Origin of the sequence: Variovorax sp. PBS-H4 (assembly GCF_901827205.1) — a bacterium.
GTDB lineage: Bacteria > Pseudomonadota > Gammaproteobacteria > Burkholderiales > Burkholderiaceae_C > Variovorax.
Genome location: NZ_LR594675.1, coordinates 5417626 through 5871775 on the forward strand (window position 1 = coordinate 5417626; position 454150 = coordinate 5871775).

General features: G+C 67.1%; 398 protein-coding genes, 9 tRNA genes, 3 rRNA genes, 2 pseudogenes and 2 riboswitches (2 of these 414 running past the window's edge). Of the genes and pseudogenes, 172 read left to right on the forward strand and 240 right to left on the reverse strand.

Annotated elements, in window-relative coordinates:
* The 3 genes in view from pcaF to E5CHR_RS25905 are tightly spaced (at most 25 nt apart) and all read right to left on the reverse strand, a layout consistent with a single transcriptional unit that may run on beyond the window.
* A protein-coding gene (pcaF, locus tag E5CHR_RS25895; RefSeq protein WP_162582484.1) for a 3-oxoadipyl-CoA thiolase crosses the window boundary here: on the reverse strand, nt 1-494 show its beginning. It extends 712 nt beyond the left edge of the window; the window shows 494 of its 1206 coding nt (coding positions 1-494); it begins with the start codon at nt 492-494; its stop codon lies beyond the left edge, outside the window.
* Nucleotides 495-519: 25 nt separating this feature from the next.
* Nucleotides 520-1164: a 3-oxoacid CoA-transferase subunit B gene (locus E5CHR_RS25900; RefSeq protein WP_174255747.1), complete on the reverse strand. Its 645-nt coding sequence runs from the start codon at nt 1162-1164 to the stop codon at nt 520-522.
* A 2-nt stretch (nt 1165-1166) separates the two neighbouring features.
* Entirely contained in the window at nt 1167-1868 is a 702-nt protein-coding gene (locus E5CHR_RS25905; RefSeq protein WP_162582486.1) for a 3-oxoacid CoA-transferase subunit A, read from the reverse strand.
* A gap of 138 nt (nt 1869-2006) precedes the next feature.
* Between E5CHR_RS25905 and E5CHR_RS25910 the strand changes: the two genes are divergently transcribed.
* Entirely contained in the window at nt 2007-2801 is a 795-nt protein-coding gene (locus E5CHR_RS25910; RefSeq protein ID WP_162582487.1) for an IclR family transcriptional regulator, read from the forward strand.
* Nucleotides 2802-2886: 85 nt separating this feature from the next.
* Here the strand turns inward: E5CHR_RS25910 and E5CHR_RS25915 are convergent, their stop codons facing one another.
* Nucleotides 2887-3249 carry an HU family DNA-binding protein gene (locus E5CHR_RS25915; protein WP_162582488.1) on the reverse strand — a complete coding sequence of 121 codons (363 nt, stop codon included), beginning with the start codon at nt 3247-3249 and terminating at the stop codon, nt 2887-2889.
* A 136-nt stretch (nt 3250-3385) separates the two neighbouring features.
* Here E5CHR_RS25915 and E5CHR_RS25920 point away from each other — a divergent pair, with 136 nt between their 5' ends.
* The 8 genes from E5CHR_RS25920 to E5CHR_RS25955 all read left to right on the forward strand — a co-directional run bounded on the left by E5CHR_RS25920 (nt 3386) and on the right by E5CHR_RS25955 (nt 10603).
* Complete coding sequence (locus E5CHR_RS25920) at nt 3386-4474, forward strand: mandelate racemase/muconate lactonizing enzyme family protein (protein WP_162582489.1); 1089 nt, start codon at nt 3386-3388, stop codon at nt 4472-4474.
* 130 nt (nt 4475-4604) lie between these two features.
* A complete protein-coding gene (locus E5CHR_RS25925; protein ID WP_162582490.1) occupies nt 4605-5009 on the forward strand; it encodes a DUF2946 family protein in 405 nt (134 codons plus the stop codon).
* Between the two features lie 127 nt (nt 5010-5136).
* Nucleotides 5137-5478 (forward strand): hypothetical protein, encoded by a 342-nt coding sequence (locus tag E5CHR_RS25930; RefSeq protein ID WP_162582491.1) that lies wholly within the window; start codon nt 5137-5139, stop codon nt 5476-5478.
* A complete protein-coding gene (locus E5CHR_RS25935) occupies nt 5475-6893 on the forward strand; it encodes a TolC family protein (RefSeq protein ID WP_162582492.1) in 1419 nt (472 codons plus the stop codon). The genes E5CHR_RS25930 and E5CHR_RS25935 overlap by 4 nt, the downstream gene beginning before the upstream one ends.
* Nucleotides 6894-6912: 19 nt before the next feature.
* Nucleotides 6913-8328: a multicopper oxidase family protein gene (locus E5CHR_RS25940; RefSeq protein WP_162582493.1), complete on the forward strand. Its 1416-nt coding sequence runs from the start codon at nt 6913-6915 to the stop codon at nt 8326-8328.
* Between the two features lie 36 nt (nt 8329-8364).
* On the forward strand, nt 8365-8865 hold the full coding sequence (locus E5CHR_RS25945) for a cupredoxin domain-containing protein (RefSeq protein WP_162582494.1): 501 nt from the start codon (nt 8365-8367) through the stop codon (nt 8863-8865).
* 68 nt (nt 8866-8933) lie between these two features.
* On the forward strand, nt 8934-9293 hold the full coding sequence (locus E5CHR_RS25950; protein ID WP_162582495.1) for a copper-binding protein: 360 nt from the start codon (nt 8934-8936) through the stop codon (nt 9291-9293).
* Nucleotides 9294-9346: 53 nt separating this feature from the next.
* On the forward strand, nt 9347-10603 hold the full coding sequence (locus E5CHR_RS25955) for a glycosyltransferase family 4 protein (RefSeq protein ID WP_162582496.1): 1257 nt from the start codon (nt 9347-9349) through the stop codon (nt 10601-10603).
* A 95-nt stretch (nt 10604-10698) separates the two neighbouring features.
* On the opposite strand, the gene E5CHR_RS25960 is transcribed toward E5CHR_RS25955, so the two are convergent.
* Nucleotides 10699-13047: a copper-transporting P-type ATPase gene (locus E5CHR_RS25960; RefSeq protein ID WP_443083097.1), complete on the reverse strand. Its 2349-nt coding sequence runs from the start codon at nt 13045-13047 to the stop codon at nt 10699-10701.
* A 418-nt stretch (nt 13048-13465) separates the two neighbouring features.
* On the opposite strand from E5CHR_RS25960, the gene E5CHR_RS25965 reads away from it, so the two are divergent.
* Complete coding sequence (locus tag E5CHR_RS25965; protein ID WP_232062194.1) at nt 13466-14677, forward strand: NAD(P)/FAD-dependent oxidoreductase; 1212 nt, start codon at nt 13466-13468, stop codon at nt 14675-14677.
* A gap of 49 nt (nt 14678-14726) precedes the next feature.
* Here E5CHR_RS25965 and E5CHR_RS25970 read toward each other — a convergent pair whose 3' ends face one another.
* Genes E5CHR_RS25970 through E5CHR_RS25985 form a run of 4 tightly spaced genes read right to left on the reverse strand, consistent with a single transcriptional unit; the run spans nt 14727 to nt 19920 of the window.
* Entirely contained in the window at nt 14727-16310 is a 1584-nt protein-coding gene (locus tag E5CHR_RS25970; RefSeq protein ID WP_162582498.1) for an acyl-CoA synthetase, read from the reverse strand.
* Nucleotides 16310-17476 carry an acetyl-CoA acetyltransferase gene (locus E5CHR_RS25975; RefSeq protein WP_162582499.1) on the reverse strand — a complete coding sequence of 389 codons (1167 nt, stop codon included), beginning with the start codon at nt 17474-17476 and terminating at the stop codon, nt 16310-16312. The genes E5CHR_RS25970 and E5CHR_RS25975 overlap by 1 nt, the downstream gene beginning before the upstream one ends.
* Nucleotides 17477-17510: 34 nt before the next feature.
* Nucleotides 17511-18737 (reverse strand): MFS transporter, encoded by a 1227-nt coding sequence (locus E5CHR_RS25980; protein WP_162582500.1) that lies wholly within the window; start codon nt 18735-18737, stop codon nt 17511-17513.
* A 4-nt stretch (nt 18738-18741) separates the two neighbouring features.
* Nucleotides 18742-19920 carry an alpha/beta hydrolase family protein gene (locus E5CHR_RS25985; protein WP_162582501.1) on the reverse strand — a complete coding sequence of 393 codons (1179 nt, stop codon included), beginning with the start codon at nt 19918-19920 and terminating at the stop codon, nt 18742-18744.
* Nucleotides 19921-20168: 248 nt separating this feature from the next.
* Here E5CHR_RS25985 and E5CHR_RS25990 point away from each other — a divergent pair, with 248 nt between their 5' ends.
* Both E5CHR_RS25990 and E5CHR_RS25995 read left to right on the forward strand, forming a co-directional pair.
* On the forward strand, nt 20169-20987 hold the full coding sequence (locus E5CHR_RS25990) for an SDR family NAD(P)-dependent oxidoreductase (protein WP_162582502.1): 819 nt from the start codon (nt 20169-20171) through the stop codon (nt 20985-20987).
* Nucleotides 20984-22171 carry an MFS transporter gene (locus E5CHR_RS25995; RefSeq protein WP_162582503.1) on the forward strand — a complete coding sequence of 396 codons (1188 nt, stop codon included), beginning with the start codon at nt 20984-20986 and terminating at the stop codon, nt 22169-22171. Before E5CHR_RS25990 ends, E5CHR_RS25995 begins: the two co-directional genes overlap by 4 nt.
* A 9-nt stretch (nt 22172-22180) precedes the next feature.
* Here the strand turns inward: E5CHR_RS25995 and E5CHR_RS26000 are convergent, their stop codons facing one another.
* A complete protein-coding gene (locus E5CHR_RS26000) occupies nt 22181-22888 on the reverse strand; it encodes an NIPSNAP family protein (RefSeq protein ID WP_162582505.1) in 708 nt (235 codons plus the stop codon).
* Nucleotides 22889-22974: 86 nt separating this feature from the next.
* Here E5CHR_RS26000 and E5CHR_RS26005 point away from each other — a divergent pair, with 86 nt between their 5' ends.
* The 7 genes from E5CHR_RS26005 (at nt 22975) to E5CHR_RS26035 (ending at nt 29871) form a co-directional block, all read left to right on the forward strand.
* Nucleotides 22975-23925, forward strand: coding sequence for a quinone oxidoreductase family protein (locus tag E5CHR_RS26005; protein WP_162582507.1), 951 nt, complete (start codon nt 22975-22977; stop codon nt 23923-23925).
* A gap of 13 nt (nt 23926-23938) precedes the next feature.
* A complete protein-coding gene (gene wrbA / locus E5CHR_RS26010; RefSeq protein ID WP_162582509.1) occupies nt 23939-24544 on the forward strand; it encodes an NAD(P)H:quinone oxidoreductase in 606 nt (201 codons plus the stop codon).
* Between the two features lie 39 nt (nt 24545-24583).
* Nucleotides 24584-25426, forward strand: a complete 843-nt coding sequence (locus E5CHR_RS26015; protein ID WP_162582511.1) for an IclR family transcriptional regulator — start codon at nt 24584-24586, stop codon at nt 25424-25426.
* 140 nt (nt 25427-25566) lie between these two features.
* Nucleotides 25567-26421, forward strand: a complete 855-nt coding sequence (locus tag E5CHR_RS26020) for a response regulator transcription factor (RefSeq protein WP_162582513.1) — start codon at nt 25567-25569, stop codon at nt 26419-26421.
* 113 nt (nt 26422-26534) lie between these two features.
* Entirely contained in the window at nt 26535-27107 is a 573-nt protein-coding gene (locus E5CHR_RS26025; RefSeq protein WP_162582515.1) for a hemerythrin domain-containing protein, read from the forward strand.
* Nucleotides 27104-28879, forward strand: coding sequence for an FAD-dependent monooxygenase (locus E5CHR_RS26030; protein WP_162582517.1), 1776 nt, complete (start codon nt 27104-27106; stop codon nt 28877-28879). Before E5CHR_RS26025 ends, E5CHR_RS26030 begins: the two co-directional genes overlap by 4 nt.
* A gap of 17 nt (nt 28880-28896) precedes the next feature.
* Entirely contained in the window at nt 28897-29871 is a 975-nt protein-coding gene (locus E5CHR_RS26035) for a Bug family tripartite tricarboxylate transporter substrate binding protein (RefSeq protein WP_162582519.1), read from the forward strand.
* 136 nt (nt 29872-30007) lie between these two features.
* Here the strand turns inward: E5CHR_RS26035 and E5CHR_RS26040 are convergent, their stop codons facing one another.
* The 4 genes from E5CHR_RS26040 to E5CHR_RS26055 are packed head-to-tail and all read right to left on the reverse strand — an operon-like array spanning nt 30008 to nt 33290.
* The gene (locus E5CHR_RS26040; protein WP_162582521.1) at nt 30008-30724 is read right to left on the reverse strand and encodes an ABC transporter ATP-binding protein; all 717 of its coding nucleotides are present in this window, start codon (nt 30722-30724) and stop codon (nt 30008-30010) included.
* A gap of 3 nt (nt 30725-30727) precedes the next feature.
* Nucleotides 30728-31486 carry an ABC transporter ATP-binding protein gene (locus E5CHR_RS26045; protein ID WP_162582523.1) on the reverse strand — a complete coding sequence of 253 codons (759 nt, stop codon included), beginning with the start codon at nt 31484-31486 and terminating at the stop codon, nt 30728-30730.
* Nucleotides 31483-32406 carry a branched-chain amino acid ABC transporter permease gene (locus E5CHR_RS26050; protein WP_162582525.1) on the reverse strand — a complete coding sequence of 308 codons (924 nt, stop codon included), beginning with the start codon at nt 32404-32406 and terminating at the stop codon, nt 31483-31485. Before E5CHR_RS26050 ends, E5CHR_RS26045 begins: the two co-directional genes overlap by 4 nt.
* Nucleotides 32403-33290, reverse strand: coding sequence for a branched-chain amino acid ABC transporter permease (locus E5CHR_RS26055; protein ID WP_232062195.1), 888 nt, complete (start codon nt 33288-33290; stop codon nt 32403-32405). Before E5CHR_RS26055 ends, E5CHR_RS26050 begins: the two co-directional genes overlap by 4 nt.
* 185 nt (nt 33291-33475) lie before the next feature.
* On the opposite strand from E5CHR_RS26055, the gene E5CHR_RS26060 reads away from it, so the two are divergent.
* The 3 genes from E5CHR_RS26060 (at nt 33476) to E5CHR_RS26070 (ending at nt 36425) form a co-directional block, all read left to right on the forward strand.
* Entirely contained in the window at nt 33476-33931 is a 456-nt protein-coding gene (locus tag E5CHR_RS26060; protein ID WP_162582530.1) for a nuclear transport factor 2 family protein, read from the forward strand.
* Nucleotides 33932-33997: 66 nt separating this feature from the next.
* A complete protein-coding gene (locus E5CHR_RS26065; RefSeq protein ID WP_162582532.1) occupies nt 33998-35218 on the forward strand; it encodes a cytochrome P450 in 1221 nt (406 codons plus the stop codon).
* Nucleotides 35219-35288: 70 nt separating this feature from the next.
* Nucleotides 35289-36425, forward strand: a complete 1137-nt coding sequence (locus E5CHR_RS26070; RefSeq protein ID WP_162582534.1) for an ABC transporter substrate-binding protein — start codon at nt 35289-35291, stop codon at nt 36423-36425.
* A gap of 46 nt (nt 36426-36471) precedes the next feature.
* Here E5CHR_RS26070 and E5CHR_RS26075 read toward each other — a convergent pair whose 3' ends face one another.
* The 12 genes and pseudogenes from E5CHR_RS26075 to E5CHR_RS26130 form a co-directional block, all read right to left on the reverse strand.
* Entirely contained in the window at nt 36472-37281 is an 810-nt protein-coding gene (locus tag E5CHR_RS26075) for an SDR family NAD(P)-dependent oxidoreductase (protein WP_162582536.1), read from the reverse strand.
* Nucleotides 37278-38522: a cytochrome P450 gene (locus tag E5CHR_RS26080; protein ID WP_162582538.1), complete on the reverse strand. Its 1245-nt coding sequence runs from the start codon at nt 38520-38522 to the stop codon at nt 37278-37280. The genes E5CHR_RS26075 and E5CHR_RS26080 overlap by 4 nt, the downstream gene beginning before the upstream one ends.
* A 21-nt stretch (nt 38523-38543) precedes the next feature.
* Nucleotides 38544-39002, reverse strand: a complete 459-nt coding sequence (locus E5CHR_RS26085; protein WP_443083098.1) for an SDR family oxidoreductase — start codon at nt 39000-39002, stop codon at nt 38544-38546.
* Nucleotides 38918-39316 (reverse strand): annotated as a pseudogene (locus E5CHR_RS32160) (SDR family NAD(P)-dependent oxidoreductase); the annotation flags it as partial. The gene E5CHR_RS26085 and the pseudogene E5CHR_RS32160, both read right to left, overlap by 85 nt.
* A gap of 18 nt (nt 39317-39334) precedes the next feature.
* On the reverse strand, nt 39335-40123 hold the full coding sequence (locus E5CHR_RS26095; RefSeq protein WP_162582540.1) for an SDR family NAD(P)-dependent oxidoreductase: 789 nt from the start codon (nt 40121-40123) through the stop codon (nt 39335-39337).
* The gene (locus tag E5CHR_RS26100) at nt 40120-40587 is read right to left on the reverse strand and encodes a DUF3237 domain-containing protein (RefSeq protein ID WP_162582542.1); all 468 of its coding nucleotides are present in this window, start codon (nt 40585-40587) and stop codon (nt 40120-40122) included. The genes E5CHR_RS26095 and E5CHR_RS26100 overlap by 4 nt, the downstream gene beginning before the upstream one ends.
* Complete coding sequence (locus E5CHR_RS26105; protein ID WP_232062196.1) at nt 40584-41228, reverse strand: VOC family protein; 645 nt, start codon at nt 41226-41228, stop codon at nt 40584-40586. Before E5CHR_RS26105 ends, E5CHR_RS26100 begins: the two co-directional genes overlap by 4 nt.
* 22 nt (nt 41229-41250) lie before the next feature.
* Nucleotides 41251-41574: a 2Fe-2S iron-sulfur cluster-binding protein gene (locus E5CHR_RS26110; protein ID WP_162582544.1), complete on the reverse strand. Its 324-nt coding sequence runs from the start codon at nt 41572-41574 to the stop codon at nt 41251-41253.
* A gap of 32 nt (nt 41575-41606) precedes the next feature.
* A complete protein-coding gene (locus E5CHR_RS26115; protein ID WP_232062197.1) occupies nt 41607-42644 on the reverse strand; it encodes a branched-chain amino acid ABC transporter permease in 1038 nt (345 codons plus the stop codon).
* Between the two features lie 2 nt (nt 42645-42646).
* Nucleotides 42647-43519: a branched-chain amino acid ABC transporter permease gene (locus tag E5CHR_RS26120; RefSeq protein WP_162582546.1), complete on the reverse strand. Its 873-nt coding sequence runs from the start codon at nt 43517-43519 to the stop codon at nt 42647-42649.
* A 13-nt stretch (nt 43520-43532) separates the two neighbouring features.
* Nucleotides 43533-44246, reverse strand: coding sequence for an ABC transporter ATP-binding protein (locus tag E5CHR_RS26125; protein ID WP_162582548.1), 714 nt, complete (start codon nt 44244-44246; stop codon nt 43533-43535).
* A complete protein-coding gene (locus E5CHR_RS26130) occupies nt 44246-45028 on the reverse strand; it encodes an ABC transporter ATP-binding protein (RefSeq protein WP_162582550.1) in 783 nt (260 codons plus the stop codon). The genes E5CHR_RS26125 and E5CHR_RS26130 overlap by 1 nt, the downstream gene beginning before the upstream one ends.
* A gap of 135 nt (nt 45029-45163) precedes the next feature.
* Between E5CHR_RS26130 and E5CHR_RS26135 the strand changes: the two genes are divergently transcribed.
* Genes E5CHR_RS26135 through E5CHR_RS26150 form a run of 4 tightly spaced genes read left to right on the forward strand, consistent with a single transcriptional unit; the run spans nt 45164 to nt 50473 of the window.
* The gene (locus E5CHR_RS26135; RefSeq protein ID WP_162582552.1) at nt 45164-46870 is read left to right on the forward strand and encodes an FAD-binding protein; all 1707 of its coding nucleotides are present in this window, start codon (nt 45164-45166) and stop codon (nt 46868-46870) included.
* Nucleotides 46870-47700: an SDR family NAD(P)-dependent oxidoreductase gene (locus E5CHR_RS26140; RefSeq protein ID WP_197893876.1), complete on the forward strand. Its 831-nt coding sequence runs from the start codon at nt 46870-46872 to the stop codon at nt 47698-47700. Before E5CHR_RS26135 ends, E5CHR_RS26140 begins: the two co-directional genes overlap by 1 nt.
* Before the next feature lie 48 nt (nt 47701-47748).
* Nucleotides 47749-48480 carry an SDR family NAD(P)-dependent oxidoreductase gene (locus E5CHR_RS26145; RefSeq protein ID WP_162582556.1) on the forward strand — a complete coding sequence of 244 codons (732 nt, stop codon included), beginning with the start codon at nt 47749-47751 and terminating at the stop codon, nt 48478-48480.
* Between the two features lie 13 nt (nt 48481-48493).
* The gene (locus E5CHR_RS26150; protein ID WP_162582558.1) at nt 48494-50473 is read left to right on the forward strand and encodes an oxidoreductase; all 1980 of its coding nucleotides are present in this window, start codon (nt 48494-48496) and stop codon (nt 50471-50473) included.
* 117 nt (nt 50474-50590) lie between these two features.
* Here E5CHR_RS26150 and E5CHR_RS26155 read toward each other — a convergent pair whose 3' ends face one another.
* The 4 genes from E5CHR_RS26155 to E5CHR_RS26170 form a co-directional block, all read right to left on the reverse strand.
* On the reverse strand, nt 50591-50971 hold the full coding sequence (locus tag E5CHR_RS26155; RefSeq protein WP_162582560.1) for a nuclear transport factor 2 family protein: 381 nt from the start codon (nt 50969-50971) through the stop codon (nt 50591-50593).
* Nucleotide 50972: 1 nt separating this feature from the next.
* Entirely contained in the window at nt 50973-51341 is a 369-nt protein-coding gene (locus tag E5CHR_RS26160; RefSeq protein ID WP_332061331.1) for an SRPBCC domain-containing protein, read from the reverse strand.
* Complete coding sequence (locus tag E5CHR_RS26165) at nt 51296-51472, reverse strand: hypothetical protein (RefSeq protein WP_162582564.1); 177 nt, start codon at nt 51470-51472, stop codon at nt 51296-51298. The genes E5CHR_RS26160 and E5CHR_RS26165 overlap by 46 nt, the downstream gene beginning before the upstream one ends.
* Before the next feature lie 254 nt (nt 51473-51726).
* On the reverse strand, nt 51727-52368 hold the full coding sequence (locus E5CHR_RS26170) for a TetR/AcrR family transcriptional regulator (protein ID WP_162582566.1): 642 nt from the start codon (nt 52366-52368) through the stop codon (nt 51727-51729).
* 583 nt (nt 52369-52951) lie between these two features.
* Here E5CHR_RS26170 and E5CHR_RS26175 point away from each other — a divergent pair.
* Nucleotides 52952-53845: an NAD(P)/FAD-dependent oxidoreductase gene (locus E5CHR_RS26175; protein ID WP_162583909.1), complete on the forward strand. Its 894-nt coding sequence runs from the start codon at nt 52952-52954 to the stop codon at nt 53843-53845.
* Between the two features lie 51 nt (nt 53846-53896).
* A complete protein-coding gene (locus E5CHR_RS26180; RefSeq protein WP_162582568.1) occupies nt 53897-54358 on the forward strand; it encodes a methyltransferase family protein in 462 nt (153 codons plus the stop codon).
* A gap of 127 nt (nt 54359-54485) precedes the next feature.
* Here E5CHR_RS26180 and E5CHR_RS26185 read toward each other — a convergent pair whose 3' ends face one another.
* Complete coding sequence (locus tag E5CHR_RS26185; protein ID WP_162582570.1) at nt 54486-55694, reverse strand: ABC transporter substrate-binding protein; 1209 nt, start codon at nt 55692-55694, stop codon at nt 54486-54488.
* Nucleotides 55695-55873: 179 nt separating this feature from the next.
* On the opposite strand from E5CHR_RS26185, the gene E5CHR_RS26190 reads away from it, so the two are divergent.
* The 9 genes from E5CHR_RS26190 (at nt 55874) to E5CHR_RS26230 (ending at nt 66382) form a co-directional block, all read left to right on the forward strand.
* Nucleotides 55874-57091, forward strand: coding sequence for a cytochrome P450 (locus tag E5CHR_RS26190; RefSeq protein ID WP_162582572.1), 1218 nt, complete (start codon nt 55874-55876; stop codon nt 57089-57091).
* Nucleotides 57092-57190: 99 nt separating this feature from the next.
* A complete protein-coding gene (locus E5CHR_RS26195; protein WP_162582573.1) occupies nt 57191-58165 on the forward strand; it encodes a MurR/RpiR family transcriptional regulator in 975 nt (324 codons plus the stop codon).
* Entirely contained in the window at nt 58162-59118 is a 957-nt protein-coding gene (locus E5CHR_RS26200; protein ID WP_162582575.1) for an isoaspartyl peptidase/L-asparaginase family protein, read from the forward strand. The genes E5CHR_RS26195 and E5CHR_RS26200 overlap by 4 nt, the downstream gene beginning before the upstream one ends.
* A 40-nt stretch (nt 59119-59158) precedes the next feature.
* Complete coding sequence (locus tag E5CHR_RS26205) at nt 59159-61051, forward strand: dipeptide ABC transporter ATP-binding protein (protein WP_162582577.1); 1893 nt, start codon at nt 59159-59161, stop codon at nt 61049-61051.
* A 21-nt stretch (nt 61052-61072) separates the two neighbouring features.
* A complete protein-coding gene (gene gsiB / locus E5CHR_RS26210; protein ID WP_162582579.1) occupies nt 61073-62608 on the forward strand; it encodes a glutathione ABC transporter substrate-binding protein GsiB in 1536 nt (511 codons plus the stop codon).
* Between the two features lie 19 nt (nt 62609-62627).
* Nucleotides 62628-63548, forward strand: coding sequence for a glutathione ABC transporter permease GsiC (gsiC, locus tag E5CHR_RS26215; protein WP_162582581.1), 921 nt, complete (start codon nt 62628-62630; stop codon nt 63546-63548).
* Nucleotide 63549: 1 nt separating this feature from the next.
* Nucleotides 63550-64473 carry a glutathione ABC transporter permease GsiD gene (gene gsiD / locus E5CHR_RS26220; protein WP_162582584.1) on the forward strand — a complete coding sequence of 308 codons (924 nt, stop codon included), beginning with the start codon at nt 63550-63552 and terminating at the stop codon, nt 64471-64473.
* Nucleotides 64474-64475: 2 nt separating this feature from the next.
* Entirely contained in the window at nt 64476-65567 is a 1092-nt protein-coding gene (locus E5CHR_RS26225; RefSeq protein WP_174255748.1) for a DmpA family aminopeptidase, read from the forward strand.
* Nucleotides 65564-66382, forward strand: a complete 819-nt coding sequence (locus E5CHR_RS26230; RefSeq protein ID WP_162582586.1) for a M55 family metallopeptidase — start codon at nt 65564-65566, stop codon at nt 66380-66382. Before E5CHR_RS26225 ends, E5CHR_RS26230 begins: the two co-directional genes overlap by 4 nt.
* Before the next feature lie 66 nt (nt 66383-66448).
* Here the strand turns inward: E5CHR_RS26230 and E5CHR_RS26235 are convergent, their stop codons facing one another.
* From E5CHR_RS26235 to E5CHR_RS26305, 15 genes are all read right to left on the reverse strand, one after another.
* Nucleotides 66449-66913, reverse strand: coding sequence for a hypothetical protein (locus E5CHR_RS26235; RefSeq protein WP_162582588.1), 465 nt, complete (start codon nt 66911-66913; stop codon nt 66449-66451).
* 7 nt (nt 66914-66920) lie between these two features.
* Entirely contained in the window at nt 66921-67295 is a 375-nt protein-coding gene (locus E5CHR_RS26240) for a type II secretion system protein (protein ID WP_162582590.1), read from the reverse strand.
* Nucleotide 67296: 1 nt separating this feature from the next.
* Complete coding sequence (locus E5CHR_RS26245) at nt 67297-67770, reverse strand: type II secretion system protein (RefSeq protein WP_162582592.1); 474 nt, start codon at nt 67768-67770, stop codon at nt 67297-67299.
* On the reverse strand, nt 67767-69548 hold the full coding sequence (locus tag E5CHR_RS26250) for a hypothetical protein (RefSeq protein ID WP_162582594.1): 1782 nt from the start codon (nt 69546-69548) through the stop codon (nt 67767-67769). The genes E5CHR_RS26245 and E5CHR_RS26250 overlap by 4 nt, the downstream gene beginning before the upstream one ends.
* A gap of 59 nt (nt 69549-69607) precedes the next feature.
* Nucleotides 69608-70108 carry a hypothetical protein gene (locus E5CHR_RS26255; protein WP_162582596.1) on the reverse strand — a complete coding sequence of 167 codons (501 nt, stop codon included), beginning with the start codon at nt 70106-70108 and terminating at the stop codon, nt 69608-69610.
* Entirely contained in the window at nt 70105-70710 is a 606-nt protein-coding gene (locus tag E5CHR_RS26260) for a GspMb/PilO family protein (RefSeq protein ID WP_162582598.1), read from the reverse strand. The genes E5CHR_RS26255 and E5CHR_RS26260 overlap by 4 nt, the downstream gene beginning before the upstream one ends.
* A gap of 8 nt (nt 70711-70718) precedes the next feature.
* Nucleotides 70719-71240: a PilN domain-containing protein gene (locus E5CHR_RS26265; RefSeq protein ID WP_162582600.1), complete on the reverse strand. Its 522-nt coding sequence runs from the start codon at nt 71238-71240 to the stop codon at nt 70719-70721.
* Nucleotides 71240-72019 (reverse strand): hypothetical protein, encoded by a 780-nt coding sequence (locus E5CHR_RS26270; protein WP_162582602.1) that lies wholly within the window; start codon nt 72017-72019, stop codon nt 71240-71242. The genes E5CHR_RS26265 and E5CHR_RS26270 overlap by 1 nt, the downstream gene beginning before the upstream one ends.
* Nucleotides 72000-73568 carry a GspE/PulE family protein gene (locus tag E5CHR_RS26275; RefSeq protein ID WP_162582604.1) on the reverse strand — a complete coding sequence of 523 codons (1569 nt, stop codon included), beginning with the start codon at nt 73566-73568 and terminating at the stop codon, nt 72000-72002. Before E5CHR_RS26275 ends, E5CHR_RS26270 begins: the two co-directional genes overlap by 20 nt.
* Complete coding sequence (locus E5CHR_RS26280; protein WP_162582606.1) at nt 73565-74767, reverse strand: type II secretion system F family protein; 1203 nt, start codon at nt 74765-74767, stop codon at nt 73565-73567. Before E5CHR_RS26280 ends, E5CHR_RS26275 begins: the two co-directional genes overlap by 4 nt.
* 15 nt (nt 74768-74782) lie before the next feature.
* Nucleotides 74783-75211, reverse strand: a complete 429-nt coding sequence (gene gspG, locus E5CHR_RS26285) for a type II secretion system major pseudopilin GspG (protein ID WP_162582608.1) — start codon at nt 75209-75211, stop codon at nt 74783-74785.
* A gap of 37 nt (nt 75212-75248) precedes the next feature.
* The gene (locus E5CHR_RS26290; protein WP_162582609.1) at nt 75249-76481 is read right to left on the reverse strand and encodes a tetratricopeptide repeat protein; all 1233 of its coding nucleotides are present in this window, start codon (nt 76479-76481) and stop codon (nt 75249-75251) included.
* Nucleotides 76426-76929, reverse strand: a complete 504-nt coding sequence (locus E5CHR_RS26295; RefSeq protein ID WP_162582611.1) for a hypothetical protein — start codon at nt 76927-76929, stop codon at nt 76426-76428. The genes E5CHR_RS26290 and E5CHR_RS26295 overlap by 56 nt, the downstream gene beginning before the upstream one ends.
* Before the next feature lie 17 nt (nt 76930-76946).
* A complete protein-coding gene (locus E5CHR_RS26300; RefSeq protein ID WP_232062198.1) occupies nt 76947-83297 on the reverse strand; it encodes an RHS repeat-associated core domain-containing protein in 6351 nt (2116 codons plus the stop codon).
* 68 nt (nt 83298-83365) lie between these two features.
* Nucleotides 83366-83569, reverse strand: a complete 204-nt coding sequence (locus E5CHR_RS26305; protein ID WP_162577773.1) for a hypothetical protein — start codon at nt 83567-83569, stop codon at nt 83366-83368.
* Nucleotides 83570-84028: 459 nt separating this feature from the next.
* Here E5CHR_RS26305 and E5CHR_RS26310 point away from each other — a divergent pair, with 459 nt between their 5' ends.
* On the forward strand, nt 84029-84742 hold the full coding sequence (locus E5CHR_RS26310; protein ID WP_197893877.1) for an autoinducer binding domain-containing protein: 714 nt from the start codon (nt 84029-84031) through the stop codon (nt 84740-84742).
* 37 nt (nt 84743-84779) lie between these two features.
* On the opposite strand, the gene E5CHR_RS26315 is transcribed toward E5CHR_RS26310, so the two are convergent.
* Nucleotides 84780-85052 (reverse strand): hypothetical protein, encoded by a 273-nt coding sequence (locus E5CHR_RS26315; RefSeq protein WP_162582615.1) that lies wholly within the window; start codon nt 85050-85052, stop codon nt 84780-84782.
* Nucleotides 85053-85399: 347 nt separating this feature from the next.
* Entirely contained in the window at nt 85400-86662 is a 1263-nt protein-coding gene (locus tag E5CHR_RS26320; RefSeq protein WP_162582617.1) for a maleylacetate reductase, read from the reverse strand.
* 53 nt (nt 86663-86715) lie between these two features.
* Here E5CHR_RS26320 and E5CHR_RS26325 point away from each other — a divergent pair, with 53 nt between their 5' ends.
* Nucleotides 86716-87150, forward strand: coding sequence for a DUF1841 family protein (locus E5CHR_RS26325; protein ID WP_162582619.1), 435 nt, complete (start codon nt 86716-86718; stop codon nt 87148-87150).
* Here E5CHR_RS26325 and E5CHR_RS26330 read toward each other — a convergent pair.
* Nucleotides 87126-88085 (reverse strand): LysR substrate-binding domain-containing protein, encoded by a 960-nt coding sequence (locus tag E5CHR_RS26330; RefSeq protein ID WP_162582621.1) that lies wholly within the window; start codon nt 88083-88085, stop codon nt 87126-87128. The genes E5CHR_RS26325 and E5CHR_RS26330 overlap by 25 nt on opposite strands.
* Nucleotides 88086-88186: 101 nt before the next feature.
* On the opposite strand from E5CHR_RS26330, the gene pcaH reads away from it, so the two are divergent.
* Both pcaH and pcaG read left to right on the forward strand, forming a co-directional pair.
* Complete coding sequence (gene pcaH / locus E5CHR_RS26335; RefSeq protein WP_162582623.1) at nt 88187-88915, forward strand: protocatechuate 3,4-dioxygenase subunit beta; 729 nt, start codon at nt 88187-88189, stop codon at nt 88913-88915.
* Between the two features lie 16 nt (nt 88916-88931).
* Entirely contained in the window at nt 88932-89540 is a 609-nt protein-coding gene (gene pcaG / locus E5CHR_RS26340; protein WP_162583912.1) for a protocatechuate 3,4-dioxygenase subunit alpha, read from the forward strand.
* A gap of 75 nt (nt 89541-89615) precedes the next feature.
* Here the strand turns inward: pcaG and E5CHR_RS26345 are convergent, their stop codons facing one another.
* On the reverse strand, nt 89616-90299 hold the full coding sequence (locus E5CHR_RS26345) for a c-type cytochrome (RefSeq protein ID WP_162582625.1): 684 nt from the start codon (nt 90297-90299) through the stop codon (nt 89616-89618).
* A gap of 160 nt (nt 90300-90459) precedes the next feature.
* Here E5CHR_RS26345 and E5CHR_RS26350 point away from each other — a divergent pair, with 160 nt between their 5' ends.
* The 8 genes from E5CHR_RS26350 to E5CHR_RS26385 all read left to right on the forward strand — a co-directional run bounded on the left by E5CHR_RS26350 (nt 90460) and on the right by E5CHR_RS26385 (nt 101638).
* Entirely contained in the window at nt 90460-91302 is an 843-nt protein-coding gene (locus E5CHR_RS26350) for an AAA family ATPase (protein WP_162582627.1), read from the forward strand.
* A gap of 12 nt (nt 91303-91314) precedes the next feature.
* The gene (locus E5CHR_RS26355; protein ID WP_162582629.1) at nt 91315-91935 is read left to right on the forward strand and encodes a GNAT family N-acetyltransferase; all 621 of its coding nucleotides are present in this window, start codon (nt 91315-91317) and stop codon (nt 91933-91935) included.
* Nucleotides 91929-93116: a vWA domain-containing protein gene (locus tag E5CHR_RS26360; RefSeq protein ID WP_162582631.1), complete on the forward strand. Its 1188-nt coding sequence runs from the start codon at nt 91929-91931 to the stop codon at nt 93114-93116. The genes E5CHR_RS26355 and E5CHR_RS26360 overlap by 7 nt, the downstream gene beginning before the upstream one ends.
* Nucleotides 93117-93287: 171 nt before the next feature.
* The gene (locus tag E5CHR_RS26365) at nt 93288-94205 is read left to right on the forward strand and encodes a 2OG-Fe(II) oxygenase (RefSeq protein ID WP_162582633.1); all 918 of its coding nucleotides are present in this window, start codon (nt 93288-93290) and stop codon (nt 94203-94205) included.
* A gap of 60 nt (nt 94206-94265) precedes the next feature.
* Entirely contained in the window at nt 94266-96161 is a 1896-nt protein-coding gene (locus E5CHR_RS26370) for an autotransporter assembly complex protein TamA (protein ID WP_162582635.1), read from the forward strand.
* 2 nt (nt 96162-96163) lie between these two features.
* Entirely contained in the window at nt 96164-100207 is a 4044-nt protein-coding gene (locus tag E5CHR_RS26375; protein WP_162582637.1) for a translocation/assembly module TamB domain-containing protein, read from the forward strand.
* Between the two features lie 33 nt (nt 100208-100240).
* A tRNA-Arg gene (locus tag E5CHR_RS26380) sits at nt 100241-100315 on the forward strand.
* 51 nt (nt 100316-100366) lie between these two features.
* Nucleotides 100367-101638 carry an NUDIX domain-containing protein gene (locus E5CHR_RS26385; RefSeq protein WP_332061332.1) on the forward strand — a complete coding sequence of 424 codons (1272 nt, stop codon included), beginning with the start codon at nt 100367-100369 and terminating at the stop codon, nt 101636-101638.
* A 33-nt stretch (nt 101639-101671) separates the two neighbouring features.
* Here the strand turns inward: E5CHR_RS26385 and E5CHR_RS26390 are convergent, their stop codons facing one another.
* From E5CHR_RS26390 to E5CHR_RS26425, 8 genes are all read right to left on the reverse strand, one after another.
* Nucleotides 101672-101989, reverse strand: a complete 318-nt coding sequence (locus E5CHR_RS26390) for a hypothetical protein (RefSeq protein WP_232062199.1) — start codon at nt 101987-101989, stop codon at nt 101672-101674.
* 25 nt (nt 101990-102014) lie between these two features.
* A complete protein-coding gene (locus tag E5CHR_RS26395) occupies nt 102015-102527 on the reverse strand; it encodes a hypothetical protein (RefSeq protein WP_162582639.1) in 513 nt (170 codons plus the stop codon).
* A gap of 236 nt (nt 102528-102763) precedes the next feature.
* Nucleotides 102764-103507 (reverse strand): lysophospholipid acyltransferase family protein, encoded by a 744-nt coding sequence (locus E5CHR_RS26400; protein WP_162582641.1) that lies wholly within the window; start codon nt 103505-103507, stop codon nt 102764-102766.
* Nucleotides 103508-103523: 16 nt separating this feature from the next.
* Nucleotides 103524-104795 carry a dihydroorotase gene (locus E5CHR_RS26405; protein ID WP_162582644.1) on the reverse strand — a complete coding sequence of 424 codons (1272 nt, stop codon included), beginning with the start codon at nt 104793-104795 and terminating at the stop codon, nt 103524-103526.
* Entirely contained in the window at nt 104792-105754 is a 963-nt protein-coding gene (locus E5CHR_RS26410; RefSeq protein WP_162582646.1) for an aspartate carbamoyltransferase catalytic subunit, read from the reverse strand. The genes E5CHR_RS26405 and E5CHR_RS26410 overlap by 4 nt, the downstream gene beginning before the upstream one ends.
* A complete protein-coding gene (gene pyrR / locus E5CHR_RS26415; protein ID WP_162583915.1) occupies nt 105754-106254 on the reverse strand; it encodes a bifunctional pyr operon transcriptional regulator/uracil phosphoribosyltransferase PyrR in 501 nt (166 codons plus the stop codon). Before pyrR ends, E5CHR_RS26410 begins: the two co-directional genes overlap by 1 nt.
* A gap of 71 nt (nt 106255-106325) precedes the next feature.
* The gene (gene ruvX, locus E5CHR_RS26420) at nt 106326-106748 is read right to left on the reverse strand and encodes a Holliday junction resolvase RuvX (RefSeq protein ID WP_162582648.1); all 423 of its coding nucleotides are present in this window, start codon (nt 106746-106748) and stop codon (nt 106326-106328) included.
* Nucleotides 106749-106759: 11 nt separating this feature from the next.
* Nucleotides 106760-107359 carry a YqgE/AlgH family protein gene (locus tag E5CHR_RS26425; protein WP_162582650.1) on the reverse strand — a complete coding sequence of 200 codons (600 nt, stop codon included), beginning with the start codon at nt 107357-107359 and terminating at the stop codon, nt 106760-106762.
* Between E5CHR_RS26425 and E5CHR_RS26430 the strand changes: the two genes are divergently transcribed.
* The gene (locus E5CHR_RS26430) at nt 107358-108860 is read left to right on the forward strand and encodes a cryptochrome/photolyase family protein (protein WP_162582652.1); all 1503 of its coding nucleotides are present in this window, start codon (nt 107358-107360) and stop codon (nt 108858-108860) included. The two genes, E5CHR_RS26425 and E5CHR_RS26430, sit on opposite strands and share 2 nt — an antisense overlap.
* A gap of 79 nt (nt 108861-108939) precedes the next feature.
* Here E5CHR_RS26430 and E5CHR_RS26435 read toward each other — a convergent pair whose 3' ends face one another.
* From E5CHR_RS26435 to E5CHR_RS26460, 6 genes are all read right to left on the reverse strand, one after another.
* A complete protein-coding gene (locus E5CHR_RS26435) occupies nt 108940-114882 on the reverse strand; it encodes a hybrid sensor histidine kinase/response regulator (RefSeq protein ID WP_162582654.1) in 5943 nt (1980 codons plus the stop codon).
* Between the two features lie 16 nt (nt 114883-114898).
* Entirely contained in the window at nt 114899-117238 is a 2340-nt protein-coding gene (locus E5CHR_RS26440) for a methyl-accepting chemotaxis protein (protein WP_162582656.1), read from the reverse strand.
* Between the two features lie 41 nt (nt 117239-117279).
* Nucleotides 117280-117807 carry a chemotaxis protein CheW gene (locus tag E5CHR_RS26445; protein ID WP_162582658.1) on the reverse strand — a complete coding sequence of 176 codons (528 nt, stop codon included), beginning with the start codon at nt 117805-117807 and terminating at the stop codon, nt 117280-117282.
* A 29-nt stretch (nt 117808-117836) separates the two neighbouring features.
* Nucleotides 117837-118202, reverse strand: a complete 366-nt coding sequence (locus tag E5CHR_RS26450; RefSeq protein WP_068683498.1) for a response regulator — start codon at nt 118200-118202, stop codon at nt 117837-117839.
* A complete protein-coding gene (locus E5CHR_RS26455) occupies nt 118202-118600 on the reverse strand; it encodes a response regulator (RefSeq protein WP_068683500.1) in 399 nt (132 codons plus the stop codon). The genes E5CHR_RS26450 and E5CHR_RS26455 overlap by 1 nt, the downstream gene beginning before the upstream one ends.
* Before the next feature lie 77 nt (nt 118601-118677).
* A complete protein-coding gene (locus tag E5CHR_RS26460) occupies nt 118678-118848 on the reverse strand; it encodes a rubredoxin (RefSeq protein ID WP_162582660.1) in 171 nt (56 codons plus the stop codon).
* Between the two features lie 109 nt (nt 118849-118957).
* Here E5CHR_RS26460 and thiD point away from each other — a divergent pair, with 109 nt between their 5' ends.
* Together thiD and hemL are read left to right on the forward strand one after the other, a co-directional pair.
* A complete protein-coding gene (thiD, locus tag E5CHR_RS26465) occupies nt 118958-119917 on the forward strand; it encodes a bifunctional hydroxymethylpyrimidine kinase/phosphomethylpyrimidine kinase (RefSeq protein ID WP_162582662.1) in 960 nt (319 codons plus the stop codon).
* A gap of 47 nt (nt 119918-119964) precedes the next feature.
* Nucleotides 119965-121251 carry a glutamate-1-semialdehyde 2,1-aminomutase gene (gene hemL / locus E5CHR_RS26470; RefSeq protein ID WP_162582664.1) on the forward strand — a complete coding sequence of 429 codons (1287 nt, stop codon included), beginning with the start codon at nt 119965-119967 and terminating at the stop codon, nt 121249-121251.
* Nucleotides 121252-121295: 44 nt separating this feature from the next.
* On the opposite strand, the gene purH is transcribed toward hemL, so the two are convergent.
* The 3 genes from purH to dusB are packed head-to-tail and all read right to left on the reverse strand — an operon-like array spanning nt 121296 to nt 124203.
* Nucleotides 121296-122873, reverse strand: a complete 1578-nt coding sequence (gene purH, locus E5CHR_RS26475) for a bifunctional phosphoribosylaminoimidazolecarboxamide formyltransferase/IMP cyclohydrolase (RefSeq protein ID WP_162582666.1) — start codon at nt 122871-122873, stop codon at nt 121296-121298.
* Between the two features lie 5 nt (nt 122874-122878).
* Nucleotides 122879-123115, reverse strand: a complete 237-nt coding sequence (locus E5CHR_RS26480; RefSeq protein WP_068683508.1) for a Fis family transcriptional regulator — start codon at nt 123113-123115, stop codon at nt 122879-122881.
* A gap of 29 nt (nt 123116-123144) precedes the next feature.
* Nucleotides 123145-124203, reverse strand: a complete 1059-nt coding sequence (dusB, locus tag E5CHR_RS26485; protein WP_162582668.1) for a tRNA dihydrouridine synthase DusB — start codon at nt 124201-124203, stop codon at nt 123145-123147.
* 163 nt (nt 124204-124366) lie between these two features.
* On the opposite strand from dusB, the gene E5CHR_RS26490 reads away from it, so the two are divergent.
* Nucleotides 124367-124837: a YqaA family protein gene (locus tag E5CHR_RS26490; RefSeq protein WP_162582670.1), complete on the forward strand. Its 471-nt coding sequence runs from the start codon at nt 124367-124369 to the stop codon at nt 124835-124837.
* A 64-nt stretch (nt 124838-124901) separates the two neighbouring features.
* On the opposite strand, the gene ychF is transcribed toward E5CHR_RS26490, so the two are convergent.
* Both ychF and E5CHR_RS26500 read right to left on the reverse strand, forming a co-directional pair.
* A complete protein-coding gene (gene ychF / locus E5CHR_RS26495) occupies nt 124902-125993 on the reverse strand; it encodes a redox-regulated ATPase YchF (RefSeq protein ID WP_162582672.1) in 1092 nt (363 codons plus the stop codon).
* Nucleotides 125994-126050: 57 nt separating this feature from the next.
* Nucleotides 126051-126935 carry an MOSC domain-containing protein gene (locus tag E5CHR_RS26500; protein WP_162582674.1) on the reverse strand — a complete coding sequence of 295 codons (885 nt, stop codon included), beginning with the start codon at nt 126933-126935 and terminating at the stop codon, nt 126051-126053.
* Nucleotides 126936-127005: 70 nt separating this feature from the next.
* Between E5CHR_RS26500 and E5CHR_RS26505 the strand changes: the two genes are divergently transcribed.
* The 4 genes from E5CHR_RS26505 to E5CHR_RS26520 all read left to right on the forward strand — a co-directional run bounded on the left by E5CHR_RS26505 (nt 127006) and on the right by E5CHR_RS26520 (nt 131521).
* On the forward strand, nt 127006-128115 hold the full coding sequence (locus tag E5CHR_RS26505) for an FAD-dependent monooxygenase (RefSeq protein WP_162582676.1): 1110 nt from the start codon (nt 127006-127008) through the stop codon (nt 128113-128115).
* A 76-nt stretch (nt 128116-128191) separates the two neighbouring features.
* A complete protein-coding gene (locus E5CHR_RS26510; protein ID WP_162582678.1) occupies nt 128192-128902 on the forward strand; it encodes a DsbC family protein in 711 nt (236 codons plus the stop codon).
* Entirely contained in the window at nt 128902-130692 is a 1791-nt protein-coding gene (locus E5CHR_RS26515; protein ID WP_162582680.1) for a M61 family metallopeptidase, read from the forward strand. Before E5CHR_RS26510 ends, E5CHR_RS26515 begins: the two co-directional genes overlap by 1 nt.
* 49 nt (nt 130693-130741) lie before the next feature.
* The gene (locus E5CHR_RS26520) at nt 130742-131521 is read left to right on the forward strand and encodes an enoyl-CoA hydratase (RefSeq protein ID WP_162582682.1); all 780 of its coding nucleotides are present in this window, start codon (nt 130742-130744) and stop codon (nt 131519-131521) included.
* Between the two features lies 1 nt (nt 131522).
* On the opposite strand, the gene E5CHR_RS26525 is transcribed toward E5CHR_RS26520, so the two are convergent.
* Both E5CHR_RS26525 and E5CHR_RS26530 read right to left on the reverse strand, forming a co-directional pair.
* Nucleotides 131523-132701, reverse strand: a complete 1179-nt coding sequence (locus tag E5CHR_RS26525) for a hypothetical protein (protein ID WP_162582684.1) — start codon at nt 132699-132701, stop codon at nt 131523-131525.
* Between the two features lie 46 nt (nt 132702-132747).
* Nucleotides 132748-133416 (reverse strand): sigma-70 family RNA polymerase sigma factor, encoded by a 669-nt coding sequence (locus tag E5CHR_RS26530; RefSeq protein WP_232062200.1) that lies wholly within the window; start codon nt 133414-133416, stop codon nt 132748-132750.
* Between the two features lie 133 nt (nt 133417-133549).
* Here E5CHR_RS26530 and E5CHR_RS26535 point away from each other — a divergent pair, with 133 nt between their 5' ends.
* The 3 genes from E5CHR_RS26535 (at nt 133550) to E5CHR_RS26545 (ending at nt 135800) form a co-directional block, all read left to right on the forward strand.
* Nucleotides 133550-135088, forward strand: a complete 1539-nt coding sequence (locus tag E5CHR_RS26535) for a vWA domain-containing protein (protein WP_162582686.1) — start codon at nt 133550-133552, stop codon at nt 135086-135088.
* 33 nt (nt 135089-135121) lie between these two features.
* Nucleotides 135122-135198 (forward strand) — tRNA-Met (locus E5CHR_RS26540).
* Nucleotides 135199-135359: 161 nt separating this feature from the next.
* Nucleotides 135360-135800, forward strand: coding sequence for a hypothetical protein (locus E5CHR_RS26545; RefSeq protein WP_162582688.1), 441 nt, complete (start codon nt 135360-135362; stop codon nt 135798-135800).
* A gap of 50 nt (nt 135801-135850) precedes the next feature.
* Here E5CHR_RS26545 and E5CHR_RS26550 read toward each other — a convergent pair whose 3' ends face one another.
* Nucleotides 135851-136018, reverse strand: a complete 168-nt coding sequence (locus tag E5CHR_RS26550) for a hypothetical protein (protein WP_162582690.1) — start codon at nt 136016-136018, stop codon at nt 135851-135853.
* A gap of 159 nt (nt 136019-136177) precedes the next feature.
* On the opposite strand from E5CHR_RS26550, the gene E5CHR_RS26555 reads away from it, so the two are divergent.
* Nucleotides 136178-136393, forward strand: a complete 216-nt coding sequence (locus E5CHR_RS26555; RefSeq protein ID WP_162582692.1) for a hypothetical protein — start codon at nt 136178-136180, stop codon at nt 136391-136393.
* An 18-nt stretch (nt 136394-136411) separates the two neighbouring features.
* Here E5CHR_RS26555 and E5CHR_RS26560 read toward each other — a convergent pair whose 3' ends face one another.
* From E5CHR_RS26560 to ruvB, 4 genes are all read right to left on the reverse strand, one after another.
* A complete protein-coding gene (locus E5CHR_RS26560) occupies nt 136412-137629 on the reverse strand; it encodes a glycosyltransferase (RefSeq protein WP_162582694.1) in 1218 nt (405 codons plus the stop codon).
* Complete coding sequence (locus E5CHR_RS26565) at nt 137626-138504, reverse strand: UDP-2,3-diacylglucosamine diphosphatase (protein WP_162582696.1); 879 nt, start codon at nt 138502-138504, stop codon at nt 137626-137628. Before E5CHR_RS26565 ends, E5CHR_RS26560 begins: the two co-directional genes overlap by 4 nt.
* 88 nt (nt 138505-138592) lie before the next feature.
* On the reverse strand, nt 138593-139558 hold the full coding sequence (dmeF, locus tag E5CHR_RS26570; RefSeq protein ID WP_162582698.1) for a CDF family Co(II)/Ni(II) efflux transporter DmeF: 966 nt from the start codon (nt 139556-139558) through the stop codon (nt 138593-138595).
* An 11-nt stretch (nt 139559-139569) separates the two neighbouring features.
* Entirely contained in the window at nt 139570-140628 is a 1059-nt protein-coding gene (ruvB, locus tag E5CHR_RS26575) for a Holliday junction branch migration DNA helicase RuvB (RefSeq protein ID WP_162582700.1), read from the reverse strand.
* Between the two features lie 108 nt (nt 140629-140736).
* Between ruvB and E5CHR_RS26580 the strand changes: the two genes are divergently transcribed.
* Genes E5CHR_RS26580 through E5CHR_RS26605 form a run of 6 tightly spaced genes read left to right on the forward strand, consistent with a single transcriptional unit; the run spans nt 140737 to nt 146548 of the window.
* Nucleotides 140737-141375, forward strand: a complete 639-nt coding sequence (locus tag E5CHR_RS26580) for a CDP-alcohol phosphatidyltransferase family protein (protein WP_162582702.1) — start codon at nt 140737-140739, stop codon at nt 141373-141375.
* Complete coding sequence (locus E5CHR_RS26585; RefSeq protein WP_162582705.1) at nt 141372-143132, forward strand: bifunctional alpha/beta hydrolase/class I SAM-dependent methyltransferase; 1761 nt, start codon at nt 141372-141374, stop codon at nt 143130-143132. The genes E5CHR_RS26580 and E5CHR_RS26585 overlap by 4 nt, the downstream gene beginning before the upstream one ends.
* Nucleotides 143129-144451 carry a phosphatase PAP2/dual specificity phosphatase family protein gene (locus E5CHR_RS26590; RefSeq protein ID WP_162582707.1) on the forward strand — a complete coding sequence of 441 codons (1323 nt, stop codon included), beginning with the start codon at nt 143129-143131 and terminating at the stop codon, nt 144449-144451. Before E5CHR_RS26585 ends, E5CHR_RS26590 begins: the two co-directional genes overlap by 4 nt.
* Entirely contained in the window at nt 144448-144882 is a 435-nt protein-coding gene (locus E5CHR_RS26595; RefSeq protein WP_162582708.1) for a hypothetical protein, read from the forward strand. The genes E5CHR_RS26590 and E5CHR_RS26595 overlap by 4 nt, the downstream gene beginning before the upstream one ends.
* A 26-nt stretch (nt 144883-144908) precedes the next feature.
* Entirely contained in the window at nt 144909-145598 is a 690-nt protein-coding gene (locus E5CHR_RS26600) for a lysophospholipid acyltransferase family protein (protein ID WP_162582710.1), read from the forward strand.
* Nucleotides 145599-145627: 29 nt separating this feature from the next.
* The gene (locus E5CHR_RS26605; RefSeq protein WP_162583917.1) at nt 145628-146548 is read left to right on the forward strand and encodes a phosphatidate cytidylyltransferase; all 921 of its coding nucleotides are present in this window, start codon (nt 145628-145630) and stop codon (nt 146546-146548) included.
* Between the two features lie 19 nt (nt 146549-146567).
* On the opposite strand, the gene ruvA is transcribed toward E5CHR_RS26605, so the two are convergent.
* Complete coding sequence (gene ruvA, locus E5CHR_RS26610) at nt 146568-147140, reverse strand: Holliday junction branch migration protein RuvA (protein ID WP_162582712.1); 573 nt, start codon at nt 147138-147140, stop codon at nt 146568-146570.
* 34 nt (nt 147141-147174) lie between these two features.
* Here ruvA and E5CHR_RS26615 point away from each other — a divergent pair, with 34 nt between their 5' ends.
* Together E5CHR_RS26615 and ybeY are read left to right on the forward strand one after the other, a co-directional pair.
* A complete protein-coding gene (locus E5CHR_RS26615; RefSeq protein ID WP_162582714.1) occupies nt 147175-148122 on the forward strand; it encodes a PhoH family protein in 948 nt (315 codons plus the stop codon).
* Nucleotides 148122-148574, forward strand: a complete 453-nt coding sequence (gene ybeY / locus E5CHR_RS26620) for an rRNA maturation RNase YbeY (protein WP_162582716.1) — start codon at nt 148122-148124, stop codon at nt 148572-148574. Before E5CHR_RS26615 ends, ybeY begins: the two co-directional genes overlap by 1 nt.
* Here the strand turns inward: ybeY and dtd are convergent, their stop codons facing one another.
* Both dtd and E5CHR_RS26630 read right to left on the reverse strand, forming a co-directional pair.
* A complete protein-coding gene (gene dtd / locus E5CHR_RS26625; RefSeq protein WP_162582717.1) occupies nt 148575-149015 on the reverse strand; it encodes a D-aminoacyl-tRNA deacylase in 441 nt (146 codons plus the stop codon).
* Nucleotides 149012-149920, reverse strand: a complete 909-nt coding sequence (locus E5CHR_RS26630) for a cation diffusion facilitator family transporter (protein ID WP_232062201.1) — start codon at nt 149918-149920, stop codon at nt 149012-149014. Before E5CHR_RS26630 ends, dtd begins: the two co-directional genes overlap by 4 nt.
* A gap of 155 nt (nt 149921-150075) precedes the next feature.
* Here E5CHR_RS26630 and E5CHR_RS26635 point away from each other — a divergent pair, with 155 nt between their 5' ends.
* Together E5CHR_RS26635 and E5CHR_RS26640 are read left to right on the forward strand one after the other, a co-directional pair.
* Nucleotides 150076-150576: a FecR family protein gene (locus E5CHR_RS26635; protein WP_174255750.1), complete on the forward strand. Its 501-nt coding sequence runs from the start codon at nt 150076-150078 to the stop codon at nt 150574-150576.
* On the forward strand, nt 150576-151184 hold the full coding sequence (locus E5CHR_RS26640; protein WP_162582719.1) for an OmpA family protein: 609 nt from the start codon (nt 150576-150578) through the stop codon (nt 151182-151184). The genes E5CHR_RS26635 and E5CHR_RS26640 overlap by 1 nt, the downstream gene beginning before the upstream one ends.
* Before the next feature lie 12 nt (nt 151185-151196).
* Here the strand turns inward: E5CHR_RS26640 and tyrS are convergent, their stop codons facing one another.
* The gene (tyrS, locus tag E5CHR_RS26645) at nt 151197-152429 is read right to left on the reverse strand and encodes a tyrosine--tRNA ligase (RefSeq protein ID WP_162582721.1); all 1233 of its coding nucleotides are present in this window, start codon (nt 152427-152429) and stop codon (nt 151197-151199) included.
* A gap of 159 nt (nt 152430-152588) precedes the next feature.
* On the opposite strand from tyrS, the gene E5CHR_RS26650 reads away from it, so the two are divergent.
* Complete coding sequence (locus E5CHR_RS26650) at nt 152589-153938, forward strand: M23 family metallopeptidase (protein ID WP_162582724.1); 1350 nt, start codon at nt 152589-152591, stop codon at nt 153936-153938.
* 17 nt (nt 153939-153955) lie between these two features.
* Nucleotides 153956-155071: an anhydro-N-acetylmuramic acid kinase gene (locus E5CHR_RS26655; RefSeq protein WP_162582726.1), complete on the forward strand. Its 1116-nt coding sequence runs from the start codon at nt 153956-153958 to the stop codon at nt 155069-155071.
* A gap of 7 nt (nt 155072-155078) precedes the next feature.
* Here the strand turns inward: E5CHR_RS26655 and mdtD are convergent, their stop codons facing one another.
* The 4 genes from mdtD to rplM all read right to left on the reverse strand — a co-directional run bounded on the left by mdtD (nt 155079) and on the right by rplM (nt 157897).
* On the reverse strand, nt 155079-156497 hold the full coding sequence (gene mdtD / locus E5CHR_RS26660; RefSeq protein WP_162582728.1) for a multidrug transporter subunit MdtD: 1419 nt from the start codon (nt 156495-156497) through the stop codon (nt 155079-155081).
* Nucleotides 156498-156563: 66 nt separating this feature from the next.
* Complete coding sequence (gene erpA / locus E5CHR_RS26665; RefSeq protein WP_162582730.1) at nt 156564-156929, reverse strand: iron-sulfur cluster insertion protein ErpA; 366 nt, start codon at nt 156927-156929, stop codon at nt 156564-156566.
* A 131-nt stretch (nt 156930-157060) separates the two neighbouring features.
* The gene (rpsI, locus tag E5CHR_RS26670) at nt 157061-157453 is read right to left on the reverse strand and encodes a 30S ribosomal protein S9 (RefSeq protein WP_162582732.1); all 393 of its coding nucleotides are present in this window, start codon (nt 157451-157453) and stop codon (nt 157061-157063) included.
* A 12-nt stretch (nt 157454-157465) separates the two neighbouring features.
* On the reverse strand, nt 157466-157897 hold the full coding sequence (gene rplM, locus E5CHR_RS26675) for a 50S ribosomal protein L13 (protein WP_028249522.1): 432 nt from the start codon (nt 157895-157897) through the stop codon (nt 157466-157468).
* A gap of 183 nt (nt 157898-158080) precedes the next feature.
* On the opposite strand from rplM, the gene E5CHR_RS26680 reads away from it, so the two are divergent.
* Entirely contained in the window at nt 158081-158986 is a 906-nt protein-coding gene (locus tag E5CHR_RS26680) for a 23S rRNA (adenine(2030)-N(6))-methyltransferase RlmJ (protein WP_162582734.1), read from the forward strand.
* A 10-nt stretch (nt 158987-158996) separates the two neighbouring features.
* Here the strand turns inward: E5CHR_RS26680 and E5CHR_RS26685 are convergent, their stop codons facing one another.
* The 4 genes from E5CHR_RS26685 to ahcY are packed head-to-tail and all read right to left on the reverse strand — an operon-like array spanning nt 158997 to nt 162759.
* Nucleotides 158997-159695 (reverse strand): septal ring lytic transglycosylase RlpA family protein, encoded by a 699-nt coding sequence (locus E5CHR_RS26685; protein WP_162582736.1) that lies wholly within the window; start codon nt 159693-159695, stop codon nt 158997-158999.
* Nucleotides 159692-160525: a methylenetetrahydrofolate reductase [NAD(P)H] gene (metF, locus tag E5CHR_RS26690; protein ID WP_162582738.1), complete on the reverse strand. Its 834-nt coding sequence runs from the start codon at nt 160523-160525 to the stop codon at nt 159692-159694. Before metF ends, E5CHR_RS26685 begins: the two co-directional genes overlap by 4 nt.
* Nucleotides 160503-161300, reverse strand: a complete 798-nt coding sequence (locus tag E5CHR_RS26695) for a TlyA family RNA methyltransferase (RefSeq protein WP_162582740.1) — start codon at nt 161298-161300, stop codon at nt 160503-160505. Before E5CHR_RS26695 ends, metF begins: the two co-directional genes overlap by 23 nt.
* A 19-nt stretch (nt 161301-161319) precedes the next feature.
* Nucleotides 161320-162759, reverse strand: a complete 1440-nt coding sequence (gene ahcY, locus E5CHR_RS26700; RefSeq protein ID WP_162582742.1) for an adenosylhomocysteinase — start codon at nt 162757-162759, stop codon at nt 161320-161322.
* A gap of 72 nt (nt 162760-162831) precedes the next feature.
* A riboswitch (S-adenosyl-L-homocysteine riboswitch) is annotated at nt 162832-162902 on the reverse strand.
* A 181-nt stretch (nt 162903-163083) separates the two neighbouring features.
* Here ahcY and E5CHR_RS26705 point away from each other — a divergent pair.
* Nucleotides 163084-164712, forward strand: coding sequence for a peptide chain release factor 3 (locus E5CHR_RS26705; protein ID WP_162582744.1), 1629 nt, complete (start codon nt 163084-163086; stop codon nt 164710-164712).
* An 85-nt stretch (nt 164713-164797) separates the two neighbouring features.
* Nucleotides 164798-165589, forward strand: coding sequence for an HAD-IIB family hydrolase (locus E5CHR_RS26710; RefSeq protein ID WP_162582746.1), 792 nt, complete (start codon nt 164798-164800; stop codon nt 165587-165589).
* 47 nt (nt 165590-165636) lie between these two features.
* Here the strand turns inward: E5CHR_RS26710 and trxC are convergent, their stop codons facing one another.
* From trxC to E5CHR_RS26815, 21 genes are all read right to left on the reverse strand, one after another.
* Nucleotides 165637-166074 (reverse strand): thioredoxin TrxC, encoded by a 438-nt coding sequence (gene trxC, locus E5CHR_RS26715; protein ID WP_162582748.1) that lies wholly within the window; start codon nt 166072-166074, stop codon nt 165637-165639.
* Nucleotides 166075-166164: 90 nt separating this feature from the next.
* A complete protein-coding gene (locus E5CHR_RS26720) occupies nt 166165-167121 on the reverse strand; it encodes a tripartite tricarboxylate transporter substrate binding protein (protein ID WP_162582750.1) in 957 nt (318 codons plus the stop codon).
* A 110-nt stretch (nt 167122-167231) separates the two neighbouring features.
* Nucleotides 167232-173381: an excinuclease ABC subunit UvrA gene (locus E5CHR_RS26725; protein ID WP_174255751.1), complete on the reverse strand. Its 6150-nt coding sequence runs from the start codon at nt 173379-173381 to the stop codon at nt 167232-167234.
* Between the two features lie 123 nt (nt 173382-173504).
* Nucleotides 173505-173651 carry a hypothetical protein gene (locus E5CHR_RS26730; protein WP_174255752.1) on the reverse strand — a complete coding sequence of 49 codons (147 nt, stop codon included), beginning with the start codon at nt 173649-173651 and terminating at the stop codon, nt 173505-173507.
* 116 nt (nt 173652-173767) lie between these two features.
* Nucleotides 173768-175462, reverse strand: coding sequence for an MFS transporter (locus E5CHR_RS26735; protein ID WP_162582752.1), 1695 nt, complete (start codon nt 175460-175462; stop codon nt 173768-173770).
* Nucleotides 175463-175601: 139 nt separating this feature from the next.
* A complete protein-coding gene (locus E5CHR_RS26740; RefSeq protein WP_162582754.1) occupies nt 175602-176246 on the reverse strand; it encodes a 2-hydroxychromene-2-carboxylate isomerase in 645 nt (214 codons plus the stop codon).
* Nucleotides 176243-176500 carry a DUF1289 domain-containing protein gene (locus tag E5CHR_RS26745; RefSeq protein ID WP_162582756.1) on the reverse strand — a complete coding sequence of 86 codons (258 nt, stop codon included), beginning with the start codon at nt 176498-176500 and terminating at the stop codon, nt 176243-176245. Before E5CHR_RS26745 ends, E5CHR_RS26740 begins: the two co-directional genes overlap by 4 nt.
* Entirely contained in the window at nt 176497-176988 is a 492-nt protein-coding gene (locus tag E5CHR_RS26750; RefSeq protein WP_162582758.1) for a YbaK/EbsC family protein, read from the reverse strand. The genes E5CHR_RS26745 and E5CHR_RS26750 overlap by 4 nt, the downstream gene beginning before the upstream one ends.
* Before the next feature lie 18 nt (nt 176989-177006).
* Nucleotides 177007-177927, reverse strand: coding sequence for a hydroxymethylglutaryl-CoA lyase (locus E5CHR_RS26755; protein ID WP_162582760.1), 921 nt, complete (start codon nt 177925-177927; stop codon nt 177007-177009).
* A gap of 37 nt (nt 177928-177964) precedes the next feature.
* A complete protein-coding gene (locus E5CHR_RS26760; RefSeq protein ID WP_162582762.1) occupies nt 177965-178891 on the reverse strand; it encodes a 2-hydroxyacid dehydrogenase in 927 nt (308 codons plus the stop codon).
* A gap of 10 nt (nt 178892-178901) precedes the next feature.
* Nucleotides 178902-180899, reverse strand: a complete 1998-nt coding sequence (locus tag E5CHR_RS26765; protein ID WP_162582764.1) for an acetyl/propionyl/methylcrotonyl-CoA carboxylase subunit alpha — start codon at nt 180897-180899, stop codon at nt 178902-178904.
* A 44-nt stretch (nt 180900-180943) separates the two neighbouring features.
* Nucleotides 180944-181945: a biotin synthase BioB gene (gene bioB, locus E5CHR_RS26770; RefSeq protein WP_162582766.1), complete on the reverse strand. Its 1002-nt coding sequence runs from the start codon at nt 181943-181945 to the stop codon at nt 180944-180946.
* 24 nt (nt 181946-181969) lie between these two features.
* On the reverse strand, nt 181970-182668 hold the full coding sequence (gene bioD / locus E5CHR_RS26775) for a dethiobiotin synthase (protein ID WP_162582768.1): 699 nt from the start codon (nt 182666-182668) through the stop codon (nt 181970-181972).
* 202 nt (nt 182669-182870) lie between these two features.
* Entirely contained in the window at nt 182871-184103 is a 1233-nt protein-coding gene (bioF, locus tag E5CHR_RS26780) for an 8-amino-7-oxononanoate synthase (protein WP_162582770.1), read from the reverse strand.
* Complete coding sequence (gene bioA / locus E5CHR_RS26785) at nt 184087-185484, reverse strand: adenosylmethionine--8-amino-7-oxononanoate transaminase (RefSeq protein ID WP_232062202.1); 1398 nt, start codon at nt 185482-185484, stop codon at nt 184087-184089. The genes bioF and bioA overlap by 17 nt, the downstream gene beginning before the upstream one ends.
* 185 nt (nt 185485-185669) lie before the next feature.
* Nucleotides 185670-186332 carry a DUF4126 domain-containing protein gene (locus E5CHR_RS26790; RefSeq protein WP_162582772.1) on the reverse strand — a complete coding sequence of 221 codons (663 nt, stop codon included), beginning with the start codon at nt 186330-186332 and terminating at the stop codon, nt 185670-185672.
* Nucleotides 186333-186344: 12 nt separating this feature from the next.
* A complete protein-coding gene (locus E5CHR_RS26795) occupies nt 186345-187136 on the reverse strand; it encodes an enoyl-CoA hydratase/isomerase family protein (RefSeq protein ID WP_162582774.1) in 792 nt (263 codons plus the stop codon).
* Complete coding sequence (locus tag E5CHR_RS26800; RefSeq protein WP_162582776.1) at nt 187133-187645, reverse strand: DinB family protein; 513 nt, start codon at nt 187643-187645, stop codon at nt 187133-187135. The genes E5CHR_RS26795 and E5CHR_RS26800 overlap by 4 nt, the downstream gene beginning before the upstream one ends.
* A 16-nt stretch (nt 187646-187661) precedes the next feature.
* Nucleotides 187662-189275 (reverse strand): carboxyl transferase domain-containing protein, encoded by a 1614-nt coding sequence (locus tag E5CHR_RS26805; RefSeq protein WP_162582778.1) that lies wholly within the window; start codon nt 189273-189275, stop codon nt 187662-187664.
* A 31-nt stretch (nt 189276-189306) separates the two neighbouring features.
* The gene (locus E5CHR_RS26810; RefSeq protein ID WP_162582780.1) at nt 189307-191010 is read right to left on the reverse strand and encodes an AMP-binding protein; all 1704 of its coding nucleotides are present in this window, start codon (nt 191008-191010) and stop codon (nt 189307-189309) included.
* Nucleotides 191011-191065: 55 nt separating this feature from the next.
* Complete coding sequence (locus E5CHR_RS26815; protein WP_162582782.1) at nt 191066-192238, reverse strand: isovaleryl-CoA dehydrogenase; 1173 nt, start codon at nt 192236-192238, stop codon at nt 191066-191068.
* A 181-nt stretch (nt 192239-192419) separates the two neighbouring features.
* On the opposite strand from E5CHR_RS26815, the gene E5CHR_RS26820 reads away from it, so the two are divergent.
* Both E5CHR_RS26820 and E5CHR_RS26825 read left to right on the forward strand, forming a co-directional pair.
* On the forward strand, nt 192420-193439 hold the full coding sequence (locus tag E5CHR_RS26820) for an AraC family transcriptional regulator (protein ID WP_197893912.1): 1020 nt from the start codon (nt 192420-192422) through the stop codon (nt 193437-193439).
* Between the two features lie 74 nt (nt 193440-193513).
* Entirely contained in the window at nt 193514-193711 is a 198-nt protein-coding gene (locus tag E5CHR_RS26825; protein WP_162582786.1) for a hypothetical protein, read from the forward strand.
* 31 nt (nt 193712-193742) lie between these two features.
* Here E5CHR_RS26825 and E5CHR_RS26830 read toward each other — a convergent pair whose 3' ends face one another.
* The 13 genes from E5CHR_RS26830 to E5CHR_RS26890 all read right to left on the reverse strand — a co-directional run bounded on the left by E5CHR_RS26830 (nt 193743) and on the right by E5CHR_RS26890 (nt 208169).
* Nucleotides 193743-194435: an HAD family hydrolase gene (locus tag E5CHR_RS26830; RefSeq protein WP_162583921.1), complete on the reverse strand. Its 693-nt coding sequence runs from the start codon at nt 194433-194435 to the stop codon at nt 193743-193745.
* A 124-nt stretch (nt 194436-194559) separates the two neighbouring features.
* Complete coding sequence (gene thiC / locus E5CHR_RS26835; protein ID WP_162582788.1) at nt 194560-196443, reverse strand: phosphomethylpyrimidine synthase ThiC; 1884 nt, start codon at nt 196441-196443, stop codon at nt 194560-194562.
* A 78-nt stretch (nt 196444-196521) separates the two neighbouring features.
* Nucleotides 196522-196628, reverse strand: a riboswitch (TPP riboswitch).
* A 27-nt stretch (nt 196629-196655) separates the two neighbouring features.
* Complete coding sequence (locus tag E5CHR_RS26840) at nt 196656-197630, reverse strand: VTT domain-containing protein (protein ID WP_162582790.1); 975 nt, start codon at nt 197628-197630, stop codon at nt 196656-196658.
* A 2-nt stretch (nt 197631-197632) separates the two neighbouring features.
* Nucleotides 197633-198475 (reverse strand): DUF3047 domain-containing protein, encoded by an 843-nt coding sequence (locus tag E5CHR_RS26845; protein WP_162582792.1) that lies wholly within the window; start codon nt 198473-198475, stop codon nt 197633-197635.
* Nucleotides 198476-198679: 204 nt separating this feature from the next.
* The gene (locus E5CHR_RS26850) at nt 198680-199108 is read right to left on the reverse strand and encodes a YchJ family protein (RefSeq protein ID WP_162582794.1); all 429 of its coding nucleotides are present in this window, start codon (nt 199106-199108) and stop codon (nt 198680-198682) included.
* A 74-nt stretch (nt 199109-199182) separates the two neighbouring features.
* The gene (gene iaaH, locus E5CHR_RS26855; protein WP_162582796.1) at nt 199183-200706 is read right to left on the reverse strand and encodes an indoleacetamide hydrolase; all 1524 of its coding nucleotides are present in this window, start codon (nt 200704-200706) and stop codon (nt 199183-199185) included.
* Nucleotides 200707-200802: 96 nt separating this feature from the next.
* Nucleotides 200803-201933, reverse strand: coding sequence for an acyl-CoA dehydrogenase family protein (locus tag E5CHR_RS26860; protein WP_162582798.1), 1131 nt, complete (start codon nt 201931-201933; stop codon nt 200803-200805).
* Between the two features lie 18 nt (nt 201934-201951).
* Entirely contained in the window at nt 201952-203199 is a 1248-nt protein-coding gene (locus E5CHR_RS26865) for a glutamate carboxypeptidase (protein ID WP_162582800.1), read from the reverse strand.
* A 136-nt stretch (nt 203200-203335) separates the two neighbouring features.
* Nucleotides 203336-203854, reverse strand: coding sequence for a hypothetical protein (locus E5CHR_RS26870; RefSeq protein ID WP_162582802.1), 519 nt, complete (start codon nt 203852-203854; stop codon nt 203336-203338).
* 105 nt (nt 203855-203959) lie between these two features.
* Nucleotides 203960-205144, reverse strand: a complete 1185-nt coding sequence (locus E5CHR_RS26875; protein WP_162582804.1) for an acetyl-CoA C-acyltransferase — start codon at nt 205142-205144, stop codon at nt 203960-203962.
* A gap of 56 nt (nt 205145-205200) precedes the next feature.
* Complete coding sequence (gene aceK / locus E5CHR_RS26880) at nt 205201-207012, reverse strand: bifunctional isocitrate dehydrogenase kinase/phosphatase (RefSeq protein ID WP_162583922.1); 1812 nt, start codon at nt 207010-207012, stop codon at nt 205201-205203.
* A gap of 4 nt (nt 207013-207016) precedes the next feature.
* On the reverse strand, nt 207017-207736 hold the full coding sequence (gene can / locus E5CHR_RS26885; RefSeq protein ID WP_162582806.1) for a carbonate dehydratase: 720 nt from the start codon (nt 207734-207736) through the stop codon (nt 207017-207019).
* A 37-nt stretch (nt 207737-207773) separates the two neighbouring features.
* Entirely contained in the window at nt 207774-208169 is a 396-nt protein-coding gene (locus E5CHR_RS26890; RefSeq protein ID WP_162582808.1) for a MerR family transcriptional regulator, read from the reverse strand.
* A 94-nt stretch (nt 208170-208263) separates the two neighbouring features.
* Here E5CHR_RS26890 and E5CHR_RS26895 point away from each other — a divergent pair, with 94 nt between their 5' ends.
* The 4 genes from E5CHR_RS26895 (at nt 208264) to E5CHR_RS26910 (ending at nt 212505) form a co-directional block, all read left to right on the forward strand.
* Nucleotides 208264-209325, forward strand: a complete 1062-nt coding sequence (locus tag E5CHR_RS26895) for an MBL fold metallo-hydrolase (RefSeq protein ID WP_162582810.1) — start codon at nt 208264-208266, stop codon at nt 209323-209325.
* Nucleotides 209322-210707, forward strand: coding sequence for a leucine-rich repeat-containing protein kinase family protein (locus E5CHR_RS26900; RefSeq protein WP_162582812.1), 1386 nt, complete (start codon nt 209322-209324; stop codon nt 210705-210707). Before E5CHR_RS26895 ends, E5CHR_RS26900 begins: the two co-directional genes overlap by 4 nt.
* 8 nt (nt 210708-210715) lie before the next feature.
* Complete coding sequence (locus tag E5CHR_RS26905) at nt 210716-211609, forward strand: pseudouridine synthase (protein WP_232062203.1); 894 nt, start codon at nt 210716-210718, stop codon at nt 211607-211609.
* 125 nt (nt 211610-211734) lie between these two features.
* Nucleotides 211735-212505 (forward strand): SDR family oxidoreductase, encoded by a 771-nt coding sequence (locus E5CHR_RS26910; protein WP_162582815.1) that lies wholly within the window; start codon nt 211735-211737, stop codon nt 212503-212505.
* Between the two features lie 25 nt (nt 212506-212530).
* Here E5CHR_RS26910 and E5CHR_RS26915 read toward each other — a convergent pair whose 3' ends face one another.
* From E5CHR_RS26915 to E5CHR_RS26965, 11 genes are all read right to left on the reverse strand, one after another.
* On the reverse strand, nt 212531-213409 hold the full coding sequence (locus E5CHR_RS26915) for a M48 family metallopeptidase (protein WP_162582817.1): 879 nt from the start codon (nt 213407-213409) through the stop codon (nt 212531-212533).
* An 11-nt stretch (nt 213410-213420) separates the two neighbouring features.
* A complete protein-coding gene (locus E5CHR_RS26920; RefSeq protein ID WP_162582819.1) occupies nt 213421-214176 on the reverse strand; it encodes a lysophospholipid acyltransferase family protein in 756 nt (251 codons plus the stop codon).
* Nucleotides 214176-214751: a D-glycero-beta-D-manno-heptose 1,7-bisphosphate 7-phosphatase gene (gmhB, locus tag E5CHR_RS26925; protein ID WP_162582821.1), complete on the reverse strand. Its 576-nt coding sequence runs from the start codon at nt 214749-214751 to the stop codon at nt 214176-214178. Before gmhB ends, E5CHR_RS26920 begins: the two co-directional genes overlap by 1 nt.
* 6 nt (nt 214752-214757) lie before the next feature.
* Nucleotides 214758-216911 carry a glycine--tRNA ligase subunit beta gene (gene glyS / locus E5CHR_RS26930; protein ID WP_162582823.1) on the reverse strand — a complete coding sequence of 718 codons (2154 nt, stop codon included), beginning with the start codon at nt 216909-216911 and terminating at the stop codon, nt 214758-214760.
* A gap of 3 nt (nt 216912-216914) precedes the next feature.
* Nucleotides 216915-217820, reverse strand: a complete 906-nt coding sequence (gene glyQ, locus E5CHR_RS26935) for a glycine--tRNA ligase subunit alpha (RefSeq protein WP_162582824.1) — start codon at nt 217818-217820, stop codon at nt 216915-216917.
* Nucleotides 217821-217942: 122 nt separating this feature from the next.
* The gene (locus tag E5CHR_RS26940) at nt 217943-219013 is read right to left on the reverse strand and encodes a type II asparaginase (RefSeq protein WP_162582826.1); all 1071 of its coding nucleotides are present in this window, start codon (nt 219011-219013) and stop codon (nt 217943-217945) included.
* Nucleotides 219014-219154: 141 nt separating this feature from the next.
* Complete coding sequence (locus E5CHR_RS26945; RefSeq protein WP_162582828.1) at nt 219155-220366, reverse strand: MFS transporter; 1212 nt, start codon at nt 220364-220366, stop codon at nt 219155-219157.
* Nucleotides 220367-220389: 23 nt separating this feature from the next.
* Nucleotides 220390-221964 carry an apolipoprotein N-acyltransferase gene (lnt, locus tag E5CHR_RS26950; protein WP_162582830.1) on the reverse strand — a complete coding sequence of 525 codons (1575 nt, stop codon included), beginning with the start codon at nt 221962-221964 and terminating at the stop codon, nt 220390-220392.
* On the reverse strand, nt 221961-222839 hold the full coding sequence (locus E5CHR_RS26955) for an HlyC/CorC family transporter (RefSeq protein WP_162582832.1): 879 nt from the start codon (nt 222837-222839) through the stop codon (nt 221961-221963). Before E5CHR_RS26955 ends, lnt begins: the two co-directional genes overlap by 4 nt.
* A gap of 88 nt (nt 222840-222927) precedes the next feature.
* Nucleotides 222928-223653: a GNAT family N-acetyltransferase gene (locus E5CHR_RS26960; protein WP_162582834.1), complete on the reverse strand. Its 726-nt coding sequence runs from the start codon at nt 223651-223653 to the stop codon at nt 222928-222930.
* A 110-nt stretch (nt 223654-223763) separates the two neighbouring features.
* The gene (locus E5CHR_RS26965) at nt 223764-224237 is read right to left on the reverse strand and encodes an Lrp/AsnC family transcriptional regulator (protein ID WP_068684561.1); all 474 of its coding nucleotides are present in this window, start codon (nt 224235-224237) and stop codon (nt 223764-223766) included.
* A gap of 159 nt (nt 224238-224396) precedes the next feature.
* Here E5CHR_RS26965 and hppD point away from each other — a divergent pair, with 159 nt between their 5' ends.
* From hppD to phhA, 3 genes are read left to right on the forward strand one after another with little or no spacing between them, the layout of a single operon-like run.
* The gene (gene hppD / locus E5CHR_RS26970; protein ID WP_162582837.1) at nt 224397-225524 is read left to right on the forward strand and encodes a 4-hydroxyphenylpyruvate dioxygenase; all 1128 of its coding nucleotides are present in this window, start codon (nt 224397-224399) and stop codon (nt 225522-225524) included.
* Between the two features lie 27 nt (nt 225525-225551).
* Nucleotides 225552-226358 carry a transporter substrate-binding domain-containing protein gene (locus E5CHR_RS26975; protein WP_162582839.1) on the forward strand — a complete coding sequence of 269 codons (807 nt, stop codon included), beginning with the start codon at nt 225552-225554 and terminating at the stop codon, nt 226356-226358.
* Between the two features lie 19 nt (nt 226359-226377).
* On the forward strand, nt 226378-227247 hold the full coding sequence (gene phhA, locus E5CHR_RS26980; protein ID WP_162582841.1) for a phenylalanine 4-monooxygenase: 870 nt from the start codon (nt 226378-226380) through the stop codon (nt 227245-227247).
* An 11-nt stretch (nt 227248-227258) separates the two neighbouring features.
* Here phhA and E5CHR_RS26985 read toward each other — a convergent pair whose 3' ends face one another.
* A complete protein-coding gene (locus E5CHR_RS26985) occupies nt 227259-228146 on the reverse strand; it encodes an alpha/beta fold hydrolase (protein ID WP_162582843.1) in 888 nt (295 codons plus the stop codon).
* A gap of 103 nt (nt 228147-228249) precedes the next feature.
* Between E5CHR_RS26985 and E5CHR_RS26990 the strand changes: the two genes are divergently transcribed.
* Complete coding sequence (locus E5CHR_RS26990; protein ID WP_162582844.1) at nt 228250-229941, forward strand: AMP-binding protein; 1692 nt, start codon at nt 228250-228252, stop codon at nt 229939-229941.
* 733 nt (nt 229942-230674) lie between these two features.
* Here E5CHR_RS26990 and rrf read toward each other — a convergent pair.
* The 5 genes from rrf to E5CHR_RS27015 form a co-directional block, all read right to left on the reverse strand.
* A 5S ribosomal RNA gene (gene rrf, locus E5CHR_RS26995) occupies nt 230675-230787 on the reverse strand.
* Nucleotides 230788-230904: 117 nt separating this feature from the next.
* Nucleotides 230905-233775, reverse strand: a 23S ribosomal RNA gene (locus E5CHR_RS27000).
* 313 nt (nt 233776-234088) lie between these two features.
* Nucleotides 234089-234164 (reverse strand) — tRNA-Ala (locus E5CHR_RS27005).
* A 28-nt stretch (nt 234165-234192) separates the two neighbouring features.
* A tRNA-Ile gene (locus E5CHR_RS27010) sits at nt 234193-234269 on the reverse strand.
* Between the two features lie 73 nt (nt 234270-234342).
* Nucleotides 234343-235877: ribosomal RNA gene (locus E5CHR_RS27015) — 16S ribosomal RNA — on the reverse strand.
* Together the 16S, 23S and 5S rRNA genes with 2 tRNA genes alongside form the textbook arrangement of a ribosomal RNA operon.
* 621 nt (nt 235878-236498) lie before the next feature.
* Here E5CHR_RS27015 and E5CHR_RS27020 point away from each other — a divergent pair.
* Entirely contained in the window at nt 236499-238403 is a 1905-nt protein-coding gene (locus E5CHR_RS27020) for an ATP-binding cassette domain-containing protein (protein WP_162582846.1), read from the forward strand.
* 77 nt (nt 238404-238480) lie between these two features.
* The gene (locus tag E5CHR_RS27025; RefSeq protein WP_162582848.1) at nt 238481-240226 is read left to right on the forward strand and encodes a phospholipase D-like domain-containing protein; all 1746 of its coding nucleotides are present in this window, start codon (nt 238481-238483) and stop codon (nt 240224-240226) included.
* Between the two features lie 9 nt (nt 240227-240235).
* On the opposite strand, the gene E5CHR_RS27030 is transcribed toward E5CHR_RS27025, so the two are convergent.
* Nucleotides 240236-241663, reverse strand: coding sequence for an aminotransferase-like domain-containing protein (locus E5CHR_RS27030; protein WP_162582850.1), 1428 nt, complete (start codon nt 241661-241663; stop codon nt 240236-240238).
* Between the two features lie 102 nt (nt 241664-241765).
* Between E5CHR_RS27030 and E5CHR_RS27035 the strand changes: the two genes are divergently transcribed.
* The 9 genes from E5CHR_RS27035 to E5CHR_RS27075 all read left to right on the forward strand — a co-directional run bounded on the left by E5CHR_RS27035 (nt 241766) and on the right by E5CHR_RS27075 (nt 249139).
* Nucleotides 241766-242365 (forward strand): LysE family translocator, encoded by a 600-nt coding sequence (locus tag E5CHR_RS27035; protein WP_162582852.1) that lies wholly within the window; start codon nt 241766-241768, stop codon nt 242363-242365.
* Complete coding sequence (locus E5CHR_RS27040; RefSeq protein ID WP_162582854.1) at nt 242362-243303, forward strand: DMT family transporter; 942 nt, start codon at nt 242362-242364, stop codon at nt 243301-243303. Before E5CHR_RS27035 ends, E5CHR_RS27040 begins: the two co-directional genes overlap by 4 nt.
* Nucleotides 243300-244514, forward strand: a complete 1215-nt coding sequence (locus E5CHR_RS27045) for an aminotransferase-like domain-containing protein (RefSeq protein ID WP_162582856.1) — start codon at nt 243300-243302, stop codon at nt 244512-244514. Before E5CHR_RS27040 ends, E5CHR_RS27045 begins: the two co-directional genes overlap by 4 nt.
* Nucleotides 244515-244537: 23 nt before the next feature.
* The gene (locus E5CHR_RS27050; protein WP_162582858.1) at nt 244538-245155 is read left to right on the forward strand and encodes a DJ-1/PfpI family protein; all 618 of its coding nucleotides are present in this window, start codon (nt 244538-244540) and stop codon (nt 245153-245155) included.
* Nucleotides 245152-245787 carry a LysE family translocator gene (locus E5CHR_RS27055; protein WP_162582860.1) on the forward strand — a complete coding sequence of 212 codons (636 nt, stop codon included), beginning with the start codon at nt 245152-245154 and terminating at the stop codon, nt 245785-245787. Before E5CHR_RS27050 ends, E5CHR_RS27055 begins: the two co-directional genes overlap by 4 nt.
* Nucleotides 245788-245789: 2 nt before the next feature.
* Nucleotides 245790-246431: a glutathione S-transferase family protein gene (locus E5CHR_RS27060; RefSeq protein ID WP_162582862.1), complete on the forward strand. Its 642-nt coding sequence runs from the start codon at nt 245790-245792 to the stop codon at nt 246429-246431.
* Between the two features lie 5 nt (nt 246432-246436).
* Nucleotides 246437-247348: a PhzF family phenazine biosynthesis protein gene (locus tag E5CHR_RS27065; protein ID WP_174255753.1), complete on the forward strand. Its 912-nt coding sequence runs from the start codon at nt 246437-246439 to the stop codon at nt 247346-247348.
* An 8-nt stretch (nt 247349-247356) separates the two neighbouring features.
* Nucleotides 247357-248043, forward strand: coding sequence for a VOC family protein (locus tag E5CHR_RS27070; protein ID WP_162582866.1), 687 nt, complete (start codon nt 247357-247359; stop codon nt 248041-248043).
* 103 nt (nt 248044-248146) lie between these two features.
* Entirely contained in the window at nt 248147-249139 is a 993-nt protein-coding gene (locus E5CHR_RS27075) for a threonine dehydratase (RefSeq protein WP_162582868.1), read from the forward strand.
* An 18-nt stretch (nt 249140-249157) separates the two neighbouring features.
* On the opposite strand, the gene E5CHR_RS27080 is transcribed toward E5CHR_RS27075, so the two are convergent.
* The 3 genes from E5CHR_RS27080 to E5CHR_RS27090 form a co-directional block, all read right to left on the reverse strand.
* Nucleotides 249158-250231 carry a cupin-like domain-containing protein gene (locus E5CHR_RS27080; RefSeq protein WP_232062204.1) on the reverse strand — a complete coding sequence of 358 codons (1074 nt, stop codon included), beginning with the start codon at nt 250229-250231 and terminating at the stop codon, nt 249158-249160.
* A 158-nt stretch (nt 250232-250389) separates the two neighbouring features.
* Nucleotides 250390-251034 (reverse strand): dioxygenase family protein, encoded by a 645-nt coding sequence (locus E5CHR_RS27085; protein WP_174255754.1) that lies wholly within the window; start codon nt 251032-251034, stop codon nt 250390-250392.
* Nucleotides 251035-251093: 59 nt separating this feature from the next.
* On the reverse strand, nt 251094-255119 hold the full coding sequence (locus E5CHR_RS27090; RefSeq protein WP_162582869.1) for an autotransporter outer membrane beta-barrel domain-containing protein: 4026 nt from the start codon (nt 255117-255119) through the stop codon (nt 251094-251096).
* Nucleotides 255120-255346: 227 nt separating this feature from the next.
* Between E5CHR_RS27090 and E5CHR_RS27095 the strand changes: the two genes are divergently transcribed.
* Nucleotides 255347-256021 (forward strand): histidine phosphatase family protein, encoded by a 675-nt coding sequence (locus E5CHR_RS27095; RefSeq protein ID WP_162583925.1) that lies wholly within the window; start codon nt 255347-255349, stop codon nt 256019-256021.
* On the opposite strand, the gene cutA is transcribed toward E5CHR_RS27095, so the two are convergent.
* Genes cutA through E5CHR_RS27110 form a run of 3 tightly spaced genes read right to left on the reverse strand, consistent with a single transcriptional unit; the run spans nt 256012 to nt 256977 of the window.
* Entirely contained in the window at nt 256012-256344 is a 333-nt protein-coding gene (gene cutA, locus E5CHR_RS27100) for a divalent-cation tolerance protein CutA (RefSeq protein WP_162582872.1), read from the reverse strand. The two genes, E5CHR_RS27095 and cutA, sit on opposite strands and share 10 nt — an antisense overlap.
* Nucleotides 256345-256360: 16 nt before the next feature.
* Entirely contained in the window at nt 256361-256693 is a 333-nt protein-coding gene (locus tag E5CHR_RS27105) for a hypothetical protein (RefSeq protein WP_162582874.1), read from the reverse strand.
* Nucleotides 256694-256731: 38 nt separating this feature from the next.
* The gene (locus tag E5CHR_RS27110) at nt 256732-256977 is read right to left on the reverse strand and encodes a GlsB/YeaQ/YmgE family stress response membrane protein (protein ID WP_162582876.1); all 246 of its coding nucleotides are present in this window, start codon (nt 256975-256977) and stop codon (nt 256732-256734) included.
* Nucleotides 256978-257097: 120 nt separating this feature from the next.
* Between E5CHR_RS27110 and E5CHR_RS27115 the strand changes: the two genes are divergently transcribed.
* Entirely contained in the window at nt 257098-257736 is a 639-nt protein-coding gene (locus E5CHR_RS27115; RefSeq protein WP_162582878.1) for a YbhB/YbcL family Raf kinase inhibitor-like protein, read from the forward strand.
* 32 nt (nt 257737-257768) lie between these two features.
* Here the strand turns inward: E5CHR_RS27115 and E5CHR_RS27120 are convergent, their stop codons facing one another.
* A complete protein-coding gene (locus tag E5CHR_RS27120; RefSeq protein ID WP_162582880.1) occupies nt 257769-258587 on the reverse strand; it encodes a creatininase family protein in 819 nt (272 codons plus the stop codon).
* A 9-nt stretch (nt 258588-258596) separates the two neighbouring features.
* The gene (locus E5CHR_RS27125; RefSeq protein ID WP_162582881.1) at nt 258597-259940 is read right to left on the reverse strand and encodes a PQQ-dependent sugar dehydrogenase; all 1344 of its coding nucleotides are present in this window, start codon (nt 259938-259940) and stop codon (nt 258597-258599) included.
* A 148-nt stretch (nt 259941-260088) separates the two neighbouring features.
* Between E5CHR_RS27125 and E5CHR_RS27130 the strand changes: the two genes are divergently transcribed.
* The 5 genes from E5CHR_RS27130 (at nt 260089) to priA (ending at nt 267475) form a co-directional block, all read left to right on the forward strand.
* Nucleotides 260089-260832, forward strand: coding sequence for an alanyl-tRNA editing protein (locus E5CHR_RS27130; protein WP_162582883.1), 744 nt, complete (start codon nt 260089-260091; stop codon nt 260830-260832).
* Between the two features lie 49 nt (nt 260833-260881).
* On the forward strand, nt 260882-263065 hold the full coding sequence (locus E5CHR_RS27135) for a protein-disulfide reductase DsbD family protein (protein WP_174255755.1): 2184 nt from the start codon (nt 260882-260884) through the stop codon (nt 263063-263065).
* A 93-nt stretch (nt 263066-263158) separates the two neighbouring features.
* On the forward strand, nt 263159-263851 hold the full coding sequence (locus tag E5CHR_RS27140; RefSeq protein ID WP_162582885.1) for a thioredoxin family protein: 693 nt from the start codon (nt 263159-263161) through the stop codon (nt 263849-263851).
* A 55-nt stretch (nt 263852-263906) separates the two neighbouring features.
* On the forward strand, nt 263907-265013 hold the full coding sequence (gene hemE, locus E5CHR_RS27145; RefSeq protein ID WP_162582887.1) for a uroporphyrinogen decarboxylase: 1107 nt from the start codon (nt 263907-263909) through the stop codon (nt 265011-265013).
* Nucleotides 265014-265381: 368 nt separating this feature from the next.
* Nucleotides 265382-267475 (forward strand): replication restart helicase PriA, encoded by a 2094-nt coding sequence (priA, locus tag E5CHR_RS27150; RefSeq protein WP_162582889.1) that lies wholly within the window; start codon nt 265382-265384, stop codon nt 267473-267475.
* Between the two features lie 56 nt (nt 267476-267531).
* Here the strand turns inward: priA and E5CHR_RS27155 are convergent, their stop codons facing one another.
* Nucleotides 267532-267741 (reverse strand): hypothetical protein, encoded by a 210-nt coding sequence (locus tag E5CHR_RS27155; RefSeq protein WP_162582891.1) that lies wholly within the window; start codon nt 267739-267741, stop codon nt 267532-267534.
* Between the two features lie 202 nt (nt 267742-267943).
* Between E5CHR_RS27155 and E5CHR_RS27160 the strand changes: the two genes are divergently transcribed.
* Nucleotides 267944-268585 (forward strand): hypothetical protein, encoded by a 642-nt coding sequence (locus E5CHR_RS27160; protein ID WP_162582893.1) that lies wholly within the window; start codon nt 267944-267946, stop codon nt 268583-268585.
* A gap of 12 nt (nt 268586-268597) precedes the next feature.
* Here the strand turns inward: E5CHR_RS27160 and E5CHR_RS27165 are convergent, their stop codons facing one another.
* Complete coding sequence (locus tag E5CHR_RS27165) at nt 268598-269608, reverse strand: AEC family transporter (protein ID WP_162582895.1); 1011 nt, start codon at nt 269606-269608, stop codon at nt 268598-268600.
* Nucleotides 269609-269708: 100 nt separating this feature from the next.
* On the opposite strand from E5CHR_RS27165, the gene E5CHR_RS27170 reads away from it, so the two are divergent.
* Genes E5CHR_RS27170 through E5CHR_RS27180 form a run of 3 tightly spaced genes read left to right on the forward strand, consistent with a single transcriptional unit; the run spans nt 269709 to nt 273399 of the window.
* Nucleotides 269709-271814 carry an ATP-dependent helicase gene (locus E5CHR_RS27170; protein WP_162582897.1) on the forward strand — a complete coding sequence of 702 codons (2106 nt, stop codon included), beginning with the start codon at nt 269709-269711 and terminating at the stop codon, nt 271812-271814.
* Nucleotides 271811-272239, forward strand: a complete 429-nt coding sequence (locus tag E5CHR_RS27175) for a hypothetical protein (protein WP_162582899.1) — start codon at nt 271811-271813, stop codon at nt 272237-272239. The genes E5CHR_RS27170 and E5CHR_RS27175 overlap by 4 nt, the downstream gene beginning before the upstream one ends.
* Entirely contained in the window at nt 272236-273399 is a 1164-nt protein-coding gene (locus E5CHR_RS27180; RefSeq protein WP_162582901.1) for a phospholipase A, read from the forward strand. Before E5CHR_RS27175 ends, E5CHR_RS27180 begins: the two co-directional genes overlap by 4 nt.
* A 55-nt stretch (nt 273400-273454) precedes the next feature.
* Here the strand turns inward: E5CHR_RS27180 and E5CHR_RS27185 are convergent, their stop codons facing one another.
* The 3 genes from E5CHR_RS27185 to E5CHR_RS27195 are packed head-to-tail and all read right to left on the reverse strand — an operon-like array spanning nt 273455 to nt 276487.
* Complete coding sequence (locus E5CHR_RS27185) at nt 273455-273787, reverse strand: NIPSNAP family protein (protein ID WP_162582903.1); 333 nt, start codon at nt 273785-273787, stop codon at nt 273455-273457.
* On the reverse strand, nt 273771-275525 hold the full coding sequence (locus E5CHR_RS27190) for an FAD-dependent oxidoreductase (RefSeq protein ID WP_197893913.1): 1755 nt from the start codon (nt 275523-275525) through the stop codon (nt 273771-273773). The genes E5CHR_RS27185 and E5CHR_RS27190 overlap by 17 nt, the downstream gene beginning before the upstream one ends.
* A 2-nt stretch (nt 275526-275527) precedes the next feature.
* Nucleotides 275528-276487, reverse strand: coding sequence for a flavin reductase (locus tag E5CHR_RS27195; RefSeq protein WP_197893878.1), 960 nt, complete (start codon nt 276485-276487; stop codon nt 275528-275530).
* A 77-nt stretch (nt 276488-276564) separates the two neighbouring features.
* On the opposite strand from E5CHR_RS27195, the gene E5CHR_RS27200 reads away from it, so the two are divergent.
* The 4 genes from E5CHR_RS27200 to E5CHR_RS27215 are packed head-to-tail and all read left to right on the forward strand — an operon-like array spanning nt 276565 to nt 279303.
* Nucleotides 276565-277758: a thiolase family protein gene (locus tag E5CHR_RS27200; protein ID WP_162582906.1), complete on the forward strand. Its 1194-nt coding sequence runs from the start codon at nt 276565-276567 to the stop codon at nt 277756-277758.
* Entirely contained in the window at nt 277755-278177 is a 423-nt protein-coding gene (locus tag E5CHR_RS27205) for a Zn-ribbon domain-containing OB-fold protein (RefSeq protein WP_162582907.1), read from the forward strand. Before E5CHR_RS27200 ends, E5CHR_RS27205 begins: the two co-directional genes overlap by 4 nt.
* A 22-nt stretch (nt 278178-278199) precedes the next feature.
* Nucleotides 278200-278526, forward strand: coding sequence for an NIPSNAP family protein (locus E5CHR_RS27210; RefSeq protein WP_162582908.1), 327 nt, complete (start codon nt 278200-278202; stop codon nt 278524-278526).
* Between the two features lie 18 nt (nt 278527-278544).
* On the forward strand, nt 278545-279303 hold the full coding sequence (locus E5CHR_RS27215; RefSeq protein ID WP_232062205.1) for a FadR/GntR family transcriptional regulator: 759 nt from the start codon (nt 278545-278547) through the stop codon (nt 279301-279303).
* A gap of 48 nt (nt 279304-279351) precedes the next feature.
* On the opposite strand, the gene E5CHR_RS27220 is transcribed toward E5CHR_RS27215, so the two are convergent.
* Both E5CHR_RS27220 and E5CHR_RS27225 read right to left on the reverse strand, forming a co-directional pair.
* Nucleotides 279352-280584 (reverse strand): amidohydrolase family protein, encoded by a 1233-nt coding sequence (locus E5CHR_RS27220; RefSeq protein ID WP_162582909.1) that lies wholly within the window; start codon nt 280582-280584, stop codon nt 279352-279354.
* Nucleotides 280585-280693: 109 nt separating this feature from the next.
* Complete coding sequence (locus E5CHR_RS27225; RefSeq protein ID WP_162582910.1) at nt 280694-281455, reverse strand: FadR/GntR family transcriptional regulator; 762 nt, start codon at nt 281453-281455, stop codon at nt 280694-280696.
* Between the two features lie 198 nt (nt 281456-281653).
* Between E5CHR_RS27225 and E5CHR_RS27230 the strand changes: the two genes are divergently transcribed.
* The 5 genes from E5CHR_RS27230 to E5CHR_RS27250 all read left to right on the forward strand — a co-directional run bounded on the left by E5CHR_RS27230 (nt 281654) and on the right by E5CHR_RS27250 (nt 285210).
* Nucleotides 281654-282751, forward strand: a complete 1098-nt coding sequence (locus tag E5CHR_RS27230; protein WP_162582911.1) for a CaiB/BaiF CoA transferase family protein — start codon at nt 281654-281656, stop codon at nt 282749-282751.
* Between the two features lie 20 nt (nt 282752-282771).
* Nucleotides 282772-283941: an MFS transporter gene (locus E5CHR_RS27235; RefSeq protein WP_232062206.1), complete on the forward strand. Its 1170-nt coding sequence runs from the start codon at nt 282772-282774 to the stop codon at nt 283939-283941.
* 356 nt (nt 283942-284297) lie between these two features.
* Nucleotides 284298-284672, forward strand: coding sequence for a hypothetical protein (locus tag E5CHR_RS27240; protein WP_162582913.1), 375 nt, complete (start codon nt 284298-284300; stop codon nt 284670-284672).
* Between the two features lie 3 nt (nt 284673-284675).
* Entirely contained in the window at nt 284676-284936 is a 261-nt protein-coding gene (locus E5CHR_RS27245) for a DUF5985 family protein (RefSeq protein WP_162582914.1), read from the forward strand.
* 10 nt (nt 284937-284946) lie between these two features.
* On the forward strand, nt 284947-285210 hold the full coding sequence (locus E5CHR_RS27250; protein WP_162582915.1) for a DUF5985 family protein: 264 nt from the start codon (nt 284947-284949) through the stop codon (nt 285208-285210).
* An 83-nt stretch (nt 285211-285293) separates the two neighbouring features.
* On the opposite strand, the gene E5CHR_RS27255 is transcribed toward E5CHR_RS27250, so the two are convergent.
* Together E5CHR_RS27255 and E5CHR_RS27260 are read right to left on the reverse strand one after the other, a co-directional pair.
* Nucleotides 285294-286553 (reverse strand): putative Na+/H+ antiporter, encoded by a 1260-nt coding sequence (locus tag E5CHR_RS27255; RefSeq protein ID WP_162582916.1) that lies wholly within the window; start codon nt 286551-286553, stop codon nt 285294-285296.
* Nucleotides 286554-286744: 191 nt separating this feature from the next.
* The gene (locus E5CHR_RS27260) at nt 286745-287452 is read right to left on the reverse strand and encodes a nitroreductase (RefSeq protein ID WP_162582917.1); all 708 of its coding nucleotides are present in this window, start codon (nt 287450-287452) and stop codon (nt 286745-286747) included.
* Nucleotides 287453-287565: 113 nt separating this feature from the next.
* Between E5CHR_RS27260 and E5CHR_RS27265 the strand changes: the two genes are divergently transcribed.
* Nucleotides 287566-288546, forward strand: a complete 981-nt coding sequence (locus E5CHR_RS27265) for a Bug family tripartite tricarboxylate transporter substrate binding protein (RefSeq protein WP_162582918.1) — start codon at nt 287566-287568, stop codon at nt 288544-288546.
* An 18-nt stretch (nt 288547-288564) separates the two neighbouring features.
* On the opposite strand, the gene E5CHR_RS27270 is transcribed toward E5CHR_RS27265, so the two are convergent.
* Nucleotides 288565-289578 (reverse strand): Bug family tripartite tricarboxylate transporter substrate binding protein, encoded by a 1014-nt coding sequence (locus E5CHR_RS27270; protein ID WP_443083100.1) that lies wholly within the window; start codon nt 289576-289578, stop codon nt 288565-288567.
* A 134-nt stretch (nt 289579-289712) separates the two neighbouring features.
* Nucleotides 289713-290576 carry a LysR substrate-binding domain-containing protein gene (locus E5CHR_RS27275; protein WP_162582919.1) on the reverse strand — a complete coding sequence of 288 codons (864 nt, stop codon included), beginning with the start codon at nt 290574-290576 and terminating at the stop codon, nt 289713-289715.
* Nucleotides 290577-290669: 93 nt separating this feature from the next.
* Between E5CHR_RS27275 and E5CHR_RS27280 the strand changes: the two genes are divergently transcribed.
* The 6 genes from E5CHR_RS27280 to E5CHR_RS27305 all read left to right on the forward strand — a co-directional run bounded on the left by E5CHR_RS27280 (nt 290670) and on the right by E5CHR_RS27305 (nt 298608).
* Nucleotides 290670-291260 (forward strand): cysteine dioxygenase family protein, encoded by a 591-nt coding sequence (locus E5CHR_RS27280; protein WP_162582920.1) that lies wholly within the window; start codon nt 290670-290672, stop codon nt 291258-291260.
* A 73-nt stretch (nt 291261-291333) separates the two neighbouring features.
* Nucleotides 291334-292932, forward strand: a complete 1599-nt coding sequence (locus E5CHR_RS27285) for a rhodanese-like domain-containing protein (RefSeq protein WP_162582921.1) — start codon at nt 291334-291336, stop codon at nt 292930-292932.
* Between the two features lie 16 nt (nt 292933-292948).
* A complete protein-coding gene (gene metC, locus E5CHR_RS27290) occupies nt 292949-294157 on the forward strand; it encodes a cystathionine beta-lyase (protein ID WP_162582922.1) in 1209 nt (402 codons plus the stop codon).
* Between the two features lie 40 nt (nt 294158-294197).
* Entirely contained in the window at nt 294198-295217 is a 1020-nt protein-coding gene (locus E5CHR_RS27295; protein ID WP_162582923.1) for a M14 family metallopeptidase, read from the forward strand.
* A gap of 59 nt (nt 295218-295276) precedes the next feature.
* Nucleotides 295277-296305: a Bug family tripartite tricarboxylate transporter substrate binding protein gene (locus E5CHR_RS27300; protein WP_162582924.1), complete on the forward strand. Its 1029-nt coding sequence runs from the start codon at nt 295277-295279 to the stop codon at nt 296303-296305.
* Nucleotides 296305-298608, forward strand: coding sequence for a molybdopterin-dependent oxidoreductase (locus tag E5CHR_RS27305; protein WP_162582925.1), 2304 nt, complete (start codon nt 296305-296307; stop codon nt 298606-298608). The genes E5CHR_RS27300 and E5CHR_RS27305 overlap by 1 nt, the downstream gene beginning before the upstream one ends.
* A gap of 97 nt (nt 298609-298705) precedes the next feature.
* Here E5CHR_RS27305 and E5CHR_RS27310 read toward each other — a convergent pair whose 3' ends face one another.
* Nucleotides 298706-299005 carry a hypothetical protein gene (locus tag E5CHR_RS27310; protein ID WP_162582926.1) on the reverse strand — a complete coding sequence of 100 codons (300 nt, stop codon included), beginning with the start codon at nt 299003-299005 and terminating at the stop codon, nt 298706-298708.
* 94 nt (nt 299006-299099) lie between these two features.
* Between E5CHR_RS27310 and E5CHR_RS27315 the strand changes: the two genes are divergently transcribed.
* On the forward strand, nt 299100-300062 hold the full coding sequence (locus E5CHR_RS27315; RefSeq protein ID WP_162582927.1) for a Bug family tripartite tricarboxylate transporter substrate binding protein: 963 nt from the start codon (nt 299100-299102) through the stop codon (nt 300060-300062).
* A gap of 5 nt (nt 300063-300067) precedes the next feature.
* Entirely contained in the window at nt 300068-301051 is a 984-nt protein-coding gene (locus tag E5CHR_RS27320; RefSeq protein WP_162582928.1) for an NADPH:quinone oxidoreductase family protein, read from the forward strand.
* A 415-nt stretch (nt 301052-301466) separates the two neighbouring features.
* Here the strand turns inward: E5CHR_RS27320 and E5CHR_RS27325 are convergent, their stop codons facing one another.
* Nucleotides 301467-302216, reverse strand: coding sequence for a FadR/GntR family transcriptional regulator (locus E5CHR_RS27325; protein WP_162582929.1), 750 nt, complete (start codon nt 302214-302216; stop codon nt 301467-301469).
* A 69-nt stretch (nt 302217-302285) separates the two neighbouring features.
* Here E5CHR_RS27325 and E5CHR_RS27330 point away from each other — a divergent pair, with 69 nt between their 5' ends.
* From E5CHR_RS27330 to E5CHR_RS27350, 5 genes are read left to right on the forward strand one after another with little or no spacing between them, the layout of a single operon-like run.
* Complete coding sequence (locus E5CHR_RS27330) at nt 302286-303446, forward strand: acyl-CoA dehydrogenase family protein (protein ID WP_162582930.1); 1161 nt, start codon at nt 302286-302288, stop codon at nt 303444-303446.
* Between the two features lie 14 nt (nt 303447-303460).
* Nucleotides 303461-304597 (forward strand): acyl-CoA dehydrogenase family protein, encoded by a 1137-nt coding sequence (locus E5CHR_RS27335; RefSeq protein WP_162582931.1) that lies wholly within the window; start codon nt 303461-303463, stop codon nt 304595-304597.
* A gap of 12 nt (nt 304598-304609) precedes the next feature.
* Entirely contained in the window at nt 304610-306139 is a 1530-nt protein-coding gene (locus E5CHR_RS27340; protein WP_162582932.1) for an acyl-CoA synthetase, read from the forward strand.
* Nucleotides 306140-306183: 44 nt separating this feature from the next.
* Nucleotides 306184-307164: a Bug family tripartite tricarboxylate transporter substrate binding protein gene (locus E5CHR_RS27345; protein ID WP_232062207.1), complete on the forward strand. Its 981-nt coding sequence runs from the start codon at nt 306184-306186 to the stop codon at nt 307162-307164.
* A 6-nt stretch (nt 307165-307170) separates the two neighbouring features.
* Nucleotides 307171-308145, forward strand: a complete 975-nt coding sequence (locus E5CHR_RS27350; RefSeq protein ID WP_162582934.1) for an NAD(P)H-dependent flavin oxidoreductase — start codon at nt 307171-307173, stop codon at nt 308143-308145.
* A 19-nt stretch (nt 308146-308164) separates the two neighbouring features.
* Here the strand turns inward: E5CHR_RS27350 and E5CHR_RS27355 are convergent, their stop codons facing one another.
* The 3 genes from E5CHR_RS27355 to E5CHR_RS27365 are packed head-to-tail and all read right to left on the reverse strand — an operon-like array spanning nt 308165 to nt 310627.
* Nucleotides 308165-309049, reverse strand: a complete 885-nt coding sequence (locus tag E5CHR_RS27355; RefSeq protein WP_162582935.1) for a MaoC/PaaZ C-terminal domain-containing protein — start codon at nt 309047-309049, stop codon at nt 308165-308167.
* Nucleotides 309046-309852, reverse strand: a complete 807-nt coding sequence (locus E5CHR_RS27360) for an enoyl-CoA hydratase/isomerase family protein (RefSeq protein WP_162582936.1) — start codon at nt 309850-309852, stop codon at nt 309046-309048. The genes E5CHR_RS27355 and E5CHR_RS27360 overlap by 4 nt, the downstream gene beginning before the upstream one ends.
* Nucleotide 309853: 1 nt before the next feature.
* Complete coding sequence (locus E5CHR_RS27365; protein WP_162582937.1) at nt 309854-310627, reverse strand: SDR family NAD(P)-dependent oxidoreductase; 774 nt, start codon at nt 310625-310627, stop codon at nt 309854-309856.
* A gap of 80 nt (nt 310628-310707) precedes the next feature.
* Between E5CHR_RS27365 and E5CHR_RS27370 the strand changes: the two genes are divergently transcribed.
* From E5CHR_RS27370 to E5CHR_RS27390, 5 genes are all read left to right on the forward strand, one after another.
* The gene (locus E5CHR_RS27370; RefSeq protein ID WP_162582938.1) at nt 310708-311877 is read left to right on the forward strand and encodes a thiolase domain-containing protein; all 1170 of its coding nucleotides are present in this window, start codon (nt 310708-310710) and stop codon (nt 311875-311877) included.
* Nucleotides 311878-311880: 3 nt separating this feature from the next.
* The gene (locus E5CHR_RS27375; protein ID WP_162582939.1) at nt 311881-312279 is read left to right on the forward strand and encodes a Zn-ribbon domain-containing OB-fold protein; all 399 of its coding nucleotides are present in this window, start codon (nt 311881-311883) and stop codon (nt 312277-312279) included.
* Nucleotides 312280-312283: 4 nt separating this feature from the next.
* Entirely contained in the window at nt 312284-313081 is a 798-nt protein-coding gene (locus E5CHR_RS27380; protein WP_162582940.1) for an enoyl-CoA hydratase/isomerase family protein, read from the forward strand.
* A 120-nt stretch (nt 313082-313201) separates the two neighbouring features.
* Nucleotides 313202-314518 carry a Rieske 2Fe-2S domain-containing protein gene (locus E5CHR_RS27385; protein ID WP_162582941.1) on the forward strand — a complete coding sequence of 439 codons (1317 nt, stop codon included), beginning with the start codon at nt 313202-313204 and terminating at the stop codon, nt 314516-314518.
* 34 nt (nt 314519-314552) lie between these two features.
* Nucleotides 314553-315503: a PDR/VanB family oxidoreductase gene (locus tag E5CHR_RS27390; protein ID WP_232062208.1), complete on the forward strand. Its 951-nt coding sequence runs from the start codon at nt 314553-314555 to the stop codon at nt 315501-315503.
* 60 nt (nt 315504-315563) lie between these two features.
* On the opposite strand, the gene E5CHR_RS27395 is transcribed toward E5CHR_RS27390, so the two are convergent.
* The 3 genes from E5CHR_RS27395 to E5CHR_RS27405 form a co-directional block, all read right to left on the reverse strand.
* Nucleotides 315564-315992, reverse strand: a complete 429-nt coding sequence (locus E5CHR_RS27395) for a hypothetical protein (RefSeq protein ID WP_162582942.1) — start codon at nt 315990-315992, stop codon at nt 315564-315566.
* Between the two features lie 63 nt (nt 315993-316055).
* A complete protein-coding gene (locus E5CHR_RS27400; RefSeq protein WP_162582943.1) occupies nt 316056-316613 on the reverse strand; it encodes an antibiotic biosynthesis monooxygenase family protein in 558 nt (185 codons plus the stop codon).
* Nucleotides 316614-316650: 37 nt separating this feature from the next.
* A complete protein-coding gene (locus tag E5CHR_RS27405; RefSeq protein WP_162582944.1) occupies nt 316651-319461 on the reverse strand; it encodes a GAF domain-containing protein in 2811 nt (936 codons plus the stop codon).
* A gap of 225 nt (nt 319462-319686) precedes the next feature.
* Here E5CHR_RS27405 and E5CHR_RS27410 point away from each other — a divergent pair, with 225 nt between their 5' ends.
* From E5CHR_RS27410 to E5CHR_RS27430, 5 genes are all read left to right on the forward strand, one after another.
* A complete protein-coding gene (locus E5CHR_RS27410; protein WP_162582945.1) occupies nt 319687-320376 on the forward strand; it encodes a GntR family transcriptional regulator in 690 nt (229 codons plus the stop codon).
* Between the two features lie 116 nt (nt 320377-320492).
* Nucleotides 320493-321536 (forward strand): taurine ABC transporter substrate-binding protein, encoded by a 1044-nt coding sequence (locus E5CHR_RS27415; protein ID WP_162582946.1) that lies wholly within the window; start codon nt 320493-320495, stop codon nt 321534-321536.
* Between the two features lie 5 nt (nt 321537-321541).
* Nucleotides 321542-322366 (forward strand): ABC transporter ATP-binding protein, encoded by an 825-nt coding sequence (locus E5CHR_RS27420; RefSeq protein ID WP_162582947.1) that lies wholly within the window; start codon nt 321542-321544, stop codon nt 322364-322366.
* Nucleotides 322363-323175: an ABC transporter permease gene (locus tag E5CHR_RS27425; RefSeq protein ID WP_162582948.1), complete on the forward strand. Its 813-nt coding sequence runs from the start codon at nt 322363-322365 to the stop codon at nt 323173-323175. Before E5CHR_RS27420 ends, E5CHR_RS27425 begins: the two co-directional genes overlap by 4 nt.
* A gap of 8 nt (nt 323176-323183) precedes the next feature.
* Nucleotides 323184-324425 carry a pyridoxal phosphate-dependent decarboxylase family protein gene (locus tag E5CHR_RS27430; protein ID WP_162582949.1) on the forward strand — a complete coding sequence of 414 codons (1242 nt, stop codon included), beginning with the start codon at nt 323184-323186 and terminating at the stop codon, nt 324423-324425.
* 31 nt (nt 324426-324456) lie between these two features.
* Here E5CHR_RS27430 and E5CHR_RS27435 read toward each other — a convergent pair whose 3' ends face one another.
* The 3 genes from E5CHR_RS27435 to E5CHR_RS27445 all read right to left on the reverse strand — a co-directional run bounded on the left by E5CHR_RS27435 (nt 324457) and on the right by E5CHR_RS27445 (nt 326364).
* Entirely contained in the window at nt 324457-324933 is a 477-nt protein-coding gene (locus E5CHR_RS27435) for a cytochrome b/b6 domain-containing protein (protein ID WP_232062209.1), read from the reverse strand.
* A gap of 61 nt (nt 324934-324994) precedes the next feature.
* A complete protein-coding gene (locus tag E5CHR_RS27440) occupies nt 324995-325270 on the reverse strand; it encodes a PepSY domain-containing protein (RefSeq protein WP_162582951.1) in 276 nt (91 codons plus the stop codon).
* 149 nt (nt 325271-325419) lie between these two features.
* Complete coding sequence (locus E5CHR_RS27445; protein ID WP_162582952.1) at nt 325420-326364, reverse strand: LysR family transcriptional regulator; 945 nt, start codon at nt 326362-326364, stop codon at nt 325420-325422.
* Nucleotides 326365-326482: 118 nt separating this feature from the next.
* Here E5CHR_RS27445 and E5CHR_RS27450 point away from each other — a divergent pair, with 118 nt between their 5' ends.
* The 8 genes from E5CHR_RS27450 (at nt 326483) to E5CHR_RS27485 (ending at nt 341129) form a co-directional block, all read left to right on the forward strand.
* Nucleotides 326483-328576: a hydantoinase/oxoprolinase family protein gene (locus E5CHR_RS27450; protein ID WP_162582953.1), complete on the forward strand. Its 2094-nt coding sequence runs from the start codon at nt 326483-326485 to the stop codon at nt 328574-328576.
* Between the two features lie 5 nt (nt 328577-328581).
* Nucleotides 328582-330342: a hydantoinase B/oxoprolinase family protein gene (locus E5CHR_RS27455; protein WP_162582954.1), complete on the forward strand. Its 1761-nt coding sequence runs from the start codon at nt 328582-328584 to the stop codon at nt 330340-330342.
* Nucleotide 330343: 1 nt separating this feature from the next.
* Nucleotides 330344-331417, forward strand: coding sequence for an alanine racemase (locus E5CHR_RS27460; RefSeq protein WP_162582955.1), 1074 nt, complete (start codon nt 330344-330346; stop codon nt 331415-331417).
* Between the two features lie 31 nt (nt 331418-331448).
* Nucleotides 331449-332315, forward strand: coding sequence for a transporter substrate-binding domain-containing protein (locus tag E5CHR_RS27465; RefSeq protein ID WP_162582956.1), 867 nt, complete (start codon nt 331449-331451; stop codon nt 332313-332315).
* On the forward strand, nt 332312-333154 hold the full coding sequence (locus tag E5CHR_RS27470; protein WP_162582957.1) for an amino acid ABC transporter ATP-binding protein: 843 nt from the start codon (nt 332312-332314) through the stop codon (nt 333152-333154). Before E5CHR_RS27465 ends, E5CHR_RS27470 begins: the two co-directional genes overlap by 4 nt.
* A complete protein-coding gene (locus E5CHR_RS27475; protein WP_162582958.1) occupies nt 333147-333848 on the forward strand; it encodes an amino acid ABC transporter permease in 702 nt (233 codons plus the stop codon). The genes E5CHR_RS27470 and E5CHR_RS27475 overlap by 8 nt, the downstream gene beginning before the upstream one ends.
* A gap of 13 nt (nt 333849-333861) precedes the next feature.
* Nucleotides 333862-334560: an amino acid ABC transporter permease gene (locus tag E5CHR_RS27480; protein ID WP_162582959.1), complete on the forward strand. Its 699-nt coding sequence runs from the start codon at nt 333862-333864 to the stop codon at nt 334558-334560.
* A gap of 236 nt (nt 334561-334796) precedes the next feature.
* Nucleotides 334797-341129 carry a non-ribosomal peptide synthetase gene (locus tag E5CHR_RS27485; protein ID WP_162582960.1) on the forward strand — a complete coding sequence of 2111 codons (6333 nt, stop codon included), beginning with the start codon at nt 334797-334799 and terminating at the stop codon, nt 341127-341129.
* 76 nt (nt 341130-341205) lie between these two features.
* On the opposite strand, the gene E5CHR_RS27490 is transcribed toward E5CHR_RS27485, so the two are convergent.
* The 5 genes from E5CHR_RS27490 to E5CHR_RS27510 are packed head-to-tail and all read right to left on the reverse strand — an operon-like array spanning nt 341206 to nt 347922.
* Nucleotides 341206-342192 (reverse strand): Bug family tripartite tricarboxylate transporter substrate binding protein, encoded by a 987-nt coding sequence (locus tag E5CHR_RS27490; protein WP_162582961.1) that lies wholly within the window; start codon nt 342190-342192, stop codon nt 341206-341208.
* Nucleotides 342193-342202: 10 nt separating this feature from the next.
* Nucleotides 342203-343663 carry a sulfatase family protein gene (locus E5CHR_RS27495; RefSeq protein ID WP_162582962.1) on the reverse strand — a complete coding sequence of 487 codons (1461 nt, stop codon included), beginning with the start codon at nt 343661-343663 and terminating at the stop codon, nt 342203-342205.
* Nucleotides 343656-344825: a mandelate racemase/muconate lactonizing enzyme family protein gene (locus E5CHR_RS27500; protein ID WP_162582963.1), complete on the reverse strand. Its 1170-nt coding sequence runs from the start codon at nt 344823-344825 to the stop codon at nt 343656-343658. Before E5CHR_RS27500 ends, E5CHR_RS27495 begins: the two co-directional genes overlap by 8 nt.
* Complete coding sequence (locus tag E5CHR_RS27505; protein WP_162582964.1) at nt 344825-346264, reverse strand: aldehyde dehydrogenase family protein; 1440 nt, start codon at nt 346262-346264, stop codon at nt 344825-344827. Before E5CHR_RS27505 ends, E5CHR_RS27500 begins: the two co-directional genes overlap by 1 nt.
* Nucleotides 346261-347922, reverse strand: coding sequence for a GMC family oxidoreductase (locus E5CHR_RS27510; RefSeq protein WP_162582965.1), 1662 nt, complete (start codon nt 347920-347922; stop codon nt 346261-346263). Before E5CHR_RS27510 ends, E5CHR_RS27505 begins: the two co-directional genes overlap by 4 nt.
* 29 nt (nt 347923-347951) lie before the next feature.
* Between E5CHR_RS27510 and E5CHR_RS27515 the strand changes: the two genes are divergently transcribed.
* Entirely contained in the window at nt 347952-348713 is a 762-nt protein-coding gene (locus E5CHR_RS27515) for a GntR family transcriptional regulator (protein ID WP_162582966.1), read from the forward strand.
* 213 nt (nt 348714-348926) lie between these two features.
* Here the strand turns inward: E5CHR_RS27515 and E5CHR_RS27520 are convergent.
* The 48 genes from E5CHR_RS27520 to E5CHR_RS27755 form a co-directional block, all read right to left on the reverse strand.
* A tRNA-Phe gene (locus E5CHR_RS27520) sits at nt 348927-349002 on the reverse strand.
* A gap of 16 nt (nt 349003-349018) precedes the next feature.
* On the reverse strand, nt 349019-349717 hold the full coding sequence (locus E5CHR_RS27525) for a response regulator (protein ID WP_162582967.1): 699 nt from the start codon (nt 349715-349717) through the stop codon (nt 349019-349021).
* Between the two features lie 66 nt (nt 349718-349783).
* Nucleotides 349784-352111 (reverse strand): sensor histidine kinase, encoded by a 2328-nt coding sequence (locus E5CHR_RS27530; protein WP_162582968.1) that lies wholly within the window; start codon nt 352109-352111, stop codon nt 349784-349786.
* A complete protein-coding gene (locus tag E5CHR_RS27535; protein WP_443083127.1) occupies nt 352108-352698 on the reverse strand; it encodes a DUF4390 domain-containing protein in 591 nt (196 codons plus the stop codon). Before E5CHR_RS27535 ends, E5CHR_RS27530 begins: the two co-directional genes overlap by 4 nt.
* A gap of 19 nt (nt 352699-352717) precedes the next feature.
* Nucleotides 352718-354091: a 16S rRNA (cytosine(967)-C(5))-methyltransferase RsmB gene (gene rsmB, locus E5CHR_RS27540; protein ID WP_162582970.1), complete on the reverse strand. Its 1374-nt coding sequence runs from the start codon at nt 354089-354091 to the stop codon at nt 352718-352720.
* Between the two features lie 29 nt (nt 354092-354120).
* On the reverse strand, nt 354121-354705 hold the full coding sequence (locus E5CHR_RS27545) for a LemA family protein (RefSeq protein ID WP_232062211.1): 585 nt from the start codon (nt 354703-354705) through the stop codon (nt 354121-354123).
* Between the two features lie 92 nt (nt 354706-354797).
* Nucleotides 354798-359036, reverse strand: a complete 4239-nt coding sequence (gene rpoC / locus E5CHR_RS27550) for a DNA-directed RNA polymerase subunit beta' (protein WP_162582972.1) — start codon at nt 359034-359036, stop codon at nt 354798-354800.
* A gap of 18 nt (nt 359037-359054) precedes the next feature.
* Nucleotides 359055-363179, reverse strand: a complete 4125-nt coding sequence (gene rpoB, locus E5CHR_RS27555; RefSeq protein ID WP_162582973.1) for a DNA-directed RNA polymerase subunit beta — start codon at nt 363177-363179, stop codon at nt 359055-359057.
* 250 nt (nt 363180-363429) lie between these two features.
* On the reverse strand, nt 363430-363807 hold the full coding sequence (rplL, locus tag E5CHR_RS27560; protein WP_068684340.1) for a 50S ribosomal protein L7/L12: 378 nt from the start codon (nt 363805-363807) through the stop codon (nt 363430-363432).
* 37 nt (nt 363808-363844) lie between these two features.
* Nucleotides 363845-364378, reverse strand: coding sequence for a 50S ribosomal protein L10 (gene rplJ / locus E5CHR_RS27565; protein ID WP_162582974.1), 534 nt, complete (start codon nt 364376-364378; stop codon nt 363845-363847).
* 289 nt (nt 364379-364667) lie between these two features.
* Nucleotides 364668-365369, reverse strand: coding sequence for a 50S ribosomal protein L1 (rplA, locus tag E5CHR_RS27570; protein ID WP_162582975.1), 702 nt, complete (start codon nt 365367-365369; stop codon nt 364668-364670).
* Entirely contained in the window at nt 365370-365801 is a 432-nt protein-coding gene (rplK, locus tag E5CHR_RS27575; RefSeq protein ID WP_028252759.1) for a 50S ribosomal protein L11, read from the reverse strand.
* A gap of 116 nt (nt 365802-365917) precedes the next feature.
* The gene (gene nusG, locus E5CHR_RS27580; protein WP_162582976.1) at nt 365918-366514 is read right to left on the reverse strand and encodes a transcription termination/antitermination protein NusG; all 597 of its coding nucleotides are present in this window, start codon (nt 366512-366514) and stop codon (nt 365918-365920) included.
* Nucleotides 366514-366897 carry a preprotein translocase subunit SecE gene (gene secE / locus E5CHR_RS27585; protein ID WP_162582977.1) on the reverse strand — a complete coding sequence of 128 codons (384 nt, stop codon included), beginning with the start codon at nt 366895-366897 and terminating at the stop codon, nt 366514-366516. Before secE ends, nusG begins: the two co-directional genes overlap by 1 nt.
* A gap of 142 nt (nt 366898-367039) precedes the next feature.
* Nucleotides 367040-367115 (reverse strand) — tRNA-Trp (locus E5CHR_RS27590).
* 13 nt (nt 367116-367128) lie between these two features.
* Nucleotides 367129-368322, reverse strand: coding sequence for an elongation factor Tu (tuf, locus tag E5CHR_RS27595; RefSeq protein WP_162582978.1), 1194 nt, complete (start codon nt 368320-368322; stop codon nt 367129-367131).
* 73 nt (nt 368323-368395) lie between these two features.
* Nucleotides 368396-368470, reverse strand: a tRNA-Thr gene (locus E5CHR_RS27600).
* 42 nt (nt 368471-368512) lie between these two features.
* Nucleotides 368513-368586: transfer RNA gene (locus tag E5CHR_RS27605), tRNA-Gly, on the reverse strand.
* 118 nt (nt 368587-368704) lie between these two features.
* A tRNA-Tyr gene (locus E5CHR_RS27610) sits at nt 368705-368790 on the reverse strand.
* 140 nt (nt 368791-368930) lie between these two features.
* On the reverse strand, nt 368931-369635 hold the full coding sequence (locus E5CHR_RS27615) for a uracil-DNA glycosylase (RefSeq protein WP_162582979.1): 705 nt from the start codon (nt 369633-369635) through the stop codon (nt 368931-368933).
* Nucleotides 369632-370432, reverse strand: coding sequence for an indole-3-glycerol phosphate synthase TrpC (gene trpC, locus E5CHR_RS27620; RefSeq protein ID WP_162582980.1), 801 nt, complete (start codon nt 370430-370432; stop codon nt 369632-369634). Before trpC ends, E5CHR_RS27615 begins: the two co-directional genes overlap by 4 nt.
* Before the next feature lie 12 nt (nt 370433-370444).
* Nucleotides 370445-371470, reverse strand: coding sequence for an anthranilate phosphoribosyltransferase (gene trpD, locus E5CHR_RS27625; protein ID WP_162582981.1), 1026 nt, complete (start codon nt 371468-371470; stop codon nt 370445-370447).
* A gap of 53 nt (nt 371471-371523) precedes the next feature.
* Entirely contained in the window at nt 371524-372573 is a 1050-nt protein-coding gene (gene ltaE, locus E5CHR_RS27630; RefSeq protein ID WP_162582982.1) for a low-specificity L-threonine aldolase, read from the reverse strand.
* 4 nt (nt 372574-372577) lie between these two features.
* Nucleotides 372578-373162 (reverse strand): anthranilate synthase component II, encoded by a 585-nt coding sequence (locus E5CHR_RS27635; protein ID WP_162582983.1) that lies wholly within the window; start codon nt 373160-373162, stop codon nt 372578-372580.
* Nucleotides 373159-373548: a GxxExxY protein gene (locus E5CHR_RS27640; protein WP_162582984.1), complete on the reverse strand. Its 390-nt coding sequence runs from the start codon at nt 373546-373548 to the stop codon at nt 373159-373161. Before E5CHR_RS27640 ends, E5CHR_RS27635 begins: the two co-directional genes overlap by 4 nt.
* Nucleotides 373548-375050 carry an anthranilate synthase component I gene (gene trpE, locus E5CHR_RS27645; RefSeq protein ID WP_162582985.1) on the reverse strand — a complete coding sequence of 501 codons (1503 nt, stop codon included), beginning with the start codon at nt 375048-375050 and terminating at the stop codon, nt 373548-373550. The genes E5CHR_RS27640 and trpE overlap by 1 nt, the downstream gene beginning before the upstream one ends.
* A gap of 241 nt (nt 375051-375291) precedes the next feature.
* A complete protein-coding gene (locus E5CHR_RS27650) occupies nt 375292-375798 on the reverse strand; it encodes a MarR family winged helix-turn-helix transcriptional regulator (protein ID WP_162582986.1) in 507 nt (168 codons plus the stop codon).
* The gene (locus E5CHR_RS27655; RefSeq protein WP_162582987.1) at nt 375795-376571 is read right to left on the reverse strand and encodes an SDR family NAD(P)-dependent oxidoreductase; all 777 of its coding nucleotides are present in this window, start codon (nt 376569-376571) and stop codon (nt 375795-375797) included. The genes E5CHR_RS27650 and E5CHR_RS27655 overlap by 4 nt, the downstream gene beginning before the upstream one ends.
* Nucleotides 376572-376625: 54 nt before the next feature.
* Nucleotides 376626-377393 carry an SDR family NAD(P)-dependent oxidoreductase gene (locus tag E5CHR_RS27660; protein ID WP_232062212.1) on the reverse strand — a complete coding sequence of 256 codons (768 nt, stop codon included), beginning with the start codon at nt 377391-377393 and terminating at the stop codon, nt 376626-376628.
* Between the two features lie 4 nt (nt 377394-377397).
* Nucleotides 377398-378999, reverse strand: coding sequence for an ATP-dependent acyl-CoA ligase (locus tag E5CHR_RS27665; RefSeq protein WP_162582988.1), 1602 nt, complete (start codon nt 378997-378999; stop codon nt 377398-377400).
* Entirely contained in the window at nt 378989-379720 is a 732-nt protein-coding gene (locus tag E5CHR_RS27670; protein WP_162576729.1) for an ABC transporter ATP-binding protein, read from the reverse strand. Before E5CHR_RS27670 ends, E5CHR_RS27665 begins: the two co-directional genes overlap by 11 nt.
* Nucleotides 379717-381564: a branched-chain amino acid ABC transporter ATP-binding protein/permease gene (locus E5CHR_RS27675; RefSeq protein WP_162582989.1), complete on the reverse strand. Its 1848-nt coding sequence runs from the start codon at nt 381562-381564 to the stop codon at nt 379717-379719. Before E5CHR_RS27675 ends, E5CHR_RS27670 begins: the two co-directional genes overlap by 4 nt.
* A complete protein-coding gene (locus tag E5CHR_RS27680) occupies nt 381561-382616 on the reverse strand; it encodes a branched-chain amino acid ABC transporter permease (protein ID WP_162582990.1) in 1056 nt (351 codons plus the stop codon). Before E5CHR_RS27680 ends, E5CHR_RS27675 begins: the two co-directional genes overlap by 4 nt.
* 40 nt (nt 382617-382656) lie before the next feature.
* Nucleotides 382657-383802 carry an ABC transporter substrate-binding protein gene (locus E5CHR_RS27685; protein ID WP_443083128.1) on the reverse strand — a complete coding sequence of 382 codons (1146 nt, stop codon included), beginning with the start codon at nt 383800-383802 and terminating at the stop codon, nt 382657-382659.
* Between the two features lie 47 nt (nt 383803-383849).
* Nucleotides 383850-384314, reverse strand: a complete 465-nt coding sequence (locus tag E5CHR_RS27690) for an aromatic-ring-hydroxylating dioxygenase subunit beta (protein WP_162582992.1) — start codon at nt 384312-384314, stop codon at nt 383850-383852.
* Entirely contained in the window at nt 384311-385627 is a 1317-nt protein-coding gene (locus E5CHR_RS27695; protein WP_162582993.1) for an aromatic ring-hydroxylating dioxygenase subunit alpha, read from the reverse strand. Before E5CHR_RS27695 ends, E5CHR_RS27690 begins: the two co-directional genes overlap by 4 nt.
* 28 nt (nt 385628-385655) lie before the next feature.
* A complete protein-coding gene (locus E5CHR_RS27700) occupies nt 385656-386798 on the reverse strand; it encodes an ABC transporter substrate-binding protein (RefSeq protein ID WP_162583931.1) in 1143 nt (380 codons plus the stop codon).
* A 2-nt stretch (nt 386799-386800) separates the two neighbouring features.
* Nucleotides 386801-387958, reverse strand: coding sequence for an ABC transporter substrate-binding protein (locus E5CHR_RS27705; RefSeq protein WP_162582994.1), 1158 nt, complete (start codon nt 387956-387958; stop codon nt 386801-386803).
* Between the two features lie 147 nt (nt 387959-388105).
* Nucleotides 388106-388837: an SDR family oxidoreductase gene (locus E5CHR_RS27710; RefSeq protein ID WP_162582995.1), complete on the reverse strand. Its 732-nt coding sequence runs from the start codon at nt 388835-388837 to the stop codon at nt 388106-388108.
* A gap of 124 nt (nt 388838-388961) precedes the next feature.
* Nucleotides 388962-389774: a cyclase family protein gene (locus E5CHR_RS27715; protein ID WP_162582996.1), complete on the reverse strand. Its 813-nt coding sequence runs from the start codon at nt 389772-389774 to the stop codon at nt 388962-388964.
* 192 nt (nt 389775-389966) lie between these two features.
* Nucleotides 389967-391217 (reverse strand): SDR family NAD(P)-dependent oxidoreductase, encoded by a 1251-nt coding sequence (locus E5CHR_RS27720; RefSeq protein WP_162582997.1) that lies wholly within the window; start codon nt 391215-391217, stop codon nt 389967-389969.
* 85 nt (nt 391218-391302) lie between these two features.
* Nucleotides 391303-392472 (reverse strand): thiolase family protein, encoded by a 1170-nt coding sequence (locus E5CHR_RS27725; RefSeq protein WP_162582998.1) that lies wholly within the window; start codon nt 392470-392472, stop codon nt 391303-391305.
* A gap of 40 nt (nt 392473-392512) precedes the next feature.
* Entirely contained in the window at nt 392513-394135 is a 1623-nt protein-coding gene (locus E5CHR_RS27730; RefSeq protein WP_162582999.1) for an AMP-binding protein, read from the reverse strand.
* Nucleotides 394136-394142: 7 nt separating this feature from the next.
* Nucleotides 394143-394628, reverse strand: a complete 486-nt coding sequence (locus tag E5CHR_RS27735; RefSeq protein WP_174255757.1) for an aromatic-ring-hydroxylating dioxygenase subunit beta — start codon at nt 394626-394628, stop codon at nt 394143-394145.
* Nucleotides 394628-395941 carry an aromatic ring-hydroxylating dioxygenase subunit alpha gene (locus E5CHR_RS27740; protein ID WP_162583001.1) on the reverse strand — a complete coding sequence of 438 codons (1314 nt, stop codon included), beginning with the start codon at nt 395939-395941 and terminating at the stop codon, nt 394628-394630. Before E5CHR_RS27740 ends, E5CHR_RS27735 begins: the two co-directional genes overlap by 1 nt.
* 14 nt (nt 395942-395955) lie before the next feature.
* Complete coding sequence (locus E5CHR_RS27745) at nt 395956-396939, reverse strand: PDR/VanB family oxidoreductase (RefSeq protein ID WP_162583002.1); 984 nt, start codon at nt 396937-396939, stop codon at nt 395956-395958.
* 29 nt (nt 396940-396968) lie between these two features.
* Nucleotides 396969-398462, reverse strand: a complete 1494-nt coding sequence (locus E5CHR_RS27750; protein ID WP_443083101.1) for an indolepyruvate oxidoreductase subunit beta family protein — start codon at nt 398460-398462, stop codon at nt 396969-396971.
* Nucleotides 398463-398472: 10 nt separating this feature from the next.
* Nucleotides 398473-400656, reverse strand: coding sequence for a thiamine pyrophosphate-dependent enzyme (locus E5CHR_RS27755; RefSeq protein WP_162583003.1), 2184 nt, complete (start codon nt 400654-400656; stop codon nt 398473-398475).
* Between the two features lie 138 nt (nt 400657-400794).
* On the opposite strand from E5CHR_RS27755, the gene E5CHR_RS27760 reads away from it, so the two are divergent.
* Nucleotides 400795-401286: a MarR family winged helix-turn-helix transcriptional regulator gene (locus E5CHR_RS27760; protein WP_162583004.1), complete on the forward strand. Its 492-nt coding sequence runs from the start codon at nt 400795-400797 to the stop codon at nt 401284-401286.
* 70 nt (nt 401287-401356) lie between these two features.
* On the opposite strand, the gene E5CHR_RS27765 is transcribed toward E5CHR_RS27760, so the two are convergent.
* From E5CHR_RS27765 to E5CHR_RS27785, 5 genes are all read right to left on the reverse strand, one after another.
* A complete protein-coding gene (locus tag E5CHR_RS27765; RefSeq protein ID WP_162583005.1) occupies nt 401357-402229 on the reverse strand; it encodes a quinone oxidoreductase family protein in 873 nt (290 codons plus the stop codon).
* Complete coding sequence (locus E5CHR_RS27770; RefSeq protein ID WP_162583006.1) at nt 402226-403029, reverse strand: alpha/beta fold hydrolase; 804 nt, start codon at nt 403027-403029, stop codon at nt 402226-402228. Before E5CHR_RS27770 ends, E5CHR_RS27765 begins: the two co-directional genes overlap by 4 nt.
* Nucleotides 403026-404030 carry a 3-hydroxybutyryl-CoA dehydrogenase gene (locus E5CHR_RS27775; protein WP_162583007.1) on the reverse strand — a complete coding sequence of 335 codons (1005 nt, stop codon included), beginning with the start codon at nt 404028-404030 and terminating at the stop codon, nt 403026-403028. Before E5CHR_RS27775 ends, E5CHR_RS27770 begins: the two co-directional genes overlap by 4 nt.
* Nucleotides 404020-405093, reverse strand: coding sequence for an NAD/NADP-dependent octopine/nopaline dehydrogenase family protein (locus E5CHR_RS27780; protein WP_162583008.1), 1074 nt, complete (start codon nt 405091-405093; stop codon nt 404020-404022). The genes E5CHR_RS27775 and E5CHR_RS27780 overlap by 11 nt, the downstream gene beginning before the upstream one ends.
* Nucleotides 405094-405184: 91 nt before the next feature.
* Nucleotides 405185-405877, reverse strand: a complete 693-nt coding sequence (locus E5CHR_RS27785) for a phosphoglycolate phosphatase (RefSeq protein ID WP_443083129.1) — start codon at nt 405875-405877, stop codon at nt 405185-405187.
* 114 nt (nt 405878-405991) lie between these two features.
* Here E5CHR_RS27785 and E5CHR_RS27790 point away from each other — a divergent pair, with 114 nt between their 5' ends.
* From E5CHR_RS27790 to E5CHR_RS27805, 4 genes are all read left to right on the forward strand, one after another.
* The gene (locus tag E5CHR_RS27790; protein WP_162583010.1) at nt 405992-406699 is read left to right on the forward strand and encodes an autoinducer binding domain-containing protein; all 708 of its coding nucleotides are present in this window, start codon (nt 405992-405994) and stop codon (nt 406697-406699) included.
* Between the two features lie 76 nt (nt 406700-406775).
* Nucleotides 406776-407204 carry a DUF4902 domain-containing protein gene (locus E5CHR_RS27795; RefSeq protein WP_162583011.1) on the forward strand — a complete coding sequence of 143 codons (429 nt, stop codon included), beginning with the start codon at nt 406776-406778 and terminating at the stop codon, nt 407202-407204.
* A 90-nt stretch (nt 407205-407294) separates the two neighbouring features.
* Nucleotides 407295-407864, forward strand: coding sequence for an acyl-homoserine-lactone synthase (locus E5CHR_RS27800; RefSeq protein ID WP_162583012.1), 570 nt, complete (start codon nt 407295-407297; stop codon nt 407862-407864).
* A gap of 53 nt (nt 407865-407917) precedes the next feature.
* Nucleotides 407918-408718 (forward strand): hypothetical protein, encoded by an 801-nt coding sequence (locus E5CHR_RS27805; RefSeq protein WP_162583013.1) that lies wholly within the window; start codon nt 407918-407920, stop codon nt 408716-408718.
* Between the two features lie 48 nt (nt 408719-408766).
* On the opposite strand, the gene E5CHR_RS27810 is transcribed toward E5CHR_RS27805, so the two are convergent.
* The 3 genes and pseudogenes from E5CHR_RS27810 to E5CHR_RS32165 form a co-directional block, all read right to left on the reverse strand.
* The gene (locus tag E5CHR_RS27810) at nt 408767-409756 is read right to left on the reverse strand and encodes an OmpA family protein (protein ID WP_232062214.1); all 990 of its coding nucleotides are present in this window, start codon (nt 409754-409756) and stop codon (nt 408767-408769) included.
* An 8-nt stretch (nt 409757-409764) separates the two neighbouring features.
* The gene (locus E5CHR_RS27815; protein WP_232062215.1) at nt 409765-423858 is read right to left on the reverse strand and encodes a hypothetical protein; all 14094 of its coding nucleotides are present in this window, start codon (nt 423856-423858) and stop codon (nt 409765-409767) included.
* Nucleotides 423859-424344: 486 nt separating this feature from the next.
* Nucleotides 424345-424554: pseudogene (locus E5CHR_RS32165) on the reverse strand (ESPR domain-containing protein); the annotation flags it as partial.
* Between the two features lie 196 nt (nt 424555-424750).
* On the opposite strand from E5CHR_RS32165, the gene E5CHR_RS27820 reads away from it, so the two are divergent.
* The 3 genes from E5CHR_RS27820 to E5CHR_RS27830 are packed head-to-tail and all read left to right on the forward strand — an operon-like array spanning nt 424751 to nt 429244.
* Nucleotides 424751-425545 carry a response regulator transcription factor gene (locus E5CHR_RS27820; RefSeq protein ID WP_162583015.1) on the forward strand — a complete coding sequence of 265 codons (795 nt, stop codon included), beginning with the start codon at nt 424751-424753 and terminating at the stop codon, nt 425543-425545.
* Nucleotides 425526-426815, forward strand: coding sequence for a FecR family protein (locus E5CHR_RS27825; RefSeq protein WP_162583016.1), 1290 nt, complete (start codon nt 425526-425528; stop codon nt 426813-426815). The genes E5CHR_RS27820 and E5CHR_RS27825 overlap by 20 nt, the downstream gene beginning before the upstream one ends.
* 26 nt (nt 426816-426841) lie before the next feature.
* The gene (locus tag E5CHR_RS27830) at nt 426842-429244 is read left to right on the forward strand and encodes a CHASE2 domain-containing protein (protein ID WP_162583017.1); all 2403 of its coding nucleotides are present in this window, start codon (nt 426842-426844) and stop codon (nt 429242-429244) included.
* A 15-nt stretch (nt 429245-429259) separates the two neighbouring features.
* On the opposite strand, the gene E5CHR_RS27835 is transcribed toward E5CHR_RS27830, so the two are convergent.
* Nucleotides 429260-430051 (reverse strand): response regulator transcription factor, encoded by a 792-nt coding sequence (locus E5CHR_RS27835; protein WP_162583018.1) that lies wholly within the window; start codon nt 430049-430051, stop codon nt 429260-429262.
* Between the two features lie 402 nt (nt 430052-430453).
* Here E5CHR_RS27835 and E5CHR_RS27840 point away from each other — a divergent pair, with 402 nt between their 5' ends.
* Complete coding sequence (locus E5CHR_RS27840) at nt 430454-432448, forward strand: hypothetical protein (RefSeq protein ID WP_162583019.1); 1995 nt, start codon at nt 430454-430456, stop codon at nt 432446-432448.
* A gap of 21 nt (nt 432449-432469) precedes the next feature.
* Here the strand turns inward: E5CHR_RS27840 and E5CHR_RS27845 are convergent, their stop codons facing one another.
* On the reverse strand, nt 432470-433153 hold the full coding sequence (locus E5CHR_RS27845; protein WP_162583020.1) for a response regulator: 684 nt from the start codon (nt 433151-433153) through the stop codon (nt 432470-432472).
* A gap of 254 nt (nt 433154-433407) precedes the next feature.
* On the opposite strand from E5CHR_RS27845, the gene E5CHR_RS27850 reads away from it, so the two are divergent.
* Both E5CHR_RS27850 and E5CHR_RS27855 read left to right on the forward strand, forming a co-directional pair.
* Nucleotides 433408-434733 (forward strand): DotU family type IV/VI secretion system protein, encoded by a 1326-nt coding sequence (locus E5CHR_RS27850; RefSeq protein ID WP_162583021.1) that lies wholly within the window; start codon nt 433408-433410, stop codon nt 434731-434733.
* Between the two features lie 22 nt (nt 434734-434755).
* Nucleotides 434756-435835 (forward strand): type VI secretion system protein, encoded by a 1080-nt coding sequence (locus E5CHR_RS27855; RefSeq protein WP_162583022.1) that lies wholly within the window; start codon nt 434756-434758, stop codon nt 435833-435835.
* A gap of 79 nt (nt 435836-435914) precedes the next feature.
* Here E5CHR_RS27855 and E5CHR_RS27860 read toward each other — a convergent pair whose 3' ends face one another.
* The 4 genes from E5CHR_RS27860 to E5CHR_RS27875 form a co-directional block, all read right to left on the reverse strand.
* The gene (locus tag E5CHR_RS27860; protein ID WP_232062216.1) at nt 435915-436763 is read right to left on the reverse strand and encodes a PP2C family protein-serine/threonine phosphatase; all 849 of its coding nucleotides are present in this window, start codon (nt 436761-436763) and stop codon (nt 435915-435917) included.
* A gap of 13 nt (nt 436764-436776) precedes the next feature.
* On the reverse strand, nt 436777-438138 hold the full coding sequence (locus E5CHR_RS27865; protein ID WP_162583023.1) for a tetratricopeptide repeat protein: 1362 nt from the start codon (nt 438136-438138) through the stop codon (nt 436777-436779).
* Between the two features lie 218 nt (nt 438139-438356).
* Nucleotides 438357-439016, reverse strand: a complete 660-nt coding sequence (gene tagF / locus E5CHR_RS27870; RefSeq protein WP_162583024.1) for a type VI secretion system-associated protein TagF — start codon at nt 439014-439016, stop codon at nt 438357-438359.
* 358 nt (nt 439017-439374) lie between these two features.
* On the reverse strand, nt 439375-440370 hold the full coding sequence (locus E5CHR_RS27875) for a CAP domain-containing protein (RefSeq protein WP_232062217.1): 996 nt from the start codon (nt 440368-440370) through the stop codon (nt 439375-439377).
* A gap of 289 nt (nt 440371-440659) precedes the next feature.
* Here E5CHR_RS27875 and E5CHR_RS27880 point away from each other — a divergent pair, with 289 nt between their 5' ends.
* A complete protein-coding gene (locus E5CHR_RS27880; RefSeq protein ID WP_162583026.1) occupies nt 440660-441034 on the forward strand; it encodes a VOC family protein in 375 nt (124 codons plus the stop codon).
* A 128-nt stretch (nt 441035-441162) separates the two neighbouring features.
* Here E5CHR_RS27880 and E5CHR_RS27885 read toward each other — a convergent pair whose 3' ends face one another.
* Complete coding sequence (locus tag E5CHR_RS27885) at nt 441163-442212, reverse strand: phosphate/phosphite/phosphonate ABC transporter substrate-binding protein (RefSeq protein ID WP_162583027.1); 1050 nt, start codon at nt 442210-442212, stop codon at nt 441163-441165.
* Nucleotides 442172-443194 carry a phosphate/phosphite/phosphonate ABC transporter substrate-binding protein gene (phnD, locus tag E5CHR_RS27890; RefSeq protein ID WP_443083130.1) on the reverse strand — a complete coding sequence of 341 codons (1023 nt, stop codon included), beginning with the start codon at nt 443192-443194 and terminating at the stop codon, nt 442172-442174. Before phnD ends, E5CHR_RS27885 begins: the two co-directional genes overlap by 41 nt.
* A 246-nt stretch (nt 443195-443440) precedes the next feature.
* Here phnD and E5CHR_RS27895 point away from each other — a divergent pair, with 246 nt between their 5' ends.
* The 10 genes from E5CHR_RS27895 to E5CHR_RS27940 all read left to right on the forward strand — a co-directional run bounded on the left by E5CHR_RS27895 (nt 443441) and on the right by E5CHR_RS27940 (nt 454068).
* Nucleotides 443441-445345, forward strand: coding sequence for an ATP-binding response regulator (locus tag E5CHR_RS27895; protein WP_162583028.1), 1905 nt, complete (start codon nt 443441-443443; stop codon nt 445343-445345).
* 134 nt (nt 445346-445479) lie between these two features.
* Nucleotides 445480-446487: an ABC transporter substrate binding protein gene (locus tag E5CHR_RS27900; protein ID WP_232062219.1), complete on the forward strand. Its 1008-nt coding sequence runs from the start codon at nt 445480-445482 to the stop codon at nt 446485-446487.
* Entirely contained in the window at nt 446484-448475 is a 1992-nt protein-coding gene (locus E5CHR_RS27905) for an ATP-binding response regulator (protein ID WP_174255758.1), read from the forward strand. The genes E5CHR_RS27900 and E5CHR_RS27905 overlap by 4 nt, the downstream gene beginning before the upstream one ends.
* A 290-nt stretch (nt 448476-448765) precedes the next feature.
* Nucleotides 448766-449056: a hypothetical protein gene (locus E5CHR_RS27910; protein WP_162583029.1), complete on the forward strand. Its 291-nt coding sequence runs from the start codon at nt 448766-448768 to the stop codon at nt 449054-449056.
* 78 nt (nt 449057-449134) lie between these two features.
* The gene (locus E5CHR_RS27915; protein WP_162583030.1) at nt 449135-449638 is read left to right on the forward strand and encodes a hypothetical protein; all 504 of its coding nucleotides are present in this window, start codon (nt 449135-449137) and stop codon (nt 449636-449638) included.
* Complete coding sequence (locus E5CHR_RS27920; RefSeq protein ID WP_162583031.1) at nt 449635-450123, forward strand: CesT family type III secretion system chaperone; 489 nt, start codon at nt 449635-449637, stop codon at nt 450121-450123. Before E5CHR_RS27915 ends, E5CHR_RS27920 begins: the two co-directional genes overlap by 4 nt.
* A 121-nt stretch (nt 450124-450244) precedes the next feature.
* Entirely contained in the window at nt 450245-450766 is a 522-nt protein-coding gene (locus E5CHR_RS27925; protein ID WP_162583032.1) for a CDC27 family protein, read from the forward strand.
* Complete coding sequence (locus tag E5CHR_RS27930) at nt 450763-452484, forward strand: hypothetical protein (protein ID WP_162583033.1); 1722 nt, start codon at nt 450763-450765, stop codon at nt 452482-452484. The genes E5CHR_RS27925 and E5CHR_RS27930 overlap by 4 nt, the downstream gene beginning before the upstream one ends.
* Before the next feature lie 169 nt (nt 452485-452653).
* Nucleotides 452654-453613 carry a LysR family transcriptional regulator gene (locus E5CHR_RS27935; RefSeq protein ID WP_162583034.1) on the forward strand — a complete coding sequence of 320 codons (960 nt, stop codon included), beginning with the start codon at nt 452654-452656 and terminating at the stop codon, nt 453611-453613.
* On the forward strand, nt 453610-454068 hold the full coding sequence (locus E5CHR_RS27940; protein WP_162583035.1) for a DUF2214 family protein: 459 nt from the start codon (nt 453610-453612) through the stop codon (nt 454066-454068). The genes E5CHR_RS27935 and E5CHR_RS27940 overlap by 4 nt, the downstream gene beginning before the upstream one ends.
* A gap of 72 nt (nt 454069-454140) precedes the next feature.
* On the opposite strand, the gene E5CHR_RS27945 is transcribed toward E5CHR_RS27940, so the two are convergent.
* A protein-coding gene (locus tag E5CHR_RS27945) for a PsiF family protein (RefSeq protein WP_162583036.1) crosses the window boundary here: on the reverse strand, nt 454141-454150 show its 3' portion. Its footprint extends 353 nt past the window's final position; only the last 10 of its 363 coding nucleotides appear in the window; its start codon lies off the right edge, out of view; its stop codon occupies nt 454141-454143.

Below are 454150 nucleotides of genomic sequence, written 5' to 3' on the forward strand. Positions count from 1 at the left end.
GGCATGGAATCGACGCCGTACTGGGCCTTCATGAGCTTGTTCACGAAGCGCCAGCCGATCGTGGTGTCGTACACCGCGTTGCTCCGGCTGAAGGCGCTCTCGGCCTTCGGCATGACGAAGGGCGCGCGGCTCATGCTCTCGACGCCGCCCGCGATCATCAGACCGGCCTCGCCGGCCTTGATGGCGCGCGCCGCGCTGCCCACCGCGTCCAGACCCGAGCCGCACAGCCGGTTGATGGTGGCGCCGCCGAGTTCCAGCGGCAGCCCCGCCAGCAGCGCCGACATGCGCGCCACGTTGCGGTTGTCTTCGCCGGCCTGGTTGGCGCAGCCATACAGCACGTCGGTCACGGCCTGCCAGTCGACCTCCTTGTTGCGCTCCATCAGCGCCTTGAGGGGGACGGCGCCCAGGTCGTCGGTGCGCACGCTGGAGAGAGAGCCGCCGTAGCGGCCGAAGGGGGTGCGAACGGCGTCGCAGATAAAGGCTTGGTTCGTCATGGTGCGTCGGTGGTTGAAGGTGTTTTCAGGCGGCGATCGGCAGGCCGACCAGTTTTTCCAGCTCGGCGTGTTCGAGGCCATCGACCTTGTCGATGAGCTTGAGCCCCGCAGGCGTGCATTCGAGCGTGGCGAGATCGGAGTACACGCGCTTCACGCAGCCGATGCCGGTCAGCGGATAGGTGCATTTCGAGACAATCTTGCTCTCGCCTTTCTTGGTGAGCAAGTCCATCATCACCCAGGTCTGCTTGGCGCCGATGGCCAGGTCCATGGCCCCGCCGACCGCCGGGATCGCGCCCGCCTCACCGGTGCTCCAGTTGGCCAGGTCGCCGGTGGCCGAGACCTGGAAAGCGCCCAGCACACAGATGTCGAGGTGGCCGCCGCGCATCATCGCGAAGCTGTCGGCATGGTGGAAGTACGCGCCGCCCGGCAGCAGGGTGACGGGCTGCTTGCCGGCGTTGATGAGGTCGTAGTCTTCGTCGCCCGGCAGTGGCGCGGGGCCCATGCCGAGGATGCCGTTCTCGCTGTGGAGGATGACCTCGCGGCCGGCCGGCAGGTGGTTGGCCACCAGCGTAGGCTGGCCGATGCCGAGGTTGACGACGGCGCCGTCGAAGATGTCCTGCGCGACCCGCGCGGCGAGCTGGTCCTTGGTGCGGCGTTGGTAGTTGCTCATGCTCATGCTGCCTTCTTGAAGCCGCCGGCCTGGGTGGCGACGCGGTCGATCCTGACGATGCTGCTGACGAAAATGCCGGGCGTGACGATGGTCTCGGGGTCCATTTCGCCGAGCTCCACGATCTGGTGCACGGTGGCAATGGTGCGCTTCGACGCCATGGCCATCACCGGACCGAAGTTGCGCGCCGCCTTGCGGTAGACCAGGTTGCCCCAGCGGTCCCCTTGCTCGGCCTTGATCAGCGCCACGTCGCCGCGGATCGGGTACTCCAGCACGTACTGCTTGCCGTCGATCATGCGGGTCTCGCGCTCGCCGGCCAGCTCGGTGCCGAAGCCCGTGGGGCAGAAGAAGGCACCAACGCCGGCGCCGGCCGCGCGGATGCGTTCGGCCAGATTGCCCTGCGGCACCAGTTCCAACTCGAGCTTGCCGCTGCGGTAGAGCTCGTCGAACACATAGCTGTCGGCCTGTCGCGGAAAGCTGCAGATGACCTTGCGCACCCGGCCCGTCTTGAGCAGCGCGGCCAGCCCGGTGTCGCCGTTGCCGGCGTTGTTGTTGACGACGGTGAGCTCCTTGGCGCCCTGCTCGATGAGGCCGTCGATGAGCTCGTTCGGAATGCCGGCAGTGCCGAAGCCGCCGATGAGGACCGTGGCGCCGTCGACGATGCCGGTCATGGCATCGGCGATCGAACGGGCGATCTTGTTGATCATTGAATCTGTCTCCGGGATAGGGGAAAGCCGAAGGCCTCGGCTTCAGGCGTGGACGAAATGCGCTGACAATGTTCGAATACGCTTGTTCGTATATCGAACATGTGTTCGTATAATGAATTCTAGAGAAGATCGTCCGCCATGGCAACCCGCACGCCACCCCAGAAGAAGCCCACCGCCCCCACGCCCGGAGACAGCTACGTGCAGTCCTTCGCGCGTGGTCTGCAGGTCATCCGCTCCTTCAGCGAACGTGCGCCGCGCCAGACGCTCAGCGAAGTCGCGGCGGCCACCGGCCTCACCCGCGCCGGCGCACGCCGCATCCTGCTCACGTTGCAGACGCTGGGCTACGTTCAATCCGACGGCAAGCTGTTCGCACTGACGCCCCGCATCCTCGACCTGGGCTTTGCCTACCTGTCGTCCATGCCCATCTGGAACCGCGCCGAGCCGGTGATGGAGACGCTGGTACAGCAGGTTCAGGAGTCGTGCTCGGCGGCAGTGCTCGACGACACCGACATCGTCTATGTGCTGCGCGTGCCCACGCACAAGATCATGCGCATCAGCCTGGGCATCGGCTCGCGCCTGCCGGCGTGGTGCACCTCGATGGGCCGGCTGCTGCTCGCCGACCTCGATGACGAGGCGTTGCGTGCGCGTCTCGGCGCCTCGAGCATTGCCCCGCTCACCCGCCACACCCTGACCGACATCGATGCGCTCGTTGCCAAGGTGCAGCAGGCCCGGCGTCAGCGCTGGTGCCTGGTCAACCAGGAGCTGGAGGAAGGACTGGTGTCGATCGCCGCGCCCATCGTCGACCGGGGCGGGCGCATGGTGGCCGCGCTCAACATCAGCGGGCAGGCCAACCGCACGAGCCCCAAGGCCATGCAGGAAACGATGCTGCCGGCGCTGATGGGCGCGGCTCAGGAGATTTCGCGGCTCCTCTAGAAGCCGTTTGCTTCGTCCAGGAAAAAGCCGCCTCGTGGGCGGCTTCGCTTCGGCATGGCCCGCGCGCAGGCGGCACCGCAGAGGCTTACTTCTTCTTCGCAACTGCCTTCTTCGGCGCAGCCTTCTTCACCGCGGGCTTCGCGGCAGCCTTCTCGGCCTTGCGCTTGGCGGCCTTCGGGTCGATGGCGGCCTTGAAGGCGGCACCGGCCACGAACTTCGGCACCTTGGTCGCCGCGATCTTGATCTTCGTGCCTGCCTGGGGATTGAAGCCGGAGCGCGCGGCGCGTGCAACCTGCTTGAAAGTGCCGAAGCCGACGATCTGGACAGAGTCGTCCTTCTTCACGGCATTGACGATGGAGCTGGTGACTGTTTCGAGCACGCGCGCGGCCTCGGCCTTGCTCAGGTTGTGGCCGGTGGCGATCTTCTCGACCAGTTCGATGCGATTCATTCAGATTCCTTGGATTTAGAGACACGCCGCGTTGCCTGCGGCGACCCCGGCCGATGCCCGGGCGGGCGGAGTTTACCGGTGCCCGTGACCGGCCGGCCGGGCTATCCTCGGCTTCCGACTCACATCCGACGCAGCCATGGCCCGCATTGCCTCGATCGAAAGCGGCTTCTACCGCGTTCCGCAGCCGGTGGTCCTGACAGACTCCACGCACGGAGAAATCCGCGCCTTCGAGCTGAACACCGTGCGCGTGCGCGACGCGGATGGCGCCGAAGGCGTCGGCTACACCTTCACCGTCGGGCGCAATGGCGGCGCAATCGAAGCGATCCTCCGGCACGAGTTCCCCGACATCATGGCCGGCGAGGAAGCCGACCACATCGAGCGGCTCTGGCAGAAGGCCTGGTGGGCGCTGCACTACGGCGGCCGCGGCGGCCCGACCGTGCTGGCGCTCTCGGCGTTCGACATGGCGCTCTGGGACCTGAAGGCCCGGCGGGTCGGCCTGCCGCTCTGGAACCTGCTCGGCGGGCACGATCCGCGCGTGCCCTGCTATGCAGGCGGCATCGACCTGCAACTGTCGCTCGACGACTTGCTGCGCCAGACCGATGCCAATCTGGGCAAAGGATTCCGGGCCATCAAGATGAAGGTCGGCCGTGCGCGCCTGGCCGAGGACATCGAGCGCGTCCGCGCCATGCGCGAACACCTGGGCGAGGGCTTTCCCTTGATGGTGGATGCCAACATGAAGTGGGGCGTCGACGAGGCGATCCGCGCGGCGCGCGCCTTGCAGCCGTTCGATCTCGTCTGGCTCGAGGAGCCGACGATCCCGGACGATCCCGCAGGGCACGTGCGCATCATCCGTGAAGGCGGCCTGCCGGTCGCGGCCGGCGAGAACCTGCGCAGCCTGTGGGAGTTCAAGCAGTACATTGCCGCCGGTGCCGTGACGCACCCGGAGCCCGACGTCACCAACTGCGGCGGCGTCACGCCCTTCATGAAGATCGCGCGGCTGGCAGAAGCCTTCAACATGCCGGTGACCTCGCATGGCGCGCACGACGTCACCGTTCACCTGCTGGCCGCCTGCCCCAACCGCATCTTCCTGGAGGCCCACGGCTTCGGCGTCGACAAGTACGTGGCAGAACCCTTGAAGATCGACGAAGGCATGGCGATCGCGCCGGACCGGCCCGGGCACGGCATCGCCTTCGACTGGCAAGCCCTCGACGCGATCCGCGCCTGAAGAAGGCCATGGCGCTGTCGTCGGTCAGCGTCATCGCCACTGCCTGGTGGCGGCAGGCCCTCGGGATGGCAGGGTCAAGAATCGCCGGAAGGCTATCCCATGCATAAATGCGCCGTTAGAATTTATGTCAATGGTTCGCCTGCGCGCATTCCTGTTGTGGCTCATGATGCTGGCCGTGCCCTTCCAGGGCTATGCGGCGGTGGCAATGGCCTTCTGCTCGCCGGCTACGGCGCAGTCGACAGTGGGCGCGAGCTACGATCACAGCCGACACGACCACGCGTCGCCGGGCGGCGACCATCACCACGCGGTCGATGCGAGCCACGATGGCCCGGACCATCATGCCCAGAGCATGCAGGATGATGAATCCGGTGCGTTTCACAAATGCGGCAACTGCGCCGCATGTCATTCGGTCGGGATGACGCCGACCGTCGCGGTGGTCATCCTCCACGGCCTTCCGCAGGCTCTGCTCGCCGAGCCTTTCCGCGCGATGGCGACAGTTTCGCCTCGCGTCCCTCACAGACCACCTCGCGCGTAGTCGCGTCCGGCATCCGGCATCCGGCATCCCATGCTGCCGGCAAGCGGACGCACATGCATCGCCCGTGCCGTTGCGCCCCTTCCCGGGCGCGCCGACGGCATGCCGTTCATGACATCGCGAGGATTCCATGTCCAATTTTTTGCCCGCTCGGTGGCTGGCCGTCCTGCCCGCCCTGGCAGCGTTTGCCTCGAGCGCCCAGACCGACCCTGCACCGGACAGTGCGGTGGCAACCGAAACCTCGTCCGCTCTGGCCTTCCGCTCGGCCATGGAGGGCTACCAGCCCTTCGGTGAGCGAAAACCCGTTCCCTGGAAGGAGGCCAACGACATCGTCCGCCAGCGCGGCGGTTGGCAGGCCTATGCCAAAGAGGGCACCGCAGCGCCTGACGAGAAGCCATCAGGTGCATCCGACCCGCATGCGGGCCATGCCAAGCCGAGCCCGGCGGCCCCCGCGCCGGAGGAGAAGCCATGACACGGCCGCTGCGAATCCCCCTCGTGGGACTGGTAACGGCATTCCTGGCCGGTTGCGCCTCCGTCGGGATCGACGATGCGCTGAAGGAGACGAATGCCTCGGCCTCGCAGTTCACCGGCGGAAGGCTCGAGCTCAGCCGTACCCGGGAACAGCAGGAGGCCCGCACGGCATTCGCGGATGAACTTCTGACGAAGCCATTGTCCCGGGACGACGCGGTGCGCCTGGCACTTGCGAACAGCCCTGCCTTGCAGGCGCTGATCGCGCAGAGCTGGGCGGACATCGCTTCGGCCAACCAGTGGAGCCGGCCGCCCAACCCTGTCTTCACCTTCGAACGGATGCGCCTGGGCGACGAGCTCGAGATCGGACGTTTGCTGTCCTTCGGATTGATCGACCTGCTGTTGTTGCCGCAGCGCGTGTCGCTCTCCCGCAGTCAGGCGGCCCAGGCGCAGCTTCAGCTCAGCGCCGCGGTCGTGGACCAGGTGACCCAGGTGCGGCAGGCATGGGTGCGGGCCGTCGCGGCGCAGCAGTCGATGCAGTACGCCGAGCAGGTCAAGGAATCGGCCGAGGCGCGTGCCGAGCTCGCGCGCCGCATGCAGGAGATCGGCAACTTCAGCAGGCTGCAGCGAGCGCGGCAGCAGGTGTTCTACGCCGACGCCACCACACAGGTCGCATCGGCGCGCCACGGCGCTACCGCTGCGCGCGAGGACCTCGTGCGCGCACTGGGCCTGGACGACGCACAAGCGGCCCGGCTGAAACTGCCCGAGCGCCTGCCGGAACTGCCCAAGAACCCGCGTGAAGCGCGCGAGGTGGCGGCGACGGCCGGCGAGCAGCGGCTGGACGTCCAGCAGGCCCGCGCGCAGCTGGATGCCGCGGGCAAGTCCCGAGGCATGAACCTGCTGTCGACCTTCATCGACGTCGAGGCAGGGGCGCGCCACGACACCGTCTTCGATGGAGGCAGGCGCGACACGCGCCGTGGCTTCGAGCTCGACATCCGGCTGCCTCTCTTCGACTGGGGATCCGCGCAGCGCGACAAACTGAACGCTCAAGTGCTCGCCGCGGCGAACCGCTACGACGCCGCGGTACGGGGTGCGACCTCCCAGCTGCGGGAAGGCTATTCGGCGTACCGCACCGCCTATGACATCGCGCGCCATTACCGCGACGAGATCGTGCCGCTGCGGCAGGCCATGACCGAGGAGAACGTGCTTCGCTACAACGGCATGCTGATCGGCGTCTTCGAGCTGCTGGCAGAGGCGCGCGACCAGGTCGTGAGCGTGAACAACGCCATCGACGCCCAACGGCAGTTCTGGCTGGCCGACGCCGCACTGTCAGCGGCGGTGATCGGCAGGCCCTCAGCCATGGCCGCGTCGACGGCCTTCTCCAACCCGCCGGCGCCTGCAGGCGCTGCCGCCCATTGAGCGACCCGTTTCCACCAAGATGACCAACAGACGCAACTTCATCGGCGGTGCCGGTGCCATCACGGGCGCCCTGGCAGCCGCTTCCGTCAGCAAGGTGGCCATGGCCGCTTTGCCCGAACCGGTGCTTCAGACGAAGCCCGACACCATGCCGCCGCTGGCGCCCTCCACGGGTCGCTCCTACAACCCCGTCGTCACACTGAACGGCTGGACCCTTCCCTGGCGCATGAACAACGGCGTCAAGGAGTTCCACTTGGTGGCAGAGCCCGTGGTGCGCGAGATGGCGCCGGGCTTCAAGGCCCATTTGTGGGGCTACAACGGCCAATCGCCCGGGCCGACCATCGAGGTGGTCGAAGGGGACAGGGTCCGCATCTTCGTCACGAACAAGCTGCCCGAGCACACCAGCATCCACTGGCATGGGCAGCGCGTCCCGAACGGGATGGACGGCGTGACGGGCCTGACCCAGCCTGCAATCCAGCCGGGCAAGACCTTCGTCTATGAGTTCGTCGCGCGCCGTCCCGGCACCTTCATGTACCACCCGCACGCCGATGAGATGGTGCAGATGGCGATGGGCATGATGGGCTTCTGGGTAACGCACCCGAAGGGCGGGCACCCGCTGATCGACGAAGTGGATCGTGACTTCGTGTTCCTGCTCAATGCCTACGACATCGAGCCCGGCAGCGCGACGCCAAAGATCATGACGATGCTGGACTTCAACCTGTGGTCTTGGAACAGCCGCGTTTTCCCAGGCATCGATTCGCTCAACGTTCGCCTGAACGACAGGGTACGCATCCGCTTCGGCAACCTGACGATGACCAACCACCCGATGCACCTGCATGGGCACGAGTTCCTGGTGACCGGCACCGACGGCGGGCCAACGCCGAAGAGCACCCGCTGGCACGAAGTGACCACCGATGTCGCGGTCGGCCAGATGCGCCAGATCGAGTTCCTCGCCAACGAGGAAGGCGACTGGGCCTTTCATTGCCACAAGAGCCATCACACGATGAATGCCATGGGCCACGACGTGCCCACCATGATCGGTGTGGACCACCGGGACATGGTTCGCAAGATCACGAAACTGGTGCCCGACTACATGGTGATGGGTGAGCGCGGCATGGCCGACATGACCGAAATGGAGATGCCCTTGCCCGACAACACCGCCCGAATGATGGGCGGCGACGGCCCCTTCGGCTCGGTCGAGATGGGCGGCATGTTCAGCGTCGTGAAGGTACGCAAGGAGCAGAAGCCGGGCGACTACTCGAACCCCGGCTGGTTCAAGCATCCACAGGGCACTGTGGCCTACGAGTTCGGCGGCGAGCTGCCCGAGCCGGCGCGCGCGCGCGGTGCGGGCTCGGCTTCAATGCCTGCACGCAACGCCCCGGCCAAGGGCGTCGAGGTCCAGGTCCGCAAGCCCGGCAGCGGTCATTCCGGTCACTGACGCTTTATCCCCACCAACCAAACAGTGAGAACTCCTATGCACAAAGCTTTCACCACCGCCGCGGTCGCTACGGCGTGCGCCATTTTTTCGACGGCCCTGTTCGCGGCCGGCAGTCATGCCGGTGGCCACGGGCACGACGACGCCATCGGGAAACCCGGTGTCGCCTCGAAAGCGACACGGACCGTCGATGTCGAGATGACGGACGGCATGCGCTTCAACCCCGCCAGCATCGACGTGAGACAGGGCGAAACCGTGCGCTTCGTTGTCATCAACGCCGGCAGGCTCAAGCACGAACTCGTAATGGGCACGGAAAAAGAGCTGAAGGAGCACTACGAGGTCATGAAGAAGAACCCGGAGATGGAGCATGCCGATCCGAACATGGTGACCCTCGCTTCCGGCAAGTCAGGCGAGATCGTGTGGCAGTTCACCAAGGCCGGAAAGGTCGACTTCGCCTGCCTGCAACCTGGCCACTACGATGCGGGGATGAAGGGCGCCGTGAATGTCGCGACGTCGGCAGAGAAAGGCGCAAGGAAGTGACTGTCCTCAAGGCCGAGTCCTACAGATCCACAGCCACCGAACCAGTTCAACCTCCAGAAGAGACGCTCATGATCCGACTTCATCCTGCTTTGGCCGCTTGCATCCTCTCCTCCATGCTCGCCTTCGCCGTCGTCTTCACCGCCGCCGCGCAATCCGGCAACAGCGGCTCGGCTCCGGCTGCGGATGCCCCCGCCTCGGCCGACGCAGCGCTGACGGACGGGGAGGTTCGAAAGGTCGACAAGGAAGGCAAGAAGCTCACACTCAGGCACGGCCCGCTGAAGAACCTCGACATGCCGGCCATGACGATGGTGTTCCGGGTCGGCGACGAAGCCATGCTCGACAAGGTCCACGCTGGCGACAAGGTCCGGTTCCAGGCCGAGAAGATCGACGGGAAGTTCACCGTCACCAGGCTCGACCCGACTCGCTGACCATCGACCCGGCACGCTCGGTGGCAAAACCCCGCTGGAGGATGCGACGAGAAATGACAACAGAAAAAGATCAGCACGCTCGCGAGCAGCTTGCGAAGGTGCTTACAGGCATCATCCCGTCCGAAAAAATCAGCGAGGACGACCGGATGATCAAGGTCCTGCTGGTTGGAAATTACGCGCCGGACGGCCAGGCGAGCATGCTGGCGTTCCAGCGCGTTTTCGAACGCGAACTGCCGGCGCTCGGATGTGAGGTGCGCGTCACCACGCCGCCTCGACGGCTGCAGGGGGTCCCACCCGATTCCCGTTGGTGGAAATGGCTTGGCTATCTCGACAAGTTCATCCTCTTCATTCCCACCATCGCCCTGCAGGCTCGCTGGGCGGACGTGGTGCACATCTGCGATCACTCCAACAGCATGTACGTGCCCTGGGTGAGGAGGAAGCCGACCGTCGTCACCTGCCATGACGTCATTGCAGTGCAGGCAGCCAGGGGCTTGGTCGACGGGTGGACCGTCGGCTGGAGCGGCCGCCTGCTTCAGCGCCTCATCGGCTCCGCTCTTGCAAGGGCCGATCTCGTCGTCTGCGTGTCGCACTTGACACGACGCGCTCTGCTGGAGCTGCGGCTTGCAGATGAAAGCCGGGTCACGACGGTGGTCAACGGATTGAACGACAACTTCTGTCCGATAGAGCCTGGGCCGGCGCAGGCGCTGATCAGCCGCTTCGGCCTGCGCCCGGAAGACCAGTTCCTGCTCCACGTAGGCTCGGACCTGCCACGCAAGAATCGCAAGTCAGTGGTCGAGACCTTCATCGCCCTCCAACGGCGTGCGGCCGAGGCTGGCACCGAGGCGCCCGTGCAGCACCTTGTGTTCGTTGGCCCCGAGCTGGGGCCGAGCCTGAACGACTTGGCTCGGCAGCATGGCCTTGCCGACCGGATAAGAACTCTCCAGGATGTCACCCACGAGGAACTGCGGGCTCTCTACGCACGAGCGACCGCACTGCTGTTCCCTTCTCTTCAGGAGGGGTTCGGCTGGCCGGTGATCGAGGCGCAGGCTTGCGGTTGTCCGGTTTTTGCCTCCGACCTCGCTCCGATGAACGAAATCGGAGGGGCTGGCGCCTGCTACATCAATCCACACGCGCCCGAATCCATGGCCGAGCTCATTGAAGGCGCGGCGGGACGATTGAAGGAGATGCGCGAACTGGGATTGCAGAATGCTCTCGGGTACTCGACGACGCAGATGATGGCGGGCTACCTCGCCGCATATCGACTTGCACTGCGCGCCCGCAACCCGCGCGTGCCCGCGGCACATTCCTGACCCCGGGCGACCGGGATCGGTGCTCCAGCGCAATGCGGGAAGACGCCGGCCTTCATGGAACTGCCTTCGCGGGCCGCCTTCACGCCTCGGGACATTCAGTCGACCTTGGCCGTTCGCAACCGCAGCGCGTTCGTGATGACGCTGACGGACGACAGCGCCATGGCAGCCGCCGCGACGACGGGTGACAACAGCAAGCCGAAGAACGGATAGAGCACGCCGGCAGCCAGCGGGATGCCGGCGACGTTGTAGGCAAAAGACAGGAACAGGTTCTGGCGGATGTTCCGCATCGTTGCCTGCGAGAGGGTTCTCGCGCGCACGATGCCCATGAGGTCGCCCTTGAGCAGCGTGATGCCGGCGCTTTCCATTGCGACGTCCGTCCCCGTACCCATCGCAACACCCACCGTGGCCTGCGCCAGCGCCGGAGCATCGTTCACCCCGTCGCCGGCCATCGCGACGATTCGGCCCTCGGACTGGAGACGCTTGACGACGGCCGCCTTGTCTTCGGGGAACACCTCCGCCACCACCTCATCGATGCCGAGCTGACGTCCGACGGCCTCCGCCGTGGTCTTGCCGTCGCCCGTCAGCATCACCACGCGGATGCCGGCACTCTGCAGGGCCTTCAGCGCCTCCGGGGTCGTCGTCTTGATGGGGTCGGCGATGGCGACAAACCCGGCCAGCCATCCTCCCACACCGACGAAGATGACCGTCGCCGCACGCTGGCGCTGGGCTTCGGCAGACGCCGCCAGGCTCGACGTGTCAATGCCTTGCTCCGAAAGGAACTTGGCGCTGCCCGAGATGACGGCCTGACCGTCTACCATACCCATGACGCCCTTGCCGACCGGCGAATCGAAGTCCGTCACAGGCAACAGCGGCAGCTTGCGCTCCAGGGCGTCCGTCACGATGGCCATGGCCAAGGGATGTTCGCTGGCGCGCTCGACGCTCGCCAGCTTCTGCAGCACATCGTCCGCAGAGAAGCCACCGGTCGGCTCGATGTGAATCACCTTGGGCCGGCCTTCGGTCAAGGTGCCGGTCTTGTCGACCACCATCGTGTCGACCTTCTCCATCTTCTCCAGTGCTTCGGCATCGCGGATGAGAACGCCGTGCTGCGCGCCCTTGCCGATGCCGACCATGATGGACATCGGCGTCGCCAGGCCGAGCGCACAGGGGCACGCGATGATGAGGACCGCCACAGAAGTGATGAGCGCGTAGCTGAATGCCGGCGACGGCCCCATCACCAACCAGGCCACGAAGGTGAGTGCCGCCACGAGGATGACGACCGGTACGAACCAGCCGGCCACCTGGTCGGCCATCCGCTGAATAGGCGCGCGACTCCGCTGTGCTGCGGCCACCATGTGGACGATTTGCGAGAGCAGGGTGTCGGCGCCGACCTTCTCGGCACGCATCACGAAGCTGCCGGTCTGGTTCAGCGTCCCAGCCGTCACCTTGGCCCCTACCGTCTTGGCGACCGGCATCGGCTCGCCCGTGACCATCGATTCGTCGAGGTTGGTCTTTCCTTCCGTCAGCTCGCCGTCGACCGGCACCTTCTCGCCCGGCCGCACCCGCAACGAGTCTCCGACCCGGATGGCCTCGACATCGACCGTTTCGTCGCTGCCGTCGGCATGGACCTTCACGGCGGTCTTCGGTGCGAGCCCAAGCAGCGCCTTGATGGCGCCGGAGGTCTTTTCGCGCGCCCTGAGCTCGAGCACCTGTCCCAGCAACACCAGCACGGTGATGACAGCCGCCGCTTCAAAATACACCGCGACGGCTCCGTCTTCGCTGCGCAGCACCGCGGGAAACAGTGCCGGCGCCAGCGTCGCGACCATGCTGTAGAGCCACGCCGCGCTGGTACCCAGCGCAACGAGGGTGAACATGTTCAGGCTGCGGTTCTTTACCGAGGCGATTGCACGTGTGAAAAAGGGCCAGCCGGCCCAGAGGACGACCGGTGTTCCGAGCAGCAGCTGAAGCCAGTTCGACGCCTGCTGCGCGATGAGATGGTGGATGTTGAAGATGTGCCCGCCCATCTCGAGCGCGAAGACCGGCAGCGTCAGTGCCGTGCCGATCCAGAATCGGCGCGTCATGTCTCGCAGTTCGGGACTCCTGCCTTGCTCCGCGGTTGCCACCACCGGCTCCAGCGCCATGCCGCAGATGGGGCAGCTGCCGGGCCCCATTTGCCGCACCTGCGGATGCATCGGGCACGTGTACTCGACCTGGCTCCGGTCACCCGAGCGATCCGGCATCGCCGCGGCCGGCGCCTGCGCAGGGTGGGCGTGGCCGCAGGTCGCACCCTGCATCGCGGTGCCATCCGGCATCAGGTGGGTGCCATGCGCGGAGTGTTCGAGATGCGCCGGAGGTTTGTTCGCATCCGGGTTGACACTGTCTACGGAGCTTCCGGGAGCGTGGTCATGTCCCGCGTGGTTGTGGCGCTCAGTGGTCGATGAAGGCATGAGGAACTCCTATTCTTCTTCGCAGTTTCGTCCTTGCCATCGTGGGAAGGTCAAATCGGCTTCAACTCAGGCGTCCTGTCGGGCGGGCCATGCGTCACGTGGTGGCAACGGAGGCGCCAATCCAGACCGCTCGACGTCAGCGCCGCCGATCCGCCCCTTCACACGGTTGATCCCCCTGCGCAGGGACAGACAGCCCGCACCTTTGCAGCCACCATTCCAGCCCAGGAGGTACGCAGATGGATTGGCTGCTCCCGTACAGGCTGGAATCTGACCTCACCCAGACCAGCGAACATCAGAAGACTCGCCCCCAGGCCGCCGAATCGGGCCTTGGGGAAACTGCCCCGCAGCGGATCGAAGCGCGTGGCGGCATGTGGGCGCGCGCATGCGCGGCAATGTCACGCATCTTCAGGCGCCCGCCATGCAGCAGGTCGTGATCGTCGGTGCCGGCCACGCCGGCTTTCAATGCGCCGCATCGCTGCGGCAGGAAGGCTTCGGCGGCAACATCGTGCTGCTCGGCGACGAGGATTCGCTGCCCTACCAGCGCCCTCCGCTTTCCAAGGCCTACCTGCTCGCGAAGGCGACGGCGGCCGATCTGCTTTTCCGCCCTGCGCGCTTCTTCGGCGAACAACAGGTCCAGCTGATGCCGGCGCGCGCCGAGCACATCGATCGCCACGCACAGCGCGTCACACTGCACTCCGGCAAACGCATCGCCTACGACCATCTGGTGATCGCCACCGGCTCCAGCCCGCGCAAGCTCGCGCTGGAGGGAGCGGATCTCGAGGGCGTGCTGAGCCTGCAGACACTGAGCGACGCGAACGGGTTGCGGGAGCGCCTGCTGGCCAGCAAGCGTGCGGTGGTGATCGGCGCGGGTTTCATCGGCCTCGAATTCGCCGCCGTGGCGCGCACGCTCGGCCTCGAGGTGACGGTGGTCGATGTCGCCGACCGGGCACTGGCCCGCGCAGCGTCGGCCGAATGCGCCCGGGTCGTTGTCGATTCGCACGTGCAGGGCGGCACTCGCCTGCTGTTTCGATGCGGCATCTCGGCCCTCGAAGGAACGAACAAGAAGATTGCCGCCGTGCGCACCGCAGACGGCCAGGCACTGCCCGCCGACGTCGTGGTGGTCGGCATCGGCGCCGAGCCTCGCACGCAGCTCGCGGCGCAAGCCGGGCTGGCGGTCGACAACGGCATCAGCGTGGACGGGCAATTGCTCAGCGCCGATCCGGCGATCTCCGCCATCGGCGACGTGGCCGCGTTTCCCGATCCGGTCTCCGGCCGGCGGATCCGGCTCGAGTCGGTGCAGAACGCGTCCGACCAGGCGCGCAGCGTCGCCGCGCGGCTTGCGGGCAAGACGGTCTCGTACAACGCGGTGCCGTGGTTCTGGAGCGACCAGGGCGAGCTGAAGCTGCAGATGGCGGGACTGCGCGTAGCGGACGATGAACACGTGATGCTGGCCGACCCGCAATCCCGCGCCCGCACGATTCTCTTCATCCGCAACGAGCGACTCGCAGCGGTGGAGACCATCAACCGCGCCGGCGACCACATGCTCGCGCGCCGGCTGCTGGCCAGGGGCGTCCAGTTGAGCGGCGCCGAGGCGCGAGCGCCGGGCTTCCAGCTCAAGGACCTTCACTGATCCCCGAAAAGCGGCCGCTCGCGATCGGCCGCCCTCATTCACGCCTCATTCAAGCCTCGATCTCGCCGCGCTCGAACAGCTGCTCGCGGATGTCCTTCTTCGCGATCTTCCCGTAGCCGGACTTCGGCAGCGCGTCCCAGAAGACGACGTGATGCGGCCAGCGGTAGCGCGCGCAGCGGCCTTCCAGGTGCGCCATCAATGCGTCGCAATCGACCTGCGCGCCTTCGCGCCTGACCACCACGGCCACGCCGACCTCGCCCCACTTGCGGTCGGGCACGCCCAGCACCGCCACTTCGGCAACGCCGGGATGCGTCAGCAGCACTTCCTCCACCTCGCGCGGGTAGACGTTGGAGCCGCCCGAGATGTACATGTCCGACTCGCGGCCGGTGATGAAGAGCAGGCCGCGCTCGTCCAGCCGGCCGAGGTCGCCGGTGTGGAACCAGCCGCCGCGCAGCGCCTTCCCGGTCGCTTCCGGGTTGCCGTGATAGCCGGCGAATACCGCCGGGCCGCGGCAGCAGATCTCGCCGATCTCGCCGGCGGGCAGCGGGTTCAGGTCGGCGTCGAGGATGGCCACTTCCATGCCGGTGCGCGGGCGGCCGCAGCAGCCGATGTTGGCGTTCGGGTCCGCATCGTCGGCCGAGTGCATGTCGGGCGGCAGCACGGTGATGTTGCCGGTCACCTCGCCGAGGCCGAAGTACTGCACCAGCACCTTGCCCAGCTTCTGCAGCGCCAGCTTCTGGTCGGCGCGGTACATGGGCGCGCCAGCGTAGATCACGTAGCGCAGCGAGCTGTGGTCGTAACGGTCCACGGCCGGGTGCTCGACCAGGATCTTCACGATGGTCGGCACGGTGAAGAGGTTGGTGACGCGGTGATTTTCCACGGCCTGCCAGAAGGCCTCGGCGTCCAGCTTCTCGCTGGCCGGCAGCACGGTGGGCGCGCCGCGCGCCACGTTCACCAGCGCATGGATGCCGGCGCCGTGCGACAGCGGCGCCACGGCGATGGAACAGTCGCGCTCGGTCGTGCCGGGGACCAGGTCGGCCAGGTGGTTGGTGACCACGAAGGCCATCTGGCCGTGCGTCAGCACGCCGGCCTTGGGGCGCCCCGTGGTGCCCGAGGTATAGAAGAACCAGAGCGGGTCGTCGGGCTCCACCGTTTCGTGCCCGCTCGGCAGGTCGAGGTGTTCGCGCACCAGGTCCTCGTAGGAATGCTCGCCCGCGCGCGGCGTGCCGATGGCGATGACATGCTTGAGTGCCGGCGAGGCTCCGCGAACGGCATCGGCATGGCCCGCGAAGACGTCCTCCACGATCATGGCGCTGGCGCCGCTGGAGGCCCCCAGGTACGCGACCTCCGCCGGGGTGAGCCGGAAGTTGGTCGGCACCCAGACACAGCCCAGTCGGAATGCGATCCAGCAGCTTTCGAACATCTGCACGTTGTTGCGCGACTGGACGAGGATGCGGTCGCCCTTGGCCAGGCCGAGCCGGCGCAGCGCCGTCGCCATGGCGGCCACGCGCTGCTCCATCTCGCGCCAGGTCCAGGTCCGCCCGCCTTCCTGGATCAGCGCCGGGCGGTCCGGAAAGAGGCGCGCCGTGTGCGTCAGCAGCCGCCCCAGATTCATCACCTGCGCTGCGTGCATCACGCGCTCTCCAGGATGCTCAGGTAGCTGGCGACCGCGGAGCCGCCCATGTTGAACACGGCGCCGACGCGGGCGTCGCCCACCTGCATGCCGCCGGCCGTGCCCGACAGCTGCATCGCCGCCATCACGTGCTGCGACACGCCGGTGGCGCCGATCGGATGGCCCTTGGACTTCAATCCGCCGGACGGGTTGACGGGCAGCTTGCCGTCCTTGCACGTGACGCCGTCGAGGATCACCCGCGCGCCCTGTCCGTGCGGCGCCAGGCCCATCGCTTCGTACTCCAGCAGTTCGGCGATGGTGAAGCAGTCGTGCGTCTCGACGAAGGACAGGTCGCCCAGCGTCGCACCCGCCGCCGCCAATCCTTGCTGCCAGGCCATCGCCGCGCCCTCGAACTTGGTCGGATCGCGGCGGGACATCGGCAGGAAGTCGTTGACGTGGGTGCGCGAGCGCCAGCGCACCGGCGACACCTTCGCGCCGGGCAGTGGCTCGGTCGACAGCACCAGCGCGGCGGCGCCGTCGGACACCAGCGAACAATCGGAACGCTTGAGCGGCCCGGAGACGAAGGGGTTCTTGTCCGAAGGCGTGCGGCAGAAGTCGAAGCCGAAGTCGCGCCGCATGTGGGCGTAAGGGTTGTGCATGCCGTTGGCGTGGTTCTTGGCCGCGATGGACGCGAGCGCGTCGGACTGGTCGCCGAAACGCTCGAAGTACTTCGCCGCGATGCCGCCGAAGATGCCCGCGAAGCCGGCCGGGTCGCTGCCCTCCTCCTTGACGTAGGCGCACTTGATGAGCGTGGCCGCCACCTCGGGCGTGCGCAGGCCGTTCATGCGTTCCATGCCGATCACCAGCGTGCGCTTCATGCGGCCGGCTGCCATCGCATCCAGCGCGGCCCAGATCGCGGCCGAGCCGGTGGCGCAGGCGTTCTCGGTGCGCACCGCGGGCGTGTGGCGGAACTCGGGTATCGCCACCGCGGGCAAGGAGGCGGTGAAGTCCTGGCCGACGAAGCCGGCGTTGAAGTGGCCGACGAAGATGCCGTCGATGTCCTTCGGCTCCAGTCCTGCGCTGTCGAGCGCGGGCTGCACGGCGTCGCGGATGAGCTGCTCCAGCTCGACGTTGTCCAGTTTGCCGAAAGGCGTGTGGCCCCAGCCGGCGATGTATGCGTGGGTCATGATGGGTTCCTCGTGGAATGAAGGGTGGAACGACTCAGGGAATGGCGGGCCGGGCGACCTCGGGGCGGCCGTGGCGCTGCACCAGCGTCAGCGCGATCAGCCCGGTGGCTGCGACCAGCACGCCGGTGGTGAGCGACAGCACGGCGGCGCTGCCGCTACGGTACATCACGCCCATCCAGGTGCCGCACAGGAACGCGGCGGCCGCGAAGATGAAGCCGCCGAGCGCCGAGGCCGCACCGGCTTGCAGGGGGAAGGGCGTGGCCATGCCGACATGGCCGCAGGGCTGGTGGATGCCGTAGGCCAGCAGCATCAGCCACAGGCCTGCGGCGAGCGTGAAGGCCGTGTGCGCGTTCGCGAGTTGCGGCCCGATCAGCAGCATGGCGGCCGCCAGCGACAGGAAGCCGGCGCGTCGTACGGCGACCACGATGCCATGCGCCGCGATCCAGCGCCTGCAGAGGACGGTGCCGATCAGGTAGGTGACCGACGCGCCCCCGATCACCAGCCCGAAGCCCACGCGCGAGACGCCGAAGGTCTCGATGAAGAGGTACGCCGAGCTGGAGAAGAAGCCGAAGTTGGCCGCGTAGCCACAGGCGTTGAGGAGCGTCCAGCACTGGAACGACGGGTGGCGTGCGATGCGCGCATATCCGGCGAACAGCGGTCCGAACCGCAGGGCGCCGGGGTTGAGCGCGCGTGCCGTCTCCGGGACGCGCAGCAGCACCAGCGCGACGCCGGCCATGCCGCATGCGGCCATGAACCAGAGCGTGGAGCGCCAGCCCAGCGCCTGCGCCAGCAGCGCACCCGTCACCGGGATCAGCATCGTCATGCAGGCCAGCACCGACATCGCGACGGTCATGACGTGGGTGCCGCTCTGTTGCTCGAACAGGTCGCGCACGATGGCACGGCCGCAGACCATGGTGGCGGCGATGCCCAGGCCCTGCATGGCGCGGGCGGCGATGAGCACCTCGATGCCCGGCGCGAGCGCGCCCAGGCCGGCGCCGGCGGCGTACAGCAGGAAGCCGGCGGCGAGCACCGGCCGGCGGCCGAAGCGGTCGGCGGCGGGGCCCCACAGCAACTGGCTCAGACCGAAACTGAACACCAGCACGGCCAGCGTCAGCTGCACCATGCCGACCGGCGCGGCGTACTCGTTGCGGATCGCGGGGAGCGCGGCCAGGTAGAGGTCGGTGCCGAGCGGCTGCACCACCGTGGCCAGCGTCACGACGAGGACGACCAGCGCCGGGCCCATGGCCGCCTTGGCGTTCAAGGGGTCACGGCTCCAGCAGGCTGCGCTGCTGCAGCCAGCCGCGGATCAGCGCCGTGGCTTCCTTCAGCAGCTCGGGCTGGCCCGCGTAGTAGTGGGTCGCGCCCTTGATGACGCGGAAGGTCTTGTCGGGCGATACGGCGGCCTCGTACAGCATGCCGGAGTGCGTCTGCGGCACGGCGTCGTCGGCGCTGTTCTCGATGACCAGCAGCGGCGCCTTGATCCGCTTCGCGGCCTCCAGCCCGTTGCCGCAGGAGTCGTCCAGCGACCACTGCGACAGCCAGGAGCGCAGCGTGGTGAAGCGGGCCAGCCCCACCGGGCCGGTGTTCACCGTCTCCGGGTTGCCCATGTAGCACCAGCGCGGCCTGCGATCGTTGGGGTCGAGCGCCGGGTCCAGGAAGCGCGGGTCGGCGAGCGTGCGGTGCACGATGAAGGGGCGCTCCATCTCGCCGGTGTTGCGCGCCTTCAGCTCGGCCAGCGTCTTCTTCGCCCATGCCGTGATGCGCCGCATGCGCGCCAGCTGGGCGGCGCGGTAGCGCTGCATGTACTCGGGCGAGTACGGCGGCTGGTGAGGGTTGCGCGGATCGTAGATGTCGAGTTCGATCTCGCGGTCATCGGGATCGCGTTCGTCCTTGACCGAGGGGTCGATGGCATCGGCCAGCAGGTGGGCGCGCGACAGGTGCGCGGCCTGGTAGATCACGGCGTCGGCCGGGATCAGCCCGGCGCCCTTGACGTTGACCGGGTCCCCGGCCGGCGTGTGCGTGAGGGTCGGGTCCTCGGCTTCGGCCTGGTAGCTCATCGCCAGCGCGCCGCCGCCGGACCAGCCGACCAGCACCACGTGCCTGTAGCCCCAGACCTCCTTGGCGTGGCGGATGTACGCACCCAGGTCGAGCAGCACCTTCTCCATGATCAGCGCCGTGTCGTTGCGCTGGTAGCGGCTGCCCGCGCACAGCACGTGCGCGCCGGTCTCGGCCATTGCGCGGGGCACCGGCAGCAGCTGCAGCGTGGAGGCGGGGTGCATGAAGATCATCAGCGTGTCCGACGCCTTGTCCGCCGGCCGCATGCGGATGCCTTCGAGGTTCACCGCGCCCTGGTTGCCGGAGAAGCCGTAGGTTTCGGTGAAGGCGGCGCGCTCCTCGTACTGGAGGTGCACCCACTCGGTCAGGGTGGCGGGAGTCTGGGTCATGGCATGACTGTAGGCCGGTGCTGCCGCCATAACAGTCCCCCGGCGGCGGTACAGCCTACGGAATCAGGAGCACCGAGCCCCCCGTGCGCCCCTGCTCCGCTTCCGCATGCGCCGGGTGTGCGGCGAAGCGGCGCGCCCCGCCGTCCCCTCCGAGGGGACAGACATCGCGCGACGCCCGCCCGACAGTGGCGTCATGACTCCATCGACCTCCATCCGCGCCGCTGGCGCCCATCCGCAGGCCCGGCACCATGGCTGATTCCTGGCTGCAGCTCGAAGGCAAGGTCTGCGTCGTCACCGGCGCGGCTGGCGGCATCGGCATCGGCATCGCGCGCGAACTCGCGCAGGCCGGCGCCAAGGTCGCCCTGCTGGATCGCGACGAACAAGGCGCGGCGAAGGCCGCGGCCGACATCGCCAAGGCGGGCGCGCGCGCCATCGCGGTCACCTGCGACATCACCGACAAGGCCGACGTGGACCGCGCCGCCGCCACCGTGGAGCGCGCGCTGGGCCGCTGCGACGTGCTGGTGAACAACGCCGCCACCATCTACGCCGCGGCGCTGATGGACATCGAGCTGGAGCGCTGGAACCAGCTGATGGCGGTCAACCTCAACGGCTTCCTGCTCTGCGCGCAGGCCTTCGGCCGCCAGATGATCGCGGCCGGCGGCGGCAGCATGATCCATGTCGCCTCCATCTCCGGCCGCGTGCCGCAGCCGTACAGCGGCCCGTACAGCGTCAGCAAGGCGGGCGTGAAGATGCTGTCGCAACTGCTGGCGGTGGAGCTGGGCGAACACCGGATCCGCAGCAACGTGGTAAGCCCGGCGATGGTGCGCACGCCGCTGACCGAAGGCATCTACCAGGACCCGGCCGTGCTGAAGAAGCGCGAATCCATCGTGCCGGCGGGGCGCATCAGCGGCCCGCAGGACCTCGCCGACGTGGTGGCCTTCCTCGCCAGTCCGCGCTCCGGCTACGTGAACGGCCAGGACGTGCTGGTCGACGGCGGCCTCAGCACCGCCTGGCTTTCGCTGATCCCGCGCCCCGGCTTCGAGAAGCAGGACGCAGAAAAGGCATGACCGACCTGCGGCGCAGCGGCCTGGCAGCGCTCGCCACGGTGCACTTCTGCAGCAGCGCGACGATGCGCGCCTGCGACTCGATGCTGCCCGCGCTGGCGCAGGACTTCGGCGTCACCACCGGCCGCGCCGCGCTGACGGTGTCGGTCTACGCAGTGGCCTATGGCCTGTTTCAACTGCTCTTCGGCCCGCTCGGCGACCGCTACGGCAAGCGCCGCGTGATCGGCTGCGCCGCGCTGGGCTGCGTGGTGGGCAACGTGCTGGCCTTGTTCGCCGTGAGCCTCGAAATGCTGGTGGTGGCGCGCTTCCTCGTGGGCGCCGCCGCCGCCGGCATCATCGCGCTGGTGCTGGCCTGGGTCGGCGACACCGTGCCCTATGCCGAGCGGCAGCCGGTGCTGGCGCGCTTCCTCACGCTGTCGCTGGGCGGGATGATCGCCGGCCAGTGGCTGTCGGGAGCGCTCACCGAATGGCTGGGCTGGCGCGCGGTGTTCGCGCTGGTGGCCGTGGTGTTCTGCGCGGGCGGGCTGGCGATCAGTTTCAATCGCGACGTCCGCGCCGAGCCCCGGCGCCCGCCCGCCGCCCATGGCTACTGGCGCGACATGCGCAGCGTGCTGTCGGTGCCATGGGCCCGCTGGATGCTGCTGCTCGTGTTGATCGAAGGCGCCTTCGCTTTCTGCGGCCTGACGTTCCTGCCGGCCTTCCTGGTGCGCGAGTTCGGGCTCGGCCTGTCGGCGGCGGCGGCTGTCGTGGCGATGTACGGCGCCGGCGGCTTCTTCTATGCCTTCATGGCGCGGCGGCTGCTCGCGGTGCTGGGCGAAAGCGGCATGGTGCTCGTCGGCGGGCTCGCGATGGGCATCGGCTGGCTTGCGCTGGCCGCGTGCCCTCACTGGGCACTGGCGCTGCCGGCCTGCCTCCTGGCCGGCGTCGGCTTCTACATGCTGCACGGCACGATGCAGACCCACGCCACTCAGATGGCACCCGCGCTGCGCGGCACCGCGGTCAGCCTGTTCGCCGGGTCCATGTTTCTCGGCATCTCCGTCGGCGTGGCCGTGGCGTCGGCGGCGGTGGACCGCGTCGGCACGCGCCCGGTGTTCATGGCCTGCGCGGTCGCGCTGGCCATGCTGGGTGCGGCGTTCGCCCTCAGCCTGCGGGAACGGCTGAGCGCGGCGGCCACGCCTCCAGCGTGACTTCGAGGGTCATGCAGGTCGAGCGCCGCGCCCCAGTCCCGCGCGGATCGTCATGCCCGGCGCCGGGTCGAGCAGGTTCACTTCGGCGCGCTGGAACAGTGCGGTCCCATGCTTCTTGCGTTGCTCGGCGAAGGCCGCGCGCAGCGTCTCGTTGCGGTCCAGCGACTGCCGCCCCGCGTGCCACGCCGCGGCATCCGGCCAGGCGTAGAGCAGCACGACCTTCTGCATGCCGGCGCCCGAGGCCATGTCCCACACGGCGAGCACGCGCGCGCCCGCCTCGCGCACCAGCGGGAGCCAGGTCTCCTGCAGGAACACGTTGGCGTTGGCGTTCTGCCCGGGCGCGATCTGCTGCTGCACCAGTTCGTGCAGGCCGCCCACCGGCGCCGGATCGGCGTCCATGGCCCAGGCCGCGTTGGGCTTCATGAAGAACAGGTCGTGCCGCTCCACCATCTCGTGCCCGGCATTGGTCTCGGCGCGGATGCGCCACCATTCGGCGTCCGCGTAGAAGCTGGCCCACACCGCCTCGCGGTGCGCGTAGTCGCGGTAGGCCATCAGGTAGACGAAGCGCGGCGCGTCAGGGCCGGCGACGGCGTTCCAGCGCGCGACGCAATCGACGCCATGCCGAGCGAACAGCGCCGGGAAGTGCTCGTTGAAGCGGGTGTGCACGTCGGCCATGCGGCCCGGCGCGACGGAGTAGAGGCGCAGCTCGTGGATCATGGACTTCAGCTTAGCCGCGCGGCGACGGCTGTCTGTCCCGTCGGAGGGGGGCATACCGCGGCGGGGGCGCTGCCTATTCTTGCCGGATGAAAGCCATCATCTCCACGGCTGAAGGGGCGCTCCTGGCGGACGTGCCGGTGCCGCAACCCAAGGCCAATGAAATCCTCGTCCGCGTGAAAGCGGCCAGCCTGAACCGTGCCGACCTCGCCGGGCTCGCAGCCAGGGACGGCAAGGTCATCGGCATGGAATGGGCGGGCGAAGTGGTGGAGGCGGGGGCGCAGTCCGGCGGCTGGAAGCCGGGCGACCGCGTGATGTGCACCGGCGCGGGCGCCTATGCCGAATACGCCGTCACCGACGGGGGCCGCGCCTGCAGGATCCCGGACAGCAGCCTGCCCTACGAGGAAGCGAGCATCCTCGTGCTGGCGCTGCAGGCCATGCACGATGCCATCGTCACCCACGGAGCGCTCGAGCGCGGGCAGGACGTGCTGATCCACGGCGCCAGTTCCGGCGTCGGCCTGATGGGGCTGCAGATCGCGCGGCTGCTCGGCGCCGGCAAGGTGATCGGCACCTCCACCCACGCAGCGCGCCGCGCGCGGCTGGCCGAGTTCGGCGCCGACCTGGCGCTCGACCCGGGCCAGCCCGATTGGCACCAGCGCGTGCTGGAGGCGACCGGCGGCAAGGGCGTGGAAGTCGTGGTCGACCAGGTCACCGGCAAGCAGTTCGCGCAGACGATGCAGACGGCCGCCGTGGGCGGGCGCATCGTCAACCTCGGGCGCCTCGGCGGCGCCGGCGGCGAGTTCGACTTTCAACTGCACGCACTGCGCCGCATCAGCTACATCGGCGTTACCTTCCGCTCGCGCTCGATCGACGAGGTGCGCACGCTGAACGCGAAGATGCTGGCCGACCTCGGCGGCGCCATCGCCGAGCGCCGGCTCACGCTGCCGGTCGACAGCCGATTCCCGCTGGCTGAAGCCGGCGCCGCGCTGGAGCGCATGGGCGCCAACCAGCACTTCGGAAAAATCGTCCTCACCGTCTAGGCAAAGAAAAAGCATGCCCAACGTCGCCATCGTCTACTACAGCAGCACCGGCCATACCTGGCAGATCGCCCGCGCCATCGAAGAAGGGGCGCGCGCCGCCGGCGCCCAGACGCGCCTGCGCAAGGTCCGCGAGCTGGCCGACGCCGACACCGTCGCCGCCAAGCCGGCCTGGAAGGACCACCTGGAGGCCACGCGCGACGTGCCCGAAGCCACGCTGGACGACCTGGCGTGGGCCGACGGCTTCGTCTTCGGCACGCCCACGCGCTTCGGCCTGCCGGCGGCGCAGCTGAAGCAGTTCATCGACACGCTGGGCCCGCTGTGGTCGCAAGGCAAGCTGCAGGACAAGGCCGCCGCCGCATTCACCGGCGCCGGCAACGTGCATGGCGGCCAGGAGTCCACGCTGCTGGCCTTGCACAACGTTTTCTATCACTGGGGTTCGATCATCGTGCCCGTGGGCTACACCGACAAACTCCTCTACGCGGCGGGCGGCAACCCCTACGGCGTGAGCTTCACCGACGGCCGCGGCAAGGGCTTGCCGGAAGAGAAGCTGGCTGCCGCGCGCTTCCAGGGCCAGCGCGTTTCGCGCTTCGCTTCTCTCCTCGCCGCGGCCCGCGCCTGAGGCCATGCCAGCCTGCATGCCCATGCTAGGCTGACGCGGATGACCCTGTCCACACCCACGACTGAAGACCTGCCCGGCAACGGCAGCGCCGCGGGCGACGAGGACGCCGGCGGCGTGCAGGCCGTCGACACCGCGGTGCGCGTGCTGTCGGCGCTGATCGACAGCGGCGCCCCGCTGATGCTGAAGACCGTGGCGGAGCGCGCCGAAATGCAGCCGCCCAAGGCCCATCGCTACCTGGTGAGCTTCTGCCGCGGCGGCCTGGCCGAACGCGACGCCGCGAGCGGCGGCTACCGGCTGGGTCCGCTGGCCGTTCGGCTGGGGCTGGCGGCGCTGCGGCGGTTGAACGTCGTGCAGGTGGCATCGCCCACGCTGGGCGAACTGCGCGACGAACTCGGCTTCACCGCGGGCCTGGCCGTCTGGGGCGCGGCCGGCCCGACCTTCGTGCGCTTCGAGGAAACGAACGACGCGCTGATCATCAGCGGCCGGCCCGGCTCCGTCATGCCGATGCTCACTTCATCCACCGGGCGGGTGTTCGGCGCGTACCTGCCCGCGTCGGTGACCGCCGCCCTCATCCAGCGGGAAATGGCGGGCTTCCAGCACCCCGGCGCCACACCCAGCCAGGCCGCCCTCAAGATGACCCAGGCGGACGTGGACGCGCTGTTCGAGAGGGTGCGCCGGCATAAGCTCGCGCGGATCGAGGGCGACCTCAATCCCGGCCTGCATGGCGTCTCGGCACCGATCTTCGACCACACCGGCGCGATCGCCGGCGTGATCACCGTGATGGGCTCGGCAGGCCTCATCGACACCCGTCTGGATGGCCGCATCGCCACCACGCTGATGGCGCGCGCGGAGGAGGTTTCGCGCCGCATGGGCTGGGCCTGAACGGCTGCATGACCGGGTTTCCCCTCAAACAGTCGAGATTTCGAACAGCGTAATCTGATTACGTATCTTGTAATCTGCCGAGGAACGTAGAAGTCCGCGGCCTCCAGCGCACAGCGCATGCCAGTACCAGGAGACAACCCATGATGACGTTGATGGTTCAGGACCGGCCCGCCGCCGGTCACGGCTTCGAGACCTCCGCCGCCCTCGCCCGCCTGGTCGACGGCATGGGCAACGACCGCTTCGGCCCGGCGCTGGCGAGCTACCTGCATTCGTTGTGCGGCGCGGATCACTTCGCGGCCTTCCGCCTCGGGCGGGACGAGCTGCGCGAAGTGGCGGCCTGCTGCGTGCAGCCGGAGCACACCGCCCGTGACCGCGTCGAGAGCTACGTCAAGCAGGGCCTGTGGAAGCACGACCCGGCGATGACGGAGGCGCAGCGCTGTGTCGAAGGAGCCGGGGCGGCGATCATCCACGTCGACTTCAGCGACCACGGCTACGACGACCTGCGCCCGCGCGTGTATCCGCACGTGCGCGACCGCATCCTGCTGTGCGGCCGCAGTGCCAATGGCGCCTTCGGCCTGAGCGTGCTGCGCGCAGACTCGCACACGCCGTTTGCCCACGACGCCATCGAGAAGCTGGGCCTGGCAGCCGATCTGCTGGTGGCCATGCTGGCCAAGCACGCCGACGTTTGCCAGAGCCGCCCGAACGTGGCGCAGGCCCTGACCTCGCTGCCCGAGATCGAGAACTGCATCGTGGCCACCAGCCCCCTGCCGCGGCGCGAGGCCGAGGTCTGCGCCCGCATCCTCCACGGCCTGTCCTCGGTGGGCATTGCGCTGGACCTGGCCGTGAGCGAGGAAACCGTCAAGACCTACCGCAAGCGCGCCTACCAGCGCCTGGTCATCGGCAGCGAGCGCGAGCTGCTGACGTGGTACCTGGCCCATTGGAGCCGCTGGAGCGCCGAGCGCTTCCAGGCCGCAGCCTCCACCGCGCTGCACTGAGCTTGGCGCATCCACGGCCGGCGCCCGGCCGTCGGCGTCCCCCGGAGCGGGACTGACCCGGAAGCGCGGCCGTGCGTCAATGTGGGTATGCCAACGTGCCGCCGAAGCCATCCATGCAGCCGCCTGCGATCCAGCTGATCGTCGAGGACCACCAGGCGCTCGCCACGGTGCTGCGCGCGCTCTGCGCCGCTGTGGAGCGCGCCGGCCGGTCCGGCCGCGCACCCGACTTCGGCGACCTGCGCGCGATGCTGTTCTACCTGGACGAGATGCCGGCGCGCGTGCACCACGCCAGCGAGAGCGAGCTGCTGTTCCCGCGCATCCGCGAGCGCTGCCCCGCGCTGCGCCCGGTGCTGGACCGCCTGGAAGCCGAACACGAGCGCGGCGAATCCGCCGTGCGCGAGCTGGGGCACGCCCTGACCGCCTGGGAGGTGATGGGCGAGGTCCACCGCGAATCCTTCGAGCTGCTGCTGAAAACGCACGCCGACACCTACCTCGGCCACATGGAGGTCGAGGAAAGCTACGTGCTGCCGGTAGCGGTGGACTTCCTGTCGCCTGCCGACTGGCGCGAGCTCGCCGAGGCACTCGAGCACCAGCGCGGCGAGCTCGGCGCATCGATGGCGCAAAGCCACCGCGCACTGTTCACGCGCATCACGACCCACCCCTGCCCACGGAAAGAGCAACCTTGAAAGAAATCGAAGTCCCCGTCCTGATCGTGGGCGGCGGCGGCTGCGGCCTCGCCTCCTCGCTGTTCCTGTCGCGCCAGGGCATCCGCAGCCTGCTGGTCGAGCGCCATCCCGCACCCGGCCGCCTGCCCAAGGCACGCTACGTCAGCCAGCGCACGATGGAGCTGCTGCGGCAGTTCGATGTCGCCGACCGCGTCTACGAGCGCTCGATGCCGCTCAAGCACATCTCGCACATCCGCTGGTGCACCACGCTCGCCGGCGACGGCGAGCTCGACCGGCGCACCTTCTACCGCATCGAGTCCTTCGGCGGCGGTTCGCTGGCGCAGCACTACGCCAGGGACAGCCCCTGCGAGTCGACGCTGTTCCCGCAGGTGCGCATGGAGCCGCTGCTGCGCGAGATCGCTTCGGCGCAAGACCAGGCGCAGGTGCTCTACAACCACCCGCTGCAGTCCTTCGAGCAGGATGAAGACGGCGTCACGGCGATCGTGCGCGACCGCGCCACCGAGCAGGACATCCGCGTGCGCGCCAGGTACCTGGTCGGCGCCGACGGCGGCAAGGCCGTGGGGCCCGCGGTCGGCGCCGTGATGACCGGCGCCACGGACCTGGCGCACATGGTCACCGTGTACTTCCGCGCCGACCTGTCGCAGTACTGGGACGACGACTACGCGATGACGACCTGGTTCGTGAACCCCGAAGGGGGGTCGTGGGCCAGCGGCGTGCTGGGGCAGCTCGGCCCCACCAAGTTCGGCCGGCACTCCGAGGAGTGGATGTTCCACTTCAGCTTCCGCCCCGACGATCCCTCGCGCTTCGAGGAGGCGTCGCTCCTGCCGCGCATGCGCGAGCTGCTGAAGATCCCCGACCTGGCGCCGGACATCATCGGCATCGGCCACTGGACGGTCGAAGGCGTGCTGGTCGATCGCTACCGCTGGGGCCGCGTGCTGCTGGCCGGCGATGCCGCGCACCGCCACCCGCCCACCACCGGCCTCGGCCTGAACTCCGCGATCCAGGACGCGCACAACCTGGCATGGAAGCTCGCCGCGGTGCTGAAGGGCCACGCCCACGACAGCCTGCTCGACAGCTACGAGGCCGAGCGCCGGCCGGTGGCGGCCGCCAACATCCAGTGGGCGCTGATGACCTTCCAGAACCACCAGCTGACCGACGCCGGGATCGGGCTGGTCCGTGGCAACGCCGAGCTGAGCCAGGCCAACTTCCGCCGCTACTTCGCCGACAACCAGGAAGGCCGCACGCGCCGCGCGCGGCTCGCGCAGATCATGGACGTGCAGCGCATGGAATGGCAGGCGCACGACATCGAGCTCGGCTACCACTACGACATCGGCGCGGTAATGCCCGACGGCACGCCGGCCCCGGAGCGCGACCCGCTGGGCCAGAGCTACGTGCCGACCACGCGGCCGGGGCATCGCCTGCCGCATGCGTGGCTCGAGCGTGATGGCCGGAGGCTTTCCACGCTCGACCTGGTCAAGCCGGACCGCTTCGTGCTGCTCACCGGCCGCGAGGCTTCGGGCTGGGCCGAGGCCGCGGTGGCCGTGGCGCGCAGCAGCGGCGTCCCGATCGAAGTGATCGAGATCTCGGACGCCTCCGCGGTGCGCGATGCGGACCGCAACTGGCGCCACCTGCGCGGCGTGTCCGCCGACGGCGCGGTGCTCGTGCGGCCCGACCAGCACGTGGGCTGGCGCTCGATGGGGCGCAGCGACAAGGCGCAGGCCACACTCGCTGCCGCGCTGACCCGGATCCTTCAACGAGACATCACGGTATGAGCAAGGAGACATTCACCATGCTTCGACGCACCCTCCTCTCCCTGGCCGCCGCCGCCACGCTGGCGCCCGCGGCCTTCGCCCAGCCGGCCTGGCCGAGCCAGCCGATCCGGCTGATCGTCCCCTACCCGGCCGGCGGCGGCACCGACTTCTTCGCGCGCCTGGTCGCACCCGGCATGGGCGAGACGCTGGGCCAGCCGGTCATCGTCGAGAACCGCCCCGGCGCCTCCGGCATCATCGGCGCCACCGCCGTGGCCAAGCAGCTGCCGGCCGACGGCCACACCTTCCTGCTCGGCGACATGACGACCTACGCCGTCAACCCCAGCATGTTCGAGAAGCTCAGCTACGACCCGCTGAAGGACCTGGCGCCCGTGACCATGACCGCCAAGTTCGACTTCCTGCTGGTAGTCAACCCCAACGTGCTGCCGGTGCACAACGTGCAGGAACTGATCGCGCTGGCGGCGCGCACCCCGGCCGGGCTGAGCTATGCCTCGCCCAGCGTGGGCACCACCCATCACCTCGCGACCGAGTTGCTCGCCCGCCAGACCGGCATGAACCTCGTGGCCATCACGTACAAGGGCGGCGGCCCGGCGGTGCAGGACCTGCTGGGCGGCCAGGTGGGCATGATGTTCCTCGACCGCGCCTCGGCCCGGCCGCACATCGAGTCCGGCAAGCTGCGCCCCATCGCCGCCGCCGGCTCGAAGCGCATCGCGGCCTACCCCGACGTGCCCACGGTGGCCGAGCAGGGCATCAAGGGCTTCGACGTGGAAGGCTGGCAGGGCTTCACCGTTCGCGCAGGCACCCCCGAGCCGGTGATCCGCGCGCTCAATGCTGCCTACCTGAAGGCGATCGCGCCGGCCGAAGTGAAGCGCAAGCTCAACGAAGCCGGCATCGATCCGGTCGGCGGTACGCCCGAGCAGTTCACCAGCTACATCCAGGCCGAGACGGCGAAGTGGCGCGGGGTCGTGCGCGAGCGGAACATCAAGGCGGAGTAGGCGCTAGCCGGCATTGCGGCGCCGCGGCCAACTGCCAGGTGCGGCACTTCATCAACACAGCCCAAGGCAGCCCGCGCCGCATGCCGGGCGTACTTCCAATGACGTCTCCTTCACGCCTCCCCATGCAGAATGCCCGTCACGCAACCAGCCCCGCACGGCCGAAGTAGTGGTCGGCGATCACCGGGTCGTTCGCCAGGTCCGATGCCACGCCCTGGTGCACGATGCGGCCCTGCTCCAGCACCGCTGCACGATGGGCCGTCTGCAGCGCGAGGCGCGCGTTCTGCTCCACCAGCAGGATCGTCATGCCTTCGCGGTTGAGCTGCACCAGCGCGCGGAACACGTCCTTGATGATCACGGGCGCAAGGCCGAGGCTGGGCTCGTCCAGCATCAGCACCTTGGGGCGGCCCATCAATGCACGGCCGATCGCCAGCATCTGCTGCTGGCCGCCGGACAGCGACCCCGACAGCTGCTTGCGCCGGTCCTTCAGCACCGGGAACAGCGCGTGCACGCGATCGAGGTCGGCCGTGTCGCTGCCGCGCACGCCCGCCGCCTGGCGGCCCAGTTCGAGGTTCTCGGCCACCGACAGCGGCGCGATCACGCGCCGGCCCTCGGGCACCTGGATGATCCCGGCACGTGAGCGCAGGTGGGCCGCGCGGCGGCCGAGCGGCTCGCCCTCGAACAGGATCTCGCCGTGCGACGGCACGATGCCCGACAGCGCGTTGACCAGGCTCGACTTGCCGGCCCCGTTGGGGCCGATCAGCGCGAAGATCTCGCCCTTCTTCACCGCCAGGTCCACCCCGCGCAGCGCCTGGATGCCGCGGTAGTGCACGTCGAGATTGCGGATGTCCAGCATGCGTCAGGCTCCCAGGTACGCTTCGACGACCTTCGGGTCGCGGCCCACCGCCTCCGGCAGGCCTTCGGCGATCAGCCGGCCCGAGGCCAGCACATAAAGATGCGAGCACAAGGACATGACGAAGCGCATGTTGTGCTCGATCAGCAGCACGGCGACGCCGCTGGCCGCCACGTTGCGGAAGATACCGGCCAGGCTCTCGGCCTCGGCGTCGTTCATGCCGGCCACGGGCTCGTCGAGCAGCAGCAGCTTCGGCTCGGTCGCCAGCGCCCGCATCATCTCGATGCGGCGCTGGTGCCCGTAGGAGAGGCCTCCGGCGCGGTGCTCGGCGAGCGCCGCCATGCCGAAGCGCTCCAACAGCGCCATCGCCTGCTCGTTCATCCTTTTCGCCTCGGCGCGCGCGGACGGCAGGCCCAGCAGGTTGGCCCAGAGGCCGGCCTTTTCGTGTCGGTGGAAGCCGGCCACCACGTTCTCCAGCACGCTGGCGTCGGGCACCAGGCGGATGTTCTGGAAGGTGCGGGCCACGCCGGCACGCGCCAGCTCGGGCGCTTCCTCGCGCGAGACGTCCCTGCCGTCCAGCAGCACCTTGCCCGCGCTGAGGTGCAGCAGCCCGGTGATCAGGTTCACCACCGTGGTCTTGCCGGCGCCGTTCGGCCCGATCAGGCCGGTGATCTGCCCGGCCGGGACCTGCAGGCTCACCTTGTCGACGGCCGGCACGCCGCCGAAATGGCGCGCCACATCCTGGAGGACCAGCGTCGCGGTCATGGGTGCGCTCCGATCGAAGTCGCGACGGCACTGCCAGACGCGGCCGATGGGGTTGCGGTTGCGCCGCCTGCGGCGCGCCGCAGCCGGCGGTCGCGCAGCATCGCGATCACGGTATCGGCCACGCCGCGCGGCAGGTACACGATCACCAGCATCAGCAGGATGCCCTGCACCACGTTGCGGTAGTCGGCGAACACGCGGAACAGTTCGGGCAGCGTGGTCAGGATGGCGGCGCCCACCAGCGCGCCCCACACGGTGGTGCGGCCGCCCAGCACCACCATCGCCAGCGCCGCCACCAGCATGCCGAAGCCGAACTCGCCGGGCGTGATGGCATAGCTGCTGGTGGCCTGCAGCGCGCCCCCCAGGCCGGCCAGCAGCCCGGACAGGATGAACGCGATGCGGTGGTAGTGCGGCACCGAGATGCCCAGCGACACCGCCACGGTCTCGTCTTCGCGGATCACGTCCATCGCCCGGCCCACGCTGTAGCGGCCCATGGCGACCAGCCCCAGCACCACGACCACCACCACCGCCAGCAGCACGCCGGTGCCCGCCACCTTGGGAATGCCGTTGACGCCCAGCGCGCCGTTGGTGACGCTGGCCCAGTTCTGCGTGACCGACAGCACGATCTGCACCAGCGCCAGCGTGGCCACGGCCTGGAACACACCGCGAAGCCGCGACAAGGGGAACGCCAGCAAGGCGCTGGCCAGGGTGCCCAGCAGGGTGCCGGCGACGATCGCCGCGGACGGCGGCCAGGCGGCCTTGGTGATCAGCAAGGCGCAGCCGTAGGCACCCAGCGAGGCGAAGCCCGCGGTGCCCAGCGAGAACACGCCGGCGCGCAGCACCACGTACTGGCTCATCGCCAGCAACGCGTAGACCAGGATGTGGTCGAACAGCGACTGGTAGGTGTAGAAGAAATTCATCATGCGCGTTGGATCCGCATCGCGGCCGAGGGATGCCCGAACAGGCCGGTGGGCCTGACCAGGATGACGATGAACAGGGCGATGAACACGATGGCTTCGGCCACCCCCGAAGAGACGTAGGCCACCGCGAGGGTCTGCACGATCCCGATGGCCAGCCCCGCGACCAGCGCGCCCGGGATGCTGCCCAGCCCGCCCAGGATGATGATCACGAAGGCGCGCAGCAGCAGCGGCTCGCCCATCGCGAAGTGCACCGAGTTGAAGACCAGGCCGATCAGCACGCCCGCCATGCCGGCCAGCGCGCCCGAGATCAGGAACACCTGCATGTTGACCGGCCCCGGGTTGATGCCCAGCAGGCGCGAGGTCTGCTCCGAGTAGGCGACGCAGCGGATGCGCTGGCCGAAGGTGGTGCGGTACAGGTACCAGACCAGGCCGAACACGATCGCCACCACCAGGCCGACGATCACCACCTGCAGCAGCTGGATGCGCAGCCCGAACACGGTGTAGACCACCACCGGAAAGGCATCGAAGGGGAAGCGCATGACCGCGGTGTTGGACACCTTCTGCGCGATCGCCAGGAGGACGAGGTCGGCCCCTATCGAGGAGACGATGGCCGAGAACTCCGGCGCGTTGCGCCGGCGCAGCGGCCGGAAGGCGAACACGTCCAGCGCCACCGACACCAGCCCGCCCGCCAGCATGCCGATCAGCAGCGCCACGTAGATCGGCGCGTCCAGCAGGGTGACGGCGTACAGGCCGGCGAAGGCGCCCCACATGAACACCGAGCCGTGCGCCATGTTCATGATGTGGTTCACCCCGAAGAGCAGTGTGAACCCGAGCGCGAACAGGGCGTAGACACTGCCGACGACCACGCCGTTGAGAAGTTGTTGCATCAGCATGCCGGCAGGATAGGAACGCGGGTGCCCGGTGTATGTCCCCTTGGGGTGGTACGGACGTGCGTGGAGGCCCCGCGCCGGCTTGCGGGTCCCCTGCCATGGGGACAGACGGCGCCGCGGCACATCCTGACACTGCAGGCATGGCGCCGCCCGCCGAGGCGCGCGAAGACCGAGGAACACCCATGCGCTTCCCCCACCTGCCTGTCGAAGACGAGCTCGAGATCCGTTCGGTCTTCGCCCGCTACGGCCATCTCGCCGATGCCGGCGACCCCAACTTCGCCCAGCTGTTCACGGAGGACGCGAGCTGGACGCGCGCCAATTCGCCGCCGGCCACGCAAGGCGGCAGCGGACTGCCCCCTGAGACCATCCGGGGGCGCGACAAGCTGCTGAGCCTGATGGACGAGGTCATGAAGAAGAAATTCAAGCAGCGCATGCACCACCAGATGACCGACTTCTACGTCGTGCCGGGCGCCAACGCGGACGACGCCATGGGCCATGCCCGGGCGCTGATCACCGACTGGCGCGACGGACCCGGCAAGATCGCCATGTTCGGCAAGTACGACGTGCGCTTCCGCCGCACCGACATGGGCTGGCGCATCAGCGACATGACGGTTCGCGTGCTGCCGAGCGGGGACTGAAGTCATGAGACGCCTCGCCGCTCCCAAGTCGATTAGCACCGCAGCGCATGGCGCGGAGGTTTTCCAATGACTGCCCTCCTCGCCCCCGACGCGCCGGTCCTCGACGAGGACCCGTTCTCCGACGAGAACATCGCCAACCCGTACCCCTTGTTCGAGCGCATGCGCGAACTCGGGCCCGCGGTCTTCATCGCGCCGCACGGCTACTACGCGGTGGGGCGCCACGAGGAGGCCGGGATCGTCGCCAGCGACTACGCGCGCTTCTCCGTCGAGGGCGGCGTCGGCATGAGCGACATCCGCAAGCCGGGCGCCTGGCGCGCCCGCAGCCCGATCTCCGAGATCGACCCTCCGGAGCACACGCGGGTGCGGGCCGCGCTGCAGAAGATCCTGTCTCCGCTGGTCGTCAAGGCCTGGAAGGAGCAGTTCGCCCGGCATGCCGAGGAAGTGGCCGACCAGGTGGTGGCCAAGGGCAGCGTCGACGGGGTGGCCGACATCGCAGAGGCCTACGTGCTCCACGTCTTCCCCTCGGTGCTGGGCGTCGACGTGCCGCCCGAGCGCATCAAGCTGACGGGAGAACTCAACTTCAACCAGCTCGGCCCGAACAACGTGCGCATGGCCCGCGCGCTGGAACGCGCCGCGCCGATCATGGACTGGTACCAGCAGGTGCTGCAGCGCGAACAGATGCTGCCGGGCGGCTTCGGCGAGAAGATCTACCAGGCCGAGGACGCCGGCGACTTCGACAAGGGAACCGCGCCCTTCCACGTGCGCAGCTTCTTCCGCGCCGGGGTGGACACGACGATCGCCGGCATCGGCTCGACGCTGAAGCTGCTCTCGGAGCACCCGGACCAGCTGGCCCGGGTGAAGGCGAACCCCGCTCTCCTCAAGGGCGCCTTCGAAGAGGCGCTGCGGATGGAATCGCCCGCGCAGGTGATGTTCCGCACCACCACCGGCGAGGTGGAACTGGGCGGCGTGCGGCTGCGCGCCGACACCAAGGTCGGCTACCACATGGGCGCTGCCAACCGCGACCCGCGCCAGTGGCAGGACCCCGACCGCTTCGACGTGACGCGCCAGACGGCCGGCGTGCACCGCGCCTTCGGCGTGGGCGCGCACGTCTGCATCGGGCAGATGATCTCCCGGCTCGAGGCCGAATGCATCCTCGGCGCGGTGCTGCGCCGCGTCGAGCGCATCGAGCCCGCGGGCCCGGCGCGCTGGCGCCCCGTGAACACGCTGCGCACGCTGGACGCGCTTCCTCTGACGCTGGTTCGCGCCGAGGGCGCGGCCGTCCCCTGAGATGGGGACAGACGCCCCGGATACGGCCACACACACTGCCGAGCACCTTTCAAGCACAACAGGAGACACCATGAAGATGCACATGCAGCGCAGAACCGCAGTGGCCGGCGCGATCCTTCTCGCCACCGCCGGCCTGGCCTTCGGGCAAGGCAAGGAGATCCCCGTCGGCGTGTTCAACGCCATGACCGGCACCTACGCCTTCGGCGGCGTGCCGATCCAGAACGGCATGAAGCAGGCGCTGGAAGAGGCCAATGCCGAGGGCCTGCCCGGCGGCAACAAGTTCAAGGTGTTCGAAGGCGACACCGCCGGCGACAAGGGCCAGACCATCAACCTGGTCAACCAGTTCGTGAAGCGCGACAACGTGATGCTGATCCTGGGCCCGACCATCAGCGGCGAAGCACTGGCCGGCGCACCCGTCGCCAACGACCTGAAGGTTCCGATCCTGGCCATCGGCAGCTCGCCCGCCATCATCGCCACCGGGCCGTGGGCCTTCAAGATCCAGGCCACGCCGGTGGACATCATGGGCTACCTGGGCAAGCTGGCGGTGGAGAAGCTCGGCGTCAATCGCATCGTCCTGCTGCACGACCAGAGCAACGACGGCTACGTCGGGCAGAAGACCGCGCTGGCCGACTACCTGACCAAGGCGGGCACGAAGATCGTCGCCGACGAGAAGTTCGTTTCCTCCGAATCCAACTTCCTGGCGCTCGCGACCAAGATCGCCGCCACGCCGACCGACGCCATCTTCATCGCGGCGCCGGCCGAAGTGACGGCCAACCTGATCCTGCAGATCCGCCAGGCCGGGCTGGATTCCAAGGTCAAGTTCATCGGCCCCTCGACGCTGGGCTCGCTCGGCTTCGTCAAGGCCGGCGGCAAGGCGGTGGAAGGGACCTACGTGGTCTCCGACTACTCGCCCAACAGTCCGTCGCCGATGAACCAGGCTTTCGTCAAGGGGTACCAGGCCAGGTACAAGGCCGTGCCGGACAACTGGGCCGGCATGGGCTACGCGCTCGGCCAGGTGGCGGTGCAGGCAGTGAAGAACGCCGGCCCGAACCCGGACCGGACGAAGATCCGCGACGAGCTCGCGAAACTGAACAAGGTGCCCATGGTGCTGGGCAATGGAACGTGGAGCGTGGACGCCGGGCGCAACCCGAGCTATGGCGGGGTGCTGCTGCAGGTGAAGGGCGGCAACTTCGTCGCCCTTCAGTGAGCGCGTCGCCGTTCGTCGAGAGCGGCGATTCGTTCGCGAAGCAAGCTCAGGCGGTCATGCCGCCATCGACGTTGTAGACCCCGCCCGTGATGAAGCTCGCCTGCGGGCCGAGCAGCCAGAACGCCAGGTTGGCCACTTCGTCCGCGGTGGCCGCGCGGTGCAGGGGCTGGTTCAGGAAGTGCTGCTTCAACGCCGCCTCCGCCTGCTCCTCGGTCCGCCCATCGACGCGGAAGGTGCTGCGCAGCAGGGGCGTGTCGATCGGCCCCGGGCAGATCGCGTTGATGCGGATGCCGTGCGGCGCGAATTCCAGCGCCGCCTGCTGCGTCATGCGGATCACCGCGGCCTTCGACGCACCGTAGACGCCCAGCCCGGCCTCGGCCCGGCTGCTGCGCTGGCCGGACACCGACGCGGTGTTGACGATCGTGCCGCCGCCCTGCTGCGCCCGCATCACCTTGCCCACCGCCTGCATCCCCAGCAGCACGCCGCGCACGTTGACCGCGAAGATCCGGTCGAAGTCGGCCATGCGGAAGTCCATCAGCGAAGACTGCGGGCCGACGATGGCGGCGTTGTTGTGGAACAGGTCGATGCGGCCCCAGCGCGCCACCACGGCGTCGGCATAGCGTTGCACGTCGGATTCCAGCGCCACGTCGGCCTGCAGCGCCAGCACGCGGCCGGCGTCCAGCCCGTCCAGCGCCCGCGCCAGCGACGAGGCATCGCGGTCCACCACCGCCACCCTGGCGCCCGCAGCCAGCAGCTGCCGCGCCAGGGCCAGGCCGACGCCGCTGGCGCCGCCGGTGACCACGGCCACCTTGTCCTCGAACACACGGGCGTGTCCGGGCGACGGGGCGGCGCTCATCGCAGCGTCACCCGCAGCGCATCGGATGCGCGGAACACGAAGGTGTGCAGGTGCGTCGCCGTGTCCGGCTGCACCAGGCGCATCTTCGGGAAGCGCCTGGCGAACGCCTCGAACACGATCTTCATCTCCAGGCGCGCGAGCGGCGCGCCCAGGCAGAAGTGAACGCCGTTGCCGAAGGTCAGCTGCTTGCGCGCGTTGGCACGCCGGATGTCGAACGTGTGCGGTTCGGGGAACACGTCCTCGTCGCGATTCGCGGAGGCCAAGGACAGCATGATCGGCGCGCCCTTGGGAATCGTCACGCCTCGGAACGTCACGTCTTCCAGCGCGATGCGGCGCCAGCCGATCACCGCCCCCGCATAGCGCATGCCCTCCTCCACGGTGTTCGCGGCCAACGACGGATCGGCGCACAGCGCCTCCCACTGGCTGCGGTTCTCCAGCAGCGAGCGGAAGGTGTTGGTCAGCTGGTTGGTGGTGGTCTCGTGGCCGGCGAAGGCGACGCCGAAGGTGTGCGTGATGATTTCGGGAATGCTGATCACACTGTCGTCGCCGTTGCGGATGGCCAGCATCCGGCTGGTGAAGTCGTCGCCGGGGTTCTTCTGCCGGTCCTCCACCAGCGCCGCGCAGTACTGCCAGAACGCCGCCATGTTGCGCGCGCCCTCCAGCTGCTGGTCGTGCGTTGCGGGGCTGAAGTCGATCACGCTGCGCGCGCCGGCCCATTTCTTGACGCTGGGGACGTCCTCGTCCGGGATGCCCATCAGCTTGAACACCACGTGGGCCGGCAGCTCGTAATTGACCTCGGCCAGCAGGTCGATCTCGTCCTTGCCGTCGATGCGGTCCATCGCCTCGCCCACCAGCTGGCGGATGTGCGGCTCGAGCTTGACGAACTCGCGCAGGTTGAGCGTCTGGCTGGTCACGCCGCGGATGCGCTTGTGCACCGCGCCGCCCAGGCTGGAGTGGCTGCCGGTCTGGTTGAGGAAGCCGCCTTCGCGCAGGATGGCTTCGGCGTCGGGAGGCATCGGCGTCACCGGCCGCGTCGTGTTTTGCGAAGAGAAGCGCTCCCCGTCGTGGAGCACCGCGTACACGTCGCTGTGCCTGGTGAGCACCCAATAGCCGATCTCCTCGCACCAGAACACCGGCTCCGCGCGGCGCTGCACTTCGAATGCGGCGTGCAGCTCGGGGGTGTAGTACGGCCTGAAATCCTTGCTGCCGGCCTGGAAGGGACAAACTGCGGTCGTGTTCATTCGTGGCTCTCCTGTTCCTGTTCAGCGCATCAGCATGCCGCCGTTGACGTCGAGGGTGGCGCCGGTCACGAAGCCGGCGCCGGGCGACACCAGGTACGACACCGCAGCCGCGATCTCCTCCGGCAGGCCGATGCGCCCCAGCGGCACGGCCGCCGTGCCCAGGTACTTCTCGCCGCCGCTGTCGGCGGGCACCGTCTGGTGCAGCATCGGCGTGTCGATCGGGCCCGGCGCGATGGTGTTGACCGTGATGCCCAGCGAGGCTGCCTCGCGCGCCACCACCTTCGACAAGGCCAGCACCGCGCCCTTCGACGCGCTGTAGGCGGCGCCGCTCTGCTGCTCTGCATGCCGCCCATCTGCCCGGCGAGCGAGGCGACGGTGACGATGCGGCCATGCTCGACGGTGCACCCGGCACAGCGGCGCAGCATCTCGCGCACGCACAGGAAGGTGCCGCCGGCGTTCACGCGCATCACGCCTTCCCACTCCTCCAGCGTGATGTCCACCGTGGGCAGCCGGCCCGGCGCCGGCTGGGTGCTGAGGATGCCGGCGAAGCACACCAGCGCGCTGGTGCGGCCCAGCTTCCTTTCCACCGTGTCGAACGCGGCGCGGACGCTGCCTTCATCGGCCACGTTGCAGGCCAGGCCGATGTGGCCGCTGCCGGGCAGCGTGGCGGCTGCGCGTTCGGCGGCCTCCGCGCGCAGGTCGGCCACGGCAAGGGTCAGGCCGTCTTCGGCCAGCTTGCGGGCGCTGGCCAGCCCCAGCCCGCCCGCGGCACCGGTGACGAGTGCAATGCGCATTGGAAAATCTCCTGGAATTCAGCGGTCCGGGTGGGCGTCTGCCCAGCACTGCACCAGCGGCTCGCTGATGTAGGCGCTGGTACTCTGCCCGCCGTCCACCGCCAGCACCTGGCCGGTGACGTAGCCGGCGTCGTCGCTGCACAGGAAGGCGGCGGCACCGGCGATCTCTTCGGGCGTGCCGGGCCGCCCCATCGGCGTGGTGCCGACGATGGTGGCCTGGAAGCGCGCCGTGTTCAACCGCCCCGCGGTCTGCGGCGTCGCGATGATGCCGGGCGCGATGGCGTTGACGCGAATGCCCTGGTCGGCATAGTCGGCGGCCAGGTTGCGGGTCAGGCCGATCACGCCGGCCTTGGCCATCGAATACACGGCCTGCCTGCGGTAGCCGACGACGCCGAGCGTGGACGCGATGTTCAACACCACGCCCTTCGACGCGAGCAGCGCGGGGAAGGCGGCACGGGTGATCATGAAGGTCGCCTTCTGGTTGATGTCGGCGAACTTCCGGTAGTCGGCGTCGGTGGTTTCGTGGAAGGGCGGGCAGTTGCCCAGCCCGGCGTTGTTGACCAGCACGCGAATGCCGCCGAAGTGGCGCAGGCACTCGTCGACGATGGCCTGCGGCGCTTCGTCGCCGGTGACGTCGGCGACGAAGGTGCGCATCGTTTCCGACCGCGGCAGCGCCGCCAGCCCCTCGGCGTTGATGTCGACCGCCAGCACCCGGGCGCCCTCCTCGTGCAGCCGCAGCGCGATGGCGCGGCCGATGCCCGAGGCCGCGGCGGTGACGATGGCCGCGCGGCCGGCAAGGCGCTTCATGCCACTTCCCAGATGTCGTACCGGGGCCCGTTGGGCTCGCGGGTGCCGGTGCCGATGGCGATCTTGTCGTTCAGCCACAGGAGCCGGGGCGCGGCCGTTTCGAACTGCACGGCCACGCGGAAGTAGTCGGTACCGCGCGGGATGGGCTCGCGGTTGACGATCTTCTTCATGATCTCCGGCGTCGGCCCGTTGCGGCGGCCGCTGTAGGTCATGTAGATCCGCTCACCGGCATCGGTCTCGAGCACCAGGCGCACGTCCAGGTGCAGGCCGCCATCGGGGCGCTCCAGCACCACGTCGGCACCGCCCGGCAGCACCCGCCCGCGCAGGCGCTCGCCTTCGAACTCGCCGCCGCCGACGCACATCACGCGGCGCGTGTAGCCCTGCGGCACGGCACCCACCAGCTGGGGTGGCGCGTCGACCTCGGCCTTGATGGTGAACAGGGGGCGCAGCTCGACCGGGGTCATGCCGACTCTTTGGCTTCGTAGCGCTTGCGCACGTCGTGGATCAGCTCGAGCAGCGCCTTCGGCACGTCGCGGCCCTCGGCCCTGGCCTTCTGCTTGCAGTCTTCCCACAGCTTCAGGTCGGCATAGCCTTTCTCGGTGTGGCGGTTCCACTCCTTGTCCAGCGGCGTGGTGATCTCCAGGCGGATGCCGGCCGGATCATGGAAGTAGATCGACAGGATCAGGCCCTTGTGGTCGGTCGGCCCGACCACCTCCACGCCCTGCGAGGTGAGCCACTCGTGCCAGCGCAGCACCTCGGCGCGGTCCTTCGCCTGCAGCGCGATGTGGTTGAAGATGTCGTAGGCCGGGTGGCTGGACTTCGACGGCCCGGGCACGCCGGGGGCCTCGAAGAAGGCCAGCGTGGAGCCGTCGCCCATGCGGAAGAAGATGTGGAAGTACGGGATCGCGTCGCCGGTGGACGGCACGCTGTCGTCGAGCACCGTGCTGGCCAGCTCCATGCCCATGATGCGGGTGTAGAAGTCGGTCGTGGCGGCCGCGTCCGGGGTGACCCAGGCCGCGTGGTTCAGCATCATCGGCGTGAGGCCGGGGTTCGGGGTCAGCGCGGCCTTGGGCTTGGCCCCGGTGTGAGTGGCAGTGGCTTGCATGGGCAATCTCCAGGTGGGGTACTTACAGTTGTGGATCGGCGATGCGCACGGCGATGCCGTCGAGCGCATCGGTCATGACGATCTGGCAGCACAGCCGGCTGCCCGCTTCGCGCGGCGCGGCGGTGTAGTCCAGCATCTGCTGCTCGGTGTCGACCGGCGGCGGCAGCAGCGAGATGAATGCGTCGTCCACGATCACGTGGCAGGTGGCGCAGCTCATCACGCCGCCGCAATCGCCGACGATGCCGTTCAGGTCGTTGGCCGTCGCGGCCAGCATCAGGTTCTGGCCGTTGGCGACCTCGACCTCGGCGCGTTCGCCGTTGGAATGGATGTAGATGACTCGGGGCATGGCTGTGACTTTCGTTGAGAGGCGCTGCGCCGTCAGTCCCCTCGCCGGGGACGTTGGCCGCGGGTGCGCAGGCGGCGCAGGCCCTCGCGCACCAGGCCGACGAAGCCCTGCGGCATCAGGAACATGCACAGGATCAGGAAGCCGGCAAAGATGGCCGAGGGCGCGGATTTCGAGATCTGGTCGGCCACGTTGGGGATGAACTGGATGAAGGCAGCGCCCACCAGCGCCCCCGCGATCGTTCCGAGCCCGCCGACCACGGCACCCACGAGGAAGAAGATCGAGACGAACATGCCGAAGCTGTCCGGCGCGACGAAGGCCGTCGCGATCGCGCCCAGCGAGCCGGCCACGCCGGTGTAGAGCGCGCTGACGCCGAAGGTCATCGCCTTGACGTAGGGCACGTTGATGCCCATCGCGGACGCGGCGATCGGCTGCTCGCGGATCGCGATGGTGGCCCGCCCCAGCCGGCCGCGCAGCAGGTTCCAGGCGCACACGAACAGGAAAGCCGCGATCGCCAGCACCACCAGGTAGAGCCACTGGTCGGCCGACAGCGCGAGCCCGAAGGGCGCCTCCGGCTTCAGCAGGGTGATGCCCTGCACGCCGCCGGTCCAGGGCTCCAGGGCCTTGTGCTTGAGCAGCTGTGGCGTGGCCAGCGCGAGCGCGAAGGTGGCGAGCGCCAGGTAGTGGCCCTTGAGCCGCAGCGCCGGCCAGCCGAACAGGAAGCCGAAGACGAAGCAGACGACGGCTGACACCGGCAGCGTGGCCCACCAGGCGAAGCCGGCATGCTCCATCAGCACCGCGGTCACGTAGGCGCCCAGCGCATAGAGCGCGCCGTGGCCCAGCGACAGCTGGCCGTTGTAGCCCACCAGCATGTTCAGGCCCAGCACGCCGATCGCGGTGATCAGCGTCATGGTGACGAGGAAGATGCGGTAGTCCGACAGCACGAAGGGCACGGCCAGGGCTGCCAGCGCCAATGCGCCGAGAGCGGCCAGCCGCAACGACGGCCCCGCGCTGCCGGCGGCCGGCGCGGCTTTCAAGGCCATGGGTTCGGGGGCAACGGGCAATGTCGACATGCTCAGACCCTCGCCACCAGCTTGCGGCCGAAGATGCCGGAAGGCCGGATCAGCAGCACGCCGACGATCAGCACCAGGGCCAGCGAGAGCTTGAGCTCGGTGCCGACCACGTAGGTGCCCGCCAGGTTCTCGATCACGCCGACGATCAGGCCGCCGGCCACCGCGCCCCAGGGGTTGTCGATGCCGCCCAGCAGGGCCGCGGCGAAGGCATAGATCAGCACGCCGCCCATCATGTTGGGCTCCAGGAAGACCACCGGCGCCACCATCAGCCCCGCGACGGCGCCGATGAGGGCCGACAGGCCCCAGCCCAGCGAAAGCATAAGCGACACCGGGATGCCGGCCAGGCGCGAGGACACCGGGTTCTCCGCCGAGGCGCGCATCGCGAGGCCCACCTTGGTGAAGCGAAGGAACGCGAAGAGCAGCCCCATGACCACGAGGACCACGGCGACGGTGCCCAGCTCGTGGCCGGAGATCAGCGTGGTGCCGCCGGGCACCTTGTCAGGGAACGGGCTGGGAAAGGGTTCCAGCTGGTGGCCGAAGATCCAGCCGGCCAGCGAGTTGATGCCGACGAACAGGCCGATGAAGACCACGATCACCGACAGCTCGGGCACGTCGCCCAGCGGCCGCAGCACGAGGCGTTCGATGGCGAAGCCGGCCACGAAGCCGAAGGCCAGCGTGCCGAGCGCGGCAGCCCAGTAAGGCAGGCCCCACTTGAGCAGCAGGAAGGCAACGAAGGTGGAGAACATCGCCATCTCGCCCTGCGCGAAATTGATGTGGTGGGTGGACTGGTAGATCATCACCAGCGCCAGCCCCAGGCAGGCGTAGATGCCGCCCATGGCGATGCCCGAGGCGAGCTGTTGCAGCAGGCTGTACATGGATCTTTCCTGATCAGAAACCGAGGTAGGAGCGGCGGATCTGCGCGTCGTCGCGCAGCGCCTCGGCGGTGCCGGACATCACGGTGCTGCCGGTTTCCAGCAGCCAGGCGTGGTCGGCCAGGTCGAGCGCCCGGGCCACGTTCTGCTCCACCAGCAGGATGCTCACGCCCTCCTGCTTGTTGATCATGCGCATGATGTCGAAGATCTCGCGGATGATCAGCGGCGCCAGGCCGAACGAGGGCTCGTCCATCAGCAGCAGCTTCGGCCGCTGCATCAGGGCCCGGCTGATGGCGAGCATCTGCTGCTCGCCGCCGGAGAGCGTGCCGGCTTGCTGCCGGCGGCGCTCGCGCAGGCGCGGGAAGTAGCCGAACATGCGTTCCATGCTCTGCGCCACCTCCTGCTTGCTGCGGCGCAGGTAGCCGCCGACGAGCAGGTTCTCCTCCACCGTCATGTTGACCAGCGTGCCGCGGCCGTCGGGCACGTGGGCGATGCCGAGCACGGCGATCTTCTCGGTGGTGTAGCCGTCGATGCGCTGGCCCGCGAAGCGGATCTCGCCGGTGCGCCGCACCAGGCCGCTGAGCGCGCGCAGGGTGCTGGTCTTGCCGGCGCCGTTCGCGCCGAGGATGGTGGAAATGCCGCCTTCGGCCACCTCGAAGCCGATGCCCTTGAGCACGCGGGTGGGGCCGTAGAAGGCTTCGACGTTCTTCGCTTCCAGCAGGGCGGCCATCAGGCGGTCTCCGTTCCGAGGTAGGCGCGCACCACCTCCGGGTCCGCCTGCACTTGCGCGGGCGGGCCGTCGGCGATCTTGCGGCCGAAGTTCATTGCCACCACCTGGTCGGACACGCGCATCACCAGGTTGAGGTGATGCTCCACCAGGAGCACGGTGACCTGGAAGCGGTCGCGCACCTCCAGGATCAGCTGGCGCAGCCCGTCGACTTCCTCGTGGTTCAGGCCGGCAGCCGGCTCGTCCAGCAGCAGCAGCTTCGGCTCGGCCACCAGCGCGCGTGCCATCTCCACCCGCTTGCGGGTGCCGAAGGACAGGTGCTTGACCGGCGTCTCGGCCACCTCGCCGAGGTCCAGCAGGGCCAGCAGGCGGTCGGTGCTTTCGCGCACCCCCGCCTCCTCACGCCGCACCGCGGGGAGGCGGAACGCGTTGGCCAGGTAGCCGGTGCCGGTGCGGCAGTGGCGGCCGACCATCACGTTCTCGCGCACCGTCATGGCCGGGAACAGCGCCACGTTCTGGAAGGTCCTGCCGATGCCGGCGGCGGCGATCGCATGCTGCGGCTTCGCCAGCAGGTCGGCGCCGTCAAAGGTGATCGTGCCGGTCGCGGGCGTGTACAGGCGGCTCAGGCAATTGAAGAGCGTCGTCTTGCCGGCGCCGTTGGGACCGATCACGCCGCAGATGTCGCCGCGCCGCACGCCGAACGAAATGCCGTCGAGCGCGACGATGCCGCCGAAGCGGACCGAGAGGTCGCTCACGCACAGCAGGGCATTGGAGATGGAAGGCATGGGAAGAGTATTCGTCCCCGGGACGGGACCGTCTGTCCCCTGCCGGTGGTACCGCGCGCCGTGTCCCTTGCCATGGGGACAGACGCCCGGGGGAGGCGCTGTCACATTGGGCGCCTTACGCAAAAAGGCATTCCCATGATCGAAACCGACGTCGTGGTCATCGGCAGCGGCGCCGCTGGCCTCACGGCCGCCATCACCGCACGCCAACTCGGCCTCGAGGCGCTGGTGGCGGAAAAGACCGGCCTGTTCGGCGGCACCACCGCCTATTCCGGCGGCGCGCCCTGGATTCCCTGCAACCACGTGATGAAGCAGATCGGCCTGGACGACAGCCGCGCAGCGGCCGAGACCTACCTGCACGCCGTGCTGGGCGAGGCCTTCGACGAGGACCTGGTCGCGAGCTACCTCGACAACGCCGCGGCCATGCTGGAATTCATGGAGCGCCATTCGGAGGTGCGCTTCAAGCCCTTCCCGCTGCCCGACTACGAGAGCGATCTGCCCGGCGCCGCGCGCTGCCGCTCGCTGCTGACGCCGGAGTTCGACGGCCGCCTGCTCGGCGACCGGCTGGCCGACCTGCGCACGCCGCTGCCGCAGCTGATGCTGTTCGGCAGCATGCAGGTCGAGGGTGCCGACATCCATCCGATGCGCCATGCGCTGAAGACCTGGGCCGGCTTCAGGCACACCGCCAAGGTGATGCGCCGCTTCGTCGCCGACAAGCTGCGGCACGGCCGCGGCACCCGGCTCGTGAACGGCAACGCGCTGGCGGCGCGGCTCTTCTACTCGGCGATCCGGGCCGGCGTGACGCTGTGGAAGAACACCCCCGCACTGGAGCTGCTGGTCGAGGACGGCGCCGTGCGCGGCGTCGTGGTGCAGCGCGACGGCGAGCGCATCACCGTCAAGGCGCGCCGCGGCGTCCTGCTGGCGACCGGCGGCTACGGCGCCAACGAGAAGATGCGCGCCGCATACATCCCGTTCGCCGAGCATCACCACTCGCTGCAGCCCGAAGGCAATGTGGGCGACGGCATCCGGCTGGGCCTGGCGGCCGGCGCGGTGCACGACCCGGCGCACGCGGGCGACTGCATCTGGACGCCGGTGTCGCTGCTGCGCAAGCCGGACGGCAGCGTCGTCAAGTACCCGCACATCTTCATCGACCGCGCCATGCCGGGATGCATTGCGGTGGGCCCGGACGGCCGCCGCTTCGTCAACGAGGGCACGTCGTACCAGACCTTCGTGGGCACCATGCACCGGCGCGGCATCACCCAGGCGCACCTGATCGCCAACCGCGATTTCGTGCGCACCTACGGCATGGGCCTGGCGCGGCCGCAACCTTTCAACCCGCAGCCCTTCGTCGACGCCGGCCATCTTGTGGAGGCCGCGACGCTGGCGGAACTGGCGAAGAAGATCGGCGTCGACGCGGCCCAGCTGGAGGCGACGGTGCAGCGCTTCGACGAAGCGGCGCGGCGCGGCGAAGACCCGGAGTTCGGCAAGGGCGCGGATGCGCACTCGCGGTTCCGCGGCGACCAGACGCATCAACCGAATCCCGGCGTGGGCCCGGTGGGCAGCGGCCCGTACTACGCCGTCGCGCTCTACCCCGGCGACCTGAGCACGGTGGGCGGGCTCGACACCGATGGCCGCGCCCAGGTGCTCAGCGCGCAGCGGCAGCCCATTGCCGGCCTCTACGCCGCGGGGCTGGACATGAACTCGATGATGCGCGGCCGCTACCCCGGCGGCGGCAGCAGCATCGGCCCGGCCATGACCTTCGGCTACATCGCGGCCCGCCAGATGGCCCAGGGTCGCGTCCCGGCCGGCCCGATTGGCCGGAAGCAATTCGCGGAGGCGGCGTGATGGACTACGGACTGCGGGGCCGAGTGATCTTCATCACCGGCGGCGGCAGCGGCATCGGCCGCGCGATCGGCATCGAGGCCGCGCGCGGCGGCGCGAAGGTAGCGGTGGCCGATGCGGTGGCCGAACGGGCCGAACAGGTCGCCAGCGAATTGCGCGAACTGGGCGCCGAGGCGGCGGCAGAGACGCTGGACGTGCGCGATGCCGCGGCGTGCGAGGCGGCTGTCGCCCGTGTCGAGCGGACGCTCGGTGCCATCGAGGGCATGGTGGCCTGCGCCGGCATCTCGCCGCCTTCGGCCGCCGACGCGATGCCCGACGAGATCTGGACCCGCTGCCTGGACGTGAACCTCACCGGCATGTTCCGCTCGGTGCAGCCGGTGGGCAAGCGCATGGTGGAGCGCAAGCGCGGCGCGATCGTGGCCATCGCCTCGATCGACGGTCTGGGCGGCCACGCGGGACGCGCGCACTACAGCGCCTCCAAGCACGGCGTGATCGGCCTGACCCGCGCGCTGGCCATCGAATGGGGCCGCTTCGGCGTGCGCGTCAACGCAGTCGCGCCCGGCGTCGTCGACACGCCGCTGGTGCAGGCCAACATTCCGCCGGACCACCTGCGCTACGCGATGGTGGACCGCAACCCGCTGGGCCGCCTCTGCCGTGCCGACGAGCAGGCGGGTCCCACCCTCTTCCTGCTGTCGGACGCCGCCAGCTACGTGACCGGCTCGGTCATGACCGTGGACGGCGGCAGCTCCGCCGGCTTCTTCACGCGATGGAACGGCGCCGACCTGGGATCGCGCGCGCTGCTGGAATCCGGCGCCTACGGTGAGCCCGGATAGCGCTTTCTCTTTTCTTCCTCCTTTCTCTCTCTCCCCGAAAGACTCCCCATGAAAAACCTGTTCGACCTGCGCGGCGAGCGCATCCTGATCACCGGCGCCGGCGGCGCCATCGGCGGCGCCACCGCGCGCGTGTGCGCCGCACTGGGCGCCGAGCTGGTCATCGCCGACCTGAAGGCCCCCACCGAGCTGGCCACCGAGCTGAAGGCCCGCGCCGCCGCGCTGGACAACACGAAGCGCGAGGACGTCAACGCGCTGGTCGCGGACATCGGCCAGATCGACGCGCTGATCGACACCAGCGGCTACTACGTCAAGGGCGACTGGCTGGACGGCGGCGACGAGTGGGAAGAGCTCTTCGAACGCACCATGGCCGTCAACATCAAGGGCCCGGTCAACCTGGTGCGCACCGTGCTGCCCCCGATGATGAAGCGCGGCAGCGGCCGCATCGTGCTGACCAGTTCGATGGCGGCGCGCAATGCGGGCTCGACCCTGGCGGTGGAGCCGGCCTACGCGGCATCCAAGGGCGGCCTGTCGGCGCTGGTGCGCTACTTCGCGCGCCAGGGCGCGGCTTCCGGCGTGGTGGTCAACGCCGTCGCGCCGGGGCCGATCCTCACGCCGCTGCTGGTCTCGGCCAACCAGCCCTTCACGGTGGACCAGTATCCGATGAAGCGCCTGGGCCAGCCGGACGAGATCGGCTGGCCGGCCGCCTTCCTGGCCTCGCGCGGCGCAAGCTTCACCACCGGCGCCGTCCTGGACGTGAACGGCGGCATGTGCTTCTCCTGACCCAGGCGTGACGATGCAGGAGCTCGACGCCCTCTGGAATCCCATCGGCATCGGGCAGGTGCAGGCCCGCAACCGGATCTACCTGCCCGCGCACCAGGTAAGCCTGCCGCCGGCGGCGTATGGCGCCTACCTGGCCGAGCGCGCGCGCGGCGGCGTGGGCTTGATCGTCACGCACGGCTTCCACGTGCACCCGGCCAGCGCGCGCGCCGGTGTGTCGCCGTGGGAGCCGGCCTGGGCCGATGCGGTCCGAACGTTCGTGGCGCCGAGCAGGCGGCAAGGCGTGCCGGTGTTCGTGCAGATCACGCACATGGGCGCGAGCGGCACGCGGCGCACCGACGACATCGGCCTGTGGGGCGCGGTCATGGCGCCTTCTCAGATCCCTTCGCCGGTGCATCGGGCTACTCCCAAGCCCATGGAGGAAGAAGACATCCGCGAGGTCATCGAAGGCTTCGCGGCCACCTGCGCCAACGTCAAGGCGGGCGGCGGCGACGGCGTCGAGATCCACGGCTCGCACGGCTACCTGCTGAGCAACTTCCTGTCGCCCTACTGGAACCGCCGCAACGACGCCTGGGGCGGCGACACCGAGCGGCGCGCGCGCCTGGCGCTGGAGATCGGCAAGGCGGTGCGCCGGCGCTGCGGCAGCGACTTCGTCATCGGCATCAAGCTGAGCCTGGACGAGTACCTCGGGACCGCCGGGACCACGCCCGATGAGACCCTCCGCGTGCTCCAGCTGCTGGAGCAGGCGCGGTGGTTCGACTACGTGTGCCTGTCGCACACCGACTACCACCAGAACCACAGGCTGGTGCCGCCGCAGTCCAGCGGCGAGACGGCGCCGCTCGCGGCCCATGCGGCGCGCGTGCGCGAGGCGCTGGGGGGCCGCATCCCGCTGCTGATCCAGGGTTCGGTGCGCGAGCTCGGGACGGCGGCCGCGATCGTGCGGCGCGGCCAGTCGGACCTGGTCGGACTCGTGCGCGCGCACATTGCCGATCCCGAGATCGTGAACAAGGCGCGGGAGGGCCGCGCCGACCAAACGCGCCGCTGCGTCGGCGCCAACCAGGGCTGCTGGCGCAGGCTCGGGCAGAACGTGAGCTGCACGGTGAACCCGGCGGCCGGGCGCGAGCTGCAGTTCGGCGTGGCGGTGGCGAAGCCGGCCGCCTCGGCGAAGAAGGTGCTGGTGATCGGCGGCGGCCCCGGCGGGCTCAAGTTCGCTGACACCGCGGCCCAGCGCGGGCACCGGGTCACGCTGTGGGAACGCAGCGGCGGGCTCGGCGGGCAGATCCGCAAGGCCGGCCTGCTGCCGGACTATGCCTCGTGGCGCTTCCTGGTCGACGACCTGGAAGCCTCGGTGCGGCGGCGCGGCGTCGAGATCGTGCTGAACACCGAAGCGACCGCCGATGCGGTGGCGGCGTGGGCTGCCGACGAAGTGATCGTGGCCACGGGCGCGCGATGGCAGACCAGCGGCTTCTCGATGTTCCGCACCGACCGCGACGCCATCCCCGGCGCGGAACTGCCGCACGTGATCGACGCGCTCGGCGCGCTCGAGCACCTGTCCGGATGCGGCCGGCGCGTCCTGATCGTCGACGACAACGGCGACTACCTGCCGCTGGGCCTGGCGCGGCTGCTGTCAGCTGCGGGCCACGAGGTGACGGTGGTCACGGCCGACGGCATGCTCGGCCGCAAGCTCGAGGCCACGCTGGACTGGCCATGGCTCATGCCGCGGGTGGTGCAGGCCGGCGTCGCGCTGCGCGCCTGCACATCGGTCGAGCGCATCGAGCCCGGCCAGGCCACCCTGCGCAGTACGCTGGGCGGGCCGGCCGAGACGCTCGCCGCCGACACCGTCGTGCTGTCGATGCTGCGCACCAGCGACGATTCGCTCTATCACCAGCTGAAGGCGCGCGGTCTGCCGGTGCGCCGCATCGGCGACTGCGTGGCACCGCGCGAAGTGGACGACGCAGTGCTGGAAGGCTTTCGCGAGGCGCAGGCGATGGCGTGAGCTCGAGGCTTGGGTGGGCAGGTTCGTGAAGGTCGGTGGAACGGCCTGTGGGGCGTCGTGTTGGTTTGCACTCGAACTCGAAATCGCAGTGGCACTTGCCGTGGTGCATCTACTTGGTCATGTCGCGCTGCCTTCCGCGTCAACGAAACCACCCCTCGCAGCAGGATGCGGCAGGTTCCAACCGAAGTAGACCTCCACCGACACCAGCTTTCCGTTGCGCGTGAAGTGCAGCTCGCAGTTGCGAAACCGCTTGCCGTTGGCAGTGGCTTCATACACGACGAACGCTCGATCCCCGAAATCCGCGGACTGCTCCAGGACGGATGCAGCTTCCATTGATTTGCTGTTCGGCCAGCAGCGATCGAAGTAGGTGGCTCGGTCCAGCGCGTTGTCGAACGGGCTCGTGAAATGGAAGTCTTCGGCGATCAGGGCCTCGATCGCTTGGCGGTCCTTGTCGACGTAAGCTTGCAAGCAGGCCTTGGCGATGGCGAGTGCGGTCATGTCAGAGCCCTTCCATCTTGGTTCGATCGCCGGTCGCTCCGGCGCTCAGGTGCTTGCCCAGGTGCTCGAAAATCTTGCCCCAGCCCGACTGACGGTCCTTCGGCTTCTCGCTGCCATCCAGGTAAGCGGATTGATCGGTGAGCTTCACTTGTGTGCCACCTGAAACGTCTTCCGTAAGCTCCACGGTGCACAGCGTCGCCGAGATGCGTATGTTGTCCCTGTGCATCGTGCCCGCGCTCACGATTCGTTCACCCATGACGATGTCCAGGAATCGGCCCTCGGACATCAGGTCGGGCCTGGACTTCGGCCCGAAGCGCATGCGCTCTACACCGCCGACTCTAAGTCCTGGGTCATCTCGACGACCACCCATTCCGAGTCGCCGGGAAAATGCCAGTGGCGCCGCTGCTCTACATCGGCCCAGGCGTCGAAGACTTGCTCGCGAGAGACCGGATAAACGCGCTCGACAACGACGGTGTCGTGCAAAACGGAAGTCGTTTTCACAGGGTGTTCCCCTTCTTGGCAATCGGTGCCCCGCTTTTCGTTGCGACCTGGTCTTTGTGATAGAGGTGACGCCCCAACGCGTCGATGCGGTCGTTCAGGCCCATATTTGCCAGACGAATCGGCGGGTGGCGGATCACGGACGCAAGCAGTGCCGACGGCCGCCTCTTGAAAGCGCAATGCGGTTCAGTGAGAGTTCGATACCCGCAAGATCGCCTGATCGATCCGTGTCCTCTTTTTTGCCTCAACAGTTGCACCTACGCGCCGTATGCCGCCATGAAGACCCGTACGGCCTCGCGCACAAGAGCCCGGTTTTCCCGGGAGTCCGGCATCTCGAGCTTCAGCAGTCCGCGCATGTGCCCGGAGCCCAGGAACATCGACAGGAACAGGTCCGCTGCCTGGAGCGGGTTCCGCACCGTCAGCGTGCCCGCCGAGTGGGCACGGCGAAGGTATGCAGCCAGTTCGCCGTTCACACGCTCAGGGCCGTCTTTGTAGAACGCGCGGCAGACTTCCGGCTGCGCCCCCGCGACGCCGTAGACGGAGCGCAATGCGCCCAGGGCGTCGTCCCCTCGCGCCAGCGCAAGAAAACGGGCGCCGATCGCCAGCAGCGCCTGCTCCGGCTGGTCCGGGTCCAGCGCCCCGGCGCCCGGGACGCCAGCCACCACCGTCGCCGTCCTGTCGCGCACGACCACCTGAAACAGCCCCTCCTTGGAGCCGAAGTTGCTGTAGACGGTCATCTTGGAAACACCCGCGTCCGCAGCGATGGCATCCACGCTGGCGCGCTCCAAGCCATGCTCGTTGAAGTGCCTTTGCGCCGCTTCCAGGATGCGCCGCACGCGCTCGGGGTCGCGTGGCCGGCCGCGTTGGGGCTTGGGAGCGGGAACCAGGGGGCGGGCCATCGGCAGATTGATTTAGTGGACTTGGCAGTTCACTATAGATCACCCACATTATTGGACCTGTAGTCCAGGAACTCACGACGACCCGAGGAGCCATGACGCAACAGTCGATCGACCGGACCTCGCCGGCCATCAAGCGCGGCGGACTCGTGGATATTTATTGGACTTGACAGTTTACTATATCAGCCTCACATTACTGTACTTGGTAGTACGGTAACCGATCAAGCCATGACCTCCTCCTCCTGGCGCAGCCGCGGGCCGACCCCACGAGCAACCCGCCTCCTGACGCTCGCCGCATGGAGCGTGCTGTCGGCGTGCTCGACACCCCCCATGCACGCTGCCGCGCCTTCGGCGCCCCTCGCGGCCGCCTTTGCCCACAGCCATGCGGCACAGGCGGAAGGCGCAGCGCAGGCCGACACCCCGGTGGCGGCCGCAGGCGATCATGGGCGGGCTGGTGGTCGCCACGGCCTTCACGCTCGTCTTCGTGCCGGCCCTGTATGCGACGTGGTTCCGCGTGCGGCGCGAGCAAGACGCCAAGCTTGACAAGCCAACCACCCCCCTCCATCCACAACAGGAGCCCATCACCATGAATGACGTCATCATCATCGGCGGCAGCTTTGCCGGCCTTGCCGCCGCCCTGCAGCTCGGCCGTGCCCGCCGCAAGGTCACCGTTCTCGATACGGGCCTGCCGCGCAATCGCTTCGCCGGCCACTCGCATGGCCTGCTCGGCCACGATCACAAGCCGCCGCTGGACATCCTGGCCGAGGCGCGGCAGCAGCTGGCGCGTTATCCCACGATCAGGCTGGTCAGTGCCCGGGCCGACAGCGTCTCCGGCGCCATCGACGATTTCTCCGTCCTCACTGGCGATGGCGAAAGCCTTGGGGCTCGCCGCCTGATCCTGAGCTATGGCGTCGCCGACCAGATGCCTGATGTTCCGGGCTTTGCCGAAAGCTGGGGCACGTCCATCGTGCCCTGCCCCTATTGCGACGGCTTTGAAGTCGCCGGCCAGCATTGGGGCCTCGTCTGGTCCGGCCCGCAGTCGCACGCATCGGGCAGGCTGTTCCGCGATTGGACCGACAAGTTGACTGTCTTTGCCGATGGCCACGACATTCCGCCCGATATCCAGGCCGATCTGGCGCGCCGCAACATACCTGTCGTCGATGGCCGGATCATCGAGATCGCCCATCACGCGGGCCATATCAACACGGTCAATCTCGATACCCGCTGCAATATCGCGGTCGACATCCTGTTCGCCCATCCGCGCAACAAGCCGTCCGCGAGCCTGCATGAATCACTGGGCCTCGCCACGGTGGATACGCCCGTCGGCATCGCCCTCAAGGTCGACGAGCGGCGCCAAACCAGCATGCCCGGCATCTATGCCGCCGGCGACCTTGCCACGCCCCTCCTGCCTTCGGTCACCCAGGCATCGTCGCAGGGCGCGATGGCGGGAATCTTCGCGCAGCAATCGATGCTGGCTTGAGGGTGCAGGTTCCGTTCTCCAGCCGGGCGCCAGGCCTCATGATGGAGTGATATGAGCACGCTCGAACTGAAGGTTCCTCCTCCCATCGTGGCGCTTGTCCTGGCGCTTCTTATGTGGCTGACGCCAGCCGTCGCGAGTCTTGTGCAGATTCCCTATCCGGCCCGTGTGCTCTGCGCCGTCGTTCTGGCGTGCGTCGGCCAAGGCATCAGCATCGCCGGAATAATTGCGTTTCGGCGCGCCAAGACCACCGTGAACCCAGTCAAGGCAAGCTCGGCGTCCTCGTTGGTCATCCGGGGCGTGTACCGCCATACGCGCAACCCCATGTACGTCGGGCTCTTGCTCACCCTGTTGGCGTGGGCAGTGTTTCTGGCGAACCCGCTTGCTGTCCTGTGGGTAGTCGTGTACGTGCTGTACATCACTCGGTTCCAGATCATTCCGGAAGAACGCGTCTTGGCGTCTCTATTTGGGGCAGAGTACGAGGCTTACAAAGGGCGGGTACGCAGATGGGTATGAGGCCTGACGGGGCCGCAAGCACTTTCCCCCAAGTCAGCCTGGCCAACGCTCCCGTTGACGCAGCCTGAATCGCGAAAGCAAAGAGGCCGGTTTCGCGGCCTCTTTCTTTGCTTGGGCGGGGATCGGATCAGCGTTCGATCGTGATCAGTTCCGTCATCGGCTTCCACGACTTGCCGTCGAACTTCGCGAGGCGCGCCTGGCGGATCGGGTAGTAGTCGTCCTGGCGGAAGTTGATCTTCATGCCCGGCAGCAGCATGCCCAGCTCGATGTCCTTCAGGCCCTGCACCTGCTTCAGCAGGTTCTCGCGCGTCAGGTTGTCGCCGCAGCGCTCCAGCGCCAGCGCCGTGAGTTGCGCGCCCATGTAGGTGTAGACCGAGGTGGTGTCGCCCGGATCGTCGTTGGGCAGGTACTTCTTGAAGAAGGCCAGGTAGTCCTGCATGGCCTTGTCGTCGGACCAGGTCGGGTCCGACGGCGTCTTGAACCAGTAGCTGGAGACCAAGCCCACCGAGTTGTCCAGGCCGGCCGGCGTCAGCACGCCGGTGATCGAACTGGAGACATAGGGCACGACATAGAACGGCTTCCAGCCGATGGCAGCCACCTTCTTGATCGCCTGCGCCTGCGCCTTGTTGGAGGTGAACACCACCAGCGTGTCGGCGCCCGAGGCCTGCAGCTGCAGGATCTGCGAGTCCACGGTGGGGTCGCTCATCTCCTGGCTGACTTCCTTGACGATGTTGCTCTGTTTGGCGCCCAGCGCCTGGCGGAAGCCGCGGATGTACGACTTGCCGACGTCGTCGTTCTGGTACAGCACGCCGATCTTCGCGTCGGGCCTGGACTGGACCATGTACTTGCCGTAGATCGATCCCTCGATGTCGTAGGCAAAGGAGAACGGCACCGTCCACGGCGTCGTCTTGGCGTCGTGCAGGCCGGGACTGGACGCGTAGAAGAAGAGCTGCGGCACCCGCTTCGAGTTCAGGTACTTCTGCACGGCGGTCTGCGACGGAGTGCCCATCGAGTTGACCAGCGCCATCACCTGATCGGACTCGACCAGCTTGCGCGTGCCTTCCACCGTCTTCGGCGGACTGTAGGCATCGTCCACCGACAGCAGGTTGATCTTGCGCCCGTTGATGCCGCCCTTCGTTTCGTTGAGCATCTTGAAGTAAGCCACCGACATGCGGCCCACCATCGAATAGGCGGAGCCGGGGCCGCTGTAGGCGACCGTCTGGCCGAGCTTGATCTCGGTGTCGCTGGCGCCCGGACCATAGTTCTTCTGGGCCAGCGCCGGCACGGTGGCCGCCAGGGCGATGCCGGCCAGCAGGGCAAGGAGGGAAGCGCGCATGTTGTCTCCTGGAGTCGCGGGATTGGATTCGGTGCGCAAGTAAATCAAGCGGCAGCGGCGCCGTCTGTCCCCGTGGCGAGTGACAGGGGACTGCCGCAAGGCTCGTCCCCGGGAAAGGGGACTGACGCCCGCGCGGCCAGGGCCTAGATTCCCCGCATACCCAAGCAAGGAGCCTGTGCATGACGACCGCCGCCGAAGCCGAGACCCTTGGTGAAGCGCCCGTGCTGGACATCGATCCCTATTCGATCGAGGTGCTGCGCGATCCCTATCCGTTCCACGAGGCGCTGCGCGAAGCCGGGCCGGTGGTCTTCATCAAGCCGCACGGCGTCTATGCGGTGGGTCGCCATGCCGAGGCCAGGACGGTGCTGTCCGACCACGCGCGCTTCACCAATGCCGGCGGCATCGGCATTCAGGACATCCGCAAGCCGGGCGACTTCCGCATCCCCAGCCGGCTGCTGGAAGCCGACCCGCCGGACCACACCAAGATCCGCACGGTGGTGACGCGGCTGCTGTCGCCGCTGGTGATCCGCAAGTGGAAGGAAGGCTTCGACCGCAAGGCCGAGGCGCTGGTGGACCAGCTGCTGGAGCGGCGCGAGTTCGACGGGGTGGAAGACTGCGCCGAGCGCTTCATCCTGGAAGCCTTTCCGGCGGCCGTCGGCGTGCGGCTTCCGCGCACCGAGACGCTGGCGATCGGCGAGATGCGCTTCAACCAGAGCGGCCCGCGCAACGCGCTGTACGAGCGCTCGATGGAGGCCGCGCAACCGTATCTCGCCTGGTTCGAGGAAAGCGTGTCGCGCCAGGGCGTGATCCCCGAATCGATTGCCGAACTGCTGTTCCGCGCCGAGGAAGCCGGCGACCTCGACGAGGGCATTGCCTCCAACGTGGTGCGCAGCTTCGTGGGCGGCGGCACCGACTCGACCATCGCCGGCATCGGCTTCACGCTGCACCAGCTGGCGAAAAATCCGGCGCAGTGGCAGCGCGTGCGCAGCGAGCCGGCCAAGGTGAAGGCCGCCTTCGAGGAAGGCATCCGCCACGAAACCCCGTTCCAGGTGACCTACCGCACCACGCGCGGCGCCACCGAGCTGTCGGGCGTGCGGCTGGACGCGGAGACCAAGATCGGCGTGTTCATGGGCGCCGCCAACCGGGACCCGCGCCAGTTCCCCGATGCGGACCGCTTCGACGTGGACCGCCCCGCGCTCGCCGGCAATCACGTGGCCCTGGGCCACGGCATCCACGCCTGCATCGGCCAGATGCTGGCTCGCCAGGAGTCGGAAGCGCTGATCGGCGCCCTCGCCCGCCGCGTCGCCGGCATGGAGCTGACCGCGCCCGCCACCTACCGGCCGATCAACCAGATGCGCACGCTCGACAAGCTGCCGATGCGCATCGTTCCTGCATAACAGCCGACCTGTTGGCCCGCCGCTTGCTAAACGCAAGCCGATGATCGAAAATTTTCTTTCTCTGCACCACAATGTAATTTTCTTTACATCCTCCGCACCGTGAACGGGCGACTCCCCCACCGCAAGCCGGATCGCTCCGCAGCCACCACTGTCGCCCAGCGCATCGCCCACGCCCTGCCACAGCTGACGCCCTCGCACCGGCAGGTGGCCGACTACGTGCTCGAGCGCCCGCTGCAGGTCGCCACCTTGCCGATCGACGAGCTCGCAGCCACGGTCGGCGTCTCGGTGGCCACCGCCAACCGCTTCGCCCGCGCGCTGGGTTTCGACGGCTACGCGAGCTTCCGCGCCGAACTGGTTCGCGGCTTCGAGCCGCTGGTGGCACCGGTCGAGCGCCTGCGCGGCAACCTCGCCCGGCCTTCGACGGTCACCGAGGTATTCGCGATGGCGCTGGAAGAAAGCCAGGGCAACATCGGCGCGACGCGCCAGGCCCTGGACCCGGCTTCCTGCGAGGCGGCAGTGGCGCGCGTGCTCGGCGCCCGCACCGTCTTCATCGCCGGCTTCGGCGCCAGTGCCTGGCTCGCCGGGTTGCTGCACCACGGCCTGGACGCCTACTGCGCCGACGTGCGCCTGCTGTCCTCGGTCAGCGGCGTCACGCACGGCGCGCGTGCCCTGTCGCGCGGCGGGCCGCAGGACCTGCTGGTGGCGCTGACCTTCCCGCGCTACCTGACCGATACCGTGGCCCTGACCGGCATCGCACGCAGCCAGGGCGTGGCCGTGCTGGCGCTGACCGACCGGCCCAGTTCGCCGATCGCGCCGCTGGCCGACGTGGCCCTCTACGCGCAGACCGAAACCCGCTATCGTCCCAATTGCGAGACCAGCGTGCTGGCGCTGATCGAGGCCCTGACGAGTGCGGTGGCCCTGCGTGCGCCGCAGGCGTACCAGGCTGCGAGCCAGGTGGTCCATGCCGTGATGCCCTGGCTGCACGGCGCGCAGGGCCTGCGGGCCGCGAACACGCCGAGAATGAAGCAGAGGCCGGCGCCGCGTGCGCCAGCCGGAAAGAAGAAGACCCGATGAGAACGACACCCGTCATTGCCATTCACGGCGGCGCCGGCACGATCAGCGCCGCGGCGCTGGACGCCGGCGCGGCGCAGGCCTACCACGAGGCGCTGCGCGCCATCGTGCAAGCCGGCCAGGCCCTGCTGCTGGGTAGCGGCTCCGCGCTCGACGCGGTCTGCCTTGCGGTCGAGATGCTGGAGGACTGCCCCCTTTTCAATGCGGGGCACGGCGCGGTCTTCACGCACGCGGGCACGCACGAGCTCGACGCGGCGGTGATGAACGGCGCCGATCTGCGTGCCGGCGCAGTGGCCTGCGTGAGCCGCATCCGCCGTCCGGTGCGCGCCGCCCGCGCAGTGATGGAAGACGGCGCCCATGTGCTGCTGGCCGGCGCCGGGGCCGAGGACTTTGCACGCGAGCGGGGGCTTGAAATGGTCGATCCGTCGTACTTCTCCACCGACATGCGGCGCGCACAGTTGGAGCGCGCGCAGGCTGCCGGCCGCGTCGCGCTCGACCACGACGGCACGGCGAACTCCGCCGCGCCGCTGGACGAGGGCCGCAAGTTCGGCACCGTCGGCGCCGTCGCGCTCGACCTGCAGGGCCACCTCGCAGCCGCCACTTCCACCGGCGGCATGACCAACAAGCGCCTGGGCCGCGTCGGCGATTCGCCGCTGATCGGCGCCGGCACCTATGCCGACGACAAGCGCGCCGCCGTGTCCTGCACCGGCAGCGGCGAGATGTTCATTCGCGCGGCGGCAGCTTACGACGTCTGCGCGCGCATGCGCTACGCGGGTCAGTCCCTGGCGCAGGCGGCACAGGCCGTGGTGATGCAGTCGCTGCCGGAGATCGGCGGCAGCGGCGGGCTGATCGCGGTCGATCGCAACGGCAACGTGTGCATGCCGTTCAATACCGAGGGGATGTACCGCGGGTCTGCGCGCGGCAGCGAGGCGCCGCAGACGGCGATTCATCGATGAGGTGTCTGGTGTCCTTCACCTGGGCTTCGGGAGCAAGACCATGAGCGCCGCCACCCTGCCCTCTCCCACCGCCGCCTCGCAGCTCCCCGAGCAGCGCGTGCTCGAAGTCGACCAACTCACCGTCCGCTTCGCCACCTCCGAGCGCACCGTCGACGCAGTGCGCAAGCTGAGCTTCCACGTGGACCGCAGCGAGACGCTGGCCATCGTCGGCGAGTCGGGCTCGGGCAAGTCGGTCACCTCGCTCGCTCTGATGCGGCTGGTCGAATACGGCGGCGGCCGCATCCTCGACGGCCGCATGGCCTTCAGGCGCCGCGACGGCCACGTGCTCGACCTGGCCAAGGCCGGCGACGCCACCATGCGCGGCATTCGCGGCGCCGACATCGCGATGATCTTCCAGGAGCCGATGACATCGCTGAACCCGGTGTTCACGGCCGGCGACCAGATCGCGGAGGCCATCGCCATCCACCAGGGCAAGGACCGGACGGCATCGCGCGCCGAGGCGCTGCGCATGCTGGAGCTGGTGCGCATCCCCGAGGCACGCAGCGTGCTGCAGCGCTACCCGCACCAGCTCTCCGGCGGCATGCGCCAGCGCGTGATGATCGCGATGGCGCTGTCGTGCCGGCCCTCGCTGCTGATCGCGGACGAGCCCACCACCGCCCTCGACGTCACCATCCAGGCGCAGATCCTCCAGCTCATCCGCGAGCTGCAGGCCGAGATGCACATGGGCGTGGTCTTCATCACCCACGACATGGGCGTGGTGGCCGAAGTCGCCGACCGGGTGTTGGTGATGTACCGCGGCGACAAGGCCGAGGCCGGGCCGTCGGAGCAGATCTTCGCGGCGCCGCAGCACCCGTACACGCGCGCCCTGCTGTCCGCTGTGCCGCAGCTGGGCGCAATGCGCGGCACGGAGCTGCCGGCACGCTTCGAGCTGCTGCAGGTCGATGCAGCCGGCGCCAGGGTGAGCGACCGCAGCCCGCAGGACACGGTGCGCCGCGACCTGCCGCCGATCCTGCGCGTGAAGAAGCTCGTGACGCGCTTCGACCTCAAGAGCGGCCTGTTCGGCCGCGTCACGCGCCGGGTGCATGCGGTAGAAGGCATCAGCTTCGACCTGCATGCCGGCGAGACGCTGGGGCTGGTGGGCGAGTCGGGCTGCGGCAAGTCGACCACCGGCCGGTCGCTGCTGCGCCTGGTTGACAGCCAGGGCGGCGAGATCGAGTTCAAGGGCCGCAACGTGCTGGCGCTGCCGCAGGGCGAGCTGCAGGCGCTGCGGCGCGACATCCAGTTCATCTTCCAGGACCCCTTCGCGTCGCTGGACCCTCGCCTCACCGTGGGCTTCTCGATCATGGAGCCGCTGCTGGTGCACCGCGTGGCCAGCGGCGCCGAGGCACAAGCGCGAGTGCGCTGGCTGCTCGAGAAGGTGGGCCTGCCGGCCGACTATGCGCAGCGCTACCCGCACGAGTTCTCCGGCGGCCAGCGCCAGCGCATCGCGATCGCCCGCGCGCTCGCGCTCGACCCGAAGGTGGTGGTGGCGGACGAGTCGGTCTCGGCGCTGGACGTCTCGATCCAGGCGCAGATCGTCAACCTCATGCTCGACCTGCAGCGCGAGCTGGGGGTGGCCTTTCTTTTCATTTCGCACGACATGGCGGTGGTGGAGCGCATCAGCCACCGCGTGGCGGTGATGTACCTGGGCCAGATTGTCGAGATCGGCCCGCGCCGCGCCATCTTCGAGAACCCGCAGCACGCTTACACGAAGCGGCTGATGGCCGCGGTGCCGGTGGCCGACCCGGCGCGGCGCACGCAGCAGCGCCCGCTGCTGCAGGGCGAGGTGCCGAGCCCGGTGCACCCGGTGGGCTACCAGCCCTCGGTGGCGCCGCTGGTCGAGGTCGGCCCGGGGCATTTCGTGGCGCGGCATCCGATTGCCGGCGGTTTTTAGTTTTATCAAAGGAGTCTTCGCATGAACAAGCGTCTTACCCGAATCGCAGCCGCGCTCGCGCTGGCCGGTCTCGCCCTGTCGGCACAGGCGGCCAAGGACGTGGTCGTGGCCGTGCAGTCCAACTTCACCACCACCGACCCCTACGATGCCAACGACACGCTGTCGCAGGCGGTGGCCAAGTCCTTCTACCAGGGCCTCTACGGCTTCGACAAGGACATGAAGATGGTGCCGGTCCTGGCCACCGGCCATACCGTGAGCAAGGACGGGCTGGTCTACACCGTCAAGCTGCGCACCGGCATCCAGTTCCACGACGGCACGCCCTTCAACGCCGAAGCCGTGAAGGCCAACTTCGACCGCGTGACCAACCCGGACAACAAGCTCAAGCGCTACAACCTGTACAAGAACATCGCGAAGACCGAGGTGGTCGATGCAAGCACGGTGCGCTTCACGCTGTCGGAGCCCTTCTCGCCCTTCATCAACAACCTGGCGCATCCGTCGGCCGTGATGATCTCGCCGGCGGCGCTCGCCAAGTACGGCAGCAAGGGCATCGCGCAGAACCCGGTGGGCACCGGCCCCTTCAAGTTCGTCGAATGGAAGGCCACCGACTACCTGAAGGTCGCAAAGTTCGACGGCTACTGGAAGAAGGGCTACCCGAAGGTCGACACCATCACCTTCCGGCCGGTGGTCGACAACAACACGCGCGCCGCAATGATGCAGACCAACGAGGCGCACTTTGCCTTCCCGATGCCGTACGAAGCGGCCGAGACCTTGAAGGGCAAACCAAGCCTCGAAGTGAACAGCGCGCCTTCGATCATCCAGCGCTACATCTCGATGAACGTGCAGCAGAAGCCCTTCGACAACCCGAAGGTGCGCCAGGCCATCAACTACGCGATCAACAAGGAGGCGCTCGCGAAGGTGGCCTTCTCCGGCTACGCCGTTCCGGCCGAGGGCGTGCTGCCCAAGGGGCTGGATGGTGCAGCGAAGCTCGGCCCGTGGCCGTACAACCCGGCCAAGGCGCGCGAGCTGCTGAAGGAAGCCGGTTACCCCAACGGTTTCGAGAGCACGCTCTGGTCGGCCTACAACTACACGACGGCACAGAAGGTGATCCAGTTCGTGCAGCAGCAGCTGGCGCAGGTCGGCGTGAAGGTGCAGGTGCAGGCGCTCGAAGCCGGCCAGCGCGTCGAGCGCGTCGAAAGCGCGCAGGACCCGGCCACCGCGCCGGTGCGCATGTACTACGTGGGCTGGTCTTCTTCGACCGGCGAGGCCGACTGGGGACTGCGCCCGCTGCTGGCGTCGGAATCGTTCCCGCCGCGCCTGTTCAACACGGCGTACTACAAGAACGACGAAGTCGACGCCGACATCAAGAAGGCGCTGGTCACCACCGACCCCGCTGCCAAGGCCAAGATCTACGCCGACGCGCAAAAGCGCATCTGGGACGACGCGCCCTGGGCCTTCCTCGTCACGGAGCAACTGCTGTCGGTGCGTGCGCGCAACCTGAACGGCTTCTACGTGATCCCGGACGGCAGCTTCAACTTCGACGAAGTCGAGCTGAAGTGATCCTGCGCACGGCACGCTCATGACCCAGTACGTCCTCAAGCGCCTGCTGGGCTTGCTGCCAACACTGCTGATCGTGGCGGTGCTGGTGTTCCTGTTCGTCCACATGCTGCCCGGCGACCCCGCGCGGCTGGCGGCCGGGCCGGACGCCAGCCCCGAGACGGTGGCGCTGGTGCGCGCGGACCTCGGGCTCGACAAGCCGATGCCGCAGCAGTTCCTCAACTTCTTCACCAACCTGCTGCAGGGCGACTTCGGCCGCTCGCTGCGTTCGAAGCGGCCGGTGTCCACCGAGATCGCCGAGCGCTTCATGCCGACGCTGCTGCTCACCGTCACCAGCATGGCCTGGGCGGTGGTCTTCGGGATGGCGATCGGCATCACTTCCGCCGTCTACCGCAACCAGTGGCCCGACCGGGTCGGCATGACGCTGGCGGTCTCGGGCATTTCATTCCCGGCCTTCGCGCTGGGCATGCTGCTGATGCAGATCTTCTCGGTGCAGCTCGGCTGGCTGCCCACAGTGGGCGCCGATTCGTGGCGTCACTACATCCTGCCCTCGATCACGCTGGGCGCCGCGGTGGCGGCGGTGATGGCGCGCTTCACCCGCGCCTCCTTCGTCGAGGTGATCCAGGAGGATTTCGTGCGCACCGCGCGCGCCAAGGGAGTGTCGGAGAAGTGGGTGGTGCTCAAGCACTGCCTGCGCAACGCGCTGATCCCGGTCGTCACGATGATGGGACTGCAGTTCGGCTTCCTGCTGGGCGGCTCGATCGTGGTCGAGGCAGTGTTCAACTGGCCGGGCCTCGGGCGCCTGCTGGTGGACGCGGTCGACATGCGCGACTACCCGGTGATCCAGGCGCTGGTGCTGCTGTTCTCGCTGGAGTTCATCCTGATCAACCTGGTGGTGGATGTGATGTACGGCTTCATCAACCCCACCATCCGCTTCAAGTGACATGAGCACCCCTCCCGCCGAACCCGTTCCCGCCGTGGCCGAGCAGCCGATCGCCGCCATCGCTGCTTCTTCGCGCGTGCGCACGCCCTGGACCGAGTTCTGGCGCAAGTTCCGCATGCAGCATGTCGCGATGGGCGCGGGCATCTTCGTGCTGCTGCTGGTGGCCATCGCCATCCTCGCGCCCTGGATCGTGCCCTACGACGCCGAGAACTTCTTCGACTACGACAAGCTCAACACCGGCCCCTCGGCGGCCCACTGGTTCGGCGTCGACCCGCTGGGCCGCGACATCTTCAGCCGCATCCTGATGGGCGCGCGCATCTCGCTGGCCACGGGCTTCCTGTCGGTGGTGCTGGGTGCCATCGTCGGCACCGTGCTGGGGCTGCTGGCCGGCTACTACGGCGGCTGGTGGGACCGCATCGTGATGCGCATCTCCGACGTGCTCTTCGCCTTCCCAGGCATCCTGCTGGCGCTGGGCGTGGTCGCCATCCTCGGCAGCAGCATGACGAACGTGGTGGTGGCGGTGTCGGTGTTCAGCGTGCCGGCCTTCGCGCGGCTGGTGCGCGGCAACACGCTGGCGCTGAAGAACCTCACCTACATCGAGGCCACGCGCAGCATCGGCGCGAGCGACCGCACCATCCTGCTGCGCCACATCCTGCCGGGCACCATTTCGTCCATCGTCGTGTACTTCACGATGCGGCTGGGCACGTCGATCATCACGGCAGCCAGCCTGAGCTTTCTCGGCATGGGCGCGCAGCCGCCGATGCCGGAATGGGGCGCGATGCTGAACGAGGCGCGAGCGGACATGGTGAATGCGCCGCACGTGGCGCTGTTTCCGTCGCTGGCGATCTTCTTCACGGTGCTGGCCTTCAACTTGCTGGGCGACGGCCTGCGCGACGCACTCGATCCCAAGATCGACCGCCTGTAGCCATGGTGCCTGCCGTTCCGCGCATCGGCGCCCTGCCATCGGGCAAGCGCGACGCCATCACCGATGTGGCCGGCGTCACGGTGGGCCATTGCACGCTCGACGAGGGCGATGTGCAGACCGGGGTGACGGTGGTGTGCCCGCATGCGGACGACCCGTACCTGCGGCGCGTGCCGGCCGGCGTCGCGGTGCTCAACGGCTTCGGCAAGAGCGTGGGGCTGATGCAGGTGGAGGAGCTGGGCGTGCTGGAGACGCCGATTGCGCTGACCAACACCTTCTCGGTCCCGGCCGTGGCCGAGGCGCAGATCCGCGACTGCATCGCTGCGAATCCGGAATGCGGGCGCAGCCTGCCCAGCGTCAATCCGCTGGTCTTCGAGTGCAACGACGGGTTCCTCAACGACATGCAGCGCATGGCCGTGCGCGGGCATCACTACCTGCAGGCGCTGGCCGCGGCGAGCGAGGAGGTGGCGCAGGGCTCGGTCGGCGCGGGGCGCGGCATGTCCAGCTTCGCGCTCAAGGGCGGCATCGGGACGGCCTCGCGCCGCGTGTCGATGCCCGGCGCCGGGCTGCACACCATTGGCGCGCTGGTGCTGGCCAACTACGGCCTGCTGCCGAACCTGGTGATCGCCGGCCGTGCGGTCGGCGCGCGGCTGGCGGCGCAGAGGGCCGGCACGATTCCGGTGGCCGAGCCTGAGAAGGGCTCGATCATCATGCTGGTCGCCACCGACGCGCCGCTCGACGCCCGCCAGCTGCGCCGCCTGGCGCTGCGCGCGGGTGCGGGCCTGGCGCGCACCGGCTCGGTCTTCGGCCACGGCAGCGGCGACATCGCGCTGGCCTTCTCTACCGCCTACACGCTGCCGCAGCGGCGCGAGCAGCCGATGCCCGCCGTCGCGCTGCTGCACGACGCCCTGCTGGACGGCCTGTTCCAGGCCACGGCCGACAGCGTGGAGCAGGCCATCCTGCATGCGCTGTGGCACGCCGAATCCATCGACGGGCGCGACGGCCATGTGCGCCCGGCCCTTACCGAACTGCTGCGCGGCTGGCCTTCCGACGCCTTCGCCCCACCAGACGACCACCCGCACGACTCGCACTCATGAAGATCCTGATTTCCGTCGACATCGAAGGCGTGGCCGGCGTCTTCCATTCGCAGCAGACGCGGGCAGGCAACCCCGAGTACGAGCGTGCGCGCCGCCTCATGACCGATGAGGCGAACGCCGCCATTGCGGGAGCCTTCGACGGCGGCGCCGGCGAGGTGTGGGTGAACGACTCGCACGGCGACTTCCGCAACATGCCGCCGGACCTGCTGGACTCGCGCGCGCAGGTGATCCAGGGCAAGCCGCGCTACCTCAGCATGGTGGCGGGCGTCGAGCTCGGCGTGGATGGCGTCTGCATGATCGCCTACCACTCGCGCGCCGGCGGCGCGGGCATTCTGGCGCACACGATCAACAGCTTCGCCTTTGCCGGCATCGAGATCGGCGGGCAGGCCCTGGGCGAGGCCGGCCTCTACGGCGCGCTGGCGGGCGAGCACGGCGTGCCGGTGTTGATGGCCAGCGGCGACGACGTCTTCATTGCGGAGAACCGCGCGTTGTTCCCGCATGCGACCTTCGTGCAGACCAAGCGCGCCACGGGGCAGACCAGTGGTGTCTCGCTCTCGCCGGCGCGCTCCTGTGCCGCGATCCGCGAAGGCGTGGCGGCGGCCCTGGCCGCGCGCGCGCTGGCACGCCCACTGCTGCTGGCCAAGCCACTGGCCGTCACCCTGCGCGCCCAGACGCCGGCCCTGGCCGACCTGTTCTGCCAGTGGCCGACCTTCGAGCGCAGCGCGCCGACAGAGCTTCGCTTCGCGGCGCCGTCGGTGGAGGCGGCGGTGCGCATGCTCAACTGCTGTTCGGCGATGTCGGCGATGCTGCGCTGAGGGGCATCAGCTCGCGAGGCGCCGGTGCCCTCACCTCTTTCGGAGGTGGAAGCGAGAGGGAGCAAATCAGTCGCTTCCGTCGTAGACGAAGTGCCAGTCGCGATAGCTTCGCACTGCGGCGCCGTTCACGTTCACACCATCGGGACTGCGCAGCCGCAGGGGCGCCTTCGCTGATCGGCTGGCCACGCCCCAGATGCCGCCTTGCGGCGCCATCAACAGCGCAAAGGGCTGCGAAGTCAGCGGATCGGGGTCGAGCCGCCGCAGGTATCGGCGCACCACCTGGTGGCGCGGATCCTTCAGGAGATCGTCCAGCCGGCTCGGGTACTTGCGCTGGCCGTCGGGCGCGCTCATGTAGTAGCTCTTGATCGCCTCGCGGTACAGCGATCCCACATAGGCGAGCTCGGCCTCCTGCTCTCTCTGCACACGCGTTGCATGCACGTCCAGCGCCTTGCCGATGCCCAAGGACAGGAGGAACACCGCGAACAGCAATGACAGGTATCCGATACCGCGCTGATCGCGGGGGCCGGCCATCGCCCGGTCACCAGGACTTGAACGGCGTGCCGTCCGTGGCGTTTCCGGTGGCTCCGCTGTGGATGTCGTGAATCACCTTGCGTCCCCCTTCTTCGTCGCGCAATTGCAGGATCCACGAGTCGCGCCGCTCGGTGACCGGGTCGAGTGGCAGGGCGCGCAGGTAGCGCAGCGTGACGAGGTCGGCGAGCCGCTCGGGGTAGCTGCCCCGGTCGCCGTAGAACTGGTCGAGCGCAATACGCATCGCCTCCAGGTTCTCTCGCAACGCAGCCTCCTTGGCGCGATCGGCCTGGCGCATGTAGCGCGGTGCCACGATCGTGAGCAGGGCCGACACGATGACCATGACGACCAGCAGTTCGATCAGTGTGAACCCCTTGCTTCGCATCTCACCATTCCTTGTATGAACGGCCGTTCAGGCCTGCCCGGGTGCTGGACGAGTAGACGTCGTAGACATCCTCGCCTTCCTTCGGGTGCTCCGCGTCGCTCGCATACGCGCGCTTGCCCCAGGTGGCCTCCGGCGCCAGTGCCGGGTCGGCATTCATGGGATCGCGCGGCACGCGGCGCAGGAAGAAGATCCTGCGGCGGCCGGGGTCCTTGAGATCGTTCGCACCGTCGACCAGCGCCGAGAGCGTGGGCGGATAGCCAGTGGTGGCCGGGGAGCGGTGGATGCGGCCCTCGTCGCCCGCGCGCTTGTACGCATCGATCGCCGTGCGGATCTCGCGCAAGGCGATGCGCAGTTCCTGTTCCTTTGCGCGCCGCACGGCCATCTCGGTCAGCGGGACGACCACCGACGCCAGGATGCCTACCAGCGTCACCGTCACCATCATCTCGATAAGCGTGAATCCCCGGCCGGCCTTCATGGACCCGCCTCCGGCGGAAGAGGCGCCGCGGGCGTGCCGCCGTACTGGCCGCCGGGCGTGAGGCGCATCGGCCGGACCAAGGCGTTGTCGAAGGTGCCAGAAGGGAATTCGAGCACATGGGCCGAGGGCATCGGCATGGCACGGACGATGCGGGGCGTGATCAGCAGCACGATCTCCGACCGGCCCTTCGTGTCGGTCTGGTTGGAAAACACGCGGCCGACGCCCGGTACCTCCCCGAGGCCCGGAATGCCGGCGGAGCTGTGGCCCTGCTCGTCCTTGATCAGGCCTGCCAGCACCTGCGTCTCGCCGTCGCGCAGGCGCAGCACCGTGTTCGCGTTGCGGGTCCCGATCTGGTAGGCGAGCAGGCCGGTGGTCGACCGGATCTCCTTGACCACGCTGCTCACCTCGAGGTCGATGGCGATGGTGACTTCGCTGTTGACGTGGATCTCGGGCGTGACTTCGAGCTTGAGCCCCACGTCGAGGTAGCTGATCGATTCCGTCGAGGCACTCGAGTTCTGGTTGATGGTGGTGGTGATGACGGGCACCTTGTCGCCGATCAGCACCTTGGCTTTCTGCCGGTTGCTGACGCGGATGCGCGGGTTGGCCAGCGTCTTGCTGTCCTCGCCGGTCTGCTTCAGGTTGAGCACCAGCAGCGGGTCGGGAAGAAAGAGCTGGAAGCTGTTGCGGTTCAGGCCCCGGAGTTCATCGACGGTCAACTGGCCCGGCACGCCGGCACTGGCCTTGACCCCGACCGCCAGCCGATCCGGATACTGGATGCCCGCGTTGAGCAGGCCGTTGGCGTTGATCTCGAGGATCTCGACTTCCAGCAGCACCTCGGGGTCGGCCACGTCGTAGGCGGCCACGAGCCGCTCGGTCGCGGCGATGACGTCGAGGTTGTCGCGCACGATCATCATCTTGAACCGGTCGTCCACATACATCGACTTCGGAGCGATCATCGTCTTGACCAACTCCTGCATCTTGCGCGGGTCGGCGTTCTTCAGGTGGAAGGTCCGGATCACCAGCTCCTCATAGTGCCTTCGCTTCTCCTCGTTGTCCGTGTAGATCAGCAGCGTCGAGTCGTTCAGCACCTTGCGCGCGAGCTGGTTGGTTCGCAGCACCAGGTTGAGCGCATCGGCCACCGAGGTGTTCTTCGCGAAGATGGTGGTCCTGATGTCATTCTTGACGTCCTTGTCGAGGATGAAGTTGACGTTCGACGTGCGGGAGAGAATTTCCAGCACGGTCGGAAGAGCCACATCGCGAAGCTCCAGGGTCACCGGCTTTCTCAGTGCGTCGGAGAGGACGGGGTCGGCCGCCAGGCCCCGGTTCCTTTGCAGCTCGATGCCCTGCTGGAGCCGCTGCGCTTCCGGATGGCCCGGGTTGGCGGAGAGCACGGCGTGGAGCGCATCGAGTGCGCCGTCGGTGTCGCCGTCCTTCAAGGCAGCAATCGCCTTCGCGAGCTGCTCGGCTTCACGCGCTCCACGCACCAGTGCGTCGATGCCGGAGAGCGCGAGTTCGTTCTGCGGATCGATCCGGAGCATGGCGCGGTAGACCTCTTCGGCCTCCGCCGATTTGCCGCGGGACGCGAGCTGCCGGGCGTTCGACAGCAGTTCCCGCAAGGCGCCGTCGCGGACCTGCAGATAGCGCAGCCGGTGCTGCGCCGGGTCCTGCTTGGCCAGGCCCGCGAGCATGGCCAACGCGGCATCGGTCTGCCCCTGCGCCAGCAGCCTGTCTGCGCGCTGTACGTCCCAATAGGTGGCGCAGCCGGAAAGCAGCGCCATCGACAAGAGGCATGCAGCGGCGCGCGGCCCCGTTGCCCACGGGGTCTTCCTGATCAGGTTCATTGCAAGGCGATGGTGCGAAGTTCGTTCAAGGGCAGATAGCGCAGCACGAGCTGGGTCGGGTCGGCTTTCTCGACCGTCCATTGCGCATCGACGGCCTCGCCGACCTCCACCACGCGCGGGTCTGCGCCGAGGCCGAGGAAGACCTGGCTGCGGCCGCCCTGCTCGATGCGGCCGAGGTAGGTGAAGGGCGGGTCCGGGGCCACCGGCTTCGGCGGCGGCTCGACGGGCGGCGGCGGTGCAAGCGGGGGCGGCGCGGGCGGCGGTGACGGGGGCGGCGGCGGCTCCGGGGGCTCCGGCAAGGCGGCGGCCGTGCGAAGCCAGGGCTCCGCTTCGCGTGCACGTGCGCGGGGTCCGGCGCCAGGCTGCGAGCGCGCCATGTCGTCGGCGGCCGAGGACCAGGGCTCCACCGCCTCGGGCTTGAGCAATGCCAGCACGGTCAGCACAGCCGTGGCAAGCAATCCCGCCTGCAGTCCCCTGCCGAGGGAGGCGTGTCTCATCGGCCGTCTCCTGGAGGGGAGTCGCGGTAGTACAGGCTGGCGTCGAGCCGGATGTTCAGCCGGTCCGGCTGATCGGGCAATCTCTCCATCGAGATCCGTTCTATGGCGAGATTGGGCATGGCGGCGAGCAGGTCGTGCAGGAGCCTCCGAAACGGTTTGGCACCGGCCTGCATCGTCAGCCGGACCGACCGGTGGCTTCCCGGCAGATGCTCGAACCGATGACTGCCGTAGTCGACGCGTGACAGCTCGACGCCGGCCTGTCCGACCAGCGCATGCAAGCTCTGGAGCTGCTGCGGCCACAGTTCCATCGGCGGCAGGAAAGCGACAAAGCCGCGCACGACATCCGCGTCGCCGCGCGGCGCGGGCTCGGCCCCGGCGCCGGACCCCGGATGCGCAGCCGACGCCGACGCCGACGCGGATGCGGATGCGGATGCGGACTGCAGCGCGCGAAGTTCCTGCCGCAGCGGCCGATTGACGAACCCGGCGAGCCCGAGCCAGAAGCACAGTGCGGCCAGCGCCAGCAGCATCGGCCAGCCCAGCGACGCCCACGCGAGGCGGGTGGCCCAGGCCGCGCGTCTCGCCGCGGCGGTGATGCGAGGCACGAGCGCCCTCACGGTTGCCGCCATTCCAGGGAAAGCTGGAACTGCACGGGCTTGCCGGCGGGCGCGGAACCTTCCGCCTGCCGCGCTTCGGACAGCGGCTCCACGGAACGCCAGGACGCGTCGGACTGCAGGCGCTGCATCCATGCGACGAAGGCCTGGCTGTTGTCGGCCTCGCCGGTGATGTGCAGCCGGAGTCCCTCCGATTCGGGCTGGACCCGCATCACCCGCACGTCATCGGTGACCGTCGATTGCAGGGCATCGAGCATGAGCTCCCAAGGGCGATGCAGGCTGGCGATCAGCCGATCCGCCTCGCCCGAGGCCTCCGGCCGAAGGGCTTCGCCCGCACCCGATCGCTCCTGGGACAAGGGCGGCCGCAGCGCCTCGACTTGCGTCACCGCCGCCATGCGCTTCGCCAGCAAGGTGTGGCGTTGCCACAGGCCGTGGGCGCCGCCGAGCAAGCCCAGCACAAGCAGCAGCGCCGTCAGCGGCGACCACGGCGAACGAGGCGCGAACTCGAGGCGCATCGGCATCAGAACACCCCGCACAGGGCGAAGGCGTAGGCCGCATCGGCGGTGGCGTCGAATCCCTCGCCATCGTTCAACATCAACCCGTGCGCCGGGGACGCGGCACCGCCCGCGGGCACCCACGACGAGAAACACCGGCGCACCCCGGGCTCGCATGGCGCAGCCAGCATGGGAGGGTCGCGCTGATCGTCGAAGGGGCGCAGCGCGATGTCCAAGGGACGCCCGCGCTCGTGCCGCACCGCGATCTGGCGGTCGCCGTCCACCAGGTGCACGACGCCGCGCTCCCGGCCCAGCACGGTGCCGAAGCGGCCCCAGACCGTCGCCAGCGCCGGCGCGATGCTGCCCAGCCGAAGCCGCGCCTCACCGGCATGCGCGGCGAGGTCCGCGACAAGCGCGTGAGCGACGAAGGCCGCGAGCTGCGGAGCGCCGAACCGGGCCTTGGCAAAGCGCACCGCATGGGCCGCCGCGTCCTCCCGAAAACGCTGCTCGAACAGCGCGGACGCCACGCCGTCGCGCAGCGACTCGTCGGCGAGCTCGTGCGACCAGGGGACCAGCAGGTAGCGCACGTCCGCAGGGCCCAGCACCCATTCGATGGACGCCGCGCCGCCCGGCGCCACCCATTCGCGCAGCGCCTGCAGGGCCGGCGCGCGCTCTCCCGGCGAGAACGGAAGGAGCGCCTTGCGCGCCACCACGCACCGGCGCGCGTGCCCCCGCACTTCGCACGCGGCCAGCAGCCGGGCGCCCAGATGCACGCGGAACTGGACCCTATTCGACAAAGGTGACACGATTGATTTCCTGCAGCGTGGTCTGCCCACGCCGGACTGCATCAAGCGCCGCGCGGCGCATCGACACCATGCCCCGGCTGCGTGCCGAGGCCTTCAGTTGAGCGATCGGCGCCTGCTGGACGACGAGTTCCCGCAAGTCGTCGTCCAGCACCAGCACTTCGGTCAACGCGCGGCGGCCGCGATAGCCGGTGCCGCGGCAATGCGCACAGCCCTGCCCTTGCCGCTGCCGCCCTCCTTCCGCAAGCTCCGAGCGCTGGATGCCCGAGGCGCGCAACAAGGCCTCGCCAGGCTCGACGTCCTCGGCGCACCGGGGACAATTCATGCGCACCAGCCGCTGCGCCACCACCCCATTGAGCGCCGTGACGAAGCTGTAGGCGTCGACGCCCATGTGCCTGAACCGGCTGATGACGTCGAAGACGTTGTTGGCATGGACCGTCGTGAACACCAGATGGCCCGTCAGTGCCGCCTGCACGGCGATCTCCGCGGTCTCGCGGTCACGGATCTCGCCGACCAGGATGCGGTCGGGGTCGTGGCGAAGGATCGAACGCAGCCCCCTGGCGAAGGTGAGGCCCTTGCGCTCGTTGACGGGGATCTGCAGAACGCCGGGGAGCTGGTACTCCACCGGGTCCTCGATCGTGATGATCTTGTCCTCACCCCGGTTGATCTCGCTCAGCGTCGCATACAGAGTGGTCGTCTTGCCGGAGCCGGTCGGACCGGTGACGAGCAGCATCCCGTACGGCTGGCTCGCCAGTTGCCGGATCGTCTGCTGCGTCGCGCCCTCGATGCCCAGCAGATCGAGGCTGAGCTGCGACAGTTCGGCCGTCAGTGATTGCCTGTCGAGAATGCGGAGCACCGCGTCCTCGCCGAAGAGCCCCGGCATCACCGACACGCGGAAGTCGATCTCGCGGCCGCCGATATGGACCGCGAAGCGCCCGTCCTGCGGGATCCGCTTCTCGCCGATGTCCAGCTCCGCCATCACCTTCAGGCGCGAGATCGCCTGCTCCGTCAACGCCAGGTCGGGCAGTTGGCGTGCGAGCGACAGCACGCCGTCGATGCGGTACTTGATGACCAGGCCCTGCGGCGTGTTCTCGAAGTGGATGTCGCTGGCGGCGCTCTTGTGTGCGTCGTAGAGCGTGGAGTTGACCAGGCGCACGACCTGGCTTTCGTCCCGGGCGATCGAGCGCGGGGAGATCTCTTCGCTGTCGGCCTGCAGCGCGGTGCCGGCCTGCTCCAGCCGAACCAGGTGGTGGAGCGCCTGCTGATGCGCCTCCAGCCGCGACAGCAGCGCCTTCAGGTCGGCCGGATGGGTGCGCACGATCACGAAGCAGCCGGGAATCCGGTGGCTCGCCCACGTGCAGAGAAGCTCGTCGAGCGGCTCGCTGCTGACGAAGTAGCGGGTGCCATCCTCGTCCGCGAGCAGCACGCATTCGCGCTCCAGGCATTCGCCAAAGCTCAGCGACGCAAAATCGGGGGCCAGCGGCGCCAGCTCCGCGAAGCTCATCATCCGGGGCGCCGCATCATCGACATCGAAGCGTGCGTCCTCGCTCATTGCAGCGCTCCCGCGAGCTCGAAGATCGGCAGGTACAGCAGGATCACGATGCCGCCGATCGCCAGGCCGATGGCCAGCATCAACGCGGGCTCGAAGAGGCGCGTGAAGCGGTCGATCCAGTGGTTCATCTCCGTGTCGTGGAAGGCTGCGGCTTTCTCCAGCATCTCGGCCGTCTGGCCGTTGCGCTCCCCGGCGCGCAGCAGGCGCAAGGCCACCGGCGTGGTCAGCGCGCAGGCCTGAAGGCTGTCGCTGAGGCTGCGCCCTTGCGACACTTCGAGCGCGGCCGAGCCCGCGGCGGCCTGCAAAGGCAGCGGCAGCAGCCCCTGCGCCATGGGCAAGGCCTTGGTCAAGGGAATGCCGCCGCCGAGCAGCAGGCCCAGCGAGCGATAGAAGCGCGAGAGCTGCATCAAACGCACCTTGGCGCCGATCCAGGGGTTGTCCTGCAGAGCCGCCCCGAGCCGGGCGCGCACGGCGGGGCGGCTTGCCAGCAAGGCGATCGCGGCGAGCCCCGCCCCGGCCGCGACGAGTAGAGCCAGCCCGTTCGCGCTCGCGAACGCGCCCCAATGCATGAGCCATCGCGACGCCAGCGGCAGCTTGTCTTCCATGCCTTCGTAGACACGGCTGAAGCGCGGCACGAGGAAGCACAGCAGGAAGGTGGCGACCGCGCCCCCCACGATGCAGAGCATGGCCGGGTACAGCGAGGCACTGATGATCTTCTGGCGAGCCGCGCCCAGCTGCGCGTGGTAGCGCAGATAGCGCTCCAGGGCCGGCACCATCTCGCCGGTGTGCTCGCTGGCCGCGATCGAGGCGATGAACAGCTCCGGGAAATGCGCGGGGAAGCGCCGCAGTGCGGCGGAGAAGGCCTGCCCCTCCTGCATGCTGCGCACCAAGTCGCCGAGCACGCTGCCACCCCGTCCGTCGTGCGGCTGCCGCTCGGCCAGGGTTTCCAGCGTCTCGATCAGCGACAGGCCCGCGCCGAGCAGCGCCACCAGCTCATGCGCAAAGAGCGAGAGATCGAAGCCGCTGCTGCGTGACATCGATCGAGGCCGCTTGGCGAAGCCGCCGCTCGCCACGTCGATCACGTGCTGCAGCCCGGTCTGGCGCGCGATCCGTTCGGCCTCCGCGGACGTGCTCGCGCTCACACGACGCAGCTGCAGCTCACCCTCGGCGCTCAGGCCGCGAACCTTGTAAATCGTCATCGGGGTCGGGTGCTGTCAGTGCGCGATGTCCGCGTTGTCGCCGCTGCCGCCGGGCGACTTGTCCGGCCCGAACGAATACAGCTCGAAATCGTCGGCCTGCCGGCTGCTGGGGAACTTGTACTGGTACGGCATGCCCCAGGGGTCCAGCGGCACCTCCTTGCGCAGGTAGGGGCCTTGCCAGCGTGAGTCTCCGGGCGCTGCGCGCATCAGCACGGCCAGGCCTTCCTGGCTGGAGGGATAGCGGCCGACGTCGAGCCGGTATTGATCGAGCGCCTTGCCGAGGACATCGATCTGCGCCTTGGCTGTTGTGATTTCGGACTTGCTGACGTTGCCGAAGAGGCGCGGGCCGACGATGCCGGCGAGGAGGCCGACGATGACGAGGACGACGAGGAGTTCGAGGAGGGTGAAGCCCTTGCTGCTAGAACCAGGATGAAGAGATTTCATCTTGTATACCAACGGGAGCGCATTTAGAAAGGCGAAATCACCAGGACTCGAGTTCGGCGCGGCGAGTCCATTGTTCAGCCTGCTTCGGGTCGCGGGGTATGCCTTGCCCGTTGCTATACATCCCCGCCAAATACCATTGCGCTGCCGCATTCCCTTGCAGCGCGGCTGATCGCAACCACTTGGCCGCTTGCTCCAGATTCTTGTCGATGCCTCTTCCTTGGGCGTATGCAGCTGCGACATTGACCTGGGCGACGCTGTCTCCCTGTTGCGCTGCAAGAAGCTGCCATTGGAAAGCCTTGGATTCGTTGCGTGGAACGCCCATTCCATCCTTGAGAAGCTGAGCAAGATTCACTTGCGCTCTGACATGCCCTTGCTCGGCAGCCCTGGCATACCACTCGGCCGCAATCGCGTAGTTAGGCATCGCAGCCCAACCCTTATGAGGCATTACATGCATTAGCCCAATGCGATATTGAGCCTCGGCAGAGCCAAGATCCGCCGCGCGGCGATGCCATTGCATGGCGGAACCGGGGCTTTTGGGAACTTCTGGGGCACCAAATTCGTAGAGCATCCCAAGCGCCAGCATTGCATCTGAAAGGCCCTGGGTCGCCGCGACTTCGTAGAGCTTGATGGCGTGCCTGGCATCTTGTTGCACCCCTTGGCCGTCTTGGAGCATGCGTCCTAGCGCAAGCTCGGCCCACGGGTTTCCTGCTTGTACGGCGCGCTCGTACCAAATTGCTGCTTTTCCGGCGTCCCGTTCGACTCCATTTCCAGCCATCAGCATTCCCGCCAACACGTATTGCGCACCGGAGATCCCTTGGTTCGCCGCAAGAGAAATCCATTTGAGAGCTTCTTGACGATCCAAGTCGACGCCGGACGCCTTCAAATACAACAACCCCACTCGATACTGTGCACTGGCATGGCCTTGCTCCGCGGCTTGCCGGTACCACTTCGCTGCTTGCGAATTGTCCGTCTTTCCACAAAATCCGAAGTCGTGGGCTACTCCCAATCGATATTGAGCTTCAGCGTCGTTGGTTGATGTAGTTGAGTCGAGGGTTGGCTGATGATTGAGGCATTGAATTTCGATTGCATTAGCCGAAAAAGGCGCGATTAGCAATAGAGTCAAAAGATTCAACGCATTAAATGTATAAGAAAAATTACTCATGGCCTTGTATTTTATTGACTGCATTTGCACCAAAAGATCCACAATTACATCTTCAGGAGGCGATTTCACAAAGAGAATTAACTCTGGAAATGCGATGCTTAACAGCAATCAGAATTGCAACTTTTTTAGGAATCGATTGAGTTGCAAGTCCAAAAAAATAGACATTTAATGTTTGAGTTTCCGAAAAATAAAAAACATTGAATTTTAAATTCTCGAAAGATTTCGATTCTTCACTGTAGAGCGCCGCAGCCCGCACCAAATAGTACTGATTCGCTTCTTTTTCATCGATCGAAGGCGCCAGGTCTTTCGCCATTTCACGTGAAATTTGTAAAAAATTAACCTTATTTAAAAGTTCCTGCATCGCAGGCTGAGATTCCTGCGGTACAAGATGGACATTGTCGGACCGAATTTCAACGTACGGCCCTTTGCTTCCAATCGCAATTCGATCTGAGTTCAAAGTACACCACATTTCCTCCTTCATCTCTGAAGAAGCATGCTCAAACTCACCGCACCCAAAAAGAAGAATGCAAATTGCAGTCAAGTATAGGTTTTTCATGAATTGAAGATTGCAAATTATTTGAGTCCCGATCCGGTGGATTCGGACGAACTCAAGGATCCGGCAGGTGCAGGATAGCTACCATTTCCAGCATTGAAGCCTATTGAATTCAAAAAGATAACGTTACTCACATCAATCGCTTCGGGACGTCCATTAGGCTCGGCCATTATGTTGCCCCCATATTGCGGAAGCGGTCTTGTTCCGCCACTTGATTCTGCGTAAGTATCTGGCAACCCCATGGTATGCCCCGCCTCGTGACCAGCGGTCCATGTGCGATAGGCATTTGTGACCGGGTCACCATTAAGGGGTGCAAGCCTTATATAGCTTCCTCCGACAGCGTTTGCGAACGGCCGGCCCGCAGCCCCAACATCTGCAATTTCAATGACGTTGTATTTGTCTCGAGCTGTATCTGGGGTTGGAGTGGTGACATTCAGTGTCGTGACGTAATGACCGAAGTTTCCAGTCCATGCTGAAGCAATGGCTCGCGTATAGGCAGCAATAGTTGCCGGAGTTGCGGCTGCCCCGATGAAAACAGCGGGATATGTGAACGAGACATTGTTCCCAGAAGTTGCTACTTCTACGTATCTACCACTTGGATCAATTCTATTTGGCGCGTTACTCCCCACATACGCATACAGGTTCACATCGTCCTTGTAGCCAATCGGGTCCGTCTGCAGGAACCTCCCCAGGCTCGGCGAGTAGAACCGGGCCTTGTAGTAGTACAGCCCCAGATCGCCGATGAGCTGCTGGCCGGTGTAACGGAACCTCGGCCCTGTCGTCGTGTTCGGCTCGCCATAGGGTCCATAGCTGTAGATGCCCGTGGAGGCCCCGGTTGCATTGGCCGTGGCCACGATGCTGCCCAGGTGGTCCGCATAGAACCAGTTCTTCGCCGTGGTGCCCGAGCCTTCGTACCAGACGATCGGCTCATCGGTGCCCGGTCCATGCACATAGCGTCTTTGCAGCGTGGTCCCCGCCGCGTCGTACTCGGCAACCAGGTTCGTGGCGTCGTACAGCAGGTTCGTCGTGTTGGCCCCAATCACCGTCTGCCTGAGCCTCCCCTCGGCGTCATAGCTCAAGCTCGCTGCAGTCCCGGTCTTGCTCGCCGTCTTCAACCGGTTGTCCAGGTCGTAGCCGTAGCTCCAGGTGCCGTCTCCGGTGAGGTTACCGTTGGCGTCGTAGCTTTGCGCTGCGCCTGCAGCGGCGGTGTACTGGTTCAGCCCGTTGCTGGTGTAGCTCTTCGTGCCCGGTGTGGCCCCGCTCCACTGGTACAGGTTGTTGGTCCAGGCAACGCTCTTGAGTTCTCTGAGCTGGTTGCGCGTATACGCGTACTGCACCTCCTGGGACGGTGAGGCCAGGAAGTTCTTCAGCGTGGCCAAGGCGCCCTGGTTGTCATGGGCACGCTGCACGGTGGTGCCGTTGCCCAGCGTCACGGTGGTTCGCCGGCCCAGGTCGTCGTAGGCGTAGCTGGCGAGGTTGACGCTGCCGTTCTCCTGGATGACGCTCGGCCGGTTGAGGGCGTCGTAGCTGGTGCTCGTGTAGAACGCGTCGGGCCAGGTGCTGCGGATTCGGTTGCCTGCGGCGTCGTACTGGTGGCTAAGAGTTTTGCCGCCTGCGGTGGTGCTCGTGAGCCGCCCCGCGTTGTCCCAGGCGTAGCTGATGGCATGGCTGCCATTGGCGAACTGGGCGGCAGTTCTCAAGCCACGAAGGTCGTAGCCAAACTGGACGTTGTCCGCCGTGTTCGGATAGGACCGGGCGGTCAGGCGGTTGAGGTTGTCCCAGCCCTGGGTGATGGTCTGGCCATTGCGCCTGCGCAGGCTCGTGACGTTGCCGTTGGCGTCGTACGCGTTCTCCTCGTAGTCGTTCGCATTGGCATAGAGCGGCTGGTTAGGCAGCGGGTAGTAGGTGCGCGCCAGGCGATCGAAGCCGTCGTAGGTGTGGACGGTGAGGTTGTTCTTGGCGTCCTTGACCGAATCGACATTGCCGTTGGGCGTGTAGGTGTAGCTGACGTAGGCCTGGGCCAGGCTGGTGCCGACGGCCTTGTTGACGGCCCGCACGCTGTCGTCGAGGTTGTAGACGGTCTCGGTGACGCGGTTGCCGCCGTCGACTGCGGGGAGGTATTGCGTGGCCCGGAAGGGCCGATCCAGGTCGTCGTAGGCGGTGTCGGTGATGGGCGTTGGAGCCGCCTCGGCGGGACAGCTGGTGGCCGCGGCGGTGACGCCCGGGCCCCAGGCCCGGGTGAGCTTGCCGGTCTCGCTGTAGCGGCTGCAGCTCACGAGCCATTGGGCGCCCTGCTGCGCTGCGCTCTGGACCGCACGGCCATCCGCGTCATAGGCCGTGCGCGTCTGCTTGCCCATCGCATCGGTGACCTGCGTGGGCCGGCGCTCAGTGTCGTAGGTGGTGGCGATGGTGTCAGCGACATCGGTGCGCGGGCCATCGACGCCGGTGAGGTTGCCGACGGCGTCGTAGGTGAAGGTGCTCGTCAGGTTGAGCTTGCCGGCGCCACTGTCGACCGTGCTGGTCTGCGGCACGTACTTGTTGGCGGCGTTGTACGCGGTGGCGGTCAGCACCGTGCTGCTGGAATTGGTCTTGACGGTCTTCGAGCTCGGCAGGTAGAAGGTCGTGAAGCCGCTGGGCGTGAAGGCGCTGTAGGCGTAGGTGGTCTGCGGCGGCGCACCGGCAGCATCGGCCGGCGCGGTGATGGTCAGCGGTAGACCCAGCATGTAGCTGTAGCTGGTGGTCTTGCCTCGGGCATCGGTGGCGCTGGCCACCTGGTTGAAGGCGCTCTCGTAAGTGAAGCTCTGCACGCGGTTGGCCAAGCCGCTGCCGGGCTTGGCGATGCTGGTGAGGGTCTTGACGTTGTGCGTGCAGCGCTTGGCGGGGGCCACGGCGCAGGGGGCGTCGTCGTAGGCGTACTCGGTGGCGTTGCCCTCGGGGAATTGCTTGCGGATGAGGCGCGACTGGCCGTCGTAGGTGTTGGTGGTCCAGTTGCCCGCGGGCGTGCTGGACTGGACGGTGTTGCCCTGGGCGTCGATGTAGTTGGTGCGCGCAGTGCCGCCCGGGCCGACCTCCTCGGTGCGCGAGCCGGCGAAGAAGTATTCGTAGGTCTTGCCGCGCGCGTTGGTCTGGGTCTTGACGCGGCCCAGGCTGTCGTAGACGTTGGTGGCGGCCGCCACCGTGGGGAAGCTCGGGTAGTACAGGCTCGTCATCTGGCCGGGCAGGCCGTAGGCGAAGGTGGTGGCCTGGCTCAGGGTGTTGGTGAAGGTCTTGAGGTTCGCGTTGGTGTCGTAGCCGTAGCTGACGGAGCGCGTTCCGTCGCTCACCTGGGTGATGCGCCCGCTGGCGTTGGTGAAGCTGAGGGTGCGGCCCAGGCTGTTCTGCACCTGGGTGAGGTCGCTGCCCGAGTAGGTGAACCTGGCCTGGATGCCGCTGGGCTCGGTGTAGGTTTCGGCCTTGCCGGCGGTGTTGAACTTGAGGACGGCGCGGTTGAGGGCCTCATAGCTGTAGGTGTTGTCCGCGGCGTTCCTGCTGAGCTTGATGGGCTTGCCCGGCGGCGGGTTGTAGCTGCCGTCGGGCAGCTTGACGAAGACTTCGCCGTTGAGGCCCTGGGTGACGACGACGGTGTTGTCGATGAGCTGGTCGCCGAACCAGCGCTGGCCGAGCGTGGCGGTGACGAGCTTGGCGAGCGGGCGCGCCGGGTCCATCAGGAGGTCGAAGGAGGCCTTGTGCTCGACGAGGGTGCCCACGGCATCCAGGGCAGAGTCCTCGCCCATGGCCTGGAAGCCATCGGAGTTGACGGCCGCGGTGGCGTTGAAGTTGTGGGTCCAGCCCTTGCCCAACGGGCCGTTCTGGTTGCGCAGGCCGGAGCTGTACAGGCGCTGGAAGCCCAGGCTCTGGGGGAAGCTGCCGATGCCGACGTTGAGGTCCTCGTGGTTGTAGAGGAAGTGGCCCTGCACCATGTCGATGGGGTCGCCGTAGGCGGAGCCGGAGTAGTTCTCGACGGTGGGCGGCGAAGGCATGGCAGCACCGACGATGGTGTTGGCGAAGACGGCGGCCTGCGGCTGGGTGCCGTAACCACCGGACAGCCCATCGCTGATGACGGCGCCCAGGTACAACCCGGAGCCAACGGTGAAGTAGCCGGCCCCCGCCCAGCTGTTCTCGGCGATGTCGCAGCGCGCGGGCAGGATCAGGCGCAGGCCGGAGGCGAGGTAGCTGCTGAAGTTGCCGAGGTGCGCGCCGCAGTTGACCAGGTTGGGTTGAACGGCGCTGGCGTAGTTGGCGGAGGTGGCGTTGTAGATGCGCTGGCCACTGGCAGAAGCGAGGTCGATGAGCTTGACGGTGGAGACGGCCGGCACGCCGGTGGTCTGCTGCACGGCGGTGGACTCCAGGATGCTCAGGTGCATGGCCCAGTTGGCGAAGGCGGCACTCTCCTTGTCGAGGTTGCCCGCGAGGTTGGCCACGGCCAGGACGTTGCTGGGGAGGTCGACGTAGGCGCTGCCGGTGTAGCCGACGATGCCGACCTGGTGCTGGTGCAAGAGGATGGTGTCGGCGATGCGCTCGGTGAGGGTGCCGGCATGGGTGTTCTGGGCGATCCACTGGGCGCCGATGACGCCCAGGGTGCTGCCCAGCAAGGGTTCGGAGGCGTCGGCGGCGCCGGAGGCCTTGAGGTCGCTGAGCGTCCTGCGGTAGTTCTCGGCGGGGCCTCGGCCGGCGGGGCCCCAGCCGTTGGCGATGAGGAAGGTGTTGGTGCCGCCGCCTCTGATCCCCTGGGTGAAGCTGTGGTTGGCCCAGGTGGAGACGTAGGCGTTGTGGGTGACGGTGAAGGTGATGGGGGCGGAGGTGCCGGGGGTGACTGCCGTGCCCGGTGCACCGACGGCGACGCCGTCGAGCTTGAGGACGGGCTGGTTGGCGCCGTTGTAGGTGATGCTCAGGCGTTTGCCGTAGATGGCGTCGGAGGTGTAGGTCTGGTCGATGCCCTGGTACTGCACGCGCAGGGTGGGCTTCATGTAGCCGGGGAGCTCGGCGAGCTCCTCGCTGCCCCAGGCGGTGTTCTGGTAGGGCAGCGCGGTCTGGCGCAAGGCGCCGTAGAAGGGGGTGATGGCCTTGCCGCCGAGGACGTCGTCCAGGGTGGCGGCGGGTTTGTTGGCGCGCAGGTAGCCGGCCAGCTGGGTGGCGTAGGTGGCGAGGTTGTTGCGGATGTTGGTGCGGTTGAGGTTCTGGACGTAGTCGGCCGCGACGGTGGCGCCGCTCTGGGCAGATGACAGGTAGTTGGCGGCGTCGTAGCCGGTGGTGGCGGCGCTGGCGAGGTCGATGCCGCTCTTGAAGGTGTGGGGCTTGTAGCTGGGGTCGAAGACGTACCAGCTGCCGTTGATCCTGGTCTTGACCCAGACGTGCTCGATGGAGACGTCGGTCAATGCGGCCACGGTGCCGGGGCAGGTGCCGGCGGTGGTGGCGTTGATCTCGTAGACGGGGATCTGGGCCTGGCCGAGCAGCGAGAGGACACCGCAGGCGTTGGCGGTGTTGACGCCCCACCACTCGGCGAGCTGGGCGGCGCTGAGCTTGGCGATGCCGCGCACGTAGTTGGCCTCCAGGCCGGAGGCGCGCAGGAGCTCGACCATCAAGGTGGCCTGGTCGTGGGCGGTGGCCTGGTTGTCGAGGACTGCGCCGAGGGCGCCCTTCTGGAGGCCGAAGGTGGGGTAGTACTCGATGTTGTTGCGGATGTACTGGTAGATGAGGTCGGGGTGGTTGCGCAGGGACCGCGCGAGCTCGGCGATGGAGGCGGGGCCGGAGGCGGCGGCGTCGCCGGCGATCTTGGTGAAGGAGGTGGAGGTGGAGGTGGAGGCGGAGGTCGACGTCGACGTCTTGGCGCTCTTGATCGCGGGCGCCGCGGTGACGCCCTGATTGACGTTGGCCGGAAGGACTCGGGTCTTCAGGATGCTTTGCGCGTCGGCGAAGCGGACCGGAGGCATGTTGGCGCGAAGGACGCCAGGGGCGGGAGCGAATTGACCGGGGGTGCCGGGGGTGCTGCGGGTGCCGGTAGCGCCTGCCCCGCGGGCCGAGACGTTGGCCTCCTTGGCACCGTCCTTGACGGCCTCACGCCGCACCGGGTCCTTGGTGCTGGGCAGGTCGATTGCCTGGTAGCGCAGCGCGGGCTGGCCACTGGTGAAGCTCAACGCACCGCCAGAGCCCGACGTGGCGCTGAGGGACGAACGCTGGCTGCTGTTGGCCTTGGCGGCGGAAACGCCGAGGGCGATGGATGGAGGTGCAACCTTGCGTGCAACGCCGCTCTGGATCTGTGCGGCAGCAATGCCGCCTGCAAGCGACGTGGCAACGGCCACGGCAACGGCGCACGCGCGCGCTAGCTTGGACATGGGAACTCCCTGAGTTTTTTATTGGAGAACTGGCTGCACACGCTGGGCGTGCAGCGGGAACCGGCGGGCTACGACGAGGTGGCCGCGACCGAAGTTCGATTACCTGCGGCGTCGTAGCTGTAGGTGATGGTGGTGGTGGAGGTACCGTCGCTGTAGACGGTACTGGCCAGGCGGCCCAGGGCGTCGTAGGTGTAGCTCACGGAACCCGCCTGCGCGGGAACGCCTGCGAGCGCGGCGGCGCACAGGCAAGCGGCGAAGACTGTGCGGCTCAAGAACCGAGCCGAAACATGGCGATCGGATTGGCGATCGAAGGACATCGATGCGCGCGATGTCGATGCGTGCGCTGGCAATGCAGCGGTCTTTTTATTCACTGGGGAAGCTCCCTTTTTTTGGATGCGGCGGACTGTAGTCGCGCTGGGAGCACACAAACTCGTTTTTTGTCGCGCAATCTTCCTGCGCAATCACCCGCAGACGAACCACCAGATCGACAATCGATCCCGATAAAACTTCCGGCTGAATTGCATGGACGCGCCTCACTCGGTATCTTCGCGCCACCAAAACAGGGAGAACCCGAACGACAGCTGGCTCAGGCCCGCGGTCGTTCCTTGTCATGCGAAACCGCTTGCACGCACAGGCCACGAGACGTGGCACATCGCCTTCGGCGGGCACACCATCAGCCGGCCAGGTTGCCCCGCTTCCTTCCATCGATCTGCGAGTGGATGAGGCACGCCGTGCAGGCATGGGCTGAAGAACTCATCGCGGCCCTCGATCGCTCTCGCGACGAGGAACAGATATTCGAACTGCTGCTCGCCGAGGCAAACCAACTGGGATTCGAGCATTGCGCCTATGGCCTGCGCGCGCCGCTGCCGCTCACCAATCCCAAGGTCGTCATGCTCGACAACCATCCGCCAGCATGGCGCCGCCGCTACGAGGAAGCGGGCTACCTGGCCATCGACCCGGTGGTGCGGCACGCGCGACACAGCCGCACCCCGATCCTCTGGAGCGACGCGCTGTTCGCCGAAGTCCCCGACATGTGGGCAGAAGCGCGCTCATTCGGTCTGTGCCATGGGTGGGCCCAGTCGAGCCTGGACAGCCATGGCGTCCCGGGAATGCTCACGCTGTCGCGATCGACACCACCGCTGACTTCGAATGAACTGCACGCGAAAGAGTTACGCATGCAATGGCTCGCCCATGTTTCCCATCTGGCGTTCTCCCGTGTGCTCGTGCCGCGAATGAACCAGTCACCCGAGACACCGCTGACGGAGCGCGAGATCGAGATTCTCAGGTGGACGGCCGACGGAAAGACGACCCAGGAGACCTCGCGCATCCTTCGGATCTCGATCGACACCGTGAACTATCACGTGAAGAACGCCATCTCCAAGCTGAGGTCGGCCAACAAGACGGCGGCCGCAGTGCGGGCAGCGATGCTGGGCTTGCTGGGCTGACGCACCAAGCGCCGGAATCAGGACTCGAGGCGCGGCCTCATTGCACGAACATCAACGCAAGCCGCTGCGCGGCGTGCTCCGCATCGCCCAGGGCGTCGTCGACTGTGCTGCGCAGTTCGGCGCAAACGTGGACCACGCGCTCCTGCGAAGCCTCACGGATCTTCACCACGCCCGACCAGCCCCGCTGGTGACGCTCGCAATCCAGCAGCATGGTCTGGCCATGCGCGCGTGCGAAGACGTCGAGGCGCTGTCGCCGTCTCACGGGCCGGCGCCAGATGCGGAGGCAGGAGCTCAACAGGGTGGTGATCATGAGGGGCCTCGGTGAGGGCGACCAGGACATTGAACGCCCGCGATGCAGCGGGCGGAAGTGGCGAAAGTCACGCCACGTTCGCGGGACGCGGGGAAGCAGGCAAAGCGTGCAAAACAACACGGATGCCAGTGGCACGCGTGCAACAGATTGCGCCTAACTGGCGAAGTAGCCCGCCCGAGAGTCGGAAGGCAACGAAGGACACCGGCACCGCGATCACCGCGGCGGCCAGCGCGCCCCGCTCGATTCGCCCCCAGAAGGTCAGCGTGGCGGCGAGCAGCGGGAGTGCGACGAACGCGCCCAGTGCGCCATCTTCATCGGGTCGATGACCCACCTGCACAAAACAGTGTTCAGTTGGGCGGTGCGCCCAGAAAGGCGCGCTGCAGCAGCGCACGGATCGCATCGCGCTCGGCCGGGCCGAAGGGGCGCGGGTTCCAGTAGGGGTTGCTCACCGCGAGCTCCGCGGCGCGGTCCAGGTCGGCTTCCTTCATTCCGATGTCCTTCAGCGCAGTGGGTGCGCCGTTGTCGCGTGCCAGCGCCTGCAGGCCTTGCGCCGCGTCCGCCGTGCCAAGCGCTGCGGCGATCCGCTGCATCGCACGCGGCGCGGCTTCGGCATTGAAGGCGATCGCATGCGGCAGCACCACCGTGTGCACCTCCGCATGCGGCAGGTTGAAGCTGCCGCCCAGCGTGTGGCACAGCTTGTGGTGCAGCGCCATGCCCACGTTGCCCAGCACGGTGCCGCACAGCCAGGCACCGTACAGCGCGTCGGACCTTGCCTCGATGTCCTCGGGGCTGCGCCGGAGCGCGGGCAGCGCACGCGCGATCGCCGCAATGCCCTCCTCGGCCATCAGGTCCATCACGGGGTTGCTGTCCTGCGCATACAGGCCCTCGGCGGCGTGCGCGATGGCGTTGATGCCGCTGGTGACCGAGAGGCCGACGGGCAAGGTGCGCGACAGCTCGGCGTCGTAGATCACGGTGCGTGGCAGTACCCGCGGGTCCTTGCCGGTCTTCTTGAGGCCAGCTTCGGTCAAGCCGTAGATGGGCGTCATCTCGCTGCCGGCGTAGGTCGTGGGAATGGCGAGGATCGGCAGGCCCGAGTCGAGCGCAATGGCCTTGCCCAGGCCGGTGGTGGACCCGCCGCCGATCGCCACCGCGCAGTCGGCTCCAAGCTTGCGCGCGACCTCTCGGGCCTCGCGCGCGGTCTCGATCGGCACATGCATGACGGCCCGGTCGAAGATGCCTGCAGCCTGCGGGCCGAGCAGTTCCGCCACGCCCTCGGCCTGCCCGCGCTGCCCGGGGGTGGACAGCACCAGCGCCCGGCGGGCACCCAGCGCCTCGATCTCCCGCCCCAGCTGTGCCAGGCTGCCCGCGCCGAAGACCACGCGTTGCGGCTGGCTGGTGTAGATGAAGTCTCGCATCGTCGTCGCCTTTGTTTGCTTGCTTGCTATTAGAGGCCCAGGTTGCGCTCGCGCGTCGACATTGATCCACACGCTCTTGAGCTGGGTGTAATCGCGCATCGCGTCGAAGCCCATCTCGGGGCCATAGCAGCTCTGGCCCGCGCCGCCGAAGGGCGAGCCCGGGTCCACGCGCTTGTAGCTATTGATCCACACCATGTGTAGCGGCCGCACGCGGCGTGCGCCGCTCGAGGCGGTGCTAACCTCCGCCCATGTTCAATCCTACCCAAGAGGAAGTGCGCCGGTTCTTCTGCGATGTCTACGCCAAAAGCCGGCAGGGCGCGCCGATGGAAGCGTTGGAGATCATCGCCAGCCGCTGGATCGACGAGCACCCCGAGTACCACGCCGAATTGGCCGACGCCGAAGCGGCGGTGGCGCGCGTCTATGACGGCACGGACGGGCGCGAGAACCCCTTCCTGCATCTTTCGATGCACCTGTCGATCAGCGAACAGTGCTCCATCGACCAGCCGCGCGGCATCCGCCAGGCGGTCGAGTTGCTGGCAGCGCGCCGCGATTCGCTGCTGGAGGCGCATCACGAAGCCATGGAATGCCTTGGACAGATGATGTGGGAGAGCCAGCGCGCCGGCCGCCCTCCCGACGGCGACGCCTACGTGGCCTGCGTTCAGCGCCGCGCCACACGCGTCTGAGTGGCGCCGCTGTCGCGCAGCAGCGCGATCAGCGCTTGGCGCGCGGTCGAGGGTTCGGCATCGGTGCGCAGCAGCAGCCCCACCGGCTCCTCGGTGCCCGCCGTGTCCACCGCCAGGCGCGCCAGCTGGCCGCTCGCAAGGTCGTCACGGGCGGCGCCGATGGGTGTGAACCAGACGGCATCCGATCGCAGCAGCAGCGCACGAGCGACCGAAAGGTCCAGCGTCTGCGTACCATGCGCGGGGAGCCGCAGGCCGAGGCCCGACAGGAAGCTCTCGGTATGGTGGCGCGGGATCGTGCCTTCGCCGTAGATCACCAGCGGGTAGCGCAGCACGTCCTGCACGGAGGGCGCGGCCTCGGACAAGGGATGGCCCGCGCGCACGATCAAGGCCAGCGGCTCGGTGTAGAGCAGCTCGAAGCTGAGGCCGGCCATCAGCTGCGGGTCGCTCATGCGGCCGGCCACGAGGTCCAGCTCGCCGGCGCGTAGCGCATCGAGCAAGGCGCCGTTAGCGCCGGTCTGCACCTGCACTTGCACCAGGGGCAGGCGCTCGCGCAGCGCGGCTAGCGCCGCCGGCAACAGAGACGGCGCGACGCTGGGCAGCGCCCCGATGCGCAGGCGCATCAGGCGCTCGCCCGAAGCCGGCATCAAAGCCTGGGCGCTGGCATCGAGTGCTTCCAGCACGCGCAGCGCGTGCGCCAGCAGCTGCTCGCCGGCGGCGGTGAAGCCCTGGATACCACGCCGCCCTGCGCTGCTGCGTTCAACCAGCCTTGCGCCGGCCAAGGCCTCGAGCTCGGCCAGTGTCTTGGACACCGCGGGCTGGCTCAACGCCAGCCGCTCGGCCGCGCGTGCGAGATGCCGTTCCTGCGCCACCGCGACCAGGCAGCGCAGGTGCCGCAGCTGCACATTGCGGAGGAAGACGTCGATCTTGGTCGCCATTCAATAACCGATGCTTATAAAAAATCGCAAGAACGTCAATTTACATCAGCAGTGCGCATGAATAGAGTGGATGCCATTCCCACGAACCCGGAGACAAGTTCATGAGCAATTCCCCTCAAGGTGGCGTGCTGCCCACCCTCACGCCGCGCGACTGGCCCAGCCATCCGTCCTATGTCTACTCCGGCTACAAGTCGACGGCCAAGCGCGGGCCGACGCAGCCGTTGATCCCGCTGAAGGCGTCGCTGGGCGAACTGCGCCAGCCGGTCTACGGCCACAACAGCATCGGCGAGCTGGACCACGACCTGACCCGCAACGCGCGCAGGAATGGCGAGCCGCTAGGGGAGCGCATGATCCTCACCGGCCAGGTGCTCGACGAGCGCCGCCGGCCGGTACGCAACACGCTGGTGGAACTCTGGCAGGCCAACGCGTGCGGTCGCTACGTCCACAAGGTCGACCAGCACGATGCGCCCCTTGACCCCAATTTCCTCGGCGCGGGGCGCTGCCTGACCGACGACGAGGGTCGCTACCGTTTTCTCACCATCAAGCCCGGTGCGTATCCGTGGGGCAACCATCCCAACGCGTGGCGGCCGCAGCACATCCACCTGTCGCTGTTCGGCGGGCATTTCGCCAGCCGGTTGGTGACGCAGATGTACTTTCCGGGCGACCCGCTGCTGCAGTACGACCCGATGATCACCGGCACCCCGGAGAAGGTGCGCAACCGGCTCATCGCCGATTTCAGCCTGGACGTCACCGAAGAGGGGTACGCGCTGGGCTACGTGTTCGACATGGTGCTCCGTGGCGCCGACGAGACCCCTTTCGAGAACCGCTGACCACAAGGACAAACGCATCATGATGAGCGCACTCGAGACCAACTTCGGCCAGACCCCTTCGCAGACGGTCGGCCCCTACTTCGCGTACGGCCTCACGGCCACCCAGTATGGCTATGACTTCGACCAGCCCTTCGATGCGGTGCTCGCGCTGGACAACGCGCGCGGCGAGCGCATTCGCATCGAGGGCCGCGTGATCGACGGCGACGGCAAGCCGATCGACGATGCGCTGGTCGAGATCAGCCAACCGGATGGAACCGGCGCCTATCCCCAGTCGGTGGAAGACGCACAGGCGATCGGTTTTCGTGCCTTCGGCCGCGTCGGAACCGGCACCGATGCGCAGAAGCGCTTCGTGTTCCACACCGTCAAGCCCGGCGCCGAATCGCCTGGCGAGGCGCCCCACGCCAACGTGATCGTGCTGATGCGCGGCATGCTGCTGCACGCCTTCACGCGCATCTACTTCAGCGACGAGACGAAGGCCAACGCCGAGGACAAGGTGCTGGCCAGCGTGCCGGCCGAGCGGCGGCAGACGCTGGTGGCGCAGCGCAGCGAGACCGGTGGGCAGGTCACGTACCGCCTGGACATCCACATGCAGGGGCCGAACGAGACGGTGTTCTTCGACGTCTAGACAGACAGGCCGAACTGGCCGAACGGAACAAAAAAAGGCCCGCTTCCGGCGGGCCTTTTTCGTGGCGTGCGCTTCTTATTTGGCGTGGTGGATGCGCGATTCCGGCACCGTCTTGAGCTCGCCCGGCAATGAGCTGATGTAGCTGGCCAGTTCCTTCAGTTCGGCGTTGCTGAACTTCTTGGCCTGCTGGCTCATCACGCCGTTGGAGCGGCCGATCTGCAGGTTCTTCTCGGTCTTGTACGACTTGAGGGCGACGAAGAGATAGTCGGCATGCTGGCCAGCCAGCTTGGCGACGGTGCCGTCGTTCGGCGTGTTGAAGTTGGCGCCGTGGCACTTGGTGCAGGCGTTGTCCTTGTCGCGGGAGATGAGTGCCTGGATTCGCTCACTCGGCTGCCTGGCAGCGGCGGCTGGCGGGGCATCGCCTTCCTGCATGCCGAGCTGGCTGTAGTAGGCCGCGACGTCGGCGATGTCCTGTTCGCTCAGCGAATCGGCGATGGCGCGCATGGTGGGATGCTTGCGATCGCCACCCTTGTAGGCCGTGAGGGCCGAGACGATGTAGGTGGCGCTCTGGCCCGCGATCATCGGGACCTTGTGGACTTCAGGAAAGCTGGCCTGGTAGCCGATGATGCCGTGGCAGCCGACGCACATCGCCACCTTCTTGGATCCGTTTTCGGCGTTGCCCGTGATCTTCTGGGCTTGGACGGAGACCGTCACGCAAGCGACAGCGAGGGCAAATACCGTGGACAACAACTTGTTCATTTTGCGCGCACAATCTCGTGGAGAACTGGTTTTCAAGTCAACATTTGATTATATGCGGGGGCTCTTGGCAGTCCCGTGCGTGAGGCACTCGGGCGTTGCGCGACGCAGATGAATGGAATGTTGAGTCCCTCATCCCCTCCCTCTCTGCACTACGCAATCCATGAAATTCAAGGGCTCCGACAACTACGTCGCCACACAGGATCTGATGCTCGCGGTCAACGCGTCCATCGCGCTCAAGCGTCCGCTGCTCGTCAAGGGCGAGCCCGGCACCGGCAAGACGATGCTCGCGGAAGAGGTGGCCGGCTCGCTCGCCCTGCCGCTGCTGCAGTGGCACATCAAGTCGACCACCAAGGCCCAGCAGGGCCTGTACGAATACGACGCGGTGAGCCGGCTGCGCGATTCACAGCTGGGTGACGAGCGAGTGAAGGACATCCACAACTACATCGTCAAGGGTGTGCTGTGGCAGGCGTTCACGGCCGATGCGCCGGTTGCCCTACTGATCGACGAGATCGACAAGGCCGACATCGAATTTCCCAACGACCTGCTGCGCGAACTCGACCGCATGGAGTTCTATTGCTATGAGACGCGCGAGCTGATCCAGGCGAAGCACCGGCCTGTCGTCTTCATCACGTCCAACAACGAGAAGGAGCTGCCCGACGCCTTCCTGCGCCGTTGCTTCTTCCACTACATCAAGTTTCCCGACGCCGAGACCATGAAGAGCATCGTGGCGGTGCACTTCCCCGGCCTCAAGCAGGAACTGCTCGCCTCGGCGATGAAGACCTTCTACGACGTGCGCAACCTGCCCGGCCTGAAGAAGAAGCCGTCCACCTCCGAACTGCTGGACTGGCTCAAGCTGCTCGTGGCCGAGGACATCCCGCTCGAGGCGCTGCAGAGCAAGGACGACAAGGTCGCCGTGCCGCCACTGGTGGGCGCGCTGCTCAAGAACGAGCAGGACGTGACCCTGTTCGAAAAGCTGGTGTTCATGCAACGCCACAACCGCTGAGCGGAGCTGCCGATGGCCTTTGTCGAGCCGGTCACGCTGAGTGCGCGCGGCATCGCACTGGTGCCGCTGGCGCTGGCGCATGAAGAGGGGCTGCGCGCGGCTGCCGCCGACGGCGAGCTGTGGAAGCTTCGGGTCACCTCGGTGCCGGAACCGCAGGACGCGCGCGGCTACATCGAGGCGGCGCTCGCAGGCCGCGAGGCCGGCCACCGCTTCGCCTTCGCCGTGACTGACCAGGCGAGCGGTGCGGTGCTCGGGTCGACCAGCTTTCACGACATCGTGCCCGCGGTGAAGCGCGTCGAAATCGGCTACACCTGGTACGCCCGGCGCTGCCAGCGCACGCACGTCAACACCACATGCAAGCTGCTGATGTTGACGCACGCCTTCGACACGCTGGGCTGCCACGTGGTGGGCTGGCGCACCGACAACTTCAACCATGCGTCGCAGCGCGCCATCGAGCGCCTGGGTGCGCGCAAGGACGGCGTGATCCGCGGGCACGCGCTGCGCCGCGACGGCACCATCCGAGACACGGTGATGTACAGCCTGCGCTCGGGCGAGTGGCCCGAGGTGCGGGCCCAGCTTCTGTACCTGCTGGACAAGCCGCGTCCCGAACACCGGAGTGATTCGCCATGCTGATCGACTTCTTCTACACGCTGCGCTCGGCCAAGCTGCCGGTGTCGGTCAAGGAATACCTGAGCCTGCTGGAGGCGCTGCAGGCCGACGTGGTCGGACCGAACTCGGAGGACGCGTTCGGGCTCGACGACTTCTACTATCTCTCGCGCACTGCGCTCGTGAAGGACGAGAAGCATTACGACAAGTTCGACCGCGCCTTCGCCGCCTACTTCAAGGGTGTCGAACTGGTGACGGATTTCACCAAGGAAGTGCCGCTCGACTGGCTGCGCAAGACGCTCGAGCGCGAGTTCACGGCCGAGGAGAAGGCCAAGATCGAGAAGATGGGCTGGGACGAGCTCATGGAAACGCTCAAGAAGCGCTTCGAGGAACAGAAGGAACGCCACGAGGGCGGTAGCAAGTGGATCGGCACCGGCGGCACCTCGCCCTTCGGCCACGGCGGCTACAACCCGCAGGGCATCCGCATCGGCGGCGCGGGCAAGAACAGGAGCGCGGTCAAGGTCTGGGACCAGCGCGCTTACAAGGATTACGACGACAGCCAGGAGCTGGGCACGCGCAATATCAAGATCGCGCTGCGGCGGCTGCGCAAGTTCGCGCGCGAAGGCCACGAGGACGAACTGGACCTCGACGAGACGATCCACAAGACGGCAGCCAACGCCGGCTACCTCGACATCAAGATGCGGCCCGAGCGCCACAACAACGTGAAGGTGCTACTGCTGATGGATGTGGGAGGCACGATGGACGAGCACATCCAGCGCGTGGAGGAGCTCTTCTCCGCAGTCAAGACCGAGTTCAAGCACCTCGAGTTCTATTACTTTCACAACTGCGTCTACGACTTCATGTGGAAGAACAACCGGCGGCGCTTCTCGGAAAAGTTCGCCACCTGGGACATCATTCGGAAGTACAACAAGGACTACAAGCTGATCTTCGTGGGTGATGCGACCATGAGCCCCTACGAGATCCTGCAGCCGGGCGGCAGCGTCGAATACAACAACGAGGAGGCCGGCGCCGAGTGGATCCAGCGGCTGACCCACACCTTCCCGAAATTCGCCTGGATCAATCCCGAGCCGCAGGGAGTCTGGCAATACCGCCAAAGTATCGCGGTCATGCAACAACTGGTATCGCACCGCATGTACCCGCTGACACTCAAGGGCCTCGAAGAAGCCATGCGGATGCTCTCCAAGTAGGCGCTGTCCCACAGTACTTCTCCGACGGTCATATGGCCAAAAGGCCAGGCCTTTGGCCAAAAAGTTGCTAAAAAAGTTGTCACAGCTGCAATACCAGGGGTTACATTTAACACCTAAGGATTCAATTAAGGCGCCTTCTGACAAGGTGCCCCCCGCTGGAGGTGTTGCGCCATGTCTGCCCTGCTGTCGATGCCGTTGGAGGCCCCGGTTCTCGAGCAAATGCTGCCCCGGGCAGCCCCGGACGCACTGTTTCCGCCCAGCGACTTTGTGAGCATCCGCGGCGTGCGCCTGCCGCGCACGGAGCTTGTCGACCGCGCCTTGTTCTCCGCTGCACAGCGGGAGCGCCTGCGTAACGCGCTGATGGCCGCCTCTCCCTTTCCGCACTTGGTACTGGAGAATCTATTCAACCCGGCGCTGCTGGAATTGGTAGCCGAAGAATTCGACGCCCAGCCCGGCACCTCGTGGACCGAGGTCAAGAGCCGCTACGAATCGACGCGCCGCTCGGTGCTCGCCCCGACGCTGGGCCCGGCAACGCAGCTGTATTTCGACGTTATCCATTCCGGCTGGTTCATCGATTGGCTTTCCTCGCTGACCGGTGTCCCCTACCTGCTGGCCGACCCGAAGCTGTTCGGCGGCGGGCTGCACGAGAGCCGCACCGGTGCGACCTTTGCCGTGCACCGCGACTTCAATCGCCACCGCCACCTCGGGCTGAAGAACGAGATGGTCTTCATCACGTATCTCAACAAGGGATGGAACCCGGACTGGGGCTCGGGCCTGGAGCTCTGGGACAAGAAGCACGACCGCTGCGTCACCACGGTACAGCCTGAATTCGGCCGCACCATCCTGCTGCCGCACGGCCCCATCAGCTATCACGGCCACACCAAACCGTTGCAGGCGCCGGATGACCGCCCTCGCCGATCCGTCGCGGCCTACTACTACAGCAGCCCGCTGGCCGGCAAGCAGCACGGCGATGAATCGGCCTCGGTCTTCATGAAAACGCATCGTGTGGACCGTGCAAAGGCCGTCGCGCGCATGCTCACGCCGCCGGTCGTCTGGCTCCTGGCACGAAAGATCGCCGGCTACGCTTGAGCGGCAGCCCGCGGCTCCCGCCTACGGAGCCCAGGCCAGGCATGCTGTCAGAATGGCCGCATGCTCAGGGTGTTTCGGTCACTCGCGCCGGCGTGGATGCCGGCGTTTTTTTGTGCAGGCCTCCTTGTGCTGCTGCAGGGCTGCAGCCTGCTGCCGAAGAGCGCGCCGGCCGAGGGCGACTCGGGCGCTCGCCCCGTTGGCGGCGACACCTCTGCCGGCACACGCGAGGCCTTCAGCGTCGCGGTGCAGGCGCCCGATGCGGTGCGCGAGTACCTCGAGCAACACCTCGAAATCCAGCACTATCGGCAGATCGGTGACCTCGGCGCCAGCGAGCTCTCCCGGCTCATGGTGGCCGCGGAAGGCAATGCACGCGAGCTGCTCGCGACCCTGGGCTACTTCTCACCCGCGCTCACGCTGGAGCTGAACGAGACGCCGCAAGCCAAGGCCCCGCGCGAGGTGCGAATCACGGTCGATCCCGGCCAGCCCACGCGGGTGCGCCAGGTGCAGATCGACTTCAGCGGAGCGATCGCCGCCGACGCCGACGCCGAGGCCCAGCGCGAGGCGATCCGCAACAACTGGCCGCTGCGAGCGGGCCAGACCTTCACCCAGCTCGGCTGGGACAACGCCAAGTCGGCCGCGCTGCGCAGCCTCACGGCCAAGCGCTTTCCAACCGGCAGCGTGGCGCTGAGCCGCGCAGAGATCGATGCCGACCGGAGCGAGGCCAGTCTGCGCGTCGAATATCGGTCGGGCCCGGCCTACCGCTTCGGCCCTTTGGAGGTACGCGGAAACGAGCGCTACGACGCCGATGCCGCGCGCCGCATCGCGCGCGTGCCGACCGGCAGCGACTACGACCAGCAGAAGCTGCTCGATGCTCAGCAGCGCCTGGCCAGCAGCGGCTACTACGACTCGGTGTTCCTCACGCTCGACACCGACGGCAGCAACCCCCTGTGGGCGCCGGTGATCGCCCAGGTGCGCGAGGCGTCGCTGCAAAAGGTGGTGCTGGGGGTCGGCTTCACCACCGACAGCGGGCCTCGGGTGTCGGTGGACCACATCCACAATCGCATGCCTCTGCTGGGCTGGCGCGCCGTTTCCAAGCTCCTGGTCGACCGCGAGACCAAGTCGCTCGGCTCCGAGTGGAACGCCGTCCCCGACGACAAGGGTTGGCGCTGGTTCGGTGCGGGTCAACTCAAAAACGAGACCTCCGGCAGCTACAAGGTCGACAGCGGACGGCTGCGCGGCGGCCTGGGCAAGTCGAGCGACCACATCGACTACAACTACTTCCTGCAGTACGACTATGCGCAGAACCGCGGCGTGAATGCGCCGCCCTCCGCCTCGGCACTGTCCGTCAACTGGGGCTGGACGGGGCGCTACTTCGACGATGCCGGCGTGCCGACGCGCGGCCACGGGCTGGCACTGGAGCTGGGCGCCGGCTACACGCTGACGGGCGAGCACCTGCCCTTCACGCGCATCTACGGCCGCTGGCTGGGCATCGTGCCGCTCGATTGGGCCTCTGCGGATGACAGTGCCAGCGCAGCGCGCAGCAGCCGCCTGCAATTTCGTGCCGAGGCCGGTGCAGTGACTGCCAGGCAGAGCGCCCAGATCCCTTCGACACTGATGTTCCTGACCGGCGGAGACACCACCGTGCGCGGCTACGGCTATCGCCAGATCGGCACCGAGCGCAGCGATGGCCAGATCGTCGCCGGCCGGTACATGACGGTGGCCAGCGTCGAGTGGCAGCGGCCTTTCGTCTACGGCGGCAAGCTGACCGAATGGGAGAGCGCGGTCTTCGTCGATGCCGGCGCGGTGGCCGACCGGCCCGGTGATCTCAAGACCAAGGTGGGCATCGGCGTCGGGGCGCGCTGGCGCAGCCCGGTGGGGCCGGTGCAGGCCGACCTGGCTTATGGCGTGGACACGAAAAAGTTCAGGCTGCACCTGCGTCTGGGCTTCACGTTCTGAACATGGAGCCGAGCGCGCAAACCTCCACCGCTGCACCTGTGCGCCCGCGCGGCCAGCGAGTCGTGCGAGCGCTGGCATGGAGCCTGCTCAGCCTGGTTCTGCTGGTGGGCGTGCTCACGGCCGGCGCCTGGTGGTGGCTGGGCTCCAACCAGTCGCTGGCCTTTGCGCTGGCGCAGGCGGCGCGCTACCTGCCGATCGGCCAGACGCTGGAGAGCCGCGACGTCAGCGGCTCGCTGCGGGCCGGTGGCCGCATTGGCTGGCTGCGCTGGCAGAGCGAAAGCCTGTCTGTGGAGGTGCACGAGGCCACCATCGGCTGGCAGCTGGCGCCCCTGCTGAAGCGCAAGGTTCAGCTCGGCGAGGTGCACGCGGCGCAGCTGCTGATCGAACGCCGGGGGCCAGCGGAAGACAAGCCGCGCGAGCCCTTGGCGCCCATCGTGCTGCCAGTGGAAGTCGAGCTTCCGTTCCGCATCGATACGCTGCGCTGGGCCGGCCCTCCCGCGCTCCAGGCGGACAAGCTGGCAGGCAGCTACCGGTACACCGACGGCGAACATCGGCTCGTGGTCGAGGGCGTGGACATTGCCCAGGGCCACTACGGCGCGAGGGTCACACTGCAAGGCCCGACGCCCATGGCGGTCGACGTTGCGCTCAAGGGCCGCGTGCGTGCGCCGCTCGCCGAAGGCCGCAGCATCGAGGTGCTGGCCGAGGCCAGCGCCAAGGGCACGCTCGCGACGGCCGATGCCCGGCTCGCAGTGGCGGCGCAGCTCAAGCCTGCAGATCCCGGCGCCGCAGCGCCCATGGAGGCGCAGTTGCAGGCCAACATCGCGCCCTGGCAGCCGCAGCCGGTGATCGACGCCCGGGCACAGCTGCAGAACCTCGACGCGTCCCTGCTGTGGCCCAAGGCGCCGAGCACGCTGCTGAGCGGCGCGATTGAAGCCGGCCCCGACAGCAGCGCGCCCACCGGCACGACGGTATGGCAGGCCCGGGTCGATATCCGCAATGCGAAGCCTGGGCCGTGGGACAGGGGCCAGCTGCCCGTCGAGCAGGTCCAGGCCCGCGCGAGCTTCGACGGCACCAGCTGGACCTTGCCCGAGGCCACGGTGCGCGCCGGCGCCGGCCGCATCGAGGCCGAAGGTCGCTGGAGCCCTGCCCCCGCTCCCTGGCAGGCGCGGGCCCGCGTGCGCGGCGTGCGCCCCGCGGCGCTGCACACCGAGCTGGCCGGCGCGCCGGTGAGTGGCAGCCTCACGACCGAGCAGCGCGGCGACGCACTGCTCTTCGACCTTTCACTGCAAGCCGAAGGAGGTGCCGGCAGCAAGGCGCTGAAAGGCCTGCGGCTCGACCGCGCGGTGGCACGCGGCCAATGGCAATCCGAAGTACTGGATTTGCGCACGCTGCGCATCGATGTGGCGAACGCGAGCCTCGAAGGCAAGCTGCAGGTGCGCGCTGCCGCGCAGGCGGGCAACGGCGAGCTGAAGCTCGTGGTGCCCGGCGGCAGCGCACAACTGCAGGGCCGCATCGCTCCGGCCAGTGGCGGCGGCGAGCTCCGGGCCCGGATCGACGAGGCCGCCACCCTCCAACGCTGGGTGGAGAACCTGCCCGAGCTCTCGGCCGTGTTCGCGGGCAGCAGCGCACAAGGCAGCGCCCAACTCGACGCTTCGTGGAAGGGCGGCTGGCAGGCTGTGCAGCGCCGGCTGCAGAACGCGAGTACGCCAGCGCCGCGCGGCAGTGCCGAGCCGACCGTCGAGGCCACAGTTTCGGTCCCTCGCCTCGCGCTCAGGTTGGCGCCTAATGCCGACGGCGAGGCGACGGAGATGCAACTGCGCGACCTCCGTGCCGAGCTGGCCGGCAGCCTCGCGCAGGCCACGCTGGCGCTCAAGGGCGAAGCCCTCAGCGGTACGCAGAAGCTCAACCTCGACACACGCGTCAGCGGCGGCCTGGAACGTGCCAAGCAATGGCGTGCATCGATCGCCAGCCTGCGGCTGCAGGTGCAGGACAGTCAGCGCCCCGGGCCGTGGACGCTGGAGCTGGAACGTGCCCTCGGCATCGCCCTGAAGAGCGGCGACGCCGGTCACCTCGAGGTGGAAGCCTCCGCCGCAGGTGCGACGCTGCGCGGCCCGGCACCAGGCACCGTGCGCGTCGAGTGGGAGCCGCTGCGCTACAGCCACAGCGGCGCGGCGCCCGACCGGTCCTTTCGACTGCGTTCTCAGGGCCGCGTGCGAGGCCTGCCGATGGCCTGGGCCGAGGCGGCCGGCGGCAGCGCGACCTTGGCCGAGATGGGCATCAGCGGCGACCTGCTGTTCGACGGCGACTGGGACATCGATGCCGGCGACACGCTGCGTGCGCGCGCCCGTCTCGCGCGCGCCAGCGGCGACCTTCGCGTGCAGGCGGGCGAGGCCGCGCTGGTCACCCGCATCGAGAGCCGCGGCACCGGCGCCGCCAGCGAGCGCAAGATGAATGCGGCCGCGCAAGGCCCCAGCACGCCGGCCGGCCTGCGCCAAGCCGCACTGGGTATCGACGCCGAGGGCAACAGCGTGCGCGCGAGCCTGGCCTGGGACAGCGAACGCGCCGGCCAGATCCGCGCCGAGGCCAGCACGAGCGTGGTGCAGCACGCCAATGGCTGGCAATGGGCGCCGGATGCCCCGCTCGCAGGACGAGTGACCGCGCGGCTGCCCAATCTCGGCGTCTGGTCGATGCTGGCGCCGCCCGGCTGGCGCGTGGCCGGCACGCTCGAGGCTGACGCGGCACTCTCGGGCGACCGCACGCGGCCGCGCTGGAACGGCACCCTGTCGGCTGACCAGCTCGCGCTGCGCGCACTCGTCGAGGGGCTGGACCTGCGGGACGGGCGCCTGCGCGCCTCGCTGACCGGCGAGCGCATCGAGATTACAGAATTCAGTCTTCAAGGCGGCGCCGGCAGCAGCACGCGCATCCCCGGGCAGAGCGGCAACCTCAGCACCGCGGCCAGCGAGGCTGCCAGCGGCGGCGGTACGCTGTCGGCGCGCGGGGAACTGAGCTGGGGTGCTGCACCGGCCAGCGGCACCGGCATCCGCATGGCCATGCAGGCTCAGCTGCGCGCCCTGCGCGTGCTGGTGCGCACCGATCGCCAGGTCACGCTCTCGGGCGATCTGCAGGCTGGGCTGGACGCCGGGCAGTTCAAGGTGCGCGGCAATCTCAAGACCGATCGGGCGGTGATCATCCTGCCCGACGAAAGCGCGCCTGGCTTGGGCAGCGACGTGGTGGTTCGCTCTGCCGCCAAGGACCGAGAGACAGCCGAGGCGGCGCAGCGCCGCAGGGCCACCGAGGATGCGCAGGTCGCCAAGGCGCAAACGGCGAAGCCGCCGGATATCGCCGTAGGGTTCGACCTCGGCGAGGATTTCGCCGTGCAGGGACGCGGCCTGACGACGCGGCTCGAGGGCAAGCTCGAGATCCGCAGCACGGCCCTGAACGCGCCGCCGCGCATCACTGGCGAGGTGCGCACCGTCAAGGGCCAGTACCGCGCCTACGGCCAGCGGCTGGACGTGGAGACCGGCATCGCCCGCTTCAATGGCCCCTACGACAACCCGGCGCTCGACATCCTCGCCATCCGGCCCAACATCTCGCATCGTGCGGGCGTGCAGATCACCGGGAGCGCGCAATCGCCACGCGTGCGCTTGTATTCGGAGCCGGCGCTGTCCGACGCGGAAACGCTGTCATGGGTGGTGCTGGGCCGCGCCTCGGCCGCCAGCGGCGGGGAATCGCTGCTGCTGCAGCAGGCCGCGCTCGCGCTGCTGGGCCGCCTCGGCTCGGGCAGTTCCGGCGGCGGGCTCGCGAGCCGCTTCGGGCTCGACGAGATCGGCTTCAAGGGCCCAGGCAGTGGCGGGGACGTGAAGGATTCGGCTGTCACCGTGGGCAAGCGCTTGTCCAAGGATTTCTATGTGACCTACGAGCGCAGCCTCGCGGGCACGTTGGGCAGCCTGTTCATCTTCTACGACCTCACGCGCCGGCTCACGCTGCGCGGCCAGGCCGGACAGCAAAGCGGCATCGACCTGATCTACACGATGAAATACGATTAAGCTCCGCCGAGCTGTTAAAGTCGCCGCCGCTCAGTCCTCGTAGTTCAATGGATAGAACGGGGTCCTCCTAAGACTCAGATACAGGTTCGATTCCTGTCGAGGGCACCAGTAAGTTGCTGATTTTCCAGGGTTCTGCGCTGCCAGACCGCGGCTGGACTCGTGGGCCCGCTGCAGGTACGGACACCACGAACTCTCCGTCCTTCCCGCCGCCCCCGCCTGCTCCAGCACCAGCGTTCGCTCAAGATCCTGCTCTTGCCGCCGGCTCCGCCACCGCCGTGGCACCCAAGGGCGGATAACCTCAACGACCACTGCTCAGCGATCCTTCGCACCGCCTCGCCGCTGACTCCCATGACCGCACGACCTTCCGCCACACACCAGCGCGCCGTCCTCATCGGCCGCTTCCAACCCTTCCACAACGCGCACTATGCCCTGCTGCGAAAAGCCATGGACGCCGCGCCCCACGTGGTGGTGGTGATTGGGTCGGCCTTCCAGGCGCGCTCGCCAAAGAACCCCTTTACGTGGCAGGAACGCGCGGAAATGATCCGCATGGCGCTGGCAGAAGCTGACCGCGCGCGCGTGCTCTTCGTGCCGATGCGCGACCATGTCGACGAGGAGCGCTGGTTCGCCGAGGCGCGCCTGGCGATCGATGCAGCGCTCCCCCCGGAGGGCACGGCGCCTGCAGCGGCCGGCTCGACGCTGCTGATCGGCCACAGGAAAGACGCCACGCGCGACTATCTGCACGGCTTTGAGGGCTGGACGCTGCAGACCGTGGAACGCATCCACAACGCTGGCGCAGCCGCCGTGCAGGATGCAATTTTCAGCGGTGCGAAGGAGGCACCCGAGGTGCTGGCACGCGCGGTGCCCGCCAGCACGCTTGCATTCCTGCGCCGCTGGATGACGACACCGCTGCATGCGGCGCTGGCGCAGGAATGGGAACTGCTGCGTCAGCACGACGCAGCATGGTCGGTGGCCCCCTACCCGGTGGTGCTGGTCACTGTGGACTGCGTCGTCAAATGCGGCGGGCACGTGCTGCTGATTCGTCGCGGCCATTCACCGGGCAAGGGGCTCCACGCCGTGCCGGGCGGCTTCCTGGAGTTGCGCGAGACGACCTTGCAATCTGCGCTTCGCGAGCTCGAAGAGGAGACGCACCTGGCGCTGCCGCCCACTGAATTGCTCGCGTGTCTCGTTCGCATAGAGGTATTCGATCGTCCTGATCGCAGCCAGCGCGGCCGCACGATCACCCACGGCCACTTCTTCGACCTGGGCGACCGGCAGCCGCTGCCCGACGTGCGCGCGGACGACGACGCAGCCGCGGCGGAGTGGATCCCGATTGCCGCACTGCCGGGCCTGGAGGATCAGCTGTTGGACGATCACTTCCAGATGCTTGACCATTTTTTGGGCCTGCTGCCGCGGCCCGTCATTCACGCCTGAGTTGCTATCGGGTCGACAGCAAAGGCCCAGTCATCAGCCGCAGCGCATGCCCACCACCCGGCCTTTCGGCTCGATGTCCACGAGCAGTCGTGAGGCGTCAAAAGGAGTGTCAGGGTCGGTCTCCACCACCAGGCGCGCTCGGTGGGCTCCGGTGCGCATGCGCATTTCGTCGAGCAGCGCAGCGGTGATGAGACGGCCCAGCCCGAAGCGGGCGCGCGCCGCTATGCAATGCGCGGGCGCGTCGACCAAGGTCGGCGGTGGCGGGACTTCCGCTGAAAGTGGTCGCGACTCGCCGCGAAACTGGCAACCGCTCAGCAGGACGAACCACAGCAGAAGCAGCGTGCGGTACAACGGCAGCCTCGTCCGTGTACTGGCTTCAAAGCGGCGCAATGAGAGGGGCTTGGCCCTGGTCGCCTGCTACGCTCCGGGGCGCAGAGCGGACCTTGGCGTGCCTGCGCACGCTCAGGGCCACCACCGACCACAGCACCACCTGCATGATGATGAAGTGAACCAGCAGGGTAGGAACGTCTACGTGTCCCGACTGGGCTTGCACCGCTGCAACAACGGCCAGAAAGAAGAAGGCCAGCATGCAGAAGGGCCGGAACCAATGCGACCTGCGCACATGCGCAAGGCGAAGGATCCATGGGAGGCCGGGGAAGCGCTGAAGCCGTCGGCCTTGGGCCTCGGCTTCCTGCAAAAAAGGCACGATGAGAAAGTTGATGGCAATCAACAGAAGAAGCGTGTTCATGAGCTCGTCCATTCGTTGATGAGGCGCGAATGATGCCGAGGGCTTCTCGAGCACGAAGTGCAAAGCAACAATTGGTGAGATTCGCAGGCAGACGCGGCGCAAGAGCCGGGAATGATTCACGTGCCGAGGTGCCTGCTCCATCAGTCGGCTTCGTTCCCCTGGCTCATCGTGTAGGCCAGGACCCACGCGGGCGCATTGTCTTCTCTGGCAGGAAAGTAGCAGGAGCCGCGTCTAAGCTGCATGCACTGCCAGCGAAGGTCAAAGGTGTTTGGTGTTCCGCAGGCATCGTCCGTAGACGGTTCGACAGTTTCCTCCTCCCCGGCGCCCATGGCGCCGTTGCACAGCGCCCTTCGGGGCGCTGTTTTTTTGGGCCGCCTTCAGTGCGTTTCCCGCCGCAAGGCCTGTACGTCCGCGTGCAGGGACAGCGCCCATCCCCGGCGGTCCCGGCCCCAGGAGGCCTGGGGCTCTCCGAATCGCACGATGGAGAGGAGCGGCGGCGACTTCAACACCTTCCATAGCGAGGCGGCGAGGTTGTCGTCCCCGATGTAGCGCGGTGCCATGCTGGTCTCCCCAGTGGCGGCGTCGGCGAAGCGCAGAGCCATCGGCTGCACCGGCGCGCCCGCGGAGATGGCGGCCTGGAGCAGGTTGGCATGGAACGGCAGCACAGTGTTGCCGTCGCCGGTGGTCCCCTCGGGAAAGACCGCAATCACATCCCCCCTGCTGAGCGCCTCGGTCATGCTGTGCACCACACGCAGTGCGTCGCGCCGGCGCTCACGCTCGATATAGAGGGTGCCGGCACCATTGGCCAAGGTGCCGATCAAGGGCCAGTGCTGCACGTTCGCCTTGGAGACGAAGCGCACGTGGCGTGCCGCATGAATGGTGAGGATGTCAAGCCACGACACATGGTTGCTGACCACCAGGAGAGGCCCCTTTTGAGGCGGCGTGCCTTGCACCACCAGACGGACGCCCATGATCGCGAGCATCCGCGCCGCCCAGGCCTGCACCCTCTGCTCCCTCTCGGCGTGGGAGAGCCTGGGGAACTCGGCGCGGATGGTCCACCACCCGGCATGCGCGTGAGCCAGCGCACGCATGAGCTTGACGAAGGCGGACAAGGATCGCATCGGACGGCGATCGAGCTCAACCGTGCACGAGCCGCCCGTCGACCAACGTATGGCGCGGCTTGCCGCGCAGGGCGTAACCGCCGAAGGGCGTATGTTTGCCTTGGCTGCGCAGCGCGCCCGGCAGCACTTGCCATTCGAGCTCGGGATCGACGACGCAGAGATCAGCCACCCCGCCAGGCGCCAAGCGCCCCGCTTCCCCGGCTCCGATCAGCCGCGCGGGCGCAGCGCTCACAACCTCGATCGCGCGCCGCAGCCCCGCGCCGCTCTGCTCGCCCCACTGCATCGCCAGCGGCAGCAGCAGCTCGAGCCCGGTCGCGCCGGGCTCGCTCTCGGCAAAAGGCAAGGTCTTGGCGTCGGCCTCGACCGGCGTGTGGTCCGAGACCAGCGCGTCGATGGTCCCGTCGGCCAGCGCGGCCGAGAGCGCCTCGCGGTCGCGCTGCTGACGCAGCGGCGGATTGAGACGGGCACGGCTGTCGAAATAGCCGATGTCCGTGTCGGCCAGATGCAGTGAATTGATGCTGATGTCGCAACTGAGCGGCAGCCCCTCGGTCTTGGCCGCGCGCACCAGCGCCACGCCAGCCGCGCTGGACAAGCGGCACACGTGCACTTTCGCGCCGGTGGAACGCATCAGTTCGATGATGGTGAATAGAGCGATGGTCTCCGCTGCCACCGGCACGCCCGACAGGCCCAGCCGCGTGGCGAGTGGCCCGCTGGCGGCAACGCCTTGCCCCAGGTCGCGGTCCTGAGGTCGCAGCCACACGGTGTAGCCGAAGGTGCTGGCGTACAGCAGCGCGCGCTGCAGGACCTGCGTGTTGTTCAACGGGACATCGGCCTGGCTGAAGCCGATGCACCCGGCCTCGGTGAGCTCGGCCATCTCGGTCAGGACCTCGCCTTTGAGGCCACGTGTCAGCGCGCCGAGCGGGAACAACCGCGCACTGCGCATCTTCTCCGCACGGAACTTGAGCATCTCGACCAGGCCCGGCTCGTCGAGCACGGGATCGGTGTCCGGCGGACAGACCAGGCTGGTCACGCCACCCGCCACGGCCGCAGCCATTTCGCTTTCCAGCATGCGTTCATGCTCGTAGCCCGGCTCGCGCAGACGCGCGGCCAGATCGACGAGGCCGGGCACGACCAGGCAGCCTTGCGCATCGAGGGTGCGGTCGGGGTTGAAGTCAGCCGGTGTATCGCCGATTGCGAGCAGCTTGCCTTCGGCGATGGCCACATCGGCCTGCTTGTCGAGCGCGGTGGCCGGATCGATAACGCGTCCGTTGGTGATCAGGATTTTCATGCTTCGTTACCTGCCACGATGCTCATCACGGCCATGCGCACGGCAATACCGAAAGTGACCTGCGGCAGGATGACGCTCTGCTGCCCATCGACCACCGCCGAGTCGATCTCGACCCCCCGGTTGATGGGCCCCGGATGCATCACGATCGCGTCGGGCTTGGCGAACTGCAGCTTCTCGGGCGTCAGGCCGTAGGTCTTGAAGAATTCCTGCGAAGAAGGCAACAGCGCTCCGCTCATGCGCTCGTTCTGCAGCCGCAGCATGATGATGACGTCGCAATCCTTGATGCCTTCTTCGAGCGTGTGGCACACGCGCACACCCATTTGCGCCATGTCGCCCGGCACCAGGGTCTTGGGACCGACCACTCGCACTTCCGCGCAGCCCAGAGTCGTGAGCGCGTGGATGTCGGAGCGCGCCACACGCGAGTGCAGCACGTCGCCCACGATGGCCACGGTGAGATTGGCGAAATCCTTCTTGTAGTGGCGAATCGTGTACATGTCGAGCAGGCCCTGGGTCGGGTGCGCGTGGCGGCCATCGCCGGCATTCACCACGCGAACGTGGGGGGCCACGTGCTGTGCGATCAGGTAAGGCGCACCCGATTCGCTGTGCCGCACCACGAACAGGTCGGCTGCCATCGCGCTCAGGTTGGCGATGGTGTCGAGCAGCGACTCGCCCTTGCTCGCGGAGGAGCGCGCGATGTCGAGGTTGATCACGTCGGCCGACAGCCGCTTGGCCGCGATCTCAAAGGTGGTGCGGGTCCGCGTGGAATTCTCGAAGAAGAGATTGAACACACTCTTGCCGCGCAGGAGCGGCACCTTCTTGACTTCGCGGTCGCTCACGCTGGTGAAATTGGCGGCGGTGTCGAGAATCTGGGTGAGGATGGGCTTGGGCAAGCCCTCGATGGACAGCAGGTGGATCAGCTCGCCATTCTTGTTGAGTTGGGGGTTGCGTTTGTAAAGCATCAGGCGTGCTCCACCTGGAAGCTGAAGACGCCGTTGTCGCCGCGCGCGAGCGCGAGCAACTGCGCTGCCGGCAGTTCGACACGCGCCGCCGCGAAGTCCGCTGCCACAGGCAGCTCGCGACCGCCGCGATCAACCAGCACCGCCAACCGCACGCAGCCCGGCCGGCCGAAGTCGAACAGCTCGTTGAGCACGGCACGAATGGTGCGGCCGGTGTAAAGCACGTCGTCGAGCAGGAGCACGTCGGCGCCGTCCACGTCGAAAGGCAGCGCGGTCTGGGCGCTGGCGGCCATGCCGCGGCGCGCGAAGTCGTCCCGGTGCATGGCCGAGGAGATGATGCCGGGCGCGCCGGGCAGGCCCAGGTCCTTGTGCAGCCGCTCGACCAGCCAGGCACCGCCGGAGGTAACGCCGACCAGGCGCGTGTCGGCGCGCATCAGGGGTTTCACGCCGCGCAGCAGCTCGAGATAGAGCGCCTCGGCATTCAGGGCTCCCGCGCTCGGCACTGGCGCGTCCTTGCCGCCCGCCGGGGAGGCGCTCGCCCCTCGGCGCGGCCCTTCGTTGCTCGGAATCGTGTTCACGGGAGGTTCCTCAAAAACTGCTCAAGGATGATGCAGGCCGAGGCCGCATCCGCATCGCGAGCACCCGCGGCGAGAGCCTCGGTCGTGCTGTATCGCTCGTCGACTTCGTAGACCGGGAGGCCAAAGCGCCCCCTGAGCTGGCGAGCGAAGCGCTGGGCGGCACGGGTGTTGTCGTGTGGCGCGCCATCGGGGTAGTAAGGCACTCCGACCACGAGGGCATCCGGCTGCCACTCCCGGATACGGGCCTCGACTTGCGCGAAGCGGGCATCGCCCTCGGCCTTGATCGTGGTGTGCGGCGTGGCGCTGCGCAGCAGCCGGTTGCCGCTCGCGACGCCAGTGCGTTTTTGCCCGAAGTCGAAGGCCAGGAAGCTTTGAAAATGACTGGGAACGGAAGCAGGAGGGGCGGCGCTGTCGGGCATTGCCTCAACCCTCATGCATGCCCCGCTTCGGGCGACAAAGTCCAGGCCTGCAGGCCCAGCAGCGACAAGGCCTTGTCGTAACGCTCCTCGACCGGTGTATCGAAGATCACGGCAGGGTCGGCGCCCACGGTCAGCCAGCTGTTCTCTGCGAGCTCTGATTCCAGTTGGCCCTCGCCCCAGGCGGCATAACCCAGCGAAACCAGCACCTTGCGGGGGCCGGCACCGGTGGCCAAGGCTTCGAGCACATCCTTGGAGGTGGTCATTTCCAGGCCCCCCGGGATGGTCATGGTCGAGGCGTAAACCGATTCGTTGGGTTTTTCGCCTTCTGCGAACACGGCCTCATGCAGCACGAAGCCGCGTTCCGTCTGGACCGGGCCGCCCTGAAACACTGGCGCGCTCCCGAGTTCGGGGCGCGCCAGGCGCAGCTCGATCTTCTCGAACAGCACGCCGAGATTGATGTCGCTGGGCTTGTTGATCACGAGGCCGAGCGCGCCACGTTCACTGTGCTCGCACAGGTACACCACGCTTCGGGTGAAGGCCTTGTCCGTCAGACCGGGCATCGCAATCAGGAAATGATGCGTGAGGTTCATCGGGGCAGAATCAAGGGCCATGCCACCGATTTTACCGGCCGTCGACAAGACCTACGCGAAGGGCCTCATGTGGTTTCGCCGCGACCTGCGTGTCGACGACAACGCGGCCCTGTACCACGCGCTGCGCGCCTGCCGGCAGCTGCTCTGCGTCTTCGTCTTCGATCGGGCGATCCTCGATTCGCTGCCACGCGAGGATCGGCGCGTGGAATTCATTCGAGAGTCGCTGGTCGAACTGCAGGCCGAGCTGCACGTGCTCGGCGGCGGGCTCATCGTGCGCCATGCGACCGCGGAAGAAGAGATCGCAGCGCTCGCGCACACCCTGGAGGTGCAGGCGGTGTTCGCGAACCGCGACGACGAGCCCGCAGCGCTGGCACGGGACGCCAAGGTTCTGGGCGCGCTGGCCAATGCCGGGATCAGCTTCCACAGCTACAAGGACCAAGCCGTCTTCGACAGGGACGAGCTCCTGACGAAGACCGGCCGCCCCTACACCGTCTTCACCCCCTACAAGCGCGCCTGGCTGGCCAAGGTGGACGCCTTCTACCTCAAGGCCTACCCAGTGCGCAGCCACGCCGATGCGCTGGTGCGGCCGGCGTCGGACTTCGACTCCCCGGTCCCGACGCTGGCCGACATCGGTTTCGAGAAAAGCAACCTCTCCCAGCTGGAGATCCCGACCGGCAGCCAAGGCGGCGCGGCGCTCTTCGAGGACTTCTTCGAGCGCATCGACCGATACCACCAGACGCGCGACTATCCGGCCGTGCGCGGCCCCAGCTACCTGGGCGTGCACCTGCGCTTCGGTACCGTTTCAGTTCGCCAGCTCGCAGGCGTGGCGCACCAGCTTTCGCTGCAAGGCGATGCCGGGGCGTCGACCTGGCTCGGAGAGCTGATCTGGCGCGATTTCTTCTTTCAGGTGCTCACGCATCACCCCCGAGTCGGCGAAGGCAAGAGCTTCAGGCCGGAATACGACCGCATCCAGTGGCACCACGGCAAGCACGCGGACATGCTCTTCAAGGCATGGTGCCGGGGACGTACGGGCTACCCGTTGATCGACGCCGCAATGGCGCAGATCAATCAAAGCGGCTACATGCACAACCGCCTGCGCATGGTTGTCGCCAGCTTCCTCTGCAAGAACCTGGGCCTCGATTGGCGCCGCGGCGAGCGTTACTTCGCGTTGCAGCTCAACGACTTCGAGTTGGCGTCCAACAACGGCAACTGGCAATGGGCCAGTTCCAGCGGCTGCGACGCCCAGCCCTATTTCAGGATTTTCAATCCCGTCACACAGAGCGAGCGCTTTGATCCGGAAGGAAAGTTCATCCGCCGCTATTTGCCGCAGCTCGAGAACCTCTCAGGCACGAGCATTCACGCACCGTGGACCACCGCGCCGCTGGAGCTGGAAGCCGCCGGGGTGCGACTGGGGGACAACTATCCCCTGCCGATCATCGAGCACGCGGAGGCGCGCGCACGCACGCTTCAGCGCTATGCGGTCGTTCGTGAGGCGAAGGGTGGAGGAAAGGGCGACGCCTGAAGCGCCGCCCGGCAGTTCGAAGGCGCTCGCACCGCAGTGCGAAGCGCAAAGGGATTCCGATGCGCGCCGCCAGGGCCTGTCAGGCCGCCATGGCCTCCGGCACCTCGGCGCTGGTGTAGTGCCGCACCAGCCGCAGCAACTCGTCTTCCGCGTAGGGCTTGCCGAGGTAGTGATTGACGCCCAGCGCGCGCGCATGGTCGTGGTGCTTTTCCGCGATGCGAGAGGTGATCATGATGATCGGCAGGCCGGCCAGCGAGGCGTCGGCGCGTATGTTGCGCGCGAGGTCGAAGCCATCCATGCGCGGCATCTCGATGTCCGACAGCACCACGGCAGGTCGCTCCTGCTGCAAACGCTCGAGCGCCTGCAGGCCGTCCGCCGCCAGCGACACGCGATAGCCCTCGCGTTGCAACAGGCGCTGCGTGACGCGCCGCACGGTGATCGAGTCGTCGACCACCAGCACCAGCGGAATCTGCAGCGGCGCCGTCGGGGCCGGTAAGGTGTCCGCGCCGCGCGCCGACGCAGCGGCCGACGCGCCGCTTGCCTGGAAATGCCGCGCCTGCTCGCCATGCACCGCAGCCAACGCAACAGGGTTGTAGATCAGCGCGACCGCTCCCGACGCCAGCACCGAGATGCCGGCCATGCCTGGCAACCGGGAGAGCTGCGGACCGAGGTTCTTGACCACCACTTCCTGGTTGCCCAGCACTTCGTCCACATGCAGGGCGACCCGCTGGGCCGCGCTTCGCACGATGACGATGGTGTTGGCCTTGCCTGTCCCGCGCTCGCTGCGCGCGGAGGACTGCAACAGAGCGCCGGCCCAGAAAAAGGGCACTTGTTCGCCGCCGAAGGAATAGCGCTGCTCCAGGTAGGCGGTCTCGAGCTCGGAGGCACCGGCGCGCTGCACCAGTTCCACCAGGTTCGATGGCACGCCGATCGACGTGGAGCCGGCACGAAGCATGACCACGTGCGTCACAGCGGTCGTCAAGGGCAGCACCAACTTGAACTGCGTACCTTCGCCCGGTTTGCTCTGGATCTCGACGCGGCCGCCGAGCGCTGCGACCTGCGCGCGCACGACATCCATGCCGATCCCGCGCCCAGCCAGCTCGGACACCTGCTCGGCGGTCGAGAAGCCGGGGGTGAAGATCAGCTCTGCGGCCTCTGCCTCGCTCGGCTGGTGGTCCGCGGCGATCAGGCCCAGCGCGCGAGCGCGCTCGACGATGCGACGGTGGTTGAGCCCCGCACCGTCGTCTCGGAAGCTCACCGAAACGTCGTTGCCCTCGTGGTGCAGTTCGATGGCGATCAGCCCACTGGGCTCCTTGCCGGCCTGCTCGCGCGCCGCCGCGTCCTCGATGCCGTGCGCGACACAGTTGCGCAGCAGATGCTCGAAGGCGGGCGTCATGCGGTCCAGCACGCCACGGTCCATCTCGATGCTGCCGCCGACGATATCCAGTCGCACCTGCTTGCCGGTGTCCTTGGAGGCTTGCCGCACCACGCGATAGAGGCGTTCGGAAATGCCTTCGAATTCCACCATGCGCGTGCGCAGCAGCCCGCGCTGCAGCTCGCGAGTCTGGCGTGCCTGGGCGCTGAGGTCGTCTTCCGTGGCCTGCACCGTCTTTTGCAATGTGCGCTGAACGGTCGCCACGTCATTGACCGACTCGGCCATCATGCGCGTGAGCTCCTGCACGCGCGTGAAGCGATCGAACTCGAGCGGATCGAAGCCCTGCTGCGAATCCTTGGCCTGCGCCAGGCGCGACTGCATCTGGCTCTCGGCCTGGACCTCGATGTCGCGCAACTGCTGGCGCAGACGGTCGAGGTTGCCGGTCAGGTCGCCGAGAGAACTGCGCAGTTGGCCAAGCTCCGCCTCCAGGCGTGACCGGGTAATGATGACCTCGCCGGCTTGCGCCACCAGGCGGTCGAGCAGGTGGGTGCGAATGCGTACCGCCTGGCTTGACAGCGGGCGCAGCGGCGTCAGGGCCGAGGGAGAAGGCAGCGCCACTGCGGAACGCGGCGCTTGTTCGTCGGTCTGGCCGTCCGAAGCGGAGATGACCTCGGCAGCAGCGTCCGTCTCCGCCGCTTCCGGACTTGCCTCGGCGGAGGGCGCCACGGCGACGGCCCGCTTCGAGAGCTCGCTCTGCATCGCATCGTCGGCGGCGCGCAAGGCATCGAAGGTGGCTTGCAGCGTGTCGAAGCGCGCCAGCAGTTGCTCGACGGCGCCGCGGTCGGCCCCCTCGGAACCGATGGCCTCGATCTCGGACTCCATGCGGTGCGCGCGCTCGCCAAGGCGCATCGCGCCGGCCAGCCTGGCACTGCCCTTGAGCGTGTGCAGCGTGCGCAACGTCGCGGCGCGCGGCGCCGGGTCGCCCAGATGCAGTGACCATTCGCGCAATGCGCTACCCAACTGCGGCAGCAGCTCGGCCGCCTCCTCCTCGAAGATCGGAAACAGGTCGACGTCGACCGCATCGGCCACGTCGATCGCATCCTCGCCCTCGTCGAGTGCGACATCGGCGCCGCCAGGACGCAACACCGCGGCGGCAACCGCCGCCGTCTCGCCGGTCTCGAGAGGCATCGGCGACTCCGCAACCTCGCGCAGTGCGCGCAGCGTTGCCACGGCAGGCTCCTTGAGGAAACCTGCGGCGAACTGGTGCAGCAGGCGCCGAAGTTCCTCCGCCGCCGCCACCAGCACCGCGCCTTGCGCCGTCGTGCCGCCGCGCCCCTGCATGTACAGGTGCTGCAGCGCGGCCTCGAAGGAACGCGCCATGTCCGAGAGGCCCTGGAAACCGACGGTCGAGGAACTGCCCGCCAGCGAATGCGCCAGGTTGATCGCGGATTCCGGCACCTGCCGGTGCGATTCGAGTGCCCACTCGCCGACTTCATGGGCCAGCTGCCGCGACCACTCGTCGGCCTCGACCAGATAGACGTTGTAGAGCGCAATGCCGATGCGCAGCGGGCCGATCACCTTGACCTGATCGTCGCCGCCGGCTGCCGGCAACACCTCGGCGGGCGCGGCTTCAGGCAGTGCGGGGGCGGAGACGGGTGGCTCTGCCAGGGGTTCGGGCTCCGCCTCGATATGCGGCTCGGCGAATGCCTCTTCGGAGGCCGAGTCCAGGCGCAATTCCAGCGAGAGGTCGGGCAAGGATTCGTGCCGGGACTCCTCCTCGACCGAGGCTTCCTTCAACAGCGGCATCGGAAGCGGGTCGGCCTCAAGCGCGACGGCGGGGTCGGCCGCTGGCGCGGAAAGCGAAGGCTCGAAGCTCGCTTGCGCGGTCTCGAGGAAGTCAATCTCCTCCAGCTCGGCCGGCAACTGCGGCTCGTCGGGCGGCGAGGTCGAGCGATCGTCGAAGTCGAGGAAATCGGTCGAGGCGAAATCGTCGTCGGCAGCGGCGGAATGGGCCTGCACTTCGGCCCTCGCAGACTCGGATTCGGCCGCACGTGGCGCTTCTGCGGGTGCATCGAAAGTCAGCGGGCCCAACTCCAGATCGGGCAGCTCGGGGAAAGGCAGGGGCTCGGGCTGCGCTGCCGAATCGGGCTCCGCCTCGGGCACCGCCTTGACGTCGGCCAAGATCTCCTCGGCTGCGATGTGACGCGCCGCGGCGACCAGTGTGTCGGCGTCGGCCACGGGCGCATGCGGCGCGATCGGCTCGCCGTTGCGCAAAGACTCCGCGATACTGCGAAATGGTGCGGATTGCCAGCCATGCGGCTCGTTAGCGGCGATGGCCTCGACCCATTTTGCAAAATCGGTCAGTGCACGGCGTGTTCCAGCAAGCAACTCGGGCGTGGCGGGGCGTTGGTCGGCCAGCCAGGTATTGAGCACCTGCTCGAACGACCAGGCGGCCTCGCCAAAGTCCATCAGCCCGACCATGCGCGAGCTGCCTTTGAGCGTGTGGAAGGCACGGCGCAGTACCGTCAGCTCGCCGTTGTCGTCCGGCCGCGAACCGAGCGCCGAGACGGCGGCGAGGCCGTTGTGCAGCACTTCGCGGGCCTCATCGAGGAAGATGTTCTGGAGATCGTCCTCCTCCAGCTCCCGCACCTCGGTATCGGGCAGGCCTTCCAGGGGCGCCGGACCCGTGATCTTGGCAGTCCAGCTCGCGCTCGGGCGACTGACTTCCTCGATCGGGGGCGGGGGCTTTCGCGCCGGCGTTGCCAACGCGGCGAGCTTGGCCGCGATCTGGGCATCGACCTCTTCGACACTGAGCACGGTGTCGGTGACCGAAACCGGCCCGGAGGCCGAGGCGAAGGAGACCGGCGCCCCCGCCGCGGGCGCGCCTGCCTCGGCAGCCTGGCGGCCCATCAGGGGCTTGAGCTCACCGGCTTCGGCGTCGAACACGAACAGACGCTTTGCCAAGGCTGGCTGGTAGCTCAGCATGTCGATCAGGAAGCCGAGCGCGCCCAGGTTGTTGCCGAGCGGGTCGAAGTCGGCGGCGTCGCGGGCGGATGCCTCCACGGCCAACAGGCGATCGACGTTCTCGCGCATGCGCTGCACGGTCTGGGCCGCCTGGTCGAGTCCGAGCACCGAGAACACGCCCTTCATCTGCAGCAGCTGCGTCGGCACCGTGCGCAGAAGGCCCTTCTCGGTCGGGCGGCGGAAGAACTGGTCGAGCGACTTCTCGAGCTCGCTCAAATGGCTGCGCAGCTCGCCGACCACGGTTCCCATGGTCTGGCGATCGCTCACGCGGCGGTACAGCTCTTCCATCCACGGCTCGAGCGGCTCCGAGCGGCCGCCTTCACGCGCGCGCTCGATGCGCCCGGCCAACTGGACGGTACGCGCGGTGAGCTGGCGATCATGGGGATCCAGGTCCTCGAAAGCGGCTTCGAGGTACAGCACCGAGGTCGCGACCTCCATCGCCAGTTCGGTGGCCGGCGGCCGGCCCGAGCGCGTCGAGGCTTCCACCGCATTGTTCAACGCCTGCACCATCGGCAGGCTGGGCGGATGCAATTTTTGCAGCGACTCACCGAGCTGCGCGAAGGTCTCGGCGACCTGGCGCGTGCGCGAGACATCGCCGCCAGAGAGCGCCGACCACATTTCCTTCGCGGTCTCGATGCGCTTGCGCGCCTGCATCAGCACCTGTGGTTCAAAACGGCCAAATTGCTCGATCGTGTAGTCGACCTTCTGCTCGTTGGCCACGCCCCAGGCAACGCGCACCGCGCGCAGCGTGGCTGCCTCGTCGTCTGCACCCGGAACGGCCTGGGAGCAGAAGAACAGCAGATCCTGGCCAAGGCGGTCGGAAACCGTGTTGTCGCCGCGCGCCAAGGTGGCGTACTGGAGCAGAACTCGGGAGGCGGCGCGCTTGACGTGAACGTCGGCGGGAATCAACGCCAGCGCCAGCGCCTCGAAGAAGCCTGCCGCCAGCGTCCAGAAGCTGGCCACCCGGGGCAACGAAGCGCCGCGGCCGAGGCTCAGGCACAGGGCTTGCAGCCGCCGCGCTGCCTGGTCGTCGCCGTTCTTGACGATCTTGAGCACTTCACGGTCGAGCTTTGTGCGCACCGCAGGGTCGTACACCATCGCAGTCTGGGTGGGCGACGGCTTGATCTCGGCCCAGCGCCAATTCATGTCCCAGAGGTCGGCTGGATGGACGCGCTCGTTGCCCACCAGCTCGAGCACATCCCGGTACTGCGGGAATAGCGCGACCGAGGACACGGTCTTGCCCCCAAGCTGCGCGTTGAGGAAGTCGGAGACAGCGAACCCGGCGCGGTCGATCTTCTGGGCCGCGGTCTCGGTGCAGCGAGCCGGCTCGGAAATGAAGCTTTGTACGGCGAATTCCATCGCTCCCAGCACCAGCGCAGGAGCGGGGTGCCCCACCATCTGCAGGGCGCCGACCGCCTGATGCAACTGCTGCCTGGCCAAGCGCAACGGTGCGAGGTCGGCTTCTGCGCTGCCGCCGCCCTCCCGCGCAAAGCGCTTCAGCGTCTTGCTTGCGTTGTCCAGCGACTTCTGGATCTCTCCGAGCACCCAGGCCAGCGGCCCGAGATCTTCATGGGCCGGCGCGGGACCGGCTTTCGGGGCGGTGGCGGGGCTTTGGATCGACACGTTGGATGCTCGGGGTTCAGGCAATCTTGAAGCGGGCCACGGATTGGCGCAGTTCCTCGGCCATGTGCGAAAGCTCGCGCACCTGCTGGGCAGTGGTGCGCGTGCCTTCGCCGGTCTGTTCGGTCACAGCGAAGATGTGCTGGATGTTCGCAGCAACCACGTTGGCCGAATCGGCTTCGCGCGATGCGGATTGTGAGATCTGCTCGATCAGCTCCGCCAGCCGCCGCGACACGCGGTCGATCTCGGACAGCGCAGTACCCGCGTTATCCGAAAGCTTGGCCCCTTCGACCACGCCTTGCGTGGAGCGCTCCATGGCGCCGACCGCATCCTGCGTGTCCGTCTGAATGGCCTTCACCAGCGCCGAGATCTGGCGCGTGGCGTCGGCAGAGCGCTCCGCCAGCCGCTGCACTTCTTCCGCCACGACCGAGAAGCCGCGGCCCGCTTCGCCGGCGGATGCCGCCTGGATCGCGGCGTTCAGGGCCAGCACGTTGGTCTGCTCGGTAATGTCCGAGATGAGCTCCGTGATTTCGCCGATCTCCTGGGACGATTCGCCAAGGCGCTTGATCCGCTTGGAGGTTTCCTGGATCTGGTCGCGGATCGAATTCATGCCGCCGATTGCATTCTGCACGGCCTGCAGGCCGGACGATGCGGCCTCCAGGGACTGGCGCGCGACCGTGGCCGATTCTTGCGCCTGGGAAGAAACGCCATTGATGCGCTCCGCCATGGTCAGCACCGACTGGCCGGTCTCGCGGATCTCGCGCAGCTGCTCTGTGGAGGCCGCGAGCAGCTCGGTCGAGGTGCTTTCCACCTGTGAGGTGGTCTGCGCGACGCGAGTGGCCGTGTTCTGCACGTTGCCCACGAGCAATCGCAGTTCCTCGACCGTGTAGTTCACCGAGTCGGCGATGGCGCCAGTGATGTCCTCGGTCACGGTCGCCTCCTGGGTCAGATCACCCTCCGCGACCGTCTGCAGTTCATTCATGAGCCGCAGAATGGCGGCTTGGTTGGCGGCGTTGACGCGACCGGCATCCTCGCTCGCGCGCTCGGCGGCGATGCGCTCGCGTTCGGCGGCCAATGCCCGCTCGCGGCCCTCGCGCACCTGCACGAAACCGATTGCACCAGCGAGTGCCAGGGCAGCCAGCGACAGGACGAAGAGCATCACCACTGTGCCGGCGCCAAGGCCGGTGCGGGCTGAAAGCTTGTCTTGCAGGTCGCCCAGTGACGTGCGCAGAGGCTCGCTGTCGGCCAGGATCGCGGCCTGCGCCTCACGTGCGGCTACCAGGCCCTGCAGGTTCCCGAGGATGGCACCAGCTTGCGTCCGCGTCTGCTCATAGGTCTTCAGGATCGTCTCGAGCTGCTGGCGCGTTTGCGCGTCGCGCGTGCCCGGCAGGCGCTGCTGGGCATTGCCTTCGAGCAGGCCGCGAGTGACCTCCTGGAAAGTGTTCAGGTCCTTGCCCAGCAGGAACACGGCATCGGGGCTCACCCCCTCGACCGTCAGAAATTCGTTGGCCGACTTGCCGATGCGCTGAGTCAGCATCACGAGCTGGCCTGCAGCCGAAATTTCGGGGAGCGTCGCGTTCTGCTGCATCTTCAGCGAGGCCACGGTCTCGGTCATCTCGAGCAGGTCAGAGGACTGGCGGTTGATGTCGCGCAGCGCGGTGCCGACCTGGGTCAGGATCTTCTGCTGGGCCAGCACGGCCTTGGCGCTCTTATCGGCACGCTCGACAAGCGGCGTGATCTTGGCGAGCTCGGCTTCATACTGGGAGCCTACGCGCTCCAGCTTCAGCGCATCGTCGCCGTTGGCCAAACCCTGCACGCGGCGCGTCAGGTCGTCGGAGCTCTCCTTCACCTCCGTGAAGGCCGGTACGTTGCCCACCAGCGCCTGCGATACCGACTTGGCCAGGCGTTGCGACTGCATCAGCGCTTGTCCGGTGGCGGCCACCTGCTGCGCGAGTCGTTCGGCGCGCAGGATGGCGGAGCCGGCAACCAGGAGCAGCAGGAGCACCACCGCGGCAAGCACAATCGCGAGAACCCGCTGCTGCCGGGCGGGATTGGAGCGCAACGAGCCCCCGCCGGCAGCCGGCGCAGAGGGCGCAGCGCCCGGGCTTTCCGCCAGCACAGGGTCGTTGTCGATTGCAGCAACCGGGGACTGGTCGTTGGCGGCATCCATGGCGAGAACCACGGTATCCGGTTTCGCCTCCGGCGTCGAATCGCGCCGGATCAACACCGTCTTTTCCTCGGCCGGCTGCAAGGTGTCGCTGCCGTCCATCGACAACGTCGACCCGCTGTCGACACGCCCGGCGACGTTGTCGCCTCCCACAGGCAGAAATTTCTTGAACTTGTCGGCGATCGAGCTCACGGTCGGTCCTTCAGGTAAGTGGTCGGTGCAAGGCGCTGCGCTCAGGCGCCGATACTCAAAAACTGCGGTTGCTGCGACAGCGCCTGCAGGTTGATTTCCTGCCAGCGCTCACCGGCAGCGTCGGTGTAGGCATGGCCGAGCCAAGCAGGGGCGTCGCCGTCCGGCGGCTGCGAGGTTGTGAAGGCTTCAACGCCGCGCAGGCCCACCAGCCGGTCGATCAGGAGTGCGCAGTTGACTTCCAGCATTTCGTTGAGCGCCACCAAGCGAGACTGGGCACGTGCCCCGTCGCCCTGGACGCCGGCATCGCCGGAAGCGAAGGTGGACAGTTGGACGATGCCGTACAAGCCGCCGCGCAGGTTGGCAACCCCCAGGAACCACGGCTGTGTGTACGGCACCGCCTGCGGCGGGGTCCAGGGAAAGATCTCGCCGGCATGTCCGAGGGGAAACAGGTACTTCGCCTCGCCCGCCTCGACAGCGAGCCAGGAGGCGGATACGCCGGACGTGCGCGCCGCCTGCAGGCGACTGGCGAGCCGGGACTGGAAAGCGCGGAGAGCGTCGCGGTTGGCCATGTACGAGAGAGGAGGAAAAAGCCTGGCGATCAGGCCAGCGCGCTGATCTTGGCAATCAGTTCGGCCGCGTTCACCGGCTTGACGATGTAGTCACGAGCGCCCTGCCGCATGCCCCAGAGCCGGTCGGTTTCCTGGTTCTTGCTGGTGCACATGATGATAGGCACCGACGCGTACTGCGGGTTGCGAGCAATTGCACGGGTGAGCTGGAAACCGTTCTGGCCCGGCATCACGATGTCCATGAGGATCAGATCGGGTTGCTCTTCCTCGAGGCGGCGCATGGCGTCCTCTGCGTTCTCGGCGGTCTTTACCGAGAAACCATTCTTCTGGAGAAGATCGGTCAGGAAGATCAACTCCGTCTTGGAGTCGTCGACCACGAGCACTTTGCGAATTGCCATTACTGCACTTCCTGCGAAACGACGCCGAACTGCTGCACGGCCTGCAGCAGCTGGTCTTTGGTGAAGGGTTTGGTAAGGTAGTCCTGGGAGCCGACCATGCGGCCGCGGGCCTTGTCGAATACTCCGTCCTTGGAAGACAGCATCACGACCGGCACACTGGAAAAGTGGGCGTTGCGCTTGATGATGGCGCAGGTCTGGTAGCCGTCCAGGCGCGGCATGAGAATGTCGCAGAAAATCAGGTGCGGCTTGTGGTCGTTCACCTTCGACAGCGCATCGAAACCATCCTCCGCCAGCAGCACTTCATGGCCACCTTGCTTGAGAAAAATTTCGGCACTGCGACGGATGGTGTTGCTGTCGTCGATGACGAGAACCTTGTAACCGGATCCATTCGAGCTCATTCTCGCCGCTCCTTTGTGACACTCTAAGACCGAAACGCCCCTCGTGGGGCGCAAGAAGCACGGCCCTATGCCATGCTTCAGATTTCAACCATCTCGAAGTCTTCCTTGCGAGCCCCGCATTCCGGACAGGTCCAATTCATCGGAACATCTGCCCATGGTGTGCCGGGCGCAATACCATCTTCGGGCACCCCTACAGATTCGTCATAGATCCACCCGCAAATCAGGCACATCCAGGTTTTCGTGTTCATCGCAGCTTAAAGTCCCTGTTCATAGAATGCAACGATCGTATCCAGACGTATCAAAAAATGACGTGATAAGCGTCTCGGATACGCCACCATTTGGTAGGCCCGGCTGCACATGACAACTTACTTATTACCAATGGAGCAAGGCCACAAAGTGAGCGATCTTACCGACCCCGCCAGCGGCGAAATCAGCGCCGAGGACGAAGCGACTCTGCCTTGCGTGCTGGTCTTCAACGCCAGCGACCCGAGCGGTGCCGGCGGCCTCGCGTGCGACGCCGTCGCAATTGCCTCGGTCGGCGCCCACATGTTGCCGGTCGTGACGGGCGCCTATGCGCGCGATACCTCCGAGATCTTCGATCACTTTCCATTCGACGAGGAGGCCGTCGCCGAGCAGGCGCGCACGATCCTCGAGGACGTTGAGGTGCAGCTGATCAAGGTGGGCTTCGTCGGGTCCCCCGAAAACCTGAGCACCGTGGCTGAAACTGCGACCGACTATCCCGAGGTCCCCGTGGTCGCCTACATGCCCAACCTGTCCTGGTGGGAGGACACGCAGATCGAGGCATACCTCGACGCCTTTCGCGAACTGGTGCTGCCGCAGACGACCGTGCTGGTCGGCAACCACAGCACGCTCTGGCGCTGGCTGCTGCCCGACTGGGCCGGCGAGCGCCCGCCCAGCGCCCGGGACATCGCACGCGCCGCAGGTGAAATGGGCGTGCCCTACACGCTGGTGACAGGAATGGTGCTGCCCGACCAATACTTCGACAACGTCCTGGCCTCGCCGCAATCGGTGCTCGCCAGCGAGAAGTACGAGCGGCTCGACGCCGTTTTCGCCGGCGCCGGTGACACCCTCTCCGCAGCGCTGGCCGCACTGCTCGCCAGCGGCACCGACCTGGCCGCCGCTGCTACCGAGGCACTGAGCTACATGGACCGCTGCCTGGACGCGGGTTTCCGTCCCGGCATGGGCCACGTGCTGCCGGACCGCCTCTTCTGGGCCCAGTCCGAGGAGGACGAGGAGAATGACGACCTTCTCTCACCCATCGATCTCGCCCTGCCGCCACCCGACACCCGACACTAGCCGGGCTGGGAGGCGGGGCGCCCTTCCTCGGAACTCGCCGCCGCTCCATGCAAAACATTGATCCCAACAACATTCTCTTCGAGCGCGCCCGCGCCGTGATCCCCGGCGGCGTGAATTCGCCGGTACGCGCCTTCCGGGCCGTCGGCGGCACGCCACGCTTCGTGAAGCGCGCCCAAGGCGCCTATTTCTGGGATGCGGCCGATCAGCGCTATATCGATTACATCGGCTCCTGGGGACCGATGATCCTCGGCCACGGTCATCCTGCTGTGGTCGAGGCGGTGCAGCGCGCCGTACTCGACGGTTTTTCCTTCGGCGCGCCGACGGAGCGCGAGATCGAGCTCGCCGAGGCCATCCTTGCGCTCGTGCCTTCGATGGAGATGGTGCGCCTCGTGAGTTCGGGCACCGAGGCCGCGATGAGCGCGCTACGCCTGGCACGCGGCGCTACCGGCCGCAAGTACATCATCAAGTTCGAGGGCTGCTACCACGGCCATGCCGACGCACTGCTGGTCAAGGCAGGCTCCGGCCTCGCGACCTTCGGCAATCCGACCTCGGCCGGCGTCCCCCCCGAGGTGGTGCAGCACACCCTGGTGCTCGAGTACAACAACCTCGCACAACTGGATGAGGCCTTCGCGCTGCACGGCCGCGAGATCGCGGGCGTGATGATCGAGGCCATCGCGGGCAACATGAACTTCGTGCGTGCGAGTGCAGCATTCGCCCAGCGCTGCCGCGAGCTCTGCACGCAGCACGGCGCGCTGCTGGTGTTCGACGAGGTCATGACCGGCTTCCGCGTGGGCCTGCACGGCGCCCAGGGCGCGCTCGGCGTCCGACCCGACCTGACCGTGCTGGGAAAAGTGATTGGGGGCGGCATGCCGCTTGCTGCCTTCGGCGGTCCGCGCGCGATCATGGAGCAGCTGGCACCGCTCGGGCCGGTCTACCAGGCGGGCACCCTCTCTGGCAACCCGGTGGCCACCGCCTGCGGCCTCGCCACGCTGAAGGAGGTGGCGCGCCCCGGCTTCTTCGATGCGCTGTCACGAAAGACCTGCACGCTGATCGAGGGACTGAAGGCGGCCGCGCAGGCCGAAGGTGTCCCCTTCAGCGCCGACAGTGAAGGCGGGATGTTCGGCTTCTTCCTGCTCGAGCGACTGCCGCAGAACTACGCCGAGGTGATGGCCACCGACAGCGCAAAGTTCAACACGCTCTTTCATGGGCTCCTGGCACGCGGCGTTTACATCGCACCCGCGCTTTACGAGGCCGGCTTTGTAAGCGCGGCCCACAGCGATGAGGATCTTGCAGCCACCGTCGAGGCGGCGCGCGACATCTTCAAGACCCTGTAGCCGTTCGCACGAGCTCGACCTCCGGAAGCTCGAGAGAAGTTCGTTCAGTGCCGGAAATGCCGAACGCCTGAGAACACCATCGCGACCCCGCGCTCGTCCGCGGCGTCGATCACCTCTTGATCGCGCATCGAACCGCCGGGCTGGATCACGCAGTCAGCGCCGGCATCGACCACCACGTCCAGCCCGTCGCGGAACGGAAAGAAGGCATCGCTCGCCACGGCCGTGCCCGACAGCGACAGACCTGCGTGCTGCGCCTTGATGCTCGCGATGCGTGCGGAGTCGAGGCGGCTCATCTGGCCTGCGCCCACGCCCATGGTCATGCCGTCGGCGCAGAAAACGATCGCGTTGCTCTTGACGTACTTTGCGACCTTCCACGCGAACAGAAGATCCTGCAACTGCTGCGGAGTCGGCTGCTTCTTCGTCACGACCTTGAGCTCGCCGATGGACAGTTCGCGGTTGTCCGCCGTCTGCATGAGCAGGCCCGAGCCGATGCGCTTGACGTCCACCAGGTTGCGGCCTTGTCCCCAGGCCGTCTTGCCGCCCGGCGGCAGCGCGATCTCGAGGATGCGGACATTGACCTTGCTCTTGAATACCTCCAGCGCCTCGGGTGCATAGCCGGGCGCCATCAGCACCTCGACGAACTGCTTGGAGACAGCTTCCGCAGCGGCACGGTCCAGCGGCCGGTTGAAGGCGATGATGCCGCCGAAGGCAGAGGTGGGGTCGGTCTTGAAAGCCTTGGCATAGGCCTCATGCGCATCTTTTCCGATCGCCACGCCGCACGGGTTGGCATGCTTGACGATCACGCACGCGGGCGTTTCGAAGCTCTTCACACATTCCCAGGCGGCGTCGGCGTCCGCGATGTTGTTGTAGCTGAGCTCCTTGCCCTGCAGCTGCTTCGCGCTGACCAGCGAGCCGGGCGCCGGGTACAGGTCGCGGTAGAAGGCGGCCTGCTGATGGGGGTTCTCGCCATAGCGCAGGTCCTGCAGCTTGATGAACCGGCCGTTGCTTTGTGCCGGGAACAGCGCGCGCGTGCCATCCTCCTGCAGGGCTGAAAGATAGTCGCTGATCGCACCGTCGTACTGGCTGATGCGGTTGAAGGCCGCGACCGAGAAAGCGAACTTCGTCTTCTGGCTGAGCTGGCCATCGGCCTTCAGCTCCTCGAGCGCTTGCGAATACTGCGACGCGTCCGTCAGCACGCCCACGTCCTTCCAGTTCTTCGCGGCGCTGCGCACCATGGCGGGCCCGCCGATGTCGATGTTCTCGATTGCGTCCTCGAGCGTGCAGCCGGGCTTGGCGACCGTGGCCTCGAAGGGGTAGAGGTTGACCACCAGGAGGTCGATGGTGTCGATGCCTTGCTGCGCGAGTGCCGCCATGTGGGCGGGCACATCGCGACGCGCCAGCAGGCCACCATGCACCTTGGGGTGCAGAGTCTTTACCCGGCCGTCGAGCATTTCAGGAAAGCCGGTGAGCTCGGCCACCTCCGTCACGGGCAGCCCCGCATCGGCAAGCAGCTTGGCGGTGCCACCGGTGGACAGCAGCCGGATGTCCATCGCATGCAGGGCTTGTGCAAATTCGAGGATGCCGGTCTTGTCGGAGACGGAGATCAGTGCAGTCAGTGCCATGTGGGCTATTTCAGGAGTTTGTGTTCGACCAGCTTCTTGCGCAGCGTGTTGCGGTTCAGGCCCAGCCATTGAGCGGCTTTGGACTGGTTGCCCTCCGCCCGTGTCATTACGACGTCGAGCAAGGGTTTTTCGACCACGCGTACCAGCATGTCGTACATGCCGTCGGGCTCGGTGCCCCGCAGATCGCGAAAGTAGCTGTCCAGGCTGCTTCGCACGCAGTCTTCAATGTGCTTTTTGCTCATGGCCCTCTGCTCTTCTTTTCTTTGTTCATTCATGCCCACGCGTCGGCCTGCTCATCGCCGAGCACCCGCGTGCTGCCGCCCCCGGCGGCCGGAATGCGGTCCATCTGCGTCGCCAGCACATCGAAGAAGTCGGCGACCGCACGCCACTGCGCCTCGCAATCCTCGATGGCATTCATTTCGCTGCGGAACCGCTCGCCGCCCGGAAGGTCGCGCACATACCAGCCGATGTGCTTGCGCGCAGTACGCACGCCGCTGTAGTCGCCGTACAGCGCGTAGTGCTGCTGCAAGTGGTCGAGCAGCAGGCGGCGCACTTCGGCCACCAGCGGAGGAGCGAGATGCGTGGCGGTCGCGAGGTAGTGCGCAATCTCACGGAAGATCCAGGGCCGCCCCTGGGCCGCACGGCCGACCATCAGCGCATCGGCGCCAGTGAGCGCCAGCACGTCGCGCGCCTTTTCTGGCGAATCAATGTCGCCGTTGGCCACGACCGGCACGCGCACGGCCGATTTGACCGCGGCGATGGTGTCGTACTCGGCCATGCCCTTGTAGCCCTGCTCGCGCGTGCGGCCATGCACAGTGAGCATGCACACGCCGGCGTCTTCGAAGCGCCGAGCCAGTGCGACGGCGTTGCGGTGGTCTTCATCCCAACCCGTGCGCATCTTGAGCGTGACTGGCACGCAATGCGGCGCCGCAGCACGAACCACCGCTTCGACGATCTCGAGCGCCAGAGGCTCGTCGCGCATCAATGCGGAGCCGGCCCACTTGTTGCAGACCTTCTTGGCCGGGCAGCCCATGTTGATGTCGATGATCTGCGCGCCGCGCTCGATGTTGTACTGCGCGGCCTCCGCCATCATGGCGGCATCGGTGCCTGCGATCTGGACCGCAATGGGGCCCGGCTCGCCCTCGTGGTTGGCGCGGCGCGAAGTCTTGAGCGAATTCCACAGTTCCTTGCGCGAAGTCACCATCTCGCTCACGGCATAGCCGGCACCGAGCTCGCGGCACAGCATGCGAAAAGGCCGGTCGGTCACGCCCGCCATGGGTGCGACGAACAGGCGGTTCTCCAGCACGATGTGGCCGATCTGCAGGGTCATCGAGGAAGTGGCAAGCAGCGGATGCTGCTGAAAAATGAGGCACGATTGTAGCGGCGCCTCACGTTGGCCGCTGCAACGATTTGCACTTTTCTCCGAGCGGCGCAGCGCTTCGATCCATACGCCCGAACCGCATAAGGCCGCGCCTTTCTATACTCCAGCGCACATGCAAGCCTGGCTCGACTCTCTTCTTGCGCTTTTGGCGCTGCCTCAATACGGGCTCAGCACGCTCTTCATTGCTGCGTTCATCTCGGCCACCCTGCTTCCGGTCGGCTCCGAGCCGGCGCTCTTCGGGCTGTTGAAGCTCAACCCGGAATTGTTCTGGGCAGCCATCGGCGTGGCCACGGCAGGCAACACCCTCGGCGGCATCGTGGACTGGTGGATGGGCTACGCCGCGCACAAGGTGGCAGACAAGTACTCGCACTCCAAGCACCACATGCGCGTGCTGAACTGGCTCGAGCGGCTCGGGCCCAAGGCCTGCCTGTTGGCCTGGTTGCCCCTCGTGGGTGATCCGCTTTGTGCCGTCGCTGGCTGGCTCAAGCTTTCCTTCTGGCCTTGCGTCATCTACATGGCCATCGGCAAGTTCGCGCGCTACGTGACGATGACGGTAGCGCTGCTCCACATCTGGCCGAATTGACGCGCAGCCGCGCTCACTCGAGCAAGGTGCAAGGAGCACCCGCGGCGATGAACGAGGGCCACGTCTAGGAGCTGAAGAGGAAGTTCATCACGTCCCCATCCTTGACGACGTACTCCTTGCCCTCCGCGCGCATCTTGCCGGCGTCCTTCGCGCCCTGCTCTCCCTTGTAGGCGATGTAGTCGGCAAAGGAGATCGTCTGGGCGCGGATGTAGCCCTTCTCGAAGTCGGTATGAATCACACCGGCCGCCTGCGGGCCGGTGTCGCCGACGTGGATCGTCCAGGCGCGCACCTCCTTCACGCCGGCCGTGAAGTAGGTCTGCAGGCCCAGCAGCTTGTAGGCGGCGCGGATCAAGCGGTTGAGGCCCGGCTCCTCCTGGCCGATCTCGGCGAGGAACATCTTCTTGTCCTCCTCGTCCATGTCGGCCAGCTCGGATTCGATCTTGGCGCTGATGGCGACCACCGGCGCGTCCTGCGCCGCAGCGTATTCGCGCAGCCGATCGAGAAAGGGGTTGTTCTCGAAGCCATCTTCGGCCACGTTGCCGACGAACATCGCGGGCTTTGCAGTGATCAGCGAAAACTGCTTGATCAGCGGCTTGTCTTCCTTGCTGAACTCGACCGTGCGCACCGGCTTGTTGTCGTTGAGCGCGGCCTGGCATTTCTCGAGCAGCGCGACCAGCTTGATGGCTTCCTTGTCGCCCGAGCGCGCGGTCTTGGTGTGGCGCTGCAGCGCCTTCTCGACGGTGGCCAGGTCGGCCAGGCACAGCTCGGTCTGGATCACCTCGATGTCGGAGATGGGGTCGACCTTGCCCGCGACATGAACCACGTTGTCGTCTTCGAAGCAGCGCACCACGTTGACGATGGCGTCGGTTTCGCGGATGTGGGCCAGGAACTGGTTACCCAGGCCCTCGCCCTTGCTGGCGCCCGCCACCAGGCCCGCGATGTCGACGAACTCGACGATGGCCGGCACGACGCGCTCCGGCTTCACGATCTCGGCCAGCTGGGCGAGTCGGGAGTCGGGCACCTCGACCACACCGACGTTGGGCTCGATGGTGCAAAAGGGATAGTTCTCGGCCGCGATGCCTGCCTTGGTCAGCGCGTTGAAAAGGGTGGACTTGCCGACGTTGGGCAGGCCGACGATGCCGCACTGGAGACTCATGGCGGGACTTTCAGGATGCTTTGGGGAAGCGCCAATTTTAGGCGCGTCGCTTCACCCTCACGCGAAGCGCAGGTTGGCGCCGACCGGCTGACCGCGCCGCAGCATGTATTCGATGCCCTGCAGCACGATGGCATTCATGCCGAACGTGATGGCGCCATCGACGCGCGGATCGACGCGATAGGTGCGCAGCATGTCGCCGACTTCAGGGCTGCATTCGGCCGTGCCCGGGTCGATGTCGGGAATCGGGCAACGCACGCAGGGCTTCACCGGCTGCAGGCGCGCCTCGCCCTCTTCCGTTCGCACATGCAGCAGTTCGACGCGGTCCTCGTCATGCGCCTCGAGTCCGGCCAGCACGATATTGGGGCGGAAACGCTCGATACCGACGGCTGCATGGCCTTGCGCGGCGAGCCGCGCATTGAGCCCGGCGAGCGAGCCCTCGCTTGCCACCAGCAGCGGATACCCGTCGGCAAACTGATTCTGTGCCTCGATGCCGCCGGTCCACTTCAGGTTCGAGAGCCGCTTGTATTCGGGATCGAAACGCACCAGCCGCAGCTTCTGCAGGCGGCCGGGCTGCGACAGGAAGTCGCTGAACCACTGGGCCGCGATGTCGCCCATGTCGTAGGCGGCCACTTCGTCTTTCCAGACCCGCACGCGCACCGGCTGCTCGACGCGGTCGAAGGCGATGTGCAGCGCCAGCATGCCCGGGGCACGCAGCAGCATCTCCGAGTGCTTCATCTGCGGACGGATCAACGCCATCCGCGGCAGCTCGCGCTGGGTGACGAACTCGCCCTCGGCATCGACCACCATCCAGGCGCGATCGAATTCCAGCCCGGTCTCGGTGAGCAACGCTTCGGGCAGCTCGACGCCGGCGCAGGACTTGATCGGATAGACGAAGAGGCGGGCGATGGTTGCCTGCAGGTCGAAGTCGGGCGATGCGGTCACGGGGTGAATCCTTGGCTGAAGCGGGCGATTGTCCCGCACCCCGCCCGCATCGGCCTCCTACAATGGCTCGATGGCTCTTCCTCCCGAGGTTTGCATTCGCGGCGCCGGCATCGTCGGCCGGGCGCTGGCGCTGCTGCTTGCGCGCGAACGGGTCCGCGTGGCGCTGGTCGCGCCCGCCGCCTCGACCGAGAAGCAGGACGTCCGCGCCTACGCACTCAACGCAGCCTCGAAGACCCTGCTCGACACCCTGCGCGGCTGGCCCGATGCGCCGCATGCCACGCCTGTACGCGAGATGCTGGTGTATGGCGACGAAGGCGGCCGCGTGCAATTCCATGCGGCGCGGCAGAAGGTCGAGGCCTTGGCCTGGATCGTCGACGTGCCCGCGCTGGAGCAACAGCTCACCGATGCCGTGCGCTTCCAGTCCCGCATCGAAGTCGTGCCCGAGCCCGTGCCGGCGCCGCTCACGGTCGTTTGCGAGGGCCGCATCAGCGCCACCCGAGAAACGCTTGGCGTGCGCTATGAGGTCACGCGCTATCCGCAGCACGCGATCGCCGCCCGCCTGGTTGCCGATGAGCCGCACGACGGCGCCGCGCGCCAATGGTTCAACGATCGAGGCGAGGTGTTCGCCCTGCTGCCGATGAGCGGCAAGCAGCTCGCGCTGGTGTGGTCGGTCGATCAGTTCCGCGCACCGGAGCTGCTGGCGCTGACCGCCGAGCAGTTCAATGCCGCCTTGCACGAGGCCAGCCATGGTGCCCTGGGCGCGCTGCGCGTGGTCAGCGAGCGCGCATCCTGGCCGCTGCAGCGTGCCATCGCAGACCGCTGGACCGGGCGGCTGCCTGACGGCAATGCGTGGGCACTGGCCGGCGACGCCGCGCACACCGTGCATCCGCTGGCGGGTCAGGGCCTCAACCTGGGGCTGGCCGATGCCGCGGCGCTGGCGCAGATCATCAAGGACCGCGACTACTGGCGCAGCGTGGGCGACGCCCGGCTGCTGCGCGCCTACGAACGCGCGCGCCGGTCCGAGGTCCTGGCCATGAGCCTCGCCACCGACGGCCTGCAGCAGCTGTTCGCGCACAGTGCAGACCCACTGCCGGCCCTGCGCAACTGGGGCATGCGCGGCTTCGACCGCACGCGCCTCATCAAGTACTGGGTCGCCAGGCAGGCCATGGGCCTGACATGAGCCGCACGGCCGATCCAAGGCGAATAGCACCGCAGCCGCAGGTACTCCAATGAATCCCGCAAGCAAGACCACCACCATGAAATCCGCATCCGCTCTTCTTGCCGCGTTCGCATTCGGCTGCAGCCTGGGCGCTGCTGCTGGCGAAGCCGAGATCCGCCAGAACCTGGCAGCGCGCATTCCGCAGTTCGCCAAGATCGACGAGATCCGCAAGGCGCCGATGCCGGGGCTCTACGAAGTGCGCATCAACGGCTTCGAGATCTTCTACACCGATGAGCAGGGCAACTATCTGCTGCAGGGGAACCTCATCGACGTCAAGGCACGGCGCAACCTGACCGAGGAGCGTGTCGAGAAGCTCAGCGAGGTGGCCTTCGACAAGCTGCCCGTGAAGGACGCCTTCAAGATCGTGCGCGGCAACGGCAAGCGCAAGCTCGCCGTCTTCGAGGATCCCAATTGCGGCTACTGCAAGCAGTTCGAGCGTGACCTGACCAAGGTCGACAACGTGACCATCCACCTCTTCCTCTACCCCGTGCTGGGGCCCGATTCCGTGACCAAGGCGCGCAACATCTGGTGCGCCAAGGACAAGGCCAAGGCCTGGACCGACTGGATGCAGCGCGGCGTCACGCCCGAGAGCGCCGAGTGCGACACCGCCGCGCTCACGCGCAACCGCGAGTTCGGCCAGAAGTACAACATCACCGGTACGCCCACGCTGATCTTCAGCGACGGCACGCGCGCCCCGGGCGCAATCCCGGCGGCGCAGGTCGAGAAGCAACTCGCCGCCATCAACTGATGGCGCCGGCCATCCACTACCGCGTCGAATGCGCGGACCGCAACGCGCACCTCTTCGCGATCACACTGCGCATCGAGCGGCCTGCCGCGGGTCAGCGCGTCACGCTGCCGGTATGGATTCCGGGCAGCTACCTGGTGCGCGAGTTCTCGAAGAACCTGCAGCAGCTGCAGGCAAGCCAGGGCCGGCGCAAACCCGCGCTGCGGCAGCTCGACAAGCACAGCTGGGAGATCGACTGCGCGGCGGACAAGCCCCTTGAATTGCGCTATCAGGTCTGCGCCTACGACAACTCGGTGCGTACCGCGTGGCTGGACGGCGCACGGGCCTTCTTCAACGGCACCGGTCTGTGCCTGCGCGTCGAGGGCCAGGCCGATGGGCCGCATGCGATCGAGATCGTCGCGCCCGCGCTTCTGCCGGACGAGGAACGCTGGTCTTGCGCCACTGCACTCAAGCCGGTCAGGACCAACCCTCACGGCTTCGGCAGCTACCTCGCAGCCGACTACGACGAACTCGCTGACAGCCCCGTCGAGATGGGCGCCTTCTGGAGCGCCGAGTTCGACGCCTGCGGCGTGCCGCACCGCTTCGTTGTCGCGGGCGCGCCGCCCTCCTTCGACGGTGCGCGCCTGATTGCCGACACGCGCGCCATCTGCGAGACGCAGATGCGCTTCTGGCACGGCGCCAAGGTCGGCAAGCGAGGCGGGCCGAAGCCGCCGCACGACCGCTATGTCTTCATGCTGAACGCGGTGGATGACGGCTACGGGGGGCTGGAGCATCGTCATTCGACGGCGCTGATCTGCACGCGGCGCGACTTGCCGCAGTTCGGACTGAAGAAGCAGAGCGATGGCTACACCACGCTTCTGGGCCTGATCAGCCACGAATACTTCCATACCTGGAACGTGAAGCGCCTGCGGCCCGCCGAGTTCGAACGCTACGACTACGGGCGGGAGAACTACACCCAGCTCCTGTGGCTGTTCGAGGGCTTCACCAGCTACTACGACGACCTGCTGCTTCGCCGCGCCGGTCTTCTGGACGACGCTGGCTATCTGCGCCTGGTCAACAAGACCGCCAACCAGGTCCTGCAGGCGCCGGGCCGCCATGTGCAGTCGGTGGCACAGGCGAGCTTCGACGCTTGGGTCAAGTACTACCGGCAAGACGAGCAAACTGCAAACACCACGATCAGCTACTACACCAAGGGCGCGTTGGTCGCGATGTGCTTCGACCTGACGCTGCGCGGCGAAGGCGGCGGCTCGCTTGACGACGTGATGCGGCTGATGTGGGCGCGCAGCGGCGGCGGGCCTGTGGCCGAGGCCGACTTCGCGGCGGCGCTGGAAACTGTCGGCGGCCGTTCCTTCTCGAACGAGATGGCGCGCTGGGTCCATTCGACCGAAGAGCTCCCGCTGGCAGAGCTGCTGGGCAAGCAAGGGGTCGCCGTGAACGAGGATCCGTCCCAGCGCGCGCAGGAACTGGGCCTGCGCGTGGCGGAGTCGGGTGGCAGCGTGCAGGTCAAGATGGTGTTGCGCGGCGCCGCGGCCGAACAGGCCGGCTTCTCGGCCAACGACGAGTGGATCGGCATCGAACTGCCCGGCGCGAAGGGCCGTCCGGCGCAGGGCTGGCGCATCGCGCGGCTCGATGACCTCGCGCTCTACCTCGGCCCGCTGAAGAAGATCACTGCGCTGGTGGCGCGCGACCGACGCCTGCTGCGCCTGCCGCTCACCCTGCCCACCGGCGTCACGACCTTGCGGCTGGCCGTGCAGGATCCCGCGAAGCTCGCGCAGTGGTTGTCGCCGCGCTGAGACCGGCGACGAGCACCGTTCCCTGTTTTGTTCCTTGAAGGAGACCCTCATGAGCTACGAGAACATCGAAGTCCGCACCGAGGCCGGCAAGGTCGGCGTCGTGACGCTGAACCGGCCCAAGGCCCTGAATGCGCTCAATGACGCGCTGATGACCGAGCTGGGTGACGCGCTCAAGGCGTTCGACGCCGACCCGGCCATCGGCTGCACCATCGTGACCGGCAGCGAACGCGCCTTCGCGGCGGGCGCCGACATCGGGGCCATGGCGAGCTACAGCTTCGTCGATGTCTACAAGGGCGACTACATCACACGCAACTGGGAAACCATCCGCAGCGTGCGCAAGCCGGTGATCGCCGCCGTGAGCGGCTTCGCGCTCGGCGGCGGCTGCGAACTGGCCATGATGTGCGACTTCATCATCGCGGCGGACAACGCGAAGTTCGGCCAGCCGGAGATCAAGCTCGGCGTGATCCCGGGCGCCGGCGGCACGCAGCGGCTGCCGCGCGCCGTTGGCAAGGCCAAGGCCATGGACATGGCGCTGACGGGCCGCATGATGGACGCGGCCGAGGCCGAGCGCTCGGGCCTGGTCAGCCGGGTCGTCCCGTATGAGAAGCTGATGGACGAGGCGCTTGGCGCAGCGCTCTTGATCGCCGACTTCTCCCAGGTGGCGGTGATGGCCGCCAAGGAATCGGTCAACCGCGCCTTCGAGAGTGGCCTGACAGACGGCGTGATGTTCGAGCGTCGCCTCTTCCACGCGCTCTTCGCCACCAGCGATCAAAAAGAAGGCATGGACGCCTTCGTCAACAAGCGCAAGCCCGCCTTCAAGCACGAATGAGCTAGCGGGTCGGCGCGGCGGACGGCACCGCTTCAGACCCCGCCGGCTGCTGTGGTGCCGGCTTCAACTCCGTCCGGGGTGCAGGCTGCGCCGGCTGCTCCAGGGCGTGCTGCAAGGCCTCGCGCAAGGCCGCCATCGATGCCGGCGATGGCGTCCCGGTGGTCGCGCCCCCCCGTCCCTCGCGCCAGCGCACTTGACCGCGCCCGAGTTCGAAGGTCGCCAGCACATCGCCATTGCCGCGCTCCAGCGTGACACGCCATTCCGGCTGGCCCGCCAGTGGTTGCGCGCCGACGGCCGAGATTGCGGCTGACCCCAACAGGGCGCTGAGGTCCTGCGCCTCCGAGCGGGACAGGCTGCGGCTGGAACCACCCCGCTGCGTGATGCTGAGCCGACTCCATTGCGAGAGGGCGGAGAAGCTGGGCGGCTCCGGCGGTGCAGCGGGCGCGGGCACGGCCGCCGCGGCAGGCGGAGACGCTGCCGCCTGCTGTCCTGCGGACATGGCGGCTTCCTTCTTCCTGGACTCCGTCGCAGCCGCGCCGTCTGGTGAAGACAAGGCGGCGTCGTTGGCTGGCCGACGCGCCAGTTCGGAAGGCGCGCGAGCCGGTGCAGGGCGTTCTGCCGAGCGCGGGGGGCGAGCATCTTGGGCCGGGGCCGGGGCCGGGGCCGGCACCGCCTCCGTCGGCAGCTCCGGCGCCGGAATCGGGCCACCCGGAATGTCCTGGCTCGACAGCAGCGCCCGTTCTACTGCCTGAGGTGGCGGAGCGGGCGCCTGCGCAGGCGCGGCCGGCGGCGGGGATGCCGGTGCGGGCGGGGGCTCGCTGCGCTGCGCCGGTGCGATGACCGGCGCCTCGCCGTCGGGCCGCGACCCGGGCACGGGCTCCCGCTGCCAAAGGACCGCGATCAGCACGCCGACCAGCAGGGTCGCGAAGGCAGCGTTCCTCGGCATGCGACTGGCACCCTCCTGGTCGCCGCCGATGCCCCACAGCCGCTTCCACCAGGGCCGCACGGGCTCGGCCGCTTCTGCAGGCTCGAAAGGCATTACCGCCTCGTGCGCATGGTCGAGGATTGCCTTGCGCAGCCGCCAGTTCGGCACCGCCGTGTGATCCGGCGCATGGAGAAGGGCGCGGCGCAGCGCCTCGTCGCTGAGGTCATCGGTGCCGTTTTCGTCCATCGTGCTCATTGCAAACCCTTCGTGCCAGGCGTCGATCTCGGATCGGCCAGTCGTCTCATCGCCGACGCTCCAGCACCGACAGGTAGCGCTCCATGCAGCCGCGCAGCTTTTTGAGCCCGTAGCGAAGGCGGCTCCGCACGGTCTCGAAGTTGATGTCGAGTGTTTGCGCCATCAGCTCGACCGTGAAGCCCTCCTCGTGGTGCAGCAGGAAGGCCGAGCGTTGCTCGTCCGGCAGCTCATCGAGGCAAGCCAGCAGGCGGCGGCCGGCCGCGCGCCAGAAGGCGAGTTCCTCGGCCGACGGATGGGCGGCGTCGGAAGACGCCGCATTCCCGCTCAGCAGACCGCGGCTGAACAGCCGCGCCGCCTCGAGGCCGTCGCCGTCTTCGTCATGCGCGTAGAAGGCGACTTCGCGTCCGCTCAGGCGCAGCCGGTCCATGGCCAGGTTGTGCGCGATCGTGAAAGCCCAGGTGCGCCAGCTGGCGCCCTGCGGCGCAAAGCTCTGGCGCGCCGCGATGATGCGCATCCAGGTCTCCTGGAACACCTCCTCGACTTCCGCCGCGAGCCGAACGCCCATGAGGCGCCGCACGAAGCGCAGCAGCGCACTCTCGTGCCGCGCGTAAAGCGTGTCGAAGGCGCGGGCGTCGCCGTCAGCGTAGGCAAGCATCAGTTGGTCGTCGGGCATGGTGGCGTGGAGCGCGGGGTCGGCGGCGGGTGGCGCAAGCATCGGCAGATTTTCACCTCTCGTTCTACGAACGCTGGTGACGCCCGGGGTTAGCGACAGCGCAAAAAGGCGCGGCGCGCTAACCCGCGGCACCTGCGGCCGCCGTATCAGCGTGCATCCACCACCGGAGCTGCTGATGATTTCTCGCCCTTCCCGCCTCTTCCAACGCTCGCTGGCCGCATTGCTGTGTGCGCAGCTCCTGCTCAGCGCCTGCAGCGCCAGCGAGCTCGCGCACGGCGCCGCCCACTGGCCGACGCCTGCTCCCCAGCCTGAACCACCGACCTTTCCGTCACCTCAATGGCCGGCCAAGGTGGTGGCGCGCATGGTGCCGAATTTCGAGGCACCCTCGGCCTCCCATTGCGCGCGGCCGGTGCAGACGTCGGAGACGCCGGGCCGCACGGGGGGCCAGCGCGACGAAGCAGTCATGGGCGGCCATGGCGCTGCCCCCATCGCGCGCGAGGAGCGGGCACGTCGCAGGCCGCCCGGCGAGCCTTCGGCCGATGCCGCGACCACTTTGCCCGCCCCCGCCAGCGCGCCTGCGCGCGCCGCGAGGGAGGCGCTGGCCGCCGAGGCGGAGGCGGAGCCGCGCTTCGCGCCGCCGGCACCCGCTCCGCAGCTCAGCCAGCGTCCACGTCCGGCGCAGGAGATCGTCACGGCGGGCATGGTGGATGACAACGCCGACTTCGCGGCCTACCTGCAGTTCCGCCAGCGCACCCAGGTCGCCCACCGCGAACGCGACGTGAGCGAGCGCTACCTGCTGCAGGTACGCAACCGGCGAGGCGACCCGGTGCCTGACGCCGAGGTTGCGGTCCAGGCCGCGAGCGGCGCCGCCATGTGGGCACGCACCGACGCGGCTGGGCGCGCATGGCTACATCCCAGGGCTTTCGATCCCTCGGGCAGCGCGCTTTATGAAGTTGCCGTGCGCAAGAACGGCCGGCAGGGCACGGCCTTTCTTCGCCGCGGGCAGAAGAGCGCCGTCGAGCTGGTCCTCAACGAGGGTGCGGTCCCGCAGCGCGCCCAGCTGGATCTGGTCTTCCTGATCGACGCAACCGGGTCCATGGGCGACGAGATCGGCAAGCTCAAGGCGAGCCTGCGCAGCATCGCCAACGAAGTGGCGCGGTTGCCGAGCCGGCCCGACACCTGCTTCGGCCTGGTGGCCTATCGCGATCGTGGCGACGAATTCCTGGTGCGCCGCCATGACTTCACCGATGACCTGGGCGCTTTTCAGTCGGTGCTCGACGCGCTGCAGGCCAATGGCGGCGGAGACTATCCTGAAGCGATGAACGAGGCACTGCACGAGACCGTGCACCGGCTGAGCTGGCGCGGCACCGGCGCCACGCGCATGGTCGTGCTGCTGGCCGACGCCCCACCGCATCTGGACTACGGCGGGCCTCAGTACGACGACGACATGACGGCCGCGCTGGGCAAAGGGATCAAGGTGTTCAGTGTGGGCGCGAGCGGGCTGGACAAGCAGGGCGAGTACATCCAGCGGCAGATCGCCCAGTACACCGGCGGACGCTTTGTGTTCCTGACCTACCGGGAGGCGAGTCATCCGGCCAGCGGCCCCGGCCGCGAGACGACGCACGACGTGAGCAACTATTCGGTGCAGACGCTGGATCGGTTGATCGTGCGGCTGGTCAGCGAAGAGCTGGCGAAACTGCCCAAGGGCGGTTGAGGCTGCATCAAGCCGGGTTATAATTTTGGGCTCGGCTCTTTAGCTCAGTCGGTTAGAGCGATGGAATCATAATCCACAGGTCCGCGGTTCGAGTCCGTGAAGAGCCACCACCACAAGAAGGCCCGCTATCAACTTGGTAGCGGGCTTTTTTCTTTCCCGCCCGCAGCGCGCGACAGCTTCGACCTGATCCGGCACGCGCCGTGCGTCTTGTCTGACAAGCTTCTGATCCCTGGACCGCACTATCGACGTCCCGTCATTTGCCGGAGGGCGCATGGACTCCCCCGCTGCCGTGCACAAGAGCTATCAGCGATTCTTTGCCTGGACCTTCATGCTGGCGACAGCCTTGGCTTTCGCGCTCGTCTGGGTCGAGCTCGCCTTTTCCCCGTTGCAGACGCCACCGCCCATGGCACCCCGGCCGTCGGCCAGCGAGTTCGATCTGCATGACTTGCAGCTTCTATTGACCGTGGCGGCGCTTATCGCGGCCTTCGTGTCATTGGCGGGCCTCATCATGACCACCACTCTGGCTTGGCTCGACCGGCGCAAGACCAGGACTCGCGCCGCACTGGAACTCGCCTTCAGACGACAGGACCGCATCAACTGGCTCGCAGCGGAGCGGGCCGACGGCTGGCTGGTGCCGGATCGGCGACCCGCACCGATGTACCGTCGCCGACACGGCCCCGCGACCAGGCGGCTCCACGGTAACGCCCATTGAACCAGATTGAAATAACCCGCTGAAAAGAGACTCGGGGGTTTGGATGGGGTCTATTCCTGGGGACGGAAGGCCTTGAGGAACTCGGTCGTCTTGTCCGCCGGCTGCCAGGTCGCCGTCACTGGGGCGGCCATGCCCCCATTGGCGGGCGCCGCTGGAGTGGAGCCATTGCTCTTGCAGGCGCTCAAGCCGATGGCCAACGCAAGGCTAGCGATCGCCATCGACACTGTCTTCTTCATAGAGGTTTCCTCGCGGTTCCGCTGCGCAGTGCGGCATGCGGCCGCCCCTTATCCAAATTTAAACATAAGTTCTCATTTTTCAGAAATACTTAGAAATCAGTATTACTTTTCCGCCAGCGCAATCGATAGCATGTAGCTACTATGGATTACATGATTTCTCGTCATCCCCGCAACGAAGGACGGTCCGACGATGAGGCCGACGCCGAGGACAGCAGCAGACTCGCACCGCTCAATCCGGCCCATCTGACGCATGAGCCCGTACGCCGAAAATGGTCCTGGGTCCGCTTTGCAGCCGGCGCGGCGGCGGGTGCCCTGGTGGTCGAGGCCTTCAGGCTCGGCCTGCTCCAACTCCCTTGAGGCGGAAATGGGTGCTGCTCAGGCCCGCGCGCGCAATGGCTCAGGTTCGGCGGTCGGCGTCGCCCCGCCCACCCGCATTTCGGAGCGGGCCAGGATCGATTGCAGGATGCCCGGCAGCTCGAACACCGCCCGATTGCGCACCTTGTGCGTCGCGGCGCGGTAACGGTCCAGATCACGCAGCAGCGCCTCGACGGCCTCCGGCACCTTGGCATAGCTCGAGCGCACCAGGCCTACGCCCTGTTCGCGCACCCACTGGGCGTTATAGCGCTCCTGGGGGAGCGTCCAGCTGTTGCACACCACGATCACCGGCAGATGCAGCTGCACCGCTTCGCTGATGCTCCCGGGCCCCGGCTTGCCGATGAAGAAGTCGGACAGCTGCATGTAGTAAGCAACCTCCGGCGTGAAGCCCAGTACCAGCCGCGGCGCCCGTGTGGGCAGCGCACGCAGCGTCTGGGCAAGGGATTCGTTGTGGCCGCATGCCAGGATCAACTGAACGTCGGGCAGCCGCTTGGCGATGGCGGCCATGGCCTTCGAGCCCTGCCCACCAAACAGCACCAGTCCGGTCGGCCGCTCCGGGTCCAGGCCCAGGCGGCTGCGCTCCTCGGCGCGATCGAGCGGACCGGTTTCGTAGAAGGCCGTCCGGATCATCATTCCCGAGGTCGCATGGATGCGGTCTTCCGCGTAGCCCGCCGAGCGCGCCTGTTGCACGGCCTTGGCCGAGCCGCAGACGAAGTACTGGTCCTGCCCCTTCTCGATCCAGAAATGAGGCGGATGGTCGGCCAGGTCGGTCAGCACCGTCACGTAAGGCACGCCGGGCAGCGACGTCGCCACTGATTCCCAGAGCGAGCGGTTGAAGTTGGGGACCAGCGAGACCACCATGTCGGGTTCGGTCGCCAGCCAGTGTTGCTGGAGGAGCCGCACCAGCTTGGGCTTGGCCCAGCGAATCACGGCCTGGAGGACCTTGAGCTCGTGCGTCAGTCCCAGCGTCCAGCCGCGGGCGAGCCGCTTGTTGTAGACGTCTTCCGGGTCCATGCCGGTCAGCTTGCGAAAGCCGTCGTGCGGATCAAGCACCTCGCGCAGGTTGACCAGGCGCACGCGCCACGGCAGGGCTGCACGATGGATCGCGGCCTCCAGCGCGATGGCCGATGCGCGGTGTCCGCCGCCGGCATTGAAGTACACCAGGTCGACGGTCCGGCGGAGTGCTGGAGACGGCGTCGGCAAGGGCGCGCGCGTCATGCGTGTGCCTGCTCGCGCCGCGAAGCAGCGCGGCCGGTCCGCGCCATGGCCGGCATGTGCTGGGCCCAGTGCACGATCTCGAGCTTTCCGTCGGCGTGTTCAGCCAGCGCCGTGAGGCTCTCGACCCAGTCACCGTCGTTGGCGTAGAGGATGCCATCGACGTCGCGCAGCTCGGCATGGTGGATGTGCCCGCAGACGACGCCTTGCACGCCGCGCTTGCGGGCTTCGCGCGCCACCGCAGTCTCGAAGTCGCCCACATAGCTGACCGCCCGCTTGACCTTTTGCTTCAGGTACTTCGACAGTGACCAGTAGGGCAGCCCCATGCGCGCGCGCAGGGAGTTGAGGTGCCGGTTGAGTTTGAGTGTGAACTCGTACAACGAATCGCCCACATAGGCCAGCCACTTCGCGCACTGGATCACCCCGTCGAAGAGATCGCCGTGCATGATCCAGAGCTTGCGGCCGTCGGCGGTCTCGTGAATCCACTCCTCCGCCACGTCGATGCCGCCGAAGTTGTGGTGCAGGTACTTGCGCGCAAACTCGTCGTGGTTGCCGGGGATGAAGATCACGCGCGTGCCCTTGCGCGCCTTGCGCAGGAGCTTCTGGATCACGTCGTTGTGCAGCTGCGGCCAGTACCAATGGCGGCGCAGCTGCCAGCCATCGATGATGTCGCCGACCAGGAACAGCGTCTCGCACTCGGTGTGCTTCAGGAAGTCGAGCAGCGCCCTGGCTTGGCAGCCGGGCGTGCCCAGGTGCAGGTCGGAGATCCAGAGCGTCCGGTAGCGCTGCGGCGGACGCGAGACCTCGCCCTCCTCCGCACCGGGGAAAGCATCGGCCGCATCGTGCCATGCACGGAGAAAGGCATCGTCGCGTTGCATGGGGGGTCATCGTCGACAAGGCGGATGACGCCCTCATGGCGGCGCGGTGAAGGTCCGGTGACAGGGCCGCGCCAATCGCGGCGCAGCGTCACGCAGTTGCGTGACAGCGGTGGATCTCGATCGTCGAGTGCCTGATTTCCTCGTGCATCGCGAACGTGGCTCGCACTTCGCCGGGCGTCAGAGTCGACGAATGCGTGACGACGCTGAGCGCGCAGGCGTAGGCGCCCTGGCCCACGCGCCACACGTGGAGGTCGGCGATGCAGGTATGCGAATCCGCGAGGGCTCGCTCGACGCCGTCGCGGATCTCCTCGACCACCGGATGGTCCATCTCGCGGTCGAGCAGCACCTTTGCCGTATCGACCAGCAGGCCGCGGGCCCAGCTCGCGACCAGCACTGCGCCGACGATGCCCATCACCGGGTCGAGCCACGCCCATCCGTACAGCCACCCGCCGGCGAGCGCGACGATGGCGAGCACCGAGGTCGCGGCGTCGGCGACCACATGCAGGTAGGCGGAGCGCAGGTTCAGATCATGGCCATGACCGTGACCGTGACCGTGACCGTGCTCGCCATGGTCGTGGCCGTGATCATGGTGATGATGATGGGCGCCGCCCAGCAGCCACGCGCACAGCAGGTTGACCGCCAGCCCCAGCACCCCGACCACCATCGCCTCCTGGTAACGAATGGCGGCGGGCGCCCACAGCCGTTCGAGAGACCCGACCACCATCAGCACCGCGACGCCGAGCAGGAACAGGGCACTGGCGAAGCCCCCAAGCACCTCGATCTTCCAGGTTCCGAAGGCAAAGCGCCGGTCGGCAGCGTACCGCCGCGCTGCCGCATACGCAAAGGCGCTAAGCCCGATCGCCACCGCGTGGGAGCTCATGTGCCAGCCGTCGGCCAGGAGCGCCATCGAGTTGAACCACCACCCGGCGCCGATCTCGAGCACCATTGCCGCCGCGGTGATCCACATCACACGCCGCGTGCTGTGCTCGGCAGCCCTGTTGTCGTCTTGGAATCGGTGCTCGTGCTGCCAGCCGCTCAGGTCATGGGTGTGCATGGGAATGACTTTCAGTTGCCGAACATGTCTCCGCCGTCGCGCTGCGGCGCGGCGACGCCCAGGTGCCGGTAGGCCGCCAGCGTGGCGATGCGCCCGCGCGGCGTGCGCTGCAGATAGCCCTGCTGGATCAGGTAGGGCTCGATCACGTCCTCGATGGTGCCGGGCTCCTCGCCGATGCTGGCGGCGATGTTGTCCAGCCCGACCGGGCCGCCGTCGAAGCGATGGATCACCGCCTCCAGCAGCTTGCGGTCCATCAGGTCGAAGCCCTGCGGATCGACGTCGAGCATGGCCAGCGCCTTGTGCGCCAGCGCCTCGGTGATGCGGCCGTCACCCTTGACCTGCGCGTAGTCGCGCACCCGGCGCAACAGGCGGTTGGCAATGCGCGGCGTGCCGCGCGACCGGCGTGCGATCTCCAGGCCGCCGGCGTCATCCGTCGGCACCGAGAGCAGGCCGGCGCTGCGGCGCACGATGCGCGCCAGCTCCTCGGCCGTGTAGAACTCCAGCCGCGCGACGATGCCGAAGCGGTCGCGCAAAGGGTTGGTCAGCATGCCGGCGCGCGTGGTGGCGCCCACCAGCGTGAAGGGCTGCAGGTCCAGCTTGATGCTGCGTGCGGCCGGACCCTCGCCGATCATGATGTCGATCTGGTAGTCCTCGAGCGCCGGGTAGAGGATCTCCTCCACCACGGGCGAGAGCCGGTGGATCTCGTCGATGAAGAGCACGTCGTTGCGCTCGAGGTTGGTCAGCAGCGCCGCCAGGTCCTTCGGCTTCTCGAGCACGGGGCCCGAGGTCTGGCGGAGGTTGACGCCGAGCTCGGCCGCGATGATGTGCGACAGCGTGGTCTTGCCCAGGCCGGGCGGGCCGAAGAGCAGCACATGGTCGAGCGCCTCGGCCCGGTGCCGCGCGGCGCCGATGAAGATCTCCAGCTGCTCGCGGACCTTGACCTGCCCCACGTAATCGTCGAGCAGCTTGGGGCGTAGCGCCCGCTCGATCGCCTCTTCGTTGGGCGAGGCGGGGGCTGCGGAGACCACGCGCTGCGGGGCCGGGGCAAAGTCGTCGGTCTGTATGGTCATGGCGTAGGCTGGACGGACAGTTTAGTCGGCCGAACGGCATGCCGACGGCTCGCGCAGGGCTGCGGCCGCAGGCGGCTGCGGCAGAATGCGCCACCGAGGAGGGTGAGCGTGTCGATCTACGAGCTGAAGCCGCAATTCCAGGCCCTGCTGCGCCCGCTGGTCCGCCGCCTGCATGCCATGGGCGTGACGGCCAACCAGGTCACGGCCGCGGCCTGTGGGGTCTCGGTCGCGCTCGGCCTGTGGCTCTTCTTCGCCGCGCCTTCCGCGGCCGCCTTCGCGCTGATGCCGCTGTGGATGTTCCTGCGCATGGGCTTCAACGCCATCGACGGCATGCTGGCGCGCGAATACGGCCAGCAAAGCGCGCTCGGCGCCTTTCTCAACGAGCTGACCGACGTGCTTTCGGACGCGGCGCTCTACCTGCCGTTCGCGCTGGTCGCGCCGTTCAGCGCGTTCTGGGTCGGGGTTCTGATCGTTTTGGCTGGCCTGTCCGAATTCACCGGCGCACTGGGGCCGACGGTGGGCGCCTCGCGCCGCTACGACGGCCCGCTGGGCAAGAGCGACCGCGCCTTCGTGTTCGGCGCGCTGGGCCTGTATGTCGCGCTCGGCGGGCCGCTGCCGCCCTGGAGCGCCGGGCTCATGCCCTTGCTGGCACTGCTGGCGGCCTGGACCATCGTGAATCGCATCCGCCGCGCGCTGGCCGAAGCCGGCGCCGCATCGCACGGCCGAGGAGAACCGACCCGATCATGAGCGACACCCGCGTGCCAGAAGAACAACGATTCCAGACACACGACGGCGTCTCGCTGTTCTATCGACACTGGCCCGCGATCGGCGGCACTCGGCGTGGTGCCGTCGTCCTGTTCCACCGAGGCCACGAGCACGGCGCCCGCATGGCCCACCTGGTGGACGAGCTGGCCCTGCCCGACTTCGACTTCTTCGCCTGGGATGCCCGCGGCCATGGCCGGTCGCCGGGGGAGCGCGGCTTCAGCCCCGGCTTCGCCACTTCGGTGCGCGACGTGCAGACCTTCATCGAGCACATCGGCACTGCGCACGGCGTGCCGCCCGAGGACATCCACGTCATCGCACAGAGCGTGGGTGCCGTGCTGGTTGCGACATGGGCCCACGACTACGCGCCCAAGGTGCGGGGGCTCACCCTGGCCTCGCCGGCCTTCCGGGTGAAGCTCTACGTGCCCTTCGCGCGCTCCGGCCTCGCGCTCATGCACAAGCTGCGCGGCCTCTTCTTCGTCAACAGCTACGTGAAGGCGAAGCTCCTCACGCACGACCCCGCGCGCATCGCCAGCTACGAGAGCGATCCGCTGATCTCGCGCCCGATCGCCGTCAACATCCTGCTGGGCCTGTACGAGGCAGCCGAGCGCGTGGTCGCGGATGCCCAGGCCATCACGCTTCCGACGCAATTGTTGATCTCCGGCGCCGACTGGGTGGTGCACCACCAGCCCCAGCACGACTTCTTCGAGCGGCTCGGCAGCGGGGTCAAGCGCAAGCTGGAGCTGCCCGGCTTCTTCCACGACACGCTGGGCGAGAAGGACCGCGGCCCGGCCGTCACGGCCATCCGCGACTTCGTGCTGGAACTGTTCGACCGGCCGCCGCCGCCGGTGGACTTGCGCGCCGCCCACCTGAGCGGCGCGACCGCCGACGAGTCGCGCGCCCTGGCCGCGCCGCTGCCCGCGCTGTCCCCGCGAGGCGCCTACTGGGCACTCACGCGGGCGAGCCTGCGTTTCGGCGGCCTGCTGTCGAGCGGCGTCAGGCTGGGCCATGACACGGGTTTCGACTCGGGCAGCACGCTCGACTACGTTTATCGCAATCAGGCGCAAGGCGCCGGGCCGCTGGGCCGGAGGATCGATCGGACCTACCTCGATTCGATCGGCTGGCGCGGCATCCGCCAACGCAAGCTGCACGTCGAGGAACTGCTGCGCAAGGCCATGAACATGCTGGCCGAGCAGCAGCGCGAAGTGCGCGTGATGGACATTGCCGCCGGCCACGGACGCTACGTGCTCGACGCCGTGCTGGCCAGCCCCGTCAAGGCCAGCTCGATCCTGCTGCGCGACTACAGCGACATCAACGTGCGCGACGGCCGCGCGCTCATTGCCGAAAAGGCGCTGCAGGCAAGCGCACAGTTCGTGCAGGCCGATGCCTTCGACCGCGCGAGCCTCGCGAGCGTGACGCCGCGGCCCACGCTCGCCGCCGTATCGGGCCTGTACGAGCTCTTCCCGGACAACGACATGGTGAGCCGCTCGCTGGCCGGCGTCGGCGATGCCGTCGAGGATGGCGGCTACCTGGTCTACACCGGCCAGCCCTGGCATCCGCAGTTGGAGATGATCGCGCGCGCTCTTACCAGCCACCGCCAGGGACAGGCCTGGGTGATGCGCCGGCGCACGCAAGCCGAAATGGATCAGCTGGTCGAGGCCGCAGGCTTTCGCAAGATCGACCAGCGGATCGACGAGTGGGGAATCTTCACCGTCTCGCTCGCAGTGCGCACGGGGCGATGACGATCCGCCAACGCCCCTGGAGGCGCGCCGCTGCCTGGCTGGCGCTGCTGGGCCCGCTCTTCTACGCCAGCTACGGCTTCGCGAACTGGTGGGCCTCGACTCGCGCCGAGGTGCCGGCGCTGGCCTTCGAGTGGGAACGCAGCCTGCCCTTCTGGCCCTGGACCATCTTTCCTTACTGGACCATCAACGCCTTCTACGCGCTCTCGCTCTTCCTCGCGCGCGACCGCCATGTGCTGGATCGCCATGCGGCACGGCTGCTGACGGCGCAGGCGGTGGCGGTGGCCTGCTTCATCCTCTGGCCGCTGCGCTTCAGCTTCGGCCAGCCTGCGGTCGAGGGCGCGCCGGCCTTCCTGTTCAATGCGCTGCGCGGGTTCGACCAACCCTTCAACCAGGCGCCCTCGCTGCACATCGCACTGGCTGTGATCCTGTGGGATTTCTACCGGCGCCTGGTCCACGCCCGATTTACTCGCGCCGTCCTGCACCTCTGGACCCTCGCCATCTGCGCCTCGGTGCTCACCACCTGGCAGCACCACTTCATCGACATTCCGACCGGCGCGCTGCTGGGCCTGGTTTGCGTGTGGCTCTGGCCGCTGGAGCGCGTGGTGGCGCTGCCGCATGCATGGCGGGTTGCGCGTGACCCGCAGCGCTGGAAGCTGGGGGGCTGCTACGCCGCCGGCGCACTGCTTCTTCTTGCGATCGCGCTGAACTTCCGGGGCGCGGCGCTGTCGCTGGCCTGGCCGGCCGCGGCACTGGCAGGCGTGGCGCTCAACTATGCGGGCTTCGGCGCCCGCGGGTTCCTGATGGATGGCCACGGCCGCATGCACTGGAGCGCGCGCTGGCTGTTCGCGCCCTACCGCCTCGCCGCCGCTCTGAGCGCCCGGCTCTGGACGCGCGGCCTCCCGGCCTCGGTGGAGGTCGCGCCGGGGCTGCGGCTGGGCCGGCGCCCCAGTCCAGCCGAATGGGAAGCCGCAGGCCGCCCGCGATTGCTCAGCCTGTGTGCCGAGCTCCAGTTGCCCCCGGTGCCCGGCGCCCGCTGCGTGCCGATGCTGGATCTCGCACTGCCGGACGCGGCCGAGCTGCGTCGCGCAGTCGCGTCGCTCCAAGGGCTGCGCGGCAGCGACCAGCCCATATGGGTCTGCTGCGCGCTGGGCTTTTCGCGCAGCGCAGCTTCGGTGGTCGCCTGGCTCGGCCTGTACGGCGCGGGCCACACCCTTGCCACGGCACACGCGGCAGTGCGCCACGCGCGGCCCCAGATCGTCTTGCGCGCAGGCTGGCTCACGCTGCTGGACCAGCTGACTTCCAGGAAAGCACGCCCATGAATGAAGACGATCGCGCCCTGTGCGCCACCACCGCCGGCCTGCTTCGGGCCAGCGGCGCGCTGGCCCTATGGGGCCTTGCGCTCTCTCTCATCTCCGGGCTGGTGCTGGCGTTGACGGGGCGCTCCCTCCCTTCGGCAACCTGGGCAGCCTTCGCAGTGGTGGCGCTGATCGGCTTGCCCGAGCGCTACCTGGCCATGCGCGTACAGCTCGACGCAGCGCTGTTCGACGGGCTGGCCAGGAGCACGATCGCCTCGGGGGCCGCCATGGATCGCGCACTCGCAACGCTCGGCCTGCGCCGCCGCACGGACGGCATGCGGCCCCTGCTCGATCGCGTGCTCGGCGCCCGGCAGTTGATGCAGCGCCACGGCATCGCGTTGATCGCGCAGACGATCGTCTTCGCCATGGCGCTCGCGATGCAGGACTGGCGCTGAGCCATGGATCGCCAGGAGCCCTGTTCATGAATGCCCCCGCCCCAGGCCTGCCGCGGCAGGTGGCCGCCGTCGTGTCGGCCTGGCTGATCGTGCTCGTCGCCCGGCTGCTGACCGGCGTGCGCGCCATCTGGAGCGGCACCGGCCCCAAGGCCGAGCAGACCCTCTACTTCGCCAACCACACCAGCCACGGCGACTTCGTGCTGCTGTGGGCCACGCTGCCCCCCGATCTGCGCGCGCTCACGCGCCCGGTGGCGGGGCAGGACTATTGGGAGGCCTCGGCGCTGCGCCACTTCATTGGCCGGGACGTGTTCAACGCACTGATGATCCGGCGCGACGGCAGCGCCGCGCGGAACAGCACCGAGGCAGCCCTCGATCCCGTCGAGCAGATGGCCGAGGCGCTGCAGGCCGGAGACTCGCTGATCATGTTCCCCGAGGGCACCCGCAACATCGGAGAGGAGGTCCTGCTGCCGCTGAAAAGCGGCCTCTACCACCTCGCACGCGCCTGCCCGCAGGTGCGGCTGGTGCCGGTGTGGATCGAGAACCTCAAGCGCGTGCTGCCCAAGGGCACGCTGGTGCCGGTGCCGCTGGCCTGCACGGTGCGCTATGGCGCGCCGATCGCGCTGGCAGAGGGCGAAGACAAGGCGGCGTTCATCGCGCGCGCTCGTGCTGCCATGCTCGACCTCCGCCCCGAATACGACCGCGCGGAGGCTGCGTGACCGTGACTGCCTCCCCTCATGCCACCTGGATGCTGTTCGGCGGCGTCGCCGCCGTCCTGATCCTCGCCTCGGCCGTCGGCGCGCTGCTCAAGTGGCGCGTCGCGCAAGGCCAGCCCCATGCCGTGATCGACAACCTCAACGCGCGCGTGAACGCGTGGTGGGTGATGGTCGCGGTGATCGGCCTGGCCTTTGCGCTCGGCAAGGGCGGCGTCATCGTCCTGTTCCACCTGATCTCCTTCTACGCGCTGCGCGAGTTCATGAGCCTGGCCTACACGCGCCGCGGCGACCATCATGCAATCGCGGTGGCGTTCTTCGTCGCGCTGCCGGTGCAGTACTTCCTGATCTGGATCGAGTGGTACGGGCTCTATGCCATCTTCATTCCGGTCTACGCCTTCCTCGTGCTGCCCATCCTCGCCGCGGTCGGGGGCGACACCAAGCGCTTCCTGGAGCGCACGTCCAAGGTGCAGTGGGGGCTGATGGTGTGCGTGTTCTGCATCAGCCATGTGCCGGCACTGCTGACGCTGCCGATCCCCGGATTCGAGGGCCGAAACCTGCTCCTCATCGCCTTCCTCGTGATCGTGGTGCAGGGCAGCGACGTGCTGCAGTACGTATGGGGCAAACTCTTGGGCAGGCGCAAGGTGGCGCCCGAACTCTCGCCTTCCAAGACCTGGGAAGGCCTGGTCGGCGGCGTTGCCAGCGCGACTGCGCTGGGCGCGGCCCTCTACTGGGCCACGCCCTTCAACCCATGGCAGGCGGCGCTGATGGCGCTCACCATCTGCATGATGGGATTCTTCGGCGGCCTCGTGATGTCGGCCATCAAGCGGGACCGCGGCGTCAAGGACTGGGGCACCATGATCGAGGGCCACGGCGGCATGCTGGACCGGCTCGACTCGGTGATCTTCGCGGCGCCGATCTACTTTCATGCGCTGCGGTATGGGTGGACACCTTGAGGGCCGGCAAGTCTTAGTGTTACTTTGCAAGCGCCTTCAGCGCGAGCTTGATCCCTTCCCCCACCCCCACGTCCTTCGGCAGCGCCTTGAGCGCCGCCGCTGCCTCCCGATCGCTGTAGCCCAGCGCGAGCAGCGCCTGCAGGATGTCGGCCTGCGCATCGGTGGCTGCATGCGCGGGTGCACCGATGTCGGCACCGAGCTTGCCCTTGAGCTCCAGCAGCAAACGCTCGGCCGTCTTCTTGCCGATACCGGGGATCTTCACCAGCCGCCCTGCCTCCTGCAGCGTGACGGCCTGCGACAGCTCCCCCACGCTCATGCCGCTCAGCAAGCCCAGTGCCGTGCGAGGCCCGACGCCGGAAATCTTGATCAGCTGGCGGAAGGCAGCGCGCTCCTCTGCGGAGCCGAAGCCGTAGAGGATCTGCGCGTCCTCGCGGACCACGAAGTGCGTCAGCAACGAAACGCGCTCGCCTGCCGAGGGCAGGTTGTAGAAGGTGCTCATCGGCACGTCGACTTCGTAGCCCACGCCGTTGCAGTCCACCACCACCTGTGGCGGGTTGCGCTCGGCCAGGATGCCGGTGAGTTTGCCTATCATGGGTGCCCTTCTCGCTTTTGAAAATGAAATCCGCGTGATTCTGCGACACACCTTCGCCCCGCCCAACAACACCCGCCTGAGCCACCTCTGCGGGCCCCTGGACGCGCACCTGCGGCGCATCGAAGAGGCGCTGGACGTCAAGGTTGCGCACCGGCACGAGCAGTTCAAGGTCGAAGGCCACAAGGAAAATGCGCAGCGCGCGATGGACGTCCTGCAGGCGCTCTATGAAATTGCGCAGCGCCCGATCGATGCTGCGGTGGTGCAGCTCACGCTCGCGGGCGACAGCACGCTGGGCGAGGCCGAGGATGGCGCGGTCAAGCTCGCCACGCGGCGTACCGACCTGCGCGCGCGCACGCCCAACCAGAGCGTCTATCTGCACAACATCGCCGAGCACGACATCACGCTGGGGATCGGCCCGGCCGGTACCGGCAAGACCTACCTGGCCGTGGCCAGCGCCGTCGATGCGCTGGAACGCAGCGCGGTGCAGCGCATCGTGCTCACGCGACCGGCCGTGGAGGCCGGCGAGCGGCTCGGCTTCCTGCCGGGCGACCTGACGCAGAAGGTCGATCCCTACTTGCGTCCGCTGTACGACGCGCTCTACGACCTGATGGGCTTCGACCGCGTGCAGAAGGCGTTCGAGCGCAACGCGCTGGAGATTGCGCCGCTGGCCTTCATGCGCGGGCGCACGCTCAACAATGCCTTCGTGATCCTCGACGAGGCCCAGAACACCACGCCCGAGCAGATGAAGATGTTCCTCACGCGCATCGGCTTCGGCGCCAAGGCGGTGGTCACCGGCGACGTCAGCCAGATCGACCTGCCCAAGGCCCAGCTGAGCGGCCTCATCGATGCCGAGCGTGTGCTCAGGCGGGTCAACGGCATCGCCATCACGCATTTCACCAGTGCGGACGTGGTGCGGCATCCACTCGTGGCTCGCATCATCGACGCCTACGACGGCGCGCGAAAGCGCGCAGGCACGCGCTGATGGCGCTGGCCGGCTTGTCGCTGTCGCTCCAGTTCGCGCGCTTTCGCGAGGTGGCGCGCCATCGCGCCGCGCTGCCGCGGCACCGTGTCGCGCGCTGGATCCGGCATGCCCTCGAGGCCGATGGCGAGATCACGGTGCGCATCGTCGATGCCGAGGAAGGCCAGCAGCTCAACCGAGAGTTCCGCGGCAAGGACTACGCGACGAACGTGCTGACCTTCGACTACGCGCAGCGACCGGTTGTCCTGGCCGACCTGGTGCTGTGCGCGCCGGTCGTCGCGCGCGAGGCGAAGGATCAGCGCAAGACCCTCGCCGCGCACTACGCGCACCTGCTGGTGCACGGCACGCTGCACGCGCAGGGCTGGGACCACGAGACCGGCGAGGCTGACGCCCAGGCGATGGAGGCGCGCGAGATCGAGATCCTTGCGCGCCTCGGGATCAAGAATCCCTATTGACTATGCAATCTGCAGCGGGATGGTGACTGGTCCGTCGTTCACCAGCCGCACCTGCATGTCCGCGCCGAATTCCCCGGTGGCGACCACCGGATGCGCCGCCCGCGCCTGGGCGACGAAATACGTGTAGAGCCGCCGCCCCTCGTCAGGCGGCGCAGCCTGGGTGAAGCTGGGCCGGTTGCCGCCACTGGCATCGGCCGCCAGCGTGAACTGGCTGACCACCAGCAGTCCGCCGCCCGTGTCCTGCACGCTGCGGTTCATCTTGCCGGCCTCGTCCGAAAAGATGCGCAGCCTGAGGATCTTCGCCAGCATCCTGTCCGCCTGCGCCTCGCCATCGCCGCGTTCGGCGCACAGCAGCACCAGCAGGCCGGGCCCCACGGCGCCGACGGTGCGGCCCGCGATGTCGACGCGCGCCTCGGCCACGCGCTGCAGCAATGCCTTCACAGGGGGGTCTCCTCGATCTGCGTGGCGCGGGCCTCCATGCCCAGCGGCAGCAGCTGGATGGTCACGCGCAGCCCGGGCACGGCATCCATCAGGGCCTGCTCGACCGCGTCGCGCAGGTCCGCGGCGCGCTGCAGCGGCCATTCGCCGGGTACATGCATGTGCAGGTCGGCGAAGCGGCGCTGGCCGGCGCGGCGGGTGGCGATGTCGTCGAAACGCAGTTCCCGGCCTTCGGGCACGCTGGCAGCAAAATGCTCCAGCGCGGCATGCAGCTGCGCCTGCGACTCGGGGTCGAGCGCCTCGTCCATCAGGCCCTGCGAGGAGCGCCAGACCAGCTTCACACCCTCGCGCGCGATGTTGAGCGCCACGCCGATCGCGAGCAGGGGGTCGAGCCAGAGCCACCCCGTCAGTCCGACCGCGACGATGCCGACCAGCACCCCGGCCGAGGTCCATACGTCCGCCACGAGGTGCTTCGCATCCGCTTCGAGCGCTATGGAGCGGTGGGTGCGCGCCGCGCGGAACAGCGCGAAGGCCAACGCCGCATTCAGCGCGGAGCTGAGCACCGACAGCACCAGGCCCCAGCCCAATTGCTGCAACGGCTCGGGCGAGAGCAGGCGGACGATGGCCGCCCACACGATGGCCGCGGCCGCCGCGATGATCAGGACGCCTTCGAAGCCGGAGGAGAAATACTCGGCCTTGTGATGGCCGTACGGATGGTCCGCATCGGCCGGGCGCGCCGCGATCGTGACCATCGCCAGCGCGAACATCGCGCTGGCCAGGTTCACGAAGGACTCCATGGCGTCGGAGATCAGCCCCATGGAATTGGTCAGCCAGCCGGCCGCGCCCTTCAGCACAATGGTGGCCAGCGCGACCGCGATCGAGATGCGCAGCAGCAGCTTCGGGCTCAACGCCCCGGACAATGAAGAGGGAACCAGGAACGACAAGAAGCAATCAGACAGGCGCCGCAGCGGGACGCCAATTATGAGGTTCTGAGGTTCGGTTCGTACGCGCCGCGCGCTCGCGTACCATCTTCTGGCCAATCGAGAATTTCTTGCTGTACAAAATGAATGACAAATGCCTTGCCACGATGCTGTGTGGCCTTCTCTTGTTCAGCGCCGGTGCGCTCGCACAGACCACGCCAGCATCCTCCGCAGGGCCTGGCGTACCGTCCGCCGCCGCCGAGCACGCCGGCATCCTCAAGTCCGTGCGCGGCAAGGTTCTGCTGCTGGGCGCCGACGGCAGTGCACGGCCGGCCCAGGCCGGCGATCCCATCGCACCGATCGATCGTCTCCAGACGGATGCCGACTCTGCCGCCAGCCTGGTGCTGCGCGACGGCACGACGCTGGTCGTCGGGCCCTCGTCGAGGCTCGATCTCAAGCAGTTCCATTTTGATTCGACGACGCGCGATGGCGGCCTGCTGGTGTCGCTGCTGCGCGGCTCGCTGCGCATGGTCACCGGGCTGATCGGCAAGACCCAGCCCGATGCAGTGCGCGTGGAGACCCAGACCGCCACGATCGGCATCCGCGGCACGGATTTCATCGTGGAGGCGGACGCCGCGCAGTGATGGTGCAGCCCCGCCCCGCCGTTCTCGCCGCCGCACTGTCGGCCGCGCTGCTCGCAGCCTGCGCTGCGCCATTCACCACGCGCGTGATCCTGCTGCCACAGGCAGACGGCTCGGCCTCGGCCGTCGTCGTGCGTGCCAACAATGACGACGAACGGACGCTGTCCCAGCCTTATCAGCGTGCGACCGCCAGGAACCGCGGCGCGCCGGTGATCGACCAGGTCGATTCGGCCCGCCTGCAGACCGAGCACAAGGCGCTCTTCGAAATGATGCCGGAGCCGGTGCTGAACTACACCGTGTACTTCGATGTCGGCGGCCTGGTCCTCACCGGCTCTTCGCAGATCGCGATGAACGACGCTCTCAAGGCGGCGCTCGCGCGCAGCGGCGGCGAGATCGTGGTGACGGGGCACACCGACACGCTCGGCTCCTCGGCGCGCAACGACGAACTGTCGCGGCGCCGGGCCGAGCAGGTCAGGCAAGTGTTCCTGGCGCAAGGCTTCCCCGCCCATCGGATCGAGGTGGTGGGCCGCGGCGAGCGCGACCTGGCGATCCGGACGGCCGACGAGGTCGAAGAGCCGCGCAACCGTCGAGTCACCATCGACGTCCGCTAGGAACCGCAGCCGTCAGCTGAGCGTGACGCGCGCGAACTTCCGCTTGCCGACCTGCACGACGTAAGTACCAGGGGCCAGCTTGAGCCCCTTGTCGACGACCACGCCGGAGTCCACCCGCACCCCGCCGCCGTCGATCAAGCGGTTGCCCTCCGAAGTCGACGGCGCCAGGCCCGTCTGCTTGAGCAGTTGCGCAATGCCCAACGGGGCGCCCGAAAGCGAAACCTCTGGAATCTCGTCCGGCACGCCGCCCTTGCTGCGGTTGATGAAGTCCTGCTCCGCCGCTTCCGCCGCAGCAGTGCTGTGGAAGCGGGCGGTGATCTCCTTGGCCAGCGCGACCTTTGCATCCTTCGGGTTGCGGCCGCCATCGACTTCGGCCTTCAACGCCGCAATTTCTGCCAGCGAGCGGAAGGACAGCAGCGTGTACCAGCGCCACATGAGCTCGTCCGAGATCGACAGCACCTTGGCGAACATGGTGTTGGCGTCCTCGCTGATGCCGATGTAGTTGTTCTTGCTTTTCGACATCTTCTCGATGCCGTCCAGCCCCTCGAGCAACGGCATCGTGAGGATGCACTGCGGCTCCTGGCCGTATTCCTGCTGCAGATGGCGGCCGACCAGCAGGTTGAATTTCTGGTCAGTGCCGCCCAGCTCGAGGTCGGATTTGAGCGCCACAGAGTCGTAACCCTGCATCAGCGGGTAGAGGAATTCATGCACCGAAATCGACTGCCCGGCCTTGAAGCGCTTGCTGAAGTCGTCGCGCTCCATCATGCGCGCGACCGTGTACTTCGCTGCCAGCTGGATCATTCCGCGTGCGCCCAACGGGTCACTCCACTCGGAGTTGTAACGAATCTCGGTCTTCGAGGGGTCCAGCACCAGGCTGGCCTGGCGGTAGTAGGTCTGCGCGTTGGCCTCGATCTGCTCGCGCGAAAGTGGAGGGCGGGTGCTGTTGCGGCCCGAAGGGTCGCCGATGGTGGTCGTGAAGTCACCGATCAGGAAGATCACCGTATGGCCCAGATCCTGCAACTGGCGCATCTTGTTGAGCACCACGGTGTGTCCGATGTGGATGTCTGGCGCCGTCGGATCGAGCCCGAGCTTGATGCGCAAGGGGCGGCCGGTGGACTCCGAGCGTTCGAGCTTCTTTACCCACTCGTCCTGAGGCAAGAGTTCATCGGTGCCACGAAGTGAAACTTCGAGGGCTCGTCCTACACCTTCTGACAGACTTGTGGTTGTAACAAAACCCGGTTTCATGGCTATTTGCGGCAGTTTTTCGTATGTCCGAAGCTATACTTGCCCCGACTTTTTCAAGCGCCGGATTCTAAGCGGCGCTTTTTCCGCTCCGCCCTGCCGCCCGTCTGACACGGCTTCTCGCAGCGCGGATTTGCAGAACCTGAGCTGGAATTCGTAGTTTTGATCAACGGCATCTTGGCCGCCGAAGAAGCGCTTGCTTCCCGGCTGGCTCACACATTCCGGACATACCCCCGGCAGATCACGGCGGCCATTGCTGCCCTGCTGCTGTCCGCCGGCGGCGGTGCCTTCGCTGTCGCTTCGCTCGGTCCTGATGCGTCCGAACTGCCCGTGAAGCAGGTGTTCGAGACGGTCAAGCCGCTGGCTTTCGAGAACCAGCTGGAAGCGCTCGATACCCACGGCTTCACCCTCTTTCGCACGGAGATCACCCGCTCGAGCGACACCGCCGAGGCGCTGCTGCGGCGCCTGGGCATTGCGGACGATGCGGCGGCGGCCTTCGTGCGCGGCAATCCCGAGGCGCGCGTGGCACTGCTCGGCCGCGCGGGCCGCACTGTGACGGCCGAAGCCAGCCAAGACAACACGTTGCAGAAGCTCAGCGCCCGCTGGATGCCTGACGGCGACGGCGGCTTCAAGCGCCTGGTGATCGAAAAAGTCGGCGGTGGCTTTCACGCCCGTACCGAAACCGATGCCTTGACCCCGGGCACCCGGCTCGCCAGCGGCATCGTCCGCAGCTCTCTTTTCGCGGCGACCGACGATGCGCGCATTCCCGATTCCGTCGCGAGCCAGCTGGCGGACATCTTCTCCGGCGACGTCGACTTCCGTTCGCTGCGCAAGGGCGACCGTTTCGCGGTCGTCTACGAGACCTTCGACGCCGATGGCCAAACGCTGCGCAGCGGCCGCGTGCTGTCCGCAGAGTTCGAGACCAACGGCAAGCTCCACCAGGCGCTGTGGTTTCAGGAACCCGGCCAGAAGGGCGCTTACTACCGTCCCAATGGCGACAGCTTGCGCCGCGCATACCTGAACTTTCCGGTCGAGTTCACGCGCGTATCGAGCGGTTTCGCAAGCCGCATGCACCCCATCCTCAACACCTGGCGCCAGCACAATGGCGTCGACTACGCGGCCCCGACCGGCACGGCGGTGCGCACCGTCGGCGACGGAACCGTGGAGTTCGCAGGTACGCAGAGCGGGTACGGCAACATCGTGATCGTGAACCACCGAAACAACCAGCAGACGGCCTATGCGCACCTCAGCCGCATCGACGTGAAGGCCGGCCAGACCCTGACTCAGGGCCAGACGTTGGGCGCCGTCGGCTCGACCGGCTGGGCGACCGGCCCGCACCTGCACTTCGAGTTCCGGATCAACGGCGAGTACCACGATCCCACGACCATCGCCCAGCAGGACAGCGGGGCGCCAATCTCGCCGGCTGCGCGACCTTCGTTCGACCGTTTGGCAGTCGCGACCCGCACCGAACTGGCCGCAGCGTTCTCCGTTGTCCAGGCCAGCGCCGACTGAGCGCTCGCCCCTCCGGCATGGCTGAAGAGCTCTTCATCGGCCTGATGTCCGGCACCTCGCTCGACGGCGTCGACGGTGTCCTGGCCGACTTCTCCGGGGGGCGCATCGCAGTGCGGGCCCACGCAGTGGCGAGCTTTCCGGTTTCGCTGCGCGCCGAGCTGTTGGCGCTCAACTCCCTCGGCGGCGACAACGAGTTGCATCGCGCGGCCTTGGCTGGAAACGGTCTTGCACGGGTCTATGCCGAGGTGGTCGAGCAGTTGCTCGCCGACACCGGCACCGCGCCCGTGGCCGTGGCCGCCATCGGCGCGCACGGGCAAACCGTGCGGCACCGGCCCGGCGAATTCGATGATCTCGGCTATACCCTGCAGATCAACAACCCCTCGCTGCTTGCGGAGCTCACTGGCATCTGCGTCGTGGCCGACTTCCGCAGCCGTGACCTCGCGGCCGGGGGCCAGGGCGCGCCGCTGGTGCCTGGTTTCCACCGGGCGCTGTTCGCGCGCGACGAGGAGGCGGTGGCGGTACTCAATATCGGGGGCATTTCCAATCTGAGTCTGCTGCCGGCCGGCAGCGGAACGGTCCTGGGCTTCGACTGCGGCCCCGGCAACGCACTCCTCGACCACTGGTGCCAGAGTCACATCGGCCAGCCTTTTGATACTGGCGGACGCTGGGCGGCAACGGGTCGCGTGCTGCCCGAGCTGCTCTCAAGGTGCCTGACGGACGCCTACTTCACCAAACCACCGCCCAAGAGCACCGGCCGCGACCTGTTCAACCCGACTTGGCTGGCCGCCTGCCTGGCGGGCGCTGAAGCGCAACCGGCTGATGTGCAGGCCACGCTGGCCGAACTGACGGCGCAGGTGTGCGCCACCGAGCTGCAGCGCCATGGCAAGGACATCCGCCTGCTGGTCATCTGCGGCGGCGGTGCGCTCAACGAGCACCTGATGGGCCGCTTGCGAGCCCTGCTGCCTGCGGTGCAGGTGCTCTCCTCTGCCGAGCTCGGCCTGCCGCCCCAGCAGGTCGAAGCGGCCGCCTTTGCATGGCTGGCGCGCAGCACGATGCGCCGGGAACCCGGTAACCTCGCGAGCGTCACGGGCGCGCGCGGGGCCCGTGTGCTGGGCGCGATCTACCCCGCTTGAATTGCCATTAGTGCTGGCCCGAGACCTCGGGCTGCTCGGGTTGGACTGCCCTTGCGTGCGGCGGCAGATGCCAGAAAATCAAGGCCGAGGCCACGGTGATGAGCCCCATGCTCGCAAAGGTCGCCTGGAAAGCATGCAGCGTGGCCAGTGCATCGAGGCTGCCAAATACATCGGTGTACCCTGCCAACACTGCGCTGGCACCCGCGACACCCAGGCTCATCGCCAGCATCTGCACCATCGACAGGAGGCTGTTGCCGCTGCTCGCCATTCCTTCGCTGAGGTCGCGCAAGGTCACTGTGTTCATCGCCGTGAACTGCAGCGAATTGACGGCACCGAAAGCCAGCAGTTGCAAGACGTGCATTGCGAGCGGCTGCGTCGGCGCTGCCAGGCCGAAGCTGGCCATGGTGAGCCCGACCAGCGCGGTATTGACCACCAGCACGCGGCGATAGCCAAAGCGGGTGATCAGCGGCGCAGCGGCCCGCTTCATCGCCATGCCGGCGAGCGCGATCGGCAGCATCATCAGCCCGGCCCTGAGCGGTGTGTAGCCCATCGACACCTGCAGCAGCAGGGGAACCAGGAAGGGCATGCAACTGCTGCCCAGGCGCGAGAACAGGTTACCCAGCAGGCCGATGCCGAGTGTCGGAATGCCGAAGAGCGAAGGGTCGAAGAGGGGGTCCGGCCGGCGAAGCGCATGCAGCCAGTAGGCAGTGATGCTGGCAAAGCCGAACACAAGCAGCAGCAGCACGCCAGCCTGGCGCAGGCCCAGTCCTGAAACACCATCGAGTGCCAGCGAGACGGCGACCATGCCGAAGGCTAGCATGGCGTAGCCTGCGCCGTCGAAAGGCCGCTGCTGCACCGCCCGCAGGTCCGGCATCAGCCTGAGTGTGGCGAGGCAGCCCGCCAGGCCGACGGGCACGTTGATCAAGAAGATCCAGTGCCAGGAGGCGTACTGCACCAGCCAACCGCCGAGCGTGGGGCCCAGGAGTGGCCCGATCAGCCCCGGAATCGCGACAAAACTCATGGCGGCCAGGAACTCCGCGCGCGGCACCGTGCGCAGCAGCGCCAGCCGCCCTACCGGCAGCAGAAGCGCGCCGCCGAGCCCCTGCAGCACCCGGGCAGCCACCAGCGGGCCGATGCTGCGCGACAACGCGCAGGCCACCGAGCCGAGCACGAAGAGCACGATGGCCGAGAAGAATACGCGCCGGGTTCCGAAGCGGTCGGCGATCCAGCCGGAGGCCGGGATCAGCATCGCCATGGTCAGCGAATAAGCCACGACCACCGACTGCATCCTCAGCGGGCTCTCGCCCAGGCTCGCGGCCATGGCCGGCAGCGCGGTGTTGATGATGGTGGCGTCCAGCGTCTGCATGAAGAAGCCGACGGCGACCAACCACAGCAGACTCGTGCGCGTGGAAACGGAGTTGCTCATGGGGAGAACGACGCGCAGCAAAAAGCCGCCCGAAGGCGGCTTTTTGCTTGCGCAGCTAACAATGCATCAGGCCGAGAAGCTGGACCCGCAGCCGCAAGTGCTGGTGGCGTTCGGGTTCTTGATCACGAACTGGGCTCCTTGCAGGTCTTCCTTGTAGTCGATCTCGGCGCCGACAAGGTATTGGTAGCTCATGGCATCGATCAACAGCGACACGCCATTCTTGGTCATCGTCGTGTCGTCCTCGTTCACGATCTCGTCGAAGGTGAAGCCGTACTGGAAGCCCGAGCAGCCACCGCCTTGGACGAAGACGCGCAGCTTGAGATCGGGGTTGCCCTCCTCGGCGATCAGGTCGGCCACCTTGGCGGCCGCGCTGTCGGTGAAGATGATCGGCTCGGGCATCTGGGTTTGAATATTTTCAGCAACGGCGCTCATAACTGGAGAACTCCTGTGGAGGGGCCGAACGGGGCGGCCAACCGAAGAATGCTACTGCAATAACCAAAAAGCCGCCCGAAGGCGGCTTTTTGGCAGTACGGGCCATAAGCCCAAGGCAATCGGCGGACCGATCAGCGCTTCGAGAACTGCTTGCGGCGGCGTGCGGAATGCAGACCGACCTTCTTGCGCTCCACCTCGCGGGCGTCGCGAGTCACGAAACCGGCCTGGCTCAACACCGGCTTCAGCGAGGCGTCATAGTCGATCAGCGCACGGGTGATGCCGTGGCGCGTGGCGCCCGCCTGGCCCGATTCGCCGCCACCCGCCACATTGACCATGATGTCGAAGCTTTCGACGTTGTCGGTCAGGAAAAGCGGTTGCTTGGCAATCATGATCGAGGTTTCGCGGCCGAAGAACTCAGTGATGTCCTTGCCGTTGACCGTGATCTTGCCGGAGCCTTTTTTCAGAAACACGCGGGCGACGCTCGATTTGCGACGGCCGGTGCCATTGTTCCATTCACCAATCATTCTCAAGGCTCCTTAGAGTTCCAGCACTTTGGGCTGTTGGGCGGTGTGCGGATGCTCTGCACCGCCGTACACCTTGAGTTTCTTGATCATGGCGTAACCGAGCGGACCCTTGGGCAGCATGCCCTTGACCGCCTTTTCCAGGGCGCGGCCGGGATGCTTGGCTTGCATGTCGCGGAAGTTGGTGGCCGTGATGCCGCCGGGGTAGCCCGAATGGCGGTAGTAGACCTTGTCAAGCGGCTTGGCGCCGGTGACACGCAGCTGGGCTGCGTTGATGATGACGATGAAGTCACCGGTATCGACGTGAGGCGTGTAAATGGCCTTGTGTTTGCCGCGTAGACGGAGAGCAACTTCGCTGGCTACTCGTCCGAGGACCTTGTCGGTCGCGTCAATCACAAACCACTCGTGCGTCACGTCAGCGGGCTTGGCGCTGAACGTTTTGGTCATGAGTTTTCCTTGAAGGGAAAGTGGTTTGGCGGGCCCTTTTCCACGGTCGGCGTTCCTCTGTCGGGAATCTCTTAGGTGGGGTCATGCTCCGCCGCGGGGCCACAAAACGCTGCGAAGCCCACGATTATACAAAGATTGGTCCGCAGCGGGCCCTGGAAGACCCAGGGCAGTTACCATGCCTCCATGTTCAGCTACCGCCACGCCTTCCATGCCGGCAATCACGCCGACGTGCTCAAGCACACGGTGCTGATCGCTGCGCTCGAGCACCTGGTCGAGAAGGACACCCCGCTCACGGTGGTAGACACGCACGCTGGCGCCGGGCTGTACCGCCTTGACGGCGACTACGCCGGCACCAGCGGCGAGGCCGCTGAAGGGGTGCTGCGGCTGCTCTCGGACACAGCCAAGCCCAAGCCCGACGAGGCGCCGCTCGCCGATGCCCTGGCGCGCTATCTTGCAGTCATACGAGCTTTCAATCCAAAGGGCGGCGCGCGCATCTACCCGGGCTCGCCCTTCATCGTCCATCACCTGCTGCGCGAGCACGACAAGCTCAAGCTCTTCGAACTGCATCCCACCGACGCGCGCACTCTAGGTGCCAACATCGCCCAGCTCGAGGCCGGCCGCCAGATCGCGGTGCTGCGCGACGACGGGTTCGGCAGCGCCACCAAGTTCCTGCCGCCACCTTCGCGTCGGGCGCTGGTGCTCTGCGATCCCAGCTACGAGATCAAGAGCGACTACGCACGGGTGCTTGACTTCATCGCCGAGGCGCTCAAGCGCTTCGCGACGGGCACCTATGCGATCTGGCACCCGATCATTCCACGGCCCGAGGCGCACGATCTGCCGCGCCGGCTCAAGACGCTGGCCACCAGGGCCGGCAAGCCCTGGCTGCACGCCACCTTGACCGTCAAGTCGAGCAAGATCCTGACCGACGCCTCCGGCGTCCAGCACCGTCCGGGGCTGCCCGCGAGCGGCATGTTCCTCATCAACCCGCCTTTTACGCTGAAGGCCCAGCTCGAAGCCGCCCTGCCCCAGATGGCGCAGCGGCTCGCGCAGGACCGCCACGCTGCCTTCTCGCTCGACAGCGGCGGCTGAGCCGCGATCTTCAGCGCCGCAAGCGCGGCGGCACCTCTCGGATCCGTCGTCGGGACGACGGGTTCGCGGCGGGCTTCGCTGCCTTGGCTTCCGGCGGCGGCGCATCGCTCGCGACGGGATCGATTTCCGTATCACCGCAACGCGTGCTGTTCTTGTCGATGATCGACAAAGCCACCTGCTTGATCCCCAGCCCGAGCATGTCCAGTGCATCCGCCGCAGCGCGGCTGAGGTCGATGATGCGGCCGGCCGAATAGGGCCCGCGGTCGTTGATACGAACCAGCACCTCGCGGCCGTTGACCAGGCTGCGCACGCAGACGCGGGTGTTGAAGGGCAGCGTCCGGTGGGCCGCGGTCATGGCCGTCATGTCGAAGCGCTCGCCGTTGGCGGTCTTGCGCTGATGAAACTGGATGCCGTACCAGGAGGCGCCGCCGCGCTCGAAGATCTCGCGCGGCCCTGTGTCTCCAGGCACGCCGTCGTCCTCGGCCGCGCCCGACACCGCAAGGTCGTAGCGCACCGAAGGCACCTGGGAGCGCGGCGGTGCACCGGGCGGCAGCGCAGGCTGGCGGGCCAAAGGGCGCAGGCCGGTGCCGCTTTCGCCGTTCGAAGAGGTCGGCGCGGGAGGCGGCGCGGGCTGCTGCGTGGTGCAAGCGGCCAGCGCAGCGGCCGCCAGGACCAGCGCAATTCCTTTTGCGAGCCGCAGCCCGCTCATCCTTTCCAGCCCAGCCGCTCCAGCAACGCGAGCGTCGCCGCCGACTGGTTCATGGTGTAGAAGTGCATGGCCGGCGCGCCGCCGCTCGCCAGCCGCGCGCACAGCTCGGTCACCACGTCGAGGCCGAAGGCCTTGATCGAGGCGGTGTCGTCGCCGAAGCCCTGCAGCCGCAGCCGGATCCAGCGGGGGATCTCGGCGCCGCAGGCATCGGAGAAGCGCATCAGCTGGGTGGAGCTGGTGATCGGCATGATGCCCGGGACGATCGGGGTATCGAGTCCGAGCTTGCGCGCCTCTTCGACGAACCTGAAATACGCCTCCGGACTGAAGAAGTACTGCGTGATCGCGGCGTCGGCCCCCGCGCGCACCTTCGCGGCGAAGGCCTGCAGGTCGGCCTCGGGCGAGCGCGCTTGCGGATGCACTTCGGGATAGCACGCGACCTCGATACGGAAATCGCGGCCGGTCTCCTCGCGAATGAAGCCGACCAGGTCGCTCGCATAGTGGAATTCGCCCCCCATGCCGTAGCCGCTGGGCAGGTCCCCGCGCAGCGCCACCAGGCGCTTGACGCCCATGGCCTTGAGCTCTTTCAGCTGCTCGCGCACGGTCGTGCGAGTGGCGCCGATACAGGAGAAATGGCAGGCGGCGTCGACCCCCTCGCCGAGGATCTCGCGCACCGTGCCGAAGGTGCCCTCGTGCGTCGAACCGCCAGCCCCATAGGTCACCGAGCAGAATTCGGGTCGCTGTACATAGAGCTGCTGGCGCACCGCGCGCAGCTTGACCGCACCTTCGGGCGTCTTGGGCGGAAAGAATTCAAAGCTCAACGGAAGGCGCACGGCCGGCTCCTGGTGGGCCGCTCGCAAAAGCGGCATGAATGAAGAATTCGCGGTTGCCGTCACCACCTGCGATCGGACTGTCGAACCAGCCCCGCACTTGCAGGCCGAGCGCATCGCAGGCCGCGCGCAGGCGCTGCTCGACCACCGGATAGAGCGAGGCATCGCGCACGATACCGCCCTTGCCGACCTGGCCTGGCTGCAATTCGAATTGAGGCTTGACCAGCATCAGGAGTTCGCCTGTCGCGGCGAGCAGAGGAACCAGGGCAGGCAGCACAAGCGTGAGCGAGATGAAGGACAAATCGCCGACGATCAGGTCGAACTGCGGCGCCGCCGGCGCTGCCGCGTCCCAGGCCGAGGCATCGAGCACGCGCGCATTCACGCCCTCGACCGCGGTGACGCGCGCATCTTCGCGCAGCCGCGGATGCAGCTGGCCGTGCCCGACGTCTACGCCCACCACGTGCGCAGCCCCTTGCTGCAGCAGGCAGTCGGTGAAGCCGCCGGTCGACTGGCCGACGTCGAGGCAGCGCCTACCGCGCACCTCGATGCCGGCCGCGGCCAGCGCTCCCTCGAGCTTGAGCCCGCCTCGCGAGACATAACGCGCTTCGGCGGGGTCGAGCAGCTCGAGCTCCGCATCCTTCGGCAGGTCCTCGCCGTTCTTGCCCACCGTGCGCCAGCACGCACCGTCCCGCCAACGCAGGCCCCCTGCGATCAAGCGCGCGGCCTGCGAACGGGAAGCAGCCAGGCCGCGTTCGACGAGCAACTGATCGGCGCGCACGGTATTGCGCGGCCTCCGCTCAATAGCGGTAGCTGTCCGGCTTGTAGGGACCGTTCTTGTTCACGCCGATGTACGCGGCCTGCGCGTCCGTCAGCACGGTGAGTTCGGCCCTGAGCTTTGACAGCTGCAGCCGCGCGACCTTCTCGTCCAGGTGCTTGGGCAGGACGTAGACCTTCCCGGCCTGGTAGGCGTCGGGCTTGGTGAAGAGCTCGATCTGCGCGATCGTCTGGTTGGCGAAGGAAGAGCTCATCACATAGCTCGGATGCCCGGTGCCGCAGCCCAGGTTCACCAGCCGGCCCTTGGCCAGCAGGATGATGCGCTTGCCGTCCGGGAAGATCACATGGTCGACCTGCGGCTTGATCTCTTCCCACTCGTACTTCTCGAGCGAGGCGACCTCGATCTCGTTGTCGAAGTGGCCGATGTTGCAGACGATCGCCTGGTCCTTCATCGCCACCATGTGGGCGTGCGTGATGACGTCCTTGTTGCCGGTAGTCGTGACGAAGATGTCCGCCTTGTCGGCGGCATATTCCATGGTGACGACGCGGTAGCCTTCCATCGCTGCCTGCAGCGCGTTGATGGGGTCGATCTCGGTCACCCACACCTGGGCGCTGAGCGCGCGCAGCGCCTGGGCCGAGCCCTTGCCAACGTCGCCGTAGCCTGCCACCACCGCCACCTTGCCGGCGATCATCACGTCGGTCGCGCGCTTGATGCCGTCCACCAGCGACTCGCGGCAACCGTAGAGGTTGTCGAACTTGCTCTTGGTTACCGAGTCGTTCACGTTGATGGCGCGGAACAGCAGCGTGCCCTTGGCGGCCATTTCGTTGAGGCGGTGCACGCCGGTGGTGGTCTCCTCGGTCACGCCGATGATCTCGGCCGACTTGCGGGTGTACCAGGTGGGGTCGACGGCCAGCTTGGCCTTGATCGCGGCGTAAAGGATGCGCTCCTCGTCGCTGGTCGGGTTCGCCAGCACGCCCTGGTCCTTCTCGGCCTTCTGGCCCAGGTGCATCAGCAGCGTGGCGTCGCCGCCGTCGTCGAGGATCATGTTCGGGCCTTCGCCGGCAGCGCCTTTCTGGCCGAAGTCGAAGATGCGATGGGTGTAGTCCCAGTAATCCTCCAGCGACTCTCCCTTGACCGCGAAGACCGGCGTGCCGGCGGCAGCGATCGCGGCGGCCGCGTGATCCTGCGTCGAGAAGATGTTGCAAGACGCCCAGCGCACGGTCGCACCCAGCGCCTGCAGCGTCTCGATCAGCACCGCGGTCTGGATCGTCATGTGCAGCGAGCCGGTGATGCGTGCACCCTTCAGCGGCTGGCTCTTGGCGAATTCTTCGCGGATGGCCATCAGGCCGGGCATTTCGGTTTCGGCGATCTTGATTTCCTTGCGGCCCCAGGCGGCAAGGGACAGGTCGGCGATCGCCTGGTCGGCAGTGGACACCGGGGAAGCTTTGAGAACGGCGCTCATGAGGACTCCAAACAAGTTTGAGTGAGGCCGCTGCTTTCGGGGTCCTGGCGGAACGGGCTCACCCGCGAGAACAGCGGTTGAGCGTGGTTGCGATGTGTGGTCCGAGCCTCACGCCTGGCGGCGCTGCAACGCTCCTCGGAAGGCGGCATTTTAGCGCCAGCCTGTCTGCTTGCAGTTCGCCTTGAACTGCATCCCCAAAATCCGTGCCCACAATCAAAGCCTTTCGAAGCGGCGCCCTCCTGGCCCCTGATGTGAACCGCTCTCGCTAAAATCATGGGCTTTGCCGACCAGCCGCGCCCGTGAGCGTGCACCGCGTTCACCCCCATGTCCTTCGCCTCCGAAACCCGTCGCCGCCGCACTTTCGCGATCATTTCCCACCCGGACGCGGGCAAGACCACGCTGACCGAGAAGCTGCTGCTGTTCTCCGGCGCGATCCAGATCGCCGGCTCGGTGAAGGCGCGCAAGGCCTCGCGCCATGCCACCTCCGACTGGATGGAGATCGAGAAGCAGCGCGGCATCTCGGTGGCCTCGTCGGTCATGCAGATGATGTACCGCGACCACGTGATCAACCTGCTGGACACGCCCGGCCACAAGGACTTCTCGGAGGACACCTACCGCGTGCTGACCGCGGTCGACTCGGCCCTGATGGTGATCGACGCGGCCAACGGCGTGGAGGCGCAGACGCGCCGGCTGATCGAGGTCTGCCGCCAGCGCGACACGCCCATCATCACCTTCGTCAACAAGATGGACCGCGAGGTGCGCGAGCCGCTCGACATCCTCGACGAGGTGGAGCGCGAACTCGGCATGCCCTGCGTGCCGATGACCTGGCCCGTGGGCCAGGGCAAGACCTTTCGCGGCATCATGAACCTGCGCACGCAGGCCATGACGGTGTTCGAGTCCGGCAGCGAACGACTGCCGCAAGACTTCGAGACGCTTGCGCTGACCGAGCGCGACACGCTGACCCGGCGCTTCGGCACCGATTTCGAGAGCGCCATGGAAAGCATGGAGCTCGCCACGGGCGCCTCGCCGAGTTGGGACCGCGAGGCCTTCCTGGCAGGCAAGCAGACGCCCGTGTTCTTTGGCTCCGGCGTGAACAACTTCGGCGTGATGGAAGTACTCGAGGCGCTGGTCGACCTCGCGCCTTCGCCGCGTTCGCGCACCAGCACCACCATGGTCAACCGCCAGCCCGTGGTGAAAGAGATCCAGCCCGAGGACAAGGACTTCGCCGGCGTGGTGTTCAAGGTGCAGGCCAACATGGACGCCAACCACCGTGACCGCATCGCCTTCGTGCGCATGGCCTCGGGCAAGTACACGCCCGGCATGAAGCTCAAGGTGCAGCGCACATCGAAGGAACTGCGCCCGACCAGCGTCGTGACTTTCATGAGCCAGCGCCGCGAGGCCGTCGAGGAGGCCTACGCCGGCGACATCGTGGGCTTCACGACGCATGGCGGCGTGCAGCTGGGCGACACGATCACCGACGGTGCAAGCCTGCAGTTCACCGGCCTGCCCTTCTTCGCGCCCGAGCTGTTCATGACCGTGATCCTGAAGAATCCGCTGCGGACCAAACAGCTGCAGCAGGGCCTGGCGCAGCTCGGCGAGGAAGGCGCGATCCAGGTGTTCCGGCCCGAAGTGGGCGGGCCGATGCTGCTGGGCGCGGTCGGACAGCTGCAGTTCGAGGTGGTGCAGCACCGCCTGAAGACCGAGTACGACGCGGACGTGCGGCTGGAAGGCTGCCAGTACACCGGTGCGCGCTGGATCACGGCCGACACGCCGGCCGAGCTGCGCGCCTTCACCGACGCGTACCCGGCGCGCATGGCGCGCGACGCGGCCGACACGCTCGCCTACCTGTGCACCTCGCCCTATGACGTGCGGCTGGCGCAGGAGCGTTTTCCCAAGATCCACTTCCATCCGCTGCGAGAGCACGCGGGCCTGGCCCTGCAGAGCGCAGGCTGATGACGCCCCCACGCTCTGCACGGACGTGTCGACGCTGCCCTCAAAGGGGGCGCAGCCGCCCTTGGGGCGGCCCTGGTCACGGCTGATGCTGCCGCTCGACGCCTGGCCAGCTGAGGCGCGCGCACAGCTCGTCGGCGTGTTCACCGACATCGACGACACGCTCACCACCGAAGGCGCGATCACCCCAGATGCGCTTCGCGCCATGGGCGCGCTGCGGGCCGCCGGGCTGAACCTGGTGGCCATCACCGGCCGGCCGGTCGGTTGGAGCGAGCCCTTCGCGAGCCTTTGGCCCGTCGATGCGATCGTCGCGGAGAACGGCGCCGTTGCGCTGGTGCGCACCGCTACAGGCCGCGTCGAGAAGCGCTACCAGCAGGACGCCGCGACGCGGGCACGCAACTTCGAGCGCATGCAGGCCGTGCTCCGGCACATCGAGCAGGAGATCCCCGGTGCCCGACGTGCCGCCGACTCCGCCGGCCGCGAATGCGACATCGCCGTCGACCACAGCGAATTCACCGCGCTCGACGACGCCACCATTGCGCAGGTCGCCGGGCTGATGCGCAGCGAAGGCATGCACGCCACCGTGAGCAGCATCCACATCAACGGCTGGTACGGCGAGCACAACAAGCTGGAAGGCGCCCGCTGGATCGTGCGCCAGCTCTGGGGCCGTCCGCTGGAGGATGAGATGAAGCGCTGGGCCTACGTGGGCGACTCCACGAATGACGCGCTGATGTTCGAGCATTTCGCCCACAGCGTGGGCGTCGCCAATGTGCGGCGCTTCGAGACCGCGCTGTCGCACCTGCCGCGCTACGTGGCGCCCAGCGAGCGCGGGTCGGGCTTTGCCGAGGTCGCGGCGGCCATCCTTGAGGCACGCGGCTGAAGGCGCCTTCGCGGCTGGCAGCTTGACGGGCGCCGGCCGGCAAGGACTCAGCCCAGGTGCGCGCGAGCCCACCGAACGATATCCGCCGGCCCCATGGCGCCGGCCTGACGCGCGATCTCACGGCCCCCGCGGAACAGGGCCAGCGTCGGGATGCTGCGAATGTTGAAGCGCGCGGCAAGCGCGGGTACCGCCTCGGTGTCGACCTTGGCCAGCCGCACCTGCGGCTCGAGCTGCGCCGCAGCCTGCTCGAAGCCGGGCGCCATCTGCCGGCAGGGGCCGCACCAAGGCGCCCAGAAATCCACCAGGACCGGGATTTCGTTGCGGCCGACGTGGCGCTCGAAAGCAGCCTGGTCGAACGCAGTCGAATGCCCAGTGAAGAGCGGGCGGTGGCAGCTGCCGCAGTCCGGCGCGCTGGCCAGTTGCTCCTGGCGCACGCGGTTGGTGGTGTGGCAATGCGGGCAGACGACGTGCAGTGATTCGTTCATCGGAGACTCCGGCGCAGTCATCCCTCGGAACTGGGGTCGGCCATGGCGAATGCAAGCCGGGGCTGCTTCGGCCCCGGTCCGCACCAGTGCCTACTGCGGCTTGGCCAGGCCCAGCTTCTCGATTAGCGCCTTCTCGCGCGCAAAGGTGGTCTGGGCAAATTTCGTGTAGTCGGCCGAGCTCATGTAGTTGGGCAGCATGTCGTAGCGGCCCAGCGCGGCGACGTAGCTGGGCTCTTCCATCGCCTGCTTGAAGGCATCGTGCAGCTTCTTCACGACCTCCGGCGACGTGCCCTTGGGAGCACCGATGCCGAAGGGCGAGTTCTGCACGATGTCCAGGCCCAGTTCCTTGAGCGTGGGCGCGTCGGGGAACTTGGCCAGCCGCTTCTCGCCCCAGGTATTGAGCACGCGCAGCTTGCCCGCTTCCACCTGCGGCGCGAAGCCCGTGCTGTCTGCGGCCGCCATCAGCTGGCCGCTGATCACCGCGAGCATCAGGTCGGCGCTGCCCTTGTAGGGCACATGCTGCAGCTCGATGCCGGCCTTCTGCGCGATCAGCTCGGTGGTGAGGTGCGGGCTCGTGAGCGTGCCGGTGGAACCATAGGTGAGCTTCCCGGGATTCGCCTTGGCATAGTCGACGAAGTCCTTCCAGCTCTTGAGCGGACTGTTGGCCGGCACCACGATCCCGAAGGCATAGCCGGTGACATTGATCACGTAGCTGATGTCCTTCACCGGGTCCCAGTTGATCTTGGTCGTGTAGGGCAGCCGGAACACACCCAGGGGGATCTGCGCGATGGTGTAGCCGTCGGGCTGGGCCGTCTGCAGCGCCTGCGCGGGCAGCGTGCCGCCGGCGCCCGGCTTGTTCTCCACCACGATGGGCTGGCCGATGATCCTGGAGGCGTTGTCGGCCAGCTGTCGCATCGTGATGTCGGTGGGGCCGCCGGCCGGGAAGGCGATGACCAGCTTGATCGGCCTGGCGGGAAAGCTCTGCGCTTGCGCGCCCGCAGCGGCCAGGCCGAGCAACGCGGCGCACAGGAGGGAACGACGGAACATGTGGGGCTCCAGAACAGGAAGGCCGCCATTTGGCCGCGCCGCGTGCTTCAGGGCAATCGGGGCTGACCCCCGGGCCTGTCGCGCGGGCGTCAGCCGGACTGCTCAGTGCATCAGGCCTCGCGCCGCATCGGCGCCGACGCCGGCGCGGCCTGCACCGGCAGCTGCACCACCTCGTGCCGGCCTGCGCCGCGCGCCAGGACCGGCGCCAGCGCGACGCCCGTGTGCGTACCCAGCCGCACGACCTCTTCCGGCGGTGCCGCTGCCACCACTCGCCCGCCGCCATCGCCACCTTCGGGGCCAAGGTCGATCAGCCAGTCGGCCTCGGCGATCACGTCGAGGTCGTGCTCGATCACCACGACGCTGTGGCCGCCGTTCACCAGCCGGTGCAGCACATGGATGAGCTTCTCGACGTCGGCCATGTGCAGGCCTACTGTCGGCTCGTCCAGCACGTAGAGCGTGTGCGGTGCCCGCCCGCGCCGGGCCGCCCCAAGCGGGCGATCCCCCTCGGGGGGCGGCGCCGCAGGCGCCAGGGGGCTGTCAATCCAGCCGCGGCGGGTGACATCGTCGCGCACCTTGCTCAGCTCGGTCACCAGCTTGATGCGCTGCGCCTCGCCGCCCGACAGGGTGGGCGAAGGCTGGCCCAGGGTGAGATAGCCCAGCCCGACGTCCTTCAACAGCTGCAGGGGATGGCTGATGCCGGGCATCGAGGCGAAGAACTCGACCGCCTCGTCCACCTCCATCTGCAGCACGTCGCCGATGCTCTTGCCGCGCCAGCTCACGGCCAACGTTTCGGGATTGAAGCGCGCGCCATGGCAGACCTCGCAGGGCACCTTGACGTCCGGGAGAAAGTTCATCTCGATGGTGCGCACGCCCGCCCCCTCGCAGCCGGGGCAGCGCCCTTCGCCGGTGTTGAAGCTGAAACGGCCCGGCCCGTAGCCGCGCGCCTTGGCTTCCAGCGTGTCGGCGAAGAGCTTGCGGATGGTGTCCCAGAAGCCGATGTAGGTCGCGGGGCAGCTGCGCGGCGTCTTGCCGATGGGCGTCTGGTCGACCTCGAGCACGCGGTCGATGGACTCGTAACCTTCGATCCTGGCGCAGCCGGACCAGCCGGGGCGCTTGCCCGCAGCGTCGGCGTCGCGCCCGGCCTTGGTCATGCGCTGCACGACGATGGCATGCACGTTGGCGAGCAGCACGTCGCGCGCCAGGGTCGACTTGCCGGAGCCGCTGACGCCGGTGACGGCGACCAGGCGGTTGAGCGGCAGGGTCACGGTGACTTCCTGCAGGTTGTGCAGGTCGGCGCCGCGTACCGTCAGCCAGCGCAAGGCTCCCTGCCCTTCCGGCGGGGAGAGCAAAACATCGCGGCGCGCTTGCAGCGGGTGCTTGATCGCATCACGCAGGTAACGCCCGGTCTGCGATTCGCTCGCCGCCTCCAGGTCGGCAACGCTGCCTTCGGCCACCAGCCGCCCCCCGCGCTTGCCCGCGCTGGGCCCGATGTCGATGATGTGGTCGGCTCGGCGAATGGTGTCCTCGTCGTGCTCCACCACCACCAGCGTGTTGCCCTTCTCACCCAGCTTGTGCAGCGCGTCCAGCAGGATCTGGTTGTCGCGCGCATGCAGCCCGATGGTGGGCTCGTCCAGCACGTAGCACACACCCTGCAGGTTGCTGCCGAGCTGTGCGGCGAGTCGGATGCGCTGGGCCTCGCCGCCCGACAGGGTGGGTGCGCCGCGGTCGAGCGTGAGATAGCCGAGGCCGACTTCCTCGAGGAACTCGAGGCGGCTCCTGATCTCGGGGACGAGGTCGCGCGCGATCTCGGCCTGGCGGCCGGTGAGCGCGATGTGGTCGAACCAGATGCGGATGTCGGTTACGCTCATGCGGGCAAGTTGGGTGATGGCGATGCCGCCCTCGCCCCAGCCCTCTCCCGCGGGCGGGAGAGGGAGCAAGTCCGGGTCGATCCCCGATCCCGCGCCCGCATCCGGCTGCCTCCCCCCTCCAGGGAGAGGGCCGGGGTGAGGGGCACCCCCGCCAAACAACACCGCCCGCGCCGTCGGGTTCAGCCGCGTCCCCTGGCAAGCCGGACACGCGACCTCCCCCACGTCCTCAGCCTCGGGCTCCGCGAAGGTCTGTTCCCGCCCCCGGTTGTCCGCCGCCATCGTCGAGTCGTCGTAGACCTTGCGCTGCTCCTTCGTGAGCTTGACCCCCGTGCCCACGCAATCCGGGCACCACCCATGCTTGCTGTTGTACGAGAACAGCCGCGGGTCCAGCTCGCCGTAGCTGGTGCTGCACACCGGACAGGCGCGCAGCGTGGAAAACACCTGGACGCGGCCGATGCCCGAGGTGGGCACGCCCGCCATCATGGCGCCGCGCAAGCCGGTGAGTTCGCTCAGTACATGGACCACGCCCTTGCCGTGCTCCAGTGCGCGCGCCAGCGCCTGGCGCAGCTCGGCCTCGTTCGCCGGCTCCACGTCGAGGCTGGCCACCGGCAGCTCGATGCTGTGTTCCTTGAAGCGATCGATGCGCGGGAACCCGGTGGTCGGCAGGAACTCGCCGTCCACCCGCAGATGCGTGAAGCCGCGCGGCCGCGCCCAATCGGCCAGCTCGGTGTAGACGCCCTTCCGGTTGCTCACCAGCGGTGCGAGCAGGCCGATGTGCTGGCCGCGAAAGTTCTTCAGCAACTGCGCCGCGATGCTGTCCGGCGTCTGCGGCTGCACCGCCGCGCCGTCGCGGACGCAATGCTGGATGCCCAGCTTGACGTAGAGCAGGCGCAGGAAGTGCCACACCTCCGTGGTCGTGCCCACCGTGCTCTTGCGCCCGCCGCGCGACAGCCGCTGCTCGATGGCGACGGTCGGCGGGATGCCGTACACCGCATCGACTTCCGGCCGGCCGGCCGGCTGCACGATGCTGCGCGCGTAGGCATTGAGCGATTCGAGGTAACGCCGCTGCCCCTCGTTGAACAGGATGTCGAAGGCCAGCGTCGACTTGCCCGAGCCGCTGACGCCGGTCACCACGCTGAACTTGCCGCGCGGGATGTCGACCGACAGGTTCTTGAGGTTGTGCTCGCGCGCGTGGACGATCTGGATCGCCTCGCGGCCGGCCGCCTGCTGCCGCGCGCGCACCGCGTACGCGCGTGCGGCGCGCTCCGCCACCTTGTAGGCGCCGGGGCCGATGGCCAGCTCGTAGTCGACCAGCGCGGCGCCTGTCAGCGAGGCGCCGTTCTCGCGCACTTGCTCGGGCGTGCCCACCGCCACCACCTGCCCGCCGCCTTCGCCGCCCTCGGGGCCGAGGTCGATCAGCCAGTCGCTGGCGCGGATCACGTCGAGGTTGTGCTCGATCACCACCAGCGAATGGCCGGCGTCGAGCAACTTGCGCAGGGCGCGCATCAAGCGCGCGATGTCGTCGAAATGCAGGCCGGTGGTCGGCTCGTCGAACAGGAACAGCGTGCCTTTGCGCGCCAACGGCTGCTTGCTCGCGCTGCCGTTCTTGGCTGCCTCGGCCAGGAAGCCGGCGAGCTTGAGGCGCTGGGCCTCGCCGCCCGAAAGCGTGGGCACGGGTTGGCCCAGCTTCACATAGTCCAGCCCCACGTCGACGATGGGCTGCAGCACGCGCAGCACCTCGCGGTCGCCGGCAAAGAGTGCAGTGGCCTCGGCCACCGTCAGCTCGAGGATGTCCGCCACGTTGTGGCTGCGTCCGCCGCGCTCGATCTTCACCTCGAGGATCTCGGGCCGGTAGCGTTTGCCGTCGCAATCGGGGCAGCGCAGGTACACGTCCGAAAGGAACTGCATCTCCACGTGCTCGAAGCCCGAGCCGCCGCAGGTCGGGCAGCGTCCGTCTCCGCTGTTGAAGCTGAACTTCGAGGCCGTGTAGCCGCGCTGCCGCGCCAGCGCCGCAGTGGCGAAGATCTCGCGGATCGCGTCCCATGCGCCGACATAGCTCGCGGGATTGGAGCGCGCCGTCTTCCCGATGGGCGACTGGTCGACAAAAACGACTTCGCTCAGCTGCTCGGCGCCGAGCAGCCGGTCGTGCGCGCCCGGCGTCTCGGTCGCCTTGCCGAAGTGGCGCATCAGCGCGGGCGCCAGCACGTCCTGGATCAGCGTCGACTTGCCCGAGCCGCTCACGCCGGTCACGCAGACCAGCCGCGCCAACGGAAACTCGACGGTGATGTTGCGCAGGTTGTGTTCGCGCACGCCTTCGAGGATGAGGCGCGGGGTGTTGTCGCTCACCATGCGCCTGAAGCTCATGCCGATCTGCTTGCGCCCGCCGAGGTACTCGCCGGTCAGCGTGTCCGCATGGCGCAGCTCGGCGGGACCGCCGTCGAAGACGATGCGTCCGCCGCGCACGCCGGGGCCCGGGCCCATGTCGATCACCCGGTCGGCGGCCAGCATCACCGCCGGGTCGTGTTCCACCACCACCAGCGTGTTGCCGGCGTCCCGCAGCCGCAGCATGGCCTCGGTGATGCGGTTCATGTCGCGCGGGTGCAGGCCGATGCTGGGCTCGTCGAGCACGAACAGCGTGTTGACCAGTGACGTGCCCAGGGCAGTCGTCAGGTTGATGCGCTGCACCTCGCCGCCGCTGAGGGTGCGGCTCTGGCGGTCGAGCGTGAGATAGCCGATGCCGACGTCGTGCAGGTAGCGCAGGCGGGTGGTGATTTCCTCGAAGAGGAGCTTGAGCGCCTGGGTTTCACCCTCGCCCCGGCCCTCTCCCGCGAGCGGGAGAGGGAGCAAATCCCCAGCCGTCGGCTGTTGACTCCCTCTCCCGCTGGCGGGAGAGGGTTGGGGTGAGGGCTGCTGCCCATCGAAGAACCGCCTCAGCCGCTCGATCGGCAGCAGCATCAGGTCATGCAGGCACAACCCTGGCAGCGCCTCCAGTTGCTCGCGCGACCACTTCACGCCCACCGGCATGAAGCGCTTGGCTGGCGCCAGCACCGCATCCGCATCCTGCTTGCTCCCGATGCGCCACAGCAGGCTCTCCAACTTGAGCCGCGCACCCCCGCAGGCCGGGCACGGCGTGTAGCTGCGGTACTTGGACAAGAGCACCCGGATGTGCATCTTGTAGGCCTTGCTCTCCAGGTAGCCGAAGAAGCGGCGCACGCCGTACCACTGCTGGTTCCACTTGCCGTTCCAGTTCGGCGAGCCTTCGATCACCCAGGCCTGCTGCTCGGGCGTGAGCTTGTACCAGGGCGTATCGCGCGGGATGCCGGCCGCCTCGGCATGGCGCATCAGGTCGTCCTGCGCTTCCTTCCAGGCCGGCGTCTGGATGGTCTTGATGGCACCGGCGCGCAGCGTCAGCTTGTCGTTGGGGATCACCAAGCCAAGATCGACGCCGATGACGCGCCCGAAACCGCGACAGGTCTCGCAGGCGCCGACGGCCGAGTTGAAGGAGAACATCGAGGGGATCGGGTCCGCGTAGCGGATGTCCGTATCCGGACAATGCAGCCCCGTCGAGAACTTCCACACCTCTGCCGCGCCGCCCCCATCCGCCGGCAGGGCATGCGCCGTGAGCCGCCCGCTGCCGCGCTTGAGCGCCACCTCGATGGCCTCGATCACCCGCACGCGTTCGACGTTCGCCATGCGGAAGCGGTCTGCGACCACGTCGAGCACCTTTCGCGGGCCGGTCGGCGTGGCGATCTGGCGTTCGCCCTGGACCCGGGTAAAGCCACTGGCCGATAGCCATTGCGCGATCTCGTCGTCGCTGGTGCCGGCGGGCAGCTCGACCGGAAAGGTCAGAACTACGCGCGGATCGACACCTGCCCCCACGCTCGCCACTGCGTGTGCTTCGCTGCCCCCCGAGGAGGCTGCTTCGCCTTGGGGCGGCCCGGCGGTGAAGCCCGCGGCAGCACGCGCCACCAGCTCGGCATAGATGGAGTCGGGCGAATCGTGCCGCACCGGCAGCGCCGTCTCGCGGTCGAAGAGCTGGGCGGCGCGCGCGTACAGCAGCTTCAGGTGGTCGTTGAGCTCGGTCATCGTGCCGACGGTCGAGCGCGAGGAGCGCACCGGATTGGTCTGGTCGATGGCGATGGCGGGCGGTACCCCTTCCACCTTGTCGACCGCCGGCTTGTCCATGCGGTCGAGGAACTGCCGCGCATAGGCCGAAAACGTCTCGACGTAGCGCCGCTGGCCCTCGGCATAGAGCGTGTCGAACACCAGGCTCGACTTGCCCGAGCCGCTCGGCCCGGTGACCACCGTCATCTCGCCGGTGCGGATGTCGAGGTCGAGATTCTGGAGATTGTGCTGACGCGCACCGCGTATCCGGATGGAGCCCTGTGTCATGAATGCCTTGGGGATGGGGCAGACATTCTAGAAACCGGCGGCCGGCCATGTGCAAAGCGCCGGATTGCCGGCGGTTCGGCAGGGCTTTGCGCGGCGTACCGGGGCCAGCAGGGCTGGCGCCAGCTACTTCGGGGGCGCCGCAGGCTGCGGCGCGTGCGTGGCGTCCGCGCCGTGCTTCTCGCCCGACATGTCGATCTTGTCCCCCGCCTGCATGATCGCGAAAAGCGAAATGGCCGCGAAGACGACGAAGCCGATGGCCAATTTCCACATGGTCTGGATCTCCTGGATGTTCAACGAAAAAGCCTCGCGCCATGGACACGGCACGAGGCCTCTTGGTTGAACAAAGGGCCGAGGCCCTTCGTTCAGGTCAGGCTCGGCAGGCGAGCCTAGTCGTTCGCGTAGATGTCGACGTCCTTGGTCTCGCGCACGAACAGCGTGCCGACGACCAGCGTGACGCCGGCGATGATGATCGGATACCAGAGGCCGTTGTACATGTTGCCGGTCGAGGCCACGATCGCGAAGGCCGTGGTCGGCAGCAGGCCGCCGAACCAGCCGTTGCCGATGTGATACGGCAGGCTCATCGAGGTGTAGCGGATGCGCGTAGGGAACAGCTCGACCAGCATGGCGGCGATCGGGCCATAGACCATCGTGACCAGCAGTACCAGCCAGAACAGCAGCGCAACGACCATCGCCTTGTTCATCTTCGCCGGATCGGCCTTGGCGGGGTAGCCCGCAGCCTTCAAGTCGTCTGCGACGCCCTTCTTGAAGGCGGCGATTTCCTTGCTGGTAGCCTCGTCGAACTTGTGGTTGACCACATTGCCGACGGGTGCCTCGACCGTCTTGTCGCCGATCTTGACCACGGCCTTGGAGCCGGGCGGGCCTTCGACGTTGTCGTAGCTCACCGAGTTCTGCACCAGGTAGCGCTTGGCGATGTCGCAGGAGCTCTTGAAGTCGATCTCGCGCGCCACCGGGTTGCCCTGGAAGGAGCAGGACTTGGGATCGGCCGTCACGGTCACGCCGGCCGTGGCCTGGGCCTTGGCGAGGTCGGGATTGGCGTACTCGGTCAGCATCTTGAAGACCGGGAAGTAGGTCACCACGGCAAGCAGGCAGCCGGCCATGATGATCGGCTTGCGGCCGATCTTGTCCGACAGCGTGCCGAAGACCACGAAGAAGGGCGTGCCGATCAGCAGCGCGGCCGCGATCATCAGATTGGCTGTGGTCGGATCGACCTTGAGCTGCTGCGTGAGGAAGAAGAGCGCGTAGAACTGGCCCGAATACCACACGACGGCCTGGCCGGCGGTCAGGCCGACCAGCGCCAGGATCACGATCTTGAGGTTCTTCCACTCGCCGAAGGACTCGGACAGAGGCGCCTTGGACGTCTTGCCCTCGGCCTTCATCTTCTGGAAGGCCGGCGACTCGGAGAGCGACAGGCGGATCCACACCGACACTGCCAGCAGGCCGATCGAGACCAGGAAAGGCACGCGCCAGCCCCAGGCACCGAAGGCGTCCTCGCCGAGCCAGGTGCGCACGCCGAGGATGACCAGCAGGCTCAGGAACAGGCCGAGCGTCGCCGTGGTCTGGATCCACGAGGTGTAGGCGCCGCGCTTGCCGTGCGGCGAATGCTCGGCCACGTAGGTGGCAGCACCGCCGTACTCGCCGCCGAGCGCCAGGCCTTGCAGCAGCCGCAGTGCGATGAGGATCACGGGCGCCGCCACGCCGATGGTGGCGTAGCTCGGCAACAGGCCGACGATGAAGGTCGACAGGCCCATGATCAGGATGGTCACCAGGAAGGTGTACTTGCGGCCGATCATGTCGCCCAGCCGGCCGAACACGATGGCGCCGAAGGGTCGCACCAGGAAGCCGGCCGCAAAGGCCAGCAGCGCGAAGATGAAGGCCGCGCCCGCTTCCAGGCCGCTGAAGAACTGCTTGGCGATGATCGCCGCCAAGGAACCGTAGAGATAGAAGTCGTACCACTCGAACACGGTGCCGAGCGAGGAAGCGAAGATGACCTTCTTCTCCTCCGCAGACATGGGACGGGGAACAGGCGTAGGCCTTCCCCGCGAATCAAGTGTGGCTGCCATTCGTCGTCTCCTGTTGTTCCCACGGCGTGGGGTGTGACGAATTCTTGGCGGGACGACTGACCCAGGGCTTTCGCCAAACTGAACCGTTGCTGACGATTTAGGGTGAAACCCGCAGCACGCGTTTCAGCAGTAGAAAAATTCAGCGATTGCTGCCGCGCAGCAGTGCAGGACGACCGGCGGCACCTTCCCATTCCGGCCCCTCGAACCAGGCGTTCCCGCGCAGGTAGTCGCGCAGCATGGCCAGGCCGTCGAAGCCCCAGAACTGGCGCCCGTCGACTTCGAAAGTGGGCACGCCGAAAACACCGCGCGCGATGGCCTCGTCGGTGTTGGCCTTGAGCTGCGCCTTGACCTCCTCGCCGGCGGCATCGCGCTTCAGCCGCAGCAGCGCAGCGAGCGCGGCCAGCCGCACGCCATCGCCTGCCTCGGCGCCACCGTGCCAGACATCGCGGAAGATCGTCTCGGCGACGTGGCGGTTGATGTCGCCGTCCGGCGTGGTGGCGAGTGCGAGCCGCAGATGCGGCAGCGGGTTGTACGGATGCGAGGCCGGCATCTCGATCGCGATGCCATTCGCCTGGCCGAGCCACAGCACGTGGCGGTAGGTCCAGGCCCGCTTTGCAGGAATCTCGGCCGGGCCGAGCTGGCCATGGTGCTTGAGCAGCGCGCCGAGCAATACCGGGCGGTAGGCCACGCTGTAGCTCAGCCCCTCGAGCGCCTGCGGCAGATGCTCGAAAGCCAGGTAGGCGTAGGGCGAGATGAAGTCGAGACGGAAAGTGATGTGCTTCATGGCCGATCTTCTCCTCCGGAATTCAGGAAGCCCGCATCCGCGCGCAGCTCGATGGCGCGCCACACGCTGCGTCGGGTCGCGTCGTCCATGCCGCTCCACGCGGCGATCTCGTCGATGGTGCGCAGGCAGCCTTCGCAGAAGCCGCTGGCCGGGTCCATGCGGCAGACGGAAATGCACGGCGAGGGCACGTCGCGTGCCGTGTTGCGCGCGGCAACGGCGCGATCGGCGAGTGGATGAAGGGCATCCCCGCTCACACCACGTCCGCGACCGGCGCACCGGTCAGCGCCTCGAGCTCCTGCGGCCGCAGCTGCACCACCGCATGCGGGTGCCCGGCCGCCGCCCAGACTTCGTCGAAGCGGAACAGCTCGCGGTCGATTAGCATCACCGGCACCGTGGCATGCGCAAAGGGCGAAACGCCACCGATCGAGAAACCGGTCGCGCGCTTGACGAAGTCGGCATCGGCGCGGCCCAGCTTGCCGCCGACCAGCGCTTCCACCTTCTTCTCGTCCACCCGCTTGTCGCCCGAGGTCACGACCAGCACCGCGGCCTCGTCGCTCTTGCGGCGGAACACGATGCTCTTGGCGATCTGCGCCACCGAGATGCCCAGCGCATCGGCGGCCTGCTGCGCTGTGCGGCAGGCGTCGTCGAGCATGCGTGGGGCATGGGGATGGCCAAGCGCCTGCAGCAGCCGCGAGACGCGCTGGACGCCGTCGGGGAGGGATGTCAGTTCAGCACCGCACATACATCGGGTGTGGGGATCTCAGCCCGCGCGCTTGGTACGGATCGCCTTCGACACCCGCGAGTTCGGCTCGCGGCCGAGGGCTTCGTTGATGTAGACGCCCGCGCCGATCAGCTGGTCGAGGTCGATGCCGGTCTCGATGCCCATGCCGTGCAGCATGTAGACCACCTCCTCGGTCGCGACATTGCCCGTCGCGCCCTTCGCGAAAGGACAGCCGCCCAGGCCGCCCACCGAGGTGTCGAACTGCCACACGCCCAGCTCCAGGCTGGCAAGGGTGTTGGAGAGCGCCTGCCCGTAGGTGTCGTGGAAGTGGCCGGAGATGTCGTCGAGGGCGAAGTGTTCGAGCGTCGCCTCGAGCGCGTGCCGCACCTTCAGGGGCGTGCCCACGCCGATGGTGTCGGCCACCCCCACGTGTTGCACGCCGATGCCCTTCATCAGCTTCGCCAGCATGCCCACCCGCTCAGGCGCGATCTCGCCTTCGTAGGGACAGCCCACGGTGCACGACATGGCGCCGCGCACATGGATGCCTTTCCCGCGCGCCGCCTCCACCACGGGGCGAAAGCGCTCGATGCTCTCGGCGATGGAGCAGTTGATGTTCTTCTGGCTGAAGGCCTCGCTGGCGGCGCCGAAGACGACGATCTCGTCCGGCCACTCCTCGCGCGGTGCCGCAATGGCCGCTTCGAAGCCCTTCATATTCGGCGTGAGCACCGAGTAGCGCACGCCCGGCTGCCGGCGGATGCCCTGCATGACCTGCGCGTTGTCGGCCATCTGCGGCACCCACTTGGGGCTGACGAAGCTGGTGACCTCGATCTCCTTCAATCCGGCCTCCTGGAGGCGATGGACCAGGCCGATCTTGACCTCGGCGGGAACGGCCTGCTTTTCGTTCTGCAGGCCGTCGCGCGGGCCGACGTCGACGAGCTTGACTCGGGTAGGGAGCTTCATGGGTTGTGCCTTGTTCAGTGCTTCAGGAATGCGGATTTCAGTATCCCCGCTCCCGCTCGACCACACCAGCCACAGGCTCACCGCGTTCGATCGCGAGGATCTTGCCGGCAATCTGGGCGATGGTGGCACCGCGCACGGTGCGTGCCGAGCCGTGCGGCGTGACCGTGATTTTCGGATGGCGCCAGAAGGGATGGTCCGCGGGCAGCGGTTCGACCTCGAACACATCGAGAGTGGCGCCGGCGAGCGGGCCACCGTCGAGCAGCGGGATCAGGTCGGCTTCGACCAGGTGTGCGCCGCGCGCAACGTTGATCAGGTAGCCGCCAGGCTGGCCGTTCAGGCGCGACAGCGTCTCGCGATTGAGGATGCCGCGCGTGGCCTCGGTCAGCGGCAGCAGGTTGACCAGCACGCGGGTGGCACTCAGGAAGGCATCGAATTCCGCCTCGCCCGCGAAGCAGCGCAGGCCCTCGATCGCCTTGGGCGAGCGGCTCCAGCCGTTGACCGGGAACTCGAACTGCGCGACCGCTTTCGCCACGCGCTCGCCGAGCACGCCGAGGCCCATCACGCCGACGGGAAAGTCCTCGCGCTCGCGCGGCTTGCGAAAGCTCCAGCGGGCTTCGCGCGCATCGGCCTCGTAGGCATCGAACTCGCGGAAGTGCCGGATCAACGCATGGCAGACGTATTCGGCCATCTGCACCGACATGCCGGCATCGTCGAGGCGCACCACCATCGTCCGGGGCGGCAGCCTCAGCTTGAGCAGTGCATCGACGCCGGCCCCGACGTTGAAGATGCCGCGCAGCCGCGGCTGCTCATCGATGAAGGTTTGCGGCGGTGCCCAGACCACGGCATGGTCGGCCTGCGGCGCTCCGGAAACCCAGTTCTGCACATCGGCGCCGGGCAGCGCGGCACGCAGGCCCTCGATCCAGGCATCGGGGCGGTTGTCAGTGAGGCAGACGGTGATTCGCATGCCGGCAAGCTTAAGCCGCAATGCGCAGCAGCTCCGCGCCCTCCGCCACCTGGTCGCCCGGCAGGTAAAGCAGTTCTTCCACGGTCCCGTCCGCCGGCGCCGCGATGGTGTGCTCCATCTTCATCGCCTCCATCACGGCCAGGGCCTGGCCGCGGCTGACCTTGTCGCCGGCCTTCACGGCGAAGGACACCACCTTGCCCGGCATCGGCGCGGTGAGACGGCCCGCATCGGCATGCGTGTCACCGGCATGGGCCATCGGATCCAGGGCCACGATGCGGGTCGCGCCCTCGGGGGCGAAGACATGGGTTGCGGCGCCCTCCTCGTAGACGTTCAGGGTGCGTCGCAGCCCGTTGAACTGCAGTTCGATCTCACCCGAGGGGAATTGACCCATCGAGAGCGCGCCCTCGACGCCGCCGACCTTCAACCAGAGGCTGGCATCGCGCCGGTAAGTCAGGAGCGCCTGCTGCGCCTCGCCGCGGAACTCGAAGTCGAAGCGGCGCTGGTACTCGCCGAAGCCGCGCCAGCCGTCACGGCGTGCAAAGGGCTCGGAGGGCGCGGCCTGGGAGCGCTCGGCCAGCAGCGTGCGCACGATGGCAGCGGCAGCGGCGAGCGGCAGGCCCAGCGGCTCCTGGTCGAAGAGCACGGCGCGCTCGCGCTCGATCAGCGCGGTGTCCAGCTTCGCGTGGGCGAAGGAATCGGTGCGCAGCACGCCGCGCAGGAACTGCACATTGGTCGCCACGCCGACGATGTGGGTCTGCGCCAGCGCCGCGTCCAGCCGCGCGAGCGCCTCGTCGCGGGTTGCGCCGTGGACGATCAGCTTGGCGATCATCGAATCGTAGAAGGGCGAGATCGGGTCGCCTTCGCGCACGCCATCGTCGACGCGCACGCGGCTGCGCTGGAATGCCGTGGCATTGGGCTTGCGATAGACGCGCAGCGTGCCGGTGGCGGGCAGAAAGTTGTTGTCGGGGTTCTCGGCGCAGATGCGTGCCTCGATCGCATGGCCGTTGATCTGCAGTTGCTCCTGCTTCAGGGGAAGCGGCTCGCCGGAGGCCACGCGCAGCTGCCACTCGACCAGGTCCAGCCCCGTGATCGCCTCGGTCACCGGATGCTCCACCTGCAGCCGCGTGTTCATCTCCATGAAGAAGAAATTCATGCTGCCATCGTCGCGCTGCTCGACGATGAACTCCACCGTGCCTGCACCCACGTACTTCACCGCGCGCGCCGCCGCCACCGCGGCCTCGCCCATCTCGCGCCGCATGGCCTCGGTCATGCCCGGCGCCGGCGCCTCCTCCAGCACCTTCTGGTGGCGCCGCTGCACCGAGCAGTCGCGCTCGAACAGGTAGACGCAGTTGCCGTGCGTATCGCCGAAGACCTGGATCTCGATGTGGCGCGGGCGCTGCACGTACTTCTCGACGAGCACCGCGTCGTCGCCGAAGCTGTTGATGGCCTCTCGCTGGCAGGAAGCGAGCGCGGCGGCGAAGTCGGCGTGCTTCTCGACCACGCGCATGCCCTTGCCACCGCCGCCCGCGCTGGCCTTGATCAGCACCGGGTAGCCGATGCGCTCGGCCTCGCGTGCCAGCAGCACCGGGTCCTGGTCCTTGCCGTGGTAACCGGGCACCAGCGGCACGCCGGCTTTCTCCATGAGCTGCTTGGACTCGGCCTTCAGGCCCATCGCCTGGATGGCGGACGGCGGCGGGCCGATGAAGACCAGGCCCGCCTCGGCGCAGGCGCGGGCGAAGTCCTCGTTCTCGCTGAGGAAGCCGTAGCCCGGGTGAACCGCCTGCGCACCCGTGGCTTTTGCAGCCTCGAGGATTTTTTCCCAGCGCAGGTAACTGTCCTTGGGTGCGCTGCCGCCCAGGTGCACCGACTCGTCACAGGCACGCACGTGATTGGCATGCACGTCCGCATCGGAGTAGACGGCGACCGTGCGGATGGCCATGCGGCGCGCAGTGGCGGCGACGCGGCAGGCGATCTCGCCGCGGTTGGCGATCAGGATCTTCTGGAACATGAGGACGGCTTCCTTGTGGGCGGTGATGTGGATGAGGGACGGTGTCAGGCGTCGCTTCGCATGCCCAGCCGCGCCAGCAGCGCGCGGTCCTTCGCTGCTTGCGGGTTGGCCGTGGTCAGCAGGCGATCGCCGTAGAAGATCGAATTGGCGCCGGCGAGGAAGCACAGCGACTGCAGTGCCTCGTCCATCTGCTCGCGTCCGGCCGACAGGCGCACCATGCTCTTCGGCATGGTGATGCGGGCGACGGCAATGGTGCGCACGAATTCGAAGGGGTCGAGCGGCTCGGTCCCGGCCAGCGGCGTGCTCTCGACCTGCACGAGGTTGTTGATGGGCACCGATTCGGGGTAGGGGTCGAGATTGGCCAGCTGCGCGATCAGACCGGCACGCTCCAGCCGCGATTCGCCCATGCCGACGATGCCGCCGCAACACACATGCAGGCCGGCGTCGCGCACGTGGCCGAGGGTGTCGAGGCGGTCCTGGTAAGTCCGGGTCGTGATGATCTTGTCGTAGAACTCGGGCGCACTGTCGAGGTTGTGGTTGTAGTAGTCGAGCCCTGCGTCCGCCAGGCGCTGCGCCTGCTCGGCCTCGAGCATGCCGAGGGTCACGCAGGTCTCCAGCCCTAGGGCCTTGACGCCACGCACCATCTCGATGACGGGCTCCAGGTGCCGTTCCTTCGGGTTGCGCCAGGCTGCTCCCATGCAGAAGCGGGTCGCGCCATGGTCTTTCGCGGCCTGGGCGGCGGCCAGAACGTCGTCGAGCGCCATCAGCTTGCCGGCCTTCAGGCCGGTGTCGTGGTGCACGCTCTGCGGGCAGTAGCCGCAGTCCTCCTCGCAGCCGCCGGTCTTGATCGACAGCAGGGTCGAGAGCTGAACCGCGTTGGCGTCGAAATGTGCGCGATGCACCTTCTGCGCGCGGAACAGCAGGTCGTTGAAAGGCAGTTCGAACAGTGCCTTGACGCTGTCGACGCTCCATTCGGCGCCGGCGGGAAGGGCGTGCTGCTGCGAGGCCGTGGCCTTGCGGTCGATGAAGCTGATGCTTTGTTCCATGAATGAAAAAGTCCTGTATCCGGTTCAGGCGGCCAGTGCCGCAGTGCTGTGCAGTGCGCGCAGGTCGAGATGGCGGGCGGCGCGGGCCGCCTCGGGCGGCGCCAGGTGCGGCACCACGCCGAGCAGGGGCGCATCCAGCCGCGTCCGCAGGGTCTGCACGTTCTCGTCGAAAGCCCGCATGCCTGGGTCGATCGCACTGCCGACCCAGCCGGCGAGCACGAGGCCGCGCGCGCGGATGGACTCGGCAGTGAGCAGCGCGTGGTTCAGGCAGCCGAGCCGCAGCCCCACCACAAGGATCACCGGCAACCCCAATGCCACCGCGAGGTCGGCGCTGTCGAAGTCGTCGGCCAGCGGCACGCGGAAGCCGCCCACGCCTTCGACGATCACGGCATCGGCCTGCCGTGCGAGCTGCGCATGCGCCGACAGCAGCGGCTGCAGCGCAATGCGCACGCCCTCGTCCCGCGCTGCCAGGTGCGGCGACATCGGCGCCCGCAGCAGGTAGGGGCAGCGAAGCGCCAGCGGCGCATCGACGTTGCCGGCAGCCTTCAACTGCTCGACGTCTTCGTTGCGCCAGGTGCCATCGAAGAGGTCCAGGCCCGCCGCCACCGGCTTCATGCCGACTGCGCGCAGGCCGGATGCGGCCAACGACGACAGCATGGCGCTGCTGACAAGGGTCTTGCCGACGCCGGTGTCGGTGCCGGTGATGAAGCAGTGCACCTTCATCGGATGAACTTCCCACCCGGCGCTGCGGTGCTCGCCTCGGGGACTTCCCGCTTGGAAAGATGCCGCAGCGCTTCCTTTCCCTCCGGGGGAGGGAGCAAGCCCGCCTCCATATCCTCCGGGGGAGGGAGCAAGCCCGCCTCCATATCCTCCGGGGGAGGGAGCAAGCCCGTCTCCATATCCTTCGAGGCTGGCGTCGGATCTCTCATGCGGCCTCCTTCCAAGGCCGAGCCAGCAACTGCCCCAGCGCATCGACCAACCGCGCGACATCGTCTTCACCATGGCTGGCCGACAGCACGATGCGCAGCCGCGCGGTGCCGGCCGGCACCGTCGGCGGACGGATCGCGCCCACGCGCAGGCCGAAGGCGTCGAGCTGTGCCGACAGCTGCATCGCACGCGCGTTGTCGCCCACGATCAACGGCTGGATCGCGGTCGGTGATTCGGCGAGCCAGGCGCCGCCGCCGGCGGGCAGCACGCGCTGCAGGCCCGCACGCAGTTGCGCAATGCGTGCATGCAGCTGTGCGCGGCGCCGGGCCCCCTCCTCGCCTTCGATCAGGTCCAGGCTGGCGAGCAGCGCATGGGCAATGGCCGGCGGCGCGGCGGTGGTGAAGATGTAGGGCCGCGCGCGTTGCACCAGGTAGTCGATCACGGTGCGGTGCGCGGCAACGAAAGCGCCCGACACACCCGCGGCCTTGCCGAGCGTGCCGACAAGGACAAGTCGCTCGGAGCGCAAGCCCGCAGCCTCGAGCACGCCACGGCCTCGCGCGCCGAGCACGCCGAAGCCGTGTGCATCGTCCAGCACGAGCCAGGCATCGTGGCGCTCGGCCAGCGCCAGCAGCCCGGCCACAGGCGCGATGTTGCCGTCCATGCTGAACACGGCATCGCTCACGATCAGCTTGAAAGGCGCATCGCAGGCCGCGAGCTGCGCGTCGAGCGCCTGCACGTCGCAGTGCGGGTAGCGCTCGACGCGCGCCTTGGCCAGGCGTGCACCGTCGATCAGCGAGGCATGGTTGAGCGTCTCCGAGAAGATCACCGCGTCGGCGCCGCCGAGTGCCGACAGCACTGCGAGGTTGGCCATGTAGCCGGTGCAGAAGAACAGGCTCTGCGCCTCGGGGATGTGCGGTGCCATCAACCCGGCCAGCCGCTCCTCGAGCTGTGCATGCGCACGCGAGTGGCCGAGGATCAGGTGCGAGCCGCCGCTGCCCACGCCGTAGCGCGCGGCGCCCTCGGCCAGCGCGGCGGCCACTGCCGGGTGCGCGGCCAGGCCGAGGTAGTCGTTGCTCCCGAAAGCCAGCAGGGTGCGCGGCGCGGCCGCGCCCGGCAGCGTGAGCCGCTGCGTGGGCGCGCAGGGCGTCTCGGCGATAAGCCGCCGGCGGCGCAGGGTCTGCGCATCGAGCGTGGCAATTTCGTGCTGGAGGCGGTCAAGCAAGCGCGACATCGCGAACCTCCTCGCCAGCGTGCGGTGCGGCGGCCGCGTCGAGCGTGGCGACCGTGCCTTCGACCAGGCGATCGATCTCGTGGTCGCCGATCACGTAGGGGGGCATCAGGTAGACGGTGCGCCCGATCGGTCGCATCAGCAGCCCCTGCTCGCGCGCCGCGAGATGGAAGCGCTCGGCAAAGCGCTCGCCGGGCTCGCGCACGTCGAAGGCGGTGATCATGCCGCGCTGGCGCAGATGATCGACCGGGCGAGTGCCCAAGGCCTCGCGCAAGCGCTGCAGGATGCGTGCGGCCCTCGCGCGGTTGCGGTTCAGCACGTCTTCTTGCACGAACAGATCGAGCGTGGCCAGCGCGGCGCGGCAGGCCAGCGCGTTCCCGGTGTACGAATGCGAATGCAGGAAGCTGCGCGCCACGTCGTCATCCACGAAGCCCTGGTAGATCGCCTCGCGCGTCATCACCAGCGCCAACGGCAGGTAGCCGCCGCTGATGCCCTTGGACAGGCACAGGAAGTCGGGCCAGATGCCGGCCTGCTCGCAGGCGAAAAAGCTTCCGGTGCGCCCGCAACCCACCGCGATCTCGTCGGCGATCAGGTGCACGCCGAAGCGGTCGCACAGGGCGCGCACCCGGCGCAGGTACTCGGGGTCGTGCATCGCCATGCCGGCGGCGCATTGCACGAGGGGCTCGAGGATGACCGCGGCGATGCTGTCGTGCTGCTCGGCCAGGAGCGCTTCCAACTCGTCTGCCGCGCGCAGGGCGACGGCGACGGCATCCTCGCCCGGCCGAGCGCCGCGCGCGTCGGGCGAAGGCACGAGGTGCGCATCGCCCAGCAGCGGCGCGTAGGCATCGCGGAACACGGCCACGTCGGTCACATGCAGCGCACCCAGCGTCTCGCCGTGATAGCCCTGGCGCAGCGCGACGAAGCGCCGCTTGCCGCCCCGGCCCGCGTTGCGCCAGGCATGAAAGCTCATCTTCAGCGCGATCTCAACGGCCGAGGCACCGTCGGAGGCATAGAAACAGTGGCCGAGCGCGCCGCCGGTCAGCGCGGACAGGCGCTCGGCCAGCTCGACGGCGGGTGCGTGGGTACAACCCGCCAGCATGACGTGCGGCAGCGTGTCGAGCTGCTGCTTGAGCGCGGCATTGATGGCCGGGTGCGCATGGCCGAACAGGTTGACCCACCAGGAGCTGGTCGCGTCCAGGTAACGGTGGCCGTCGTGGTCGACCAGCCAGACGCCGTCGCCGCGCGCGATCGGCAGCGGCGGCACCGCCTCGAGGCGAATGCTCTGGGTGCAGGGGTGCCACACATGGCGCCGGCTGCGCTGTTGCCAGTCGGCACTGCGCGATGCAAGGGCTGCGGTAAGGGGCTCAAAAGCAGGGTTCAGCACGGATTCGTTCCTCGTTCGTCGGGTCTCGGGCCGCGCATCGTAGGCAGCACTTGGCTCCGCCGCAATGCGGCAGCTGCCTTCGAAATGCGCGCCGCTTGCGCGACGTTCGCTGCCGTACGGATCATCTTTGCCTCAACGTCGCGCAACGGCCCGGCTACGCGCCGCCCCGTGCTGTTACAAAAAACTCAAGCCTGGCCGTCTTCGCGCTTGTTCAGCCGGAAGGCTGGCGTCACTCCTGGATCCGGCCGGCCGCTGAAGATGCGCGCCAGGCGCCCGAAGAGCGCCCGCAGAAAGCGCCAGCTCTTGCGAATCAGCCAGACGGACAGCGCCATCAGCACGATGAACAGCAGCAGGAACACGAGTGGATGCGCCACCGCCAGCCACAGGCCTGCCGGCACAACACTGTCTTCGACCAGCGAGGCGCCCACATTGCTGAAAGGCTCGGGCGAGGTGTTGATGGCGGCGCGCGTGGTGGCCTTGGCCGCATGCGCCGTCGCCGCGAAGCTGCCACCCAGGAGCGCGGCGACGATCGCCATCACTGCATGGTCGGCGCCGAAGACGCTGGCCGCCAGCGCGGCGCCCGCGGGAATGCGGATTACCGTGTGCACCATGTCCCACAACGAATCGAGGCCGGGGATCTTGTCGGCAAAGAACTCGATGAAGACCATGAAGCCGCTGGCCGCGATCACCACCGGATGTGCAAGCAACTGCAGCCCGCCCGGCAGAGGCACCCAGCCCAGATAACCGGCCAGGCCGGTCAGCAGTACGACAAGATAAAGCCGCACGCCGCTGGCCCAGCCAATGGCGGCCGAGAGGGCGAGCAGTTGCGGCAGGTCGAGGCTGTTCATGACGCCCTGCGTTCAGCCGGAAATCCAGGAGGGCTTGCGCTTCTGAAGGAAGGCCTGCACGCCTTCGCGGCCCTCCTCGCTGGCGCGGATGTCGGCAATGCCCGCGACCGTCTTCGCGATCAGCGCATCGTCGATCTCGCGGCCCGCCACATCGGCGATCAGTTGCTTGCAGGCGCGCACCGCTGCCGGACTGGCGCTGGTGAAAGCCTTCACGATCTCGGCGACCTTGGCATCGAGCGCATCGGATGCCACCACCTCATGCACGAAGCCGACGCGGTGTGCCTCGGCCGCGCTGAAGCGTTCGGCCGTGAGGAAGTAGCGTTGCGCGGCACGCGTTCCCATCGCGCGCAGCACGTAGGGGCTGACGGTGGCGGGAACCAGGCCGATCTTGACCTCGCTCAGGCAATACCAGGCGGTGTCTGCGCTCACCGCGACATCGCAGGCCGCCACGAGCCCCATGCCACCGGCGTAGACATCGCCCTGCACGCGCGCGATCACCGGCTTGGGGCTCTGGTCGATCGTGCGCAGCATTGCGGCCAGGCCCCCTGCATCGGCAAGGTTCTGCTCGTGGGTGAATTCGGCCGCCCGGCGCATCCAGTTGAGGTTGGCGCCGGCGCAGAACGCCGGGCCGTTGGCACCCAGGACGATGGCACGCACCTCGTTCGCCGCGCCGGCCTGCGAAAAGGCTTCGTCCAGCTCGCGGATGACGACCTCGTCGAAGGCATTGCGCAGCTCGGGCCGGTTGAGCCAGATGCGCGCGACGGGGCCTTCGATGTTCAGCTCCAGTGTGGTGAAGGTGTTCATTGGGAGCGGGCTTCCTGTTGCAGCAAGTAGACCCAGTCGATCTCGGGGCCGGGTTGGACCATGCTCGTCAGCGCAGCCGTGAGCTGGCCGCGATGGTGGGTCGCGTGGTTGAACACATGGCCGAGCGCGGGGGCGAAAGGAATGCGCACCTGCTCGCCGTTGTTGCGTGTGTAGGCCATCTCGCCGTCGTAGCGCTCGGGCGCGAGCGTGGCGAGCCACGGGCTCCAGCGGGTGACGGCCTGCGCCAGTGCCTCGCATAGCGCGGCGCGGTCAGAGTGCAGCTCGGTGTTCAAAGGCACGCGCGGCGAGCGGCCTTCGGCGAAGCGGGAGTACCAGATGTCGTCGGTCACCAGCAGGTGGTTGACCGTGCCATGCACCGAACGGAAGAACAACCCGCAGTCGCGGCGCCAGTCGGCCTCCGGGAGCGTCTTCAGGTTGGACTCCAGCAGCTTGTGCGTGGCCCACACGTGGTAGCGCGCCAGGCTCGCGAAGTAGTTCGGCAGCGACATGCTGTTCTCCTTGGCGCTACATGCGGAAAATGCCGAAGCGCGGCTCGGGCACCGGCGCACGGCGCGCCGCGGCCAGGCCCAGCGCGAGCACGCGACGGGTATCGGCCGGGTCGATGATGCCGTCGTCCCACAGCCGCGCGGTGGCGTAGTAGGGGTGCCCCTGCTGTTCGTACTGATCGCGGATCGGCGCCTTGAAGGCTTCTTCTTCCTCCGCGCTCCACTGCCCGCCCTTGCCTTCGATGCCATCGCGCTTGACGGTGGCCAGCACGCTCGCGGCCTGCTCGCCGCCCATCACGCTGATGCGCGCGTTGGGCCACATCCAGAGGAAGCGCGGCGAATAGGCGCGCCCGCACATGCCGTAGTTGCCGGCGCCGAAGCTGCCGCCGATGATGACCGTGAACTTGGGTACGTTCGCGGTGGCGACCGCGGTCACCATCTTGGCGCCATGGCGAGCGATGCCTTCGTTCTCGTACTTGCGCCCGACCATGAAGCCGGTGATGTTCTGAAGAAACACCAGCGGGATCTTGCGATGGCAGCACAGCTCGATGAAGTGGGCTCCCTTCTGGGCCGACTCGGAGAACAGGATGCCGTTGTTGGCGACGATGCCCACCGGCATGCCCTCGATCTCGGCGAACCCGCACACCAGCGTGGCGCCGAAACGGGCCTTGAACTCGTGGAACTCGCTGCCGTCGACGATGCGGGCGATGATCTCGCGCACGTCGAAGGGCTTGCGGGTGTCGGTGGGGATCACGCCGTAGAGCTCTTCGGGCGCGAAGGCCGGCTGCCGAATCGTTTTCGGCTCGGCGCCCACGCCTTGGCTGCTCGTGGCGTTCAGGTTCATAACGGCTGCGCGCGCCAGTGCCAATGCATGCAAGTCGTTCTGCGCCAGATGGTCGGCCACGCCCGAAAGCCGTGTGTGCACGTCGCCGCCGCCCAGGTCCTCGGCCGTCACCACCTCGCCGGTGGCGGCCTTCACCAGGGGCGGGCCGCCGAGAAAGATGGTGCCTTGCTCCTTGACGATGATCGACTCGTCGCTCATCGCCGGCACATAGGCGCCGCCCGCCGTGCACGAGCCCATCACCACCGCGATCTGCGAGATGCCCTGGGCGCTCATGTTGGCCTGGTTGTAGAAGATGCGGCCGAAATGGTCGCGATCGGGGAAGACTTCGTCCTGGTTCGGGAGATTGGCCCCGCCCGAATCGACCAGGTAGATGCAGGGCAGACGGTTCTGCTCGGCGATCTCCTGCGCGCGCAGGTGCTTCTTCACGGTCATGGGGTAGTAGGTGCCGCCCTTCACCGTGGCGTCGTTGCACACGACCATGCAGTCGACACCGCTCACGCGTCCGATGCCGGCAATCAGGCCTGCGCCGGGCGCCGCACCGTGGTACATGGCGTGGGCTGCCAGCGGCGCGATCTCGAGGAAGGGTGTGCCCGGGTCCAGCAGCTGCGCCACGCGTTCGCGCGGCAGCAGCTTGCCCCGTGCCGTGTGCTTGCTGCGCGCGGCCTCGCCGCCGCCGGCCTCGACCTTGGCAAATTGCGCGTGCAGGTCTTCGACCAGAGCACGCATGGCCGAGGCGTTGGCCTGGAACTCGGCAGAGCGCGCGTTGAGTTTGGTTTCTAGTTGGCTCATGTTCAGCGGAGTTCGAATTCGAGGTTCGGCTTCATGCGGTCTTCTCCTCTCCAAGCCCCAGCTGCGCCTTCATTGCCTCGCGGATCTTGAACTTCTGGATCTTTCCGGTGACCGTCATCGGGAACTCCTTGACGAACTCGATGTACCTCGGGACCTTGTAGTGCGCGATCTGGCCCTTGCAGAACTCGCGCACCTCGTCGGCCGAGAGCGTCTGGCCCGGCTTCGGAATGACCCATGCGCACAGCTCCTCGCCATACTTCCTGTCGGGCAGGCCGACCACCTGCACGTCCTGGATCTTCGGATGGCGGTAGAGGAACTCCTCGATCTCGCGCGGGTAGATGTTCTCGCCACCGCGGATCACCAGGTCCTTGATGCGGCCGACGATGTTGACGTAGCCCTCGGCATCCATGGTGGCGAGGTCGCCGGTGTGCATCCAGCCCTGGGGATCGATGGCCTCGCGGGTCTTTTCCTCGTCGTCCCAGTAGCCGTGCATGACCGAATAGCCGCGGGTGCAGAACTCGCCCGAGATGCCGGGCGCAACGGTGGCGCCGGTCTCGGGGTCGACGATCTTGACCTCGAGGTGCGGCTGCACCTTGCCGACGGTGGAAACGCGCTTGTCCAGCGGCGTGTCGGTGGAGCTCTGGCAGCTCACAGGACTGGTCTCGGTCATGCCATAGGCGATGGTGATCTCGCGCAGGTGCATCTGGTCGACCACCCGCTTCATCACCTCCGTGGGACAGGGCGAGCCGGCCATGATGCCGGTGCGCAGCGTCGAGAAGTCGAACTCCTTGAAGCGCGGATGGTCCAGCTCGGCGATGAACATGGTGGGCACGCCGTGCAGCCCGGTGCAACGCTCGGCCTGCACCGTCTGCATCACGGTGAGCGGATCGAAGCCGTCGTTGGGATAGACGATGGTCGCACCGTGGGTGAGGCAGGCCAGGTTGCCCAGCACCATGCCGAAGCAGTGGTAGAGCGGCACGGGGATGCACAGGCGGTCTTCCGGCGTGAGCTTCATGCATTCGCCGATGAAGAAGCCGTTGTTGAGGATGTTGCGATGGGTCAGCGTCGCACCCTTGGGGAATCCGGTGGTGCCGCTGGTGAACTGGATGTTGATCGGGTCGGTGGCCTTCAGGGTCTTCGCGATCTCGGGCACGCGCGCGTCGCCGGCCTTGCCGGTCGCGAGCAGGGCCGAGAAGCGCATCAGCCCCGGCAGCTCCTCGCCCTCGCCGGCCCGGTCGATCCAGGCCACCGTGCGCAGGTGCGGCAGGCGCGCCGCCTGCAGCGCGCCGGGCTGCGCGCTCGCGAGCTCCGGCGCCAGTTCGCGCAGCATGCCGACGTAGTCGCTGGTCTTGAAGCGCGGCATCGTGACCAGCGCCCTGCAGCCCACCTTGTTGAGCGCGTACTCGAGCTCGGACGTGCGATAGGCCGGGTTGATGTTCACCAGGATGATCCCGACCTTGGCAGTGGCGAGCTGCATCAGCACCCAGGCCACGTTGTTGTGCGACCAGATGCCCACGCGGTCGCCGGGCGCCAGCCCCAATTGCAGCAGCGCGCTGGCCAGCCGGTCGGCTTCGCGCTGCAATTCGAGGTAGCTCAGGCGCCGTTGCTCGTGCGCGCTGACCAGCGCATCGCGATCGCCCTGGCGCCGGGCCATGTCGTCGAAGAAGTCGCCGAGGGTCTGCTCGATCAACGGAACATCGGTGGGGCCGCGATCGAGGCTCTCAGTCAAAGCCATATCGTCTCCTTGTCTTTGCTCCCTCTCCAAGAGGGAGAGGGGATGAAGTCCGATCTCAAGCCGTCTCCGCGAACAGCTCGCGCCCGATCAGCATGCGCCGGATCTCGCTCGTGCCCGCGCCGATCTCGTACAGCTTGGCATCGCGCCACAGCCGTTCGACCGGAAAATCCTTGGTGTAGCCCACGCCACCCAGCGCCTGGATCGCCTCGCCGGCCATCCAGGTCGCCTTCTCGGCCGAGTAGAGGATGGCGCCGGCCGCGTCCTTGCGGAAGGTGCGCGCATGGTCCTTGCGGTCGCAAGCCTTGCCCACCGCGTAGACATAGGCGCGGGTGGCCTGCCAGGTGGAATACATGTCGGCCAGCTTGCCTTGCATCAACTGGAATTCGCCGATGCTCTGGCCGAATTGCTTGCGCTCGTGGACGAAAGGGAGCACTGCATCCATGCACGCCGCCATGATGCCCAGCGGGCCGCCGGAGAGCACCGCGCGCTCGTAGTCGAGCCCGCTCATCAGCACCTTGGCGCCCTGCCCCTCGCCGCCCATCACGTTTTCCTCCGGCACCTCGCAGTTGTCGAAGAACAGCGGGAAGGTGTTGGAGCCGCGCATGCCCAGCTTGTCGAGCTTGGTGCCGGCCGAGAAGCCCTTGAAGCCCTTCTCGACGATGAAGGCGGTCATGCCGCGTGCGCCCATCTCGGGCTCGGTCTTGGCGTAGATGACGAGCGTGTCGGCATCGCCGCCGTTGGTGATCCACATCTTGCCGCCATTGAGCACGTAACGGTCGCCCTTCTTCTCGGCGCGAAGTTTCATGCTGACCACGTCGGAGCCGGCATTGGGTTCGCTCATCGCCAGTGCGCCCACATGCTCACCGCTGACGAGCTTGGGCAGGTATTTCTTCTTCTGCGCCTCGCTGCCGTTGCGGTGGATCTGGTTGACGCAGAGGTTGGAATGCGCGCCGTACGACAGGCCGACCGAGGCCGAGGCGCGCGACACTTCCTCCATGGCCACGATGTGCGCCAGGTAACCGAGCTCGGTGCCGCCGTATTCCTCTTTGACCGTCATGCCGTGCAACCCGAGCTCGCCGAGCTTTTTCCAGAGGTCGTGGGGAAAGAGGTTCTCGCGGTCGATCTCGGCAGCCCGCGGGGCGATCTCGTGGGCGGCGAAATCTGCCACCGCGTCGCGCAGCGAATCGATGGTGTCGCCCAGATCGAAATTGAGGCCGGGATCGTGCATGGGGTGTCTCCTTGGATGCGGATGATTCGTTTCGCGCGCCGAACAAATCCCGCGCGGGCAGTCGCAGCTTACGCCGGCTTCCGTTGCATTTGGCGTCACAATGGTTGCATATCGCGCCATTGAAATCTCCGTTTTCGTGACCGCTTCTCCTTTCAAGCCAGCCCGCCGCGCGGCCACGCCCATGGCCTTTGTCCGAGCGATCGTCCAGGGTTACGCGCGATACGGCAAGGACCCTTCCGAGGCACTGGCACAGGCACGGATTGCGCCGCGGGAGCTGCGATTGCAGGATGGCCGCGTGACCGCAGCGCAGTTCGAGGCTTTGTCGGGCCACGCCATGCAGGAGCTGGACGACGAGGCGCTCGGGTGGTTCAGCCGCCGCCTGCCCTGGGGCACTTACGGCATGCTATGCCGCGCCTCGCTGAGCTCGCCCGACCTCGGCGTGGCCATCAAGCGCTGGTGCCGCCATCACCGCCTGCTCACCTCGGACATCAGCCTCGAGTTCCAGGCGACCGGCGGCGTGGCGACGGTGTCGATCCGCGAGAACGTGGACCTGGGCGAACTGCGCGAGTTCTGCCTGGTGTCCAACCTGCGCTTCCTGCACGGCTTTGCTTCCTGGATCATCGATTCGCGGGTGTCGCTGCGCGCGGCCCGGTTTCCCTTCGATGCGCCGCCGCACCGCGAGGCCTATCCCCTGATGTTCGGCGGCGAGCTGCAGTTCGGGGCCGAAGCCGCGAGCTACAGCTTCGACGAACGCTACCTGGCGATGCCGCTGCGCCGCGACGAGCAGGCACTGCGGACCATGCTGCGGCGCGCCTTGCCGCTGACGGTGCTGCAGTACCGCCGCGACCGACTGCTGGGCCAGCGGGTGCGAGAGCTGCTGCGCGCCCACGGGCGGCAGGCGGGGACGGCCGAGGCGCTGGCCACGCTGTTGAATCTCTCGACCCGCACCCTGCACCGCCAACTGCGGGAAGAGGGCGTCTCGCTGCAGCAGCTCAAGGATGCGGTGCGCCACGAACAGGCGGCCGAGCAATTGCGCCGCACTGAACGCCCGATCAAGAACATCGCGCTCTCCGTCGGATTCCGCAATGAGAAAAGCTTCTCGCGAGCGTTTCACGCCTGGGCAGGGGTAACGCCCGGCGCATTCCGGCGTGCCAGCCCAGATAGTGCATCGGGAAGCTTGCCTCGCCGCGACAATTCGTGACAAAGTTCGTGGCTGCACCGGACACGGCTTGCCCGACTGTTTCCGGCCCTGTTTTCTCGCCCTAGGATCGAGGCATGCACATCCCCGACACCGATACTTCCGAATACGCGGCGCTGATCGAGTTCGCCGCCACCTCCGGTCGGTCGCGCATCCATCCCAACGTCGAGAAGAATGCCGGCCAGCTCATCGCCCGTTTCTGGTCGACTCGCGCTCGAGCCATGACCGAGGCGCTGGCCGCAGTGGCCAAGGCCGCGACCGAGCGTCGCAGCTGACTCTTCTTTTCCGCTGCCCGCGCCTGCGGCCTCAGACCGAAGCGCCCCGCCATGTCGCCAGCAAGGCAGGCAGTTCTGCCATGTCGCTGAACACATGCGCCACGCCGGTTGCACGCAGCGCCTCCGGGCCGCTGTGGCCCAGGTCGGAGGGGCTGTAGCCGAACACGGTGGCGCCCGCCGCGACGCCGGCGGTGGCACCGGTCACCGTGTCCTCGACCACCGCGCAGCGCGCCGGTTCCACGCCCAGCGCCGCGGCTGCCGCCAGGTAAACGTCGGGCGCCGGCTTGGAGCGCGGCGTCTCGTGGCCGCTGAAGATGCGGCCCTCGAAAGCGTCCAGCAGGCCGATCTTCTCCAGCTGTAGCCGGACCTTGTGCCGGTCCGCGCCCGAGGCGCAGGCAATGCGGCCGGCGGTGCTCGCGTGCAGGCTGCGCACGGCAGACGGCGCCCCGGCGATCTCGACCAGGTCGCGGTCCAGCGCCTCGTTGCGTCTCGCCCGGAACTCGGCCAGCCAGTCGGGCGTGACGGTGAAACCGGTCATGGCCTCGATCAGCGGAGCCTCGTCCTTCACGGCTTTGCCGGTAAAGATGCGCATCGCCTCCGCAACCGTGAGCTTCCAGCCGAGCTCGCCGAGCATTTCGGCGAGCACGCGGTTGGTGATGGGTTCGGAGTCGACGAGCACGCCGTCGCAGTCGAAGAGGACGGCGTCGAAGGGAAAGGAAGGCAAGGAAGGCATGGGGCGATCGTAAGCAATACGCCCCCACGCTCGGCCACTGTGTACTCGCCGCCCCCGAGGGAGGCTGCCTTGGGGCGGCCCGGCGCCGGCCGGATCGCCCCCGTGCGGCCCGGCTTCAGCCCGGCTGGATCGGGATGTACATCTCGCCGCCCGCAGCCTTGAACTCGGCCGACTTGCCCGCCATCCCGTCGGCCACGGCCTGGTCCTCGGCGAGGCCCCGCGCGGCGGCGTATTCGCGCACTTCCTGCGTGATCTTCATCGAGCAGAACTTCGGGCCGCACATCGAGCAGAAGTGTGCCACCTTGCTGGAGTCCTTGGGCAAAGTCTCGTCGTGGAACTCGCGCGCGGTGTCGGGATCCAGGCCAAGGTTGAACTGGTCCTGCCAGCGGAACTCGAACCGTGCCTTGGACAGCGCGTCGTCCCGTGCCCGCGCGCCCGGATGCCCCTTGGCGACGTCGGCCGCATGCGCCGCGATCTTGTACGCGATGATCCCCTGCTTCACGTCTTCGCGGTCCGGCAGGCCCAGGTGCTCCTTGGGCGTGACGTAGCACAGCATGGCGGTGCCGGCCCACCCGATCATGGCGGCGCCGATGGCGCTCGCGATGTGGTCGTACCCTGGCGCGATGTCGATGGTCAGCGGGCCCAGGGTGTAGAAGGGCGCCTCGTGGCAGTGCTTGAGCTGCTCGTCCATGTTGGCCTGGATCATGTGCATGGGCACGTGCCCCGGGCCTTCGATCATCGTCTGCACGTCGTGCTTCCATGCGATCTGCGTGAGCTCGCCCAGTGTGCGCAGCTCGGCGAACTGGGCCTCGTCGTTCGCGTCGGCGGCGCAGCCGGGACGCAAGCCGTCGCCCAGCGAGAAGCTCACGTCGTAGGCCTTCATGATCTCGCAGATGTCTTCGAAGTGCGTGTAGAGGAAGCTCTCCTGATGGTGCGCGATGCACCACTTGGCCATGATCGAGCCGCCGCGCGAGACGATGCCGGTGCGGCGATCGGCCGTGAGATGGATGAAAGGCAGCCGCAGGCCCGCGTGGATGGTGAAGTAGTCGACGCCCTGCTCGGCCTGCTCGATCAGGGTGTCGCGGTAGATCTCCCAGGTGAGGTCCTCGGCGACGCCTCCGACCTTCTCGAGCGCCTGGTAGATCGGCACGGTACCGATGGGCACCGGGCTGTTGCGCACGATCCAGTCGCGGGTGGTGTGGATGTTGCGGCCGGTGGAAAGGTCCATCACGTTGTCGGCGCCCCAGCGGATGGCCCACACCAGCTTCTCCACCTCCTCCTCGATGCTGGAGGTCACGGCGGAGTTGCCGATGTTGGCGTTGATCTTGACCAGGAAGTTGCGCCCGATCGCCATCGGCTCGACCTCGGGATGGTTGATGTTGGCCGGAATGATGGCGCGCCCGCGTGCGACTTCGTCGCGAACGAATTCCGGCGTGATGAGCTTCGGGATCTGCGCGCCCATCGGGTTGCCGGCGAGGCGCTTCTCGCGCGCGGCATCGGCCAGGTATTCGGCCATCCATTCGCGCTTGCCGTTCTCGCGCAGGGCCACGTACTCCATCTCCGGGGTCACGATGCCGCGGCGCGCGTAGTGCATCTGGCTCACGTTGCGGCCCGGCAAGGCACGTCGCGGCTGGCGCTGCAGCCCCGAGGCGGCGCTGCGCAGCTCGGAGAGCTTCTGGGCATCCCGATCCGCGTGGGTGGCACCGTCGTCGAGCATCTGGCGGATGCGCCCGATGTAGGGTTCGCTGTCGTTGCGCTCGGCAATCCAGGCGCCGCGCACGCTGGGCAGGCCGCGGCGAACGTCGATATCGGCGGACGGGTCGGAGTAGGGTCCGGAGGTGTCGTAGAGCGAGACCGTCTCGCCGTTGGTCAGTAGCACGTCGCGCACGGGCACGCGCACGTCGGCGCGGCGCGGGCTCGCGATGGCGCTCTTGGTCGAGGCAGGGAACGGCTCGCGCGTGAGCGTGAGCAGCGAGGCGAATTTGTCAGGGGCATTCATGCGGGGCACTCCTTCGGGTGGATGGGGTGCTCCGCGATCGCTCCAGAATCGGCTCGGCGGAAATGAAGTTGTCCGTGGCCGGGGAGTCGCAGCTCTTCTTACGCTGGTATGAACCAGTTCAAGTTCGCGGGTTCGGCCGCTTGGCCATCTCAGCACGCATCGCGCGTACACCCCGGAGCGGAACCGATTCTAGGCCCGGTGCGCAAGAAGCATCAAGCCGGATGTGCGGCGACATCCGCATCGACGTCGAGCGGGGCCGGCTCCGAGGCCAGCGCCTCGGCAGCGGCCCAGGCCGCGATGCCGCCGGCGAGCACGCGCACGCGCGGCAGGCCAGCCTTCGCCAAAAGTCGCGCAGCGGCAATGGCGGTCTCGTCGTTCGGGCAGTCGCAGAACACCACCACCTCGCGCGCGGCCCGGAATTCGGGCAGGCGGTCCGTCAACTCGCGGTACGTGATGCCGACGGCGCCAGGCACGGACCGGTCATCGATCCTGCGCGATTCGGGGGAACGCAGGTCGACGATCATGAGGCGCGCGCTGGCGGCGACCGCCTCGCGCAGCGCACTGACTTCGACGTGCACGATGTCGTCGGCCCGCCGCGTGATGCGGCGCTCGCGATACCGCCAGGCAACGAAGATGGCCAGCAGCAGTGTGCCTACCAGCGTCGCCGTGAGGCCGACGCTCGACATCACCGCCAGCACGTCCTGGATCGCGGCATGGAACAGCCCGCCGAGTGCCAGGAAGCCCAACGCCCAGATCAGCGCCGCCAGCGTTTCGAAGGCCAGGAACCGCGCGTTCGACATGCCCAGGGCGCCGGCCATCGGCGGCGCCACCACCGACACGCCGGGCACGAACTTGGCCGCGATCAGCGACAGACCGCCCCAGCGGCCCAGAATGGACTCGCTGCGCCGCACACAGTTGTCGGCCGACAGCGAGACGCGGCACAGCAAGCGCATCACGCGGTAGCCCCAGCGCCGCCCGGCCAGGAACCACGCGCCGTCGCCGAGGATGTTCCCCAGCACGGCGGCAAGCAACACGGCCATGAAGGACAGTTGCCCGTCAACGGCGAGCCCGCCAGCCACGACGAGAAAGGGCGCGGCCGGCACGGGCGCGCCCAGGCGGGTCGCCAGCGTGGCGAGGAAGACCACGGCGGCGCCCTGCGCGGAGAGAAGAGCGATGAAGTCGTTCATCGCTATTCCGCCGTGCCGGCGCGCGCCGGCGGGAGTTGGACCCCGGCGCTGCGGGTGGTCGCGATGCTGCGCAGGTCGATGTCGGAGAAATAGGCCAGGCCATGGCCCTGGGTGTTGTCGGCGTCGGCCGAGACTGCAACCGCCACCACGTCGGGCAACGCGTCTCCCGCTTCTTCGCCGAAGGCGCGCTTGTAGTCGGCGAGCAAGTTGCGGCGTTCGCTCACGAAGGCCGCCGGGTTGGCTGCCGCGCCGGACTCAAGCACCACCATGCGCATGCGCTGGGTAAAGGCGTTGACCAGCGCGGCGCCCTTGGCTTCCGTCTTGTCCCATACGTAGCAGAGCGCCTCGCTGGGCACCTCTTCGCCCGTGGTGCGGCGCGCCAGCGCGAGGCGGGTGCGCTCGCCGAAGGACAGGCGATCGGCGGGGAAGTCGAAGAAGACGCAGAGCTTGGCGGCGCCGTCATCGCCGGCGCGGGTGCGCAGGTTGGCGCCCTCGACGAAGGTGTCGACGCGCCAGCGCCAGGCCAGCGTGGTGGAGGAATTAAGCGACACGCGCGTGGCATGCACGAGGTTGCCGTAGGACTGGTCAGCCTCGACCTTCAGCACTTTCTGCGCGCCCTCCTGGACCACCTCGAAGCGGGTCGGCGCCTTGTTGGGCAGGCTGGTGAAGCGCCATGGCTGGGGCGCCTGGGCACTGCGCGCGGCAGAGAAGGGTGTCACCAGGACCTCGTCGGCATGGGCGGCCGGCGCAGCGAGCCACAGGGCGGCAACAGCGACAGTCGCAGCCGGCACCGCGCCGATCCAGCGGGATGCGGTCGAGATGATCGTGCTGTACTTCGTCGCCATGGTGTCCTCAAGGGTGGGTCTGCGTTGTGCGGTCTGCGGTCTGAGCGTGAGGAGAGTGTGGGGGCAGGAGCGCCAGGGATAAAGTAGCCAAAAGGAATCGGACTGTCGCCGAATCGCGCACAATGCGCAGCCTTGCTACCAAATATGTAGCAAGCAATGCCCACCGCATGGGGGCACCCCGTCATTGTCCAGTGCAGGAACGATTCAGCGCATCATTCCATCGAGGTAGTACCAACGGAGGAGATCGCCCTCGCCCTTCTCTCGCACGAAGCGGCTGCGCTCCGCGATTCGGGTGGCCGCGCCCGAGCGGTTGCGCTGGCGGGCCACGAACTCGACCTCGGCATGGTCGGAATCGCGCTCGACATGGCCACGTACCTCCAGGCCCAGCCATCTGACGCCGGGCTCGAAGTCGAGTCGATCCGGGCGGTGCGAGGGATGCCAGGTCGCCAGCAGGTAATCGGCCCGCTCGCGCACGAAGGCGGTGTAGCGCGAGCGCATCAGGGATTCGGCGTCCGGCGCGGGCGTCTGCGTGAAATGGTCCAGGTAGCGGCCGCAGCATTCGGTGTACGGCAGCACGGTGCCGCGGCGGTCTTGGCCGCCGCAGGGGCAGGGATCGGGCTCGGGTCTGGGCATGAGGGAGCGTAGGTCCAGGCATTCTGCAAGTCCCGGGGCCCGGCGCTGGAAGCGCGGGGGCCGGAACGCGCGCACTACTTGGCAGGTGCAGGCAACCGCCCCAGCACACCCTCCACAGCCAGACCCACCGCCAGCAGCCGGCGATCGCTGCCCGCTGGCCCGTCGAGCTCCAGTCCCACAGGCAGATTGCTGGTGGCGCCCAGCCCGGCAGGCAACTGCAGCCCCGGAATGCCGGCGTTGCTGCCTGGGTCGGTGTTCTGGATCAGGAGGCCGAAGTTCTCGATGCTGCTGGACTCGGGCGTGGCGGCCAGCGCGACGCGCGGCACGGTGGGAAAGACGAGCGCATCGAGCCGGTGCTCCTTGAAGGTATCGCGGTAGAGCTTCTGCAGCGCCGGCCGGGCTTTGCGCATCGCGTTGTCATAGGCCGGCTTCGCGTCGACCACTCCTTGTGCCGCCGGCAGCTTGCGCGGCAGCACCAGGCCTTCGAAGGTGCCCTTGACGTCCGGGCTCGCGATGCCGGCGGCCACCTGGCGGATGTCGACACCGGCGCGGTTTTTCTGCAGGTAGGCGCCGAGGTCGTCGTAGATCTCGTAGAGCGCGACCGGAAAGCTGACCGCTCCGTTGAGCTCGCTCAGCGCGGGCATCTCGACATCGACCAGTGTGACGCCGGCTTCGCGCAGCTTGCCGAGCGCCGCCTCCGTGGCGGTGCGGGTGTCTTCGTCGAGGTTGGCGTAGAACGCCTTCGCCACGCCCAGCCGGACACGCTTGAGGTCCGCCGGCACCACCGGCGCGCCGCCGGCAATGACGCCGTCCAACAGCGCCAGGTCGGCCACCGAGAGTGCCATCGGCCCGGCCGTGTCGCGCGTATGCGAGATCGGCACCATGCCCTGCTGCGAATAGCGCCCCACAGTAGGACGCAGCGCGGCGCAGCCATTGAAGGCGCACGGAATGCGCACCGAACCACCGGTGTCGGTGCCCAGCGCGGCAGGCACCATGCGCGCGCCAAGCGCCGCGCCATTGCCCGACGAGGAACCGCCTGCGATGCGCGTTGCGTCATAGGCATTGCGCACGCCGACATCGGGCCCGGTCTGGAAGGCCGGGTTGTAGCCGGTCACGCCGAAGGCCAGCTCGTGCATGTGGGTCTTGCCCAGCACCACGGCACCGGCAGCGCGCAGCTTCGCGACCACCGGCGCATCGGCCTTGGCGACAAAGCCCTTGAGCGCAGGGGTGCCCGCGCTGGCCGGCAGGCCCTGGACCTGGATGTTGTCCTTGATCGCGACCGGCAGCCCGCCCAGCGGCTTGCAGCGGCCGCCACTGCGGCGCGCCGCGTCGGCAGCCCTCGCGGCCTGGAGCGCGCCTGTCTCGTCCAAGGTGATGAAAGCGTTGAGTTGCGGCTTGACCTTGGCCTGGGCGAGGTAGGCCGTCACCAATTGCTCGCTGGTCAGCGAGCCCGCGCACAGGCGCTGTGCGGCTTCGCTGGCGGTCAGCGTGGCGAGGTCCGGCGGCGCACCCTGCGCGCCCGCCGATGAAGCGAGGGCTGCAGCGCACAGCGCGAGCGCAATGGCGCGGAAGGACGATGTGCGGCAATCGATGAACATGGCAGCGCCTCCGTGAAACGAAGGCCCGATGGTGCCCCGTCGCGTCGCGCTTGTCTGTCATCCGTCTCGATGACGGCAGCCAGCCGCAACGGCGATTCAGGCCAGCGCTCGCTGGATCAGCAGCTTCTGGATGTCCGACGTGCCTTCGTAGATCTGGCACACGCGCACGTCTCGGTAGATCCGCTCCAGCGGAAAGTCGTTGACGTAGCCATAGCCGCCCAGCGTCTGAAGGGCTGCGCTGCAGACACGCTCGGCCATTTCGCTGGCGAACAGCTTGGCCATCGCGGCCTCCTTCAGGCAGGGCAGGCCGGCATCGCGCAGGCTGGCCGCATGCCAGATCAGCTGGCGCGCCGCCTCTAGCTGCGTCGCACAGTCTGCAAGCCTGAAGCCCACGGCCTGCTGTTCGAAGATGGGGCCACCGAAGGCTTGGCGCTCCTTGGCGTAGGCAAGGGCGACCTCGAATGCACTTCGCGCCATGCCCACGCTCTGCGCCGCGATGCCGATGCGCCCACCCTCGAGCGCGCTGAGGGCGATCTTGTAGCCCTCGCCTTCCTGGCCGATCAGGTTCTCGGGCGGAACGCGGCAGCCATCGAAGTTGACCTGCGCGGTGTCGCTCGAATGCTGGCCGAGCTTGTCCTCCAGCCGCGCCGCGGTGTAGCCGGGCGCGTCGGTGGGCACGATGAAGGCGCTCATCCCGCGCTTGCCCGCACCCTTGTCGGTGACGGCGATCACGATCGCGACCTGGCCGTTCTTGCCGCTGGTGATGAACTGCTTGACGCCGTCGATCACCCAGCCGTCCGCGTCCTTGCGCGCGGTGGTGCGCAGCGAGGAAGCATCGCTGCCGGCCTGCGGCTCGGTCAGGCAGAAGGCGCCGAGCATCCGGCCCTGGGCCAGCGGCTGCAGCCACTTCTTTTTCTGCGCCGCGTTGCCGTAGCGCATGAGGATGGCATTGACCGGGCAGTTGGTGACGCTGATGGCGGTGCTGGTGCCGCCATCGCCTGCTGCGATCTCCTCCAGCACGAGGGCGAGCGTCAGGTAGTCGAGGCCGGCGCCGCCGTCGTCTTCGGGCACGCAGATGCCGTAGGCGCCCAGTGCCGCAAGGCCGGCGTGGGCTTCCTTCGGAAAGAGGTGCTCGCGGTCCCAGCGTGGCGCGTTGGGCCAGAGCTCGGCCTGGGCGAAGGTGCGCACCGCGTCGCGGATCGCTTCCTGGTCGGGAGTCAGCAGCATGGGGCTCCTTGCCGGTAGTTATTTCGACGCGCCGAGGTCCATGATCAGCTTGCTGGCCATGTACAGGCGGCGCGGGATGGCGTCGATCATCACGTACTCGGCCGAATCGCTGTGGTAGCCGAAGCCGGGCAGCCCCAGGCTCTCGATCACCGGCTTGCCCGAGAGCGCGGCATAGGCGGCATCGGTGCCGCCGCCGGTGCGCTCCTCGATGCCCAGCGTGCCGCCGGCCTCCTTGTAGTAGGCAACCGCCTTGTCCACCAGCTTCTTGCCGCCTTCGCCCGCATTGAATGCCGGTCGTCCACGGGTGACCAGCACCTTGACCTCCGCATCCTTGAGCTTCTTCTTCTGGGCGCGTTCTTCCAGCGTCTTCATCGCCGCCTCGAAGTCTTCGTTGCGTGCATAGCGCACGTCGGCGTTCAGGCTCGCGCTGTCAGGGATGATGTTGGACACGGCGCCTGCCTTGGCGATGGTCCAGTTGAAGCGCAACTGCTTGGACTTGTCGTCGAGGTCCAGGGTGCGCAGCACCAGGTCGGAAGCCTCGACCAGGGCGTTGACGCCGAGTTCGGGGGCCGCGCCGGCGTGCGATGCCTTGCCCTTGATGTTGACCTGCACATAGGCGATGCCCGAGGTGCCCAGCGACAACTTCTCGGACTCGGCGCCGGTGGGCTCGAAGGACAGCACGTAGTCGCTGGCTTTCGCCTCTTCCTGGATCAGGTCGCGCGAACCGAAGGAACCTTTTTCCTCGTCGGTGTTGAACAGCACGGTGATCGTGCCGAAATCCTCGAAGCCCCGTGCCTTCAGGAGCTTGAGCGTGTGCAGGATCACCGCGTTGCCGCCCTTGTCGTCGGCGATGCCCGGGCCGTAGGCCTTGTTGCCTTCGACGCGGAACGGCGCCTTGGCCAGGATGCCCTTCAGGTACACGGTGTCCATGTGCGACAACAGCAGGATGTTCTTGCCGCCCTTGCCCTTGAGCTTGCCGACGATGTTGTCGCCCACGACGATGCCGGCCGACTTGCTGCGCGTGACGGTGAAGCCCAGGGTCTTGAGCTCGTCCTCCAGCATCTTGCCGGCTGCAGCCAAGCCTTCGGCATCGCCGGTGCCGGTCTCGATGTTGACCAGCCGCTCCAGCGTCTTGACAACCGCAGGCTGCTCGGCGGCGGCGGCACTGAACAGGCCGTCGTCGCGCCCCTGGCTCCAGGCAGCCGGCGGGAGAAAAGCACAGGCGAGCAGCGCAGTGAGCGCATGGCGATGAAAGGCCGATTGCATGACGAAGGCTCGAAAAGTTGGGGAATGATTATTCTAGGGAGCGCTCTGGCTTGCCCGGCAGGCGCACGCCGTCGGCCACGAAATGTCACCGTGCGCCCCGAAAGCGGCCCAAAAGTGTCAGTGCCGGCGCGGTGATTCAGGCCGCCAGCAAGGCAGCAGCGGCCTTGGCGATGGCGCGCGCGTTCAGCTGTGCCGCCGTGCGCAGCACGCCTTGCCAGTAGCGTTCGACGGCCTCGAGGCCGCCGGCCTTCTCCTGCTGCTCGAAAGGCATGCGAAGCGACCAGTCGCCAAGGCCCAGGAAATGAATGCGGAAGACCTCGCCATGAAACTCCGCGGTCTCTTCCGCGGTGACGTCGCGCATGATCAGCGGGCCCTTGTCGAACTGCAGGCCAAGGCTGTCGAGATAGCCGCAAGCCATGGCCAGCCGGATCTGCGTCAGCTCGCCGGCGTGCAGGCGTTGCGCCGTCTCCAGCCGCACGCCCGGCACCGTTGCAAGCCGAAGCTCGGACGCGGAACCGCCGCCGATCTCGCCGGCGGCCCAGCATGCATAGTAGTAACCGTGATCGGCCAGGTAGCTGTAGACGGAGCCGACCCGCCCCTGGCCCAGCAGCAGGCGAAGCTTCCTGAACTGGGCCTGCGAGATCGGTGAGGGCATTGAAAGGGCTCCGTATTGAAAAGGTTGCACGCTGCGCGAAGACGATCATGGCCGACGCGCAGCGCCGTCGCGGCGCTGCAACTGCAGTTATCGTGCCGGCCGGCTTCAGACCAGCTCGAGCGCGACCGCCGTGCCCTCGCCACCGCCGATGCAGAGCGTGGCAACGCCGCGCTTCTTGCCCTTTTGCTGAAGCGCATGGATCAGCGTGACCATGATGCGCGCGCCGCTGGCGCCGATCGGATGGCCCAGCGCGCAGGCACCGCCATGCACGTTGACGAGCGCGTGCGAGACGTCGAGTTCATGCATCAGCGCCATCGGCACCACCGCGAAAGCCTCGTTGACCTCCCAGAGGTCGACGTCCTTCACGCCCCAGCCCGTCTTCTTGAAGAGCTTGGCGACGGCGCCCACCGGCGCGGTCGAGAACCACTCCGGCTGCTGGGCATGGGTGGCGTGGCCGAGGATGCGGGCAATGGGCTTGGCGCCCAGCTTCCTGGCCGTGCTCTCGGTCATCATGACCAGCGCCGCGGCGCCGTCGTTGATCGAGGAGCTGGAGGCGGCGGTGATGGTGCCGCCGTCCTTCTTGAAGGCCGGCTTGAGGGTGGGGATCTTGTCCAGCTTGACCTTGCCCGGGCCCTCGTCGATCTCGATCAAGGTGTCGCCGCCGCGGCCCTTGACCAGCACCGGCGCGATCTCGGCCTTGAAAGCACCCGATGTGGTGGCGGCCTTGGCGCGCTCCACGCTGGCGATCGCGAACTCGTCCTGCTGCTGGCGGGTGAACTTGTACTTGGCCGCGCAGTCCTCGCCGAAGGTCCCCATCGAGCGGCCGGGCTGGTAGGCGTCCTCCAGTCCGTCGAGCATCATGTGGTCGAAGATGCGGTCGTGGCCCATGCGGTATCCGCCGCGGCCCTTGAGCATCAGGTAGGGCGCGTTGGTCATGCTCTCCATGCCGCCGGCCACCATCACGTCGTGCGTTCCGGCCAGCAGCAGGTCGTGCGCAAGCATCGCCGCCTTCATGGCCGAGCCGCACATCTTGCTGAGGGTCACGGCCCCCGCGCTGTCGGGCAGGCCGCCCTTGTAGGCCGCCTGCCGGGCCGGCGCCTGGCCCTGGCCGGCCATCAGGCAGTTGCCGAACAGCACCTCGCCGACTACGTCGGGCGCAATGCCTGAACGCTCGACGGCGGCCTTGATGGCCACGCCGCCCAGGTCGTGCGCGGCAAGAGAAGAAAAGTCGCCCTGGAAGCCGCCCATGGGGGTGCGCGCGGCGCCGACGATCACGATAGATTCGGACATGAAGTGCTCCTTGTGAAGTTGTAAGACAAGCGGGCTGCAGGGCGCCCTAACTCGATTCAGAAGTAAGGCGCATGGCCATCGTGCTGAAAGCGCTGCGCCTCGTCGTAGGGAAAAACGTCCAGCATCTGCCCGGCCTGGATGCGCTCCTTGTGGCTCTGCCAGAAGGCCGCGTCGAGCAGGTCGGCGTGGTGGGCCATGAAGGCCTCGCGCACCGCTTCGTTGCCGAGCAGGAAGGGGCCGAAGGTCTCGGGGAACACGTCCTTCGGCCCGACCGAGTACCAGACCTCGCCGCTCATCTCGTCCTCCTCGGTGCGAGCTTCCGGCACGCGGCGGAAGTTGCACTCGGTGAGGTACTCGATCTCGTCGTAGTCGTAGAACACCACCTTGCCGCCGCGCGCGACGCCGAAGTTCTTCCACAGCATGTCGCCGGGAAAGATGTTGGCAGCGACCATGTCCTTGATGGCATTGCCGTATTCGACGACCGCGTGCTCCAGCTGCTTGCCCGCCCGCTGGGCGTGCTCCGGATGCTCGAGCTGGTCGAAGGCCTCCTGCAGATAGATGTTGAGCGGGATCATGCGGCGCTCGATGTAGACATGCTTGAGCACCAGCTCCATTTCCCCATTGCCGTCGCGGTCGCCGATCTCGAGCTGGCTGGGCGCGAACTGCCTGATCTCCTCGATCAGCTCGGGCTCGAAGCGGTCCAGCGGAAAGCCGACATCGCTGTACTCGAGCGTGTCGGCCATCCGGCCCACGCGATCGTGCTGCTTCACCAGCATGTACTTGCCCTTGATCTGCTCGCGCGTGGTGTCCTTCTGCGGCGGGTAGAAGTCCTTGATGACCTTGAACACGTAGGGGAAGGAGGGCAGGTCGAACACGAGCATCACCATGCCCTTGATCCCGGGCGCGATGCGGAACCGGTCGGTCGAGTAGTTCAGGTGATAGAGGAAGTCGCGGTAGAAAAGCGTCTTGCCCTGCTTTGCCAGCCCGAGGGCGTTGTAGATCTCGGCGCGCGGCTTGCGCGGCATCAGCGAGCGCAGGAACTGCACGAAGGCCGAAGGCACCTCCATGTCGACCATGAAGTAGGCCCGCGCAAAGCTGAAGAGCATCTGCAGGTCTTCCTCGCCGAAGAGCGCAGCGTCGATGTAGAACTTGCCGGCGCGGTCATGCAGGATCGGCAGCGCGAAGGGCAGCTCGATGAAGCCGTTCATGATCTTTCCCACCACGTACGCGCCCTTGTTGCGGTAGAACAGGCCGGACAGCACCTGCAGCTGGAAGTTTGCGCGCAGCTTGACCTGGTGAAAGCGCCCGAGGATGGCTGCCGCCACGCGCTCGGCATCGCGCTGGATATCGGCAAAGCGGCCCTGCAGCGCATAGTCCTCGAGCAGCCCGCGCACCGTATCGGCCAGCGTGTGCTGCTCGGGGTAGTAGGCGCGGTACGTCGGCGCGCCGCGCGCCTCGATGTACTCGGTGCTGATGGCCGGCCGCACGAAAATGAAGTCGTTCTGGAAGTAGGCGCGGTGCAGGATCTTGGTGGTGACCGAGTTGAAGAAGGTCTCGGCCAGCTCCGGCTGGTGGTGGTCGACCAGGAGGCCGATGAAGTGCAGCTTGACCTGGTGCCAGACATCCATGGGCTGCTCGCCGGCCTTGAACTCTTTCTCGAGCCGGGCCACCGCCTCGCTCACGCGCAGGTCGTAGAACTCGATGCGCTCGCGCTGGGCCCGCTGCTGGCCGTGCCAGTCGGCCGTCTCGAAGCGGTGCTTGGCGCGCGCCGATTCGGCCCGAAACAGCCGGTAGTGGCGGTCGAAGCCGTCGCGCATCGCTTTGGCGATGTCGTAGGCGAGCGGGGAATCGAGGCGCTGGGGAAACATGCGTTCACGGCTCAGCTTGCGCCGGGTCGACATCGACCTGCGGCTTCTCGGCCCGCTTGCTCCACTTGTAGCGGATGCGCTGGACGGCCGCCTTGTACAAAGCCTCGATGGGCTTGACGCCATCGAGCGTCATGCCGAGGTCCTGCAGCAGGCCGTCGTGCACGCCGAAAGCCCAGCCGTGAATGGAGACGGATTGCTTGCGGCTCCACGCATCCTCCATCACGGTGCTGACGGCGACGTTGACCACCTGCTCCGTCACGTTGAGTTCGCACAGCGCGTCGGCACGCAGTTCTTCGGGCAGGGAATTGAGCAGCACGCGATGGCGGTCGCGCACGTCCTGGATATGACGGATCCAGTTGTCGGCGAGGCCGATGCGCGCGCTGTCGAGCGCCGCCTGGACGCCGCCGCAACCATAGTGGCCCACCACCATGATGTGCTGGACCTTGAGCCGTTCGACGGCGAACTGGATCGCCGACAGCGCGTTGAGGTCGGAATGCACGACGATGTTGGCGACGTTGCGATGCACGAACACCTCGCCCGGCTCCAGCCCGGTGATCTGGTTGGCGGGCACGCGGCTGTCAGAGCAGCCGATCCACATGTACTTGGGCGTCTGCTGCTTCACCAGGCTGGTGAAGAAGCCGGGACGATCCCGTTCCATGCGCGCTGCCCACGAACGGTTGTGGGCGAAGAGATCCTCCAGGTTGTCGGGCGTGTCGTTTTCCATGGGTCGTGCTTGGTGAGTGAGGGACGATGATGGGGCCTCAACGGGCCTTCGGCTTGGACGCGCGGGTCAGGGCGGCACGGGCCTGCTTCTCCTGCGCGCGGATTTCGGCCAGGTTGGCCTGCAATTCCTCCATTTGTGCCTCGAGCTGGGTGCGATGACTGCCGAGCACGCCGAGGAAACGCTGTAGCTGCGGCACGGTGTCGCGCGGGCTGTCGTACATGTCGAGGATTTCCTTCACCTCGTTGAGTTTCAGGCCGAGGCGCTTGGCACGCAGCGTGAGCCCCAGCCGCGTCCTGTCGCGCGCGGTGTAGACGCGCTGCTGGCCGGCGCGCTCGGGGGCGAGCAGACCCATGTCCTCATAGAAACGGATCGCACGCGTGGTGAGGTCGAATTCGCGGGCGAGTTCGCCGATGGTGAAGGTCTGCGAGGACATCGGTGGGTCAATTGCGCAGGCGACAGCAGCTTCGGGCCTGACTACCTACAATGATGGGTCTTCCCCATGACGTTTACGTTAACGTCAATCCTACATGAACTTGCTCGAACGCGAACTCCACTACCCTCACGGCGACACGCTGCCCGAACCGGGCCGGACCTTCGAAGTGGCGCCGGGCGTGCGCTGGCTGCGCATGGCGCTCCCCTTCGCGCTCGACCACATCAACCTCTGGCTGCTGCGCGACAGCATCGACGGCACTGAGGGCTGGACGGTGGTGGACTGCTGCATCGCGCACGAGGCATCGCGCGCGCAGTGGGAGCAGATCTTCGCGAATGAGCTCGAGGGCCTGCCGATCCTGCGCGTGATCGTCACGCACATGCACCCCGACCACATCGGCCTGGCCGATTGGCTTTGCAAGCGCTGGAACGCGCCCCTGTGGATCAGCTCGACCGACTATCACGTCGCGCGCGTGCTCACCAGCAACGGCGACACGCTGGCCGGCGGAGATGCGGCAGCGGACTTCTTCGTTTCGCACGGCATGGCCGATGCCAAGGCGCTGGCGGTCATCCGCGGCCGCACCAGCTACTACGCGGACATGGTGCCCTCGGTGCCGGCGAACTTCGTTCGGATGCTCGACGGCGACACGGTCCGCATCGGGGGGCGCGCCTGGCGCTGCATCAGCGGCTACGGGCACGCGCCGGAGCACATCTCGCTGTATTGCGAGGAGCTCAATGCGCTGCTGGGCGGCGACATGATGCTGCCGCGCATCTCCACCAATGTGAGCGTGCACGCAGGGGAGCCGGAAGCCAACCCGCTGCGCCTGTTCCTCGACAGCATCGAGCGTTTCAACGAACTGCCGGCGAATGCGCTGGGCCTGCCTTCGCATGGCAAGCCATTCACCGGCATCCACCAGCGCGTGAAGCAGCTGCAGGACCACCACCGCGACCGCCTGGCCGAGCTGCTGGAGGCGTGCGCGGCGCGGCCGCTCAGCGCGGCCGAGGGCCTGCCGGTCCTGTTCAAGCGCGCACTCGACGTGCACCAGACCACCTTCGCCCTGGGCGAGACCGTGGCGCACCTGCACCTGCTGTGGTTCGAGGGACAGTTGCAGCGACGCAAGGACGAGGACGGCGTCTGGCGCTTCGGCGTGTTGTCATGACCGCTGGCCGGCCGCCCGAGGGCGGTCGCACGGCGGCGGAAAGCGAAGCGACGCCAACCACCCCATTGGAGCGGCTTCGCAGCGGCCAGCTGGCGGGGGCGCGACGCCTTGCCTTGCGCTGCGGCCTCACCGAGTTCCCGCGCGAGATCTTCGCGCTGGCCGATACGCTCGAGGAGCTCGACCTCTCAGGCAATGCACTGTCGGCGCTGCCCGAAGATCTTGGCCGGCTGCACCGGCTGCGCGTGCTCTTCTGCTCCGACAACCGCTTTACCGAACTGCCCACCGCGCTGGGCCGGTGCGGCAGCCTCGACATGATCGGCTTCAAGGCCAACCGCATCCGCACGGTGCCGCCCGAGGCGCTGCCGCCCGCGCTGCGCTGGCTGATCCTGACCGACAACGAGATCGATGCGCTGCCGCGGACGATCGGCCGCTGCACCCGGTTGCAGAAGCTGATGCTGGCCGGCAATCGCCTCGAGAGCCTCCCGGCCGAACTGGCCGGCTGCCGCGCGCTGGAACTGCTGCGCATCTCGGCCAATCGACTCGAGGCCCTGCCGGACTGGCTGCCTGCCCTGCCCCGGCTCGCTTGGCTGGCCTTTGCAGGCAACCCCTTTGCGGACCGGGCGGAAACCGCCGCTGCGGAGGCTGCAGCCATCCCGGCAGTCGACTGGCGGTGCCTGTCGCCGCGCGACAAGCTGGGTGAAGGCGCCTCCGGCGTGATCCACAGCGCCGACTGGACCCAGGCAGACGGCAGCATTCGGCCCGTCGCCGTGAAGCTGTTCAAGGGCGAGGTGACCAGCGACGGCTGGCCGCACAGCGAGATGGCCGCCTGCATCGCCGCCGGTGCGCATCCGAACCTGATCGCAGTCGAGGGCCGGATCCTGGCCCCCCCTGAAGGCGCAACCGGCCTGGTGCTGGCGCTGGTGGACCCGCGCTTCCGCAATCTGGCCGGCCCACCCAGCCTGGAGTCCTGCACGCGTGACGTCTATGCCGATGACGCCAGCTGGCCAGTAACCGCGGCCCGGCGGCTGGCCCGCGGAATCGCTTCGGCCGTCGCGCAGTTGCACGCGCACGGCATCGTGCATGGCGACGTCTACGCCCACAACATCCTCTGGGACGGCGAGGGCAACGGCCTGCTGGGCGACTTCGGCGCCGCATCCTTTCTGCCGCCGGACAACACGGGTCAGTCGCTCGCACTGCAACGCATCGAGGCGCGCGCCTTCGGCCTGCTGCTCGGGGAGTTGCGCTCGCGCTGCCGCGCCCAGGACGATGCAGACCGCGCCGTGCTGGAACGATGGGCCGAACTCGAAAGGCGCTGCACGCAGCCAGAGGCCGCCGCGCGGCCGCGGCTGGCGGAAATCGCCTCGGCCCTGACCGCTGTCTGAGGCCTGCCGTGCCTGCCGCGCCGCTACCCACCCGCGATGGCGTCGGGCCGAGCCGTGTTGCGCTGCCGCCGGGCCCCTGGACCACCATCGCCGAGTTCCTGGTCGAGCGCTTCGCCGCCATTCCGCGCACCGAGTGGGAGGCGCGAATGCGCGCGGGGGATGTGGTGGACGAGCGGGGCCTCCCCGTCACGCCGACCCGGCCGTACCAGCCGCGGCTGCACGTCTTCTACTACCGCTCACTCGACAGCGAGCGGGTCGTGCCATTCGAGGAGACGGTGCTCTTCCGGGACGAGCACCTGCTCGCCGTCGACAAGCCGCACTTCCTGACGGTGGCACCGGTGGGCAAGTATGTGCAGCAGAGCCTGCTGGTGCGCCTGCAGCGCAAACTGGGCCTGGACCAGCTCGCGCCCCTGCACCGCATCGACCGCGAGACCGCCGGCCTGGTGCTGTTCTCGGTGCAGCCGGCCACACGCCATGCGTACCACGCGCTGTTCGCCGCGCGTGCCATCACCAAGGGCTACGAGGCCATCGTGCCGTGGCACGGCACGCCGGACCTGCCCGCGGTGCGCCGCAGCCGCGTGATCGACGACACGCATTTCATGCGCATGCGCGAAGTGGAAGGCGAGCCCAATGCCGAGACCCGCTTCGAGCTGCTGGAGGTCCGCGACGGCTGGGCCCGCCTGTTCCTGTCGCCGCTGACCGGCCGCCGCCATCAGCTGCGCGTGCACTGTGCCGCCCTGGGCTTGCCGATCCGCCACGACACGCTCTATCCCACGCTGCAGCCCGAAGGTGCGGACGAATTCGACCGGCCCCTGCAGTTGCTGGCCAAGTCGCTGGCGTTTCGCGACCCGCTCGACGGGCGGCCGCGCGCCTTCGAGAGCCTTCGCTCCCTCGCCTTGTAGCGAACCCCTCGGCCTTCGAACAACCTGGCGCTGGAACACGAAGCGCCGGAGCCGCTGGCGCCAAGGTGACGCCGTGCAATGCCCGCACGCACTAAGCTTGTCCTGAACCTCAGGAGACACAGCGCATGGACACCACCCGACTCTTCTCTCTTGCCGGCCGCACGGCCCTCGTTACCGGCGGCTCGCGCGGTATCGGCCGCATGATCGCCGAGGGCTTCCTGGCCCAAGGCGCGCGCGTCTACATCTCGGCGCGCAAGGCCGACGCCTGCGACCAGACGGCGAAGGAGCTCTCCGCGTTCGGCTCCTGCATCTCGCTGCCGGCGGACGTCTCGACCGTCGAGGGCGCGCACGCGCTGGTGCAGGCCTACGCCAGGCACGAGAGCACGCTGGACATCCTCGTCAACAACGCCGGCGCCGCCTGGGGCGCGCCCTACGAGGAGTTCCCGGAAAGCGGCTGGGACAAGGTGGTGGACCTCAATCTCAAGACGCCCTTCTTCCTGACCCAGGCGCTGACGCCGATGCTCAGGAAGGCGGCCACCGATCATCTGGCGAAGGTGATCAACATCGCCTCGATCGATGGCATCTCCGTCAATCCGCAGGAAACGTACTCGTACGCGGCGAGCAAGGCCGGCCTGATCCAGCTCACGCGCCGCATGGCGCTGCGCCTGGCGCAGGAGCGCATCGTCGTCAGCGCAATCGCACCTGGCGCCTTCGCCTCGAACATGAACAAGGACGCGCGCGATCATGGCGAAGAGATCAAGGGCCGCATTCCGGCCGGGCGCATCGGCGAGCCGGAGGACATGGCAGGCGCCGCGATCTACCTGGCCTCCAGGGCCGGTGACTACGTGATGGGCTCGACGCTCATCGTCGATGGCGGCGTGACGCACGCGCGCTGAGGCATCGACCGCTGCCGACAAGACCTCACCACTTCGGAACCGGCTGCTCCTTGAGCTGCTGCCGCAGATCGTCGTAGTCGGGCACCACGGTTTCTACCGTCTCCCAGAAGCGCGCACTGTGGTCCATCACCCGCAGATGGGCCAGCTCGTGAGCGACCACGTAGTCGATCACCGGGAGCCGGAAGTGCACCAGCCGCCAGTGCAGGCGGATCGCGCCGTCGACCCGCGCGCTGCCCCAGCGCGTCGACGCATTCGACAGTGTCAGCTTGTTCCAGGACACGCCGAGGCGCGGCGCGAAGTGGTCCAGGCGCTCGGTGAAGATGCGCCGTGCCTGGCGCATCAGCCAGGCCTGCGCGGCATCCCGGATCTGCGCCGGGCTGGCGTTGTTCGCCAGTGCCAGGCGCAAGGTGCGCGTCTGCGCGCCGACTCCAGGGTCGAGCATCGCACCCACGCCCTCGAAGCCGTGATGCGGGTCGAGACGCACCACCACCGGCTCGCCGAGGAACGGAAAGCTCACGCCGTCGCGCCAATCGATGCGCGTGGCCTCCAGCTTCGCATGGCGCTGCTGCGTCTCGGCCAGCTTGCGCAAGATCCAGCCGGACTTTTCCTTCACCGCGGCATCGACGTCGCGCAGCGCGACCCAGCGCGGCGCGCGCACCGTCAAGCCTTCGGCGCCCACGATGAACCCGATGGTGCGGCGCTTGCCGCGCGTGAACTCGTAGGCCACGCGTGCGTTCCCCAGCGTGAGCTCGCGCGTGGCGCGCGGATGGATGAAGCTGGCCGGGCTTGTCGCGTCTGCCAGGAAGATTGCCGGTGGCGCGGCACTTTCCGCTGGCGCGGGCGGAGCCGGCGGCGGCACCGGCGCGTCGAACAGGTCGAGCGTGAACTGCAGCAAGCCGCGCATGATGCCCGTCCTCAGGCCGACACCGTCTCCGCCGAGACGTAGGCCTCGGGGTCGAGCCGGCGCATCTCGCCTTCGATCCATGCCTCGACCTCTCGCATCAGCTCGTCGGGCCTGCGTCCGACGCTGGAGATCGCCGGACCGATGGAGACATCCACGACGCCGGGTCGCTTGATGAAGGCCTTGCGCGGCCAGACCTTGGCCGAGGTCACTGCAACGGGAACCACCGGCACGCCGGTCTCGCAGGCCAGCCGCGTGCCGCCGGTCTTGTAGATGCCCTGCTGCCCGCGCGGGATGCGGGTGCCCTCCGGAAACATGATGATCCAGATGCCCTGGGCCAGCAGCGCGCGGCCCTGCGCGACCACCTTGTTGAAGGCCTGGGTGCGCTGGCTGCGGTCGATATGGATCATGTCCAGCCGCGCCATGGCCCAGCCGAAGAAGGGCACGTAGATCAGTTCCTTCTTGAAGACATAGGCCAGCGGATGCGGCATCAAGGTCGGCATCAGGAAGGTCTCGAAAGTCGACTGGTGCTTGACCAGCAGGACGCAGCCCGCGAGCTGGTCCTTCGGCAGGTTCTCCATGCCGGTGACGCGCGTCTGGATGCCCAGCAGCACACGGGCACCGCCGATCGCCCAGCCGAGCCAGCGCGCCGCCATCCAGTACAGCGGGATGCCGCGCTTCCAGAGCGAGCTGACCACCATGATGATTCCCCACGGCACCACGGTGACGAGCATCCACAGCGCATGGACGACGGAACGGAGGAAGGACATCACACGGCCAGGTTGAGTGCGTTGCGCTCTTCGCGCTCCAGCAGGAAGTCGACGAAGGCCGCCAGGTCGTCGTGCACGCGCGTGTTCGGCGGGTATTCGGGCGGCAGCGGCACGCCGCGGCAGGCCGCGCCCATGCCGGTCAGCAGCAGGTGCGGCTCGCAGCCCGCGGCCGCGCCAGCCTGCATGTCGCGCAGGCTGTCGCCGGCAGCCGGCACGTTGGCGAGATCCACGCCATAGCGCTCGGCGATCTGCAGGAAGAGGCCGGGCTTGGGCTTGCGGCATTCGCAGTTCTCGTCGGGGCTGTGCGGGCAATAGAACACGGCATCGATGCGCCCGCCAACGGCCGCCAGCATCTTGTGCATCTTGGCGTGCATGGCGTTGAGGGATGCCACGTCGAAGAGCCCGCGGCCGAGTCCGGACTGGTTGGAGGCGATCACCACGTGCCATCCCGCATGGTTGAGCCGCGCCACTGCCTCGAGCGCGCCGGGCAGCGGCGTCCACTCGATGTCGCTCTTGACGAAGTCCTCGCGGTGCACGTTGAGCGTGCCGTTGCGGTCGAGGATGACGATTTTCATCATCGTTCAGGCGGCCAGCCGCTCCAGCTGCGCCACCCGGTTCATGGCCCGATGCAGCAGCATCAGCAGCCCCAGCCGGTTGAGCCGCAGGTCGGACTGCTCGGCGTTGACCATCACGTCATCGAAGAAGGCGTCGACCGGCCCGCGAAGCGCAGCCAGTGTCTGCAGCGAGGCTGTGTAGTCGCCGGCATCGAACTGCGCATTGGCCGTGGGCAAGACCTTCTGCATGGCGGCGTGCAGCGCCTTCTCGGCGGGCTCTTTCAGCAGCAGCTCGCTCACATGCGCATCGGCCTCGGGCGACTTCTTGAGGATGTTGCCGATGCGCTTGTTGGCCGCGGCCAGCGCGGGCGCCTCGGGCAGGGCCGCGAAGGCGCGCACGGCCGCCAGCAGCTTGGGCACTTCGCCCAGCCGCTGCGGCGCGGGGGCCAGCACCGCCTCGACCTCCTGCGCGCTGGCGCCCTGCTCGCGCAGGCTTCCGGCCAGGCGGTCGTAGATGAAGGCTTCGAGTGCGAGGGTCGGATCGGTCAGTGGATGGTCGGCGGCCTTGGGCGCGTTGAAGGCCGCATAGGCCTGCACGATCAGCTTGCGCAGGTCGAGCGGCAGGTGACGTTCGGTCAGCATGCGGATCACACCCAGCGCATGGCGGCGCAGCGCGAACGGGTCGCGGTCGCCGGTCGGCAGGTTGCCGATGCCGAACATGCCCACCAGCGTCTCGAGCTTGTCGGCCAGTGCGGCCACGATGCCGACCGGGCCACGCGGCAACGCGTCGCCGGCGAAGCGGGGCTTGTAGTGGTCCTCGATCGCATCGGCGACGGCAGGGTCGAGACCGTCGTGCAGCGCGTAGTACCGGCCCATGACACCCTGCAGCTCGGGGAACTCACCGACCATGTCGGTCACCAGGTCGGCCTTGGCGAGCTGGGCCGCCTGCACGGCCCGGGGGGCCAGCGTCGGGTCGCTCGACGCCGCGCCCAGCTGCTCACCGATGGCGTGCGCGATGCGCATCACGCGCCCGACGCGCTCGCCCTGCGTACCGAGCTTGTTGTGATAGATCACCTTGCCCAGCGACTCGACGCGCGAAGCGAGCGACTTCTTGCGGTCCTGGTCGAAGAAGAATTTGGCATCGGCCAGGCGCGGACGCACCACGCGCTCATTGCCTCCGACCACCGCGCTGGCGTCGGCCGGCCGGATGTTGCTGACCACCAGGAACTTGTGGGTGAGTCGCCCGGCGGCATCGAGGAGCGGAAAGTACTTCTGATTGGCCTTCATCGTGAGGATGAGGCATTCCTGGGGCACGCCGAGGAACTCGCGCTCGAACTCGCAGACCAGCACGTTGGGGCGCTCGACCAGTGCGGTGACCTCGTCGAGCAGCGCCTCGTCGTGGATCGGCTGCATGCCGACGCCCGCCGACAGTGCGGCCTCGGCCAGCTGGCGCGCGATCTCGAAGCGGCGCGTCTCGAAGCCGGCGATCACGGCGCCTTCTTCCTCCAGCTGCACCGCATAGCTGTTGGCATCGCGCAGCACGATCGGGTCGCGCTGGGCCTCGAAACGATGGCCATGGGTCTCGCGCCCGGCCCGGAGGCCCAACGCTTCGACCGGTACCACGCCATCGCCATGCAGTGCGACGAGCCCGTGCGCCGGACGCACGAAGCTCACGCTGGTCCAGCCGGGCAGCGCGCTGCCGGCTTCGAGCTGGTAGCTCATGACCTTGGGGATGGGCAGCTTCGCGATGGCTTCGGCCAGCGCCTTCTGCAGCCCTTCGGCCAGCGTCGCGCCCTTGGCGCTGCTGTCGAAGAACAGGGCCTCGGCCTTGCCGTCCATCGCGCGGCGCAGGCCCGGCACGGCAGCCGCATCGGCGCCCAGGGACGCCAGCTTCTTGAGCAGTGCCGGCGTCGGCTGGCCGGCGGCATCGAGCCCCACGGCCACCGGCATCAGCTTCTGCGATACCGCGCGGTCGGCGGCCTGGGCGCCGACGTTGGTGATGTGTGCCGCCAGCCGCCGAGGGGATGCATAGGCTGTCAGAACCGAGCTCACGTCGGCCAGGCCCTGGGCCACCAACTGGTCGCGCAGCACGCCGGCAAAGGCATCGCCCAGCTTCTTGAGTGCCTTCGGGGGCAGCTCTTCGACGAACAGTTCGACGAGCAGGTTGTTCTTGGTGCTCATCGCTCAGGCCACCTTCTTCGTCATCTCGGCCACCCACTCGCGCGGCGCCATCGGGAAGCCGAGGCGTTCACGGCTTTCGTAGTAGCTCTGCGCCACGCTGCGCGCAAGATTGCGGATGCGGCCGATATATGCCGCTCGCTCGGTCACGCTGATGGCGCCGCGCGCGTCCAGCAGGTTGAAGCTGTGGGCCGCCTTGAGCACTTGCTCGTACGCCGGCAGCGCGAGCTTCTGCTCCATCAGGTGCTTGGCTTGCTTCTCGTGCGCGGCGAAGGCGGTGAACAGGAAGTCCGCGTCGCTGTGCTCGAAGTTGTAGGTCGACTGCTCGACCTCGTTCTGGTGGTACACGTCCCCATAGCTGATGCCGGGTGCCCATTCCAGATCGAAGATGCTTTCCTTGCCCTGGATGTACATGGCCAGGCGTTCGAGGCCGTAGGTGATCTCACCGCTGATGGGCCGGCAGTCGATGCCGCCGACCTGCTGGAAGTAGGTGAACTGCGTGACTTCCATGCCGTTGAGCCAGACCTCCCAGCCCAGGCCCCAGGCGCCCAGCGTGGGATTTTCCCAGTCGTCCTCGACGAAGCGGATGTCGTTCTTCTTCAGATCGAAGCCCAGTGCCTCGAGCGAGCCCAGGTAGAGCTCGAGAATGTTGGCCGGAGCCGGCTTCAGCACGACCTGGTACTGATAGTAGTGCTGCAGCCGGTTGGGGTTTTCGCCGTATCGACCGTCCTTGGGCCGACGGCTGGGCTGCACATAGGCGGCCTTCCAGGGCTCGGGGCCGAGCGCGCGCAGGAAAGTCGCGGTGTGCGAGGTGCCGGCCCCCACCTCCATGTCGTAAGGTTGCAGCAGCGCACAGCCCTGGGCGTCCCAGTAGGCCTGCAGCTTGAGAATGATTTGTTGGAAGGTGAGCATCTTGGGGTGGTGGCTGTTCGATTCCTCGACAGCGAACCGGCCATTTTAAGAGCGGCCGGACGGACAACGGCCGCAGGGCTTGCGCCGCTGCGGCCGTCGCGTGAAGCGGGAGGCCCCGGGGTTCAATACTCCCAGAAGATCCTTTGCAGTTCCTTCGGGTCGTTGGTCCTCGTCAAGGCCACCATCGCGAGGATGCGGGCCTTCTGCGGCTTCAGGTCATGCGCCGCCACCCAGTCGTACTTGTCGTCGGGCTGCTCGGCGTTGCGCAGCACGAAGCCGTCGGGCACGCGCGAGCTGCGGATGATCTGCACGCCCTCGCCGCGCAGCTTCTGCAGCACGGGCACGATGCGGTCCGCCACCGAGCCGTTGCCGGTGCCGGCGTGGACCAGCGCCTTCACGCCGCTCTTGGCGAGCGCATCGATCGCGGTGGAAGGCACGCTGCCGTAGCCGTACACGATGTCGACCGCGGGCAGGGTCGTGATTTCGTCGATGTTGAATTCCGACTGGATGGTGTGGCGCTTCACCGGCGCGCGAAACCAGTAGTTCTTGCCTTCGACGATCATGCCCAGCGGGCCCCACTGGCTCTTGAAGGCCTCCGTCTTGATGTTGACCGTCTTGCTGACGTCGCGTCCGCTCTGGATCTCGTCGTTCATGGTCACCAGCACGCCCTTGCCGGCCGCGTCCTTGCTGGCGGCCACGTTGACCGCGTCGTACAGGTTGAGCGCGCCATCGGCCGACAGCGCGGTTCCAGGGCGCATCGAGCCGACCACCACGATCGGCTTGGAGGTGCGCACAACCAGCGTGAGGAAGTAGGCGGTCTCCTCCAGCGTGTCGGTGCCGTGGGTGACGACGATGCCATCGACGTCGGCCTGCTTGGCAAGCGCCGAGACGCGCTTCGCCAGCACCATCAGGTTGTCGTTGGTGAAACTCTCGGAGGCGATCTGGAACACCTGCTCGCCGCGCACGTTGGCGACCTTGGAGATCTCGGGCAGGCCGGCGATCAGCTTGTCGACCGGCACCTTGGCGGCGGCATAGGTGGCGCTGTTGGCAGCCGACGCGCCGGCGCCGGCGATGGTGCCGCCGGTCGCGAGGATGACGACATTGGGCAGGCTCTGCTGGGCATGGGCGATGGCGGCGGCGGCGGTCAGCGCCGCAGCGGCCGCGAAGGCCCGGAAGCGGGAGGCAAAGAACATGGAGGGCTCCTGTTGGCGTGAAGGATTTCACGCGGCGCTGGGGACGATAGCGGAAGCGCAAGCAGCCGTCATGCCCCGGGAATGCTTCCTGCGCATGGGCCGATGCCGGCGAGGCGATTCAGCGGCTGCCGGCGGCATCCTTCACCGGCCTCGGGACCGCCCGGCGGCCGTCCGCGGGAGCGGCAGTTTCATGGCCAGCAGCGCGGCGGATGCCGACAAGGCGAGTGCCGCGGAGAGCCAGAGCGCGCCGGCACCCCAACGCTCGAGCGCAAGCCCGAACAGGAAGGGCGCACCGGCCTGCACGATCCGCGCAGGCACCATCAGCAGGCCTTGCCGCTGGCCATAGCCCTGCGGTCCGAAGACCAGCAGGGGCAGCGTTCCGATGGCGATGGTCAGGATGCCATTGCCCAGGCCATGCAGCACCGCGAAGGCGGTGGCGGCCTGCATCCCGAACAAGCCCAGGCACAAGGCCCCGAGCGGATGGGCCAGCGTGGCCAGCCGCGCTGACAGCAGGGGGTGTGCGCGTTTGAGCAGGCTGAACTCGATCAGCCGGCCGGCCACTTGCGCGGGGCCCACCAGCGCTGCGATCGACACGGCCAGGACCAGTGTCGCCCCTCCGGCAACGAGCAAGCGCGGCAGGTGCGCGGCCATAGCGGTGCTGACGAACCAACTCACGGCGAAGACGTAGGCCATGATCCAGCCCGCGCGGCGCTGCTCGGCCGGGGTCAGGACCGCGGCTCGGCCCTGCTCGGCCATGCCGTCCTGAGCCTGGATGGCGTGCGCGGACGGTGGTGGCGGCAACAATGCATTGAGCGGCAGGCCCAGCACCAAGTGCAGGCCAGCCCACGCCAGACAGGCTCCCCGCCATCCGGCGACCTCCTCGAGCAGGGCGGACAGCGGCCATCCCACCGTGCTCGCGAGACCCCCCAGCAGCGTGATGCCGGTGATGACGCCACGCGCATTGCGCCCGTGCAAGCGCACGGCGGTCGCGAACGCGGCTTCGTACAACCCGCTGCCCATCCCTGCGCCGAGCAGCACCCATGCAGCGAAGACGTGCACCACATGGCTCGACAGCGCGAGCCCCGCCAGGCCTGCCGCGAACAGCAGGTTGCTCGCGACCAGCACCGGGCGGCCGCCGAAACGATCGATGGCGCGCCCCGCCCACGGCCCGGTCGCAGCCGACACGAGCAGCGCCACGGAGAAGGCGCCGAAGATCGTGGAAGACGAAACCTTGAGCTCGGCTCCCATGGACCCGGCGAGGACCGCCGGGAGGTAGTACGAGGACGCCCAGGCGAGCGTCTGCGCCACGCCGAGCATCAACGTGGTGGTGCGGCGGCCGACGAGCGTGTTCATGCGCTTCGAGCCGCTTGCCTCTTTCAAGCCGGGGAGCCTGCGCGGCCGGACGGTCGCCGCACGAAGAAGGACGCAGCCGCGACGATGGCGATCGCCATGCCCCACAACGGCCACAGCCCGAAGCGCGAGACCCACCATGCGTAGGGCGTGATCCCTGCGCGGCCTTCGACCGACGCGGCCAGCACGCCACGCGTGAGACGCGGCAGCGCGTGCGTGACGCGGCCACGATGATCGATCACCGCGGTGGCGCCCGTGTTGGTGGCACGCACCATCGGCCTTTGGAATTCGAGCGCACGCATGCGCGAAATGGCGAGGTGCTGGTCGATTGCCAGCGTATCGCCGAACCAGGCGATGTTGCTCACGTTGAGCAGGATCGTGGGCGCGCTTGCCTCTTCGCGGAAGTTGGCGCCGATCTCGTCGCCGAACAGGTCCTCGTAGCAGATGTTGGGCGCGATGCGCTGCCCTTGCCAGTCCAGCGGCGGCTGCGCGAGGCCGCCGCTCTGAAAGTCGCCGAGCGGAATGTTCATCATGTCGGTGAACCACCGGAACAAGCCAGGTACGAATTCGCCGAAGGGCACGAGGTGGTGCTTGTCGTACCGGTAAGGTGCGCTGCGCCCGGGCCCGAAGCCGAGCACGGTGTTGGTGTAGACGCGGCCATTGCCCAGCGGCAGGCCGACGATCGCAGTCTGGGAGCCGTTCGTGTAGCGCGCCGAGATGGCTTCGAGGTAACCGGGCGGCAGTTGTGAAGGCAGCAGCGGCAGCGCGGTTTCGGGCGTGATCACCAGCGGGGCCGTGGCGCGCAGCAGTTGCTCTCCGTACCACTGCAGCGCAGTGGCGATCCCGCCGCCGGGAATGAACTTCTCGTCCTGCGGGATATTGCCTTGCAGCAGCGCCACGTCGATGCGGCCGCGCGAGCGCGCCGCCTCATCGGGTGTGCCGTGCACGGCGGCGAAGAGCGCAGGTGCCGCCAGGAGGATCAGGGCCACGCCGAGATCACGCACTCGCGTGCCGGCTCGCGCGGTGCGCAACGCGGCTGCTGCGAGCGTCGCGATCGCGGCAGCGGCCGCGCCGACGCCATACGTACCCAGCCATGGTGCATAAGCTGCGAGCGGACCATCGACGTGGGCGTAACCGCCGGCGCCCCAGGGGAACCCTGTGAACAGGCTGTTGCGCAACAGCTCAGCCAAAGTCCAGGCAGCGGCGAACAGGAGCACGGCGCCCGTCCGATGCACAGGTGCGAATGCGACATAAATGGCCGCGGCAGCCCCGTAGTACAGCGACAGGGCCGCCGACAGTGCCAGCACGGCCATCGCGGCCAGCGGTGCAGCGAGCCCGCCGTAGGTGTGCATCGAGACGAAGAGCCACCAGAAGGTGCCGCACAGCCAAGCCGTCGAGAATACCCAGCCGTAGAGCACCGCACTGCGCCACGAGCGCCGCGGCTCGGTGCGATCCCTAAGTGCGTCGAGCTGCCAGACCAGCGCGGCCAGCGAAAGCAGTTGAAGCCACCACAAGGGCTGGCCGTTCCAGGGAGCCGCGATCGATACCGCCTGGGCGAGCCCTGCGAATCCGAGGCCCAGCGCGCGCACCGGCGTTTTCAATCGCCCGCGTCGTCGCCGCGGGCTGGCGAGACCTTGAACCAGCGCACGGCGCCGCCCTTCGTGTGGAGCACGACGAAGTCGAAGGCACCCAGCGCATAGTGCTCGCCGCGCTTGGGGACATGGCCCATTTCGTGCGCGATCAGGCCTCCGATGGTGTCGAAGTCCTCGTTCAGCATCTCCTCGTCGAAAACGATGCCGAAGGCCTCGCCCACACGCTCGATGGGTGTGTCGCCCGAGACGCGGTAGGTGCGGTCGGCCAGGCCGAAAATGTCGCCCTCGTCCTCGGCGATGTCGAATTCGTCTTCGATTTCGCCGACGATCTGCTCAAGGACGTCCTCGATGGTGATGAGCCCGGCAACGCGGCCGAACTCGTCGATCACGATCGCCAGGTGGTTGCGGTTTCCCCGAAATTCACGCAGCAGATCGTTCAGGCCTTTGCTCTCGGGCACGAAGGTGGCGGGACGCAGCAGCGCTCGAATGTTGAGCCCGGGCGCGCGCTGCAGCTTGAGCAGGTCCTTCGCGAGCAGGATGCCGATGATGTTTTCCTTCTCGCCCTCGTAGACCGGAAAGCGCGAATGCGCCGTGTCGATCACCAGGTTGAGCAGCGACTCGTACGGCGCATCGATGTTGACCAGGTCCATCCGCGGCGCCGCAACCATTACGTCGCCGGCGCTCATGTCCGCCATGCGCAGGACGCCTTCGAGCATGACGCGAGACTCGGCGCCGATCACGTCGTTGTCTTCGGCGTCGGCGAGGGTTTCGATCAGCTCGTCGCGCGAGTCTGGGCCGGGATGAATGAACTCGGCCAGTTTCTGCAGGAAACTGCGCTTGTCCTCGCGTTCAACGGGTGCGCGGTCGGGGTGAGGGTCAGCCACTGCGGGAGGGCGAAGTTGGGGAATCGCAAGGATACCGGAATGGACCGGCCCCGCGGGGCTCCGCTGGTCGCCTGCGGCTACCGGGTAATCAAGGGGCGGACTGCTCGCGCGCGGCGCGAACGCCGCTACGGATCTCCTGCAGAGTGGCCAGCAAGGCCCAGAACTGCTTGGCACGTGTCTTCAGCTGGAAATCGACCTCGGCGTAGTGCTCGAGTGCGATCTCGCTCATGCGGCTGTCGAACGTGGCATTAGGCAATTGCAGATGGGCTTCGGATTCGGAGCCGCTGCGCACCACCGTGGCACCGGCATTGCGCGCAATCTTGAGCATGGCCGTGTTCTCGCTCAGCGCGTGGATGAAGAGCATGCCCACGCCCTCGTTGCGCGCGATCACGGCCGCACGCTCGAACAGGCGGGCGCCATAGCCGCGGCCGCGTGCATGCTCCGCGACGGAGACGCCGAACTCGGCGCAATCCTTGAGCTGATCGTCCGGGGCAAAAGCGAGGTGCGCCATCGCGATGAGGTCGAGGCGGCGGTTATAGATGCCGAAGAGCTCGTCCCGATCGAAATCGAGGCCGTCGACATAGCGCTGGATTTGCTCGTCGGACGCGGCGTAGCCGAAGCGCAGGTAACGGTCGTGAGGCCCCAGCGCGAGCAGATGCTGCGCAATGCGATCACGCTCGCGCGGCCCGATGGAGCGGATCGGCACCATCACGGGGGCGGGCGCGGCGGAGCGCGGCTGGGCTTCAACCATGGGCGCTTTCAGAAAGGAGCCGATGCCGAGTGAGGCTTTGAGAAGTGCCTTGGCGGTATGCATGGCTCCAATATAAGGGTTTTCCCCTAAACGACACCGTTGTAGGGACTAAAAAGTAATTCATAAGATTACGTTGACGCCAACGTGGCGTAGCGAGCATTCGTTCGTCTCTGTTATATCGGCACCGCAGTGGTGGCCTTCACCCGATCCAGGACAAAGCTGGTCTTGCAGTCTTCCACGCTGGGGTGCTTGAGCAGCGTGTCCATGATGAAACGGCTGTAGTGCGCCATATCGGCGACCACCACACGCAATAAATAGTCCATTTCCCCCGTCAACGCTGCGCATTCCACTACCTCTGGCCAGGTCTGGACACTGGCTCGGAACAGATCCATGGGGTTGCGCTTGTGCGTTTCGGTGTGCTTCTCGAGACGGACATTCAGGTATGCAGTGAGACCGAGCCCCACCGCTTCGGGCTTCACCAGCGCAACGTAGCGGTCGATGACGCCGCTCTCTTCCAGCCTCCGGACCCTCCGCAGCACCGCGCTCGGCGAAAGGCTGACCTTTTCGGCGAGTTGGTCGTAAGTGGCCCGGCCGTCGCTCTGGAGAGTGCGCAAGATGAGTCTATCCAGCTTGTCGAGTGCGTCCATTTCTTCATTTTCGCAGTTTTTATGCGTTTTCAAGGTGGCTCGTGCCTGATTACGCTTAAATCATGACGACCGGCGCTTTTACAGTTCAACACCTGCCCAGCGCGACCGCGGGCGCCACACTGAATAACCCCCTTTACCCCTCTTTCTGGAGACGCCCCCATGAGCACTGCCGACGCACCCGCCTTCACCCCGTGGGACAACCCCATGGGCACGGACGGCTTCGAGTTCATCGAATACGCTGCCCCTGATCCGGCCGCCATGGGCCAGGTCTTCGAGCGCATGGGCTTCAAGGCCGTGGCCAAGCATCGCCACAAGAACGTGCTGCTGTATCGCCAGGGCACGATCAATTTCATCGTGAATGCGGAGCCGGACTCCTTCGCCCAGCGCTTCGCGCGTCAGCACGGACCCAGCGTCTGCGCCATCGCGTTCCGCGTGCAAGACGCCAAGGCCGCCTACGAACGCGCGACCTCGCTCGGCGCCTGGGGTTTTGCCGACAAGGCCGGGCCTGGTGAACTGAACATCCCTGCGATCAAGGGCATCGGCGACAGCCTGATCTACCTGGTCGACCGCTGGCGCGGCAAGAACGGCGCGCAGCCGGGCGACATCGGCAACATCGGGTTCTACGACGTCGACTTCGAAGCCCTGCCCGGCCTGACGGCGCAGCAGGCGCTCGCGCCCGAAGGCAACGGCCTGACATACATCGACCACCTGACCCACAACGTGCACCGCGGCCGCATGAACGAGTGGGCCGACTTCTACGAGCGCCTGTTCAACTTCCGCGAGATCAAGTACTTCGACATCGAGGGCCAGGTGACGGGCGTGAAGAGCAAGGCGATGACCAGCCCGTGCGGCAAGATCCGCATCCCGATCAACGAGGAAGGGAAGGAGCAGCCTGGCCAGATCCAGGAGTACCTGGACCTGTATCGCGGGGAAGGCATTCAGCATATCGCAATGGGTTCGGACGATCTGTACAAGACGGTCGATGCGCTGCGCGCCAACGGCGTCAAGCTGCTCGACACCATCGACACCTACTACGAACTGGTGGACAAGCGCATCCCGGGCCACGGCGAAAGCGTGGAGGAACTTCACGAGCGCAAGATCCTGATCGATGGCAAGAAGGACGCCTTGCTGCTGCAGATCTTCAGCGAGAACCAGTTAGGACCGATCTTCTTCGAGTTCATCCAGCGCAAAGGAGACGACGGCTTCGGCAACGGCAACTTCAAGGCCCTGTTCGAGAGCATCGAGCTCGACCAGATACGCCGCGGCGTCGTGAGCGCCGCACAATAGTTGCTCCATCAGATACAGGAGCAAGGAATGCGCCCCAGCTTTTTGATTCGCTGTTCATCGATCGCGGCTGCGGTCATCGTCCTCGGTGCCTGCGCAACGAATGCGCAGCAGCAGCCGCAGGCCGGGGCCGCTTCACATCTCGATGCAGTGCAGAAGGCAGGCGTGCTGCGCATCTGCACGCCGGGCGACTACAAGCCCTTCAGCTTCCAGAAGGCCGATGCGAGCTACGAGGGGATTGACGTCGAGTTGATGACGAGCTTCGGCAGCAGCCTCAATGCGAAGCCGGAATGGGTCAAGACGACCTGGGCCAACCTGCTGCCCGACCTCGCTGCCGGCAAGTGCGACCTCGCCGTGGGCGGGGTCTCGGTGACCACCGAGCGACAAAAGCGGGCCTTTTTCAGCGCGCCTTACATGATCAACGGCAAGACGCCGCTTGCGCGTTGCGCCGATGTCGCCAAATATCAAAGCGTCGCCGCCATCGACACGCCCGAGGTGCGAGTGATCTTCAATCCTGGCGGCAGCAACGAGCGCTTTGCGCGTGCCAACTTCAAGCGAGCCCGGCTCACGCAGCACGGCGAGAACGTCACGATCTTCGACGAGATCCTGGCGAACCGTGCCGATGTCTTCGTGACGGAAGCAGCCGAGGCCATCACGCAGCAGAAGCTGCGGCCTGGCCTGTGCGCCATCAATCCTGACAAGCCGCTTCAGTACGGCGAAATGGCTTGGATGCTGCCGCGCGACGACGTGGCATTCAAGGCTTACGTCGACCAGTGGCTGCACCTGGCACGAGCGGGCGGCGAGTTCCAGCGCGTGATGGACCGTTGGCTCAAGTAACCATCTTTCGGAGCATTCCATGGAGACGCCTTCAGGTGCAGTCATGCCCGCGGTCTACGGCGATTCGGACCGGCCACCGCGCGGCAACTATTCGCGCGGCGGCGCGGTGCTCGCCGACTACACCTGCCCGCAGGACTGGGCCAGCTACACACCGGCCGATCACGACACCTACCGGCGTCTCTATGAACGGCAGGCCGCGCAGTTGCCTGGGTTGGCGTGCAACACGTTCATCGAATCACTGCCGCTGCTAGGCATCAAAGACCGTATTCCGCGCTTCGACGAGATCAATGAACGGCTCTACAAGGCGACCCGCTGGGAGATCGTGGCGGTTCCGGGATTGATTCCAGAACTACCCTTCTTCACGCTGTTGGCAAATCGCAAGTTTCCTGTCACGGACTGGATCCGCAAACCGGAGGAGTTTGACTACATCGTCGAACCGGACGTGTTCCACGATCTGTTCGGTCATGTTCCCATGCTCTTCGACCCCACGTTTGCCGACTACGTGCAGCGCTACGGGCGAGGTGGCATGAAGGCGCACGACCTCGACGCGGGCGAGAAGCTGGCGCGGCTCTACTGGTACACGGTCGAGTTCGGGCTTATTCGTCAGCCCGAAGGTTTGCGCGCCTACGGCGCCGGCATCCTGAGTTCGGTGGGCGAGTTGAAGCATGCGGTGCGCAGCACGGAGCCGCTCCGCTTGCCACTCGATCTGCTGCGAGCCATGCGCACGCGCTACAAGATCGACACCTACCAGCGCAACTACTTCGTGATCGACACCTTCACTCAACTCTTCGACCTCACGGCGCCGGACTTCACGCCGCTTTATCAGGCGCTCTCCCGGCAACCCGACATCGAGGCTGGTGTGCTGCTGCCGGGCGAGTCCTCTTGGTAAGCGACGGCTCTTCATTCGTCAAGCAGTGCGAGTGTCTGCTGCCGCAGGCTTGACACAAATGCCATTTCCACATGCCCCCGCCCTGGCACGAGCCGGTTGTCTGCGGCAGGTAGCGTGGCCGAAGAGGTCGGAAACACGATGTTGTCACAGTTCGAATACCAGCAAGTGAACGGCACCTCATGTGCGCTAGTGCAGGCGCTTTCCATTTGCCGGATCCATTCGCCATCTGTTCGCATCTGACGCCCGTTTGCCGAATGGCCAAAACGTGCCATCCAAGTGCCTCGGTGGGGCGTGCCGATCGTGACGATACGACGCACTCGCGCCGGGTTGGCGGTGCGCAGCCAGGCTCTCGCGGCCAAGCCGCCCATGCTATGGCAAATCAGGACCGGCGGGAGTCCGGTGGCTGCGGTCACACGCAAGATCGCCTCGTCCAGTACCGCCACATAGTGATCGATGGAGCCGAAGAGGGGTTCGAGATCGACGGCAATGAAAGCGTGTTCCGCCGCACGAAGTTGCCGAAGCCAGGGATTCCAGAACCCGCGATTGCACATGAAACCGTGGAGCAGCACTACGCCGCGATGTCCGTTGTTCATGGGCAAATAGTCGGCAACTGCTCGTGAGCGGAACGGCTGTTGCCAGCAGAACACCTTCAACGCCGCCCAGCTCTCGACGACCCACGCTCGCGCGCACTGGCTTGCAGTAGCCTGTCCCAATGGGTCTTGCCTGCTGACGCGATAGCCCGCAATAAACTCCAACGCCAGGAAAGCTGCGTGGGCCGAGCTCAAGACCAGTAAACCGCTCAGAGCCACGCTGGGCGCGCGCGACCACCAGCTGCCCGTCCATGCAGCAGCGGCCAGCAGCCAAGCCAATACGATGCATTGTTGAAGGCGCGCGACCATGCGGTTGACTATCGCATGCGCGACATGGTCCGGCGCGATCCTGGGACAAGCCCCCTGGTGATGACGCCCGGCTCGCTTCGACAATCCCCGGAAAGGAGTTCGCATGCAATCTGCCGTCTTGAAGAACTATCCGCCGGGCATGCCGCATGAGGTGAATCCCGAGCAATACCGTTCGCTCGCTCACATGTTCGAGGAGTCGTTCGCGCGCTACGCAAAGCGTCCCTTCTCGGTCTGCATGGAAAAGTGGATGAGCTACGCGGAACTCGACAACTTATCCGGGGCGCTTGGGGCCTGGCTCCAGGCGCGCGGGCTCGCAGCGGGAGCTCGGGTGGCCATCATGCTGCCCAACGTGCCTCAATTCGCAGTCACCATGGCGGGGGTGCTGCGTGCCGGCTATACCTGTGTCAATGTCAATCCGCTATACACCGCACGCGAGCTGGAGCACCAGCTGAAGGATTCCGGTGCAACGGCGATCGTTATTCTCGAAAACTTTGCGGCAACACTCGAACACGTCATTGAGCAGACCGAGCTCAAGCACGTAGTCATTGCTTCGATGGGTGACCTGCTGGGAACCCTTCGAGGCCCCTGGATCACGCTCGCGGTACGGCATCTCGCGAAGATGGTGCCGCCCTACAAGCTCCCGCTCGACAAGGGCCGCACCGTTATCGAATTTTCGAAGATGATCGCTGAAGGCGAGCGACTCAAGCTCGCGCCCGACACGAGCACGCTCGACTCTGTCGCCTTTCTGCAATACACAGGAGGCACCACAGGGCTGTCAAAAGGTGCCGTGCTGACGCATCGCAACATCATCGCTGCTACGCTTCAGGCGGAGGCATGGTTCATGCCGGCTCTTGAGCGCGCAGGCGACACGTCCAAGGTCAACAGTATTGCAGCTCTACCGCTCTATCACATCTTCGCGCTGACGCTGTGTCTTCTTGCGATTCGCCTGGGATCGCATCTCACGCTGATCCCCAATCCTCGTGATATCGACAAGTTCATCGCCGTGCTCAAGAAGAGGCCCTTTCATATGCTGCCGGCGGTGAACACGCTGTTCAATGCGTTGCTGGTGCATCCAGAGTTCAAGACCGTGGACTTCTCCACACTTGTCGTTTCCCAGGCCGGAGGGATGGCGGCATCCGAAGGCACGGCCCGCAAGTGGTTCGAGACCACAGGCTGCCCGATGATCGAAGGCTGGGGCATGAGCGAGACCTGCGCGATAGGAACGAACAACCCAGTTTCAAACACCGTGTTCACGGGCACCATCGGCCTACCCCTGCCAGGCATCGAGGTCTCGATCAAGGATGACGAAGGCCGCTCGCTGCCAGTCGGCGAGGCGGGCGAGCTCTGCATCAAGGGGCCCAACGTAATGACCGGTTACTACAACCAGCCTGCCGAAAGTGCGGCGGCATTCACGATCGACGGCTTCATGCGAACCGGAGACATTGCCATCATGCAGGAGGACGGCTACAGCCGGATCGTCGACCGCAAGAAGGACATGATCCTCGTGAGCGGCTTCAACGTATTTCCAAACGAACTCGAGAACGTGATCTCGTTGTGCCCCGGCGTGATCGAATGCGCGGCGATCGGAGTACCCGACGAAAAGCAGGGCGAGGCGATCAAGGTGTTCGTGGTTCGCAAAGATCTCACCCTGACCGAGGATGCCGTGGCGCGCTACTGTGCCAATGAGTTGACCGGGTACAAGCGGCCCAAGCACATTGAGTTCCGGGATAGCCTGCCGAAGACGAATGTCGGAAAAATCCTTCGGCGCCAGCTTCGCACGGACACTACGGCTTGAGTGCCTACTTGCGGGCGCGGTTGTCGATTGCTGGGTGTTGTGAGACGCAGTCGGCTGACTCATCTTGACGAAGGGCCGCGGCCCGCCTCGAGCTTCCCAATGTCAGTCGGCTGCCAGCGTGCGCAAGATGATGATCTCCCTCAGAAGAATGGCTCCGGCCCTATCAGCTCGGGACCGAGCGTCGCGACCATGAACAAGCGACCGTCGACAAACTCACGCACGCGATTGTCGTGCCCAAGCCGTTGAATTCGCGGAAACTTTCAACGCTGAGCAGAAGAGCTTGCTGAAAAGGCCCATCGACTCTGACCAACAGCGATGGAACGTGAGCTGGAGAAACTCGCGGCTTGGCCGTTTGTGCAGCGTGATAAGCAGCAGTTCAAGCGCGAGGCAATGCGCGCACAAGGCCGGGCCGGGAGATCTGCTACGAGCCAGACAGCATCACCCGTGCCTGCGACTGTACCCCCCAACGCATGGGCGAGGATGTGGCCGAGAGGCTCGAGTGGAGACCCGTGTGCACGGCAAGCATCGTGGGCACGAGGTGCCAAGCGCTGGTGCAAGCGCCCGTAGCCCGCACCATCATTTTTCCGCCCCTTGATACGATGAAGCGTGTCAACGGCTGCCTGGGTTGAAGCTGTAGTTGATGGCGTTGGCGAGCGACAGGGGTGCGGGCAAAGGGGCGGGCTAAAACAAAAAAGCCCAACCATTGCTGGTTGGGCTTTTCGTGGCTGTAAGAGCCTGACGATGACCTACTTTCACACGGGAACCCGCACTATCATCGGCGCTGAGGCGTTTCACTGTCCTGTTCGGGATGGGAAGGAGTGGGACCACCTCGCTATGGTCATCAGGCATAAAGGGTAGCCATCTTGGTGTTGAGGTCAAGATGGCGAATTCATAGAGTTAAATCAGCTTGGTATTTGACTGCGTCACTTGGCATAACACCTTGATCAGGGAGATCAAAGTTATAGGGTCAAGCCGCACGAGCAATTAGTATCGGTTAGCTTAACGCATTACTGCGCTTCCACACCCGACCTATCAACGTCCTGGTCTAGAACGACTCTTCAGGGGGCTCGAGGCCCCGGCAGATCTCATCTTGAAACGAGTTTCCCGCTTAGATGCTTTCAGCGGTTATCTCTTCCACACTTAGCTACTCGGCAATGCCACTGGCGTGACAACCGATACACCAGAGGTGTGTCCACTCCGGTCCTCTCGTACTAGGAGCAGGCTTCCTCAAATCTGCAGCGCCCACGGAAGATAGGGACCAAACTGTCTCACGACGTTTTAAACCCAGCTCACGTACCTCTTTAAATGGCGAACAGCCATACCCTTGGGACCGGCTACAGCCCCAGGATGAGATGAGCCGACATCGAGGTGCCAAACACCGCCGTCGATATGAACTCTTGGGCGGTATCAGCCTGTTATCCCCAGAGTACCTTTTATCCGTTGAGCGATGGCCCTTCCATACAGAACCACCGGATCACTATGTCCTGCTTTCGCATCTGCTCGACTTGTCAGTCTCGCAGTTAAGCACGCTTATGCCATTGCACTATCGTCACGATGTCCGACCGTAACTAGCGTACCTTCGAACTCCTCCGTTACGCTTTGGGAGGAGACCGCCCCAGTCAAACTGCCTACCATGCACTGTCCCCGATCCAGATGATGGACCTAGGTTAGAACCTCAAACACACCAGGGTGGTATTTCAACGTTGGCTCCATGCAATCTAGCGACTGCACTTCAAAGCCTCCCACCTATCCTACACAGATCTGTTCAAAGTCCAATACAAAGCTACAGTAAAGGTTCATGGGGTCTTTCCGTCTTTCCGCGGGGAGATTGCATCATCACAAACATTTCAACTTCGCTGAGTCTCAGGAGGAGACAGTGTGGCCATCGTTACGCCATTCGTGCAGGTCGGAACTTACCCGACAAGGAATTTCGCTACCTTAGGACCGTTATAGTTACGGCCGCCGTTTACTGGGACTTCAATCAAGAGCTTGCACCCCATCATTTAATCTTCCAGCACCGGGCAGGCGTCACACCCTATACGTCCACTTTCGTGTTTGCAGAGTGCTGTGTTTTTAATAAACAGTCGCAGCCACCGATTTTTTGCAACCCTTTCATGCTCCGTTGTTCACTTCACACTAATAGGGCACACCTTCTTCCGAAGTTACGGTGTCAATTTGCCGAGTTCCTTCTCCTGAGTTCTCTCAAGCGCCTTAGAATACTCATCTCGCGCACCAGTGTCGGTTTGCGGTACGGTCGTGTACAGCTGAAGCTTAGTGGCTTTTCCTGGAACCTCGTTCAGTCACTTCACCAGCAAGCTGGCTCGATCGTTGGCCTCGGTATATGTGCGCCGGATTTGCCTAACGCACGCCTACTTCCAACTAAACCGGGATATCCAACACCCGGATGACCTATTAAGATCCGTCCCCACATCGCACTACACATCGGTACAGGAATATTGACCTGTTTCCCATCAGCTACGCATCTCTGCCTCGCCTTAGGGGCCGACTCACTCTACGCCGATGAACGTTGCGTAGAAAACCTTGCGCTTACGGCGAGGGGGCTTTTCACCCCCTTTAACGCTACTCATGTCAGCATTCGCACTTCTGATACCTCCAGCACGCTTTACAACGCACCTTCACAGGCTTACAGAACGCTCTCCTACCACGCACAGTAAACTGTGCATCCGCAGCTTCGGTAACTGGCTTAGCCCCGTTACATCTTCCGCGCAGGACGACTCGATCAGTGAGCTATTACGCTTTCTTTAAATGATGGCTGCTTCTAAGCCAACATCCTGACTGTTTTAGCCTTCCCACTTCGTTTCCCACTTAGCCAATTTTAGGGACCTTAGCTGGCGGTCTGGGTTGTTTCCCTCTTGAGTCCGGACGTTAGCACCCGGTGCTCTGTCTCCCAAGCTGTACTCGTCGGTATTCGGAGTTTGCCTTGGTTTGGTAAGTCGCCATGACCCCCTAGCCAAAACAGTGCTCTACCCCCGACGGTAATACTTGAGGCACTACCTAAATAGTTTTCGGAGAGAACCAGCTATTTCCAAGTTTGTTTAGCCTTTCACCCCTATCCACAGCTCATCCGCTAGTTTTGCAACACTAGTCGGTTCGGACCTCCAGTACCTGTTACGGCACCTTCATCCTGGCCATGGATAGATCACTTGGTTTCGGGTCTACACCCAGCGACTAGACGCCCTATTCGGACTCGATTTCTCTACGGCTTCCCTATTCGGTTAACCTTGCCACTGAATGTAAGTCGCTGACCCATTATACAAAAGGTACGCCGTCACCCTTGCGGGCTCCGACTTTTTGTAAGCATGCGGTTTCAGGATCTATTTCACTCCCCTCCCGGGGTTCTTTTCGCCTTTCCCTCACGGTACTAGTTCACTATCGGTCGATGATGAGTATTTAGCCTTGGAGGATGGTCCCCCCATCTTCAGACAGGATTTCTCGTGTCCCGCCCTACTTTTCGTCAGCTCAGTACCACACAAATCTTTTCACGTACGGGGCTGTCACCCACTATGGCCGGCCTTTCCAAGCCGTTCCGTTAAGTTCTGTGCTATCACTAACAGGCTCTTCCGATTTCGCTCGCCACTACTTTCGGAATCTCGGTTGATGTCTTTTCCTCGAGCTACTGAGATGTTTCAGTTCACCCGGTTCGCCTCGTTACCCTATGTATTCAGATAACGATACCTTTCGGTGGGTTTCCCCATTCGGAAATCTCCGGATCAAAGCTAATTTGCCAGCTCCCCGAAGCTTATCGCAGGCTATCACGTCCTTCGTCGCCTATCATCGCCAAGGCATCCACCACATGCTCTTATTCACTTGACCCTATAACTTTGACGTTTCTTCACAGAAACCAAAGCCCATCAAGGAATTTGTCAGGTCTTTCACCTGACGCGTTATGCCGTCTTTAATTCGAATTGCTTCGAAGTAAAGTTCGTTTTGACGCAATCAAAAATTCTTGTTGCCGATGGCACGGTCCGCACCAAACCTTTACGAATATGCGGTTTCCATCAGCAACGCTGATTCGACTCTATGAATTTTTAAAGAACAGCCGATTGATCGAACAATTTCGATCAACAACAAAGAGGCCTCGCACTCGCGCACAAAGCCGCTTTGGTGTTGAAGATTATCAGAATGGTGGTGGAGGATGACGGGATCGAACCGACGACCCCCTGCTTGCAAAGCAGGTGCTCTCCCAGCTGAGCTAATCCCCCGATGTCCTCTCACTTGGATATCAGAAGATGGTGGGTCTAGTTGGGCTCGAACCAACGACCCCCGCCTTATCAAGACGGTGCTCTAACCAGCTGAGCTACAGACCCATGGCCGATACAAATCGACCTCTTCCAACAACCGATAAGTGTGGGCGTTCAATTTGAACGACATTGTTTCCAGAAAGGAGGTGATCCAGCCGCACCTTCCGATACGGCTACCTTGTTACGACTTCACCCCAGTCACGAACCCTGCCGTGGTAATCGCCCTCCTTGCGGTTAGGCTAACTACTTCTGGCAGAACCCGCTCCCATGGTGTGACGGGCGGTGTGTACAAGACCCGGGAACGTATTCACCGTGACATTCTGATCCACGATTACTAGCGATTCCGACTTCACGCAGTCGAGTTGCAGACTGCGATCCGGACTACGACTGGCTTTATGGGATTAGCTCCCCCTCGCGGGTTGGCAACCCTTTGTACCAGCCATTGTATGACGTGTGTAGCCCCACCTATAAGGGCCATGAGGACTTGACGTCATCCCCACCTTCCTCCGGTTTGTCACCGGCAGTCTCATTAGAGTGCCCAACCAAATGTAGCAACTAATGACAAGGGTTGCGCTCGTTGCGGGACTTAACCCAACATCTCACGACACGAGCTGACGACAGCCATGCAGCACCTGTGTTACGGCTCTCTTTCGAGCACTAAGCCATCTCTGGCAAATTCCGTACATGTCAAAGGTGGGTAAGGTTTTTCGCGTTGCATCGAATTAAACCACATCATCCACCGCTTGTGCGGGTCCCCGTCAATTCCTTTGAGTTTCAACCTTGCGGCCGTACTCCCCAGGCGGTCAACTTCACGCGTTAGCTTCGTTACTGAGTCAGTGAAGACCCAACAACCAGTTGACATCGTTTAGGGCGTGGACTACCAGGGTATCTAATCCTGTTTGCTCCCCACGCTTTCGTGCATGAGCGTCAGTGCAGGCCCAGGGGATTGCCTTCGCCATCGGTGTTCCTCCGCATATCTACGCATTTCACTGCTACACGCGGAATTCCATCCCCCTCTGCCGCACTCCAGCGATGCAGTCACAGATGCAGTTCCCAGGTTGAGCCCGGGGATTTCACAACTGTCTTACATCACCGCCTGCGCACGCTTTACGCCCAGTAATTCCGATTAACGCTTGCACCCTACGTATTACCGCGGCTGCTGGCACGTAGTTAGCCGGTGCTTATTCTTACGGTACCGTCATGAGCCCCCTTTATTAGAGAAAGCCTTTTCGTTCCGTACAAAAGCAGTTTACAACCCGAAGGCCTTCATCCTGCACGCGGCATGGCTGGATCAGGCTTGCGCCCATTGTCCAAAATTCCCCACTGCTGCCTCCCGTAGGAGTCTGGGCCGTGTCTCAGTCCCAGTGTGGCTGGTCGTCCTCTCAGACCAGCTACAGATCGCAGGCTTGGTGAGCCTTTACCTCACCAACTACCTAATCTGCCATCGGCCGCTCCATTCGCGCAAGGCCTTGCGGTCCCCTGCTTTCATCCGTAGATCTCATGCGGTATTAGCACAGCTTTCGCTGCGTTATCCCCCACGATTGGGCACGTTCCGATGTATTACTCACCCGTTCGCCACTCGCCACCAGGATTGCTCCCGTGCTGCCGTTCGACTTGCATGTGTAAGGCATGCCGCCAGCGTTCAATCTGAGCCAGGATCAAACTCTATAGTTCGATCTTGAATTTAACGTCTCTCGCGAGACAAACTCATAAAAACGGAATTGAAGTGAACTTCACTTCTATTCTCATGAGCATTTAAAGCCTAAAAGGCTTCGTTCCGAAGAACTTGGCCATTCGCCTCAAACGCCCACGCTTATCGGCTGTATATTTTTAACGATCCCACAAGACAGGCAACACGCTGCGCCTTTCTTGCCAACCCCGCTGCGATCAGCGAAGCCTTCGATTATTACACGGTTTTTGAAGAACTACCAAACTTTTTTGAAGCCCCAGAACCCGCCAACCTCTCGATCAACACAGCCCCAGACCCTCCTCCGCATCCAACCCAGCCACCAAAGCCCCTCAGAACTTCAGCCGCTACGCATTCAGCCGAGCCTTCGATTATGACACGGTTTTGAATCACCTGCCACTCTCAAGTCTGCTTTCTTCCGGTCTCTCCTTGCGCTTCATCTGAAGCCCGGAGTACACGTCGTTTCAGCAGAGCCTTCGATCATATATCAAGTCAAGGTCCCTCGAGGCTCACATCGAAGCATCAAGGGCCGCGGCTGCCAATTTAGATCCAGCACCGAGGCGTACACCCGGACCTCCTTCATCCCGGCCTTCGATAATCCCGGGCACATGGCACTTATCTCACTCCTCGACGCGCAACTAGCGTTCGGACACGTCCCGCTGCTGGATCATGCGGACTTTTCTCTGCTCGAATCCGAGCGCATTGGTTTGATCGGCCGCAATGGGGCCGGCAAGTCTTCACTCTTGAAGATTCTGAGCGGTCTGGAAAAGCCTGACGACGGCAAGCTCCAAGCTCAGCAGGGTCTGCGCGTCGCGTATGTGGCGCAGGATCCCCAACTCGACCTGCACGCCAACGTGTTCACGGCCGCCAGCGCCGGGCTGGCGACGGCCATCGCGCTTCGCGAGCAGTACCTGTCCGGGGCGCCGGGCCTGGATCTCAATGCTCTGCAATCGCAGATCGAGGCCTTCGACGCATGGAACTGGGAGCAGCGTGTCGAGGAGACGCTTGACCGGCTGCACCTCGATGGGGCCGCGCAGGTAGGCGCGCTCTCGGGCGGGACCCGCAAACGCGTGGCCCTTGCGCAGGCGCTCGTCGCCGCCCCGAATGTGCTGCTGCTGGACGAGCCCACCAACCACCTCGACCTGGATTCGATTGAATGGCTTGAACAGCTCCTGATCGACTTCAAAGGCAGCGTCGTCACCATCACGCACGACCGCAGCTTTCTAAATCGAGTAGCAACGCGCATCGTGGAGCTCGACCGCGGCAAGCTCAATTCGTATCCCGGCAACTTCGAGCAATACCTCGCGCAGAAGGAAGCGCAACTCGCCCAGGAAGCCATCATTTCCGCCAAGGCAGACAAGCTACTGGCTCAGGAAGAAATCTGGATCCGCAAAGGCGTCGAGGCCCGCCGCACTCGCAGTCAAAGCCGCATCAACCGACTCGAGGCACTTCGCGCCCGGCGTACCGCCCGACGCGAGGCGCTCGGCAGCGTGAGCATGGATGTCGCATCCGGCCAGACCAGCGGAAAGATCGTCGCGGAACTGGCGAATGCGTCCAAGGCCTTTGGCGACAAGGCCGTGATCCGGAACTTCAGCGGGACCATCCTGCGCGGCGACAAGGTTGGCCTGGTGGGGCCGAACGGCGCCGGAAAGACCACGCTGCTGAAGCTCATCCTCGGCGAGCTCGAGCCCGACAGCGGCAAGATCCGCCGCGGCACCAATCTTCAAGTCGCGTACTTTGATCAGATGCGCGCTGCGCTGCAGCTCGATGCCACGCTGGAGGATTTCATCAGCCCGGGCAGCGAGTGGATCGAGATCGGCAACCAGCGCAAGCATGTCAAGAGCTACCTTGCCGATTTTTTGTTCTCGCCGGCGCGCGCGCAATCGCCGGTGCGCTCGTTGAGCGGAGGCGAACGCAATCGCCTACTGCTCGCCCGCCTGTTTGCGCGTCCCGCCAATGTGCTGGTGCTCGACGAGCCCACCAACGACCTTGACATCGACACGCTCGAATTGCTCGAAGACCTGCTGCAGAACTACGACGGCACCGTCTTCCTGGTGAGCCATGACCGGACCTTTCTCGACAATGTGGTCACCAGCACCATTGCTTTCGAAGGCGATGGCCTCTGGCGTGAATACGAAGGCAGCGTGGAAGACTGGTTGATCCAGTCGAAGCGCGCTCGCGAAATCGCTGCCGAAAGAGCCCAAGGCTCGGCCGCCCCGGCTCCAGCCCCGGCAGTACCCCTCCCTGCGACGGCTGCGGCGGCACGCGCCAGCACGCGCAGAAAGCTCAGCTACAAGGAGCAGCGCGAATTCGAGGTCCTGCCCGCGCGGATCGCCGAACTCGAAGAAGAGCAGAAGCGCATCACCGAAATTCTCGAATTGGAGGGTGGCGCGATCTACGCTAGCGAGGCGTCGCGCGCTGCCGAGCTTGCCGAGCGCCATGCGCAGATCGACGAAGAATTGCTCGCGGCAATGGAGCGATGGGAGGCGCTGGATTCAGCGCGCCAGGGCTGACCAGCGGCGCCTTCGTCCGACGCCCGGGCGACGCGGGCTGAGCTATATACAAGCAGCTGAAACTCCGATCGAGCTGCATGACTTCATTCAAGGCCTTTCACCCCGGCGCCCGCGCATGGCGGAGCTGCGCCGCGGCCCTCTGCTCGACCTTCCTCCTGCTCTCGGCCTGCGCCGAGCTGCCGCAGAACGTGGAGCGGCCGGTGTCGAAGGCACTTGCGTCGCCTGCCGGGACCGCGCTCGCAACGCTGGTGCAGCAGCGCCGCCAAGCCGCGTCGACGCGCTATGAGTCTGGCTTCATGCTGCTCGACGGCCCCCAAGCCGCGTATGGCAGCCGCCTTGCCCTGGCCGAGGGCGCGACAAAGACGCTGGACCTTCAGTACTACGCGATCCATGCCGACGCCAGCACCGAGCGCCTGCTCGCCGCAGTGCGCGATGCGGCCGCCCGCGGCGTGCGTGTGCGCATCCTGCTGGACGACTTCCACAGCACCGGCCGGAACGCGTCGGTGATGCGCCTGGCCTTCGTGCAGAACATCGAAATGCGGATGTTCAATCCGGTGCCCGGCTCGCGGGGCTCGAGCCTTGCGAGGATGTTCAATTCCATCGAGGATGCCTCGCGCATCCAGCAGCGCATGCACAACAAGCTCTTCATCGCCGACAACGTGCTCGGGGTGACAGGCGGCCGCAACCTGGGCGATGCCTATTTCGGCAATGCACAGGCCGGAAATTTCGTGGACATGGACGTGCTGGCGGCCGGCCCCATCGTGCAGGACCTCTCCCGCAGCTTCGATACCTACTGGAACAACGAGCGCGCGTATCCCGTCCAGTCGCTGGTGACGCGCGAGGAGGTGGAGGCGTTGCGCAAGGAAACGCCCGGCAATCACGAGAAAGAAGCCAACTCCGGCGCGCCCAGGCCACCTGACGGCGAACCGCGACCGCGCAAGGCCGAGCCCACCGCAGAGCAGCAGGCCCGCGCCTGGGATGAAAAGGCGATGGACCTGGGCAGTGCCAGCTTCATCTGGGCGCCGGCCGCGGTGCTGGTGGACAAGCCGGCCAAGATCCCCGCGGACTCCCCCGGCGGCCCGGACACTGGCAAGGCGCCTGGCCTGGTCGTAGCCCAGAAAGGCCAGGCCAAGACGGCCGCGGCGCCGAGCGGCTCTCTCGGTGGGGCGGCGGCGGCGGCGTCCAATGGGGACACCGTGGTCGAAGGACTTCTGCAGATGATCGGCCGAGCCCAGACCGACCTCCTCATCATCTCGCCCTACTTCGTGCCAGGCCCGGACATGAAACACGCCTTCGCCTCGGCGCTTGCGCGGGGAGTCAAGATCCGCGTGCTGACCAATTCGCTCGCATCCAACGACGCCCCGCTGGCCCATGTCGGCTACGCCCGCCATCGTGAAGAACTGCTGGCAATGGGCATCGGCCTGTACGAACTGCGAAGCGAACAGGCGGGGTTGGGCAGCGCCTTCGGCTCGGCCGGCGGGAGCACGGGCGAATCGCGCTCGATGCTGCACTCGAAGGTGCTGGTCATGGATGGCCGACTGCTGGTGGTCGGATCGATGAACCTCGATTTGCGCTCGCAGTTGCAGAACACCGAGATCGCGCTCCTCATTCGCAGCGACGAGCTCTCCCGCATTGCAGCAGGGCAGATCGAGGCTGCCATGGCCAAAGGCGCTTGGCGGGTGGAGCAGAGCAAAGGCCGGCTGGTCTGGCGCGCACCGCAGGACAGCGGTCTCGAGGACAGCACGACAGACCCGGACGCGAGCGTCGGACTGCGCTTGCTGCTGAGACTGTTCGGCCCCCTCGCGCCGGACAAACTGCTCTGAGCCCCCGCCTCAAAGCTGGGCCCGGACGCGGGCGAACACCTTCCAGAAGGTGGCGTCCTGGGCGGTCGCAAAGTTGATGCGCATCAGAGTGCTCGGCGGGCGCCGCGCGTGGAACAGCGACCCCGGCGCCAGCAGGTAACCTTCATCGAGCATGTGCTGGGTCAATTCGTCGGTATCGACGCCGGTGTCGACCCAACCGAACAGCCCTGCCGGCTCGGCGGCCAGCGCACACCCAGCCGCCAGCGCCAGCTTCACCGCCCGCCCGCGCGCGCCATCCAGGCGCAGGCGCACGCGCTCGGCATGACGGCGCAACTGGCCCTGATCGATGCACCAGGCGAGCGCGCGCTCGAACAGCGATGGCGTGGTGAGCGTAGTCAACAGCTTGGTCTCGAGCATGCGGCCGACCAGCTGGGGCGAGGCGGCCAGGAAACCGATGCGCCAGTTGGGCGCAAGGATCTTCGCGAACCCGCTCACGTAGACGGTACGCTGCAACCCGTCGAGCGCGCACAGGCGAGTGGCGTGCTCGGGCGCCAGGTGGCTGTAGGTGTCGTCCTCGACGATGTGGAAGCCATGCTGGTTGGCCAGCTGAAGCACCCGGTGTGCGCTCCCAGGCGTCAGGCTGTAGCCAGTCGGGTTGTGCAGCACGCTCACGCTGACGAACAGCTTGGGCTTGTGGCCGTCGCCGGCATTGCAGTAGCGCTCCATCACGTCCAGGTCGGGCCCGTCGGCCTTGCGCGGCACCGGCAGGATGCGCATGCCGAGCGCCTCGAGCCGAGCGAACTCCAGCGCCCAGCCCGGCTCCTCGACCATCACGGGATCGCCGGGCCTGAGCAGCGTGCGGCTCACGATGTCGAGCGCATGCGTGGCCCCGACAGTGGTCACGATCTGCTCGGCGCCCGCAGGCACGTTGATGCTGGCGAGCTTGGTCGCCAGGCTGCGCCGCAACCCGCTGTCGCCTGCGGGCTCGCCGTATTGCAAAGAGAAGTCCTGCAGGGCCCGCGTGCTGGTCACCCGCCGTACGGCGGCCGCCGTGAAGGGCGAATCCAGCCACTCAGAGGGGAATACGCCCATCCCAGGTTGCGGCTTGTCGCTGGGACGGTGGAACATGCCGCGGATCAGCGTGCTCGCATCTGCGGGCACCGGCCGTGACACGGGGGGCTCAGCCAGCGGGGTGAGGGGCGATAGCGCCGCCCCCGCTTGGGGTGCAATCGAATCGCGCACATAAAAGCCGCGCTGGCGCCGTGCTTCGACCAGGCCCTGCGCGAGCAGCTGATCGTAGGCCGCCACCACCGTGTGCGGACTCACACCCTGCTGCCGGGCGCATTCGCGCACCGAGGGCAGCCGCGCCCCAGGCGCCAGCAAGCGGGTGCGAATGCGCTCCGCGAAGCGGCTGGCCAACTGCTCCGTCAGCGACTGGGTGGAAGTTCGTGTCAGCATGCGTGCGCGTGCTCTGTGTCGACGATTGAACCGGTACAGGCTCGCCTCATGTTCGACGATCTGTATCGGTACTGTAATGGTCATGAGTTTAGAGTGTGTGCCATGAACTGGCAAGAATTCACCGGCCTGCTGGTGCTGGCCACGGCGATGAGCTTCTCGCCCGGACCCAATACCACGCTCTCCACGGCACTGGCCGCCAACGGCGGCCTGCCGCGTGCGATGCGCTTCGTGCTCGCCGTGCCCGTGGGCTGGACCCTGCTACTGGGCCTGTGTGCGGCCGGCGTCGGCGCGCTCGTAGTGGCTGCGCCCTCCTTGCGCTGGGCCATCAAGGCATTCGGCATCGCCTACCTGCTGTGGCTGGCCTGGAAGCTCAGCGGCAGCGCCACCATGGTCCGGGATGACGGCCAGCAGCTGCGTGTCGGCTTCTGGCAAGGCGTGATGCTGCAGTTCGTCAACATCAAGGCCTGGCTGCTGGCGCTGACGCTGGTGGCAACCTGGATCGCGGGCCAACCCGACGCGCTGCAGCGCTTCGCGATCGTTGCGCCGGTGATGCTGATCTACGCATTCACCAGCAACTTCGCCTATGCGCTCGCGGGTTCGCTGCTGCGCAACTGGCTGGCGCGCGGGAGGCGCCTGCTGTGGTTCAACCGTGCCATGAGCGCCGTGCTGGTACTCACCGCCTGGTGGATGGCCAGCGTATGAAGATCAAGGACGAAACCCTCGGCATGTGGCTGGGCGTCCTCGGCGTGGCCTTCTTCGCGGTCACGTTGCCGATGACGCGGCTGGCCACCGGCACGCAAGAGGCCCCGCAGCTCTCGCCGTGGTTCCTGACTTTGGGCCGAGCGGCGCTGGCAGGACTGCTGTCGGTGATCTTCCTGGTTGCGACCCGCTCGCCGCTGCCGCAACGTCGGCTCTGGAAGCCACTCGGCATGGCCATGCTGGGCAACGCGATCGGCTTCCCGTTGCTGCTCGCCTATGCATTGCGCATCGTCAGCGCCAGCCATGCCGCGGTGGTGACTGCCCTGCTGCCGCTGGTGACGGCGGCTTGCGCAGCCTGGGTGCTGCACCAGCGTGCCCGGCTCGGCTTCTGGCTCTGCGCGCTGGCAGGCAGCGCGCTGGTAATCGTGTTCTCACTGCTGCGCGCAGGTGAGCAGCAGTTCGGCTTCGCCTGGGGCGACCTGCTGCTGGTGGGCGCCGTCTTCGCGGCCTCGCTCGGCTACATCTACGGCGCACAGATCACGCCGGCACTCGGCGCAGAGCGCGTCATCTGCTGGGTCTGCGTCATGGCGCTCCCCGTCACACTGCCCGGCGCGTTGTGGCTGTGGCCGCAGCAGCCGATTGCCACCTCCTCCTGGCTGGGCTTCGTCTACGTCGGTGTGTTTTCGATGTGGGTCGGCTTTTTCGCGTGGTACCGCGGCCTGGCCATGGGCGGCGCGCTGCGCGTCAGCCAAGCCCAGCTGCTGCAGCCCTTCCTGTCTATCCTCGTCGCGGTGCCGCTGCTGGGCGAGCCGATCGATCTCGTCACGCTCGGCTTCGCTGCGGCGGTGGTGGCCACCGTGGTCGCTGGCAAGAAGCTATCGCAGGCGCGCCCCGCCGTCGCATCATCACAACAACTGGCACATCCGAAGGAAACGACATGAACTGGAAACTCGCCGCGCGCGCAGAAAAGATGAACCCCTCGGTGATCCGCGAGATCCTCAAGGTCACCGAGCGTCCCGGCATCATCAGCCTGGCCGGCGGCCTTCCCTCGCCGAAGACCTTCCCGATCAGCGCCTTCGCGGAAGCCTGTGCCGAGGTGCTGCACAAGGACGGCCAGGCCGCGCTGCAATACGCCGCGAGCGAGGGCCATGGCCCGCTGCGCGAAGCGGTCGCGGCGATGCTGCCCTGGCCGGTCGACCCCGCCCAGGTGTTGATCACCACCGGCTCCCAGCAGGGCCTGGACCTGATCGCCAAGATCCTGCTCGACCCCGGCAGCCGCGTGCTGGTGGAGACGCCCACCTACCTCGGCGCGCTGCAGGCCTTCTCGCCGATGGAACCCGAAGCCGTCAGCGTCGCCAGCGACGACGAGGGCGTGCAAGTCGACGATCTGAAGGCCAAGGCCAAGGATGCGCGCTTCGTTTACTTGCTGCCGAATTTCCAGAATCCGACCGGCCGCACCATGACCGAGGCACGCCGCGCGGCCGTGTCTGCAGCCGCCGCCGAGGCTGGCCTGCCGATCGTCGAGGACAACCCCTATGGCGATCTCTGGTTCGACGAAGCGCCGCCCCTTCCGCTCACGGCACGCAACCCCGAAGGCTGTATCTACCTCGGCTCTTTTTCCAAGGTGCTGGCGCCGGGCCTGCGACTCGGTTTCCTGGTCGCCCCGAAAAGCATCTTCCCCAAGCTGCTGCAAGCCAAGCAGGCGGCCGACCTGCACAGTCCCACCTTCAATCAGCGCGTGGTCGCACAGGTCATGAAAGATGGCTTTCTCGATCGCCACGTGCCGACCATCCGGGCGCTGTACAAGCGCCAACGCGATGCCATGCTCGCCGCTCTCGAGCGCGAAATGCATGGCCTTGGAGTGACCTTCAACAAACCGGCCGGCGGCATGTTCCTGTGGCTGCGCCTGCCGGAGGGCATGGATGCGGTGGCGCTGCTGCCCAAGGCCGTGGAGCGCGGCGTTGCCTTCGTGCCTGGGATTCCCTTCTACGCCGGCACCGGCGATGCCCGCACCATGCGCCTGTCGTTCGTGACCGCCAGCGTCGATGAGATCGGAACGGCGATCGCCGCGCTGGCCGACGCCGTGCGCGAGCAGCTGGCGCATAAGGCCGCAGCTGAAGTTCAGCGTCAATTGGCTGCAAGCGTCGCCTGACCGCTGGCAACAAGGGCAAGCCGATGCACATCGCGATCCTCACCTTCGACGGCTTCAACGAGCTCGATTCGCTGATCGCGCTCGGCGTCCTGAACCGCATCAAGAAACCCGGCTGGCGCGTGGCGCTTGCTGCACCGACCGAGACAGTGCAGTCGATGAACGGTGTCACGCTGCATGCCACGGCGTCCCTCGCCGACGCCTGTTCAGCCGATGCCGTGATCGTCGGCAGCGGCATCCGCACGCGTGAAATCGCCGCCGATCCCGCCATCCTCTCCGCGTTGCGGCTGGACCCCGAACGGCAGTTGATCGGCGCACAGTGCTCCGGCACGCTGCTGCTCGCCAGGCTGGGCATCCTGGGCGACGTGCCAGCCTGCACCGATCTCACCACCAAACCCTGGGTGCAGGAGGCGGGCGTCCGTGTGCTCGACCAGCCCTTCTACGCCCACGGCAATGTGGCCACGGCAGGCGGCTGCCTGGCGTCGCCCTACCTCGCGGCCTGGATGATCGCGCGCTCGGAAGGGCTGGACGCAGCAGCCGCGGCACTCCACTACGTTGCGCCCGTCGGGGAGAAGGAGGCGTACGTTGCGCAGGCGCTGCGCAACCTCACCCCTTATCTCGAGAGCGCCAAGGCCACCGAATGATCGAACTCGGCACGCTTTCACTGTTTCTCGTGGCGGTGCTTGCACTCTTCCTCTCGCCCGGGCCCAACATGGCGTTCGTGCTCTCGCACGGCATCGCACTCGGACCGCGCGCCGGCTTTGCGGCAGGACTCGGCATCGCCGCGGCGGACCTCGTCCATACGCTGTGCGCCGCTACCGGCGTCACTGCGCTGGTGGCGGCCTGGCCGCCCGCGTTCGACCTGCTGCGCTACGCGGGCGCACTCTACCTGCTGTGGCTCGCCTGCCAGGCGCTGCGATCGGGTGCCTCGCCCGAGCCGGCGCATGCCGAGCGCGCCGGCTTCGCGCAGGTGCTGCGCCGCGCCTGGCTCAACAACCTGGTGAATCCGAAGGCGTTGCTCTTCTTCATGGTGTTCCTGCCGCAGTTCGTCGACCCGGGCCACGGCAGCGTGCCGGCTCAGCTGGCGGTGCTCGGCGTCACGCTCAGCCTGGCGGGGCTCCTGTTCAATAGTGCGCTGGGCGCCTGCAGCGGCATGATCGGCCGCTGGCTGAGGCGGCGGCGCGGCGCTGCCGGCTTCCAGCGGGGCCTGTTGGCCACGGTGATGATCGGCCTCGCGCTTCGTCTTCTGTTCATCGACCGCCCTTCGAAGGGATGATCATGCTCAACATCTGGGGGCGCATCAGCTCCATCAACGTGCGCAAGGTGGTGTGGTGCGCGCAGGAACTCGGCCTCGACTTCCAGCGCACGGAGGCCGGCGGCAAGTTCGGCATCGTGCAGACGCCGGAATACCTCGCGCTCAACCCCAATGCGCTGGTGCCCGCCATCGACGACGGCGAGGGCGAAGGCCGCGTCACGCTCTGGGAGTCGAACGTGATCGTGCGCTATCTCTGCGCCAAGCACTCGCCCGGCAAGCTCTACCCCGAGCCGCTCGCAGCGCGATTCGACGCGGAACGCTGGATGGACTGGCAGCAGACCACGTTGAACCCCGTCAGCGCCGGCGCCTTCAGGCAATGGATCCGCACCCCGGCGGATCAGCGCGACCCGGCCGTGATCGCGCACTCGGTGCGCGCCACCGAGCCGCTGTTCGCGTTGCTCGATGCGCACCTTGCCAACCGCCCCTTCATGCTGGGCGAGCACTTCACGATGGCTGACATCCCGGTCGGCTGCGAAGCGCATCGCTGGTTCGGCTTGCCGCAGACCGAATACACGCGGCCCAGCTGGCCGCACGTGGAGCGCTGGTTCGCCGACCTGCGCACCCGCGCCGGCGCGCGCGGTGTGCTCGACCTCGCTCTCGAATGAACGCCATGCAGAGCCGCCCCTTCAAGCAAGTCGATGTCTTCACGGCGAAGCCCTACGCTGGCAATCCGCTCGCCGTGGTGCTCGACGGCACCGGCCTGGACGAAGCCCAAATGCAGAACTTCGCCCAATGGACCAACCTGTCGGAGACCACCTTCCTGCTGCCGCCCACCGAGCCCTCGGCCGACTACCGCGTGCGCATCTTCACCCCCGGCGGCGAACTGCCTTTTGCCGGCCATCCGACTCTGGGCAGCTGCCACGCCTGGCTGGAAGCAGGCGGCCAGCCCAAGACGCGCGGGCGCATCGTGCAGCAATGCGCCAAGGGCCTGGTGCCGATCCGCCATGAAGGCGAGCGCCTGGTCTTCGCGGCGCCGCCTTCCCGGCTCAGCGCGCCCAGTCCGTCGCTGCTGGCCAAAGTGGCGGGCGCACTGGGCCTGCGGGCCCAGCAGATCGTGGCGGCGCAACTGCTCGACAACGGCCCCGTATGGCTGGGCATGCTGCTCGCCGATGCCGACACCGTGCTCGCGCTGAAGCCCGACCATCGCGCACTCAAGGAGCTCGGCCAGAAGGTGGGCGTGGCAGGCATTCCCGCAAGCGACAGGGAACCCGTCGCCCCACTGATCGCGCGCTCCAATCGGGAGGCACGCGCCTTCGCTCAATCCGGGGCAGAGGACATCGGCCTCGAAGTGCGCGCCTTCGCCGCGCCGATCGGCATCGAGGAAGACCCGGTAACGGGCAGCCTCAACGCCAGCCTCGCGCAATGGCTCATGGCCGAGGGCCACCTTCCCGAGCGCTACCTGGCAGCACAGGGCCAATGCCTGGGCCGCTCGGGGCGCGTCCACGTGATGCGTGATGCCGATGGCCAGGTCTGGGTGGGCGGCGACTCGGCCACCTGCATCGACGGCAAGCTCACGCTGTAGGAACCCACATGCCGGCGCGCATCGACCACCTCGTGATCGCGGCCCGCAGCCTCGAAGAAGGCGTCGGATGGTGCCAAGCCACCTTCGGCGTCGCGCCCGGGCCTGGCGGCACGCATCCGCTGATGGGTACGCACAACCGGCTGCTGAAGATCGCAACGGCCGACTTCCCGCGCGCCTACCTCGAGATCATCGCGATCGACCCCGCGCAGAGGCCCGCGCGGCCCGCTTCGTTCCACCGCTGGTTCGACCTGGACGATCCGGCCCTGCAAGCCGCGCTCGCGCGCAACGGACCGCGGCTGGTGCACTTCGTCGCCGAGGTTCCGGATGCCGACGCGACCCTGCATGCCCTTGCGCGCCATCGCATCGACCGTGGCCGGCTGCTCGAAGCCTCGCGTGACACGCCGGCCGGCCGCCTCGACTGGCGCATCACCGTGCGCGACGACGGCCAGCGGCTCTTCTACGGCGCACTGCCCACGCTGATCGCCTGGGGTGCGATGCATCCCAGCGACGGCATGGCGGATTCCGGGGTCCGGCTGCGCTCGCTGGCGCTGTCGCATCCGCGTGCCACCGACCTCGAACGGGCGCTTCACGCCATCGGCCTCGCCGGCGTTCCGGTGAGCTCCGGCGCGCCTCATCTGCGCGCGACATTCGACACGCCGCGCGGCGCCGTCGTGCTCGACTCCAAGGGGACCTGATGAACCTGCCTTTGCAGCCTTCCGAACCCGCACCCTTCGCGCTTGCCGCGCTTGCGCTTGCCGCGCATGCCGTTCGCATCGACTTGCCGGAGCGCGGCTGACCATGCGCTTCACACGCGACGAGATCGAGGCCGCGCGCCGCACCGTCTACGCGGCGATGCCGCCAACGCCGCAGTACGCCTGGCCGCTGCTGGCGCGGCGTCTGGGTTGCACGGTGTGGACCAAGCACGAGAACCACACACCGGCCGGCGCCTTCAAGCTGCGCGGCGGACTGACCTACTTCGAGGCGCTGGCGCGCGAGAAGCCCGCTGTGCGCCACGTGATCGGCGCCACCCGCGGCAACCACGGCCAGTCGGTCGGCTACGCCGCGCGGCGCTACGGCTTGGCCGCCACCATCGTGGTGCCACGCGGCAACTCGGTCGAGAAGAACGCCGCGATGCGCGCCCTGGGCGTCACGCTCATCGAGCATGGCGACGAGTTCCAGGCCGCCAACGAGCATGCGGCGCAGCTGGCAGAAGCCCAGGGGCTGCACCGTGTGCCCTCATTCCACCGTGACCTGGTGAGCGGCGTGGCCAGCGCCTACGTCGAGTTCTTCGAAGCGCTCGCGGCGAGCCAGGACGGGCCGCCCGATGTCCTGTTCGTGCCGATCGGGCTGGGGTCGGGCTTTGCGGCGGCAGCCGCGGCGCGCGTGCATTGCGGTGCGTCGACGCGGCTCGTCGGCGTGGTGTCGGCGCATGCAACCGCCTACCTCGACTCCTTCCGCGCGGGCCGCGCACTTGAATCGCCGGTCAGCACGCGCCTGGCCGACGGCATGGCCTGCCGCACGCCGGTGCCCGAGGCGCTCGAGGTGCTGCGGCGCGAGGCCGACGACGTGGTCGCGGTGAGCGACGCCGAAGTGGCACAAGCGATGCGCGTGCTCTTCACCGACACGCACAACGTGGCGGAAGGCGCCGGTGCGGCCGCGCTGGCGGCCCTGCTGCAGCAAGCCTCGCGCTGGCGCGGCAAGCGTGTCGGCATCGCGCTGACGGGCGGCAATGTCGATGCGGCGATGTTCGCCGAAGTGCTGGCCTCCGCGCAGGTCGTGCAGCAAACCTGAGCGGCCGCGGGCCGACCGCTAGAAGGAACCGGGCGGCGCCTTGGCTGCCAGCTTGATCCGGCGCAGCGGAGCAATCGCACGCGACAGCGACGCACGGGCCATGCCGACCACTGCGCCAACGGGCTCCTTGAGGGCATCTGCGGTGGTTGATTCCCCAGGATACGCGGGCGACATTCCCGCCTTGCGCATCAGCCTGTTCACCTGATGAACGCGCGCCGTTTTGCGCGTCACCGAAGTGTAGAAGGTCACACCGATCGAGATCGACACGCCGTCGCCCGGGCGAGTCCAGCTGCGCTCGGAACTGGTCATGTGCGGCGACGTGCTCGGGAAATACACGGCGTCTCCGGGCTGGGTGTCGAACTGGTGGCTGCGCGCGCGGAACTCTTCCTTGAGGCGGACTTTCCTCAACGAATGTCCGACGATGAAATCCTCGACCGCGTCGGCCCCCACCACCGTCCGGTCCGTGGGGTCCCACACATTCATGGTCTTGCGGCCATGCAATTGCAGCCAGATGTTGTTCTCTCGATCGATGTGGAACGGCGTCACCGAAGGCGGTGCCGAGATGAAGGCGAAGCCATTGATATTGAAGATGCCCGGCTGCTCGCGCTCGATCAAAGGACGCATGGTGTCGACGATGCTGGCGAGCAGGGCCGCATAGCGCGGAATCACCTCGATGTTGTAGAGCGCCACCCACGAACCTGCTTCCTCGATGCGCCCGAACACTTCATCGATGCTGCGGCCGTCGGGATGCTGGCTGTCGTGCGTGAAGCTGGAAGCTTGCGAGATGCCGGGCCTGACGAAACGGCACTGCTTGAACGGCACGAGTTCCTTCGCGAGGTTGGCGAGTTCGGCAACCTGGAAAAGCGGGTGCTCGTGAAAGTTGTGGTGCAAGCCCGTGATCTTGTGGGTGGAGAAGCTCTCGGGATCATCGGCCCACACCCGATACGTTTGCCCCGCACCCGCGACCTTGTCCTGCGTGTTCACGGTCCCCCTCTCGTTGGGCGGGCAGACCTCCCGCAACTGCGGCAACGGGGACGAGGGTGCGTGCGGCGCACCTGGCGCGCGGAACGCAGTGCTCGTGAACTTGTTCATTCAAAAAACCTCTTTTTTGCCGCGCAACCTTTCTCCATGAGGAGGCTACGCGTGTTATGGGTCAAGGAAACTCCCTATTAAGTAAATGGTATTACTTGCCACTCGAAGTGTCACGGGTTTTTTCGTCCTTCGCGGACAGCAGCGCATCAAGGCGGCGCTCAGGCGGCGACGACGATCGGGAAGCGCGCCAGCCAGCCGTCGGAGGTCCGCTCGAACGGCACGGTCACCGCTTCGCGCGCCGGCTCCGGCAGGTTGCGCCACAGGAAGTCGCGCGCATTGCCCGGGTCGCCGGCCACGTAGAGCTGCGTGGTCAGCAGCTCGCGCCTGCCGAGCTTGACCTTCACATGGATGTGGGGCGTGCGCCCGCTGTACGCGACCGGCCGGATGGTGCGGAAGCGCCAGCGGCCCTGCGCGTCGACGGCGACTCGGCCGAAACCCTGGAAGGCGGCATCTGCACGATCACCGTCGCCTGGATGGTGATAGTGGCCGCCCTGATCGCACTGCCAGATCTCGACCTCGGCACCCCGCAAGGGACGGCCGTCGAGGTCGGTCACGCTACCCTCGACGGAGGCGGGCTGGCCGCTGCGGTAGCTCAGCGCACCATTGCGCAGCAGGTCGTTGTCGGCGTCGGCCGGCAACTTGACGGGATAGAAAGGGCCTTCGGTCTGCGAAGGCGTGGCCATGCGCTTCGGCTGCGGCTGCGCGCCGGCTCCCAGCCGCAGCATCGGCACCGCAACAAAGGCCGCGGCCACTGCGCGGCGGGAAAAAAGACCGTGGGCGTGAGGCGAGGTCGGGGCAGCCATGGCCGGTGGGACCGGCCGGCTGCGCGCGAGTTCCTGCCTGCAGCGCGATCTTCTTCCTGCTACCAGCGCACGCGCACGCCTGCCGCACCCTGGATCGAGGACTTCACCCGGGTGTCCCCGCCGGTGCTGAAGACCTTGCCGAGCTCGCCATAGAGGCTCACGGTCTTGCTCAGCGTCAGCGTCGCGCCCGTCGCGAGTTCGACGGACGTGTAGCGGCTCGAGCTCCCAATGGGCGTGGAGAACCCGCCGTTGATGAAGCGCGCCGTGTCGCCCGCGTCGTTGGCATGGATGACGCCGATGCGGCCATAGGGCTGCAGCCGGCCTGCCGAGGTCGCGAAGTCGCCCTTCACGCGCACACCCACGCCTGCCGTCCAGCCGCTGGCGTCGTCCTGTTGCACGAGCGCGCCGGGGATCCGCAGATCGTCGAGCTTGGCTCGGCGGTAGCTGAGCTGCGCCTGCGGCTCGAGGGTCCAGTTGCCGCCAAGCGCGAAGGCCTGGCCGACCTCGACCGAGGCGGTGAGGCTGTTGCCCTTGCCGGGCGCTGCGAATCCGCCGAGCGGACGGATCGTGTAGCGCTGCGAACCGTATTGCAGCACCGTGTCGACATAGAAGCCGGTCGCATTGGCATAGCTGGCGTATGCGCCCAGATAGCGCGCGCGCAGGTCTGTGCTGCCAACCGCGCGATAGAGGCCGCTGGCAAAGCCGCTCAGGTCGGCATTGCCGTCGAGCGTGCCGACATAGACTCCGGCGTGCCAGTCACCCAGTTGCGACACATAGAGGTCTGTGCCCGCCTGCACGCCGCTGACGTGGCCCTGCGTCGAGGGGTTGACCACGCCTGACTGGCGGATGTCCAGGTCGCTGTAGACCGCGCGGGCCCAGGCGCGGCGCTCGGTCGACAGCGCGCCGGCCACCGGCGTCAGGCTCGCCATTGCGCGGCCGCTGGCGTCGTCGTCACCCATGCGGCTGCGCAGGTTGCCGATCATTCCCATGTCGGCGCCGCGCAGCTGCGACGGGAGGGCGGCAAGCATCGAGGCCTCGGCGCGATACGCCGTCACGCCGACGGGTGCTGGTGCTGGTGCTGGTGCTGGTGCTGGTGCTGGTGCAGGCGCTGGTGCCGGTGCCGGTGCCGGTGCAGGCGCCGGTGCCGGTGCGGGCGCGGGCGCGGGCGCGGGTGCGGGTGCGGGTGCGGGTGCCGGTGCGGGTGCAGGTGCAGGTGCAGGTGCAGGCGCAGGTGGCGGGGGAGGAGGAGGCGGCGGCGGCGGCGGGGGAGGCGGAGGAATCACCTGGGAACGCAGAAACCAGTTCTCGCCAGCGCCGACCGAATCGGCGGCGTACAGCCGGTACTCGAAAGCGCCGGCGTCGACGTGGCCTGCGCCTCCAAGCGCGAAGGCGCTCTTGGTGGTCTGCGCCGTGGTAGTGGCCCCGTTCAGTGCGGTGATCACTTCGATGCCGTTGCCCACCGTCTGGCCGCCCAGCCCACCGAGGTTGGTGATCTGCAGGGTGGTGCTGCCGCTGGCGACCGCAGTGGGGCCATCGAGCACCAGACGGTCGCTCGGACCGCTCACGCCGAGCACCGTGCCCAGCCGCAGCGTGCCGTTGTTGCCGACATAGGGGCCGTTGACGGTAAGTACGGTACCCGCGGTCGTGCCGGCCAGCGAGACGGTGCCGCTGTTGTCGAGCGAGGCCATGCTCTGGCTGAAGCCCGCCAGGTCGAGGGTGGCGCCCGCGGCGACGCTGTGCGCCGAGGCAGCGCTCAGGGTGTTGGCAGCGCCGGCCCGCAGCGTGCCGCCCGCCACTGTCGTGCTGCCCGTATAGGTATTGGCACCCGAAAGCGTCAACGTGCCGATGCCGGCCTTGACCAGCGAGCCGGGATTGACCGGCGCAACCACGCCATTCGAAAGGGCTCCGGTGAAGGTGCCCGCGCCGACCGTGAGCGCCGAGCCGTTCAGGCCCACCGTGCCATTGCCGTTCAGCTGCGCGACGGTCTGGACGGCGTTGACGAGTTCCAGGCCCGACGCCTGCGTTGGCAAGGTGCTGCCGGTGGAGTTGATCGTCAGGTTCGCGGTCGGGGCGAAGCGGCCGCTGCCCTGCGCCACCACCGAGCCGCCGGGGTTGACTACCAGGTCCCCAGGAACGTTGCCCGCGGCTGTCAGTGCCAGCTGGGCATTGCCCTGGACGGTGGTCGTGCCGCTGTAGTTGTTGGGCGCCGTGAAATTGAAGCTGCCCCATGCGCCGGTGGCGTCCAGGGTGACGCCATGGCTGCCGCCGATCCCTCCATTGAAATCGACGGTGCCGGCGGTGCTGGTCTGCGTCAACGTGCCGTCGGCCACCAGCGTCGTCGGGCCGGTCAGGACAAGTGTTCCGCTGGTCGCGAGGTTGGCGCTGCCCCCGATCGCGACCGCGTTGCCCACCGACAGCGGGCTGCTCGTGATGAAGGTGCCGCCGTTCAAGGTGATCGGCCCGGTGCCGAGTACCGTGGCGCCGTTGATGCTCAGGCCGCCCGCGTTCAGGATCGTGCCGCCGCTGTAGGTGTTGACCCCCGTGACCGTGGTGGTGCCGGCGCCGGCCTGCGTCAGCGTGCCGGTCCCGGTGATCGCATTGCCCAGGGTGTAGTTGTCCGATCGGTTGACGATCAGCGACGCATTGTTGGTGATCGCGCCCGTCACGCTGCCGCTCGCGGTGCCGTTGCCCAGCTGGAGCGCGCCGCCGCTGATGGTGGTGCCGCCGGTGTAGGTGCTGTCGCCCGTGAGGGTCAAGGTGCCGGCGCCGACCTTGACCACCCCGCCGGTGCCCGCGCCCAGGATGGGGTTGATGTAGATGCCGCCCACGCTGTCGGAGAGCCCCGGACCGGTGCTCGCGATCACGCCGCTGATGGTGTCGTTCTTGCCGAGCGCACCGATCTCCAGCGTGGCGTCGCCGAGCACGATGTTGCCCGAGCCCGACAGGGAACCCACCCTTGCGGGCGTGCCTGGCGTCATGCCATTGATGTAGAGCTGGGCGGTCAGGCCGGTGCTGTTGCTGACGACGGTGGCGCCGCTCAGGTCCGCCGTGTTCGACATCTGGACCACGCCGCCGTTGTTGTTGATGGTCGCGGTGCCGCCGGAGCTCGTCTCCTGGAAGATCACGCGCCCGCCGGTGTTGTTCAACGTGGCCTGTTGGGCGTTGGCACCGCCCCCGCCGAACAGGACGTAGGAGCCCGCGAAGTTGGTGTTGATGGTCGCCGTGCCACCCTGCGCGCCGCCCTGGAACTGGACGCCGCTGTTGGTGCCATTGACGTTGGTATTGGCCGCGACCGAAATGTTCAGGTTGCCGGCGCTTGCAGCCCCGTCCTGAAAACGCACTTCAGCGTTCTCGAGCAGCGTGATCGGCCCGGCGCCGAAGGAGCCCGCAATGTGCGTCCAGACGTTCAGCCGGCCGCTCGTCCCATTGCCCTGCAGCAGGGTGCCGCCGGTGTAGTTGTTGGCGGCGTTGTCGAGTGTCAGGCGCTGCGTCTCGTTGAACAGCGCGTTGGTGCCCGTGTTGCGCAGCGTGAGCGCACCGGCTCCCGTGATCGCGCCGGTCAGCGTATTGCCGTTGGTGCCGGCGACATCGATGGTGCCGCCGGGGGCCCCCAGCACGATGGCACGGCCGCTCGCGAAGTTGTCGGCACCCAGGCGCAGCGTGCCGCCGCCGAAAACGATGCCACCCCCGGTGCCCAGGTTGGCATCCGAGCTCACTTGCAGTGTGCCGACGTTGATCGTCGTGGCGCCCGCATAGCTGTTGGCGGTGCCCAGCACGATGGTGCCGGCGCCGGTCTTGATGATGCCGTTGGGCCCGCTGATGGCGCCGCTCTGCGTCGCCGTGCCGTTGCCGGTGCTGTTGAGGATGACGTCCGTCGGCGTGGTGACGATCGGGGCTGCGAGGTCGGCGCCATCGGCGTAGTCAACCTGCTGCGCGGCCGCCGCGGTTGCCAGGACGCTCAGGCCGGCGGCCACCAGCGCAGTCGCCACGCCGCCCGAGCGCTTGCCCCGGGCCGAAGTGAGCTCCGACACGGCGACCCATGTCCCGAGCGCGTGGTTCCACACGCTGCGATATGTCTTGTTCATCTCTGTGCTGTCCCTCTTTGCGATGGATAGGTTGTTGGCATTGCGACGCGGCGAAGAGAACCGCTTCAACGTCTACGAAAGTTTTCATTCTTACACAATGAAAACTTTATAATTCATCTGCTTACAAAAAACGTTGCTTATTTCACGCAATGGCCCGAGGCGACGCCTGAAAGCGACAGGTCACGCCCGTGACCGCCCCTCCAGCCGGCGCGCGGCAGAATTTCTTCATGGGACAGCTCTATCTCGTTCGCCATGGCCAGGCCAGCTTCGGCGCAGACAACTACGACCAGCTCAGCGACCTGGGCGCCCGGCAATCGCGGCGGCTGGGCGAGTACTGGCGCGAGCGCGGAATGGAGTTCGACGCGGTCATCACCGGCACGCTGAATCGCCATCGCCAGACGTGGGAAGGCATCGCCGAGGGCCTCGGCCTCTCGCGTGATGACGTGCTGCCGTGGCCGGGGCTCAACGAGTACGACGCCGAGGCCGTCATCGCGACCATTCATCCCGGAAAGCTGCAGCGGCCCGACACGCCCGAGCTGTACCGCCATCATTTCCGGCTGCTGCGCGAGGGCCTGGGCGCATGGATGCAGGGCCGCACCACGCCGACGGGCATGCCGAGCTACATGGACTTCCTGGCGGGCGTGACCACTGCGCTCGACCATGTGCGCGACCAGCACCACGGCGCTCGCGTGCTGGTGGTATCCAGCGGCGGGCCGATCAGCACCGCCGTCGGCCACGTGCTGGGCACCAGCCCCGAAACCACCATCGAGCTCAACCTGCGCATCCGCAACACGGCCGTCACCGAGTTCGCCTTCACGCCCAAGCGGCACATGCTGGTCACGTACAACACCTTGCCGCACCTGGACGGCCCGGCGTACGAAAGCTGGGTGACCTACGCCTGATCGAGCCCCGTGCTGGACGCGCCCAGCCAGCGCAGATAGTCGGGCGAGCCGGCCGAGACCGGCAGCTGCACGATCTCGGGCGTCTCATAGCTGTGGCGCTCGCGGATGAAGGCCTCGAGCGCCGGGTAGCGAGCGGCCAGTGTCTTGATCAGCAGCACCCATTCGGGCTCGCGGTGCAGCGCCTCTTCCCAGATGTAGAAACTGCGCACGCGCTGCACCTGGACGCAGGCGGCGAGCCGCGCCTCCACCAGGGCTGCGGCCAGCGCCTCGGCCTCGTCTTCGGTGCTGGCGCTGGTCATCACGATGCAGGCGGGGTGGTCCATGAGCGTCTCCAAGGGTTCAGGCCTGCCACACGCCGTAGCCGGCTTCTCGCAGCGCAATGCCGAGTTCGACTTCCATCTCGCGCGCTGCCTCGTAAGGCATCGGGTTGTAGACGGCGTAGAGCGCCGGCAACAGCCTGAGGCCATAGTGGCGCACGAAGACGTTGGCCTGGATGCCGGCCTTGTGCTTGTCGAAACGTACGTCTGGATCCAGCCCCGTCATGCCCACGTAGACGAAAGGCTGGCCGAGGCGGTAGTCAGGGTTCGCACGCCTGAAACGGGCAATGTTCCAGACCCGGTCGTCGAGCTCGACGACGTAGACATGGTGATGCGCCCTGGGTCGACGGCCCATCTGCCGCCCCGCCGCGGAATCGTCTTTTCTTCCGTTCCTTACCTGCGCTTCAGCAGGCCCCAGACGAAGAGCAGCACGATCGCGCCGACCACCGAGGCGATGAAGCCCGCCCCTTCCCCCGCGTGGTACCAGCCCATGGCCTGGCCCAGATAGGTCGCGATCAGCGAGCCCGCGATGCCGATCAAGGTGGTCACGATGAAGCCTGCCGAGTCGTCGCCCGGTTTGATGGCGCGGGCCACCAGGCCCGCGACGAAGCCGATCAGAATGGTCCAGACGATGCTCATACGCTTCCTTGTGTAGAGGGTGCAGCCGCCGGCGGCGATGCCCCGATTCATGATAGCGGAGCACCGTGCCGCTCTCGTGTCCTACACGCCTCCCGCAGGCTGCGCGCTATACCCGCCGTCATGCTCGAGAAGCTTCCTGATGCGATCGGACAGGCCCTGCACGGCGTACGCGCCGGCCTCGACGAGATCGCCTTCAACACCATCGGCCTTCGCCAGGGCATGGCCGCGATCAACCTGGCCAGCCTGGCCTTCGCAGACCATGCGCCGCTGCCGCCGCGCTACACGGCCGACGGCGAAGGCCTGTCGCCGCCGCTGCAATGGACGGGCGTGCCCGCCGGTTCCGCATCGCTGGTGCTGATGGTGGAGGACGCGGATTCGCCCACGCCGCATCCGCTGGTGCATGCCATTGCGGTCGGCTTGCCTGCAGAAGACGGCAGCCTGCCCGAGGCCGCGCTGCCCAGCGCAGACAACGCCGGCAGCGGCCTGCACGTCGGGCGCAATTCTTACCTCCAGGGTGCCTGGCTGCCGCCCGACCCGCCGCCCGGACATGGGGTGCACCGGTACGCGTTCCAGCTCTTCGCGCTGGACAGCACCCCCGATTTCTCGGCAACGCCCGGCCGCGAGGAGGTACTGGAGCAGCTGCGCGCGCACGCGATGGCCAGCGGCCTGCTGATCGGCACCTGCGAGCGGCCCGACGGCACGATCAAGATCGAGGACGCCGCGCCCGCCGCACCTGCGGGACCCGCGGTCGCCGGCTGAGGCGCCTCGTACCTGAACCCTGAACCTGCCTCTCAGGGCAGCGGACCGGTGTGCACGGTGGTCAGCGGCAGGCGCGAGACCTCCGCCAGCAGCGCGGCGAGCTGCCGCGCCGCGGTTTCAACCACGGCCCGCCCCTTCTGCGCAGTGGCCGCAGCCGCGTTGCCTGCCGCGCCCTCGGGGTTGTAGTCCTCCATGGCCCAGCCCAGCCTGGCGCTCTTGCCGTCGCCGAGCAACGGGTAGTCGGCCGCCCGCTGGCGCGAGGTCGAGCCGAAATCGCGCGCGGCCTGCATGTCGACCAGTGCCGGCGCCAGAGTCAGCATCATCGAGGTCTCGATCTCTCCCCCGTGCACACCGAAGCGGTGCTCCTGCGCGCTGAACTGCGCACCCGCTTCGCCCAGCGGCAGGTTGAACCAGCTCACGCTGTAGACGATCAGTCCATGGGCCGCTCGCAGCTCGCGCGCAGCGATCTCCATCGCGCCGGCATGCCCGCCATGCGCATTGAAGAAGACCAGCTTGCGCACGCCCGCGCGCGCCACACAGGCGCCGATCTCGCGCCAGAGCCGGATCAGGGTCTCGGCCGACAGGGTCAGCGTGCCCGCGAAGCTGGCGTGCTCGGGGCTCAGGCCGATGGCCTGGGTCGGGAGGAAGAGCACCGGCAGCCCGGCCGGCAGCAGCGGCACGGCTTCGGCCACGATACCGTCGACCAGCGTCGAATCAACGCCCAGCGGCAGGTGCGGGCCGTGCTGTTCGGTCGCACCCAGCGGCAGCACGGCGACCGTCGCGGCCGGGTCGAGCGCGGCAAAGTCGCGGGTCGTGAGCTGGGACCAGAAGCGGCTGCGAGGAAGGGTCATCCGGCAATCTTAGGGCCGCGCCACACGCCACACGGTGTTGCCGACGTCGTCGGCCACCAGCAGCGCGCCGCGCTTGTCCAGCGCGACGCCAACGGGGCGCCCCTGGGCCTTCTCGTCCCCGTTCAGGAAGCCCGTCAGGAAATCGACGGGCGGCCCGCTCGGCCGCCCGCCGGCGAAAGGCACGAACACCACCTTGTAGCCCGAAAGCGGCTTGCGGTTCCACGAGCCATGCTCGCCGATGAACACACCGCTGGCGAATTCGGGTGGCATGCCGCGCGCGTCCGAGAAGGCCAGCCCCAGCGCCGCCACGTGCGCGCCGAGCGCGTAGTCGGGCGCCACCGCCTTGGCCACCATGTCCGGGCGCTGCGGTTGGACCCGCGCGTCCACGTGGTTGCCGTAGTAGCTCCAGGGCCATCCGTAGAAGGCGCCGTCCTTGACCGAGGTCAGATAGTCCGGCACCAGGTCGCTGCCGATTTCGTCACGCTCGTTCGCCACGGTCCAGAGGGTCCGGGTGCCGGGCTCCCACCCCATGCCGTTGGGATTGCGCAGGCCGCCGGCGAACAGGCGCTTGGCGCCGCTCTTGACGTCGACCTCCCAGATCGCAGCCCGGCCTTCTTCCGCGGCCAGGCCGTTCTCGCCGACATTGCTGTTCGAGCCCACCGTCACGTAGAGCTTGCTGCCATCGGGGCTGGCGATCACGTTCTTGGTCCAGTGGTGGTTGATGCCGGCGGGCAAGTCCGTCACTTTCGTCGGTGTCGCCGTGATGGTCGTCTGGCCCTCGGCGTAGGGCACCTTGACCAGCGCGTCGGCGTTGGCGATGAAGAGCTCGCCGCCGACCAGCGCGACGCCGAAGGGAGAGCTGAGGTTCTGCATGAACACCTGCCGCACCTCGGCGGTGCCGTCGCCGTCCGCGTCGCGCAGCAGCGTGATCCGGTTGGCGCTCGGAACCCCGGCGCCGGCGCGCTTCTGGACCATCCCCATGACCCACGACTTGATCCTGGCAATGGGGCCGCTGCCGCCGTCTGTCGCCCCCTCGGGCTTGGGCGGCTTGTTGCTTTCCACGACGAGGACATCGCCATTGGGCAGGGTGTAGACCCAACGCGGATGATCGAGGCCACGCGCCAGGGCCGTCACGACGAAGCCATTGGGCGCCTTGGGTCCGGCGGTATCGGCCCAGCCGACCGCTGGCGCAATGTTGACCGTGGGCATCAAGGTCTTGTTGGGCGCGGGCAGTTGCGGCGTCGGGCCGATGCCGGCGCCGGGCGGCAGCTTGGCGGCCTCGCCGCAGGCTGCGAGCAACATGGCCGCGGCGAGCGTGGCGGCGGCCGCGGGGAAGTGACTGGATTGCTTCATGGTCGTGAATCCTTTGTGCGCGGCCGCGCGAGGATGAACCGCGGCCCTTCAGCGAATCATCCCCGCCCCTCACGAGACCAGGCTGTCGGCTGTAGGCGCTTTCGGGCGTGAGCACACCTCGGAGCGGCGCCGCCGCTACCATCGGGCGATGACCGACGACCTGTTCCGAGCCGACGCCTACCTCCGCGCGTGCGAGGCCCGCCTCCTGCGGGCCGACGGAGCCGGGGTCGTGCTCGATCGCACGGTGTTCTACCCGCAAGGCGGCGGGCAGGCCGGCGACAGCGGGCAATTGGTGCTGAGCGACGGCCGCGTGCTGGCGATTGCCGACACCCGAAAGGCCAAGGACGCCGAGGGCCGGCCGACCCACGAGATCGTCCACGTGCCGGCGCCGGGCCAGGACGAGATGCTGGCCGCATTGAGGGTGGGCGAAACGGTGACGGCCCGCATCGACTGGGACCGCCGCCACAAACTGATGCGCTTTCATACCGCGACCCACCTGCTGTGCCACCTGGTCCCCCAGCCGGTCGACGGCTGCTCGATCACGCCCGAATACGCGCGGCTGGATTTCCACATGACCGACCCGCTGGACAAGGAAGCGCTCGGCAGCGGCCTGGCACGACTGGTCGCCGCCGGGCACCCGCTGGCCGTCGGCGCCATCACCGATGCCGAGCTCGATGCGAATCCGGCGCTCGTCAAGAGCATGAGCGTGCAGCCGCCTCGCGGCACCGGCACCGTGCGCACGATCCGCATCGGCGAGGCCGAGTCGATCGACTTCCAGCCCTGCGGAGGAACCCATGTGGCGAATACCCGCGAGATCGGTGCAGTGATCGTGACCAAGATCGAAAAGAAGAGCGCGTCCACGCGCCGGGTGGTGCTGGGATGGGCCCGTTGAGCCCGCTGCGCCGGAACTTCGCCCTGGACGGACGCTCCGACTGACCGGCATGGCCCTGTTCTCCTTCCTCCGACGCGCAGCCTTCCTGGCTGCCATCCTGGCTTCCAGCTTGCCGGCCGCCGCCCAGCTGACTCCCCGCCTCGGGCCCGTCGTCACCACCCCCCATGTGCGCGCGGAGCTGGTCGCGCACGCACCGCAGGGCATCTCCGCCGGCGCGCCCGTCTGGGTGGGGCTGCAGATCGCGCACCAACCCGAGTGGCATACCTACTGGAAGAACGCCGGGGATTCCGGCCTCCCGACCGAACTGGCCTGGTCGCTCCCGGCGGGCGTGTCGGCGGGCGAAATCGCCTGGCCCGTGCCGAAGAAGATTCCCATCGGCACCCTGGCCAACTATGGCTACGAGGGAACGGTGCTGCTGCCGGTGCCCCTGTCGGTGGCGCCCGACTTCAAGGCGCCGGCCGGCCTCACCGGTGCCGAGGCGCTGGACATCAAGCTCAAGGCTTCCTGGCTGGTGTGCCGCAAGGAATGCATCCCCGAAGACGGCGAGTTCCTGCTGAGGCTGCCGGTCCAGGGGTCGACCGCGGTGAACCAGGACGCTTTCCAGGCAGCGCTGGCTGCCCGCCCTGCGTCCCTGGAAAAGCCCGCCTCCATCGCCATCGAGGGCCAGAAGCTGCAGGTCCGGATCGAGGGCCTGCCGGCCCTTGCGCGCGGCAAGACGCTGGAGTTGTTCCCCGAAACCGGCGAGGTGATCCATACCGCGGCCGTCCTCGGCAAGGATTGGACGCAGGCCTGGGAAGGCGACACCTGGACCGCCAGCGTGCCGCTGGCCGAACAGCGCAGCGCAAGCCCCGGCACGATGCCGGTGGTCGTCGCCCTGGCCGAGGCCGATCGACAACCCGGCCAGCCGGTCGCCTGGCGCGCCGAGGCGCCGGTCAGCGGCAGTTGGCCCGCCACCGCTGCGCGTGCCGAGGTGTCGCCCACCCTGCAGGCCGCGCTGGAGGCCAATGCGGCGCCGCCTTTGCCTCGACCCGCTGGCAGCTTCATCGCCGCGCTGCTGGGCGCGTTTCTCGGCGGCCTGCTGCTCAATCTCATGCCTTGCGTCTTCCCGGTGCTGGCCATCAAGGTCCTGGGCTTCACGCGCCGCGCCGACGACCATGCCGCTCACCGGAGCGCTGCCGTGGCCTACACCGCCGGGGTGATGCTGTCCTTCCTCGCCCTCGGGGGCGCGATGCTCGGGCTGCGCGTGGCAGGTGCGCAACTGGGCTGGGGCTTCCAGCTGCAGTCTCCCGCAGTGGTCGCGGTGCTCGCGGCGCTTTTCACCCTGATCGGGCTCAACCTCGCAGGCGTCTTCGAGGTCCGGATGCTCGCGCCGTCCTCGATGTGCAGCGCTCAGGTGCGGCATCCGCTGGCCAACGATTTCCTGTCCGGGGTGCTGGCGGTCGTGATCGCTTCTCCCTGCACGGCCCCTTTCATGGGCGCCTCGATGGGACTCACGATCGGGCTGCCGGCGGCACAGGCCCTGCTGATCTTCGCGGCCCTCGGCTTCGGCCTGGCCCTGCCCTACCTGGCCGCCGGCTTCGTGCCCGGCGTGGCGCGCCTGCTCCCGAAGCCGGGTCCGTGGATGAACATCCTGCGCCGGCTCCTCGCTTTCCCCATCTTCGCCACGGTCGCCTGGCTGGTCTGGGTACTCGGGCAGCAAAGCGGCATCGACGGCGCGGGGGCGCTGCTGGGCCTGCTGGTGTGCCTGGCAGCGGTGGTCTGGGCGTTCACCTTGCGCGGGCGCACCCGCCTTGTGCTGGCAAGCCTGTTGATCGCCGCCACCGCCGTGCTGGCCGGCACGATCGGCGCAAACATCGTCTCCAACGCGGCGCCCGCAGCGGTGGCCTCGGGCGGCGAGCGTTGGCAGGCCTGGTCACCCGTCCGCGTGAGCGAACTCGCCGCGCAGGGCCGGCCGGTGTTCGTCGACTTCACGGCCGCGTGGTGCGTCACCTGCCAGTACAACAAGCGCAGCACGCTGGCCGATGCCGCGCTGCTGGACGAGTTCGACGCGAAGAAAGTGGCCATGCTGCGGGCCGACTGGACCCGGCGCGACCCCGAAATCACCGCCGCACTGGCTTCGCTCGGCCGCAGCGGCGTGCCGGCCTATGTGCTCATGGCGCCGGGACGTGCGCCGGTGGTGCTGACCGAAATCCTTAGCAAGGAAGAGCTTCGCGAGGCGCTCGCGAGACTTTGACCCTGTCCCGCTACGGGTTGTCACAGGCAGGTGAGGAAAGCGTTCTAAGCTGCGGTGGTTGTTGATTTTTTGCAATTGGAGGTCACGCTGACCATGCCCTCGTCGTCCACTGCAGACTCGCGTTCCGCCCGTGCGGCGCGCCAGGCGCGCGCAGCCCTGAGCCGAGCGTCCCGCCGCGCCGTCATGGCCGCCGCCGTCGCCCTCGGTGCCACCTTCCTGATGGGCTCGAATGCCGTGGCCGCAGCGGCCGTGGGCCAGAAGGCGCCCGATTTCGTCGCCGTTGACACCGCCGGCAAGCAGCACCGGCTGTCTGATTTCGCCGGCAAGTTCGTGGTGCTCGAATGGACCAATCCAGGCTGTCCCTTCGTGCGCAAGCATTACGGCAGCGGCAACATGCCCGCGACCCAGAAGGCAGCGACCGAGAAAGGCGTGGTCTGGCTGGCTGTCAACTCGACCGAGCGTGCCGCGAGCGACTACCTGAAGCCCGCCGCCCTCGAGGCCTGGATGAAGGAGCACGCGGCCGCCCCTACCGCCGTGCTGATGGACGAGGATGGCGTCATCGGGCGCGCCTACGCGGCGCGCACCACGCCGCACCTCTACATCATCGATCCACAGGGAGTGCTGGTGTACGCCGGCGGCATCGACAGCATTGCCTCGTCCCGAGCCGAGGACATCAAGACCGCGACGAACTACGTGAACCAGGCCCTCGGCGAGGCCTTCGGCGGCAAGCCGGTCAGCGCGGCGACGACACGGCCCTACGGCTGCTCGATCAAGTACAAGGCCTGACCCCCGGCCCGGCAGCGAACGCCCCGGCGGCGAACGCCCCTGCGACAATCGCGGGATGCCTTTCGCCCCCCTGAAGAACGACACTTTCCTGCGCGCCTGCTGGCGCCAGGCCACCGATCACACGCCGGTCTGGCTCATGCGCCAGGCCGGGCGCTACCTGCCGGAATACGTGGCCACGCGGGCGCGGGCCGGCAGCTTCATGGGGCTGGCCACCAACGTGGACTTCGCCACCGAGGTCACTTTGCAGCCGCTGGCGCGCTATCCGCTCGATGCCGCGATCCTGTTCTCCGACATTCTCACGGTCCCCGACGCGATGGGCCTCGGCCTGTCCTTCGAGGCCGGCGAGGGCCCGCGCTTTGCACGGCCGGTGCGCGACGCGGCCGCCATCGGCGCGCTCGAAGTACCGGACATGGAAAAGCTCCGCTACGTCTTCGACGCCGTTGCCTCGATCCGCCGCGCCCTCGATGGACGGGTGCCGCTGATCGGCTTCTCCGGCAGCCCCTGGACCCTCGCCTGCTACATGGTCGAGGGCGCCGGCTCGAGCGACTACCGCCTGGTCAAGACCCTGCTCTACAGCCGCCCGGACCTCATGCACCGCCTGCTCGCCGTCAATGCCGATGCAGTGGCGGCGTACCTCAACGCGCAGATCGACGCGGGCGCCCAGGCGGTCATGATCTTCGACAGCTGGGGGGGCGTGCTGGCCGACGGCGCGTTCCAGGAATACAGCCTGGCCTATACGTCCCGCGTGCTGTCGCAGCTGCGGCGCCAGGGCGCTGACGGCCAGCCCGTACCGCGCATCGTCTTTACCAAGGGTGGCGGACTCTGGCTGGAGGACATGCGGGCGCTCGACTGCGAGGTGCTGGGCCTGGACTGGACCGTCAACCTCGCCCGCGCCCGCCAGCAGGTGGGCGAGGGCACCGGCGCCAAGGCCCTGCAGGGCAACATCGACCCGAACGTGCTGTTCGCGCCGCCCGAGCGCATCGAGTCCGAAGTCGCCAAGGTGCTGCAGGCCTTCGGACAGCCACACACGGACGCCACCTCCGCGGGACCCACCCATATCTTCAACCTGGGCCATGGCATCAGCCAATTCACGCCACCCGACCACGTAGCGGCCCTGGTGGCCGCCGTGCATGCCCAATCCCGCGCCCAGCGCGGCCGCTGAGGCCGTTATGCCTTGTAAGCACATGAGATCGGGCCTCGAGCGTTTGTCAAGCGCTGAAATGGTAAGGACGGACTGACTTATGCACAAAACAGCTGCTGCGGTGCGCCAAAACATCTGAGGCCTGAGAGCCCTCGCTACCAAAGCGATAGCGCCGCTAAGTTGTTGATTTCTATGGGTTTTGGATTTTGCTTTTTTTGTGGGCATTCCAGCGGAAGCCTTGATTTTCAAGGGCTGCCGGCGGCTCGAGCCCTGATATCAACAAAGTTATCCACAGCAACTCTGGATCTCCTCCAAAGCTCTGACGAATCAACGACTTAGACTACTTTGCTCCAAGTTCCTTTAACCTTCGTTCCCATGGGCAGAGCGCGTTGACCTGGCTTCTCGAGGTGGCCGTTCAGACTCCGGCGCACGCCGCATTAGGGGATCTACTTAGCTACGTGAGCCCAGAACCTGTGGCGCCGGGCATGCTGGTGCGGGTGCCGCTTGGCCGGCGCGAGGTGCTCGGGGTCGTCTGGTCGATGCAACCCGCCACCGGAACGCCGGACGATACGGCGCCGGAGCTCAAGCCGGTCGCCGCCGTGCTGGACGCCCTGCCGCCGCTGGGCGCGGCCTGGCGCGACCTGGTCGCATTTGCCGCCCGTTACTACCAGCGCTCGCTCGGCGAGATCGCGCTGGCGGCGCTGCCACCCCCGCTGCGGGACCTGAGCACGGTGCAGTTGGCTCGGCGCCTCAAGCGGCAGGCAGCGCCGGCGGCGGCCGCCGCCGTCCCTCGCGGCCCGGAACTGACGCCCGAGCAAGCGCACGCGCTGGCGCGCTTCGCGGATGAAAGCGGCCCCTTCCTGCTCTTCGGCAGCACGGGCAGCGGCAAGACCGAGGTCTACCTGCAGGCCGTCGCGGTGCTGCTCGAGCACAAGCCCCAGGCCCAGGCGCTGGTGATGGTGCCCGAGATCAACCTGACTCCACAGCTGGAAGCACGCTTCAAGGATCGCTTCGGCAGCGGCGCTGTGGTGTCGCTGCACAGCGGCATGACCCACCCCCAGCGCCTGGGCAGCTGGCTGGCGGCGCACGCCGGGACGGCGCGCATCGTGCTCGGCACCCGGATGGCGGTGTTCGCCTCGATGCCCGCGCTCGAGCTGATCGTGGTCGACGAGGAGCACGACCCCAGCTACAAGCAGCAGGAAGGCGCCCGCTACTCGGCACGGGACCTCGCTGTCTGGCGCGGACGGCGAGAAGGCGCAAAGGTGATGCTGGGCTCGGCCACGCCGTCGCTGGAGAGCTGGCATCAGAGCCGTCCGGCTGAGGGCGCGGATCCCGGAGGGCGCTATGTGCGCCTGGCGATGCCCTCCCGCATCGGCACGGCAGCGCTCCCCCAGGTACGGCTGGTCGACATGGGCCTGCAGCCGCCCCGCACGGTACTTTCCGCGGCGCTGCTGGATGCCATCGGCCAGCGAGTGGCGCGCGGCGAGCAAAGCATGGTGTTCCTGAACCGGCGCGGCTATGCGCCCGTCCTGGCCTGCGGTGATTGCGACTGGAAGAGCGAATGCCCGCACTGCAGTGCCTACCGCGTCTTCCACAAGATCGACCGCACGCTGCGCTGCCACCATTGCGGCTTTGCCGAGCGCGTGCCGCGCGCCTGCCCCGCCTGCGGCAACCCGGACGTCGCGCCGGTCGGCCGCGGCACGGAGCGGCTCGAGGAGCACCTCGGGGAGCTGTTCGCCGACGTGAAGCGGCCCGACGGCAGCCCGGTGCGCATCGCCCGTATCGACGCCGACAGCACGCGAAGGCACGGCGCACTCGAGTCGCAGCTGGCAGCAGTGCACGCGGGCGAGGTCGACGTGCTGGTCGGTACGCAGATGATCGCCAAGGGCCACGACTTCCGCCGCATCACGCTCGTGGCGGCGGTGAATCCCGACGGGGCGCTCTTTTCCAGCGACTTTCGCGCGCCCGAGCGCCTGTTCGGCTTGCTCATGCAGTCGGCCGGGCGCGCAGGGCGCGACGCGGCGTACCTGACGGCGCAGAACGCCACCGCCGAGATGTGGATCCAGACCCATCACCCGCGGCATGCCCTCTTCGCCGCCCTGCGCCGGCATGACTATCCCGCGTTCGCCCAACGCGAGCTGGAAGAGCGTGCGGCGGCCGGCATGCCGCCGTTCGCCTTTCAGGCCCTGCTGCGTGCCGACGCCCGCACGCAGGAAGCCGCCCAGGGTTTTCTCAATGCCGCCAATGCGGCCGCAGAGGGCCTGGAAGGTGCGCAACAGGTGACCCGCTATTCCGCGGTGCCGCACGCGATCCAGCGCGTGGCGAATGTGGAACGGGCGCAGCTCCTGGTCGAGAGTGCCTCGCGTTCGGCACTGCAGCGACTGCTGGCCGCCTGGCAGCCGGTGCTGCATGCACTGCGCAAGCAGCCCGAGGGGAAAGGCGTGATCCGCTGGCTGGTCGACGTCGACCCGCAGAGCATCTGAACTCGCGGCCAGCGCGCCGCCCAGGCGCCGACCGCCAGGCCGCGCTCACGCTTTCTTCAGTGCATGCCGATCGGCTGCTTGCCCATTTCGATGTACTGCAACGCCGTGCGGCGCTTGCGTTGCCCGTGCCCGGGCCATGCGAACAAGAAGAGGCTGGCGGCGCCCGTCGCCAGCGCAGGGACGGCATTCAAGGCACCCACGTGCCAAAGCCACCCCACGGTGGCGAGGCACCCTACACACAGCATCCAGCGCATCCAAGTCGTCATGGCAATTTCCCCGGCGGTTTGACGCCACTTTAGCAGGGCATTTGAATACGTAAGAACTAGTCAAACGCCATAGTTAACACTATCGGCCAATAGTCAACGGGGGGCTGTAGGCAATATTCTGAAACAAGGGTTGACGCGGCTCCAAACCGCTGTCGAAGTTGCTGTCACGGCCCGGCTCGGGCGCAAACCGAAAGGTCCTCGCATGAAAAGCTGGTCGATCGTCCTGCGAGGCCTTGCGTTGGCTGGCATCACCTGGGGCGCGCAGGCGGCCGAAATCGAGCTGCAGGGCAGTCGCCTGCTGGTCAGCGGCATGCTCGACGGCAGCGCCCTCCAGCGCTTCACCGAGGAGCTCGGCAGCGGACAGGTGCGCACCGTGGTGTTCGAGAATTCACTGGGCGGCACGGCCGAGGCGGCTGGCGAATACGCCCGCGCGATCCGCGCCAGCGGCGTCAACACGGAGGTGAAGGGCCAGTGCCACGCGGCTTGCGCCTATGCCTTCCTGGCCGGCAAGGGGCACCGCTTCGGGCGCGGCTTCCTGGTTCACGGCTTGCTGATCCCGCTGCCCGCGAGGCCACGCCCGGAGGAGCTCGCCAGCCGCTGGCGGGGCGACCAGGCGCAGAAAACATTGGCCGAGTTCACCGCGCCTCCCGCCAAGCCGGACGCCGGCGGCACACCCAGGGAACGCTGGCAACCGGGCCAGGGCGTGCTGTTCACCTCCACACCGACCCTGTTCGGCCGCGTCTACAACAGCTATTACTGCGACGGCACGCAGGGGCACGATACGTCCCGCTGCGAATTGCTGTCCGATGCCGACCCCTACAAGCTCGGCGTGCTCACGCCGTAGCCCCCTGGAGGCTCAGCGCACCCATCCCACTGCGAGCGGAAAGCTGAAGAAGGCCGCCACGGTGGTCCAGAGAATGATGCGGGCGATGCGCCCGCTGTCGGCGCCGAAACGCTCCGCCAGCATTGCCACGTTGCTCGCGCTCGGCAGCGCAGCCACCAGCACCATCACGGCCAGCGCGCTGCGCTCCAGCGGAACGCCCAGCGCCACCGCGCCGCGTCCCGCGCCGTAGACCAGCAAGGGATGCACCAGCAGCTTGATCGCCGCCACCGACAGCAGGTCGGCCGGCCGCGCCGGTGAAAGCGCCCGGACGCCGCTGCCCATCGCTTCCCCCACACGCGCGCTGGCGCGATGCTCGCGGGCCAGCAGCGCCGAGCGGGCGAGCACGGCGCCAATGGTGAACAGTGCCACCGGCGAGGCCGCATCGCCCAGCATCGCAATCGTGCGCTCCACCGGTCCGGGCAGGGCGAGACGGGTGGCGGAAGCGAGCCCGCCCAGCACGATGGCCCAGGGCATCGGGTTCTGCACGATCCCGCGCAGCGCCTGCCGGGCCGCTCGGGCCGGGCCATGCGCATCGGCCCCGTCGAGGCGCGACAGCGCGATGCACAGCGAGGAGGTCAGCACCAGGTCCAGGGCGATGGTGATGATCATCGGCGAGGCCGCCGGCGCGCCGAGGATCGCGATCAGCAGCGGCAGCCCCATAAAGCCGGTGTTGGGAAAGGCGGCCACCAGTGCGCCGAAGGCCGCGTCGTTCCAGAGCATGCCTCGCCGGCGCGCCAGCCCCACCGTGGCGCCGACCACGAGCAGCGCGCAGCTGCCCCACACCAGCCCCACGCCAGCATCGAGCAACTGCCCGATCGGCGCACCCGCGCCGAAACGGAACAGCATGCACGGCAGCGCGAAATAGAGCACGAAGGCATTGAGCCCCGGAATGGCGCCCAGCGGCAGCGCCCCGCAGCGCGCGGCCGCGTAGCCCGCCGCGATCAGCGCGAAGAAAGGGAGCGTGACGGAAAGAATGTGCAGCACGCGGGCGATTGTCGTCGTGCGACATCGCGACACAGCTTTCACACAGGCTTGCACCAGGGCGCCCCCGTATCATTGCCCGCTTTGCGCCTTCGCCGCCTTCATGTCCTCCGGTCTCAATCTCGCGCAGCAAGAAGCCGTCAACTACCTCCATGGGCCCTGCCTGGTGCTCGCCGGCGCAGGGTCGGGCAAGACGCGCGTCATCACGCACAAAGTCGCGCGGCTGATCCAGTCCGGGCTGGCGCCCCAGCGCATCGCCGCGATCACCTTCACCAACAAGGCCGCCAGCGAAATGCGCGAGCGCGCCAAGAGCCTGATCGGGCGCGATGCCAACAAGGTGGTCGTCTGCACCTTCCATGCGCTGGGCGTGCGCATGATGCGCGAGGACGGCGGCGTGCTGGGCCTGAAGCCGGCCTTCAGCATCCTCGACAGCGACGACGTCACCAAGATCCTCAAGGATGCGGGCGGCACCACCGACGCCGCCACCGCGCGCATCTGGCAGTGGACCATCAGCAAGTGGAAGAACATGGGCCTCAACGCCGCACAGGCCGAGGCCCAGGCGGCCGATGACAACGAACGCATCACGGCGCGCATCATGGCGCGCTACGAAGAACGGCTCACCGCCTACCAGAGCGTGGACTTCGACGACCTGATCGGGATGCCGCTCAAGCTGCTGCAGCAGCACGAGGACGTGCGCGCCAAGTGGCAGGCTGCGCTCGGCCATGTGCTGGTCGACGAGTACCAGGACACCAACGCCACGCAGTACGAAGTGCTGAAGGCGCTGGTCGGCCAGCGCGGCCGCTTCACCGCCGTCGGCGACGACGACCAGTCGATCTACGGCTGGCGCGGTGCCACGCTCGACAACCTGCGCAAGCTGCCGGTGGACTTTCCCACCCTCAAGGTCATCAAGCTCGAGCAGAACTACCGCAGCACCAGCGCGATCCTGCGCGCGGCCAACAACGTGATCGGCCCCAATCCGAAGCTCTTTCCCAAGACCCTGTTCAGCGAGCTGGGCGAGGGCGAGCCGGTGCGGGTGGTCGACGCCGACAACGAGGCGCACGAGGCCGATCGCGCGGTAGCGCGCATCCAGAGCCTGCGCGGCGGCGATGCGACCACGCAGGGCCAGCAGTTCAAGGAGTTCCGCGACTTCGCCATCCTGTACCGAGCCAACCACCAGGCGCGCGTGTTCGAGCAGGCCCTGCGCCGGGCGCAGATCCCCTACAAGGTCTCGGGCGGCCAGAGCTTCTTCGACCGCGCCGAGATCAAGGACCTGTGCGGCTGGTTCCGCCTCTGGGTCAACAACGACGACGACCCGGCCTTCCTGCGCGCCGTGACGACGCCCAAGCGTGGCATCGGCCACACCACGCTGGCCAGCCTCGGCACCTTCGCAAGCCAGTACAAGCTGAGCCTGTTCGAGGCCCTTTTCTCTTCCTCGCTGCCCAGCGTGATGGCCAAGCGCGCGCTGGAAGGCCTGCACGAGTTCGGCCGCTACATCAACGACCTCGAGTACCGCGCACGCCGCACCATGGGCGCCGAGGATGCGCGCACCTTCCTGGCCGACTGGCTCAAGGACATCGATTACGAGAAGCACCTCTACGACGGCGAGGACAGCGAACAGGCGGCCGCGAGCCGCTGGACCAACGTGCTCGAGTTCTGCGACTGGATGTCGCAGCGCTGCGGCGGGCAGATCGCCGATGCTTCCGGTGCGACGGTCGAGAACGAGCGCAAGAGCCTGCTCGAAGTGGCCCAGACCATCTCGCTGCTGTCCACCATCAGCGAGCGCGAGAAGGACCAGAACGTGGTCACGCTCTCCACGCTGCATGCGTCCAAGGGCCTGGAGTGGCCGCACGTGATGCTGATCGGCGTCAACGAGGGGCTGCTGCCCTTCAAGCTCGAGGACGACGGCGGCCGGCAGCAGAAGGTCAGCGACGAAACGCTGACGCGCCTGCAGGAGGAGCGCCGCCTCATGTACGTCGGCATCACGCGCGCGCAGCGCAGCCTGGCCGTGAGCTGGACCAAACGCCGCAAGCAGGGCCGAGAGATGGTGCCGGCACAGCCCAGCCGCTTCATCGCCGAGATGGCGCTCGACAAGACGACCATCAAGGAAGATCCGCGCGAGAAGCTCAAGGCCCTGCGCGCCGAGTTCGCGCGCAAGGCCCAGGACAACGCAGCAGCGGCGGCAGCAGCAGCGGCCGCGGCAGGCTCATGAAGCGGCAGCTGCTGCTGGCGCTGGGCCTGGTTGCCGGCGGCGCCCTGGCCCAGCCGGCGTGCCCCGTCACCGGCCGCGAGCTGCCTGCCAGTGCGCTCTATGGCCAATGGGAGGCGCGCATCGAAGGCATTCCAGGCATCGCCCGCGTGCAGCTGGCGCGGCATCCGGACTACGAAGGCGTTCGCGGCACCATCACGCGCGAGAACGGCCCGAAGCCGCCGTCGGTGGGCCAGCTGGCGGGCGACATCGACGACGAAGGCCTGCTCAACATCGACGAGTCGGCGGATGGCCACGCCATCAGCGGCAACTGGCTGGGCGAGCTCCAGCCGGGCTCCTGCGGCAAGGAATTCAGGGGGACGTGGCGCAACGCGTCCGACGACAGCACGCATCCCTTCGTGCTGAACAAGACTGGCAGTTGGCAATGAAACACACGCACATCAGCACCCCGTTCGCGGGGCTCCTCGCCGGCCTCGGCATGGCGCTCGCACAGGCACAGCCCGCGCCGCAGCCGGCCAGCCCCCTGGCCGATGCGCAGCTGACCTGGCAACAATGCCAACGGCTCGCGAGCGACAAGGAGGCACGCCTGGCCTGCTTCGACCGCTGGGCCCAGCAGCAGACGCTCCCGGCGGCCGCAATACCCGCAGCGCCGCCGGCGCTCGCCGCCACGCAGCCACCTGCTCCGGTGGATGCCGCGGTGCCCGCCACGCGCGTCGTCTCGGTCGCCACGGCGGAGGGTTGCCGCGACAGCCAGTACTCCTTGCTTTCGCGCTTCTGGGAACTCGAGAACGGCAGCGACTGCGGCACCTTCAGCTTTCGCGGCTACCGGCCGCTCAACGTGTCGTTCGCAACCTCGAGCCACAAGCCCGACACGCCGACCTCGCCGGCGGCCGGCCATACCGGCACCTACATCCCGTACCAGGCCAACGAGATGCGCCTCGGGCTGTCGGTGCGCACCAAGCTCGCCCAGGGCATGCTGACGCAGGACGACCCGGTCAAGAAAGATTCGCTGTGGTTCGGCTACAGCCAGCAGTCGAGCTGGCAGGTCTTCAACGGCGACATTTCCCGGCCCTTCCGCACCACCGACCACGAGCCGGAACTGATCTACGTCTACCCCACGGATTACCGCCTGCCGGGCGGCTGGCGCTGGCGCTACGCCGGCGTCGGCCTGGTGCACCAGTCGAACGGCCAGAGCCTGCCCTATTCGCGCAGTTGGAACCGCGCCTACCTGATGGCAGGCATGGAGCTGGACGACCGCTTCACCCTCACCGGCCGCATCTGGCAGCGCCTGCACGAGAGCGACGCTGACGACGACAACCCCGACATTTCCAACTACATCGGGCGCGCCGAGATCACGGGCCGCTGGAACCTCGATCGCGACAACACCCTGGCCGTGACGCTGCGCAACAACCTGCGCGCCAGCGGCCGCGGTTCGGTGCGCCTCGAGTGGCTCAAGCCCCTCGGCGATTCGGCAAGGAGCAACCTGCGCCTCCACACACAGCTGTTCTACGGCTACGGCGACACCCTCGTCGACTACAACCGCAAGCGCACAGTGCTGAGCATCGGGCTGAGCCTGGTCGACTTCTAGCGGGCCGTGACGGTCCATTCGCGAGTGAACGGTTGCGGCGCGCGGCCGCAATCCGCTACTGCGCCGGCATCATCTCCACCGCCTTGATCAGCCGCGTCTCCTGCGCCACGACCAGGTGCTCCGAGGCCTGCAGGTAGGCCGGGAAATCCGGATGCGCATCGCGTGCCTTGCAGCGCCGCTCGTAGTCTGCCAGGTCGTCGTAGCCCCACAGGTGCACGAACTGATTGAGCGGGCCGACATGGCTCACATAGAAGCCGAGCGGCGTGCCCAGCGTTTCATTCAGGAAGGGCAAGGCCAGCCGCTTGAACACGTCGAGGAACTCCGGCATCTTGCGAGGCTTGATCGTGTAGATACGGTGGTCGACGAGAGGCTTAGGCGGGTACTGCATCGGGTTCCTTCGAGGTTCGGGTGCTTGAGGACGACAGCGACGGCTCCAGTCCTGCCAGGTGGCGGCCGGTGATGTAGCCGAAGGTCATGATCGGTCCCAGCGTGATGCCTGCGCCCGGGTAGTTGCCCCCCATGACGCTCGCGCGGTCGTTGCCCACGGCGTACAGGCCGTCGATCGGCTGGTCTCCCGCATCGAGCACGCGGCCCACCACGTCGGTGGCGATGCCGTCGAAGGTGCCCAGGTCCCCCATGACGATGCGCAACGCGTAGTAGGGGCCGTTGCCGACCGGTGCGACGCACGGGTTGGGCTTGTTGTCCGGATCGGCGAGATAGCGGTTGAAGGATGTGGTGCCGCGCCCGAACTGGCGGTCGACGCCCTGCACGGCGCCTTCGTTGTATTCGCGCACGGTCTGCTCCAGCCCAACCGGATCGATGCCCGCGTTCTGCGCCAATTCGCGCAGCGTCGCCCCCTTGGCCAGGTAGCCGTTGCGAAGCAGCGGCCCGAGCGGCATCGGCGCCGGCTTGGCGTAGCCCAGCCCGTACTTGCTGATCGTGGCCTGATCGCAGACCAGCCACATGCCGGTGTCCGCGCCCTGCCCCGCCGCGACCATGGCCGCGCCCACGTCGTGATAGGAATTCGACTCGTTGGTGAAGCGCCTGCCGTTCTTCAGCACGCCGATGATGCCGGGCTTGTAGCGGTCCAGCAGATGCGGAAACGCCCCGTACTCGCCCTTGCCGAGCGGCACCTTGGAGGTCGGCATCCAGGCCGCGGGCGAGCTGAAGCGGATCTCCACGCGGCCTCCGGCCTTCTCGGCCAGCCGCGCCCCGTCGCCCGTGTTGCTCTTCGGTACCGGCGAGAAATGCTCGCCGCCGGCTTGCACGTGCGGGTAGGCGCCGGCGATGCGCTGCCTGTCGTGCGAGAACCCGCCGCCGGCCAGCACCACCCCCTTGCGCGCGACGATGCGCTGCAGGCCTTCGGGCCCCTTCACCAGCGCGCCGGTCACGCGGCCGTCCTGGACGATCAATTCCTGGGCCGGCGTGCCGGTGCGGATCGGGATCTTCAGGTCGAGCGCCGATTTTGCGAGGCGCGCCGCCAGCGCGTTGCCGCTCGTCACGTTGATGCCGCGGCGGTAGAGCGCGAGCTCCTTCAAGTGGTTTAGCACGCGCTTCACCACATAGAAGAACGAAGTGAAGGACCTGGTGAAGCGGAAGAAGTGCTTCAAGTCCGCATTGGCGGAGTTGAACATCATCCCGATGAAGGTAATGGTGGCCAGCGGCGGTCGCAGGCGCGCCATGTCCGCGCCCAGTTCGCGAATGTCATAGGGTGCGGCAAGAATCGAGCGGCCGATGTCCACGCCGCCCTCGGCGTCGGGGTGGTAATCGGGGTACAGCGTGGGAATGAACCGCACTTCGGTCTCGCGCTCGAAGAACGCGACCATCTCGGGGCCCTTGTCGATGAAGGCCTCCACGGCCGGGCCGTCGTACCAGCGTCCGGTCTCTGACTTCATGTAGCGGATCACCGCGTCGCGCGTGTCGGCGTAGCCCGCCTTCTTCGCGTGGGGCGACAGCGGAATCCACAGCACGCCGCCCGAGAACGCGGTGGTACCGCCGAACACCGGCTCCTTCTCGACGACGATGACATCGAGCCCGTTTTTCCTGGCGGTGATGGCTGTCGAGAGCCCTCCGGCTCCGGAGCCGATCACCAGCACGTCGCATTCGGCCGTTGGCAGGTCGTTCATGTTCATAAGGTGGACTCCTGGGCCGCGACCTCGCGGCGAAGCTGGTCGAAGTAGTGGCTCATCTCGCATTCAGCGGCGTCGGGGTCGCGCTCGCGCATGTGCGCAAGGATCTTCCTGCGCACCGGCACCAGCTCGGGACGGGCGCGCAGCGTCGTGTCGGTCTGCAGCACATGCCGCACCAGCGTGGTCAGCGTTTCGGCCACGACGACCAGCACGTCGTTGTGGGCCGCCTTCGTGACCAGGCGAAAGAACTCGATGCTGGCTTCGGCGCGCTGGGCCGCATCGGCATAGTTCTCGATCTGCGCGATGTTGCGCTCGATCGCATCGAAGTCCTCCGGCGAGCCGTTCTGGCAGGCCAGCCGCAGGAGCATGCAGTTGATCAGCCGCCGTGCCTGGTCGAGATGCAGCGAATCCAGCCGGCCGCCGGCGGCGAGCTCACGCAGCGACTGCGTCAGCATCATGTAGGCGCCCTTGTAGAACACCAGCGAGGCTTCCTCGCGCCCATGGTCGAAGCGTGCCACGTGCCCCAGGAAGAGGACGTGATCGCCCGCCAGGTGTTCGGCGAACTTGTCGCACTCGAAACTGGCGACGCTGCCCGAGATCACCGGCAGCCCGCGGTGGCCCGGCGTCCACGTGACGCCGTCGAACTTGTCGACGACGGCCCCGCTGGCAAAGCGCGCGGACAGCTCCTTCTGGTCCTCCGCCAGCACGTTGATGGCGAAAGCGCCGGCCTGGCGGAAGGCCTCGAGGCTCTTGCTGGCCAGCCGCAGTCCCCAGGACACCAGCGGCGGCTCCAGCGACACCGAGCTGAACGAATTGCAGGTCAGGCCGATCGGTTTGCCATCGGGTCCCGTGGTGGTGATGATGGCGACACCGGTGGGAAAGCTGCCGAGCGCGTTGCGGAAAGCCCGCGCATCGAAGGCGGGCTGCGGGTCGGCGGGCGCGGGGGTCAGGGTCGTCACGGGCAGCTCCGAACGTTGAATGGTTTGACCATTATAGATATACTGGCCTGCCATTTCAACCAAAGGGACCCCACCCAATGACTCGTCGAGTTGCCATCATCGGCACCAGCGCGATCCCGGTCGGCCGTCACCAGACCAAGGCCGAGGAGCCGCTGCAGGTGCTGGAGCAGGAGATCATGACGCGCCTGGTCGTCCAGGCGATCGCGGATGCAGGCGTCGAAAAGAAGGACATCGGCAGCCTTGTGCTGACGCTGCCAAGGCCCTACACGCTGCAGAAGTACTTCTCCACCTTTCTGGTCAGCCACCTGCGCCTCCAATGCACTGGCAGCGTACTGGAGGTGATGGGCAACGGCATGACCGGGGCAGTCTGCTTCGACCGCGCCTGCGACGAGATCCTGCTCGGACGCACGGATGTCGCGCTTGCGCTCGGCATCAACATGGAGGCGGCCACTTCCGCTTCCGAACATGCGATGAGCAGCATGCGCACCACGGGCGACGTGGATTTCCACGCATCGAGCGGCTTCATCCCCATCAGCTGGTACGCCATGGACGCCATGCGCTACATGCACGAATACGGCGCCACGCGCGAACACTTCGGCGCGGTCGCGGTCAAGAACCGCTGGCATGCCTCCATGAACCCGCTCGCGCAATACCGCAAGCCGATCACGCTGCCGGAGGTGCTCGAGCAGCGCCCGATCGTGGAGCCGCTCGGCCTCTACGACGTACCCGGCCGCAGCGACGGCGCGGCCTGCCTGGTGCTGGCTTCGGAGGAGGTGGCGAAGTCGCTGGGCCGCCCCTATGTGCTGGTGCGCGGGCGCGGCTTCTGCCACGACGGCTCGCACCAGATCAACGAGGTGCCCAACGACATGACCGAGCTGATCGCAGCCAAGGAGGCGGCGGCCACTGCCTACCGGCAAGCCGGCATCGCGGCCGGCGACATCGACCTGGCGGAGTTCTATGCGCCCTGCACCGTCGTGGAGGTATTGGTGAGCGAGGCGGTGGGCTTCTTCGGTCGCGGCGAAGGCGCACCCGCAGCCGCCGAGGGGCGCACGAAGCTCGGCGGGCAGATCCCCATCTCGACCTCCGGCGGCCTGACCTCGCGCGGCCATCCCGCCTACGTCACCTCGCTCTACAACTACTGCGAAATGGCCGACCAGTTGCGCGGCCGCGCCGGCGAGCGCCAGGTCGCGGATGCGCGGCTGGGACTGGCCACCGGCGAACTCGGCAACTACAACGCCGCCCTCGTGCATGTCCTGGAGGCCCAACGATGACGCTCGAACTGATCCCCGTCGCGCGCCAGCGCGCCTACCCGCCGCGTCTTTCGGCCTTCACGCAGACCTTCTGGGAGGGCCTGGGCGCCGGGCGCTGGCAGACCACCTGCTGCGAGGCCTGCGGCAAGTTCACCTTTCCGCCCAAGCCCGTATGCCCCCACTGCTGGTCGGACCGCATGCAATGGAAAGACCTCGGTGAGCGCGGCACGCTCTATTCGTGGACCCGCATCCATGCAGCGCCCAAGGTGTTCGTCGACGAGGCGCCTTACGCGGCGTGCGTGGTCGACCTGGACGTCGGCCTTCGCATCGCCACTCGACTCGTGGAGCGTCCGGGCAAGTCATTTCAGTGCGGCATGCCGGTCGAGCTCGTCGTGCTCCAGTACGAAGACGGGCCGCTGCTCGCTTCACGCCCCCTCTAGAAGAAAAGAAAAGGAAAACCCCATGTTCTACGAATTCCGCACCTACACCTGCGCTCCCGGCAAGCTGCCGGTCGTGCTCAAGCGCTTCGAGACCGCCACGCTTGCACTGTTCGAGAAGCACCGCATCCAGCGCATCACGCCAGTGTTCACCGTCGCCGTGGGCGAGGACAACATGCAGATCAAATACGTGCTGCAGTGGGAGTCCCATGATGAACGCGATCGTGCATGGACGGCCTTCCGGGCGGACCCGGACTGGCAGAAGGCTCTCGCCGAATCAGAAAAGGACGGCCAGGTCGTCCTCAGGATCTCGAATGAACTGCTTGCCGCGGCCCCTTTTTCACTGAAGTGAGACGGTAGAATCCGCGCCGTGATCCACGCCGACTTCCGCCCGAAAGATGCCTCCGAATCCTCTCTCGGGTTCGAGCCCATCGCGCCCTCGCGCGCGTTCGAGGAAATTGCGGCGCAGATCCGCGAACTGGTGGCCACCGGCCGCCTCAGGCCTGGCGACCGGCTGCCCGCCGAGCGCGACCTCTCCGCCAAGTTCAAGGTCAGCCGCAACACGCTGCGCGAGGCGCTGCGCGCGCTCGAGCTGAGCGGCATGATCGAGCTGCGCAAGGGCGCCTCCGGAGGCGCCTTCGTGCTCCCCGGCAGCTCCGGCGTGATCGTCAATGGGCTGCGCGACCTCTACCACCTGGGCGCCATAAAGGCCGAGCACCTGACCGAGGCGCGGGTGTGGCTCAGCGATATCGTGGTGCGCGTCGCCTGCGAGCGCCTGACCGAGGAAGACCTGCAGGCGCTCGAAGAGAATGTGGCGCTGGCTGCAAAGGCGAACAAGGCCGGCAACTTCCAGGCGCGCGCGGACCTGCACCGCGAATTCCACAACCTGCTGGCGGTGGCCACGCGCAACCCGATCATCCAGATCACCATGGAAGGCGTGATGGAGGTCATGCGCGAGTTCGTGAAGGCGATCGGGCCGAGCGAAAACACGTACACCCTGCCCTCGCGCCGCCGGCTGCTCAAGCACCTGCGTGCGCGCGATGCGGATGCCGCGGTCGCGGAAATGAACAAGTTCCTGGAGCGCCTGCAGGCGAACTACATGGAACTGTGGAACTCCCGCAAACAGTAAACCGCGCGGCAGCCGCCCCGCCCCTGCGAAGCGGCCCGCACGCGTCGCTCAGAACTGGTAGCCGTACTTGGCGGCGACTTCCTTGAAGCCGAATACGCGCGCTGCGTTCTCGCCCAACACCTTGCGGCGCGACACCTCGCTCAAATGGCCCATCTGGCGCTCGATCGCCTGCGCCGAGTGCGGCCAGGTGCCCTCGTGGTGCGGATAGTCGTTGGCCCACATGAAGTTGTCCTGCAGGCCGTGCTCTTCCATCAGTCCGAGGCCCGCGCGGTCCTCGCCGAAGGTGGCGAAGCCGCGCGCCTTGAAGTAGTCGGACGGCAGCATCTTCAGCTTGGGCTTCACCCAGAAGTGATGCTTGAGATAGGCCTCGTCCATGGCGTCCAGCATCCAAGGCACCCATCCGATGCCGGCTTCGACGCTGCCGAAGCGCAGCTCCGGGAAGCGCTCGGCCACGCCCGAAGCGCAGATGTTCACCAGGGGCTCGAGCGTCGGCGACAGCGAGTGCACGACGTAGTTCACCACCGCGCCGCCCAGGCCGCGCGTGGTGCGCGGGTCCTTGCCTGTGGAAACGTGGAACGTGACGGGCACGCCGGCCTCGACGAAGCGCGCCCACATCGGGTCGAACTCCACCTTGTTGTAGTTCAGTTCGTTGGTCTTGGGGGGGCCGAACAGCGGCTTGCAAGGCAGCGTGAAATGGCGAAAGCCCAGCTTCAGGCAGCGGTCGACCTCCTTGAGCGTGGCCTCGACATTGCCGGTGGCCAGCGCGGCGGCGGGCGACAGTCGTTCGACGTGAGGGCCGAAGTTCTCCCAGGCCCAGGTGTTGTAGACCTCGACCTGGGCGTGGGCGAAATCGGGGTCGAAGGTGTACCACATGCCCAGGCCCTTGCCCGGGAAGATGATCTCGCCGTCAATGCCGTCCAGCGCCAGATCGCTCAGGCGCTGCTCCACGCTCGGGCCACGCTCGGAGGCGGTGGCGCCAGCCCTGGAACGGGCCAGGTCCTCGCCCTCCAGCTTGGCCAGGATCAAACGGTCGGGCTGCTCGGACGCCTCCATCTTGCGCCACTGAACACCCTTCTCGTCGATCCACACCTTGGGCAGGCGGTCGCGGTACTTGGCGTCGATGCGCTCGGCCCACAGGTTGCCGGGTTCGTTGGCATGCGTGTCCGACGAGATCATCAGGTACTTGTCGGGCGCACCCGGCTGCGGCGACTTCTCCCAGCCGGCGGAGCCGGGAGAGTTCAGGCGCCATTGATTGGCTTCGTTGACGACGATCTCGGTCATGACAGGTCCTCGATGGGGATGGAAGGTTGAACCAGTGAGTTTGAATGGTTTGACCATTCTAAACGGCACGTGGTGCCTGTCAACCCCCTGCGCCCGGGGGCGGGGCGCGTCAGCGGGGTGTCTTGGCGGCGGCGATCTTGCGTATCGGCGCCGGCACGGCCGCGGACGGGCCGGCGTCCATGTCTTCCTGCACGATCGTCAGGTATTCGTCCATGCCCTTCGCCGCCGCCTTGGCATCGCGTGCGCGCATCGCCTTGAGGATGCGGCGACGCACCGGCACCAGTTCCGGGCGCGCCTTGCGGCCGGTCTGGTCGATCACGTAGCGGATGATGTCGGACAGCGAATCGACCAGCATGGCCAGCACCTCGTTGCGGGTGGCGCGGGCGATCAGGCCGAAGAACCGCACACCCTCGTCGGCCCGGTGCCGCAAGTCGTCGCTGCTCTCGATCTCGGCGATGTTGCGCTCGAGGGCAGTGAAGTCATCCTCGGTGGCGCGGTGGCAGGCGAGCTCGATCACCATCCCGTTGATCAGCCGGCGGGCTTCGACCAGGCCGGCCAGCGACACGCGGCCCAGGAACATCAGGTCTTGCAGCGACTGCGTGAGCAGCGCCGGATTGCCGTCCCGGATGAAGGCGCCGCCTTTCACGCCCTTTTGAAGCGAGACGACGCCAGAGATCTCCAGGGTGCGCAAGGCCTCGCGCACCGCCGGCCGGCTGACCTTGAATTCCACCGCCAGATCACGTTCGGCCGGCAGCTTGTCGCCCGGCTTGAGCACGCCGGAAGCCAGGCGCCTGCGGATCTGCTCGCAGATCTCCTCGAAGACGCGGCGCGTCTTGACCTCCTGGAAGGACAGTTGCGGTGTGGTTGCCATTGCTTCTCTATGTAATTGGGTTGATCGAGGATAGCCCAGGGTGGCAATTCGTCGGACAGGGTGATCTCCTAGATTTGCAATGGACTGACCAATACAATGCCGATTGTCTCGCCATTCCGCATGGCCCTTGCCGCTGCCGGCCCTGTGCGTCCAACGCCAGCAGCATTGCGGCCAACCATCGACCCCTGGAGAACCTTGATGAATCCTGCATCCCGTTCCGGTCCGCTGCTGGGCCTGCGCGTCGTCGAATTCGCCGGCATCGGTCCTGGCCCTTTCGCCTGCATGTTGCTGTCCGACATGGGCGCCGACGTCGTCACCATCGACCGCCCCGGCAAGAAGCTGGGCGAACGGCACAATCTCACCGGCCGCGGCCGCAGCGTGGTGCCGGCGGACTTGAAGGACGCCGACGCGCGCGAGCAGGTGTACCAGCTGCTGGAAAAGGCCGACGTGCTGATCGAGGGCTTCCGGCCCGGTGTCATGGAGCGCCTCGGCTTCGGCCCCGAGGCCGTGCTCGCGCGCAACCCGCGCATCGTGTACGGCCGCATGACGGGCTGGGGCCAGGAAGGCCCGCTCGCACAGGCGGCGGGCCACGACCTCAACTACATCGCCATCACTGGTGCGCTGCACGCGATCGGCCCCAAGGACGGGGCCCCGGTGCCGCCGCTGAACCTGATCGGCGACTACGGCGGGGGCAGCCTCTACCTGATCGTGGGCGTGCTGGCGGCACTGCGGGAGGCCGGCCGGTCCGGCCGCGGCCAGGTGGTGGATGCGGCCATGTCGGACGGCGCCGCCTCGCTGATGACCAACTTCGTCAGCCAGCAGCTGCGCGGCGTGTTCAGCGAGCGGCGCGGCAGCAACCTGCTGGACGGCGGCGCGCCGTACTACCGCGTGTACGAGACCGCTGACGGCGAGCACGTGACGCTCGGCGCCATCGAGCCGCAATTCTTTGCGGAGTTCTGCGAACGCGTGGGCGTGCCGTCCGAGTTGCATGGCGCGCAGCACGACCGGGCGCAGTGGCCGCGGCTTCATGAAGAGTTCGCCCGCATCTTCAAGCGCAGGACCCAGGCGGATTGGGCACAGGCGCTGGAAGGCACCGACGTGTGCTTCGCCCCGGTGCTGGCGCTTTCGCAGGCGCAGGGTCACCCGCACAACGTGGCGCGCCGCACCTTCGTCGACGTGGACGGCATCACGCAGCCGGCTCCCGCGCCGCGTTTCTCCCGCACGCCTTCGCGCATCCAGGGACCGGCGCCGAAGGAACCTACGCCTGCCTCCGACGTGCTCGGCCGCTGGCAATGAGCGGTGCGCCTCGAGCGCCAGTGCCGCTGCTCGCAGCCGCGGCTTTCTTCAGCGCAGCGGCGCTGCGGGTGTGCGATTCGCTGCTGCCGCGCTTCGCCGCCGAGTTCCAGCGCAGCGCGGGTGAATCGGGCAGGCTCATCGTCGCCTTCGCTGTGGCGTACGGCCTGATGCAGTTGCTGTCCGGTCCCCTCGCGGACCGCTTCGGCAAGCAGCGCCTGATGACGCTCGCCCTGGCCGGCTCCGGGGCGGCCTCCGCCGCGGCGGCGCTGGCGGGCTCGTTCGACGCATTGCTGGCCTGGCGTGCGCTGTGGGGCATGGCCGCCGCGGGTGTCGTGCCGCTCGCAATGGCCTGGATCGGCGATGCGGTCGCGTACGAAGCCCGGCAGGCCACGCTGGCGCGGCTGCTGCTCGGCACCCTGTCGGGAATGGTTGTCGGCCAGTTGCTGGGCGGCCTGTGCGCTGAAACGGCGCTGGGCTGGCGCGGTGCCTTCGCGGTGCTGAGCGTCGGCTACTGGATGGTCGCCGCGCTCTTGTGGCGAGAACCCTCGCGTGCCCCAGCGGCAGCGGCGCCAGCCGCGATCGGGGCACCGTCTGCCGGCCCCGGCGGCCTCGGTGCCGTGCTGGCGCAGCCGTGGGCGCGCATCGTGCTGGTCGCAGTGTTCCTCGAAGGCGTGTTCCTGCTCGGTGCGCTCAGCTACCTGCCCACCTACCTGCATGCACGCGAAGGACTCGGACTCGCCGCGGCCTCTGCCGTTTCGGCGCTGTATGCCGTCGGAGGCCTCGCCTACGCGGTCTGCGCGCGGCGCATGGTCGCCGCACTCGGCGAGATCCGCATGGCCGCGGCCGGAGGCGTGTTGATGGCCACCGCCTGGGCAGGGCTGTGGCTGCTGCCTCACTGGTCGGCTGCGGCGCCGCTGGCAGTGCTGCTCGGTTTCGGCACTTACCTGTACCACAACACCCTGCAGACGCACGCCACCCAGATGGCACCGCAGGCGCGCGGCAGCGCCGTCTCGCTCTTTTCCTTCGCACTCTTCACCGGCCAGTCCCTCGGCGCGGCCGCCTTCGGCCGGCTGGTAGACCTGCAGGTCTATGCGGCCCTGCTGCTGCTGCCCGCCGCGGCGCTGGCCGCCACCGGCATCGGGTTCGCCCTGTCCCTGCGACGGAGGGCGGCCCGCATCGTTGCCGGATAGCGGCGGCGCCGCGCGGCGAATTCAGGCCCCGGACCTCCTGAACTAAACTACGGCCGCCTTCATCAACGATGTCGAACTCTTGATTTGCCGACCTTCCAGCACTTGCAACCGATGGGCGGTCGCCGCGCGCGCCGACGGCGCTTGCGCGCTGCAGATCGTCAAGGCCGGTGGGTCGAACGGGATGTCGCCGCCAGCGAATCCGGCCTGGGAACCCAGGCCCTGATTGTTCCTCCGGGCACATCGATACGCCGTCGCAAGTGGGTTGAAGCGGATGCGACAGCGATCGACCGTTCATCTCGTTTGTCGCCGGCGCCACACCGGGACCTGAAGGCGCTCGCGAGCATAAAGGTTGACCATTGATTCCCGGCGATGTACGACGGTTTGTGCTGACAAGCATTCCATCAGTCCCTTTCCTGGAGGCACTGCTGATATTCCATGCCAAGCCCGAAGCGAGTTTGAGCGCGTCGGACCTCGCTCGGGCCTTGTATGTGCAGCCCCAGGTTGCAGACGATCTGATCAAGGCGTTGTGCCTGGCCGGCTTGCTGGCGACCGGCGAGCTCCGCGACGACGTTTACCGCTACGCGCCCGTCGACGCCAACCTGGCGGGACTTGTGGATCGCCTGGCGTCGACCTACGCCAATGACTTGATCGGCGTCACCAATCTGATTCACGGTACGGCACACAAGGCCGCGCAAAGCTTTGCTGATGCTTTTAAGCTCCGGAGGAGCTAGGACATGGACAAGATAATTTACGGCTTGTGCGCGCTGACCGCGCTTTCCTGCGCCGGGTTGTTATTGCGCGGCTATGCCACGAGCCGCGCTCGACTGCTCTTGTGGAGCGGCCTGTGTTTCGTCGGGCTCACGGCGAACAACGTCCTGTTGATCCTGGACAGGTTGTTGTTCCCGGCGATCGACATGTCGATCTGGCGGCTGAGCACGGCGTTGATGGCGGTGCTGTTGCTGCTCGTCGGCCTGGTCCTGGAGAGCCAATCCTAGAGAGAGTTCGATGCATCAATTTCTGCTTGGCGGAATCGCCGTCGCATCCTTCATAGTGGCGCTGTTCTTCTTGCGCTACTGGACGAGCACGCGAGATCGATTTTTCCTGCTCTTCGCGCTCTCCTTCCTGCTCGAAGTTGCCAGCCGCGTCCACATGGCAGTGACGTCTTCGTGGAACGAAGATGAATTGCCGCTCCACTACATGGTCCGCCTGGTGGCCTACGGCCTCATCTTGCTGGCGATCTGGGACAAGAACAGGCCGGGGAGATCCTAGGCCGAGTCCATGCGGCGGTGAAGGAATCGGCTCGCTTGGGCGGCAGTGCTGAACGGCGAGCGCGGTGTCGGTGCAGCGAGCCGTCAGAGCAGTGTGAATGCCGCCGCCGCGACGACCGTGGGCAACAAAGCCCCTGCCAGCAGCCCGCCCGCACTGATCGTCTCGTCAGAGAAACCCCTCTTCAGCAGCGCCACACCGGCCGGGTTGGGCGCATTGGCGATCATCGTCAAGCCGCCCCCTGCCACAGCGCCGGCTACCAGGCTGTACTTGGCCTCTTCGGAGATTCCCACGATGAGTGAACCCAGGTAGGTCAACGCCGCGTTGTCCGTCACCGCGGTAAGGGCGGCCGCGCCGAAGAAAAGTACCTGGGGCGACATGCTCGAGACCAGAGGCTGAAGCCACCATTGCTGCATGCCGCCGAGCACCACCAGGCCTGCAAGAAAAAAGGCCACCAGCAGCGCTTCCTTGATGATGAGCGGGTTCTGGTGGCGCTCGTACGCTTGCGTGAAGCCGAGGAACAACAGGAACAGGCCCAGAAAGGCCACGGGATGATGCGCAAGCGCGACGACACCAACAAGAAAAACAAGGTGTACTGCAACCACCGGCATCGGCACCGTGACCTGCGTGGATTGACGGTGAGGCACTTGCGCGGCATCGAGATGCAGGCGAAGTGCCACGACTGCAACGCTTGCGTTGACGACCACGGCGATCGCCGCCTTCCAGCCGAAGGTGACGAACATGAAGTACGAGTCCCAGTTCCAGGTCGACGCGACCATCAACACCGGCGGCGCCGCAAAGGAAGTCAACGTGCCCCCGATGGAAATGTTCACGAACAGCACCCCCAAGGCAAGGTACTTGACGCCCTCGGGAACGCCGGATCTGAACACCTGTGGGGCGAGCATCAGGGCCGCGATGGTCATGGCCGCCGGTTCGGTAATCGCGGATCCCAGCAGCGGGACGGCGGCCAGGCCAAGCCAGGCGGTGGCCAGCGAGGTACGTACCGGCAGACGGCGGGCGATGCGGTTCACCGTACTCATGACCAGGTACAGGATAGGCCGGGACGCCGCGACGACCATCACCACGAACACGAAGAGAGGCTCCGTGTACTGCCGCGATTCCGCGTACGCCAACGCCTGGTCTCCACCTGCAATGGCGGCCATGGCCAGCACCAGCACGATGGCCCAGAAGCCGAAGACCACCTCCACCTCCCCCAACAGGTGAAAAACGCCCGCGTGGCCGGGGAAGCGGTGTGACAGTCGCTCGAACTGCTTGGCAGCGAAGGTATGGATGAGCGCGACGGCAAAGAGGCCGGCGGCAATCAGCTCGATCGTGTGTTGAGGCATCGGTTCTCAGGCGTGGCAAAACCGCGCGGCGGCCCGACCAGCGCTGAACCTGTCCGACAACGCGATGCGGACACCCTTCGACAGTTTAGCGACGTTGGTAGACGACCGACTCGCCGTGGCGGAGATTCCAAGCGACGCGCAATCTCACAGCCCCTGCGGCACGATGGCGGTGCCGCTTCCCGCAAGGCTCTTCATGCCTCGACGAAATGCACCGCCTGTGTGAGCGGCGCGCGCGAGGTCCGGTAGCTGTTGGCGGGGTGCCCGGTGTCCTCGTAGCCGAAGGACACGCCGCAGACCATCAGGCGCTCCTGCGGGATCTCGAGCTCGCGCTTCACCAGCGCGCTGTAGTTGGCCAGCGCCGCCTGCGCGATCGCGGCCAGGCCGTGTGCTTGCATCGCGAGCAGCAGCACCTGCACGTAGCCGCCGACGTCGACTGCACCGTAGGGGCCCAGGCCCGGATCGCTGGTGAGGATGGCGACGTGCGGCGCGCCGAACAGGCGGAAGTTCTCCAGCGTCTGGCGCGCATAGCCTTCCTTGTCGCCACGCGGCACGCCCACGGCGCTGTAGAGCTGGAACCCGCACTCGCGCCGGCGCTCCAGGTACACGCCCCGGTATTCCTCGGGAAACGGAAAGTCGCTGCCCCGGGGCGCGCCGGACTGCTGCGCCTCGACCAGCTTGGCGCGCAGGCGCTCGGTGGCACTGCCGGAAGTGATGCTGATCTGCCAAGCCTGCGAGTTGCACCACGACGCTGCACGCTGCGCCGTGCGCAGCACGGACTCGACGGTGGCGCGTTCGACCGCCCTTGGCAGGAAGGCGCGGCAGCTATGCCGCTGATCGAGCAGCGCGTCGAGGACCTGGGCGGGCACCGGGGCAGCCGCGGATGTGCTTAAAGTTTTCATATTTGAATGGTCCGACCAATATAATGTCAAGTCCAAGTGGAGTCAAACGGCCTGCGCGCCGGGGAGCTCTTTGGAATCCGCACCTTTTCCCGTTCGATGAAGGAGACAAAAGTATGTCCGAATGCCGAATCCAGCGCCGCGCGCTGCTTGTCGCCGGCGCCGCGTTCGCTGCCGCCCACCCCTTGCACGCGGAGGAGCCGTTCCCGTCGCGCCCGATCAGGATCCTGGTGGGGGCGGGCGCCGGCGGCACCACGGACCTCACGGCCCGCCTGGTCGGCGACAAGCTGGGCAAGCTGCTCGGGCAGCCGGTGGTCATCGAGAACAAGCCGGGCGCCTCCGGCACGCTCTCGGTGGCGCAGACGGTCCGGGCACCGGCCGACGGCTACACGCTGGTGTGGGTAGGCAACAGCGTGATGGCGATCTCGCCCTATCTCTACAAGAACCCCGGCTACGACGTGAAGACGCTGATTCCGGTGAGCCAGGCCACCACCTCGGGCTTCATCCTGGTTGCCTCGCCCACACTCGGCGTGAGCAACGTCATGGAGCTGGTGGCCTACGGCAAGGCCCATCCCGGCAAGCTCAGCTTCGGCTCGAACGGCGTCAACGGCAGCCTGCACCTGCTGGGCGAGCTGCTCAAGACCGAAGGCGGCTTCGAGGCGCTGCACGTGCCCTACAAGGGCGGTGCGGAGTCGGCGAGCGCCATCATGGGCGGCAGCATCCACTTCCTGTTCGATGCGCTGTCGTCCAACATTCCGCTGGTGCGCTCGGGCAAGCTCAAGGCCCTGGCGGTGACCGGACCCACGCGCGAGAAGGAGCTGCCGGACGTGCCGACCATGGCGGAGCAAGGCTTCCCGGGCATGACGACCGAGGTGTTCTTCGGACTGGTGGCAGCGCCCGGCACGCCGGATGCGATCGTGTCCAGGCTCAACGCGTCGATGAAGACGGCGCTGTCGGACCCCGCGTTGATCGAGGCCCTTCAACGCTCGGGCAACGAACCGAAGTACAGCACGCCGCAGCAGTTCCGCGCGCTGGTCGACAAGGAAGGGACACGCTTCGAGGCGTTGCTGAAGGCGAAGGGCATCCAGCCCGAGTGAACTGCAGCCGGCCGGCCCTCAGTCCACCGATGCGCCGGAAAGCTTCACCACGCGCGACCAGCGCTCGATGTCGCGCCTGAGCTGCGCGGCCAGCGCGTCGGGCGTGCCGGCCACCAGCTCTCCGCCGGCCTCGCGAATCTTCTTCTCCACGGCGGGGCTCTTCAGGACCTTGGTGATGGCGCCATGAAGATAGGCCACACGCTCCGGAGGCGTGCCGGCAGGGACGAAGAATCCGTACCAGTCCTCGTAGGTCATGTTCTTCATGCCCAGCTCCTCGAGCGTGGGCACCTCCTTGAAAACCCCGACGCGACGCGGGCTCGTCACCGCCAGCGCACGCACCAAGCCCTGCTGGATGTGCCCCGCGACGGACGAGGTGGAGGTGATCATGATCTTCACCTGGCCCCCCATCAGGTCGGCCAGCGCCGGGCCCGCGCCGCGGTACGGCACATGCGTGAGGGCGATGCCCGCGTCCTTTTCGAGCACCACACCGAGCAGATGCGACAGGGTGCCGTTGCCGGGCGTGGCGTAAGTGATGCCGTCCGGGCTGGCCTTGGCTTGCCTGCGCAGGTCGTCGATGGTCTTGATCGGCGAGTTCGCAGCCACGACGATCGCCAGCGGCGCCGCGTTGATCTGCGTGATCGGAACGAAGTTCTTGAGGGGATCGAAACCCGGCGCCCGATACAAGCTCGGGTTCACCGCCATGGTCGAGACCTGGGACACGAGCACGGTGTAGCCGTCCGCCTTGCTGTCGGCCACGTATTTCGCGCCGATGTTGCCGCCGGCCCCTCCCTTGTTCTCCGCGACGGCAGGCTGCCCCGTGATCGCCGCGAGCTCATTGGTGACGAGCCGCATGTGATAGTCGTTGCCACCGCCGGGAGGAAAAGGCGACACCAGGCGGATCGGCTGGCTCGGAAAGTCGCCGCTCTTCGGCATCAGCTGCGCCTGCGCCTGCGCTGCCCACGCGCAGGCCAGCCCCGCAATCAGGCATGCCACGCGGCGGATGGGCGTTTGAAAAACAGGCGCGTGGCGCATCGAAGACTCCTTGAAGGTTCAGCCAAAGGAGGTCCATGATGTCAGCCAGTCCCCGAGGGATCGAGCCACTTTCGAAGCAAATTCGATAAGCATCCCTGATGGATCAACAAACCGGCGAGACGGGACGCGCGGCGTCAGGGGTTCCCGGCCCATTGCAGCCGGGTCCTGATCTGGTCGAAGACCTGGCGCGTCAGCGGATTGATCACGCGGTTGCGCACATAGAGCCGGTACACCAGGTCGGGCAATGCCGGCAGGCCTTCCATGGGACCCAGGATGCGCAGTCCGCTGTCGAGCTGTTCCACGCCGCGCGCAGTGACGCCGAGACCGGCGCGCAACGCTGCCCGGATGCCGATCAGGCTGCTGGACGTGTAGCGCGTCAGCCAGGCGACGCTGGCGGCATCCAGCGCCTCCTGCGCGAGGCGCCGGAAGATGCTGGGACCGTCGGCCATGATCAGCGGAATCGGCCGCGCGGGATCATGGACATAGCCCTCTCCGCACAGCCACACGGTGGGCGACGTGCGAAGCACGACGCCCTCCAGGTCGGCATCGAGCCGGTTGGAGATCGCCATGTCGATCTCTCCGCGCGAGAGCGACTCCATGAGGAAGGGGCTGCGGCCCACATGGATGTCCAGTTGCAGCTTCGGAGAACTGCGCACCACCTCTGCCAGGAGGGGCGGCAGCATGGTGTCGGCCACGTCGTGCGGCGCGCCGATGCGCAGCGTCCCCTCCAGCCTGCCTTGCTGCAGGTGGCGAAGGGCTTCGTCGTTCATGGCCAGCATCTGGCGCGCATAGACCAGCAGCCGCTCGCCGTGTTCCGTCAAGCGCTTCTGCCGCCCGCGCTTCTCGAACAGGGGATGGCCGATCTGCTCCTCCAGGCGCTGCATCTGCTGCGTCACCGCAGACTGCGTTCGCCCCAGCTGCACAGCCGCCGCACCGAAGCTTTCGTGGCCCACGATTGCCACGAGGGATCGCAGCAGCTCGAGGTCGAGGGTGTTCATTCATTAATGATACTGATGCTTTTTCTGCCAGCGCTGCGTTGATCGACATCGTGGCGAGGGCTAGAGTGGCTTCGAACCAAAGGAAATTTGCCCATGAATGCCGTGACCGAACAACGCAGTCGAGCCGTCGCATCGGCCATCGCCGAAATGAAGAATGCGATCGGCGGCGCAGAGCCGACGCGCCCTGCCCTGGCCGCCGTGCTGGCCTCCCTTCAGGGCATCGCGGCCCGGCCGGAGCTCTGGCAGGCCGCCGATTTCCCGGCTCCCGAACCCGGCGAACACCAGGCCCGATACCTGATCGCGGAAGACGAAGACCAGAGTTACGCGCTCTACCTGAACGTGATGCGCCCGGGCAAGCGGATCGTGCCGCACAACCATACGACGTGGGCGTGCATCGCGGCGGTGGAAGGCGTCGAGGTCAACCGCGTCTACGAACGCACCGATGACGCTTCGGTGCCAGGCCGGGGCACGCTGCGCGAGACGGCCCGGATCGTGGTGGAGCCGGGCCATGGCATTGCCCTGATGCCCGAGGACATCCACTCGGTGCAGATCGAGGGCGAGCAGGTCATCCGCCACCTCCACATGTACGGGCGTGCGCTGGAGACGCTGACGCAGCGCACCGCCTACGACCTGGAGGCGGGTACCTGCCAGACCATGGGCATTGGCGTTCAGACCCGCCGCTGAACCTCGACTCGCCGCCCTCACCTGCAGCGCCGCAGCACTCTGCGCGGCCGCGTCCTCCTCTTCGCGCTTCCCCATGACGATCGAACGCATCGCCCCCTCCCTCCTCAAGTCCTGGCTTCACGACGGCGAGGAAATCGCACTGCTCGACGTGCGCGAGCACGGCCAGTTCGGCGAGGCCCACCTGTTTCATGCCACGCCCCTGCCATACAGCCGGCTGGAACTGGAAGTGCGGCGCCTGGTGCCGCGGCTCGATGTCCGCACCGTGGTGTATGACGATGGCGCGGAAGACGGCGCCGGTGTCGCAGTGCGCGCGGCGGCACGGCTGTCGGCGCTCGGCTATGGCTGCGTTCACGTGCTGGAGGGAGGAACGCAGGCCTGGCAGGCCGCGGGGTACGTGCTGTTCGCCGGCGTGAACCTGCCTTCCAAGACCTTCGGGGAACTGGCCGAGAAGACCTATCACACGCCACGGGTCACCGCGCCGCAACTGGCGGCCATGATCGCGGGCCCCACACCGCCCGTGGTGCTGGACGGCCGCCCCCCGTCTGAATTCAGGAAGATGAACATTCCGACCGCCACCTGCTGCCCGAACGGCGAACTGGCCTTCCGCGTGCGGTCCATCGTGCCCGACGACACCACCCCCATCGTGATCAATTGCGCCGGCCGCACCCGCTCGATCATCGGCGCGCAGACGCTCATCAACCTGGGCATTCCCAATCCCGTCTATGCGCTGGAAAACGGGACGCAGGGCTGGTACCTCGCGGACCAGGCGCTGGAGCACGGCGGCACGCGGCGCTACCCCGACAGCTCCGGGAGCCCGGTGCTGCGGGAGGCCGCGCAGCAACTCGCCGCGCGCTTCGGCGTCCCGACCCTCAGCGCCGCGACCGTGCAGGCATGGGCCGCGGACGACAGCCGCACGCTCTTTCTGTGCGACGTGCGCACGCCAGAGGAATTCGCCCGGGGCAGCCTGCCCGGCGCGCAGCACACACCCGGCGGACAGCTGCTGCAGGCGTTCGACCAGTATGTGGGTGTGCGCGGCGCCAGGCTCGTGCTGTTCGACGACGACGGCGTACGCGCGCCGACGGTTGCGAGCTGGCTGCGCCAGATGGGACACGACGCCAGCGTGCTCGAAGGCGGGCTGGCCAGCGGACTGGGCCTGGAAGCACCTGCCGCCCCGGTCCCACCGCCGCTGGGCAGGATCTCCGCCCAGCAACTTGCCGCCTGGCTGCCGCGCGGCAACGTTGCCCTCGTGGACCTTCGCCCCGGCATGGCCTATCGCGCAGGCCATATCGACGGCGCACGATGGTCCATCCGGCCGCGCCTGGTGGCCGACCTCGCCAACGAAACGCGGCAGATCGTGCTGGTCGCCGACGAACCCGCGCTGGCGGCATGGGCCGTGACCGAGTGGCAGGCCGCGCAACCGCCCCTGCTTCTGGAAGGCGGCATGGCGGCCTGGCAAGCCGCGGGAGGTGCCGTGGTGGCGACGCCCGCCGAGCCCGCCGATGCGGACTGCATCGACCACCTCTTCTTCGTCCATGACCGCCATGACGGCAACAAGGAAGCCGCGCGGCGCTACCTGTCCTGGGAAACCGGCCTCGTCGGCCAGCTCGACGCGCAGGAGCTGGCGTCGTTCCGCCTGCCGGCGCAAGCTGCCGCGCCGCACACGGGCAACTGATCGGAGGAACGGCACCATGTCCAAGTCAGGCGCTACCGCCACCCCCTCGCCCCTGGGCTTCCAGACACGGCTGCTGCACAGCGGCAAGGCTCCCTCCTTCGTCGGCGGCGCCGCGGTCAACCCGCCGATCGTGCGGGCCAGCACGGTGCTGTTCGCCGACACGGCGCAGCAGCGCGAGATGCGGCAACGCCGTTCTCACGAACGTGTCTTCAGCTACGGCGCGCGCGGCACCCCGACCGCCTTTGCCCTGGAGGACGCGGTCAGCGAACTGGAGGGCGCCTATCGCACGCGGCTGTTCCCCACCGGCCTGGCGGCGATCGGCATGGCGCTGCTCGCCTACCTCAAGCCCGGCGACCACGTGCTGATCTCGGACGGGGTCTACCAGCCGGTGCGCCACCTGGCGCGCAGCTTCCTGGAGCCCTACGGCATCGCATACAGCTTCTTCGCTGCCGACGGCCGCGACGCCGCCGCCCTCCTTCGCCCAGACACGCGCATGGTGTACGTGGAATGCCCTGCCTCACTCGTCTACGAGATGTGCGACCTGCCCGCGCTCGCCCGCATGGCCCATGACCACGGCGCGCTGCTCGCCGCCGACAACACGTGGGGATCGGGCTTCCAGTACCAGCCGCTGGCGCTGGGCGCGGACATCTCGATCATGGCCGCCACCAAATACCTTTCCGGCCATTCCGACGTCATGATGGGCACGGTGTCGACCACGCGGGATACCTGGCAGCCGCTGGCCGACCGCAGCGATGCCTTCGGCATGGCGGTGAGTCCCGACGATGCCTGGCTGGTGCTGCGCGGCATGCGCTCGCTGTCGGCGCGGCTCCAGATGCACGAGCGCCACGCGCTTCAGGTGGCGCATTGGCTCCAGCGCCAGCCGCAGGTCTGCCGCGTGTTCTGTCCTGCATTGCCGGGCGACCCCGGCCACGCGCTGTGGCAGCGCGATTGCCGCGGCACGAACGGCCTGCTCTCCTTCGAGTGGCAGCCCGGAACGAATCCGGAGCAGGTCGATCGCTTCGTCGACGCCCTGTCCCTTTTCGGGCTGGGCGCTTCCTGGGGCGGCTTCGAGAGTCTGGTCACGCCCACCGCCATGACCGAGACCCGGACCGTCGACGACTGGAGCCAGCGGGGCCCGGTCGTGCGCCTGCACATTGGCCTGGAAGATCCTGCGGATCTCCTCGCAGATCTCCAGCGCGGGTTCGAAGCTTCGGCGCCTCGCTGAACGCCGCGGCCTGGCACCCACTTCCAAAGAAAGGCACCCCATGGGATCGATAGGTGAATGGCTGGCCGGAGACGGTGCGGCGCGCACGTCGGGCAATCTCCCCGTCGGCTCGATGGCATCGGGAGCGCCGGTTGCGTTGCCGTGGCTGGGCGTGCGCGGCGCGAAGCCGGGCCGCACGCTCTGGCTGCATGGCCAGGTCCATGGCGACGAGATCAACGGCATCGTGGCGGCGCTGCGGTTCGTGCGCGGCCTGGACCCGTCGACGATGAGCGGCCACGTCATCGTCACGCCCACCGGCAACCCCCAGGCCCTCGATGCCCGCCGCAAGCGCAATCCCTATGACGAGCTCGACCTCGACCAGAGCTACCCCGGCAGCCCGAGCGGCCTGATCACCGAGCGCGTGGCGCATGCGCTGATCGACGAGGTACGCGGCGTGGCCGATGTACTGATCAACCTCCACACCATGAACCCGCTGTTCGACGCGCCGCCCTACACGGTGTACAAGCACCACCCCGGCAGCGGCATCACCGAGGAGCAGCTGCTGGCCGCCATGGCCTGCTTCCACCCGACGCTGGCGTGCCGGCAGGACGTGGGCGGCAAGGGCGAGCTGCCCGGCAACATCGCGGGCGCGCTCGACTACCAGTGCCTCGCGGCGGGCACGCTGGCCTTCATGCTCGAACTGGGCAGCGGCAGCCGGCTGCAGCCGGCCAACGTGGCGCTTGCCGAGGCCGGCTTCCTCGCACTCGCGCAGCAGCTCGGCATCCTCCATGGCAACCAGGCCGCAGGCCCCGCGCGCATGCGAACCGTCAGCCGCCGCGGCTGGGTCACGGCTCAACAGGGCGGCCTGTTCGTGCCGCGCTGCAGCGCCGGCGACCTCGTGGAGAAGGGCGAATCCATTGGCGAACTGCTGGGCATGGACGGCAGCGCTGTGCCTGTGCCGCCCTTCGAGCACGACGGCATCCTGATCGGCCTGCGCACCGACCCCGTGGTCCACACCGGCGAGCGCCTGGCCTTCGTCGCCTGGGAATGGGCTGACCGCGCACCGCCCTCCGCCCACTGAGCGCCCCGTTTCCTTTCGAAATCCACGGCCGCCTGCTGCGGCCATCCCCAGGAGTCGCCATGAATACTGCATCGATCGCCCGTTTGCCGACCGTTTCCGGCTTCGGCCGCCGCCCACTGCTCGCCGCCGCAGCGGCCTGCATTGCCACCTCCCTGGGCCTGCTGCCTGCGGGCGCAGCACACGCGCAGGACTGGCCGGAGGCGGACAAGCCGATCCGCATCGTCGTCGGCTTCCCGGCGGGCGGCGGTGCGGATGCGCTGGCCCGCGCCGTCACCGCGCCGCTGGGCAAGGCGCTGGGCAGCACCGTGCTGGTCGAGAACCGTCCGGGCGCCGGCGGCCTGCTGGCCACCGAGTACGTGGCCAAGCAGCCGGCGGATGGCTACACGCTGTACGTGGCCACGCCCGGCTCCTTCACCATCTGGCCCTCGTTGCGCAAGCTGAACTACGAGCCGTCCAAGGATTTCGCCCCCGTCAGCCTGATGGTGACCATGCCCAACCTGCTGGTGACCGGGGCCGGCACGCCTTACACGAGCGTGGCCACCCTGCTGACCGCGGCCAAGGCGCCCAATGCGCGGATCGACTACGCCTCGGGCGGCGTGGGCACCATTGGCCAGATCGCGGCCGAGCAGCTCAACGTGCTTGCCGGCGTGCACCTCATGCACGTGCCGTACAAGGGCACGGCACCGCTGCTGACCGACGTGATCGGCGGCGTGGTGCCCGTCACCTTCTCGGACCCATCGGCCAAGGCGCTGATCGACAGCGGCAAGCTGCGCCTGCTCGCGCAGACCGGCGCCAAGCGCTCGCCCTTGTTCCCCGGGACGCCCACCATGGCCGAAGCGGGCGTCCCGGGCTACGACCTGTCCAACTGGTACGGCATGGTCGTGCCGGCCTCCACGCCCCCGGCCATCGTGAACAAGCTCAATGCCGCGCTGGTCAAGGTCATGGCGCTGCCCGAGGTCCGCACCCAGCTCGCAGGCGCGGGGATGGAGGCGGTTTCGAGCACGCCGGCTGCCTTCGGCACGCACATCGCCAAGGAACGGGCCCGGTGGGCCGCGTTGATCGCGAAGGCGAACATCCGGGCGGAGTGATGCCCCAGCATCGCGCAGATCCCTCCTACAAGCCGCACAGCGCGCACTGGGGCGCGTTTTCGGCGGCATGGGACGGCCAGACCTTGTCCGTGAAGCCGCGCGCGGGCGATCCGGACCCGAACCCGCTGATCGAGAACTTTCCCGAGGCACTGCGCCACAAGGCGCGGGTGACCACGCCGATGGTGCGCAAAGGCTGGCTCGAGCGCGGCCCGGGCGCCGATGCGATGCGCGGGCGCGACACCTTCGTTGCCATGGGCTGGCCCGAGGTGCTGGACCTGCTGTCCAAGGAGCTCCAGCGCGTGAAGGACGACCACGGGGCCCAGGCCATCTTCGGCGGAAGCTACGGGTGGTCGAGCGCAGGGCGCTTTCACCACGCGCAAAGCCAGGTCCACCGCTTCCTCAACACCACGCTCGGCGGCTATGTGCGCTCGGTGAACAACTACAGCGCGGGCGCAGCCCTGCCGCTCCTGCCGCATGTGCTCGGCAGCCTGGACGAAGTCGCCCGCCGCAACGTCACCTGGGAGCAGATCGTCGAGCACTCGGAGTTCGTGCTCTGCTTCGGCGGCATGGCCTTGAAGAACTCCCGCGTGGCTTCCGGCGGCGTGAGCCGGCACATCGAGCGCCACTCCATGCAGGCCGCGGCGAAGCGGGGCTGCCGCTTCATCTGCATCAGCCCCTTGAAGAGCGATCTGCCCGACGAGGCGGCCTCCGAGTGGCTGCCGGTGACGCCGGGCACGGACACCGCCTTGATGCTGGCGCTGGTCCATGCACTGGTGACGCGCGGACTGCACGACAGCGACTTCATCCGCCGCTATTGCGACGGCTGGAGCGCCTTCGAGGACTACCTCCTGGGCCGAAGCGATGGCACGCCCAAGACTGCGGCCTGGGCGGCGCCGCTGTGCGGCGTGGCCGAGCAACGCATCACCGAGCTCGCGCTGGCGCTCGCCGGCAAGCGCGTGCTGGTCGTCGTCTCGCATTCGTTGCAGCGATCCGAACACGGCGAGCAGCCGGTCTGGATGGGGGCGGTGCTGGCCGCCGCCCTCGGCCAGCTGGGCCTCCCCGGAGGCGGCTACAACTATGCGCTGGGCACGCTCGCCCACTATGGCAGGCGCAACAATGCCGTGCCCGTGGCCGCGCTGCCGCAGGGCACGAACGGCGTCGAAGACTTCATCCCGGTCGCGCGCATTTCCGACATGCTGCTCAACCCGGGCCAGCCCTTCGACTACAACGGCGTGCGGCGCCGCTACCCGCACATCCGCCTTGCCTACTGGGCCGGGGGCAACCCGTTCCACCACCATCAGGACCTTCACCGCCTGGCCGAGGCGCTGCGCACGCTGGAGACCTTCGTGGTGCATGAGATCGCCTGGACCGGCACCGCACGCCATGCCGACATCGTGCTGCCCTGCACGATGACGCTGGAGCGCGAAGACATCGGCGCGACATCGACCGACCCGCTGATGGTCGCGATGCACCGCATTGCCGAGCCGCACGGGCAAGCCCGTGACGACTACGACATCTTCTGCGACCTGGCCGAGCGCCTGGGGCGGCTCGACGAGTTCAGCGAAGGCCGCACCTCGCGCGAGTGGCTCGCCCATCTCTACGAGCGCACCCGCAAGGCATTGCACGACCAGGGCCTGGAAGCGCCCGGGTTCGAGGCTTTCTGGCAGCGCGGCGAGCTCACGCTGCCGCAGCAGGACGATGACGGTGGCCTGCTGCGCGCTTTCCGCGAAGACCCGGTGGCGCATCCGCTGCCCACGCCGAGCGGCAAGGTGCAGATCAGCTCGCCCACCATCGCCAACTTCGGCTATGCGGACTGCCCGGGGCATCCGGCATGGCTGCCCTTCAGGTACGCGCCCACTGCCGAATACCCGCTGTGGCTGGTCGCCAACCAGCCGCACGCGAAGCTGCACAGCCAGATGGACTTCGGAGGCCACAGCCAGGCAAGCAAGCGCAGCGGGCGGGAGGTCTGCACCCTGCATCCGGCCGCGGCCGGCGCGCGCGGCATCCGCGAAGGGGACATCGTGCGGCTCCACAACGAAATCGGTGCATGCCTGGCGAGCGCGCATCTGAGCGCGGACCTGCGCGAGGACGTGGTGCAGCTGGCGACCGGCGCCTGGTATGACCCGGCGACGGACGAACAGGGCCGCGCCATGTGCGCACACGGCAACCCGAACGTGCTCACGCGGGACATCGGCACGTCCTCGCTCGCCCAGGGGTGTGCGGGGCAGCTCTCGACCGTGCAGATCGAGCGCCACGAGGGCCTCTTGCCGCCTATCCGGGCGTTCGACCCACCGTCGGCATAGTCGGCTTCCGCCCGCCTCCAGCTGCCAGCAGAGCGGCAGCGGTTGACGGCGGACATGCCGCTGTCTCTTCGATCCGCTCAGGCGCCGCGGGCGTCAGTCAATGCGCGCCGGTGGCACCCGCTGGAACGATGGCGTCCATCTGCCGCGATTCGCGCGTGCGGACACTGCCCGGCACCTTCCGCACGTGGGTGCCGGTGCCGTCTACGCAGTAGCTGCCGTCGGGCAGTTCATCGAGGATGCCGCCCGTCACGGTCAACAGCATGTCGAACAGCTCGGTCCAGCTGCCGTCGCGCTCTTCTTCCCAGACATACCGGGTCACGCGATAGATGCGGCCACGCGCGTCCTCGACATCGAATTGCCGCTCGGCCACGGTGCGGGTTGCAGGGGTCGTGCTCATGATTTTCATCATACTCCAGCTCTGGTCTTTTGGTAAGACCTATAGACATTTGAGCCAAATCCAATGATCATTGGAGACCAAGGAGACCCTAGACATGCACCGCCGTACCCTCATCGCAGGCGCCCTGCTGGCCCTGGCCGCCGGCCCGGTCCTGGCCCAGAGCGACTGGCCCCAGCGCCCCGTCAAGTTCATCGTGCCCGCTGCCGCGGGCGGCACCAACGACGTGCTCGGCCGCTATCTCCAGGAGCCGCTGCAAAAGATCCTGGGCCAGCCGGTGGTGATGGAATACAAGCCCGGCGCCGGCGGCGCCATCGCTTCGCAATACGTCGCGCAGCAACCGGCCGACGGCTACACCTTCCTGCTGCACGGCAGCGGCTTCGTCACGGTGCCGCTGGTGCAGAGAAAGCCGAGCTACGACGCGCTCAAGGACTTCGTCCCGGTGACGCTGCTGGGCACCTCGCCGATGGTGCTGATGACCCATCCGTCCATGCCGGCCACCCTCGGCGAATTCGTGCAGCAGGCGCGGGCCAAACCCGGCTCTCTCGAGTGGGGTGCCTCTGCGCTGGGCGGTGTCGGCCAGCTGGCGATGGAGGCCTTTCACGAGGCCGCGGGCATCCACAAGATGGTGATGGTGCCCTACCCCGGCGCGGGCCCCTCGGCGCAGGCGCTGCTCGCGGGGCAGACCAAGTACATGCTGTCGACCCCGTCGTCGGTCACCTCCGGCTTCGTGAAGGACGGCAAGATGCGCATCCTCGGCGTGTCCACCGCCAGGCGCAGTCCGCTGCTGCCTGATGTGCCGAGCATCGCGGAAGTGGTGCCCGGCTACGACACGCAGACCTGGTTCGGGCTGCTGGCACGCACTGGCACGCCGCCGCAGATGATCGCGAAGCTCGCCGACGCGATCGCCAAGGTGATGGCGCAGCCGGACATCCAGGAGAAGTTCCGCGCCGTCTACGTGGTGCCGAAGACCGGCACGAAGGAGCTGGGCGACATCGTCCGGACCGATCACGAGCTGTGGGGCCAGGTGGTCAAGGCCAACAACATCACGATGGATTGACGGCCATGAAAGCCATCGTCTGCCGCAGCTTCGGGTCGGTCGATCAGCTGGACTACGCCGAACTCCCGGAGCGCCCACTGCTGCCGAACGAGGTGCGCGTTCGCGTCCGGGCCGCTGGCGTCAACTTTCCCGACTCGCTGAAAATCGAGGGGCTCCACCAGATCAAGCCGCCGCTGCCCTGGGTGCCCGGCAGCGAAACCGGCGGTGTGGTGGAAGCGGTCGGCGCGCGGGTGAGTTCCTTCAAGCCCGGCGATCGCGTGATGGGCGTGTCCGATGCGCGCGGTGGCGGCTTCGCCGAGCAGATCGTGCTGGATGCCGAGCGCGTGTTCGCCCTGCCTTCGCGCATGAGCTTCGAGGAAGCCGCGGCCACGCCGGTGGTCTACGGCACCACCCTCTATGCCTTGAAACAGCGCGGCCGCCTCGCCGCGGGCGAATGGCTGCTGGTGCTGGGCGCGGCGGGCGGCGTCGGCCTTGCGACGGTCCAGCTCGGCCAGGCCATGGGCGCGCGCGTGATCGCGGCAGCCAGCACGCCGGAGAAGCGCGCGCTGTGCCTGGAGCACGGCGCCGAGCACGCCATCGACTACACGCAGCCGGGCTGGCGCGAAGAGGTCAAGGCACTCACCGGCGGGCGCGGCGTGGACGTGGCCTACGATCCTGTGGGCGGCGACGCGTTCGACGAAGCCGTGCGCTGCATGGCCTTCGACGGCCGCTACCTGGTGATCGGCTTCACCTCGGGGCGCATTCCGCAGATCCAGGTCAACTATCCGCTGGTGAAGGGCTTCGATATCCTGGGCGTGCGCTACGACGTGTGGCGCGACAACTGCTGGCCCGAAGCGCGCGCCAACCTGCTGCAGGTGCTGGCCTTCTACGAGCAGCAACGCATCCGGCCGCTCGTCTCGGGTCGCTATCCGCTGCCGCGCGCGGTGGAGGCATTGCGCAGCATCACCTCCCGCACGACCACGGGCAAGGTGGTGCTGGTCGCGGGGTGATGCCGCGGCTCGCATCCAAGCGCATGGGGATGGATGCCCTTCGAGGGGGCTAGTCTTGCGCGCTGCAAAGGCGCCCACGGGTGTGCGGGGCGGCGTGCCACCGTGGCGGTCGGCGCTTTGCGCCGAGTTCCCTGCGATGCTCGCGCAACGGCCTGCCGCGGAACTCGCGACGTTCACTTCGTTCACTCTGCTCAGACAGCCGCGGCAAGTCAGATCACGAAGCACACCTGTCCTTCGGCAGGCGTGCCGGCCGGCTGCACTGCGCTTCTCGGCGCCACAGAGGCACGCCGCCCCGCACACCCGCAGGCACCTTTGCGAGGACGCGATGTGCCGGTATCGGAACCCCTACCCCGGCGTCAGGGCGCCTTCCGCAGCGCGCACGCCTGCGCTCAGGCCCTCTGAACGCAAGTCCGTATCAACCGGCGCGCGGCGAGCCCGTGCGCTTCTGCTTCTTGTCGCGCTCGCTGATCAGGTACTCCGTCACCTTGCGCAGGTGCTGCGCCATCGCGTCGGAAGCCGCGTGGGCATCGCGCTGCCGCATCAGGTCCAGCACCCGCTGGCGCACGACCATGATGTCCTTGTTCGGCCGCGGGTCCACGGTGACGAGCATGGCGCGGTAGACCTCCGACAGCGCGTCCACCATCATCAGCACCAGCGGGTTGTGCGTGGCCAGCGCGATCAGGCGGTAGAACTCGATCACCGACTGCGTGTTGCGCGAAGCGCGGCCCAGGCGGAACAGGTCGGTGTGCAGGTCGATGTCGCGCTGGATCGCATCGAACTCCTCATCGGTCGCGCGTGGACACGCAAGACGGATCGCCACGCAGATGATCTCGGTGCGCGCCTCCATCACGTTCTCCAGCGAAGCCTGCGCGAGCGACACCATGTCCTGCATCGTCTGCACCATCCCGCCGCTGCCGCCGCTGCGAATGTAGAAGCCGCCGTTGATGCCCTTGCGCGCCTCCACCACGCCCGAGACCTCGAGGCTGCGCAGCGCATCGCGCGCGGCCGCCCGGCCAATGCCGAAGCGCTCGGCGAGCTCGCGCTCGCCAGGAAGGCGGTCACCCGGCTTCAGCTCGCCGCTCATCAGCTGGTCGCGGATGCGATCGCACACGGCCTCGAAGCCGCGGCGCGTGCGCACAGGTTGATAGAGCGATTCGTTCGACATGGCGCCAGATCCTTTTTGGGGGTTCCACAGTATTGCATATTCATTGGTTGAACCATAAGATATTCCACCATGGACCTGGAACTCAGCCCCGAGCAGCGCGCCTTCAGAGACGAGGTGCGCACTTTCATCCGGTCGCGCCTGCCCGCGGAGATCCGCGAACGGCTGCGCGCCGGCCATCCGCCACGCAAGCAGGACACCGTGACCTGGCAGCGCATCCTCAACGAGCGCGGATGGGCCGCGCCGCACTGGCCCCGGCGTTATGGCGGCGCCGACCTCGGCCAGATGGAGCGGCTGATCCTGCTGGACGAGATCTATCGCGCACCCGCGCCGCTGCCGCAGGTGTTCAACGTCGGCATGCTCGGGCCGGTGCTGATGAAGTTCGGCACACCCGCGCAGTGCGACCATTTCCTGCCGCGCCTGGCCAACCTCGATGTGTGGTTCTGCCAGGGCTTCTCGGAACCCGGGTCCGGCTCGGACCTCGCTTCTCTGCGCACCAGCGCACGGCGCGACGGTGACTACTACGTCGTCAATGGCCAGAAGATCTGGACCACCACGGCCCACCTCGCCGACTGGGTGTTCGCGCTTGTGCGCACCGACAGCGAGGCGCGCAAGCAGGAGGGAATTTCGTTCCTGCTGATCGACCTGCGCACGCCCGGCATCACCATCCGTCCGATCCGCTCCATCGACGGCGAGCACCATCTCAACGAAGTGTTCTTCGACGAGGTGCGCGTGCCCGCGGCCAATCTGGTCGGGCAGGAAAACAAGGGTTGGGACTGTGCGAAGTACCTGCTGGTCAACGAACGGACCGGCATCGCCAACGTGGGCCTGTGCCGCGAGCGGCTCGATTACGCGCGCGAGCTCGCCGCGCGCCAGATCCAGGCCGGCACACGCTTGCTCGACGAGGCGAAGCTGCGCGGCGAGATGGCCCGGCTCGACGCCGAGATCCGCGCGCTGGAGATCACCAACTGGCGCTTCCTGCTCACGGAGAGCGAGCGGCAGCGCCTGCCTGCCTTTGCATCGGTGCTCAAGCTCAAGGGCACCGAGCTGCAGCAGGAGATCAACGCGCTGCTGGCGCGCATCGCCGGGCCTGGCGGCCTGGAGCGCCGTCCCGCGGACGACGTGACGCACGGCCCGCTCGCGCCGCGCTACTTCTACTCGCGCGCCGCCTCCATCTACGGCGGCACGACCGAGGTGCAGAAGGACATCCTGGCGAAGGCCATCGTCGGCTGAACAGGAGCACGCACATGAATTTCGAACTGAACGAGGACCAGGCCGCGCTCGCGGAAAGCCTGCAGCGCGCGCTGGCCGACCGCAGCGGCTTCGAGCAGCGCCGCGCGCTGGTAGCCTCCGGCGCGGCGCACGACGCCAAGGCCTGGGCTGCGCTTGCCGAGCTCGGCCTGACCGCGCTGCCCCTGCCCGAGGCGCACGGCGGCTTCGGCGGCGGCGCGCGCGACCTGCTGCCGGTGATGCAGGCCTTGGGCCGATCCCTGTCGTTGGAACCCTTTCTGGCGAATACGGTGCTTGGAGGCACCGCCCTGCGCCTGGGCGCGGACGAGGCCACGCAGGCGCGGCTGCTGCCCCGCATGGCGAGCGGCGAACTCGTGCTGGCCTGGGCCCACGACGAGCCCGCCGGCCGGCACGCGCCGTTGTGGGTGGAGACGCGCGCCGAGCGCAGGAACGGCCGCTGGGTGCTCGACGGCATCAAGTCGAACGTGCTGGCCGCAGGCCTCGCGCAGCACCTCGTCGTGAGCGCGCGCGTCAGCGGTGCGCCGGCCGATGCAGACGGCTGTGCGCTGTTCCTGGTGGACCCGAATGGGGCAGGCGTCGCGCTGCGCGAGTTCCGGCTGGTCGACGACACCGCCGCGGGCGAGCTCGCGCTGCGCGAAGCCGAGGCCGAGCCGCTGGCCGATCCGCTCGACGCAGCGCATGCGCGCCGCGCCATCGAAGGCACCGTGACGGCCGGCATCGCCGCCGCGTGCGCCGACATGACGGGGGCTGCCCAGTCGGCCTACGAACTCGCGATGGACTACCTGCGCACGCGCAAGCAGTTCGGCCGCCTCATCGGCGAGAACCAGGCGCTGCGGCACCGCGCGGCCGAGATGCTGGTCTGCCTCGAGATGGCGCGCAGCATGGCCATGGCCGCGGCCGTGGCGGCCGACGCCCCCGATGGTGATGACGCGCCCCTGGACCTGCACCGCGCCAAGTTGTCGGTCGCCCGCAATGCGCGCCAGGTCGCGCACGGTGCGATCCAGTTGCACGGCGGCATCGGAATGACCGAGGAATACGCGGTGGGTCACTGCCTGCGCCGCATCCACGTGCTGGACCAGCTGTTCGGCGATGCCGATGCACACACGGCGCGCCTCGCGTCCGCCTTGAACTGAGGAAACGAGCCCATGAGCACCCCGATGATCTACCTGGACGGCCGCGGCATCCCGCGCGACGAGGTGCTGCGCGTCGCGCAGCAGGCCGCCACCGGATTCGAACAGCTCGGCGTGCAGGAAGGCGACACCGTCGCGCTCCTGCTTCGCAACGACTTCGCCTTCTTCGAGGTGCAGCAGGCCGCTGCGGCGGTCGGCGCCTACGGAGTGCCGCTCAACTGGCACGGCCGCACGGAAGAGCTCGTCTACGTGCTGGAAGACGCGAAGCCGAAGGTGCTGGTGGCGCATGCCGACCTGCTCGAACCGATCCGCGCCCTGATCCCTGCGGACATTGACGTCTTCGTGGTGCCCACACCTCCCGAGATCCAGGCGCACTACGGCGTTCCTGCCGCCCTCGCGCAACCGCGGCAGGGCGATACCGTGTGGCGAGACTGGGCCCAGCGCTTCGAGCCGCTGCAGGCGCCGCCGCGCCGCAGCCGCGCAACGATGATCTACACCTCCGGCACCACGGGCCACCCGAAAGGCGTCAAGCGCCAGCCCGCCACGCCCGAAGAAAGCAAGGCCTACGCGGAGCTCTTCGCCAGCGTGTACGGCATGAGGCCCGGCGTGCGTGCGCTGGTGAGCGGCCCGCTCTACCACGCGTCGCCCAATGCCTACGGCCGCCACGCGCTGATGACCGCCGAGGTGCTGGTGCTCCAGTCCAAGTTCGATCCGGAAGAGACGCTCGCATTGATCGAGAAGCACCGCATCGACAACGCGGTCATGGTCCCGACGATGTTCGTGCGCATGCTCAAGCTGCCGGACGAGGTGCGCAAGCGCTACGACGTGCGCTCGCTCAAGTGGGTCACGCACACCGGCGCGCCGTGTCCGCGCGAGGTGAAGAAGGAATTGATGGAGTGGTGGGGCCCGGTGGTCTACGAGACCTACGGCGGCACCGAGGTCGGCACCGCCACCCTCGCCACGCCGCAGGACTGGCTCGAGCACCCCGGCTGCGTGGGCATGCCCACGCCCGGCACGCGCCTGGCCTTCTACGACGAGCAGGGCCGACGCCTCGCCGAGGGCGAGACCGGCGAGATCTACGCGCGCGTGCCGGCCTACGCCGACTTCACCTATCTCAACCACGAGGAAAAGCGCCAGAGCGTGGAGCGCGACGGGCTCATCAGCCTCGGCGACGTGGGCTACATGAAGGAAGGCCGCCTGTACTTGTGCGACCGCCGTTCCGACATGGTGATCTTCGGCGGCACCAACATCTATCCCGCCGAGATCGAGATGGTGCTGACGCAATGCCCCGGCGTGCAGGACTGCGCCGTGTTCGGCATTCCGGACGAAGACTTTGGCGAATCGCTTGCCGCCGCGGTCGAGCTGATGCCCGGCGTGCAGTTGGGCGCGCAGGAGATCCGCGACTACCTGCTGGCCCGGATCGCCAAGTACAAGGTGCCGCGCCGCATCGACTTCCACGCCTCGCTGCCGCGCGAGGACAGCGGCAAGATCTTCAAGCGCCGATTGCGCGACCCGTTCTGGCAGAACGCCGGGCGCAAGATCTGAGCTTGGTGATGCTGCCGCCTTTTTCGACAACCAAGGAGACAACCATGCCGAACAACTTCATGCGCGCACGCCGTGCGCTTCTCACCGCCATTGCGCTCGGCGCAGGCCTGCCCGCCATGGCGCAGACCGCTCCCTTTCCGAGCAAGCCGGTGCGCATCGTGATTCCCACCGCGCCTGGAGGCAACGTCGACGTGCTCGCACGCCTGGTCGCCGCCAAGCTCACCGAGGCATGGGGCCAACAGGTCATCGTCGAATCGAAGCCCGGCGCCAATACCATCCTGGCCACCACGGCGGTGGCCAAGTCGCCGGCCGACGGCTACACGGCCCTGTTCACCATCAGCGGCTTCGTTCAGAACCTGGTGCTGCAATCCAATCCCCAGTACAAGATGAGCGACTTGGCGCCGGTCTCGGTGGTAGCGAGCTTCCCGATCGCGCTCGCGGCCAACGCCGCATTGCCCGCCAACGACCTGCCCGGCGTGATCCGGCTCGCAAAGCAGGACCCCGAGAAGTACACCTTCGGAAGCTACGGCGTGGGCTCGGGTGCGCACCTGATCGGCGAGGGCCTCAACAAGGCGGCGGGCATCCGCATCAAGCATGCCGCCTACAAGGGGGAGACCGCCTCGTTCACGGACGTCGCGAGCGGAGACATCGCACTGGCCTATGGCTCCGTGGGCTTCTATGCCAACCAGCTGTCCACGGGCAAGGTCAAGTTGATCGCGGTCGCCTCGCCGCACCGCCTCAAGAGCTTTCCGGATCTTCCCACCTTCGCCGAGCTCGGATACGCCGACATCAACCTGCCCGGTTGGGGCGCCATGTTCCTGCCGGCCGGCACGCCCGCTCCGATCGTCGAGAAGTACGTGCAAGAGATCCGCCGCATCGTCGCCATGCCTGACGTCAAGGCCAGGATCTATGCGCTGGGCTTCGAACCGGTTGCCAACACCAACACCGAATTCGCCCAGTTCCTGCAGGAAGACCTGAAGCGCTGGACCAAGATCGCCCGTGAGAACGACATCAGACTGGATTGAGCACGCATGAAGAACCGCGTTACCGAACTGCTGGGCATCCGCTATCCCATCATCCAGGGCGGCATGCAATGGGTCGCGCGCGCCGAACTGGCCGCCGCGGTCTCCGAGGCGGGCGGACTGGGCACGCTGGGTGCGCTCACGCAGCCCACGCCGGAGGACCTGGCCCGAGAGATCGCCCGTTGCCGCACGATGACAAGCCGCCCCTTCGGTGTGAACGTCACGATGCTGCCGACGGTGAATCCACCGCCTTACGAACGCATCTTCGAGGTGATCGAAGAGAGCGGCATCCGCATCGTGGAGACCGCCGGCAACGTGCCGGAGGCCGTCTTCCAGCGGCTGCGGACTGCCGGCATCACGGTCGTGCACAAGTGCACCTCGGTGCGCCATGCGCTGGCTGCCGAGAAGCGCGGCGTGGACATCATCAGCATCGACGGCTTCGAATGCGCCGGCCACCCCGGCGAGGAGGACGTTCCGGGGCTGGTGCTGATCCCGGCCGCGGTGTCGGCGCTGCGCGTGCCGGTGGTCGCCTCCGGCGGCATCGCGGATGGCCGCGGCATGGCGGCCGCGCTCTCCCTCGGCGCCGAAGGCGTGAACATGGGCACGCGCTTCGTGGCAACGCGCGAGGCACCGGTGCACGAGAACGTCAAGCAGGCGCTGGTCGCCGCGCGCGAGAACGATACGCGCCTGATCATGCGCACGCTGCGCAACAGCTCGCGCGTGCTGCTCAACCCCGTGTCGGAGGAAGTGCTCGAGCTGGAGCGCAGGCCGGGCGGTGCGGCCTTCGAGGTGCTCCGGCCGCTGGTCAACGGGCAGCGCGGGCGCGCCGCGCTGGAAAGCGGCGACATCACCAACGGCGTGATCTGGGCGGGCATGGTGGCGGGCCTGATCGACGATATCCCGAGCTGTGGCGAACTGATCGAGCGCATGGTCGGCCAGTGCCGGGCGCGCCTCGCTGCGGCGGCGGAGCTCGCGGGGGGATGAGGCTCGGCTTTGCTGGCACTTACTCGGCGTGCAAGGAAGCAATGACCGCCTTGCCGTTCGCAAGCACCTGCACGCCGCGCTCCTTCACGCTGGCGCGAAAGGCGATCTCTTCCTCGCCCTGGCGCCAGCACTCCAGGACCAGGGTCTCGCCGGGATACACCGGCGAGCTCAAGCGTGCGCGGATCGACTTCAGGCGCGACGCATCGTGCCCGCAGAACCTCGCCAGGATGCCGCGGCACGCATTCCCGTAGGTGGCGAGGCCATGCAGGATGGGCCGCGGGAAGCCGGCCTTGCCAGCCACGGCCGGATCGATGTGCAGCGGGTTGAGGTCGCCTGAGAGCCGGTACAGCACCGCCGCATCGGCGCGGGTCGGAAGCTCCAGCGTCGCGTCCGGTGCTGCCTCGGGTGTCGCAGGCGCGGCGGGCGCGGAAGCGTCGCCGCCGCCGTTCTTCGAGAAGCCGCCGTCGCCGCGCAGAAAGAGCACCATCTCGACCGTGGCGACGAGGCGGCCGTCGGCCTCGTCGGTCAAGGTCTTCTCCACGTGCATCACCGCGCCCTTGCCTTCGCCCTTGTCGACGATGCGGGTGACGCGGCTCTCGCCGACCAGCGTGCCGGCGGCAGACAGCGGCGAATGGATCGTCACGCCCTGCTCGCCATGCACGAGCTTCAGGAAGTCGATGCCCAGCTCCTTTCGGTCGCGCATCCAGGAACCGGGCGAAGCGAGCACCGCGGCCATGGTCGGCACGGCGGACAGATCCTTCTCGTAGACGAAGCGCAGTTCCTCGGCGGCCAGCGGGTCTGCCGCGAAGCCGACGCCCAGCGCGTAGAGGATGGTGTCGCGCTCGGTGTAGGCATGGCGTACCGGGCCGGAGCGCCACGCCTTGGTCTTCTCGTAGTCGATCATTCGCTCGTGTCCTTCTTCGGCCAGCGGAACTGCGCCGGCTCCTTGGCCGCAAAGCGGCGGATCGCCTCGCGGAAGTACGCGCTGGACGAGGCAATGGCCTGCGAGGAAGCCTCCATCTCCAGCATGGTCTCGAAATCGCTCTGCAGCGTGGCGCCCAGTGCGCGCTTGGACAGGCTGAAGGCGCTGGGCGATGCGCCCGCCAGGCTCTCGGCCATTGCCATTGCGCGTGGCAGCAGCGACTCGGGCGGCAGGGCCTCCAGGGCGAGCCCCATGCGCACCGCCTCCTCCGCTCCGAACTCGCGCGCCGAGTAGATGAGTTCCTTGGCACGCTGCAGCCCCACCACGCGGGGCAGCTGGTACCACGCACCGACGTCCGGCACCAGGCCGATGCGGTGAAACACCATTGCCAGGCGGGCACGCGTGCTCACCAGCACGAGGTCGGCGTAGAGCGCCATGCTGAGCCCCGCGCCGAAAGCCACGCCGTCGACCGCCGCGATCAGCGGCTTGTCCAGCGCCATCAGCGCGCGTGCCAGGTCGGCATAGCGCGCCATGCCGGCGCGGCGCTGCTCCACGGTGCGCCCGGCGCCCTCGCCCATCCCCTTCACGTCGCCGCCGGCGCAGAAGTCGCCGCCGGCGCCGGTGAGGACGACCGCGCGCACCTCGTCGTCGGCACGCAGTGCGCGCAACGCGGCGCCCAGTGCGTCGGTGGTCGGGATGTCGATGGCGTTCTTCGCCGCCGGCCGGTTCAGCGTGAGGACGGCGACGCCGCCCGTACGCTCCAGGAGGACGCTGTCGTCGGCCATGTCAGAGGCTGATGTGGAAGCCACCATTGACGCCCAGGTGCTGGCCCGTGATGTAGCTGGAGCCGTCCGATAGCAGGTAGCACACGCTCTTGACCACCTCGCCCGGCGTGGCCCATCGGCCCAGCGGGATCTGCGCGAGCATCTGGTCGCGGAATTTCTCGCCGCGGACCACTTCGGTCATCGGCGTCTCCACCACGCCGAAGCAGATCGAGTTGGTGCGGATGTTGTAGCGGCCCCATTCGCGCGCGGCCGTCATCGTCATGCCCAGCATGCCGGCCTTGGCGGCGGCGTAGTTGATCTGGCCGATCGAGCCCTTGCGCCCGGCGTCGGACGAGATGTTGACGATCGAGCCGCCCGTCCTGTCCCCGCCCTTGGCGCGCTCCACCATCTGGCGGCCGACGGCGCGCATCCAGTAGAACGAGCCGGTGAGGTGCACGTCGATCACCTCCTGCCACTGCGTGTCGGTCATCTTGTCGATCATGGCCGGGCGGATGATGCCGGCGTTGTTGACCAGGCCGTGCACGGCGCCGAACTTCGCCACCGCATCGGCCACCGCGCGGTCGGCCACGGCCGGGTCGGCGACGCTGCCCTGCACGGCGAGCACCCGCGCCTGCGGCAACGGCGAGACCGCGGCGTCGAGCGTCTGGCCGTTCAGGTCGACCGCGACGACATTGGCGCCGAGCTCGATGGCCAGTTCCACGATGCCCTTGCCGATGCCCTGGCCGGCGCCGGTGACGACGATGGTGCGCCCTTGCAGGCTGACGATGGGATCCACTGTTGCGCTCCTTGGATGATAGGTTGTCCGATGGTTGAACCAATGATATCCTATCCGCGAACTGTCGCTGGAGCAATCACATGACGATCAAACGCAAGGCCTGCATCGCGGGCGCCTACGAACACCCCACGCGCAAGGCACCGGACAAGACGGTGGCGCAGCTGCACGCCGAATGCGCCCGCGGCGCGCTGCAGGACGCCGGCCTCACCCTGCAGGACGTGGACGGCTATTTCTGCGCTGGCGACGCCCCTGGCCTGGGCGCCAACAACATGGCCGACTACCTGGGCCTGACCCGGCTGCGCCACGTGGACAGCACCGACACCGGCGGCTCGGCCTACCTGATCCACGTCTCGCACGCCGCGCAGGCGATTGCCGCCGGCAAGTGCGATGTGGCGCTCATCACGCTCGCCGGCCGGCCGCGCAGCGAGGGCTCCAGTGGCGTGGCGCCGCGGCTGGTCACGGCCAACACGCCCGACGTGCCCTGGGAAATGCCCTACAGCCCCGTCACCGTCAACATGTACGCGCTGGCGGCGGCGCGCCACATGCACGAGTACGGCACCACGAGCGAGCAGCTGGCGTGGATCAAGGTCGCGGCCGCGGCGCACGCGCAGCACAACCCGCACGCGATGCTGCGCGAGACGGTGAGCGTGGAGGAAGTGCTGGCCTCGCCCATGATCTCGGACCCGCTGCACAAACTGGACTGCTGCGTCGTCAGCGACGGCGGCGGCGCCCTGGTGGTGGTGCGGCCAGAGATCGCGGCCCGGCTCAAGCGCCCGGTGATCAACGTGCTGGGCGCGGGCGAGACCATCAAGGGGCAGCTCGGCGGCCAGGTGGACCTCACCTGGTCCGGCGCGGCGATCTCCGGCCCCATTGCGTTCGACGAGGCCGGCGTGCGGCCGTCCGACATCCAGTACGCCTCCATCTACGACAGCTTCACGATTACCGTGCTGATGCAGCTGGAAGACCTGGGCTTCTGCAAGAAAGGCGAAGGCGGCCGCTTCGTGGCCGACGGCAACCTGATCTCCGGCGTGGGCAAGCTGCCCTTCAACACCGACGGCGGCGGCCTGTGCAACAACCACCCGGCCAACCGCGGCGGCATCACCAAGGTGATCGAGGCCGTGCGCCAGCTGCGCGGCGAGGCCCATCCCAAGGTGCAGGTGCCCGACTGCACGCTGGCGCTGGCACAAGGCACCGGCGGCCTGCTCGGCTCGCGCCACGGCAGCGCCACCCTGATCATGGAAAGGCAATAAGCGATGACCACTCCCTCTACCGACCGTCCGCTCGCGGCACCGCACGTCGACGGCGCCACCGAGCATTTCTGGGCGCGCGCGCGCGAAGGCGAGCTGTGCACCAGGCGCTGCACGGCGTGCGGCAAGCTCCACTGGTACCCGCGCGCGCTGTGCCCCTTCTGCATGGGCGAGACCGAGTGGTGCGGCGTCTCGGGCAACGGCACGATCTACAGCGTGAGCGTCACGCGCCGGGCCGGCCCTATTCCTTACGCAATCGCCTACGTCAAGCTCGACGAGGGCATCACGATGCTGACCAACATCGTCGACTGCGACCTCGACGCGCTGAAGATCGGCCAGCGCGTCGCGGTCACCTTCAAGCCGGCGGAGGGCGGCGCGATGATCCCGATGTTCAAGCCGGCCTGAAGCCATGGAGACGCTGGACTTCGCGGTCGAGAACAACGTCGGCTGGGTGCGCTTCACCCGGCCGGAGATCCACAACCCGCTGGACGTGGCGCTGCGCACCGATCTCATGGCCGTGCTGGAGCGCGTGCGCAACGAGCCCGCGGTCCGCGTGCTGGTGCTCACCGGCGGCGCGGGTGCCTTCTGCGCCGGCGGCAACCTCCATGCGCTCCAGGGGCACGCAGACGCGGGCCCGGCCTACTGGCAACGGCGCATCAACGCGGGCTTGCGGCTCACCGACGACCTGCTGAACCTGGGCTGCCCCGTGATCGCGGCGATCGACGGGCCGGCCATCGGCGCGGGCTTCGCGCTGGCGCTGTGCGCGGACCTGATCCTGGCAAGCCCGCGCGCGAAGTTCGCGATGGCTCATCTTCGACTCGGACTCGTGCCCGACCTCGGCGCCCTCTACTTGCTGCCGCGCGTGGTCGGCCTGCAGCGCGCAAAGGAGCTGGTGTTCTCCGCGCGCGACGTCGGCGCGGAAGAAGCCCGCGGGCTCGGCATCGTGATGGAAGTGCACCAGAGTGAAGCCCTTGAAGCCCGCGCACGGCAGGTGGCCGAACGCATGGCCCATGCTGCCCCGACGGCCGTTGCGCTCGCCAAGGCCATGCTCAATGCCTCGCTCGACGGCGACCGCCAGAGCGCCTTCGCACTCGAAGCCGCCAGCCAGGCCGCCGCCTTCGCAGCGCCGGAGCCCGCGGCGCAGATCGAGGCGGTCCTCGGCAAGCGCAAGCCCGCCTTCGGGGGCTTTGGAGCGCCCAAGGGTTGAAGCCGAGGCGGCCTTTATCGGGGACGCGTCTACGCCTTTTGCTTTTGCCGGTTATTCATTAAAATGGTAGAACCAATCTACATTTTGACTGCTTGATCCCCCACCTTTCACGGAGCTCCCATGCTCAGCCCTGAAGACAACGAAACCCTCGTCCGCATCGGCCCCGGCACCCCCATGGGCGGCCTGATGCGCCTGTACTGGATGCCCTTCCTGCCGGTCACGGACCTGCCGCCCGGCGGCATGCCGCAGCGGGTGCGGCTGCTGGGCGAGGACCTGATCGCCTTTCGCGACAGCGAGGGACGGCTCGGCCTGGTGGACCACGCCTGCCCGCACCGCGGCGCCCCGCTCGTCTTCGGGCGCAACGAGGACTGCGGCCTGCGCTGCGTCTACCATGGCTGGAAGTTCGGGACCGACGGCCGCGTGCAGGACCTGCCGGCCGAGCCGGCCGAAAGCCGCCTGAAAGACAAGGTCCGCCTCAAGGCCTATGCGTGCCGCGAGCGCAACGGCATCGCCTGGGCCTACATGGGGCCGCAGCAGGACGACCCGCCGCCGCTGCCGGAAATGGAGTGGAACCTGGTGCCGGCGGAGCGCGTGCATGTCAGCTTCCGCGTGCAGGAATGCAACTGGCTCCAGGCGGTGGAAGGCGAGATCGACTCCGCCCACGCAGCCATCCTGCACGGCCGCATCGATGCGCAGGGCGCCATCAGCGACTGGATTGCCAAGCGCGACCTGCGCCCCAGCTTCGAATGCCAGCGCCAGCCCTTCGGCATGAGCGTCGCCTCGCGCCGCAAGCTCGACGAGGAAACGAGCTACTGGCGGGTCAACCAGTTCCTGCTGCCGTTCTGGACGCTGGTGCCTCCGCAGTCGCAGTACCCTGAGCTGTCGGGCCACGCCTGGGTGCCGATCGACGACGAGAACACGCTGTGCATCATGTTCTCCTACCACCCTTCGGAGAAGCTCTACGACAAGACGCGCGCGCTGTTCGAGAAGGGCCATGCGGGCCGCGAGACCGGCCATGCCAGCAACGACGCCTTTGCGCCCCGCCTGCCCACCGAGCCCTTTGCCAAGTACTGGACCCGCTACACGCGGCAGAACGCCTACCTCTTCAACTACGACGCGCAGACCAAGACCTGGTTCTCCGGCCTGCCCGGCCTCTGGGTCCAGGATGCGGCCTGCCAATCGGGCGTGGCGGCGATCTACGACCGCAGCAAGGAGCACCTGGGCATCAGCGACACCGGCGTCGCGATGACGCGGCGCCTGCTGCTGGAAACAGTGCGCAACCTGCACGGCAGCGGCGCCGAGCCGCCGGGCGTGCGGGACCCGTCGACCTTCATGGTGCGTGCGGTGTCGCTCACGCTGCCGGCCGGCGTGCCGTGGCAGGCGCACGCCGAGCACATGACGGCACGGCTGGACGCCGGCTTCGGCTACACGCCATGAGCCGCACGGCCGCTCCGAAGGCGAAGGTACTCCTGTGAGCGATCTGCAACTGCTCCTGCGCCAGCTGCGCCGCGAGGCCGAGGGCATCGTGTCCTACGAGTTCGTCTCGGCCGACGGCGCGGCCCTGCCGCCCTTCACGGCCGGCGCCCACATCGACCTGCACCTGCCCGGTGGCCTCGTGCGCAGCTATTCGCTGGCCAACGACCCCGTCGAGCGGCACCGCTACGTGATCGCAGTCGATCGCTCCGACGACAGCCGCGGCGGCTCGGCCTGGATGCATTCCGTGCCGCGGCCCGGCGACCGCCTCGCCAGCAGTGCGCCGATCAACGACTTTCCGCTCTACGAGGATGCGCCGCTGTCGATCTTCATCGCGGGCGGGATCGGCATCACGCCCTTCGTGTCCATGGCCGCGCGGCTGAACGCGCTCGGGCACCCCTGGCGCCTTCACTATGCGGCACGGTCGCCCCTGCGCGCTGCCTACGCGAGCGAGTTGCAGGCCATGGACCGCACAGGCCGCTCGGTCGCGCTGCGCTGCACGAACGAAGGCGCTGCGCGCCTCGACATCGCCGCCATCGTGCGCGACGCGCCTGCGGGAGCGCATGTCTATTGCTGCGGACCGAGCGGCATGCTCGACGCGTTCACCGCCGCATGCCATGCGCTGCCGCCGCAGCGCGTCCACCTCGAGCGCTTCAGCGCCAGCCAGGAGGCCGCCACTGCCGGAGGCTACGAGGTCATGCTGGCGCGCAGCGGCAAGTGCTTGAACGTGGAGCCGGGCAGGACGCTGCTCGACACGCTGCTCGATGCAGGCATCCCGATCCAGTACTCGTGCTCGCAAGGCATCTGCGGCACCTGCTGCACGCCGGTGCTGGAGGGCACGCCCGACCATCGGGACGACTACCTCACGCCGGAGGAGCGGGCGGCCAATCGCGCCATGATGGTGTGCTGCTCGGGCAGCCTCACGCCCCGCCTGGTGCTCGACCTCTGAGCCGCACGGCTCTGCAAGGGCGCGTGGCGCCGCAGCCGAAGGCCCCGACAAGGACGATTCTCATGCACCCCGGCGGCGCGGCGCATCGAGTCGACGACGCAGCGCAAAGCCCGCCACCACCGCAGCGGCCGCGATCGCCATCAGCGTGAAGCTGTTCGTGGAACCGGATTCGGGCGATACCGGAGGCTGCGCGGCGGTCGCGGCAGGCGGCGCGGACGCCGGCGAAGAGACAGCCTGCTCCGCAGGATACGAGAACGGATTCAGGATCGCGCCACCGAGACTCCGGTCGGACACTGTCTCGGCAGTCGTGCTCGTGCTCGCACTCTTGTCTTGCCAGGCAGGCCACGTCCCATCGTTCGGAAACACGACCGCGCCGTCGCCGGCGGCCTGGACCGTGTCGACGTCGGCTTCCGCATGGGCAGATGGAAGAACTGCAGCGAGCGACAGCAGGACCGCTGCTGCGAGGTTTTTTCGAACGGTGAGTTGCATGGGAGGAGATACCTGCAGCTCATTCTCCGGCGCTCCCGTGACACGCCCGTGAACCTGGACGCATCACTCGCCGAGGTCTGGAAGACAACCGGGCGGCAGACGGTCGAGAGAGTCCCAATCGGACACCGTGTAGTGGCGCACCACTGGCTCTCGATCGAAGAGCTTGGACTTGTCAGCCGCATCGATGGAGGGCTGCTCATGGTCTTCTCCGGCAAACGCGCGAATGCTCTCCATCGAATCCCAGATGGACATGACGACCACCACGGTGGTGCCGTCCCCGCGGTCGCGAAAGAGTGCGGCCGCACGCCGGTTGCCGGGCGCTGCCTGCATCTCTTTCAGCTTTCCTTGCTCGAGATGCGCTCTGCATTCTTCGCGCAGCGGGGTGCGAATCCAGAACGTCCAGGTCCGAAGAATATTGTCCATGGGCAAACTCGAGCAGCCTCCAAGGCCGTGGGCGACCTCGGTTGCAAGCTCGTCGATGAAGGCGGGTGAATGCTGCGCGGACGGATGCCTGCGCCAGCGTGCCGATTCGGCAATGATGCGCGTGCATTTCCCCTCATGCGAGGAACTAGGGCACAACGCAACGGCGTCTGTCGCCAAATCGTGCTTCGGCGTGAACAAGTTCCTGCGCCGAAAGCGCCCGAAACCGGGCTCCGCTCTAGCCGTCGAGCATCTCGCGCATCTTCGCCGCGAGTTCCTCGAGCGTAAAAGGCTTTCCGATCATTTCGACGCCGGCGTCCAGCACGCCGTTGTGCACCACGGCATTGCGCGTATAGCCGGTGGTGAACAGGACCTTCAGGCCGGGCCAGCGGCGCCGCGCTTCCTCCGCGAGCTTGGCGCCGTTCACTTCGGGCATGACGACGTCGGTGAACATCAGCGCGACCTCCGGGTGCGCCTCCAGCTGGCGCAGCGCCGCCGCGGCGCCGTCGGCCTCGAGGACGCAGTAGCCCAGTTCAGTCAGCGCGTCGACGCTGAACTGGCGCACCGCGGGCTCGTCTTCCACGACGAGCACCACCTCCTGCGATTCGCCGCGCGGCAGGTCGGCTGCAACATCGGCTTGCTGCTCGTCCGCTTGCAAGCCGACGGCGCGCGGCAAATAGACCTTGACCGTCGTCCCCTGACCGACCTCGGAGTAGATCTTTACGTGCCCTCCGCTCTGCTTGACGAAGCCGTACACCTGGCTGAGGCCCAGCCCGGTCCCCTTGCCCACCTCCTTGGTCGTGAAGAAGGGATCGAAGGCCTTGGCAATGACTTCCTCGCCCATGCCCGATCCGGTGTCGGTGAGGGCGACAAGCACGTACTGGCCGGAAGGCACGCCGAGGTGGTTGGCTGCGTAGCGCTCGTCGAGGTGCGCATTCTGCGTCTCGATGGTCAGCCGGCCACCGTCGGGCATGGCGTCGCGCGCATTCACCGCCAGGTTGAGGATCGCGTTCTCCAGCTGGTTGGGATCGGCGCTCGTGCGCCAGAGCCCGCCCGCGAGCACGGTCTCGAGCTGCACATCGGCGCCCAATGCGCGCCGCAGCAGATCGGACATGCCTGCGACGAGCTTGTTGGCATCGATGGGCTCCGGCCGAAGCGGCTGCTGCCGCGAGAACGCGAGCAGCCTCTGCGTCAGAAGTGCAGCGCGCCGCGCCGCGTCCATCGCGGCCGTGGCATAGCGCTGCGCACGCGGGTCGGCGGCGGCAACGCGGCGACGCAGCAGTTCGAGCGAACCGATGACCACCGCCAGCATGTTGTTGAAGTCGTGCGCAATGCCGCCGGTCAGCTGGCCGACGGCTTCCATCTTTTGCGCCTGCCTCAGCCTTTCGTGCGCCTGTTCGAGCTCGAAGGTCCGCACTCGCACGCGTTCCTCCAGGTCGGCATTGGCATGCTGAACGGCATCGAAAAGCCGCGCGTTGTCGATGGCGACGGCGGCCTGTGCTGCCAAGCCGATCATCACGCGCTCCGAGCGCGCAGAAAAGACGCCGGGCTGTTCGTGCCCGAAAAAGAGCCCGCCGATGACTTCGCCTGACCGCGAGGCCACCGGCACGGCCAGATAGCTCCTGACCGGCAGGTGCCCCTGGGGCATGCCCTTGTGGGGCCGGTTGTGGCCGTAGCGTTCGTCGGCGAGGATGTCGTCCGACCGGATCACGCCTTGCCCGAGGAAGGTCGGCGCGAACACCGCCGTGGCCCGTGGCATGCCGAAATTCTCGAACGCGCTTCGCTCGGCGCCGCAAAGCGCGTAGAGCATGTAGCGCCCGCCCTGCTCGTCCACCACGTTGTAGAAGAACGCGCCGAAACGCGCCCCTGTGAGCTCGACGCCCGCGTCGACGACGTGCTGCACGAGCTTCTCGACTCCGAGTTCAGCTGCGATTTGCGCGCCGGTCGCGTTGATGATCTCCAAGGCCTGGCTTTCCATGGCCAGCTGGTCCCTGCTCTCGCGCAGCCAGGCCTCGACGCGGGCACGTTCCGCGGCGTCCCAGGTCCGCTCCGCCGTCTCTTGCGCGAGCTCGACCTCGTGCTTCTTCCAGATCCGAGGCTCGGGCTCGTGCAGGTAGAAAATGGCCCTGAGTGCGTGGTCGCGCACCAAGGGCACGACGATGAGCGCGCGCGTCGCGATGCTCTCCCAGGTGCCGGCGTAGGCCTCGCCCGCCCGATCATCGGTGCGGAAATCCTCGATGACCAAGGTGCGGCCGTGCTTCAACTCGGCGATCACGGCCGGGCCGAAGCCGTCGAGCAGCCGCGCTTCGCCGGCCAGGCTGGGCACGTCGCCGGTCGTCCAGTCGCGCGCCACGGTCACCGTTTCCTGGGCACCGTCGATACTGCCGTAGCCGGCTCGCGCCACGGCGAGCTGCCGCCCGAGCAGCTCCGCTGCGGCGCAGGTGACTTCCACCGGGTCGCTCAGCTTGCGCATGGCATCGCTGAGCTTGAGAAGAAAGTGCTGGCGGGCCAATACGGCCTTGGTGCGGGCTTCGCTCTCGCGCAGGGCGGCCTCGGCGCAGACCCGCTGAGTGGTCTCGACCACGATCGCAAGCACGCCGGCGGGAGTGCCGCTCTCATCGAGGACGGGGGAGTAGTCGAGGTTCATCCACACCTGCTCGGCCTGTCCGCTGCGGTACAGCGTCAGCTCCTGGTCCTTGAAGGCGAGTGTTCCCCCGGCCAGGCAGACCTTCATCACGCGATCGTTGAACGCCGCCACTTCGGACCAGCCTTCGCGCACCTTCGAGCCGAGCAGCTGCGGATGCCGCCCGCCGGCGATTACCGAGTACGCATCGTTGTAGATCATGACGCCGTCTTTGCCCCACAGCATCACCATCGGAACAGGCGATCGAAGCAGCAGGGATGTCGCCGTTTTCAGGCTCTGGTGCCAGGCGGACATCGGACCCAGGGCCGTCTGCGTCCAGGGAAAATCGCGCATCCTGCGCCCGAGTTCGCCGCCCCCGACAAGAAAGCTGAAAGGATCTCGCTCACCGGCTCCGTCAGAACTCACGAACATCGTCTCCTCGGCTTTCCGGGCGGGCCTGCGCCGCCCCGTCTGGGTGTCGTGCTGGAGTATGCCGAATGGCGGGGCGATGGGCGCAATGGCACCGCTCCTGCGCCTGGCGTTGTGCCGCTGCGGCGGCGGCTCGAAACGCCATTGTCGAGCGCCGCATCAGAGTATATTCAAGCGCCCTTCCGGTCGATTCCGCCTCCTCCCATGCCCAAGCCGCACACCATGACGCGCCGCCTCCCTCCTCGCCCGGCCCGTCCCGCAGGCGCCGACGCGCGCGAAGAAACGCTGACCGGTCAGGCCTACCAGAAACTCCGCCATGCGCTGATGACCGGCGCCCTCCTGCCCGAACAGGTGCTGACCGTGCGCGGAATGGCCGAGGAATACGGCGTCAGCCTGACACCCGTGCGGGAGGCAGTGCAGCGGCTGGTGGTCGAGCAGGGCCTCGAGGTCGTCAACGGACGCACGATCCGCGTGCCGCGGCTGGGCATCGAGACCTACCGCGAGATCCTCAAGATCCGCATGGAGCTCGAATGCCTTGCAGCCAAGGAGGCCGCGCCCCGAATTTCCAATGAAGAGATCGAGCGCCTGGATCTCGTGATGCAGTCGCACCTCGCGGCGATCCAGTCAGGCGATGCCCACCAGACACTGGTGAAAAACACGGATTTCCATCTTTCGATATATCGGGCTTCGGGCCAGCCCATCCTGGTCCGCATCATCGAAGGACTCTGGCTTCGCGTCGGGCCCACGCTCAACCTGCTGTTTCCCCAATACTGCGGAAGCCTGACCGGGCACGAGACGCATGTGGTGGCGGTCGACGCGCTGCGCCGGCGCGACGGCGACGCACTGGGCCAGGCGATGCGCGATGACCTGACGCACGGCTCGCGCTACCTGATCCGGTTGCTCAAACCCTGAAACTTCGCCGGGGGAGGGTTTTGGAGCATTCTGAATATATTCAAGGCTTCTAAACTGCGGCCAGACCCGCCGCATGGCGGCTTCGCTTTCTTCGCATCCCAGGAAAGGCCGTCCTCATGAAGCTGAATCTCTCCCGTCGCGAGTTCCACCTGGCCGCTGCCAACATGCTGCTCGCCTCGACCGCGGGCGGGGCGCTGCTCGGCGCATCGACGGCCGCGTTCGCGCAGTCGCGCTCGGTCAAGCTCGGGACCTTCGGCGCCATCGACGCGCAGAACTACATCCGGGCCAAGAACGCGTCGGCCAAGACCTTCGGGCCAGGCGTCACCAGCGATTTCGTGACCGTGCGGGCGGGGTCCGAGGTGATCTCTGCCATGGCCGGCGGGAGCCTGGACATGTGCAACATCGGGTCCAGCCCGATGATGGTCGGCTACGCCAACGGCCTGAAGGCGTCGATGGTGTACATCTACAAGAACATCGTCGACAGCGAATGCCTGGTGGTGCAGGGCAATTCGGGCATCACGGACGTCGCCGGCCTCAAGGGCAAGAAGATCGGCCTGCCCTTCAACACCTCGGTGCATTTCGCGGCCGTGGCAGCGCTCAAGTTCGCGGGGCTGGGCCTGGCCGATGTGCAGCTCATCAACATGCGCGCCGACCAGATCGCCTCCGCCTGGCAGCGCCGCGAGATCGACGCGAGCTACATCTGGGTGCCCGTGCTCCCGCGCCTCACGGAAGACGGCGGCAAGATCATCTTCAAGACCGGCGACCTGAACCAGAAGAACCTGGTGATCTTCGACGGGCTGCTGGTGCGCGACGAGTTCAAGCAGAAGTCGCCGGACCTGGTGCTCGCCTTCCTCAAGGACTACGAGCAGATCGCGCGCAGCTTCAAGCAGGACCCCAAGGATGCGGTCGAGACGATGACCAAGTTCCTCAACGTCGATGAGGCCACGGTCATGCGCTCGCTGAACACCTTCTACCCAGTGCCTGCGAGCGAGCAGCTCAGCAGCCGATGGATGGGCAAGCCCGGCGAGAAGGACACCGGCGTGCTCAAGACGCTGCAGACACAGGCGCAGTTCCTGTTCGAGTCCGGCCAGATCTCGGCCATGCCCAAGGACGTGGGCGGGCTCGTCGACTCGAGCTTCGTCGCCAAGATGGCCAGCTGACCGGCATGGCGGCAGCAGGCCAGGACAACCGCTCTCCCAAGGTCCGCTTCGAGCAGGTCAGCAAGCGCTTCGGCGCGGGTGCCGATGCCGTGCAGGCCCTGGAGCCGATCTCGCTCGACATCGCCGAAGGCGAATTCACTTGCCTGCTCGGGCCTTCGGGCTGCGGCAAGAGCACGCTGCTCAACATCCTCGCGGGCTTCGAGCAGCCGACCACGGGCCAGGCGCTGATGGATGCGATGCCGGTGCGCGGCCCCGATCCGCGGCGCGGCGTGGTGTTTCAGCAGGGCGCGCTCTTCACCTGGATGAGCGTGCGCGACAACGTGGCCTTCGGGCCCCTGGCCACCGGCAAGTCGGCCGGCGAAGCAGCGCGCATCGCCGCCCGATACCTCGAGATGGTGGGGCTCACCAGTTTTGCCAGGCGCTACCCGTACGAACTCTCCGGCGGCATGCAGCAGCGCGTGGGCATCGCCCGCGCGCTCGCCAACGACCCGGAGATCCTGCTGATGGACGAGCCCTTCGCCGCGCTCGACGCGCAGACGCGCGAACTGCTGCAGGAAGAGATCCGCCGCATCTGGCAAGAGACCCGCAAGACCGTGCTGTGGATCACCCATAGCATCGACGAGGCGCTGTTCCTCGCCACGCACATCGTCGTGATGTCGGCGCGGCCCGGACGCATCAAGGCGAGTTTCCGGCCGCCCTTCGCGCAGAGCGCCGATCCGGCGGTGGTTGCGAGCCCGGAGTTCGCGCGCATGAAGGCCGAGATCTTCGGCCTGCTACGCGAAGAGGCGCTGACGGCCCAGCAGCAGGAAAGCAAGGAGCACCTTCGATGAGCGCAGCGTCGTCACCCGGCGCGCGCAAGGGTCGCATGCGCTGGATCAATCTCGGCTCTTTCGCCGTGCTGCTGCTGCTGTGGTTCCTCATCACCGCGCCGCTGGTGCAAGGCAAGCCGCTGGTGGCGCCGCTGTTCCTGCCCTCGCCGGTCTCCGTGTGGCAGAGCTTTCTGCAGCTCATGCAAAACGGCTACCAGGGCAAGACGCTCGCGCACCACGTCGGCATCAGCCTGTTCCGGTTTGGCCTGGCCTTCGTGCTTACCGTGCTGGTTGCCGTGCCGCTGGGCCTCTGGATGGGCATGAACGAGACGGTCAAGGCGGTGCTCGACCCGCCGATCGAAATCTCGCGTCCGGTGCCCAAGCTCGCGCTGCTGCCGTTGCTGATCATCTGGTTCGGGATCGGCGAGGTCGCGAAGATCGTGATCATCGTGTTGGCGCTCTTTCCGATCCTCTCGATCAGCGCGATGCAGGCCGTGCGTGGGGTCGGCGTGCGCAAGGTGCAGGCGGCGATGGCGCTCGGCGCCTCGCGCACCATGATCTTCCGCCGCGTGATCTTTCCGGCCAGCCTCCCCGGCATCTTCACCAGCATCCGCGTGAGCATCGGCATCGGCGTCACGATGCTGGTGGGCGCCGAGATGATCGCCACCAACGCGGGCATCGCCTACATGGCGATGTCGGCGTCGGATTTTCTGCTCACCAACGTCGTGCTCGTCGGCGCGCTGATCATGGCCGTGCTGGGCTATGCGCTCGACCTTCTGGCGCGCGCGCTCGAGAACAAGGTCGTCCACTGGGGCGGCCGCGAAGGATGAGGTCCGACATGCACACCCGACTCCCCGACCATGGCATTGCCTGGGACGATCTCCAGCGCGAGATGGAAGAAGCCGCGCGCCACGACGCCGATTGGCGCGGCGGCCGGCTGCCGATGTTCATCCACTACGCGGGCGACGATGTGCTCGAGGTCGCCAAGAAGGCGTACCTGATGTTCTTTTCGGAGAACGGCCTGGGCCCTCGCGCCTTCGCCAGCCTCGACAGGTTCGAGAAGGACGTGGTGGCCATGGGCCTGGGCCTGCTGCACGGCGGGCCCGAGGCGCGCGGCGCCATGACCACCGGCGGGACCGAGAGCATCTTTCTCGCCGTGAAATGCGCGCGAGACCGTGCGCTGGCATCCCGGCCCAGCATGGGAAAGCCCCAGATCCTGATGCCCCGCAGCGCGCATCCGGCCTTCGACAAGGCGGCGCACTTCCTGGGCCTGGAGCCGGTGCGCACATCATTGGGACAAGACTTCCGCGCTGACCTGGGTGCCATGCGCGCGGCGCTGACGCCCCGCACGGCGATGATCGTCGGCTCGGCACCCACGTTCCCGCACGGCGTGGTCGATCCGATCGCCGAGCTTGCAGCGCTGGCGCGGGAGCAAGGCACCTGGATGCACGTGGACGCTTGCGTAGGCGGCTATTTCGCACCGTTTGCGAGGGAACTCGGCGCCGAGCTTCCGGACTTCGATTTTGCGGTCGACGGCGTGACCTCGATATCCGCCGATCTCCACAAATACGGCTACACCGCCAAGGGCGCCTCGACGCTCTTCTTTGCCGATCCCGCTTCGTTCGCGCTGATGGGCTGGGCCTTCGACAACTGGCCGCGGGGCCAGTACTTCACGCACACCTTGGTGGGCACGCGCGCCGGCGGCGCCATCGCGGCCGCATGGGCTGTCATGAACTACCTCGGCAAGGACGGCTACCTGCGGGTGGCGCAGCGCGTGCTGAACGTCAGGCGGACCCTGCAGGCGGGACTGGACGCGCTGGGCCTGCCCACCATCGGGAAGCCCGAGCTGTCGATCTTCGCCTTCGGTTCGCCGCAGCGCGACATGGCAGCCGTCGGCAAGGGGATGGGCGAGCGTGGGTGGACGGTGGGCTACGTGAACGATCCGCCGGGCATCCATCACATGCTCAACCTGACGCACGAGCCGGTTGTGGGCCAGTATCTTTCGGACATGGCCGAGGTTCTGACCGACCCGGCGACACGGACCCGAGGCGATTCCGGCGCGATGCCGGCACAGTACTGACGCCAGCGTCGTGCCGGCGGCGGCCCCGTGGTCAACTCCGCTTGCGGCCGGTCACCATTGCCCCCGGCAGGTTCTCGCGCCACCGCCAGCTCATCACGGCGACGCCGAGCAGGTGCAGGGCCACCGCGACGAGCAAACCGTCGGCCAGCCACGCATGGACGTGCTGCAGGCGATCGTCACCCCAGAATGCATCCAGGCGGCTCATCCATCCCGTGAGTGCGAGCAGCAGCACGAGCAACCAGAGCAGCCACACCATCCACAGGCCGAGCGGGTCGTGGCCGATGCAGCGTGGTGCACGGGCGCGAAGAAAGGCCAGCGTGGCGGCTGTGGAGGGCTTCAGGGACGCGAGGCTGCCATGTCCACCTGCCACCGCCGCCCATAGCAGCCGCGCGACGACCACGCCAGCCGCCACGTAGCCCGCGCTGCGATGCACCCGGCCGCCATCGTCCTGAATCCAACAGAAGAGGACGAGGCCCGCCAGCATCCAGTGCAGAAGACGCACAGCCACATCCCAAACCGGGACGCCGCCCCCGGGTGCCGGCACCTTGCGGGCGGGGACCGGCATGCCGCTACTTTTCGATTTCGCTCTTCACGGGTTCGAGCGTCTTGGCGTCGTAGTAGATCTCGACCTTCTTGCCGGCCTTGTTCCGGCCGTAGATCTCGTAGCAGTTGCCGTCCACCTTGAACTTGGAGATGGTGTAACCCTGCGCTTCGATCTTGGACTTGGCTTCGGCTTCCTTCATCCATTCGGCCTTGGGGTAGGCCTTGCAGTTGGCCTTGGCGAATGCAGGCACCGTCACGACAGCACAGAAGCCGACCACGGCGGCAAAGATGACTCGCTTCATTGAAACCTCTTCCGGAAGACGCTGGAGAGCAAAAGCTTAGCATTGCATCGCTCTCCCTCACGAAATGTTGCGCCAGATCCGCAGGCTGCCGACGTTCAAGGAGGCTGGCGTGGTTGGCGTGCCCCCTGCCCGTGGTCCCGAGCCAGCGCTCAAGGCGCCTGACCGTCGACGCTTTTCGAGATGGCCAGGTGCGAAGGCATGGGCGCGGTGAGCTCACTCTCCTGCAGCGATTCGACGATGGTTCGGACCAGAGGGCGGTAGCGATGGGCCGGTCCGGCAAATGCCACGACCAAGGTTCCGGGGGCCACCGGCGCTGCCGCGCGAAGCAGGCGCAACTGGCCGCTCTCGACCTCGTTGCGAACCATGGCCGAGGGGAGCACTGCCGCCCCCTGCCCGGCCGCGACAAGTCGCGCCATCAGTGTCAGCGAGTTGCAAGTGCTCAGGCGGGAAGGCTCCACGCCATCTGCATCGAACCAATGGCGGATGGCCCGGAAGATCGTGGAGGGTTCGGGCATCGTGAGGATCGGGACATTGCGCAAGTCCGCCGGCTTGAGCGGCCGTTTTGGAAACCTCAACTGCGGGGCCGCATACCAGGCCAGCTCGATGAGCCCGACGGCCTCGACCGTGATCGCGTCGCTCACCTGAGGGTCCGTGAGGACAGCGACATCGAGTTCGCTCGCATTGAGCTTTCGATTCAGCGCCGCACCCACATCGAGCGTGAGCTCGACCTTGAGTTCCGGATAGCCCGCAACGAAGCGCGGCAGCAGGCTCGGCAACGTCATCAACGCGACCGATTCGACCGCTCCGAGCCTCAGCAGCCCCCGCAGCGTCCGGCCGCTTTGGCTGTGCGCCGCGATGTCGTCGCTCAGCTTGAGCATGCGGTCCACGGGTTCAACGATGCTGCGCCCGCGCGCTGTCAACTCGGCCCGCTGGCGCGAGCGCACGAACAGCCTGGTGTCCAGCGTCACCTCGAGTTCGGCGATGCGCGCGGAAATGGTGGGCTGGGTGACGTGCAGGTGACGTGCCGCCGCATGAAAACTTCCGAGACGTGCGATCCAGTAGAAGGCTTCAAGCTGAGCAAGCGATGCGCGCATGATCAAAAAATCTTATCACCGGACGGCTGATTTCCGATTACCTCCAAAAACTGTTCTCCCCCTAAAGTGGCCGGCAGCCTGCCCCGTTTGATTCCCGGGGCCTATCACGAAGGGCAAGATGCAACAGATCGGATTCGACGTCGGTGGCACCTTCACCGACCTGGTGGTGACCGACGCGAAGGACAACATCCGGACCCTGAAGGTGCTGTCGACCCCGCATGACTACAGCCAGGGGATCCTGGACGGCGTCGCGCAGCTGGTTTCCGGTGGCGTGCTGGTCCCAGCCTCGGTCGAGCGGATGGTCCACGCCTTCACCGTCGCCACCAACGCGCTCCTGACCCGGACCGGCGCCAAGGTCGGCCTGATCACGACACGTGGATTTCGCGACGTGCTCGAGATCGGGCGGCTGCGCATGCCACGGCTGTATGACATGGAATGGGACAAGCCCGTGCCGCTGGTTCGCCGCAGCCTCCGTCTGGAGGTCAGGGAGCGGCTGTCCGCGAAAGGCGAGGTGGTGACGCCGCTCGACGAGGACGACGCTGCCCGGGCGATCGACACGCTCGTGGCCGCCGGCGTTGAATCCATCGCGATCTGCCTCCTGCACGCATACGTCGATTCCCGGCACGAGAAGCGCCTGCTCGAGATCGCTCGCGCGCGCGCGCCGCAACTGGTGATCTCCGCCTCGCACCAGGTGCTGCCCGAGATCCGGGAATTCGAGCGCACGAGTACGACGGTCGTGAATGCCTTCGTGAAACCCGTGGTCGATCGCTATCTCGGGCGGCTGGAGCGCGGCCTCGAAGAAGCGCTGGTCACGGCACCGCTGATGATCATGCAGTCCGCGGGCGGCGTGATGAAGTCGGGCACGGCCAGGCAGCTCCCTGCCTATTGCATCGAATCAGGCCCGGCCGCGGGTGCCGTCGGAGCGGCAGCGCTTGGCAAGCTGCTGGGGATCGCCAACATCATTGCGTTCGACATGGGCGGGACCACCGCCAAGGCCTGCCTGATCGAGAACGGCGAACCTCGTCTCACCTCGGAACTCGAAGTCGGAGCGGCGCTCAATTCAGGTCAGCGGCTGTTGAGCGGCGGCGGCTACGTCGTCCGGACGCCCGCGATCGACCTGGCGGAGATCGGGGCCGGTGGCGGCAGCCTTGCCTGGATCGACGCCGGCGGTGCCTTGCGCGTGGGGCCCACGAGTGCGGGATCCGTACCTGGGCCTGCCTGCTACGGCTTGGGCGGGGAACGTCCAACCGTGACCGATGCGAACGTGGTGCTCGGCTTTCTGAGCCGCGGCCACCTGCTCGATGGGGCGATGCCGATCGACAGCGCTGCTGCCGAAGCCGCCATCGAGCGGCACATCGCGCAGCCGCTGGGCATCTCGATTCATGAAGCTGCATACGGGATCCATGCCGTGGCCGATGCCGCCATGGTGCGTGCGGTGCAGGCCGTCACCAGCGAGATTGGCCGCGCGCCCGCCGACTTCACGATGGTCGCCTTCGGAGGCAGTGGCCCGGTCCATGCGGCCTCTCTGGCCATGCATGCCGGCATCCGGCAGATCGTGATCCCGCCGGCGCCAGGCGTGTTCAGCGCCTTCGGGCTGCTCTTCACGCGCATCGAGCACCGCCTCGTGCGCACCTGTGCGATGGATGTCGAGAGTGCCGATCTCGACCGGATCGGCAGCCTGCTCCACCTGTTGGGTGAAGAGGCGGACGAGCTGATGCGCGCTGAAGGGGTGGCACCGGGACAGAGCGAACAGATGCGACAGCTCGACCTTCGCTATCGAGGGCAAAGCTCGGAGATCGCCATACCGCTCATCCTGCCGTTGACGACAGCCTCGGTCGCGGCTGCAGCCCGTGCCTTCCACGAGGAGCACGAGAGGACCTACGGGTACTGCAGCCCGGACGAGCCGGTGCAGATCGTCAACTTGCGGCTCAGGGTGCGGTCGCGCAGCGGCGGCGTGGCTGCGGTGAACGCGCAAGGCGTGAAGCCGGCCCTGGCCGCATTGCGTCTGGGCGCGCTGGGGAGGCGCCAGGTGTATTTCGGACCGCGGTGGGGCTGGCACGACACGCCGATCGTGCGGCGGCAAGGGCTCTCGACCTGCCAAGGTCCGCTCGTCGTCGAGGAATACGACACCACGGTGGTGGTGCCGCCGGACGCCAGGGTCCACCTCGACCCCACCGGCAGCATTCGCATCGACCTGACTCCCATCCTGTGAGCACCATGACCCCTTCCCGCGATCCGATCCGGCTCGAACTGCTCAAGAACGCCTTCGCCGCGATCTCGGACGAAATGGCCGCGACGGTGGTTCGAACGGCGCGCTCCTACGTGATCAAGGAGGCGATGGACTTCTCCACGGGCCTGATCGACGCGCAGGGGCAGCTGATCTCGCAGGGGCTGTGCCTGCCCATGCACATGGGCTCCTTCCCACCGACGGTGCAGACCGTACTCGAACGCTTCGCAGGCGACATCCAGGAGGGCGACGTCTACATCACCAACGACCCGTACACGGGTGGCGGCACCCACCTGCCCGACATCTACGTCTTCAAGCCGATCCACCACGAAGGCACGCTCCTCGGTTTCGCGGCGGCGATCGGCCACCAGACCGACATCGGCGGCCGCGTGGCCGGCGGCAACGCTTGCGACAACACGGAGATCTTCCAGGAAGGCCTGCGGATCCCGCCCGTGCGGCTGTTCGACCGCGGGATGCTGGACGAAGACCTGATGGCGATCCTGCGGCTGAACGTCCGGCTTCCGGACAAGGTGCATGGCGACGTCATGGCGACCGTGTCGGCCTGCACGCGCGGCGAGCGCGCGATGCAGGCACTCGCCCGCCAGTACGGCGCGGACGTGTTGCGGGAGGAAATGTCCCACCTGCTCGACTACACGGAACGCATGACGCGCGCCGCGTTCGAGGCGCTGAACGATGGGGAGTGGGAGTTCGACGACTATCTCGACGACGACGGCTTCAGCGAAGACCCGATTCGGATCCGCTGCCGCGTGCAGAAGACAGGCGGCGCCCTGAAGGTCGACTTTTCCGGAAGTTCGCCGCAGGTGCGAGGCTCGATCAACCTGCCGTTTTCCATGACCCAATCGTGCACCTATGCCTGCGTACGTTGCATCATGGATGCCGGCTTGCCCACCAACAGCGGCTTCATGCGCGCCATCGAGGTCGTCGCGACACCCGGATCGGTGGTGCACCCGACCACGCCCGCACCGGTGGCAGCGCGTGGCTTGACCGCCATGCGAACCACCGAGGCGATCTGGGGCGCCCTGGCCCGCATGCTGCCGTCAAAGGTCTTCGCCTGCGGCGCCCAGGGCGATTTCGGCGTGACCATCGCAGGCTACGACTCGAACCGCGAGCCGTTCGTGCTGCTGGAGTTTCTTTTCGGTACCTGGGGCGGGAGGCCTGGCAAGGACACCAATGACGGCTTGTCCTCCCTCGCCGTCAACTACTCGAATTCGCCGGTCGAGGTGGTCGAGGGTGAGCAGCCGCTGCGGATCGAGGCCTACGGATTCCGGACCGACTCCGGCGGACCCGGGAAGCACCGCGGCGGTGTCGGCATGGTTCGCAGCTATCGCCTCACCGGCGTGCCCGATGCAGTGCTGCAGGTGCGCAGCGACCGGCAGAGATTCCAGCCCTATGGGCTGCAGGGCGGGCACGGCGGTGCGTTCGCCGCCAACTACCTGAGCATGGAAGGCGGCGAGCGCTCCCAGTTGCCAGGCAAATTCATGCGCACCTTCGTTCGTGGCGAACTGTACGAGGCGGTGCTCGCGGGCGGCGGGGGCTGGGGCGACCCGCTCGAGCGGGATCCTCACGCGGTGTGCGAAGACGTCGTGGACGGGAAGGTGTCGCGCGAAGCCGCGCTGCGGGACTACGGGGTCTGCATCGACGCCGCCGGGCAGATCGAACCCGACGCCACGCTGGCACGGCGCCGGTTCATGCGAGACTCCCGCCTGCCCGCAGGCCGGCCCGGCGATTGACATGCAACTGTGCACCCCCACGCTGACACTCGACCTCGACGCGTTCGATCGAAACGTCGCGCGCATGGCCCGCACCATCGCACGCGGCGGAAAGCACTGGCGTCCTCACGTCAAGAGCATCCGCTCGCCTGCGCTGGCACGCCGCCTCCTGGCCGCCGGCGCGCGCGGGGTGACCTGCGCGACCTTGGACGAGGCGAAGGTCATGGTCGAGGGTGGTGTCGACGACGTGCTGGTTGCATCGCAGGTGGTGCAGGCGCTGGAGATCCAGCAACTGCTGGACCTCAATCGGCGTGCGCGCGTCATGGTTGCCGTGGATTCGCTGGCCCAGGGCCTGCTGCTTGCGCGGTATGCGCGACATGCCGGACTGGCGGTACCGGTGCTGATCGAGGTCGAGGTGGGGCTGGGACGCGCCGGTGTAACGCCAGGCCCTGCCGTCGTCGACCTGGCCCGGCGCCTGGCGCACGAAGGCGGGCTGCACTTCGAGGGGCTCATGGCATGGGAAGGCCATGCCACCCGCGTTGCAGCCGGCGGCGCAAGACGCCAGGCCATCGCGGATGCCGTCGGCCTGCTGACGGAAAGTGCGCGCCTCTGCGCCGCCGCCAGCGTCCCGCCCGGCACGGTCAGCTGCGGCGGCACCGGAACATTCGAGACAACCTCGACACTCGATGGGGTGACAGAGATCCAGGCCGGTGGCGGCGTGTTCGGCGACCTGCGATGCCGGGAGGATTTCGGGATCGACCTCGAAGCCGCGCTCGGGTTGCGCGCGAGCGTGATTTCGCGGCCGACCCCGACGCGCATCGTCTGCAATGCCGGCTGGAAATCGCTCGCCGTCCATCCGAAGCCGCCACGCCCATCGGGTCTCGAAGGCGTTGCGGGCATGGCGCATGCGGCTTCGCACCTGACGATCGATCTCGCGGGCGCCCTTGTACGGCCTGACATCGGCGACTGCATCGATCTCGAAGTCGGCTACGCCGACGCCACCGTCTTCCTGCACCGCGAGATCGTCGGTCTGCGTGACCTCCAGGCCGAAGAGCGCTTCACGCTGCCGGATACGCGCCCTCCTCCCGCACGCTGACCCCACCCATTCACCACCGGAGAACCCGACCATGGACTCACAGATCGCCAGCAACAAACGTGACTTCCTCAAGGGCACCGCACTGCTCGGCGCCGCGGCCTCCGGGCTGGCAGCGACAGCGGGACTCGTGCCGCAGCAGGCGCTCGCGCAATCGCTCGACAGCGGCATCCGCCCGGAATCGACGCTGGCAAAGGTGCTCAAGTCAGGGGTCTTGCGCGTCGGGTATGCGCAAACCGGCCCGTTCTTTTACAGGAACGCGAAAACGGGCGAGCTCGGCGGCATCTACTTCGACGCCGCCACCGAGCTCGCCAAGCAGATGGGCGTCAAGGTCGAGTTCAAGGAAGTGACTTTCCAGAACGCGACCGTCGCCTTGCGCCGCGACGACTACGACGTGTTCGGCTCCGCGCTGACCTACACGATGGCGCGGGCCATGGCGGTCGACTACATCGGCCCGATCTACGAGGTCGGCAGCCTGCTGCTCGTGCACAAGGACAACGCGGGCCGCTTCAAGAAGCTCGAGGACTTCAACGATCCCGGTGTCACCTTCTCGGTCGTCTCGGGCGGCAGCGAGGAGCCGCGCATTCCGATCCTGTTCCCGAAGGCGAAGCTGATCACCACCACGGGGCAGGCAGAGCTCGGTGCCGAGCCCGTGCGCGCCAGGAAGTCCGATGTGTGGATGAGCAGCCAGGTGGCCGTGCAGCTCATGGCCAAGCGTGTGAATTGGGCTGTCGCCTTCAATCCGGAACATCCCATCGACAGACGGCCAAGCAGCTGGGCCGTGCGCTATGGTGACTACGAATGGAAGAACTTCCTCGACTTCTGGGCGGGCTTTCTACGCACCAACGGTGAAACAGAGCGCCTGATGAAGATCCACATGGAAAGGCTCGGCAGCGCGTGAGGCCGGCGGACGGTCAGGCCGCGGCCGCCGGGCCAACGGCATCACAGCCGGGAACGGCGCCGACTGCCGATGTCCCGTGCATCCGCGTCGTCGGGCTGCGCAAGCACTTCGGCGCGCTGGAGGTGCTCAAGGGTGTCAGCCTCGATGTTCATCGAGGCACTGTCCTCAGCATGATCGGCGCGAGCGGCTCGGGCAAGAGCACGCTGCTGCGTTGCATCAACCGACTGGAGACGCCGAGCGCCGGCGATGTACTCATCGAGGGGGAGTCTCTTTGCGTGCGCAACGGGAAGCCGCGCTCGGTCGCCGATGTCAACCGGATCCGGCGCGAACTCGGCATGGTGTTCCAGCAGTTCAACCTGTGGCCGCACATGACGGTGATGGAGAACGTCACCGAAGCGCCCCGCCACGTGCGCGGGCTCTCCCGCGAGGCGGCCAGGAACATCGCGACGGCCTGCCTTCAGCGAGTGCATATGCTGGACAAGGCCGATGCCTATCCGGCGCGGCTCTCGGGCGGCCAGCAGCAGCGCGTTGCGATTGCCCGTGCACTCGCCATGCAACCGAAGGTGATGCTGTTCGACGAGGCTACGTCTTCGCTGGATCCCGAGCTGACCGAAGAAGTACTGGCCGTGATGCGCGACCTGGCAAGCGATGGGACGACCATGATCGTCGTGACGCACGAGATGGCGTTCGCGCGCGAGGTCTCGGACCACGTCATGTTCCTGCACAACGGCCTTGTCGAGGAGCAGGGCGCCCCTGCCGACCTGTTCGGCCGTCCGCAATCGGAGCGGCTGCGGCAGTTCCTCAGCAAGGCGGCCGGGCGGGAGTCTTTTCATGCCTGAGGTGCTGCGGGAGACACTCGACCTGACCTTGTTCTGGGAATACCGCCAGGCCCTGCTCAAGGGACTGTGGATGAGCCTGGGCGTGTTCGCTTGCGCGGCGGCAATCGCCGTGCTGGCAGGCCTCGGCATCGCGCTGCTGCGCCGCAGCCGTTTTGGCCCGCTTCGCTGGGCCGCAACGCTGCACACGGAGATTTCCCGCAATTCACCCGACTACATCATGATCGTATGGGTGCATTTCGTGCTGCCGCTGCTCATCGGCACGCTGCTGGCGCGCCGCTTCGAGTTCGACCCCTTCGTCTCGTCGGTGATCGCGCTGGGCTACGTCTACAGTGGCTACTTTGCCGAGACCTTTCGCGCCGGCATCGAAGCCGTCCCGCGCGGGCACTTCGAGGCTGCGCAGGCGTTCGGCATGACCGAGCGCCGCATCATGTGGCGGATCGTGTTGCCGCAGGTCGTCCGGCGAATGCTGCCCGAATCGACCAACCAGTTCATATCGATGTTCAAGGCGACGAGCATCGTGTCGCTGATCGCGGTGCCGGACCTGATGTACCAGGTCTCGATGGTGAGCTCCCAGGAGATGAGGCCGATGCCGCTCTACACCGGGGCCGCACTTGCGTATTTCGTGATCGTGTTCTGCGCGGCTACGCTGCTGCAGACCTTGTCCAAGCGCTGGCGCGCCAAGGTGTTCGCATGATGGCTGCGGCGTCATGAGCAACTGGCAGCGCCTCGTCTGGGACCAGCGCGACGCGTTCGCCGCCGGCTTCCAGGTCACCGTCGAAGTCTGTGCCGCGTCGTTCCTGTTCGCGTTGATCGGCGGTCTGCTGCTGGCGCTGGTCCGGCTGTACGTCAGGCCGCTGCGCACAGTCGCTCTCGTTCTGACCGAATTCTTCCGCGCGACGCCCATCCTGGTGCAGCTGTTGTGGGTGAACTATGTCTGGCCCGAGCTCATCGGGTGGCCGAACTCGTTCTTTGCCGCTGCCTGCGTCGCGCTGGCGCTGCAGTCGAGCGGGTACTTGGCCGAGACCTTCCGGGGCGGCATCGAATCGATGCCGCGGGGACAGGCCGAGGCTGCGAGTTCCCTCGGCATGTCGCGCACGCGGGCTTTCTTGCGCATTGTCCTGCCCCAGGTGCTGCTGGATGCCGCGCCTTCGATCGGCAATCAGTTCACAGTGATCGTGAAGTCATCTGCGCTGGTCTCCGTGATCGCCGTGCCTGACCTGATGTTCCAATCGCAGAAGCTGGTCAACCGATGGTATGAGCCGATCGAGATTCTCACGGCCACGGCCGTGATCTACATCGGTTTCATCTTTGCGATGTCTGCGCTGCTCAATGCAATGGCCCATGCACTGCGCCGGCGATTCGGCGTTGGAACAGCAAGCACGCCGTCGTCCCGGCTCGAGATGTAAAACCCCCACGGCCGAAGCTGCTGGGCGAGCTGGCCGCAACGCGGGTGCGCGAGCGCATACCAACTCGTGTGGCTTCCTCCACAACTTGTCCGACATTTAAACTGATGTTTCTTCGAGGACAGGCTGAATAGCCATAAAGTTCTCCTCATGAGTTCAGTTCTCGGCGGTAGAGCGACGCGAGGCGTTATTTTCCTGGTGCTTTGATGGATATCGGTGGAGAGACGCCGCAACGGCGTATGTCGCTTTCAACTGCGCAGCGGCGATTGTGGTTTCTGGACCGGATCAAGGCCGATGTCCGCGATGCGTATCACATCTCGGGCGCACTTGAATTCAACGGCACGCTCGACGAGGGCGCCCTCAGGCGAGCCCTCGAGGCGCTCGTGGCGCGCCACGAGGTGCTGCGTGCGAGCTTTGTCGAGATCGATGGCGAGCCGGTGCAGCGCATTGCGCCGCCTGGACCCTTCCCGCTCGGAACGAGCGACCTGCAGCACCTGGTCGCGGCGGACATGGAAGCCGAACGCGAACGCCAGGTCCAGGAGGAGTGCACGGCACCCTTCGACCTGGCGACCGGACCCTTGATCCGCGGGCGGCTGCTTCGGCTCGGCCCGCAGCGCCATACCCTGGTACTGAGCCTGCACCACATGGTGACCGACGGCTGGTCGACGGCCGTGCTCATGAGCGATGTGGCCGCGTTCTACACCGCTTTCACGCAGGGCCTGCCGGACCCGCTGCCCGCCTTGCCTGCCCAGTATGCGGACCACGTGGCAGAGGAGCAGGAGCGCGCGTCGTCACCCATGCGCAGAACGCGCCTCGCGTATTGGCAGCGCCAGCTCGAAGGGTCTCCAGAACTGCTGGAGCTCCCCACCGATCATCCGCGGCCGCCGGTGCAGGACCATTCCGGCGATCACGTCGAGATCGTATTCCCCACGCGGCTTGTCTCCGCGCTGCGCGAGTGGGCCAAGCATCGCGACGCCACCTTGACCATGGCGCTGCAGGCCGGCCTGAACGTGCTCTTCTCGCGCCTGAGCGGTCAGCAGGACATCGTGATCGGTACCGCCGTCGCCAATCGCCGCAGGCCGGCGTACCGGCAGGCCATGGGCTTCTTCGTCAACACGCTCGCACTGCGAACGGACCTGAGCGACAACCCGACGGCCGATGAGCTGCTGGACCGGGTCCGCAGCATCGGCCAGTCGGCCTACCTGCGGCAGGACGTTCCTTTCGAACAGGTCGTCGAACTGGTGCGGCCCGCACGCAACCCGAGCCACAGCCCCATCTTCCAGGTGCTGATGGCCATCCAGAACTACGACACCGAGCCGATCCCGCTGCCCGGCGCCACGTTGCAGCTGGTGGTGGTCCCGCCACACAGCGTGGCTTCCGACCTGATGGTGCTGTTGCGCGAAACCGCCGACGGCATGGTGGGCCGGATCGCCTACGCCACGGCCTTGTTCGACCGCACCACCATCGAGCGCTGGGTCGGCTACCTGATGCGCCTGCTCGAAGGCATGGCTTGCGACGGCACCCAGCGCGTTGCCGACCTCCTCATGCTGGGCGAGGACGAGCGATCGCTGCTGCTGGAGGGCTTCAACGCCACGCGGAGCATGCCCGCCGCCGACACGATGGTCCACACCCTCTTCGAGGCGCAGGCCGCTCGCACGCCCGAGGCTGTCGCGCTCGTCGCCGATCACCGGAGCTGGCGCTACGCCGAGCTCGATGCGCAGGCGGATCGCCTCGCCTGCCGTCTGCACGCAGGCGGGCTCGGTCCCGGCCAGCGCGCGGCCCTCTACATCGGGCGCGGCGCCGACATGATCGTGGCGATGATCGCCGTGTTGAAGTGCGGCGGCGCCTACGTGCCGCTGGATCCTGCCGATCCTGCGGATCGGATTGCCCGCATGCTCGACGATGCGGCGCCGCAGGTCGTGCTGACCCACAGGAGGCTGCAGGCTGCGCTGCCCACGCGGGATATACCCCAGCTCGTGCTCGACGCCGAAGCCGGCGCTGCACCCCAACCGGCTGCCGAACCCTTCACAGCCGACGTGCGCCCGGAGCACCCGGCCTACGTCATCTACACGTCGGGCTCCACCGGCACGCCCAAGGGCGTCGCGGTGCCGCACGCGGCCTTGGTCAACCTCATCCGCTGGCAGGCACGCCAGCGCCAGGGCGCGCTTGCGCCACGCACCCTTCAGTACGTGGCCCTCGGGTTCGACGTCGCGTTCCAGGAGATATTCACCACCTTGTGCGGCGGCGGTGCGCTGGTGCTGATCCATGAGGGCGTGCGCCGCGACATGTCCGCGCTGCTTCGCGTGCTGCGCGACCAGCGCGTCGAGCGCTTGATCCTTCCCTTCATCTCGCTGCAGCACCTGGCGGAGGAAGCCGCAACGTCGTCGGACGCCCTGCCCGCGTTGCGGCAAGTGATCACCGGGGCCGAGCAGCTGCGCATCGGCAACGAGATCCGGGCCTTGTTCAAGCGCCTGGGCACCTGCAGGCTGCAAAACCAATACGGCCCCACCGAATACCCGGTCGCGACGGCGCTCGACCTGGAAGGGCCGCCGGACAGCTGGCCCTTGCTGCCATCGATCGGCCGACCGATCGACAACACCGTGGTTCGCATCCTCGACCCCTTCGGCCAGCCCGTGCCGATCGGGGTCAAGGGAGAGATCTTCATCGGCGGCGAAGGCATGGCGAGCGGCTACCTGGGGCAGCCCGCCCTGAGCGAAGCCGCCTTCGTCCGCGATGCCTTCAGTCCGCATCGCGGCGCGCGCCTCTACAAGACAGGCGATGTCGGTCGCTGGCGCAGCGACGGCTGCATCGACTTCGTCAGCCGGTACGACGACCAGGTCAAGCTGCGCGGCTTTCGCATCGAGCTCGGGGAAATCGAGGCGCAACTGGGTCAGCACCCATCGGTCGCCGACGTCGCCGTACTCTTGCGCGAGGACGATCCCGGACACAAGCGGCTCGTGGCCTACCTGACCTTGGCGCCGGGCGTGGCCGAACCTGGCACCACGGCTGCGCTCAAGCGCTACCTGCGCAGCGTTCTGCCCGAGTACATGGTTCCCGGCGAGCTCGTGGTGCTGGATACGTTCCCGCTGACGGTGAACGGCAAGGTGGATCGCCGGGCCTTGCGCCCGCCGCCGGTCCGAGCGGAGGGCAGCGACCGGGTCATGCCACGCAGCCGCACGGAAGAGGCGCTCTGGGATATCTGGCGCGGCGTGCTCCACACCACGGCCTTCGGTGTCGAGGACAGCTTCTTCGACCTCGGCGGGCATTCGCTGCTGACGATGCAGGTCGCCTCCCGCATCCGCCAGCAGCTCGGCATCGAGTTGTCCCTGGCGCTTCTGTTCGAGCACGTCACCATTGCCGCGCTCGCCGCGTGGCTGGACGAGGCACTGCCCCGCACCGCGCCCGCCGATCTGGCTCCCATCCCGCGCGTCGCGCGCGGCCGCGCCCTTCCGGTGTCGCTGTCGCAGCGGCGCATGTGGGTGATCCAGCAGTTCGACCCCGCATCCGTCGCCTACAACGTGCCGGTCTCGCTGCGGCTACGCGGCGCGTTCGATCGTCGCCTGCTGCAGGCGGCCTTCGACCGGATCGTCGAGCGCCATGAGGGCCTGCGGACCCGCTTCGCCATGCAGGAAGACGAACCCGTCCAGCACATTGCGCCGTCCCTGCCCGTGAACGTCGAGCAGGTCGACCTGCGCGCGCGACCCGCCGCCGCCAGGCTCGAGGAAGCGCGGTCGATCCTGGGCGAGCGGGCGTCCAGGCCATTCGATCTCACCCAGGCCCCCCTGCACCATGCAACGCTGGTCATCCTCGATGAGAGCGACCACGTATTTTTGTGGGTGATGCACCACGCGATCACCGACAACTGGTCGATCGCGATCCTGATGCGCGATCTTCTCGCGTCGTATGCCTCGCTCGCGACGGGCGGCCCGGCGGAGCTGCCCCCGCTTGCGATCGAATACGCCGACTACGCCGCATGGCAGCGCTCGCCGGCGTCCGCGGCGCAGCGCCACCACCAGATCGACTTTTGGGTCGAGCGGTTGAGCGGCCTGCAGCCGCTCAACCTGCCGACCGACTACGTGCGCCCGCCGCTTCCCAGCTTTCGCGGCTCCAAGGTGTCGGTCTCGCTGCCGGCAAGCCTGCTCGTGAGCTTGCGCCGCTTCTGTGGCCTGCACGCGGTCACACCCTTCGTGGTGCTGCTCGCCGCCTTCAAGCTCATGCTGGCGCGCCATTGCGGCAGCCATGACATCGCCGTGGGCACGCCCATTGCCAATCGCCACCACCTGGCCACGGAGCAACTGGTCGGCACGCTGGTCAACACGCTGGTGATGCGTACCGATCTGTCCGGCAACCCCGATTTTTCCGAGTTGCTGCAGCGGGTGCGAACGACCGCCCTGCAGGCCTACGCCCATCAGGACGCTCCTTTCGACGAGATCGTGGAAGCGCTGGGGCAGGACCGCCGCAGCCACCCTGAAGGCCTCGTGCGCACGCTCTTCAACGTGCTCAATGCGCCCCTCGGCCATTTGCCGGCCGTGGACTTCAGCTACCAGGAATTCGATCTCGAGCGCACCGCGGCGCAGTTCGACCTCTCCATCCATGTCGACACGGAATTCGGCCACCGCATCCACCTGGAGTACTCGACCGATCTGTTCGCCGCGACGTCGGCCGAGCGCATGCTCGAGAACTACCTGTCGCTGGTCGAGCAGGTGCTCGGCCACGAGCACCTGCCGATCTCGGACTACCCGCTCCTCGCCCCTTCGCAGCTCGCGCTGCTGCGGGATCACTGGAACGCGACGCAGCAAGCGCTGCCGCCCGAACCGCTCATCCACCGGCATCTGCGCTGCGGCGAGCTAGCGCTGCGCGACCGCGCCGCGGTCATCGATTCGCAAGGCAAGCGCACCACCTACGGCGAGTTGAACGCTTCGGTGGCGCTGCTCGCCTCGGCCCTGCGCGCGCGCGGCTTCGGGCGCGGTCACCGCATCGGCCTGAGCCTGGCGCGCGACGCCGTCATGCTGACCGCTCAGCTGGCGGTGCTGACTGCAGGCGCCGCCTATGTGCCGCTGGACCCCGGTTTTCCGATCGACCGGTTGCGCTACATGGCCTCGGATGCAGGCCTGTCCGCCATCCTCGTGGGACCAGGCTCGGCAGCGCACTTCCGGGACACGGGGGTTCCGCTGCTGGACCCTGTCGTGCTCCTGGACGAAGCGGCGGCCTCGCCGCCACCCTCACTGCGTGTGGACCCGGAACGCGATGCGCGGCCGCTCGACCCGGCGTATTTCATCTACACGTCGGGCTCGACCGGCCGCCCGAAAGCGGTGGCCGTGCCGCACCGCGCCGTGGTCAATTTCCTGGTGGCCATGGCGCGCGAGCCCGGCCTGAGCGAATCCGACCGGCTGGTGGCGATCACCACGCTGTCCTTCGACATCGCGGTGCTCGAACTTCTGCTCCCGCTCGCCGTCGGGGCGCAAGTCATCGTGGCCGACAGCGACCATGTGGCCGATCCGAGGCAACTGCGCGCAATGCTCGAGCGCCACGATGCCACGGTGATGCAAGCCACGCCGTCCGCCTGGCGCGCACTGCTCGACACCGGATGGGCCGGCCGCCCGGGCTTTCGCGGCCTCATCGGCGGCGAGCCGCTGCAGGTTCCCCTGGCCGAGCAGCTGCTGGAGCACTGCGCGGAACTCTGGAACATGTATGGTCCGACCGAGACCACCGTCTGGTCCACCACCTGGAGGGTGCATGCACCGCGCCATGGCATTTTCATTGGCCGGCCGATTGCCAACACGTCGGTCTGGGTACTCGACGAACGAGGACTGCCTTGCCCGATCGGTGTGCCCGGCGAACTCTGCATCGGCGGACTGGGCGTGGCACTGGGCTACCACGCGCGCGACGCGCTGACGGCCGAGCGCTTCGTCGCCGATCGCTGGCGCGACGAAGCCGACGCACGGTTGTACCGAACGGGCGACTTGTGCCGGTGGCACCACGATGGCTTGCTCGAGCATCTCGGCCGCCTCGATCATCAAGTCAAGGTGCGAGGCTTCCGCATCGAACTCGGCGAGATCGAATCGACGCTGCTGGACCACCCTGCCGTCGCGCAGTGCGCGGTGCTCACCCGCGCCGAGCGTGAGGACGACGTCCGCCTGGTGGCCTACGTGGTGCCACAGTCGCCGGAGCTCGACGTTCCGGCGCTTCGTGAGCATCTGCAGTCCTCGCTCCCCGAGTACATGGTGCCGCAGCATCTGGTGGTATTGAAGGCGATGCCGTTGCTGCCCAACGGCAAGCTGGACCGCAACGCGCTGCCTGCCCCCGACGTCGAAGCGTCACGCACCAGCCGCACTCGTCAGTTGCCGGTCACCGAGGAGGAAAAGGCCATCGCCGAGATCTGGTCCGAACTGCTGGGCGTGGAGAACATCGAGGCCACCGACAACTTCTTCGAACTCGGAGGCCACTCGCTGCTGGCGATGCGCGCAGTGACCGCCATCAAGCAGAAGCTCGCGCTGCAGGTCGCGCCCCGGAGGCTTGTGTTCGAGACATTGCGCCAGGTGGCGAACAGGAGCAGTGCGAACAGGTCGTGAGGACCCGCCGGCTCGGAGAAGGGCTGCCTAACCCATAGTCTTGTCGGCGCGGTTCCCTACTGCTTCTGCATGCGGTTCAATCGAGGCGCAAGTCCGCGAGCTTGACCACTCGGGTCCACTTCGCGGACTCGGCGTTCACGAAGGCGTCGAAGTCGCTCGGCGAACTGTAGGCGACCTCGTCACCTTGCGCCTCCAGACCCATGCGAACCGCGGGATCCTTCAGAGCCGCGGCCAGGGCGTCGTTGAGCTTCTGCACAACATCTCCTGGCGTCCCGGCCGGGGCGAAAAGTCCCCACCAGGCATTTGCTTCAACGCCCTTCATGCCCGCTTCGTCCAGCGTCGGCAGGTCGGGGAAGGCGACGGACCGCTTCTTCCCCGTGGTCGCCAGGGCGCGAACTTTGCCGGCTTTTACCATTGCCTGCACCACCGGGATGTGGTTGATGGAGAAGGCGATGTCCCCGGTGATCAGAGCCGTGAGCGCTGCCGGGCCGCCACCATAAGGAATGTGGGCCGACGTGAGGTGGTTGGCCTGCTTGAAAAGCTCAGCCGCCAGTTGGGGAAACGTGCCGTTGCCGTTGCTCCCATAGAACGCGCGCACTCCCTGCTCCTTGAGGTACTTCGTCAACTGCGGCACGTCGGTCGCGGGAACCTTGGAGCCCGTGACCAAAACCAGAGGGCCGGAGCTGATCTGGCCGACGGGCACGAAATCCTTCTTTGCGTCGTACTGCAAGTTCCTGTAGAGCGCCGGGCCGAAGACCTGCGTGGCGGAGCCGCCCAACAGAACGGTATAGCCGTCGGGCTTCGCCTTCGCCGCGTATGCGGCGCCGATCGTGCCGCCGGCGCCGGGCTTGTTCTCGACGATCACTGGCGCACCGAGGGCGATGGACATCTTCTGGCCCACCATGCGAGCAACCACGTCGACCACCCCGCCGGCTGGGAACGGCACCACGATCGACACCGGGCGGGAGGGGTACTTGCCTTGTGCCCAAGTGGGCATGGCGTAGGCAGCCGCGGCGAAAGCCATGAGCGCCCGGCGGCGAGAAAATGTGATGCGAGTTTCCACGAGCGCTCCTTCAGATCAACATCGCTTGCTGGGGCTTCGGTGTGGGCTGCTGACGGCTCGCGATCGCAGCGCGAAGTTGCCACACCAGAACTTCATGCACGAGCATGTTCTTCAGATGGGCGTGTTCGCTGGAGGTCCAGAGGTTGCGCAACTCGCCCGGGTCCACTTCCAGGTCATACAGTTCCCCGTGCTCTTCGCCGAGGTAGTACACGAATTTCCAGCGCTCATCGCGCCGCATCACGATGTATTCGGCGCCGGTCTGGATGTGGTCGCGAGCGAGTTCGGACCACACTTCCTTGCGGATCGCGTTCGCCTCGCCCTTGAGGATCGGCCACAGCGACTTTGCCTCGAACGACTTTGGCGGTTCGACGCCCGCGGCCTCCAGGACCGTTGGCGCGATATCCATCCATTGAACCAGCGAGTCGTTGCGGCGCGGCGCGATGTGGTTCTTGGACCAGAGAATGAGCGGCACCTTCACCGAACCCTCGTACATCGTCCATTTCTGGATGTGGCCGTGGTCGCCGAGCGCATCCCCATGGTCCGAGGTAAAGATGACGATCGCGTTGTCCAGGTAGCCGCGCTGGTCCAGCGTCTTCAGTATCTCGCCGACCTTGTCGTCGATCATCGTCACATTGGCCGCGTAGTGGCGGCGGATGCGCAGCAGCTCCTCGGGCGTGGGCTTGTCCTTCCACGACACCGAGTCGTAGTTGTTGCGAATCATGTTGTTCCGCAGCGTTCGGTGCGCTGGCGGCTGCGCTGCAAGTTCCTCGGCGGTCGTCTCCGGGATCGGAATGTCGACGTCCTTGTACATGTCCAGGTAGCGCGGCAACGGATCGTATGGAGGGTGCGGGCCCGGGAAGCCGATCTGCAGGAACAAGGGAGCTTCGGACTTTCGCTCCTTCAGCCACCAGACAGCGTGGTCCCCGATGAACATGTCGGAGTGCATGTCCTCGTCGAGGTGCCAGGGGAAAGCGCCGTGCGCGTTGCGATAGCCTTCAGGGTCCGCCGTGTACCGCGTGTAGCGGCTGGGCTTTTCCAGCTTGCGCGCGTGCAGCGCCTTGTCCCATTCGTCATAGAGCGCCCGCGGGTGCTCGTCCAGAAAGAGTGGCCGGTCCTTGTTTTCCATGAAGAAGCGCTGGTGGAAGCCGCCTTTTGCGTCGTAGGGATTGATGTGCATCTTGCCGATGTTCACGCAGTGGTAGCCGGTGTCGGCCAGCCACTTCACCCAGGTCGGCTCCCACGGGTGGAAGTTCGTGAACACGCCGGTGGCGTGCGGATACATGCCTGTGAACAGGCTCGCCCGCGAGCCCACGCACACAGGCGAAGTCACGTAGCAATTGGTGAACGCTGCGCCTTCTCGCGCCAGCCGGTCGAGCACCGGAGTCTTCATCCACGGGGCACCCAACGCGTTGATCGTGTCGAAGCGCTGCTGGTCGGTGATGATGAGGATGATGTTGGGCCTATCACTCATTTTTGTCGCCTTTCGAAAACTGCCTGCTCTTGATCGTGTGTTCCAGGATGAGGTATGGCGCGAGTGCGGACAGCTCCGGCCGCGCGCCGCACCCTGCAAGTTCAGGGAGCGTTACAGCGCCGTCGCGCACCTGCAGCGCCTCCCCGGCCAGCAACTCGCGCAGGGGATTGCGGTTTGCATCGACTTCGGCGAATCCTTCGCCGCCGATGGCAGCTTTCAGGTGGAGGGTCGCGAGCAGTCCGATCCCGCCACCCAGCCAATGCGGACATAGCCACGCCGAAGCCGTGGCTGCGGCTTGCGCGAGCGGCAGGCAACCTGTGAATCCGCCCCACTTGGCCACGTCCGGCTGCAGCACCTTCAGGCAGCGAGCGTCGAGGAATCGAGCGAAGTCGCCCGCACGCAAGTTCTCGCCCGCCGCGAGGGGAACAGGCGCACGATGTGCGAGGCGTCGCCAGTCATCGATTGGAGCATCCGCTGCAATCGGCTCCTCCAGCCACAAAGGCTTGAATGCGGCAAGACGCTCGGCCATCATCGAAGCTTCTTCGACATCCCAGGCCTGGTTTGCGTCTACCATCAGGCCGACCGAATCGCCCAAGGTGGATCGCAGACTCGAGAGGTTCGCGACATCGCGCTCGGCCCCGAACCCGACCTTCAGCTTGAAGGTCGTGTGGCCTTCGGCAGCCTTTGCAGCAGCGAGGCGCTCGGGCTGCGTCGGGTTCAAACCGGAAGCGTAGACCTTGACCGCGCCAGAGCGTCCACCGAGCAAGCGCCAAAGCGGCACTTGCGCACGTCGCGCCGCGAGGTCCCACATCGCAATGTCGACACCCGCAACGACTTGAGCGAGTGGACCGGGCTCTCCGGACTGGATAGCCAGGATGCGCACGGCTGCGGTGAGCGCCTCGTAACAATCCGCAGGACAAGCCCACGCACGCGAGAGCGCGAGTGGCGCCACGGTCTCGGCGAGCAGCCCCGCGCGGTGTTCCGCACCGACGGTTGGAAAGTTGCACCATATCTCGCCCCAGCCCTCACAGCCGTCCTCGTCGATCATGTGCACGACCACAGCGGCCCGGTCCCGCAGCACACCGAAGGACGTCTGCACGGGCGTTTCGATGGGCACCCGGTAGACCGAGACACCGATGGACCAAAGCCGGATCGGCTCCATCACGCGCCCAGGTAGACGGAGTGTTCCGTCGTATAGAAGGCTGCCGAGCTCGGCCCCACCGAATACGCTCCGACGCCGGACGCCTTGATGCCGCCGAATGGCATGTGGCTGTCGGGCACTGTGCCGTGGTTCACGTGCAGCATGCCTGTCTGGCACTCGTCGACGAAGCGCGAGATCGCTTTCGCATCGTTGGAGAAGAATGCCGCGGTCAGGCCGAACTCGACATCGTTGAGGATGGTGATCGCGTCATCCAGCGTGTCGTATTCGACGATGCTGATCACCGGACCGAAGATCTCTTCTCGCGCGGCGGCGCTTTCCGCGCGCACGCCGTCGAGCACCGTCGGCGCGAAGAAGTACCCGCCGTCGCAACCCTCGACATGGGCTTCGTGGCCGCCGGCCAGGACCTCGGCACCGTCCTCGCGTGCGCGACGCACCGCCGCCTTCACGTGTTCGAGCTGGCCGCGGTGCGTCATCGGACCTAGCTGCGTCGCAGGGTCGGCGCCGTCACCCAAACGCATTGCGGAGGCACGCTTGGCGAGCCCTGCGGCGACGACGTCGTGCAGATCACGTTGGACGAGCACACGGCTCACTGCGGTGCAGCGCTGCCCGGAGCACATGAGCGCGGCGTTGGCCACCTGGTCCAGGCAGGCGTCGAGATCGCTCGCGTCATGGATCACGGCGGCGTTTTTTCCGCCAAGCTCGAGGGACATCTCTGCAAGGTTCGCTGCCGTTGCGGCAACGATGCGCTTCCCGGTCGCCACGGAACCGGTAAAGGTGACGCCATGCACGCCGGAGTGCGAAACCAAGGCATTGCCGACATCCGCTCCACCGTGGATGACCTGCAGCAATCCGTCAGGCAATAGGTCGCAGGCCAACTCGCCCAGCAGGCATGCCGCCGCGGGCGTGAATTCCGATGCCTTGACGATGACGGCATTGCCGAAGCCCAGCGCCGGCACAATCTTGCGCATCGGGGTCATCACCGGAAAATTCCAGGGCGTGATTGCGACGATGACGCCGCGCGGCCGGCGCACGACCATGTTGCGTACGCCCGCGCGGAGGGACGTGACATGGCGAGCGCCCTCCCCCGACATCACGTGCTGAAGCATGAAGCGTCCCTCGGCGCAAGCCTTGGCAACCTCACCGAAGCTTTCCGCAAGCGACTTGCCCTGCTCCGCAGTGATTGCACGTGCCAGGTCCTCCTTGCGTGCTTCGAGCGCGCCGATGTAGAGCGCAAGCGCGTCGCAACGTCGAGCGGCCGGCCACCGAGCCCATAGCCGCTGCGCGTCCGTTGCCGCCCTCACTGCTTCCACGACCATTGCGGAGTCGGCGAGCGAATACCGACCCACCTGCTGCGCGGGCCGTGCGGGATTGAAAGTATCGAAGATCGCCGGCGTGTCGCGCCAGGAGCCACCGATGAGGTTTCCGTAGGTATAGGTCATGCAAATGCCTTGTCGCATGCCTGCACAGGGTTCGGCGTGGTCTTCAGCACCAAGTCGGCTCCCTTCTCGCCGATCATGATGGTCGGCGCGTTGATGTTGGCGGATGTCATGCGCGGCATGACCGAGGCGTCGATCACCCGCAGGCGCGAGACGCCATTGACCTTGAGTTCGGTGTCCACCACGGAGGAGACATCGCTGCCCATCCGGCAGGTGCCGCTGGGATGGAACACCGTGCTGCCGTGACTGCATGCAAACTGCAGCAACTCCTGCTCGGACATGTTCTTGGCTTCCGGCAACACGTGCGAATCGATGAGGTCGCGAAATGCCGGTTGCTGGTAAATGTCGCGCAGCATTCGGATGCCGTCGGCAAGGGTCTTGCGATCGATCTCTTCGGCCAGGTAGTTGGCCTGGATGCGCGGTGCCTTGAACGGATCAGACGATGAGATCGCCACCGAACCGCGCGAGTCCGGCCGGCACTGGCAGGCGGTGGCCGTAAAACCGGCAAAGCGGTGCAGCGGCTGGCCTGGCTTGTCCACCGACAGCGGCATGACCGAGAACTGGATGTCGGCGCGGGCGTCACGCGCGTGACGTGTGCGTGCGAAGCCGCCCACTTGCCCGGCACCCACCGTGAGGGGTCCCCTGTTGAACATCATCCACTCGAGCCCCATCGATGCGAGCCTGAGCGGGTTGCGGACGTCGTTGTTCAGCGAGTGTGGCTTGCGCAGCCTCACGATCGTGCGCGCCTGGTAGTGGTCCTGGAGGTTGGCGCCGACTTCAGGTGCGTCGACGACGACCTCGATTCCAGCCTGCTTCAGTATTTGCGAAGGACCGATGCCAGATAGCTGCAGCAATTGCGGCGACTGGATCGCTCCCGCGGAAAGGACGACCTCCGCATCGGCGGCCGCGGACTCGACGTTTCCATTGCGCACCCACTCGACGCCGACGGCACGCCTGCCGTCGAACAGCACTCGCGTGACGTGCGCGCCCGTTGCAACCGTGAGGTTGGCGCGGTGCAGCACGGGCCGCAGAAAAGCCGCTGACGCACTGGAACGCCAGCCGCCCGCAAGCGTGAGGTGAAAGCGGCCAACGCCGTAGTCGGTCTCGCCATTGAAATCGGCGCTGGGCGGGAGGCCGAACTGCATCGCCGCGTCAAGCCAATGGCCGCAATAAGGATGGTCGTTGCGCAGCTCCGAGACTCCGAGCTCGCCCGAGGTATTGTGGTACTTCGAACCGGGCCCGTTGAACGCCTCGGACTTCCTGAAGTACGGCAGTACGGAGTCGTAGTCCCAGCCCGCCGCCCCCTCGGCAGCCCAGGTGTCGAAGTCCTGGCGTTGCCCACGCAAGTAGATCAGGCCGTTGATCGAGCTCGACCCCCCGAGGACGCGACCACGCGGCCAGGCAATGGTGCGGCCCTGGAGCGCATCACCGCCTTCAGCTTCGAACACGCGCGAGAACTTCTCGTTGTAGATCGTCTTGAAGTACCCGACGGGCAGGCGCAGCCAGAAGTTGCGATCGGCCCCGCCCGCTTCTATTAAAAGGACGCGCGCACTCGGGTCCGCGGACAACCGGTTCGCCAGCACGCAGCCTGCGGAGCCCGCACCGACGATGATGAAGTCGTAGCCAGTTAGCCCGGGCCTTCGGCCTGTGAACTGCCGCATAATGACTAAAGTTCCAAAAGTCTAAAAGAATGGATCAATATACTTTACCCGCGTCAACGGCGTCAAGCCCGCTGGCGGACAACAATCCCATCCCCCTCTACTTGCAGGTGGCCGACATCATTCGCGCCCGCATCAATCGGCGCGAGTGGCCTGCGGGCACGCTCATTCCCACCCTGGAAGCCCTTGCCGAAGAGTTCAAGGTGGCACGCTTGACCGCGCGCCAGGCAGTTCAGTTGCTCACCCGAGAAGGCCTTTTGACGCCTCGTCGCGGCTACGGAACCGTTGTCACCAAGGCGGGTGATGTGCCGAACACCGTCGTGATGAAGACGACGCTGGACTCATTGGCCTCGATGTACGAATCGACGAGCGCCAAGATGCTCACCTTCGACGAGTCGCACTCAATGCCAAAGGTGGAGCCGGGAACCGGCAAGCTCGGCAGCAACTACGTCTATATGCGGCGGCTTCACTTCACCGAAGGGAAGCCGTATGCGGTGATTTCCCTGTACCTGCTCCACGACGTTTTTAGGCGCGCGCCTGATGAGTTCCGCTCAAGAGCTGTGATCCCGCAACTGCTGCGGATGAAGCGCTCCGTTCGCATCGAGCGGGCGCACCAAACGATGGCCATCGGCGCTGCCGACCCCGACTCGGCCAGGCTTCTTGAGGTCAGGGTCGGAGCACCGGTGGCGAAAGTCACTCGCGTGTTCCTCGACCGAAACGAGCAGATCCTGTACTACGCCGAAGTGGTCTACCGCGGCGACTGGGTGAAATGGGAGATTGAACTGCAGACGTGAGGCGTACCGCAGGTCGCGCTTGCGTGATCACGGTCCCGGGGCAGCGATTCGGACCGCTTGCGGTCTGCTTCGCGTCGGGAGTACGGGGCTCGGGCCGGGAGTACGGGCAGATGCGGGAAAGCGGCCAGAAACGTTCTGAGCGACCTTCCGGAGCCAAGTCCTTTGGCGCACAAATGAAAACGCCTAGTCGGGAAGGACTAGGCGTAGGGTGACTGGTGGCCTGGGGCGGAATCGAACCACCGACACGCGGATTTTCAATCCGCTGCTCTACCAACTGAGCTACCGGGCCTGTGTGCAGCCGGCGATTATACAGTGCCTCGGCGGCCTCTCGAGAGATCCACGCCAAGCTGCTTCAACTTGCGGTAAAGATGGGTGCGTTCGAGGCCCGTCTTCTCGGCCACGCGGGTCATCGATCCGTTCTCCATCGCGAGATGGAATTCGAAGTACGCCTTCTCGAAACCGTCTCGCGCATCGCGCAGCGGCCGGTCGAGATCAAAGCTCTGCATGGCCTGTGGGCCGGTGTCGACCGCAGAAATCTGGGGCGCTGCCGGTACCAGTGAGTTCTCGCCCATCGTGGTCACCACGGTCGGAAGATTATTCGCCGTGGTCGGCACCACGTTGGCCGCCGCGCGACGTGCGTTCTCGCGTGCCAATCCCTGCTCGACCGCCTTCAGCAGTTTCTGCAGAGTGATCGGTTTCTCGAGAAAAGCAAACGCGCCGATGCGTGTGGCGTCTACGGCGGTGTCGATGGTGGCGTGGCCACTCATCATGATCACGGGCATGCTCAAGAGCCCCGCGGTCGACCACTCCTTCAGGAGCGTCACGCCGTCGGTGTCGGGCATCCAGATGTCGAGCAGAACGAGATCGGGCCGCGCGCGCTGCCGGGCAGCACGGGCTTCAGCCGCGTTCTCCGCAAGCTCGACGTTGTGGCCTTCGTCGTTCAAAATTTCGAAGAGCAGGTCCCGAATGCCCAGCTCGTCGTCGACCACGAGGATGTTTGCCATGAATGCTTGTGTGTGCGCCGGTTTGGGTTTTCTTGCTGGCCCGCGCCGCCGCGCAATAGCAAGCGCTCAGGCGACGGGGGACGTCGAATCCTTGGCGTGAGCGAGCGCTCCCTGCGCTTCACCAGCCAAAACGAATGATAACGAGACTTGCGCACCAGCTACAGCCCCGTCGACGACGCGATTGGAAAGTTCGATTCGGGCACCGTGCTCGTCGGCAATCTTCTTGACGACGGCGAGGCCGAGCCCGGTGCCCTTGGTCTTGGTCGTGACGTAGGGCTCGAAGGCGCGCTTGAGGATGTTCTCGGCAAAGCCCGGGCCGCTGTCTTGCACCGTGAGCCGCACGCGCTGGCCCGAGTCGGCCAGCCGCGTACGGATGACCACTTCGCCGGGACGCCCGCTGCCATGGGCCGCAGCTTCGGCGGCATCCTGCGCGTTTTGCAACAAGTTGTGAATGATCTGGCGGATCTGCTGGGCGTCGGCGCGGATCGGCGGGCAGCGGTCGTCGAGCTCGCAGCGCAATGCGATCAGCGTGTTCTCGGCCGCATAAAGCTGGAGCACGTCGGTGACCAGCGCGTTGAGGTCGACCGCCTTCAAGTCCGCCGCCGGCAGCCGCGCGTAGTCGCGGAATTCGTTGACCAGGCGCTTCATCGCGTCGACCTGGTCGACGATGGTCCGGACCGACTTGACCAGAATCGCTTCCTCGGACGGCGTGACCTTGCCGCTGAGCTTCATTTCGAGGCGCTCGGCCGACAGCTGGATCGGCGTGAGCGGGTTCTTGATCTCGTGCGCCAGGCGGCGCGCCACCTCGCCCCACGCCTGGGCCCGCTGGGCCGACACGATCTCGGAGATGTCGTCGAACACCAGCAGCCGAGCCTCACCCGGGAGCTGCGCACCGCGCGCCACGATGTTGACCGCGTCCTGCGACACGCCCTCTCCACTGGCGTGCAGCTCGAAGGCATGCTGCCAGTGGTCGAGTCCGTGCTGCAGGCGCTCGACTTCGAAATCGTCGAACTGCTGTTGCACCGCCTCCCCGAACTCGGCCAAGCCAGGCACATCGACGAGCCGCTGACCCTCGAAGGCAGCGAGCGGCGCCCGCAGCACGCGCGTAGCGCCCGGATTGGTGGACAGCACGACGCCGTTCCTGTCCAGCACCATCACGCCCGAGGTGAGGTTGTCGAGGATGGTCTGCAGGTTGGCCCGCGCCGCATCGAGCTCGCCCAGGGTCTTCTCGACTGCCCCGCGCGCGTCGGCCAACTGCTGGGTCATGACTGCAAAGGAGCGGGTGAGTCCACCGAGCTCGTCGCGGCCCTGGACCACGGCGGTGGGCCGCAAGTCGCCGCCGGCCACCTGCCGGACGCCGTCGGCCAGCACGAGCAGCGGGCGCGCGAGCTGGGTACCGAAGAGCACCGCGAGCAGCACCGCTCCGAAAACGGCGAGGAACAGCGTCAGGGTGAGCGTCCCGATGTACATGCGACGCAAGCCCTCGCGCGCCAGCGCTCGCTCCTGGTACTCGCGATTTGCCTCCTGCACTGCAAGCGCGTTGGCCACCACCGCGGCCGGCAGCGGCTGGACGACCTGCAGGAAGCGCGGCTCGGTACTGAAGTCGAAGCCGGGTCGCTGCACCAGCGCGAGAACCCGCACGCTGGCTGGCGGGGGCTGCGTCAACCCGGGCCCGGGGCTCTCATCCAGCCCTTCGATGTGGGCGATCGCGCGATCGGCACGCACCTGGCGCAACTGCTGCGACGAAGGCCGCTCGGGATTGAGCTGGAAGCGCGAGGTGCCCGCGCCGGCAATCAACTGTCCGGAGGCGGTCCAGAGCACCACATCGGTAGCACCCAGCTGGTCGCGGATGCGCTCGAGCACCAGCCCGGCACTGGCGTCCGGCACGTCGGCGAGTTGCGCGCTGGCGCCGCGCACCTTGCTCACGAGGTCATCGGACAGCGAGTCGAGGGTTGCGCGCCCCAGATTGAGGCCGGCGTCGAGCGCGCCCTCGACCTTGACGTCGAACCAGCTCTCGATGGAGCGGGCGACGAACTGGTAGGAGACCACATAGACCAACACGCCAGGCACCACGCCCACCAGCGCGAAGATGGCGGCCAGCTTGATCAGCAGGCGGCTGCCGAATTTGCCCTGGCGCAGCCGCCGCAGCAAGCGGAAGGCCACCCAGCCAATGACAAGCACCAGCACCGTCGCCACCACCACGTTGATGCCGAACAGGCGCGCGTAGTTGCGCTCGTAGAGTTGCCGGTTGTTGGTGGATTGCGCCAGCAGGAACATCAGCACCAACCCGACCGCCGTGACCAGGAAGGCGCTGACGCCGATGGCCCAGCGGGTGGCGCGGGCGCGGCTTGCTGCCGACGACCTGCCTACGCCAGCCCGAGAGTCCTTGCTCACTTTGCCTTCTCCAGCGACAAACGCGCGCTGCGCTCGACGGAGATGTTCCAGTCGGCTTGACCGACCACGCCGATCTGGAACGGTCGAGGCAGTTGCGAAGTGTCGAGGCGGAAGCGGAAAGTCACGGGGTGGATGCCCTCGTCGCCGATCTCGGAAACATCGCCGAGCCGCAGCCGGGCAACGCGCCGGACGCCGTCGAGCGCTTCCGACAGCGTATCGAAATTTTGGTTCAGCGACACGCCGAAGCCCGAATTGGTGATCGGCACCGGCGAGACATTGAGCCGCCAACGCCGGGTGAGCGGCTGGTAGGCAAGCCGCATGTGACGCACCGCCTGAGCGACCTTCTGATCGGTCCAGTACCAGCGCTCGCGATAGAGCTCGGCTTCGGCGACGAAGTAGATGGCGATACCCTTTTCGAGCACTTCCTCGACCAGGCTGGGCAGTTCGAACTGGACCTGAGCGTTGAGGTAGATGCCATCGTCTGCCTCTTCGAGCTTGAGCTGATTTACCGTGGCAGTCTTACCGGACTGGGCTGGCGCGGAGACTGACCAGCAGGCGAGAAAGCAGGCCAGTGCCAGCAGGGCCAGCCATCCCCAGCCCCGACCTTCAGCGGGACGCCTGTTTGGCAAGCAATGCGTAGAAAAAACCGTCGTGATCACCCAAGGCATTGTCCGGGACACCACCGGCAATCTCCCGGCTTTGCGGCAGCAAATGGCCCGGGGAGGGCAGCAAACGGGCGTCGGTGTTGTGCGCAAGGAACGCATCGATCTGGTGCGCGCCCTCCTCTTTGAAGACCGAGCAGGTGCAGTAAAGCAGGCGGCCGCCCTCGCGCACCAGGGGCCAGAGGGCCGCCAGCAGCATGGCTTGCAGCAGCGCTAATCGTTCTGTGTCGCTCTCACGGCGGAGCCAACGCACGTCGGGATGCCGGCGCACGATGCCCGAGGCGGTGCAGGGTGCGTCGAGCAGGATGGCATCGAAGGCCTGGCCGTTCCACCAGTCCTTCGGCCGGCCTGCGTCGGCCACGACGATGTTGGCGCTCAGGCCCAGCCGGGCAAGGGTCTCGTCGATGCGCCGGCTGCGCGCGGCGTCGATCTCGAGCGCGGTCAGCTCGATGGCGTCGGGCCCGGCCAGTTCGAGCAGGTGGGCGGTCTTGCCGCCGGGCGCAGCGCAAGCATCGAGCACTCGCAGCGGTCTGCCGCCCGGCGCAGCGGCAAGCAGGCCGTCGAGCAGCAGGGGCGCAGCGAGCTGGGCTGCGGCGTCCTGTACCGAGCAATGCCCCTCAGCGAAGCCCGGCAGTTCCTGCACGGGGCGGGCGCGCAGCAGTTGCAACCCGGCGCTGGCCACTGGAACCGCCTGCAGGTCCGCGAGAGCCAGCGCCGCCTGGTAGGACAGCCGGTCTCCCCGTCGCGTGTTGACCCGCAGTGTCAACGGCGCCTGCGTGTTGTCTGCGGCCAGGATACGCTGCCATTCGCGCGGGTAGTCGCGTCGAAGGCGCTCGATCCACCAACGCGGGTGGTTCCACTGGGCGACGGGTTCGCGGTCGGTGGCGGCCACCAGCTCTTGTCGTTCCCGCAGGAAGCGGCGCAGGCAGGCGTTGACGAAACTGGCCTGTGCGCGGGTCTCGGGATTGCGCTTGGCGGCTTCAACCGCCTGGTCGACCAGGGTGAACGGCTCGTAGGGCGACTGCGTGGCATCCCAGGCCAGTGCAAGAGCTGTGCAGAGCAGTGCGTCGGCGGCCGGCGGAGGCGTGCGCTTGGCCAGTTGCCGGCGCAGGGCTTCGGCCCGCCCGAGCCAGCGCAGCACCTGGAATCCCAGCGCCTGCACTCCGGGCCGAAGGGCCGGCGCTACGGCTTCGAAGGCCACGGTGCCGGAAACGCCGCCCCGTATCGCGACGAGCGCGGCGGCAGTGAGCTGCAGCTGGCGCCAGAGCGGAGGCCCGAAGGTCTGCGCGGTGTGAAGGGGATCTGAAGAGTCTGCCAACTTGAAATCGGTTTAGGACAAAGGCGATGTCAGCGCAAGGGCGCCGCTGGTCGCAGTTGCATGATCCACGCCACCAGCAGCGCCGGAAACTGGACGATGGCCGCGTTGTATTGTTCGACCGCCTGGTTGAACTGGCTGCGCGCGATCTCGGCGGCTGCAGAGGGCTCGGGCCAGGCCATTGGTGCGGGGGCGCTCTCGTCGCGGCCATTGAGCGGCGCGGGCCGCGACAGAGTCCCGTCGGCCTCGAAGCTGACCACCGCATCGGGATACAAGCGCTGCCAGGCGCTCAGCATCGTATGCAACGCGGTTGCCAGCGCCGCGATACGCGCAGGATCCAGCGGTTTCAAGCGCGTGGCAGCCAGCAGCGTCACCAATTGGGCGGCTGCCGCCTTGAGACCGACGTCCTCCCGCTGAGTGCCGGAAGAGGCCTGCGGCGGCGCGAGCTCCTCGGCCAGGCGCCTCTGAACGAATTCGAGCTGGCGCACCAGCGTCACGTCGAGCGTCGCATACGCCTGCAACGCTCCGGAACGGAGTCGCACGATGCGGTTGTAGGCGCCGATGAACCAGAACAGCGCCACCGCAGCGAGGATCCACCACGGGAGCGACTCGGGCATACCGCTCACGCCATCCTCCGCCAGAAAAAAGCCCCCGATCCGCGGGCGGAAGGGGGGCGTGGGAGACCGGTCATGCCGGCGATGCTAACCAGTTATTCGGCCGAAGCGCCTTCGCTGGTGTCGACCGTACTCGGGTCATCGGCTGTCGTGGCCATGCTGCCGGAGAGCTCGGCGGCTTCGGCGTCGGCAATCGCGCGACGCTCGGCCTCGTCCATCGCGTCCTTGACCTTGCGTGCCTGGTGGTAGGCCATGCCGGTGCCTGCGGGGATCAGGCGGCCGACGATGACGTTCTCCTTCAGCCCGCGCAGCTCGTCGCGCTTGCCCATGATCGCTGCTTCGGTCAGCACGCGCGTCGTTTCCTGGAACGAAGCGGCACTGATGAAGCTGTCGGTCGAGAGCGAAGCCTTCGTGATACCGAGCAGGAGGTTGGTGTAGGTCGCGGGCAGCTTGTCTTCGGCGCGCAGGGCGTCGTTGGTGTTGAGGATCTCGCTGCGCTCGACCTGTTCGCCGGCGATGTAGTTGGTGTCGCCCGGGTTCTCGACCACGACGCGGCGCAGCATCTGGCGAACGATCACCTCGATGTGCTTGTCGTTGATCTTCACGCCCTGGAGGCGGTACACGTCCTGCACCTCGTCGACGATGTAGCGCGCCAGTTCCTCGGAGCCCAGCAGGCGCAGGATGTCCTGCGGATCGGCCGGGCCGTCGACGATCGACTCGCCTTTGTTCACCACCTGGCCTTCATGCACCAGGATGTTCTTCTCCTTGGGCACCAGCTCTTCCCAGACCTTGCCGTCCGGATCGGTGATCTGCAGCCGCACCTTGCCCTTGGTCTCCTTGCCGAAGGATACGGTGCCGGTCATCTCGGCGAGCATGCCCTTGTCCTTGGGCGAACGCGCTTCGAAGAGCTCGGCCACGCGTGGCAGACCGCCGGTGATGTCGCGAGTCTTCTGGCCTTCGACCGGAATGCGCGCCAGCACTTCGCCGGGGCCGACGTCCTGGCCGTCTCGCACCTGCACGAGCGCACCGACGGGGAAGCCGATGGTCACCGAGTGGTCGGTGCCCGGGATCTTCACCTCGTTGCCGGCGACGTCGATCAGCTTCACCTGCGGACGCACGACCTTGGCCGCGCCGCGGCGCTTCGGATCGATGACCACCAGGGTGGACAGGCCCGTGACCTCGTCCACCTGCTTCGCGACCGTGAGACCTTCCTCGACGTTCTCGAACTTGGTCTTGCCGGCGAACTCCGTGATGATCGGGCGCGTCAGCGGGTCCCAGTTGGCCAGCACGTTGCCAGCCTTGACCTGCTGGTCGGCCTTGACAGCCAGCGTCGCGCCGTAAGGCACCTTGTGACGCTCGCGCTCGCGGCCGTGCTCGTCATGGATGACGATCTCGCCCGATCGCGCGATCACGACCAGCTCGTTCTTGCTGTTGGTCACGTAGCGCATCGTGGCGTTGAAGCCGATCACGCCGTTGGACTTGGCCTCGACACTCGAAGCCACGGCCGCACGCGAAGCCGCGCCGCCGATGTGGAAGGTCCGCATCGTCAGCTGCGTGCCGGGCTCGCCGATCGATTGCGCCGCGATCACGCCGACCGCTTCGCCGTTGTTGACCAGGCCGCCACGGCCGAGGTCGCGGCCATAGCACTTGGCGCACAGGCCGAAACGGGTGGAGCAGGTGAGGGCCGTACGCACCTTGACCTCGTCCACGCCCTCCACTTCCAGCGTCTCGATCATGTCCTCGTCCAGCATGTCGCCAGCATTGGCCAGCACGGCGCGCGTCTCCGGGTGCAGCACGTCTTCGGCCGCGGTGCGGCCAAGGATTCGATCGCGCAGCGACTCGATCACTTCACCGCCTTCGACGATGGCGCGCATCACCGTGCCGTCCATCGTGCCGCAGTCCTGTTCGATCACCACCAGGTCCTGTGTCACGTCGACCAGCCGGCGCGTCAGGTAGCCGGAGTTCGCCGTCTTCAGCGCGGTGTCCGCCAGACCCTTTCGGGCGCCGTGGGTGGAGATGAAGTACTCCAGCACGTTCAGGCCTTCGCGGAAGTTCGCGGTGATCGGCGTCTCGATGATCGAGCCGTCCGGCTTGGCCATCAGGCCCCGCATGCCGGCCACCTGGCGGATCTGCGCGGCGGAACCGCGTGCGCCCGAGTCGGCCATCATGTAGATGGAGTTGAAGGACTCCTGCTCCACTTCCTTGCCGTGGCGGTCGGTGACCTTCTCCTTCGAGAGCTTGGCCATCATGACCTTGGAGACCTCGTCGCCAGCCTTGCCCCAGATGTCCACCACCTTGTTGTAGCGCTCGCCGGCGGTGACCAGGCCCGAGACGTACTGCTGCTCGATCTCTTTCACTTCCTTGCCGGAACGGTCGATGATGCCGTGCTTTTCGGACGGCACCAGCATATCGTCGATGGCGATCGAGATGCCGGCCTTGGTCGCCAGGCGGAAGCCGTTCTGCAGCAGCTTGTCGGCGAAGACCACGGTCTCCTTCAGGCCGCACTTGCGGAAGGAGATATTGATGAGCTTGGAGATTTCCTTCTTCTTCAGCGCCTTGTTGATGTTCGAGAACGGCAGGCCCTTGGGCAGGATCTCGGACAGCAGTGCGCGCCCAACGGTGGTATCGACGAGCTCGGTCTTGGGCGTGAATTCGCCCGAGTCCTTGTCCTTCGTGTACTCGGTAATGCGCACGCTGACCTTGGCGGTGAGCTCCACCACGTCGGCGTCGAGCGCGCGCTGGACTTCACCGATATCGGAGAAGACCAGGCCTTCGCCCTTGCCATTGATGCGCTCGCGCGTCGTGTAGTACAAGCCCAGCACCACGTCCTGCGAAGGCACGATGGAGGGCTCGCCGCTCGCCGGGAACAGCACATTGTTGGAGGCCAGCATCAGTGTGCGAGCTTCCATTTGCGCTTCCACCGACAGTGGCACGTGGACGGCCATCTGGTCGCCGTCGAAGTCGGCGTTGAAGGCCGCGCAAACGAGCGGATGCAGCTGGATCGCCTTGCCCTCGATCAGGATCGGCTCGAAGGCCTGGATGCCGAGGCGGTGCAGCGTCGGTGCGCGGTTCAGCATCACCGGGTGCTCCTTGATCACCTCTTCCAGGATGTCCCACACCACCGGCGTGCCGGATTCGACTTCCTTCTTCGCAGCCTTGATGGTGGTCGCGATGCCCATGGCTTCCAGGCGCGAGAAGATGAAAGGCTTGAACAGCTCGAGCGCCATCAGCTTCGGCAGGCCGCACTGGTGCAGCTTGAGCGTCGGACCCACGACGATGACCGAACGGCCCGAGTAGTCGACGCGCTTGCCCAGCAGGTTCTGGCGGAAGCGGCCGCTCTTGCCCTTGATCATGTCGGCAAGCGACTTGAGCGCGCGCTTGTTGGCGCCCGTCATGGCCTTGCCGCGGCGGCCGTTGTCCAGCAGGCTGTCGACAGCCTCCTGCAGCATCCGCTTCTCATTGCGCGCGATGATCTCAGGCGCCTTCAGCTCGAGCAGGCGGCGCAGGCGCGAATTGCGGTTGATGACGCGACGGTACAGGTCGTTCAGGTCGGAGGTCGCAAAGCGGCCGCCGTCCAGTGGCACCAGCGGGCGCAGGTCCGGCGGCAGCACCGGCAGCACGTCTAGCACCATCCACTCGGGCTTGATGCCCGACTTGCGGAAGGCTTCCAGCACCTTGAGGCGCTTGGAATTCTTCTTGACCTTGACTTCGGAGCCGGTCAGGTCGCCGCGCAGCTTCTCGATCTCGCTGTCGAGCTCGATGCCCATCAGCAGATCCTTGATGCCTTCGGCGCCCATCTTGGCGATGAACTCGTCGCCGTATTCCTTGCGCTTCGCATCGTAGTCGTCCTCGGACATGATGCCGAACTTCTTCAGCGGCGTCATGCCGGGGTCGGTGATCACGTAGGCTTCGAAGTACAGCACGCGCTCGATGTCGCGCAGCGTCATGTCGAGCACGAGGCCCAGGCGCGAGGGCAGCGACTTCAGGAACCAGATATGTGCGCAAGGCGCGGCCAGGTCGATGTGGCCCATGCGCTCGCGGCGCACCTTGGTCTGCGTAACCTCAACGCCGCACTTCTCGCAGATCACGCCGCGATGCTTGAGACGCTTGTACTTGCCGCACAGGCATTCATAGTCCTTGATCGGCCCGAAGATCTTGGCGCAGAAAAGTCCGTCACGCTCGGGCTTGAAGGTCCGATAGTTGATGGTCTCGGGCTTCTTCACCTCGCCGAAGGACCACGAACGGATCTTCTCCGGCGAAGCCATGCCGATGCGGATGGCATCGAAATGCTCATCCGGTGTGAATTGCTTGAACAGGTCGAGTAGCGATTTCATTGACTCTTTCCCTTCTGATTACGAACGCTCGAGCTCGATATCGAGCCCCAGCGAACGGATTTCCTTGACCAGCACATTGAACGATTCCGGCATGCCGGCCTCGATCGAGTGTTCGCCCTTGACGATGCTCTCGTAGACCTTGGTACGGCCTTGCACGTCGTCGGACTTCACGGTCAACATTTCTTGCAGGACATAGGCAGCGCCGTAAGCTTCGAGCGCCCACACTTCCATTTCCCCGAAACGCTGGCCGCCGAATTGCGCCTTGCCGCCCAGAGGCTGCTGCGTGACCAGGCTGTATGGGCCGGTCGAGCGAGCATGCATCTTGTCGTCCACCAGGTGGTGCAGCTTCAGCACGTGCATGTAGCCGACCGTGACGGGACGCTCGAACTGGTCGCCCGTGCGTCCGTCATACAGGTAGGCCTGAGTCCGCGAGGCGGTCAGGCCCTTGGCCTTGGCGATCTCGTCCGGGTAGGCGAGGTGCAGCATGCCGCGGATTTCCTCTTCCGAAGCGCCGTCGAACACCGGCGTTGCGAAAGGCACGCCGGTCGATAGGTTCCCTGCCATCTCGAGGATGTCGGCGTCGCTCAGCTTGGCGAGGTCTTCCTTGCGGCCCGAGCCGTTGTAGAGCTTGTCCATGAACTGGCGCAGCTCAGCCACCTTGGCTTCTTCCTGCAGCAGGTCACCAATGCGCTGTCCCACGCCCTTGCCGGCCCAGCCCAGATGCACTTCGAGCACCTGCCCGACGTTCATCCGCGAAGGCACGCCCAGCGGGTTCAGGCAGATGTCGCAAGGCGTGCCGTCCGCCATGTGCGGCATATCCTCGACCGGAACGATCTTGGAGACCACACCCTTGTTGCCGTGGCGGCCAGCCATCTTGTCGCCAGGTTGGAGGCGGCGCTTGACGGCCAGGTAGACCTTGACCATCTTCAGCACGCCGGCGGGCAGCTCGTCACCCTGCGTGAGCTTCTTGCGCTTTTCTTCAAAGGCGAGATCGAAGCTGTGGCGTGTCTGCTCCAGCGAGTTCTTGATCGACTCGAGCTGCGAAGCGACCTCGTCGTCTGCCGGGCGGATGTCGAACCAGTGGAACTTCTCGATCGATGAGAGGTACGCCTTGTCGAGCTTGCTGCCCTTGGCGAGCTTGTTCGGACCGCCATTGGCACCCTTGCCGACCAGCAGCTTCTCGATCCGGTCGAATGCGTCGGCCTCGACGATGCGCAGCTGGTCGTTGAGGTCGAGTCGGAAGCGTTTGAGCTCGTCATCGATGATCTGCTGGGCACGCTTGTCGCGCTGAATGCCTTCGCGGGTGAACACCTGCACATCGATCACGGTGCCCTGCGAGCCCTGGTCCACGCGCAGCGAGGTGTCCTTCACGTCCGAAGCCTTCTCGCCGAAGATCGCGCGCAACAGCTTCTCTTCAGGCGTCAGCGTGGTCTCGCCCTTGGGCGTGACCTTGCCGACCAGCGTGTCGCCGGGCTGCACTTCGGCGCCGACGTAGATGATCCCGGATTCGTCCAGGCGATTGAGCTGCTGCTCAGCCAGATTCGGGATGTCGCGGGTGATTTCTTCCGCGCCCAGCTTGGTGTCGCGCGCCATCACCACCAATTCCTCGATATGGATGGAGGTGTAGCGGTCCTCGGCAACCACGCGCTCGCTGATCAGGATCGAGTCCTCGAAGTTGTAGCCGTTCCAGGGCATGAACGCGACCAGCATGTTCTGGCCCAGCGCCAGCTCGCCCAGGTCGGTCGATGCGCCATCGGCGATCACGTCGCCCTTGGCAATCTTGTCGCCGCGCTTGACGATCGGACGCTGGTGGATGTTCGTGTTCTGGTTCGAACGCTGATACTTGATCAGGTTGTAAATGTCCACGCCCACCTCGCCGGCCGCCGCTTCGGCGTCGTTCACGCGCACCACGATGCGGGTGGCGTCGACGTAGTCGACCACCCCGCCGCGGCTCGCCGTGACGACCGTGCCTGAGTCGACCGCGGAGACGCGTTCGATGCCAGTGCCGACGAAGGCCTTCTCGGGACGCAGCACCGGCACCGCCTGGCGCTGCATGTTGGCGCCCATGAGTGCGCGGTTCGCGTCATCGTGCTCCAGGAAGGGCACCAGCGACGCGGCCACCGAAACGATCTGCGCCGGAGACACGTCCATGTACTGCACGCGCTCGGCAGAGACCAGGATCGATTCACCCGTCTCGCGCGCCGACACCAGGTCACCCGTCAGGCGGCCGTCCTTGTCGAGCGCGGCGTTGGCCTGCGCGATCACGTACTTGCCTTCCTCGATGGCCGAGAGGTAGTCGATCTCGTTCGTCACCTTGCCGTCCACCACGCGGCGGTACGGCGTCTCGATGAAGCCGTATTCGTTCAGGCGGGCGTACAGGGCCAGCGAATTGATCAGGCCGATGTTCGGGCCTTCAGGCGTCTCGATCGGGCACACGCGGCCGTAGTGCGTGACGTGCACGTCGCGCACTTCGAAGCCGGCGCGCTCGCGCGTCAAACCGCCCGGGCCGAGGGCCGAGACGCGACGCTTGTGCGTGATCTCGGACAGAGGGTTGGTCTGATCCATGAACTGCGACAACTGCGAGGCGCCGAAGAACTCCTTCAGCGCGGCCGAAATCGGCTTGCTGTTGATCAGGTCGTGCGGCATCAGCGGCTCTTGCTCGGCTTGGCCCAGGCGCTCCTTGACGGCCTTCTCGATGCGGGCAAGGCCGGTGCGGTACTGGTTCTCGGCCAGTTCGCCGACGCAGCGCACCCGGCGGTTGCCGAGGTGATCGATGTCGTCCACTTCGCCGCGGCCGTTGCGCAGGTCCACCAGGATCTTGACCACGGCGAGGATGTCCTCGTTGGTCAGCACCATCGGGCCGGTCGACTCGTCGCGGCCGACCTTGGCGTTGAACTTCATGCGGCCGACACGCGACAGGTCGTAGGTGTCGGGGTTGTAGAACAGCCGCTGGAACAGCGCCTGCACCGCGTCTTCCGTCGGAGGCTCGCCGGGGCGCATCATGCGGTAGATGGCTACGCGGGCGGCAAACTCGTCCACCGTCTCGTCGATGCGAAGGGTCTGCGAGATGTACGCGCCCTGATCGAGCTCGTTGGTGTAGATGGCCTGCAGCTCCTGCACACCGGCGGCGCGGAGCTTCTTCAGCAGTGCTTCGGTCAGCTCGTCATTGGCCTTGGCCAGGATCTCGCCGGAGTCGGCGTCGACGATGTTGCGTGCCAGCACGCGGCCCACCAGGAAGTCTTCCGGCACGCTGATGTGCGTGGTGCCCGTCTGCTCGAGCTCTCGCGTGTGGCGCGCGGTCACGCGCTTGTCCTTGGCGACCACCACCTTGCCCGACTTGTCGGTGATGTCGAAGCGCGCGACCTCGCCACGCAGGCGTTCGGAGACGAACTCCATCTGCGCACCGCTGTCCATCAGGCGGAAGTTGTCGTTGACGAAGAAGTTCGCGAGGATCGATTCCGGGTTCAGGCCGATGGCCTTCAGCAGGATCGTGACCGGCATCTTTCGGCGACGGTCGACGCGGAAGTACAGCATGTCCTTCGGGTCGAACTCGAAGTCCAGCCAGGAGCCGCGGTAGGGGATGACGCGGGCCGAGAACAGGAGCTTGCCCGAGCTGTGCGTCTTGCCCTTGTCATGCTCGAAGAACACGCCCGGCGAGCGGTGCAGCTGCGAGACGATCACACGCTCGGTGCCATTGATGATGAAGGAACCCTTTTCGGTCATGAGGGGCACTTCGCCCATGTAGACCTCCTGCTCCTTTACTTCCTTGACCACCTTCGACTGTGAAGTGGATGACTCGCGGTCATAGATGATCAGCTGCACCTTGGCGCGCACGGCCGAGGCAAAGGTCAAGCCGCGGGTCTGGCACTCGCGAACATCGAAGGCCGGCTTCGCGAGGTTGTACTCGAGGAACTTCATTTCCACGAAACCGTTGTGCGAGACGATCGGGAAAGCAGCGTCGAACGCCGCCTGCAGGCCTTCAACGGTGCGCTTCTGAGGAGGGATGCCCGCTTGCAGGAACGCGGTGTACGCGTCTTTCTGCATCTGCAGCAGGTAGGGAATTTCGACGACGCTGTCGCGGTTACCGAAATTCTTTCGGATGCGCTTGCGTTCGGTATAACTGTACGTGGACGTTTGGGCCATGAGAGCTCCGGAGCTTGAGATCTTCAGCGACTTGTCAGCAGCGCTTTCGCGCCACTGCTTGGCGGCTGGCCACTACCAGCCGTTGGCGGACAGTGATGCGTTGCACATCACCCGAACCAAGGGGTCTTCTGCAGTCGGGGTCAGAAGACACTCAAAAACCGCCCTGGCTTAGCTGGCTTTTGGGTGCGCTCTGAAAGCGGCAAAGGCTGGAGGGCCTTTCGGCGCACTCCAGCCCTGCGTGGGAACCGAATTACTTCAGTTCCGCCTTGGCGCCGGCGTCTTCCAGCTTCTTCTTCATCGCTTCGGCGTCTGCCTTGGCCACGCCTTCCTTCACGGCCTTGGGGGCGGCTTCCACCAGGTCCTTGGCTTCCTTCAGGCCAAGGCCGGTGATTTCGCGCACGGCCTTGATCGCGGCGACCTTGTTCGCGCCGGCTTCCATCAGCATGACGTTGAACTCGGTCTTTTCCTCGACAGCAGCGGCAGCGGCGCCGCCACCGCCGGCAGCCGGGGCAGCCATGGCTGCGGCGCTCACGCCGAATTTCTCTTCGATGGCTTTCACCAGGTCGTTGAGTTCCAGGACCGTCATGCTGTCCAGCGCGGTCAGAAATGCGTCTTTATCGAATGCCATTTGGGTTTCCTAAATATGTTGGATGAAGGTCGCACGCTTATGCGGCGGCTTCTTCTGCGGCCGGAGCCTCGGCCGGGGTTTCGCCGCCACCACGCTTCTCGGCGAGCGCGGCCAGGACACGTGCCGTGCGCGAGATCGGGGACTGCATCAAGCCCAGCAGTTGCGCCAGCAACACTTCCTTGGAAGGGATGTTGGCCAGCTGCTTCACGCCTTCGACATCCAGGGCCTTGCCACCGAAGGCGCCGCCGCGAATGACCAGCTTGTCGTTGGTCTTCGCGAAATCGGCCACCACCTTCGCGGCGGCCACGGCATCCTCGGAGAAGCCATAGATCAGCGGGCCGGTCATCTGGTCACCGACAACTTCGAATGCGCTACCAGCGACAGCACGGCGTGCCAGGGTGTTCTTGAGAACACTCAGGGTCACACCCTTGCTGCGCGCATCGTTGCGCAGACGAGTCATGTCAGCGACCGTGATGCCACGGTATTCCGCCATCACGAGCGTTTGAGCTTTTGCGGCGAGGCTGGTCACATCACTGATGACCGCTTCTTTCTCACTGCGATTCAGACTCAAGGTCTACTCCTTTTCAATGCGTCCTTCGGCCGGAACCTCGGGACGCGCTTCATGCAGCGACCAACTGTTTCGGAAACAAATTCCTTGCAGCGGGATCGCCATCTGCGCTGGCTGCCTCGCGAAGGTCGAGGCGATTAAGTGCAGGCCCTCCTGCACGCCAACGGTCTTGGATGGCCCGGGACAGCGCTTGGACGCCGCCTCGACCCACCACATCGCCCCACCGCCTTTTGACAGGCAACGGGGCCGATCTCATCGAACCCTGCCGAAGCAGGGCCCGCTTTCATGCACCTCAGCCCTGGGCCGAGATGGTCTGCGTGTCCACGCGGACACCCACACCCATCGTCGACGACACAGCCACTTTGCGCAGGTAGATGCCCTTGCTCGAGGCCGGCTTGGCCTTGACCAGCGCTTCGATCAGCGCGGCCAGGTTGCCCTGCAGTTTGTCCGCATCGAAGGACCGGCGGCCGATCGTGCCGTGGATGATCCCGGCCTTGTCGACACGGAACTGCACCTGCCCGGCCTTGGCGTTCTTGACGGCGGTCGCGACGTCCGGCGTCACGGTGCCGACCTTGGGATTCGGCATCAGGCCGCGCGGGCCGAGGATCTGGCCCAGCGCACCGACCACGCGCATGGCATCCGGCGCGGCGATCACCACGTCGAAAGGCATGTCGCCGGCCTTGACCTGGGCAGCCAGGTCGTCCATGCCGACGATATCGGCGCCGGCGGCCTTGGCTTCTTCGGCCTTGGCGCCCTGCGCGAACACGGCCACGCGCTTGGTCTTGCCGGTCCCGTTGGGCATCACGACCGCGCCACGCACCACCTGATCGGACTTCTTGGCGTCGATGCCGAGCTGTACGGCCACGTCGATCGACTCATCGAACTTCGCAGTAGCGGCTTCCTTGACGATGCCGATCGCGTCGACGAGCGGGTACAGCTTGTTGCTGTCGACCTTGCCTGCGAGTGCCTTCTGCTTTTTGGTGATCTTGGCCATTTACACGCCCTCCACATTCACGCCCATCGAACGGGCCGAGCCGGCGATGGTGCGGACCGCGGCGTCCAGGTCGGCGGCGGTCAGGTCCTTCATCTTGGTCTTGGCAATCTCTTCGAGCTGCGCGCGCGTGATCTTGCCGACCTTGTCGGTGTGCGGGCGTGCAGAACCCTTCTCGAGCTTGATGGCCTTCTTGATCAGCGTGATCGCCGGCGGCGTCTTGATGATGAAGGTGAAGCTCTTGTCGGCGAACGCGGTGATGACCACCGGCAGCGGCAGGCCAGGCTCGACGCCCTGGGTCTGGGCGTTGAACGCCTTGCAGAATTCCATGATGTTCAAACCGCGCTGGCCCAGTGCGGGGCCGATGGGCGGCGACGGATTGGCTTTACCAGCTGGCACTTGCAGCTTGATGAAGCCGACGATTTTCTTCGCCATGCTTTACTCCTTGCGGGTCCTAGCGCCTTGGTCTTCTCGACCGCAGCTCCCCGGGATTGACGACTCTTCGATCAAAGCCGCGCGCCGAGTCGGACAACGCGCAGCCGGAAACTGCTTCAGGTTTTCTCGACTTGCGAGAATTCCAGTTCAACAGGCGTGGCGCGGCCGAAGATCATGACGGACACGCGCACCTTGCTCTTTTCGTAGTTGACTTCCTCGACCGTGCCGTTGAAGTCGGTGAACGGGCCTTCCTTGACGCGCACGAATTCGCCAACGATGAACTCCACCTTGTGGCGCGGCTTCTCGGTGCCCTGCTGCATCTGGGAGACGATGTCCTCGACCTCCTTCTGCGAAATGGGAGCAGGCCGATTCTTCGCGCCTCCGACGAAACCAGTCACCTTGTTGGTGTGCTTCACCAGGTGCCAGCTCTCGTCGTCCATGATCATTTCGACCAGCACGTAGCCCGGGAAGAAGCGTCGCTCCGTGGTGCGCTTCTGGCCGTTCTTGATCTCGACAACTTCCTCAGTCGGCACCAGGATGCGGCCGAACTTGTCCTGCATGCCGGCGCGGTTGATGCGCTCGGTGATGTTGCGTTCCACGGCCTTTTCCATGCCCGAGTACGCGTGCACCACATACCAGCGCAGATCGGGGTTGGCCGGCGGCGCCAGCACAGGCACATGTTCCGGCGTTGTATCGACAGCGTCGTCAGTCATCATTTTCTCCAGCCCAGGATGAGGTCGAAAAACACCCATTCGAGCGTCTTGTCCGTCAGCCAAAGGAAGACGGACATCACCACGACGAAGGCGAACACATAAGCCGTCATCTGAATCGTTTCCTTGCGGGTCGGCCATACGACCTTCTTGACCTCGCGCCACGAATCGCGACCGAAGGCCCACAGCTGGCGACCATTCTCCGAGCTCGCGAACGCACCCACGGCGGCCGCAAGGCCCACCAGCAGGACGGCCCACTGCACGAGCGCGCCCTGGCGCGACAGCAGGTAGAACGCCACGATGGCGCCGACCGCGAGCACGACAGCCACGGCCAACTTGGCCTTGTCTGCGCCGGTGCTTACGGTTTCGATTTGAGAAGTAGCCATCTTGGGCTTTGTTCCTGCAGCCTTGCGGCCTCTTCAATTCATGGCGTCATTTCAGACGCCGAAGCCCGTCAGGTCATGACGGGCTCTTTGGGTTTCTTCAGCCCGCCGATGTCTTGCTGGGCTTTTCAACGCCACCTTCCAGTGGCAGGGGCAGTAGGAATCGAACCTACAACCTTCGGTTTTGGAGACCGACGCTCTGCCAATTGAGCTATACCCCTCCGCGAAATCGCTTTAGACGTCCAGGATCTTCGCCACCACGCCCGAGCCCACGGTGCGGCCACCCTCGCGAATGGCGAAGCGCAGGCCTTCTTCCATGGCGATGGGGTTGATCAGCTTCACCGTGATGGACACGTTGTCACCGGGCATGACCATTTCCTTGTCCTGGGGCAGCTCGATCGCACCCGTCACGTCGGTGGTGCGGAAGTAGAACTGCGGGCGGTAGTTGTTGAAAAACGGCGTATGACGCCCGCCCTCGTCCTTGCTCAGCACGTACACCTCGGCAGTGAAGTGCGTGTGGGGCTTGATGGACCCCGGCTTGCACAGCACCTGCCCGCGCTCGACTTCTTCGCGCTTGGTGCCGCGCAGCAGCACACCCACGTTGTCGCCAGCCTGGCCCTGGTCCAGCAGCTTGCGGAACATCTCCACGCCCGTGCAGGTCGTCTTCTGGGTCGGGCGAATGCCCACGATCTCGATTTCCTCGCCAACCTTGATGACGCCGCGCTCGACCGCCCCAGTCACCACCGTACCGCGACCAGAGATGGAGAAAACGTCTTCCACCGGCATGAGGAAGGTGCCGTCCACCGCACGCTCAGGGGTGGGGATGTAGCTGTCCAGGGCCTCGGCCAGCTTCATGATGGAGCCTTCGCCGAGTTCGCCCTTGTCGCCTTCCAGGGCCAGCTTGGCCGAGCCGTGGATGATCGGGGTGTCGTCGCCCGGGAACTCGTACTTGTCCAGCAACTCGCGCACTTCCATCTCGACGAGCTCCAGCAGCTCCTTGTCGTCGACCATGTCGCACTTGTTGAGGTAAACAATGATGTAGCCCACACCCACCTGGCGCGCCAGCAGGATGTGCTCGCGGGTCTGGGGCATCGGGCCGTCAGCGGCCGAGCACACCAGGATGGCACCGTCCATCTGGGCGGCACCGGTAATCATGTTCTTGACGTAGTCGGCGTGGCCGGGGCAGTCAACGTGCGCGTAGTGGCGGTTGGCCGTCTCGTACTCGACGTGGGCGGTGTTGATGGTGATGCCGCGCGCCTTTTCTTCGGGCGCCGCGTCGATCTGGTCGTAGGCCTTGGCCTCACCGCCGAACTTGGCCGACAGCACCGTGGCAATCGCCGCCGTCAAGGTCGTCTTGCCGTGGTCCACGTGACCGATCGTGCCCACGTTCACGTGCGGCTTCGTGCGGGTGAATTTTCCTTTTGCCATTTTCTCGACTCCGAAAAATAACTAGATCAACACACTGACATGGGGTTGCAACCGCCGGCTACAACCCCAAGACTGGTGCCCATTGCGGGAATCGGACCCGCGACCTCTCCCTTACCAAGGGAGTGCTCTACCACTGAGCCAAATGGGCGAAATTTCTAAAAACCTGCGCCTTGCGTCGATCGGAGATTGCTGGAGCGGGAGACGGGAATCGAACCCGCGTCATTAGCTTGGAAGGCTAGGGTTCTACCATTGAACTACTCCCGCATCGCGGTGCAGCCCCTGGAGCCAGGGCCGCGCCGTAGCACGGTCCGGGTTCTGCGCTTTGCCTTCCAGCTTTGCACCGCACCCGTCATTCAAACGCTCTGCAAAATCCGTTCTTCGCTGGTGGAGAGGGCTGGATTCGAACCAGCGTACTCGTAAGAGGGCAGATTTACAGTCTGCTGCCATTAACCACTCGGCCACCTCTCCGGCGAACCTCGAAATATAGCACGGTTGACAGGGCAGGTCGATGACAGGGCGTGACCGTGGCCCGGGCCACGGCCTTCCAGCCGTCGTGAAAAGCCCTTCAGCGGGGCGCGCATTGCCCTCCTGAATATCACCCGGATCAATTAAAGACCCTGGGACTGCCGCCACGCCCGCGCCTCGCCAAAATGGCCGCACCCGATGAAGGGGACCGGTGGGCGCAGCGCCGAAAGCGGCGAGGGATGGTTCGAAGTCAGCACCTTGTGGCGGTGAGAATCGATCAGCGCGCGCTTGCTTTGTGCATGCGAGCCCCACAGCATGAACACCACCGGGCGCTCGTCATCGGCAACGCGGCGAATCACGGCATCGGTCAGGACCTCCCAGCCCCGGCCCGAATGGCTGGCCGGCTGCCCCTCCTCCACCGTCAGACAGGTATTGAGCAACAGCACGCCGTTGGTGGCCCATTTGACCAAACTGCCGCCCGGATCGGGGAAGCGTGGCGCCGGGGTGCCTAGATCGCGCTCCAGCTCCTTGAAGATGTTGCGCAGCGACGGCGGGAGGGCCACGCCAGGCGCCACGGAGAAGGCCAGTCCCTCGGCCTGGCCGCGCCCGTGGTACGGGTCCTGGCCCAGGATCACGACACGCACTGCCTCCGGCGGGGTGAGCTCGAGCGCTCGCAGCGGCCGCGGCGGAAAGATGGCGGCCCCAGCCTTCAGCCGCTCATGCAGGAAGCCGATCAGCTTGAGCCCCATCGGCGAGCCGAAGAACTCGTCGACCAGGGGTTGCCATCCCTGGGCCACGGGCCAATCGGCCGGATCGCTGCTGGCCAGTTGGGTGGACGGCGCGCTCATCGGAAGAGGTCGGCCAGCGCCTCGCCCGGCTCGTCGGCACGCATGAAGGCTTCCCCCACGAGGAAGGCGTGGACGCCGGCGGCACGCAGCGTCGCCACATCCTCGCGCAACGTAATGCCGGACTCGGTCACGAGCAGGCGATCTGCCGGAACCGCCGGCAGCAGATCAAGAGTGGTCTGCACCGAGACCTCGAAGGTCCTCAGGTTGCGATTGTTGATGCCGATGAGTGGCGTGCGCAGCTTCAGCGCCCGCTCCAGCTCGGCCGCATCGTGCACCTCCACCAGCACAGCCATGCCCAGTCCTGTCGCAATGACCTCGAACTCACGCATCTGCGCGTCGTCCAGGATGGCTGCGATCAGCAGGATCGCATCGGCGCCGATCGCCCGCGACTCATAGACCTGATAGGCATCGACGATGAAGTCCTTGCGCAGCACCGGCAGCTCGCAGGAGGCGCGAGCCTGCTTGAGGTAGTCGACGCCGCCCTGGAAGAACTGGCGATCGGTCAACACCGAGAGGCAGGCCGCGCTGATTTTGCCGTCGCCTTCGGCATAGCTCTGCGCGATGTCGGCCGGGACGAAGTCGGCGCGCAACACGCCCTTGCTCGGACTGGCCTTCTTGACCTCGGCGATGACTGCCGCCTGGCCGCCTGCAATCCTGGCGCGCAGCGCGCCGGCAAAGTCGCGCGTGAGCACCCGGCTCTCGGCATCGAAGCGCATAGCCTCGGGCGAGCGCTTCTTGAGCGCCGCGGCCACCTCTTCCCGCTTGACGGCGACGATCTTCTCGAGGATGTCGGACATTTCTTTCCCCTCTCAGGCGGCGTTGGTTATCTGGACCAGTTCGGCCAGCTTGGCCTTCGCCGCTCCCGACTCCAGTGCTGCACGGGCGCGCGCGATCCCGCCCTCCATCGAGTCGACCAGGTCGGCCGCGTAGAGTGCCGCCCCCGCATTGAGAATCACGATGTCACGCGCTGGCCCCGGCTGGTTGTCCAGCACGCCCAGCAGCATCGCTTTCGATTGCTCGGGGGTCTCGACGCGCAGCGTGCGGTTGCTCGACATGGCGAAGCCGAAGTCCTCCGGATGCAGTTCGTACTCGCGCACCTCGCCGTTCTTCAGTTCGCCAACCATGGTGGCTGCGCCGAGCGAGATCTCGTCCATGCCGTCGCGCCCGTAGACCACCAGCGCGTGCTCCGCGCCCAACCGCTGCAGCGCGCGCACCTGGATGCCAACCAGGTCCGGATGGAACACGCCCATCAGGATGTTCGGCGCGCCGGCCGGGTTGGTGAGGGGCCCGAGGATGTTGAAGATGGTCTTGATGCCCAGTTCCTTGCGCACCGGCGCGACGTTTTTCATGGCCGGATGGTGATTGGGCGCGAACATGAAGCCGATGCCCACGTCCGCGATGCACTTCGCGATCTGCTCGGGCTTCAGGTTGATGTTGACGCCCAGCGACTCCAGCACATCGGCGCTGCCGGACTTGCTGCTCACGCTGCGGCCACCGTGCTTGCTGACCTTGGCGCCCGCGGCGGCAGCCACGAACATCGCGCAGGTCGAGATGTTGAAGGTGTGCGAGCCGTCACCGCCGGTGCCCACGATGTCGACCAGGTGGCGGGTGTCCGCCACCGGAACCTTGGTCGAGACCTCGCGCATCACTTGCGCGGCAGCGGTGATCTCGCCGATGGTTTCCTTCTTGACGCGCAGGCCGGTGATGAGGGCCGCCATCATCACCGGCGAGCACTCGCCGCTCATGATCAGACGCACGATGTGCAGCATCTCGTCATGGAACACCTCGCGATGCTCAATGGTGCGCTGCAGGGCTTCCTGTGGGGTGATGGACATGATGAAGTCTTCCTTGGGTCATTGAACGGATGAAGCGCAGCAGCGAATGCGCCTCAGGCATAGAAAAAGCTCCGTATGGCGGCAATGGCGTGGTCGATGCCGTCGCCGTCGACGTCCAGGTGCGTCGCGAAACGCAGGCGGTACAGACCGGTGGCAAGGACGCCCTCGCGCTTCAGGTGCGCCAGCAGGTCGGCGGAGCGTGCCTGTGCCTCGCCCACGAGATCGACGAAGAGCAGGTTGGTCTGCGGCGCCTCCACCTGCAGCCCGGCAATTCCTGCCAGGCCATCAGCGAGGCGGCGCGCCAGTGCGTGGTCCTCCGCGAGGCGATCGACGTGATGCTGCAACGCATGCGATGCCGCGGCGGCGAGCATCCCGGCCTGGCGCATGCCGCCGCCGGCCATCTTGCGGATGCGGTGGGCGCGCGCGATCAGTTCGCGAGATCCGCACAGCGCCGAACCGACCGGCGCGCCGAGGCCCTTGCTGAAGCAGACCGACACACTGTCGAAACACCCGGCGATGCGCCGCACCTCGTCTCGCGCAGCGGTGCCGCGCTGCGCCGCCTGCGCGACCGCCGCGTTGAAGAGGCGGGCGCCATCGAGATGCCGCGCGAGACCCTTGCGGTGCGCGAGCTGCGTGGCCTGCTCCACATAGTCGAAGGGCAGCAGCTTGCCGCCCAGCGTGTTCTCCAGCGCCAGCAGGCGGGTGCGGGCGAAGTGCGCGTCATCGGGCTTGATCGCGGCAGCGATGTCCTCCAGGGCCAGCGTGCCGTCCGGCTGATGGTCCAGCGGCTGCGGCTGCACGCTGCCGAACACCGCTGCGCCACCACCTTCCCAGCGGTAGCAGTGCGCCATCTGGCCCACGATGTACTCGTCGCCGCGCTGACAGTGGGCCAGGATGCCGCAAAAGTTGCTCTGCGTCCCCGTGGGCACGAACAGCGCCGCCTCGAACCCCAGCATTCCGGCAATCTGCGACTGCAGCGCGTTGACGCTCGGATCGTCGCCGAACACGTCGTCGCCCAGCGGCGCCTGAAGCATGGCCTCGCGCATCGCCGCGGTGGGCCGGGTGACGGTGTCGCTGCGCAGGTCGACCAGGGGATGGCTCATCGCTTCACTCCAGGAAGTTCCTGAGCATGGCATGGCCGTGCTCGGTGAGGATGGATTCGGGATGGAACTGCACGCCCTCGATGCGCACCGCCTGCGCAAAACCGGTGTGGCGCACGCCCATGATCTCGCCGTCCTCGGTCCAGGCCGTGCGCTTGAGCTCGCCCGGGCATGAGTCGCGCTCGATCGACAGCGAGTGGTAGCGGTTGACCACGAACTTCTCGGGCAACCCCGCGAACACGCCCTCGCGCGTTGTCGTGATCTCGCTGGTCTTGCCGTGCATGAGCTGCTGCGCACGCACGATGCGGGCGCCGAAGGCGGCGCCGATCGCCTGATGGCCCAGGCACACGCCAAGAATCGGCAGCGTTCCGGCAAACGCCTTGATCGCCGCCACCGAGATGCCGGCTTCGGCCGGCGAACACGGCCCGGGTGAGATCACCAGCCGCCCGACGCCAGCGGCAATGCGCTCCCCCACCTCTTCGACTGTGATCTCGTCGTTGCGGTGCACTTCCACCTCCGCACCCAGCTCGCCGAAATACTGGACGAGGTTGTAGGTGAAGCTGTCGTAGTTGTCGATCATCAGCAGTTTCATGGCTTCGCTCCGATCCGGTGCACGCCCTTGACCACCGGGAACACGTTGAAATTGACGAGCAAGCCCAACGGCAGCCCCGACAGCCGCACCGCGGCCTGCGCCTGGGCGCGATGCAGTTCCGTCAAAGCGTCGACCGCCCGCACCTCGACCACGACCGACTGCTCGACCACGAAGCCCACGCGGCAGACCTCGCCGAGCGAGCGGCCCTTGTAGCTCGCAGACACCGGCACGTCCCGCACGAAGCCGATCTCGCGCTCGGCGAGCTCGATCTCCAGCGCGGCGGCGTACACCTCGGCCGGCAGGCCGACGCCGAGCACCCGTTGCACCTCGATGGCGGCACCGATGATCTCGTGCGAGAAATCGGTGTTCTGGAAGTCGTCGGCCATCACTCGAGCCCTTCCTCGACCAGTTCGGCGGCGCGCAGGAGCGCGCGCGCCTTCGCCTCGGTTTCCTTCCACTCCAACTCGGGGATCGAATCAGCCACCACGCCCGCCGCCGCCTGCACGTGCAGCATCTGGTCCTTGACGATCCCGGTCCGGATGGCAATCGCGACATCCATGTCACCCGCATAGCTGATGTAGCCGCAGGCGCCGCCGTAGAGGCCGCGCTTGGTGGGCTCCAACTGATCGATCAGCTCCATCGCGTGCACCTTCGGCGCGCCTGTCAGGGTCCCTGCGGGGAAGGTGGCCTTCAAAACGTCGATGGCGGTCATCCCGTCTTTCAAGGTGCCCTCGACATTGCTCACGATGTGCATCACATGGCTGTAGCGCTCGATCGCGAACGCTTCCGTCACCTTCACGCTTCCGGTCTTGGCAATGCGACCGATGTCGTTGCGTGCCAGGTCGATCAGCATCACGTGCTCGGCACGCTCCTTGGGGTCGTTGATCAACTCCTGCTCGGCCGCCTTGTCCAGCTCGAGCGAGGCGCCGCGCGGACGGGTGCCGGCCAGCGGGCGGATGGTGATCTTCTGCTCGCCCGCGCCCGTCTGCTCCTGGCGCACCAGGATCTCCGGCGAGGCGCCCACCACGTGGAAGTCGCCCAGGTCGTAGTAGTACATGTAGGGCGAGGGGTTGAGCGACCGCAGCGCGCGGTACAGGGACAGCGGCGATTCGGTATAGCGCTTGCTGATGCGCTGGCCCACCTGCACCTGCATGAAGTCGCCGGCGGCGATCAGCTCCTTGGCGCGCTCCACCGCCGCAAGATAGTCGGCCTTGGCAAAGCTGCGCTCCGGCGGATGCGCCTGGGTGGGCCGCACCTGCGGCGCGCTGACCGAGTACTTCAGCTGCTCGCGCAGCTCGCGCAGTCGCCGCTTGGCATTGGCATAGGCTTCCGGCTGGGCCGGGTCGGCGTAGACGATCAGGTAGAGCTTGCCCGAGAGGTTGTCGATCACCGCCAGCTCTTCGCACTGCAGCAAGAGAATGTCAGGGCAGCCCAGCGTGTCGGGCGGGGAGCTCTGTTCAAGCTTCTTCTCGATATGGCGCACCGTGTCGTAGCCGAAGTAGCCGGCCAGTCCACCGCAGAAGCGCGGCAGGCCGGGCCGCAAGGCCACCTTGAAGCGCTTCTGGTAGGCCGCGACGAAGTCCAGCGGATTGCCGCGGGCCTCTTCGACCACCTTGCCGCCGGTGACGACCTGGGTTCGCGCTTCGGTGCCGAAGCCGCTGGCACGCAGCAGCGTGCGCGCCGGCAGGCCGATGAAGCTGTAGCGGCCGAAGCGCTCGCCGCCTACCACTGATTCCAGCAGAAAGCTGTGGCGGCCGCCCTCCTTGGCGTGGGCCAGCTTCAGGTAGAGGGACAGCGGGGTTTCGAGGTCGGCAAAGGCCTCGACCATCAGCGGAATGCGGTTGTAGCCCTGCGCGCTGAGGCTCTTGAATTCAAGTTCGGTGATCACGGGGTGGGGTCTCCGTCGGCCGGCGACGCCACGTGGTCGCCGGTGTCATTCACATGAGAGGTGGCCGCGTCGCGATGGACTTCGGCCGTGGGCGCACGGCGCGCGCCGTGCAATCAAACAGGCTGCAACGATGGCGTGCGCCAAGGCCAGGCTCCCCGGCCGCCTTGACCTGTCTGAATGACGTGATGAATGAACATGGAGGCGTGAGTTTATCCCAGGGACCTCGCCAAGACAAAAAGGCCTAGCGCACGAGGTGCACGCGCAGCGCCCCGAGCTGCGAATACAGCTGCTGCACCGCCTTCTCGTCCAGCCCCGCGAAGAGCTCCAGCAGCCATTCCTCGTGCGCCTTCGCCATCGCCTCGAAGCCGCGGCGGCCCTTGGGCGTCAGGCTCACGATCCAGGCCCGGCGGTCTTCCGGGCTCGACGAGCGCTGCACCACGCCCTCGCGCTCGAGCTCGTCGGTCAGCCCGGTGACATTGCCGCCGGTCACCATCAGGTAGCGGGACAGCACGCGCATCTTGAGCCCCTCGCGGTAGCGATAGAGCTGCGCCATGTAGTCGAAACGCGCGAGCGAAATGTCGAAGTTCTCGCGCAGGCGCTTGCGGATCTCGGCCTCGATCTGGGTGGTGCTGGCCAGCATGCGCAGCCACAGCTTCAGGACCGCATGGTCGCCGGTGCCGGCACGGGCCTCGTGGCCCAACTCCTGCGCGTCGCTCAGGAGTGCATGCGAAGCGTCGTTCTGCCTCATGTGACCTCGCCGCCGGAAACAGAAATCGATTGCCCGTTGACCGACGCAGCGCCCTCGCCGCAGAGCCAGCGCACCGCATCCGCCACCTCGGCCGGCTGCACGATGCGGCGCTGCGGATTGACCGCCGCGAACTCCGCGATCGCCTCGGCCTCGCTGCGCCCCGTCTTGCCGACCACGTTGCTGACGCTGTCGCGCAGGATGTCGGTGTCGGTATAGCCAGGGCACACGGCATTCACCGTCACCCCCTTGCGGGCCACCTCCAGCGCCAGCGAGCGCGTCAGCCCAATCACGCCGTGCTTGGCCGCCGTGTAGGCGCTGACGTAGGCATAGCCCTTCTGCCCCGCCGTGCTCGCGATGTTGACGATGCGGCCCCAGCCCCCCTCGAGCATCCCCGGCAGCGCCGCCTGCGCGCACAGGAAGCTGCCCGTCAGGTTGACGCTCAGCATCCGCTGCCACAGCGCGACGGACGTCTTCATGAAAGGCGCGCTCTCGGCCGCGCCGGCGTTGTTGACGAGGATGGCCACCGGCCCGCGCTCGGCGCGCGCCTGCGCGAAGGCCGCGGCCACCTCCTCGGCGTCGGCCACGTCGGCAGTCACGACGCCGTGGCCGCTGCCGGGCAGCGAGTCGGCCACGCGCAGCAGCGCCGCGCGGTCGCGCCCGAGCAGGGTCAGCGCCGCACCCTCGGCCGCCAGGGTGCGCGCGATCTCGGCGCCGATGCCGCGTGCGGCGCCGGTCACGAGCACGTGGCGGCCCGTCATTGAATGTGCTTGCATAGCTGAATTGTCCAGTCCTGAATCACTGCAGTGGTCGGCGGCGACGTGCACCTCTTAGCGCATGAGGCGTCCGCCGTTGAGGTCCAGCGTCGCGCCGGTGACGAAAGCGGCGGCTGGCGACGCCAGGTAGACCACCGCCGCGGCCACCTCGTCCGGCTCGCCAAAGCGCCCGAGCGGGATGCCGGCGGCCAGCGTTCGCTGCCGCGCCTCGTCCATCGCCTCGAGCATCGGGCTGCGCACCGCGGCAGGCGCTACCGCGTTCACCGTGACACCATGCGGCGCGAGCTCCTGGGCGAACGCACGGGTCAGCGCGATCACGCCCGCCTTCGAGGCTGCGTAGTGCACGCCCGTGGCCGCGCTGGCCTGCTGTCCGGCGATCGAGCCGAGATTGACGATCCGGCCCGCGCCGCGCTCGCGCATGTGGCGCCCTGCGATCCGGCAGCCGAAGAAGCTGCCGCGCAGGTTGATGGCCAGGACGTCGTCCCACTCCTCGGCGCCGATGTCCCACAGCGAAGTCGACGGTGTGCGGGCGGCGTTGTTGACCATCACGTCGACGCCGGCAAAGCGCTGCACCGCAGCGTCGAAGCACAGCCAGAAGTCGGCCTCGTCGCGCACGTCCAGCGGCATCGCGATGGCCTCGTGCCCGGCGTCGCGCAAGCAGGCGGCCATGCCCTCGACCCCATGCTCGTCGATGTCGGTCAGCATCACGCGCGCGCCGGCTGCGGCCAGCCCGCGCGCGATGGCCGCGCCAAGCCCCTGCCCCGCGCCGGTCACGAACGCCGAGCGCCCCTCCAGCGAGAACAGCGAGGACGGCGTCGACACGGCTTCAGTCCTTGGCTGGCGCCCGGCCGCCAGGCCCGCGGTCCCAGGTGACGGCCGTCACGCCGCGCTCGCGCAACTTGTACTTCTGCACCTTGCCGTTTTCGGTGCGCGGCAGGTCCGGCAGCAGGTCGAGGTAGCGCGGCAGCGCGAAGTACGGCAGCCGGGTCTCGCAGAAGGCGAGCAGTTCGGCCGGGTCGAGGCGCCGCCCTTCGCGCGCCACCAGGGCGGCCATCACTTCGTCTTCGGCCAGCTCGGAGCGCACGGGATAGACCGCGCAGGCGGCAACGCCCGGATGGCTCAGCAGCACCTGCTCGACCTCGAAGGAAGAGATGTTTTCCCCGCGCCTGCGGATCGCATCCTTGATGCGGTCGACGAAACGGAAGGCCCCGTCGGCCTCGCGCACCACGCGGTCGCCCGTGTGGAACCACAGGTTGCGCCAGGCCTCGACCGTCTTCTCCGGCATGTTGAAGTAGCCGCTCGCGAAGGCATGGGGCTCGTCGGCGCGCAGCAGCAGCTCGCCGGCCTCGCCGTCGGGCAGCGCGGCATCGTGCTCGTCCGCCACGCGGGCCTGGAAGCCCGGCCGCAGCCAACCCATCACGCCGCCGCGCGGTGATTCGGGCGCCGTGGCGATCGCGAAGTTGGTCTCGGTGGAGCCGTAGCCCTCCAGCAGCCGCACGCCCGTGCGTTCCAGGAAGGAACGGCTCGCGGACTCCGGCACGCCGGGGCCCAGCCCGACACGCACGCGATGGTCGCGCTCGCCGGGTCCTTCGGGCTGCGCGAGCAGGATCGGCACCATGGCGCCAAGCAGGTAGACGACCGTCGCGCCCGAGGCCCGCATCGACGGCCAGAAACCCGAGGCCGAGAAGCGCGGCTCGAAGACGACCTCGCACCCCGTGAGCGCCGCCTGCGCGAAGGTGTTGAGCGCGTTGATATGAAAGAGGGGAAGCGTGGTGCACAACACGTCCTCGGGCCCGACGCCGAGCACATCCGCACTGTTGACCCCCCACCAGTAGTACTGCGCGTGCGGGCACACCACGCCCTTGGCCGGGCCGGTGGTGCCGGAGGTGTAGAGGATGGCCAGCGGGTCGCCCGGCTGCATCGCGGCTGGCAGCAGTGCCTCGCCCGCTGCGGGATAGGCGAGCGTGCGCACGCCCGGCGCCGCAACGCCGTCGCTCGCATCCAGCACCCATATCTGGCGCAGCGAAGTGCGCGCCAGATCCGCGGCCAGCAGGCGCTCGACGAAGGCCGCTTCGATGACCAGCAGCTTCGCCTCGCTGTTGTGCAGGAAGTATTCGATCTGCGGGCCCATCGAGGCCGTGTTGATCGGCACCATGGCGGCCCCGAGCCAGCCGCAGCCGAGAAACACTTCGAGAAACTCGACGCGGTTGCCGCTCATCACCGCGACGCGGTCGCCGCGCTGCACGCCGGCCTGCGCCAGCGCCGCGGCACGCGCGCCAGCGGCGCGCGCCGCGTCTCCATGCGTCCACGACCGGCCCGCGATGCGCAGCAGCGGCCGCTCCCCGAATCGGGCCGCCTGGTGCGCCAGCATCCCCGGCAGCGTGCGCTGCGCAGGAGGCAGCGGACTGGCGCGGCCTTCAGTCGTCATCGTTCGTGCCCCCGCCCAGGTAGGTGGCCTGCACGCGCGGATCGCTGGCGAGCTCTTGCGAAGCCCCGGTCAGCGCGATCTCGCCCGTTTCCAGCACGTAGCCGTGGTCCGAGCTCTCCAGCGCCGCGCGCGCGTTCTGCTCGACCAGCAGGATCGACACGCCGTCCTCGCGCAGCTTGCGCACGATGGCCAGGATGTCGCGCACGATCAGCGGCGCCAGGCCGAGGCTGGGCTCGTCGAGCATCAAGAGGCGCGGCGCCGACATCAGCGCGCGGCCCACCGCCAGCATCTGGCGCTCGCCGCCCGAGAGCGTGTCGGCACGCTGCGCGCGGCGCTCGGCCAGGCGCGGGAAGCGGTCGTAGACGGACTGGAGCCGCTTCTTCAACGCATCGCTGCGCAGCTTGCTGCCGAAGGCGCCGAGCTGCAGGTTGTCGAGCACGCTGAGCTCGCCGAAGAGCTCACGCTTCTCGGGCACCAGGCACAGGCCACGCTCGACGCGCGCCTCCACGTCGAGCCCGTGCAGGTCCTCGCCCTCGAAGCGCAGCACGCCCTTGCAAGGCAGCAGGCCCATGGCGGCGGCCAGTAGCGTGGTCTTCCCGGCGCCATTGGGGCCGATCACCGAGATGATCTGGCCGTGTTCCAGGTTGAGCGAGACGCCGCGGACGGCATCGACCTGGCCATAAGAAACGTGCAGGTCGCCAATTTCGAGCATGGCGGTCATACGACGCTTCCCAGATAGGCGGCCTGCACCCGCTGGTCCGCCCGCACCGCGGACGGCACGCCTTCGACCAGCTTGGAACCGAAATTCATCACCACCAGCCTGTCCACCAGCTTCATCACGAAGTCCATGTCGTGTTCCACGATCAGGATCGTCACGCCCTCCTCGCGCAGCTTGCGCAGCAGGTCGCCCAGCGCCATTTTCTCCTTGCGTCGGAGTCCGGCCGCCGGCTCGTCCAGCACCAGCAGCACCGGGTCGGCCGCGAGGGCGCGGGCAATCTCCAGGATGCGCTGCGTGCCCAGCGGCAGGCTGCCCGCGAGCTCGTGGGCACGCTCGCCCAGGCCGATGCGGTCGAGCTGCCGCTGCGCTTCCTGCAGCACCTGGCGCTCCTCGGCGCGGTCCAGCCGCAGCCCCGCCTTGAGCACACCCGCGCCGGTGCGCGCATACGCACCCAGCGCGACGTTGTCCAGCAGCGTCATGTGCGGGCGCAGCTTGACGTGCTGGAAGGTGCGCGCCAACCCCAGCCGCGCGACCTTGCGCTGCGGCATGCCCGCGATATCGTGGCCGAGGAAGCGCACCTGCCCGGCTGTCATCGGCGCGGTGCAGGTCAGCAGGTTGAACATGGTCGACTTGCCCGCACCGTTGGGTCCGATCAGGCCCATGATCTCGCCGACGTTCACCTCGAAGCTCACGTCGTTCACTGCCACCAGCCCACCGAAGCGCTTGACCGCGCCCGTGACCGAGAGGATGGGCGAACCGCGCTCCGGCAGCGTGCGATGCGGCAACGGCTCGACCGCGGCCAAGGGTGCGCGCGGCGCATGGGCCCGCGCGCGCTGGTGGGTCCAGCGCCGCACGAAGCCCATCAGCCCGCCGCGCGCGAAGTGCAGCAGCAGGATGAAGAGCGTGGCGAACGCGACCGCCTCCAACTGCCCGGCACGCTGCGTCAGCAGCGGCAGCACATCCTGCAGCCCGTTCTTGAGGATCAGCACCAGCGCCGAGCCGACCAGCGCGCCGGCCAGGTGCCCAAGCCCGCCGGCCACCGCCATCAGCAGGTACTCGATGCTGGCGCGCACGTCGAAGGGCGAGGGGCTCACGAAGCGGTTCATGTGCGCGTAGAGCCAGCCCGCGAGGCCCGCGAACAGCGCGGCAGTGACGAACAGCGTGAGGCGCACGCGGTACGCGTCGGCCCCCACGCTGGCCAGCAGGATCGCGCCGCCGCGCAGGCTGCGGATCGCGCGGCCCGGCCGCGACTGCAGCAGGTTGTGGCTGAACAGCATGGCCAGGCCGACCAACGCCCAGATCAGGTAGTAGATGGCGCTCGGATCGGCCAGCGACCAGCCGCCGATGCTGAGTGCCGGGATGTTCGACAAGCCCGTGTGGCGCCCAAGCGCATCGACATTGCCGAACAGCATCGCGATCGACAGCCCCCAGGCGATGGTCGACAGCGGCAGGAAGTGCCCGCCCAGCCGAAGCGTGAGCATGCCGATGGCCAGCGCCGAGAGCCCGGTCAGGCCCAGCGCGAACACCAGTCCGAGCCAGGGCGACAGCCCCTGCGCGGTGCTGAGCCAGGCGGTGGCATAGGCCGCGATGCCGACGAAGGCGGCCTGTCCGAAAGAGGTTGCCCCACCGATGCCGGTCAGCAGCACCAGCCCCAGCGCCACCAGCGCGCCGATGCCGATATCGTTCAGCAGCGACACGGTGAAGTTGCCCGCCAGCAGCGGCAACAGCGCCAGCACCACGACGACGAGGCCGATCCACAGCCAGCGCCTGGGCAGGCGCTTCGCGGATGTGCCTGCCGGCGCGCTGCCGACGGAAACCGCAGCTTCGGTCGTTTGTGCCGTGCTCATTGGTCCACCTCCTCTTCTTCCTCTTCCGCGTGCACGCTCATGAAGGAGCGCAGCATCAGCACCGGAATCAGCAGGCTGAAGACGATCACGTCCTTGAGCGCGCCGCTCCAGAAGGAGGCGAAGCTCTCCACCACGCCCACCGCCAGTGCGCCGATCGCCGTCATGGGGTAGCTCACCAGCCCGCCGATGATGGCCGCCACGAAGGCCTTGAGCCCGATGATGAAGCCCGAGTCGTAATACATGGTGGTGACCGGCGCGATCAGCACGCCGATCAGGCCGGCGAGCAGCGAGGCGCAGCCGTAGGCCAGCAGCGCCGTGCGCGCCGGCCGGATGCCGACCAGCCGTGCGCCCACGCGATTGACCGCCGTGGCGCGCAGCGCCTTGCCGGCGATCGTGCGCTCGAACACCAGGAAGAACAGGCCGCTGAGCACGACCGCTGCCGCCACCATCAGGACCACCTGGCCGCTCACCGTGAAGCCGTCGCCGAGCGTGATCGCGCCGCCCGCCAGCGGCTGGGTGCGCGACCCTTCGGGCCCGAAGAACAGCAGGCCGAGGCCCGACAGCAGGAAATGCAGTGCCAGCGAGACGATCAGCAGCACCAGCACCGAAGCGTCCGCGATCGGCTGGAACACCACGCGCGACAGCAGCGGCGCGATCGGCACCACCAGCAGCACCGCCGAGGCGATGTGCAACGGCGCCGGCACGCCCGGCCGGCTCGCCAGCCAGGCCAGCAGGCAGGGGACGAGCGGCAGCACACCCCAGCCCAGCAGGGCCTTGGGAATTCGCGCAGTCTCGCCGCGCCGCACCAGGCTGCCGACCTCGGTCGCGAGTGCGAGCGCGGTCAGCACCAGGACCAGGCCGATGGTGGGCGGCACGCGGCCCGTTTCGAAGGCGGCCAGCGACAGCGCGGCAAAGGCCGCGACGTCGCCGAAGGGCACGAAGACCACGCGCGTGACCGAGAAGATCAGCACCAGCCCCAGCCCGGCCAGAAGATAAACGGCGCCGTTCGCCAGGCCATCGATGCCCAGGATCAGTGCCACGTCGGGTGTCATTGAAGAGTCCTCCGCTTCTTTCCGCTGCCGCCCGGGGGCGTCAGTTCGCGAGCTTCCACTGGCCGTTCTCGAGCTTGACGATCACGCGTGCGCGCTCGTCCACGCCGTAGAGGTCGCCCGGCTTGAAGTTGTAGACCCCGTGCGTACCCACCACCTCCTTGGTGCTGGCGATCGCGTCGCGCAGCGACTGCCTGAACTCCGGCGTGCCCGGCTCGCCCTTGGCGCGTGCCGCCGCATTGGTGAACACCAGCCAGCCGTCGAAGGAGTAGGCGGAGAACGCGTCGCTGGTGGGCGCGTTGTTGACCTTCTGGAAGGCGGCGCGGAAGTCCATCGCGATCTTCTTGGTCGGATAGTCGTCCGGGAGCTGCTCGGCGACGATCACCGGGCCGGTCGGCATCAGCGCGCCCTGCCCTGCGGCACCGACCACCCGCACGAAGTCGGGGTTGATCAGCCCGTGCTGGCCGTACATCGGCCCTTTGAAGCCGCGCTCGTTCAGCGCCAGGAAGGGCAAAGCACCCGGCGTGCCGGCGCCGCCGGTCATCACTGCGTCCGGTTTCATCGCCAGCAGCTTGAGCACCTGGCCGGTGACGGAGGCATCGGCCCGCGCATAGCGCTCGTTGCCCAGCACCTTGATGCCGGCCGCCGGCGCCGACTTCATCAGCGCGTTGTAGACCAGGTCACCCCAGGCATCGGAGAAGCCGATGTAGCCCACGGTCTTGACGCCGTCCTTCTTCATGCGCTGGACCACCGCGTCGATCATCAGCTGCGTAGGCTGCGCGACGGTGAAGACCCAGCCGTTCTCCGCCGGGTCGAGCTGGATCGGCGTGAGGCCGATCATCGGCACCTTCGCATCGCGGCCCACCTGCGCCATCGCGATCGCGGCCGGCACGCCGGAGGTGCCCATCAGCACGTCCACCTTCTCCTCGTCTACCAGCTTGCGCGCGTTGCGGCCGGCGGTGGTCGGGTCGGAGCCGTCATCCAGAACGATGAGCTGGATCTTGCGGCCGTTGACCTCGCCCTTGTAGGCCAGCGCGGCCTGCATGCCCTTGGCGTAGGGAACGCCCAGCGAGGAGTTCGGGCCGGAGAGCGAGACGCTCAGCCCCACCTTGAGGTCGGCCGCGAAGGCGGTGATCGCGAATCCGGCGGCCAGGGCCGTACCCAGCGCGCTGCGCGCCAGGGTCTTCATCAAGCTCTTCGTCATGTCGGGGCTCCTCGAGGGTGAAAGTGGAATGGTCAGATGAACAACTGGACGGCGGGCAGCGCACGGCCGGCGTTCAGCAGGTCGATGCGCTTGCGGCGGATCAGGAAAGCTTCGCCATGCCGCACCAGCAGATGGCGGCAGGTGCCGGCCAGCAGCGTCTGCTCATCACCGCGCGCTTCCACGTAGATGAAGGGCGTCGCGAGTGCAAGGCCGGCCTCGTCGTCCTGCTCCACGACCGAGCGCTGCAGCACATGCTGGCAGTGGCTTCGGGGATGCTGCGAGTGGGCGCGCGGATTCTTCAGGCGCTCGATGCGCAGCTGCAGCAGCAAGCGGTCTTCGTATGCGATGGAGTTGTGCGAGAGCGGATCGGCCTGCGCGGCACCTTGCAACGGTACCCAGTAGTGGCCATCGTCGGCGAAGAGCGCCAGCCAGTCGTCGAAGCGGCCGGCATCGAGCAGGGCCGCCTCGTGCGCGACGAAGTCCTGCGCCTCTCTCATGCCGTGGGCTCCGCCATGTATTTGGCCCAGGCGCGGAACTGGTTGCGCATGAGCAACTCGTTGGTGCCGTTGGTCGTGATCGTGTCCTGGGCAAGCTCGGCCGGATCGAAGTTGCGATGCAGGCTGACCCATTCGTTGCCGCCGGCCGCCAGGCCGCGCTGCATGCTCTCGAACAAGTGCACGTCGTCGTGCGCCACCACCGACATCGGCGAGAAGACGAGGCGGTTGTACGTCATCGAACGTTCGAAAAGCAGGTCCGGCGCGCCGGCCGCGCGGAAGCTCCACGCCTCGATCAGCGTGCGGTTCGCGCCCAGCGGCCGGATCACCCGGATGGCCTGCGGCGAACCCTTGACCGAAAGGCTGGGGAAGAGCACCGAGTTCTGCGGCGAGCGCTGCAGGATGTCCATCGCCCGCTCCGCGCCATGCGCCTCGCGCATCGCTGACTCGTACTCGGGCATTTGCGCGTAATTCGAGTGAATGCTGAAGTTGATGCCCAGCACGCTGTGGCCATTGGCGAACACGCGCCCGCCCATCTTGTCGAAGAAGTCGTAGCCTGAGCCGAAGGGCAGGATCTGCTCCATCGCCATCGGCTTGGGCTCGTCCGGCGCGCGGCCCTGCCATAGCGTGTCGGCCGCCTGCGTGGCCGACTCGTGCGTCGACATCGGGTGCACCGTGTCGTTGATGTTCTCGAGGTACATCTTCCAGTTGCAATGAATGATGTTGCGCAGCACGCCGCCGCCCACCGTGAGCCGGCCCTCGGGCGAGCGATCGACCATGTTGTCGATCGCGCCCAGCACCTCGCCGAAGTACGCCTCGAAGCCGGGGCCTTCATCGGCGAGCCGCACGAACACGAAGTCGCGATAGACCGCCGTGTTCTTCAGCTCGACCAGGCCGCGGCCCGATTCGCACTCCTTCAGCCGCGTGCCTTCGTAGCCGGACTTGAGCGGAATCGCGAGCGGCGCGCCATCGAGCTTGTAGGTCCAGGCGTGGTACGGGCAGCGAAAGAACTTGCCTGCATTGCCGCTCTCGTCCGTCACAAGCCGGCTGCCCTTGTGCGCGCAGCGGTTGTAGAACACGCGCACCGCGCCGTCGGCCTGCCGCACCATCATCACCGGGCGGCCGGCCAGCTCCAGCGCCCAGTAGTCGCCGGCGTTCGGCACCTGGCTCGCGTGGCCCACGTAGAGCCAGGTGTTGGCGAAGAAGCGCTCCTGCTCCAGCGCGAACAGTTCCTCACTCAGGTAGAGATCACGGTGCACGCGGTCCTCCTGGACCAGCGCACGGATGGCTTCTGGACGGTCGCGGTAGGTGTTCATCGCCGGACGGCCTGCTCTTGTGCCGCGACTAGGGCACCAGCTTCCACTGGCCCTTTTCCATCCGCACCACCACCACCGCGCGCTGGTCGGAGCCGTAGCGGTTGTCCGGCTTGAAGTTGTAGACGCCGTGCGTGCCCACCAGCTCCTTGGTGCTCACGATGGCGTCGCGCAGCGCCGTGCGGTACTGCGGCGTGCCCGGTTCGCCCTTGGTGCGGGAGGCGGCATCGGCGAGCAACAGGTATGCGTCGTAGGTGTAGGAAGAGAAGGCGTCGGTCGGCACCGCGCCGTGCACCTTCTGGTAGGCGTTCCGGAAGTTCATCGACACCTTCTTGATCGGGTTGTCGGCTGGCAGCTGGTCGGCCACCAGCACCGGGCCGCTCGGCACCTGCAGGCCCTCGATCGAGGCGCCGCCCACGCGAACGAAGTCGGCATTGATCAGCCCGTGCGTGCCGTAGATCCGGCCCTTGTAGCCGCGCTCGGACAGGCCCAGGTAGGGAAGCGCGCCTGGCGTGCCGGAGTTGCCGGCGAAGACTGCGTCGGGCCGGCTCGCGATGATCTTCAAGACCTGGCCGGCCACCGAGGAATCGGAGCGCGCATAGCGCTCGTTGGCCACCACCTTGATGCCGGCGGCCTCCGCACTCTTCACCAGCGAGTCGTAGGCCAGGTCGCCCAGGGCATCGGAGAAACCGATGTAGGCCACCGTCTTCACGCCCGACTGCTTCATCTTCTCGACCACGCCCGCGACCATCAGCGGGAAGGGCTGCGAAACCGTCACGGTCCAAGCGCCCTCGGGGCCCGGGATGGTGACCGGCGTCGGCGAGATCAGCGGCGTATTGAGCTCGCGCGCCACCGCGGCGATGGCCATCGCGTTGGGAACGCCCGAGCTGCCGATCAGCACGTCGACCTTGTCCTCGGTCACGAGCTTTCGTGCATTGCGTCCCGCGGTAGTCGGGTCGGAGGCATCGTCGAGCACGATCAGCTCGACCTTGTGGCCGGCGAGCTGCGGGTGCTCGGCGATGGCGGCGCGAATGCCCTTTTCGTATGGAATGCCCAGTGCCGAAACAGGCCCGGACAGCGAGCTGATGAAACCGATCTTGAGATCGGCGGCCGTGGCCTGCGCAGCCGCCAGGGCGATGGCCGTGAGGCCGATGAAACGTGCGATGTTCTTCATGTTCAGGGGACCAGTTTCCATTGACCTTTTTCGAGCTTGACGACGACGCGCGAACGCTCGTCGGAGCCATAGCGGTCGTTCGGCTTGAAGTTGTAGACGCTGTGCGTGCCCACCAGCTCCTTGGTGTTCACGATCGCATCGCGCAGCGCCAAGCGGAACGCAGGCGTGCCGGGCTCGCCCTTCGCGCGTTGCGCGGCGTCGAGGAACAGCAGCCAGGCGTCGAACGTGTACGCAGAGAAGGCATCGGTCGGCACCGCGCCGTTGGCCTTCTGGTAGGCCGCGCGGAAGTCCATCGAGACCTTGCGGATCGGATTGGAGTCGGGCAGCTGCTCGGCCACGATCACCGGCCCGGTGGGCGCCAGCAGGCCTTCGACCGCACTGCCGCCCACGCGCACGAAGTCGGGGTTGATGAGCGCATGCATGCCATAGATCTGGCCCTTGTAGCCGCGCTCCGCAAGCGCGAGATAAGGCAGCGCGCCGGGCGTGCCCGAGGTGCCGGTGATCACCGCATCGGGACGCAGCGCCACGATCTTCAGCACCTGGCCCGTGACCGACGCATCGGCGCGGGCAAAGCGCTCGTTGCTCACGACCTTGATGCCGGCGGCCGGCGCGCTCTTGGTGAGCGCGTCGTAGACCAGGTCGCCCCAGGCGTCGGAAAAGCCGATGTAGCCCACGGTCTTCACGCCGGACTTCTTCATCTGGTCGACCACCGCATCGAGCATCAGCGGCGCGGGCTGCGGCAGCGTGACCATCCATGCACCTTCCTCGCCCGGGAGGTTGGCATTGGCGATGGCGATCAGCGGCGTCTTCGTCTCGCGCGCCACCGCGGCAATGGCCAGCGCGCCGGGAGAACCGGCCGTTCCGATGATGACGTCGACCTTGTCCTCGTCGATCATCTTGCGTGCATTGCGCGCGGCGGTCGACGGATCGGACGCGTCGTCGAGCTGGACCAACTGGATCTTCCGGCCATTGAGCTCCGGCTTGTAGGCCAGCGCAGCCTTCATGCCTTTGTCATAGGGAATGCCCAGCGAAGACACGGGCCCCGACAGCGAGGTAATGAAGCCGACCTTGTAGTCGGCGGCCCAGGCACTGGCTGCGCTCAGCGCGCCGATGCCGAGGACGATGCCTGCCAGGGCGCGGATGGGGCTTGGAACTCTCATGACGATCCTCCGGAGGTGAAGTGGGGCCTGAAGATGATTTGTGAAATGTTTAGACCTAAACAATACTAGCGAGACGACAGCCCAATGACAAGCGAGACAAACGAGGATTCGGGTAAACGAGCGCGCAACGCACCATTAGGGCCTGCCCTAAAGGGCCAGGCTGCCCACGCTGGTGCCGCCGCACACATAGAGCACCTGGCCGGTGACGAAGCCGTTGGCCGGGTCCACGAAGAAACGCACGGCCCGTGCCACGTCGGCGGCCTCGCCGAGGCGCTGTACCGGCACCGACGCAGCGAGCTTGCGCTCCTTCTCGCTGCCGGCTTCAACCACGTCGTAGAACATGTCGGTGCGGATCGGGCCCGGCGCCACCACGTTCACGGTCACTCCCTCGGCCGCGAGCTCGAGCGCCCACGTGCGCGCCATGCCCAGCATGCCGGCCTTGGTGGCCGAGTAGCTCGTGCGCGTGGCCAGGCCCACGGCGGCGCGCGAGGACATGAGCACGATGCGGCCGAAGCGCTCCGCGCGCATCGCAGGCAACGCGGCCTGCACGAGCTGGATTGCGCAGCCCAGATGCAGTTCGGCCAACGCATCGAGGTCCTCGAGGCGGACCTCGGCCAGCAACGCCGGCCGGATCACGCCCGCGTTGTGCACCACCGTTCGAACCTCGAAGCGCTGCGCCATCTCCTGCGCGGCCTGCGCGGTGGCGGCGCGGTCCATCAGGTCGACCTCGAAGTTGAAGAGCTTGGGATGGTTGATCTCGCATCGGCGCCGCGCCAGCGACACCACCTCGTAGCCTTGCGCGAGCAGGTCGGCGCAGATCGCCTTGCCGATGCCGGCGCTGCCGCCGGTGACGGCGGCGACAGGATGCGTGAGGTTCATCGTGCTCTCCTTGTATTGCCCCCTCTCCCACCCTGCGGGAGAGGGTTGGGGTGAGGGTGAGCGCCGCGCAAGGCACCCTCATCCCCCGCCTTCTCCCGCAAGCGGGAGGAGGAGCCAAGACCGCTCATGCGGCAGCCCCCACCAGCGCCAGCACGCGCAGCGGGCTGCCGCTGCCTTTTTCGATCTTGAGCGGCGGGCAGATCAGCACCGTGCCGGTCGGCGGCAGCAGGTCGAGGTTGCTCAGGCACTGCAGGCCATAGCGGCCCGCCCCGTGCATGAAGTAGTGGCAGGGGTACGGTGGCCGCAGGTGGTAGCCCTGCCCCGCATCGGTACCGATGGCTTCGGAGCCGAAGCCCAGCACATCGCGCTGCTCGACGAGGAAGCGCACCGCCTCCGTGCTCGGGCCCGGCGTGTGCTGACCGGTCTCGTCGAAGTTCTGGTAGGCCTCGGGATCGTGCCGCTTCGACCAGTCGGTACGCATCAGCACCCACGCGCCCTTCGGGATGCGGCCATGCTTCGCCTCGAAGCGCTCGATGTCTTCCACCGTCAACAGGTAGTCGGGATCGGCCTTCACCTGCTCCGAGCAATCGATCACGCACGCCGGCGCCACGAAGTGCTGCACGGGGATGGTGTCGACCGAGTTGTTCGGCAGATCGCGGCCGGATATCCAGTGGATCGGCGCATCGAAGTGCGTGCCGGTGTGCTCGCCGCACGAAAAGTTGTTCCAGTACCAGCCCGGCCCGCGCTCGTCGTACTTCGACACTTCCTCGATGCGGAAGGGCCAGCACTGGCCCATCTCGGGCGGCAGTGCGATCTGCGGAAACTCCGGCGTGAGCGTCTGCGTAAGGTCGACCACGCGGATGCGGCCCGTGGCCAGCGCGCCGACCAGACCGCCGAGGATCTCGGCGGTGGACATCAGTTCATCTGTCTTCGTCATGTTGTTGCTCCGATCTCTTTTCCAGGAACACCGCGGAACCGGCTTTGCCGGGCCGCTGGTGTCGCCCCCGGCAGGGGGCTGAGGGCCGCGGCTCCAAGCCTGCCTGCGCGGGCTTGGACGGCCTGAAGGGCAAGGCCTCTGGCCGCAGCACGCAGGGCGGCTACACGAAGTGAGCCAACCTGGGGGCGAGCTTCATCCTCCGGCTGCGAGCTCGCGCTCCAGCACCTTGGGGTTGTCGCGCCAGCGCTCCAGCCATTCCTGCGCGACGTCGCCCGGGTACACGTCCTCGAGCCCTTCGCGCAGCGCCTTGACGATCGCATTGGCGAGTGCGCCGGGCGTCACTTTCGGCGGCGGCATGTGCTGGTTCCACTCGTCGTCGATCGGCCCCGGGAACACATTGACTACGCGGATGCCGGCCGGCCGCATCTCGGCGCGCAGGCATTGCGCCAGCGAATACGCCGCCGCTTTCGAGGCGCTGAAGGTCCCGTGCGGCGGGAAGTTCGCGAGCGCGTAGATCGACAGCAGGTTGACCCACGCCGTGGCGCTGGTCACGCCATCGGCCGAGCGGCCCTTGAGCGCGGGGCCGAACTCCTGCGCCAGCCGGAGGAAGCCGAAATAGTTGATGTCCATCTCGGCCTTGGCCACGTCGGTGCCGCGGCGCGCGCCGATGCCGAAGGTCCGGTGCACTTCGGCGTTGTTGATCACGATGTCGACCTTGCCGCCGATCTCGCCGGCCAGCTCGCTGACCGAGCGGCCATTGGTCAGGTCCAGCGGCACCAGCGTCACCTGCGGCAGCGCCGTGATGTCTTCCATGCCACCGAGCTTCTTCCAGGGCTCGGCATGGCCGACCCAGACGATGTCGGCGCCGGCCTTCACCAGGGCGCGCACCAGGGCCTGGCCCACGGGGGTCTTGCCGTCGGTCACCAGGGCCTTGCGGAATTTCGGGTCGCTGGTCATCTCGCGCAGCATCTTGTCGTCGGCCATATGGGCACTCCCTTCGTTCGGAAATCCAATGAGGACAGCCTGTCCCGCGCGGTCCAGGCGCGCGCCCACGCGCACGCGGGCCGGTGCATCGCCGACCTCGCCATGCAGGTGGACCATCAGCGTCGGGCCGGTGTCGAGATGCACCAGGCCCAGGCGCCAGGGCAGGCGCTCGCGGAAGAACAGGTCGTTGCTGTGGTGCAGCGTGGTGCTGCTGATGAGCTCGCCCTCGCCGGTCTGCTCGCGCCAGTTCAGCCGCGGGGAGAGGCACTTGTGGCAGGCCTCGCGCGGCGGGTACTGCACCGTGCCGCAGTCCTTGCAGGTCTGCAGCTCGAAGCGGCCTTCGGCGGCGGCGGCCGTCATGCCCAGCGCGACACGGCCGCGAGAGCCGGGCGGCAGGTTCATCTGCCGCGTGCGCAGGATCGGGTTCTTGCGCTTGGGGCGCATCAGGGGCATGGTCATCGCGCCTCCGCCGGGCCGCCCCAAGGCAGGCGCGCGGCCCCCTCGGGGGGCAGTGCAACCGCGCAGCGGCAAACGTGGGGGTTGTTCATTCGGGTCTCCCCAGGATCACCGCGCCCGTGCACAGGCAGCGGTCGTAGGTGACCATGCCGAAGCCCGCGACCAGGCCCAGCTGGGCGTCGGGCACCGCACGCGGGCCGGCTGTATCGGTGAGCTGGCGGATCGCTTCCACCATGCCGAGGAAGCCGCCGGCCGCGCCCGCCTGGCCCGCCGAGAGCTGGCCACCGCTGGTGTTGTTGGGGAAGCTGCCGTCGAAGGTCATGGTGTTGGCGCGCACGAATTCCGGGCCTTCGCCCTTTTCGCAGAAGCCGAGGTCCTCGAACTGCATCATCACTATCACCGGATAGTCGTCGTAGGTCTGGACGAAGTCCAGCTCGGCCGGCTTCACGCCGGCCTGGGCGTACAGATCGTCCCGGTCCTTGCGCCAGCCCCCCTGGACCATCACCGGGTCTTCGGCATAGGCATTGTGGCGCTCGATGGCGCCGCGGATCACGACGTGCGCCAGTCCAAGGTCGCGGGCACGGGCCTCGCTCATCACGAGGAAAGCGTCGGCGCCGGCACACGGCATCACGCAGTCGAACAGGTGGATCGGATCGGAGATCGGCCGTGCCTCCATGTATTCGTCCAGCGTGAGCGGCTTCTTGAACACGGCGTTTGCGTTGCCGAGCGCATTGGTGCGCTGGTCCACCGCGATGCGGCCGAAGTCCTCGCGCTTCGCGCCGAACGTGCGCATGTAGTTGGCGGTGATCATCGCGAAGATCGAATTCGGCCCGCCCGAGCCGTAGGGGTAGCTCGCGTCGCGCGCGAAGTTGCTGAAGCTGCCGAGCGTCAAGCGGAACGAGTCGACGTGGTTGGTATCGGCCCCCACGCAGGCGACGATGTCGGCGTCGCCCGACTGCACGGCGCGCGCGGCGCGGCGCAGGCACATCACGCCCGAAGCGCCGCCGGTGGGCATGTGGTCGAGCCAGCGCGGCGACAGGCCCAGGTGCTGCGTCACGCCGACCGCCGTATCGGGCGCAAGCGAGAAGCTGCTGAGGCTCAGGCCGTCGATCTCTTCCTTGGCAACGCCGCTGGCCTTGACCAGCGCCTCCAGCGCCTGGCCGATGAACCAATGCGCGCTGCGGGTGGAATAGCGCAGATAGGGCACGGTGACGGGGACCGCCACCGCGACGCCTTCGTAGGACAGCCGCTTGCTCATCGAGCAACCTCCGTGCATCGCACTGCTTTGCTCTTCGCCTTCATGGCAGCCTCTTCTTCATCGCACGGGTGTCGACGCAATGCGGCTGGCCGGGCAATGCCTGGGCCAGCTCGCGCAGCTGGCCGCGCTGGATCTTCTGCGAGGCCGTGAGCGGCAACGCGTCGACGAAGGCCACATAGCCCGGGGCCTTGTAGTAAGCGAGCTGCGCCAGCGCATGCTCGACGATGCTGCCTGCGATGTGATGGCGCTCCGAGGCGTCCACGCCATCGCGCAGCACGATGCAGGCCAGCACTTCGTCGCCGCGCACGGTATCGGGCGTCGCGGCCACGGCCGAGGTCTTCACTGCCGGATGCTGGTTCAGCACACTCTCCACCTCCACTGCCGAGATGTTCTCGCCGCTGCGCCGGATCACGTTCTTCTTGCGGTCGACGAAGAAGAAGTTGCCCTCGGCATCGCGCCGCACCAGGTCGCCGGTGTGAAACCAGCCATCGGCCCAGGCTTCGCGCGTGGCCTCCTCGTCCTTCAGGTAGCCGGAGAAGAAGTAGCGGCGCGGGTCGCTGCCTGCGGAGCGCACCAGCAGCTCGCCGGGCATGCCGGCGGTCGCTTCGTGTCCTTCGTCGTCCACCAGCCGGACCTCGACATAGTCCTGCTGCCGGCCGAAGCAGCTCGTGCCCACCTGGCGCGGCTCGCGGTTGGCCATGATGCAGGCACCGGCCCCGGTCTCGGTCATGGCCCAGGCCTCGACCAGCGGAAAGCCGAAGCGGGCCTCGAAGGGCGCGTGGTTCTTGCGGTCCACTCCGGCGCCGAAGCCCCAACGGATCGCGTGGTCCTTGTCGGCAGCCGATTCGGGCGCGGACAGCAGCATCGCCGGCATCACGCCCAGGTAGTGGACGATGGTGGCGCGGCTCTCGCGCGCACTCGCGAGCCAGCTCTTCGGATGAAAGCGGTCCAGTTGAACCAGGCAGCCGCCCGCCACCAGCACGACCATCGTCGAGAAGGCCATCGCGTTCATGTGATTCAGCGGCAGCGGCGTGATCACCCGCTCGGCATCGGGGCGGATGGCGCAGACGCCGTCGAGTGACGCGTACCACTCGCCCGCGCGCAGGAAGTAGGCGTTGCTCAGGATGCAGCCCTTGGGCCGCCCGGTGGTGCCGGAGGTGTAGAGCAGCGCGCATTCGGTCTCGGGGCCGATCGCTTCATGAGGGCGCGGCGGCGCCTTGCCGGCGGGCGGCACCACGTCTTCCGGCCCCATCGTCTGGAAGTCGGTGCCGGCCTGTGCCGCCGCGGCGCGCAGGTCGGCCGCGCGCTCGGGCAAGGTCACGGCCAGGCCGATCTCGCTGTGGCCGATCAGGTAGACCAGCTCTGCCGAACGCATCTCGGCATTGATCGGCACCACGCTCGCGCCCAGTGCGTTGAGCGCGAACCAGTGCAGCAGGAACGCGGGACGGTTCTCCAGCAGCAGGCCGACGCGATGGCCATGGCCCCATCCGGCGGCCGAGTAGGCCCGGCGCAGGCGTTCGACCTCCGCCGCAGCCTCGCCCCAGCGAATCGCGCCGGGTTCAATGCCGTAGGCATGGGCGGTAACCGACTCGGTGAACAGGAACTCCGCATCCGGCGTGCGCGCGGCGGTGGCTGCGAAGCATTGATGGACCGTCGTATGCATCGCGTCCCTAGATGAAGAGCTGCACGGCCGGCAGCGCCGCGTCGCAGTTGAGCAGGTTCACGCGCTTGAGCGTCATGCGCAGTTGCCCGTCCTCCTGCGTCAGGTAGTGGAAGAAGGTGCCGACATAGAACTGCAGCTCGTCGCCCTGCGATTCGGTGTAGTGGAACTCGGTGCGCACCACGAAGGTGTTGCCGGCCTCGTCGAACACTTCGACCGTGGGCGTCTGCAGCAGGTGATGGCAGCGGCTCGGCGGCTGCTGCGAGAAAGCGCGCGGGCTCTGCAGGCGCTCGATGCGCAGATCGCGCAAGAGCTTGTCCTCGTAGAGGTGCGAGCAATGGTTGAGGCCGTCCTCCTGGTCCGGCGTGGCCGGTACCCAGTAGTAGGCATCGTCGGAGAATAGTGCGTTCCATTCCTCGTAGCGTTTGGCATCGAGCAGGCGGCACTCGTGCACGACGAAGTCGATCAGGTCCTGGCGTGCGAGGCTGCTGCTCATCACATGGTCTCCGTCATGTAGCGGGCCCAGCTTCGGTACTGATTGCGCATCGGCAGCTCGTTGGTGCCGCCGGTGGTGATTTCGCCGCCCTTCAGCTCCTCGGGATCGTAGTTGCGGTGCAGGCTGACCCACTCGTTGCCGGTCGCATGCAGGCCGGCCTGCATGCCGCGGTAGGCCTGCAGGTCATCGTGCCCGACCACCGAGAAAGGCGAGTTGATCAGTCGGTTGTACATGGCGGTGCGCTGCAGCAGCTCGGGTGGCGCGCCCTTCAGGCGAAAGGTCCAGCTCTCGATCAGCGTCTTGTCGGCCGCGATCGGCTTGACCACGCGGATCGCCTGGATCGCACCCTTGATCGTGAGGTTGGGGTAGTACACCGTGTTGTGGCGCGCCATGCCGAGGATCTGCGCGGTGCGCTCCTCGCCATACCTGGCCTTCATCGCGTCGTCGTATCCGGGGATCGCCTTGTACTTGCTGTGGATGCTGAAGTGCACGCCGGTGAAGCTATGGCCGTTGTCGTAGGTCCGGATGCCCATGTCCTCGAAGAACTTGTAGTCCGACATGAAGGGCACGAACTGCTCGATGGCCATGGGCTTGGGCTCGTCGGCCGGCTTGTCGGACCACATTCGCTTGGCGGTGCCGGCCGAGGACTCGTGGGCGACCATCGGATGCATGGTGTCGTTGAGGTTCTCGACGAACATCTTCCAGTTGCACTGGTGCATGAAGCGCAGGCAGCCGCCGGCAATCTCCAGCTCGCCCTCGGGCGAGCGGTCGGCCATGTTGTCGATGGAGCTCAGCGAGTCGCCGAAGTACGTCTCGAAGTCCGGGCCGACGTCGTTGATCTTGACGAAGATGAAGCCGCGGTGGCTGCGCACGTTGCGAATGGTGGTGAGTCCCTTGGCCGATTCGCATTCGTGCAGCTGCGTGCCCTCGTAGCCGTTCTTCAGAGGAATGGCAAGCAGCGACCCGTCGGTCTTGAAGGTCCAGGCGTGGTAGGGGCAGCGGAAGAACTTGCCGGTGTTGCCGCAGGGCGCGCTCACCAGGCGCGAGCCCTTGTGGGCGCAGCGGTTCATCATCGCGCGCAACGTGCCATCGCCGTGGCGCACCACGATGATCGGGCAGCCGCCGACCTCGTTGCTGATGTAGTCGCCGGGCCTGGGCAGCTGGCTTTCGTGGCCGACGTAGTTCCAGGTGTTGGCGAAGAAGTGCTCCTGTTCCAGCTCGAACAGCTCCTGGCTGATGTACAGGTCGCGGTGCACCCGGTCGTTTTGGACCAGGGCGCGCACGGCCTCGGGATTGCCTCGGTACGAAGTCATTCTCGTGCTCTCCTTCACATGTCCAGCACCAGCCGCGGGCCCTTGGCGCGCGAGATGCAGATCTGCATGACATTGCCCTCGGCCTTCTCGCGCGCGCTCAGCACGTAGTCGCGGTGGTCGATCTCGCCTTCGAGCACTGGCGTCGCGCACACGCCGCATTCCCCGCGCTTGCAGTCGTAGAGCGGGTCGCAGCCATGCTCGATCAGGCAGTCGAGGATGCTCTGATCCGCGGGCACCGTAAAGCGCTGACCCGACTGGGCGAGCTCCACCTCGATGGGCTGGTCGCCCGCCTCCGCGACTGGCGTGGTGAACAGCTCGAAGTGCACGCGGTCGTGTTCCCAGCCGCGCGCCTGGGTGCGGGCGAGCACGGCGTCGAGCATGACCTTGGGACCGCAGACGTAGAGCCGGTCTCCGGCGGGCACCTCGTCGAGCACCGCGTCGATGTCCAGCGGACCGCCGGCATCGGCATCGGCGTGCACGCGCAGGTCATCGCGCAGCAAGGTCCGCAGCTCGGGCAGGAACGCCATCAGCTCGCGGCTGCGGCCGGCATAGTGCAATCGCACGGGTGCGCCTTCGGCCCGCCGGCGCGCGGCCATGCTGGCCAGCGGCGTGATGCCGATGCCGCCTGCGATCAGCACCGTGCCACCGGGACCGGTGTGCAGCGGGAAGTCGTTCTTCGGCGGCTCGAGGGTGAGCAGGTCTCCCTGCTTCAGCTGCTCGTGCATGAAGCGCGAGCCGCCACGGCCTTCGTCTTCCTTGCGCACGGCGATCACGTAGCGGTTGGGCGCATTCGTCGCATTGCGCTCGGTCCCGAAGTTGATCAGCGAGTAGTGGCGCCAGTCCTTCGAGCCGTCCGGCAGCTCGACCTGCACACGAATATGGGCGCCCGCGCTGTAGCCCGGCAGCGCACGGTCGTCGTCGGCGCGCAGCACGAACATGCGGATCAGCGGGTTCAGCTCGCAGGCCTCTGCGACGCGCAGTTGGAGTGTGGAAGTCATGCGTGCCTCTCTCGTGTATTCACGGCCATTCAGGCCAGCGCATGCCGTACCAGCATGGCGCGCAACTGGTGGCCCTGTTCGTCGGCCAGCGCCGCGTCGCGCAGCTCGCGCAGGGTGGCTGGTGCCATGCGGCTGCCCGCCCGCTGGAAGGCGGCCATCAGCGTGTCGTAGTTGCGCACGCCGCGTTCGTGCGTGTCGCTGTAGCCCTTGACCAGGCGCTGGCACTGCGCGAGCTCGATCGCCAGTTCGGGGTGCTGCGCGGCCGTGCCTGCGATGCGCTGCAGCCATTCCTCGATGCGGCGGTTCTCCTCGGCATAGCGCGTGGTGGTGCGGCGCCAGCGCCTGGTCGCGGCGACGGCGCAGAGCATCAGGTAGCCGCTCAGCGAGCTGGTGCGAACGACGCGGCCCTTGCGGGTCATGCGCTCCACCAGGCGGCGCGGCCAGCCCGAACCCATCAGCCAGCGGCCGAGCCCGCCGGGCAGGGTCTCGCAGATCTCCTGCAGCCGCGGATGCATGTACTCGTTGATGGCCAGCAGCTGCCCTTCCTGCACGCCGGCCTCGCCGCGCACGCGATCGAAGCGCGACGCGCGGGTCTTGAGCGCGGCGACGCGGGCCGTGTCCTCGTAGGACATCCACAGCGCGAGGTGGCGCGCGGTCTCGCGCTGCAGGCGGTGGTCTGCGCCGGAGGGCAGCGCGGCGACCGCGGCCATGCGGTCGAGGTAGAGACCGGCGTAGTCCGGGTCCTGGTAGTCGATCAGGCGCCGCACGCCCTCGAACAGCACGGGATGCAGCGCCGGCACGAAGTCGCGCTGAACGCGTTCGACCAGGGCGCGCACTTCGGGGTGGCGAGGCTGGGGTTCGGCAGCGGAAGCCGGCACCGGCTTGTCGTGCTCGCCCGCGCCCTGGGCCCGTGCAAAGCCGACGCCGAAAGCCTTCAGGCTGGGCTTCACGCCTACGCCGCCGCGCTCGATGGTGTCCTCGAACTGGGCGCGGCTGAAAGGCAGCACGCCCGCACCGGCCAGCGCGCCGAAGAGCACGGCACTGATGACGCTGCCAACAGCTTCGGCAGCCTGCGCCATGTCGAAACGGATGAAGCGCTTGGCCGCCTGTTCGGCATGCGCCAGCAGTTCGGCGCTGTCGACCCGGCCATCGCCCATGGCGCTCTTCTCGGCGATGGAATACACGCGATGGGTCGAGGCGATCAGCGTGCTGCGGTCCTTCGTGACCAGCCCGCGCTGCACGGCGCGCCCGGCTTCCATCAGTTCCGAGGCGAGCACCACATCCACATCGCCGGGCAGCGGCATCAGCGCCAGCACGGGCCGGCCGCCGTCGGCCTCGGCCTGCGCCTCGGGGTACAGCTCGACGTAGTAGATGGTTGCGCCGGTGCGCTGGGCAACGCCGGGCACCGAGGTCGTCTGCGCCACGTAGCCGTTGACCTCGCCCATGTCGACGATCCAGTCGGCCAGCACGCCGCCGCCCTCGCCCCCCATGGCAAGTATTGCAATCTTGATGGGCTGTGTCATGGTCATCGGATCAGAACGCATAGGCTGCGCGGCGCCTGGCCTCGCCGCGCTGCAGCCAGCCGATCACGCCCGCGCGCACACGCTCGCGCAAGCGGTCCCAGCCGGTCGGGTTGCTGACGATCTGGGCCTTGTAGAACGAGGGGCACAGCACCGCTGCATGCGAGACGTCGCCGCAGTTGCCGCAGCCCACGCAGCTGTCGAGCACGGTCGCGACCGGATCGGTGCGCAGCGGATCAGGATTGGCCTTGATCGAGAGCGAGGGGCAGCCCGAAAGGCGGATGCAGGAATGGTCGCCGGTGCAGGTGTCCTCGTCGACCCCGAACTTGTCGCGAACCATGCGCTTGCCTTCGGCGATCGCCTTGCGCACCAGCGGCTTCTCGCGGCGCTGCTTGTTGAGCATGCACTCCGATTGCGCGATCAGGACCTTGGGCCCCTTCTGCTTCGTCGTGAGTGCCTCCTTGATGACATCGCGCATGCCCGCGACGTCGTAGGTGCGGCGCATCGTGCGCACCCATTGAACGCCCACGCCGCGCACCGCGCGCTCGATGGCGTGGCCGGTGCTGCGCGTCGCGTTCTGCGCCTTCGACGACAGGATGTCCTGCCCGCCGGTGGCCGAGGTGTAGTTGTTGTCGACGACGATGGTCAGGTTGTCGCTCTGGTTGAAGACGGCATTGGCCACGCCGCTGGTCAGCCCGTTGTGCCAGAAGCCGCCGTCACCCATCATCGAGATCGCGCGCTTGCCTGCAGGCGCATTGAGCGCGGATGCGCCGGCGCCGCCCAGGCCGTAGCCCATGGTGGTGTTGCCGATGTTGAAGGGCGGCAGGATGGAGAACAGATGGCAGCCGATGTCGGCGCTCACGTGATGCGGGCCGAGCTCGCGCTCCACCAGCTTCATCGCGCTGAAGATCGGGCGCTCGGGGCAGCCGGTGCAAAAGCCCGGCGGGCGGGCGTGCACGCTGTCGCCCAGCGGCAGGGCCGGCTCCGGCGCGTTGTCGACGCCGATTTCGGCCACTTCCTTGAGCGGGATCACCTTGCGCACCGCCGCCGGGACCGGCAGGGGCTGCAGCCGCCCATAGCGCTCGCCGAAGGCGCGTGCGCCCTTGAGCAGTTCGGCCGCGGTGTATTCGCCGGCCACGGGCAACATGTCCTTGCCATGGAGCGCGGTGGTGGAGCCAGCCTGGCGCAGGATGGTCGCGAGGTTCTGCTCGACGAAGTTGGGCTGGCCCTCTTCCACCACCAGCACCGCGCGCTTGCCTTCACAGAAGCGCAGCACCTCGTTGTCGACCAGCGGGTAGGCCACGTTCATCACGTAGAGCGGCACTTGCGTGTTGCCATACACATCGGCCAGGCCCAGCCGTTCGAGCGCGCGCAGCAGCGTGTTGTAGCTGCCGCCCTGCACGATGATGCCGATGTCGTCTGCGTCTTCCGAGAAGAACTCGTTGAGCTTGTGCTCCTCGATGAAGCGCAGCGCGGCGGGCCAGCGTTCCTTCACCTTTTCCTGCTCGTGCATGAAGCTGGCGGGCGGCAGCACGATGCGGCTGACATCGCGCTGCGGGTTCTCCAGCGCGTCCTTCAGGGTGAACGTGGGACGCCGGTTGGCACCGGCCACGAAGTGCCCATGCACATGGCAGGCCCGGATGCGCAGTTGCAGCATCACCGGCGTGTGGCTGGCTTCGGACAGCTCGAAGCCCTTCTTCACCGCCTCGACGATGGAGGGCAGGTTGGGGCGCGGATCGAGCAGCCAGATCTGCGACTTCATCGCGAAGGCGTGGCTGCGCTCCTGCATGATCGAGGAGCCCTCGCCGTAGTCCTCGCCCACGATGACCAGTGCGCCGCCGGTGACGCCGCCCGAGGCCAGGTTGGCCAGCGCGTCGGACGCCACGTTGGTGCCCACCGTCGCCTTGAAGGTGACGGCGCCGCGCAGCGGATAGTTGACCGACGCTGCCAGCGTGGCCGCGGCCGTTGCCTCGCTCGCGCTGTTCTCGAAGCGGATGCCCTGCTCGGCCAGGATGTCCTGCGCATCGGCCAGCACGTCCATCAGGTGCGAGATCGGCGCGCCCTGGTAGCCGGCCACATAGGAAACCCCCGATTCGAGCAGCGCCTTCGTGACTGCCAGAATGCCTTCACCCCGGAACACTTCGCCCTCGGCGAGCCGGAGCTTCTTTACTTCCTCGACGAACGATCGCTCAGCCATGGCTTGTTTCTTTCCCGTATCGGCGTGGGTGCCGCTTTATCGCACGGTCTCTATAATGTTTACAAGTGAATGTATCCACAATCATGAATAACCCTAGACACGCAAGCTGCGTGCCCGCCTTCGCAGAGGGGGTGCTTCATGGGCACGGCCGCTTCTAGGAAGAAGGCCTTGCGCTTCGTCGACGACTACCTGCCTGCGCTGCTGGCGCAGGCCAGCCAGTTGATCTCGTCGGAGTTCCACGTGGTGGCGCGCCAGCACGGCTTCTCCGTGTCGGAATGGCGGGTGATGGCGTCGCTGGCAGGTGGGGAGCCCATCAGCATCGGCCAACTGGCGCAGGTCACGGTGACCAAGCAGCCGACGGTCACCCGCCTGCTGGACCGCATGGAGTCCAAGGGCCAGGTCGAGCGCCTGCCCCACGACAGTGACCGGCGCGTCACGCTGGTGCGCATCACCCGCAAGGGCGCCAAGACGGTGGAGCGGTTGATGGAGCTGGCGCTGGAACATGAGCGGCGCGTGCTCGAGCCCTTCGGCCTGCTTCGGGCGGAGGAGTTGAAGACGACCCTGCGGCAGATGATCGAGCTGCACGCCAGCGCCGCGGGCGAGGCCGAAGAGGCGGAGGATGAGCAATAGCGGCCTGCGGACGGGCCAGCGCCAGCGTCCGGCAGGACAGGTGTGACAGATCCCGCCGTCGGGCACTCCGTCAGGGCACCAGCACCGCCCGGCCCCGGTGCCCCCGCTGGGTGATCCATTCGAGTGCCGCGGCAGCCTCACCGAGCGCGAAGCGCTGGACTTGCAGCGTCAGCCTCCCGTCCGCCAACCGCGCCAGCAGTTGAGGCACGGCGGCACGACCCGCCACTTCGCGCCGGAACATGTTGAGCGGCAGCAGCGCCACGTCGCGCTGCAGGAAATGGGCGATGTTCAAGGGCAGTGTGTTGCCGGCTGTGTAGCCCACCAGCACCGCGCGGCCGCCGGGGGCGACGCCAGGCAGCGCAGCCTCCAGTACCGGCCCGCCGACAGTGTCGACCAGCAGGTCCACGGGCGGTTGCTGCAAGACTTCATCGGCACGCGTGAGCACAATGGCGCCGGCCTCGCGCGCCAGTTGTACCGTCATCGATCCCACCGCGCCGGTGGCGCCGGTCACCAGCACGCGCTCGCCCGCCTGCAGTTTCGCGACCTCGTGCAGCGCGACCCAGGCCGATGTGCAGGGGGAGAAAAATGCCGCGCCGAGTGCCATGTCGAGCCCGTCAGGCAGCAGGCCCAATGCCTCGTCGGGCGCGTCGATCAACTCGCACCAGGTGCCGTTCTCCATCGTGCCCAAGCCGCTGCCGCGCACCCACACGCGCTGGCCTGTCGCGTAGGTTCCGCTCGCGACGACGGTTCCGGCCGCCTCCACGCCAGGAACGTAGGGCAGCGGCGGATGCCTGAGAAAGGCGCCGCTCCAGACCGTGCGGTCGATATGGCCGACGGTGGCTGCGGCCATGCGCACGATCGTGCGGCCGGCACGCGGCTGCGGATCGGGCAATTGCTCGAGCACCGGCGACGCATTGAAGGCCGCGATGCGCACCGCCTTCATGGCAGCGTCTCCAGGAAACCGACCACTGCGTTCGCGAATGCTTCGGGCATCTGGTCGGGCAGCGGCACCATGCCGCCTTCGATGTCGACGACGCGGGCCTGCGGCAGATGCGCCTTCAACTCCTTCGCATGTGGGGCGGCGAAAGGATCGTCGGTTGCGCGCAGGATCAGCGTGGGCTGCCGGACTTTCGCGATGCGCTCTTCCATGCGATACGAGGCCACGGCGCGGTGTCCGTCTTCCATCCGGCCGCTCACCTTGAGCGCGTCCAGCACGAAAGCCTCCAGCAATTCGGGCCGCGCGGGCGGATAGAAACCCTGCCGCTTTTGCCACAAGGCTGAAAGATGGCTGCCGTCGCCGCTGATCGCCACTTCGTCGATAGGCGGGCGCTCGGCCCGGGCGCGGCGGAAGCCCGCGTCGGTGTACGGCGTCGACGACAGCACCAGCCCATGCACGCGCGCTGCGAAGGTGCTCGCCAGTTCGACCGCGATCACTCCGCCGGTGTGGTGGCCTACCACGTGCGTGCGAGCAATGCCGAGCGCATCGATCAGCTCGATTGCCACGCGCGCCCATTGCTCGATGCTGGCCGGTACGCCGCCGTCGTCGGATTCGCCGAAGCCCGCCGTGTCCATCGCCACGGCCCGGAAGCGCCGTCCGATCAGCGGCAGGACGTGCCGGTATTCGGCCCAGCTGCGCGGCGACTGGTGCAGCAACAGCACCGTCTCGCCGCGCGGATCGCCGCAGCTCGCGTAATGGACCTGCCCGACGGACAGATCGGCGAAGGCGCGGCGGATCTTTGTCATGACTGCGTCCGCTCGGCCGGCGGCCGCCAGAGCCCGGCGTGCTTCAGCATGCCCAGGGTGCGCGCCAGCACGTCGCGCCGGTAGGCGCCGAGGTCGCGGCCGGCGTAGTCGTAGAAGCCGCTGCCGCTCTTCAGGCCCAGGCGGCCCTCTTCCATCATTCGGTCGAGGATGGCGGGCGCGGCGTAGCGGGCGGAATCGATCGACCCCGACATCTCGCGGCTCGCGTGGTGCAGGATGTCGGCGCCGCCGAAGTCGATGAACTCCACCACGCCGAGCGCGGCGAAGCGAAGGCCAAGTCCGAAGCGCGTGGCCTTGTCGATCTCCTCGGCAGTCGCGGCGCCTTCCTCGACCATTCGCGCGGCCTCGTTCATTACCAGCGCCTGCAGGCGCGGGACAATATAGCCGGGCGTCGGACCGCAAACCACGGGCAGCTTGCCGATCGATTCCATCAAGGCCTTGGCGCGTGCCAGCACCGCGGGGGCAGTGCCCGGGTGGCAGCTGAGCTCCACCACCGGGATCACGTAGGCCGGGTTGAGCCAATGCATGTTGAGAAAGCGCTCAGGCCGCTCCACCAGTGCGGCAATCTGGGTGACCAGGATGCTGCTGGTGGTCGAGGTCAGGATCGCGTCCTCACGGCAATGACGGCTGAGCTGCTCGAAGGCCTCGCGCTTGGCATCCAGTGTTTCGGGCACGCCCTCGAAGATCAACTCGGCTGCCGCCAGCGCGCGCGGCGCTTCGTCCGAAGGAACGAGCTCGACGCGCTCCGCGATGGCCGGCACCTGCGCCGCATCGAGCACGCCCAGCTGTCCCAGGCCCGCGAGGCTGGCCTCGATCTCCGCACGCGCCTCGGCGCGCAGCACCTCCCAGGCCTCTTCGCTGCGCACGCGCAGATCGACCAGTGCGATGCGATGGCCCGCATACGCGAAGGCGATCGCGATGCCACGACCCATGCGGCCGGCGCCGACGGCAGCGAAGCGCGGCGCTGCGGCCTCATTCGCCATCGTGCAGCCTCTTCTTCAACTCGGCCTGGGTCAGGCCGGCCAAGCCCAGCGCCTCGAAAGTGCGCGGGCCCTTTCGCAAGTCGCGGCCCAGAAAGCCGCCGACGATGGCCAGCAGGCCATGCGCGATCGGGGCATCCACCCCCGCATGCCGGGCCGCGGATGCCAGGAAGGCCAGGCCCAGCTCCGTGTCCTCGGTGATGTAGCGGTGGGCGTAGAGGTCGATGTTCTCGCGCCAATCACCCGACTTCACCAGCTGCTTGTGGGCGTCGCCGTACATCCACTGGTCGTTGTTGTAGTGGTCGGCCAGCGGATAGTGCGGCGCACCTTGGCCGAAGGCCTCGCGCACCGCGATGCGCTCCTGGTCCAGCCGGTCGGTCACGTCGCGCACCGCGCGCTGCGTGCCTTCGTTGTGAATGTCCCAGCGCTCGAAGTGCTGCAGGGGCGCGGCGTTCATCACCATCAACGGCGGATGAATGATCGGACCTGCATTCATCAGGGCACCCGAGAGCGCATCGCCGCAGCCGTGCACGCTCGGATAGGCTTGGCGGATCACCTCCAGCGCCTCGCCTTCCTTGCGCGCCGGATAGACGCCGGTCGGCAGGCGGATCGCGCGGATCGTCACATTGACCTCTCGCTCGCCATGCTTGCGTGCCAGGTAGGGCAGTGTGCCGGTCTCGGCCCAGGCCACATCGGCACGGCTGCCGGCCTGTCTCACGATGCGGGCCATCACGAAGCTGCCGAAGGTGCCGGGAGGCAGGAACACCACCTGGCCGTCGACCAGGTGCGGCGCCATCGCCATCGCGATGTCCTCCTGCGCGATGGCGGGCGTGGGTAGAACGATCAGGGAGGCGCCGCGCAATGCCTCGCCCAGGTCGGCAGTGGCCAGCGCAATGGGCACGTCGCGTGCGCCGCGGGCGTCCTTCAAACGAATGGTCCCAGCCTGGCGCACAGCCGCAAGCGCATCGGCATCACGCCGCCACAGGCGCACCGAATGGCCGGCTTCAGACAGGTCGGCAGCGGCGGCATAGCAGCCATGGCCGCCGCCCAGGATCGCGATGTTCATAGAGCAAAAAGTGTTGTGGACCTCGGGCCGCCGGCACCGGGAGCGGCGGGCTCAGAGGTACATTACTTTTCATCAATTCGGCTGTCAACTATCATCTACCCGACCCCAGCACGCGATCGAGCTCGGCCAGCGAGTCGACAAACCCGTCGGCATCGACCTCGCGCACCGGCTGGCCGTGGTTGTAGCCATAGCTGACCAGCACGACGGGGCATCCGGCGGCACGCGCCGCCTTCGCGTCGTTGCTCGAATCACCGATCATCAGCGTGCGCGCCGGCGCGCTGCCCAGGGCCTCGCAGGTCTTGAGAAGTGGAAGCGGATCAGGCTTCTTGCGCTCGAAGGCTTCGCCGCCGAACAGATGCTCGAAGTAGCCTTCCAGGCCCTTGGCCGCCAGCAGTGGGCGCGCAAAGGCGATGGGCTTGTTGGTCAAACACGCCAGGCGCAAGCCGCGGGCGCGCAACCCGGCCAAGCCTTCGACGACGCCGGGGTAGATCGACGCATGCTGGCCGTTGATGGCGAGATAGTGGTGCACATAGCGGGGCCACGCCGCGTCGAAGAGCGCTGCATCGGCTTCGCGATCGCCGCGCACCCGCTGCAACACGGAGCGGATCAGGTGCTCGGAGCCTTTGCCGATCATCTGGCCGATGGCATCGGCAGTGATCGCGGGCAAGGCGAGTTCGTCAAGCATGCAATTGAGCGCCACGACAAAGTCGCCGAGCGTGTCGATCATCGTGCCGTCGAGGTCGACGATGACTGCCTCGAGGTGAGAACGGTGCAGGGCCGCAATATCCGGTAAATGCAAATAGATCTCCAAAATGGTGATTATTTCTGCCCGCGCAGCCATGCGGAACAAGGGGGCTGGCAGACTCTTCTCGATCCAGAGTCCTTGGGGAGGCGGGTCATGAAGAACTGGCAGGAAGATTTGCTGCGCATCATCGCCGTTGCACCCGGCGAGCAGAAGATCTTCGACGAAATCATTAGCGCCGCGCGCGGTCTGGGCTTCGACTATTGCAGCTACGGACTTCGATTCCCGTTCCCGATGTCGAATCCCAAGGTACTGACCTTGTTCGAATATCCGCGCGCGTGGGCCGAGCGCTACCATGAGGCCGGCTACGTCAGCACCGATCCCACTGTCCTGCATGGCCGGCGCAGCAGGACTCCCGTCATATGGAGCGATGGGCTTTTCGCGTCTACCCCGCAGCTATGGTCGGAGGCACAATCCTACGGGCTGCGCGTCGGCTGGGCCCAGTCCAGCCTGGACGCCAACGGCGTCGTCGGCATGCTCACCTTGGCGCGCTCGGGCGAGCCTCTTTCAGCCAACGAACTCGAGACCAATGAATCGCGGATGCGATGGCTAGCCAGCGTCGCGCATCTGGCGCTGACCCAGGCTTTGACGCCCACCCTGGTCCAGGACGTCCACCTGACCAGCCGCGAACTCGAAGTTCTCAAATGGACTGCCGACGGCAAAACGTCTGGCGAGATCGCGCAGATACTTTCCATCTCCCCCGACACGGTCAATTACCATGTCAGCAATGCCACTGCCAAACTCGGCACTGCGAACAAGACCGCGGCCGTCGTACGAGCCTTGATGCTCGGAATGCTGAATTGACTGGCCGCCGAGCCCCACCGCGCTAGCGGCGCGATGGACGCAACGGGCAGCTGCGGAGAGCCACGGAATCCATTCAATGAAAGATCCTGCCCTTGATGCACCCGTACCCGTGTATCCCGATGGCCTGTTGCGCCTTTCGAGCCCGGCGCTGCAGACACTGCAGCTCACACATTTGATCTCGGGCATCTACGACGAGCCCACCCTGCCCGTGCTGCAGACATGCGGTCGACCCACCACGATCACGGGCTACACGGAGTGGATCGACGCAGCGGGGTCGCCTGCAACACTGGGCTGGGACTGGGAGATTCGCTGCATGCCAGGCCAGGTCCGATGGCTTCGCCTGAGCCTCCCTTTTACCAATGTGCTGCTGATCAACGAGAATCAGCGGGACTTCCCGTGGCAACGCAACCTGCAGCGCCTTGCAGAGTGGGTGGACACTCTGGCCTGGAAAGAGCCACTACGTACCGCCCTGCTCCTTCGATACGCCCGCCATTCCGGCCACTAACTATTTGGTTGGCCCGGTTGTCCTACCAACATTGGTAGTTCCCATCCATCTCCGCTTTGGGTGAAATATCACCCATTACAAGGAGTCAGGGTGGAATTCACGACAGGCACATCACACGACCTACCCGAGGAAGTTCTCGTCGGGCTTGCTCGATACCGGCACAAGGTATTTGTCGAAACTCTAGGGTGGGACCTGTCCACGCAGGCCGGCTTGGAACTCGATCAATTCGACCGTCCGGACACTCTCTATGTGGCCGCGCGCGATAAGGGACGCTATATCGGCGTCGCGCGGTTGCTCCCAACCGTCCGCCCGTATCTCCTCGGCGAGGTTTTCCCTCAATTGATGGGCGATGCACCGCCGCCCCAGTCCGCCGAGGTCTGGGAGCTCTCGCGGTTCGCGGCGATCGACTTTCATTCCAACGTTTTGTCGGGCCCGTTTTCATCTCCAACGACCGTAGGTCTGCTGAAGGCAGTCCAGTCTTGCGCGCTTCGCCATGGCGCGAGCCGTCTGATCACGACGCTGTCCTCTCCCGGCATCGAGCGACTGCTCCAGAAACTAGGTTTTCTGGCCTATCGCGCGGGCCCACCCCAAATCATCAACGGACATCCTCTTTTCGCATGCTGGATCGAACTCAACAACACGTCGAACGCCCGCAGCTGAGGGGCGCTCCTCTCCGCAGCGCCGACCGGCCATCCCGGATCGCCAACGATGCAATGAAACCGCTCGCGCGCATGGTGGCGCGCTTTTGCGGCACGCTGGCCAGGCTGCCGGAATACGAGGCACCATCGCTCCGTTCCGGTGCGTGTGCCAGAACAGTGGGGGGTCATGCTGCACCGCCAGACCTGTACAGCCAGGCCGTCCGGATCCGGCGCCATCTCGTCGATCTGGGCGTCGGCATCGAGTTGGCCCGCAGCGGAACCATGACGAGCACACAGCGCACGTTGCAACAGCTTCAGCGCGCATATCGCAACCTGCAGGGCTTGATGATCGGCGCTCCAGAACGGCTGCTCGACGTTCAACCGAAGTCCGAGCAACGCAGCGCCCGCGAACTGTTGCAGGCCGCACTGTCCGGATCTCGCCTGCAAGCACCAACGCTGAACGCCAATGGTTCATCGATGGCTTCCCCTTGTCGATCCGCGTCGGGTGCGCTGTCTGCGATGTTCGAGACCGGCGAGCTGAATCATCGGTCCTTGGTCGAGACGTTTCGCAACATGCCGGAGCGTGCGCGCCAGCATGCCTCAAAGGAGGGCGAGGCGCTGGCCACCCTCATCGTCAACGCCCGTCTCAACCATCTGCACAAGCAGATGCTGGCTCACCGTACGGAGCTGAGCCACCTGCTCAAGACCCTCGGGCATCGCCGCACCATGCCCATGCGGTTGGCACACGGGATCTTTCTAGCGCTCGGGGAAGTAGAGGGCGCCATGATTGGCGCCGAGCAGCGATTCGAAACCAGTTGCCAGCCGCTGATCGACCTCATCGCTGTACGCACCAATGAACTGGGGCGCTACTGTTGAACATGCCCAACAGCCGCACAGAGCAGCCCGGCGGGCTGCCCGCATGCTTCACCTGCCGAGAGTCGGCTTGGTCAAAGACGAGGCCGACTTTTCAACCCCAGCTGCATCGACCGGCACTGCCCCGACGACTTCGAGCTCAACGCGGCGGTTGGGTTGCAGGCAGGCCACGAGCGCAGGTGACTTGCGAAAACCTGGGCAATCCACCACGGGCCGGGTCTTGCCCATGCCTACCGCTTTGATCAGGGTTTCGTCGACACCCGCCCGGGCCATCAGATCGCGCACCGTGTTCGCCCTCTCGAGCGACAGGGCTTCGTTGTAGGCTGCGCTGCCCAGGCGATCGGTGTGACCCATGATCACGATCGAGTTCACCGAAGCGAAATTGCGGCGGATCTCCTGCGTCAGCAGTTCGATCTTCTGCCGCCCCTCCGGCTGCAGGTCGGAAGCAGAGCCGCCGCCGAACCGGAACAACCCATCCGTGCCCAGGCTGATCTTCTGCGGCGGCAACGGTCGCGCCGGGGGGGTGGGCAAAGCCTGGACGATTGGCTTGGCCGCCGCAGTCTTGACCACCGGTCGCGTCAGCGCTTCGCATTCGCCGGATTTCCAGTACGCGCCCGTCACGACCATGGCATCGTTGAAGCGCACCATGTATTGGCAGGTGACAAAGGCCGGCCCTTCGCCGGAACGCAGGTGGAAGATGTAGTTCCACTCCTCGACGCCCCACAGTCCTTCGCTAAAGTGAGGCCAGCTGAGCAGCTCGCGGATCTGGTCCTTGCCCATGCCGGACTGGACCTGGCGGAGGTTCTCCAGGTTGGGAAACGCGCCCTGCTGCCACTTGGCCGTTTCCAACGCCGGAAAATCCGCGGCGGCCGGAGCCACAGGCTTGGCCGCCATGGCTGCAGCCTGGGCCTGCGGATCGATGGCGCGGCCCGGAGTGCCACAAGCAGCCAGCAGCAGTACGGATGCCGCCACGGCCAGCAGGTGCCTCATGCCCCGGCGGGCCGGGAGGAAACTCTTTGCGTTCTTGGTCATTGCCGACATTCCTCGAATCAGTTGAAAACCCACTCGGCACCCACCGTCGCGGCAACGCCGGCCCGGCTCATGCCCACGCCACCCGTGACGCTCCATCCGTTGTTCTCGGAGGTCCGTCGGAAGCTGACGCCAACGGCCGATTGGCCCTTGAACACTGCCGTGCCAACGCGCATCACCGTCTTGCCTGGCACATAGGTGCCGGGCATCTGCACCGCCATGGCTGCGGCAACGCCCGCGTAAGCGTTGCGCGCCACATCGTCGATGCGGCCGTTGGTCGCATTCAACTGGTTCATGTTGACCGCGTCGGTGCCGGCGACACCGGGCGCTACGTTCGAGATGCGAGTCCCGTTCGGCGCCTGGCCGTTGCCCAGGGTCACGGTGTTGTAGTTGGTGGTGCCATCCGCGTTCTGTTCGTAGCGGACACCGCCGTCCACTGCCACTGCACGCAGCTGCCGTACGTTGACCGCATCGGTGTCTTGGGTACCTCCCGCGACGTTGGTGATCTGACGTTCATTGCCCGGGCTGCCCACGGACACCGCGCCCTGCGTGGAGCTGACTGCGACACCAGACACCGCCTCGCGCTGGCCGTTCATGCCGGCTCGGCTCGCCACCGCCCCGGCACCGAGCGCAACGCCGCCGGTGCTGGTGACGGTGGCCGCATTGCCGAGTGCCGTGCCACGCAGCGCATTCAGCGCCATCGCGTTGTCGCCGAAAGCCGCACTGCCGCCACCGGCCTGCGCGCCGGCGCCGACGGCCACCGAGTTGGTCGCCACCGCGCCCGTGCCGATAGCGATCGTATTGAGGCCGCTCGAGACGGTGTTGAAGCCCAGGGCGATGGAACCGGTGTTGGTCGCCTGCGCGTTCTGGCCAATGGCTACCGACGACGCGCCAGAGCTGTTGCTTTGCTGGCCCACCGCCACGCTGCCGGCACCGCCTGCGCTGGAACGATCGCCGGCTGCCACTGCGCTTGCACCACCCGCCGTGGACTGCGAGCCCATCGCCGTGCTTTCAGCACCGATGGCTGCGGCCCCGGCCGCTGTCGAGTTGGCTCGGAAGTACTTGGTATTGGCGTACTCGTCCGAGGTCTGCTTGGTGAGACTGTCCAGCGAGTAGCTGATGCCCCCCAGCGCATCGCCCACGTTGTTGTACGTTTGGAGCGAGAGCTTGCCATCCTGCTCGACCCTGTTGACGTTGTAGGTCGGTCCGGTGACCGTGCCATCGGCATTCACCGTCGTGCCGCCGCCCAGCGCAGCGGCAAAGGGCCGCAGCTGGCTGACGTTGACGGCGTCCGTGTCCTGCACGCCCCGCGCCACGTTGGTGACCTGGCGCTCGCCGCCATTCTCGGAGCCGACCGCAACCACGTTGTTGCGACCGGCGTCATTGGAGCCGTTACCCAGCGCCACTGAATTCTGGCCGGTGCTGACCGCACCCGAGCCGGCAGCAAGGCTGTTCGCGCCGAGCGCGGAAGGTGGCGCGTAGCTGGCCGTATTGCCCGTGATCCACATCGTGGCCGCTTTGTCCGAGTAGGCCTTGAGCTGGCTCAGGTTGACCGCATCGCTCAGCGCCACGCCATCCGCGACGTTGGTGATGCTCATGCCACCGGCGTTGATGCCGCTCGTCGTCACGCTCGGGCCACCCGCGATGGTCAGGCCTGTGGCACCCAAGGTGCTCAATCCGACCACAACGCCGCTGTTGTCGATCTTCGTGGCGCCCGTGGTCACGCTGGTGAAGTTCACGTCGTCCGCCGTGGCCACCGTGATGTTGTTGGCTGCATCCTGGGTGACCCGAATGTTCTTGCCGTCGAGGAAGGTGACCGTGTCGCCTGGGGCAACGTTCTGCGCCGCATTGGCGTTGGCACCCAGGTTCCAGCCCTTGCCAGCGACATTGTTCACTCCCCTCAGCTGCGCGACGGTGACCGCATCGGTGTCGGCCGCACCATCGGAGACGCCGGTGAGGCGTCGGTCTCCGATGTTGACTTCGCTGGTGGCGGTGGTGCCTGTCAGATAAGCAGGGGTGCCCAGGCCGAGACCGGTGGCACTGGAGCCGGAGCCCAGGGCGACGCCGCCGTTGACGCTGACGCTGGCACCATTGCCCAGCGCCATCGCATTGGCGACGTTCGCGCTGATGACCGCGCCGCTGCCTAGCACGAGGGCGCCGGTGGCGCCCTGGTTCACCACGGAACCGTTGCCGACCACGAACGAGCCGTCCGCGCCGGTGTCGATCAGGTTGTTGTTGCCCAGCGCGTAGGCGTCGTTGGCATTGATGGTATTGGGGTCGCCGATGGCTCCAGAGTTGTTGCCATTGACCTTGTTGCCCGTGCCGATGCTGATTGTGTTGTCGCCGATGGCCTTGGCGCCGGCGCCGATCGCAATGGCGTTCAGGCCGCTGCCGGCAATCGCGCCATCCCCCGTCTCAGCCCCAGCTCCCATGGCAATGGCGCTGTCGCCTCGGGCTTGCGCACCACGACCCACCGCCACCGCACTCACGCCGGCGGACTTCGCCTCGTAGCCCGCGGCCGTGGAGCCCACGCCTTCGGCGAACGCATCGCTCTTGGCCAGGGTGCTCTCGTTGGTGCGCGCGTACCGGATGCCCCGGCCCTTGGCGTCCGTGTAGTTGTTGGTGGTGTCGCCTGTGACGTCGAACAGCTGGCTGCCGTTGATGGCATCCGTGCTGGTGGCGCTCACGTCACCGGCCGTCAGGTTGCTGATCTTGGTGGTGGCGCCGCCCTGGTTGAGCGTGACCGTGGTCTTGGTCGCGTCGTCGTACTGCACCGCGTTGGTGGTGATGTCGTCGAGCGCCTGGATGGTCGCGTACAACTGGCTGCCGTTGATCGCATCCGTGCTGGTGGCGCTCAGCCGACCCGCCGCCACGCGGGTGATGGTGCGCTCGGCGCCCACGCTGCCCACCGAGACCGTGCCCACCGGGGCCGCGCCCGCGAAGTTGTAGGTGGCCTTGCCGATGACGGCGCTGGCCGTTCCCACCGCCACATCGGTGCTGGCGTTGGCGCCCAGCGCCACGTCGTTGGCATTGTTGGCCACCGCATTCTGGCCGATGGCCACCGAGTCAGCGCCGGCCGCATTGCTGTCCGTGCCGGTGGAGTTGGCGTGGAAGTACTTGGTGCCCTTGTCGATGACGTTGCTCAGCTGGCTGCCGTTGATCGCCTGCTTGCTGGTGGCGTTCACGGCACCTTCAGCCACGCTGTTGATGACCGTGTTGCCCGCGTCGATGCCCACGGTCGTCACGCTGGGACCGCCCGCGATGGTCAGGCCCGTGGCACCCAAGGTGCTCGATCCGACCACAACGCCGCTGTTGTCGATCTTCGTGGCACCCGTGGTGACGCTGGTGAAGTTCACGTCGTCGGCTGTAGCGACCGTGATGTTGTTGGCTGCATCCTGGGTGACCTGGATGTTCTTGCCGTCGAGGAAGGTGACCGTGCTGCCCGGATCAACTTTCTGCGCCGCGTTGCTGTTGGTGCCCAGGTTCCAGCCGGAGCCGGCAAGGGCGTTGACTGCTTGGAGCTGTGCGACGTTGACCGCATCGGTAGCGTCCGAGCCGGCCGCCACGTTGGTGATGCGACGCTCGGCGCCCGGAGCACCGACGCTCACCTCACCCACCGGTGCCAGCCCCGCCCCCGGCGGCAGCAAGGCCGACAGGTATGCGGCATTGCCCAAGGTCGTGCTGTTGGCTAGGGCGCCCGCGCCCAGGGCCACGCCGTTGGCGCTGCTAACCTGGGCCCCTTGGCCAATCGCCACGCCGCCGTTGACGCCGACGCTGGCACCATTGCCCAGCACGAGGGCGTTGGTGACGCCACCAGCCACAGTCACGCCGCTGCCCAGCACGAGTGCACCGTCGGCGCCCGCGCCCACGTTCACGTTGTTGCCCAGCACAAAGGCGTTGTCGGCGCTCAGGGTGTTGTTGTTACCCACCGAGTAGGAGTTGGCCCCGTCGATGATGCTTGGGTCGCCGATGGCACCCGAATTGTTGCCATTGACGATGTTGCGCGTACCGATGCTGATGGAGTTGTCGCCGACGGCCCGCGCGCCAGCACCCAATGCGATAGCCTCGTCGCCTGCGGCGTGCGCATCACGACCCACCGCCACCGCACTCACGCCAGAGGACTTCGCCTCGTAGCCCACGGCCGTGGAGCCCACGCCTTCGGCGAAGGCATCGCTCTTGCCCAGAGTGCTCTCGTTGGTGCGCGCGTACCGGATGCCCAGACCCACGATGTCGGTGTTGTTGGTGTTGGTGTCGCCTGCGATGTTGGTGATCGCGCCGTCGATCCTCGTCACATCCCCTTCCACCGTGGTCACCCGGCCGTCCAGGTTGGTCACGTTGTTGTTGGTGGTGTTCAGCTGGCTGCCGTTGATCGCCTGCTTGCTGGCGGCGTTCACGGCGCCTTCGGCCACGCTGTCGATGACCTTGCTGCCCGCGTCGATGCCGGTCGTGGTCACGCTCGGGCCACCCACGATGGTCAGGCCGGTGTCGCCCAGGTTGACGTTCGCGCCGACCGCAACGCCCGCGTTGCTCATCACCGTCTGACCGGTGCTCACGCTGGTGAAGTTGACGTCAGCGGCCGTGTCCACCGCGAGCTTGTTGCCATTGCGGCTGACGATGATGTTGCCGCTGGCGCCGTTGACGAAGTCCGCCGTCTCGCCCGGGGCGATGGTCAGCGGTGCAACCTCGCCGTTGGCGCTCAACTTCCAGCCTTGGCCTGCCTGGGTGGACGCCGCGCGCAGTTGCGCGACGTTGACCGCATCGGTGTCGCCCGAGCCGGCCGCCAGGTTGGTGATGCGACGCTCGGCGCCTGCCGCTCCGACGCTCACCTCGCCCACCGGCGCGAGTCCCGCGCTTGGCTGCAGCACGCCCCCCAGGTAGGCCGGGTTGGCAAGCGTGGCGCCTGTTGCCGTGGCGTTCGAGCCCACGGCCACGCTGTCGGCACTGCTGACGCTGGCACCGTTGCCGATCGCCACGCCGTTGTTGGCGCTGACGGTGGTGCCGTTGCCCAGCGCCATCGCATTGGTGACGTTTGCGCTGATGGTCGCGCCGCTGCCCAGCACGAGGGCGCCGACGGCGCCTTGGTTCACCGTGGAATTGTTGCCGACCACGAACGAGCCGGTCGCGCCTGCGTCGATCAGGTTGTCGTTGCCCAGCGCGTAGCTCTCGTCGGCAATGATGGTGTTGGGATCGCCTATGGCTCCAGACTTGTTGCCGCTGACGATGTTGCCCGTGCCGATGCTGATGGTGTTGTCGCCCAGAGCCTGAGCGCCATTGCCCATGGCGATGGCGTTGATGCCGTCTGCCACAGCACCTGCACCAACGGCCACTGAGTTGCTCTTCGCTGCCCGGCTGCCGGCGCCCAGCGCAACGGCAGCGTCGCCATCTGCCTCAGAAAGGTAGCCAATCGCGGTCGAGACTTCACCGTTGGCGATTGAGAGACGCCCAAGCGCAACAGCGTTGAGGCCGGATGAACTTGAGTTCTCGCCAATAGCCACCCCAAACGCATTGCCGCTCAAGGCCCCTGTGCCAAGAGCGATGCTGCTTTCGTTTTGCGCCGTGGCGCCATTGCCCATGGCAATGGCGTTATCTCCGTTGGCCACGGCCAGCGGCCCGACGGCCACGCTGTCGGTGCCTCCGGCCACACTGTCGGCCAGAGTCGAGTTGGCGCGGAAGTACTTGGTGGCGCTGCCGAGCTGGCTGACGTTGACGGCGTCGGTGCCGACCACGCCCGCCTCCACGTTGGAGATGACCTTGCTGCCCGCGTCGATGCCGGTCGTGGTCACGCTCGGGCCACCCACGATGGTCAGGCCGGTGTCGCCCAGGTTGACGTTCGCGCCGACCGCAACGCCCGCGTTGCTCATCACCGTCTGGCCGGTGCTCACGCTGGTGAAGTTGACGTCAGTGGCCGTGTCCACCGCGAGCTTGTTGCCATTGCGGCTGACGATGATGTTGCCGCTGGCACCGTTGACGAAGTCCGCCGTCTCGCCCGGGGCGATGGTCAGCGGTGCAGCCTCGCCATTGGCGCTCAACTTCCAGCCTTGGCCTGCCTGGGTGGACGCCGCGCGCAGTTGCGCGACGGTGACCGCATCGGTGTCGGCCGCACCATCGGAGACGCCGGTGAGGCGTCGGTCGCCGATGTTGACTTCGCTGGTGGCGGTGGTGCCTGTCAGATAAGCAGGGGTGCTCAGGCCGAGACCGGTGGCACTGGAGCCGGAGCCCAGGGCGACGCCGCCGTTGACGCCAACGCTGGCACCATTGCCCAGCACGAGGGCGTTGGTGACGCCACCAGCCACGGTCACGCCGCTGCCCAGCACCAGAGCGCCGGTCGCGCCCGCGCTCACGTTCACGTTGTTGCCCAGCACGAAGGCGTTGTCGGCGCTCAGGGTGTTGTTGTTACCCACCGAGTAGGAGTTGGCTCCGTCGATGATGCTCGGATCGCCGAAGGCACCGGAGTTGTTGCCATTGACGATGTTGCCCGTGCCGATGCTGATGGTGTTGTCGCCGATGGCCCGGGCACCGTTGCCCATGGCGATCGCATTGGTGCCTGCGGCTCGCGTCACCTGTACCTTATCAGTACTGCCGCCGATCGCGACTGCACCCTCTCCACTGGCCTGCGCCAGAGTGCCGATAGCCGTCGCGGCCTTTGCGTTGGCGACGGCTTCCTCCCCGAGACCCAGGGAGCCCACGCCCGTGGCCTGCGCAAGGCCGCCGATAGCGACACCATAGTCGAGGGCCCTGGCCGATGCACCCAATGCCACGGCATTGACCCCGGCGACAGAGGCCGCTACACCGACCGCCGTCCCGTTGTCCGCATTCGTGGCCGATGCACCTGCACCGATCGCCGTGCCCTGTATCGAATTGGTGACGGAAGCGCCAGCTCCCAGCGCCATGCCGTTCGCCGAGTCAACCGTCGCCGCGTTGCCCATCGCGATGGCGTTCACATTGCCGGCCACAGCATCTACGCCAACGGCTACTGCGTCAACGCCAGCCGCATTGCTGTCATTGCCGATCGAGTTGGCGTGGAAGTACTTGGTGCCCTTGTCGATGACGTTGCTCAGCTGGCTGCCGTTGATGGCATCCGTGCTGGTGGAGCTCACGTCACCGGCCGTCAGGTTGCTGATCTTGGTGGTGGCGCCGCCCTGGTTGAGCGTGACCGTGGTCTTGGTCGCGTCGTCGTACTGCACCGCGTTGGTGGTGATGTCGTCGAGCGCCTGGATGGTCGCGTACAACTGGCTGCCATTGATCGCATCGGTGCTGGTGGCGCTCAGCCGACCCGCCGCCACGCTGGTGATGGTGCGCTCGGCGCCCACGCTGCCCACCGAGACCGTGCCCACCGGGGCCGTGCCCGCGAAGTTGTAGAGGGTTCCGGCGATGGTGGCATTGGCCGTGCCCACCGCCACATCGGTGCTCGCGTTGGCGCCCAACGCCACGTCGTTGGCATTGTTGGCCTTCGCGCCCTGGCCGATGGCCACGCCGTTGTTGGCGCCCACGCTGGCACCATTGCCCAGCGCCATCGCATTGGCGACGTTCGCGCTGATGACCGCGCCGCTGCCCAGCACGAGGGCGCCGGTGGCGCCCTGGTTCACCACGGAACTGTTGCCGATCAAGAACGAGCCGTCCGCGCCGGTGTCGATCAGGTTGTTGTTACCCAGCGCATAGGCGTCGTTGGCATTGATGGTGTTGGGATCGCCGATGGCTCCAGAGTTTTTGCCATTGACGATGTTGCCCGTGCCGATGCTGATGGTGTTGTCGCCGATGGCCTTGGCGCCGGCGCCGATCGCAATGGCGTTCAGGCCGCTGCCGGCGATCGCGCCATCCCCCGTCTCAGCCCCAGCTCCCATGGCAATGGCGTTGTCGCCTCGCGCCTGCGCATCACGACCCACCGCCACCGCACTCACGCCGGAGGACTTCGCCTCGTAGCCCACGGCGGTGGAACCCAAGCCTTCAGCGAAGGCATCGCTCTTGCCCAGGTTGAGCTCGTTGGTGCGCGCGTACCGGATGCCCAGACCCACGATGTCGGTGTTGTTGGTGTTGGTGTCGCCTGCGATGTTGGTGATCGCGCCGTCGATCCTCGTCACATCTCCTTCCACCGTGGTCACCCGGCCGTCCAGGTTGGTCACGTTGGTGTTGGTGGTGTTCAGCTGGCTGCCGTTGATCGCCTGCTTGCTGGCGGCGTTCACGGCGCCTTCGGCCACGCTGTTGATGACCGCGTTGCCCGCGTCAATGCCCACGGTCGTCACGCTCGGGCCGCCCGCGATGGTCAGGCCCGTGGCACCCAAGGTGCTCGATCCGACCACAACGCCGCTGTTGTCGATCTTCGTGGCACCCGTGGTGACACTGGTGAAATTCACATCAGGCGCCGTGTCCACAGCGAGCTTGTTGCCATTGCGGCTGACCACGATGTTCCCGCTCGCGCCGTTGACGAAGTCCGCCGTGTCGCCCGGGGCGATGGTCAGCGGCGCAGCCTCGCCGTTGGCACTCAGCTTCCAGCCTTGGCCTGCCTGGGTGGACGCCGCGCGCAGTTGCGCGACGGTGACCGCATCGGTGTCGGCCGCACCATCGGAGACGCCGGTGAGGCGTCGGTCTCCGATGTTGACTTCGCTGGTGGCGGTGGTGCCTGTCAGATAAGCAGGGGTGCTCAGGCCGAGACCGGTGGCACTGGAGCCGGAGCCCAGGGCGACGCCGCCGTTGACGCCAACGCTGGCACCATTGCCCAGCACGAGGGCGTTGGTGACGCCACCAGCCACGGTCACGCCGCTGCCCAGCACCAGAGCGCCGGTCGCGCCCGCGCTCACGTTCACGTTGTTGCCCAGCACGAAGGCGTTGTCGGCGCTCAGGGTGTTGTTGTTACCCACCGAGTAGGAGTTGGCTCCGTCGATGATGCTCGGATCGCCGAAGGCACCGGAGTTGTTGCCGCTGACCTTGTTGCCCGTGCCGATGCTGATGGCGTTGATGCCCGTCGCCTCGGCACCGTTGCCCATCGCAATGGCATTCACATTGCTCGCAACAGCACTTACGCCAACGGCCACTGCGTCCGCACCCGTCGCCAGGCTGTCTGTGCCGGTCGAGTTGGCGTGGAAGTACTTGGTGCCCTTGTCGATGACGTTGCTCAGCTGGCTGCCGTTGATGGCATCCGTGCTGGTGGCGCTCACGTCACCAGCCGTCAGGTTGCTGATCTTGGTGGTGGCGCCGCCCTGGTTGAGCGTGACCGTGGTCTTGGTCGCGTCGTCGTACTGCACCGCGTTGGTGGTGATGTCGTCGAGCGCCTGGATGGTCGAGTACAGCTGGCTGCCATTGATCGCATCGGTGCTGGTGGCGCTCAGCCGACCCGCCGCCACGCTGGTGATGGTGCGCTCGGCGCCCACGCTGCCCACCGAGACCGTGCCCACCGGGGCCGTGCCCGCGAAGTTGTAGAGGGTTCCGGCGATGGTGGCATTGGCCGTGCCCACCGCCACATCGGTGCTCGCGTTGGCGCCCAACGCCACGTCGTTGGCATTGTTGGCCTTCGCGCCCTGGCCGATGGCCACGCCGTTGTTGGCGCCCACGCTGGCACCGTTGCCCAGCACGAGGGCGCCGGTGACGCCACCAGCCACAGTCACGCCGCTGCCCAGCACCAGAGCGCCGGTGGCGCCCGCGCCCACGTTCACGTTGTTGCCCAGCACGAAGGCGTTGTCGGCGCTCAGGGTGTTGTTGTTACCCACCGAGTAAGAGTTGGCCCCGTCGATGATGCTCGGGTCGCCGAAGGCACCGGAGTTGTTGCCGCTGACCTTGTTGCCCGTGCCGATGCTGATGGAGCTTTCGCCGATGGCTTTGGCGCCGGCGCCGATCGCAATGGCGTTCAGGCCGCTGCCGGCAATCGCGCCATCCCCCGTCTCAGCCCCAGCTCCCATGGCAATGGCGTTGTCGCCTCGGGCTTGCGCACCACGACCCACCGCCACCGCACTCACGCCAGAGGACTTCGCCTCGTAGCCCACGGCCGTGGAGCCCACGCCTTCGGCGAAGGCATCGCTCTTGCCCAGAGTGCTCTCGTTGGTGCGCGCGTACCGGATGCCCAGACCCACGATGTCGGTGTTGTTGGTGTTGGTGTCGCCTGCGATGTTGGTGATCGCGCCGTCGATCCTCGTCACATCCCCTTCCACCGTGGTCACCCGGCCGTCCAGGTTGGTCACGTTGTTGTTGGTGGTGTTCAGCTGGCTGCCGTTGATCGCCTGCTTGCTGGCGGCGTTCACGGCGCCTTCGGCCACGCTGTCGATGACCTTGCTGCCCGCGTCGATGCCGGTCGTGGTCACGCTCGGGCCACCCACGATGGTCAGGCCGGTGTCGCCCAGGTTGACGTTCGCGCCGACCGCAACGCCCGCGTTGCTCATCACCGTCTGACCGGTGCTCACGCTGGTGAAGTTGACGTCAGCGGCCGTGTCCACCGCGAGCTTGTTGCCATTGCGGCTGACGATGATGTTGCCGCTGGCGCCGTTGACGAAGTCCGCCGTCTCGCCCGGGGCGATGGTCAGCGGTGCAGCCTCGCCATTGGCGCTCAACTTCCAGCCTTGGCCGGCTTGGGTGGACGCCGCGCGCAGTTGCGCGACGGTGACCGCATCGGTGTCGGCCGCACCATCGGAGACGCCGGTGAGGCGTCGGTCTCCGATGTTGACTTCGCTGGTGGCGGTGGTGCCTGTCAGATAAGCAGGGGTGCTCAGGCCGAGACCGGTGGCACTGGAGCCGGAGCCCAGGGCGACGCCGCCGTTGACGCCAACGCTGGCACCATTGCCCAGCACGAGGGCGTTGGTGACGCCACCAGCCACGGTCACGCCGCTGCCCAGCACCAGAGCGCCGGTCGCGCCCGCGCTCACGTTCACGTTGTTGCCCAGCACGAAGGCGTTGTCGGCGCTCAGGGTGTTGTTGTTACCCACCGAGTAGGAGTTGGCCCCGTCGATGATGCTCGGATCGCCGAAGGCACCGGAGTTGTTGCCATTGACCTTGTTGCCCGTGCCGATGCTGATGGCGTTGATGCCCGTGGCCTGGGCACCGTTGCCCATGGCAATGGCGTTCACGTTGCCCGCAACAGCACTTACGCCAACGGCCACTGCGTCCGCACCCGTCGCCAGGCTGTCTGTGCCGGTCGAGTTGGCGTGGAAGTACTTGGTGCCCTTGTCGATGACGTTGCTCAGCTGGCTGCCGTTGATGGCATCCGTGCTGGTGGCGCTCACGTCACCAGCCGTCAGGTTGCTGATCTTGGTGGTGGCGCCGGGAGCGCCGCCCGGGTTGAGCGTGACCGCGGTCTTGGTCGCGTCGTCGTACTGCACCGCGTTGGTGGTGATGTCGTCGATCGCCTGGATGGCCGAGTACAACTGGCTGCCATTGATCGCATCCGTGCTGGCCGCTGCGACGCGGCCTGCAGCAACGCTGGTGATCTGGCGCTCCGCTCCTAGCGCACCTACACTCACCGTGCTGGTGGGCGTGGTGCCCGCGTAGGTGTACGTCTTGCCGCCGATGATGTCGCCGGTGGTCGCATTGGCCGCCGCGGCTGCCGAGCCGCTGCCCAGCACGACCGAGCCCGTCAGGTTCGGGCCCACTTTCACGCTGTTGCCCAGCACGAAGACATCGCTGGAGGTCGCATCGATGGTGTTGTTGTTACCCACCGAGTAGGAGTTGGCTCCGTTGATGATGCTCGGGTCGCCGAAGGCACCCGAGTTCTTGCCATTGACGATGTTGCCCGTGCCGATGCTGATGGTGTTGTCGCCGATGGCCTGGGCACCGTTGCCCATGGCGATCGCATTGGTGCCGTTGGAAACCACGGCCGTGGCAGCACCATCACTGCCGCCGATTGCGATTGCGTTGACTCCCCCGGCTTTCGAGTTGACGCCCATCGCAATGCCGTTGCGCGCGGAAACACCTGCGCTGTTGCCCAGCACGAGGGCGTTGGTGACGTTCGCAGGCACCGTCACGTTGCTGCCGAGCACGTAGGTCCCGTTGGCATCCCCCCCTACGTTCACACCGCTGCCGAGCACGTAGACGCCGCTTGCGTTCGTGATGGTATTGTTGCCGCCCAGCACGAAAGAGTTGTTCGCTTTGCCGCCCACGATCGTGTTGGCGAAACCGATGGCTCCTGATCCGCTTCCGTTGTTGCTGCTATTGACATCATTGTCCGCGCCAATGGCCAGCGAGGAAACGCCCGCAGCGTTTGCACCGACACCTATCGCAATGGAGTTGATGCCCGAGGACCCGGTCACTTTGCCGTTGTAGGAGCCGCCCAGAGCGATCGACCCCAAATTTGAGGAGCGCGCGTTGCTGCCCAGTGCCACGGCGCCTTGGGCGCCGTCGCCAATCGATGCGCGGGTGCCGATCGCCAGGCCGTTATCCCCCCCGGTTATCGCCGAGAACCCGATCGCGACGCCGTTCGCCGCATTGCCGATGGTGGAGCTACCCCCTATCGCCACCCCAGCGGGCGAATTTGTGATTGTTGCGGCATTCCCGATCGCAACCGAACTGCCCGAGGCGGCATCGATCGTGACACCGCTCGTGTTGCCGCCAATGGCGACGGAAGCGGCAGCATTGACGATGGTCTGCCCACCCAAGGCTATCGAGTCGCGCGCCGTGGCTTGCGCGTCCCTCCCAATGGCAATCAGGTCGCCCTCACCACTGGTTGTGGATGCGCTCGCTTTTTCCCCGATTGCGATATTCGAGGTGCCGCCGATGACACTCGCGCCGGTACCCAAGGCAATGCCCGCATTGGCGGAAGACACGGCCGAGTTGCCCAATACAAGCGAATTAATGCCACCGCGCTTCACGCTCGCCGAATTGCCCATCACCAGCGCGCCGCCAGCGGTATCTTCCACTGTGACGGAGTTACCCAGCACGAATGAGTTATCGGATCCCGCAGTCAGCGTGTTGCCGTTACCGATGGAGTAGGAGTTGATCGCGTTGAGGCTTGTGGCGCCACCGATGGCGCCGGAGTTGGTGCCGTTGACGATGTTGCCCGTACCGATGCTGATGGTGTTGTCGACAATGGCCTGGGCACCGTTGCCCATGGCAATGGCGTTGACGCCTGCCGCTCGCGTCACCTGTACCTTCGCGATATCAGTACTGCCGCCGATCGCGACTGCACCCTCTCCACTGGCCTGGGCCAGAGTGCCGATAGCCGTCGCCGCCTTTGCGTTGGCGACGGCTTCCTCCCCGAGACCCACGGAGCCCACGCCCGTGGCCTGCGCAAGGCCGCCGATAGCGACACCATAGTCGAGAGCCCTGGCCGAAACACCCAGGGCTACGGCATTGACCCCGGCAACAGAAGCCGCTACACCGACCGCCGTTCCGTTCTCTGCATTCGTGGCCGATGCATTTGTACCGATCGCCGTGCCCTGTACCGAATTGGTGACGGAAGAGCCCGCTCCTAGCGCCGTTCCGTTGAACGAATCAACCGCCGCCGTGTTGCCCATGGCAATGGCGTTCAAATTGTTGGCCTGCGCGCCCTGGCCGATGGCCACGCCGTTGTCGCCGCTGACGCTCGCGCCATTGCCCAGCACCAGGGCATTCTGGACGTCCGCGGCCACGGTGGTGCTGCCGACGGTGCCGCTGCCCAGCACGAGGGCGCCGTTGGCTCCCTGCTGGACTGTGACGTTGTTGCCGACGACGAAGACGCCATCGGTGGCTTTGCCTCCATTGACACCGATGGTGTTGTCGTTGCCCAGTGAGTAGGAGTTCGTGGCATCGATGGTGGTGGGGTCACCGATGGCCCCGGACTTGTCGCCCCTAACCACGTTGCCCGTGCCGATGCTGATGGACTGGGTTCCCGAGGCCCGGGCTCCAGCGCCCATCGCGATGGACTTCGCTCCGATGGCTTGCGCAGAATCCACATCGGAACTTCCGCCACCGACCGCGATCGCGTTGGCTCCGATGGCTTTCGATCGGGCGCCCAATGCGACGGTACTCGGCGCACCGACATTTGCGGAGTGACCCAACGCAACGCCATCGGTCGCGCTCGCGATATCGACTTCCGTGCCGAGGGCAATGGCGCCCGGCGAGTTCTTGAGAAAGGAAAGCGTGCCGACGAGAATGCCGCCCGTCGAATCACCGAGCTTGGACCTGCCCCCCAGCAGAATCCCGTCTCTCGATTTTGCCAAGTCTCCTCTGTAGCCGATCGCGATCGCATTCTCGGACACGTCGTCTCTAACGCCGCCATCACCAACTTGGGCGAAGCCGATCGATATGGAATCTTCAGCTAACGCAGCGCCTCCGAGGGCAATCGCATGGGGACGCGTGGCGGTTGCGCCTGCCCCGACGGCGACCGCACGACCGTAATTGTCGCCAGGTGACGCGAACGCTCCAGCACCGATTGCGACGCTGTCACCCGAAGCATTCCCAGCGGGAACGCTGTTGTGACCCACCCCCGTCGGTGCGTCCACGCGTTCCGCAGTGGCGCCGCACCCGATCGCAACGGAGAAACCGCTCGACACGGCTTGGCAACCAGGACTGTTCTCCGGAGAAATAGCGGTTGCACCATCGTTCTTAATGGCGGATCCCCCGAGAGCCTGCGCGCCCGCCCCGCTCGCCCCCCCCAACGCCACCAGCACCACCGCAGCGGCCACCACCGCTCCGGACCGGCTTCGCTTCCCCCTCGCTTTGGTAATCTCCGAGGCGGCGACCCAGGCACCGAGCGCTTCGTTCCACACGGTGCGGTATGACTTGTTCATGCTGCTTGACATCCTTTTTGGCGTGGGCGAAAAAATGTGAAGCGTTGACCTCACCAATGCGGGCAGCGTGCTGTTGCCCACCGCATGTGCCCACTGACTGCGAAAGGCCGGGATGTTGCCGAGCATTGGATCTTTCGTGCGCCACGCGTCACAATTTGCAAGATTGCTTATGGCACCCAATTTCGAGACGTGTCAGCGAGCTGGGCCGATGCGCGGCGACAGCGAGGCGCGAAGGGCAAGGCGAAACAATTTACGAGATTTGGGCCGAAAAAAAGGGCAAGAATTCGGCACCTTCCTGTTGAGCCACGAGACGAAAGAACCCATGCGTATCGCAGTACTTGACGACGATCCGACCCAGCTGGGCTATCTCGTCCACGCGCTGAAGCGCGGGCTCGACACGGGCGAGGAATCCATCACCTGCGTGCCCTTCGACAAGGGCGAGACCCTGCGCAAGTCGCTGCGGCAAGAGACCTTCGACCTCCTGGTGCTCGACTGGAACGTGCCCGACCTGGACGGCGTAGAACTGCTCCACTGGCTGCGCAGTTTCCAGAAGAGCGACGTGCCGGTGATCATGTTGAGTTCGCGCAGCGCCGAGCGCGACGTGGCCGGCGCACTCGGCATCGGGGCAGACGACTACGTTGTGAAGCCCTTCCGCACGATGGAGCTTTGCGCCCGCATCCGCCGTCTGCTGACCCGCCAGCCCAGCCTGACAGCCGCCGCGGAGCAGGAGCGCTTCGGTGCCTGGAGGTTCGACCAGCCGAACCTGTGCGTGCACTTCAAGGCACCAGACGGCACGCTCACACGAATCGCCTTGACCGACCGGGAGTTCCGCCTGGCGCTGGCGCTGTTCCGCCACCTGGGGCACGCAGTTTCGCGAGCCTACCTGCTCGAGAAGCTGGGCGTGCACGGCGAGGAAATGCCTTCGCGCGCGCTGGACAGCCATATCTACCGGCTGCGCAGCAAGCTGGGCCTGCACAGCGCCAGCGGGCTGCGCCTGCAGACGGTCTACGGGCGCGGCTATCGGCTGGAGCGCGTGACCGGCGACCAGAGCGAAGCAAACACCGTTGCCACGGCGGGCGGCCGATCCGACGACGTCGATGACAAAGCCGGCGCCTGAAGTTTCCAGCCGCCGCTGCCTCATTGCCGCCCTTGTTTGCCTCGCCGCGCTGCCGGCGCCGAGGACGCATGCGGAGCCGGCCAAGGTGTCGCCGGGTCCGGTTTCGGCCTACCTGGTTCAGCCGGGCGACACGCTTTGGGGACTGGCACGCAGGTACATGGAGTCGGCGCATCGCTGGCCCGAGCTTCAGCGCGGCAATGCGGTGCCGGTGCCCGAGCGCCTGCGTGTCGGACAACTGTTGAATCTGGGCGGACCTGCGGCCGTTCTGCATGTTTCGGGCAACGTGTTGCTCCAGCGCGCCGCCAATCCCGAGCAGCAGCTCTCCGCCGGAACCGCTCTCGCGCCAGGCGACCTGCTGACCACGGGGCGCGACAGCTTCCTGACGGTGGGCTTCGCGGACGGAAGCCGCGTGGTGCTTCCCTCGAGCAGCTCGGCCCGTCTTGTCGAAGCGCATGGCCGTCGCACGGAGCTGGAGCTGATCAGTGGTCGGGTCGAGTCGTATGTGGAAAAGCAGAGGGAGCGGGAGTTCGAGATCCGCACCCGCAGCTTCGCGCTGGGCGTCAAGGGCACGCATTTTCGCGTGCGGTCGGAAGGCGGAGTGCAGGCACTGGAGGTGCTCGAAGGCAAGGTGCAGGCAACTGAACTGGGCGGTGGCGGGCGCAGCGCCGAGGTGGCAGCGCTCGAAGGCGTGCCGCTCGGCGCCGCTGGGCCGACCCTCGAAGTGCGCAGCCTGCTGCCCGCGCCGGCGCAGCACGCGCCGCTCGATCGGAACACGGTCGCGGCGGAAGCAGTGGCAGGCGCGGCTGCGTATCGGCTGCAACTCGCGGCCGACGGGAGCTTCCTGCGCTTGGCGAGCGAGTCGCGCGAGCGGGCGCCGCGCTTTGCCTTGCAGGATGCGTTGCCGACTGGCTTCTATCACACGCGAGTCTCCGCTCTCGACGAACAAGGTGTCGAAGGACGGGCCAGCGAAGGCGTGACCTTCATGGCGCCGCCGCAGGCACCGATGGCCAGCGAGGCTCGCGCGGCGAACGACGGCCTATGGCAGATTCGCTGGACAACACGTCGCGGGCAACGTCATACTTTCGAACTCGCGCGCACGCCCGACTTTGCGTCACCCTTGGTGGCCGAGTCGGGAACCTACACAAGCGGCGTGACGGTCGGCCCGCTGGAAGGCTCCGCACGCTACTACTGGCGATGTCGCGAGCAAGCCGAGGGGGAGTCGTCGCCGCCGACCGAATGGGGGGGCAGCTTCGAAGTAACCTCCCCTTGAATCGGGGAGTCGAGACGGGTGGGTACATGCAGCGACTGCGCCGTCGCTACTTGTTCGAGTGGATGCTGATGTTGCTGCTGCTGCCGTCGACCATGGTCTGGCTGGATGGCAAGCCAGGACTTGTCGAGGCCAATGCGGCCATCTACGACAAGATGCTGCTCGACAGCGCGCAAAGGCCCGCCCAGGACATCCTGATCATCGGCATCGACAAGCGCACGTTGGAGGTCTTGGGCCCGTGGCCGCTTCCCCGTTTGACGCACGCGCAGTTGCTTGAGCAACTGGCAGCCCACGCGCCGCGCGCGGTACTGCTCGATCTGTTCTTTGACACGCCGTCCGCTGAACCCGCACAGGATCAGGCGCTGGCTACGGCAATGTCGAAGCTGCCGGTCTACCTGCCGCTCGACTACTTCGCGCCGCCAGTTGGCGTGCCGCAGGGCGAGCCCACCTTCAAGCTTCCAATTCCCGACTTGGCGCGGCGCGCGCGAGGGTTGGGCCACGCCAATGCCGCACCGGATGCGGATGGCCTGGTGCGGGCCCTCTGGCGCTACGAGGGCCCCCCGGACAAGGTCTGGCCCTACGTGGGACTCGAGATCGCCTTGCAGACGGTCGAGCCGGGGCCGGCGCAGGTCCTGGGCTTGCAGACCACTGAACGCTGGGTCCGCGGGGGGCGCTTCGGCGTCGACTTCGCGGGCGCCTCGGGCAGCTATCCGACGGTGTCCTACCTTGACATGCTGCGTGGCGATTTCACGGACGAGCTCGTGCGCGGCAAGCTGGTGCTGGTCGGCGCGCTGGCCAACGCAGGGCTGGGCGACACGATGCCGGTAGCCGGCATCGGCGCGCTCACGAGCCTGCCGGGTGTCGAGATCCACGCCAATGCGTTGGACGCGCTTCTCACCGACCGGACGATCGACATCCCGACCGACTGGCGACGGGTGCTATGGATCTCCGCACCGGTCTGGCTGGTGCTGATGCTGCTCCTGGTCAGCGCGAGCCACGCAGTGATCTGGACCTTCGCGGTGTCGCTCGCCTGCATCGTGCTGAACTACCTCGCGCTGGTGCACTGGCGTGTCGCCTTGCCGCTCGCGTCGCCGCTGTGCGGCGTGATCGCCGCCTACGTGCTCTGGAGCTGGCGCCGCCTCGACGCGCTGCTGGTGTTCTTCCGCCAGCGTGCGGCGCTGCTGAACGCCGTACCGGCCGGTGCCTTCGAGCCGCCGCTGCCGCTGCACCCCGCGCCGCTGGACTCAGTGGAACGCCGTGCGAATGCATTGGACCTCGCGATCGAGCGTCTCACGCGCCTGCAAGCGTTGTTGACGGAGGGCATGTGGAGCCTGCCCGTGCCCGTGCTGATCTGCCGGGACGACGGCATCGTGAGCCAGAGCAACGCGGCCGCGCAGAATCTTCTCGCCACGGCGCTGGTGTTGTCGTCAACGGGTGCGGTGTCGCGGCCCGCCGCCGGCGGTGTCGATCACCTCAAGGGCGTCGATATGCTGCGGCTGCTCGCCGACATGCAAAAGGCCGAGATCGCGGGCTCGCCCGCTGCGCGCGCAACGACGGTCTGGGAAGAGGCAATGAGCGTCGAGTACACGACCGAGCAGGGAAGCGTCTTCACCCTGCGGGCTGCATCGCTCGGGGAGGTCGGGTCGGGCGCGGCGGCATCGCGCGCCTGGGTGGTGGTGCTCAACGACATCACCACCGAGCGCCGGGCCCAGCGCGAACGCGAGCAATGGTTCAGCTTTCTCTCGCACGATGTGCGAGGTCCGCAAGTCACCATCCTCAGCCTGCTGGCACTCTATGTCGAGGGCGCCTCCAATGTGAACATTCACGACGTGGTCGATGGTGTGGGCCGCGAGGCGCGCCGCACGATCCAGTTGGCAGAGAGCTTCATGGACATGCTGGAGGCGGAATCGAAGGTCTATCGCTTTGCGCCGACGTTCGCCGGCTCAGTCGTGCTCGACGCCATCGATGCCACCTGGGCCGCTGCCCACGCACGCGGACTGATCGTCAAGCCGCGGCTCGGCGCCTCCGAAGCCTCGCTCTCTGCCGATGCATCGCTGCTGACTCGTGCACTCGTGAACTTGCTGCACAACGCCATCCGTCACAGCAAGCCCGACACGACCATCTATATCTGCGTAGAAACGAACGTCGAGGCGAACGCCCCCTATGGCGAGGTGCTTATCTCATTGCAGGACAGCGGAAGCGGCATGGACGAGCCGCAGCTCGCAAAGTTGATGACTCCCAGCAGGGGCCGCCGGGGGAGCGCCAATGCCGATGCCGAAGCAGGACACGGCTGGGGGCTCGGATTGACGATCGTGCACAGCGTCGTCGCGCGCCACGGCGGCTGGATCGATGTCATCAGCGCACCGGACGCGGGGACCACCTTCTTCATCGGCCTCCCCTTGAGCCCGGAAAGTCCGTCCTTCGAGGCTTGAAGTTCGGGCGCGTTTTCAGAATCCGAGGACAGGCGATGCTTCGAGCTGCGGCTCCCGAGCCGACAGGGTTACCAGTCTCGGCGCCTTCTTGCCGGGGCTCCTGCTGAGCTTGAAACCGGCATAGCGAATGGTGCTGAGCTTCCATTCGCAGCCGTGGAAGGCGATGAGTCCGAGCTGGCTGCGCAGGCGCCCCACGCTGGCATCGAGCCATCGGCCGCCCGTCTCGGGCGCGAGCCCTGCGGCCATGGTACGCAGCCAATCGCGCGACAGCACGTGTTCGATGTTGTGGAAGAACTCCAGCGCCAGCTCGAAGTCCAGCGGACGCATGCCGATCTCGGTTCCGTCGAGCATCACGGATTCGTTCGTCGGGAAGAAGCGATAGCCGCCCCACTCCAGGCCTGCATCTTCGGCGGCGAGCCCGCGCTGCGCGAAGAATGCCCTCATTCCCTTGTAAACGTCCGCAAAGGACGAAGGTGCCGCAAGAACCACGTCTCCGGCAGCGCAGCGCAGCGTTTCGGCGGCCTTGACGGGATTGTCTCGCGACAGGAAGAGCACAGGCACTTCGGGGTCGACCAAGCTTCTGGCGGCACGGATCCAGGCCTGCTGTTCGATCGGGTTCTGCGGCAGGCCCACGCACAGCGCGGAGCACCGCAGGAGGCTTCCGCGCAGCGGCAGCAGTTCGTCCAGATCATTGAAAACGAGCGGCGCGTGGCCGAGGGCGCGAATGGCGCGACGCATGTGTTCGCGCGAGCGAAGCATGGGGTCGAGCACGGCGACTCTTCGACGCAGTTCATTTCTGGCAGACATGTCAGTGAGCTCCAGTGAATGCGTGGGAACTCGCAAAGAAGTTGAAATGCACGAGCTTCCTTGTCGCCGCCACGCGTGGTGTAAGACTTAAGGATTGCGATAGTGCCGAGCAACAAAAGTCGCGTGGAGGGCTTGTGACAATTGATCAGGATTGGGGCGCGCAGAAAGCCGGTTTCCAAAAGCCTTCGTGCCACGAGCGGTCGGATCTGCGCATCTGGGGTTTGCGCAGGAGTGGCGCGCGCTGGCATCGCCATAGGCGATGACAACCTGATGAATTGTCGCGTCGGGCGGGCTCGCTCGGATTGCCGGCCTAACCTGCCAGCCGCGATCGACACAAGGGCTCCTCCACTGGCCCGGCGGCTTTCAGCGCGAACGGAGTGGCTTCTTTCTGATTGTGGTTCCATGTCACTGTCCACGATGATCGGGGCGCCGCATTCCCCCCCGCAATTCCCAGCGCGCGGGTTCGGCGCTTCCCGCCGTTCAGCAGCGCGGCCTTCCCTGCTGCGCTTCATCGCTGCGCTTCCTTTTCGCAATTACACGGGCCGGGACGCACTGGTCTGGGTCGAGTTCGGAATGGCGGCGCTGCTGAACCGGGAGCTTGAAGCGCAGCAGGCGCTGTCCGTGCTCCCACTCGTGGACGTGGTCTCCGCACTGAAAGGGGCCGGCGACGGTCCTCCAGGCGCGCGTGCGATCGAGCAGGTCCGGGCACTTGGTGCCCGCACAGTAATTGCTGCCCAGGTGCACTCGCACGAGAACGGCTTCGAGTTGCGCTACGAATTGCATGGCGAGATGAGCCTTGCCGATTCGAGCCCGCTGCGCGGCGGCGACCTGACACAGCTGACGATCGCACTCGGCCAGAAGCTGGCCCGCGAGCTCGTCGACGAGGAGCCGGCACGTGTCGTCGTCGACACCTTCGCGAACGAGGCCTTCACGCGGGCCATGCACGCAGCCAGGGAACAGCGCTACCAGGTCGCGCGGGACTACCTGCAGGTATGCGTGGCTTCGCAGCCGCATGCGCTCGAGATTGACGTCGAACACGTCGAGAGTCTCGCTGCGATCGAACATCCTGAAACCGCGCCCACAGCACAACGCCTGCTGGCGCGCGCGGCCGCATCCGCCGATGTGGCGACACAGGCGCGGGTGCTGCGCGCACTCGCCGCCTACCACCGCGCACTCGAAAACAACGAACTTGCCCGAACGCTCATCCATCAGGCGCTGACGCTGCTCGAAACCAACGGCGACGAAAAGCTCAAGGCAGCAGTGCTGCTGGAGCGCTGCGAACTGGCGATTGCGGATCGCGAATTCGAGCTTGCGCAGAGCATCGGCCGCCGTGTTCTCGCCGCTGCGCAGGGCGGAGACCATGACCGGCTGACCGCGCAATGCCTGCGGCAGAAAGGCGTGATCGCGCACCTGCGTGGCCAGGCCGCGCCCGCGCTCGAGATCCTGCACCGGTCGGCACAACTCAGCCGCACTCCGCACCCGCAGCACGCAGACCTTGCGCGCAGCCTCTATCAGATCGCGATCGTCTACCGCGATGCCGGGCGCATGCGCGAAGCAGCCCTGGCGATCGACGAGGCAGTGGACTGCGCGAAACTGGCCGGCACGCCGGTGCGCCACGCGCTCACGCTCGCGTTCCAGCTCACGGTACACAGCTACGCCGGCAACCCGGCTGTCGCCGACGCAGCGCAGGCCACGTTGGCATCTGCATCGATGCAGCAGTCCCGCGCCGGCCGGTTTCTATCGCAGCTGACGGATGCCTGGCTGCACTGGCGCGGCGGCCGCATCGACGACGCACTGCAGCGCATGGGGCAAGTGCGCAAGCTCGGACGTGAGGCGCGCCACTTCTGGCTCAGCTTTGCGATCACCATGAACACGGGCATGGCCATCGCCGGCGGCCGCTACGACCTCGCGCGCGAGCTGATCACCGAGATCGAGGCCAATCGGCGCTTTTACGAAGGCACTTGCCTGTACGGGTCCGCGACCTTCTTCAAGGCCGCACTGGCTCACGCACGGGGCGACCGCCAACAAGCGTGGCGCGGGCTGCGCGAGACGATGGCTGTCGCTCCCGTCGGTATCGTGCGCTCCAACGCCTGCCTCGCGGCGGCCTGGCTTGCGTGCGAGGATCGCGCGCTCCCCGAAGTCCGGGGCTGGCTCGACCAGGTCCCCGCATGGACCGCGGAGCACCCCAACGGCATCATGGCGCTGGCTCGCTACAACTTCGAACAGGGGAACTGGGCGGCCGCTGCAGAGCTCCAGGCGCGCTACGTGGACCGTTGGCCGGCCGACGAGGTCACCTTGTACCAGCGACGCCTTCTGCACGACTATCGCGAGGCAATGCGCACGGGAAGAGCCTTCGCGATCCCGCGTCTGCCGCACCTGCTGACCCTGCGCTTCTGAGAGTCAGCCCGCGACCGACGCTCAGGCCTCCGCCGTCAGTGTCTGGGCCGCCACGACGGCCTCTGTCCGGTTGCGCACGTTGAGCGCGCGGAAAATGGCCGCCAGGTGGATCTTCACCGTGCCCTCGCTGATGCCGAGCGCGCGCCCGATCAGCTTGTTGGGCTTGCCTTGGGACAACAGCTGCAGCACTTCCACCTGGCGTTCGGTAAGCACGGTGCGCAGGTGCTCGAGGGTCTGGGCGGTGGCGGCAGAAGATGCACGCTGCGCAGCCTCGCCGGCACCCGGCGGCACGCCGGCCATCACTCCCGGCGGCACCGCCGACAACAGCATCGGCGGCACGTAGACGCCCCCCGCCAGCACCAGCCGCACGGCCGACAGCATGACCTCGGGCGAGTAGGCCTTCGGAATGAAGCCCAACACGCCACGCTCCAGCGCTGAGCGCATGACGGCCGGGTCCTCGTAGCCCGAAAGCACGATCACCGGCACGGCCGGGTGCCGGCGCCGGATCTCGTCCACATGGGCTTGGCCGTCAGCACCAGGCATGTTGAGATCGATCACGGCCAGGTCGATGTCGTCGGAGGCGCGGGCGAGCAATTCGTCGACGCTCATCGCCAGAACGAACTCGATGCCCGGCTCGATTTCCGACAGCTTGGCCTTGACCGCCTCGATGACGAGCTTGTGATCGTCGGCGATCAGGATTTTCATGGGAGCCCCAATAGATTAAGCGTGGTGCACGCAGTCAACTCAACGAGTAGCACGAAAGATAACGGCGAATTCCCAGCCCTGCAAGCGCGTCGCCTCCACGAACGACATAGTCCCCAAGCGGTATGGCCGCTGTTCAGGGGCGTTGAAAGAATCGATCCAAGATCCACCGCTTCAACAGGGACATAGGCATGTGCCATCGAGACAGGCGCAAACCCAAGGCTCCCGTCGCCACCGAAGAATAGCGCGAGCATTTCATGGCTCGGCTGTTCGACTGCTTCAGCGCACTCTTCTCGTTCGGCCTCGAGCTCGATGCCGCCACCGCAGCCGGCCATGCCGCGCCCTTGCCCGAAGCGGCCCAGCAGCGCGCGCTCCATCTGCTCGACCAGGCACGTGCGGCGGCCCGTGAGGCGGGCTGCACGCAGGCACACATCGAATCGGCTTCCTTCGCAGTGGCCGCCTGGCTGGACGAGGTGATCGCACGGCATCCGCGGTGGACCGCCGGTGCGGCAACGCTGCAGGCGCAGCTGTTCAACTCCAACAACGCGCACAGCGAGTTCTTCCACCACTTGTCCGCGTTGCAGCCGGACGACGGGGAGGTGCGCGAGGTCTTCTGGCATGCGCTGGTTTGCGGCTTCAAAGGCCAGTATTACTTCGAGAGCGGCGATGGCGGCGAGCTCGGCAAGCTCAAGGAGCTGCATGGGCGGCAGTTGCCCGTGCGCCCGCTGTCGCTCGACGCGCTGGCCGAGGACCGCATCACGCCGCAGCCCTATGGCGTACCCGATCCGACGGGCCCGCGCGTGCCGGAGCGGCGCGAACGCGCGCTGCTGCGCGCAGCAGGTGCGATGGCGCTGCTGGTTCCGCTGGCCTACCTGCTGTGGGCCATGCTGGGCGGTGCACGTGAGCGGGCACCGACGCTGGCACAGCGCGTCGAGCAGCGGCTGCAGGCCTTCGCCTGCGCGGACCTCACGGTGACAGGGGGCGACGACGGGACGGCGCGGGTCAAGGGTTTCGTTCCCACGGCGGAGGACATGGCGCGCGTAGAGCGCGAGGTGCGCGCCACGCCAGGCATTGGCGCGGCGAGCTTCGCGCTTGGGCTGCGCGTCTGGCCCCATTGCGAGGTGGTCGCCATTCTCAAGCCCTATCAGGCACGCAACCAGGAGAAGCGCCATCGGCTCAAGGTCACTGCACTCACTGCACAGGAGGGCCGGGTGCGAGAGGGCGACACGGTGGTGGTGCGCGTCACCAATGCGGACCACGAGGGCTACCTGCGGGTCGACTACTACACGGCCGACGGCGCTGTGATGCACCTGCACGCCAATCATGGCCCGCAGCCGTTGCGCCCCGGCGAGGTCCTCGAACTGGGCCGCGACATTCCCTCGAGCTGGCTGGTGAGCCCCCCCTTCGGCACGGTGATGATCACCGGCTTGTCGTCGACCGTGCCACTTGCCGACGCTGCCGGGACGCCGCCCTTCGAGTTGGCCTCGGCTTACTTGCAGCGCCTGCGCGAAGCGCTGGCGTCCAGCGAAGCTGCCGGCCGGCCGGTCGCGGACTTCGTGTTCCTCGAAACGGTCTCGCGATGAGACCGCGACATCGGCCCCGCGCATGAGCATGATGTACCCGCTGCCCACGTACTACGGCGCCCTGCTGGCGCTGTGCATGGCCGCGCTGCTCGCGCTGTGGTGGTTCATGCTGGGCTCGCGCTACCGGGCACGGCGGCGTCTCCTGCGCCGCCGGATCGCGGCCGGGGCCGCACCATCGGAGACGGCACCGTCCCAGGCCTTCGCCGAGCCCCGCGTCGCGGTCGCATGTGTGCGCGAGCAGTTGCTGTGCTCGCCAGCAATGCGAACGCTGCATCAGCCGCTCTATGACCTGCCCTGGCTCCTGTTCATCGGCGACGAAGACGCCGCCGTTCCGGCGTTGCTGGCCGAGGCGAGCCGCGGGGCCTCCGTGCCGCCACGGCAGGCCGCAGGCGAGGCCGCTGACTTCTGGCGTTGGCACTCGCTGCCGACCCTGGTCGCCATCGAGACCTGTGCTGCCGCCGTGCACGAGCCGGCCACGCCGCATGAGCGCGGTCTCTGGTACCGGGCCCTGCTGGCGCTCGTCGATCATCGCGAGCGCCTGCCGCTCAATGGCATCGTGGTCTGCGTGAACGCCGCCCGCCTGCTGGGCGACGCGCAGCACGTTGCCGCCGATGCGGCACGCCTGCGCCAGCGCATCGACGAGACGGCCGAGCTCCTGCGCCTGCACTTGCCGACCTACCTGCTGGTGACAGGGCTGGAGCGGCTGGCGGGCTACAAGGTGCTGCGCGAGGCTCTGCCGCCCGCAATGTGCGCCGAGGCCGTGGGACACCGCCTGCCGGATAGCTCCGCGGCGGCGTTACGGATCGATGCGCTCCTCGAACCGCTGGCGCTGCGTCTGCATGCCTTGCGCATGGGCTTGCTGCGCGGCGAGACGGAGCCGGCACGCCGCCGGGCGATCCATGCCTTCGTCGAGCAGTTGCGCGCGCTGCAGCCCGGACTGCGCGCATTCGCGCAGCAGCTCTTCGAGTCGCCCCGCGGCAGCCATGCGGGCGCACGCTGGCGTGGCCTGTACCTGGTGGCGGCAGGCGACGGCAACCCCTCTGCCTTCATCTCCGATCTGTTCCAGCGCTTCCTGCCCGCCGACCAACCACTCGCAAGGTAGCCGGCGGCCGGCAAAACCGGGGCGCGACAAGGTGGGCAGCTTCGAAGAGCGCGACGAGATGCGGCGCTGGCCCGCCGCGCTACGGCCCCGGCGGCTCAGGCAGCGGCCGCACGACCTCGTCGTGCTCGCCGCCCCGGTGCAGCCACAGGGCGACGGCCGTGTAGTTGTCGTACCCGGGCCTGGCCCGGGCGCGGATCTCGGTGTCGAGCTGCTCCATCCATCGGCCGGGGCCCGGCGAAGTTCGCAGCGTCTCGCACAGGCATGCGTCGCCCAGCGGCTCCCAGACGCCATCGCTGCACAGCAGCAGTACGTCGTCCACGGCGAGCGCCATGCGCTCCGACACCGTGATTTCCGGCAGCGATTCGAGCGAGCCCAGCGCCGACAGCAGCATGTTGCGCTTCGGATGCAGGCGCGCCGCTTCCTCGTCGATCATTCCGCCCGCCACCATCTGCTGGACCAGGCTGTGGTCGATGGTGCGCACCACCGGAGCGCCGCCGCGGAACAGGTAAGCGCGGCTGTCGCCGCTGTGGGCCCAGACCACCGCGTTCTCGTGCAGGTCGATGGCCGCCAGCACCACCGTCGAGCGCATGGCCGCCAGCGTGCCGCCTTCGGCCTGGCGTGCGACCACGTCGCGATTGGCCTGCTGCAGCAGTCGTCGCAGCGCCTCGCGGTCCAGCCCCGGCGCCGCCGCGAACCCGCTCAGCACGCTGCTGCGCACGATCGACGCGGCCACGTCGCCGCCGCCGTGCCCCCCGGCGCCGTCGGCCACCACACAAGCCAGGAAGCGGCCGTCGTTCCACTGGCCGAACACGTCTTCGTTGTAGCTGCGGCCGCCCTGCCTCGACAAGGTGTCGATCTCGATTTCCAGCATCAGCGCGCCGGCAACCGGCGAATCGCTCTTGATGGTGAACGGGGTGTCTTCGGCCATGACTCTCCTTCTGCTAGGGGGCCAGCGGTTCTTTTCTGCATGACACCACCCAGCCCTCCACGGGCTGGCCGGCCTCCACGCGCAGGTGTGCGCGCTCCAGCCCTTCGACCATCAGGTCGGCGGCTGCGAGCGCTTGGCGCAGGTAGCCCTCGCAGTGGCTGTAGCGGCCGTGCGCGTGGAGCTGGAAGCCGGTGCCCTCCTCGCCGGCCAAGGCCTCGACGGTGAAGAACAGCCAGCCGCCCGGCCGCAGCACCTTCGCCGCGGCCTGGAAACAGCGGTCAAGAGCGCCGAAATAGATCAACACGTCGGCCGAGACGATGAGATCGCAGGAAGCGGGCTCGGCGTCTTCGAGAAAGGCGGTCAGCTCGGCCTTCGTCAGCGTGTCGTACACCTCCCGCAGCCGTGCCTTGTCGAGCATCGGCTGCGACAGGTCGACGCCGGCCAGGTGGCGCGCGTACGGCGCGATCAGCGGGCCGCACAGGCCGGTGCCGCAGCCGGCATCCAGCACGTCGAGAGCGCCTCCAGGCTCGCCCAGGCGCTGCCTCGCGGCTTCGGCCAGCTGCGCCGGCCCTCGGTAGGCCAGCTTCTCCAGCGTTTTGTCGAAGGTACTGGCAAAGGCATTGAAGGTGCGCTCCACATAGGCCTCGGCTGCACGCTCCGGCACAGCCTCGCCCGAGCATCCAGCGAGGTGGTGCAGCGCCGTCGGATCATCGGGGTCCCGCGCCAACCACTCGCGATAGACCTGCGCCGCTGCGTCCAGCCGTCCGAGCCTGCGGTAGATCAGGGCCAGCAAGGGACGCGCCAGCGTGAGCTCCGGGTCCAGTCGCAACGCCTCGTCCAGGCAGCTTCGTGCCTCCTGACTGCGTGACAGGCGCAGCAGCACGCGCCCGAGGTTGGCATGGATTTCGGCCCTGCCGGGGTCGAGTGCGACGGCACGGCGCAGCGTGGACTCCGATTGCGCGAGCCGCCCCCGCTCGGTCAGGAATACGCCAAGATTGTTGTGAATGTCGGCGCGCTCCGGCGCCAGCCGCAGCGCCTCCTCGTAGGCCTCGCCCGCCGCGTCCGGCTGCTCGGCCAGCAGCAGCACGTTGCCGAGGTTGATGTACCAGCCGAACTGCTCCCCGTCGAGGGCGATGGCGGCGCGGATCAGCGCGATCGCCCGCGCGTGGTCGCCGCGCTGGTGCGCCGCCAGCCCCGTGAAATGCAATGCATCGGCATGCTCCGGCACTGCCGCGAGGACGCGCTCGTACGCTTGCTCGGCTTCGTCGAACCTGCCGGCTTCGTGCAGTTTCCGGGCCAGGACCCACTCCAGCGCGGGGTCGAACGGATCTGCTGGCGGTGTAGGTTGGACGATGGCGTGCGAGGGGTTGCTCATCCGCGTCTGCTCCTTGTCATGTGGCGACGGTGAGTGGCTGCCACACCCGATCAGTTCCGCGACGAGGCGAATCTCTTCGCATTCAGAAGCCGCAGGCGAACTGCCCCTCGGCGCGTAGCTGCACCCGCTCGAACGGCCTGCCTTCCATCATCCGGCTTGTCCATCTGGCAGCGCACGCCGGCCCCGGCAGAGCAGAGGCAAAGCGAGCAAAGCACCCGTCACAGCCCCGTCTCCTGCCGCAACCCCGAGTCCGCCCCAAAGCCAAACAGCGCCTCGAACTGCTCGTCCTGCGGCAACCCCTGGCTGGTCATCCCCGGCCCGCGCTCGGCGCCTGGATCGGTGAACCACAGCGAATGCCCGACTTCGGGCAGCGCCAACAGCGGATGCGCCTGCGCAGCGGCGTCGTCCGTGCCCGCCTCGTCCGCATAGCCGGCGAACAGTTCCTGGAGCCGCTCATCGAAACGCAGCGCATCGAAGTCGTGCTCCAGGCCCTCGAGCGCAGCCTGCGCGGCCAGGGCCCACCAGTACTTCGTGCGCGCCAGCACCTCGCCCTGCAGCTCGGTGCGCGACGACACGAGCTCGGCTGCCAGCGTCAAGGGAAAGTGGCGCCCGATGGCGTCGACCGAAGGCATCAGCACGCCGAGCCAGCTGCGCCCATCGATCACGCCTTCGCTCAGCACGAAGCACCACAGCGGCGCCTTGAGGTAGCGCTCGATCCAGTCGGGATGCCGCGCGCGCAGCCGGGCGAGGCCGTGTTGCAGCCAGCGGTCCCAAGGCTCCCGGAAGAGTGCAGGCATGCGGCGTTGCGTCACGTCGCCCATGCCGGGCAGCTTGCCGAACCAGCCCGGAGCAGCAGTGGCCCCTTCGTCCTGAATCATTTGATAGCCCCCACGCTTGTCACTTCGTGCACTGCGATGCCCCTCGAGGGGGCCTTCGCGTCTTCGGGCGACCGGGAGGCGCCGGCGTGGACCATGCATGGGCCGTGGCGATCCGCAACACCCCGATGGCGTGCATGGTCGGCATGGCGTTCGCTTTGCTGCAGGTGCTGGGGCTGCAGCAGCATCCCCTCGCTCCAAACCACTTTAGTTCGCCAGGTCATCCACGCTCCGTTGATGGCGGGCCGTCCCGCCGGGGTAGGAAACATCCAGTTTCCGGCGCGACGGGGTGCGCGGCAAATCTGGCTAACGGCCTAGCCAAGGGCGACGGAATAGTGCGAAGGGGTTAGTCGGGCGCCGCTCAGCGGGCCGCGCCGGCACCGGTGGTGAAGTTGAAGGTCTTCTCGAAAGCTGCGCCATCGTTGGTCCCGGCGACGTTCACCGTGTAGCTGGTGTTCGGCATGAGGGACGCGTCGGGAATGAGCACCGCCTGATGGGACGCCAGCACCGCGTTCGGATCGCTGTCCCTGGTCAGCGCCGGGCGCAATGCGACGGGCGTGCGGCCCGACAGCGTGGTCATCCTGGCCGAGGAGATCGCGAGCGTCTGTCCGCTTCGCACCGCGACCACCACGCCCGGGCCGAGAGGACTGGCCCGCAGGTCGCGGCCCGGGACCGGGTTGGGCGTTTCGTTGGTGATCTCGTAGAAGACACCGGTCGTCCCCTCACAGGGGTAGGTGAGCACCTCGTCTCCTGCGGGTTCCTGGCGGCCTGCCGAGCGCGTGAAGCCCAGGTTGAACTGCTGCACCGTGCGTGGTCCCCGGTTCGCGGTGGTGCCGAGCTGGTCGCTGCCCCGCAGTGCGATGCCGACGTCGCGGTAGCCGCTCAGCATGCCGAGCTGGTGGTATGGCAGCGCGAGCAGCGCCCGCACGCCGAAGACGCCCGTACCTGCGATCGAGCCGGAGTAGAACAGCGTCGAGATCTCTTCGCCGACGCCGCCCGGCACATAGCCCGCGGCCACCACCCGGTCCAGCGGAGTGACACCGGTGAAGCCGGGCGTGCCCGATGCTTCGGTGTGGCTCAGTTGGTTGTTCAGGATCTGCCAGTCCGCATGGGCCTGCGCGGCGGTGTCGAGGCGGGCGTTCTGCGCGAGCAGGCCGAAGCCGCAACGCCCGCGCTCGGCGTTCAGCAGCTGGAGCGCCTGCTGGCCTTCCGAGCCTGCGCCATAGGTGTCCGGCCCGACGGCCGTGACCAAGGTCGCGGATTGCACGCCGTCGCTGGGTGCAGTCGTCGCCGGTGGGCTCACGGGCGGGCTGACGGCGGTTGTGCCGGTGTTGCCAGACGGCGTCGAGGCGAGCATCGGGAGCGCGCCTGCGCCACCTCCACTACCTCCGCCGCCGCACGCCGCGACGGCGGCCAAGGAAAACGCCGCAATCGCACGGCCGAATACGTTGTAAGAAGGGAACCGGAACCGCTTGCAAATCATGGTTACATCACCTCACGCGCGGCTTCTCTGCCCTGTCAGCGCGCGGCCATCGTTCGTGTAAGGGCGGCACCACGGCGCCTTCGAGCGGCACGGTCCGACGTCTTGCACCGGCAAGCCGTCGGGCTCGCAAAATGCGATCTTCAGGCTCAACAGGAGAAAAGCCATGCTTCAGAAATCCCCCATGTATGCCTACATCCCCGCGAAGGACGTCGACCGCGCGCGCCAGTTCTACGAACAGAAACTTGGGTTCGAACCCAAGATGGAGATCGCCGGCGGCGTGGTCTACGACTGCGCCGGCGGCACCAGCTGCTTCCTGTACCCGACGCCCAACGCCGGCACCTCGCGGGCCAGCCAGGCCTTCTGGCAAGTGGCGGACATCGAGAGCGAAGTGGCCGAGCTGAAGAGGCGCGGCGTCGTGCTCGAGGACTACGGGATGCCGGGGCAGGACGCCAATGGGATCGTGAACCAGGGCGGCGCGAAGGCCGCCTGGTTCAAGGATACGGAGGGGAACATCATGGCGGTGATACAGGGGGAGTGAACGGGAACCGCCCTGCAGGCGGATGGTTCGACTCGCCGTGCGCACGGCTTCGAAAGGGCCGGATTGTGCGGCGCACTATCGCAACATTGGCAGCGACGTCAGGAAGAGTGATTGCCGCGACCGCAAGCTCACGGCGCGCCACGCAGCGCTGCCACCTGCTGCGCGTAGCTGCGCTCGATGTGCTCGAGCCTTGCATCGCGCGCCGACTGGCTGACCCATTTCGCGTTGAGCGCGCGTTGCCGGGCTAGCTGATAGTCCAGGGCCGCCGTGGACAGCAGCGCGCTGTTGTCCTGCGCCAGGTAGCCCAGCGGCGCTTGCAGTTGCTTCAGCACCTCGCGCTCGGCATCGCCCCGGAGCCCGCGGGGCCGGCCGTAGCCCACCAGGAAATTCTGCACCTGCTTCTGCAGCGCCGCGGACCGGTCGCGCCGCACCACGAACAGGGCCGGCGGCGTGGGGCCGGATTCCCAGATCACCTGCAGACGCGCCGCCTCGACCGGAAACTGCTGCCTGAAACGCTCGAAGTCGGTGGTGTTGTTGGTCGCCACGTCGGCATCGCCGTTCGCTACTGCCAGCGCCGTCCCCTGGTGGGTGTCGACCAGTTCGCTGCGGAAGCGCTCCATCGCGATTCCGTGAGGAAGGAAGAGCTCCTGCTGCGGAACGATGAAGCCGGAGATCGAGCGGTTGTCGCCGCGGGCAAGACGCCATCGCTCGGGGGAGTCGAGCAGTTCCTTCAGCGTGCGGGGCGGCGCGTCCTTGCGGGCCAGCAGCACGGCCCGATGTGCGGACACCCCTGCGTGGCGCTTGACCTGGGCCACGACGTTCATCCGCTGCTGAGCGACAGCGTCGAGCGCGAGCTTGGCCGACAGCAGGGCGAAGTCCACCTCGCCGCGCCGGATCGCCTGGTCCAGCGATTCGTAGGAGCTCGCGGACAGCACGGTCACGGGCCGGCCGAGCCCGCGGCTCAGGTCGTTCAATAGCGGCGTCCAGCTCTCGCGCGACTCGAGTGCGCCGCCGATCGGCAGCACGCCGAAGCGCAGGGGAGCCGCGGCCTCGGTGCGCGTGCCCTGCGCGAACGAGGCAGCCCCAGGCACTGCGAGCAGCACCACCGCGGCCAGGAAACGCCGCCGGGCCACGGCTTCAGGGTGCGCTGCCGCGCAAGACAGCCAACTGCTCGGCATAGCCACTTTCGATGCGCTGCAGCCGCGCCTGCCGCGCGGCCTCGTTGACCCACTGCGAAGTCATCGCGCTCTGGCGTGCCAGCTGGTAGGCCAGCTTGGCCGCCGGCAGCAGCGAGGTGTTGTCGGCCGGCAGGAAGCCCGCCAGGTCGTGCAGCGACCTGAGCACGACGCGCTCGGCATCGCCGCGCGGGCTCTTGCTGCGCCCGTAGTCGACCAGGAAGTCCTGCACCTTTTTCTGGAACTCGGGGCTGTAGTCGCGCCGCACGACGATCTGCGCATGCGGAATCAGCTCCGATTCCCAGATCACGTGGAGGCGTTCGGCCTCCACCGGGAACTGGATCCTGAACCGCTCGAAGTCGGCGGTGTTGTTGGTGGCAACGTCGGCCTCGCCGTTGGCCACCGCCAGCGCAGTGGCCTGGTGCGTGCCGACGAGCTCGCTCGCGAAGCGCGTCTCCATCACGATGTGGTTGGGCAGGAAGAGCTGCAGTTGCGGCACGATGAAGCCCGAGACCGAGCGGCTCTCGCCGCGCGCCAGCCGCCAGCGCTCGGGCTCGGCCAGCAAGTTCTTGAGCGTGTTGCGCGGTCCGGTCTTGCGCGTGAGCAGCAGGGCGCGGTAGCCCGGCAGGCCATCGTGGCGCGTAACCTGCGCGACCACGTTCATGCGCCGCTGCGAGACGGCATCGAGCGCCATCTTGCCGGAGAGGAAAGCCATGTCGACCTGGTCGCGCTGAATGGCCTGCTCCAGCGCCTCGTAGGAGTTGACGGAGAGCACGCTCACCGGCCGGCCGATGGCACGGCTCAGGTTCGCCAGCAGCGGCTCCCAGTCGTTGCGCGATTCGAAGGCGCCACCCAGCGGCAGGATGCCGAAGCGCAGCGGTGTCGAGTCCGGTGCGGCAGCGGTCTGCACGGGAGCGGCGAAGGGCAGGGCCAGCAAGGCGGTGATGATGCAGCGCCACATCAGCGCAGGCAGGCGCCGTGCCATCATGCGCAAACGCCCGGCGGGGTGCCACGCAGTCAACACGGGAAATGCGCCATGGGCGGCATGAACAGGGGCCTGCATCTTTCTGGGAACTACGTCGGGCTGGGCTGCGCTGGCAACGGGCTGGTCAAAGCTGCTCTCTAGAGAACACAATTAGAAACCAACTTTGGCAGATTCCGTGACATTTTCCGCTGGCCACGTCTCTCGGTCGAAGCCCCGGCGCCACGCCGGCGCCCGACCGCTCCAACGATGAATTGGCCGTTCCGCGCCCTGCGCCTGCTGGTGCGCCTCACGCTGGCGCAACAGCTGGTGCTGCTGGCGCTGCTGCCCGCCACCGTGGCCACGCTGGGCGCCATCGCGGTGCTGACGCGCCAGCACCTCGCGAACGTGACCGAGCTGATGCGCGCCAACGCCCAGACCGTGGCGCTGCAAGTCGCCACTGTCGCGCAGTCGCAGTTGCAGCGCGTGGACCGGCGCGCGCTGCAGCGCACCGCCCAGTCCGGCAGCTACCAGCCACACGTGCAGCAGGTGCAGATCTGGTCGGAAGACGGCGAGATCCTGGCCAACTCCGAGACCCAGGACCGCGAGCGCGGCGAGGGCCTGCAGGTGGTGGCGCCGATCGTGGCCGATGATGGTCGGCACGCCGGCAAGGTGATGGTGGAGATCAGCCTCGACGCGGTGAAGCGCGCCAAGCGCTCGGTCTGGCTCAACGTGGTGCTGGTGTTGGCGGCCAGCCTGGTGGGCGTGGGGCTGGCTGGCTGGTGGGCGGCGCGCCGCATCAGCGCACCGATCCGGGCGCTCGGCGAGGCGGTGGACCGGCTGGGCGCCGGCGAGGAAGTGCAAGTGGCGGTCGAGGGCACGGCCGAGGTGCGGCGGCTGCAGCACGGCTTCAACGAGGCCGCCGCCGCGCTGTCGGAAAGCCGCTCCCTGCTCGAAAGCCGCATTGCCCATGCCACCGCCGAGCTCGCCAGCAAGAACCAGCAACTCGAGGTGGCCAGCCAGGCCAAGACGCGGCTGCTGGCCGCTGCGAGCCACGACCTGCGCCAGCCGCTGCATGCGCTCACGCTGTTCTCCGACGGGTTGGCCAACGGCGAGACCGACCCGGTGCGCCTGCAGCGCATCGGCCACATCCGCGAGTGCGTGGACTCGCTGGACCGCCTGTTCTCGGGCCTTCTCAATCTCTCGCAGCTCGATGCCGGTGTGCTGCAGCCGCAGTGGGCGGATTTCGCACTCGACCAGCTGTTCGACGAGATCAGCCGCAACTTCCGTCCGGTGGCCGAGCAGCAGAACCTGCGGCTGGTGGTACGCAAGACAGAGCTGTGGGTGCGCAGCGACTACGTCATGCTCTCGCGCATTCTCAACAACCTGGTGTCGAACTCCCTGCGCCACACCACGGCGGGCGGCGTGCTGGTCGGCGCTCGGCAGCGCGGGCGCAGCGTGCGCATCGACGTGGTCGACACCGGCGTGGGCATCGCGCAGCACCACCAGTCGCGCGTCTTCGAGGAGTTCTACCAGGTCGAGCCGCAGCCGCGCCAAGGCCGCGATGCCCGGGGCATGGGGCTGGGCCTGGCCACCGTGCAGCGGCTGGCGTCACTGCTCAACACACAGGTCGAGCTGAGTTCGCAGCCGCACAAGGGGACCTGCGTGCGCGTGCTGGTGCGCGGCGCCGATCCCATGCTGCCGGCGGCGGGCACCGCACCGGCGGCCGCGGCGGCCGAAGAGGAGCCGAGCCTGCGCGACGTGCGCGCACTGGTGATCGACGATGAGCGCAGCATCCTCGAAGGGCTTCAGGTGGTGCTCAGCAACTGGGGCGCCGAGGTGATGACCGCGCAGACGCGCAGCGAGGCGCTGGCTTTCGCCGACAGCTGGGAGCGGCCGCCCGACCTGGTGGTCAGCGACCTGCTGCTGCAGGGCGGCGACAACGGCCTGGAAGTGCTCGCCGCGCTGGAGCGCCATCCGCGCGGCATCGGCGCGTCCACCGCACGCCTGCTGGTCACCGGCGAGACCAAGCCCGACCGGCTGCGCGAAGTCGCCAGCGCGGGCGTGGCCGTGCTCTACAAGCCCGTGTCGCCCAAGCTGCTGCGGCAGGCCATCGGCGCGCAGCTGGCGGCGGTGCGCCAGACAACTGCCGCCGAGATACGAAATAAGGCATAGGCCGAGAGGCCGCGAACTTCTGCGCTCGACTGCGCAATGCGCACGCCTGCGGGCCCGACATAAGCCCTCTGCCTTATCGCGCGGAAAGAGCCGGCTCCGTACATTGGCTGCATCACCCACAGCCGGTGCACTTCATGTTCGTGAATCCTTTCTCTTGGCTCCTTCCGGGGCTGCGCGCCATCGCGGCCGCGGCCTGCGCGGCGATGTTCGCCGCCGGCGTGCACGCAGCGGGACTCACGGTACTGCTGGCCGACGATAACGCGGCGCACGCGGAATTCGTGCGCCTGCTGCGCGAGTCGCAGGACGCGAGCAGCCGCTTCGAGCTGGTGCGCCTGCCCGCCGACGGCATGCACGCGGATCGCGTCGCGGCCGGCGGTGAGGACCGCGTGACCGCGGGCGTGCGCACCCGCAGCCTGCGCCCCCGCCCGCCCGTTGACGTGCCGGTCACCATGGCAGTCGGCGTGGCCGCGGCGCGCAACGCGATCGAACGGCCCGGCCAGGACCCGCTGGTGCTCGCCATGCTGAGCCGTCTCGACTACGAGAGGCTGAAGGGCAACCCCGCACTCAAGCGCGGCGACCGCCCCGTCGCAGTGCTGCTGAGCGAGCCGGCGATGGCCGACCAGCTCGTGCTCATCGATGCGGTGCTGCCGCAGAAACGCCGGCTCGGCGTGGTGGCCACGGCCGAATCGGAGCCGATCGTGCGCGAATTGCAGCGCGCCGCCCAGGGGTGGGACCTGCAGATCGAGTACGCGCCGGATGCCAGGTCGCTGGCCTCGGTGCTGCGCACGCTGGTGCTGCGCAGCGATGCGCTGATGGTGCTGCCCGACCTGATCGGCGACAGCCAGCCTGCCACGCTCTCGGTACTGCGTGCCGGCGCCACGGCCGGCTTGCCGGTGTTCGGCACCAGCGACGGCCTGGTGCGTTCCGGCGGGCTCGCGGCTGCGGTATCCACGCCCGGGCAGCTCGCGCAGCAGGCGCGCGCGCTCGGGCAGAAGCTGGCCATCGCCCCTGTCGCTGGCGGCCTGCTCGTGGAAGCGGCGACCCCCTCCACCGTGCGTGTCAATGCGACCGTCGCGCGCGGGCTGGGGCTGCGACTGCCCGCGGAGCGCGAGCTCACGGAGCGGGTCACCGCCACTCGATGATTTCCTCCAGCCCGCCTCTGGCCGTGCCCACCGCGCGCCCCATCGATCCCGCTGCCGACGCAGGGGCGGTGGTCGTGGGAGGCAGCCTCCAGCGCGACCTGTTCCGGCTCGGCGTGGTGCCCTGCGCGGCAGTGGCGCTGGCGCTCACGGCCTGGTTTACCCACAGCCGGCTCGACACCCTGGAAGTCGCCTTCGATGCCGAGGGCCAGGCGGTGGCACGCCAGGTCGCCGCGTTGTCTGACCTGAGCCTTTATGCCGGGGACCTGCCCGCGCTTCAGAACGTGGCGAACGCGGCCCTGCGCGGCGGGCAGGTGACGCGGGTCGAGATCAGCAACAGCGCCGGCATCTACGTGACTGCCGGCTCCAAGGCCGCCTCCATGAGGCAGCTGCGCATGTTCACCGCGCCGGTGACGCTGCGCGAAGCCTCCAAGGCCAGCGCCTTCGCGCCCGAAGGCGCGACCACCGCGGGCGAGAAGCCCATCGGCCTGGTGCAGGCCTTTCGCGATACCACGGCCTACGCGCACGAGCGCACCCGCTCGCTGATGGCGGGCATTGGCATCGCGATGATCGCGCTGATCGCTGCCTGGGCGTGGGTGCGCCATACAGCGAGGGCCGTCGCACAGCCGCTGCGCCGCATCTCGCGCACCGTGGCCGCGCTCGAGGCGGGTCAGTTCGATGCACGCTGCAAGGTGGTCGCGCGCGAGGGCGCCGTGGCGCACGCAGAGGGACAGAAGCGCGGCCGCCGCGCACAGCACGAGCTCGCCAGCCTGGCGTACGACATCAATCGCCTGGCCGAGCGCCTGCAGCGCAACCGGCAACAGAGCGAGGAACAGGTGCGCGAGGCGACTGCCGTCGCGCTGCAGCGCATGGCGGAGGCCGAGCAGGCCGCCCTCTCGCGCGCCCGCTTCCTGGCGGCGGCCAGCCATGACCTGCGGCAGCCTCTGCATGCCATGGGCCTGTTCATCGATGGCCTGCTGCCGACCGCCAGTGCGACGCAGCGCCCCGCCGTATTGCGGCTGCAGGAAGGCGCCGAGTTCATGGGCGTGCTGCTCGACGACCTGCTGGAGATCTCGCGCCTGGATGCGCAGGTGCTCACGCCGGCCATCGGCAACGTCTCCCTGGCGATGTTGTTCGACCAGCTCGGCGCCCAGCACGCCGCGCGCGCCGCCGCGTCGCAAGTGCGGCTGGTGTGGCAGGACCGTGGCCTTGCGGTGCGGTCCGATCCTGCGCTGTTGCTGCGCATTCTTGGCAACCTGGTCGGCAATGCGATCACGCACAGCGGGCTTGAAGGCACCGTGCTGGTGGCGGCGCGGCGCCGCGGTGAACGGGTGCGTATCGAGGTGCGCGACAACGGCGTGGGCATCGCGCCGATCCACCAGGCTCGCATCTTCGAGGAGTTCTACCAGGTCGCGAACACCGAGCGCGACCGGCGCCAGGGCTTTGGCCTCGGGCTCGCCATCTGCGCTCGTGTCGCCGCGCTCCTGGGCACTCGGATCGGGCTGCGCTCGGCGCTGCAGGCCGGCAGCACCTTCTCGCTGGAGCTGCCGGCTGCCGATCCACGCGACGTGCCGCCGCCGGCACCGGAACCAGTGGCCATCTCGCCGCTGGCCGGGCTGCGCTGCCTGGTGGTGGACGATGATCCGGCCATCCTCGACGCCACCCGCACGCTGCTCACGCAATGGGACTGCGAAGTCGAATGCGTGGACAGCGGGAGCGAGGCGATGCGCCGCCTGGCCGACGCTTCGACGCCCATCGACGTGCTGCTGTGCGACCTGCAGTTGTCCGACGCCGAGGACGGCATGGAAGTGATCGAGGCCGCGCGCCGCCTGCAACCCCACGCCTTGGCGGTGCTGGTCTCGGGCGCCACAGGGCCGGAGGCGCTTCAGCGGCTGCGCCGGGGCGGGGTGACGCTCCTGACCAAGCCGGTGGCTCCGGCCAAGCTGCGGGCGTTGCTCTCGACGCGCCGCGCCGGACGCATGACTGCCTGAGCCGGCGGCGGCCGAGCCCGCCGCGCCTCGAGACTCGACCTCGAGTCTCCCGGACGCGGGAACCGGGGCATTACAACGGTTACTTATCGATTCGAGGCTTGGCTGGATGCAATGCCAGGTTCCTGTCGCATTGGCATTCCGTGCGATGAACATAACCCAGAGGATTCGACTTCTTGCACTCCGCATCATCGGCTTTGGGGCACTTCTGTGCCGCCGTCTCGCCAACGCCAAACAGCAATCAGCCACTTCAGACCCGCGAAGAACAATCGCCGACTCCTGGCAGGGTTCCCTTGCCACTGGTCGACTCGTGCTCGCATCCGAAGGCAGAGCAGCCGGCTGGCGAAGCGCAGAAGCCGCAGATCTCCGGCCCTCCCGCTTTGGAACGCATTCCGATGTCGCTCGGCGCGGCAAGACCCTGGGAGCCCCACTTCAAATGCCTTGAAAGCGCCATTGCCATTGGCGTCGTTCCCAATGTCGTCGAGTTCAACTACGTGATCTTTCTTTGTGGAAGCAACAATCGCTTCGACAAGGCAAGGGACGTCGTCGCCCTGATGGACAGACTGGGGGTCAAGCCGAACTAATGCACCATCGGCCTATTGCTCGCGGCGTGCGAAACCCAGGCACGTGCCGACAGGACAGCGGCCATCCTGCACGCCGCAATGACCGATGGCATCTATCAGAAGTCGCTCGGCTACGACCCCGTCAACAACGTCCTGGACTTTCACAACGCGAAGATCCTGGTCGATCCGGACACTCTCGTTTCGGGTGGTGTCAGCGTCGCGGTGGCGAAGGCCGTGTTCGCGCATCACCTCGGCGCCGGGAACATCGGCCCGGGCACCTTGTACGTCGTCGGTTGTCACGGCGAGGACCGCATCAAGCATGCTGTCGCCCAATGCATCGCGGACCAGGGAGGCGTGCCCGTGGAACAGCCCAAGCCATGGGGGACCAACCCCGGTGCGCTCCTTTGGGCTCCAGCACGACCGAACGCGCCAACGGAGCAGACGAGTGCCGTAATGTCGCCTCCGCCGCGGCTGAACCCGGAGGCACGGGAATTCGTTCCACGGTCGACGGGCCCATCGAACCTCGGGGCGCCTCGCGTCGTTTCCTCACTCAATCGAAGCGCCGCCGTGTTCGTCCCTTACGGCGAGCACAAGCCGACATGAAGGAAGCAGACTCCGCGCATCCCTTCCTGGATCTCGTCAACGGCTTCTACCGGCATGCCGGGCATGACGCGCCGGTGTTCGAGTTCGATCCGCGCGTCGCCGTCGCATTTGAGACTTGCGTGGAGGACGTGCAGTTCAGTGTCGGCTACGACCCGCTCAGCGGGCCAACGTGCATTTTCGCGTATTGCGTGTTCGGCGTGGTGCCGCTGGCCACCGACGCAGCAGCGCTGCGTCGCCTGCTGGCGCTCAACATCTCGATGGCGCAGCAGTACAGCGCGACTTACTGCATCGACGACAGCACGCAAGAACTGGCCTGCTACCTGCGCATGACCCTGGACACCGATGCCCAGGCCCTGCACGCGGCACTGGTGCAGATCGCACGGTTGGCGCAACGGTGGCGGCGCGATGGCTTTGAAGCAAAGGCGCAAGACCTTTCGTCGATGCACAAGGCAGGAGAGCCGCCGGCGTGGACGGCCTTCGCCTGAGCATGGAGATGAGCATTCTTTTCAGAAAGGAGTTGGACTTGGAACCAGGAAGCAGCAATCGAACACGCCAGCCCGCGGGCCACCGCCGGGTCGATCTCGACCGCGAAGAAGGGTCCCGCCGATGATCGATCTCATTGCCGACCCCGAGCTCTCCGCCACCGTGCGGAGCTCTCTACAGCGGCTCCATTCGATTTCCAGACGCAGCCCTCCGGAGACCGACAGCCCGCCTTCGCCAGCCGACGCCAGCACGCTGTTTGCACGTGCCGAGCAGCTTTGCACAGGAGAGGACTACCGCTGCGCCCTACCGCTGGCCATGGAGCTCTTCATGGCCCTGCCGCATGAGCCGAGCGCGGCCTTCCTGCTCGCCACTTGCCTGCAGCGGCTGGAACAGCCCGCGCTGGCGGCGCGCCTCTTCCAGATGTGCACTGCGATGGAGGGCGACAAGCCGACGCCAGGGGCATTGTTCCGGGCCGGCGAGTGCCTCGTGGCCATGGGGGAGAAGGATGAAGCGCTGACCGCTTTCGAAGCGGCCGTCGAAATTGCGCGCTCCGACGCGCGCCACTCGGAGATCCAGGCCATGGCGCAGGACAAGGCCAATGCCTTGCGCTCTCTGGAAGTCCCCATTCTTGGAGAAATCAAATGAATCCGACAACGTCTGTAGCAATCCGCACAATCAAGCCCCTGCCCGGGGCGGGAAGCATGGGCGCGAATATTTGCCGGCGCACGACTGTCAACCTGGAGGACAAACCGCAGGGGCCATGGTCGCTCGGCAAAGCGTCGCACGGGGAACAAGTCGCCACGGAAGTCGCAAGGTTGAAGAAGGTGACGCAGCTCGCCAGCCAAACCGGACAGCGATCGATTCCTGGCAAACCGCTGTTCTATCCCCTGATAGTGGAAAAGCGCGGCGAGCTCGCCGTCGCTGGGCACATCTTGGTGGACCCTAACGCTCCGGGTGGCTACCACTGGAGCGAGCCGAGCCGGGCGAAGATCGATTTCGGTTTGGAGCAGCCCATCGAATTGCGCAACAGGGGCATTCTGGTGGGATATGCGGCTCCGGATGTCATCACAGAACCCCTTTTGCAGGATGGGACCGCCCTCGGTACGAGGATCGCCAACCTCGTTGCCCATCCCGTCCTGAAGCTGCTTCCAGGCGGCGGGGCAACGGTTGTCGGATACCTGCCCGACGGTCCGGAGGACCAGTTGATCATCTCCCACGACTGGACATTTCACGGCGACGTCTCCTCGCTCGTCCAACGGCGTGACAAGGTCTGGGTCGTCCGGGCAGACGCCGCGGAATTGGATTCGGAGAGTCTGCCTGAGCTCTCGAAGGAGGACAGCACCGAGTCCGACCCGGACGATGGCGACCTTGCCATCCCAATGAACCCGATCAACCGGCGCCAGCCACCGCTGGGACGCGAGACACCCGAAGGCTATGAAGCCGTCCTCGACGCGAAGGGCAAGATTCTTGCGTATGCGAGAGTCGACGAATACGGCGACTTCATGACCCACGACGGCACGCCGCTCCCCGGGAATCTGCGCGTCGTGCGCAATGACGTCGGGACACTCACCACCGAGAAGTGCTCGTTGCTCCCTGACGACTCCAACGACTCCAACGACGATGTCTCTGAGGTGAGCTTGAGCGAATCCAGCACACGATCCTCGTCGTCGGTGCTCGACCTGAGCACGATTGTTCATGTGGATCTACAAGGGGAAGACAATGCATCCCCTGTGAGCCCAAATTCGAGTCTGATAGAAGAGGTCAAGATAGAAATTTTGCGGACCGTTCAGTTGGCGATCACCTCGCACGACGAGGCCGAAACAAAGCAAAAATGCAACTTGCTGAAGTGGACTGCCGTTGTCTGCATGATCGTGTGTGTTGCCGGCGGGCTGACCGCTGCAACCGCTGTCAAGATGGCAGCGGACGCGAATCTGAAGGAGCAGGAAGACGACTTCATTAGCGCGACGATCAACAAGATCGCCGAGTGCTTGGTAGCGCAGGGCATTGATCCGGCTGCTGCGGCAGCGCACGCCAAGGATTACGTGGTTCAAATCGCAGCCGACTACATCAAAGAGGAAGGCGGGAAATTCGAACTCACCGATCACGGTAGGCGCTTCAACGCGGGGGACGTTGCTGGTGTGACGTGCGGCCGATGCCTTGCATCCGATATCGACTTCAACTACATCGAAGGTAGTGTGATGGCGAAGCGGTTCGAAATGTGGGTGCAAAACATGCAGATCAAGTTCATTAACGCCCTTGACAATGGACGCCGTCCTGCAGGTGTCGCTGCGCTGAGTGTGCCCCATGCCTTGATCGCCACCATGCTGCTGTTTGCGCTGGAGATGGCCGGCCTGTTGGGTTGACCCGCGAATCCGCTGCGCCACCTCCGGCGCGAGGAGGAAAGGCTCCAGGAGTCTGCGCGCAGCTTTCTGAGGCCGCCGGGAAAGGACGGGCTGCCTTGCGACGACGACGACGGCCCTCGGGCTGACCCCCTTCGGAGCGCTGCCGTCGGGCTCCGGATAATCCCCGCCGATGGACCGCCTGAAGCAACTCGAATCCTTCGTCGCGATCGCCGCCCGCGGCAGCCTCACGGCCGCCGCCAAGGCCGAGGGCGTGGCGCCCGCCATCATGGGCCGGCGCCTCGATGCGCTGGAGGAGCGGCTGGGCGTCAAGCTGCTGTTGCGCACCACGCGCCGCATCACGCTCACGCACGAAGGCAGCGCCTTCCTGGAGGACTGCCAGCGGCTGCTGGTCGAGCTCGCCAATGCCGAGGCCAGCGTGAGCGCCGGCGGTGTCAAGGCCAGCGGCCACCTGCGGGTGACGGCGCCCGCGGGCTTCGGCCGGCGCCATGTGGCGCCGCTGGTGCCGCGCTTCCACGCGTTGCATCCGGAAGTCACGATTTCGCTCAACCTCAGCGACCGCGTGATCGACGTGGCCGGCGAGAACTTCGATTGCGCGGTGCGCGTGGGCGACCTGCCCGACTCCTCGCTGGTCAGCCTGCGCCTGGCTGACAACCGCCGCCGCTGCGTCGCCACGCCGGAGTTCATCCGCCGGCACGGGGCGCCGCGGCACCCGAACGAGCTGTCGCGCTACGCGTGCCTGACCCTCTCCAGCGACGCTTCGCAGACGCGCGGCTGGGCCTTTCGCGTGCCGGCCGAGGCGGGCGAGCACGAGGTCGTCTACCTGAAGCCGAGCGGTCCGCTGGACTGCTCCGATGGCCAGGTGCTGCACGACTGGTGCCTGGCCGGCCACGGCATCGCCTGGCGCAGCACCTGGGAGGTCGAGGCCGAGATCGACGCCGGGCTGCTGGTGCCCCTGCTGGACGAGTTCGCCGCGCCGCCCAACGGCATCTACGCCGTCTTTCCCGAGCGCAAGCACCTGCCGCTGCGGGTGCGGCTGTGGCTGGACTTTCTGAAGGCGCAATATGCGCGGCCCGAGTTCTGGGGCGGCACAATCGCTGCGCCCGCGACTTCAATGGAAAGAACCCGATGACCCTCGAAGCGATCCTTGCGTACGTGCATTTCCTGGCCATCCTCACCATGGTGGTCTTCATCGCCAGCGAGGCCGCCCTGTGCCGCGTCGAATGGCTGAACGCGGCGGCGGTCGAGCGCATCGCACGGGTCGACATGGTGTACGGGATCGCGGCCATCGCCGTGCTCCTCAGCGGCGTCGCGCGCACCTGGTGGGGCATGAAGGGCACGGCCTGGTACTGGACCAATCCGCTGCTGCACGTGAAGCTGGGGCTCTTCATCATCGTCGGGGTGCTCTCGATCTTCCCGACGCTCACGTATTTCCGCTGGCGCAAGGCAGTACGCGCCAGCGGCACGCTGCCCGATGCGGCCGAGATCAAGAAGACGCGCAAGCTGGTGATGATCCAGGCCCACCTGATCGCCCTGATCCCGCTCGTGGCCGTGTTCCTGGCGCGCGGATTCGGCGCGCGAGGGTAGCGGCAGTCGCCGACATGAAAAAGCCCCGCCGGACAGGGGCCCGCGAGGCCTCGGTGGTCGAAGCGACGAAACTCAGGCCGCC

What these genes read in the sequence shown, in the direction of transcription:
- E5CHR_RS25900 (WP_174255747.1), bottom strand. Translation starts at nt 1,164, where the DNA reads ATGAGCAACTACCAACGCCGCACCAAGGACCAGCTCGCCGCGCGGGTC.
- E5CHR_RS25905 (WP_162582486.1), bottom strand. Translation starts at nt 1,868, where the DNA reads ATGATCAACAAGATCGCCCGTTCGATCGCCGATGCCATGACCGGCATC.
- E5CHR_RS25910 (WP_162582487.1), top strand. Translation starts at nt 2,007, where the DNA reads ATGGCAACCCGCACGCCACCCCAGAAGAAGCCCACCGCCCCCACGCCC.
- E5CHR_RS25915 (WP_162582488.1), bottom strand. Translation starts at nt 3,249, where the DNA reads ATGAATCGCATCGAACTGGTCGAGAAGATCGCCACCGGCCACAACCTG.
- E5CHR_RS25920 (WP_162582489.1), top strand. Translation starts at nt 3,386, where the DNA reads ATGGCCCGCATTGCCTCGATCGAAAGCGGCTTCTACCGCGTTCCGCAG.
- E5CHR_RS25925 (WP_162582490.1), top strand. Translation starts at nt 4,605, where the DNA reads ATGGTTCGCCTGCGCGCATTCCTGTTGTGGCTCATGATGCTGGCCGTG.
- E5CHR_RS25930 (WP_162582491.1), top strand. Translation starts at nt 5,137, where the DNA reads ATGTCCAATTTTTTGCCCGCTCGGTGGCTGGCCGTCCTGCCCGCCCTG.
- E5CHR_RS25935 (WP_162582492.1), top strand. Translation starts at nt 5,475, where the DNA reads ATGACACGGCCGCTGCGAATCCCCCTCGTGGGACTGGTAACGGCATTC.
- E5CHR_RS25940 (WP_162582493.1), top strand. Translation starts at nt 6,913, where the DNA reads ATGACCAACAGACGCAACTTCATCGGCGGTGCCGGTGCCATCACGGGC.
- E5CHR_RS25945 (WP_162582494.1), top strand. Translation starts at nt 8,365, where the DNA reads ATGCACAAAGCTTTCACCACCGCCGCGGTCGCTACGGCGTGCGCCATT.
- E5CHR_RS25950 (WP_162582495.1), top strand. Translation starts at nt 8,934, where the DNA reads ATGATCCGACTTCATCCTGCTTTGGCCGCTTGCATCCTCTCCTCCATG.
- E5CHR_RS25955 (WP_162582496.1), top strand. Translation starts at nt 9,347, where the DNA reads ATGACAACAGAAAAAGATCAGCACGCTCGCGAGCAGCTTGCGAAGGTG.
- E5CHR_RS25960 (WP_443083097.1), bottom strand. Translation starts at nt 13,047, where the DNA reads ATGCCTTCATCGACCACTGAGCGCCACAACCACGCGGGACATGACCAC.
- E5CHR_RS25965 (WP_232062194.1), top strand. Translation starts at nt 13,466, where the DNA reads ATGCAGCAGGTCGTGATCGTCGGTGCCGGCCACGCCGGCTTTCAATGC.
- E5CHR_RS25970 (WP_162582498.1), bottom strand. Translation starts at nt 16,310, where the DNA reads ATGCACGCAGCGCAGGTGATGAATCTGGGGCGGCTGCTGACGCACACG.
- E5CHR_RS25975 (WP_162582499.1), bottom strand. Translation starts at nt 17,476, where the DNA reads ATGACCCACGCATACATCGCCGGCTGGGGCCACACGCCTTTCGGCAAA.
- E5CHR_RS25985 (WP_162582501.1), bottom strand. Translation starts at nt 19,920, where the DNA reads ATGACCCAGACTCCCGCCACCCTGACCGAGTGGGTGCACCTCCAGTAC.
- E5CHR_RS25990 (WP_162582502.1), top strand. Translation starts at nt 20,169, where the DNA reads ATGGCTGATTCCTGGCTGCAGCTCGAAGGCAAGGTCTGCGTCGTCACC.
- E5CHR_RS25995 (WP_162582503.1), top strand. Translation starts at nt 20,984, where the DNA reads ATGACCGACCTGCGGCGCAGCGGCCTGGCAGCGCTCGCCACGGTGCAC.
- E5CHR_RS26000 (WP_162582505.1), bottom strand. Translation starts at nt 22,888, where the DNA reads ATGATCCACGAGCTGCGCCTCTACTCCGTCGCGCCGGGCCGCATGGCC.
- E5CHR_RS26005 (WP_162582507.1), top strand. Translation starts at nt 22,975, where the DNA reads ATGAAAGCCATCATCTCCACGGCTGAAGGGGCGCTCCTGGCGGACGTG.
- wrbA (WP_162582509.1), top strand. Translation starts at nt 23,939, where the DNA reads ATGCCCAACGTCGCCATCGTCTACTACAGCAGCACCGGCCATACCTGG.
- E5CHR_RS26015 (WP_162582511.1), top strand. Translation starts at nt 24,584, where the DNA reads ATGACCCTGTCCACACCCACGACTGAAGACCTGCCCGGCAACGGCAGC.
- E5CHR_RS26020 (WP_162582513.1), top strand. Translation starts at nt 25,567, where the DNA reads ATGATGACGTTGATGGTTCAGGACCGGCCCGCCGCCGGTCACGGCTTC.
- E5CHR_RS26025 (WP_162582515.1), top strand. Translation starts at nt 26,535, where the DNA reads ATGCAGCCGCCTGCGATCCAGCTGATCGTCGAGGACCACCAGGCGCTC.
- E5CHR_RS26035 (WP_162582519.1), top strand. Translation starts at nt 28,897, where the DNA reads ATGCTTCGACGCACCCTCCTCTCCCTGGCCGCCGCCGCCACGCTGGCG.
- E5CHR_RS26040 (WP_162582521.1), bottom strand. Translation starts at nt 30,724, where the DNA reads ATGCTGGACATCCGCAATCTCGACGTGCACTACCGCGGCATCCAGGCG.
- E5CHR_RS26045 (WP_162582523.1), bottom strand. Translation starts at nt 31,486, where the DNA reads ATGACCGCGACGCTGGTCCTCCAGGATGTGGCGCGCCATTTCGGCGGC.
- E5CHR_RS26050 (WP_162582525.1), bottom strand. Translation starts at nt 32,406, where the DNA reads ATGATGAATTTCTTCTACACCTACCAGTCGCTGTTCGACCACATCCTG.
- E5CHR_RS26055 (WP_232062195.1), bottom strand. Translation starts at nt 33,290, where the DNA reads ATGCAACAACTTCTCAACGGCGTGGTCGTCGGCAGTGTCTACGCCCTG.
- E5CHR_RS26060 (WP_162582530.1), top strand. Translation starts at nt 33,476, where the DNA reads ATGCGCTTCCCCCACCTGCCTGTCGAAGACGAGCTCGAGATCCGTTCG.
- E5CHR_RS26065 (WP_162582532.1), top strand. Translation starts at nt 33,998, where the DNA reads ATGACTGCCCTCCTCGCCCCCGACGCGCCGGTCCTCGACGAGGACCCG.
- E5CHR_RS26070 (WP_162582534.1), top strand. Translation starts at nt 35,289, where the DNA reads ATGAAGATGCACATGCAGCGCAGAACCGCAGTGGCCGGCGCGATCCTT.
- E5CHR_RS26075 (WP_162582536.1), bottom strand. Translation starts at nt 37,281, where the DNA reads ATGAGCGCCGCCCCGTCGCCCGGACACGCCCGTGTGTTCGAGGACAAG.
- E5CHR_RS26080 (WP_162582538.1), bottom strand. Translation starts at nt 38,522, where the DNA reads ATGAACACGACCGCAGTTTGTCCCTTCCAGGCCGGCAGCAAGGATTTC.
- E5CHR_RS26095 (WP_162582540.1), bottom strand. Translation starts at nt 40,123, where the DNA reads ATGAAGCGCCTTGCCGGCCGCGCGGCCATCGTCACCGCCGCGGCCTCG.
- E5CHR_RS26100 (WP_162582542.1), bottom strand. Translation starts at nt 40,587, where the DNA reads ATGACCCCGGTCGAGCTGCGCCCCCTGTTCACCATCAAGGCCGAGGTC.
- E5CHR_RS26105 (WP_232062196.1), bottom strand. Translation starts at nt 41,228, where the DNA reads ATGCAAGCCACTGCCACTCACACCGGGGCCAAGCCCAAGGCCGCGCTG.
- E5CHR_RS26110 (WP_162582544.1), bottom strand. Translation starts at nt 41,574, where the DNA reads ATGCCCCGAGTCATCTACATCCATTCCAACGGCGAACGCGCCGAGGTC.
- E5CHR_RS26115 (WP_232062197.1), bottom strand. Translation starts at nt 42,644, where the DNA reads ATGTCGACATTGCCCGTTGCCCCCGAACCCATGGCCTTGAAAGCCGCG.
- E5CHR_RS26120 (WP_162582546.1), bottom strand. Translation starts at nt 43,519, where the DNA reads ATGTACAGCCTGCTGCAACAGCTCGCCTCGGGCATCGCCATGGGCGGC.
- E5CHR_RS26125 (WP_162582548.1), bottom strand. Translation starts at nt 44,246, where the DNA reads ATGGCCGCCCTGCTGGAAGCGAAGAACGTCGAAGCCTTCTACGGCCCC.
- E5CHR_RS26130 (WP_162582550.1), bottom strand. Translation starts at nt 45,028, where the DNA reads ATGCCTTCCATCTCCAATGCCCTGCTGTGCGTGAGCGACCTCTCGGTC.
- E5CHR_RS26135 (WP_162582552.1), top strand. Translation starts at nt 45,164, where the DNA reads ATGATCGAAACCGACGTCGTGGTCATCGGCAGCGGCGCCGCTGGCCTC.
- E5CHR_RS26140 (WP_197893876.1), top strand. Translation starts at nt 46,870, where the DNA reads ATGGACTACGGACTGCGGGGCCGAGTGATCTTCATCACCGGCGGCGGC.
- E5CHR_RS26145 (WP_162582556.1), top strand. Translation starts at nt 47,749, where the DNA reads ATGAAAAACCTGTTCGACCTGCGCGGCGAGCGCATCCTGATCACCGGC.
- E5CHR_RS26150 (WP_162582558.1), top strand. Translation starts at nt 48,494, where the DNA reads ATGCAGGAGCTCGACGCCCTCTGGAATCCCATCGGCATCGGGCAGGTG.
- E5CHR_RS26155 (WP_162582560.1), bottom strand. Translation starts at nt 50,971, where the DNA reads ATGACCGCACTCGCCATCGCCAAGGCCTGCTTGCAAGCTTACGTCGAC.
- E5CHR_RS26160 (WP_332061331.1), bottom strand. Translation starts at nt 51,341, where the DNA reads ATGGGTGGTCGTCGAGATGACCCAGGACTTAGAGTCGGCGGTGTAGAG.
- E5CHR_RS26170 (WP_162582566.1), bottom strand. Translation starts at nt 52,368, where the DNA reads ATGGCCCGCCCCCTGGTTCCCGCTCCCAAGCCCCAACGCGGCCGGCCA.
- E5CHR_RS26175 (WP_162583909.1), top strand. Translation starts at nt 52,952, where the DNA reads ATGAATGACGTCATCATCATCGGCGGCAGCTTTGCCGGCCTTGCCGCC.
- E5CHR_RS26180 (WP_162582568.1), top strand. Translation starts at nt 53,897, where the DNA reads ATGAGCACGCTCGAACTGAAGGTTCCTCCTCCCATCGTGGCGCTTGTC.
- E5CHR_RS26185 (WP_162582570.1), bottom strand. Translation starts at nt 55,694, where the DNA reads ATGCGCGCTTCCCTCCTTGCCCTGCTGGCCGGCATCGCCCTGGCGGCC.
- E5CHR_RS26190 (WP_162582572.1), top strand. Translation starts at nt 55,874, where the DNA reads ATGACGACCGCCGCCGAAGCCGAGACCCTTGGTGAAGCGCCCGTGCTG.
- E5CHR_RS26200 (WP_162582575.1), top strand. Translation starts at nt 58,162, where the DNA reads ATGAGAACGACACCCGTCATTGCCATTCACGGCGGCGCCGGCACGATC.
- E5CHR_RS26205 (WP_162582577.1), top strand. Translation starts at nt 59,159, where the DNA reads ATGAGCGCCGCCACCCTGCCCTCTCCCACCGCCGCCTCGCAGCTCCCC.
- gsiB (WP_162582579.1), top strand. Translation starts at nt 61,073, where the DNA reads ATGAACAAGCGTCTTACCCGAATCGCAGCCGCGCTCGCGCTGGCCGGT.
- gsiC (WP_162582581.1), top strand. Translation starts at nt 62,628, where the DNA reads ATGACCCAGTACGTCCTCAAGCGCCTGCTGGGCTTGCTGCCAACACTG.
- gsiD (WP_162582584.1), top strand. Translation starts at nt 63,550, where the DNA reads ATGAGCACCCCTCCCGCCGAACCCGTTCCCGCCGTGGCCGAGCAGCCG.
- E5CHR_RS26225 (WP_174255748.1), top strand. Translation starts at nt 64,476, where the DNA reads ATGGTGCCTGCCGTTCCGCGCATCGGCGCCCTGCCATCGGGCAAGCGC.
- E5CHR_RS26230 (WP_162582586.1), top strand. Translation starts at nt 65,564, where the DNA reads ATGAAGATCCTGATTTCCGTCGACATCGAAGGCGTGGCCGGCGTCTTC.
- E5CHR_RS26235 (WP_162582588.1), bottom strand. Translation starts at nt 66,913, where the DNA reads ATGGCCGGCCCCCGCGATCAGCGCGGTATCGGATACCTGTCATTGCTG.
- E5CHR_RS26240 (WP_162582590.1), bottom strand. Translation starts at nt 67,295, where the DNA reads ATGCGAAGCAAGGGGTTCACACTGATCGAACTGCTGGTCGTCATGGTC.
- E5CHR_RS26245 (WP_162582592.1), bottom strand. Translation starts at nt 67,770, where the DNA reads ATGAAGGCCGGCCGGGGATTCACGCTTATCGAGATGATGGTGACGGTG.
- E5CHR_RS26250 (WP_162582594.1), bottom strand. Translation starts at nt 69,548, where the DNA reads ATGGCGCTGCTTTCCGGCTGCGCCACCTATTGGGACGTACAGCGCGCA.
- E5CHR_RS26255 (WP_162582596.1), bottom strand. Translation starts at nt 70,108, where the DNA reads ATGAGACACGCCTCCCTCGGCAGGGGACTGCAGGCGGGATTGCTTGCC.
- E5CHR_RS26265 (WP_162582600.1), bottom strand. Translation starts at nt 71,240, where the DNA reads ATGCCGATGCGCCTCGAGTTCGCGCCTCGTTCGCCGTGGTCGCCGCTG.
- E5CHR_RS26275 (WP_162582604.1), bottom strand. Translation starts at nt 73,568, where the DNA reads ATGAGCGAGGACGCACGCTTCGATGTCGATGATGCGGCGCCCCGGATG.
- E5CHR_RS26280 (WP_162582606.1), bottom strand. Translation starts at nt 74,767, where the DNA reads ATGACGATTTACAAGGTTCGCGGCCTGAGCGCCGAGGGTGAGCTGCAG.
- gspG (WP_162582608.1), bottom strand. Translation starts at nt 75,211, where the DNA reads ATGAAATCTCTTCATCCTGGTTCTAGCAGCAAGGGCTTCACCCTCCTC.
- E5CHR_RS26295 (WP_162582611.1), bottom strand. Translation starts at nt 76,929, where the DNA reads ATGAAAAACCTATACTTGACTGCAATTTGCATTCTTCTTTTTGGGTGC.
- E5CHR_RS26300 (WP_232062198.1), bottom strand. Translation starts at nt 83,297, where the DNA reads ATGTCCAAGCTAGCGCGCGCGTGCGCCGTTGCCGTGGCCGTTGCCACG.
- E5CHR_RS26315 (WP_162582615.1), bottom strand. Translation starts at nt 85,052, where the DNA reads ATGATCACCACCCTGTTGAGCTCCTGCCTCCGCATCTGGCGCCGGCCC.
- E5CHR_RS26320 (WP_162582617.1), bottom strand. Translation starts at nt 86,662, where the DNA reads ATGGTGTGGATCAATAGCTACAAGCGCGTGGACCCGGGCTCGCCCTTC.
- E5CHR_RS26325 (WP_162582619.1), top strand. Translation starts at nt 86,716, where the DNA reads ATGTTCAATCCTACCCAAGAGGAAGTGCGCCGGTTCTTCTGCGATGTC.
- E5CHR_RS26330 (WP_162582621.1), bottom strand. Translation starts at nt 88,085, where the DNA reads ATGGCGACCAAGATCGACGTCTTCCTCCGCAATGTGCAGCTGCGGCAC.
- pcaH (WP_162582623.1), top strand. Translation starts at nt 88,187, where the DNA reads ATGAGCAATTCCCCTCAAGGTGGCGTGCTGCCCACCCTCACGCCGCGC.
- E5CHR_RS26345 (WP_162582625.1), bottom strand. Translation starts at nt 90,299, where the DNA reads ATGAACAAGTTGTTGTCCACGGTATTTGCCCTCGCTGTCGCTTGCGTG.
- E5CHR_RS26350 (WP_162582627.1), top strand. Translation starts at nt 90,460, where the DNA reads ATGAAATTCAAGGGCTCCGACAACTACGTCGCCACACAGGATCTGATG.
- E5CHR_RS26355 (WP_162582629.1), top strand. Translation starts at nt 91,315, where the DNA reads ATGGCCTTTGTCGAGCCGGTCACGCTGAGTGCGCGCGGCATCGCACTG.
- E5CHR_RS26360 (WP_162582631.1), top strand. Translation starts at nt 91,929, where the DNA reads ATGCTGATCGACTTCTTCTACACGCTGCGCTCGGCCAAGCTGCCGGTG.
- E5CHR_RS26365 (WP_162582633.1), top strand. Translation starts at nt 93,288, where the DNA reads ATGTCTGCCCTGCTGTCGATGCCGTTGGAGGCCCCGGTTCTCGAGCAA.
- E5CHR_RS26370 (WP_162582635.1), top strand. Translation starts at nt 94,266, where the DNA reads ATGCTCAGGGTGTTTCGGTCACTCGCGCCGGCGTGGATGCCGGCGTTT.
- E5CHR_RS26375 (WP_162582637.1), top strand. Translation starts at nt 96,164, where the DNA reads ATGGAGCCGAGCGCGCAAACCTCCACCGCTGCACCTGTGCGCCCGCGC.
- E5CHR_RS26395 (WP_162582639.1), bottom strand. Translation starts at nt 102,527, where the DNA reads ATGGAGCAGGCACCTCGGCACGTGAATCATTCCCGGCTCTTGCGCCGC.
- E5CHR_RS26400 (WP_162582641.1), bottom strand. Translation starts at nt 103,507, where the DNA reads ATGCGATCCTTGTCCGCCTTCGTCAAGCTCATGCGTGCGCTGGCTCAC.
- E5CHR_RS26405 (WP_162582644.1), bottom strand. Translation starts at nt 104,795, where the DNA reads ATGAAAATCCTGATCACCAACGGACGCGTTATCGATCCGGCCACCGCG.
- E5CHR_RS26410 (WP_162582646.1), bottom strand. Translation starts at nt 105,754, where the DNA reads ATGCTTTACAAACGCAACCCCCAACTCAACAAGAATGGCGAGCTGATC.
- ruvX (WP_162582648.1), bottom strand. Translation starts at nt 106,748, where the DNA reads ATGCCCGACAGCGCCGCCCCTCCTGCTTCCGTTCCCAGTCATTTTCAA.
- E5CHR_RS26430 (WP_162582652.1), top strand. Translation starts at nt 107,358, where the DNA reads ATGCCACCGATTTTACCGGCCGTCGACAAGACCTACGCGAAGGGCCTC.
- E5CHR_RS26425 (WP_162582650.1), bottom strand. Translation starts at nt 107,359, where the DNA reads ATGGCCCTTGATTCTGCCCCGATGAACCTCACGCATCATTTCCTGATT.
- E5CHR_RS26445 (WP_162582658.1), bottom strand. Translation starts at nt 117,807, where the DNA reads ATGGCCAACCGCGACGCTCTCCGCGCTTTCCAGTCCCGGCTCGCCAGT.
- E5CHR_RS26450 (WP_068683498.1), bottom strand. Translation starts at nt 118,202, where the DNA reads ATGGCAATTCGCAAAGTGCTCGTGGTCGACGACTCCAAGACGGAGTTG.
- E5CHR_RS26455 (WP_068683500.1), bottom strand. Translation starts at nt 118,600, where the DNA reads ATGAGCTCGAATGGATCCGGTTACAAGGTTCTCGTCATCGACGACAGC.
- E5CHR_RS26460 (WP_162582660.1), bottom strand. Translation starts at nt 118,848, where the DNA reads ATGAACACGAAAACCTGGATGTGCCTGATTTGCGGGTGGATCTATGAC.
- thiD (WP_162582662.1), top strand. Translation starts at nt 118,958, where the DNA reads ATGACAACTTACTTATTACCAATGGAGCAAGGCCACAAAGTGAGCGAT.
- hemL (WP_162582664.1), top strand. Translation starts at nt 119,965, where the DNA reads ATGCAAAACATTGATCCCAACAACATTCTCTTCGAGCGCGCCCGCGCC.
- purH (WP_162582666.1), bottom strand. Translation starts at nt 122,873, where the DNA reads ATGGCACTGACTGCACTGATCTCCGTCTCCGACAAGACCGGCATCCTC.
- E5CHR_RS26480 (WP_068683508.1), bottom strand. Translation starts at nt 123,115, where the DNA reads ATGAGCAAAAAGCACATTGAAGACTGCGTGCGAAGCAGCCTGGACAGC.
- dusB (WP_162582668.1), bottom strand. Translation starts at nt 124,203, where the DNA reads ATGACCCTGCAGATCGGCCACATCGTGCTGGAGAACCGCCTGTTCGTC.
- E5CHR_RS26490 (WP_162582670.1), top strand. Translation starts at nt 124,367, where the DNA reads ATGCAAGCCTGGCTCGACTCTCTTCTTGCGCTTTTGGCGCTGCCTCAA.
- ychF (WP_162582672.1), bottom strand. Translation starts at nt 125,993, where the DNA reads ATGAGTCTCCAGTGCGGCATCGTCGGCCTGCCCAACGTCGGCAAGTCC.
- E5CHR_RS26505 (WP_162582676.1), top strand. Translation starts at nt 127,006, where the DNA reads ATGGCTCTTCCTCCCGAGGTTTGCATTCGCGGCGCCGGCATCGTCGGC.
- E5CHR_RS26510 (WP_162582678.1), top strand. Translation starts at nt 128,192, where the DNA reads ATGAAATCCGCATCCGCTCTTCTTGCCGCGTTCGCATTCGGCTGCAGC.
- E5CHR_RS26515 (WP_162582680.1), top strand. Translation starts at nt 128,902, where the DNA reads ATGGCGCCGGCCATCCACTACCGCGTCGAATGCGCGGACCGCAACGCG.
- E5CHR_RS26520 (WP_162582682.1), top strand. Translation starts at nt 130,742, where the DNA reads ATGAGCTACGAGAACATCGAAGTCCGCACCGAGGCCGGCAAGGTCGGC.
- E5CHR_RS26525 (WP_162582684.1), bottom strand. Translation starts at nt 132,701, where the DNA reads ATGAGCACGATGGACGAAAACGGCACCGATGACCTCAGCGACGAGGCG.
- E5CHR_RS26530 (WP_232062200.1), bottom strand. Translation starts at nt 133,416, where the DNA reads ATGCTTGCGCCACCCGCCGCCGACCCCGCGCTCCACGCCACCATGCCC.
- E5CHR_RS26535 (WP_162582686.1), top strand. Translation starts at nt 133,550, where the DNA reads ATGATTTCTCGCCCTTCCCGCCTCTTCCAACGCTCGCTGGCCGCATTG.
- E5CHR_RS26545 (WP_162582688.1), top strand. Translation starts at nt 135,360, where the DNA reads ATGGACTCCCCCGCTGCCGTGCACAAGAGCTATCAGCGATTCTTTGCC.
- E5CHR_RS26550 (WP_162582690.1), bottom strand. Translation starts at nt 136,018, where the DNA reads ATGGCGATCGCTAGCCTTGCGTTGGCCATCGGCTTGAGCGCCTGCAAG.
- E5CHR_RS26555 (WP_162582692.1), top strand. Translation starts at nt 136,178, where the DNA reads ATGGATTACATGATTTCTCGTCATCCCCGCAACGAAGGACGGTCCGAC.
- E5CHR_RS26560 (WP_162582694.1), bottom strand. Translation starts at nt 137,629, where the DNA reads ATGACGCGCGCGCCCTTGCCGACGCCGTCTCCAGCACTCCGCCGGACC.
- E5CHR_RS26565 (WP_162582696.1), bottom strand. Translation starts at nt 138,504, where the DNA reads ATGCAACGCGACGATGCCTTTCTCCGTGCATGGCACGATGCGGCCGAT.
- dmeF (WP_162582698.1), bottom strand. Translation starts at nt 139,558, where the DNA reads ATGCACACCCATGACCTGAGCGGCTGGCAGCACGAGCACCGATTCCAA.
- ruvB (WP_162582700.1), bottom strand. Translation starts at nt 140,628, where the DNA reads ATGACCATACAGACCGACGACTTTGCCCCGGCCCCGCAGCGCGTGGTC.
- E5CHR_RS26585 (WP_162582705.1), top strand. Translation starts at nt 141,372, where the DNA reads ATGAGCGACACCCGCGTGCCAGAAGAACAACGATTCCAGACACACGAC.
- E5CHR_RS26590 (WP_162582707.1), top strand. Translation starts at nt 143,129, where the DNA reads ATGACGATCCGCCAACGCCCCTGGAGGCGCGCCGCTGCCTGGCTGGCG.
- E5CHR_RS26595 (WP_162582708.1), top strand. Translation starts at nt 144,448, where the DNA reads ATGAATGAAGACGATCGCGCCCTGTGCGCCACCACCGCCGGCCTGCTT.
- E5CHR_RS26600 (WP_162582710.1), top strand. Translation starts at nt 144,909, where the DNA reads ATGAATGCCCCCGCCCCAGGCCTGCCGCGGCAGGTGGCCGCCGTCGTG.
- E5CHR_RS26605 (WP_162583917.1), top strand. Translation starts at nt 145,628, where the DNA reads ATGCTGTTCGGCGGCGTCGCCGCCGTCCTGATCCTCGCCTCGGCCGTC.
- ruvA (WP_162582712.1), bottom strand. Translation starts at nt 147,140, where the DNA reads ATGATAGGCAAACTCACCGGCATCCTGGCCGAGCGCAACCCGCCACAG.
- ybeY (WP_162582716.1), top strand. Translation starts at nt 148,122, where the DNA reads ATGGCGCTGGCCGGCTTGTCGCTGTCGCTCCAGTTCGCGCGCTTTCGC.
- E5CHR_RS26635 (WP_174255750.1), top strand. Translation starts at nt 150,076, where the DNA reads ATGAATGACAAATGCCTTGCCACGATGCTGTGTGGCCTTCTCTTGTTC.
- E5CHR_RS26640 (WP_162582719.1), top strand. Translation starts at nt 150,576, where the DNA reads ATGGTGCAGCCCCGCCCCGCCGTTCTCGCCGCCGCACTGTCGGCCGCG.
- tyrS (WP_162582721.1), bottom strand. Translation starts at nt 152,429, where the DNA reads ATGAAACCGGGTTTTGTTACAACCACAAGTCTGTCAGAAGGTGTAGGA.
- E5CHR_RS26655 (WP_162582726.1), top strand. Translation starts at nt 153,956, where the DNA reads ATGGCTGAAGAGCTCTTCATCGGCCTGATGTCCGGCACCTCGCTCGAC.
- mdtD (WP_162582728.1), bottom strand. Translation starts at nt 156,497, where the DNA reads ATGAGCAACTCCGTTTCCACGCGCACGAGTCTGCTGTGGTTGGTCGCC.
- erpA (WP_162582730.1), bottom strand. Translation starts at nt 156,929, where the DNA reads ATGAGCGCCGTTGCTGAAAATATTCAAACCCAGATGCCCGAGCCGATC.
- rpsI (WP_162582732.1), bottom strand. Translation starts at nt 157,453, where the DNA reads ATGATTGGTGAATGGAACAATGGCACCGGCCGTCGCAAATCGAGCGTC.
- rplM (WP_028249522.1), bottom strand. Translation starts at nt 157,897, where the DNA reads ATGACCAAAACGTTCAGCGCCAAGCCCGCTGACGTGACGCACGAGTGG.
- E5CHR_RS26680 (WP_162582734.1), top strand. Translation starts at nt 158,081, where the DNA reads ATGTTCAGCTACCGCCACGCCTTCCATGCCGGCAATCACGCCGACGTG.
- E5CHR_RS26685 (WP_162582736.1), bottom strand. Translation starts at nt 159,695, where the DNA reads ATGAGCGGGCTGCGGCTCGCAAAAGGAATTGCGCTGGTCCTGGCGGCC.
- ahcY (WP_162582742.1), bottom strand. Translation starts at nt 162,759, where the DNA reads ATGAGCGCCGTTCTCAAAGCTTCCCCGGTGTCCACTGCCGACCAGGCG.
- E5CHR_RS26705 (WP_162582744.1), top strand. Translation starts at nt 163,084, where the DNA reads ATGTCCTTCGCCTCCGAAACCCGTCGCCGCCGCACTTTCGCGATCATT.
- E5CHR_RS26710 (WP_162582746.1), top strand. Translation starts at nt 164,798, where the DNA reads ATGCTGCCGCTCGACGCCTGGCCAGCTGAGGCGCGCGCACAGCTCGTC.
- trxC (WP_162582748.1), bottom strand. Translation starts at nt 166,074, where the DNA reads ATGAACGAATCACTGCACGTCGTCTGCCCGCATTGCCACACCACCAAC.
- E5CHR_RS26720 (WP_162582750.1), bottom strand. Translation starts at nt 167,121, where the DNA reads ATGTTCCGTCGTTCCCTCCTGTGCGCCGCGTTGCTCGGCCTGGCCGCT.
- E5CHR_RS26725 (WP_174255751.1), bottom strand. Translation starts at nt 173,381, where the DNA reads ATGACACAGGGCTCCATCCGGATACGCGGTGCGCGTCAGCACAATCTC.
- E5CHR_RS26730 (WP_174255752.1), bottom strand. Translation starts at nt 173,651, where the DNA reads ATGTGGAAATTGGCCATCGGCTTCGTCGTCTTCGCGGCCATTTCGCTT.
- E5CHR_RS26735 (WP_162582752.1), bottom strand. Translation starts at nt 175,462, where the DNA reads ATGGCAGCCACACTTGATTCGCGGGGAAGGCCTACGCCTGTTCCCCGT.
- E5CHR_RS26740 (WP_162582754.1), bottom strand. Translation starts at nt 176,246, where the DNA reads ATGAAGCACATCACTTTCCGTCTCGACTTCATCTCGCCCTACGCCTAC.
- E5CHR_RS26750 (WP_162582758.1), bottom strand. Translation starts at nt 176,988, where the DNA reads ATGTGCGGTGCTGAACTGACATCCCTCCCCGACGGCGTCCAGCGCGTC.
- E5CHR_RS26755 (WP_162582760.1), bottom strand. Translation starts at nt 177,927, where the DNA reads ATGAAGCTCCCTACCCGAGTCAAGCTCGTCGACGTCGGCCCGCGCGAC.
- E5CHR_RS26760 (WP_162582762.1), bottom strand. Translation starts at nt 178,891, where the DNA reads ATGCGAATCACCGTCTGCCTCACTGACAACCGCCCCGATGCCTGGATC.
- E5CHR_RS26765 (WP_162582764.1), bottom strand. Translation starts at nt 180,899, where the DNA reads ATGTTCCAGAAGATCCTGATCGCCAACCGCGGCGAGATCGCCTGCCGC.
- bioB (WP_162582766.1), bottom strand. Translation starts at nt 181,945, where the DNA reads ATGGAACAAAGCATCAGCTTCATCGACCGCAAGGCCACGGCCTCGCAG.
- bioD (WP_162582768.1), bottom strand. Translation starts at nt 182,668, where the DNA reads ATGAAGGTGCACTGCTTCATCACCGGCACCGACACCGGCGTCGGCAAG.
- bioF (WP_162582770.1), bottom strand. Translation starts at nt 184,103, where the DNA reads ATGTCGCGCTTGCTTGACCGCCTCCAGCACGAAATTGCCACGCTCGAT.
- E5CHR_RS26790 (WP_162582772.1), bottom strand. Translation starts at nt 186,332, where the DNA reads ATGAACAGCCTCGACCTGCCGCAACTGCTCGCCCTCTCGGCCGCCATT.
- E5CHR_RS26795 (WP_162582774.1), bottom strand. Translation starts at nt 187,136, where the DNA reads ATGAACACCTTCACCACACTGGAGCTGAACATCGAAGGCCCCGTCGCG.
- E5CHR_RS26800 (WP_162582776.1), bottom strand. Translation starts at nt 187,645, where the DNA reads ATGTCGCTGCCGAACTACTTCGCGAGCCTGGCGCGCTACCACGTGTGG.
- E5CHR_RS26805 (WP_162582778.1), bottom strand. Translation starts at nt 189,275, where the DNA reads ATGAGCCAACTAGAAACCAAACTCAACGCGCGCTCTGCCGAGTTCCAG.
- E5CHR_RS26810 (WP_162582780.1), bottom strand. Translation starts at nt 191,010, where the DNA reads ATGGCTTTGACTGAGAGCCTCGATCGCGGCCCCACCGATGTTCCGTTG.
- E5CHR_RS26815 (WP_162582782.1), bottom strand. Translation starts at nt 192,238, where the DNA reads ATGCACGATCCCGGCCTCAATTTCGATCTGGGCGACACCATCGATTCG.
- E5CHR_RS26820 (WP_197893912.1), top strand. Translation starts at nt 192,420, where the DNA reads ATGGCCTTTGTCCGAGCGATCGTCCAGGGTTACGCGCGATACGGCAAG.
- E5CHR_RS26825 (WP_162582786.1), top strand. Translation starts at nt 193,514, where the DNA reads ATGCACATCCCCGACACCGATACTTCCGAATACGCGGCGCTGATCGAG.
- thiC (WP_162582788.1), bottom strand. Translation starts at nt 196,443, where the DNA reads ATGAATGCCCCTGACAAATTCGCCTCGCTGCTCACGCTCACGCGCGAG.
- E5CHR_RS26840 (WP_162582790.1), bottom strand. Translation starts at nt 197,630, where the DNA reads ATGAACGACTTCATCGCTCTTCTCTCCGCGCAGGGCGCCGCCGTGGTC.
- E5CHR_RS26845 (WP_162582792.1), bottom strand. Translation starts at nt 198,475, where the DNA reads ATGGCGACGAAGTACAGCACGATCATCTCGACCGCATCCCGCTGGATC.
- E5CHR_RS26850 (WP_162582794.1), bottom strand. Translation starts at nt 199,108, where the DNA reads ATGCCCAGACCCGAGCCCGATCCCTGCCCCTGCGGCGGCCAAGACCGC.
- iaaH (WP_162582796.1), bottom strand. Translation starts at nt 200,706, where the DNA reads ATGTTCATCGATTGCCGCACATCGTCCTTCCGCGCCATTGCGCTCGCG.
- E5CHR_RS26860 (WP_162582798.1), bottom strand. Translation starts at nt 201,933, where the DNA reads ATGCTGCTGACTCCCGACCAGGAAGCGATCCGCGACGCGGTGCGCACC.
- E5CHR_RS26865 (WP_162582800.1), bottom strand. Translation starts at nt 203,199, where the DNA reads ATGCAATCGGCCTTTCATCGCCATGCGCTCACTGCGCTGCTCGCCTGT.
- E5CHR_RS26870 (WP_162582802.1), bottom strand. Translation starts at nt 203,854, where the DNA reads ATGCCCTCACCGATCTCGCAGGCCCAGTTCAGGAAGCTTCGCCTGCTG.
- E5CHR_RS26875 (WP_162582804.1), bottom strand. Translation starts at nt 205,144, where the DNA reads ATGTCCGAATCTATCGTGATCGTCGGCGCCGCGCGCACCCCCATGGGC.
- aceK (WP_162583922.1), bottom strand. Translation starts at nt 207,012, where the DNA reads ATGTTTCCCCAGCGCCTCGATTCCCCGCTCGCCTACGACATCGCCAAA.
- can (WP_162582806.1), bottom strand. Translation starts at nt 207,736, where the DNA reads ATGGAAAACGACACGCCCGACAACCTGGAGGATCTCTTCGCCCACAAC.
- E5CHR_RS26890 (WP_162582808.1), bottom strand. Translation starts at nt 208,169, where the DNA reads ATGTCCTCGCAGACCTTCACCATCGGCGAACTCGCCCGCGAATTCGAC.
- E5CHR_RS26895 (WP_162582810.1), top strand. Translation starts at nt 208,264, where the DNA reads ATGAACTTGCTCGAACGCGAACTCCACTACCCTCACGGCGACACGCTG.
- E5CHR_RS26900 (WP_162582812.1), top strand. Translation starts at nt 209,322, where the DNA reads ATGACCGCTGGCCGGCCGCCCGAGGGCGGTCGCACGGCGGCGGAAAGC.
- E5CHR_RS26910 (WP_162582815.1), top strand. Translation starts at nt 211,735, where the DNA reads ATGGACACCACCCGACTCTTCTCTCTTGCCGGCCGCACGGCCCTCGTT.
- E5CHR_RS26915 (WP_162582817.1), bottom strand. Translation starts at nt 213,409, where the DNA reads ATGCGCGGCTTGCTGCAGTTCACGCTCGACCTGTTCGACGCGCCGGTG.
- E5CHR_RS26920 (WP_162582819.1), bottom strand. Translation starts at nt 214,176, where the DNA reads ATGTCCTTCCTCCGTTCCGTCGTCCATGCGCTGTGGATGCTCGTCACC.
- gmhB (WP_162582821.1), bottom strand. Translation starts at nt 214,751, where the DNA reads ATGAAAATCGTCATCCTCGACCGCAACGGCACGCTCAACGTGCACCGC.
- glyS (WP_162582823.1), bottom strand. Translation starts at nt 216,911, where the DNA reads ATGAGCACCAAGAACAACCTGCTCGTCGAACTGTTCGTCGAAGAGCTG.
- glyQ (WP_162582824.1), bottom strand. Translation starts at nt 217,820, where the DNA reads ATGCTCACCTTCCAACAAATCATTCTCAAGCTGCAGGCCTACTGGGAC.
- E5CHR_RS26940 (WP_162582826.1), bottom strand. Translation starts at nt 219,013, where the DNA reads ATGTTCTTTGCCTCCCGCTTCCGGGCCTTCGCGGCCGCTGCGGCGCTG.
- E5CHR_RS26945 (WP_162582828.1), bottom strand. Translation starts at nt 220,366, where the DNA reads ATGAACACGCTCGTCGGCCGCCGCACCACCACGTTGATGCTCGGCGTG.
- E5CHR_RS26960 (WP_162582834.1), bottom strand. Translation starts at nt 223,653, where the DNA reads ATGCATACCGCCAAGGCACTTCTCAAAGCCTCACTCGGCATCGGCTCC.
- E5CHR_RS26965 (WP_068684561.1), bottom strand. Translation starts at nt 224,237, where the DNA reads ATGGACGCACTCGACAAGCTGGATAGACTCATCTTGCGCACTCTCCAG.
- hppD (WP_162582837.1), top strand. Translation starts at nt 224,397, where the DNA reads ATGAGCACTGCCGACGCACCCGCCTTCACCCCGTGGGACAACCCCATG.
- E5CHR_RS26975 (WP_162582839.1), top strand. Translation starts at nt 225,552, where the DNA reads ATGCGCCCCAGCTTTTTGATTCGCTGTTCATCGATCGCGGCTGCGGTC.
- phhA (WP_162582841.1), top strand. Translation starts at nt 226,378, where the DNA reads ATGGAGACGCCTTCAGGTGCAGTCATGCCCGCGGTCTACGGCGATTCG.
- E5CHR_RS26985 (WP_162582843.1), bottom strand. Translation starts at nt 228,146, where the DNA reads ATGGTCGCGCGCCTTCAACAATGCATCGTATTGGCTTGGCTGCTGGCC.
- E5CHR_RS26990 (WP_162582844.1), top strand. Translation starts at nt 228,250, where the DNA reads ATGCAATCTGCCGTCTTGAAGAACTATCCGCCGGGCATGCCGCATGAG.
- E5CHR_RS27020 (WP_162582846.1), top strand. Translation starts at nt 236,499, where the DNA reads ATGGCACTTATCTCACTCCTCGACGCGCAACTAGCGTTCGGACACGTC.
- E5CHR_RS27025 (WP_162582848.1), top strand. Translation starts at nt 238,481, where the DNA reads ATGACTTCATTCAAGGCCTTTCACCCCGGCGCCCGCGCATGGCGGAGC.
- E5CHR_RS27030 (WP_162582850.1), bottom strand. Translation starts at nt 241,663, where the DNA reads ATGCTGACACGAACTTCCACCCAGTCGCTGACGGAGCAGTTGGCCAGC.
- E5CHR_RS27035 (WP_162582852.1), top strand. Translation starts at nt 241,766, where the DNA reads ATGAACTGGCAAGAATTCACCGGCCTGCTGGTGCTGGCCACGGCGATG.
- E5CHR_RS27040 (WP_162582854.1), top strand. Translation starts at nt 242,362, where the DNA reads ATGAAGATCAAGGACGAAACCCTCGGCATGTGGCTGGGCGTCCTCGGC.
- E5CHR_RS27045 (WP_162582856.1), top strand. Translation starts at nt 243,300, where the DNA reads ATGAACTGGAAACTCGCCGCGCGCGCAGAAAAGATGAACCCCTCGGTG.
- E5CHR_RS27050 (WP_162582858.1), top strand. Translation starts at nt 244,538, where the DNA reads ATGCACATCGCGATCCTCACCTTCGACGGCTTCAACGAGCTCGATTCG.
- E5CHR_RS27055 (WP_162582860.1), top strand. Translation starts at nt 245,152, where the DNA reads ATGATCGAACTCGGCACGCTTTCACTGTTTCTCGTGGCGGTGCTTGCA.
- E5CHR_RS27060 (WP_162582862.1), top strand. Translation starts at nt 245,790, where the DNA reads ATGCTCAACATCTGGGGGCGCATCAGCTCCATCAACGTGCGCAAGGTG.
- E5CHR_RS27065 (WP_174255753.1), top strand. Translation starts at nt 246,437, where the DNA reads ATGCAGAGCCGCCCCTTCAAGCAAGTCGATGTCTTCACGGCGAAGCCC.
- E5CHR_RS27070 (WP_162582866.1), top strand. Translation starts at nt 247,357, where the DNA reads ATGCCGGCGCGCATCGACCACCTCGTGATCGCGGCCCGCAGCCTCGAA.
- E5CHR_RS27075 (WP_162582868.1), top strand. Translation starts at nt 248,147, where the DNA reads ATGCGCTTCACACGCGACGAGATCGAGGCCGCGCGCCGCACCGTCTAC.
- E5CHR_RS27080 (WP_232062204.1), bottom strand. Translation starts at nt 250,231, where the DNA reads ATGAACAAGTTCACGAGCACTGCGTTCCGCGCGCCAGGTGCGCCGCAC.
- E5CHR_RS27085 (WP_174255754.1), bottom strand. Translation starts at nt 251,034, where the DNA reads ATGGCTGCCCCGACCTCGCCTCACGCCCACGGTCTTTTTTCCCGCCGC.
- E5CHR_RS27090 (WP_162582869.1), bottom strand. Translation starts at nt 255,119, where the DNA reads ATGAACAAGACATATCGCAGCGTGTGGAACCACGCGCTCGGGACATGG.
- E5CHR_RS27095 (WP_162583925.1), top strand. Translation starts at nt 255,347, where the DNA reads ATGGGACAGCTCTATCTCGTTCGCCATGGCCAGGCCAGCTTCGGCGCA.
- cutA (WP_162582872.1), bottom strand. Translation starts at nt 256,344, where the DNA reads ATGGACCACCCCGCCTGCATCGTGATGACCAGCGCCAGCACCGAAGAC.
- E5CHR_RS27105 (WP_162582874.1), bottom strand. Translation starts at nt 256,693, where the DNA reads ATGGGCCGTCGACCCAGGGCGCATCACCATGTCTACGTCGTCGAGCTC.
- E5CHR_RS27110 (WP_162582876.1), bottom strand. Translation starts at nt 256,977, where the DNA reads ATGAGCATCGTCTGGACCATTCTGATCGGCTTCGTCGCGGGCCTGGTG.
- E5CHR_RS27115 (WP_162582878.1), top strand. Translation starts at nt 257,098, where the DNA reads ATGCTCGAGAAGCTTCCTGATGCGATCGGACAGGCCCTGCACGGCGTA.
- E5CHR_RS27120 (WP_162582880.1), bottom strand. Translation starts at nt 258,587, where the DNA reads ATGACCCTTCCTCGCAGCCGCTTCTGGTCCCAGCTCACGACCCGCGAC.
- E5CHR_RS27125 (WP_162582881.1), bottom strand. Translation starts at nt 259,940, where the DNA reads ATGAAGCAATCCAGTCACTTCCCCGCGGCCGCCGCCACGCTCGCCGCG.
- E5CHR_RS27130 (WP_162582883.1), top strand. Translation starts at nt 260,089, where the DNA reads ATGACCGACGACCTGTTCCGAGCCGACGCCTACCTCCGCGCGTGCGAG.
- E5CHR_RS27135 (WP_174255755.1), top strand. Translation starts at nt 260,882, where the DNA reads ATGGCCCTGTTCTCCTTCCTCCGACGCGCAGCCTTCCTGGCTGCCATC.
- E5CHR_RS27140 (WP_162582885.1), top strand. Translation starts at nt 263,159, where the DNA reads ATGCCCTCGTCGTCCACTGCAGACTCGCGTTCCGCCCGTGCGGCGCGC.
- hemE (WP_162582887.1), top strand. Translation starts at nt 263,907, where the DNA reads ATGCCTTTCGCCCCCCTGAAGAACGACACTTTCCTGCGCGCCTGCTGG.
- E5CHR_RS27155 (WP_162582891.1), bottom strand. Translation starts at nt 267,741, where the DNA reads ATGACGACTTGGATGCGCTGGATGCTGTGTGTAGGGTGCCTCGCCACC.
- E5CHR_RS27160 (WP_162582893.1), top strand. Translation starts at nt 267,944, where the DNA reads ATGAAAAGCTGGTCGATCGTCCTGCGAGGCCTTGCGTTGGCTGGCATC.
- E5CHR_RS27170 (WP_162582897.1), top strand. Translation starts at nt 269,709, where the DNA reads ATGTCCTCCGGTCTCAATCTCGCGCAGCAAGAAGCCGTCAACTACCTC.
- E5CHR_RS27175 (WP_162582899.1), top strand. Translation starts at nt 271,811, where the DNA reads ATGAAGCGGCAGCTGCTGCTGGCGCTGGGCCTGGTTGCCGGCGGCGCC.
- E5CHR_RS27180 (WP_162582901.1), top strand. Translation starts at nt 272,236, where the DNA reads ATGAAACACACGCACATCAGCACCCCGTTCGCGGGGCTCCTCGCCGGC.
- E5CHR_RS27185 (WP_162582903.1), bottom strand. Translation starts at nt 273,787, where the DNA reads ATGCAGTACCCGCCTAAGCCTCTCGTCGACCACCGTATCTACACGATC.
- E5CHR_RS27190 (WP_197893913.1), bottom strand. Translation starts at nt 275,525, where the DNA reads ATGAACGACCTGCCAACGGCCGAATGCGACGTGCTGGTGATCGGCTCC.
- E5CHR_RS27200 (WP_162582906.1), top strand. Translation starts at nt 276,565, where the DNA reads ATGACTCGTCGAGTTGCCATCATCGGCACCAGCGCGATCCCGGTCGGC.
- E5CHR_RS27205 (WP_162582907.1), top strand. Translation starts at nt 277,755, where the DNA reads ATGACGCTCGAACTGATCCCCGTCGCGCGCCAGCGCGCCTACCCGCCG.
- E5CHR_RS27210 (WP_162582908.1), top strand. Translation starts at nt 278,200, where the DNA reads ATGTTCTACGAATTCCGCACCTACACCTGCGCTCCCGGCAAGCTGCCG.
- E5CHR_RS27220 (WP_162582909.1), bottom strand. Translation starts at nt 280,584, where the DNA reads ATGACCGAGATCGTCGTCAACGAAGCCAATCAATGGCGCCTGAACTCT.
- E5CHR_RS27225 (WP_162582910.1), bottom strand. Translation starts at nt 281,455, where the DNA reads ATGGCAACCACACCGCAACTGTCCTTCCAGGAGGTCAAGACGCGCCGC.
- E5CHR_RS27230 (WP_162582911.1), top strand. Translation starts at nt 281,654, where the DNA reads ATGAATCCTGCATCCCGTTCCGGTCCGCTGCTGGGCCTGCGCGTCGTC.
- E5CHR_RS27245 (WP_162582914.1), top strand. Translation starts at nt 284,676, where the DNA reads ATGGACAAGATAATTTACGGCTTGTGCGCGCTGACCGCGCTTTCCTGC.
- E5CHR_RS27250 (WP_162582915.1), top strand. Translation starts at nt 284,947, where the DNA reads ATGCATCAATTTCTGCTTGGCGGAATCGCCGTCGCATCCTTCATAGTG.
- E5CHR_RS27255 (WP_162582916.1), bottom strand. Translation starts at nt 286,553, where the DNA reads ATGCCTCAACACACGATCGAGCTGATTGCCGCCGGCCTCTTTGCCGTC.
- E5CHR_RS27260 (WP_162582917.1), bottom strand. Translation starts at nt 287,452, where the DNA reads ATGAAAACTTTAAGCACATCCGCGGCTGCCCCGGTGCCCGCCCAGGTC.
- E5CHR_RS27265 (WP_162582918.1), top strand. Translation starts at nt 287,566, where the DNA reads ATGTCCGAATGCCGAATCCAGCGCCGCGCGCTGCTTGTCGCCGGCGCC.
- E5CHR_RS27270 (WP_443083100.1), bottom strand. Translation starts at nt 289,578, where the DNA reads ATGCGCCACGCGCCTGTTTTTCAAACGCCCATCCGCCGCGTGGCATGC.
- E5CHR_RS27275 (WP_162582919.1), bottom strand. Translation starts at nt 290,576, where the DNA reads ATGAACACCCTCGACCTCGAGCTGCTGCGATCCCTCGTGGCAATCGTG.
- E5CHR_RS27280 (WP_162582920.1), top strand. Translation starts at nt 290,670, where the DNA reads ATGAATGCCGTGACCGAACAACGCAGTCGAGCCGTCGCATCGGCCATC.
- E5CHR_RS27285 (WP_162582921.1), top strand. Translation starts at nt 291,334, where the DNA reads ATGACGATCGAACGCATCGCCCCCTCCCTCCTCAAGTCCTGGCTTCAC.
- metC (WP_162582922.1), top strand. Translation starts at nt 292,949, where the DNA reads ATGTCCAAGTCAGGCGCTACCGCCACCCCCTCGCCCCTGGGCTTCCAG.
- E5CHR_RS27295 (WP_162582923.1), top strand. Translation starts at nt 294,198, where the DNA reads ATGGGATCGATAGGTGAATGGCTGGCCGGAGACGGTGCGGCGCGCACG.
- E5CHR_RS27300 (WP_162582924.1), top strand. Translation starts at nt 295,277, where the DNA reads ATGAATACTGCATCGATCGCCCGTTTGCCGACCGTTTCCGGCTTCGGC.
- E5CHR_RS27305 (WP_162582925.1), top strand. Translation starts at nt 296,305, where the DNA reads ATGCCCCAGCATCGCGCAGATCCCTCCTACAAGCCGCACAGCGCGCAC.
- E5CHR_RS27310 (WP_162582926.1), bottom strand. Translation starts at nt 299,005, where the DNA reads ATGAGCACGACCCCTGCAACCCGCACCGTGGCCGAGCGGCAATTCGAT.
- E5CHR_RS27315 (WP_162582927.1), top strand. Translation starts at nt 299,100, where the DNA reads ATGCACCGCCGTACCCTCATCGCAGGCGCCCTGCTGGCCCTGGCCGCC.
- E5CHR_RS27320 (WP_162582928.1), top strand. Translation starts at nt 300,068, where the DNA reads ATGAAAGCCATCGTCTGCCGCAGCTTCGGGTCGGTCGATCAGCTGGAC.
- E5CHR_RS27325 (WP_162582929.1), bottom strand. Translation starts at nt 302,216, where the DNA reads ATGTCGAACGAATCGCTCTATCAACCTGTGCGCACGCGCCGCGGCTTC.
- E5CHR_RS27330 (WP_162582930.1), top strand. Translation starts at nt 302,286, where the DNA reads ATGGACCTGGAACTCAGCCCCGAGCAGCGCGCCTTCAGAGACGAGGTG.
- E5CHR_RS27335 (WP_162582931.1), top strand. Translation starts at nt 303,461, where the DNA reads ATGAATTTCGAACTGAACGAGGACCAGGCCGCGCTCGCGGAAAGCCTG.
- E5CHR_RS27340 (WP_162582932.1), top strand. Translation starts at nt 304,610, where the DNA reads ATGAGCACCCCGATGATCTACCTGGACGGCCGCGGCATCCCGCGCGAC.
- E5CHR_RS27345 (WP_232062207.1), top strand. Translation starts at nt 306,184, where the DNA reads ATGCCGAACAACTTCATGCGCGCACGCCGTGCGCTTCTCACCGCCATT.
- E5CHR_RS27350 (WP_162582934.1), top strand. Translation starts at nt 307,171, where the DNA reads ATGAAGAACCGCGTTACCGAACTGCTGGGCATCCGCTATCCCATCATC.
- E5CHR_RS27355 (WP_162582935.1), bottom strand. Translation starts at nt 309,049, where the DNA reads ATGATCGACTACGAGAAGACCAAGGCGTGGCGCTCCGGCCCGGTACGC.
- E5CHR_RS27360 (WP_162582936.1), bottom strand. Translation starts at nt 309,852, where the DNA reads ATGGCCGACGACAGCGTCCTCCTGGAGCGTACGGGCGGCGTCGCCGTC.
- E5CHR_RS27370 (WP_162582938.1), top strand. Translation starts at nt 310,708, where the DNA reads ATGACGATCAAACGCAAGGCCTGCATCGCGGGCGCCTACGAACACCCC.
- E5CHR_RS27375 (WP_162582939.1), top strand. Translation starts at nt 311,881, where the DNA reads ATGACCACTCCCTCTACCGACCGTCCGCTCGCGGCACCGCACGTCGAC.
- E5CHR_RS27380 (WP_162582940.1), top strand. Translation starts at nt 312,284, where the DNA reads ATGGAGACGCTGGACTTCGCGGTCGAGAACAACGTCGGCTGGGTGCGC.
- E5CHR_RS27385 (WP_162582941.1), top strand. Translation starts at nt 313,202, where the DNA reads ATGCTCAGCCCTGAAGACAACGAAACCCTCGTCCGCATCGGCCCCGGC.
- E5CHR_RS27395 (WP_162582942.1), bottom strand. Translation starts at nt 315,992, where the DNA reads ATGCAACTCACCGTTCGAAAAAACCTCGCAGCAGCGGTCCTGCTGTCG.
- E5CHR_RS27410 (WP_162582945.1), top strand. Translation starts at nt 319,687, where the DNA reads ATGACGCGCCGCCTCCCTCCTCGCCCGGCCCGTCCCGCAGGCGCCGAC.
- E5CHR_RS27415 (WP_162582946.1), top strand. Translation starts at nt 320,493, where the DNA reads ATGAAGCTGAATCTCTCCCGTCGCGAGTTCCACCTGGCCGCTGCCAAC.
- E5CHR_RS27420 (WP_162582947.1), top strand. Translation starts at nt 321,542, where the DNA reads ATGGCGGCAGCAGGCCAGGACAACCGCTCTCCCAAGGTCCGCTTCGAG.
- E5CHR_RS27425 (WP_162582948.1), top strand. Translation starts at nt 322,363, where the DNA reads ATGAGCGCAGCGTCGTCACCCGGCGCGCGCAAGGGTCGCATGCGCTGG.
- E5CHR_RS27430 (WP_162582949.1), top strand. Translation starts at nt 323,184, where the DNA reads ATGCACACCCGACTCCCCGACCATGGCATTGCCTGGGACGATCTCCAG.
- E5CHR_RS27440 (WP_162582951.1), bottom strand. Translation starts at nt 325,270, where the DNA reads ATGAAGCGAGTCATCTTTGCCGCCGTGGTCGGCTTCTGTGCTGTCGTG.
- E5CHR_RS27445 (WP_162582952.1), bottom strand. Translation starts at nt 326,364, where the DNA reads ATGCGCGCATCGCTTGCTCAGCTTGAAGCCTTCTACTGGATCGCACGT.
- E5CHR_RS27450 (WP_162582953.1), top strand. Translation starts at nt 326,483, where the DNA reads ATGCAACAGATCGGATTCGACGTCGGTGGCACCTTCACCGACCTGGTG.
- E5CHR_RS27455 (WP_162582954.1), top strand. Translation starts at nt 328,582, where the DNA reads ATGACCCCTTCCCGCGATCCGATCCGGCTCGAACTGCTCAAGAACGCC.
- E5CHR_RS27460 (WP_162582955.1), top strand. Translation starts at nt 330,344, where the DNA reads ATGCAACTGTGCACCCCCACGCTGACACTCGACCTCGACGCGTTCGAT.
- E5CHR_RS27465 (WP_162582956.1), top strand. Translation starts at nt 331,449, where the DNA reads ATGGACTCACAGATCGCCAGCAACAAACGTGACTTCCTCAAGGGCACC.
- E5CHR_RS27475 (WP_162582958.1), top strand. Translation starts at nt 333,147, where the DNA reads ATGCCTGAGGTGCTGCGGGAGACACTCGACCTGACCTTGTTCTGGGAA.
- E5CHR_RS27480 (WP_162582959.1), top strand. Translation starts at nt 333,862, where the DNA reads ATGAGCAACTGGCAGCGCCTCGTCTGGGACCAGCGCGACGCGTTCGCC.
- E5CHR_RS27485 (WP_162582960.1), top strand. Translation starts at nt 334,797, where the DNA reads ATGTCGCTTTCAACTGCGCAGCGGCGATTGTGGTTTCTGGACCGGATC.
- E5CHR_RS27495 (WP_162582962.1), bottom strand. Translation starts at nt 343,663, where the DNA reads ATGAGTGATAGGCCCAACATCATCCTCATCATCACCGACCAGCAGCGC.
- E5CHR_RS27500 (WP_162582963.1), bottom strand. Translation starts at nt 344,825, where the DNA reads ATGGAGCCGATCCGGCTTTGGTCCATCGGTGTCTCGGTCTACCGGGTG.
- E5CHR_RS27505 (WP_162582964.1), bottom strand. Translation starts at nt 346,264, where the DNA reads ATGACCTATACCTACGGAAACCTCATCGGTGGCTCCTGGCGCGACACG.
- E5CHR_RS27510 (WP_162582965.1), bottom strand. Translation starts at nt 347,922, where the DNA reads ATGCGGCAGTTCACAGGCCGAAGGCCCGGGCTAACTGGCTACGACTTC.
- E5CHR_RS27515 (WP_162582966.1), top strand. Translation starts at nt 347,952, where the DNA reads ATGGATCAATATACTTTACCCGCGTCAACGGCGTCAAGCCCGCTGGCG.
- E5CHR_RS27525 (WP_162582967.1), bottom strand. Translation starts at nt 349,717, where the DNA reads ATGGCAAACATCCTCGTGGTCGACGACGAGCTGGGCATTCGGGACCTG.
- E5CHR_RS27545 (WP_232062211.1), bottom strand. Translation starts at nt 354,705, where the DNA reads ATGCCCGAGTCGCTCCCGTGGTGGATCCTCGCTGCGGTGGCGCTGTTC.
- rpoC (WP_162582972.1), bottom strand. Translation starts at nt 359,036, where the DNA reads ATGAAATCGCTACTCGACCTGTTCAAGCAATTCACACCGGATGAGCAT.
- rpoB (WP_162582973.1), bottom strand. Translation starts at nt 363,179, where the DNA reads ATGGCCCAAACGTCCACGTACAGTTATACCGAACGCAAGCGCATCCGA.
- rplL (WP_068684340.1), bottom strand. Translation starts at nt 363,807, where the DNA reads ATGGCATTCGATAAAGACGCATTTCTGACCGCGCTGGACAGCATGACG.
- rplA (WP_162582975.1), bottom strand. Translation starts at nt 365,369, where the DNA reads ATGGCCAAGATCACCAAAAAGCAGAAGGCACTCGCAGGCAAGGTCGAC.
- rplK (WP_028252759.1), bottom strand. Translation starts at nt 365,801, where the DNA reads ATGGCGAAGAAAATCGTCGGCTTCATCAAGCTGCAAGTGCCAGCTGGT.
- nusG (WP_162582976.1), bottom strand. Translation starts at nt 366,514, where the DNA reads ATGACTGACGACGCTGTCGATACAACGCCGGAACATGTGCCTGTGCTG.
- secE (WP_162582977.1), bottom strand. Translation starts at nt 366,897, where the DNA reads ATGGCTACTTCTCAAATCGAAACCGTAAGCACCGGCGCAGACAAGGCC.
- tuf (WP_162582978.1), bottom strand. Translation starts at nt 368,322, where the DNA reads ATGGCAAAAGGAAAATTCACCCGCACGAAGCCGCACGTGAACGTGGGC.
- E5CHR_RS27615 (WP_162582979.1), bottom strand. Translation starts at nt 369,635, where the DNA reads ATGAGCGCGCCGTCCACCCAACTGGCCAGCAGCGATCCGGCCGATTGG.
- trpC (WP_162582980.1), bottom strand. Translation starts at nt 370,432, where the DNA reads ATGTCCGACATCCTCGAGAAGATCGTCGCCGTCAAGCGGGAAGAGGTG.
- trpD (WP_162582981.1), bottom strand. Translation starts at nt 371,470, where the DNA reads ATGTCCATCACCCCACAGGAAGCCCTGCAGCGCACCATTGAGCATCGC.
- ltaE (WP_162582982.1), bottom strand. Translation starts at nt 372,573, where the DNA reads ATGAGCCATCCCCTGGTCGACCTGCGCAGCGACACCGTCACCCGGCCC.
- E5CHR_RS27635 (WP_162582983.1), bottom strand. Translation starts at nt 373,162, where the DNA reads ATGAAACTGCTGATGATCGACAACTACGACAGCTTCACCTACAACCTC.
- E5CHR_RS27640 (WP_162582984.1), bottom strand. Translation starts at nt 373,548, where the DNA reads ATGGCCGACGACTTCCAGAACACCGATTTCTCGCACGAGATCATCGGT.
- E5CHR_RS27650 (WP_162582986.1), bottom strand. Translation starts at nt 375,798, where the DNA reads ATGAGGCAGAACGACGCTTCGCATGCACTCCTGAGCGACGCGCAGGAG.
- E5CHR_RS27655 (WP_162582987.1), bottom strand. Translation starts at nt 376,571, where the DNA reads ATGCAAGCACATTCAATGACGGGCCGCCACGTGCTCGTGACCGGCGCC.
- E5CHR_RS27665 (WP_162582988.1), bottom strand. Translation starts at nt 378,999, where the DNA reads ATGACGACTGAAGGCCGCGCCAGTCCGCTGCCTCCTGCGCAGCGCACG.
- E5CHR_RS27670 (WP_162576729.1), bottom strand. Translation starts at nt 379,720, where the DNA reads ATGACCGCCATGCTCGAAATTGGCGACCTGCACGTTTCTTATGGCCAG.
- E5CHR_RS27675 (WP_162582989.1), bottom strand. Translation starts at nt 381,564, where the DNA reads ATGAGCACGGCACAAACGACCGAAGCTGCGGTTTCCGTCGGCAGCGCG.
- E5CHR_RS27680 (WP_162582990.1), bottom strand. Translation starts at nt 382,616, where the DNA reads ATGACACCCGACGTGGCACTGATCCTGGGCATCGATGGCCTGGCGAAC.
- E5CHR_RS27685 (WP_443083128.1), bottom strand. Translation starts at nt 383,802, where the DNA reads ATGAAGACCCTGGCGCGCAGCGCGCTGGGTACGGCCCTGGCCGCCGGA.
- E5CHR_RS27690 (WP_162582992.1), bottom strand. Translation starts at nt 384,314, where the DNA reads ATGAGAGAGGCGCAGGACTTCGTCGCGCACGAGGCGGCCCTGCTCGAT.
- E5CHR_RS27695 (WP_162582993.1), bottom strand. Translation starts at nt 385,627, where the DNA reads ATGAACACCTACCGCGACCGTCCAGAAGCCATCCGTGCGCTGGTCCAG.
- E5CHR_RS27700 (WP_162583931.1), bottom strand. Translation starts at nt 386,798, where the DNA reads ATGAAGAACATCGCACGTTTCATCGGCCTCACGGCCATCGCCCTGGCG.
- E5CHR_RS27705 (WP_162582994.1), bottom strand. Translation starts at nt 387,958, where the DNA reads ATGAGAGTTCCAAGCCCCATCCGCGCCCTGGCAGGCATCGTCCTCGGC.
- E5CHR_RS27710 (WP_162582995.1), bottom strand. Translation starts at nt 388,837, where the DNA reads ATGAACCTCACGCATCCTGTCGCCGCCGTCACCGGCGGCAGCGCCGGC.
- E5CHR_RS27715 (WP_162582996.1), bottom strand. Translation starts at nt 389,774, where the DNA reads ATGACGAAGACAGATGAACTGATGTCCACCGCCGAGATCCTCGGCGGT.
- E5CHR_RS27720 (WP_162582997.1), bottom strand. Translation starts at nt 391,217, where the DNA reads ATGACCATGCCCCTGATGCGCCCCAAGCGCAAGAACCCGATCCTGCGC.
- E5CHR_RS27725 (WP_162582998.1), bottom strand. Translation starts at nt 392,472, where the DNA reads ATGAGCAAGCGGCTGTCCTACGAAGGCGTCGCGGTGGCGGTCCCCGTC.
- E5CHR_RS27730 (WP_162582999.1), bottom strand. Translation starts at nt 394,135, where the DNA reads ATGCATACGACGGTCCATCAATGCTTCGCAGCCACCGCCGCGCGCACG.
- E5CHR_RS27735 (WP_174255757.1), bottom strand. Translation starts at nt 394,628, where the DNA reads ATGAGCAGCAGCCTCGCACGCCAGGACCTGATCGACTTCGTCGTGCAC.
- E5CHR_RS27740 (WP_162583001.1), bottom strand. Translation starts at nt 395,941, where the DNA reads ATGACTTCGTACCGAGGCAATCCCGAGGCCGTGCGCGCCCTGGTCCAA.
- E5CHR_RS27745 (WP_162583002.1), bottom strand. Translation starts at nt 396,939, where the DNA reads ATGACTTCCACACTCCAACTGCGCGTCGCAGAGGCCTGCGAGCTGAAC.
- E5CHR_RS27750 (WP_443083101.1), bottom strand. Translation starts at nt 398,462, where the DNA reads ATGACACAGCCCATCAAGATTGCAATACTTGCCATGGGGGGCGAGGGC.
- E5CHR_RS27755 (WP_162583003.1), bottom strand. Translation starts at nt 400,656, where the DNA reads ATGGCTGAGCGATCGTTCGTCGAGGAAGTAAAGAAGCTCCGGCTCGCC.
- E5CHR_RS27760 (WP_162583004.1), top strand. Translation starts at nt 400,795, where the DNA reads ATGGGCACGGCCGCTTCTAGGAAGAAGGCCTTGCGCTTCGTCGACGAC.
- E5CHR_RS27765 (WP_162583005.1), bottom strand. Translation starts at nt 402,229, where the DNA reads ATGAAGGCGGTGCGCATCGCGGCCTTCAATGCGTCGCCGGTGCTCGAG.
- E5CHR_RS27770 (WP_162583006.1), bottom strand. Translation starts at nt 403,029, where the DNA reads ATGACAAAGATCCGCCGCGCCTTCGCCGATCTGTCCGTCGGGCAGGTC.
- E5CHR_RS27775 (WP_162583007.1), bottom strand. Translation starts at nt 404,030, where the DNA reads ATGGCGAATGAGGCCGCAGCGCCGCGCTTCGCTGCCGTCGGCGCCGGC.
- E5CHR_RS27780 (WP_162583008.1), bottom strand. Translation starts at nt 405,093, where the DNA reads ATGAACATCGCGATCCTGGGCGGCGGCCATGGCTGCTATGCCGCCGCT.
- E5CHR_RS27790 (WP_162583010.1), top strand. Translation starts at nt 405,992, where the DNA reads ATGAAGAACTGGCAGGAAGATTTGCTGCGCATCATCGCCGTTGCACCC.
- E5CHR_RS27795 (WP_162583011.1), top strand. Translation starts at nt 406,776, where the DNA reads ATGAAAGATCCTGCCCTTGATGCACCCGTACCCGTGTATCCCGATGGC.
- E5CHR_RS27805 (WP_162583013.1), top strand. Translation starts at nt 407,918, where the DNA reads ATGAAACCGCTCGCGCGCATGGTGGCGCGCTTTTGCGGCACGCTGGCC.
- E5CHR_RS27810 (WP_232062214.1), bottom strand. Translation starts at nt 409,756, where the DNA reads ATGTCGGCAATGACCAAGAACGCAAAGAGTTTCCTCCCGGCCCGCCGG.
- E5CHR_RS27820 (WP_162583015.1), top strand. Translation starts at nt 424,751, where the DNA reads ATGCGTATCGCAGTACTTGACGACGATCCGACCCAGCTGGGCTATCTC.
- E5CHR_RS27825 (WP_162583016.1), top strand. Translation starts at nt 425,526, where the DNA reads ATGACAAAGCCGGCGCCTGAAGTTTCCAGCCGCCGCTGCCTCATTGCC.
- E5CHR_RS27830 (WP_162583017.1), top strand. Translation starts at nt 426,842, where the DNA reads ATGCAGCGACTGCGCCGTCGCTACTTGTTCGAGTGGATGCTGATGTTG.
- E5CHR_RS27835 (WP_162583018.1), bottom strand. Translation starts at nt 430,051, where the DNA reads ATGTCTGCCAGAAATGAACTGCGTCGAAGAGTCGCCGTGCTCGACCCC.
- E5CHR_RS27840 (WP_162583019.1), top strand. Translation starts at nt 430,454, where the DNA reads ATGTCACTGTCCACGATGATCGGGGCGCCGCATTCCCCCCCGCAATTC.
- E5CHR_RS27845 (WP_162583020.1), bottom strand. Translation starts at nt 433,153, where the DNA reads ATGAAAATCCTGATCGCCGACGATCACAAGCTCGTCATCGAGGCGGTC.
- E5CHR_RS27850 (WP_162583021.1), top strand. Translation starts at nt 433,408, where the DNA reads ATGGCTCGGCTGTTCGACTGCTTCAGCGCACTCTTCTCGTTCGGCCTC.
- E5CHR_RS27855 (WP_162583022.1), top strand. Translation starts at nt 434,756, where the DNA reads ATGAGCATGATGTACCCGCTGCCCACGTACTACGGCGCCCTGCTGGCG.
- E5CHR_RS27860 (WP_232062216.1), bottom strand. Translation starts at nt 436,763, where the DNA reads ATGGCCGAAGACACCCCGTTCACCATCAAGAGCGATTCGCCGGTTGCC.
- E5CHR_RS27865 (WP_162583023.1), bottom strand. Translation starts at nt 438,138, where the DNA reads ATGAGCAACCCCTCGCACGCCATCGTCCAACCTACACCGCCAGCAGAT.
- tagF (WP_162583024.1), bottom strand. Translation starts at nt 439,016, where the DNA reads ATGATTCAGGACGAAGGGGCCACTGCTGCTCCGGGCTGGTTCGGCAAG.
- E5CHR_RS27875 (WP_232062217.1), bottom strand. Translation starts at nt 440,370, where the DNA reads ATGCTCGCCTCGACGCCGTCTGGCAACACCGGCACAACCGCCGTCAGC.
- E5CHR_RS27880 (WP_162583026.1), top strand. Translation starts at nt 440,660, where the DNA reads ATGCTTCAGAAATCCCCCATGTATGCCTACATCCCCGCGAAGGACGTC.
- E5CHR_RS27885 (WP_162583027.1), bottom strand. Translation starts at nt 442,212, where the DNA reads ATGCCGAGCAGTTGGCTGTCTTGCGCGGCAGCGCACCCTGAAGCCGTG.
- phnD (WP_443083130.1), bottom strand. Translation starts at nt 443,194, where the DNA reads ATGGCACGGCGCCTGCCTGCGCTGATGTGGCGCTGCATCATCACCGCC.
- E5CHR_RS27895 (WP_162583028.1), top strand. Translation starts at nt 443,441, where the DNA reads ATGAATTGGCCGTTCCGCGCCCTGCGCCTGCTGGTGCGCCTCACGCTG.
- E5CHR_RS27900 (WP_232062219.1), top strand. Translation starts at nt 445,480, where the DNA reads ATGTTCGTGAATCCTTTCTCTTGGCTCCTTCCGGGGCTGCGCGCCATC.
- E5CHR_RS27905 (WP_174255758.1), top strand. Translation starts at nt 446,484, where the DNA reads ATGATTTCCTCCAGCCCGCCTCTGGCCGTGCCCACCGCGCGCCCCATC.
- E5CHR_RS27915 (WP_162583030.1), top strand. Translation starts at nt 449,135, where the DNA reads ATGACCGATGGCATCTATCAGAAGTCGCTCGGCTACGACCCCGTCAAC.
- E5CHR_RS27920 (WP_162583031.1), top strand. Translation starts at nt 449,635, where the DNA reads ATGAAGGAAGCAGACTCCGCGCATCCCTTCCTGGATCTCGTCAACGGC.
- E5CHR_RS27925 (WP_162583032.1), top strand. Translation starts at nt 450,245, where the DNA reads ATGATCGATCTCATTGCCGACCCCGAGCTCTCCGCCACCGTGCGGAGC.
- E5CHR_RS27930 (WP_162583033.1), top strand. Translation starts at nt 450,763, where the DNA reads ATGAATCCGACAACGTCTGTAGCAATCCGCACAATCAAGCCCCTGCCC.
- E5CHR_RS27935 (WP_162583034.1), top strand. Translation starts at nt 452,654, where the DNA reads ATGGACCGCCTGAAGCAACTCGAATCCTTCGTCGCGATCGCCGCCCGC.
- E5CHR_RS27940 (WP_162583035.1), top strand. Translation starts at nt 453,610, where the DNA reads ATGACCCTCGAAGCGATCCTTGCGTACGTGCATTTCCTGGCCATCCTC.